The 369,484-nt window shown below is 64.9% G+C and carries 350 protein-coding genes, 4 tRNA genes, 1 other RNA gene and 3 pseudogenes (1 of these 358 only partly in view); 173 read left to right on the top strand and 185 right to left on the bottom strand.

The window, feature by feature from the left end:
* The 3 genes and pseudogenes from L0962_RS15395 to L0962_RS15385 all read left to right on the top strand — a co-directional run.
* Positions 1–245: hypothetical protein (locus tag L0962_RS15395; RefSeq protein WP_234087343.1), on the top strand; the 245-nt coding region annotated here is incomplete at its 5' end.
* A 182-nt stretch (positions 246–427) separates the two neighbouring features.
* Entirely contained in the window at positions 428–1,177 is a 750-nt protein-coding gene (locus tag L0962_RS15390) for an IS3 family transposase (protein ID WP_234087342.1), read from the top strand.
* Positions 1,077–2,167, top strand: a pseudogene (locus L0962_RS15385) (IS3 family transposase). Before L0962_RS15390 ends, L0962_RS15385 begins: the two are co-directional and overlap by 101 nt.
* A gap of 83 nt (positions 2,168–2,250) precedes the next feature.
* Here the strand turns inward: L0962_RS15385 and L0962_RS15380 are convergent.
* The 6 genes and pseudogenes from L0962_RS15380 to rplM form a co-directional block, all read right to left on the bottom strand.
* Positions 2,251–2,539: pseudogene (locus tag L0962_RS15380) on the bottom strand (transposase); the annotation flags it as partial.
* 73 nt (positions 2,540–2,612) lie between these two features.
* Entirely contained in the window at positions 2,613–2,960 is a 348-nt protein-coding gene (erpA, locus tag L0962_RS15375; protein ID WP_234087341.1) for an iron-sulfur cluster insertion protein ErpA, read from the bottom strand.
* A gap of 50 nt (positions 2,961–3,010) precedes the next feature.
* Complete coding sequence (locus L0962_RS15370; protein ID WP_234087340.1) at positions 3,011–3,403, bottom strand: polymer-forming cytoskeletal protein; 393 nt, start codon at positions 3,401–3,403, stop codon at positions 3,011–3,013.
* 16 nt (positions 3,404–3,419) lie between these two features.
* Positions 3,420–4,034, bottom strand: a complete 615-nt coding sequence (locus L0962_RS15365; RefSeq protein ID WP_234087339.1) for a hypothetical protein — start codon at positions 4,032–4,034, stop codon at positions 3,420–3,422.
* A gap of 454 nt (positions 4,035–4,488) precedes the next feature.
* Entirely contained in the window at positions 4,489–4,881 is a 393-nt protein-coding gene (gene rpsI / locus L0962_RS15360) for a 30S ribosomal protein S9 (RefSeq protein WP_234087338.1), read from the bottom strand.
* A 9-nt stretch (positions 4,882–4,890) separates the two neighbouring features.
* Positions 4,891–5,319 (bottom strand): 50S ribosomal protein L13, encoded by a 429-nt coding sequence (gene rplM / locus L0962_RS15355; protein WP_234087337.1) that lies wholly within the window; start codon positions 5,317–5,319, stop codon positions 4,891–4,893.
* A gap of 468 nt (positions 5,320–5,787) precedes the next feature.
* Between rplM and L0962_RS15350 the strand changes: the two genes are divergently transcribed.
* Complete coding sequence (locus L0962_RS15350; RefSeq protein ID WP_234087336.1) at positions 5,788–6,213, top strand: OsmC family protein; 426 nt, start codon at positions 5,788–5,790, stop codon at positions 6,211–6,213.
* A gap of 34 nt (positions 6,214–6,247) precedes the next feature.
* Here the strand turns inward: L0962_RS15350 and coq7 are convergent, their stop codons facing one another.
* The 3 genes from coq7 to L0962_RS15335 are packed head-to-tail and all read right to left on the bottom strand — an operon-like array spanning position 6,248 to position 7,942.
* Positions 6,248–6,871, bottom strand: coding sequence for a 2-polyprenyl-3-methyl-6-methoxy-1,4-benzoquinone monooxygenase (gene coq7, locus L0962_RS15345; RefSeq protein ID WP_234087335.1), 624 nt, complete (start codon positions 6,869–6,871; stop codon positions 6,248–6,250).
* Positions 6,872–6,873: 2 nt separating this feature from the next.
* A complete protein-coding gene (locus L0962_RS15340) occupies positions 6,874–7,398 on the bottom strand; it encodes a CNP1-like family protein (RefSeq protein WP_234087334.1) in 525 nt (174 codons plus the stop codon).
* A complete protein-coding gene (locus L0962_RS15335) occupies positions 7,391–7,942 on the bottom strand; it encodes an RNA pyrophosphohydrolase (protein ID WP_234087333.1) in 552 nt (183 codons plus the stop codon). The genes L0962_RS15340 and L0962_RS15335 overlap by 8 nt, the downstream gene beginning before the upstream one ends.
* Before the next feature lie 114 nt (positions 7,943–8,056).
* Between L0962_RS15335 and L0962_RS15330 the strand changes: the two genes are divergently transcribed.
* Positions 8,057–9,787, top strand: a complete 1,731-nt coding sequence (locus L0962_RS15330; RefSeq protein ID WP_234087332.1) for a proline--tRNA ligase — start codon at positions 8,057–8,059, stop codon at positions 9,785–9,787.
* On the top strand, positions 9,775–10,392 hold the full coding sequence (locus L0962_RS15325) for a lytic transglycosylase domain-containing protein (RefSeq protein WP_234087331.1): 618 nt from the start codon (positions 9,775–9,777) through the stop codon (positions 10,390–10,392). Before L0962_RS15330 ends, L0962_RS15325 begins: the two co-directional genes overlap by 13 nt.
* On the opposite strand, the gene ffh is transcribed toward L0962_RS15325, so the two are convergent.
* Entirely contained in the window at positions 10,393–11,763 is a 1,371-nt protein-coding gene (gene ffh / locus L0962_RS15320; protein WP_234087330.1) for a signal recognition particle protein, read from the bottom strand.
* A gap of 29 nt (positions 11,764–11,792) precedes the next feature.
* Here ffh and L0962_RS15315 point away from each other — a divergent pair, with 29 nt between their 5' ends.
* The 14 genes from L0962_RS15315 to slmA all read left to right on the top strand — a co-directional run bounded on the left by L0962_RS15315 (position 11,793) and on the right by slmA (position 24,164).
* Complete coding sequence (locus L0962_RS15315; RefSeq protein WP_234087329.1) at positions 11,793–12,632, top strand: inner membrane protein YpjD; 840 nt, start codon at positions 11,793–11,795, stop codon at positions 12,630–12,632.
* Positions 12,633–12,636: 4 nt separating this feature from the next.
* Positions 12,637–13,917 (top strand): CNNM domain-containing protein, encoded by a 1,281-nt coding sequence (locus L0962_RS15310; RefSeq protein ID WP_234087328.1) that lies wholly within the window; start codon positions 12,637–12,639, stop codon positions 13,915–13,917.
* A 77-nt stretch (positions 13,918–13,994) separates the two neighbouring features.
* On the top strand, positions 13,995–15,710 hold the full coding sequence (gene pilB / locus L0962_RS15305; protein ID WP_234087327.1) for a type IV-A pilus assembly ATPase PilB: 1,716 nt from the start codon (positions 13,995–13,997) through the stop codon (positions 15,708–15,710).
* Between the two features lie 21 nt (positions 15,711–15,731).
* Positions 15,732–16,964 (top strand): type II secretion system F family protein, encoded by a 1,233-nt coding sequence (locus L0962_RS15300; RefSeq protein WP_234087326.1) that lies wholly within the window; start codon positions 15,732–15,734, stop codon positions 16,962–16,964.
* Positions 16,961–17,815, top strand: a complete 855-nt coding sequence (locus L0962_RS15295) for an A24 family peptidase (protein ID WP_234087325.1) — start codon at positions 16,961–16,963, stop codon at positions 17,813–17,815. The genes L0962_RS15300 and L0962_RS15295 overlap by 4 nt, the downstream gene beginning before the upstream one ends.
* Positions 17,816–17,884: 69 nt before the next feature.
* A complete protein-coding gene (locus tag L0962_RS15290; protein WP_234087324.1) occupies positions 17,885–18,133 on the top strand; it encodes a zinc ribbon domain-containing protein in 249 nt (82 codons plus the stop codon).
* Positions 18,133–18,750 carry a DUF502 domain-containing protein gene (locus L0962_RS15285; RefSeq protein WP_234087358.1) on the top strand — a complete coding sequence of 206 codons (618 nt, stop codon included), beginning with the start codon at positions 18,133–18,135 and terminating at the stop codon, positions 18,748–18,750. Before L0962_RS15290 ends, L0962_RS15285 begins: the two co-directional genes overlap by 1 nt.
* Positions 18,751–18,773: 23 nt before the next feature.
* On the top strand, positions 18,774–20,573 hold the full coding sequence (aspS, locus tag L0962_RS15280) for an aspartate--tRNA ligase (protein WP_234087323.1): 1,800 nt from the start codon (positions 18,774–18,776) through the stop codon (positions 20,571–20,573).
* Positions 20,574–20,579: 6 nt separating this feature from the next.
* On the top strand, positions 20,580–20,936 hold the full coding sequence (locus L0962_RS15275; protein WP_234087322.1) for a ribonuclease domain-containing protein: 357 nt from the start codon (positions 20,580–20,582) through the stop codon (positions 20,934–20,936).
* Between the two features lie 4 nt (positions 20,937–20,940).
* Positions 20,941–21,339 carry a barstar family protein gene (locus L0962_RS15270; protein ID WP_234087321.1) on the top strand — a complete coding sequence of 133 codons (399 nt, stop codon included), beginning with the start codon at positions 20,941–20,943 and terminating at the stop codon, positions 21,337–21,339.
* On the top strand, positions 21,336–21,797 hold the full coding sequence (gene nudB / locus L0962_RS15265) for a dihydroneopterin triphosphate diphosphatase (RefSeq protein WP_234087320.1): 462 nt from the start codon (positions 21,336–21,338) through the stop codon (positions 21,795–21,797). The genes L0962_RS15270 and nudB overlap by 4 nt, the downstream gene beginning before the upstream one ends.
* A gap of 113 nt (positions 21,798–21,910) precedes the next feature.
* Positions 21,911–22,798 carry an acetylglutamate kinase gene (gene argB / locus L0962_RS15260; RefSeq protein ID WP_234087319.1) on the top strand — a complete coding sequence of 296 codons (888 nt, stop codon included), beginning with the start codon at positions 21,911–21,913 and terminating at the stop codon, positions 22,796–22,798.
* 108 nt (positions 22,799–22,906) lie between these two features.
* The gene (locus tag L0962_RS15255; protein ID WP_234087318.1) at positions 22,907–23,527 is read left to right on the top strand and encodes a pyrimidine 5'-nucleotidase; all 621 of its coding nucleotides are present in this window, start codon (positions 22,907–22,909) and stop codon (positions 23,525–23,527) included.
* A 34-nt stretch (positions 23,528–23,561) separates the two neighbouring features.
* Positions 23,562–24,164 (top strand): nucleoid occlusion factor SlmA, encoded by a 603-nt coding sequence (slmA, locus tag L0962_RS15250; RefSeq protein WP_234087317.1) that lies wholly within the window; start codon positions 23,562–23,564, stop codon positions 24,162–24,164.
* A 57-nt stretch (positions 24,165–24,221) separates the two neighbouring features.
* On the opposite strand, the gene hemB is transcribed toward slmA, so the two are convergent.
* Both hemB and yihA read right to left on the bottom strand, forming a co-directional pair.
* Entirely contained in the window at positions 24,222–25,220 is a 999-nt protein-coding gene (gene hemB, locus L0962_RS15245; protein WP_234087316.1) for a porphobilinogen synthase, read from the bottom strand.
* A 103-nt stretch (positions 25,221–25,323) separates the two neighbouring features.
* Positions 25,324–26,022, bottom strand: a complete 699-nt coding sequence (yihA, locus tag L0962_RS15240; RefSeq protein ID WP_234087315.1) for a ribosome biogenesis GTP-binding protein YihA/YsxC — start codon at positions 26,020–26,022, stop codon at positions 25,324–25,326.
* A 110-nt stretch (positions 26,023–26,132) separates the two neighbouring features.
* Between yihA and L0962_RS15235 the strand changes: the two genes are divergently transcribed.
* The 4 genes from L0962_RS15235 (at position 26,133) to L0962_RS15220 (ending at position 28,828) form a co-directional block, all read left to right on the top strand.
* Positions 26,133–26,768 (top strand): cytochrome c, encoded by a 636-nt coding sequence (locus tag L0962_RS15235; protein ID WP_234087314.1) that lies wholly within the window; start codon positions 26,133–26,135, stop codon positions 26,766–26,768.
* A 117-nt stretch (positions 26,769–26,885) separates the two neighbouring features.
* A complete protein-coding gene (locus L0962_RS15230) occupies positions 26,886–27,317 on the top strand; it encodes a CBS domain-containing protein (RefSeq protein ID WP_234087313.1) in 432 nt (143 codons plus the stop codon).
* A gap of 3 nt (positions 27,318–27,320) precedes the next feature.
* Positions 27,321–28,166: an HDOD domain-containing protein gene (locus tag L0962_RS15225; protein WP_234087312.1), complete on the top strand. Its 846-nt coding sequence runs from the start codon at positions 27,321–27,323 to the stop codon at positions 28,164–28,166.
* On the top strand, positions 28,163–28,828 hold the full coding sequence (locus L0962_RS15220) for a sulfite oxidase heme-binding subunit YedZ (protein ID WP_234087311.1): 666 nt from the start codon (positions 28,163–28,165) through the stop codon (positions 28,826–28,828). The genes L0962_RS15225 and L0962_RS15220 overlap by 4 nt, the downstream gene beginning before the upstream one ends.
* A 3-nt stretch (positions 28,829–28,831) precedes the next feature.
* On the opposite strand, the gene L0962_RS15215 is transcribed toward L0962_RS15220, so the two are convergent.
* Together L0962_RS15215 and bioB are read right to left on the bottom strand one after the other, a co-directional pair.
* Positions 28,832–29,719 carry a methyltransferase domain-containing protein gene (locus tag L0962_RS15215; protein WP_234087310.1) on the bottom strand — a complete coding sequence of 296 codons (888 nt, stop codon included), beginning with the start codon at positions 29,717–29,719 and terminating at the stop codon, positions 28,832–28,834.
* Entirely contained in the window at positions 29,716–30,696 is a 981-nt protein-coding gene (gene bioB, locus L0962_RS15210; RefSeq protein WP_234087309.1) for a biotin synthase BioB, read from the bottom strand. The genes L0962_RS15215 and bioB overlap by 4 nt, the downstream gene beginning before the upstream one ends.
* 73 nt (positions 30,697–30,769) lie before the next feature.
* Between bioB and L0962_RS15205 the strand changes: the two genes are divergently transcribed.
* On the top strand, positions 30,770–31,483 hold the full coding sequence (locus L0962_RS15205) for a ComF family protein (RefSeq protein WP_234087308.1): 714 nt from the start codon (positions 30,770–30,772) through the stop codon (positions 31,481–31,483).
* 27 nt (positions 31,484–31,510) lie between these two features.
* A complete protein-coding gene (locus L0962_RS15200; protein WP_234087307.1) occupies positions 31,511–31,981 on the top strand; it encodes a tRNA (cytidine(34)-2'-O)-methyltransferase in 471 nt (156 codons plus the stop codon).
* A gap of 8 nt (positions 31,982–31,989) precedes the next feature.
* Here L0962_RS15200 and L0962_RS15195 read toward each other — a convergent pair whose 3' ends face one another.
* From L0962_RS15195 to L0962_RS15170, 6 genes are read right to left on the bottom strand one after another with little or no spacing between them, the layout of a single operon-like run.
* Complete coding sequence (locus tag L0962_RS15195) at positions 31,990–32,979, bottom strand: NAD(P)H-dependent glycerol-3-phosphate dehydrogenase (protein ID WP_234087306.1); 990 nt, start codon at positions 32,977–32,979, stop codon at positions 31,990–31,992.
* Positions 32,976–33,410 carry an SH3 domain-containing protein gene (locus tag L0962_RS15190; RefSeq protein ID WP_234087305.1) on the bottom strand — a complete coding sequence of 145 codons (435 nt, stop codon included), beginning with the start codon at positions 33,408–33,410 and terminating at the stop codon, positions 32,976–32,978. The genes L0962_RS15195 and L0962_RS15190 overlap by 4 nt, the downstream gene beginning before the upstream one ends.
* A gap of 5 nt (positions 33,411–33,415) precedes the next feature.
* Entirely contained in the window at positions 33,416–33,874 is a 459-nt protein-coding gene (gene secB / locus L0962_RS15185; protein WP_234087304.1) for a protein-export chaperone SecB, read from the bottom strand.
* Positions 33,875–33,899: 25 nt separating this feature from the next.
* Positions 33,900–34,166 (bottom strand): glutaredoxin 3, encoded by a 267-nt coding sequence (grxC, locus tag L0962_RS15180; protein WP_234087303.1) that lies wholly within the window; start codon positions 34,164–34,166, stop codon positions 33,900–33,902.
* On the bottom strand, positions 34,163–34,579 hold the full coding sequence (locus L0962_RS15175) for a rhodanese-like domain-containing protein (protein ID WP_234087302.1): 417 nt from the start codon (positions 34,577–34,579) through the stop codon (positions 34,163–34,165). Before L0962_RS15175 ends, grxC begins: the two co-directional genes overlap by 4 nt.
* A 9-nt stretch (positions 34,580–34,588) precedes the next feature.
* Positions 34,589–34,906 (bottom strand): helix-turn-helix transcriptional regulator, encoded by a 318-nt coding sequence (locus tag L0962_RS15170; protein ID WP_234087301.1) that lies wholly within the window; start codon positions 34,904–34,906, stop codon positions 34,589–34,591.
* An 80-nt stretch (positions 34,907–34,986) separates the two neighbouring features.
* Between L0962_RS15170 and L0962_RS15165 the strand changes: the two genes are divergently transcribed.
* From L0962_RS15165 to L0962_RS15150, 4 genes are read left to right on the top strand one after another with little or no spacing between them, the layout of a single operon-like run.
* Positions 34,987–36,309, top strand: a complete 1,323-nt coding sequence (locus tag L0962_RS15165; RefSeq protein WP_234087300.1) for a murein hydrolase activator EnvC — start codon at positions 34,987–34,989, stop codon at positions 36,307–36,309.
* Complete coding sequence (locus tag L0962_RS15160) at positions 36,306–37,694, top strand: S41 family peptidase (protein ID WP_234087299.1); 1,389 nt, start codon at positions 36,306–36,308, stop codon at positions 37,692–37,694. Before L0962_RS15165 ends, L0962_RS15160 begins: the two co-directional genes overlap by 4 nt.
* Before the next feature lie 18 nt (positions 37,695–37,712).
* Positions 37,713–38,117: a hypothetical protein gene (locus tag L0962_RS15155; RefSeq protein WP_234087298.1), complete on the top strand. Its 405-nt coding sequence runs from the start codon at positions 37,713–37,715 to the stop codon at positions 38,115–38,117.
* Positions 38,114–38,959, top strand: coding sequence for a molybdopterin-synthase adenylyltransferase MoeB (locus L0962_RS15150; protein ID WP_234087357.1), 846 nt, complete (start codon positions 38,114–38,116; stop codon positions 38,957–38,959). Before L0962_RS15155 ends, L0962_RS15150 begins: the two co-directional genes overlap by 4 nt.
* On the opposite strand, the gene ribD is transcribed toward L0962_RS15150, so the two are convergent.
* The 4 genes from ribD to L0962_RS15130 all read right to left on the bottom strand — a co-directional run bounded on the left by ribD (position 38,856) and on the right by L0962_RS15130 (position 42,509).
* The gene (gene ribD / locus L0962_RS15145) at positions 38,856–39,953 is read right to left on the bottom strand and encodes a bifunctional diaminohydroxyphosphoribosylaminopyrimidine deaminase/5-amino-6-(5-phosphoribosylamino)uracil reductase RibD (protein WP_234087297.1); all 1,098 of its coding nucleotides are present in this window, start codon (positions 39,951–39,953) and stop codon (positions 38,856–38,858) included. The two genes, L0962_RS15150 and ribD, sit on opposite strands and share 104 nt — an antisense overlap.
* On the bottom strand, positions 39,950–40,414 hold the full coding sequence (nrdR, locus tag L0962_RS15140) for a transcriptional regulator NrdR (RefSeq protein WP_234087296.1): 465 nt from the start codon (positions 40,412–40,414) through the stop codon (positions 39,950–39,952). The genes ribD and nrdR overlap by 4 nt, the downstream gene beginning before the upstream one ends.
* Before the next feature lie 108 nt (positions 40,415–40,522).
* Positions 40,523–41,773 (bottom strand): serine hydroxymethyltransferase, encoded by a 1,251-nt coding sequence (glyA, locus tag L0962_RS15135; protein WP_234087295.1) that lies wholly within the window; start codon positions 41,771–41,773, stop codon positions 40,523–40,525.
* Positions 41,774–41,816: 43 nt separating this feature from the next.
* Positions 41,817–42,509 carry a histidine phosphatase family protein gene (locus L0962_RS15130; RefSeq protein WP_367398034.1) on the bottom strand — a complete coding sequence of 231 codons (693 nt, stop codon included), beginning with the start codon at positions 42,507–42,509 and terminating at the stop codon, positions 41,817–41,819.
* Between the two features lie 66 nt (positions 42,510–42,575).
* Between L0962_RS15130 and L0962_RS15125 the strand changes: the two genes are divergently transcribed.
* Positions 42,576–43,166 (top strand): TRAP transporter small permease subunit, encoded by a 591-nt coding sequence (locus tag L0962_RS15125; RefSeq protein ID WP_234087294.1) that lies wholly within the window; start codon positions 42,576–42,578, stop codon positions 43,164–43,166.
* Positions 43,166–44,629 (top strand): TRAP transporter large permease subunit, encoded by a 1,464-nt coding sequence (locus tag L0962_RS15120; RefSeq protein WP_234087293.1) that lies wholly within the window; start codon positions 43,166–43,168, stop codon positions 44,627–44,629. Before L0962_RS15125 ends, L0962_RS15120 begins: the two co-directional genes overlap by 1 nt.
* Positions 44,630–44,779: 150 nt before the next feature.
* Here the strand turns inward: L0962_RS15120 and L0962_RS15115 are convergent, their stop codons facing one another.
* Together L0962_RS15115 and pmbA are read right to left on the bottom strand one after the other, a co-directional pair.
* The gene (locus L0962_RS15115) at positions 44,780–45,925 is read right to left on the bottom strand and encodes a TRAP transporter substrate-binding protein (RefSeq protein ID WP_234087292.1); all 1,146 of its coding nucleotides are present in this window, start codon (positions 45,923–45,925) and stop codon (positions 44,780–44,782) included.
* Positions 45,926–46,039: 114 nt separating this feature from the next.
* Positions 46,040–47,386, bottom strand: a complete 1,347-nt coding sequence (gene pmbA / locus L0962_RS15110) for a metalloprotease PmbA (protein WP_234087291.1) — start codon at positions 47,384–47,386, stop codon at positions 46,040–46,042.
* 67 nt (positions 47,387–47,453) lie between these two features.
* Between pmbA and yjgA the strand changes: the two genes are divergently transcribed.
* Positions 47,454–48,002: a ribosome biogenesis factor YjgA gene (gene yjgA, locus L0962_RS15105; RefSeq protein ID WP_234087290.1), complete on the top strand. Its 549-nt coding sequence runs from the start codon at positions 47,454–47,456 to the stop codon at positions 48,000–48,002.
* Positions 47,992–48,585, top strand: coding sequence for a molybdopterin adenylyltransferase (gene mog / locus L0962_RS15100; RefSeq protein WP_234087289.1), 594 nt, complete (start codon positions 47,992–47,994; stop codon positions 48,583–48,585). The genes yjgA and mog overlap by 11 nt, the downstream gene beginning before the upstream one ends.
* Positions 48,586–48,594: 9 nt before the next feature.
* Here the strand turns inward: mog and L0962_RS15095 are convergent, their stop codons facing one another.
* On the bottom strand, positions 48,595–50,130 hold the full coding sequence (locus L0962_RS15095; RefSeq protein ID WP_234087288.1) for a hypothetical protein: 1,536 nt from the start codon (positions 50,128–50,130) through the stop codon (positions 48,595–48,597).
* A gap of 142 nt (positions 50,131–50,272) precedes the next feature.
* Here L0962_RS15095 and L0962_RS15090 point away from each other — a divergent pair, with 142 nt between their 5' ends.
* From L0962_RS15090 to L0962_RS15080, 3 genes are read left to right on the top strand one after another with little or no spacing between them, the layout of a single operon-like run.
* Positions 50,273–51,067: a thymidylate synthase gene (locus L0962_RS15090; RefSeq protein ID WP_234087287.1), complete on the top strand. Its 795-nt coding sequence runs from the start codon at positions 50,273–50,275 to the stop codon at positions 51,065–51,067.
* A gap of 6 nt (positions 51,068–51,073) precedes the next feature.
* On the top strand, positions 51,074–52,669 hold the full coding sequence (gene pgi, locus L0962_RS15085; RefSeq protein ID WP_234087286.1) for a glucose-6-phosphate isomerase: 1,596 nt from the start codon (positions 51,074–51,076) through the stop codon (positions 52,667–52,669).
* 2 nt (positions 52,670–52,671) lie between these two features.
* A complete protein-coding gene (locus L0962_RS15080; protein ID WP_234087285.1) occupies positions 52,672–53,148 on the top strand; it encodes a dihydrofolate reductase in 477 nt (158 codons plus the stop codon).
* Here the strand turns inward: L0962_RS15080 and L0962_RS15075 are convergent.
* From L0962_RS15075 to L0962_RS15045, 7 genes are all read right to left on the bottom strand, one after another.
* Complete coding sequence (locus L0962_RS15075) at positions 53,145–54,464, bottom strand: FecR domain-containing protein (protein WP_234087284.1); 1,320 nt, start codon at positions 54,462–54,464, stop codon at positions 53,145–53,147. The two genes, L0962_RS15080 and L0962_RS15075, sit on opposite strands and share 4 nt — an antisense overlap.
* Before the next feature lie 13 nt (positions 54,465–54,477).
* Complete coding sequence (locus L0962_RS15070; RefSeq protein WP_234087283.1) at positions 54,478–55,770, bottom strand: surface lipoprotein assembly modifier; 1,293 nt, start codon at positions 55,768–55,770, stop codon at positions 54,478–54,480.
* A gap of 74 nt (positions 55,771–55,844) precedes the next feature.
* Positions 55,845–56,558, bottom strand: a complete 714-nt coding sequence (locus L0962_RS15065) for a FecR domain-containing protein (protein ID WP_234087282.1) — start codon at positions 56,556–56,558, stop codon at positions 55,845–55,847.
* A gap of 3 nt (positions 56,559–56,561) precedes the next feature.
* Positions 56,562–58,793 carry an arginine/lysine/ornithine decarboxylase gene (locus L0962_RS15060; protein ID WP_234087281.1) on the bottom strand — a complete coding sequence of 744 codons (2,232 nt, stop codon included), beginning with the start codon at positions 58,791–58,793 and terminating at the stop codon, positions 56,562–56,564.
* 70 nt (positions 58,794–58,863) lie between these two features.
* On the bottom strand, positions 58,864–59,430 hold the full coding sequence (gene dcd / locus L0962_RS15055) for a dCTP deaminase (protein WP_234087280.1): 567 nt from the start codon (positions 59,428–59,430) through the stop codon (positions 58,864–58,866).
* 74 nt (positions 59,431–59,504) lie between these two features.
* Positions 59,505–60,596, bottom strand: coding sequence for an iron-sulfur cluster carrier protein ApbC (gene apbC, locus L0962_RS15050; RefSeq protein WP_234087279.1), 1,092 nt, complete (start codon positions 60,594–60,596; stop codon positions 59,505–59,507).
* A 71-nt stretch (positions 60,597–60,667) separates the two neighbouring features.
* Positions 60,668–61,354, bottom strand: coding sequence for a response regulator transcription factor (locus L0962_RS15045; RefSeq protein WP_234087278.1), 687 nt, complete (start codon positions 61,352–61,354; stop codon positions 60,668–60,670).
* A gap of 169 nt (positions 61,355–61,523) precedes the next feature.
* Here L0962_RS15045 and metG point away from each other — a divergent pair, with 169 nt between their 5' ends.
* On the top strand, positions 61,524–63,605 hold the full coding sequence (gene metG, locus L0962_RS15040) for a methionine--tRNA ligase (RefSeq protein ID WP_234087277.1): 2,082 nt from the start codon (positions 61,524–61,526) through the stop codon (positions 63,603–63,605).
* A gap of 398 nt (positions 63,606–64,003) precedes the next feature.
* Complete coding sequence (locus tag L0962_RS15035) at positions 64,004–64,324, top strand: hypothetical protein (protein ID WP_234087276.1); 321 nt, start codon at positions 64,004–64,006, stop codon at positions 64,322–64,324.
* Here the strand turns inward: L0962_RS15035 and L0962_RS15030 are convergent, their stop codons facing one another.
* The gene (locus L0962_RS15030; RefSeq protein WP_234087275.1) at positions 64,325–64,507 is read right to left on the bottom strand and encodes a CopG family transcriptional regulator; all 183 of its coding nucleotides are present in this window, start codon (positions 64,505–64,507) and stop codon (positions 64,325–64,327) included. It lies immediately after the preceding gene.
* A 122-nt stretch (positions 64,508–64,629) separates the two neighbouring features.
* Between L0962_RS15030 and L0962_RS15025 the strand changes: the two genes are divergently transcribed.
* Together L0962_RS15025 and L0962_RS15020 are read left to right on the top strand one after the other, a co-directional pair.
* On the top strand, positions 64,630–66,321 hold the full coding sequence (locus L0962_RS15025) for a SulP family inorganic anion transporter (protein WP_234087274.1): 1,692 nt from the start codon (positions 64,630–64,632) through the stop codon (positions 66,319–66,321).
* Positions 66,322–66,324: 3 nt separating this feature from the next.
* Positions 66,325–66,666, top strand: coding sequence for a zinc ribbon domain-containing protein YjdM (locus tag L0962_RS15020; protein WP_234087273.1), 342 nt, complete (start codon positions 66,325–66,327; stop codon positions 66,664–66,666).
* Here the strand turns inward: L0962_RS15020 and L0962_RS15015 are convergent, their stop codons facing one another.
* The 6 genes from L0962_RS15015 to L0962_RS14990 are packed head-to-tail and all read right to left on the bottom strand — an operon-like array spanning position 66,667 to position 75,740.
* Complete coding sequence (locus L0962_RS15015; RefSeq protein WP_234087272.1) at positions 66,667–66,876, bottom strand: hypothetical protein; 210 nt, start codon at positions 66,874–66,876, stop codon at positions 66,667–66,669.
* Positions 66,873–68,315: a NuoM family protein gene (locus tag L0962_RS15010; RefSeq protein ID WP_234087271.1), complete on the bottom strand. Its 1,443-nt coding sequence runs from the start codon at positions 68,313–68,315 to the stop codon at positions 66,873–66,875. The genes L0962_RS15015 and L0962_RS15010 overlap by 4 nt, the downstream gene beginning before the upstream one ends.
* Positions 68,312–69,811 (bottom strand): NuoM family protein, encoded by a 1,500-nt coding sequence (locus tag L0962_RS15005; RefSeq protein ID WP_234087270.1) that lies wholly within the window; start codon positions 69,809–69,811, stop codon positions 68,312–68,314. The genes L0962_RS15010 and L0962_RS15005 overlap by 4 nt, the downstream gene beginning before the upstream one ends.
* Positions 69,811–71,334, bottom strand: coding sequence for a proton-conducting transporter membrane subunit (locus L0962_RS15000; RefSeq protein WP_234087269.1), 1,524 nt, complete (start codon positions 71,332–71,334; stop codon positions 69,811–69,813). The genes L0962_RS15005 and L0962_RS15000 overlap by 1 nt, the downstream gene beginning before the upstream one ends.
* Positions 71,331–74,288, bottom strand: coding sequence for a DUF2309 domain-containing protein (locus L0962_RS14995; RefSeq protein WP_234087268.1), 2,958 nt, complete (start codon positions 74,286–74,288; stop codon positions 71,331–71,333). Before L0962_RS14995 ends, L0962_RS15000 begins: the two co-directional genes overlap by 4 nt.
* A gap of 3 nt (positions 74,289–74,291) precedes the next feature.
* Positions 74,292–75,740, bottom strand: a complete 1,449-nt coding sequence (locus L0962_RS14990) for a NuoM family protein (protein ID WP_234087267.1) — start codon at positions 75,738–75,740, stop codon at positions 74,292–74,294.
* A 158-nt stretch (positions 75,741–75,898) separates the two neighbouring features.
* On the opposite strand from L0962_RS14990, the gene L0962_RS14985 reads away from it, so the two are divergent.
* Entirely contained in the window at positions 75,899–76,483 is a 585-nt protein-coding gene (locus L0962_RS14985) for a response regulator (RefSeq protein ID WP_234087266.1), read from the top strand.
* A gap of 83 nt (positions 76,484–76,566) precedes the next feature.
* The gene (locus L0962_RS14980; protein ID WP_234087265.1) at positions 76,567–78,084 is read left to right on the top strand and encodes a methyl-accepting chemotaxis protein; all 1,518 of its coding nucleotides are present in this window, start codon (positions 76,567–76,569) and stop codon (positions 78,082–78,084) included.
* A 43-nt stretch (positions 78,085–78,127) separates the two neighbouring features.
* Here the strand turns inward: L0962_RS14980 and dnaE are convergent, their stop codons facing one another.
* Together dnaE and L0962_RS14970 are read right to left on the bottom strand one after the other, a co-directional pair.
* Positions 78,128–81,571: a DNA polymerase III subunit alpha gene (gene dnaE / locus L0962_RS14975; protein ID WP_234087264.1), complete on the bottom strand. Its 3,444-nt coding sequence runs from the start codon at positions 81,569–81,571 to the stop codon at positions 78,128–78,130.
* Positions 81,572–81,613: 42 nt separating this feature from the next.
* Positions 81,614–84,169, bottom strand: coding sequence for a bifunctional diguanylate cyclase/phosphodiesterase (locus L0962_RS14970; protein ID WP_234087263.1), 2,556 nt, complete (start codon positions 84,167–84,169; stop codon positions 81,614–81,616).
* A gap of 120 nt (positions 84,170–84,289) precedes the next feature.
* Between L0962_RS14970 and L0962_RS14965 the strand changes: the two genes are divergently transcribed.
* Positions 84,290–85,408, top strand: coding sequence for an exo-alpha-sialidase (locus L0962_RS14965; RefSeq protein ID WP_234087262.1), 1,119 nt, complete (start codon positions 84,290–84,292; stop codon positions 85,406–85,408).
* Positions 85,405–85,965 (top strand): hypothetical protein, encoded by a 561-nt coding sequence (locus L0962_RS14960; protein WP_234087261.1) that lies wholly within the window; start codon positions 85,405–85,407, stop codon positions 85,963–85,965. The genes L0962_RS14965 and L0962_RS14960 overlap by 4 nt, the downstream gene beginning before the upstream one ends.
* 21 nt (positions 85,966–85,986) lie before the next feature.
* On the opposite strand, the gene L0962_RS14955 is transcribed toward L0962_RS14960, so the two are convergent.
* Complete coding sequence (locus L0962_RS14955) at positions 85,987–86,541, bottom strand: flavodoxin family protein (RefSeq protein ID WP_234087260.1); 555 nt, start codon at positions 86,539–86,541, stop codon at positions 85,987–85,989.
* 140 nt (positions 86,542–86,681) lie between these two features.
* On the opposite strand from L0962_RS14955, the gene L0962_RS14950 reads away from it, so the two are divergent.
* The gene (locus tag L0962_RS14950) at positions 86,682–87,590 is read left to right on the top strand and encodes a LysR family transcriptional regulator (protein WP_234087259.1); all 909 of its coding nucleotides are present in this window, start codon (positions 86,682–86,684) and stop codon (positions 87,588–87,590) included.
* A 32-nt stretch (positions 87,591–87,622) separates the two neighbouring features.
* Here L0962_RS14950 and L0962_RS14945 read toward each other — a convergent pair whose 3' ends face one another.
* From L0962_RS14945 to L0962_RS14935, 3 genes are all read right to left on the bottom strand, one after another.
* Positions 87,623–88,258 carry a ParA family protein gene (locus tag L0962_RS14945; RefSeq protein WP_234087258.1) on the bottom strand — a complete coding sequence of 212 codons (636 nt, stop codon included), beginning with the start codon at positions 88,256–88,258 and terminating at the stop codon, positions 87,623–87,625.
* Complete coding sequence (locus L0962_RS14940; RefSeq protein ID WP_234087257.1) at positions 88,255–89,610, bottom strand: TAXI family TRAP transporter solute-binding subunit; 1,356 nt, start codon at positions 89,608–89,610, stop codon at positions 88,255–88,257. Before L0962_RS14940 ends, L0962_RS14945 begins: the two co-directional genes overlap by 4 nt.
* A 125-nt stretch (positions 89,611–89,735) precedes the next feature.
* Positions 89,736–91,895 (bottom strand): UvrD-helicase domain-containing protein, encoded by a 2,160-nt coding sequence (locus L0962_RS14935; RefSeq protein WP_234087256.1) that lies wholly within the window; start codon positions 91,893–91,895, stop codon positions 89,736–89,738.
* 242 nt (positions 91,896–92,137) lie between these two features.
* Between L0962_RS14935 and L0962_RS14930 the strand changes: the two genes are divergently transcribed.
* The 8 genes from L0962_RS14930 to L0962_RS14895 all read left to right on the top strand — a co-directional run bounded on the left by L0962_RS14930 (position 92,138) and on the right by L0962_RS14895 (position 103,155).
* Positions 92,138–92,488: a hypothetical protein gene (locus tag L0962_RS14930; protein WP_234087255.1), complete on the top strand. Its 351-nt coding sequence runs from the start codon at positions 92,138–92,140 to the stop codon at positions 92,486–92,488.
* A gap of 221 nt (positions 92,489–92,709) precedes the next feature.
* Positions 92,710–95,319 (top strand): leucine--tRNA ligase, encoded by a 2,610-nt coding sequence (gene leuS / locus L0962_RS14925; protein WP_234087254.1) that lies wholly within the window; start codon positions 92,710–92,712, stop codon positions 95,317–95,319.
* 10 nt (positions 95,320–95,329) lie between these two features.
* Positions 95,330–95,857, top strand: coding sequence for an LPS assembly lipoprotein LptE (gene lptE, locus L0962_RS14920; protein ID WP_234087253.1), 528 nt, complete (start codon positions 95,330–95,332; stop codon positions 95,855–95,857).
* Positions 95,857–96,888 carry a DNA polymerase III subunit delta gene (gene holA / locus L0962_RS14915; RefSeq protein ID WP_234087252.1) on the top strand — a complete coding sequence of 344 codons (1,032 nt, stop codon included), beginning with the start codon at positions 95,857–95,859 and terminating at the stop codon, positions 96,886–96,888. Before lptE ends, holA begins: the two co-directional genes overlap by 1 nt.
* A 36-nt stretch (positions 96,889–96,924) precedes the next feature.
* Positions 96,925–99,111: a TonB-dependent siderophore receptor gene (locus tag L0962_RS14910; RefSeq protein ID WP_234087251.1), complete on the top strand. Its 2,187-nt coding sequence runs from the start codon at positions 96,925–96,927 to the stop codon at positions 99,109–99,111.
* Positions 99,112–99,116: 5 nt separating this feature from the next.
* Entirely contained in the window at positions 99,117–99,650 is a 534-nt protein-coding gene (locus L0962_RS14905) for a YfiR family protein (protein WP_234087250.1), read from the top strand.
* Entirely contained in the window at positions 99,647–102,253 is a 2,607-nt protein-coding gene (locus tag L0962_RS14900; protein ID WP_234087249.1) for an ATP-binding protein, read from the top strand. Before L0962_RS14905 ends, L0962_RS14900 begins: the two co-directional genes overlap by 4 nt.
* On the top strand, positions 102,250–103,155 hold the full coding sequence (locus L0962_RS14895; RefSeq protein ID WP_234087248.1) for a diguanylate cyclase: 906 nt from the start codon (positions 102,250–102,252) through the stop codon (positions 103,153–103,155). Before L0962_RS14900 ends, L0962_RS14895 begins: the two co-directional genes overlap by 4 nt.
* A gap of 4 nt (positions 103,156–103,159) precedes the next feature.
* Here L0962_RS14895 and L0962_RS14890 read toward each other — a convergent pair whose 3' ends face one another.
* Complete coding sequence (locus L0962_RS14890; RefSeq protein WP_234087247.1) at positions 103,160–103,408, bottom strand: hypothetical protein; 249 nt, start codon at positions 103,406–103,408, stop codon at positions 103,160–103,162.
* A 113-nt stretch (positions 103,409–103,521) separates the two neighbouring features.
* Here L0962_RS14890 and L0962_RS14885 point away from each other — a divergent pair, with 113 nt between their 5' ends.
* The 3 genes from L0962_RS14885 (at position 103,522) to xerD (ending at position 106,235) form a co-directional block, all read left to right on the top strand.
* The gene (locus tag L0962_RS14885; protein ID WP_234087246.1) at positions 103,522–104,778 is read left to right on the top strand and encodes a glutamate-5-semialdehyde dehydrogenase; all 1,257 of its coding nucleotides are present in this window, start codon (positions 103,522–103,524) and stop codon (positions 104,776–104,778) included.
* 76 nt (positions 104,779–104,854) lie between these two features.
* Positions 104,855–105,343 (top strand): methylated-DNA--[protein]-cysteine S-methyltransferase, encoded by a 489-nt coding sequence (locus L0962_RS14880; protein ID WP_234087245.1) that lies wholly within the window; start codon positions 104,855–104,857, stop codon positions 105,341–105,343.
* Positions 105,324–106,235: a site-specific tyrosine recombinase XerD gene (gene xerD / locus L0962_RS14875; protein WP_234087244.1), complete on the top strand. Its 912-nt coding sequence runs from the start codon at positions 105,324–105,326 to the stop codon at positions 106,233–106,235. Before L0962_RS14880 ends, xerD begins: the two co-directional genes overlap by 20 nt.
* A 9-nt stretch (positions 106,236–106,244) precedes the next feature.
* Here xerD and L0962_RS14870 read toward each other — a convergent pair whose 3' ends face one another.
* The gene (locus tag L0962_RS14870; RefSeq protein ID WP_234087243.1) at positions 106,245–106,610 is read right to left on the bottom strand and encodes a FlxA-like family protein; all 366 of its coding nucleotides are present in this window, start codon (positions 106,608–106,610) and stop codon (positions 106,245–106,247) included.
* A 137-nt stretch (positions 106,611–106,747) separates the two neighbouring features.
* Between L0962_RS14870 and ybaK the strand changes: the two genes are divergently transcribed.
* Positions 106,748–107,239, top strand: coding sequence for a Cys-tRNA(Pro) deacylase (gene ybaK / locus L0962_RS14865; RefSeq protein WP_234087242.1), 492 nt, complete (start codon positions 106,748–106,750; stop codon positions 107,237–107,239).
* 89 nt (positions 107,240–107,328) lie between these two features.
* Positions 107,329–108,204: a ZIP family metal transporter gene (locus L0962_RS14860; protein ID WP_234087241.1), complete on the top strand. Its 876-nt coding sequence runs from the start codon at positions 107,329–107,331 to the stop codon at positions 108,202–108,204.
* A gap of 3 nt (positions 108,205–108,207) precedes the next feature.
* On the opposite strand, the gene L0962_RS14855 is transcribed toward L0962_RS14860, so the two are convergent.
* Positions 108,208–109,041: a hypothetical protein gene (locus tag L0962_RS14855; protein WP_234087240.1), complete on the bottom strand. Its 834-nt coding sequence runs from the start codon at positions 109,039–109,041 to the stop codon at positions 108,208–108,210.
* A 2-nt stretch (positions 109,042–109,043) separates the two neighbouring features.
* A complete protein-coding gene (locus L0962_RS14850) occupies positions 109,044–109,394 on the bottom strand; it encodes a dihydroneopterin aldolase (RefSeq protein WP_234087239.1) in 351 nt (116 codons plus the stop codon).
* 73 nt (positions 109,395–109,467) lie between these two features.
* On the opposite strand from L0962_RS14850, the gene plsY reads away from it, so the two are divergent.
* The 5 genes from plsY to L0962_RS14825 all read left to right on the top strand — a co-directional run bounded on the left by plsY (position 109,468) and on the right by L0962_RS14825 (position 112,139).
* Positions 109,468–110,064 (top strand): glycerol-3-phosphate 1-O-acyltransferase PlsY, encoded by a 597-nt coding sequence (gene plsY, locus L0962_RS14845; RefSeq protein WP_234087238.1) that lies wholly within the window; start codon positions 109,468–109,470, stop codon positions 110,062–110,064.
* Positions 110,065–110,340: 276 nt separating this feature from the next.
* Positions 110,341–110,841, top strand: coding sequence for a thiol peroxidase (gene tpx, locus L0962_RS14840; protein ID WP_234087237.1), 501 nt, complete (start codon positions 110,341–110,343; stop codon positions 110,839–110,841).
* Positions 110,842–110,855: 14 nt separating this feature from the next.
* The gene (locus L0962_RS14835; protein WP_234087236.1) at positions 110,856–111,155 is read left to right on the top strand and encodes an AraC family ligand binding domain-containing protein; all 300 of its coding nucleotides are present in this window, start codon (positions 110,856–110,858) and stop codon (positions 111,153–111,155) included.
* 11 nt (positions 111,156–111,166) lie between these two features.
* On the top strand, positions 111,167–111,310 hold the full coding sequence (locus tag L0962_RS14830) for a hypothetical protein (RefSeq protein WP_234087235.1): 144 nt from the start codon (positions 111,167–111,169) through the stop codon (positions 111,308–111,310).
* Between the two features lie 64 nt (positions 111,311–111,374).
* Positions 111,375–112,139, top strand: coding sequence for an MgtC/SapB family protein (locus L0962_RS14825; RefSeq protein ID WP_234087234.1), 765 nt, complete (start codon positions 111,375–111,377; stop codon positions 112,137–112,139).
* Between the two features lie 31 nt (positions 112,140–112,170).
* On the opposite strand, the gene tsaD is transcribed toward L0962_RS14825, so the two are convergent.
* Entirely contained in the window at positions 112,171–113,193 is a 1,023-nt protein-coding gene (tsaD, locus tag L0962_RS14820) for a tRNA (adenosine(37)-N6)-threonylcarbamoyltransferase complex transferase subunit TsaD (protein ID WP_234087233.1), read from the bottom strand.
* A gap of 135 nt (positions 113,194–113,328) precedes the next feature.
* Between tsaD and rpsU the strand changes: the two genes are divergently transcribed.
* The 5 genes from rpsU (at position 113,329) to L0962_RS14795 (ending at position 117,923) form a co-directional block, all read left to right on the top strand.
* Positions 113,329–113,541, top strand: coding sequence for a 30S ribosomal protein S21 (rpsU, locus tag L0962_RS14815; RefSeq protein ID WP_234087355.1), 213 nt, complete (start codon positions 113,329–113,331; stop codon positions 113,539–113,541).
* A gap of 84 nt (positions 113,542–113,625) precedes the next feature.
* Positions 113,626–114,072 carry a GatB/YqeY domain-containing protein gene (locus L0962_RS14810; RefSeq protein WP_234087232.1) on the top strand — a complete coding sequence of 149 codons (447 nt, stop codon included), beginning with the start codon at positions 113,626–113,628 and terminating at the stop codon, positions 114,070–114,072.
* 4 nt (positions 114,073–114,076) lie between these two features.
* A complete protein-coding gene (gene dnaG / locus L0962_RS14805; RefSeq protein WP_234087231.1) occupies positions 114,077–115,807 on the top strand; it encodes a DNA primase in 1,731 nt (576 codons plus the stop codon).
* Between the two features lie 41 nt (positions 115,808–115,848).
* Entirely contained in the window at positions 115,849–117,840 is a 1,992-nt protein-coding gene (rpoD, locus tag L0962_RS14800; RefSeq protein ID WP_234087354.1) for an RNA polymerase sigma factor RpoD, read from the top strand.
* 6 nt (positions 117,841–117,846) lie between these two features.
* Positions 117,847–117,923: transfer RNA gene (locus L0962_RS14795), tRNA-Ile, on the top strand.
* A 52-nt stretch (positions 117,924–117,975) separates the two neighbouring features.
* Here L0962_RS14795 and L0962_RS14790 read toward each other — a convergent pair.
* From L0962_RS14790 to L0962_RS14750, 9 genes are all read right to left on the bottom strand, one after another.
* Positions 117,976–118,965, bottom strand: coding sequence for a bile acid:sodium symporter family protein (locus tag L0962_RS14790; protein ID WP_234087230.1), 990 nt, complete (start codon positions 118,963–118,965; stop codon positions 117,976–117,978).
* 23 nt (positions 118,966–118,988) lie between these two features.
* The gene (locus tag L0962_RS14785) at positions 118,989–120,578 is read right to left on the bottom strand and encodes a gamma-glutamyltransferase family protein (RefSeq protein ID WP_234087229.1); all 1,590 of its coding nucleotides are present in this window, start codon (positions 120,576–120,578) and stop codon (positions 118,989–118,991) included.
* Between the two features lie 13 nt (positions 120,579–120,591).
* On the bottom strand, positions 120,592–121,296 hold the full coding sequence (locus tag L0962_RS14780) for a GntR family transcriptional regulator (protein ID WP_234087228.1): 705 nt from the start codon (positions 121,294–121,296) through the stop codon (positions 120,592–120,594).
* Positions 121,293–122,273 (bottom strand): ABC transporter ATP-binding protein, encoded by a 981-nt coding sequence (locus L0962_RS14775; RefSeq protein ID WP_234087227.1) that lies wholly within the window; start codon positions 122,271–122,273, stop codon positions 121,293–121,295. Before L0962_RS14775 ends, L0962_RS14780 begins: the two co-directional genes overlap by 4 nt.
* A complete protein-coding gene (locus L0962_RS14770) occupies positions 122,270–123,331 on the bottom strand; it encodes an ABC transporter ATP-binding protein (RefSeq protein WP_234087226.1) in 1,062 nt (353 codons plus the stop codon). The genes L0962_RS14775 and L0962_RS14770 overlap by 4 nt, the downstream gene beginning before the upstream one ends.
* On the bottom strand, positions 123,328–124,188 hold the full coding sequence (locus tag L0962_RS14765; RefSeq protein ID WP_255680851.1) for an ABC transporter permease: 861 nt from the start codon (positions 124,186–124,188) through the stop codon (positions 123,328–123,330). The genes L0962_RS14770 and L0962_RS14765 overlap by 4 nt, the downstream gene beginning before the upstream one ends.
* 47 nt (positions 124,189–124,235) lie before the next feature.
* Positions 124,236–125,189: an ABC transporter permease gene (locus tag L0962_RS14760; RefSeq protein WP_234087225.1), complete on the bottom strand. Its 954-nt coding sequence runs from the start codon at positions 125,187–125,189 to the stop codon at positions 124,236–124,238.
* 72 nt (positions 125,190–125,261) lie between these two features.
* On the bottom strand, positions 125,262–126,872 hold the full coding sequence (locus L0962_RS14755; protein ID WP_234087224.1) for an ABC transporter substrate-binding protein: 1,611 nt from the start codon (positions 126,870–126,872) through the stop codon (positions 125,262–125,264).
* Positions 126,873–127,324: 452 nt separating this feature from the next.
* A tRNA-Met gene (locus L0962_RS14750) sits at positions 127,325–127,401 on the bottom strand.
* 100 nt (positions 127,402–127,501) lie between these two features.
* On the opposite strand from L0962_RS14750, the gene miaB reads away from it, so the two are divergent.
* From miaB to lnt, 5 genes are read left to right on the top strand one after another with little or no spacing between them, the layout of a single operon-like run.
* Entirely contained in the window at positions 127,502–128,839 is a 1,338-nt protein-coding gene (gene miaB, locus L0962_RS14745) for a tRNA (N6-isopentenyl adenosine(37)-C2)-methylthiotransferase MiaB (RefSeq protein ID WP_234087223.1), read from the top strand.
* The gene (locus L0962_RS14740) at positions 128,829–129,812 is read left to right on the top strand and encodes a PhoH family protein (RefSeq protein ID WP_234087222.1); all 984 of its coding nucleotides are present in this window, start codon (positions 128,829–128,831) and stop codon (positions 129,810–129,812) included. Before miaB ends, L0962_RS14740 begins: the two co-directional genes overlap by 11 nt.
* The gene (ybeY, locus tag L0962_RS14735; RefSeq protein WP_234087221.1) at positions 129,787–130,242 is read left to right on the top strand and encodes an rRNA maturation RNase YbeY; all 456 of its coding nucleotides are present in this window, start codon (positions 129,787–129,789) and stop codon (positions 130,240–130,242) included. Before L0962_RS14740 ends, ybeY begins: the two co-directional genes overlap by 26 nt.
* A 5-nt stretch (positions 130,243–130,247) precedes the next feature.
* On the top strand, positions 130,248–131,096 hold the full coding sequence (locus tag L0962_RS14730) for an HlyC/CorC family transporter (RefSeq protein ID WP_234087220.1): 849 nt from the start codon (positions 130,248–130,250) through the stop codon (positions 131,094–131,096).
* A complete protein-coding gene (gene lnt, locus L0962_RS14725) occupies positions 131,083–132,543 on the top strand; it encodes an apolipoprotein N-acyltransferase (protein WP_234087219.1) in 1,461 nt (486 codons plus the stop codon). The genes L0962_RS14730 and lnt overlap by 14 nt, the downstream gene beginning before the upstream one ends.
* Before the next feature lie 4 nt (positions 132,544–132,547).
* Here the strand turns inward: lnt and L0962_RS14720 are convergent, their stop codons facing one another.
* The 3 genes from L0962_RS14720 to L0962_RS14710 all read right to left on the bottom strand — a co-directional run bounded on the left by L0962_RS14720 (position 132,548) and on the right by L0962_RS14710 (position 135,421).
* Positions 132,548–134,074 (bottom strand): YiiX/YebB-like N1pC/P60 family cysteine hydrolase, encoded by a 1,527-nt coding sequence (locus L0962_RS14720; protein ID WP_234087218.1) that lies wholly within the window; start codon positions 134,072–134,074, stop codon positions 132,548–132,550.
* 40 nt (positions 134,075–134,114) lie between these two features.
* Entirely contained in the window at positions 134,115–134,660 is a 546-nt protein-coding gene (msrA, locus tag L0962_RS14715) for a peptide-methionine (S)-S-oxide reductase MsrA (protein ID WP_234087217.1), read from the bottom strand.
* A gap of 65 nt (positions 134,661–134,725) precedes the next feature.
* Positions 134,726–135,421 carry a transglycosylase SLT domain-containing protein gene (locus L0962_RS14710; protein ID WP_234087216.1) on the bottom strand — a complete coding sequence of 232 codons (696 nt, stop codon included), beginning with the start codon at positions 135,419–135,421 and terminating at the stop codon, positions 134,726–134,728.
* 322 nt (positions 135,422–135,743) lie between these two features.
* On the opposite strand from L0962_RS14710, the gene glyQ reads away from it, so the two are divergent.
* The 8 genes from glyQ to L0962_RS14670 are packed head-to-tail and all read left to right on the top strand — an operon-like array spanning position 135,744 to position 145,091.
* A complete protein-coding gene (gene glyQ / locus L0962_RS14705; RefSeq protein WP_234087215.1) occupies positions 135,744–136,688 on the top strand; it encodes a glycine--tRNA ligase subunit alpha in 945 nt (314 codons plus the stop codon).
* A gap of 1 nt (position 136,689) precedes the next feature.
* Positions 136,690–138,798, top strand: coding sequence for a glycine--tRNA ligase subunit beta (gene glyS / locus L0962_RS14700; protein ID WP_234087214.1), 2,109 nt, complete (start codon positions 136,690–136,692; stop codon positions 138,796–138,798).
* Between the two features lie 19 nt (positions 138,799–138,817).
* Positions 138,818–139,366, top strand: coding sequence for a D-glycero-beta-D-manno-heptose 1,7-bisphosphate 7-phosphatase (gene gmhB, locus L0962_RS14695; RefSeq protein WP_234087213.1), 549 nt, complete (start codon positions 138,818–138,820; stop codon positions 139,364–139,366).
* Positions 139,363–140,112, top strand: a complete 750-nt coding sequence (locus tag L0962_RS14690) for a 1-acyl-sn-glycerol-3-phosphate acyltransferase (protein WP_234087212.1) — start codon at positions 139,363–139,365, stop codon at positions 140,110–140,112. Before gmhB ends, L0962_RS14690 begins: the two co-directional genes overlap by 4 nt.
* On the top strand, positions 140,093–140,809 hold the full coding sequence (locus tag L0962_RS14685) for a M48 family metallopeptidase (protein WP_234087211.1): 717 nt from the start codon (positions 140,093–140,095) through the stop codon (positions 140,807–140,809). Before L0962_RS14690 ends, L0962_RS14685 begins: the two co-directional genes overlap by 20 nt.
* A 12-nt stretch (positions 140,810–140,821) precedes the next feature.
* Positions 140,822–141,205, top strand: coding sequence for a lactoylglutathione lyase (gloA, locus tag L0962_RS14680; protein WP_234087210.1), 384 nt, complete (start codon positions 140,822–140,824; stop codon positions 141,203–141,205).
* 52 nt (positions 141,206–141,257) lie between these two features.
* The gene (locus L0962_RS14675; protein ID WP_234087209.1) at positions 141,258–142,052 is read left to right on the top strand and encodes an ABC transporter substrate-binding protein; all 795 of its coding nucleotides are present in this window, start codon (positions 141,258–141,260) and stop codon (positions 142,050–142,052) included.
* 3 nt (positions 142,053–142,055) lie between these two features.
* On the top strand, positions 142,056–145,091 hold the full coding sequence (locus L0962_RS14670; RefSeq protein WP_234087208.1) for an ATP-binding protein: 3,036 nt from the start codon (positions 142,056–142,058) through the stop codon (positions 145,089–145,091).
* On the opposite strand, the gene L0962_RS14665 is transcribed toward L0962_RS14670, so the two are convergent.
* From L0962_RS14665 to L0962_RS14650, 4 genes are read right to left on the bottom strand one after another with little or no spacing between them, the layout of a single operon-like run.
* Positions 145,081–146,217, bottom strand: coding sequence for a glycosyltransferase family 1 protein (locus L0962_RS14665; RefSeq protein WP_234087207.1), 1,137 nt, complete (start codon positions 146,215–146,217; stop codon positions 145,081–145,083). The two genes, L0962_RS14670 and L0962_RS14665, sit on opposite strands and share 11 nt — an antisense overlap.
* A complete protein-coding gene (locus tag L0962_RS14660) occupies positions 146,214–146,630 on the bottom strand; it encodes a diacylglycerol kinase (RefSeq protein WP_234087206.1) in 417 nt (138 codons plus the stop codon). The genes L0962_RS14665 and L0962_RS14660 overlap by 4 nt, the downstream gene beginning before the upstream one ends.
* Positions 146,631–146,648: 18 nt before the next feature.
* The gene (locus tag L0962_RS14655) at positions 146,649–147,830 is read right to left on the bottom strand and encodes a glycosyltransferase (protein WP_234087205.1); all 1,182 of its coding nucleotides are present in this window, start codon (positions 147,828–147,830) and stop codon (positions 146,649–146,651) included.
* Between the two features lies 1 nt (position 147,831).
* Positions 147,832–148,623, bottom strand: coding sequence for a UDP-2,3-diacylglucosamine diphosphatase (locus tag L0962_RS14650; protein ID WP_234087352.1), 792 nt, complete (start codon positions 148,621–148,623; stop codon positions 147,832–147,834).
* 139 nt (positions 148,624–148,762) lie between these two features.
* On the opposite strand from L0962_RS14650, the gene L0962_RS14645 reads away from it, so the two are divergent.
* Both L0962_RS14645 and purT read left to right on the top strand, forming a co-directional pair.
* On the top strand, positions 148,763–150,391 hold the full coding sequence (locus L0962_RS14645; RefSeq protein ID WP_234087204.1) for a methyl-accepting chemotaxis protein: 1,629 nt from the start codon (positions 148,763–148,765) through the stop codon (positions 150,389–150,391).
* A gap of 75 nt (positions 150,392–150,466) precedes the next feature.
* Complete coding sequence (purT, locus tag L0962_RS14640) at positions 150,467–151,669, top strand: formate-dependent phosphoribosylglycinamide formyltransferase (protein ID WP_234087203.1); 1,203 nt, start codon at positions 150,467–150,469, stop codon at positions 151,667–151,669.
* An 811-nt stretch (positions 151,670–152,480) separates the two neighbouring features.
* On the opposite strand, the gene phoR is transcribed toward purT, so the two are convergent.
* The 8 genes from phoR to L0962_RS14600 form a co-directional block, all read right to left on the bottom strand.
* A complete protein-coding gene (gene phoR, locus L0962_RS14635; protein WP_234087202.1) occupies positions 152,481–153,773 on the bottom strand; it encodes a phosphate regulon sensor histidine kinase PhoR in 1,293 nt (430 codons plus the stop codon).
* A gap of 5 nt (positions 153,774–153,778) precedes the next feature.
* The gene (phoB, locus tag L0962_RS14630) at positions 153,779–154,465 is read right to left on the bottom strand and encodes a phosphate regulon transcriptional regulator PhoB (protein ID WP_234087201.1); all 687 of its coding nucleotides are present in this window, start codon (positions 154,463–154,465) and stop codon (positions 153,779–153,781) included.
* A complete protein-coding gene (gene phoU / locus L0962_RS14625; protein WP_234087200.1) occupies positions 154,462–155,157 on the bottom strand; it encodes a phosphate signaling complex protein PhoU in 696 nt (231 codons plus the stop codon). The genes phoB and phoU overlap by 4 nt, the downstream gene beginning before the upstream one ends.
* Before the next feature lie 13 nt (positions 155,158–155,170).
* Complete coding sequence (gene pstB, locus L0962_RS14620) at positions 155,171–155,956, bottom strand: phosphate ABC transporter ATP-binding protein PstB (RefSeq protein WP_234087199.1); 786 nt, start codon at positions 155,954–155,956, stop codon at positions 155,171–155,173.
* Between the two features lie 30 nt (positions 155,957–155,986).
* A complete protein-coding gene (gene pstA, locus L0962_RS14615) occupies positions 155,987–156,829 on the bottom strand; it encodes a phosphate ABC transporter permease PstA (RefSeq protein ID WP_234087198.1) in 843 nt (280 codons plus the stop codon).
* A gap of 10 nt (positions 156,830–156,839) precedes the next feature.
* Positions 156,840–157,793, bottom strand: a complete 954-nt coding sequence (gene pstC / locus L0962_RS14610; protein ID WP_234087197.1) for a phosphate ABC transporter permease PstC — start codon at positions 157,791–157,793, stop codon at positions 156,840–156,842.
* 96 nt (positions 157,794–157,889) lie between these two features.
* Positions 157,890–158,924, bottom strand: a complete 1,035-nt coding sequence (gene pstS, locus L0962_RS14605) for a phosphate ABC transporter substrate-binding protein PstS (protein ID WP_234087196.1) — start codon at positions 158,922–158,924, stop codon at positions 157,890–157,892.
* Positions 158,925–159,080: 156 nt separating this feature from the next.
* Positions 159,081–159,602: a hypothetical protein gene (locus L0962_RS14600; RefSeq protein WP_234087195.1), complete on the bottom strand. Its 522-nt coding sequence runs from the start codon at positions 159,600–159,602 to the stop codon at positions 159,081–159,083.
* A 109-nt stretch (positions 159,603–159,711) separates the two neighbouring features.
* On the opposite strand from L0962_RS14600, the gene rpiA reads away from it, so the two are divergent.
* Entirely contained in the window at positions 159,712–160,380 is a 669-nt protein-coding gene (gene rpiA / locus L0962_RS14595) for a ribose-5-phosphate isomerase RpiA (protein WP_234087194.1), read from the top strand.
* A 158-nt stretch (positions 160,381–160,538) separates the two neighbouring features.
* On the opposite strand, the gene L0962_RS14590 is transcribed toward rpiA, so the two are convergent.
* The gene (locus tag L0962_RS14590) at positions 160,539–162,368 is read right to left on the bottom strand and encodes a GGDEF domain-containing protein (protein WP_234087193.1); all 1,830 of its coding nucleotides are present in this window, start codon (positions 162,366–162,368) and stop codon (positions 160,539–160,541) included.
* 143 nt (positions 162,369–162,511) lie between these two features.
* Here L0962_RS14590 and L0962_RS14585 point away from each other — a divergent pair, with 143 nt between their 5' ends.
* Entirely contained in the window at positions 162,512–162,676 is a 165-nt protein-coding gene (locus L0962_RS14585) for a hypothetical protein (protein WP_234087192.1), read from the top strand.
* A 53-nt stretch (positions 162,677–162,729) separates the two neighbouring features.
* Here the strand turns inward: L0962_RS14585 and L0962_RS14580 are convergent, their stop codons facing one another.
* Genes L0962_RS14580 through L0962_RS14565 form a run of 4 tightly spaced genes read right to left on the bottom strand, consistent with a single transcriptional unit; the run spans position 162,730 to position 166,589 of the window.
* A complete protein-coding gene (locus tag L0962_RS14580) occupies positions 162,730–163,002 on the bottom strand; it encodes an oxidative damage protection protein (RefSeq protein ID WP_234087191.1) in 273 nt (90 codons plus the stop codon).
* Between the two features lie 28 nt (positions 163,003–163,030).
* Positions 163,031–164,350, bottom strand: a complete 1,320-nt coding sequence (gene argA / locus L0962_RS14575) for an amino-acid N-acetyltransferase (protein ID WP_234087190.1) — start codon at positions 164,348–164,350, stop codon at positions 163,031–163,033.
* A 1-nt stretch (position 164,351) separates the two neighbouring features.
* The gene (gene pap / locus L0962_RS14570) at positions 164,352–165,848 is read right to left on the bottom strand and encodes a polyphosphate:AMP phosphotransferase (RefSeq protein WP_234087189.1); all 1,497 of its coding nucleotides are present in this window, start codon (positions 165,846–165,848) and stop codon (positions 164,352–164,354) included.
* Between the two features lie 3 nt (positions 165,849–165,851).
* A complete protein-coding gene (locus L0962_RS14565; RefSeq protein WP_234087188.1) occupies positions 165,852–166,589 on the bottom strand; it encodes a 16S rRNA (uracil(1498)-N(3))-methyltransferase in 738 nt (245 codons plus the stop codon).
* Positions 166,590–166,735: 146 nt separating this feature from the next.
* On the opposite strand from L0962_RS14565, the gene L0962_RS14560 reads away from it, so the two are divergent.
* Both L0962_RS14560 and L0962_RS14555 read left to right on the top strand, forming a co-directional pair.
* Complete coding sequence (locus tag L0962_RS14560; protein ID WP_234087187.1) at positions 166,736–169,189, top strand: EAL domain-containing protein; 2,454 nt, start codon at positions 166,736–166,738, stop codon at positions 169,187–169,189.
* A gap of 34 nt (positions 169,190–169,223) precedes the next feature.
* A complete protein-coding gene (locus tag L0962_RS14555) occupies positions 169,224–170,237 on the top strand; it encodes a class 1 fructose-bisphosphatase (RefSeq protein ID WP_234087186.1) in 1,014 nt (337 codons plus the stop codon).
* A gap of 69 nt (positions 170,238–170,306) precedes the next feature.
* Here L0962_RS14555 and L0962_RS14550 read toward each other — a convergent pair whose 3' ends face one another.
* Positions 170,307–171,002 carry a hypothetical protein gene (locus tag L0962_RS14550; RefSeq protein ID WP_234087185.1) on the bottom strand — a complete coding sequence of 232 codons (696 nt, stop codon included), beginning with the start codon at positions 171,000–171,002 and terminating at the stop codon, positions 170,307–170,309.
* A 217-nt stretch (positions 171,003–171,219) separates the two neighbouring features.
* Here L0962_RS14550 and tkt (L0962_RS14545) point away from each other — a divergent pair, with 217 nt between their 5' ends.
* The 3 genes from tkt (L0962_RS14545) to L0962_RS14535 all read left to right on the top strand — a co-directional run bounded on the left by tkt (L0962_RS14545) (position 171,220) and on the right by L0962_RS14535 (position 174,765).
* Positions 171,220–173,223, top strand: a complete 2,004-nt coding sequence (gene tkt, locus L0962_RS14545; protein WP_234087184.1) for a transketolase — start codon at positions 171,220–171,222, stop codon at positions 173,221–173,223.
* Positions 173,224–173,257: 34 nt separating this feature from the next.
* Entirely contained in the window at positions 173,258–174,286 is a 1,029-nt protein-coding gene (gene gap, locus L0962_RS14540) for a type I glyceraldehyde-3-phosphate dehydrogenase (RefSeq protein WP_234087183.1), read from the top strand.
* A gap of 62 nt (positions 174,287–174,348) precedes the next feature.
* The gene (locus tag L0962_RS14535) at positions 174,349–174,765 is read left to right on the top strand and encodes a hypothetical protein (RefSeq protein ID WP_234087182.1); all 417 of its coding nucleotides are present in this window, start codon (positions 174,349–174,351) and stop codon (positions 174,763–174,765) included.
* An 11-nt stretch (positions 174,766–174,776) separates the two neighbouring features.
* On the opposite strand, the gene L0962_RS14530 is transcribed toward L0962_RS14535, so the two are convergent.
* On the bottom strand, positions 174,777–175,256 hold the full coding sequence (locus tag L0962_RS14530) for a hypothetical protein (protein WP_234087181.1): 480 nt from the start codon (positions 175,254–175,256) through the stop codon (positions 174,777–174,779).
* 231 nt (positions 175,257–175,487) lie between these two features.
* On the opposite strand from L0962_RS14530, the gene L0962_RS14525 reads away from it, so the two are divergent.
* The 6 genes from L0962_RS14525 (at position 175,488) to L0962_RS14500 (ending at position 182,775) form a co-directional block, all read left to right on the top strand.
* The gene (locus tag L0962_RS14525) at positions 175,488–176,540 is read left to right on the top strand and encodes a glyceraldehyde 3-phosphate dehydrogenase NAD-binding domain-containing protein (RefSeq protein ID WP_234087180.1); all 1,053 of its coding nucleotides are present in this window, start codon (positions 175,488–175,490) and stop codon (positions 176,538–176,540) included.
* Between the two features lie 22 nt (positions 176,541–176,562).
* Positions 176,563–177,747 carry a phosphoglycerate kinase gene (locus L0962_RS14520; protein WP_234087179.1) on the top strand — a complete coding sequence of 395 codons (1,185 nt, stop codon included), beginning with the start codon at positions 176,563–176,565 and terminating at the stop codon, positions 177,745–177,747.
* 5 nt (positions 177,748–177,752) lie between these two features.
* Positions 177,753–178,871 (top strand): response regulator, encoded by a 1,119-nt coding sequence (locus L0962_RS14515; protein ID WP_234087178.1) that lies wholly within the window; start codon positions 177,753–177,755, stop codon positions 178,869–178,871.
* Positions 178,872–178,897: 26 nt separating this feature from the next.
* Positions 178,898–180,337, top strand: a complete 1,440-nt coding sequence (gene pyk, locus L0962_RS14510) for a pyruvate kinase (protein WP_234087177.1) — start codon at positions 178,898–178,900, stop codon at positions 180,335–180,337.
* Between the two features lie 47 nt (positions 180,338–180,384).
* Positions 180,385–181,449 carry a class II fructose-bisphosphate aldolase gene (fba, locus tag L0962_RS14505; RefSeq protein WP_234087176.1) on the top strand — a complete coding sequence of 355 codons (1,065 nt, stop codon included), beginning with the start codon at positions 180,385–180,387 and terminating at the stop codon, positions 181,447–181,449.
* Positions 181,450–181,557: 108 nt separating this feature from the next.
* Complete coding sequence (locus L0962_RS14500; protein WP_234087175.1) at positions 181,558–182,775, top strand: MFS transporter; 1,218 nt, start codon at positions 181,558–181,560, stop codon at positions 182,773–182,775.
* A 2-nt stretch (positions 182,776–182,777) separates the two neighbouring features.
* Here L0962_RS14500 and L0962_RS14495 read toward each other — a convergent pair whose 3' ends face one another.
* The 7 genes from L0962_RS14495 to L0962_RS14465 all read right to left on the bottom strand — a co-directional run bounded on the left by L0962_RS14495 (position 182,778) and on the right by L0962_RS14465 (position 190,389).
* A complete protein-coding gene (locus tag L0962_RS14495; RefSeq protein ID WP_234087174.1) occupies positions 182,778–183,440 on the bottom strand; it encodes a phosphoglycolate phosphatase in 663 nt (220 codons plus the stop codon).
* Positions 183,437–184,153: a ribulose-phosphate 3-epimerase gene (rpe, locus tag L0962_RS14490; RefSeq protein WP_234087173.1), complete on the bottom strand. Its 717-nt coding sequence runs from the start codon at positions 184,151–184,153 to the stop codon at positions 183,437–183,439. Before rpe (L0962_RS14490) ends, L0962_RS14495 begins: the two co-directional genes overlap by 4 nt.
* A gap of 91 nt (positions 184,154–184,244) precedes the next feature.
* The gene (gene fba, locus L0962_RS14485; protein ID WP_234087172.1) at positions 184,245–185,282 is read right to left on the bottom strand and encodes a class II fructose-bisphosphate aldolase; all 1,038 of its coding nucleotides are present in this window, start codon (positions 185,280–185,282) and stop codon (positions 184,245–184,247) included.
* A gap of 10 nt (positions 185,283–185,292) precedes the next feature.
* Positions 185,293–186,309: a type I glyceraldehyde-3-phosphate dehydrogenase gene (gap, locus tag L0962_RS14480; RefSeq protein WP_234087171.1), complete on the bottom strand. Its 1,017-nt coding sequence runs from the start codon at positions 186,307–186,309 to the stop codon at positions 185,293–185,295.
* Between the two features lie 48 nt (positions 186,310–186,357).
* Positions 186,358–188,394: a transketolase gene (gene tkt, locus L0962_RS14475; RefSeq protein ID WP_234087166.1), complete on the bottom strand. Its 2,037-nt coding sequence runs from the start codon at positions 188,392–188,394 to the stop codon at positions 186,358–186,360.
* Positions 188,395–188,421: 27 nt separating this feature from the next.
* Positions 188,422–189,294, bottom strand: a complete 873-nt coding sequence (locus L0962_RS14470; protein WP_234087164.1) for a phosphoribulokinase — start codon at positions 189,292–189,294, stop codon at positions 188,422–188,424.
* Between the two features lie 33 nt (positions 189,295–189,327).
* Complete coding sequence (locus L0962_RS14465) at positions 189,328–190,389, bottom strand: class 1 fructose-bisphosphatase (RefSeq protein ID WP_234087163.1); 1,062 nt, start codon at positions 190,387–190,389, stop codon at positions 189,328–189,330.
* 180 nt (positions 190,390–190,569) lie between these two features.
* On the opposite strand from L0962_RS14465, the gene L0962_RS14460 reads away from it, so the two are divergent.
* From L0962_RS14460 to L0962_RS14395, 14 genes are all read left to right on the top strand, one after another.
* Positions 190,570–191,298, top strand: coding sequence for an HAD family hydrolase (locus L0962_RS14460; RefSeq protein ID WP_234087162.1), 729 nt, complete (start codon positions 190,570–190,572; stop codon positions 191,296–191,298).
* A 184-nt stretch (positions 191,299–191,482) separates the two neighbouring features.
* Positions 191,483–192,523, top strand: coding sequence for a sensor domain-containing diguanylate cyclase (locus L0962_RS14455; RefSeq protein ID WP_234087351.1), 1,041 nt, complete (start codon positions 191,483–191,485; stop codon positions 192,521–192,523).
* A gap of 133 nt (positions 192,524–192,656) precedes the next feature.
* Positions 192,657–194,036: a ribulose-bisphosphate carboxylase gene (locus L0962_RS14450; RefSeq protein ID WP_234087160.1), complete on the top strand. Its 1,380-nt coding sequence runs from the start codon at positions 192,657–192,659 to the stop codon at positions 194,034–194,036.
* Between the two features lie 110 nt (positions 194,037–194,146).
* Entirely contained in the window at positions 194,147–195,106 is a 960-nt protein-coding gene (locus L0962_RS14445; RefSeq protein ID WP_234087159.1) for a LysR family transcriptional regulator, read from the top strand.
* Between the two features lie 21 nt (positions 195,107–195,127).
* Entirely contained in the window at positions 195,128–196,456 is a 1,329-nt protein-coding gene (locus L0962_RS14440) for a DUF3422 family protein (RefSeq protein ID WP_234087158.1), read from the top strand.
* Positions 196,457–196,491: 35 nt separating this feature from the next.
* The gene (locus L0962_RS14435) at positions 196,492–197,424 is read left to right on the top strand and encodes a phosphoribosylaminoimidazolesuccinocarboxamide synthase (RefSeq protein WP_234087157.1); all 933 of its coding nucleotides are present in this window, start codon (positions 196,492–196,494) and stop codon (positions 197,422–197,424) included.
* Positions 197,425–197,488: 64 nt separating this feature from the next.
* Positions 197,489–198,262 (top strand): DUF2189 domain-containing protein, encoded by a 774-nt coding sequence (locus tag L0962_RS14430; RefSeq protein WP_234087156.1) that lies wholly within the window; start codon positions 197,489–197,491, stop codon positions 198,260–198,262.
* Between the two features lie 58 nt (positions 198,263–198,320).
* Positions 198,321–200,393: a M3 family metallopeptidase gene (locus L0962_RS14425; protein WP_234087155.1), complete on the top strand. Its 2,073-nt coding sequence runs from the start codon at positions 198,321–198,323 to the stop codon at positions 200,391–200,393.
* A gap of 19 nt (positions 200,394–200,412) precedes the next feature.
* Positions 200,413–200,886, top strand: coding sequence for a glutaredoxin family protein (locus tag L0962_RS14420; RefSeq protein ID WP_234087152.1), 474 nt, complete (start codon positions 200,413–200,415; stop codon positions 200,884–200,886).
* Positions 200,883–201,647, top strand: a complete 765-nt coding sequence (gene xth, locus L0962_RS14415; RefSeq protein ID WP_234087151.1) for an exodeoxyribonuclease III — start codon at positions 200,883–200,885, stop codon at positions 201,645–201,647. The genes L0962_RS14420 and xth overlap by 4 nt, the downstream gene beginning before the upstream one ends.
* A 7-nt stretch (positions 201,648–201,654) precedes the next feature.
* Positions 201,655–202,320, top strand: coding sequence for a Crp/Fnr family transcriptional regulator (locus tag L0962_RS14410; RefSeq protein WP_234087150.1), 666 nt, complete (start codon positions 201,655–201,657; stop codon positions 202,318–202,320).
* Between the two features lie 73 nt (positions 202,321–202,393).
* On the top strand, positions 202,394–202,585 hold the full coding sequence (locus L0962_RS14405; RefSeq protein WP_234087149.1) for a DUF2892 domain-containing protein: 192 nt from the start codon (positions 202,394–202,396) through the stop codon (positions 202,583–202,585).
* A 218-nt stretch (positions 202,586–202,803) separates the two neighbouring features.
* A complete protein-coding gene (locus L0962_RS14400; protein WP_234087148.1) occupies positions 202,804–203,574 on the top strand; it encodes a DnaJ domain-containing protein in 771 nt (256 codons plus the stop codon).
* Positions 203,575–203,632: 58 nt separating this feature from the next.
* Complete coding sequence (locus L0962_RS14395; RefSeq protein WP_234087146.1) at positions 203,633–203,836, top strand: hypothetical protein; 204 nt, start codon at positions 203,633–203,635, stop codon at positions 203,834–203,836.
* Positions 203,837–203,855: 19 nt separating this feature from the next.
* Here L0962_RS14395 and rsmA read toward each other — a convergent pair whose 3' ends face one another.
* From rsmA to L0962_RS14375, 4 genes are read right to left on the bottom strand one after another with little or no spacing between them, the layout of a single operon-like run.
* The gene (gene rsmA / locus L0962_RS14390; RefSeq protein ID WP_234087145.1) at positions 203,856–204,626 is read right to left on the bottom strand and encodes a 16S rRNA (adenine(1518)-N(6)/adenine(1519)-N(6))-dimethyltransferase RsmA; all 771 of its coding nucleotides are present in this window, start codon (positions 204,624–204,626) and stop codon (positions 203,856–203,858) included.
* The gene (gene pdxA, locus L0962_RS14385; protein WP_234087144.1) at positions 204,623–205,615 is read right to left on the bottom strand and encodes a 4-hydroxythreonine-4-phosphate dehydrogenase PdxA; all 993 of its coding nucleotides are present in this window, start codon (positions 205,613–205,615) and stop codon (positions 204,623–204,625) included. The genes rsmA and pdxA overlap by 4 nt, the downstream gene beginning before the upstream one ends.
* Entirely contained in the window at positions 205,612–206,907 is a 1,296-nt protein-coding gene (locus tag L0962_RS14380) for a peptidylprolyl isomerase (protein WP_234087143.1), read from the bottom strand. Before L0962_RS14380 ends, pdxA begins: the two co-directional genes overlap by 4 nt.
* An 18-nt stretch (positions 206,908–206,925) precedes the next feature.
* Positions 206,926–209,433, bottom strand: a complete 2,508-nt coding sequence (locus L0962_RS14375) for an LPS-assembly protein LptD (protein WP_234087142.1) — start codon at positions 209,431–209,433, stop codon at positions 206,926–206,928.
* Positions 209,434–209,520: 87 nt separating this feature from the next.
* On the opposite strand from L0962_RS14375, the gene L0962_RS14370 reads away from it, so the two are divergent.
* The 4 genes from L0962_RS14370 to L0962_RS14355 are packed head-to-tail and all read left to right on the top strand — an operon-like array spanning position 209,521 to position 213,653.
* The gene (locus tag L0962_RS14370; protein WP_234087141.1) at positions 209,521–210,537 is read left to right on the top strand and encodes an aminoglycoside phosphotransferase family protein; all 1,017 of its coding nucleotides are present in this window, start codon (positions 209,521–209,523) and stop codon (positions 210,535–210,537) included.
* A complete protein-coding gene (gene murU, locus L0962_RS14365) occupies positions 210,537–211,220 on the top strand; it encodes an N-acetylmuramate alpha-1-phosphate uridylyltransferase MurU (protein WP_234087140.1) in 684 nt (227 codons plus the stop codon). The genes L0962_RS14370 and murU overlap by 1 nt, the downstream gene beginning before the upstream one ends.
* On the top strand, positions 211,217–212,515 hold the full coding sequence (locus L0962_RS14360; RefSeq protein WP_234087139.1) for an aminopeptidase P N-terminal domain-containing protein: 1,299 nt from the start codon (positions 211,217–211,219) through the stop codon (positions 212,513–212,515). The genes murU and L0962_RS14360 overlap by 4 nt, the downstream gene beginning before the upstream one ends.
* Positions 212,508–213,653, top strand: a complete 1,146-nt coding sequence (locus L0962_RS14355; RefSeq protein ID WP_234087138.1) for an FAD-dependent monooxygenase — start codon at positions 212,508–212,510, stop codon at positions 213,651–213,653. Before L0962_RS14360 ends, L0962_RS14355 begins: the two co-directional genes overlap by 8 nt.
* Positions 213,654–213,662: 9 nt before the next feature.
* Here the strand turns inward: L0962_RS14355 and mnhG are convergent, their stop codons facing one another.
* The 6 genes from mnhG to L0962_RS14325 are packed head-to-tail and all read right to left on the bottom strand — an operon-like array spanning position 213,663 to position 219,683.
* Positions 213,663–214,058 (bottom strand): monovalent cation/H(+) antiporter subunit G, encoded by a 396-nt coding sequence (gene mnhG, locus L0962_RS14350; protein ID WP_234087137.1) that lies wholly within the window; start codon positions 214,056–214,058, stop codon positions 213,663–213,665.
* Complete coding sequence (locus L0962_RS14345) at positions 214,055–214,345, bottom strand: K+/H+ antiporter subunit F (protein WP_234087136.1); 291 nt, start codon at positions 214,343–214,345, stop codon at positions 214,055–214,057. Before L0962_RS14345 ends, mnhG begins: the two co-directional genes overlap by 4 nt.
* A 4-nt stretch (positions 214,346–214,349) precedes the next feature.
* Positions 214,350–214,844, bottom strand: a complete 495-nt coding sequence (locus tag L0962_RS14340; protein WP_234087135.1) for a Na+/H+ antiporter subunit E — start codon at positions 214,842–214,844, stop codon at positions 214,350–214,352.
* Positions 214,841–216,448 carry a monovalent cation/H+ antiporter subunit D gene (locus L0962_RS14335; protein ID WP_234087134.1) on the bottom strand — a complete coding sequence of 536 codons (1,608 nt, stop codon included), beginning with the start codon at positions 216,446–216,448 and terminating at the stop codon, positions 214,841–214,843. Before L0962_RS14335 ends, L0962_RS14340 begins: the two co-directional genes overlap by 4 nt.
* Positions 216,445–216,789 (bottom strand): Na+/H+ antiporter subunit C, encoded by a 345-nt coding sequence (locus L0962_RS14330; protein WP_234087133.1) that lies wholly within the window; start codon positions 216,787–216,789, stop codon positions 216,445–216,447. Before L0962_RS14330 ends, L0962_RS14335 begins: the two co-directional genes overlap by 4 nt.
* Positions 216,789–219,683 (bottom strand): monovalent cation/H+ antiporter subunit A, encoded by a 2,895-nt coding sequence (locus tag L0962_RS14325; RefSeq protein ID WP_234087132.1) that lies wholly within the window; start codon positions 219,681–219,683, stop codon positions 216,789–216,791. The genes L0962_RS14330 and L0962_RS14325 overlap by 1 nt, the downstream gene beginning before the upstream one ends.
* A 286-nt stretch (positions 219,684–219,969) precedes the next feature.
* Between L0962_RS14325 and dusB the strand changes: the two genes are divergently transcribed.
* The 5 genes from dusB (at position 219,970) to hemF (ending at position 225,209) form a co-directional block, all read left to right on the top strand.
* Positions 219,970–220,998 (top strand): tRNA dihydrouridine synthase DusB, encoded by a 1,029-nt coding sequence (gene dusB / locus L0962_RS14320; RefSeq protein ID WP_234087131.1) that lies wholly within the window; start codon positions 219,970–219,972, stop codon positions 220,996–220,998.
* Positions 220,995–221,228 (top strand): Fis family transcriptional regulator, encoded by a 234-nt coding sequence (locus L0962_RS14315; protein ID WP_028994262.1) that lies wholly within the window; start codon positions 220,995–220,997, stop codon positions 221,226–221,228. The genes dusB and L0962_RS14315 overlap by 4 nt, the downstream gene beginning before the upstream one ends.
* 6 nt (positions 221,229–221,234) lie before the next feature.
* Positions 221,235–222,827, top strand: coding sequence for a bifunctional phosphoribosylaminoimidazolecarboxamide formyltransferase/IMP cyclohydrolase (gene purH / locus L0962_RS14310; protein WP_234087130.1), 1,593 nt, complete (start codon positions 221,235–221,237; stop codon positions 222,825–222,827).
* A gap of 129 nt (positions 222,828–222,956) precedes the next feature.
* Complete coding sequence (gene purD, locus L0962_RS14305; RefSeq protein ID WP_234087129.1) at positions 222,957–224,234, top strand: phosphoribosylamine--glycine ligase; 1,278 nt, start codon at positions 222,957–222,959, stop codon at positions 224,232–224,234.
* Positions 224,235–224,312: 78 nt separating this feature from the next.
* On the top strand, positions 224,313–225,209 hold the full coding sequence (hemF, locus tag L0962_RS14300; protein ID WP_234087128.1) for an oxygen-dependent coproporphyrinogen oxidase: 897 nt from the start codon (positions 224,313–224,315) through the stop codon (positions 225,207–225,209).
* 3 nt (positions 225,210–225,212) lie between these two features.
* Here hemF and L0962_RS14295 read toward each other — a convergent pair whose 3' ends face one another.
* From L0962_RS14295 to hemC, 5 genes are read right to left on the bottom strand one after another with little or no spacing between them, the layout of a single operon-like run.
* A complete protein-coding gene (locus tag L0962_RS14295) occupies positions 225,213–225,452 on the bottom strand; it encodes a hypothetical protein (RefSeq protein ID WP_234087127.1) in 240 nt (79 codons plus the stop codon).
* A gap of 26 nt (positions 225,453–225,478) precedes the next feature.
* Positions 225,479–226,666 (bottom strand): heme biosynthesis HemY N-terminal domain-containing protein, encoded by a 1,188-nt coding sequence (locus tag L0962_RS14290; RefSeq protein WP_234087126.1) that lies wholly within the window; start codon positions 226,664–226,666, stop codon positions 225,479–225,481.
* Complete coding sequence (locus L0962_RS14285; RefSeq protein WP_234087125.1) at positions 226,663–227,691, bottom strand: uroporphyrinogen-III C-methyltransferase; 1,029 nt, start codon at positions 227,689–227,691, stop codon at positions 226,663–226,665. Before L0962_RS14285 ends, L0962_RS14290 begins: the two co-directional genes overlap by 4 nt.
* Positions 227,688–228,443 carry a uroporphyrinogen-III synthase gene (locus L0962_RS14280; RefSeq protein ID WP_234087124.1) on the bottom strand — a complete coding sequence of 252 codons (756 nt, stop codon included), beginning with the start codon at positions 228,441–228,443 and terminating at the stop codon, positions 227,688–227,690. The genes L0962_RS14285 and L0962_RS14280 overlap by 4 nt, the downstream gene beginning before the upstream one ends.
* Positions 228,444–228,450: 7 nt before the next feature.
* On the bottom strand, positions 228,451–229,386 hold the full coding sequence (gene hemC, locus L0962_RS14275; RefSeq protein WP_234087123.1) for a hydroxymethylbilane synthase: 936 nt from the start codon (positions 229,384–229,386) through the stop codon (positions 228,451–228,453).
* On the opposite strand from hemC, the gene L0962_RS14270 reads away from it, so the two are divergent.
* Complete coding sequence (locus tag L0962_RS14270) at positions 229,385–229,864, top strand: thioredoxin family protein (RefSeq protein ID WP_234087122.1); 480 nt, start codon at positions 229,385–229,387, stop codon at positions 229,862–229,864. The genes hemC and L0962_RS14270 overlap by 2 nt on opposite strands.
* A 12-nt stretch (positions 229,865–229,876) precedes the next feature.
* Here L0962_RS14270 and L0962_RS14265 read toward each other — a convergent pair whose 3' ends face one another.
* From L0962_RS14265 to L0962_RS14245, 5 genes are all read right to left on the bottom strand, one after another.
* The gene (locus L0962_RS14265) at positions 229,877–231,466 is read right to left on the bottom strand and encodes an acyl CoA:acetate/3-ketoacid CoA transferase (protein ID WP_234087121.1); all 1,590 of its coding nucleotides are present in this window, start codon (positions 231,464–231,466) and stop codon (positions 229,877–229,879) included.
* Positions 231,467–231,491: 25 nt separating this feature from the next.
* Positions 231,492–232,889 (bottom strand): GntP family permease, encoded by a 1,398-nt coding sequence (locus L0962_RS14260; protein ID WP_234087120.1) that lies wholly within the window; start codon positions 232,887–232,889, stop codon positions 231,492–231,494.
* Between the two features lie 162 nt (positions 232,890–233,051).
* A complete protein-coding gene (locus L0962_RS14255; RefSeq protein WP_234087119.1) occupies positions 233,052–234,467 on the bottom strand; it encodes a sigma-54-dependent Fis family transcriptional regulator in 1,416 nt (471 codons plus the stop codon).
* Complete coding sequence (locus L0962_RS14250; protein WP_234087118.1) at positions 234,467–235,051, bottom strand: CBS domain-containing protein; 585 nt, start codon at positions 235,049–235,051, stop codon at positions 234,467–234,469. The genes L0962_RS14255 and L0962_RS14250 overlap by 1 nt, the downstream gene beginning before the upstream one ends.
* A 173-nt stretch (positions 235,052–235,224) precedes the next feature.
* On the bottom strand, positions 235,225–236,415 hold the full coding sequence (locus tag L0962_RS14245) for an MFS transporter (protein ID WP_234087117.1): 1,191 nt from the start codon (positions 236,413–236,415) through the stop codon (positions 235,225–235,227).
* Positions 236,416–236,670: 255 nt separating this feature from the next.
* Between L0962_RS14245 and aspA the strand changes: the two genes are divergently transcribed.
* The 8 genes from aspA (at position 236,671) to L0962_RS14205 (ending at position 247,555) form a co-directional block, all read left to right on the top strand.
* Positions 236,671–238,080 carry an aspartate ammonia-lyase gene (gene aspA / locus L0962_RS14240; RefSeq protein ID WP_234087116.1) on the top strand — a complete coding sequence of 470 codons (1,410 nt, stop codon included), beginning with the start codon at positions 236,671–236,673 and terminating at the stop codon, positions 238,078–238,080.
* Positions 238,081–238,108: 28 nt separating this feature from the next.
* Positions 238,109–239,413: a dicarboxylate/amino acid:cation symporter gene (locus tag L0962_RS14235; RefSeq protein WP_234087115.1), complete on the top strand. Its 1,305-nt coding sequence runs from the start codon at positions 238,109–238,111 to the stop codon at positions 239,411–239,413.
* 84 nt (positions 239,414–239,497) lie between these two features.
* On the top strand, positions 239,498–240,259 hold the full coding sequence (locus L0962_RS14230) for a sulfite exporter TauE/SafE family protein (RefSeq protein ID WP_234087114.1): 762 nt from the start codon (positions 239,498–239,500) through the stop codon (positions 240,257–240,259).
* A gap of 21 nt (positions 240,260–240,280) precedes the next feature.
* Entirely contained in the window at positions 240,281–242,149 is a 1,869-nt protein-coding gene (locus L0962_RS14225; protein ID WP_234087113.1) for an ATP-binding protein, read from the top strand.
* Complete coding sequence (locus L0962_RS14220; protein ID WP_234087112.1) at positions 242,142–243,476, top strand: sigma-54 dependent transcriptional regulator; 1,335 nt, start codon at positions 242,142–242,144, stop codon at positions 243,474–243,476. The genes L0962_RS14225 and L0962_RS14220 overlap by 8 nt, the downstream gene beginning before the upstream one ends.
* A 90-nt stretch (positions 243,477–243,566) precedes the next feature.
* Positions 243,567–244,226 (top strand): nuclear transport factor 2 family protein, encoded by a 660-nt coding sequence (locus L0962_RS14215; RefSeq protein WP_234087111.1) that lies wholly within the window; start codon positions 243,567–243,569, stop codon positions 244,224–244,226.
* Positions 244,227–244,355: 129 nt separating this feature from the next.
* Positions 244,356–247,181 (top strand): excinuclease ABC subunit UvrA, encoded by a 2,826-nt coding sequence (gene uvrA, locus L0962_RS14210; protein WP_234087110.1) that lies wholly within the window; start codon positions 244,356–244,358, stop codon positions 247,179–247,181.
* A 53-nt stretch (positions 247,182–247,234) separates the two neighbouring features.
* Entirely contained in the window at positions 247,235–247,555 is a 321-nt protein-coding gene (locus L0962_RS14205) for a diacylglycerol kinase (RefSeq protein ID WP_234087350.1), read from the top strand.
* On the opposite strand, the gene L0962_RS14200 is transcribed toward L0962_RS14205, so the two are convergent.
* The 6 genes from L0962_RS14200 to L0962_RS14175 form a co-directional block, all read right to left on the bottom strand.
* Positions 247,499–248,827, bottom strand: coding sequence for a diguanylate cyclase (locus L0962_RS14200; RefSeq protein WP_234087109.1), 1,329 nt, complete (start codon positions 248,825–248,827; stop codon positions 247,499–247,501). The genes L0962_RS14205 and L0962_RS14200 overlap by 57 nt on opposite strands.
* A 4-nt stretch (positions 248,828–248,831) precedes the next feature.
* Positions 248,832–249,602, bottom strand: coding sequence for an ABC transporter substrate-binding protein (locus tag L0962_RS14195; protein ID WP_234087108.1), 771 nt, complete (start codon positions 249,600–249,602; stop codon positions 248,832–248,834).
* A complete protein-coding gene (locus L0962_RS14190) occupies positions 249,602–250,339 on the bottom strand; it encodes an ABC transporter substrate-binding protein (RefSeq protein WP_234087107.1) in 738 nt (245 codons plus the stop codon). The genes L0962_RS14195 and L0962_RS14190 overlap by 1 nt, the downstream gene beginning before the upstream one ends.
* 60 nt (positions 250,340–250,399) lie before the next feature.
* Complete coding sequence (locus L0962_RS14185; protein WP_234087106.1) at positions 250,400–253,762, bottom strand: UvrD-helicase domain-containing protein; 3,363 nt, start codon at positions 253,760–253,762, stop codon at positions 250,400–250,402.
* The gene (locus L0962_RS14180) at positions 253,759–256,479 is read right to left on the bottom strand and encodes a PD-(D/E)XK nuclease family protein (RefSeq protein WP_234087105.1); all 2,721 of its coding nucleotides are present in this window, start codon (positions 256,477–256,479) and stop codon (positions 253,759–253,761) included. Before L0962_RS14180 ends, L0962_RS14185 begins: the two co-directional genes overlap by 4 nt.
* An 87-nt stretch (positions 256,480–256,566) precedes the next feature.
* The gene (locus tag L0962_RS14175) at positions 256,567–257,229 is read right to left on the bottom strand and encodes an OmpA family protein (RefSeq protein WP_234087349.1); all 663 of its coding nucleotides are present in this window, start codon (positions 257,227–257,229) and stop codon (positions 256,567–256,569) included.
* A 226-nt stretch (positions 257,230–257,455) separates the two neighbouring features.
* Between L0962_RS14175 and L0962_RS14170 the strand changes: the two genes are divergently transcribed.
* From L0962_RS14170 to L0962_RS14115, 12 genes are all read left to right on the top strand, one after another.
* Positions 257,456–259,456, top strand: coding sequence for a site-specific recombinase (locus L0962_RS14170; protein ID WP_234087104.1), 2,001 nt, complete (start codon positions 257,456–257,458; stop codon positions 259,454–259,456).
* A gap of 10 nt (positions 259,457–259,466) precedes the next feature.
* Entirely contained in the window at positions 259,467–261,143 is a 1,677-nt protein-coding gene (locus L0962_RS14165) for an autotransporter assembly complex family protein (protein ID WP_234087103.1), read from the top strand.
* A 1-nt stretch (position 261,144) separates the two neighbouring features.
* Positions 261,145–264,792, top strand: coding sequence for a translocation/assembly module TamB domain-containing protein (locus tag L0962_RS14160; protein ID WP_234087102.1), 3,648 nt, complete (start codon positions 261,145–261,147; stop codon positions 264,790–264,792).
* An 88-nt stretch (positions 264,793–264,880) separates the two neighbouring features.
* The gene (locus L0962_RS14155; RefSeq protein ID WP_234087101.1) at positions 264,881–266,905 is read left to right on the top strand and encodes a PAS domain-containing hybrid sensor histidine kinase/response regulator; all 2,025 of its coding nucleotides are present in this window, start codon (positions 264,881–264,883) and stop codon (positions 266,903–266,905) included.
* An 84-nt stretch (positions 266,906–266,989) separates the two neighbouring features.
* Positions 266,990–268,777, top strand: coding sequence for a glutamine--tRNA ligase/YqeY domain fusion protein (locus tag L0962_RS14150; RefSeq protein ID WP_234087100.1), 1,788 nt, complete (start codon positions 266,990–266,992; stop codon positions 268,775–268,777).
* A 1-nt stretch (position 268,778) separates the two neighbouring features.
* Complete coding sequence (locus L0962_RS14145; protein ID WP_234087099.1) at positions 268,779–268,976, top strand: hypothetical protein; 198 nt, start codon at positions 268,779–268,781, stop codon at positions 268,974–268,976.
* A complete protein-coding gene (locus tag L0962_RS14140; RefSeq protein ID WP_234087098.1) occupies positions 268,976–270,145 on the top strand; it encodes a class I SAM-dependent methyltransferase in 1,170 nt (389 codons plus the stop codon). Before L0962_RS14145 ends, L0962_RS14140 begins: the two co-directional genes overlap by 1 nt.
* Complete coding sequence (pyrF, locus tag L0962_RS14135) at positions 270,142–270,954, top strand: orotidine-5'-phosphate decarboxylase (protein WP_234087097.1); 813 nt, start codon at positions 270,142–270,144, stop codon at positions 270,952–270,954. The genes L0962_RS14140 and pyrF overlap by 4 nt, the downstream gene beginning before the upstream one ends.
* Before the next feature lie 11 nt (positions 270,955–270,965).
* On the top strand, positions 270,966–271,838 hold the full coding sequence (locus tag L0962_RS14130; RefSeq protein ID WP_234087096.1) for a neutral zinc metallopeptidase: 873 nt from the start codon (positions 270,966–270,968) through the stop codon (positions 271,836–271,838).
* Positions 271,839–271,842: 4 nt separating this feature from the next.
* On the top strand, positions 271,843–272,385 hold the full coding sequence (locus L0962_RS14125) for a protein disulfide oxidoreductase (RefSeq protein WP_234087095.1): 543 nt from the start codon (positions 271,843–271,845) through the stop codon (positions 272,383–272,385).
* The gene (locus L0962_RS14120) at positions 272,382–273,212 is read left to right on the top strand and encodes a peptidoglycan DD-metalloendopeptidase family protein (RefSeq protein WP_234087094.1); all 831 of its coding nucleotides are present in this window, start codon (positions 272,382–272,384) and stop codon (positions 273,210–273,212) included. Before L0962_RS14125 ends, L0962_RS14120 begins: the two co-directional genes overlap by 4 nt.
* Before the next feature lie 4 nt (positions 273,213–273,216).
* Complete coding sequence (locus L0962_RS14115; protein WP_234087093.1) at positions 273,217–273,519, top strand: hypothetical protein; 303 nt, start codon at positions 273,217–273,219, stop codon at positions 273,517–273,519.
* Between the two features lie 10 nt (positions 273,520–273,529).
* Here the strand turns inward: L0962_RS14115 and L0962_RS14110 are convergent, their stop codons facing one another.
* Positions 273,530–273,880: a RidA family protein gene (locus tag L0962_RS14110; RefSeq protein WP_234087092.1), complete on the bottom strand. Its 351-nt coding sequence runs from the start codon at positions 273,878–273,880 to the stop codon at positions 273,530–273,532.
* A 260-nt stretch (positions 273,881–274,140) separates the two neighbouring features.
* Entirely contained in the window at positions 274,141–275,946 is a 1,806-nt protein-coding gene (locus tag L0962_RS14105) for a diguanylate cyclase (protein WP_234087091.1), read from the bottom strand.
* Positions 275,947–276,092: 146 nt separating this feature from the next.
* Between L0962_RS14105 and L0962_RS14100 the strand changes: the two genes are divergently transcribed.
* The 6 genes from L0962_RS14100 (at position 276,093) to L0962_RS14075 (ending at position 281,489) form a co-directional block, all read left to right on the top strand.
* Positions 276,093–276,680 carry a hypothetical protein gene (locus tag L0962_RS14100; protein WP_234087090.1) on the top strand — a complete coding sequence of 196 codons (588 nt, stop codon included), beginning with the start codon at positions 276,093–276,095 and terminating at the stop codon, positions 276,678–276,680.
* A 91-nt stretch (positions 276,681–276,771) separates the two neighbouring features.
* Entirely contained in the window at positions 276,772–277,908 is a 1,137-nt protein-coding gene (locus tag L0962_RS14095; protein ID WP_234087089.1) for an efflux RND transporter periplasmic adaptor subunit, read from the top strand.
* Positions 277,909–278,598 carry an ABC transporter ATP-binding protein gene (locus L0962_RS14090; protein ID WP_234087088.1) on the top strand — a complete coding sequence of 230 codons (690 nt, stop codon included), beginning with the start codon at positions 277,909–277,911 and terminating at the stop codon, positions 278,596–278,598.
* Positions 278,585–279,793: an ABC transporter permease gene (locus L0962_RS14085; RefSeq protein ID WP_234087087.1), complete on the top strand. Its 1,209-nt coding sequence runs from the start codon at positions 278,585–278,587 to the stop codon at positions 279,791–279,793. The genes L0962_RS14090 and L0962_RS14085 overlap by 14 nt, the downstream gene beginning before the upstream one ends.
* A 1-nt stretch (position 279,794) precedes the next feature.
* Complete coding sequence (locus tag L0962_RS14080) at positions 279,795–280,994, top strand: ABC transporter permease (RefSeq protein ID WP_234087086.1); 1,200 nt, start codon at positions 279,795–279,797, stop codon at positions 280,992–280,994.
* 72 nt (positions 280,995–281,066) lie between these two features.
* Positions 281,067–281,489, top strand: coding sequence for a MaoC family dehydratase (locus tag L0962_RS14075; protein ID WP_234087085.1), 423 nt, complete (start codon positions 281,067–281,069; stop codon positions 281,487–281,489).
* Between the two features lie 94 nt (positions 281,490–281,583).
* Here L0962_RS14075 and L0962_RS14070 read toward each other — a convergent pair whose 3' ends face one another.
* The gene (locus tag L0962_RS14070) at positions 281,584–282,759 is read right to left on the bottom strand and encodes a pseudouridine synthase (RefSeq protein WP_234087084.1); all 1,176 of its coding nucleotides are present in this window, start codon (positions 282,757–282,759) and stop codon (positions 281,584–281,586) included.
* Entirely contained in the window at positions 282,756–283,100 is a 345-nt protein-coding gene (locus tag L0962_RS14065; RefSeq protein WP_234087083.1) for an FKBP-type peptidyl-prolyl cis-trans isomerase, read from the bottom strand. Before L0962_RS14065 ends, L0962_RS14070 begins: the two co-directional genes overlap by 4 nt.
* A gap of 127 nt (positions 283,101–283,227) precedes the next feature.
* Between L0962_RS14065 and rplU the strand changes: the two genes are divergently transcribed.
* From rplU to proB, 4 genes are all read left to right on the top strand, one after another.
* A complete protein-coding gene (gene rplU / locus L0962_RS14060) occupies positions 283,228–283,539 on the top strand; it encodes a 50S ribosomal protein L21 (protein WP_234087082.1) in 312 nt (103 codons plus the stop codon).
* Between the two features lie 21 nt (positions 283,540–283,560).
* Positions 283,561–283,824, top strand: a complete 264-nt coding sequence (rpmA, locus tag L0962_RS14055) for a 50S ribosomal protein L27 (protein ID WP_234087081.1) — start codon at positions 283,561–283,563, stop codon at positions 283,822–283,824.
* Between the two features lie 66 nt (positions 283,825–283,890).
* Positions 283,891–284,961 carry an Obg family GTPase CgtA gene (gene cgtA / locus L0962_RS14050; RefSeq protein WP_234087080.1) on the top strand — a complete coding sequence of 357 codons (1,071 nt, stop codon included), beginning with the start codon at positions 283,891–283,893 and terminating at the stop codon, positions 284,959–284,961.
* Positions 284,958–286,079, top strand: a complete 1,122-nt coding sequence (gene proB / locus L0962_RS14045) for a glutamate 5-kinase (RefSeq protein ID WP_234087079.1) — start codon at positions 284,958–284,960, stop codon at positions 286,077–286,079. The genes cgtA and proB overlap by 4 nt, the downstream gene beginning before the upstream one ends.
* 131 nt (positions 286,080–286,210) lie before the next feature.
* On the opposite strand, the gene L0962_RS14040 is transcribed toward proB, so the two are convergent.
* The 6 genes from L0962_RS14040 to rpe (L0962_RS14015) form a co-directional block, all read right to left on the bottom strand.
* Positions 286,211–287,338 carry a porin gene (locus tag L0962_RS14040; protein ID WP_234087078.1) on the bottom strand — a complete coding sequence of 376 codons (1,128 nt, stop codon included), beginning with the start codon at positions 287,336–287,338 and terminating at the stop codon, positions 286,211–286,213.
* Positions 287,339–287,514: 176 nt separating this feature from the next.
* Positions 287,515–288,303, bottom strand: a complete 789-nt coding sequence (gene trpC / locus L0962_RS14035) for an indole-3-glycerol phosphate synthase TrpC (RefSeq protein WP_234087077.1) — start codon at positions 288,301–288,303, stop codon at positions 287,515–287,517.
* Positions 288,303–289,328, bottom strand: a complete 1,026-nt coding sequence (gene trpD, locus L0962_RS14030) for an anthranilate phosphoribosyltransferase (protein WP_234087076.1) — start codon at positions 289,326–289,328, stop codon at positions 288,303–288,305. Before trpD ends, trpC begins: the two co-directional genes overlap by 1 nt.
* Positions 289,325–289,897 (bottom strand): aminodeoxychorismate/anthranilate synthase component II, encoded by a 573-nt coding sequence (locus tag L0962_RS14025; RefSeq protein WP_234087075.1) that lies wholly within the window; start codon positions 289,895–289,897, stop codon positions 289,325–289,327. Before L0962_RS14025 ends, trpD begins: the two co-directional genes overlap by 4 nt.
* A gap of 15 nt (positions 289,898–289,912) precedes the next feature.
* Positions 289,913–291,388 carry an anthranilate synthase component I gene (gene trpE / locus L0962_RS14020; RefSeq protein WP_234087074.1) on the bottom strand — a complete coding sequence of 492 codons (1,476 nt, stop codon included), beginning with the start codon at positions 291,386–291,388 and terminating at the stop codon, positions 289,913–289,915.
* A 218-nt stretch (positions 291,389–291,606) separates the two neighbouring features.
* Positions 291,607–292,308: a ribulose-phosphate 3-epimerase gene (gene rpe, locus L0962_RS14015; protein WP_234087073.1), complete on the bottom strand. Its 702-nt coding sequence runs from the start codon at positions 292,306–292,308 to the stop codon at positions 291,607–291,609.
* Between the two features lie 39 nt (positions 292,309–292,347).
* Here rpe (L0962_RS14015) and apaG point away from each other — a divergent pair, with 39 nt between their 5' ends.
* Positions 292,348–292,731, top strand: coding sequence for a Co2+/Mg2+ efflux protein ApaG (gene apaG, locus L0962_RS14010; protein WP_234087072.1), 384 nt, complete (start codon positions 292,348–292,350; stop codon positions 292,729–292,731).
* Entirely contained in the window at positions 292,731–293,324 is a 594-nt protein-coding gene (locus tag L0962_RS14005; protein ID WP_234087071.1) for a class I SAM-dependent methyltransferase, read from the top strand. Before apaG ends, L0962_RS14005 begins: the two co-directional genes overlap by 1 nt.
* Positions 293,325–293,336: 12 nt before the next feature.
* Here L0962_RS14005 and ydiK read toward each other — a convergent pair.
* The 4 genes and pseudogenes from ydiK to L0962_RS13985 form a co-directional block, all read right to left on the bottom strand.
* A pseudogene (gene ydiK / locus L0962_RS14000) lies at positions 293,337–294,383 on the bottom strand (AI-2E family transporter YdiK); the annotation flags it as partial.
* A 10-nt stretch (positions 294,384–294,393) separates the two neighbouring features.
* On the bottom strand, positions 294,394–295,632 hold the full coding sequence (gene argJ / locus L0962_RS13995) for a bifunctional glutamate N-acetyltransferase/amino-acid acetyltransferase ArgJ (RefSeq protein ID WP_234087070.1): 1,239 nt from the start codon (positions 295,630–295,632) through the stop codon (positions 294,394–294,396).
* Between the two features lie 51 nt (positions 295,633–295,683).
* Entirely contained in the window at positions 295,684–298,398 is a 2,715-nt protein-coding gene (gene secA, locus L0962_RS13990) for a preprotein translocase subunit SecA (protein ID WP_234087069.1), read from the bottom strand.
* A gap of 94 nt (positions 298,399–298,492) precedes the next feature.
* Complete coding sequence (locus L0962_RS13985; RefSeq protein WP_234087068.1) at positions 298,493–299,419, bottom strand: M23 family metallopeptidase; 927 nt, start codon at positions 299,417–299,419, stop codon at positions 298,493–298,495.
* Between the two features lie 15 nt (positions 299,420–299,434).
* On the opposite strand from L0962_RS13985, the gene L0962_RS13980 reads away from it, so the two are divergent.
* The gene (locus L0962_RS13980) at positions 299,435–299,869 is read left to right on the top strand and encodes a DciA family protein (protein ID WP_234087067.1); all 435 of its coding nucleotides are present in this window, start codon (positions 299,435–299,437) and stop codon (positions 299,867–299,869) included.
* Here the strand turns inward: L0962_RS13980 and L0962_RS13975 are convergent.
* From L0962_RS13975 to L0962_RS13875, 21 genes are all read right to left on the bottom strand, one after another.
* The gene (locus tag L0962_RS13975; protein WP_234087066.1) at positions 299,856–300,044 is read right to left on the bottom strand and encodes a hypothetical protein; all 189 of its coding nucleotides are present in this window, start codon (positions 300,042–300,044) and stop codon (positions 299,856–299,858) included. The genes L0962_RS13980 and L0962_RS13975 overlap by 14 nt on opposite strands.
* A gap of 7 nt (positions 300,045–300,051) precedes the next feature.
* Positions 300,052–300,966: a UDP-3-O-acyl-N-acetylglucosamine deacetylase gene (gene lpxC, locus L0962_RS13970; protein ID WP_234087065.1), complete on the bottom strand. Its 915-nt coding sequence runs from the start codon at positions 300,964–300,966 to the stop codon at positions 300,052–300,054.
* Between the two features lie 87 nt (positions 300,967–301,053).
* On the bottom strand, positions 301,054–302,235 hold the full coding sequence (gene ftsZ, locus L0962_RS13965) for a cell division protein FtsZ (protein ID WP_234087064.1): 1,182 nt from the start codon (positions 302,233–302,235) through the stop codon (positions 301,054–301,056).
* Positions 302,236–302,270: 35 nt separating this feature from the next.
* A complete protein-coding gene (gene ftsA / locus L0962_RS13960; protein WP_234087063.1) occupies positions 302,271–303,500 on the bottom strand; it encodes a cell division protein FtsA in 1,230 nt (409 codons plus the stop codon).
* 4 nt (positions 303,501–303,504) lie between these two features.
* Positions 303,505–304,245 (bottom strand): cell division protein FtsQ/DivIB, encoded by a 741-nt coding sequence (locus L0962_RS13955; protein ID WP_234087062.1) that lies wholly within the window; start codon positions 304,243–304,245, stop codon positions 303,505–303,507.
* An 8-nt stretch (positions 304,246–304,253) separates the two neighbouring features.
* Positions 304,254–305,159: a D-alanine--D-alanine ligase gene (locus L0962_RS13950; protein ID WP_234087061.1), complete on the bottom strand. Its 906-nt coding sequence runs from the start codon at positions 305,157–305,159 to the stop codon at positions 304,254–304,256.
* Positions 305,156–306,547, bottom strand: coding sequence for a UDP-N-acetylmuramate--L-alanine ligase (gene murC / locus L0962_RS13945; protein ID WP_234087060.1), 1,392 nt, complete (start codon positions 306,545–306,547; stop codon positions 305,156–305,158). Before murC ends, L0962_RS13950 begins: the two co-directional genes overlap by 4 nt.
* Positions 306,544–307,602: an undecaprenyldiphospho-muramoylpentapeptide beta-N-acetylglucosaminyltransferase gene (murG, locus tag L0962_RS13940; protein ID WP_234087059.1), complete on the bottom strand. Its 1,059-nt coding sequence runs from the start codon at positions 307,600–307,602 to the stop codon at positions 306,544–306,546. The genes murC and murG overlap by 4 nt, the downstream gene beginning before the upstream one ends.
* A gap of 178 nt (positions 307,603–307,780) precedes the next feature.
* Positions 307,781–308,944, bottom strand: coding sequence for a putative lipid II flippase FtsW (gene ftsW, locus L0962_RS13935; protein ID WP_234087058.1), 1,164 nt, complete (start codon positions 308,942–308,944; stop codon positions 307,781–307,783).
* Complete coding sequence (gene murD, locus L0962_RS13930; RefSeq protein ID WP_234087057.1) at positions 308,941–310,293, bottom strand: UDP-N-acetylmuramoyl-L-alanine--D-glutamate ligase; 1,353 nt, start codon at positions 310,291–310,293, stop codon at positions 308,941–308,943. Before murD ends, ftsW begins: the two co-directional genes overlap by 4 nt.
* Before the next feature lies 1 nt (position 310,294).
* On the bottom strand, positions 310,295–311,398 hold the full coding sequence (gene mraY, locus L0962_RS13925) for a phospho-N-acetylmuramoyl-pentapeptide-transferase (RefSeq protein ID WP_234087056.1): 1,104 nt from the start codon (positions 311,396–311,398) through the stop codon (positions 310,295–310,297).
* Positions 311,398–312,771: a UDP-N-acetylmuramoyl-tripeptide--D-alanyl-D-alanine ligase gene (murF, locus tag L0962_RS13920; RefSeq protein ID WP_234087055.1), complete on the bottom strand. Its 1,374-nt coding sequence runs from the start codon at positions 312,769–312,771 to the stop codon at positions 311,398–311,400. Before murF ends, mraY begins: the two co-directional genes overlap by 1 nt.
* Entirely contained in the window at positions 312,771–314,237 is a 1,467-nt protein-coding gene (locus tag L0962_RS13915; RefSeq protein ID WP_234087054.1) for a UDP-N-acetylmuramoyl-L-alanyl-D-glutamate--2,6-diaminopimelate ligase, read from the bottom strand. The genes murF and L0962_RS13915 overlap by 1 nt, the downstream gene beginning before the upstream one ends.
* Complete coding sequence (locus tag L0962_RS13910; RefSeq protein WP_234087053.1) at positions 314,234–315,985, bottom strand: penicillin-binding protein 2; 1,752 nt, start codon at positions 315,983–315,985, stop codon at positions 314,234–314,236. The genes L0962_RS13915 and L0962_RS13910 overlap by 4 nt, the downstream gene beginning before the upstream one ends.
* Complete coding sequence (gene ftsL / locus L0962_RS13905) at positions 315,985–316,248, bottom strand: cell division protein FtsL (RefSeq protein ID WP_234087052.1); 264 nt, start codon at positions 316,246–316,248, stop codon at positions 315,985–315,987. The genes L0962_RS13910 and ftsL overlap by 1 nt, the downstream gene beginning before the upstream one ends.
* Positions 316,248–317,174, bottom strand: coding sequence for a 16S rRNA (cytosine(1402)-N(4))-methyltransferase RsmH (gene rsmH, locus L0962_RS13900; protein WP_234087051.1), 927 nt, complete (start codon positions 317,172–317,174; stop codon positions 316,248–316,250). Before rsmH ends, ftsL begins: the two co-directional genes overlap by 1 nt.
* A complete protein-coding gene (mraZ, locus tag L0962_RS13895; protein WP_234087050.1) occupies positions 317,171–317,617 on the bottom strand; it encodes a division/cell wall cluster transcriptional repressor MraZ in 447 nt (148 codons plus the stop codon). Before mraZ ends, rsmH begins: the two co-directional genes overlap by 4 nt.
* 328 nt (positions 317,618–317,945) lie before the next feature.
* A complete protein-coding gene (locus tag L0962_RS13890; RefSeq protein WP_234087049.1) occupies positions 317,946–318,650 on the bottom strand; it encodes a DsbC family protein in 705 nt (234 codons plus the stop codon).
* A gap of 9 nt (positions 318,651–318,659) precedes the next feature.
* Positions 318,660–319,823, bottom strand: a complete 1,164-nt coding sequence (locus L0962_RS13885) for a UbiH/UbiF family hydroxylase (RefSeq protein ID WP_234087048.1) — start codon at positions 319,821–319,823, stop codon at positions 318,660–318,662.
* Between the two features lie 18 nt (positions 319,824–319,841).
* The gene (locus L0962_RS13880; RefSeq protein ID WP_234087047.1) at positions 319,842–320,189 is read right to left on the bottom strand and encodes a hypothetical protein; all 348 of its coding nucleotides are present in this window, start codon (positions 320,187–320,189) and stop codon (positions 319,842–319,844) included.
* Positions 320,190–320,246: 57 nt separating this feature from the next.
* A complete protein-coding gene (locus L0962_RS13875; protein WP_234087046.1) occupies positions 320,247–320,546 on the bottom strand; it encodes an HU family DNA-binding protein in 300 nt (99 codons plus the stop codon).
* 282 nt (positions 320,547–320,828) lie between these two features.
* Here L0962_RS13875 and ahpC point away from each other — a divergent pair, with 282 nt between their 5' ends.
* Positions 320,829–321,392 (top strand): alkyl hydroperoxide reductase subunit C, encoded by a 564-nt coding sequence (gene ahpC, locus L0962_RS13870; RefSeq protein ID WP_234087045.1) that lies wholly within the window; start codon positions 320,829–320,831, stop codon positions 321,390–321,392.
* A 105-nt stretch (positions 321,393–321,497) separates the two neighbouring features.
* Entirely contained in the window at positions 321,498–323,060 is a 1,563-nt protein-coding gene (gene ahpF, locus L0962_RS13865) for an alkyl hydroperoxide reductase subunit F (protein WP_234087044.1), read from the top strand.
* A gap of 79 nt (positions 323,061–323,139) precedes the next feature.
* On the opposite strand, the gene L0962_RS13860 is transcribed toward ahpF, so the two are convergent.
* Positions 323,140–324,261 carry a methyltransferase gene (locus L0962_RS13860; RefSeq protein ID WP_234087043.1) on the bottom strand — a complete coding sequence of 374 codons (1,122 nt, stop codon included), beginning with the start codon at positions 324,259–324,261 and terminating at the stop codon, positions 323,140–323,142.
* 63 nt (positions 324,262–324,324) lie between these two features.
* Positions 324,325–324,703, bottom strand: an RNA gene (rnpB, locus tag L0962_RS13855) — RNase P RNA component class A.
* 117 nt (positions 324,704–324,820) lie between these two features.
* Between rnpB and L0962_RS13850 the strand changes: the two genes are divergently transcribed.
* Complete coding sequence (locus L0962_RS13850) at positions 324,821–325,318, top strand: ankyrin repeat domain-containing protein (RefSeq protein ID WP_234087042.1); 498 nt, start codon at positions 324,821–324,823, stop codon at positions 325,316–325,318.
* 3 nt (positions 325,319–325,321) lie between these two features.
* Here the strand turns inward: L0962_RS13850 and L0962_RS13845 are convergent, their stop codons facing one another.
* Positions 325,322–325,783 carry an Lrp/AsnC family transcriptional regulator gene (locus tag L0962_RS13845; RefSeq protein ID WP_234087041.1) on the bottom strand — a complete coding sequence of 154 codons (462 nt, stop codon included), beginning with the start codon at positions 325,781–325,783 and terminating at the stop codon, positions 325,322–325,324.
* A 133-nt stretch (positions 325,784–325,916) separates the two neighbouring features.
* Here L0962_RS13845 and leuA point away from each other — a divergent pair, with 133 nt between their 5' ends.
* Positions 325,917–327,602 carry a 2-isopropylmalate synthase gene (gene leuA, locus L0962_RS13840; protein ID WP_234087040.1) on the top strand — a complete coding sequence of 562 codons (1,686 nt, stop codon included), beginning with the start codon at positions 325,917–325,919 and terminating at the stop codon, positions 327,600–327,602.
* Positions 327,603–327,608: 6 nt separating this feature from the next.
* Here the strand turns inward: leuA and L0962_RS13835 are convergent, their stop codons facing one another.
* On the bottom strand, positions 327,609–328,535 hold the full coding sequence (locus L0962_RS13835; protein WP_234087039.1) for a LysR family transcriptional regulator: 927 nt from the start codon (positions 328,533–328,535) through the stop codon (positions 327,609–327,611).
* Between the two features lie 108 nt (positions 328,536–328,643).
* On the opposite strand from L0962_RS13835, the gene L0962_RS13830 reads away from it, so the two are divergent.
* Positions 328,644–329,870, top strand: a complete 1,227-nt coding sequence (locus L0962_RS13830; RefSeq protein ID WP_234087038.1) for an MFS transporter — start codon at positions 328,644–328,646, stop codon at positions 329,868–329,870.
* On the opposite strand, the gene L0962_RS13825 is transcribed toward L0962_RS13830, so the two are convergent.
* The 4 genes from L0962_RS13825 to rsmI are packed head-to-tail and all read right to left on the bottom strand — an operon-like array spanning position 329,851 to position 332,988.
* Entirely contained in the window at positions 329,851–330,627 is a 777-nt protein-coding gene (locus tag L0962_RS13825) for a DUF3025 domain-containing protein (protein ID WP_234087037.1), read from the bottom strand. The genes L0962_RS13830 and L0962_RS13825 overlap by 20 nt on opposite strands.
* Positions 330,624–331,064 (bottom strand): hypothetical protein, encoded by a 441-nt coding sequence (locus L0962_RS13820; protein ID WP_234087036.1) that lies wholly within the window; start codon positions 331,062–331,064, stop codon positions 330,624–330,626. The genes L0962_RS13825 and L0962_RS13820 overlap by 4 nt, the downstream gene beginning before the upstream one ends.
* Positions 331,065–331,075: 11 nt before the next feature.
* Positions 331,076–332,110: a dihydroorotase gene (pyrC, locus tag L0962_RS13815; RefSeq protein ID WP_234087035.1), complete on the bottom strand. Its 1,035-nt coding sequence runs from the start codon at positions 332,108–332,110 to the stop codon at positions 331,076–331,078.
* Between the two features lie 44 nt (positions 332,111–332,154).
* Positions 332,155–332,988: a 16S rRNA (cytidine(1402)-2'-O)-methyltransferase gene (gene rsmI / locus L0962_RS13810; RefSeq protein ID WP_234087034.1), complete on the bottom strand. Its 834-nt coding sequence runs from the start codon at positions 332,986–332,988 to the stop codon at positions 332,155–332,157.
* A 51-nt stretch (positions 332,989–333,039) separates the two neighbouring features.
* Here rsmI and L0962_RS13805 point away from each other — a divergent pair, with 51 nt between their 5' ends.
* Genes L0962_RS13805 through L0962_RS13780 form a run of 6 tightly spaced genes read left to right on the top strand, consistent with a single transcriptional unit; the run spans position 333,040 to position 337,161 of the window.
* Positions 333,040–333,375, top strand: coding sequence for a YraN family protein (locus tag L0962_RS13805; RefSeq protein ID WP_234087033.1), 336 nt, complete (start codon positions 333,040–333,042; stop codon positions 333,373–333,375).
* Positions 333,353–333,730 carry an HIRAN domain-containing protein gene (locus tag L0962_RS13800; RefSeq protein ID WP_234087032.1) on the top strand — a complete coding sequence of 126 codons (378 nt, stop codon included), beginning with the start codon at positions 333,353–333,355 and terminating at the stop codon, positions 333,728–333,730. Before L0962_RS13805 ends, L0962_RS13800 begins: the two co-directional genes overlap by 23 nt.
* A 40-nt stretch (positions 333,731–333,770) precedes the next feature.
* On the top strand, positions 333,771–334,361 hold the full coding sequence (locus L0962_RS13795; RefSeq protein ID WP_234087031.1) for a phosphoheptose isomerase: 591 nt from the start codon (positions 333,771–333,773) through the stop codon (positions 334,359–334,361).
* Positions 334,361–335,026, top strand: a complete 666-nt coding sequence (locus tag L0962_RS13790; protein WP_234087030.1) for a BON domain-containing protein — start codon at positions 334,361–334,363, stop codon at positions 335,024–335,026. The genes L0962_RS13795 and L0962_RS13790 overlap by 1 nt, the downstream gene beginning before the upstream one ends.
* Before the next feature lie 31 nt (positions 335,027–335,057).
* Positions 335,058–335,441: a DUF6394 family protein gene (locus tag L0962_RS13785; protein WP_234087029.1), complete on the top strand. Its 384-nt coding sequence runs from the start codon at positions 335,058–335,060 to the stop codon at positions 335,439–335,441.
* Positions 335,442–335,454: 13 nt separating this feature from the next.
* Positions 335,455–337,161: a TrkA family potassium uptake protein gene (locus L0962_RS13780; protein ID WP_367398033.1), complete on the top strand. Its 1,707-nt coding sequence runs from the start codon at positions 335,455–335,457 to the stop codon at positions 337,159–337,161.
* Here the strand turns inward: L0962_RS13780 and L0962_RS13775 are convergent.
* The 9 genes from L0962_RS13775 to L0962_RS13735 are packed head-to-tail and all read right to left on the bottom strand — an operon-like array spanning position 337,158 to position 344,477.
* Positions 337,158–337,580 carry a nuclear transport factor 2 family protein gene (locus tag L0962_RS13775; RefSeq protein ID WP_234087028.1) on the bottom strand — a complete coding sequence of 141 codons (423 nt, stop codon included), beginning with the start codon at positions 337,578–337,580 and terminating at the stop codon, positions 337,158–337,160. The genes L0962_RS13780 and L0962_RS13775 overlap by 4 nt on opposite strands.
* A gap of 1 nt (position 337,581) precedes the next feature.
* A complete protein-coding gene (locus L0962_RS13770) occupies positions 337,582–338,343 on the bottom strand; it encodes an SDR family NAD(P)-dependent oxidoreductase (protein WP_234087027.1) in 762 nt (253 codons plus the stop codon).
* Between the two features lie 3 nt (positions 338,344–338,346).
* Positions 338,347–338,868 carry a DUF3833 domain-containing protein gene (locus L0962_RS13765; RefSeq protein WP_234087026.1) on the bottom strand — a complete coding sequence of 174 codons (522 nt, stop codon included), beginning with the start codon at positions 338,866–338,868 and terminating at the stop codon, positions 338,347–338,349.
* Positions 338,865–340,094: an MFS transporter gene (locus L0962_RS13760; protein ID WP_234087025.1), complete on the bottom strand. Its 1,230-nt coding sequence runs from the start codon at positions 340,092–340,094 to the stop codon at positions 338,865–338,867. Before L0962_RS13760 ends, L0962_RS13765 begins: the two co-directional genes overlap by 4 nt.
* A gap of 5 nt (positions 340,095–340,099) precedes the next feature.
* The gene (locus tag L0962_RS13755) at positions 340,100–340,639 is read right to left on the bottom strand and encodes a chalcone isomerase family protein (RefSeq protein ID WP_234087024.1); all 540 of its coding nucleotides are present in this window, start codon (positions 340,637–340,639) and stop codon (positions 340,100–340,102) included.
* Entirely contained in the window at positions 340,608–341,789 is a 1,182-nt protein-coding gene (locus L0962_RS13750) for a cyclopropane-fatty-acyl-phospholipid synthase family protein (RefSeq protein WP_234087023.1), read from the bottom strand. The genes L0962_RS13755 and L0962_RS13750 overlap by 32 nt, the downstream gene beginning before the upstream one ends.
* Positions 341,786–342,550, bottom strand: coding sequence for a DUF1365 domain-containing protein (locus L0962_RS13745; RefSeq protein ID WP_234087022.1), 765 nt, complete (start codon positions 342,548–342,550; stop codon positions 341,786–341,788). Before L0962_RS13745 ends, L0962_RS13750 begins: the two co-directional genes overlap by 4 nt.
* A 7-nt stretch (positions 342,551–342,557) precedes the next feature.
* Entirely contained in the window at positions 342,558–343,892 is a 1,335-nt protein-coding gene (locus tag L0962_RS13740; RefSeq protein WP_234087021.1) for an NAD(P)/FAD-dependent oxidoreductase, read from the bottom strand.
* Between the two features lie 18 nt (positions 343,893–343,910).
* A complete protein-coding gene (locus L0962_RS13735; protein WP_234087020.1) occupies positions 343,911–344,477 on the bottom strand; it encodes a glutathione peroxidase in 567 nt (188 codons plus the stop codon).
* Positions 344,478–344,576: 99 nt separating this feature from the next.
* Here L0962_RS13735 and L0962_RS13730 point away from each other — a divergent pair, with 99 nt between their 5' ends.
* The 3 genes from L0962_RS13730 (at position 344,577) to rfaE2 (ending at position 347,322) form a co-directional block, all read left to right on the top strand.
* Positions 344,577–345,494 (top strand): MerR family transcriptional regulator, encoded by a 918-nt coding sequence (locus L0962_RS13730; RefSeq protein ID WP_234087019.1) that lies wholly within the window; start codon positions 344,577–344,579, stop codon positions 345,492–345,494.
* 19 nt (positions 345,495–345,513) lie between these two features.
* Positions 345,514–346,743: an MFS transporter gene (locus L0962_RS13725; protein ID WP_234087018.1), complete on the top strand. Its 1,230-nt coding sequence runs from the start codon at positions 345,514–345,516 to the stop codon at positions 346,741–346,743.
* A 90-nt stretch (positions 346,744–346,833) separates the two neighbouring features.
* A complete protein-coding gene (rfaE2, locus tag L0962_RS13720; RefSeq protein WP_234087017.1) occupies positions 346,834–347,322 on the top strand; it encodes a D-glycero-beta-D-manno-heptose 1-phosphate adenylyltransferase in 489 nt (162 codons plus the stop codon).
* A 36-nt stretch (positions 347,323–347,358) separates the two neighbouring features.
* On the opposite strand, the gene L0962_RS13715 is transcribed toward rfaE2, so the two are convergent.
* The 7 genes from L0962_RS13715 to folD all read right to left on the bottom strand — a co-directional run bounded on the left by L0962_RS13715 (position 347,359) and on the right by folD (position 352,530).
* Positions 347,359–348,207: an HDOD domain-containing protein gene (locus L0962_RS13715; RefSeq protein WP_234087016.1), complete on the bottom strand. Its 849-nt coding sequence runs from the start codon at positions 348,205–348,207 to the stop codon at positions 347,359–347,361.
* A gap of 10 nt (positions 348,208–348,217) precedes the next feature.
* Positions 348,218–348,682: a single-stranded DNA-binding protein gene (gene ssb, locus L0962_RS13710; protein WP_234087015.1), complete on the bottom strand. Its 465-nt coding sequence runs from the start codon at positions 348,680–348,682 to the stop codon at positions 348,218–348,220.
* A 146-nt stretch (positions 348,683–348,828) separates the two neighbouring features.
* Positions 348,829–348,904, bottom strand: a tRNA-Ala gene (locus L0962_RS13705).
* Between the two features lie 70 nt (positions 348,905–348,974).
* On the bottom strand, positions 348,975–349,970 hold the full coding sequence (locus L0962_RS13700) for an L-threonylcarbamoyladenylate synthase (RefSeq protein WP_234087014.1): 996 nt from the start codon (positions 349,968–349,970) through the stop codon (positions 348,975–348,977).
* A complete protein-coding gene (locus L0962_RS13695; protein WP_255680842.1) occupies positions 349,970–351,139 on the bottom strand; it encodes a 5-(carboxyamino)imidazole ribonucleotide synthase in 1,170 nt (389 codons plus the stop codon). Before L0962_RS13695 ends, L0962_RS13700 begins: the two co-directional genes overlap by 1 nt.
* A gap of 36 nt (positions 351,140–351,175) precedes the next feature.
* Positions 351,176–351,673 (bottom strand): 5-(carboxyamino)imidazole ribonucleotide mutase, encoded by a 498-nt coding sequence (purE, locus tag L0962_RS13690; protein ID WP_234087013.1) that lies wholly within the window; start codon positions 351,671–351,673, stop codon positions 351,176–351,178.
* Positions 351,673–352,530, bottom strand: coding sequence for a bifunctional methylenetetrahydrofolate dehydrogenase/methenyltetrahydrofolate cyclohydrolase FolD (folD, locus tag L0962_RS13685; protein WP_234087012.1), 858 nt, complete (start codon positions 352,528–352,530; stop codon positions 351,673–351,675). Before folD ends, purE begins: the two co-directional genes overlap by 1 nt.
* A 267-nt stretch (positions 352,531–352,797) precedes the next feature.
* On the opposite strand from folD, the gene aceE reads away from it, so the two are divergent.
* The 4 genes from aceE (at position 352,798) to L0962_RS13665 (ending at position 359,547) form a co-directional block, all read left to right on the top strand.
* Entirely contained in the window at positions 352,798–355,473 is a 2,676-nt protein-coding gene (aceE, locus tag L0962_RS13680) for a pyruvate dehydrogenase (acetyl-transferring), homodimeric type (RefSeq protein ID WP_234087011.1), read from the top strand.
* A gap of 15 nt (positions 355,474–355,488) precedes the next feature.
* On the top strand, positions 355,489–357,120 hold the full coding sequence (aceF, locus tag L0962_RS13675; RefSeq protein WP_234087010.1) for a dihydrolipoyllysine-residue acetyltransferase: 1,632 nt from the start codon (positions 355,489–355,491) through the stop codon (positions 357,118–357,120).
* 12 nt (positions 357,121–357,132) lie between these two features.
* On the top strand, positions 357,133–358,917 hold the full coding sequence (lpdA, locus tag L0962_RS13670) for a dihydrolipoyl dehydrogenase (protein ID WP_234087009.1): 1,785 nt from the start codon (positions 357,133–357,135) through the stop codon (positions 358,915–358,917).
* Between the two features lie 138 nt (positions 358,918–359,055).
* Positions 359,056–359,547: a thioesterase family protein gene (locus L0962_RS13665; protein WP_234087008.1), complete on the top strand. Its 492-nt coding sequence runs from the start codon at positions 359,056–359,058 to the stop codon at positions 359,545–359,547.
* Between the two features lie 3 nt (positions 359,548–359,550).
* Here L0962_RS13665 and ppk2 read toward each other — a convergent pair whose 3' ends face one another.
* The 10 genes from ppk2 to L0962_RS13615 form a co-directional block, all read right to left on the bottom strand.
* Entirely contained in the window at positions 359,551–360,669 is a 1,119-nt protein-coding gene (ppk2, locus tag L0962_RS13660) for a polyphosphate kinase 2 (protein ID WP_234087007.1), read from the bottom strand.
* A 69-nt stretch (positions 360,670–360,738) separates the two neighbouring features.
* Complete coding sequence (locus L0962_RS13655; protein WP_234087006.1) at positions 360,739–361,194, bottom strand: histidine phosphatase family protein; 456 nt, start codon at positions 361,192–361,194, stop codon at positions 360,739–360,741.
* Between the two features lie 117 nt (positions 361,195–361,311).
* Positions 361,312–361,512 (bottom strand): hypothetical protein, encoded by a 201-nt coding sequence (locus L0962_RS13650; RefSeq protein ID WP_234087005.1) that lies wholly within the window; start codon positions 361,510–361,512, stop codon positions 361,312–361,314.
* A gap of 102 nt (positions 361,513–361,614) precedes the next feature.
* Positions 361,615–361,690, bottom strand: a tRNA-Phe gene (locus L0962_RS13645).
* Between the two features lie 73 nt (positions 361,691–361,763).
* The gene (locus tag L0962_RS13640) at positions 361,764–363,269 is read right to left on the bottom strand and encodes a sensor histidine kinase N-terminal domain-containing protein (protein ID WP_234087004.1); all 1,506 of its coding nucleotides are present in this window, start codon (positions 363,267–363,269) and stop codon (positions 361,764–361,766) included.
* On the bottom strand, positions 363,247–363,918 hold the full coding sequence (locus tag L0962_RS13635) for a response regulator transcription factor (RefSeq protein ID WP_234087003.1): 672 nt from the start codon (positions 363,916–363,918) through the stop codon (positions 363,247–363,249). Before L0962_RS13635 ends, L0962_RS13640 begins: the two co-directional genes overlap by 23 nt.
* A 252-nt stretch (positions 363,919–364,170) precedes the next feature.
* Positions 364,171–365,814 (bottom strand): cation/acetate symporter ActP, encoded by a 1,644-nt coding sequence (gene actP / locus L0962_RS13630; RefSeq protein WP_234087346.1) that lies wholly within the window; start codon positions 365,812–365,814, stop codon positions 364,171–364,173.
* Between the two features lie 38 nt (positions 365,815–365,852).
* Entirely contained in the window at positions 365,853–366,170 is a 318-nt protein-coding gene (locus tag L0962_RS13625) for a DUF485 domain-containing protein (RefSeq protein WP_234087002.1), read from the bottom strand.
* A gap of 128 nt (positions 366,171–366,298) precedes the next feature.
* Positions 366,299–367,948, bottom strand: coding sequence for a chaperonin GroEL (groL, locus tag L0962_RS13620; RefSeq protein ID WP_234087001.1), 1,650 nt, complete (start codon positions 367,946–367,948; stop codon positions 366,299–366,301).
* A gap of 48 nt (positions 367,949–367,996) precedes the next feature.
* Positions 367,997–368,287 carry a co-chaperone GroES gene (locus L0962_RS13615; protein ID WP_234087000.1) on the bottom strand — a complete coding sequence of 97 codons (291 nt, stop codon included), beginning with the start codon at positions 368,285–368,287 and terminating at the stop codon, positions 367,997–367,999.
* 394 nt (positions 368,288–368,681) lie between these two features.
* Between L0962_RS13615 and L0962_RS13610 the strand changes: the two genes are divergently transcribed.
* Positions 368,682–369,484 carry the beginning of a methyl-accepting chemotaxis protein gene (locus L0962_RS13610; RefSeq protein WP_234086999.1) on the top strand. It continues 1,282 nt past the right edge of the window, so the window shows 803 of its 2,085 coding nt (coding positions 1–803); the start codon lies at positions 368,682–368,684; its stop codon lies off the right edge, out of view.

The following is a 369,484-nucleotide window of genomic DNA, read 5'->3' as shown; positions in this document are numbered from 1 at the left end:
TATCGGTTGTCCTAACTTTTAAAGATCAATTCCACCGCGCCGTCGCTTTCACTCCGTCAGCAGCAGAGAAGCGAGATTATGAAACACAACCTCAACTTCGTCAAGCACCTCAGCAAAATTTCTTTCACCTCACCGCTTGCCTCGCTTCGCCGAAAACCCCGGCACCGCAAGGAAGGTGCGCATTCTACACACCCCAAAAAAACCGTCAACCCCATTCAGCAAATATTCCCGCGACTCAATTCTAGGGGGGGCTCGGCTGGAAATATAGCCAGAAGCCTACGCCCCCGTTTTCAGAGAGGTGACTCAGCGAATCCGGACGTGCGGTTAAGTGAAATCTCCGCCTCACTAGGCGATTGAAATCGCCTGCCAAGGAGCAGAAGCAATTGGAAAACCCCGCTGTAACCACGCTGCTGCCTTCAAGGCCAAGGTGGCAATTGCCGCCCTCAAGGGCGATGGAAGGCTGGCCGCGTTAGCGGAGACGTTTGATGTTCATCCGAATCAAATCACGCAGTGGAAGACGCAACTACTAGAGAACACTTCGGGTGTCTTCGCTACGGCAGCCGAGAAGCAGGCGGCGACGCCGGACCTGAAGGATTTGCATGCAAAGATCGGCCAGCGGGCATTGGAGATCGTTTTTTTTGGCCGGCGCGCTTGGTCGCGTCGGAAATGCGAGCGCAAAACGATGATCGATAAGACCCATGACCAGGCCGTCGTCAGGCAAGCCCAGTTGCAGGAACTTTCGCGCTCTTCTGTCTATTACCAAGCGCAGCCGACGTCGGAAAGCGATCTGAAATTGATGAGGCGGATTGATGAACTGCATCTGGAACACCCATTTGCCAGGGTGCGAATGTTGCGCGACATGCTCAAGCTCGAAGGTCACGAAATTGTTCACAAGCAGCTCAGCCCGCTCATGCGGAAACTCGACATCCAGGCCGTCCACCGCAAAGCCAACACCAATCAGCGCAACCAGGCGCACCGCATCTATTCCTATTTGCTGCGCAATCTCACCAGCAACCGTCCGAATCAGAATGCCTATATCGAATCATTCAATGGGCGTTTCGAGAAGGAGAATGGACTTGAAGAAGCGGTTTTCAGAAGAGCTGATCATCGGCTTTTTGCAGCGGGCGGAAGCCGGTGTGCCAATCAAGGAACGGTGTCGGCAGCACGGCTTTCGTGATGCATCGTTCTACAACTAGCGAGCGAAGTTTGGCGGCATCTCGGTACTGGATGCCAAGCGACTGAAGGAACTCGAAGCGGAGACCGCTAGGCTCAAACGGTTGCTGGCCGAATCGATCTTGGACGCTGAGGCGCTGAAAGCGGCTTTTGGCCGAAAACGCTGAGCCCCCAGCAAAAGCGTGAGGCCCCCATGGTGATGCGTGAATCGACAACGATTTCCGAGCGCCGCGCCTGCCTACTGGTGGGTTTGTCGCGCGCGGTCCTGAATTACGAATCGAAAGTACAGCCAGAAAATGAACAATTGCAGGCAATACTACTTGAACTGGCCGGCGAGCGCCGCCGGTTCGGCTATTGCCGTCTGCATGCATTGGTTCGCCGTGAGGGTGTCGTCCAAGCCAATCACAAGCGTATCTATCGTCTCTACAGTGATGCTGGGCTATCGGTTCGGCGGCGCAAGAAACAACATGGTCTCGCCATCGAGCGGCAGGTATTGGAATTGCCGTCCTCACCGAATCAGGTCTGGTCGATGGACTTTGTCAGTGACGCATTGGCCAATGGCCACCGGATCAAGGTGCTGACCATCGTCGATGACTTCAGCAAGGAGGCCATCGATCTCGCCGTTGATTTCGGAATATCGGGACATTACGTGACCTGAGTGCTCGATCAGGCAGCCCGCTTCAGGGGTTATCTCAAGGCGATCCGGACAGATCAGGGGCCAGAATTTACCGGCAAGGCATTGGACCAATGGGCCTACCAGCACGGCGTGCAACTCAAGCTGATCCAGGCGGGCAAACCGACGCAGAATGCCTTCATCGAGAGCTTCAACGGCCGGTTTCGGGCGCCTCTGGAATCTGTTAAGCAAGAGGAGATTTACCTGCACGGCTACAACTCCGTTTCCGAGGTCCGGCAGTCGCTGGCTCGCTATTTCGATTTCTGCAATCGCCGTCGCCCACACTCAGCGCTTGACGGGCAAACCCCGGATACGGCTTAGTTCAACCAGACGCTGCTCGCCGCAGCGGCTTAACCCGCAGAGAAATCACTTAGTTTCGTCTAACTGCGTGGCGCCACCTCTTAGCGCACCAGATCACAACATGACGGTGCGCTCACCACTTTTCGCAGGACTTCCTTGGCGATCTCATTCTCCAGCATCGTCTCGGCTAGCAGCTTTTCAAGCGCGTGTCTTCCGTTTCGAGCTCGTTGAACTGCTTGGCGTCAGACACACTCACTCCGCCAAACCTGCTGCGCCGGAGGTAGTAACTCGCTTTCGAGACCACGTGCTTTCGGCACAACTCGGCAACCAGCATCCTACCTCCGCTTCCTTCAGGAAACCAATGATATGTTCTTCGGTGAACCGCTTCTTCATGTCCAATCACCTTGTCGTGAATGATTGGACCCTAAAATCAGGCGCCACTCAATTCCGAGGGGGCGTCAGGGAATCAAGCGGAGAAAGAAGAACCACAGCCACAAGTAGAGGTTGCATTTGGATTGCGAATCACAAACTGAGACCCCTCCAAGCCTTCCGTATAATCAATTTCCGCCCCAGCCAAGTATTGATAGCTCATCGGATCAATCAACAAGGTCACACCGTTCTTTTCCATCATTGTATCGTCGTCAGCAACCTCTTCATCAAAAGTGAAGCCATATTGAAAACCTGAGCAACCACCACCAGTCACAAAGACCCGCAACTTCAACGCAGCATTTCCTTCCTCTTCAATCAACTCTCTAACCTTACTGGCTGCGCTATCAGTAAAAACCAATGGCATAACTTCAACTACCTCGCTCATAATAAACTCCGAAACTTTCAAATTTCAGTTAACAAAAATAGAACAGGGTTTTAGTCCCCGGAAGGCAAATTTGGTTCCTTGGCGGACTGATGGACCAACCGTCCTTCTATAACCGCCCCTTGATGAATCTCAATCGCCGCATAGGTCACGTCACCCAAGATACGGGACTTCGGTTGCATCTCCAGAGACTCAGCCACAAATACAGGCCCAACAATCACACCGTTCATAACGAGATGAGTTACCTCAACCCCCCCCTCTATCCTCGCCTGATCACTTATCACAAGCACGGCATCGGACCCCGGCACAGCCTCAACAGCCCCCTTAACTTCACCATCAATCCTCAACCCACCGGAAAACCGAACCTTACCCTCAATGCAGGTACCAGCACCTATCAGACTTTCTATTTTGGCTAACGACCTAGTTTCTTTTTTTTTCGCGAACATCAAGAATCCTAAAATATCAAATAAGTGTCTCACGCTTCAACAAGAGCTTCTCCCCAAGCCAAACTCTCAACTCAGCCGCCTGAAGCGGTTCCCCCTCAGGCACATCAACACTCTCCTCTATTCGCAAAACACGCCCTACCTTGATCAGTTCCGGCTGAACAGGATAGCGGCGCACCACCTCCCCATCTTTCGTTTTGAAGTAAACCTGATACTTGAATTGCTGCTCCCCCCCCATTTTCTGACTCGCCAGCAAAAAGCGAAAACGGGCTCTGCCAGCAGCCTCCGGCAGCAACCGAAAAACCTCTACTTTAATTAAAGTACCATCGAAGCCTGCTGATAACAATTTTTCATACGCCAGCAAATCTTCTTTCAGCAGCGAATTGTCCATCTCCAAACGAGCCATCCGGTCAACTAGCTGTCGCTGCGAGGCTCGCTCAAGACTTGCTTCATTTCGTTCGGTTCCCACAACCGAACGCAGAACCAGCAGTTCTTCACGCTGAGCCGCAAGACTTTCTCGTACCCCTTTCAACTCGGAGTCACCTCGCAAAATCACAGCCCCAGCCCAACCGGCCAAAAAGGACAACACGATCAACAACACCCAGCGATACCAAGAAACATGCTCACGTATCACCACCCTCGGAGCAGTCACCCCGAAGCGACGGCGAAACCTCTTGAACTTCAACGATAGCGCAGGAACTCGCACACAAAGTACTCACAAACACCTTTTCAGTTGAAGCATCATACCCTGAAGTAACGCATGACATGCCCCACCCTGCATTAGGTTAACCAGGATGACCAGAAAGCCGACAGCTAGGCATAGGGATTAACTGACCATACGTCGCCCCCTCCCAGCCCCCCCCAACTCCTTGATCCACCGCTCCTGCTTAAGCTGTACGACCCGTGGTTTAACTTAGGGCACTCATGCAACCATAGTGCACCATAATCTCTAACCTAACGACATTGCATGCACAGCCCAAAATCCTTGCCCCCTTTTTTGCTCAAATAGGTGGAAACTCGGTTTAGGATCCGTTTGATAAATAAAAAAAGCCGCCCAAAGGCGGCTTTTTTTGAAACAACAGAAAAAATCAACGCTTGGAGAACTGCTTACGGCGACGAGCTTTGTGGAAGCCAACTTTCTTACGCTCCACTTCGCGCGCATCACGGGTGACAAACCCAGCCTTGGAAAGCGCGGGCTTGAGCGCGGCATCAAACTCGATCAAGGCACGAGTAATGCCGTGGCGAACAGCGCCAGCCTGACCGGACTCGCCGCCGCCTGCAACATTTACCTTGATATCGAAACCAGCCAACTGCTCCACCAGCGCCAACGGCTGACGGACGATCATTCGACCAGTTTCGCGGGAAAAGAATTGGTCGACCGGCTTTCCGTTAACGACGATGGAACCGGAACCACGCTTCATGAAAACGCGAGCGACAGCACTTTTGCGACGCCCGGTACCGTAAAAATATGCTTCAGCCATGATTACCCCTTAAATTTCGAGCGCTTTCGGCTGCTGGGCAGAATGCGGATGCTGATCGCCAGCGTAGCACTTCAGCTTCTTCAGCATAGCGTAACCCAACGGCCCCTTGGGCAGCATGCCCTTAACCGCTTTCTCCAGAGCACGCCCCGGAAAACGCTGCTGAAGCTTTTTAAAATTTGTCTCGTAGATACCACCAGGATAGCCCGAATGACGGAAGTACTTCTTGTCTTCGGACTTGTTGCCGGTAACAACCAGCTTTTCAACATTCGTCACAACGATGAAGTCACCGGTATCAACGTGCGGAGTGTAGATAGCCTTGTGCTTGCCACGCAGGCGACGAGCAACTTCGGCAGCAAGGCGGCCGAGCACCTTGTCTGTGGCGTCTACCACAAACCACTCGCGCTTCACCTCATGTGGCTTGGCGGAAAACGTTTTCATGAATATGCCGTCCTGAAAAATAGGCCAGATTAAAGAAAGCCGCTGATTATATTTCCCCAACCAAAGCAAGTCAACTCACAAAGGAAAAACAGGGAAAAAAAACGCGGCTCGCTGAGCCGCGTTAAATCCACACCAAAGGAGGAGGGTGGAGGAGACAATCCTGAACTGATTCAAAACCGCATCAGTTCGTACGTCTTCATTATTCCCCAAACGACCACGAATTGCAAACAAATTTGTGCATCGCACAAATTTACAAACCATCTAGTCATAGATTTTTTATATTTACTTTAAGATACTGTTTTAAAAAGATTAGCTATTATATTTTTTTACAAATACACCAATGTAAAACAAAAACAAGGCAATTCGAATTGCATACAACTCACCCCGTTTCCGCAACGCAACACCACCCTGCAAGACGCATGACCAACAGCTCCGATAGAATTCACCGATTTGAGGAGAGGAAAATCGATGGAATGCACTGTCAGATGGAATGGTCAGGATGCCGGAATGTCATTTACCGCTGAGACGGGGAGTGGACATGCCGTCACGATGGATGGCGCACCTGAAGCAGGAGGACGCAACCTCGCACCGCGCCCGATGGAAATGCTGCTAGCCGGCACAGGCGGCTGCACCGCTTTCGACATTGTGCTCATACTGAAGAAAGGGCGCCATGCGGTCAGCGGTTGTGAGGTGAGCATCAAGGCAGATCGAGCCGAAAACGACCCCAAAGTCTTCACCAAGCTGCACTTCCATTACCGCGTGAAAGGGAAGCAACTAAAGCGCGAGATCGTCGAACGCGCCATCGCCCTTTCGAAGGACAAGTATTGCTCTGCCTCGATCATGATGGCCAAGACGGCAGCAATCACTCACGATTTCGAAATCATTGAGGAGTAGCCTCGTAGACGTTTGACCGCGAGGTGATATCTATCTAGATATGGTAAGAAAGCCCTGTCAAAAAACGGGCCGTCAATTTCATCGCCACACGCACCGGAGCCGGCAATTCCGCGGCTCCAAAATCCATCGCCATCTTGGCGTGCCCCGCTTCGTCATCCCGCATCTGTGCCACTATCGCTCGAGAACGCAAATCCGCCGACGGCAAGCTGTCCAAATGCCCATCCAGATGAGCCTCAACCTGACGCTCGGTCTCCGCCAGAAAGCCCAGGTTCCATTTATCTCCGAGGACTCCTGCCACCACACCGATCGTCAGTGATCCGACATACCAGAGCGGGTTAAGCAGACTGACACGCCCACCCAACGCCCCTAGCCTAGCCTCTGTCCAGGCCAGATGCTCAACCTCTTCATCAGCCGCAGACTTGAGCGCAAGCTTGACCTCCTCACGGCGGGACGTGAGGGCCTGCCCCTGATACAACGCCTGCGCACAAACCTCACCACTATGGTTCACCCGCATCAAGCCACACACATGCCGGCGCTCACTGTCGCCCAGCAGCACATCCGCGACATCAGCACCAGGAACCGGCCGTACCGATGAAGCAGGTGCTGCCAGTGTCCGCAAGGCCCGATCAAATCCAACAATAAGATCATCCAGATGCACGATCAGCGCATCCTGTTCAAAGGATGGACCCCTTGGATCAGCGCATTGCGCGCTTCCTCGGCATCAAGCACAAGCGTAGCCCCGGGGCAAAAATACTCGAGAAATAGCGCAGCGTGCTGACGACGTGGGGGCGTATCCACGATGCGTTCCCAGTCGACATTGCGCGAACTCACCCACCGACCATCACGTCGGCCCGTCGCATAAAGACGCTTTTCCTTGGTTTCGCATCGCATGCCTTCATAGGTGACATTGCGGGATCCGCCCGGCGTATCAACAACCAGCACATAGCGCACAACGCCATCCTTGCCGACGGAAATCGAAGCCAGGTCGACAGCGTACCTGTTATCAACGGCAGCGCTGACGAAGAACCCCTTCAGGTTCTTTTCCTCAGGCATGGGAGGAAAAACAACCTCTTCCTCCTGCCAGCCCCCCGGACGGTAATCTTCATCGTCTTCCGCGAACACATGCACGACACCGGCGTAGGCGAGCAAAGCAGCAACGATCAAACGACGGCCAAGATTAGTCACCACCACCTACCGCCTCCTTCGATTGTTCATCCACGACCGGTACGCCTCGTTTGCTCCGGGAACCCCGGCGATCCTGCTCAAGAAAGCGGACCAGTTCGTTCAGCGCCTGTTCGTAAACCCCACGCTTGAATTCGATCACGGAATCCAGCGGGACCCAGTAATCGTTCCAGCGCCAGGCGTCGAATTCCGGCTTGGCCGTCGCCCGCAGACTGACATCACTGTCACGGCCAACGAGTCGCAGCAAAAACCATATCTGCTTCTGCCCCTTGTAGGAACCACGCCATTCGCGTTTGATCCATTGATTCGGCACATCGTAACGCAACCAGCCCTTGGTCCGCCCCAGAATACGCACATGTTCGGGATGCAACCCGACTTCTTCATGCAGTTCACGGTACATGGCTTCTTCCGGCGTTTCGCCGCGCTTGATGCCACCCTGTGGAAACTGCCAGGAATGCTCCCGAATGCGCTTACCCCAGAAAACCTCGTTCTTGGCGTTACAAAGAATGATGCCGACGTTCGGGCGATAGCCTTCGCGGTCGAGCATAGAAATCCTGCAAAAAATTAATCGGTTGCCCCGATTCTTTCACAAACCCCGTCCGCGTGCAAAGCCGCTGCTCCGTGTAAAATCGGCTTTTTTCCACCGAATCAAGAGCATCCCATGCGCACTACGCAGTTCTTCTTCACTACACTCAAGGAAGCCCCGGCCGACGCCGAAGTGATCAGCCAGAAAATGATGCTGCGCGCCGGCTACATCAAGCGTGCCGCCGCCGGCATCTATACATGGATGCCGCTCGGCCTTCGTGTATTGAGGAAGGTCGAGAACATCGTGCGCGAGGAAATGAACGCCGCCAGCGCACTCGAGCTGCTGATGCCGGCCGTGCAGCCGTTCGAATTGTGGGAAGAATCCGGTCGCGGCCCGGCCTACGGCCCCGAACTGCTGCGCTTCAAGGACCGTCACCAGCGCGATTTCGTGATCGGCCCGACGCACGAGGAAGTCATCACCGACGTCGTCCGCCGCGACGTCAAGAGCTATCGCCAGCTGCCGATCCATCTCTACCAGATCCAGACCAAGTTCCGCGACGAGATCCGCCCGCGCTTTGGCGTCATGCGCGGTCGCGAGTTCCTGATGAAGGACGGCTATTCCTTCCACACCTCGTTTGACGACCTGGTGCGCGAATACGGCAACATGTACGCCACCTACGGTCGCATCTTCACCCGGCTCGGCCTGAAGTTCCGCGCCGTCGCGGCCGACACCGGCTCGATCGGCGGCGATGGCTCGCACGAATTCCACGTCCTGGCCGACTCCGGCGAGGACGACATCGCCTTCTGCCCGGATTCCGACTATGCCGCCAACGTCGAACTCGCCGAGGCGGTCGCCCCGGCGACGCCACGCGCCGCCGCCGCTCAGCCGATGGCCAAGGTGGCGACGCCGGGCAAGACGTCCTGCGCCGACGTTGCCGCCTTTCTCACGGTCGACCTGACGAAAATCGTCAAAACCATCGCCGTCGTGGCCGAACAGGAAGACGGCGGCAAGAAGTTCGCGCTGCTGCTGCTGCGCGCCGACCACGAACTGAACGAAATCAAGGCCGGCAAGATCGCCGCGCTCGGCGCCTTCCGCTTTGCCAGCGACAGCGAAGTTCAGGAATACCTCGGCTGCATCCCCGGTTTTATCGGTCCGGTGGCGGTCGACCGTGAGAAAGTGGCGATTTTCGCCGATCGCACGGTCGCCGCGATGAACGACTTCGTCTGCGGCGCCAACGAAGCCGGCTACCACCTGAGCGGCGTCAATTTCGGCCGCGACCTGCCGGAACCGGAAGTCTTCGACATCCGCAACGTCGTCGCCGGCGATCCGTCGCCGGACGGCAAGGGCCTGCTCGGCATCTGCCGCGGCATCGAGGTCGGCCACATCTTCCAGCTGCGCAGCAAGTATGCCAAGGCGCTGAACTGCACCTTCCTCGACGAGAACGGCAAGAGCCAGGTGATGGAGATGGGCTGCTACGGCATCGGCGTCTCGCGCATCGTCGGCGCCGCCATCGAGCAGGGCAACGACGACAAGGGCATCATCCTGCCGCCGGCGATCGCCCCGTTCGCGGTCTGCATCGTGCCCATGGGCTACCACAAGAGCGAAACGGTCAAGGCTGCCGCCGACCAGCTCTACGCCGACCTGAAGCAGCAGGGCATCGACGTCGTCCTGGATGACCGCAACGAACGCCCCGGCGTCATGTTCGCCGACATGGAACTGATCGGCATCCCGCACCGCGTGGTCATCGGCGAGCGCGGCCTGAAGGACGGCCAGTTCGAGTACAAGGGGCGGACCGACGCGGAAGCGACGATGGTCGCCCAGAGCGACATCGTCGGCCTGCTGCAAGGGAAGCTGTGCGCCGCCTGATCGGCATTTTCTGTCTTTTCTGCGCGTCGACCGCAGCACTGGCCGGCGCGCAGAAATACGAGCCGTTGTCGGCCAGTGTCCAGGCCGCCTTGAGCAAATCGGTTGCCGATGCCAGGCCGCAGGTTTCCTCGTTCAAATCGCCCCTGGAAGCCGCGGATTGGCTGGCGGCCATGTCCCAGCGCTTGGAAAAGCGCATTCCGGATCGCGATTACCGGATCGACCTGTTGCGCAGCATTCACTATGAGGCCACCCGCGCCGGGCTGGACCCGCAACTGGTACTCGGTCTGGTCCAGGTCGAATCGGGTTTCCGCAAATATGCCGTCTCGTCGGCCGGCGCCCGCGGCTACATGCAGGTGATGCCATTCTGGGTCAAACTGATCGGACGGACGGACGACTCGCTATTCGAAATGCGCACCAACCTGCGCTACGGCTGCACCATCCTGCGTCACTATTTGGATATCGAGAAAGGCGACCTGTTCCGTGCGCTCGGCCGTTACAACGGCAGCCTTGGCCGGCCGGAATACCCGAATCTGGTCCGCGGCGCCTGGCAGCGTCAGTGGTCCTACGAACCGACCTCGACGCTGGCCAGCCAGAATCCGCACTAATCAGCGGCCAAGCCCGCCGAAGCCGCCAGGCATCATGCCCTTCATGCCGCGCATCAGTTTGCCGATGCCGCCCTTGGAAAACTGTTTCATCATCTTTTGCGTCTGCTCGAACTGATTGAGCAGACGATTCACTTCCTGGACCTGGACCCCCGCCCCCATCGCGATGCGACGCTTGCGACTGGCCTTGATCAGCTCCGGCTTGGCTCGCTCGGCCGGCGTCATCGAATTGATGATGCCTTCGACCCGGCCGATCATCTTGTTTTCGGCGCCGGCGGGCAGTTGACCGGCGGCCTGGGCAAACTGCGCCGGCAGCTTGTCCATCAGCGAACTGAGGCCGCCCATCGCCCGCATCTGGCCGATCTGCGCCTTGAAATCATTGAGATCGAAGCCCTTGCCGGATTTCAGTTTCTTGGCAAACTCGATCGCCTTTTCTTCATCGATGCCTTTCTTGGCTTCCTCGATCAACGACAACACATCGCCCATGCCGAGGATGCGCGAGGCCATCCGCTCCGGATGGAAAGCCTCCAGCCCGGTCAGTTTTTCGCCGACACCGGCAAACTTGATCGGCTTGCCGGTGATGTGACGCACCGACAGCGCCGCACCGCCCCGCGCATCGCCGTCGAGCTTGGTCAGCACGACGCCGGTCAGCGGCAGGGTCTCATTGAATGCCTTGGCGGTATTGACGGCATCCTGACCCAACATTGCATCGACCACGAAAAGCGTCTCGATCGGCTTGATCGCCGCATGCAAGCGCTTGATTTCGGCCATCATCTCCTCGTCGACCGCAAGACGCCCAGCGGTATCAACCAGCAGCACATCGTGATAATGGCGCTTTGCCCAGTCGATCGCCGCCTCGGCGATGGCCTCGGGTTTTTCACCCACCGACGACGGGAAGAAATCGACACCGGCCTGGGCCGCCACCGATTTGAGCTGCTCGATGGCCGCCGGACGATAAACGTCGCAGGAGACGACCAGCACCTTCTTTTTCTGTTGCTCCCTGAGCAGCTTGGCCAGCTTGCCGACCGTGGTCGTTTTGCCCGCCCCCTGCAAGCCCGCCATCAACACGATCGCCGGCGGCTGGGTATTGAAATTGATGCCCTCGTGGGCCTCGCCCATGATTTTGGTCAGTTCGCCATGAACGACACCGATCAGCGCCTGCCCCGGATTGAGCGAGCCGATGACCTCCTGGCCCACCGCCTTTTCCTTGACCGCAGCAATGAAATCCTTGACCACCGGCAAGGCGACATCGGCCTCCAGCAAAGCCATGCGCACTTCGCGCAAGGCATCGGCGATATTCGATTCGGTCAGGCGGGCTTCGCCTTTCAGCGTCTTCATGACGCGGGCAAGGCGCGTCGTCAGGTTGTCGAGCATGTCAGATAGGCTTCTAGTAGAATTTCTGGATGGCCGACATTGTAATTCAGCTTCTGCCCCACATTCTCGCCGCCCAGCTCTACGCTGGGCTCGGCTTTCATTTCTGGAACACCCGCTGGCGCGAACACGAGCAACAGCGTGTCGCCCGGCCGATGGCTCGCTGGGAACGGACTGTCATCGGCATCGCGCTCGGCCTTCACGCCTGGGGCCTGCATGATGCCATCCTCACGGCGAGCGGCATGCGCTTTTCTTTCGGGCTCGCCCTGTCGCTGATGATGTGGCTGGCTGTCCTGATTTACTGGCTGGAAAGCTTCATGGCGCGTATGGAAGGCATGCAACCGATGGTTCTGCCGCTGGCGGCGATATCGAGCTTCCTGCCCGTCATTTTTCCGACCGATCACCTGGTCGCGCACGCCGACGCCACCGCCTTCCAGTTCCATTTCCTGGCCGCAATGCTGGCCTACAGCCTGCTGACCTTGTCGGCACTGCACGCCATTTTCATGGGTTTTACCGAAAACGCCCTGCATCGGCGAGCCATGCACCGCAGCCTGGCCAGCCTGCCGCCGCTGATGGCCATGGAATCGCTGCTGTTCAGGATGTTGACCGTCGGCTTCATCCTGCTCACCCTGGCTGTCGGCAGCGGGCTGCTGTTCTCGGAAATTCTGTTTGGCAAACCGCTGACGCTCGATCACAAGGTCGTTTTTGCCATTGCCTCTTGGCTCATATTCGCCACGCTGCTGATCGGCCGTCATGCCTGGGGATGGCGCGGCAAGAAGGCCCTGCGCTGGACACTGGCCGGCTTTGCGCTGCTGATCCTGGCCTATGTCGGCAGCCGCTTCGTGCTCGAAGTCCTGCTCGGCCGGGTCTGACGGCGTGGAAGAACTCCCCTTAGGCACCCTCTGGCTCGCGCTGGCTGTACTACTCGCGCTGTCCGGTTTTTTTTCAATGACCGAAACAGCGATGATGGCATCCAATCGCTACCGACTCCGGCACCTAGCCCAGAACGGTCATCGAGGCGCCCAGCTGGCAACCCGGCTGCTGGCACAAACAGACCGGATGCTCGGAGTCATTCTGCTTGGCAACAACCTGGTCAACGCTGCCGCCGCCACACTGGTCAGCGTCATCACGATGGAACTGTTCGGCGACGACCGTTGGGCCCTCGGCGCAGGCACATTGGTCGTCACTTTCGCAATTCTGGTTTTTTCCGAAATCACCCCAAAAATCGTCGGCGCAACCTATGCCGATCGCCTGGCCGTGCTCCTGGCCTACGTCCTGGCTCCGCTACTGCGCCTGCTGCAGCCCATCGTCTGGTTCATCAACCTGTTCGCCTCCGCCATCCTCAAAATGCTGGGACTGAGCAGCAGGCCAAATCAGGACGAAGCGCGGCTGACCAGCGAAGAGCTCCGCAGCCTGGTGCTGGAGTCCTCTCACATCATTCCGAAAAAACACCAGTTGATCCTCGACCGGCTCTTCGACCTCAACAACATCACGGTCGAAGACATCATGACGCCGCGTGGCAACATCGAAATCCTTGATATCGAACAGGATTGGAGCGCCGTGCTAGAGCAGCTCACGACCAGTCATCACAGTCGGCTGCCTGTCTGCCGCAGTTCACTCGATCAGTTGATCGGCATTTTGCCGGTTCGGCGCCTGTTGACCGTAAGCACGGCACCGGATTTCGATCAAGCGGCACTGCTTGATCAGGTCCATCCCCCTTATTACATTCCCGCCGGCACCGCTGCGTTCTCCCAACTGAGTTTTTTTCAGGAGAACAAACAGCGTATCGGCTTCGTGGTTGATGAATACGGGGACATCCTAGGATTACTGACGCTGGAAGACATCATCGAGGAATTCATCGGTGATTTCACCACTTCGTTGCCAGGACTGGACACAACGCTGTGTTGGCGAGAAGAGGGGTTTGCACTGGTCGAGGGGTCCCGCCCGCTGCGCGACATCAACCGGATGCTCGGCCTGGAATTCCCGCTTGACGGCCCCAAAACCCTGAACGGATTGATCCTCGAACACTTTCAGGACATCCCGGAAGCCGGGACCAGCATCAAACTCAACGGCATTCCGGTTGAAATCGTGCAAACACAGGATCGCAGCGTGATAACAGCCCGCATTCACTCCCCGCAAGGTCTTGAAGCAACATAACGCCATCAGCTTTACAAACCGGCTTGCACGTAGCATCATCGGGCGATCCTAACCGCATCTAATACCATCAGCATCCAATGGCCGCCACTCCGCCCAATTCCCCGCTCAGCGGACTCGTTCGCGCCCTTGTTCAGGCAGGACGACTGAAGGAAGCCGAAGCCGAGGAAATCAGCCAGCAGGCCCAGGCGGCCAAGCTCCCCTTCATCGAACAGATCATCAGCAGCCAACGCGCGACGGCACTCGAAATCGCCAAATTTGCTGCCGAAACCTTCGGCTACCCGCTGATGGATCTCGAAGCTTTCGATGAAGCAAACATTCCAGCCAGTGCTATCGACCGGAAGCTGATTGCAACGCACCGGGTCATTCCGTTGTACAAACGCGGCAACCGCTTGTCGATTGCCACATCGGACCCAACCAACCTGCGCGCGCTGGATGAAATCCGTTTTCAGACAGGATTGGCCGTCGACCCCATCGTCGTAGAGCACCCCAAGCTTGCTCCGCTGGTAACGAAGTATTCGGAATCCGCCTCCGAGTCGCTGAAGAACCTGGCTAGCGACGACGTCAACCTGGATTTTCTCGACGAGGAAGCAGCTACCGCTGCCGAAGACGCCAATGCGCAGGACATTGACGATGCTCCGGTCGTCAAATTCATCCAGAAGATCCTGCTCGACGCCATCAACGACGGCGCCTCCGACGTCCATTTCGAACCTTACGAAAAAAGCTATCGAATTCGTTTCCGTATTGATGGCATATTGCGTGAAGTTGCCTCACCACCGCTCGCCATCAAGGAAAAAATCGCTTCACGCATCAAGGTCATTTCCCGTCTGAACATTGCCGAAAAGCGGGTTCCGCAGGATGGGCGCATGAAACTGGTGCTATCCAAGACCCGGGCCATCGACTTCCGCGTCAGTACGCTACCGACACTGCAAGGAGAAAAGATTGTCCTGCGTATCCTGGATCCGGCATCGGCAACACTGGGCATTGAGGCCCTGGGTTACGAACCGGAACAAAAAGCAGCGCTGCTTGATGCGGTCAACCGTCCTTACGGCATGGTTTTGGTCACGGGTCCGACAGGGTCGGGGAAAACCGTTTCCCTTTACACCTGCCTGAACATCCTGAACAAGGATGGCGTCAACATCTCCACCGCCGAGGACCCGGCCGAAATCAATCTGGCCGGCATCAACCAGGTCAACGTTGATGATCGCGCCGGGCTGACCTTCCCGGTCGCCTTGAAAGCCTTTCTGCGCCAGGATCCGGACATCATCATGGTGGGTGAAATCCGCGATCTGGAAACCGCCGAAATTGCCATCAAAGCAGCGCAGACCGGCCACATGGTCCTATCGACGCTGCACACCAACGATGCCCCGCAGACACTGACCCGCCTGATGAATATGGGGGTTCCGACCTTCAACATCGCCTCAAGCATCCTGCTGATCACTGCGCAACGCCTGGCGCGCCGACTCTGCTCCTGCAAGCAGCCAATTACCGTCCCGGAACAGGCTCTGCTCGACGCCGGGTTCAAGCCCGAAGAACTTGACGGGTCATGGACCCTTTATGGCCCCAAAGGCTGCGAGCGCTGCAAGGGAAGCGGTTTCAAAGGACGGGTGGGTATTTACCAAGTCATGCCCGTTTCGGAAGCGATGCAGCGACTGATCATGAGCGGCGCCACCGCACTTGATCTGGCAGCCCAGGCCAAACAGGAAGGGGTCAAGGATCTACGGGAGTCCGGCTTGCTGAAAGTCAAGCAAGGCCTCACCTCACTGGATGAAGTACTGAGCACCACCAACGCTTAACCGCTCAAGGACAGGACTCAAATGGCAACGCCCACAAAGAAGAAACTACCTGGCGTCAAGGAAAGCACCTTCCAATGGGAAGGCAGAAACAAGGATGGGAAGACCGTCCGTGGCGAAATGAGAGCAGCCAGCGAATCGGTGGTACAGACGTCGCTGCGCAGACAAGGCATCTCAGATGCAAAGGTAAAAAAAATCCGGTTCAAGACCGGGCGCAAGATCACAGAGAAGGACATCACCCTGTTCACCCGCCAATTGGCGACGATGATGCGCTCCGGAGTCCCGCTACTTCAGGCTTTTGATATTGTCGGCAGAGGGCATGCCAATCCATCCGTTGGGAAACTGCTGCTCGACATCAAGGCAGACGTCGAAACAGGCAGTTCGCTATCGCAGGCATTCAAAAAATACCCACTGCACTTCGACGCCTTGTACTGCAATCTCGTCGGCGCCGGCGAACATGCGGGGATTCTTGAATCACTGCTGGATCGTCTGGCAACCTACAAGGAAAAGATTCTCGCGATCAAGAGCAAGATCAAGTCGGCCCTGTTCTATCCCGTCGCTGTACTGGTTGTTGCCTTTGTGATCACCGCGGTAATCATGATTTTCGTGATTCCGGCCTTCAAGGATGTATTCCAGAGTTTTGGTGCCGACCTTCCCGCACCAACCTTGATGGTCATCAGCATCTCGGATTTCTTTGTCGCTTACTGGTGGGCCATTTTCGGAGTGATCGGGGGGGGCATCTATGCCTTCCTCGAAAGCTGGAAGCGTTCGGAAAAAATACAATTCACGATGGATCGACTGCTGCTGCGGCTACCCATTTTCGGCGAGATCGTTCGAAAATCAGTGATCGCTCGCTGGACCAGGACACTCTCAACGATGTTCGCCGCAGGCGTCCCTCTGGTGGAATCGCTCGAATCGGTCGGCGGCGCATCGGGCAACTATGTTTACAAAATTGCCACGCGACAGATTCAAAGCGAGGTAGCCACCGGTACCAGTCTCACCGTTTCCATGCAGAACGCCAACGTCTTCCCTAACATGGTGACCCAGATGGTAGCCATTGGTGAAGAATCCGGAGCGCTGGATTCCATGCTTTCGAAGGTTGCCGATTTCTTCGAACAAGAAGTTGACGATGCTGTTGAAGCCATGTCCAGCCTGATGGAGCCGATGATCATGGTGGTTCTGGGAACGCTGATCGGCGGCATGGTCGTCGCCATGTACCTGCCGCTGTTCAAACTGGGTGCGGTGGTTGGGGGATGATGGTATTCGATTCCACTTCAGTCGCCATCCTCTGCGGACTACTCGGCATCTGTATTGGCAGCTTCCTCAACGTCGTCATTTTCCGTCTGCCGAAAATGATGGAGAACGAATGGCAAAGTCAGCTTTTGGAATTCAAGGGCGACACACCGTCACAACCCAACCCGCCCTACAACCTGGCGACCCCACGTTCGCGTTGCCCGAGTTGCTCCAGAACAATTGGCTGGCAGGACAACATTCCGCTAGTCAGTTACTTCCTGATCCTCAGAGGCAAATGCCGGCACTGCGGCACGAGAATTTCCCTCCGCTACCCGTTGATCGAAGCACTGACCGGCATTGCGACGGCCTTTACCGTCTGGCATTTCGGCCCGACGCAACAAGCAGTTGCTGCCGTTTTACTGCTCTGGGCTTTGTTGACCCTGACCTTCATCGATCTGGACACACAACTATTGCCGGACAGCATTACCTTGCCGCTCCTCTGGCTTGGTCTGCTATTCAATCTCGAAGCCAGTTTCACTGACCTGCACAGCGCTGTCATCGGTGCGATGGCCGGATACCTGGTTCTCTGGTCGGTGTTCTGGCTGTTCAAGCTTGCTACCGGAAAAGAAGGCATGGGCTATGGCGACTTCAAGCTCCTCGCAGCCCTCGGCGCCTGGCTGGGCTGGCAAATGCTGCCGGCGATTATCCTGCTGTCTTCGATGGTTGGCGCTGTCATCGGCATTCTTTTGATGATCTTTGCCCGGCACGGACGCAATGTTCCGATCCCTTTCGGACCTTATCTCGCGATCGCCGGGTTGATTGCCCTTTTCTGGGGAAGAACGCTGAACGAATCCTATCTTGGCCTGATCTATTGAAACCGGTGCAGGCACCCCGATATATGGGGCCTGTCTCTCGGTTATAATTCAGGGTTTTGGAGGATTCCCATGCCGATTTACGAATATCGCTGCGATTCCTGTGGCCACCAGAAGGAACACTTGCAGAAAATGAGCGATGCTCCGCTCAGCGTCTGTCCCGCCTGCGGCAAGGAAACGTACAACAAACTGCTTTCCGCTGCCGGGTTTCAATTGAAAGGCAGCGGCTGGTACGCCACCGACTTCAAGAGCGACAAACCGAAGGCCCCACCTCCCTGCCAGACTGGGGAAGGAAGTTGTTCGTCGTGCGTGGCCAACTGATCAAGCGTTACTTCATCACGGGACTGCTGATCTGGGTCCCGCTGGTCATCACTGCCTGGGTGCTTTCGGCCATCGTCGAAACACTGGATCAGTCGCTCCGGCTACTGCCTGAATCCGTTCATCCGAAAAACCTGATCGGCTTTTCCCTGCCTGGCGTCGGAGCTCTGTTGACCCTGGCAATGATTTTCCTGACGGGCCTGCTTGCCGCAAACTTCATCGGCCAGAAACTGGTCAGTTGGTGGGACATGCTGCTCAGCCGAATTCCTGTGGTCAACTCGGTTTACAAAAGCGTCAAGCAGGTCTCCGATACGCTTTTTTCGCCGAACGGCAACGCCTTTCGGAAAGCGCTACTGATTCAGTATCCGCGCCAGGGCGCGTGGACCATTGCTTTCCTCACAGGCAAACCAGGCGGGGAACTGCGTACTCACCTGTCAGGAGAGTTCGTCAGCGTTTACGTGCCGACCACGCCGAACCCGACCTCCGGCTTCTTCCTGATGCTACCGGCAACCGATGTCATCGAACTCGACATGACGGTCGAGGAAGCACTCAAGTACATCATTTCGATGGGGGTTGTAGCACCGCCGACAGCGCCCCGCATCGCTCCCCACAATCACTAATCAGCAACCCAACGGATTCATCCATGCGTACCCATTACTGCGGACAACTCAACGCCTCCCTCGACGGCCAGATCGTCACCCTGTGCGGCTGGGCCCACCGTCGTCGCGACCACGGCGGCGTCATCTTCATCGATCTGCGCGACCGCGACGGCCTGGCCCAGGTGGTCTGCGATCCGGATCGCGTCGATGCCTTCAAGATCGCCGAGTCGGTGCGCAGCGAGTTCTGCCTGAAGATCACCGGCAAGGTCCGTCCGCGTCCGGCCGGCACGACCAACGCCAACCTGGCCTCGGGCGAGATCGAAGTGCTCTGCCACGAGATCGAGGTGCTCAATCCCTCGGTCACCCCGCCCTTCCAGCTCGACGACGAGAACCTGTCGGAAAACGTCCGTCTGACGCACCGCGTCATCGACCTGCGCCGCCCGCAGATGCAGCAGAACCTGCTGCTGCGCTACAAGACGGCGCGCGCCTTCCGCCGCTTCCTCGACGACAACGGCTTCATCGACATCGAAACGCCGATGCTCACCAAGTCCACGCCGGAAGGCGCCCGCGACTACCTGGTGCCGTCGCGCGTGCATGACGGCCAGTTCTTCGCGCTGCCGCAGTCGCCGCAGCTGTTCAAGCAGTTGCTGATGGTGGCCGGCTACGATCGCTACTACCAGATTACCAAATGCTTCCGCGACGAAGACCTGCGCGCCGACCGCCAGCCGGAATTCACCCAGGTCGATATCGAGACCTCGTTCATGAGCGAGGCCGAAATCACCGCACTGATGGAAAAGCTGATCCGCACCGTGTTCAAGGAAGCCATCGACGTCGATCTGCCGGAATTCCCGCGCATGACCTACGCCGAAGCCATGCGCCGCTACGGCTCCGACAAGCCGGACCTGCGCGTCACGCTGGAACTGGTCGACGTCGCCGATGCCTTCAAGGACGTCGCCTTCAAGGTCTTTGCCAACGTCGCCAACAGCGAGGGCGGCCGCATCGCCGCGCTGCGCATTCCGGGCGGCGCCAGCCTGACCCGTGGCGAGATCGACGAATACACCAAGTTCGTCGGCATCTACGGCGCCAAGGGTCTGGCCTACATCAAGGTCAACGATGTCTCGCAGATCAACGAAACCGGCCTGCAGTCGCCGATCGTCAAGAACCTCTCCGAAGCCTCGCTGCGCACGGTCATCGAGCGCACCGGCGCCCAATCCGGCGACCTGATTTTCTTCGGCGCCGACAAGGCCAAGATCGTCAGCGACGCCATCGGCGCGCTGCGCATCAAGATCGGCCACGAGAAGGGCTACGTCACCGGCGCCAAGTGGGCCCCGCTGTGGGTCATCGACTTCCCGATGTTCGAGTACGACGACGAATCCAAGCGCTGGACGGCCTGCCACCACCCCTTCACCAGCCCGAAGGACGAGCACCTCGAGTTCCTGACGACCGATCCCGGCAAGTGCCTGGCCAAGGCCTACGACCTGGCGCTGAACGGCTGGGAACTGGGCGGCGGCTCGGTGCGTATCCACCGCGCCGACGTACAGGAGAAGGTTTTCGCCGCGCTCAACATCGGTCCGGAAGAACAGCAGGCCAAGTTCGGCTTCCTGCTCGACGCGCTGAAGTACGGCGCGCCGCCGCACGGCGGCCTGGCCTTCGGCCTCGACCGTATCGTCACGATGATGACCGGCGCCGAGTCGATCCGCGACGTGATCGCCTTCCCGAAGACGCAGCGCGCCCAGTGCCTGCTGACCGACGCACCCTCGGCGGTCGACGAGAAGCAACTGCGCGAACTGCACATCCGTCTGCGCCAGAAGGTGGAAACCCAGGTCGGAATCAGCCAGGCCTAAACCGCCATGCGCTTCTGGCTGCGCTTCCTGATCGCCCTGCTGCTGGCGATCGGAAGCGCTTTTGCATTCTGGAATGGCCCACGCGACGCGAACTGGGTCGAACTACGCGAACTTCCGGTCGAAGCCCGCGACACCCTGACAACGATCAAACGCGGCGGCCCCTTCCCGTATTCGCGGGACGGCATCGTCTTCAACAACTTCGAAAAACGGCTGCCGCAGCAGGCCCGTGGCTATTATCGGGAATACACCGTCCCGACGCCCGGTCGCCGCGACCGCGGCCCGCGCCGCATCGTCGCCGGGCAACCCGGCGAGTACTACTACACGGCGGACCACTACGAGACATTCCGACGAATCCGGGAATAAGCCAATGAACAACGACCCCATGCCCGCTTTTCCGGTTGGATTGCATCGCCTCGACGACGCACAGCCCGCCACGGCGACTTTTGCGGTCGACCTGTCAAATTGCCAAAAAATCCGCGACGCTTTGCAGGCCATCGGGAATGCACTCGATCTCCCCGATTACTATGCGCCCAATCTCGACGCACTGTACGACTGCCTGACCGATGCCGACTGGCAAAAGGACGCACCGAGTATCGTCCGTTGTTACGGCATGACGGCCCTGCAAGCGAGGGATCCTGTGCCCATCGCCGCCCTGCTCGAGACGCTGGAAGCCTCCTGCCAGGCGCGCGAAGAGGGCGGCACAGCTGCGCTGGCATTCATCCTCGACCTCAAAACAGCCGACCTCCCGGACTGGCCCCGGCCGTGAGCACCTGGAAACAACCCGTCTCGGTACTGGTCGTCATCCACACGGCAGCCCTTGACGTCCTGCTGCTCGAACGCGCCGCACATCCCGGCTTTTGGCAATCGGTCACCGGCAGCCGCGAAAGAAACGAAGATCCGGTTGAAACGGCCCGTCGGGAAGTTCTCGAAGAAACCGGCATTTCCACCGATACCGGCATCCTGAGCGACTGGCGAATCGCCAATACCTACGAGATCTTTGCCACCTGGCGACAACGTTATGCACCCGGCGTCACGCATAACACCGAGCACGTTTTCGGACTCTGCCTTCCCGCACGACCGCCCATCCTTCGTTCGCCGGAGGAACATCGCGATCACCGCTGGCTGCCGTGGCAGCAAGCCGCCGAATCCTGCTTCTCGTGGAGCAACCGGGATGCCATCCTGCTGCTGCCGGAATGGCAGAAGCGCGAATTGAAAGCCATGTGACGAGCGGTTCCAAGGCGGTTAGCGGGTTTCCAACAGGTCGGCGGGACCGGGTTGGAATCCCGTTCCAAGCGTTTTCTTTGTACAATCCGCGGCGATTCGCAACGGAGCCCGCCATGAGCATCGAAAACCTCGCCCCCGCCACCAAGGCCGCCGTTCTGGCCGAAGCCCTGCCCTACATCAAGCGTTTCCACGGCAAGACCATCGTCGTCAAGTACGGCGGCAACGCGATGACCGACGAGCACCTGAAAAGCTGCTTCGCCCGCGACGTCGTCCTGCTCGAACTGATCGGTTTCAACATCGTCGTCGTGCATGGCGGCGGCCCGCAGATCGAAAACCTGCTGACCCGCGTCGGCAAGAAGGGCGAGTTCATCCAGGGCATGCGCGTCACCGACGCCGAAACCATGGAAGTCGTCGAAATGGTGCTTGGCGGCCAGGTCAACAAGGACATCGTCAACCTGATCAACCAGCACGGTGGCAAGGCCGTCGGCCTGACCGGCAAGGACGGCAACTGCATCCGCGCCAAGAAGCTGATGCTGGAAGACAAGGACCATCCGGGCGACCTGATCGACGTCGGCCAGGTCGGCCAGATCACCAAGATCGACCCGTCGCTGATCGACCACCTCGACAAGGCCTCGTTCATCCCGGTGATTGCCCCGATCGGTGTCGGCGACGAAGGCGAGACCTACAACATCAACGCCGACGTCGTTGCCGGCAAGATCGCCGAAGTGCTCAAGGCCGAGAAGCTGGTGCTGCTGACCAACACCCCGGGCGTGCTCGACAAGGCCGGCAACCTGATCACCGGCATCACGCCAAAGGAGATCGACGAAATGGTCGCCGACGGCACGCTGTCCGGCGGCATGCTGCCGAAGATCGGCTCGGCGCTCGATGCCGCCCGCAACGGCGTCAAGGGCGTGCACATCATCGACGGTCGCGTCGAACACGCGCTGTTGCTCGAAATCCTGACCGACCACGGCGTCGGCACGATGATCAAGTCGCACTGACAAGACGCCCGCACAGCGGGCTTCTTGCGGCGGAGGCTAACCAGCCAAAGGCTGGTTAAGCGACGGTAAGGAGCGGCCATAGCCAACATCAATACCCAGCGCGTCTGGTTGTTCGATCTCGACAACACGCTGCACAACGCTTCCCCGCACATCTTCCCGCACATCAACCGGGCGATGCGCGAGTATATCGAGCGCCATCTCGGCCTCGACGAAAATACCGCCAACCGCCTGCGCCAGGATTACTGGCAGCGCTACGGCGCAACCCTGCTCGGGCTGATCCGCCACCACGCAATCGACCCGCGCCATTTCCTGCACGAAACCCACCAGTTTCCCGACCTCGCCCGCATGCTGGTGTTCGAGAAACCGCTGCTGCACACGCTCAAACGCCTGCCTGGGCGCAAGATCCTGTTCTCCAACGCGCCGCGCGCCTACGCCGAGGCAGTGCTCGAACTGACCGGCCTGGATCGCCACTTTGCCACGGTCTACACCGTGGAAAGCCTGAAATTCAGGCCCAAGCCGATGCCGCAGGGCTTCCGTGCGCTCCTGCGCGCCGAGCGCCTCGATCCGCGCCGCTGCATCATGGTCGAGGACAGCCTGGCCAACCTGATTACCGCCCGCAAGCTCGGCATGAAAACCGTGTGGGTGAGCGCTGGCTCTCGCCGATCGCCTTATGTTGACGTTCAGGTTTCGTCGGTAACGCAATTGCCGCAACGTTGCGGTCGACTATAATTCCGCCACAAAAATCATTCGAGGGACGACATCGATGGCGACCAAACCGGGCGAACGCCGCCTGCAGATCCTGCAAACCCTGGCTGAAATGCTGGAAACCCCGAAGGGGGAAAAGATCACCACCGCCGCCCTGGCCGGCAAGCTGACCTGTTCCGAAGCCGCGCTCTACCGCCACTTCGCCAGCAAGGCGCAAATGTTCGAGGGGCTGATCGAATTCATCGAGCAGAGCCTGTTCGGCGTCATCAACCAGATCACCGGCGAAGAGCAACGCGGTTTCCGTCAGATCGAACTGATCCTCGGCCTGCTGCTCAACTTCGCCCAGAAGAACCGCGGCATGACCCGGGTGCTGATCGGCGACGCCCTGGTCAATGAGAACGAACGCCTGCAGTTGCGCATCAACGCGCTGCTCGACAAGGTCGAGGCGGCGCTCAAGCAGGCCCTGCGCATCGCCGCGACGCAGGAGAGCTTCAAGGCCGACGCCGATTTCGGCGCACTGGCCAACCTGCTGCGCTGCTACGTCGTCGGCCGCTGGGAGCAATACGCACGCTCCGGCTTCAGCCGCGAACCGCTGGCGCAATGGCCGCAGCAATGGCCGATGCTCTACTTCGCCTGCCTCTCGCAGGCGGCCGCGAGTTGATGTGAAAATCGCTGGATTCCTGCGGTCGACCGCAAGAATCCAGCGAAATCGTTTCGTTCAAGCCTTCAGGTATTCGGCAACGTCGAGCGCAAAGTAGGTCAGGATTCCGTCGGCCCCGGCTCGTTTGAAGGCCAGCAGGCTTTCCAGCACCACCGCCTTCTCGTTCAGCCAGCCGTTCTGTGCGGCAGCCTTCAGCATCGCGTACTCGCCGCTGACCTGGTAGGCAAAAGTCGGCACACCGAACTCGTCCTTGACCCGACGCACAATGTCCAGATACGGCATGCCCGGCTTGACCATCACCATGTCGGCACCTTCCGCGATGTCCTGAGCAACTTCGCGCAGCGCCTCGTTGCTGTTCGCCGGGTCCATCTGGTAGGTGTATTTGTTGCCTTTGCCGAGGTTGCCGGCAGTGCCCAGGGCATCGCGGAACGGGCCGTAGAAGGCCGAGGCGTACTTGGCCGAATAGGCCATGATCCGCGCATTGACATAGCCGGCCGCCTCCAGCGCATCGCGGATCGCGCCGATTCGCCCATCCATCATGTCGGACGGTGAGACGATGTCGGCACCGGCCTCGACATGCGACACGGCCTGCCTGACCAGCGCTTCGGTGGTGATGTCGTTGAGCACATAGCCGTCGTCGTCGATGATGCCGTCCTGGCCATGCGTGGTGAATGGATCGAGCGCAACATCGGTCATCACCCCCAATTCGGGGAAACGCGCCTTCAGCGCACGGATCGCCCGCTGACTCAAACCGTCCGGGTTCCAGGCCTCGCACGCATCCAGGCTCTTGGCCGACGGATCGACGACGGGGAAGATGTCGAGCAGCGGAATGCCCAATTCCAGCATGCGCTCGCCGACGCGCAGCAACTCGTCGATCGACAGGCGCTCAACCCCCGGCATCGAGGGAATCGGCGCCCGCCCCGGCAATTCGTGGACAAAAACCGGGTAGATCAGGTCGTCGACCGTAAGCATCGACTCGCGCATCAGGCGTCGGGAAAAGTCGTCGCGTCGCATCCGGCGCAGGCGGGTGGCAGGGAAGGCACCGCGGTTGGTCATTGCTGAAAGCCTTTCGAACAAATCGAAAATTTTCCGCCGATCACGGAACTTTCACAAGTCGCCTCCATCCAATTCCACCAGATGGCACGCGCTGTCTCCCGCTTCACCTCCCTGAGCGGGTGCCTTGACGACGTTGAGGCATTTTGGCCCCCGGACCCCCCTTATCCGGGGGCCCTTTGTTTTCCAGCGCCGGTTTCTTTTCGAGCGGCAGATCCAACCAGCCGGCCAGCACCTTCTCCGCTTCCTCGAGCCCGCTTTTCTTCAGGCTGGAGAACAACTGGACGGAATAGGCGCCCTCCCCCCAATTCGCCAGCTCGATACGAACCGCCTTCAACACCTTGGTCTGCTCCTGACGCGACAGCTTGTCCGCCTTGCTGAGCAGGATGTGGATCGGTCGGCCGGTCGGCCGGAACCAGTCGATCAGGTTGCGATCGAGATCGGTGAACGGACGACGGCAATCCATGATCACAACCAGCCCGACCAGCGGCGAGCGCTGACTGAGATAGGGACCGATCAGCCCTTCCCATTGGGCGCGGATTTCCTCCGGCGCCTTGGCATAGCCATAACCCGGCAGATCGACCAGATACTTGTTTTCGGCAACCGTGAAATAGTTCAGGTGCTGCGTCCGACCGGGCGTCTTGCTGACGAAGGCCAGGCGCACGCGGCCTGCCAGGGTGTTGATCGCCGACGACTTGCCGGCATTGGAACGACCGGCGAAGGCCACTTCGCGGACGGCATCCTGCGGTAAATCTCGCAGATTGGCGACCGTTGTCAAAAAGGTCGCCTGTTGGAACAGAGGCATAAAAAACGCGGAAGACCCGCCTCGCAGAAGGGGAACTGATATAGAATAGCAGGTTTGTAACTTCCGTTCCGGCCAAAGCGCCCGTCAACGCGCACTAGGAGTTCGAAAAAATGATCCGTACCGCGGCAATGGCGATTCTGTTCGCTACCAGTTTCGTTACCCACGCTTCCGAAGAAGCCCCGGCCAAAGCCGATCCTGCCAAGGGCAAGCTTGTCGCCGAAACCATCTGTGTCGCCTGCCACGGCGCCGATGGCAACAGCATGGTCTCCGCCAATCCCAAACTGGCCGGCCAAGTTCAGCACTACATCTACAAGCAGCTGACCAACTTCAAGGCCAGCGAAGGCAAACCGGCCGCGCGTGACAACGCCATCATGGCCGGTATGGTCGCAGCCCTGTCCGACGAAGACATGAAGAACGTCGCCGCATGGTTTGCCAGCCAGAAACTGACCCCGGAATCGGCCAAGAACGAAAAGACCATCGAGCTCGGCAAGAAGCTGTGGCGCCAGGGCGATTTCCGCAAGGGCGTTCCGGCCTGCGCCGGTTGCCACGGCCCGACGGGCGCCGGTCTGCCGGCCCAGTATCCGCGGCTGTCCGGCCAGTTTGCCGAGTACACCGAAGCCCAGCTGAAAGCCTTCCGTGCCGGCGAACGCGCCAACGATCCCGAAGGCATGATGCGGACGATCGCAGGCAAGTTGTCAGACGCCGAAATCAAGGCGGTCTCCGATTACGCTGCCGGTCTGCGCTAAGCCGCTCCGCACCGGACGAAAAGGCAGCCAGCGGCTGCCTTTTTCTTTTGGCGACTTGTTAGGACATTGTCCCGGGGATAGACTCGGCACACCATAATGACAAGCTTGGAGACGACCATGAAGACACTCAAGCAACTGCTTGCCGAGAAACAGTATCCGCTGGCCGTCGTTGCGCCAGACGACACGGTCTTCCATGCACTGGACCTGATGGCCAGACATAATGTCGGAGCCCTGCTGGTCCTTGATGGCGAACGTCTGGTCGGCATTTTTTCCGAACGCGACTACGCACGCAAGGTCATCCTGCAGGGAAAATCTTCCAAGGAGACGCCGGTCCGCGCCATCATGAGCGACCGCGTCGCCTATGTTTCCCCCGACACGCCGCTTGAGCAATGCATGGCGCTGATGACCGAAAAACATTTCCGCCATCTGCCCGTTCTGGAAGACGACGGCAGCGTGGCCGGTATCGTTTCGATCGGTGACCTGGTCAAGGAAACCATCAGCGCCCAGCAATTCCTGATTGCTGAACTGGAGCGCTACATTTCCAGTTGATCCATGAATTCAGACAGCCAGTCCATCCATTTCCGCATTCTTGAAGATATCGCCCATGAACTTTCCGGCGACGTCAATTTCCCGACCTGCCTGGATGCTGCCCTGCTCGTCCGCAATACGCTGAAGGATCCGTTTGCCAACCTTGATCGCGTCGTCCAGGTGGTCGGCGTCGAACCGCTGATCTCCAGCAAATTATTGCGCCTGGCCAATTCGGTGAGTTACAACCCGGGCGGCAAGGCGATCACGGATTTGTCGGCGGCCATCGGGCGCATCGGTTTCGATGCCGTGCGCACGATTTCGCTGGCCGTGGCAATGGACCAGATGCTCAAGTCCCGGAACCTTGCCAGCTACGACGAACTGGCGCATCGCGCCTGGTCGCACTCGGTACAGGTCGCGGCAATTGCCCGCGTGCTGGCGCGGCGGCTTGGCCGGATCAACCCTGACGAAGCGATGCTCGCCGGCCTGGTGCACGATATCGGTATTTTTTACTTGCTCTACCGGGCCACCGAATATCCCGCTTACCGCGACAATCCACCGGCGATGCACGAACTGCTGGCCGGCTGGCACGAAGGTATCGGCGAAAGCTTGTTGCACGTTCTGGGTGTCCCGGAACGCATTACCGAAGCGGTACGCGATCACGACCATCTGCTCAACGTCGAAAACCCCTGCACGGTACGCGATGTGCTGTACTTTGCGAACCTGTTGGCCGGCAGCGATCAGGAATGGTTACCGATGGCCATTCCGCCCGATGAACAGGAAATGCGCGAAGCGGATCGTGCCCGTTACGTCGACCTGATCGCTGAGGCAGAAGACGACATCGCCGATCTGCGCAGCGCGCTCAGTCTATGAACCGCACGCCACAGACACCGCCGCTACGGCTCATCCAGACGAGTTACGTCCTGCTGGCGTTGCTCCCGCTCGCCTGGTTCATCCGGCTGACGGCGAACGACGCATTGGGAGAAGAACCGATCACCGCGGTACAGGCCTTCACGGGCAGCTGGACACTCAATTTCCTGATCCTGACCCTGAGCATCACCCCCTTGCGCAGTTGGACTCAGTGGCACTGGCTGACCCGGCTTCGCCGTATTTCCGGCCTGATCACCTTCTTCTATGGCAGCCTGCATGCGCTGGCCTATCTCTGGTTAGCGCAGGGGTTTGCGGTCGACGCCATGGCCCGGGATATTTCCCGGCATCCTTTCATCGCAGTCGGCATTGCCGCGTTCCTGCTACTGATTCCACTGGCCGCCACATCCAGCAAACGGGCGGTTCGTCGACTCGGTGGAAAACGCTGGCAGGAACTTCATCGCAGTATCTATCCGATCGCGATACTTGGCTGCGTGCACTACCTGTGGTCGAGCAAGCCGGATGAACTGCCCGGAGCGCTCGTCAGCGCACTGATTGTCGCCGGCCTGCTTGGCTGGCGCGCCCGCGAGCGCAAGCGTCGCGCAATCGCCGTGCCGGTCAACGAAAAACCAACGCCGCTACGTTTCTATAACAAGCGCCCCGACTGAAGCTCAACGCGGCTTGCGGTCGAAGCGGATGACGGCACGCCCATCGCCGATCGCCTTTGCTTCGGCTTTCCAGGCATGACCGTAGATGACTTCGAATGTCGCCGGCAGGCGGCCATCCTGCCGCATCGCTTCGTAAGCCCGACGCACCGCCGTCAGCCGACCGCTTCCGGTCAGTCCGTGGCGCCGCGCCTTCATCGCGCAGGTCGAGCCAGCGGCACGCAATTCGCCGAACAATTGATCCAGGCTGTCGTAAGTCAGCGTGACGACTTCCATGTCCATCACCGGGTCGGCATAACCGGCCTCGACCAGCATGTCGCCCAGATCGTGCATGTCGGTAAAACGCTGCGTATGCGCATAGCCATCCGCAAAAGCCGACCGCAATTCCTTGAGGGTATCCGGCCCCAACGTCGAAAACATCAACAGACCGCCGACTTCCAGCACACGATGAGCCTCGGCCAGCGCCGGCAGCGGATTGTCCAGCCAGTGCAGCAGCAGATTGGACCAGACCAGCGCGGCCGACCGCGAACGCAGGGGTAAAAGGGCGGCGTCCGCAGCCACGGGCAACAGTGCGGACTTTTCCAGCCCCAGCCAGCGCCGCCAGGCCGGACCGGCCGCGCGACCGGCGGCAAGCATCGCCGATGAGAGATCGATGCCGACGACATCCGCCCCGGGATAGCGCTTCAGCAGATGCTCGACACTGGCGCCGCGACTGCAACCGAGATCGACGATGCGCGGTGGCGAGATTCGGACGTAATCGAGCCGTTCCAGCATCCGCCGATCCACCTCGCGGGCAAAGAAATCGGCCTCCGGATACGTTTTTGCGACGCGATCGAAGCTCCGCACGACCGTGCTGCGGTCAACAAAGCCGGATAGCGGATTTTCGGCGCTCAAACCGCTTTCAGACCCAACCGGGCGAACAGCGCATCGTCACGCTCGGCCGCCGGATTGCCGGTGGTCAGCAATTCGTCGCCGTAGAACATCGAATTGGCCCCGGCCAGGAAACAGAGCGCCTGCATTTCATCGGACATTTCCTGACGTCCGGCCGACAGGCGGACCCAGGAAGACGGCATGGTGATGCGGGCGGCAGCGATCGTGCGGACGAACTCAAAGGGATCGAGACGCGGCTGATCGGCCAGCGGCGTACCGGGGATCGGCACCAGGTTGTTGATCGGCACCGATTCGGGCGGCGTCGGCAGATTGGCCAGCTGAACGATCAGCGCGGCGCGGTTCTTGCGCGATTCGCCCATGCCGATGATGCCGCCGGAACAAACGTTGATGCCGGCATCGCGCACCTGATCCAGCGTATCCAGCCGGTCGTCGTGGGTGTGCGTCTTGATCACCTGGCCGTAGAATTCCTTGTCGGTATCCAGATTGTGGTTGTAGTAATCAAGACCGGCTTCCTTCAGCTGTTCGGCCTGCCCTTCCTTCAGCATGCCCAGCGTGACGCAGGTCTGCATGCCCAGCGCCTTGACCTCGCGCACCATCGCCAGCACCTTATCGAGATCGTTGTCCTTGGGGCTGCGCCACGCGGCACCCATGCAGAAGCGCGAAGCGCCTTTTTCCCTGGCCACCTTGGCCGCCGCGACCACTTCATCCAGCGGCATCAGACGCTCGCGCTCGAGGTCGGTTTCGTAGCGTGCCGACTGCGAACAGTAGGAACAATCCTCGGAACAACCGCCGGTCTTGACGGAAAGCAGCGTCGAGCGTTGAATGGCATTGGCATCGAAATGCTCGCGATGAACCTGCTGTGCCCGGAAGATCAAATCCATCAAGGGCAAGTCATAAAGCGCCAGCACCTCGTTCAGGGTCCAGGAACGGACCGGGGCGACGGACAGGTCGGAAACAGCAGCGAGAGGACGAGCTTGCATCGAAAAACCTTGCGAAATAAAGGGTTATGGCAGACAACAGCGTAATTATGAATTATCGAAGGCCTGCGAGTCGATGTCAATTTTACCCCATCCCATCCTGAGCAGGCGTCGCTTCGCCCGGCTGAGCGGGCGCTATTTGCCGAACAGCTGCCTGTTATGCGGTGCCGACCATGAATTACTGATCTGTCAGGCCTGCTGCCATGACCTGCCGGCATTGCCGGAACAGCGCTGCCCGCAGTGCGCGCAACCGACCACCCACGGCGAGCGGTGCGGCACCTGCCTGCAGCGGCCGCCGCACTTCGCCAGTTGCCACGCGGCATTTCGTTACGATTTCCCGATCGATCGCCTGATTCAGGCCTTCAAATACGGGCAGCGACTGGCGCTCGCGCCCTGGTTCGCAACGCGTCTGGCGGAAATTGACGGACTGCCGACGGTCGACCGCATCCTGCCGATGCCGCTGCATCCGTCGCGCCTGCGCGAACGAGGCTTCAACCAGGCGGGGGAAATGGCGACACATCTGGGAAAACGCCTGCAATGCCCGGTCGACCTCAACAGTCTGCGTCGATGCCGGCCCACCGCCCATCAGGCAGATCTGCCGCTCAACGCCCGGGCAGCCAATGTCCGCGGCGCCTTCGCATGCGCGGCTAGCCTCGACGGCCTGCGCGTCCTGCTGGTCGACGACGTGCTGACCAGCGGCGCCACCGCCGACGAATGCGCCCGGGTATTGCGCCTGCACGGGGCCATCGAGGTACACATCGGCATCGTCGCCCGGGCCTTGAAAGGCTAGAATCCGCGCTTTTGCCGGAAATCCATCGTGTTCGCCGTCGTCCTGCACCAACCGGAAATTCCACCCAATACCGGAAACATCATCCGGATGTGCGCCAATACCGGTGCCGAACTGCATCTGGTCGAGCCCCTGGGGTTTTCGCTGGACGACCGGCATCTACGGCGCGCCGGCCTGGATTACCACGAATATGCGACACTGATTCGTCATGCCGACTGGTCGGCCTGCCGGGCCGCACTGGCCGGGCGACGAATGTTCGCGATGACGACCAAAGGCAGCGGCAATCTGTACGCCACGCCGCTGTTGCCCGGCGATGTCTTCGTCTTCGGTTGCGAAACGGCCGGCCTGCCCGACCCGCTGCTGCAGGAATTCCCGGCTGGACAACGTCTACGTCTGCCGATGCTGCCCGGCCAGCGCAGCCTGAACCTCTCCAACGCCGCCGCGGTAACGGTATTCGAAGCCTGGCGTCAGAACGGCTTCGGCGGTGCGCAGGCGATCTGAGCGCGCGCCTACTCCAGCTCTTCCCTGGGATCCCGGGCCATCAGGCGAGCCACCGCGTCGCGGGCGCTCAGGCCATCATCGAGCATTGCCGCCACCGCCTGACTGATCGGCATCTCGATCCCGAGACGCTCGGCCAGACGAACCGTTTCGCGGGCAGTAAATACCCCTTCGGCAACATGCCCGAGTTCGTCGAGAATCTGTGCCAGCGCCTTGTCCTGCGCCAGCCCCAGACCGACCCGCCGGTTCCGCGACAGATCGCCGGTACAGGTGAGGATCAGGTCGCCCATGCCGGCCAGGCCCATGAAGGTTTCGCGCTGCCCGCCAAGCGCCACGCCGAGGCGGGCGATCTCGGCCAGGCCGCGGGTGATCAACGCCGCCCGCGTATTCAGGCCAAGGCCCAGGCCGTCGCAGACGCCGGTTGCAATGGCCAGCACATTCTTGACCGCCCCGCCGACCTCGACGCCGACCAGATCGTCGTTGGCGTAGATGCGCAGATTACCGCCGTGCAGTTCGCGTGCCACGCGACGGGCAAAAGCCCCGTCGCTGGCGGCCAGACTGACGGCGGTCGGATGGCCGGCCGCCACCTCCTCGGCAAAGCTCGGGCCGGACAGCGCTCCGTAAATCTGCCCGGCGGGAACGATATCGGCCACCACCTGATGCGCCAGTTTGCCGCTACCGGCCTCGAATCCCTTGCAGACCCACAGGATCGGCGCCCGACAGCCGGCGGCGACAAGATTTTCGACGCTCGGTCGCAGACCGGCCATCGGCGTCGCCACGATCACCAGGTCGACATCGGTCAGCGCAGCGGCGAAAACGGTTTCAATCCGTACCGATTCGGGCAGACGATAGCCCGGAAAAAAGCGGCGGTTTTCGCGGGTTTCACGCAGGTCGACCGCAACATCCGCCTCGCGGGACCACAAGCTCACCGCATGGCGATCGGCAAAAGCGATGGACAGCGCCGTGCCCCAGGCACCGGCGCCCAACATGGCAATTCTCATAGACCCCAGACCTGATTGGCGCGAACGAACCCGCTACCGCCCTCGGGATGGCTGACCCGAACCCAGCCGGGCGCCGCCGGACCGGCATAATCGAGCACCACCCACTTCTCGACCTGCCGGCTGACCGGTGCGTTGTCGTTATCGGCCGCCCGCAGTTCGGCATGGGCGGCCGTGACGATCAGCGTACGGCGATCGACCAGCTGACTACTGGCAATCCAGGCCAGACTGCCTTCAGCGTCGCGGACCTTCAGCCAGCCTTCAAGTTTGACGACGACCTCGACCGGCGTGGCAGTCTTGATCAGATACAGCTTTCGAGCCTTGTCGGACGGTGCGTCATACAGGATGGCTGCCGGCACGCCGACCGACCGGTAGTCCGCCGCCAGCGACGGCAACGAAACGAGAAGGGCGAGAACGGCGAACAGGCAGCGCATGATGATTACTGCAGCGGCGTGTCAGGTGCGCCCTGCTGTTCCTGCAGGCGCTGCATGTACATGCCTTCGAAATTGACCGGCTGCAGGACGATCGGCTGGAAGCCGGCACGCACGACCGCGTCGGACACCGCTTCGCGGGCATAGGGGAAGAGCACGTTCGGGCAGGCGATCGCCATCAGCGGCTCCATCTGTTCCTGCGGCACGTTCTGTACGCGGAAGATGCCTGCCTGACCGACTTCGACCAGGAACACGGTCTTGTCGCCGATATTGGCCGTGACGGTCACGGTCAACACCACTTCATAGACATTTTCGCCGACGCCGCGGCCGGTGGTATTCAACTGGATGGAGACCTGCGGCGCTTCCTGTTCGAGAAAGATTTCCGGCGCATTCGGCACCTCGACGGAGAGGTCCTTGACGTAGAGTTTTTCGATGCCGAAAACCGGTTGTTGTTCGTTCTGTTCCATGGATCACTTTCTGAGAAAAAAAGGTTCAGGCCTCACCGGCCAGCAGGGGCAACAAACCGCCTGCCTTGTCGAGGGCGACCAGATCGTCGCAGCCGCCGACATGCGTGTCGCCGATGAAGATTTGCGGCACGGTACGCCGCTGTGTTTTCTGCATCATTTCATCGCGCCGGTCCGGATCGAGATCGACCCGGACTTCCTCGATCTGCGTGACGCCTCGCGCGGCCAGCAATTGCTTGGCGCGAGTGCAGTAAGGGCAAACTGCCGTCGTGTACATCAGCACCGGCCGGCTCATTTACGCCCCGCCTTCTTCAGCGGATACCCCGCAGCCACCCAGGCATCGACACCGCCGCTGAGATTGTTGAGATGGGCGAAGCCCTGCTTCTTGAGCTCCGCACATGCCTTGTTCGAACGCATGCCGGCGGCGCAACAGACGATCAACGGCTTTTCCCGGTACTTCTCGAGTTCGCCCAGGCGCTCGTCCAGCTTCGCCACCGGAATATTGAGCGCCTCCGGTATATGCCCGGCCGCAAACTCGGCCGGCTCGCGCACGTCGAGCACCGCCGCTTCTTCACGGTTGATCAGCAGCGTCGCCTCCCCTGGATTGACGGCCTTGCCGACCGGCCGGAACAGCAGCGGCCAGAGCAGCCCGAGTCCGCTGACGACAACGATGCCGATGAGCAGAATGTTTTGATTGATGAACTCCATCGGCATAACCTAAGCCTCACTCCCGCAAAAAACCTCGCGCATCATACCGACCAGTTGCAGCGTGCGCTGATCGCCAACCCGGTAAAACACCCGGTTGGCATCCTTACGCGTCACCAGGACGCCCTTTTCCCGAAGAATCGCCAGATGCTGGGAAATATTGCTCTGCGAGGTTCCGACAGCATCGACGATGTCCTGCACACAAGCCTCCTGATCGCCGAGCACGCAGAGTATCTTCAGGCGCAATGGATGCGCGATCGATTTGAGCGCGCGCGCGGCCGTTTCGATGTGCTCCTGTTTCTCGATCAGGTTGAAGGAAGCAACTTCCAAGATGAAACCCCGGTTTGATTGAACGGTTGATTATAGAATACGCGCTCGATTTCTCAGAACCCCGCCCGCCAAGCAGAACGATGTCCGCTCAAGGAACACGCAGCATACTGCGCCAGATCGCCCTCGCCGGGCTCGCGTTCCTGCTCTCCCAGCCGGTTGCCGCACAACGCAACGCATCCCCCGAGATTGCCGAAAAAAAGGCCGACCTGGGCGAGTTGCGCGGCCGGATCGACAACCTGCGCAAGGAACTGTCGACCAGCGAAGGTGACCGGGCCGACGCCGCCGACCGGCTGCGCGAATCGGAACGGCAGATTTCCCGCCTGCAACGCGAACTGCTCGAACTCTCGAATCAGCGCGGTCAACTGCAAAAACAACTGGAAAACCTGGAAAACCAGTCCAGGGAGCTCGGCGGCACACTTGGTCAGCAACAGCAACAGCTGGAACAACTGCTGCACCGCCAGTACCTGCGCGGCAAACCCGACGCCCTGCAGATGCTGCTCAACGGCGACGATCCGAACCAGACGGCGCGCGACCTGCATTACCTGTCGGCCATTGCCCACAGCCGCGCCGACCTGATGGCGGAAATCAGCAGCACCATCGCTCAGAAGAAACGCCTGGCGGCCGACGTCCGGGACCGCACCAGCGAACTGGCCGAGGTCGAGGCCGAACAGAAGAAACGCCAGGCCGAACTGGAAAAACAGCGCGCCGAACGCAAATCGCTCTACGCGCAGATTTCCAGCAAGGTACAGGCGCAGCGCAAGGAAATCGGCGCCCTGCAACGTGACGAAAAACGCCTGACGCAACTGATCGACCGGCTGTCGAAAATCCTCGCCCAGCAGGCCGCTGCGGCACGTGCAGCCGAAGCCGGCAAGCGCCGGCAAGCGGCGGAGCAGGCCAGACGCGCTCAGGAAACCGGCAAACCGGCCCCGGCCGCGCCCCCGGTGGCCAGCAGCAAGCCCACGCCCGGCGGACCGGAAAACACCTACGAGCCGATGCCCAACGACGGTCGTTTTGCCAAACAGAAGGGCAGCTTGCGCCTGCCTGTCCGCGGCACGGTAACCGGCCGCTTCGGCAAGCCGCGCGAAGGCGGCGGCACCTGGCGCGGGCTGTTCATCCGCAGCGAAAGCGGCGCGCCGGTCAAGGCGGTGGCCAACGGCCGGGTGGTTTTTGCCGAGTGGATGCGCGGTTTCGGCAACCTGCTGATCGTCGATCACGGCGACGCCTACCTGTCGATCTACGGCAACAACGACTCGCTGCTCAAGCAGGTCGGCCAGAGCGTCAGCGGCGGCGAAACAATCGCCACCACGGGCAATACCGGAGGCAATCCGGAATCCGGGCTATACTTTGAAATCCGCCATCAAGGCCAACCGATCGACCCCTTGTCCTGGGCCAGTTTGAAATGAGCAAAGCCAAATCCATCAGCCTGACCATCGGCGGTTTCGTCGCCGGTGCCCTGATCACCCTCAACTTGCCGGCCTTTGCCGAAAAGGATGTCAAACCCGGTCTGCCGATCGAGGACCTGCGCACCTTCGCCGAGGTCTACGGGGCGATCAAGCAGGGTTACGTCGAACCGGTCGAAGACAAGAAAATGATCGCCAATGCGATCTCCGGCATGCTGTCCAACCTGGACCCGCACTCCACCTACCTCGACGCCGACGCCTTCAAGGATCTGCAGGTCGGCACGCAAGGTGAATTCGGCGGCCTGGGCATCGAGGTCGGCATGGAAGACGGCCTGGTCAAGGTGGTCTCGCCGATAGAGGACACCCCCGCCTTCCGCGCCGGCGTCAAGGCCGGCGACCTGATCTTCAAGCTCGACGAAACACCGGTCAAGGGACTGACGCTGTCGGACGCCGTCAAGAAGATGCGCGGCAAACCGAAGACCCCGATCAAACTGACCATCCTCCGCAAGGGCGAAGTCAAGCCGCTGGAAATCACGCTGATCCGCGAAGTCATCAAGGTGCAAAGCGTCAAGTCCAAGCTGACCGAACCCGGCTACGGCTGGATCCGCATCACCCAGTTCCAGGAAAACACCATCGGCGATCTCGCCCGTCACCTTGGCAAACTGTACAAGGACGGCGACCTGAAGGGCCTCGTGCTCGACCTGCGCAATGACCCGGGCGGTCTGCTCAACGGCGCCATTGGCGTCTCGGCAGCCTTCCTGCCGCCGGACGTCAAGGTCGTGTCGACCGACGGCCGCACCGAGGATGCCAAGCAGGATTACCTGGCCCGCTCGCGCGATTACCTGCGCGGCAGCAAGGAAGATCCGCTGCGCACGCTGCCGGCCGCGGTCAAGAAAGTGCCGATCGTCGTGCTGGTCAATGGCGGTTCGGCTTCGGCCTCGGAAATCGTCGCCGGCGCGCTGCAGGACCATAAGCGTGCGGTGATCCTGGGCACGCAGACCTTCGGCAAGGGCTCGGTGCAATCGATCCTGCCGCTGCCCGGCAACACCGCAATCAAGCTGACCACAGCCCGCTACTACACGCCGGACGGCCGCTCGATCCAGGCCAAGGGCATCACGCCGGACATCGTCGTCGAGGAAGGCGGCAAGACCAGCAGCGCGATCCGCCTGCGCGAAGCCGACCTCGACCGCCATCTGGAAAACGACCGCGACAAGGAAGCCAACAAGCCCGACGCCGCCAAGTCGCAGAACAAGGCGCAAGGCAAGGCCAAGGACGAAGACGACGAAATGCCGCAGCGCCTGGAATACGCCAGTAGCGACGACCACCAGTTCCAGCAGGCCCTGAACCTTCTCAAGGGTTTGCAGATCATGCAGAATAAGACGAAGTAAAACCACGCGCTGGGAGGGATGATGGGCAACGCAGACCTCAGGAAGAACCGCGAGATCCTCTTCTCCAAATTCCCGCCCGGGCAGGTCCCGGAAGCGGCCGACGACCTGCGGCGCGTTGATGCGGTCGACGTCGATCCGCACAGCGAAAAGCGCACCGTCGGCGTCGCCTACGACCTGCAGCAACACACCCTGGCCGAGCTCGAAGACCATCTGGTCGACAAGGGCTATCACCTCGACAACACGCTGATGAGCAAACTCACCCGCGCGCTGATCCATTACGTCGAGGAAACCCAGTTGCACAATCTCGACGCCCCGGAAAAGCGTCTCAAGCGCTCGGCGCACGAAGCCTACGTGCAGGCCTGGGAACAGCGCCCGCACGGCGATCATGACGACACGCCGCCGGAATGGCGCGAGTACAAGTGACCGACGAGCAGCTTCTCCGCTACAGCCGCCACATCCTCCTTGACGCGCTGGGCATCGAAGGCCAGCAGAAGATACTCGACGCCCACGCGCTGGTCGTCGGCGCCGGCGGTCTCGGCTCGCCGGCGGCGCTCTATCTGGCCACAGCCGGCGTCGGCCGGCTGACGCTGGTCGATGACGACACGGTGGACCTGACCAACCTGCAGCGCCAGATCCTGCACACCGAAGCGCGCGTCGGCATGGCCAAGGCCGAATCCGGGCGCCAGGCGCTGGCCGCGATCAATCCTGCGGTCGACGTCGTTCCACTACAAAAAAGGCTGGCCGGCGACGAGCTCGATACGCTGGTCGCCAGCGCCGACGTGGTGCTCGACTGCACCGACAATTTCGCCACCCGCCATGCGATCAACCGCGCCTGCGTCCATCACCGCAAGCCGCTGGTTTCCGGCGCGGCGATCCGCTTCGACGGACAGATCAGCGTCTACGACCTGGCGCACGACGACGCCCCCTGCTATCACTGCCTGTTTCCGGAAGCCGAGGATGTCGAAGAAACCCGCTGCGCGGTGATGGGCGTTTTTGCCCCGCTGACCGGCATCGTCGGCAGCTCGCAGGCAGCCGAGGCTCTGAAGCTGCTGGCCGGCATCGGCGAATCGCTGTCCGGCCGCCTGTTGATGCTCGACGCGCTGAGCATGACCTGGCGCAACGTCCGCTTCCGGCGCGACCCGGCCTGTGCCGTGTGCGGCCCTAACTCGGCCGTGCGATCAGGCGAATATCTGCGCCGACCTGCCGCACATCCCGCAGACGCAGCGCCTGTTTGCCGGACAACTCGGACAGCGCCGGCAAATTGAACATCCCGGCGGCCTCATGGCCGATCAGGCACGGCGCCAGGTAGATCAGGAATTCGTCGACCAGGCCTTCGCGCAGCAACGAGCCGTTGAGTTTGAACCCGGCTTCGGCATGCACTTCATTGATGCCGCGTCGCGCCAGTTCGGTCAGCAAGTCCGGCAATTCAACCTTGCCTGCGGCATTCGGCAGAAAAACCACTTCGGCGCCGGTCGACCGCAGCACGGCGGCCTTTTTTGCCGTTGCTGCATCGTCGACCGCAGCCGCGATCAGCACGCTTCCGCCGCTCAGTATCCTGGCGGAAACCGGCGTCTCCAGACGGCTGTCGACGATCACCCGCAGCGGCTGACGCGAGGTTTCGACGTCACGCACGGTCAGGCGCGGATCGTCGTCGCGCACCGTACCGACCCCGGTCAGGATCGCACAGGCACGCGCCCGCCAGCGATGACCATCACGTCGGGCATCCGGACCGGTGATCCACTGGCTGAGGCCATTGTTCAACGCGGTCTTGCCATCCAGGCTGGCGGCGGTTTTCAGGCGCAGCCACGGTCGACCGCGGGTCATCCGCGACACGAAACCGATGTTCAGCTCGCGCGCCTCGCCTTCGAGCAGACCGTTCGCCGTATCGATACCGGCGGCGCGCAGCAGCGCCAGACCGCGTCCGGCCACCAGAGGATTGGGATCTTCCATCGCCGCGACGACGCGCGTCACGCCGGCGGCGATCAAGGCCTCGGCGCAGGGCGGCGTACGCCCGTGGTGGCTGCACGGCTCGAGCGTCACATAGGCGGTCGCGCCGCGCGCCCGGTCGCCGGCGGCACGCAAGGCGTGGACTTCGGCATGCGGCTCGCCGGCCTTTTCGTGCCAGCCCTCGCCAACGACCAGGCCGTCACGCACCAGCACGCAACCGACGCGCGGGTTCGGCGAGGTCGTCCACAACCCGCGCTCGGCCAGCTGCAGCGCGCGCGCCATCATGCCGTGGTCGACGGCGGAAAAACTCATTTTTTGCGGGAAGCCGGCGAGACTTCCTTGATCGCCCGGGAGAAGGCGTCGACGTCTTCGAAGTTCCGATAGACCGACGCGAAGCGGATGTAGGCCACCTTGTCCAGGCGCCGCAACTCGTGCATCACCAGTTCGCCGAGTTGCTGCGTGCCGATCTCGCGCTCGCCGGACGACAGCAGACGCTCCTCGATATCGGCGACGGCCGCATCGACCGATTCGATCGATACCGGCCGTTTGCGCAGCGCCAGTTCGAGGCTGGCGCGCAGCTTCTCGCGGCTGAACTCGGTGCGCAGACCGTTTTTCTTGACCACCTGCGGCAGCTGGATTTCGGCCCGCTCGTAGGTCGTGAATCGTTTGTCGCAAGCATTGCACTTGCGGCGACGACGGACGACATCACCTTCGTCATTCAACCGGGTATCGGCGACCGCCGTGTCTTCGGCACCGCAAAACGGACATTTCATGTCGATCTCCGCAGGGACATCGGCCACCGGGCCAGATGCAACAACGCCCCCGGCGCCCCCCGAACGGAGAAAGCCTGGGGGCGTGCCGGGAAACGGTTCGGCGACGCGTTATGCACCGTAGACCGGGAAGCGCTTGCACAGCGCCGAAACCTTCTCGCGCACCGTGGCGGCGACCGCCTCGTCGTTCGGCGCGTCGAGCACGTCGGCGATCAGGTGGGCGATCTGTTCGGCTTCGATCTCGGTGAAACCGCGCGTCGTCATCGCCGGCGAACCGATGCGGATGCCGGAAGTGACGAAGGGCTTCTGCGGATCGTTCGGGATGCCGTTCTTGTTGACCGTGATGTGCGCACGACCCAGCGCGGCTTCGGCTTCCTTGCCGGTCAGGTTCTTGGCCCGCAGGTCGACCAGGAAAACGTGGCTTTCGGTACGGCCGGAGACGATGCGCAGACCGCGCTCTTCGCCCAGCACCCTGGCCATCACGCGGGCGTTGTTCACCACTTGCTCCTGATAGCGCTTGAATTCCGGCGAGGCCGCTTCCTTGAAGGCAACGGCCTTGGCGGCGATGACGTGCTCCAGCGGACCGCCCTGCAGGCCCGGGAAGATGGCGGAATTGATCGCCTTCTCGTGCTCAGCCTTCATCAGGATGATGCCGCCGCGCGGACCGCGCAGCGTCTTGTGCGTGGTCGAGGTGACGACGTCGGCGTGCGGCACCGGGTTCGGATAGAAACCGGCGGCGATCAGGCCGGCGTAGTGCGCCATGTCAACCCAGAAAATGGCGCCGACTTCCTTGGCGATCTTGGCGAAACGCTCGAAGTCGATGCGCAGCGAATAGGCCGAGGCACCGGCGACGATGATCTTCGGCTTGTGCTCGCGGGCCAGCGCTTCCATCTTGTCGTAGTCGATGGCTTCGTTGGCGTCGAGGCCGTAGGCGACGACGTTGAACCACTTGCCGGACATGTTCAGCGGCATGCCGTGCGTCAGGTGGCCGCCTTCGGCCAGGCTCATGCCCATGATCGTGTCGCCCGGCTTGGCAAAGGCCATCAGCACGGCCTGGTTAGCCTGCGAGCCGGAGTTCGGCTGAACGTTGGCGGCATCGGCGCCGAACAGCGCCTTCAGGCGGTCGATGGCGATCTGTTCAACGACGTCGACGTGCTCGCAACCGCCGTAGTAACGCTTGCCGGGATAGCCTTCGGCATACTTGTTGGTCAACTGCGAGCCCTGGGCTTCCATGACTGCGTTGCTGACATAGTTTTCGGACGCGATCAGTTCGATGTGCTCTTCCTGGCGCAGATTCTCGGCCGTAACGGCCTGCCAGAGTTCGGGGTCAACCTTTGCCAGGGTGTCTTTCGCGGAAAACATGGGGGAATGCCTCAAGCCGTTGAAGAAAAGGGCGGAAATTCTATCACGAAGGCAGTTCGTCCAGCGCCCCGCCCGCCAGGTGTGCGGTTTCGCCCCAGCTTTCCAGGGTCCACTGCCCGTCGACCGCGGAAATCCAGTTCAGGCCGGCATTGGGAATCAGGAAATCGCGTGGCGTCTCGAGCGGGTTGCCGCGCACGAAACGATTGACGATATCGAGCACGCCGCCATGCACGACCACCGCCAGCGATTGCCCGCGATGCCGCTCGGCCAGCTCGCACAATTTGCCGGTGACGCGGGCGAACATTGTCTTCAGGCTCTCGCCGCCGGCGAAATCGTAATCGGCATTACGCCCCTCGAAGGCGGCATAGCCCTCCGGAAAACGCGCCTCGGCTTCAGCGTAGGTCAAGCCTTCGAACACGCCATAGCGGCGCTCGCGCAATTCCGGCGCCGCGCTCGGCTGGAGACCGGTCGCCCGACCGATCGCCAGCGCCGTCACCCAGGCCCGCTGCAGATCGCTGGCATAGAGTGCCGACAGCCCGGCGCCCCGCAGCCAGCGCCCGGCCGCTTCCGCCTGCCGGACACCGGTCGCATTGAGGGCGATGTCGGTCTGTCCCTGAATCCGGCGTTCGGCATTCCATTCCGTCTCGCCGTGACGCACCAGACAAATGCGCGTGATCGCGCCGTTAGTAGGGATTTCCACCATGTTCGACATCACTTCCCGTCGGTAAATTGCCAAGCACGTATTTTCCAACAATCCCGGCCACACCAGAAGCCGGGCGTCGCACCAACGAGGAGGACATCCATGACCCTTCTGCTTCAGCTCTCGCGGGCCATCGACTGGCTCAACGAGCGGATCGGCAAAGGGGCGTTCTGGCTGGTCCTGGTCATGACCCTGATCAGCGCCGGCAACGCCAGCTACCGCTTCGCCTTCGACAACAGCTCCAACGGCCTGCTGGAAATCCAGTGGTACCTGTTTTCGGCCATCTTCCTGCTCGCCGCCGCCTACACGCTGCAAAAGAACGAGCATGTGCGCATCGATGTGCTTTCCGGGCGGCTATCGCCCAAAGGACAGGCGGTCATCGACATCATCGGCACCCTGTTCTTCCTGCTGCCCATCGTCCTGGTGATCCTGTCACTGTCCATTCCACTGGTCGCCGAATCCTGGCGCATCAACGAATATTCCGCCAATGCCGGCGGCCTCATTCGCTGGCCGGTGAAGCTCCTGCTCCCCGTCGGCTTTTCACTGCTCGCGCTGCAGGGCGTCTCCGAGTTGATCAAGCGCATCGCCTTTCTTGCCGGCCGGATCGCCGACCCCAACAGCAAGGCTGAAACGCACTCGGCCGAGCAGGAACTCGCTGCTGAAATTGCTGCCATCGCCAAGGAGAAGCCGTAATGGAATGGGTCATTGCCAACATGGCGCCGCTGATGTTCGGTGCCATGGTTCTATTTCTGCTGTTCGGCTACCCGGTCGCGTTTGCCCTGGCCGCCAACGGCATCCTATTCGGCCTGATCGGCATCGAACTCGGGCTGCTGCAACCGGCCCTGTTTCAGGCCCTGCCAGAACGTGTCTTCGGCATCATGGCCAACGACACGCTGCTGGCCATCCCCTTCTTCACATTCATGGGCCTGATTCTTGAACGATCGGGCATGGCCGAGGATCTGCTCGACACGATCGGACAGCTGTTCGGCCCGATGCGCGGCGGCCTTGCACTGGCGGTAATTTTTGTCGGCGCCCTGCTGGCCGCGACAACCGGCGTGGTAGCGGCATCAGTGATCTCGATGGGGCTCATCTCGCTGCCCATCATGCTGCGTTACGGTTACGACAAACGGCTCGCCTGCGGTGTCATCGCAGCTTCGGGAACACTGGCCCAGATCATCCCGCCCTCACTGGTACTGATCATCATGGCCGATCAACTTGGCCGCTCCGTCGGTGACATGTACGAAGGGGCCATTGTCCCGGCACTGATCCTGACGGCCCTTTATGTCGGTTATGTCGTCCTGATCACCATTCTGAAACCAACAGCGGCCCCGGCCCTGCCACCGGAAGCCCGCTCGCTTCGCGGCCTCAAGCTTGCAACCCGTGTCGTCACCACGATGGTGCCGCCGCTGATGTTGATCTTTCTGGTTCTCGGCACGATTTTCCTCGGCATTGCAACGCCGACCGAAGGCGGTGCAATGGGGGCCGCCGGCGCGCTGATCATGGCTACCCTGCGGCGACGCCTGTCGCTCAAGCTGCTGCGCCAGGCGATGGAAACCACCGGCAAGCTGTCGGCCTTCGTGATGTTCATCCTGGTCGGTGCCACCGTCTTCGGCCTGGTCTTCCGCGCGGTCAACGGCGACCTGTGGGTCGAACACCTGCTGACCTCGCTGCCCGGTGGCGAAACGGGCTTCCTGATCGTGGTGAATATCATGGTCTTCCTGCTTGCCTTCTTCCTCGACTTCTTTGAGTTGTCGTTCATCATCGTGCCGCTGCTGGCGCCGGTCGCCGACAAGCTGGGCATCGACCTGATCTGGTTCGGCGTGCTGCTGGCGGTCAACATGCAGACCTCGTTCATGCATCCGCCCTTCGGCTTTGCGCTGTTCTACCTGCGCTCGGTCGCACCGCCGTCGATCAAGACGACAGACATCTACTGGGGCGCCATTCCCTTCGTCTGCATCCAGATCATCATGGTGGCACTGATCATCATCTTCCCGAACATGGTCAGCTACGGCGATCCGGCCCAGCGCGCCGCGCAGGAGAACATGGTGCACGACGGCAGCGACCTTGGTTCGCTGCTCAATCCCGGCGGCGGCAATGGAGCGGAAAAACCGGGCGACGGCGACGATCTGCTCAAACGCCTGCAGGGAAACCACTGAAACAGCCTGTCGACAAGGCCAACTTCCGGGCGGGTTGAAAAACCCGCCCTTTTTTTGCCGCTTCCTCGCGCCCCAAAACCCGATATCCGGACGTAAAAAAACCCGCGGCATTTTCCGCGGGTTTCGGGGGTTGACCGTAGCAGCAGCGGCTCAGGTCTGCGACTGCAGGAAGTTGTCCATCCGGCTTTCGGCGACGCTGAACCACGCATTCTCGGTACGGCGATATTTGTCGTAGGCGGTCAGGATCTTCTTGAACGCCGGGTTCTTCGCAGCTTCGTCCGCATAAAGCTGCTGGGTGGCCTTGTACGCCGCCGTCAGGATTTCGTCGGAGAACTTCTGCAGCTTGACGCCGTTCTGCAGCAGCTTGGACAGGGCGATCGGGTTCTGGTGATCGTACTTGGCCATCATCGTCACATTGGCCTCGTAGGCCGCCGCCTGGAAGGCTTCCTGGTATTCCTTGGGCAACTTGGCCCACTCGGCCTTGTTGACGAAGAAATTGATCACCGGACCCGGTTCCCACCAGCCCGGATAGTAGTAGTTCTTGGCAACCTTGTAGAAGCCGAGCTTTTCGTCATCGTACGGACCGACCCATTCGGCGGCATCGATAGTGCCTTTTTCCAACGCCGGGTAGATGTCGCCACCGGCGATCTGTTGCGGCACGACCCCCAGTTCGGAGAACACCGCGCCGCCCAGGCCGGCAATGCGCATCTTGATGCCGCTCAGGTCGGCGACCTTTTCCACGGTCTTGCGCCACCAGCCGCCCATCTGCACCCCGGTATTGCCGCCGGCGAAATGCTGCACGTTGTACCCGGCATAAAACTCGTCGAGCAGTTCCTGACCGCCGCCGTAGTAAATCCAGGCGTTCATCTGGCGGGCATTCATGCCGAACGGAATCGAGGTCCCGAAACCGAAGGTCTTGTCCTTGCCGACGTAGTAGTACGAACAGGTATGACACATTTCGACCGTTCCCTGCTGCACGGCATCCAGCGCCTGCAGGCCGGGGACGATCTCGCCGCCCGGGAAGACCCGGATGTCGAACTTGCCGCCGGTCATCGCGCGCAGGCGATTGGCCAGCACTTCAGCGCCGCCGTAAATGGTGTCGAGGCTCTTCGGGAAGCTGGACGTCAGACGCCACTTGACTTCGGGCAGGGCGCCATGGACCGCCGGAGCAGCAGGCGCTGCCGGACTGGAAGCCGGCGCGGCGGCCGGCGGGGTTTCACTTTTGCCGCAAGCGGCAAGCGTTGCGGCAGCGGCTGCACCGACCGTTGCCTTGGCAAGAAAATCACGACGTTGCATAAGGTCTCCTCCGTATGTTCAAAATCGTCAAGCCGGTTGGCTTGGCCCATTTTTCCGCAAAGCGGGAGATTTGGCGAGAGGAGGAAAACCCTAAGCGGACGACGTCGACCGCAATCAGCCCTCGCCGGCGATGGTCATGCGGTCGATCAGGACGGACCCGGTCTGCTTGCCGCCGCGGACGTGGACATCGTTACCCACCGCAAGGATGCCGGCAAACATGTCGCGCAGGTTGCCGGCGATCGTGATTTCCTCGACCGGATGAACGATCTCGCCGTCCTCGACCCAGAACCCCGCGGCGCCGCGCGAATAATCGCCGGTCACGTAGTTGATGCCATGGCCGAGCAGTTCGGTGAGCAGCAAGCCGCGGCCCATCCGTTTCAACAAGCCATCCCGGTCGAGTTCGCCCGGTTCGATGATCAGGTTGTGGCTGCCACCGGCATTGGCCGTCGTCTGCATGCCCAGCTTGCGTGCCGTGTAGGACGAGAGGAAATAGCGCTGCAGGACGCCGTCGACCACGACATCGCTGTCCTGCGTGGCCACGCCGTCGCTGTCGAAAGCGGCACTGGCCAGCCCGCCGCGCAGATGCGGCCGTTCGACGATGCGCACGAAACCGGGAAAGATGCGCTGCCCGAGACGGTCCTGCAGGAAGGACGATTTGCGGTACAAAGCCCCGCCGCTGGCGGCATGCACCAGGCTGCCGAGCAGGCCGGCAGCCAGCGGTGCCTCGAACAGCACCGGGAATTCGCCGGTCTTCAGCTTGCGACCGCCCAGCCTGGCCACTGCGCGCTCGGCGGCAATGCGCCCGACGCGCTCCGGCGCATCGAGCGCGGCGGCGTTGCGATGCGTCGTATACCAGTCGTCGCGCTGCATCGAGTCGCGCTCACCGGCGATGACCGAAGCCGACAGGTAATGCCGGGAGGTCGGATAACCGCCCATGAAACCGTGGCTGTTGGCCGACACGAAATGCGCCTGCTGGGTCGACACGGTGGCGCCTTCCGAATTATCGACCAGCGGGCTGGTGTCGAAAGCCGCCTGCTCGCAGCGCCGGGCCAGCGTAATCGCGTCATCCACGGTCAACGCCCACGGATGGTACAAATCCAGGTCAGGAACATCTTTCGCCATCAACGCGGCGTCGGCCAGGCCGGCGCAATCGTCTTCCGCCGTATAACGGGCGATGGCCAGCGCCGCGTCGACCGTCTCCCGCAAGGCCTGCGGCGAAAAATCCGAGGTACTGGCGTAGCCCTTGCGCTGACCGGCATAGACGGTGATGCCGATCCCCTTGTCGCGATTGAACTCGATCGTCTCGACTTCGTCGCAGCGCACCGTCACCGATTGACCGAAACCCTCCGAGACATCGACCTCGCAGGCACTCGCCCCTTTGGTCGCCGCATGTTTCAGGACATCCTCGGCCAGTTGTTGCAAGGTCGAAAAGGCGTAGGAAAAAGCGGCGGTATCGGACATGGACGAGAGGTCGGCAGGCAAAAGTCGTTATCATAGCAGCCCGCTTTTGCCGCACTCGTTCCCAGCCATGCAAGAAGACGATTACGTCGAAGACTCGACGCGCCCCTCGAAGACCAAGCAGAAGGAAGCCATGCACGCCTTGCGCGACCTCGGCGCCGAGCTGGTCGACCTGTCGCCCGGCCAGCTCAAGCGCATCGAGCTGCCGGAAAGCCTTTACGCCGCCGTGCGCGACTGCCAGAAGATCACCGCGCACGGCGCGCGGCGGCGGCAATTGCAGTACATCGGCAAACTGATGCGCGGCGTCGACGAGGAACCGATCCGTGCCGGTCTCGCCCTGGTCCGCGGCGAATCCGCCGCCGAAACGGCGCGCCTGCATCGCCTCGAGCGCTTGCGTCTCCGTTTTCTCGAAGATGAAAGCGTGCTGGCCGAAATCGCTACCCTGTGGCCGGCTGCCGACCTGCAGCAATTGCGCCAGTTGCGGCGCAACGCGCTGAAGGAACACGAGGCGGGCAAGCCCCCCAAGAACTTCCGCGCCATCTTCCAGACCCTGAAGGAACTCGACGGAATGCCGCAGACTGACGTCGAGCCGGCAACGGAGCACGGCGATGACGAATGACGCGACGCTGCGCGTCGGACTGGTCTCGATCAGCGACCGCGCCTCGACCGGCATCTACGAAGACAAGGGCATCCCGGCCCTGCAGGAATGGCTCGGCGCCGCCCTGTGCTCACCCTGGCAGGCAGTCACCCGGTTGATCGCCGACGACCGTGCCGGCATCGAAAATACGCTGGTCGAGCTGGTCGACCGCGAGCATTGTCACCTGGTGCTGACCACCGGCGGCACCGGCCCGGCGCTGCGCGACGTCACCCCGGAGGCAACGCTGGCCGTCGCCGACAAGGAAATGCCCGGTTTCGGCGAGGAAATGCGCCGGATCAGCCTGAACTTCGTGCCGACAGCGATCCTGTCACGCCAGGTGGCGGTCATTCGCAAGCAAGCGCTGATCGTCAACCTGCCCGGTCAGCCGAAATCGATCCGGGAAACACTGGAAGGCGTGCGCAATCCCGACGGCAGCGTCGCCCACGTCGGCATCTTCGCCGCCATCCCCTATTGCATCGACCTGATCGGCGGACCGTATGTGGAAACCGACACGGCGGTGATCAAGGCCTTCCGGCCCAAATCCGCGCAGCGCCCGGCCGGCTGACGCCTTGCGTCAGAGCGCCACGGAAATCCGGTAGCGCGCCAGATCGTAGTCCGCCGTATGCTCGAGCAAGGCCAGTGCTTCGAGTTGATGGCGGCAACCGTCGACCTGACAGTCGAAACGCTCGCGCAGATCAAAACTGCTGGCCGGCAAAACCACCCGGATTTCGCCGGGCGCATTCCCGTCGCGCAGCAGCAGGGCCGGCGTACCGGCCACCGCAGCGTAACTGGACGCCGCCTGCAAATGCAGTTCGACCGCCAGCACATCGCGCGCCAGAGTCTGAATCCCGACCCGGGCCTCGTTGTCGCTGTCTCGGTGATAGCGGCGAATGCAACCGAGCAGCCAGTTCTCGCCGCCATCCGGCTGCATCGCCAGCAAAGCGCCGACTTTCAGCCATTCGCCGGAAATTGACGACAACTGGGCACCAAAACCGCCGCGGCTGACGTTCTCGACGACCCAGCTCTCGATCTGCAAGCCGGCCGGTCGACCGCCGAATTCGCGCGAAAAGACGACAAAGGTATTGACCAGGCCGCTGAGCACCGACATCCGGTGCTTGACGCGATGCCGGTCATGCCGCCGTTGCGGCGGAACCGGCGCCAGATACGCGCACAGATGGCGCAGCACGGGCAGTAGCGTACGCACCGGGTACTGCGCGCCAAGGCCGATGTCGGCCGGAATATCGCCCCCTCGTTCCAGATTTTCCAGCACCGCCTGCATCGCCGCGTGCGCCGCTCCCGGCTTGAAGAAACGCTGGGTCGGTTGCGCGCCGTTCGGCATCTGCGCCATCCTCAGCGGTGGCTGAGCCAGCGTCAGATCCACCCAGTAAACGCTGTCATGGACGGCCTGACTGGAGAACGAGAACAGGCCGAGGTAATGGCCGATGATCCGTTCGGCGAGTTCGATTTCGAGCGGCAGCAGGCTGTCCAGCGAAGCGGCATGGAAGACGATGGCCTTGTGCAATTCCTGTGTCGGCGAACTGTTGCCCGCCAACGCACCAAGGCTGACCAGTCGCGATGCCTGCCCGGCCTGCTCGGCGACCAGCAGCGCGTTTCCCATGCGACGCCAGATGTCAGCGGGCGTCGGCCCGTAGTGGAACTGTTCCCACTTGACGACGCCGCGCAAGGCGCAGATGAGCCGGGTGCAGAGGCTGCCGAGCAGCCCTTTCAAGGCCTCGGGACGCTCTCCCGGAATCAGCAGCACACGCTCGTAAACCTGTGCCAGCAAGGTCCAGAAACCATAATTGATGGTCCACAGGCGTTTTTCCTCGCTGCGCGACAGGCGAATCGTGTGCAGGTATTCGCGGCTCAAGCGTTTCAGGTGAGGCCCGGCCGCGTCCTCCAGTCGGCAGGCCGCTTCATGAAGACGGTCGGCAGGGCAGTCCGGCAGCGCCAGCAGCGACTCCAGCCAGCCGGCGATCTCGTCGAGCGCCTTGAAGGCATTGTCGCGCGGCAGCTCGTCGATGACCTGCTGCAACTGCCGCGGCTGCAGCAGCGGATGCCCCTCCTTCTGCCCGAACAAATCACCCAGTCTGCCCACTCCGCCCAGCACGCCAGTTCCTTTCGATGATCGACCGTTGACCGGGGCTGCCCTGTTGCCCGACCGCATCCCGGCATTCTAATCATTCGCCATGACCGCGGGCAATTGCCTCATCCTATGTACAATACCGGCATTCCCTCAGTCACCGCCCGTCATGCAGCCATATCTCGATCTGATGCGCCATGTTCTCGAACATGGTCACGACAAATCCGACCGTACCGGGACCGGCACCCGCTCGGTTTTCGGCTGGCAAATGCGTTTCGACCTCGCCCGGGGATTTCCGGCGCTGACCACCAAGAAGCTGCACCTGAAGTCGATCATTCACGAACTGCTGTGGTTCCTGCAAGGCGACACCAACATCGCCTACCTGAAGGAAAACGGTGTCCGCATCTGGGATGAATGGGCCGACGAAAACGGCGACCTCGGCCCGGTATACGGCAAGCAGTGGCGCCGCTGGGAAACGCCCGACGGACGACTGATCGACCAGATCGCGCAACTGGTACACAACCTCAAGCACAATCCGGATTCGCGCCGGCACATCGTGTCGGCCTGGAACCCCGGCGACGTGGATAACATGGCGCTGCCGCCCTGCCACTGCCTGTTCCAGTTCTACGTCGCCGACGGCAAGCTTTCCTGCCAGCTGTACCAGCGCAGCGCCGACATCTTTCTCGGCGTGCCGTTCAACATCGCCAGCTACGCGCTGCTGACGATGATGCTGGCGCAGGTCTGCGGCTACCGACCGGGTGATTTCGTTCATAGCTTCGGCGACGCACATCTGTACGCCAACCATTTCGAGCAGGCACGCCTGCAGTTGTCGCGCGAGCCGAGGGCCTTGCCGACGATGTGGATCAATCCTGCGGTCGACGACATCTTTTCGTTCAAATTCGAGGACTTCCGGCTGGAAGGCTACGATCCGCACCCGCACATTCCGGCCCCGGTGGCCGTCTGAGACGACATGAGCGAGCGACTGACCTCCCAACCGCTCTGGCTGGCACTGACCGTTCAGGGCGCAGCCATCGCGACGTATCACCTCCGCGACCTGTTCGCCGCCGACCCGGATCGTTTCCGGCATTTTTCCTTGCGCCACGACCGGTTGCTGCTCGACTTTTCCAAGCAGCGGCTGAATGGCGAAACCCTGAACTTGCTGCGCAAGTTTGCCGAATCCCGCGACTGGCAAGGCTGGATCGAGCGCATGCGCCGTGGCGAAGCCATCAACCATACGGAAGGCCGGGCCGTCGAGCACACCCTGCTGCGCGCCGGCGACCGTGCGCCTGCCGACATCCGCGACGTCCTGGCCCGCATGGAGCGCTTCTGCGACGACATCCACAGCGGCCGCTGGCGGGGTCACGGCGGCGAACGGATCACCGACATCGTGAATATCGGCATCGGCGGTTCCGACCTCGGCCCGCGCATGGCGGTCCGGGCCCTGTCCGCCTTCCAACAGCCGGACCTGCGCGTCCACTTCGTCGCCAATCTGGATGGCGCAGACCTGGCCGGTACCCTGGCCGGACTGAACCCGCGCACGACGCTGTTCATCGTCGCCAGCAAGACCTTCACGACACAGGAGACGATGACCAACGCGCGCACGGCGCGCGACTGGCTGCTTACGGCCTTCGGCGACCCGGCTGCGATTGCTGCGCATTTCGCGGCCGCCTCGACCAATCTCGACGCCACCGCCGCGTTCGGCATCGCGCCGGCCAACGTCTTTCCTTTCCGCGATTCGATCGGCGGCCGCTTCTCGCTGTGGTCGGCGATCGGACTGCCGATCGCACTGGCCATCGGCTTCGGCAATTTCCGGCAGTTGCTGGCCGGTGCGCGCGACATGGACGAGCACTTCTTCACGGCCCCGGCCACCGACAACCTGCCGCTGACCCTGGCATTGCTGACCCTGTGGAACACCTGTTTCCTGGGCACCCGCAGCCACGGCATCTACCCCTACAGCCATTCGCTCGCCTTGCTGCCCGACCATCTGCAGCAACTGGAGATGGAAAGCAACGGCAAGCGGATCGACCGTGACGGCATGGCCGTCGGCCATGCGACCAACCCGGTCTTGTGGGGGGCTGCCGGCACCAACGGCCAACATTCCTTCTTTCAGCTGCTGCACCAGGGCAGCGAAGCCGTCGCCTGCGACTTCATCGCCCTGGCCCGTGCCGACTTCCCGCTTGCCGGCCACCACAACGGGCTCCTGGCCAACTGTCTGGCCCAATCGTCGGCACTGGCGTTCGGCCTTACCGCCGACGAAGTACGGGCAGCCGGCGTCACCGAGGCGCTGGTCCCGTACCGCAGCTTCCCGGGCAACCAGGCCTCGACCACACTACTGCTTCCGGAACTGACGCCATTCACGCTGGGCCAGCTGATTGCCCTCTACGAACACAAGGTGTTCAGCCTGGGCGTTTTGTGGCATCTCAACGCCTTCGATCAGTGGGGCGTCGAACTGGGCAAGCAGATGGCCAGTCGACTCGCCCCCGTATTACGGGGTGAAGCCGAGACGACGGGACTGGATGCCTCGACGCGCGGGCTGGTCGAGCATCTGCGCGCCAACGGAGCCTGAACATGCCGGAAATCATTCTGATCGCAGCCGTCGCCAGCAACGGCGTCATCGGCAAGGACAACCAGCTGCTGTGGAACATTCCCGAAGACATGGCGCACTTCAAGGCGCTGACTGCCGGTCACGCAGTGCTGATGGGGCGCAAGACCTGGGAATCCCTTCCCGAACGCTTCCGCCCGCTCCCCGGGCGGCGCAACATCGTGATCAGCCGGCAGCCGGACTACGTCGCGACCGGGGCTGAGCTCGCCGATTCGCTGGAAAATGCCCTGCGCCTGGCGTCGACCGCAGAAGTGCTGTTCGTCATCGGTGGCGCGGAGATTTACGCCCAGGCAATCGGGCTGGCGAACCGCCTGGAAATCACCGAAGTCGACCTGGCTCCGGACGGCGATGCCCGGTTCCCGGAGATCGACGCGACGACCTGGACCGTACAGATGGAACGGCCCGGCACCGGCTGTACCTTCAAGACCTATCGACGCCGCTAGCGCGACAACACCACCGCCCCGGAAACGAAACCGCCGCCGGCATAGGTGCTGTAGGTCGCGCCGGCGTGCGAGGCATTGACCCCGCTGAACTGCCCCGAGCCGGACGTACCGCTGTAGATGTAGCCGGGATCCCAGGTGAAGGTCGACGCGATCGGCACCGGCGTCGAACCGGTGGTGGCGGTAATGGTCATCGGCGATGCATTCATCGTGATGTCCAGCGACATCGAGACCTGCATCGTCGCAGCCCCGAAGACCGCCGTCAGACTGCCCGAGGACGGCCCCTGAAAGGTCGGCGTACCGGTGCAACCGGCACAGGTCGGGGTGGTCGCACCGACGATGTTCGAATAGGTCACGGTCGTTCCGCTCAGCGCCGTCAGACCTGCCGCAGGCGTCGGCTGGCCGACCACATAATGCAGATCGGTCAGGGTCGAACTCGCCTGATCCGTTGCCGAAGCCCAACGCCCCCACCCCATCACGCCGTCGCCTCCCGATTCGCCGGCGACCAGCGACTGGAAGAAATTGCTACCGCTGGCGACATGGGTCAATTGATTGCCGTCGGCCAGCGATGCCACGCCATCGACCATCGTCGACACCACCACCACGTTGCCATGTGCCCCCTGAAAGGCATAACCCGGCCCCGACTGTAAATTGCCCTGATTGACATTGACCGAACCATCGGGACGCCGCGACGCCATCGACGCGAACAGCGGCATCGCATCCGGCGGCGGCGGTGTGGGATCGAGGCGGGGCCGGAAAGCGACGCGCCGGGGCTCGCCGTCACGACCGCGCACCACCGCGGAGTCGCCGCTGGCCAGTGTCGAACAGCCGCTGCCGTTGCACACCTCGATCGCCCCCTCGCCGGTAGCCACGGCAATCGCGTCGCTATCGAGATACGCCAGCGTGTATTCGGTTCCGCGGATGCCGATGGTCGCCACCGAGGTGGTCATCCGGTAGCTCTCCCGCTGACTGCGACCGACGATGCCGGTCAAGGTCCGCAGACCGCCCCGGAGCAGGGTGAACAGTGCACGCTCCTGACCATCGGAAGCACCGGAAAAGCGGTAATCGTCGATGCGGAAATCGCTGTTCGGTTGCAGCGACACCACCGCACCGTCATCAAAGCGCAACTGGGCCCGGCCCTCGCTGCCGGTGCGCACCGTTTCACCCGGCACGACCGCGGTTCCCCGGCTGGCTGAACGTTCCTGCCCCCCCGACGCGACGATGGATACCGGGCCGGCGACGAAGTCGAGCCGTACCGAACCGGCGGCCAGCGCCGAGACGGAGAACAGACCGAGAAGAATCGAAAGCAACTGACGCATGACGGGACTCCGTTCAGAATTCGCGCCGGATCGCCAGGGAGACGATCGCGCGGTGATATTCATTCAAGGCCGTATTCGAACGGTTCGCCGTCAGGCTGATCTGCGGCGTCAATGTCCATTCCCTGGCAAATGCATAGGTCGTACCGGCGACCAGGCCGTACTGCTGGTCGGTTCGCGTGACCAGGAACGAGGGATCGGTTTCCAGGTGACGACGGTATTCGAACGAAGCGCCACCGAACAATGTCGTTTTCTCGCTGAGGTTCGCCTTGCCGCCCAGGCGAATGCCGAGGCCGTTGAAACCGAGGTAACGGGCAATATCGGCGTCAGCCCGCTCGCCAACGCCGTAAAGGCTGCCGAAAAGCACCGCCGCATTGCGCCACAGGTAAGCATAGGCGGCGCCAGCAACCCAGCGGTCGGCATCGCGGACCTTCTCACGCTCGTAGTTCAGCTTGCCGTACTGGACGAAGGTGCTGAACTGATTGCGTGCATCGATGTTGTACTGCCATTGCCCGGTCAACCCGCCGACGGAGCGATATTTCCGGTCGTCGACATTGACCCCGCCGTACTGGGCCATCAGCGTCGCCACATGTTGCCCGGAGGTGAACACGAGGCCGGCGTTGGCATCGTAGTTGGCGATATCGAACTGTTCCTTGTGCTGATTGACCCGCGTCGTCCCGTTGACGCCCGCAAGCAGGGCCAGATTTTCGCTCAGCGGCAGGCGCCCGCCCACGCCGCCGGCCAGGCTGCCAAACCCATCGCGGTTGGCCTTGCTGTCCGGGGAAAGTATTGCCGGCGTCGCACTGAGGCCGGGAATCACCACCGAATTCTTGTTCGGCCCGACATTGACGTTCGTGTCGTAACCGATCTGCGCTTCCAGGAAGCCATTGAGTGAAGGCTTGCTGCGGTCCTCGACCCGTCGCGCCGCAGCGATGTAACGGTCGAGCGTCAACGACACGTCGGCCGGCACCCCCTGCTTGCGCACGTTCTCGAATTCCTGGCGGGCCGTTTCGACCTCGCCGAGTGCCAGATAAGCCCGGCCGATTTCGGCGCGCGCCCGCAAATTACCCGGGTTGACCGCCAGCACCCGTTCCAGCGCGAAGACTGCCCGCGTATTCTGGCCGATCTCCAAAGCCGCCAGACCAAGCAGGAAGTCATAATTTTCATCGCCTGCCCGCTCGCTCTCCAGCGGCTCGAGCAGTTCGAACGCTGCCCGACCCTGGCCACCGGTCAACAGGCCATGCGCCCTGTCCGTCGTCGAATCTGCCTGCGCAACGCTGGAAACGCCCAGCAGCAAGCCCGCGCTCAACAAGCAATACGCCCTTTTCATCCCCGTCCTCACGAAAGCCCCCGAACCCGGTCAGGACTTTACACGATTTCACATCAGATTTTTCCGCCCCCTCTCGGGGAGGACGTCGGGCTTGTCGTCGTTGTCGGGGCCGATGGCGTTGCCGACGATGGCACGCCGGCCGAGCCGCCGATCGGCGCTTCGGGGATCACATCGCCGGCGCTGATCTCGCTCCGCATGGCGCCGGCGTCGCGCAACTCGGGCTTGGCGTTGGCCGCGCGAACCCAGACGGCGCGGCCAGCTTCGACATCGACACAACCCACCTGGCTACAGACCTCGACCACCCCGACGTAGGTCGTCACGGTCAGCCCCGAACCATCAAGCACTGCGCCATATTCGGTGCCGCGGATGCCGATCGTCGCGACCGTCGTTCCGACCTTGTACTGCGTACGGTCACGCTTGCCGAGCAGACCGGTCACCGTGCGCAGCGCGCCCTTGACCAGGGTCATCACCACCCCGTCGGCTTCGCCGCCATCGGGCCCCGAGAAACGGAAACGCTCGACCCGGAAACGCGTCGCCGGTTGCAGCGACATCGTTGCGCCATCGCGAAAACGCAACTGCACACGTCCGTCGCCGGTATCGATCGTCTCGCCGTCGCGCACCTCGTCGCCGCGTGCCAGCTTCCGGGTTTTCCCGTCGGCTGCGGTCAACGTCGGCTGACCAGTAAAAAACACCACATTGGCAGCCACCTCGGCCCAGGCATGGCCGCAACAGAGCAGCGCGAAGATCAGGCAGAGGAGGCGGCGCATGGCTTAGCCCTGGCGCACGCAGTCGACGTAGTACTCGCCGTCCTCGCGCTTGACCAGCCCGTGGATGTCGGTCTCGAAGCCGGGGAAGCGGGCGTTGAAGTCGCGCGCGAACTTAAGGTAGCGGACGATGGTGGCGTTGAAGCGCTCGCCCGGGATCAGCAGCGGAATGCCCGGCGGATAGGGGGTCAGCAGTACCGAGGTGATGCGCCCTTCGAGCTCGTCGAGGCGGACGCGCTCGATCTCGCGGTGCGCCATGCGCGCCCAGGCGTCGGCCGGACGCATCGCCGGCACCATGTCCGAGAGGTACATCTCGGTGGTCAGGCGGGCCACGTCGTTTTCCTTGTACACCGCGTGAATCTGCTTGCACAGGTCCTTCAGCCCCATGCGCTCGTAGCGCGGATTCTTCTGCACGAACTCGGGCAGCACCTTCCACAGTGGCTGGTTCTTGTCGTAATCGTCCTTGAACTGCTGCAGCGCGGTGACCAGCGTGTTCCAGCGGCCCTTGGTGATGCCGATGGTGAACATGATGAAGAAGCTGTAGAGGCCGCACTTCTCGACGATGACGCCGTGTTCGGCGAGGTACTTGGTGACGATCGCCGCCGGAATGCCGCGCTCGCCGAAGTCGCCATCGACGTCGAGGCCCGGGGTGATGATCGTCGCCTTGATCGGGTCGAGCATGTTGAAGCCTTCGGCGAGCTTGCCGAAGCCGTGCCAGCGGTGGCCGGGCTTGAGCATCCAGGCGTCGCGCTCTTCGATGCCTTCCTCGGACAGGTCGTCCGGGCCCCAGACCTTGAACCACCAGCCGGTGCCCCATTCCTCGTCGACCTTGCGCATGGCGCGGCGGAAGTCGAGCGCCTCGGCAATCGATTCCTCGACCAGCGCGGTGCCGCCGGGCGCTTCCATCATCGCCGCGGCGACGTCGCAGGAGGCGATGATCGAGTACTGCGGCGAGGTCGAGGTATGCATCAGGTAGGCCTCGTTGAAGGCATCGCGGTCGAGCTGGCGCTCCTGGCAATCCTGGACGAGGATCTGCGAGGCCTGCGAGAGACCGGCGAGCAGCTTGTGCGTGGACTGCGTGGCGAAGATCATCGATTCCTTGCAGCGCTGGCGATCGGCGCCGATGGCGTGGTAATCGCCGTAGAAATCGTGGAAGGCGGCGTGCGGCAGCCAGGCTTCGTCGAAGTGCAGGGTGTCGATGCGGCCGTCGAGCATTTCCTTGATGTCCTCGACGTTGTAGAGCACGCCGTCGTAGGTCGACTGGGTGATGGTGAGCACGCGCGGCTTCGCCGTCTTGTCCTCGATGAAGGGATTGGCGTCGATTTTCTTCTGGATGTTTTCCCAGGCGAACTCGCTCTTCGGGATCGGCCCGATGATGCCGAAGTTGTTGCGCGTCGGCATCAGGAACACCGGGATGGCGCCGGTCATGATGATCGAGTGCAGGATCGACTTGTGGCAGTTGCGGTCGACGACAACGATGTCGCCCGGCGCCACGGTCGAGTTCCAGACGATCTTGTTCGAGGTCGAAGTGCCGTTGGTGACGAAGTAGAGGTGGTCGCAGTTGAAGATACGCGCCGCGTTGCGCTCGGAAGCGGCCACCGGGCCGGTGTGGTCGAGCAGCTGGCCGAGCTCTTCCACGGCATTGCAGACGTCGGCACGCAGCATGTTCTCGCCGAAGAACTGGTGGAACATCTGGCCGACCGGCGACTTCAGGAAGGCGACGCCGCCCGAGTGGCCGGGGCAGTGCCAGGAATAGGAACCGTCGGCGGCGTAATGCGTCAGCGCGCGGAAGAAGGGCGGCGGCAGGCTGTCGAGATAGGCATGCGCCTCGCGCTTGATGTTGCGGGCGATGAACTCCGGCGTGTCCTCGTGCATGTGGATGAAACCGTGCAGCTCGCGCAGGATGTCGTTCGGGATGTGGCGGCTGGTGCGCGTCTCGCCGTGCAGGAAGATCGGGATTTCGGCGTTCTTGTGGCGGATTTCGCCGACGAAGGCGCGCAGTTCGGCGAGCGTCTCTTCCGGTTCGAGCGCCAGTTCCTCGTCGTCGATCGACAGAATGAAGGCCGATGCCCGGCTTTGCTGCTGGGCGAACGAGGTCAGGTCACCGTAGCTGGTGACGCCGAGCACTTCCAGCCCCTCGCTCTGCAAGGCGTCGGCCAGCGCCCGGATACCCAGCCCGGAGGCGTTTTCGGAACGGAAGTCTTCATCGATGATGATGACCGGGAAATGGAAGCGCATGGTGTATCCCCAAAAGCGGCGACCCGCCGCAGCGGGTCGAAGGATAAGTCGGTTTCGTTACCGGACGGCGTCAGATCTTGGGCAGGGTGACACCCACCTGGCCCTGATATTTGCCGCCGCGGTCGCGGTAGGAGGTCTCGCAGATTTCGTCGGACTCGAAGAACAGCACCTGGGCACAGCCCTCACCAGCGTAAATCTTGGCCGGCAGCGGCGTGGTGTTGGAAAACTCCAGCGTCACGTAGCCTTCCCATTCCGGTTCGAACGGGGTCACATTGACGATGATGCCGCAGCGCGCATAGGTCGATTTGCCGAGGCAGACGGTCAGCACCGAACGCGGAATGCGAAAATACTCGACGGTGCGCGCCAGGGCAAAGGAGTTGGGCGGAATGATGCAGTAGTCGCCCTCGATGTCGACGTAGTTCTTTTCATCGAACTGCTTCGGATCGACGACGGTCGAGTTGATATTGGTAAACACCTTGAATTCGCGCGCGCAGCGGATGTCGTAACCGTAGCTCGAGGTGCCGTAGGAAACGATCTTCTGGCCGTTTGCCTCGCGCACCAGGCCCGGCTCGAAGGGCTCGATCATGCCGTGCTCTTCCGCCATGCGGCGTATCCACTTGTCCGATTTGATGGCCATACGGGAATCCTGCGGTCAACCAAAAATAAAGGCGGGATTCTACCCGCCTTTGCCCAGCGTTTTGTCGACAAAAATCAGGTGTTCTGCACGACGATGTTGGGGAACTTCGAACTCATGTCCTTGGCCTTCTCGGCAATCCGCACGGCGACCCGGCGGGCGATGCCGCGATAGATTTCTGCAACCTTCGACTCAGGCGCCCCGACCACCGTCGGCTTGCCGCCGTCGGCCATCTGGCGGATGGACATTTCCAGCGGCAGACTGCCGAGGAATTCGGTGCCATAGTCCTTGCACATCTGCTCGCCGCCGCCTTCGCCGAAAATGTGTTCGGCATGGCCGCAATTCGAACAAACATGGATGCTCATGTTTTCGACGATGCCGATGATCGGGATATTGACCTTCTCGAACATCTTCAAGCCCTTGCGGGCATCGATCAGGGCGATGTCCTGCGGCGTCGTGACGATCACGGCACCGGTGACCGGCACCTTCTGGGCCAGCGACAACTGGATGTCGCCGGTGCCCGGCGGCATGTCGACGACCAGATAATCGAGATCCTGCCAGTTGGTCTGGTTGAGCATCTGGTCGAGCGCCTGGACAACCATCGGGCCACGCCAGACCATCGGCGTTTCGACGTCGACCATGAAACCGATCGAGATTGCCTGCACCCCGTAAGCCTCGAGCGGCTCCATCGTCTTGCCGTCCTTCGAATCCGGCTGCCGTCCGGCCAGGCCGAGCATCTGCGGCTGCGATGGCCCGTAGATGTCGGCATCCAGGATGCCGACCCGGGCGCCTTCCTGGGCCAGTGCCAGCGCCAGGTTGACCGCCGTCGTGCTCTTGCCGACGCCGCCCTTGCCGGAAGCCACGGCGATGATGTTCTTCACGCCGGGCAGCAGCTTGACGCCGAGTTGCACCGAATGGGCGACGATCCGGCTGTAAACATTGGCGGACACCTGGGCCACGCCCGGCACCGCAGCGACGGCCTCGGTCACCTGCCGGCGGATGATTTCAATCTGGCTGTTCGCCGGATAACCCAGCTCGATGTCGAAGGCGACATTGCCGCCGTCCAGCTTCAGGTTCTTCAGGGCCTTGCCGGCGACGAAATTCTTGCCCGTATTCGGGTCGACCGCATTCTCGAGGGCGGCCTTGACCTGCTGTTCCGTGACGCTCATATCTGCTCCGTTGGGTAACGGCCGGAATACCCGACCGAACTGCTGGAGTATAGCCGAATCGCCGACCCGCTTCAGCCCGCCTGCACGGTGTCGAGACGATAGCCCTGACCATAGACCGAGGTCAGCATCAAGCCGCTTTCGCCCGCCAGTCCCAGCTTCTTGCGCAGGCGGCTGGCGTGCGTGTCCACGGTCCGGGTATCGACGTCGGCTTCGCGCGCCCAGATGGAGCTCAGCAGTTCCTCGCGCGGCATCACCCGGCCGACGTTACGCAGGAAAACCACCGCCAGGTCGTATTCCCGCTGCGTCAGTTCGATCGGTGCGCCGGCCATCAGGATGCGCCGACCATCCAGATCGACATCGATGTTCCCGACGTGCAGTTCGCTGGGCACCCGCACCCGGCGACGCCGCAACAATGCGTCGACACGCGCCATGAATTCCATGTAGCGGACCGGTTTGGGCACGAAATCGTCCGCCCCCAGGCGCAGCATGTCCGCGGCGCACTCCTCGTCGGTCCGCGCGGTGCACACCATGACGGGAACCTCCCAGCCGAAACGTTCGCGCACCCGGGTGACCAGTACGTCGCCATCGATGTCGGGCAACATCCAGTCGACCAGGTAGAAATCGAAGCTGCGCGTCTCGATCGCCGCCAGGAAACTGGCGCCGTCGGCAAACACCTCGACCTGATGTCCTTCGCTCCTGAGCAGGGCTTTCAGCACTTCGGCCTGGCTGCGGCTGTCTTCGATGATGGCAAATTTCATGATCAATCCTCCACCCGGCATGATGCCCAGTGCACATGCCAGCGGCAATGCAAGTCGCCACATTCTTTCCAAGTTTTCACATTCGTTTACTTTCGATACCGGCGCAGCCGGGACGACACCCGTCCGCCCGCGGTAAAATGCGCGCTTTCCCAGCAACGAAGCATTCGCCATGTCGCGCAAGATCCTCGTCACCTCCGCCCTGCCTTACGCCAACGGCGCCATCCACCTCGGCCACCTCGTCGAATACATCCAGACCGACATCTGGGTGCGTTTCCAGAAGATGTCCGGCAACGAGTGCTGGTACGTCTGCGCCGACGACACGCACGGCACGCCGATCATGCTCCGCGCCGAAAAGGAAGGGATCACGCCGGAACAGCTGATCGCCCGCGTGCATGGCGAGCATTCGCGCGACTTCGCCGGCTTCCTGGTCGGCTTCGACAATTACTACAGCACGCACTCGCCGGAAACCCGCGAATGCGCCAACGACATCTACGGCAAGCTCAAGGCCGCCGGCCTGATCGAGGTACGCTCGATCGAGCAGTACTACGACCCGGTCAAGCACATGTTCCTGCCCGACCGCTTCATCAAGGGCGAGTGCCCGAAGTGCCACGCCAAGGACCAGTACGGCGACAACTGCGAGGTCTGCGGCGCCGCCTACGCGCCGACCGACCTGATCGAGCCGTTCTCGGCCGTCTCCGGCGCCAAGCCGGAACTGCGCCACTCCGACCACTACTTCTTCAAGCTCTCCGACCCGCGCTGCGAAGCCTTCCTGCGCGAATACACCAGCAGCGGCGTACTGCAGGCCGAAGCCGCCAACAAGATGCAGGAATGGCTGGGTGCCCCCGGCGACAACAGGCTGACCGACTGGGACATCTCGCGCGACGCGCCCTACTTCGGTTTCGAGATTCCCGACGCGCCGGGCAAGTACTTCTACGTCTGGCTCGACGCGCCGATTGGCTACATGGGGTCGTTCCGCAACCTGTGCGCGCAGAAGGGCCTCGATTTCGACGAGTTCTTCAACAAGGATTCGACGACCGAGCTGTACCACTTCATCGGCAAGGACATCCTCTACTTCCACGCGCTGTTCTGGCCGGCCGAGCTGCAGCATGCCGGCTTCCGCACGCCGACCAAGATCTTCGCGCACGGCTTTCTGACGGTCGACGGCGCAAAAATGTCGAAATCGCGCGGCACCTTCATCACCGCCGAGAGCTTCCTCAACAGCGGCATGAACCCGGAATGGCTGCGCTACTACTTCGCCGCCAAGCTGTCGAACACGATGGAAGACATCGACCTCAGCTTCGACGACTTCGTCGCTCGGGTGAATTCGGACCTGGTCGGCAAGTACGTCAACATCGCCAGCCGCGCCGCCGGTTTCATCGCCAAGCGCTTCAACGGGCAACTGGCGCCGGCCGACGACAGCCTGCCGGCGATCCGCGCCATTCGCGAGGCGGCGCCGCGCGTTGCCGAACTGTTCGAAGCCCGCGAATTCAGCAAGGCGATCCGCGAGATCATGGTCCTGACCGACGGCGCCAACCAGTACGTCGACAGCGTCAAGCCCTGGGAACTGGCCAAGCAGGAAGGCAAGGACAGCGAACTGCACGCCGCCTGCTCGAACGCGCTCAACCTGTTCCGCCTGCTCACCGTGCTGCTCAAGCCGGTGCTGCCGGCCACCGCCGCCAAGGTCGAGGCCTTCATGAACCTGGCGCCGCTGACCTGGGCCGACGCCGGCACGCTGCTCGCCGGCGGCCACGCGATCAACGCCTACAGCCACCTGATGACGCGCGTCGACGGCAAGCAGATCGAGGCGCTGATCGAAGCCAACAAGCAGTCGCTGGCCCCGGTTGCTGCGGTCGACGCCGGAAAAACAGCAAAAACCGCCAAGCCGGCCGAAGCCGCCCCGGCCAGCACCGACGGCCTGTGCACCATCGACGACTTCATGAAGGTCGACCTGCGCATCGCCAGGATCGTCAATGCCGAGCACGTCGAAGGCGCCGACAAGCTGGTCCGTCTGACGCTGGACATTGGCGAAGAAAAGACGCGCAATGTCTTCGCCGGCATCAAGTCGGCCTACGACCCGGCGCAGCTGATCGGCCGGCTGACCGTGATGGTCGCCAACCTGGCGCCACGCAAGATGAAGTTCGGCCTCTCCGAGGGCATGGTGCTGGCCGCCTCCGACCTCGACGGCAAGACCCCGGGCCTCTACCTGCTGTCGCCCGACAGCGGTGCGCAACCCGGCATGCGGGTCAAGTGATGGCGACATCGGCGAGGGCTTGAACATCAGCCCTTGCCGATATTGCAGCGCAACAAAATACGCGGCAAATCTCAGGTTTTACTTTAAGTTCGCCCCCCAATCGCCGCGCCGGCCGACGGGTTTTCAAACTATCCACAAAAACTGTGGATAAGTCTGTGAATGAATCATGGGACAATCCGCTAAGTGGCGGTCCGGCAAGGCTTTTCCCTACCCTGCCCAAATCTTGAGCCATGCCGCAAGCCATTGATTTTCAACGATATATCAAATCGCGCACAGGATATGTCAAATCCGGCAATCCAATTTTCAACAAACGGAAACGACGCGCCAATTCTGTGCATAACTTGGCTTGACACGGCATTTGTCAAGCCCTTTTCTCAAACAATTCTCCGGAGCGCCGCATGCTCAATTCGTCCTTCCGCCCGCCGCGCCCGCGCCTGACGCTGCGCATTGCCGCCTACGCGCTGGCCGATGTTTTCGGTCTGACCTGCGTGGCCCTGGGCGCCGGCTGGCTGGCCACCGGCAAGGCGCTTTTTGGCGGTTTTCCGACGTCGACCGCAGATGCCGTGGTCGCCCTGCTCGGCGGGGTGGTCGTCATGTTCTGGGCGATCACCCGCATTCTCCGGGAACTGAACAAACAGTCCCCGGAAATGCAGCAACGCTACGCCGAATGGATCGCGGCGCACCATCCGGAGCGCCGGCCGCCGGCCGCCGACGATTGATCAGCCGCCCGGCTTGAGCCACTCGGGCAGTTCCCGCCCGTCCGCGTTATCGATGATGTACTGACGGATCAATCGCCGGACGACCTGCGAGGGCGTCAGATCCTGGGCGGCGCAGATTTCCTCGAAAATCTGCTTCTTGCGCGGATCGATCAGCAGCGTCAGACGGGCGGTGCGGTTCTCCATGATTTGACCTGTTATCGGTTTTTACGGCCGCCATCTTAGCAGCCTGTGATTAACATGTGATTAACATTGACGACGCATCAGCGTCTCATATAATGCTTCGCTTGTCCCGACGAGCGTGCCTCATGAAAATCGCCTTCCGCCCCAAGCTGCTGGAATGCCTGTCGACCTACGACCGGAGGCTGTTCGCAGGCGATCTTGCTGCCGGCATCACGGTCGGCGTGCTCGCCCTGCCGCTGGCGATGGCTTTCGCCATCGCTTCGGGCGCCTCGCCGACGGCCGGCATCTGGACCGCCATCGTCGCCGGTTTCCTGATTTCACTGTTCGGCGGCTCCCGGGTGCAGATCGGCGGCCCGACCGGCGCCTTCATCCCCATCATCTACGGCATCGTCGCCGTCCACGGGTTCGCCAACCTGCTCGGCGCCACGATGCTCGCCGGCCTGCTGCTGCTGATCATGGGCATCAGCCGCATGGGACAGTTGATCCGCTTCATTCCGATCAGCGTGGTGATCGGCTTCACCAACGGCATCGCCGTGGTCATCTTCCTGGCCCAGATCAAGGATTTCTTCGGCCTGCAGATCGATCACTTGCCGGCAGAGTTCTTCGCCCGCATCAAGATACTCGCCGCCCATGCCGCCAAGGTCGACCTGCCGACCCTGGCACTTTCCGTCGCCTGCTTCGTTTTCCTGCTCTCCTACAACCGGCTGGCGCAGCACATTTCGCCGCTGCGCCGGGCCCCCGGCCCGCTGGTCGTGCTGGTCGCCGGCACCGTCGCCGCCTGGGCACTCGACCTGCCGGTCGAGACGATCGGCAGCCGGTTCAACGGCATCCCGCAGGAAGTGCCGGCCTTCGGCCTGCCCTCGTTGTCGATCCACGATTTCGGCAAGCTGATCTCGCCGGCGATCACCATCGCCCTGCTCGGCGCCATCGAGTCGCTGCTCTCGGCCCGCGTCGCCGACGGCCAGATCGACGACCGCCACGATCCCAACCAGGAACTGGTCGCCCAGGGGCTGGCCAATCTCGCGGCCCCGCTGTTCGGCGGCTTCGCGGCGACCGGCGCGATCGCCCGGACGACGACCAACGTGCGCACCGGCGGCCGCACGCCGATCGCCGGCATCATCCACGCCGGTGTGCTGCTCGCCATCGTGCTGATCGCCGCGCCGCTGGCCGCCTATGTGCCGCTGGCCACGCTGTCGGCGATCGTCATGGTGGTCGCCATCAATATGGGCGAATGGCACGAATTCAAGGAGTTGCGCCGCTACTCGTGGAACTACCGGGTGATCCTGGTCAGCGTCTTTCTGGTCACCGTGTTGTTCGACCTGACCATCGCCGTCGAATTGGGCATGGTACTGGCCAGCCTGTTCTTCATCTACCGGATGTCGGAGCTGACCCGCATCGAACGCCTGGCGCTCGACGAGGAAGCCGGCGAGCCGCGTTTCCTGTATCCGGACGGCACGATGCGGGTCGCCGCCTGGCAGTTGTTCGGTTCGCTGTTCTTCGGCGCAGTGAACAAGCTGGAGGAACTGCTCGATCCGCGCGCCGGCCATCCGGAAATCGTCATGCTCGACATGACCCGCCTGGTCCAGCTCGACACCACCGGCCTGGAAGGCCTGGAAAACCTGCTCGACAAGCTGCGCAAGCGCGGCTGCACACTAATCGTCTGCGGCCTGAACGCGCAACCGGCATCGCTGCTCGAACGCTCCGGCTTCACCGAACACCTCGGTCGGGACAATGTCTGCCCCGACCTTTCCCGCGCGCTGCAACGCGCCTATCTGCTGCTGCCCGATCTGATGGGCGGCGCCAACGACGAGATCTGAACCATGTCCGACCTGCCCGCCTGCCCGCAATGCCAGTCCGCCTTCACCTACCAGGACGGCGCGCTGCTGGTCTGTCCCGAATGCGCCCACGAATGGGACCCGGCCGCCGCCGCGCCGGAAGCCGAGGAACAGCGCGTCTGGCGCGACGCCAACGGCAACGAACTGCAGAACGGCGACAGCGTCACGGTGATCAAGGACCTCAAGATCAAGGGCTCGTCGTCGGTGGTCAAGGTCGGCACCAAGGTCAAGAACATCCGGCTGATCGACGGCGACCACGACATCGACTGCAAGATCGACGGCATCGGCGCCATGCAGCTGAAGTCGGAATTCGTCCGCAAGGCCTGATCAGCGGCGCTTGTCGCTGAAATACAGACAGATCTCGCCGGACGATTCGATCACGTCGCGCATCGGCTCGCGCCCGCTCTTGAAGCCGAGCTGGCGGCAACCGTAGGGAAAATTCGGATCGTGCGTCACATAATGATGGGCGCAGAACCGGCAACGCGGCCGTGCCGGGTCGTTGACCAGCGCCTCGATCGCCTTGCCGTCGCCGTTCATCGCCGCACCGCCGCTGCCCAGGCTTCGGCGGCCGGCCGCACGGCGTCGATCCACGGTGCCGGATACAGGCCGATGCCGACGATGATGGCGATCAGCACCAACAGCACGAGCCACTCAGCGCCGCGGATATCCGGCGACCGTGCCACGGTCGACCGCCGGATTCCGCCAAAAAACGCCTGCCGGTAACGCGCCAGAAAGGCGCTGGCCGCAATGGCCAGACCGAACAGGGCAGCCATGCCGGCCCCGGTGTAGCGTTCAAGTATCGACAGCACGAGCAGGAATTCGCCGGGAAAACTGCTGGTCCCCGGCATGCCGACCCCGGCCAGGCCGCAGATCAACACGCCGCCGGCCAGCAAGGGCATGCTGCGCGCGGCACCACCGAGTTCGTGGATGTCGGTCGATCCCGTTCGGCGACGCAGGCATTCGAGCAGCAGCAAGGCGCCGCCGGTCGCCGCCGAGAAACTCAACAGCAGCGACACCGCCCCCTGCACGCCCTGCGGGCTCAGGGTCGCCAGGCCGAGCACGGCCAGCCCGACATGACAGACGCTGGCATAGGCCAGCGCCACCCGCAGATTGCTGTGCGCCAGGATGCCGACGGCGCCGTACAGCAGGCTCACCGTGCCCAGCCCGGCCAGCAGCCAGTGCAGGTCGAGCGCGGCCTGCGGCGCCAGCGGCACGGCAAAGCGGATCAACGCATAGGCCCCGACCTTGAGCCCGAGAACCACCGCCAGCAAGCCGCCCGGCGCGGCCAGCGCCAGTTGCGGCAGCCAGGTATGCAGCGGCACCAGCGGCACCTTCAGGCCGAACGCGAGCAACATCAACGCAAAAGGCAGCCACTGCCCGCTCGTCGGCCGCAAGGTGGTCAACTGGGCGATGCCGTCGAAACCGCCCGCCATGCCGAGCAGCCCGATGGCCAGCAGCAACGGAACGCCGCCGCCCAGCATCAGCAGCACATAGCGCGCCGCCACCCGCGGCGCTTCCGGCGTTGCCCCCCAATGGGCGAGCAGGAAATACACCGGCAGCAGGCTCAACTCCCAGAACACAAAAAACAGCACCAGGTCGAGGGCGCAGAAGATGCCGAGCATCGTCGTCGCCAGCAGCAGCAGCCAGGCGTGATAGGCCCGTACCGCGTGCAGCGGGGCCGATACGGCAACGACGCCGATGAACAGCAGCACGCTGGCCGGCAAAAACAGCACCGACAGCCCGTCGACCGCCAGCAGCCACTGCACGCCCAGCCCGGGCAGCCAGGCCGCCCGGTCGACCCACTGGAAGCGCTCGCCGTCTGGCACGAAACCGATCAGCAGCCCGGTCGCCAGCAGCAAGGCCAGCGCCAGCACCGTCAGGCTGAACGGCTTCGCCCAACGTGCCGGCAGCAGCCAGAGCGCGGGGATGCCGAGCAAGGGCAGGAGCAGCAGGCAGGAAAGCCAGGGCAGGTTCATCGCGCGAACCTCGCCGCCGCCGCCTGACTCGCCGCTTCGGTCAGATGCAGCCAGGGCTCGGTGAAAAAGCCGATCGCCAGCAGCGCGGCCAGCGCCACCCCGCACACCGCGTACTCCATCGCCTGCGTGCGGTCGACGGCCTGTCCAAGGCCTTTTTCCTGGGCCAGGAAGGCTTTCTGGAACGCCCACAGCAGGAACCCGGCCGCCGCCACGTTCCCGAGCGCGGTGGCCACCGTGGACAAGGCGCCGAAGCGGTCGATCGCCGCCTCCAGCACCAGGTGTGCCGCATCGAAACCCGGGGTGCCGGGCATGCCGACGATGGCCAGACCGCACACCAGGAAAGCGACGGCGAGAAAAGGAATACGCTCGAACAGGCCGGACAGCTCGCCCAGCTCGGTCGTCCCGGTGCGCCGGAAGACGAAACCGACGATGAACCACATGCCGGTCACCGCCAGCCCGAAATTGGCGGCCAGCAGGACCGCCCCCTGAATCCCCGAGGCATGCAGGCTGAACAAGCCGATCACCAGCAGGCTGGTGTGGCTGACCACGGCAAAGGCCAGCAGGCGGCGCAAATTGGTCTGCAGGAAGGCCAGCGCCGCGGTGAAGAACACGCCGGCCATCGCAAAACCGACCACATAAGGCTGCCAAGCCAGCACCGCATCCGGCGTCAGCGGCAACACGAAACGCAGCATGCCGTAAATGCCGACCTTGACGCCGACCATCAGCGCCGGACCGACGGCAATCAAGCCATGCTGCGCCATGTTCGGCAACCAGCCGTGCAACGGAAAGAGCGGCGTACGTACCGCCAGCCCGTAGAACAGCAGATAGAAGGCCGCCGTCTGGAACTTGCCGTGCGGCAGGGCACCGGACAGCTCGAACAGATCGAAGCTCCAGCGTCCGCCGTGGGTTTCGGCATGTCCCCAGCCGAGCACGAAACAGCCGGCGACGAACAGCAGCCAGCCGAAGCCCTGATACTGGACGAAGCGCGCCAGCGCCTGCTGTTCGGCCCGCGACGAAGCCCAGCGGCGCAGCAGGTAGATCACCGCCCACAGTTCGAGCGCCGAGAAAAAAGCGAACCAGGCGATGTTGACCGTAACCAGCATGCCGACCAGGCCACCCTCGGCCAGCAGCAGCACGGCAAACAGGCGGCCCTGCGAGATCATGCCGCGGCTCATGCCGTACAGGGTCATCAGCAGCGTCAGCAAGGCCGCCAGCGCAAGAAAGACGATGGCGATGCCGTCGACCGCAACGTGATAGCCGACCGCGTCGATGCGCTCGGCCAGTTGCAGCGCCGGCGACAGCGGATCGATGCAGGCGGCCAGCCAGCCGACCAGCAGCAGTTCGCCGACGGCACACAGCTTGCCCAGCCAGACGGCGGTCGACCGCTCACCCAGCACAAAAACCGCCGCCGCCCCGAGCAGCGGCAACAACTGCAGCACGGCCAGCCACGGCAGGCTGGCCTGCGCCGTCCACAGGATTTCGCCGGCACTCGTCATCACAGGATCACCACGAAAGTCGCCATCACCGCCATCATCAGGTAACGCGGCTCCTCGAGCAGCGCTTCGAGCGTGCGCAGCCAGTGGCCGGCTTCGCGCAGCATGCGTTCGCCGCTGCCGCCGCGCCCGTGCAGCAGCAGGCGGTTCTCGATGCGCTGCAGGAAACCGGACAGGCGGGCCAGCAAACGTCCCGGCAAACCATCGGCGCGGACCAGCGGCCGCTGCTCGTCGACCGCCGCCCCGCGTCCGGGCTGGCCGATCGCCGGGTCGATGAAACCTGCCTCGAGCGCCCGCAGGTCGCCGGCGATCGCCCGCGTCGGCTGGCCGATCAGGATGTCGCCCAGCCGGTCCAGCCAGAAACGCTGCAGCGCCGCGGTGTACAGCCACTGCCGCGAGGCCAGCCAGGAGGGCGGCGGTGCCGGGCGGGCACGGGTCAGCGTCAGCCATGACGGCGCCAGCAGGAACTGCCAGGTCCGCCAGCCGGCATGCAGGCACAGATGCACCGTCGCCAGCGTCGTCCAGCCCAGGCCGATGGCGACGAACATCAGCGCCACCTGGAACAGCGTGGCGAAGATCAGCGACGACTTCACGTCGCTCTGCACCAGGCCGCACAACCACGCATAGCCGGCGGTCAACGCGCCGATCAGCACCAGGCCGGCGGCCACGTCCGGCAACTGACCGAGCAGGGGCTGCAGACGCAGCATCAGGTAGACGCCGGCGTGGATCAGCACGGCCCCGTAGAAAATCGCCGACGATGGCGTCGGGCCTTCCAGCGCCCGGCCGATCCACGGCGAGAACGGCAATTGCGCCGACTTGACCAGCCCGGCGACGACAAAACCGAGTAGCAGCACGCGCAGGTCAACCAACGGCAGATGGCTGGCAAACAGTTGCGGCCATTCGAAACTGCCGACCCACAGGGCACACAGGCCGAGCGAGAAAAGCAGCCCGGCATCGCCGGCCCGGTTGGCGATGAAGGCGAACAGCGCGTTGCCGCTGGCGGTCGGCCGCTGCCAGGCGTGGGCGATGAGCAGGAAGGAGGCGACGCCGCACAACTCCCAGCCGACGAAAACGATCAGCGCATTGCCGCCGAGCACGACCCACTGGATGCCGCCCAGGAACAGCGCGAGGACCAGGAAGAAGCGATGGAAACCCGGCTCGCGATGCAGATAGCTGGCGGAAAACCGGGCGACCAGCCAGCCGATCAGCGCAAAGGTCGTCGCCACCGGCAACGACAAGGCATCGAGCAGGAAGGAAAGCCGCCCCTGCCAGGCGTCGCTGCCGAACCAGTCCCAGACGGCCCGATGCCCCGGCCAACCATACCGGAGAACGGCGAGGTCGACGAGCAACAAGCCGAGCAAGGCTGCCAGCGCGGCGGCCGACACCAGGCGCGACGTCGCCGGCTCGGCGGCATCGCCATGCGTCCGCCCGAGCAGCATGCGCAGGCCGATCACCAACGCGGCCAGCAACGGCCAGAGCGGCACCAGCCAGATCCAGTCGACGGCGTGGCGCAGTACTTCATTCATCGCTCGCCTCCGAGCAGCAGTGCCGGCGCCAGCGCCCCACGCTCGCCGGCAAACCAGTCGGCCGAACGGGCGACGCGCGGCAAGGCCTGAGCGCCCAGCCAGGGCAGCCAGCCGCGCCGCGGGCAGTGACGGAAAATCTCGCCGCTCACCGGGTCGACCGCAGCCAGCTGAATCCAGGCGTTACCCACCAGTTCCTGCAACGCCGGCTGCCGGGCGACGATCGCCGAGAGTAGCGCCGGCGCCTGCTCGACGACGACCAGCAGCCGCATCGGTTCGTGGATTTCGACCATCTGCCACGGCAGACCGGTACGCAGGTCGGAATCGGCCCCGTCCATCACGCCGAACAGCCCGGTCAGGTTGTGCGTGACCTTGGAGCCGCAGCCGAAGCGTTCGTTATCCACCGTCGAAAAGTAGTATTCGAGCGCAATGCCGGCCCCGACCGGGCCGGCGGCCAGCAGGATGCTCTCGACGATGCGCCCGTCGTCGTCCGGCAGCGGATCGTAGGAAATCAGGAACACCCGGCGATCGAGGAACAGCCCGCGGCTCAGCGCCCGGCGCCCGATGAAGGCGGCGGCATTGGTCGCGTGACCCAGCTCGGGCCGGGCCTGTGCCGGATCGGCGGCACGCCCGGCAACATGGCGCCGGGCCTGCCACGGCCCCGGGCGGAGCGGTGCCGAGGCCAGCCGCCGGCAGCGTTCGACGGCGTGCGCCCGGCAGGCTTCGCCGAGTTGCCCGACCAGTTGATCCACCGCAGCCTGCCACGGCGCCGGCAAATCCGGCAGATCGTACCAGTCGACCGTATCGTCGCAGGTGTCGTGCCCGGCTGCGATGAAGCGCGTGCCGTCGGGAATCGCGATACCGCGCGCGCGCAGTCCGGCACGCACCGCCGGCCGATTGGCCAGCCAGGCGAAGACCCGCGCATTCGGCCCGCCGTGCCGGCCGGAACAGGCGCCGCACTCGTAGGCCGAGGCATGCGGGTTGTTGCGGCTGTGCGATCCGTGACCAAGCATCAGCACCAGCGGGGCGAAACCGTCGGTCAGGCCGATCGTGCGCAGGAAAGCTTCGACGCGGTCGACCTGCTCGATGTCGGAAAAACCGTGCTGGATGCCGTCGACCGCAGGCGCCGTCGCACAGACCTGCGGTTCGGCCGGCACCTCGCCTTCGTACAGCCGGCGCCAGCGGGCCGAGGCCCGGGCCAGCCAGGCGGGGGCCAGACTGCCGGCGGTCAGCGCGGCCAGCGCCGGCGCCCCGGCGAGCGCGGTCAGCAAGGGACCGGCCAGCGGCGCGTGGCGCGTCTGCTGGTACAGACGTTCGCGCCAGCGCAGACGGCGTTCGCGGCGCCCGGCATGCACCTGCCAGCGGGCGGCATCGCACGGCCGTTCGTCGATCTGGTGCTGCGGCGTGACCACGACCGGACACAAGGCCGTCGCCGTCGCATCGTCGATCCCGCGCCAGCGCATGGCGATACCGAAGAAGCCGGCAGCGCCGAAGGTCTCGACCGTCGGTGCGATTTCCTCAAGATGACGGCGCGTGCCCTCTTCCCGGTCGTCCATGCAGAACACCACCTGCGCCGACGGCGGCAAGCGCGTTGCCGGGCGTCCGGCGTGGCGCTTCAGGTTGCTCGCCAGCGCCGACAGGATCTGCTCGCGATAATGCGCTTCGTAGGCGAGCAACCAGATTTCACCGCGTCGGCCGGCATCGAGCGCGGCGGCGGTCTGCCGCAGTTCGCCGGCCAGCCGGACATCCGGCGACAGCGGCCGGCCCAGTTGCGCCAGCGTATCGAGCAGCCCTGCCAGGTACTGCGCATCGTGCTGCGCCTCGGCTGCCTGCAACGACGCCAGCACCTGCGGCGCCAGCGCATCCCAGCCGCTTGCTTCGCGACCGGCAGCAGCCGCACACAAACCGGCGACCGCGGCGCCCGTCGCCTCGTCGAGCCCGCCCACCGCCAGCGCGTGGCGGACCAGGAATTCGCCGGGACAGGCCCGGTAATAATCGAGGAACTCGGCAAAATCGAGCGGCGCGCCGGTCAGCCGCCGGGTCGCTTCGCGGCACAGTCCGTGTTCGAGGAAAGCCCGCACGGCCAGATAATCGACCAGCGCAACCGGCACATCGCCGCTCGCCGGATGCCGCTCGCGCCAGCGCATCATCCCCGCCCAACCGGGCAATTCGAGCGCCAGCGCGGTCAACCACGCCAGCCAGCGATTTTCGTCGGGCAGCAGCGCCCGCAAGGACTGCTCGAGGGCAAGTAGCGGATCGTCGGGCAGTTGCCGGATATCGGCATGGATGCCCGGCAGTTCGTCCAGCTCCCAGGCCAGATCGAGTCCGGCCGAGGCTTTCCAGGCTGCATAGAAGCCGCCCGCCCGCGCCGGATTGCGCCAGACGGCCAGCCCGAGATCGAGATGCGCCGCCAGATGTCGTTTGAGCGCCGTGTGCACGCCGGCGAGCACGTCTTCGCCGGACAGGTGCTGCAGCAGCCTGCGCCAGCTGGCGCAGTACCCCGGCGCCTCGCACAGGGCCTGCCAGCGCGCGTTCGCCTGCTGGCGCCAGTCGCCGGCTGCGGTCAACCGCGGCAGCGCGGCAAAATCCGGATCGCCGTACGCCGCCGGCGCCGACAGCAGGCTGGCCAGCCAGACTTCGCGCCGACGCAGGCCGTCCGCCCCGGCAATGTCCCCGTCGGGCGGCCCGGCCTCGGCCAGGGCCGCAAGCAGGTCGTCGCGCGAGATCCGTCCGGCCGCATGCGCAGCGCGGAAATTGGCCTCGTCCCAGTAGGTCCGCGCCCCGGTCGCCGCCTGCGCAGCCCGCAAGGCCTCGGCAAACGGCAAGTGCTGCAGGCCGTGCAAGGTATTGTGATGGACGAAATCGCGGATCGGGGCCTGCGCCGGCAACAGGTGCTCGAGATGGCTCAACCAGTCGGCCAGGCGCTGACGGAAATCCGGGGCCCGATCGACATGCATCGCTCAGCCCCCGAACAGCACGGCAAGGCGGGCGACGCTGCCGTCGACCAGATCGAGCAACGGTCGCGGCCACACACCGAGCGCAATACTGACCGCCAGCAGTAGCGCGGCACCCAGCAACTCGCTGCGCCGCATGTCGGGGCAACGCGGACCGTTGCTGCCCGCCGCAAACAGCACGCCGATGGTACGCAATCCGTAGGCCGCGCCGAGCAGCATCGCCAGCCCGAGCAGCAACACCCATCCTCCCCAGCGCGCCAGCGCGCCGAACAGCACATGCAGTTCGGCAATGAAGCCGGCACTCGCCGGCAGACCGATCGCCAGCAGCAGTGCCGCCGCGAAGCAACGGGCAAAACGGGGGGCGCCCTCCGCCAGGCCCGCATAATCGGCCAGATCGCGGCGATGCGTGCGCTGGTAAAGCAGGCCGACGATCATGAACAGCAATGCAGCGGCCAGGCCGTGTGCCACCATCTGGAACACCGCGCCATGCAAACCGGTCCGGTTGAGCGTCGCGATCCCGAGCAAGACGACGCCCATGTGCGAGATCGAGGAATAGGCGACCATCGCTTTCAGGTCCTGCTGACGCCAGGCCAGCACGGCCCCATAGACGAGGCTGACGAACGCCAGTGCGGCCAGCCAGTCCTGGGTAGCCAGGAAGGCGGCCGGCAAGGTTTCAGCGGCCCGCAGCAAACCGTAGGCTCCCATTTTCAGCAACACGCCGGAAAGCAGCAGCGACACCGGCCCGGGCGCCTCGACATGCGCCAGCGGCAGCCAGCCATGCAGCGGCACGACCGGCATCTTGACGGCGAAACCGATGAACAGCCCGCCGAAGATCAGCAGTTGCATGGCGGGCGCCAGGCGAGCGCCGCCGGCTGCCATGTCGGCCATCGCAAAGCTATGCCCGGGCGCCGCGTCATAAAGGAAGAGCAGCGCCACCAGCATGAACACCGATCCCCCCAGCGTATACAGGAAGAAATTCAGTGCCGCCCGCTGCCGGTCGTCGCCGCCCAAGCGGTCGATCAGGAAGAACAACGGGATCAGCGTCGCTTCCCAGAAAACGTAGAACAGCGACCAGTCGCGGGCGGTGAATACCCCGAACATCGCCGACTGCAACAGAAACAACAACGGATAGTAAAGTCGTGCGCCGCGCGCCAGCTCGCGCGACACCAGTACGGCCACCAGCGTCAGCAGTGCGGTCAACAGCACCATGGCCAGCGAAAGGCCGTCGACGGCCAGCGAGAAGTACGACCCCAGCCGGACGTTCCAGGCGCGGCTCCAGGCAAACTGGAAAGCCTCGCCGCCGGGATCGAAGCGAGCGAGCAGGAACAAGGACCAGGCCAGCGCCCCCAGCGCGCAGAGCATCGCCAGGCGCCAACGCAGCAGCGGATGCCGGCCGGGCACGAGCGCCACCGCGGCAGCGGCAGCCACCGGCATGAAAACCAGCACCTTCAGCATCCCCTCTTCCTCATCGACGTTTCACACCACGCCTTGTCAGGTATCCGGCGATTATGCCAGCCGCGCCGGCGGCCGGGAGAACGATGGATCAGGTTTTTCTTTGCACAAGGCCGCTTCTGAGTTTAGAATTTGCCAGTTTTGCAATTTCGACGATAGCGATGGCAGACAGCGAATTCCTCAGCACTCGACAGGCCGCCCAACGACTCGGCGTCTCTCTCGGCACGGTCCAGAACATGGTGGAGAACGGCGTCCTCGACGCCTGGAAGACGGCCGGCGGACACCGGCGCATTCCTGTCGCCTCGGTCGAAGCCTTGCTGGCCCGTCGCCGCAAGCAGATATCCAGCCCGAACGAAAGCGCCGGCCATCTCGACATCCTGGTGGCCGAAGACGACACCACGCTGCAAAAGCTTTACCGGATGACGATCGACGCCTGGCAACTGCCGATCCGACTGCGCATCGTCGGCGATGGCTTCGAAGGCTTGCTGCAAGTCGGCCAGCGGATGCCGGACATCCTGATCGCCGACCTGATGATGCCGGGCATGGACGGTTTCGAGATGATCCGCCGGCTGCGTGCCAATCCCGAGCTGGCGCAAATGGACATCATCGTGGTCAGCGCCATCGACGCGACCGAGATTCGCCAGCAAGGCATTCCGACCGATGTGACGGTGTTCGGCAAACCGATTCCGTTCCACGAACTGAAGGGTTTCATCCTCGGCAGACTCGCCTCCCGACAACGTCCCTGAACCCGCGCCAGCACGGTGACAAGGCCGTGCCGGCGACGTATGATGCGCCATCCCTCCGATCAAAAATATAACGGGAGACAAACATGGGATTGTTCGGAAACAACGCCGCATTGTCCAAACTGGACCGCGACGTCACGGCGATTGCCGAAGGCAGTGCCGACCTGACGCTAACGGTGGGCAGCCAGGGCAGCGACGCCTCGGGTCGCATCTCGGCCAACCTCAACCGCTTCTTCTCGCGCATCCGCAGCCTGATCACGCACGCCCGCAACAGCAGCGTCAGCATCGCCGCCGATGCCGCGCGGATGAACCACCTGGTGCAACTCACCGGCGATGCGGTGCGCCGCCAGGAAGCCCTGGCCGCCGACATCTTCGAATCGAGCAACCGGGTCAACCACGCAGTCAGCGAAGTGGCGATGAACTCCGACGCCATCCAGGCCTCGACGCAGAACAATCTCGACCTGGCCCAGCGTTCGCTGGCGCAGATGGAGACCGTGGCGACCACCATGCGGTCGACCAACGAACATATCGAACATTTCTCGTCCACCGTATCCGAACTGCATACCAGCTCGATGAAGATCAACGAGATCGTCTCGCTGATCAACGACATTTCCGATCAGACCAACCTGCTGGCGCTCAATGCGGCCATCGAAGCCGCCCGCGCCGGTGAAGCCGGCCGCGGCTTCGCGGTGGTTGCCGACGAAGTGCGCAAGCTGGCCGAAAAGGTGAAGACCGCCACCCAGGTGATCGGCCAGAACACCCAGTCGATGATCAACCTGGTTTCCGATACCTCGGCCAAGACGCAGACCATCGTCGGCGAGGTCACCCGGGCCAACGAATACGTTGAAACCTCGGCCGCCGATCTGACCACGATGGTCACCGATTTCCGCCGGACGACCGACCAGCTCGGCACGATCTCCAGCGCCATCTACAACCTGCGCGAAAGCAATCAGGCCATCCACCGCGAGGTCGAGGAAATTCGCAATCATTCGGTGGACATTTCCGGCCGCATGAAACAGTGCCAGGATTCGGCGAAGACCCTGCGCGAATCGACCGAAGACCTGCAATGCACACTCGCCGATTTCCGCACCGGCAACAGCATGTTCGACACGCTGCACGATCGCTGCGCACAGTTCCGCGACAACGTTGCCGACATCCTGACGCGGATCGCCGAGCGCGGCATCAACGTATTCGACCAGGCCTACAAGGACATTCCGGGCTCCAACCCGAAACGTTACACGACCGCCTACGACAGCCAGTGCGATGCCGAACTGACCGCTCTGTACGACCGCCTGCTAGGCGAAGTCCCGGGACTGGTCTATTCGCTGTCGGTGGATACCAACGGTTATGCACCAGCGCACAACGGCGTCTTCTCCAATCCGCCCAGCGGAGACCCGGCGGTCGACCTGACCAAGTGCCGGCACAAGCGGATCTTCAACGACCCGGTCGGCATCAAGCTGGCCAAGAACCAGAAGTCCTCGCTGTTCCAGACCTATGTCCGCGACACTGGGGAAATTCTCAACGACCTGTCGATGCCGATCATGGTCAACGGCCGCCACTGGGGCGCGGTGCGCATCGGCTTCAAGACCGAGCTGGTTGCCTGAGGATTAATTGTCCGCCGCCGGGCACGACGGCGGCGGACAACGTTCAATAGACGATCTCGACGTTGTCCGGCGCCAGCCAGCCGGCCAGTGCATCGATCAAAGCATCGTCCAGCCTGACCTTGAGGTTTTCACCGAGTTGCATCTCGCATTGCGCCTTGGCGTTGCGGTAGCGGATACGCACCGCAGCAGGCCCGGGGGAAAACGGCTGCAGCAAGGCCCGCAGGCGACTGGCGTCGGAACTGCCGTTCATCTTCAGCATCAGGTGTTTGGCAAAACGGGCCCGCGCCTCGCCCAGGGTCATCAAACGCTCGGCGGCAACACTGTTGCCGCCGGAAAAATCGTCGTAGCGGACCTTGCCTTCAACGACCAGAACCTCATCGGTGACGATCTTGCTGCGCTCGGCTTCGAACAGTTCGTTGAATACCGAGACTTCGACCATCGTCGTACCGTCGTCGAGCTGGACAAAGAGCATCTTGCCGCGCCGCGTCATCTGCGTCCGTACACCGACCACGATACCGGCCAGCAACTGGAATTCCTTGGCCGGCTCCAGCCGGTTCAGCGGTCGACGGACGAAACGCGACAATTCCCGCTTGCAGGTGTTGTACGGATGGCCGGAGAAGAAAAAGCCGAGCGCGCTCTTTTCTTCCATCAGGCGCGTCTTTTCGTCCCAGGGCCGAACGTTGATGTATTCCGGCGCATGCGCCTCGGCAACCTCGGCGATGTCGAACAGGCTGGTCTGCATCGCGTTGCGCTCGACCTGCTCGGCGTATTCCATGGCGATGCCGACCGAAGCGACGAGCTTGTGGCGATCGGCATCGATACTGTCGAAAGCGCCGGCCCGGATCAAAGCCTCGATGGTCCGGCGATTGACCTGGCGCTTGTCGCAACGCTGGCAGAAGTCGAACAGATCCTTGAACGGCCCACCCTCTTCGCGCGCCTTCAGGATTACGTTGACCGCCTGCTCGCCGGTGCCCTTCACCGCACCGAGACCGTAGCGGATGGTCTCGCGGTCGACCGGCTCGAAACGGTAATTCGAGGCATTGACGTCCGGCCCGAGCACCTTCACCTTGTTGGCGATGGTGTCCTCGTAGAAGATCTTCACCGTGTCGGTGTTGTCCATGTCGGACGACATGGTCGCCGCCATGAAGGCCGCGCAGTGGTAACGCTTGAGCCAGGCGGTGTGATAAGTGACGACGGCGTAGGCGGCGGTGTGCGACTTGTTGAAGCCGTATTCCGCGAACTTGGTCATCAGGTCGAACAACTGCTCGGCCAGCGCCGGATCGTAGCCCTTTTCCTTGGCACCGGCGGCGATGGTCTCGCGGTGCTTGGCCATTTCCTCGGGCTTCTTCTTGCCCATCGCCCGGCGCAGCATGTCGGCGCCACCGAGCGTGTAGCCGCCGATGATCTGCGAGATCTGCATGACCTGTTCCTGGTACACGATGACGCCGTAGGTCGGCGCCAGGCAGGCGGTCAGGTCGGGGTGGAAATAGTCGATGGCCTGCTGGCCCTTTTTCCGCAGGATGAAGTCGTCCACCATCCCGGAGCCGAGCGGGCCGGGGCGATAGAGCGCCAGCACGGCGATGATGTCTTCGAAACGGTCGGGGGCGAGCTTCTTCAGCAGCTTCTTCATGCCCTCGGATTCGACCTGGAAGATCGCCGTGGTGTTGGCGTCCTTGAGGATCTGGTAGGCCCCGGGGTCCTCGAAGCCGAGCGACATCAGGTCGAGCGTCTCGCCGGTCATGCGCGCGATGTACTTGAGCGCCAGTTCGATAATCGTCAGGTTGCGCAGGCCGAGGAAGTCGAACTTGACCAGACCGGCCTTCTCGACGTCGTCCTTGTCGAACTGCGACACCGGCGACGCGTCGGCGCCGGTCGCCTGGTAGATCGGGCAGAAGTCGGTGATCTTGCCCGGCGCGATGAGCACGCCGCCGGCGTGCATGCCGACGTTGCGGGTCAAGTCCTCTAGGCGGCCGGCCAGATCGAACAGCTCGCGGATGGTTTCACCGTCACCGTCGCCTTCCATCATCTCGCGCAGTTGCGGTTCCTGCTCGAGCGCCTCGGCCAGCGACACCGGCTTGTTCTGGACGATCGGGATCAGCTTCGAGATGCGGTCGCACATCGAGTAAGGCAGGCCGAACACCCGACCGACGTCGCGGATCACCGCCTTCGACGACATCGTACCGAAGGTGGCGATCTGACTGACTGCATCGGCGCCGTAGTGCTCGCGCACGTATTCGATGACGCGCCAGCGGTTGTCCTGGCAGAAATCGACGTCGAAGTCGGGCATGGACACCCGTTCCGGATTCAGGAAGCGCTCGAACAGCAGGGCGTAGGCCAGCGGATCAAGATCGGTGATGCGCAGCGAATAGGCGACCAGCGAACCGGCGCCCGAGCCCCGCCCGGGGCCGACCGGCACGCCGTTGTGCTTGGCCCAGTTGATGAAGTCGGCAACGATCAGGAAGTAGCCGGGGAAACCCATCTGGATGATGGTGTTGCACTCGAACTTCAGGCGCTCGTCGTACTCCGGGCGCCGCTGCGCCCTGACCTCGGGATCGGGATAGAGCTCGGCCAGCCGCTTTTCCAGTCCCTGTTCGGCTTCATGGACCAGGAATTCGTCGATGGTCATCCCGTCCGGGATCGGGAAATTGGGCAGGAAGTTCTTGCCCAGCGTCATCTCGATATTGCAGCGGCGGGCAATTTCCAGCGTGTTTTCGAGGGCCTCCGGCAGGTCGGCGAAGAGCTCGGTCATCTCTTCCTGCGACTTGAAATACTGCTCCTCGGTATAGATCTTCGGCCGCCGGTGGTCGCCGAGCACATAGCCTTCGGCGATGCAGACGCGCGCCTCGTGTGCCTGGAAATCGTCGCGCGCCATGAACTGGACGGGATGCGTGGCGACCAGCGGAATCCCGGTCTCACCAGCCAGATCGGCAGTCTGGTTGACCATCGCCTCCTGCTGCGGCTGACCGTAACGCTGAACTTCGAGATAGAAGGCGCCGGGAAAGATCGCCTCCCAGGCCCGGGCCCGCTCGCCGGCCAGTTCGAAGTTGCCGTTCAGCAAGGCCTCGCCGACGTCGCCGAGATGCGCGCCGGACAACGCGATCAGACCATCGCAACCGATTTCGCCCAACCATTCGCGACGCAGTTCGGCGCGCTCGCGCCGACCGTCGACCACATAGGCCCGGGTCAACAATTCGCAGAGTTGCCGGTAGCCCAGGCGGTTACGGACCAGCAACAACAAGCGGTACGGATCTTCCGGCGATTCCGGATTGGCCACCCAGACGTCGGCGCCGGCAATCGGCTTGACCCCTTTACCACGGGCACCGGTGTAGAACTTGACCAGCCCAAACAGGTTGCCCAGATCGGTCAGCGCCAGTGCCGGCATGCCATTGGCGGCAGCCTGCTTGACGGCATCGCCGATGCGGACGATGCCGTCGGTGACGGAGTATTCGGAGTGGAGGCGGAGGTGGACGAAACGCGGCGAACTCATGGCCGCGATTTTACCCCGTCAGGCAGGTCGACCGCGGGAGATTCACTCGGCCGGCTGCCAATCGACCGGCAACAGCTCCGGCGACGGACGACCGATGTAGAACCCCTGGGCCAGGTGCACTTCCATTTGCGCCAGCTCCTCGAGCACCTGATTCGATTCGACGTACTCGGCAACCACCGTGATTCCCATCTCGCGCGCCAGCGAACGGATGCTGGTGACGAAGGTCCGGTCCTTGTCGCTATGCAGCATGTTGGCGATGAAGTCGCCCTCGATCTTCAGGTAATCGATCGGGAAACGCCGCAGATAGTGGAAGGACGAGAAACCGGAACCGAAATCGTCGATCGCCAGCTTGAAACCATCGGCTTTCAGATCGTTCAGGAAACGCTCAAGCAGCGACAGGTTCTTCACCGTATCGCGTTCGGTGATCTCGAACACGATACGCGACGGATCGACACCGCTGGCCGCGATGATGCGCCGCAGGTCGCGGGCGAATTCGCTGAAGACCAAGGCCCTCGGCGACAGGTTCACGAACACTTCGCCGGTATGCCCCTGGGCTGTCAGCGAAGCCAGCGCCTGCTCCAGCACCAGCATGTCGAGCCGGTGGATGACGCCCATCTTCTCGGCAATCTCGACGAACTCGTCGGCGCGGATGATCTGGCCGTCCAACTGGATGCGCGACAGCACCTCGTAAGCCACGACACGCCGCGAAGCGACGTCCAGGATGGGCTGAAAGTACGGGACGATACGACGGTTGTCGATGGCCTCGAGGACCATCACGCTCTTCTGCGAGATATCGCGGAAAATCTCGACCACGTCTTCCTGCGATGGAACGGCGATCTGATCCTTGCCGGCGGCCTTGGCGCGATACATCATGTTGTCGGCGAACAGCAGCAGATCCTTGGCGTTTTCCGCGTGATCGGGATAGACCGCCAGACCGATCGAGGCGGTACCGCGCAGGCGGACGCCGTCGGGGGTCAGGACCTCCAGCGCATCGACGGCCTGGCGTACCCGGTTGGCCACCGCAACCGCCGCGTCGCTGCCGGCTTCGGGCAACACCGCGACGAATTCGTCGCCACCGTAACGGGCCAGGATGTCGCCGTCGCGCAAAGCACCCTGCACCTGCCGGGCAAAACGCTGCAAGTAGGTGTCGCCGACCGTATGCCCGTAGTTGTCGTTGATCAGCTTGAAGTTGTCGAGATCGATCAGCAACAGGCCGAAACTGTAACCGTGGCGCTGCGCCCGGCCGATTTCGTAGGACGACAGCTCCCAGAAGACGCGCTGGTTGAACAGGTCGGTCAGCGGATCGCGCGTCGCGTAGTACTCGAGATCGCGGGTGTACTTGTAGATCGCCTTGACCGAACCGACGACGTTGAGCAGCGTGGACAGCACGCTCTCGACCACCAGATAGCGCGTTTCGTCCTCGAGCACGCCGGCATGCACGCCGATACCGACGATACCGCCGATCTTCGGCTTGTCGACGAAGAAGGACTTGACGCGCACGGCCACCTCGTCGTCCGACAATTCGATCGGCCGCCCGGCCGGATTCGCAATGTGATGATGGATATTGCAGGCGCCGACTTCCGGCATGCTGCTCAGGCGGTTCAATTCCTGGCGGATGAAATGCTCCATCTTGACCCGCGTCGCCGCCGACACCGGGCCATGCCAGAACACTTCCAGGTCGAACAGTTCGTCGTCGATCTTGAAGATCGAGAACAAGGTATGCGCCGGCAGGATGGTATTGATATCCATCAGCAAGCGGCCGACGTATTCGCGCCAGTCACGAACCACGTCCGAGGTGATGACGAATTTCTCGAGCAGGCCGATCTCGAAGGTCAGGATTTCCTTGTCGACGACGATGCCGCGCAGCTTCTGCAGCAGATCGCGCAAGGCACGATCGATCGAACGCAGTTCGACGAACCCGAGATCGTGCTCGCGCAGGGACAGCGCCTTCAGATCGGAAACCGCATTGACCTGCTCGAAATCGCTCTGCAGCGCCTGCACGGCACGCTCGATACGCCGACCGACCCACCAGACGGCCGCCGCGGCCAGCAAACCCGCCAACGGCAACAGCAGTACAAAGGCGAACCACAGTTGGCGACGCGCATCGGCCAGCAGCCCCGCATAATCCTGACGGACCTCGACCGCCCCGAGGACGCTGCCGATGCCGGCATTGGTATGACAACCGAGGCAGCGGGCCTCGGCCACCAGCGGATAGATATGCCGCGCGTAGACATCGTTATCGCGGCGCAAGGGCTGACCGGTGGCGAAGACCTGGCGCAGCTCGTCGTCGAGCGGCGGCTGTTCGATTTCCTTGTACAGGTCGATCACGACCTGGCTGCGGTAGATCTGTACCTGCAGTCCATCCTGACCGGCCTCGGCGGTGCCGCGCAGAAAGGCATCGGCCTGCGATCGGCTCCAGCCCTGGCTCATCAACTGATACATCGCACCGAAGGTGATGCGGGTTGCCGCTTCGGAGGTCCGCGCGGCATTGGCACGAACGACGCCATCGAAAACACGTTCGAGCGACCAGTAGGCGCCAGTGAAGAATAGCGTGGCAACGACGGCCGAGGTGCCCAGGATGAAGGTTTTGATCCGCATTAATCGAGTCCTCTCTCTGGTGCGGAATTATCGCCGAAAGCGCAAAAACGGACTATCCATTTATCAAATCCAACAGAAATATCTGCGGCTCCGCCGAAAGCCTACGGTTAGAATTTCCGGATGTCGAAATTTGCCCTCGCGAACCTCGCCCCCGTTTCGTCCGGCTGGTCGCGTCATGCAGCCGGCCTGCTGTTCATCGCCGCCCTCGCCTGGACCGCTGCCGTCATTCCCCGCCCCTCCCCCGCACAATTACCGACCGAGGCCGCCCCCGGCGAGCAAGCATTGCGCCCTTTCATGGTCGCCACGCTGCTGCCGGCCGTCACCGAATCGGCCGACTCGCCCAGCCTGGCCGAACTCCCCGACGGACGTATCGCCGCCGTCTGGCTGGCCGGACCGGGCGACCCGTCGGCCGCCGCCCTCTGGTTTTCGCTGCGCGACGCCGCCGGCTGGCGCGAGCCGCGCCGGATCGTCGACGTGGCCAGCGCCGCCGGACGGCGCTTCGCGCATCTCGATGCGCTCGAACAGCCGCAGCTCGAAGCCGGCCGCGAGGCCTTGCACCTGTGGTTTGCCAGCCGCGGCTTCCCCGGCTGGACCAGCCCGCAACCGATGCACCTGATGTCGATCGACGAAGGCGAAAGCTGGGGCCGATTGCAGCGCATCGCCGCCGCACCGCTGGGCGGTGAGGCCCTGCAAGGCAGCCTGTCGCTCGACGACGGCGGGCGTTTTCTGCCACTGGCCCAGGCGCGCAGCGTCGAATGGGTACGTCTGGATGCGGCGCTGCGCGTTGTCGGCAAGCAGCGCCTGGCAACCGGAACGCGGCAGGGCGCCTTCGTCGCCCTGCCCGATGGCAGATTGCTCGGCATCTTGCGCCGGCCCGAGACCAACATCGTGGCGATTTCGGAAGACGGCGGCGGGCACTGGCAGGAAACCCCTGTCAGCGGGCTGGCCAATCCGCAAACGGCCTGCGCACTGCTCCGTCTCGAGGATGGCCGCCTGCTGCTGGCGGGCAACGGCGAACAAGGGACGGACAGTCTGCACCTGTGGCTGTCCGCCGACCAGGGCCGACACTGGCGACTGGCCCGGACGCTGGAAAACGCCGCCGACGGCGCCGCCAGTTTCAGCCACCCCAGCCTGCTGCAGGGGCAGGACGGACAACTACACCTGGCTTACGCCTGGCGCGGTCAACGCATCAAATATCTGAATTTCAGCCCGGCCTGGCTGGATGGAGGCGCAGCATGAATCCCCAGGCGGCTTACGGACTGCTTGCCCACGGCCTGATTTTCGGCGCCCTGCTCAGCCTGCTGCCGCTGGGTACGTTGCGACCGCGTGCCGGGCTGGCCGGCACCGCAATCGCGCTGCTCGCCGGTATCGCGCCGGCCATGCACGCCGCCTTCGGTCCGCCTTCCGTGACGCTGCTCTGCCTGGCGCTGCTGCGCCTGATTCCGCAACCGGTCAACCTGCTCGGACCGCGCCTGGCCCTGGGCCTGTGCGCGGCGGCAGCGCTGCTCTACCCGACCAGCGCCGGTTGGAGCGGCATCGACCTGCACGCCCTCGGCTATCAGCCCTGGGCCCTTGGCGCAGCGCTACTGCCGCTGGGCGCAGCCTTGTGGTTGCGCGGCCAGGTGTTCTGGCTGCTCATCCTGGCCGTCGACCTGGCGGCCTACGCCGCCGGTCTGTTCGACAACCTGTGGGATGCGCTGGTCGATCCGCTGCTGATTCTGGTCGCCGCGATCGTCGTCGCCCGCCACGCCGCGGGCCGACTGATCGGCCGCTGGCGTCAGCGCCGGGCCGCCTGATCCGGCGACCCTGCCGGCATTTCAGTTGAAACGCGCGGTCGTTGCCGCAATGCGCTCGCCAAAGCGGCGGGCCGTGTCGAGATCGCCGGACGGAATTTCATCGACGCCGGCATCGGCCGGCGTCTGTACCAGCAGGCCGACCGAACCGCCCAGGTTGTTGACGTCGGCCCGCGTCGCCGCCTTGGTGTTGGCCGGCAGCAAGCCGAGGCTGATCCACAGGCCGCCATGCTGCGATGCCAGGGTCTGCAGGTAGATCAGCGTGGCCCCCTTGTCGCCGTTGAAGCTGGCGCTGTTGGTGAAGCCGGCGAACAGCTTGTCCTGCCAGGCGCGGGTGAACCAGGCCTTGGACGAGGCATCGGCAAATTTCTTGAACTGCCAGGGCACGCCGCCCATGTAGGTCGGGGCGCCAAAGACGATGGTCTTGGCGGCATTCAGCACATCCCAGCCGGCGTCGCTGACATTGCCTTCGCCATCGACCGCCACCAGTTCGGCGCCGGCTGCGGCAGCCAGCGTCTCGGCAATGCGTTGGGTGTGGCCGTAGCCGGAAAAATAAACGACAGCGATCTGCTTGCTCATGGCAATTCCTTTCAGGGAAGACGACGACGGTAATAACAAAACTGATTGATGAATGAAACTGTTGATTTGGCGCCATGTTAGACCTAGAGTTCAAGCGCAAATAGCGAATATTTTTCGATATTCAATTCAATTTAATTCACATGAAGATCTCGCTCGAATTGCTGCAGGTGCTCGACGCCATCGACCGGCACGGCAGCTTCTCGGCCGCCGCCGCCGCGCTGCATCGGGTACCGTCGGCCCTGTCGCACGCCGTCGCCAAGCTGGAAAGCGATCTCGACGTCCGGCTGTTCGACCGCGCAGGACGCAAGGCGACGCTCAACGAGGCCGGACGCAGCCTGCTTGAGGACGGCCGCCACCTGCTGCGGGCCGCGCAGGAGATCGAACGCCGGGTCCGGCGCATCGCCACCGGCTGGGAAGCCGAACTGCGCATCGCGCTCGACGCGATGGTGCCGGCCGAACGCCTGCTGCCCTTGATCCACGACTTTTACGCCGCCGGGCACGGCACACAGATCCGCCTCGGTCACGAGGTGCTCGGCGGCACCTGGGACGCCCTGGCGGCCGACCGCGCCGACCTGGTGATCGGCGCCCCCGGCGACATGCCGGCCCGCAGCGGACTGGCCAGCCGCCAGCTCGGCGAGGCCAGGCTGCGGCTGGTGGTCGCCGCGCATCATCCGCTGGCCGGTTGGCGCGGGCCGGTTCCGGCCAGCGAACTGGCGCGCCATCGCGCCGTCGTGATTGCCGACACCTCGCAGGAACTGAGCGCCCGCTCGGCCGGACTGATCGGCGGCCAGGACATCCTGCGCGTTCCCGACATGCGGACCAAGGCCGCGGCGCAGATCGCTGGACTGGGCATCGGACACCTGCCGCGCTGGATCGTCGAACCGGAAATCGCCGCCGGACGACTGGTCGAACTGGAAGCCGCCGAACCCGGCCAGCAACTGTCCTTCCATATCGCCTGGCGCAGCCGCCAGGTTGGCCGGGCGCTGCAATGGTTCCTCGATGAACTGGACAAAAACGAGCGCCTGGCGGCGTTGACCGCAGGCTTCTGAAGCTTGCGGTCAACGCCGGAAAACCGGAAAAATCAGCCCGCCTTGCCGCCCTCGACCCAGTCGATGATCGCCTGCCACTGCGCCAGATCGCGCTCGGCGCGCGACGCCGGCAGATCGAACAGCGTCATCCCGGCGGCCGCCGTCTGGACGTATAACTGCGTGTCGCGCAGATAGGCCAGTACCGGCAGTTCGTAGCCGGCGAAGAAGCGCTCCAGCTCGCCTGCCGCGCGGGTCCGCGCATCGACCCGCATGCCGATCACCGCGACATCGGCCTTGCCCTTGCGCACGGCCTTTTCGTCGAGCAGTTCGGTCAGGAAATGGCGCGTCGCCCGCATGTCGAACAGCGACGGCTGGACCGGCACGATGACCCGTGCCGACAGCTTGAGCACCTTGTCGAGCAGCTTGCCGGACAGGCCGGCCGGCGTATCGAGGACGACATGCGAGGTGCGCTTGGGCGGCCGCGCGATGTGGTCCGGGCCGATTTCCCAGGTCTCGATGGTCGGCAGTTCAAACGGCCGGCTGGCCAGCCATTCGCGCGACGACTGCTGACGGTCGATGTCGCCGAGCATGACGTCGCAGCCGCGGCTGGCAAAGTAACCGGCAAGATTGGTGGCCAGCGTGCTCTTGCCCGAACCGCCCTTCGGATTGGCGACCAGGAAGCCCTTCATGATGCCGCCTCCGTCGCCGGCGGCGGCTCGGCGCCGAGCGCCGCCTCCTGCTTGAGCAGGATGCCGCGCACCAGATTGACGTGCTCGCGCAGCGTGTAGACCAGATCGGTGAAGCCGAGCGGCACGCGCAGCTGACTCGCCTCGTCATCCAGCGCATCGAGCCGGCTGCGGTATTCGCCGAGGCGGCGCTGATCGAAATGGTGTTTCAGATCGTCTTCGAGAAACTTCAACTCGCCGTAGCAGCGGAAAACCTTGGAGCGCACGCGCCAGTTATAGAGCGCCGGCGCGATGCGCATCAGCGGGATGAGCAAGGCGATGACCGGCACCAGCAGCACGATCATGCGGTCGACCAGCACGGCCAGCCAGAAAGGCAGATAGCGCTGCAGGAAGGGCGCGCCGGATTTGAAGAAGCGCTCGGCCTCCGGCGCCAGCGGCAGCATCGGATCGAGATAGGCCGGAAACTCGTTGGTCGTCTGGAAGAAGCCCGGTTTGCCATGCACTTCGCGCGCTGCCTGCAGCAGCAAGGCCTGCAGTGCCGGATGCAGGTCGTCGCGGACGATCAGGTTGGCGGTCGGCGCCAGCACGCGGATGTCTTCCGGCGGCACGTCGCGCACCAGGTCGGCGACGCCGCGCGGCAAGGTCAGCCGGGTCAGGAAAGGATAGCGCCGCTCGTAAGCCCAGGACTGCGTGAAGTTCATCAAACGCACGCCCGGCGAACGCAGCAGCACCTGGACCACCGGCGCACTTTCGGCGGCGATGATGAAAGCGGCATCGATGCGCCCCTGCTGCAGCTCCTCGGCGGCGTCGAGACCGGAGAAGGCAACCAGGTTATCGCCCATCGGCACCTCGTTGGCGGTCAGCAGCGTCTGCGCCAGCGCGCGGATACCCGAACCTTCCTGGCCGACGGCGATGCGCTTGCCCTGCAATTCGCTCAGCCGGGTCATTTCCGGACCGCGGTAGAACACCCAGACCGGTTCGTAGAACACCGAACCGAGCGACAGCAGGCCGGATTCGTCCTCGGCATCGGGGTCGTCGGCGGGTTGCAGCACGCCGCCCTGGACGAAGGCGATCTGGGCTTCGTCGTTCTTCAGGCGCTCGAGATTCTGCAACGAACCGGCCGAGGTCTGGATGTCGAGCGTGATGCCATCACGCGCCAGAATCGCCGCGTAACGCCTGGCGAACTGGTAGTAGGCGCCGCTCTCGCCGCCGGTGGTGATGCTCATGCGCTTGGGCGGCGCCGGCTCGACAAACTGGAAGGCAACCGCAAAACCGATACCGGCGATCAGGAAAATCCACCACGCGGTGGCGAACAAATCGCGCAGGGACAACAGCCCCGCCTTGATCTTGGCCATGTTGCTAACCCCCAGCCTATTCTTTTGGCAAGCAAAACCGGGAGGGTATCACCGAGCCGCGCCGGCAATCCACCGTGCACGGAAATTTGCCGATTCCTGCGGTCGACCGCAGGAATCGGCCAAAATCACAACGGCGTCAGCTTGGCATATTCCAGCGCCAGCCATTTCATGCCGTGGGCACCGCCGAAATTGACCTGCACCCGCGCATCGGCACCGCGCCCCTCGGTGGCGACGATGACGCCGGCGCCGAACTTGGCGTGCTCGACGCTCTGCCCGATGCGCAAACCGCCGGCTGCCGGTTCCGGCGCGTAGCCGCCGCCGGACGACGAACGCCCATAACCGCCCCAGGCCGGCTCGGCCTTCTTGTTCAACTTGAGCAGCAGGCCTTCCGGAATCTCGTCGAGGAAGGAGGATGGCGTGCAGTAGCGCGTCTGGCCGTGCAGCATGCGGCTTTGCGCGCAGGCCAGGTAGAGCCGGCGGCGGGCGCGGGTCACCGCGACGTACATCAGCCGGCGCTCTTCCTCCAGCCCGTCGCGCCCCTCGTTGACCGCATTCTCGTGCGGGAACAGCCCCTGCTCCAGGCCGGTGATGAAGACCACGTCGAACTCCAGGCCCTTGGCGGCGTGTACGGTCATCAGCTGGACCGCTTCCTGACCTTCGCCGGCCTGATGCTCGCCGGCTTCCAGCGAGGCATGCGTCAGGAAAGCGGTCAGCGCGTCCATCTCGCCGGCCTCGGCCATCACCACGCCGTCGGCGTCGACGAAGGTGGCGGCGGCGTTGATCAATTCATCGAGGTTTTCCAGCCGTTCCTGCCCTTCCTTCTCGGTCCGGTAATGCTGGGTCAGGCCGGATTTTTCGACGACGTGCTCGATGATCTCGGGCAGCGGCAGACCGGCGGTTTCCTGACGCAGCGTTTCGACCAGCCGGATGAAGGCGCCGACCGTCTGGCCGGCCTTGCCGGTCAGCGACGCGGCGGCGTTGTACAGGCTGGAATTGATCTGGTGAGCCGCCGCCTGCAGGTTTTCCAGCGAACGGGCGCCGATGCCGCGGGTCGGGAAGTTGACCACGCGCAGGAAGGCAGTGTCGTCGTCCGGATTGCCGATCAGCCGCAGGTAGGCCAGCGCATGCTTGATTTCCTGCCGCTCGAAGAAGCGCAGACCGCCATAGACCTTGTACGGCACGGCCTTGGTGAACAATTCGTGTTCGAGCACACGGGACTGCGCGTTGGATCGGTAGAGCAACGCGATCTGCGTCGGCGACACGCCATCGCGGATCAGTTCGCGCACCTCGTCGATCACGAAACGCGCCTCGTCGAGGTCGTTGTAGCCCTCGAAACAGCGGATCGGCTCGCCGTCGCCGGCGTCGGTCCACAGGTTCTTGCCCAGACGTTCGCGGTTGTGCTTGATGATCGCATTGGCGGCGGCCAGGATGTTGCCGTGTGAACGGTAGTTCTGCTCCAGCCGGATCACGTTGTCGCCGGCGTAGTCGCGCTCGAATTCGCGCATGTTGCCGACTTCCGCGCCGCGGAAGCGATAGATCGACTGGTCGTCGTCGCCGACCGCGAAAACCCTGGCGCCGCCGCCGGCCAGCAACTGCAGCCAGGCGTACTGCAAGCGGTTGGTATCCTGGAATTCGTCGACCAGGATGTGCCGGAAGCGCTGCTGGTAATGCGTGCGCAGCGGTTCGTTGCGCTGCAGCAATTCATGGCAGCGCAACAGCAGTTCGGCGAAATCGACGACGCCTTCGCGCTGGCACTGGATCTCGTACTCGGCGTAGAGCTCGACGCGCTTCTGCGTGTAGTGATCGTAGGCCTCGGCCTGCGCCGCGCGCACACCCTGTTCCTTGTGCGCATTGATGAAATGGCACAGCTCGCGCGGTGGGTATTTCTCGTCGTCGACGTTGAGATTCTTCAACAGCCGCTTGACCGCCGCCAGCTGGTCGCCCGAATCGAGGATCTGGAAAGTCTGCGGCAGGCCGGCCTCGCGGTAATGCGCGCGCAGCAGCCGGTTGCACAGGCCGTGGAAGGTGCCGATCCACATGCCGCGCACGTTGATCGGCACCAGCGCCGCCAGCCGCGCCGTCATCTCGCGCGCCGCCTTGTTGGTGAAGGTCACCGCCAGCACGCCGTGCGGCCCGACCTGGCCGGTGGAAATCAGCCAGGCGATGCGCGTGGTCAGCACGCGTGTCTTGCCACTGCCCGCCCCGGCCAGGATCAGGGCGTGCACGGGCGGCAGGCTGACGGCCTGCAACTGCGGCGGATTCAGATTGGCAAGAAGATCGGACATGGATTGAACCTGAGCTATTACTAAAGGCGTAGAATGGCACCCGAAACGGTTAACGGTAAAAAGGTCTGACCAATTTGTTGCATTTGTGCAACGCAGCAATTTGGGGCGCGCATTTTTTTACGTTTCAGGAAATAGCCGAAAGTATACTGGCGTTAATTTTTTTGCAGTGCACAAAACTTTTCACTGACAAGGCAGTCTCAGCAGTAAGTGGGCAGACCCCACGACATAAAAGGAGTAACAGCATGAACAGCATGAACGCCCCCAAGATCCTGCCGTGGATCGCCAAGCGGGCCGGCATCAGCGAAGAGCTCGCGCTCAAGCTGTGGCGTCGTGCCGCCGGCGAAGCCGAATTTCTGACCGGTCAGACCGAAGGTTCCGAATTCTGGGGCCTGGCCGTCGAGCGTTTCCTGGCCATCGTCGAGGACGAGGTCGGTTGCCAGCCCGGCGACAAGCTCAGCCCGGCACCGCAACTGACCTGGATGTGGCGTCACCAGACCCGGATGTCGCTGCTGTCGCTGATGGCCGCGCAAAACACCTACCGCTTCTGGCAGAACGCCTGGGAAAACCTCTACCCGGCAAAAAAAGCCGCCTGACCGGGCGACGCTGAGCCGGTCCGTGCCGGGCCGGTTCGGCGATACGACGCCGGACGCCCGGTCCCCGGCAACCGCCCGCTCGCACGGGCAAGCCTCTGCGCTTTTTCGGCCGTTGCTGCGGTCGACCGCGACAACGATCCAAAAACCCGCCAGAAAACCCGCGCCGTCGCCCGTCGGCGCAACCGCTATAATTCGCGGTTTGATCGTTTCAGCGACTCCCCATGCAGGAAAAATACACCCCGGCCGACCTCGAGCGCGCCGCCCAGCAACACTGGGATGAAACCGGTGCCGCCCGCGCCGTCGAAGACGCCAGCAAACCCAAGTACTACTGCCTGTCGATGTTCCCGTATCCGTCGGGCAAGCTGCACATGGGCCACGTGCGCAACTACACGATCGGCGACGTCCTCTCGCGCTTCCACAAGATGCAGGGTTACAACGTGCTCCAGCCGATGGGCTGGGACGCCTTCGGCATGCCGGCCGAGAACGCCGCGCTGGCCAACAACGTCGCCCCGGCCGGGTGGACCTACTCGAACATCGAGTACATGAAGACGCAGCTCAAGTCGCTCGGCTTCGCCATCGACTGGGAACGTGAGTTCGCCACCTGCACGCCCGAGTACTACCGCTGGGAGCAGTGGCTGTTCACCCGCCTCTATGAAAAGGGCCTGGTGTACAAGAAGCTCGGCACTGTGAACTGGGACCCGGTCGACCACACCGTGCTCGCCAACGAACAGGTCATCGACGGCCGCGGCTGGCGTTCCGGCGCGCTCATCGAGAAGCGCGAGATCCCCATGTACTACATGAAGATCACCGCCTACGCCGAGGAACTGCTCGCCGAACTCGACAACCTGCCGGGCTGGCCGGAACAGGTGCGCCTGATGCAGAAGAACTGGATCGGCAAGAGCACCGGCGTCCGCTTCGCCTTCCCGCTGGCTGACAACGCCGATGAAAAGCTGTGGGTGTTCACCACCCGCGCCGACACCATCATGGGCGTCACCTTTGTTGCCGTCGCCGCCGAGCACCCGCTGGCCACCCGCGCTGCCGCCAACAACCCGGAACTCGCAGCCTTCATCGAGGAATGCAAGAAGGGCGGCGTTGCCGAAGCCGACCTCGCGACGATGGAAAAGAAGGGGATGCCCACCGGCATCTACGTCAGCCATCCGCTGACCGGCGAGAAGGTCGAAGTCTGGGTCGGCAACTACGTGCTGATGAGCTACGGCGACGGCGCCGTGATGGCCGTGCCGGCGCACGACGAGCGCGATTTCGCCTTTGCGCTGAAGTACAAGTTGCCGATCAAGCAGGTCGTCGCAGTGGCTGGCGAAGCCTACGACAGCGCAGCCTGGGCCGAGTGGTATGGTGACAAGCAGCGCGGCGTCCTGGTCAACTCCGGCAAATACGACGGCCTCGGCTACGAAGCCGCCGTCGACGCCATCGCTACCGACCTCGCCGCCAAGGGCCTGGGCGAGAAGAAAACCCAGTTCCGCCTGCGCGACTGGGGCATCAGCCGTCAGCGCTACTGGGGCTGCCCGATCCCGATCATCCATTGCCCGACTTGCGGCGACGTGCCGGTCCCGGACGACCAATTGCCCGTCGTCCTGCCCGAGAACGTCGAGATCACCGGCGCCGGCTCGCCGCTGGCGAAGATGCCCGAGTTCTACCAGTGCAAGTGCCCGAAGTGCGGCGGCGACGCCAAGCGCGAAACCGACACCATGGACACCTTCTTCGAGTCGTCCTGGTACTTCCTGCGCTACGCCTGCCCGGACAACGCCACGGCCATGGTCGACGAGCGCGTCGCCTACTGGTGCAAGGGCGGCATCGACCAGTACATCGGCGGCATCGAGCACGCCATCCTGCATTTGCTGTATTCGCGCTTCTTCACCAAGCTGATGCGCGATGTCGGCCTGATCGGCGACCTCGGCGAGCCCTTCGCCAACCTGCTGACCCAGGGCATGGTCGTCGCCCCGACCTTCTACCGTGAAGGCGAGAATGGCAAGAAGCTGTGGCTCAACCCGGCCGAGGTCGATGTCGTCACCGACGAGCGCGGCCGCCCGACCGGCGCCACGCTCAAGGCCGACGGCCAGCCGGTGATCATCGGCGGCACCGAGAAGATGTCGAAGTCGAAGAACAACGGCGTCGATCCGCAGTCGCTAATCGAACAGTACGGCGCCGATACCGCGCGCCTGTTCATGATGTTCGCGGCGCCGCCCGACCAGTCGCTGGAATGGTCCGACGCCGGTGTCGAGGGCGCGTTCCGCTTCCTGCGCCGCGTCTGGAAGACGGTTTACGATCACGTTCAGGCCGGTACGGTCGACGCGAAAATCGACCAGAAATCCCTGTCGACCGCACAGGCCGACCTGCGCCGCAAGCTGCACCAGACGATGGGCAAGGTCGCCGACGACTACGGCCGGCGCAAGCAGTTCAACACCGCCATCGCCGCCGTCATGGAACTGCTCAATGCCTACGACAAGTGCGACCTTTCCGATGCGGCCGGCCGGGCGCTGGCTCAGGAAGTTCTGGAAAGCACCGTGCTGCTGCTCTTCCCGATCGTCCCGCACATCGGCCAGGCGCTCTACGGCGAGCTGAAGCCGGGTGCCGACGCCGGCCTGGCCGCCTTCCCCAAGGCCGATCCGGCCGCGCTGAAGCAGGACGAAATCGAACTGATGGTGCAGGTCAACGGCAAGCTGCGCGGTGCCATCCGCGTCGTCGCCGAAGCCGACAAGGCCAGCATCGAAGCGGCCGCGCTGGCCAATCCGGAAGCGCAGAAGTTCATGGAAGGCAAGCCGCCGAAGAAGGTCATCGTCGTCCCCGGCCGCCTGGTCAACATCGTCGCCTGAGGAAACTGCCATGCGCTTCCCGACCGCCACCCTCCTCGCCCTTGTGCTCGCCGTTGCCCTGGCCGGCTGCGGTTTCCATCTGCGGGGAGCGGGAAGCTCGGCAATTCCCTACAAGAGCCTGTACATCGCCCTGCCGGAAAGCGCCGAAGTCCGCATCTGGCTGGAGCGCTACGTGCGCGCGGTCGGCACGACGCAGATCAGCGACGACGCCAAGCATGCGGAGGCCACCTTCCAGCAGCTTTCCGATACGCGCGAAAAGAGCATTCTCAGCGTCAACGCCCAGGGCCGCGTGCGTGAGTACCGGCTGCAGATGAGCTACCGTTTCCGCCTGGTCAATGCCAAGGGCCAGGAACTGGTCGCACCGACGGAAGTGGTGCTGACCCGCGACATCAGCTACGACGACTCCAACGTGCTGGCCAAGGATCTGGAAGAAGGCCTGTTGTGGCGCGACATGAACAATGATCTGGTCAACCAGATCATGCGCCGGCTGTCGATCATCAAACCGAAGAACCCGGACATCGACGAAGAAGACGAGTGATGCTGCTCAAGGCCGAGCAACTCCAAGCCCACCTGGAACGGGAACTGCGCCCGCTCTACGTGCTCTACGGCGACGAACCGCTGCTGGTCCTCGAAGCCGCCGATGCCATCCGCGCCAAGGCCAGGCAGGCCGGCTACAGCGAGCGCGAAGTGCTGACCGTGCTGCCGCAATTCGACTGGGGCCAGCTGCTGGCCGCCGGCGGCAACCTGTCGCTGTTCGGCGACCGCAAGCTGATCGACCTGCGCATCCCGAACGGCAAACCCGGCAAGGAAGGCAGCGCGGCGCTGCAGCAGTGGTGCCAGAACCTGTCGCCGGACAACCTGCTGCTGATCACGCTGCCCGAACTCGACTGGCGCGAGGAAAAGGCCGCCTGGTTCACCGCGCTGGCCAACGCCGGCGTCGCGGTCAAGCTCAACGCCCCGCCGCTGGCCGAACTGCCCGGCTGGCTGGCCGGCCGCCTGCGCCGCCAGCAGCAGAGCGCCGATCTGGACAGCCTGAAGTTCATCGCCGAACGCGTCGAGGGCAACCTGCTCGCCGCGCACCAGGAAATCCAGAAGCTGGGTCTGCTGCACCCGCCGGGCCAACTGAACATGGCGCAGGTGCGGGAATCGGTGCTCAACGTCGCCCGCTACGACATCGACAGCCTGCGCGAAGCCCTGCTGGCCGGCGACATCGGACGCATCGCCCGGACGCTGGACGGCCTGATGCAGGAAGGCGAAGCACCGCCGCTGATCCTGTGGGCGCTGGGCGAGGAAATCCGTGCGCTGGCGACGATCCGCATCGGCCTGGACGGCGGCCGCCCGCTCGACGCCCTGCTCAAGGAAGCCAAGGTCTGGGGCCCGCGCCAGTTGCTGATCAAAAAGGCCGTGCAACGGCTGTCGACCGCAAGACTGGAGGCCGCCCTGCGCCATGCCGGAAAGATCGACCGCCTGATCAAGGGCATCGGCCACGGCAACGTCTGGGAAGAATGTCTGCGACTGATGCTCGATTTGTGCGCCGCGCCGTCGAAAAAGGCCGCCATTAGCGTGTAAGCTTCTCCCGACAAAAAAATCGGGAGGGGTCCCAACATGCGTCGCCGTTCGTTCTGCGCCCCGCTATTGCTGGCGGGCCTGTGCCTGCACGTCCAGGCCCGGGCCGACGAGGTCGTCACACTGCTGCCGCTGTCGCTCGACGAACTGATCGCCACGCCGGTGATCACCGCCTCGCGGCGTGCCGAGGGGCGCGATCAGACGCCGGCCCACATCATGGTCATCACCCGCCAGCAGATGCGCGACCGCCGCTACAAGAACCTGGCCGACCTGCTCGAGGATCTGCCCGGCGTCGACTTCCAGCGCGGCACCCGGTCGACGCAATACAACAATTTCGTTTTCCAGGGACATGTCGGCAACAACAAGCTGCTGATCCTGCTCGACGGCGTGCGCATCGATCATCCGGCCGGCGGCAAGATTCCGGTCGCCGAAAACTTCTCGCTGTACTTCGCCAAGCAGGTCGAGGTGCTCTACGGCCCGGCCGCTGCGTTGTACGGCGCCGACGCCTTCGCCGGCGTGATCAACATCATCACCGAACGCGCCGAGCAGAGCGGCGGCAAGGCGTCGGCCGGCATCGGCAGCTTCGGCTCGGTCGACGGCGATTTCCTGGTCGACGGCAAATTTGGCCCGGACATCACGTTGACCGTAGGTGCCCACTCGCAGCACAGCGACCGTGCCAAGCTCGACCAGTACTACCCGGAGGCCTTCCCGAAAGTCGATGCGCGCACGGTCGGCGGCACCGTCGTCGTACCGGCCGCCCAGCGCGAGGCTTACGTCGGTGAAATGCGCAGCGGCAGCCTGTACGGCCGACTCGACATCGGCGAGAAGCTGACCCTCGGTTTCTACCGCAACAACTTCCGCAGCCTGAGCAGCACCGGCGACCGGACCAGTGCGACGATCTATCGCGACGACGTCTTCTGGGACACCACCATCGACAACTGGTACGGCAAGTACCGCTTCCAGCTCGGCGACCGCCTGAGCGGCGAAACGATCATCGACCACTCGGTCTACGAAGTGTCGCCGGAATCGCGTTATCTCAACACCTTCACCGATTTCGCCGATCACGGCTACGACTATTCCTACGGTCGACGCAGCGGCATCGAGCAAAACTTCACCTGGCAGGCGAACGACGATCATTCCGTGCAGGCGGGCGTCGGCTATCGCGACTTCCACGCGATCGAAACCCCCGACCTGCCGCGCCCCTACGATACGTCGCTCGGCTCGGGCAACCAGGGGATGACCTATCCGAACACGGCCATCCCGTTGCAAATCTTCGATGTCCGCTACCACAGCTGGTCCGGCTACCTGCAATGGCAGGCGCGCTGGTCGCCCAACTGGTCGACGGTGGCCGGCCTGCGCCGCGACTGGTATTCGACCTACGGCGGCAGCACCAACCCGCGCGCCGGTGTCGTCTGGCAACCGAGTCACGGCAATGTGTTCAAGCTGCTTTACGGCGAAGCCTTCCGCGCGCCGTCGCCGGAAGAAAGCTACAGCGCCTTCGGCAGTTTCAACGGGGCCGGCAATCCGGTCGGCACCTTCCGCGCACCAAACCGGCTGCTGCAGCCGGAACGCTCGAAAACCTGGTCGCTGACCTGGGACTGGCGCCCGTCATCGAGCGTCAACCTGATCACCAATGCCTACCGGACGGAAGTCGATGGCGTCATCGTCACCCGGGCGGATGCCACCCCCGTCCAGTACATTCCCGGCGTCGTGCTCGGCGCCACCGAATCGAAGCAGAACGGCGGTCGCGACGAATACCATGGCATCGATCTCATCCCGCAATGGCAAATTCACCTCGGCGGGCCGTGGACCGCAGACCTCTGGGGCAGTTACAGCTATGTCAGCGGCCGCGTGCGGGAAACCGACAACGGACCGGAACTCAGGCAGATCAACATCGCCGCCCACAAGGTCAAGCTCGGCGTCACCTTCCGCTATCAGGACTGGCTGACCGTCACGCCGCGCTGGCAGTGGATCGGCGACACCAGCACCGGCGCCGTCAATCGCACGCAGAACGACCGGGTCAAGGAAACCGGCAGTTATGCCGTGACCAGCCTGCACATCGGCGTGCACAAGCTGGCGGCCGAGCACCTGTCCCTCTACCTGGACATCTACAACCTTTTCGACCGCCGCTACTACGCCGCTCACACCTCGTCGTCGAGCGCGGTCATGCAGGCCGTTCCGCAACAACCCCGTACCGTCATGGGCACGGTCGAACTGCGCTTCTGACATACGTGACGCCCCGCCCCGCTTTCACCTCGCACTTGCGCCGGCTACTGCTGGCCGGTTTCGGCTGCCTGTTCGCGACTTTTCCAGTGCTGGCGCAGGACGTGTCGGAATACGGCATGAAGGCGGTATTGTTCTATCGGCTGCCGCAATTCATCTACTGGCCGGGTGGCGCACCACAGCCGAATCCCACGGTACTGTGCGTCGCCGGCCGCAATCCTTTCGGCAACGCGCTCGGGCAGATCGAGCAGGGTCGAGGCCAGATCGAGGTACGCCTCGGGGTCAGCGAGATCACCGCCTGCCACCTGCTGTTCATCGCCGGCAGCGAAGCCGCCAACCTCGGCAGTTGGCTGGAACGCGCTCACGCCCGGCAGATCGTCACCGTCTCCGACCTGCCAGGCTTTGCCCGCAGTGGCGGCATGATCGAACTGCCGCTGGACGGCGAACGCATCAGCATCGTCGTCAACCGGCGTGTCGCCCGCCGGATCGGTTATGAATTCAGCGCCCAGTTGCTGCGCCTTGCCCGGGTGATCGAGCCATGAGCACGAGCAATTTCCTGGCCCCTCTGCTACCGCCGCCGACCATCCGCAACAAGCTGGTGGCGCTGTTCTTCCTGCTGCTGCTGGTGCTGATCGGCATGGTCTTCGCACTGGTCTATGCGCAACAGCGGGAACTGCTGCGCACCCAATGGACCGGATCGATGACCGCCCAGGCCCGACTGATCGCCCGCAACATCGAAGCGGCAATCGCCTTCGAGGACCGTCGTGAGGCCAGTCGGCTGCTCGAATCGCTGTCCGCCATCCCGGCCGTCGAGCTCTGCCGGGTGCTCGCCGCCGACGGCAAGACCCTGGCCGAATACCGGCGGCCCGGCGCATCGCCGGAAATCATTCCGGACGGCACCGACAGTCCCCGCTTCCTGCCCGGCCACCTGCTGGTCCGGGAGCCGATCCTGCTACCCATCCGCAACGAACCCAGCGGACACATCGAACTGCTCGCCTCGCTCGACGATTATTACGCGGCGATGCACCGCACACTGCTGGAAACCGCCCTGCTGCTGCTGCTCGGCCTGTCCTGCGCGCTGTTGCTGACGCGCTATGTGGTCGGCCGGCTGATCAAACCGCTGGAACAACTGGACGACCTGACCCGGCAGGTCTCGCAGAACCCGACGCTCGACGAGCGCATCGCCACACTGCGCCGCGATGAAATCGGCAGCCTGGGGCAAAGCTTCGACCGGATGCTCGATTCGCTGCAGCAACGCGACCAGGAACTGGCGCGCTACCGGGAATCGCTGGAAACCATGGTCGCCGAACGTACCGCCGCGCTGCAGAAGGCGATCGCCGAAGCCGAGCGGGCGAACCGCGCCAAGTCGGACTTCCTGGCCCGCATGAGCCATGAAATCCGTACGCCGATGAATGCCATTGTCGGGCTCAGCCATCTGCTGCTCGACTCGCCGCTGACCGCGCAACAGCGCGAGCATCTGGAACAGGTCGTGCTGTCTTCCGATGCGCTTCTGGGCATCATCAACGACATCCTCGACTATGCAAAGGTCGAAGCCGGCAGCCTGAATCTCGAACACCTTCCCTTCGACCTGTCCACCGTGTTTCGCTCGGTCAGCGGACTGTTCGCGATCAAGGCCAGGGAAAAGGGCATCACGCTCGATTTCACGATCGCCGGCGATGTGCCGCTGCAACTGCAGGGCGATGCGCTGCGCCTGAGCCAGATCCTGATCAACCTGGTCGGCAACGCACTCAAATTCACCGACCGCGGCGGCATCGGCGTCTCGGTCAAACGCCTGGGCGAAACGGAGCAACGCCGCATCTGCCTGGCGTTTGCCGTGACCGACAGCGGCATCGGCATTCCGGAAGAAAGCATCGCCCATCTGTTCGACCCCTTCGCCCAGGCCGACAGCAGCATCACCCGCCGTTTCGGCGGCACCGGCCTGGGGCTGGCCATCTGCCGGGAACTGGTCACGCTGATGGAGGGCCGGATCGAAGTCAGCAGCCAACCGGGAGAAGGCAGCACCTTCCGGTTCACCGCGTACTTCGATCGGCCGGCGGCCCAGGAGGCCAACAACCCGTTGCAGGTAGCGCGACAACCGTCGGTACGCCATCCCCGCTGGAACGGCGAAAAAGTGCTGCTGGTCGAGGACATTCCGGTCAACCGGACGATCGCCACGGCGCTGCTGCAGAAAGTCGGGTTGCGCGTCGATTGCGCAGCCAACGGTGAAGAGGCCCTGCAGCGGCTGGCGGCGGAAACCTACGCCTTGGTCCTGATGGACATCCAGATGCCGGTCATGGACGGCCTGACCGCAACCCGGCGCATCCGCGAGCAGCCGGCGCTGAGCCAGTTGCCGATCATCGCGATGACGGCGCATGCCACCCCGGAAGGGCACAGCCAGTCGCGGGCCGCCGGCATGAACGCACACATCAACAAACCGATCATGCCGGCGCTGCTGTACGAGGAAATCGCCCGCTGGCTGCCAGCCAGCGGCCAACTGCCGGAGACGGCGGAGCCCGGCGAGCCGACGCTGGACTGGCCGGCACTGTACGGCATCGACATCACCCGGGGACTGAGCCTGCATATGCAGCGTCCGGTGTTCTACCTGCGCTCGCTGTACGCCTTCCGGCGCGATTTCGCCGGCGTCGAACACGACATCCGTAGCGCGCTGGCCGGGGGACGACGCGGCGAGGCCAAGCGCCTGGCCCATTCCGGCAAATCGATCGCCGGCTCGCTGGGTGCCGAGGCGCTGGCGGAAGCCGCGCGCCGGCTGGAGCAGGCACTGGCCGACGAAGCGTTCCTGGGCGACCGGCTGGAGGGCCTGCTGCAGGCATTCGGCCACGAGCAACAGAAAGTCATCGAAGGACTGGCCGCACTCCCCGCCGTACCGGGAGAGGCACGCGATGCCTCACCGGCCGACATCGATTCGCTGTTCCGCCGGCTGAGCGCCAGCCTGGCCGGTGCCCGGGCGGAGGCGGGCGACGAATTCGCGGCGCTGCGCGATGCACTCGGCGTCAACCGGATCGGCGACGGGCACCAGGCCGAGGAACTCCGCCAGATCGGCGAACTGATCGATGACGTCGAGTACGAAACCGCCCGCGAACGTCTAGAGAGACTGCGCCAACACTTGAGCGAGGCCCGTCGATGAATGTCGAGCACACCGTTCTGGTCGTCGACGACGCCAAGCAGAACCGCGACCTGCTGACCGAACTGCTGCGTCACGAATACCGGGTGATCCTGGCCAAGAACGGAAGCCAGGCGCTGGAACGCGCCCAGGAACTGCAACCGGACCTGATCCTGCTCGACGTGATGATGCCGGACATGAGCGGTCTGCAGGTCATCCAGCAACTGAAGAACGACGACCGGACGCGGCACATCCCGGTCATTTTCATTTCCGCACTGGACTCGCCCGGCGACGAGGAGCGCGGCCTGGACCTTGGTGCGGTCGACTACATCCGCAAGCCGTTTCATCCGTCCATCGTGCGCAAGCGGGTACGCAACCACCTGCTTTCGGTCCACCACCGGCGGCTGCTCGAACAACTGGCGATGATCGACAGCCTGACCGAGATCGCCAATCGCCGGCGTTACGACGAATCGCTGGAAAACGAATGGCGCCGTTGCGCCCGGCTCGACCTGCCGATGTCGCTGGGCATCATCGACGTGGATCATTTCAAGGCCTACAACGACCATCTGGGCCATGCCGCCGGCGATCAGGCACTGCACCGGATCGCCCGGGCCCTGCAGGATTTCGTCCGGCGCCCCGGCGACCTGGTCGCCCGCTACGGCGGAGAAGAATTTGCCTTGCTGCTGCCGGGAACCGACGTGGCGGCGGCAGGCAGCATCGGCAACGACATCCAGGCATGCGTGGCGGCCCTGCAGCTTCCCCACCCGGCCTCGCCGATCAGCAATGTCGTGACGGTCAGCCTGGGCGGCATCACGACCATTCCGCGCGGCGGCCAGGTCGATCCGGCGTTTTTCGTCGCCGCCGACCAGGCACTCTATGCCGCCAAGGCGGCCGGCCGCAATCGCTGCGTCTGGCGCAGCGGCTGAGGACTCAAGTGTCGGCGGGCCCGGGCGCGGCGGCGGGCGGCGCATCCGGTTCCAGGTCTTCCCAGATGCAGGAGCACTCCTTGCGCACGTCGTGCAGGCCCGGCTTGCTGGCTTCCTGAACCAGGCATTCGCCCTGGCACTCCTCGGAAACCACCACCAGCTTCATGTCTTCGTCCACCTGGCGCTCGCCATCCCAGTAGCTGCACGTTGCGCAAACTTTGACCTCGGTCGGCAAAATCAGTTTATCGGCCATCTTTTTCTCAACGGAAAGCCCTGTTGTCGTTGCGGTTAAGAGTTTACCCGCTTCCGGAAGTTCCCGCTGCGTTTGCTGGCTATAATGGCTTTTTGCCGTTTCCCGCTCGTACCATGGATATCAAGCAATACATGCAGACCGTCGGCCGCCAGGCGCGTGCCGCTTCCCGCCGTCTGGCTTCGGCCACCACGGCAGAAAAGAACGCAGCCCTGCTGCAGCTGGCCGCCGCCATCCGCCGCGACAAGGCGGCGCTGCTGGCCGCCAACGCCGAAGATCTGACCGCCGCCCGCGCCAACGGCCTGGAGCCGGCGATGGTCGACCGCCTGACGCTGACCGACAAGGGCGTGGACAACATGGCCGAAGGCGTCGAACAGGTCGCCAAGCTGCCCGATCCGATCGGCGAGATCAGCGACGTCAAGTTCCGCCCCTCCGGCATCCAGGTCGGCAAGATGCGCGTACCGCTCGGCGTCATCGGCATCATCTACGAAGCCCGCCCGAACGTCACCGCCGACGCCGCGGCGCTGTGCCTGAAATCCGGCAACGCCGCGATCCTGCGCGGCGGTTCCGAGGCGATTCACTGCAACCGCGCCATCGCCCGGCTGATCCAGGAAGCGCTGCAGTACGCCGGCCTGCCGGCCGAAGCGGTGCAGGTCATCGACACCACCGACCGCGCCGCGGTCGGCGAGCTGATCACCCTGCGCGAATTCGTCGACGTCATCGTGCCGCGCGGCGGCAAGGGTCTGATCGCCCGGCTGCTGGCCGAAGCGCGCGTGCCGATGATCCAGCACCTGGACGGCAACTGCCACGTCTACATCGACGACGAAGCCGATCCGGCCAAGGCGCTGAAGATCGTCGAGAACGCCAAGACCCAGCGCTACGGCACCTGCAATACCGCCGAGTCGCTGCTCGTTGCGCGCAGCGTCGCCGCCGCGCAACTGCCGGCGATCGCCGCGATGCTGACCGGCAAGGGCGTCGAGATCCGCGGCTGCGACGAAACCCGCGCGCTGGTACCGAATGCCGTGCCGGCAACCGAGGAAGACTGGGCCACCGAATACCTGGCGCCGATCATTTCGGTCAAGGTGGTGGCCGGCATCGACGAGGCGATCGAGCACATCAACCGCTACTCGTCGAAGCACACCGAAGCCATCGTCACCGACCATCATCCGAAGGCCATGCGTTTCCTGCGCGAGGTCGATTCGGCGTCGGTCATGATCAATGCCTCGACGCGTTTTGCCGACGGTTTCGAATACGGTCTGGGCGCCGAGATCGGCATCTCCACCGACAAGATCCACGCGCGCGGCCCGGTCGGTCTGGAAGGGCTGACCAGCGAAAAGTGGATCGTGCTCGGCGACGGCCACGTCCGCAGTTGATCGGCGGCGGGCCGGCGATGGCCCGCCGGCTTTTTCCGCCCCGCTTGCGGTCGACCGCAGAATGCGAGGAAAAACCATGACCCCGCCGTCCGGCGCCTACGACGCCATCTTCGCCGCGCCGGCCTTCGCACTCAGCATCCGTTGCGACGACGACGAGATCGTCGCCATCGACTTCCTCAAAGCCTGCCCGCCGCAAGCGGCCAACACGCCGCTCGCCGCCGAGGCGCTACGCCAGCTGCAGGCCTATCTCGGCGATCCGTCCTTTGTCTTCAGCCTGCCGCTGAGGCCGGCCGGCACGGCCTTCCAGCGCCGCGTCTGGGCACGGATTGCCGCCATTCCCGGCGGCGCCACCGAAACCTACGGTCAACTGGCCAAAAGCCTGAAAAATGCACCGCGCGCCGTCGGCCAGGCTTGCGGCGCCAACCCCTACCCGGTCGTCGTCCCTTGTCATCGCGTCGTCGCCGCTGGCGGCCTTGGGGGGTTCGCCCGCCAACGCGAGGAAAACGGCGGTTTCCTGCTCGACATCAAACGCTGGTTGCTTGCCCATGAAGGCCACCGCACGTAGCGACGACCAGGGCGAAATCGACCGCTTCTGCGACGCCCTGTGGCTGGAAGACGGCCTGGCGCGGTCGACGCTGGACAGCTACCGTTCCGACCTTTCCCGCCTGGCCGACTGGCTGGCCGCCGGCGGCCACGAGGCGCTGCTCGATCTGCGCGAGACCACGCTGTCGGCCTTCGTGGCGCAACTGTCGCGCAGCACGCGAGCCAGTTCGCAGGCGCGCTACCTGTCGACGCTGCGCCGCTTCTTTCGCTGGCAGGTGGCACGCGGCCGCATCGTGGCCGACCCGACGCTGAAGCTGGCCAATCCCAGCCTGCCGTCGCGTCTGCCCAAGGTGATGTCGGAACAGCAGGTCGATGCGCTGCTCGCTGCCCCCGACCTGTCCACGCCGCTCGGCCTGCGCGATCGGGCGATGCTGGAAACCCTGTACGCCACCGGCCTGCGCGTCTCGGAACTGGTCAACCTCAAGCTGCACGAAGTCAGCCTGGTCGACGGCGTGCTGCGGGCCTTCGGCAAGGGCAGCAAGGAGCGACTGGTACCGCTCGGCGAACAGTCGATCGACGGGATCGCCACCTACTTGCGCGACGCCCGCGCGACCATTCTCGGCGCGCGGCAGAGCGAAGCGCTGTTCGTCACCGGGCGCGGCGGCGCGATGACCCGACACGCCTTCTGGCACCTGATCAAACGCTATGCGCAGGTGGCCGGCATCGATCCAGCCAAGCTGTCGCCGCACGTGCTGCGCCACGCCTTCGCGACGCACCTGCTGAACCACGGTGCCGACCTGCGCGTGGTGCAGTTGCTGCTCGGCCATGCCGACATCTCGACCACACAGATTTACACGCACGTCGCCCGCGAACGGCTGAAGACCCTGCATGCGGTCCACCATCCGCGCGGCTGAAAAACCGGCTCAGACGTAAACGTCGACCTCGGTGCCCAGCGTATCGCTGCCCGACGCACCGGCCGGCTCGGCATCCCCCGCCGCGCCCGCCGCCTGATCGGTTTGCTGCGACTTCTGCGCCTTCTCGGCTTCCTTCTGCTGTTCGGCCTGCAACTGCGCCAGCTGGGCCTGCAGCATCTTGAGCTGCTGCTGGATCAGCTTGGCCTGCTCGGTCGCGTCTTCCGAACTGCTTTCCTGCAACTTGAGCAACTGCTTCTGCAGGCTTTCGATCTGCTTCTGGATCGCCGCCATGCGGTTGGCCGTCGATGCAGCACTGCCCGACGACGCGCTGCTCGGAATGCTGACATGCGTACTCGTACCGACCGTATTCGACATGATTTTCTCCTGTTGAAATTAATGCGCTTGCCTGTCTTAACGACCGCCCCACGGAAAACTTGCCAGCACTTCGGGTAAAACGGCGTAAATCCGTGTCAAGGACGGCCGTTCCCGCTCTGCGCGCTAAAATGTCGGCCATGAGCAAGCACGAACACGCCCCGGAAACACCGGCCACCAAATTCCTCAAAGCGAACAAGGTCGCCTACAGCAACCATCTCTACGCCTACGAGGAACACGGCGGCACCCGCGTTTCGGCCCGCGAACTGGGCGTGGACGAGCACTGCGTGGTGAAGACGCTGATCTTCGAGGACGAACAGGCCAAACCGCTGATCGTGCTGATGCACGGCGACTGCAAGGTATCGACCAAGGAACTGGCGCGGCAAATCGGCTGCAAGCGGGTCGAACCGTGCAAACCGGAAGTCGCCAATCGCCACTCGGGCTTCCTGGTCGGCGGCACCAGCCCGTTCGGCACGAAAAAGGCCATGCCGGTCTATGTCGAGAAGAGCATCCTCGACCTGCCGCGGATCTACATCAACGGCGGCAAGCGCGGCTATCTGGTCGGCATCGACCCGCAGGAACTGCTGCGCACGCTGCGCGCCAGCCCGGTCGAAGCGGCATTGCGCGACTGATTTAACTTTTCAATCAGAGCAATTCAGGCAATCGATTGGCGCTATAGCGAAGGCGTCGCTACAGTTCTCCCAACATCAGGAGAACTGCCATGACCGACATCGTTGCCCGCCACTACGCCAGACCCGCCGCCCGCCGCCACTTGTGGATCGGCCTTGCCATGGCCGTCGTCGGCATTGCCTTCGGCATCGCGCAGGCGATCGCCTGGTTCGCCGCCCATCCGATGGCCGCCCGCGGCGTTCAGGCCAGCTTGCTGGCCGGCCTCGCCACCGGCCTCGGTGCCTTGCCGGTACTGTTCATGCGCCGCCCGTCGGAAAACCTCATGGCGCCGATGCTCGGCCTCGCCGGCGGCATGATGCTCGCCGCCAGCCTGTTCTCGCTGCTCGTCCCGGCTGTGCAGATCGTCGGCGCCAGCGCATCGCCGTGGTGGCTCGGCGTCGCCACCGCCGGCGCGCTGCTCGCCGGGGCCGCCGCGATGCAGCGCATGGACCAGCGCACGCCGCACGCCCACGTCGAAGGCATCGCCGAAAACGGTACGCAGCCGCACATCGCGCTGGTGGTCGCCGCCATCGCCCTGCACAACGTGCCGGAAGGCCTTGCCGTCGGCGTCTCGGCGGCCGCCGGCGTCGATCACGGGATGACGCTCGGCATCGCCATCCAGAACATTCCGGAAGGCTGGATCGTCGCCAGCGCGATGCTCGTGCTCGGCGCCTGCCCGTGGCGTGCCGCAGCGATGGCCCTCGGCACCGGCCTGGTCGAACCGGTCGGCGGGATGTTCGGCGTGATGGCGACGACAGTGGCCGACGGACTGTTGCCGCTCGCCCTTGCCGCGGCAGCCGGCGCCATGCTCTGGGTGGTCAGCCACGAGCTGATCCCCGCCTCGCACCGCCCCGGCCGCGAAAAAGCCGCCACCGCCGGGTTGACCGCAGGATTCGCGGCGATGACCGTCCTGGCCATCGCGATCTGAGGATCAGGGCCGGCAGGTTGCCGGCTTGCCGGTGCCGGTCAGGCACTCCGTCGATTCGGCCAGGTCGGCCGAATCGACGAAATGGAACGAGAGCGTCGGCGGATTCCAGCCCGCCGCCGGGCGCAGTACCTTGACCACCGAATCGTTCAACTGCAGTTCGACACGCCAGCGATCGGAAAAGCTCGTATCCCAGCGCGGCAAGACTTGCATCAGGTAATCGAGCTCATGCTGTTCATCGACGATGACGCCCATCGTTTCGAGCAGCGTCAGCTTGGGCCAGTGTTCGCCGCCCGGCCGGCCGTAGGTGACGACATCCATGAAGCGGGCGAAATCGCGATGGTAAGGCGCCGCCGGGTCGATGCTCTTGCCGTTCGAATAGATGCCGTCCATGAACAAGGTCATGCGCAGCTTGCGCGGCGGCTGGCGCGCCCAGCGCGCGATGATTTCGTTGAGCGCCACCGACAGGCACAGTTCGAGGTGCCCGCCGACGATGTAGAGATGCGGCGGCAGCGCGTCGAAACGGATTTCCCCGCCGGCCGAATAGATCCGGTAATCGGGCCGGCAGTCGCTGGCGAAATACTTGTCGGGCGCCGACTCGTCCTGCAGGTAGACGACGGGAATGTTGCGTTCGCGGGCGAAACGTACCGCTTCATCGACCCCGTACTTGCTGGCCAGCCGCGCGTCGTAGGTGGCGCTGGCGTGGACGACGATCAACGCGGCATCGCCGTCCAGCCGGACCCCGGCCGGCGGCGCGAAGGGCGCGTCATGGCAGGAGGCCGCTGCCGGTGCCGCCGTCAGCCAGCCGACCAGGGCAAGCGCAGGCAGCCAGCGGCGCATCGTCACACCGACCGTTCGATGACCACGCCGACGCGCTTGACGCCCGGCAGGATGCCAATCTTGGCGACCGACACGCGAACCCACTGGGCGGCGAAGTTTTCCAGCAGCCAGGTGGCGATATGCTCGGTCAGCTTTTCCAGCAGATTGAAATGGCTTTGCGCCAGATCGGCGCGCAGGCGCTCGACGACCACGGCGTAATCGACGGTATCGCGGATGTCGTCGCTGGCGCCGGCCGATGCGGTCGACACGCCGATCCGCAGCGAAATCTCGACCGTTTGCGGCATCGCCTTCTCGCGCGGGTAGATGCCGATCCACGTCTCGGCGCGCAGATCCTCGATGAAAATGATGTCCATGTGACGGTCGACCGCAAGGCGGGGTGTAAAATCCGCCGCGATTGTACCCCAGCGCTCAACGCCCATACCGTCCATGACCCCCTTGATTGCCGCCCTCGCCGCCTACCTGCTCGGTTCTGTCCCGTTCGCGATGATCTCGTCGAAACTCTTCGGCCTGGCCGATCCGCGCAGCTACGGCTCGGGCAACCCCGGCGCCACCAACGTGCTGCGCAGCGGCAACAAGAAGGCGGCGCTGCTGACGCTGGTCGGCGATGCCGCCAAGGGCTGGCTGGCCGTCTTTGTCGCCCGTCACCTCGAACTGGGCGACGGCACCGTGGCCCTGGTCGCGCTGGCCGTCTTCGTCGGCCACCTGTTCCCGGTCTTCCTGAAGTTCAAGGGCGGCAAGGGTGTCGCCACTGCCGCCGGCGTACTGCTCGCCCTCGACCCGCTGCTCGGCCTGGCGACGCTGGCCACCTGGCTGCTGGTCGCCTACGTGTCGCGCTATTCGTCGCTCGCCGCCATCCTCGCCGCCGCCGGCGCGCCGCTGTACGCGATGCTGATGCATGGCGGCAACGCCCAGACCTTCGTCGTGCTGCTGCTCGCCCTCGGCCTGATCGCCAAGCACTGGGGCAACATCCAGCGCCTGCTGGCCGGCCAGGAAAGCCGGATCGGCAGCAAGAAGAAGGGCTGACCACGGCCCGGCGATTGCCGGCCGCAATCGCCGCGATAACGACAATCGATTGGTGCCATCCGGCACGGTTTTCTAGACTTCAGGCATCGGGCATTCTCGCCCCCGCCTGGAGACTTCCATGATTGCCAGCCTCTTTCAGCAATATCAGGACAGCGCGGCCTGGACGCCCTGGATCGAACTGCTTGCCGGCCTGCCGGACAATTACTGAAACCGCCGCGCCGGAACCAATTCCGCCGGCCGGCGTCTGATTCATCCCATTCATCAGAAAAATCGACCATGAGCCAAACCGTCACCCTCGCCGGCAATCCGATCACCATCGCCGGCCGCTTCCCGAAAGTCGGCGATGTCGCGCCCGCCTTCACGCTGGTCGGTGCCGACCTCGCCGACGTGCCGTTGAGCCAGTTCCGCGGTCAACGCAAGATTCTGAACATTTTCCCGAGCATCGACACGCCGACCTGCGCCACCTCGGTTCGCCAGTTCAACGCCAAGGCCAATGCGCTGGCCAATACCGTCGTGCTGTGCATCTCGGCCGACCTGCCGTTTGCCCAGAAGCGCTTCTGCGGCGCCGAAGGCCTGGACAAGGTGCTCACGCTGTCGACGCTGCGCGGCCGCGATTTCCTCGAAACCTACGGCGTGGCGATCGCCAGCGGTCCGCTGGCCGGCCTGAGCGCCCGGGCCGTCGTCGTGCTCGATGGCGACGACAAGGTCCTGCATGCCGAACTGGTCCCGGAAATCAAGAACGAACCGGACTACGCGGCGGCACTTGCCGTTCTCTGAGATGAGCCGCTGCCGTGGACGTCGTCGCCAGCAACCTGCCCCGCGATGATTTCGCGCGCTTCGCCGCCGAGGCGGCGGAGCGCGGCTTCCCCGAAGCCCTGGTACGCACCTGGCCGGCCGATGCCGAAGTCGACGATCATCAACATCCGTTCGCGCTGCTCGCCGTCGTCGTCGCCGGCGAAATGTGGTTGATGACCGATGGCATCACCCGGCACCTGCGGCCGGGCGACCGCTTCGCGCTCGAGGCGGGACAACGGCATGCCGAATACTACGGCCCGGCCGGCGCGACCTACTGGGTCGCCAGGCGTCACTGAAAGCCACGGACATGGGCAGAAAAAAAGGCTGCTGCGGCGCCAGTCCGCGCTGCAAGAAATGCCCGAAACGCAAGGAGGCCGGAAAAAAGGGGCTGGCTGCGGTCGACCGCGACAATCGGGTGATTTTGCTCGCCAGGCCGGCCAGCGCGCGCTGAACGGCCGCTTGCGCCGCCGGCGCTTTTCCAGAACACTCGACGCTTTAGCCACGCAGGCGTCGCCATGACCCAGCTTTCCACCTCGGCCCTCGCCCATTATTGGTCCGCCCAGGAGATCGTCACCAACCTGATCGTCTTCATGAACCTGGTCGGCGCGCTGCTGCTCGGCTTCGTCGTCGGCTACGAGCGCTCCTACCACGGGCGCGCCGCCGGCATGCGCACCTACGGCCTGGTCTGCGTCGCCTCCTGCGCGGTGACGGTGATCTGCGGTTATCCCGAAGCCTGGTTCGGCGGCAGCGAATTGCTGCGGGCGGGCGGAACGCTGCCGGCGCCCGACCCGACCCGGGTCATCCAGGGCATCGTCACCGGCGTCGGCTTTCTCGGCGCCGGCGTGATCATGAAGGAAGGCCTGAACATCAGCGGCCTGACCACGGCCGCCTCGATCTGGGCCGCTTCGGTGATCGGCGTGCTGGTCGGCATCGGTTTCTACGGCGCGGCCATCCTGCTGACCGCACTGTCGGCCGCCTGCATGCTCTACGTCTCGAAACTCGAAGGTCGCCTGCCGTCGCGGCATGCCATCTTCGTCGACCTGCGTTTCCAGCCCGGCACCGAACCCGACGAAAGCGCCGTCCGGCAAGCCCTGCGCAACCTCGGCTACGAGGTCGCCAACGGCTCGTTCACGTTGAAAAGCGAGGGCGGCGCCCAGGAATGGAGTTTCGTCGCGGTGGCGCTGGGGCGCGATCTCGGTCGACCGCTCGCCGCCATGCCGGCGGGACTGCGCGCACTGCCCGGCCTGGAAGGTTTTAAACTCGCGCACGCACGCAACTGAGACCGGCAGGCAACGGCGCCGGCCGGCCGCTTCAGCGCATCAGTTCCGCCAGCGGCCAGCGCGGCTGCACCGCGAAACTGCCCGCCGGCTTTGCCTCGGCCCCGGCCTGCAGACGCAGGCAACCGGCCAGGGCGATCATTGCGCCGTTGTCGGTACAGAATTCGAGCTCCGGATAATGCACGCGGAAGCGCTTGCGTTTTGCCTCGTCGTCAAGCGTCGACCGCAACTGCCGGTTGGCGCCGACACCACCGGCGACGACCAGGCGTTGCAGGCCGGTCTGCTTCAGCGCCTTCAACGATTTCTTCACCAGCACCTCGACGATGGCTTCCTGGAAGGCACGCGCGACATCGGCACGGAAAGCTTCCGAAGCATCTTCGGCATTTTCACGGACCAGTGTCAGCACGGCCGTCTTGAGCCCGGAAAAGCTGAAGTTCAGATCGCCGGAATGCAGCATCGGACGCGGCAGCGCGTAACGCTCCGGCGTCCCGGTCTCGGCCAGTCTCGACAGCAAGGCACCGCCCGGATACGGCAGGCCAAGCAGTTTTGCGCTTTTGTCGAAGGCTTCGCCGGCCGCGTCGTCGAGCGTCTCGCCGAGCAGTTCGTAATCGCCGACGCCACTGACCCGCATCAGTTGCGTGTGGCCGCCGGACACCAGCAACGCGACGAACGGGAAGGTCGGCGGATCGGCCGACAGCAGCGGCGACAACAGATGTCCCTCGAGGTGGTGCACCGGCAGCGTCGGCTTGTCGAGCGCCAGTCCGAGCGCCTCGGCAAAGGCACAGCCGACGAGCAGCGCGCCGGACAGCCCGGGGCCGCGGGTATAGGCGATGGCATCAACGTCGGCCAGCGATTTTCCGGCGTTTTCCAGCGTCGACCGCAGCAGCGGCACGACACGCCGGATGTGGTCGCGCGATGCCAGTTCCGGCACCACGCCGCCGTATTCGGCGTGCATTGCGACCTGCGAATGCAGCGCGTGCGACAACAGCCCGGCGGCGCTGTCGTAAAGCGCCAGGCCGGTTTCGTCGCAGGAGGATTCGACACCGAGGACAAGCATGGGCGCGGATTCTAGCACTTGATCCGCCGGACGCTTCTGCCCTATACTGGCGAGCTTCCCGCTTTCAGCGGAAAAAATTGCGCGACCGACCGATTAACACCCCGGCCGGCGCCACATGGAAAGGAGGTGAAAATTATGCCGAGCATTCGCGTCAAGGAAAACGAGCCGTTCGAAGTTGCCATCCGCCGCTTCAAGCGCACCGTCGAAAAAACGGGTCTTCTGACCGAGCTGCGCGCCCGTGAGTTTTACGAAAAGCCCACGTCCGAACGCAAGCGCAAGGCTGCCGCTGCCGTCAAACGTCAGCACAAGCGCCTCCGTAGCCTGACCCTGCCGCCGAAGCTGTACTGATCCGGTACAGCCTCGCCGCACGAAAGAGCCGCCAGCCTTGAACAGCCGGCGGCTTTTTTCTTTGATTTCGCCCGAAGAGGAATCATGAGCCTGAAAGCACGCATCTCCGACGACATGAAAACGGCCATGAAGGCCAAGGAAACCGCCCGTCTCGGCGCCATCCGGCTGCTGCTCGCGGCAATCAAGCAGAAGGAAGTCGACGAACGCAGCGAGCTCGACGATGCCGCCATCTCCGCCGTGATCGAAAAACTGGTCAAGCAGCGCAAGGACAGCGTCACCCAGTACGAAGCCGCCGGCCGGCCGGAACTCGCCGCCGCCGAAAAATTCGAAATCGACGTACTGTCAGCCTATCTGCCGGAAAAGATGGGCAGCGACGAAATCGCCGCCGCCGTGGCCGCCGCGGTCGCCCAGACCGGCGCCGCCGGACCGGCCGACATGGGCAAGCTGATGGCCGTGCTCAAGCCGCAACTGGCCGGCAAGGCCGACATGGGCGAGGTTTCGAAACAGGTCAAGGCCGCGCTCAACGGCTGACCGAGTGATCCCAGAAAGCTTCATCCAGGATCTGCTCGCCCGGGTCGACATCGTCGACCTGGTGGACAGCTACGTGCCATTGAAGAAGGCGGGCGCCAACTACGCCGCCTGCTGCCCTTTCCACAACGAGAAGACGCCGTCGTTCACGGTCAGCCCGAGCAAGCAGTTCTACCACTGCTTCGGCTGCGGCGCACACGGCACGGCGATCGGCTTCGTCATGGAATATCAGGGCATCGGCTTCGTCGACGCGGTCAAGGAACTGGCCTCGCGGGTCGGCATGACGGTGCCCGAGAACGACAGCTTCTCGCCGCAGGAACATGGCCGGACGCGCAGCCTGATCGACGTCATGGCACGCGCTGCCGCCTACTACAAGGAACAGCTCAAGCGCTCGCCGAAAGCCGTCGAATATTGCAAGAAACGCGGGGTGACCGGAGAAATCGCCGCCCGTTACGGCATGGGCTACGCCCCCGACGGCTGGCAGAACCTGCAGGCGGTGTTCCCCGACTACAACGCCGAAACGCTGAAGGCCGCCGGCCTGGTCATCGAGAACGAAGCCGGCCACCGCTACGACCGCTTCCGCGACCGCCTGATGATCCCGATCGTCAATCCGAAAGGCGAGATCATCGCCTTCGGCGGCCGGGTGATCGATCAGGGCGAACCGAAATACCTGAATTCGCCGGAAACCCCGCTGTTCGAAAAGGGCCGCGAACTGTTCGGCCTGCCGCAGGCGCGCCAGGCGCTGCGCGAAACCGACACGGCGATCGTCACCGAAGGCTACATGGATGTCATCGCACTGGCCCAGCACGGCGTCGGCAATGCGGTGGCAACGCTCGGCACGGCAACGACACCGACCCACGTGCAGAAACTGCTACGCCAGGTCGACCGCATCGTCTTCTGTTTCGACGGCGACAACGCCGGCCGCAAGGCCGCCTGGCGGGCACTGGAAAATGCGCTGGAAGCACTGGCCGACAACAAGCGCATCGGTTTCGCCTTCCTGCCCGCCGAGCACGACCCGGACAGCTATGTCCGCGAATTCGGCAAGACCGGCTTCGAACGCCAGATCACCCAGGCCACGCCGCTGTCCGACTTCCTGCTGCGCGAACTCGGCAACCGCTGCGACCTGACCAGCGCCGAAGGCAAGGCGCAACTGATCTACGAAGCCAAGCCGCTGCTGCTCAAACTGCCGACACCGCTGCTCCGCCTGCAACTGGTCAAACGCCTGGCCGAAGCCAGCGGCTTTGCCCAGGCCGAAGTCGAGCGACTGTGCGAACTCAGGTCCTATGCCCCGGCCGCACCGCCAAAGGCCCGGCGCAGCGCACCGTCGCTGACCCGCAACCTGCTGCGCATCGTGCTGCACCGACCGGAGCTCGCCGCGCAACTGCCCGGCGAACTCCTGCCCGACACGCCGGAACGCGCGCCGCTGCTACGCATCCAGCAACTCGTCCAGGCCGATCCGGCAGCCGGTCGCTACGCCGTGCTGCGCGAACGACTGCGCGGCCAGCCGGAAGAAGCAGCAATCGAAGGCGCCGCCTCGGAACTTCTCGGCCTGCCGTTTGACGAAGACGAGGCGCTGGCGGAATTTCGCGGCAGCCTGGACAAGCTCGCCGCCGCCGGCCACAAACGCGAATTCGAAGCCCTGCAGGCAAAAGCTCAGCAGTTCGGCGTGGCCGGCCTGTCGGCGACGGAAAAGCAGACCTACATCCGGCTACTGTCCAGCCGGGGAAACCACAGCTAAGTTGTGGTATAATTTACAGTTTTCTCCAATCCCATCGGATCCTGTTCATGGCTAAGGCAAAAGATACCGCTAAGGAAACTCCCAAGGCTCGCGGCAGCAAGACCAAGGAGAAGGCCGCCGAAAAGGCCCTGCTCGAGGGCGCGATGTCGGAAACTCCCGAACCGCTCGACGCCGAAGCACGCAAGATGCGCCTGAAGGCGCTGATCAAGCTGGGCAAGGAGCGCGGCTACCTGACCTACGCCGAAATCAACGATCACCTGCCGGACGACGTGGTCGACGCCGAGTCGATCGAAGCGATCATCTCGACCTTCAGCGAAATGAGCATCCAGGTCTTCGACGAAGCCCCGGCGGCCGAAGACCTGCTGATGTCGGACACCGCCGCCGCTGCGACCGACGACGAGGAGGTCGAAGCCCAGGCCGAACAGGCGCTGTCCACCGTCGACTCCGAATTCGGCCGCACCACCGACCCGGTACGCATGTACATGCGCGAAATGGGTTCGGTCGAGCTGCTGACGCGCGAGGGTGAAATCGAGATCGCCAAGCGCATCGAAGAAGGCCTCAAGCACATGATCCAGGCCATCTCGGCCTGCCCGACGACGATCGCCGACATGCTCGAGATGGCCGCCAAGGTCGAAACCGACGAGATGCGCATCGACGAACTGATCGATGGCCTGATCGACCCGAATGCCGTCGTGGAAGAACCGGCCGCCGAACCGGCTGCCGCTGCCGACGACGACTCCGCCGACGATGACGGCGATGACGCCGACGATGACGGCGAAGGCGGCGGCGGCGCTGCAGCCGCGTCGCTGCTGCAACTGAAGACCGAAGGCCTGGAGCGCTTCAAGTCGATCCGCGCGATCTACGGCAAGATGCAGAAGGCGCTGGCCAGCAAGGGCTCGCAGGACAAGACCTACCTGAAACTGCAGAAGCAGATTTCCGACGAGCTGATGAACATCCGCTTCACCTCGCGCGCCATCGAGAAGCTGTGCGACAGCGTCCGCGAGATGGTCGAGCAGGTGCGCGGCTGCGAACGAAAAATCCAGAATCTGTGCGTCGACCGCGTCAAGATGCCGCGCCCGCATTTCATTCAGTCCTTCCCCGGCAACGAGATCAACCTCGACTGGGTGGACGCCGAAATCGCCGCCGCGCCGAAGACCTACGTTGCCATCCTGACCCGCAGCGCACCCGACATCCAGGAAGAACAGCGCAAGCTGCTCGCCCTGCAGGACCGCATCGGCATTCCGCTCAAGGAGCTGAAGGACATCAACAAGCAGATGTCCACCGGTGAAGCCAAGGCCCGCCGCGCCAAGCGCGAGATGACCGAAGCCAACCTGCGTCTGGTCATCTCGATCGCCAAGAAATACACCAACCGCGGCCTGCAGTTCCTCGACCTGATCCAGGAAGGCAACATCGGCCTGATGAAGGCGGTGGACAAGTTCGAATACCGTCGCGGCTACAAGTTCTCGACCTACGCCACCTGGTGGATCCGCCAGGCGATCACCCGTTCGATCGCCGACCAGGCCCGGACGATCCGGATTCCGGTGCACATGATCGAAACGATCAACAAGATGAACCGCATCTCCCGCCAGATCCTGCAGGAAACCGGTGCCGAGCCGGATCCGGCGACGCTGGCCAAGAAGATGGACATGCCCGAGGACAAGATCCGCAAGATCATGAAGATTTCCAAGGAGCCGATCTCCATGGAAACCCCGATCGGCGACGACGACGACTCGCATCTCGGCGATTTCATCGAGGATCAATCGACGCTGGCCCCGGCCGACGCGGCGATGTATTCCAGCCTGCGCGGCGTCACCAAGGACATCCTGGACAGCCTGACGACCCGGGAAGCCAAGGTCCTGCGCATGCGCTTCGGTATCGAGATGAACACCGACCACACGCTGGAAGAAGTCGGCAAGCAGTTCGACGTCACCCGCGAGCGCATCCGTCAGATCGAAGCCAAGGCGCTGCGCAAGCTGCGTCACCCGAGCCGCTCCGACAAGCTGCGCAGCTTCCTCGACCCGAACAGCAACTGATCTTCAGGGACTGTAGCTCAGTCGGTTAGAGCAGAGGACTCATAATCCTTTGGTCCAGGGTTCGAGCCCCTGCGGTCCCACCAAAAAACAAGGCCCGGGTTTTCCCGGGCCTTTTTGCTGGACGGCTCCCGCCGCTCAGGCTTTCCCCGCCGCCGGTTCGCCCTTCTTGCCGGCTGCCCAGTGCTGGGCCAGCACGCCGCCCACCGCCAGCTGCAGCGGGTGGTAGATCATGATCGGCAGCAGGATGATGCCGATCGCCGGGTTGGCACCGAAGATCAGGTGCGCCATCGGCACCCCCGAAGCCAGCGTCTTCTTGGTGCCGCAGAAGATCACCGCGATCGCATCGCTTTCCGGCATGGCAAACACCCGGGCCAGCCAGCGCGTGGTCAGCAGCACGATGGCGAACAGCAGCGCGCAGCCGACGATCGTTTCGACCAGCACCAGCGCGCTGTTGTGCGACCAGACGCCCTGCTTCACTGTATCGGCGAACGAGGTATAAACGAGCACCAGAATGGTCAGGCGGTCGACGATCTGGATGCGCGACTTGTGTCGCGCCGCCCAGGCGGCCAGCAAGGGCCGCGAGCACTGACCGAGTACCAGCGGCAGGACGACCCAGATCAACAGGTCGATGATCACCGGTACGACGTCGAAATTGCCGCCGGCCTGATTGAGGATCCAGGCCATCCACATCGGCGTCAGCAGCACGCCGATCAGGCTCGACAAGGTCGCATTGAATACCGCCACGGCGACATTGCCGCCGGCGGCAATGGTCAGCGCGACGGACGATGACACGGTCGACGGCAAGGCGCACAGATAAAAGAAACCGACCTGCAGATCGGGCGACAGCCAGTCGCCGGCCAGCTTCAGGCCGGCCATGCCGAGCAGCGGGAACAGCAGGAAGGTGCAGGCCTGGACCAGGATGTGCGCACGCCAGCGCAGTGCACCGTCCTTCAAGGCGGCCAGCGACAGCCCCAGGCCGTTCAAGTAGAAGACCAGCGCGACGCCGATCTTGTTGAGCAGCTCGGGATGCAGGAAGCCGCCTTCGGCACCGGGCGCCGGCCAGAGAAACGCCAGGGCAACGGCAATCAGCATGCCCTTCATGAACCAGTCGAATTTGAATTTCATGTTTCGTCGTACAAAGTGAGTTGTTACCAGGCCGCCACGCAGCCATCGCTGCGCGGGTCCTCGCCGCCTTCGATATGACCGTCCGGGTGCAGGACCAGCGCGCCGGCGTGTCCCATGCGCTCATCGAAATCGCCGGCAAGCTCGACAGGATGCCCCATTTCGCGCAAGCGTGCGAGGACTGCCTCCGGATAACGCGATTCGAGCTTCAGTGTCGTGCTTTGTTCCGCCCAGGTCCGGCCGAGCAGCCAGCGCGGCGCCGCCACCGCCGAACGGACGTCGTGGCCGCCCCAGACATAGCGCGAGAACACCGCCGCCTGCGTCTGCGGCTGACCTTCGCCGCCCATCGTGCCGTAGACCAGCAAGCGCCCGTCGTTCAGGCGTGCCATCGCCGGATTCAGCGTGTGGAACGGCTTGCGCCCCGGGCACAGGCTGCGCAGACGCCCGGGCTTCAGGTCGAAGGAACAGCCCCGGTTCTGCCACCAGATACCGCTCTGCGGCAGCACGACGCCGCTGCCGAATTCGAAGTAGATGCTCTGGATCATGCTCACTGCGCGCCCGGCCGCGTCGATCACGCCCAGCCAGGTGGTATCGCCGTCGGAAACCGGGGCCGGCCACGGGCTGGCGGCGTCGAGCGGCACTGCGGCGGCCAGTTGATCGATCAAATTGCCATCGAGCAGGTGGTCGACCGCAACAGACATCGCATCCGGGTCGGTCACGTGCCGGTCGCGCAGCACGAAAGCCTGCTTGGTCGCCTCGACCAGCGCATGGATGCCTTCGACGTTGTCCGGCGACCAGCCGGCCTGACGGATGCGGTCGTAGATCGCCAGGATCAGCAGCGAGGCGACGCCCTGGGTCGGCGGTGCCTGGTTGTAGACGGTGCCGACCGAAAGCTCGACCGACAGCGGATCCTTGAGCTGGGCAAGGTGCCCGGCCAGATCGTCGGCTAGCAGCGGGCTGCCGACGGCGGCCAGGTCGGCGGCGATCTGCACCGCCAGTTCGCCGCGATAGAAGTCGTCGCAACCGGCCCGGCCGATCTGCGCCAGCGTCTCGGCCAATTTCGGGAAACGGTGGCGTTGACCGTAGGACGGAACTTCGCCGGCCGTCAGGAAGGCTTCGGCGAAGCCGGGTTGCGCCTGCAGCTCGGCCAGCTTGGCGCGGGTGTTGTCCTGCTGGCTGTGGGTCACCGGAAAACCTTCGCGAGCGTAGTACACGGCGCTCTCGAGCAAACGCGACAAGGGCAAACGACCGCCCCACATCGCCTGACTGTAGGCCTGCGCCACGCCCCAGCCGGATACCGTGCCGGCCACCGTGTTGGCGGCCAGCGGGCCGCGCCAGGGAATGCTCGCCCGGTCGCCGTACAGGGCCGGTGTCACCTGGCGGCCGGCCGCGCCGCAGGCATCGATCGAGCGAATCGCCTCGCCCGGTGCGTGCAACAGCCAGAAACCGTCGCCACCGATGCCGGTCATGTGCGGATAGACGACGGCCAGCGTGGACGCGACGGCAATCGTCGCCTCGATGGCGTTGCCGCCTTCGCGCAGGATGTCGAGACCGGCCTGGGCGGCCAGCGAATGGGAAGCGACGACAGCGCCGCGGGAACCGAGGATCGGCTTCATGAACAGGTTTCCATCAAGAGGAGGAGGAATCGGCTGGGTTGGCCCAGGCGGGCGCCACGCGGGTCGTCGCGCTGCGTGCCGAGAGCAGGTGCGAGCGCATCTCGCGGTAAGTGGTGATGACGTCGTGAGCGAGGATCGCCTCGACGATCACCGAATGCTCCTCGAAGGATTCACCCATCCGTTCGAGGTTGCGGAACTGCGTGCGGCGGAAGCTGGAAACGCGGTCGCGCAGGCTGGTCGCCATGTCGATCAGCACGGGGTTGTAACAGCCGCGGATGATCACCGCATGCAGTTCCAGATTGGCAGCTTCGTAGCGATTGACGTCGGCGGCCTGCATGGCGGCGCGGCCCTCGGCGTGGTATTCGAGCATCCGCGCGCGATCGTCGGCGCTCATGCGCAGCGCGGCATGGCGGGCGCAGGCCGCTTCGAGCTCGCCGATGGCCTCGAACATGTGATTGAGCTGGTCGATGGTCAGCGCCGCCACCACCGAACCGCGATTGCGCCGCGTCTCGACCAGGCCCATGATCGCCAGTTGCTTGAGCGCCTCGCGGATCGGCGTGCGCGACACGTTGAAGCGCGTCGCCAGGCTGATCTCGTCGAGCCGGCTGCCCGGCGCCAGCTGACCGAGCACGATTTCGTCGGCAATGCGCCGGCAGACATCGTCGGCCAGGCCGCCACGGCCGCGCACCGCGGTTTCGTCGTCGCGGATTTCCATCATGCCGCCTCCGCCAAACCGCGTACCGGGTGCCAGCAGGCCAGTGCCTGTCCATCGGCAACGGCAAGCGGCGGCCGCTCGCGCCGGCACTGCTCGCTGACGTAGCTGCAGCGCGGGGCGAAACTGCAGCCGGGCGGCAACGCCGCCAGATCGGGCGGCGCGCCGGGCACCGCGCGCAGCGGCCGGCCACGATGTTCGGGACCGACGGTCGCCGCCAGCAAGCCCTCGGTGTAAGGATGGCAAGGCGTATGGACGATGCGGTCGACCGGCCTTTGCTCGACGATTCGCCCGGCGTACATCACCGCGATGCGATCGGCCACCTCGACGGCAGCGCCGATGTCATGCGTCACGAAGATCACCGACATGCCGGTTTCGCGCTGCAGTTCGCGCAGCAGCAGCAGGATCTGGATCTGCACCGTGGCGTCGAGGGCGGTCGTCGGTTCGTCGGCGAGCAGCAGCTTCGGCTTGCAGGCCAGCGCCAGCGCAATCATCGCCCGCTGGCGCATGCCGCCGGACAGTTCGTGCGGGTAGGCGTCGAAGCGCCGCCGGGCTTGCGGGATCTGTACCATTTCCAGCATCTGCAGCGCGCGGCTGGCCGCGCTGCGGGCATCGATCGCCTCGTGTGCGCGAATCGCCTCGGCGATCTGCCGGCCGATGGTGTAGACCGGGTCGAAAGCCAGCCCCGGCTCCTGGAAGACCATCGACACCGTGCCGCCGCGATACAGGTCGAGCGCACGGCCCTTGAGCGCCAGCACGTCCTGGCCGTCGACCAGGATTTGCCCCTGGATGCGCGTCGACCGCGCCGGATGCAGGCGCAGCAGCGTGCGCAGCGTAACGCTCTTGCCCGAGCCGGATTCGCCGAGCAGGCCAAGCACCTCGCCCTGGCCAAGCGCAAAGCTGACCTGGTTGAGCGCGCTGGCGATGCGGCTGCCGTGAAACTGGACCGACAGGTCGGTGACCGAAACCAGGGGCGTCGTCATGCGATGGACTCCTTCAGGGCTGCCGGATGACCGGAAGCGGGATCGTTGAGATGGCAGGCGGCAAAGTGCTCGGCATCGCCGCGGATGACGGCCAGCGCCGGCGTCTTGTCGGCGCAGACCGGCTGCGCGTGCGGACAGCGGTCGCGGAAGCGGCAACCGCTGGGCGGATTGATCGGGTTCGGCGGATCACCGGCCAGCGGCGAAGCTTCGGTACGCTGCGCCGGGTCCATCGACGGCACCGCCGACAACAGCGCCCGCGTGTAGGGATGCGCGGTGTGCCCGTAGATGCGCTCGACCGGGCCGGTCTCGATGACCTGGCCGAGGTACATCACCATCACGTAGTCGGACAGGTAATGGACGACGTGCAGGTCGTGCGAGATGAACAGGTAGGTCAGCCCGCGCTCGGCCTTCAGCTCCTGCAGCAGGTTGAGCACCTGCGCCTGGACCGATTTGTCGAGCGCGGCGACCGCCTCGTCGAGAATGACCAGTTGCGGGTCGTAGGCCAGCGCACGGGCGATGTTCACCCGCTGCCGCTGGCCGCCGGACAACTCGTGCGGATAGCGGTTGGCGAAGTTGGCCGCTTCCAGGCCGACGCGATCGAGCAAGCGGTGCGCCTGGCGCATCGCTTCGGCGGCCGGCGTGCCGTGCACGCGCGGCCCGTAGGCGACGGTTTCGGCGATGGTCAGACGCGGATTGAGCGAGGCGAAGGAATCCTGGAAGACCATCTGCAGCTTGCGCCGGAAGTCCTTCAGGCGCAGGCCGCGGAATTCCTCGACGCCTTCGCCGTCGAAGACCAGGCTGCCGGCATCGGCCGCCATCAAGCGGGCGACCAGCCGGGCAGTGGTCGATTTGCCGCAACCGGATTCGCCGACGATGCCCAGCGTTTTGCCCTTGGGAACCGAGAAATTGACGCCGTCGACCGCATGCACGAATTTGCGCGGGCCGCCGAAACCGCTGTCGCGGACCGGGAAATGCTTTTTCAGGTCGCGCACGACGAGCAGCGGCTGGGGCCGGCCGCCATGCTCGGCCGCCGGAGAGGAAGGAGAAGTGGTGTTCATCGACGGATGTCCATGGCCGAGCGCACGCTGTCCGCGAGCAGGTTGAAGGCAATCGAGGTGACGAAGATGAGCAGGCCGGGCAAGGCCGCCACCCACGGATTGGAATAGATGGCCGAGCGCAGCGTGTTGAGCATCAGGCCCCATTCCGGCTCCGGCGGCTTGACGCCGAGACCGAGGAAGGACAATCCGGAAGCCAGGATCATGCTGACGCTGAGCAGGCCGGTCGCATAGACGAAGACCGGACCGAGCACATTGCCCAGCACATGCACGCGGATGATCGAGAAAGCACTGGCGCCGCTCATCCGTGCCGCCTCGATGTAGTCGAGCTGGCGCACCTGGGTGGTCACGCTCTCGGCGACGCGGACGACCTGCGGCACGAAGACCAGGGTCAGCGCGATCAGGCTGTTGCTCATGCCCGGCCCGAGCGCGCCGGAAATCGCCACCGCCAGCAGCACCGACGGAAAGGCGTAGAACACGTCGAGCACACGCATGATGATCATGTTCAGCTTGCCGCCGACGTAGCCGGCGAACAGGCCGATGGCGGTGCCGATACCGAAGGCGGCGAGCACCGGCACGACGCCCATCAGCAGCGACAGCCGGCCGCCATACATCAGGCGGCTGAGCAGATCGCGACCGAGTTCGTCGGTGCCGAGCAGGAACCCAGCACTGCCGATCGGCAGCAGGCGCTTGATCATGCTCGCCTTGTAGGGATCGGCCGGCGCCAGCCAGGGCGCGAAAACGGCAGCGGCGACGATGATCAACAGTACGGACGCGGCGGCCAGCGCCATCGGGTCACGACGCAACTGGCGCCAGACGATAGCCCAGTAACTGCGGCTGGGCGCCGAAGCGGCGGGCATTGGTGCCGCCGGAGAGAGGGGAAGGGTTGCCGACATCAGTATTCCTTTCAGGCGCGGCCCATGCGCGGGTCGATCAGCGGCTGGAGGATGTCCACCAGCAGGTTGAGGGCAACGAAGAACATGCACAGCACCAGGATGGTTCCCTGCAGCAGCGGGATGTCGCGCTGGAAGATCGCGGTGTTGAGCAGGAAACCGGTCCCCGGCCAGGCAAACACGGTTTCGACCAGGATCGAGCCGCCCATCAGGTAGCCGATCTGCAGGCCGGCGACGGCCAGCACGGTCGGCGCGGTGTTCTTGGCGACGTGGCGGAACACGGCGATGCCGGACAGGCCGCGGGCACGCAGCGCGGTGACGAATTCCTGAGCCAGCATGTCGGCGACCAGCGCCCGCACGGTACGGGTGATGATGCCCATCGGAATCACCGACAGGGTCACCGCCGGCAGCACCAGGTAGCGGAAATGTTCGAGGTCCCACAGCCATTCCGACGACCCGCCGGGACCGGCGCCCATGGCCGGAAACCACGGCTGCCAGATGGAAAACAGGATGGTCAGCACAAGGCCCAGCCAGTAATGCGGAATGCTCACGCCGACCACCGACAGCGCCGTCGCCAGGCGATCGATCCAGGACCCGTGGCGATAACCGGCCAGCGCGCCGAGGATGCAGCCGGCGACGACACCGATCAAGGCAGCCACCCCGGCCAGCAGCAAGGTATTGCCGACGGCACTGAGCACTTCCGAGGTGACCTCGCGACCGGTGGCGATCGACAGGCCGAGATCGCCCTGCACGGCGCGCATCAGCCACAGCCCGTACTGCACCGGTACCGGCTGGTCGAGACCGTAGGCACTGCGCAGCGCGGTGATGACTTCCTCCGGCGCATCGGCCGGCGCGATCGCGTTGAGCGGATCGCCGGGCGCCAGATAGACGAGGATGAACGAGACGACCGTCACGCTGAGGGCGATCGGGATGGCGTAAAGCAGTCGTTTCAGGATGTAGGCGAACATGGAACGCTTTCTTCGAACCGCCGACCGGGCCGGCGGGGCCCGGGATGCGCGACGGCACCCCGGGCCGGTGGATCACATACGGATGGTGGTCAGGTCCTGGAACCAGTGCTGGGCCTGGACGAACTCCTTGACCTTGGGCGACAGCGCGTGCGGATTGACGTCATGCACGACCCACAGCATCTGCGCGTCGTCGACCATCGACTGATGGACGAAGGCAAGCAGGCCGTCCTGGGTCTTGGTGTCGAAGGTGGTCCGGATCTTCTCCAGCGCGGCATCGACCTTGGGATTGTTGTAACCGCCCCAGTTCACACCGTTCGGCGCCACATACTTGCTGTCGGTGAAGCGAGTGATGGCGTAGAACGGATCGGCAGTCACGTAGCCGAGGTTGATCGCGGTGATGCCCTTGCCGGCGTTGATGTCGGCCTTGGCGCCGCTGCGCCAGTGACGGTACAGGTTCTCCAGTTCGACGACTTCGAAGCTGACATCGATGCCGACCTCGGCCAGGCTCTGCTGGACGAATTCGTTCATCGGCAGCGACAGCATCTGGCCGGTACCGCCCTGGGCGATGATCACCTTGGCCTTGAGCGGCTTGGCCTGGCTGTAGCCGGCTTCAGCCATCAGCTTGCGGGCGGCGGCAACATCGTAGCCAAGCTTGAAGCTCGGCTTGCCGAACCACGGGCTGGTGACGTCGACCTGACCCTTGGCCGGCGTCGCCAGGCCACTCATCAACTGCACCACGGCATTGCGGTCGATCGCCAGGTTGGCAGCCTTGCGGACGCGGATGTCGGTCCACGGCGAGCCCGGATAGGTCGAGAAGTGATACGGCCAGACGTGCGGCGTGACGTTCTGCACCAGCTTGAAGCCGCCGGCCTTGAGCTGCGGCAGCACATCGGGCGGCGGCGTCTCGATGATATCCACCTGGCCGTTGAGCAGCGCATTGGCACGGGTCATCGCATCGGGAATCGGCAACAGCACGATGCGATCGGTCTTCGGCAGGCGGGTCTTGTCCCAGTAACCGGCGTTCTTCACCAGGTCGGCGCGTTCGCGCGGCACCAGCTTGTCGAGCTTGAACGGGCCGGTACCGGACGGCTGGCTGGCCACCTTGTTCCAGTCCTTGCCGAGCTTCTCCCACTGGCTCGGGCTGGACACCAGGAACCACGGCAACTGATAGGGGAACAGCGCGTCGACTTCCTTGGTCGTGATCTCGACCGAATAGTCGCCGAGCTTGCGGTACGAGGCGATGGACGGAATGCGCGGACGCACCTGGGCGCTCTGCTTGGCATCGAATTGCGGCGACTTGTCGGCCAGCACCTTGTCCAGGTTCCAGATCACCGCATCGGCGTTGAACTCGGAACCGTCATGGAACTTGACGCCCTTGCGCAGGTTGAACACCCACTTCTTCTGATCCTTGGCGTCGACCTTCCAGTCGGTGGCCAGGCCGGGCACCAGTTTGCCGGGTCGATTGCCGACATTGGCTTCCCAGGCGATCAGCGGGTCGTACAAGGTATGACCGGTGAACTGGTAGGCGCCGGCGCCACGGTCGGGCTGACCGGTGGTCAGCGGGATGTCAGCCATCGAGATGCCGTAGCGGGCAACGGTTTCTGCATGCAATCCTGCATGCAGGGAGAAAGCCAGCGGCAACGCCGCAAGCCACCGGGAAATCTTCAATTTACTGGGGTTCATCGATTGCTCCGAGGTTGGGAAACACGCTGAACATTGCATGCAACGTGCCAAACCCGGCCCAACGCCCCATGTATTTTCTAAGGCAATGAAAAGGAAAAAATAAACGCCGTTTTGTTTTTTGCCACCATCGGGCAGTCGACCGCGACGGTGCATGCAAGATGCACCCGGAGAGGGCATCCGGAGGTTTCGCTCACCATTCGGGTGCCGCAGCGAACACGCTGGCGGCAGCTTGTCGGGGGCGCCGGCGGCAGCCGGCCGGAATGGCCCGGCGAGCCTCGCAAGCCCCCGGCGCGGATGCTATAATCGCCCGAATTTTCAGGCCCTTAGCGGGCCCGACCGCAAACTGCCGGACAGGCAGGCGGACGACACTGGAACAGGAATGAACGAGTTTGCCGGACGAAGAAACGAAAAAGCCGCCACTTCTCTCGAAGCAGCGGCTTTTGCAGGAAAGCTGGTGGTGATGGGCAGAATCGAACTGCCGACCTATGGGTTATGAATCCATCGCTCTAACCGTCTGAGCTACATCACCACTTAAGGGCGCGGATTATAGAGGCTGCGTCGAAACCGCGTCAAGAAGCCGCCAGCAGAATTAAGGCATTTATCACCCCAACCGTTGCACGAAGTCGAACATGAGCAAAAAACTATTCATCCGTACCTTCGGGTGCCAGATGAACGAATACGATTCGGACAAGATGGCCGATGTGCTGAACGCCAGCGAAGGCATCGTCAAGACCGACAACCCGGAAGACGCCGACATCATCCTGTTCAATACCTGCTCGGTACGCGAGAAGGCACAGGAAAAGGTGTTCCATGACCTCGGCCGGATCAAGCACCTGAAACAGCTGAAACCCGACCTGGTGATCGGTGTCGGCGGCTGCGTCGCCAGCCAGGAAGGCGATGCCATCGTCGCCCGCGCGCCCTACGTCGATGTCGTGTTCGGACCGCAGACGCTGCACCGGCTACCGCAGCTGATTGCCGAGCGCAAGGAAAAGGGCAAGGCGGCGGTCGACGTCTCCTTCCCGGAAATCGAGAAGTTCGATTCGATGCCGCCGGCCGAGGTCAAGGGCGCCAGCGCCTTCGTCTCGATCATGGAAGGCTGCTCCAAGTTCTGTACCTTCTGCATCGTTCCCTACACCCGCGGCGGCGAAGTGTCGCGGCCGTTCACCGACATCCTGACCGAAGTCGCCGACCTCGCCGCGCACGGCGTCGGGGAAGTGACGCTGCTCGGCCAGAACGTCAATGCCTACCGCGGCGACATGGAAGGCACCGACGAGAAGGCCGACCTGGCGCTGCTCATCGAGTACATCGCCGAGGTGCCGGGGATCGAGCGCATTCGTTACACCACCTCGCACCCGCGCGAGATGTCGCAACGACTGATCGATATCTACCAGACGGTCCCGAAACTGGTCTCGCACCTGCACCTGCCGGTACAGGCCGGCTCCGACCGCGTGCTGGCGGCGATGAAGCGCGGCTACACGACGCTCGAGTACAAATCCATCGTGCGCAAGCTGCGTGCCGCCCGGCCGGACATTTCGCTATCCACCGACTTCATCGTCGGCTTCCCCGGCGAAACCGACGAGGACTTCGAGAAGACCATGAAACTGATCGACGACGTCGAATTCGACGCTTCGTTCTCGTTCATCTACAGCCCGCGCCCCGGCACCCCGGCGCTCGACCTGGCCGACGACACGCCGGCCGAGGTCAAATCGGCCCGGCTGTCGCGGCTGCAGAAGCGGATCGACGAACTGGCCCAGGGCGTCAGCCGGGCCATGGTCGGCAGCGTGCAGCGCGTGCTGGTCGAAGGCCTGTCGAAGAAGGACGCCAACGAAGTGGCCGGACGCACCGACAACAACCGTATCGTCAATTTCATCGGCAATCCGCGGTTGATCAACACCTTCGTCGACGTCCGCATCACCGAAGCGCTGCCGCACAGCCTGAAAGGCGAGATCGTCACCCGTGAAAGCTAAGCCCGCTCCCAAGCAGAAGCCGGTCGAATTCGCCCTCGTTCCGGTCGACAATGCCCTGCTCGCCAATTTGTGCGGGCCGCTCGATGAAAACATCCGGCAGATCGAAACCGGCTTCGACGTGACGATACGCCGGCGCAACGAACGCTTCTCGGTTTTTGGCGAAAAAGCCCAGTTGACCGCAGATGCGCTGCGCCACTTTTACGCGCTGTCGCGCCAGCCGCTGTCGGTCGACGAAATCCAGCTCGGCCTGATCGAATTCCTCAATGCGCCGGTGCGCCGCATTTCACGCAGCGCCGACAGCCCGACCGACGGCCCGCAACTGGTCACGCGCAAGACCGAACTGCACGGCCGCACGCCGCGCCAGGTCGAGTACCTCAAGCACGTCCAGGAACACGACATCACCTTCGGCATCGGCCCGGCCGGCACCGGCAAGACCTACCTCGCCGTCGCCTCGGCGGTCGACGCCTTCGAGCGCGACCTGGTCGAGCGCATCATCCTGACCCGGCCGGCGGTCGAAGCCGGCGAGCGCCTCGGTTTCCTGCCCGGCGACCTGACGCAGAAAATCGATCCCTACCTGCGCCCGCTCTACGACGCGCTGTACGACCTGATGGGCGCCGACCGCGTCGCCAAGCTCTACGAAAAGCGCGCCATCGAAATCGCGCCGCTGGCTTTCATGCGCGGCCGCACGCTGAACCACGCCTTCGTCATTCTCGACGAGGCGCAGAACACCACGCCCGAGCAGATGAAGATGTTCCTGACCCGCATCGGCATCGGCGCCAAGGCCGTGGTCACCGGCGACGTCACTCAGGTCGACCTGCCCAAGGGCCAGAAAAGCGGCCTCAAGGAAGCCATCGAGGTGCTGCGCGACGTGCGCGGCATCGCTTTCACCACCTTCAAGAAGGAAGATGTGGTGCGCCACCCGCTGGTCGCCCGCATCGTCGAAGCCTATGAATCCCGTCAACAAGCGTCTTAACCTGTCCGTGCAATATGCCTGTCATGACGAGGGCCTACCCTTGCGCGCGGATTTCGTGCGCTGGGCGCGCGCCGCACTGGCCGGCGGTGGCGATGTGACGATCCGCCTGGTCGGAGACGACGAAGGCCGCGAACTGAACCGCGATTACCGCGGCAAGGATTACGCGACCAACGTGCTGTCCTTTCCGTACGAGACGGAACCACGCGTCATGGGCGACCTCGTCGTCTGTCCCGCGGTCGTCGCCCGCGAGGCCGGCGAACAGGGCAAGACGGCCGAGGCGCACTACGCGCACCTGACGGTGCATGGTATGCTGCATTTGCAGGGCTGGGACCACGAAGACGACGCCGAGGCCCAGGCGATGGAAGACAAGGAAAGGGAAATTCTCGCCGCGCTTGGCTACCCCGACCCGTATGCGGGCGAGGCGAACTGAACATCATGGACGCAGACAGTAAACCGGGATTTTTCGAACGCCTCACCTCCTTCCTGCTCCGCGAACCCGAAGATCGCGAGCAGCTCCTGGCAGTCCTGCACAGCGCCTACGAGCGCAACCTGATGGATGCCGACGCCCTGACCATCATCGAAGGCGCGCTGGCCGCCTCCGAGACCCGCGTCACCGACGTGATGATTCCGCGGGCCCAGATGGACGTCATCGACGTCGACGACCCGATGGATGAAATCCTGCCGGTGGTCATCGAAGCCGCCCATTCGCGCTTTCCCGTCGTCGACGGCGACCGCGACAACGTCCTCGGCATCCTGCTGGCCAAGGACCTGCTGCGGCTGCATACCGAAGAAGCCTTCGACCTGCGCGACTGGCTGCGCCCCGCGGTCTTCATCCCCGAATCCAAGCGCCTGAACGTGCTGCTGCGCGAATTCCGGGTGTCGCGCAACCACATGGCCATCGTGGTCAACGAATACGGCGGTGTCGCCGGGCTGGTCACCATCGAGGACGTGCTCGAGCAGATCGTCGGCGACATCGAGGACGAATACGACTTCGACGAAGCGCACGACAACATCCGCCTCGACTCCGCCGGCCGCTACCGGGTCAAGGCGCGCACCGAGATCGAGGACTTCAACGCCGCTTTCTCGACCCACTTCTCCGACGAGGAATTCGACACCGTCGGCGGCCTGGTCCTGCGCCAGCTCGGCCGGGTGCCGAAGCGCAACGAGGTCATCGACATCGACGGCATGCGTTTCCAGGTGCTGCGCGCCGACAGTCGCCGGCTGTACACCCTGCTCGTCGATCCGCCCGCCCCCCGAGCCCGGTCCACCGATGCGGCTGCCTGACCGGCCGGCCTGGCGCCGGCTGATCGCGCTGACGGCCGGGGCCGCCAGCGTCTTCGCTTTCGCGCCCTTCGGCTTGTTCTGGCTGTTGCCGCTGGCCTGCCTGCTGCTGTTCCTGCTGGTCCAGCGTGCCGAAAGCCCGCGCGAGGCGGCGCTGGCCGGTCTGTTTTACGGCGGCGGCCTGTTTGGCGGCGGCGTGTCGTGGGTTTTCGTCAGCCTGTCGGTTTTCGGCGGCATGCCCTGGTGGCTGGCCGGCCCGGCCACCGTCGCCTACTGCCTGCTGCTGGCGCTGTTTCCCGCCGCGGCCGGCTGGCTGAGCAAACGTCTGGCCCCCGCCGGCGGCCGGCGCGGCATGCTTGCCTTTGCCGGCAGCATGGCTGCGGTCGACTGGCTGCGCAGCTGGATTTTCACCGGTTTCCCCTGGCTGGCACTGGGCTACAGCCAGTCGCCGCCCAGCCCGCTGGCCGGTTATGCGCCGCTGCTCGGCGTGTTCGGCATCAGCCTGCTGGTTGCCGGTCTTGGCGCCCTGCTGTCACGGCCGCGCAGCGGGATCATCGCCCTGGCCATCGTCGCAGCCGGTGGCTTCGGCCTGCGCCAGGTCGCCTGGACCGAAGCCGCCGGCGAACCGGTCAGCGTCGCGCTGATCCAGGGCAATGTCGCGCAGGACATCAAGTTCGACCCCGAGCATTTCATCGCCACCTTGCGTCTCTACCGCGACCTGATCGCCGCCCACCCGGCCCGCCTGACCTTGCTGCCGGAAACCGCACTGCCGGCCTTCATCGACCAGTTGCCGCCGGCTTACCTGGAAGAGCTGCGAGCCCTGGCGCAACGCCGGGACGGCGATCTGGTGATCGGCACACTGACCGGGCAATACGATGGCCAGTATTTCAACAGTGCCTACAGCCTCGGCCATTCGCCCAGCCAGATTTACAGCAAGCATCACCTGGTCCCGTTCGGCGAATTCATTCCGCCCGGTTTCGCCTGGTTCATGGCCCGCGCCAACATCCCGATGTCGTCGTTCACCCCGGGCCCGGCCGGCCAGGCGCCGCTGGCGGTCGGCGGACTGAATCTTGCGGTCGACATCTGCTACGAGGACGTTTTCGGCGCTGAGATCATTCGTCCGCTGCCGGCCGCCGGCGTCCTGGCCAACCTGTCGAATACCGCCTGGTTCGGCCGCTCGCTGGCCCAGCCGCAGCACCTGCAGATCGCCCAGTTGCGGGCGGCCGAAACCGGACGACCGATGCTCCGCGCCACCAACACCGGCATGACGGCGATCATCGACGCCGACGGCAGTCTGCGTCGCGTGCTGCCGCCTTTCGAAACGGCCGTCCTCGAGGATGAAGTGCGCGCCCACATCGGCAGCACGCCTTATGTCGCCCTGGGCGACTGGCCGGCCCTGGCCCTGATCGCGCTGACGCTGCTCGGCGCGCGCTGGCGCCGACCGCGCTGAGCCTTCAGCGCACGGCGCCCTCGCCGCGGGCGATCCGTATCACGTCGCGCCTGACCAGTTCGCTCATGCGTTGCCGCGGCGCATCGTCCACCATCCGCCCGTCGTGGTACAGCGCATTCACCGAGAACGGTCCGTCGCCGGTCGCCTCGACGGCAACGTTGTCCGGACTGATCGTCGCCCGGCCGAGATGGCGGGCGACCGGCCAGCGGATGTCGCCGTAGGCGTGATAGACCAGTTCGGAACAGACGATGCGGTCGGTGGTTTCGACATCGAAATTGAAATCGTAGGCTTTGCCGACCTGGCGCAGGGTCTGCAAGATGACCTCGGCACGCTGGGTGTCGGCCAGCGTCTCGTGGCGCAATACCGCCAGGTCGTCGACATTGAGGAAATGGTTCAGCGTATTCATCTTGACGCCGGCCCGCAGCGCCTCGACGACACCGCGCCCGTCGCGGATCTGCCGCTGGTACGGACGCACCACCGGATGCTCCCAGATTCCCAGGCGACGCAATTCCTCCACCTCGCCGACCCACACCGCAACATGCCCCCAATGACCGGGAATGAAGGCATCGGTCAGCCGGAACGGTGTTTTTTCGAGCAGGATGTCGCCGGCGCGCAGCTTGCCGCGCACGTCCTCGAACACCTCCAGCCGCCCGTAAAGCTTGCCGCGCCGCGTCTCGACCAGGCCGACCGCATTGCCGAACAGCAGACTGGACAGATTGACGCCTTCGTTCTTCAGCCGGTTCAGCGTATCCACCGACAAGGTGCTGAAAAAACCGAGCAGGTTGCCGACATAACCGACCGGCCGGAACTGCCGGACCATCTGCTGGGCCGGGCTCTGTTCGATCAGCGTCAGCAGGTAACGGGCGTCGTCGTTGCCGGCATCGCGCAACGGCGCGCCATTGCGCTCCAGCCAGCCGAGGCCGCGGCGCACCCGCGCCCGGTTGATCGCCGAATTGAAGGATATCGCGATGCGGTCGAGCTCGCCGGATGGCAACGCGAAACCGCTGTCCTTGCGATTCAGATGCTGGCGCAGCGCCGGATGCGCCCGGTACAGGCCGACCGCCGTCAGATAATTGTCGTAGAGCAGCAGTGCGGCCGACACCGACATCGCGATACCGCTGGCCTGCAAGCGCGCGATTTCGGGGTCGGCGGCGGGTTCGATACCGATCCAGCATTCGTGTTCGGCGGCAACGGCCAGCAGGGCCTGGCGCTGAGCCAGCAATTGCGCCGCGCCCTCGTTGAGCCGCCGCAGATCACCGCCGGACAGCAATTCCCCGGCCGCCTGGCGCTGCGTCAGCTGGTCGAGGAAATCGATGGCGCGGGCGCGCAGACTGAGGTTTTCTTCGACCAGACGCTGGTAGCGGACGATCTTTTCGTGCATCTGCGCCGGTTGACCGTAGGCCGGGCCGCTGTCGCCGCGACACAGGCCGGCCGCCAACTGCTCGCTGTCGGCACCGTCCCCGGCCCGCAGCGGCAGCGCAAGCACCAGCAGGCACAGCGCGCATGCCGCGCCGAATATTCTTTTATTCATGCTTCCTCCCGAAGAACGGGAGGATGTTACCGTCTCCAATTCAAACGGCAAGCCGGTCGGCGAACAGATGACGGATCTTCAGCGCCTTCGGCGCCACCACCGCCTGGCAGTAACCCTGCCAGGGATTGCGCCGGAAATAGCCATGGTGGTAGTCCTCGGCAACATGAAAGGTTGTCGCCGGCACCACCTCGGTGACGATGGGCGCTGACCACAACCCCTGTGCATCGAGTTCGCCGATCAGCGCCTGCGCCAGCTCGCGCTGCGTCTCGTCGTGGTGGAAGATGGCCGAACGATACTGCGTGCCGACGTCGTGTCCCTGACGGTTCGGGGTCGTTGGATCGTGAATCGCGAAGAATGCGGTCAACAAGGTCCGGAAGTCGATTTTCGCCGGATCGAAGGCGATCTGGACGACCTCGGCGTGGCCGGTCGCACCGCCGCAGACCTTTTCGTAGGTCGGCGCCGGATCAACGCCGCCCATGTAGCCCGGGCGCACGGAGACGACGCCGGCCAGTTGTTCGAACGCCGCCTCGGTACACCAGAAGCAGCCGCCGCCCAGGGTGGCAACGGCCGTCGTTTCTGCAGTCATCACATCAGCCCTCCGGTCCGCAACAGATGCCCGTACGACCGGCAGAACCCTGCCGGGTTCCCGGCTCAGGCCCGACGGGCCAGCGCCACGGCCTGCTCCAGGCGGGCCTTTTCGGCCAGCACCTTGGTCGAATAACGGCGATCGGGATCGTTCAGCGCGCCGCCGAACTGCTGCAGCCCGGTTTCCAGCCCGCCGAAACGGGCGATCGACTCCTTCAGGATGCGCGCACCGACCTGCACATTGGTCACCGGATCGATGAACGGCAGTTCGCCGGCATCCTCGGGCAGCTTGTCGGTGTGAAAACGCGGCATCACCTGCATCAGGCCCTGCGCGCCGAGCACGCTCTGCGAGAAGGGATTGAAGCCGGATTCGACGCCGATCACCGCGATGATCAGCAGCGGATCGAGACCAAGCTCGCGACCGCTCTGCTGGGCGGTCATGAAGATCGGCCGCAGCGCGTCCTGCGACACCTTGTAGCGCCGCGACACGTGGCCGAGCGCCCGGCGCAGCGTCGGGCTCAGCGCCTCGTCGGCATGCAGCGCGACATCCTGCAGCGCCGGATCGGTCGGGGCCGGCTCCTTGGCCTCGACGCCCGACGGGAACATGGCCTGCAGGCCACCCGGCAGACCCGAGTCGTGAAACACGCCGGCAACGCCGAGCACGAAAATCAGCCCGGCCAACATCAAACTCTTGCGGACGACAGCGAGTGCGGCCGCGACAACCCGCTGGAACGCGGGGGAAAGGAACTGCGAAGCGAACATGCGCCCTCCTTCACTGTTGCCACCGGGTGCCCAAGGACACATCCGGCGAACGGTTACGGGGGGTACGACATCGATTCATTCCTCCGCGGGAGGAAGCAAGGTTTTCGCCGGGCCAGCAGGCCTTCAGACACGAAAACACCGATGTTGCACCGCATCAAGTGGAGCGCATTCTATTGATTTATTTGAACAAGTCAAGAAGCCCCCGGCCACGGACGGAATCCTGGCGTTGTTTTGATGCAACAGACGGGCTGTCCGGTGCGCTGACCAAGGCCCGGCAAAAGCAAGTAAAATTCAGGGTTTTCCGTCTCCCCGATTGCGTCCGATGACGATCACCAGCAAGCCGACTTTTCAGGAAATCATCCTGCGCCTTCAACAGTACTGGAGCCAGCAAGGCTGCGCCCTGCTCCAGCCGTACGACATGGAAGTCGGCGCCGGCACCAGCCACACCGCCACCTTCCTGCGCGCCATCGGCCCGGAGCCGTGGAAAGCCGCCTACGTGCAACCGTCGCGCCGCCCCAAGGACGGCCGCTACGGCGAGAACCCCAACCGCATGCAGCACTACTACCAGTTCCAGGTGGTGCTCAAGCCGGCGCCGGACAACATCCTCGAGCTTTACCTCGGCTCGCTCGAAGCCCTCGGTTTCGACCTGAAGAAGAACGACGTGCGTTTCGTCGAGGACGACTGGGAAAACCCGACGCTGGGCGCCTGGGGCCTGGGTTGGGAAGTCTGGATGAACGGCATGGAAGTGACCCAGTTCACCTACTTCCAGCAGGTCGGCGGCATCGACTGCAAGCCGATCACCGGCGAAATCACCTACGGCATCGAGCGCCTGGCGATGTACCTGCAGGGCGTCGAGAACGTCTATGACCTGGTCTGGACCGACGGCCTGACCTACGGCGACGTCTATCACCAGAACGAAGTCGAGCAATCGACCTACAACTTCGAGCATTCGGACGTCGATTTCCTGTTCCACGCCTTCGGCGCGCACGAGAAGCAGGCGCAGCACCTGATGGGCGCGCAACTGGCGCTGCCGGCCTACGAACAGGTGCTCAAGGCCGCCCACACCTTCAACCTGCTCGACGCACGCGGCGCCATTTCGGTGACCGAGCGCGCCGCCTACATCGGCCGCATCCGCAACCTGGCGCGCGCCGTCGCGCAAGCCTACCTCGAATCGCGCGCCCGCCTCGGTTTCCCGATGGCCCCGCGCGACTGGGCCAGCGAAGTCCTCGCCAAGCTCGAAGAACAGAACGCCAAGAAAGCCGCCTGAGATGACCGCCAAGAACCTCCTCGTTGAACTCTTCGTCGAAGAACTGCCGCCGAAGGCGCTGAAGAAGCTCGGCGAAGCCTTTGCCGCCGCACTGGCGAATTCCCTGAAAAATGCCGGTCTGGCAGCGTCGACCGCAAAAGTCACTGCTTACGCCTCGCCGCGCCGTCTCGCTGCACACGTCACCGACGTGCTCGCCGTCGCCGCCGACAAGCCGGTGGTGCAGAAACTGATGCCGGTTGCCGTCGGCCTCGACGCCAACGGCCAGGCCACGCCGGCCCTGCTCAAGAAGCTGGCCGCGCTGGGCGCCGATGAATCCGCCGTGCCCAGCCTGCGCCGCGAAAACGACGGCAAGTCCGACATCCTGTTCTACGACAGCCTGGCCAAAGGCGCGTCGCTGGCCGAAGGCCTGCAAAAGGCTGTCGAAGCCGCGCTGGCCGCACTGCCCATCCCGAAGGTGATGACCTACCAGTTGGCCGACGGCTGGAGCAGCGTCAATTTCGTCCGCCCGGCGCATGCGCTGGTTGCCCTGCACGGCGCCGAGGTCGTGCCGGTTTCCGTGCTCGGCCTGCAATCGGGCAAGACCACCAAGGGCCACCGCTTCGAAGCCGCCATCGATCCGGTGGTCATCGCCGACGCCGACAGCTACGCCGAAACCTTGAAGCGCGACGGCGCCGTGATCGCCTCGTTCGCCGAGCGCCGCGCCGAGATCGTCCGCCAGCTTGCAGGGGCCGCCGCGCAGGCCGGCGGCAAGCCGATCGACGACGACGCCCTGCTCGACGAGGTGACCGCGCTGGTTGAACGGCCGAACGTGCTGGTCGGCCAGTTCGAGGAAGAATTCCTCGCCGTGCCGCAGGAATGCCTGATCCTGACGATGAAGGCCAACCAGAAGTACTTCCCGCTGCTCGACGCCGCCGGCAAGCTGACCAACAAGTTCCTCGTCGTCAGCAACATTTCGCCGGCCGACCCGAGCGCGGTGATCGGCGGCAACGAGCGCGTCGTCCGTCCGCGCCTGGCCGACGCCAAGTTCTTCTTCGACCAGGACCGCAAGAAGTCGCTGGAAAGCCGCGTCATCGGCCTGTCCAAGGTCGTGTACCACAACAAGCTGGGCACCCAGGGCGAGCGCGTCCAGCGCGTTGCCGCGATTGCCCGCGCCATCGCCGAAGCGCTTGGCGGCGGCGAACTGGTGCACCACGCCGAACAGGCGGCGGTGCTGGCCAAGGCCGACCTGCTCACCGACATGGTTGGCGAGTTTCCCGAACTGCAGGGCATCATGGGCCGCTACTACGCCCAGCACGACGGCCTCAACGGCGACGTCGCCGATGCCATCGAAGACCACTACAAGCCGCGCTTCGCCGGTGACAGCCTGCCGCGCGGCCGCGTCGGCACGGTCGTCGCACTGGCCGACAAGCTGGAAACCCTGGTCGGCATGTTCGGCATCGGCCAGATCCCGACCGGCGACAAGGACCCATTCGCGCTGCGCCGGCATGCGCTGGGCGTCATCCGCATGCTCGCCGAGAACGATCTGGCGCTGCCGCTCGATACGCTGCTGACCGCCGCCGCGGCGCCCTTTGCTGCGGTCGACGGCTTCCTGCCGGCAAAAACCGCGCTCGCCGATTTCATCTACGACCGCCTCGCCGGCAGCCTGCGCGAAGAAGGCTACAGCGCACAGGAAGTCGATGCTGTGGTGTCGCAGCGGCCGCAGCGTCTGGGCGACATCCCCAGGCGCCTGGCCGCCGTGCGCGCCTTCTCGGCGCTGCCGGAAGCCGCCGCGCTGGCTGCCGCCAACAAGCGCGTCGGCAATATCCTGAAAAAGGCCGAGGCTGCGGTCGACGCCAGAATCGACGCAAATCTGCTGAAGGAAGCTGCCGAGCAGGCGCTGGCTGCCGCGCTGGCCGAGGTGGCGCCGAAGGCCGACGCCGCTTTCGCCGCCGGCGACTACACCGCTTCGCTGAGCGCGCTGGCCGCGCTGCGCGCGCCGGTCGATGCCTTCTTCGACGGCGTCATGGTCAATGCCGACGACCCGGCGCTCAAGGCCAACCGCCTCGGCCTGCTGGCCACGCTGCACGCGGCGATGAACCGCGTCGCCGACCTCTCCCGTCTGTCCGCCTGATCCGAGAAAGGCCGCCCCCATGCCGAAACTGATCATTCTCGACCGCGACGGCGTGATCAACTTCGATTCCGCCCAGTACATCAAGAGTCCGGCCGAGTGGAAGCCGATCCCGGGCAGTCTGGAGGCGATCGCCCGGCTCAAGCACAACGGCTACCGCGTGGTCGTCGCGACCAACCAGTCCGGCGTCGGCCGCGGCCTGTTCGACATGGACACGCTGAACCAGATCCACGACAAGATGCACAAGGCAGTGCTCGGCGCCGGCGGGCGCATCGACGCGGTTTACTACTGTCCGCACGCGGCCGACAGCAAATGCGAGTGCCGCAAGCCGCTGCCCGGCCTGTTCAGGCGCATCGGCGAAACCCTAAATGTCGATCTGGTCGGCGTGCCGACCATCGGCGATTCGCTGCGCGACCTGCAGGCCGGCGCGGCGGTCGGTTGCCGGCCGCTGCTGGTGCTCACCGGCAAGGGTGAAAAGACCCAGGCCGACGGCGGCCTGCCGGAAGGCACGCAGATCTTCGCCAACCTGGCTGCCGCGGTCGACCACCTGCTGGCCGGAGAAAAGAAATGAACGCCGTCCGTTCCGCCCTGTTCATGCTTTACGCCATCTTCTGGTCGGTTCTCAGCGCGCCGCTGGTGGTGATGGCCGGCCCGCTGCTCCGCGGCATCTGGGCCTACCGCTTCGGCAAGCTGTGGCGGCTGGGCACGCAATTCGGCGTCGAGCACATCCTCGGCATCCGGCCGCGCGTGATCGGCCGGGAAAACATGCCGGACGAAGCCTGCGTGATCCTGTCGAAGCACCAGTCGGCCTGGGAAACGATGACGCTGCAGGACGTCGTGCCGAAAGGCCGTTACTGCGTGTTCGTACTCAAGCGCGAACTGCTCAAGGTGCCCTTCGTCGGCTGGGGGCTGGCGGCGATGAAGATGATCTCGATCGACCGCAGCGCCGGCAAGGATGCGCTCGACCAGGTGGTCAGCCAGGGCCGCGAGCGGCTGAAGCAGGGTTTCTACGTGATCGTCTTCCCGGAAGGCACGCGCGTCGCGCCCGGCCAGAAGAAACGCTACAAGTCGGGCGGCGCCTACCTGGCGACGCACGTCGGCTGCAAGGTCGTGCCGATCGCCCACGACGCCGGCGAACTGTGGCCGCGCCAGGCCTTCCTGAAGAAGCCGGGCACGGTGACGATCAGCATCGGCCCGGCCTTCGACGCCACCGGCCTCAGCGAAGGCGAAGTCAATGCCCGCGCCGAAGCCTGGATCGAAGCCGAAATGCGCCGAATCTCCCCGCATCGCTACCGGGATGCCGCCCAGGCAAACTGAAAGCGCCTGCCAGATCGTCCTCGGCACGCAGACGGTCGGCTACCTGCTGCGCCGCAGCGCGCGCCGGACGATCGGCCTGCGCATCGACCAGCGCGGCCTGTGCGTCGGCGCACCGGTGCGCGCCGCCCAGCGCGACATCGACGCCCTGCTGCACCGGCACGCCGACTGGATTCTCGACAAGCTGCGCGCCTGGCGCGAGCGTCCCGCCGCCAGCACGCCGGAGATCGCCGACGGCTCGACCATTTTCCTGCTTGGCGAGGCGTGGACCGCAAGACTCTCGCCGGGCGGCCGCAACACCTGGCGGGCCGAGGCCCGCACGCTGCATCTGGCGCCCGCCACCCCGGAACACACCCTGCCGCTGCTCAACCGCGCCCTGCGCGAACTGGCCCGCCGCGACCTCGCCGAACGCCTGCAGCGACACGCCGCACGCTTTGCCGTCGCCACCCCGCCGCTGCGCCTGTCGTCGGCACGCACCCGCTGGGGCAGCTGCAACGCCCGCGGCCACATCGCGCTGAACTGGAAACTGATCCTGCTGCCGCCGGCAGTCGTCGATTACGTGGTCTGCCACGAACTGGCCCACCTGAAGGAAATGAACCACAGCCCGCGTTTCTGGTCTGTGGTGGAAACGCTGTGTCCGGACTGGCGGACGCAACGCAACGAACTGCGCCGGCTCGGCCGGCAACTTCCCAACTTCTGAAAAGGAACTCCCATGCGCCTGCTCCATACCATGCTCCGCGTCGGCAATCTCGACCGCTCGCTGGCCTTCTACACCGAGGTGCTCGGCATGCGCCTGCTGCGCCGCCAGGATTACCCCGAAGGCCGCTTCACGCTGGCCTTCGTCGGCTATGCCGACGAGTCCGAACAGGCGGCGATCGAACTGACCCACAACTGGGATACCGCTGCCTACGAACTGGGCAACGGCTACGGCCACATCGCGCTTGCCGTGCCCGACGCAGCGGCGGCCTGCGCGGCGATCCGCCAGCGCGGCGGCAAGGTGGTGCGCGAGGCCGGCCCGATGAAGCACGGCACGACGATCATCGCCTTCGTCGAAGACCCGGACGGCTACAAGATCGAATTGATCCAGGGCAAATAAGCCGCGCCGACATTTGCTAGACTTCGGCATCCTTATCACCAAGGTCATAACGATGCCCAAGGCTTTCCGGCAACTGCTCGCCGGCCTGCTGTGTCTGGCCGCCACCGGGGCTTTTGCCCAGAACAGCACGGTCGACCGGATCGAAGCGGACAAAACCCTGCGCGTCTGCATCTGGCCCGATTACTACGGGATTTCGTACCGCGACCCGAAGACCCGCCAACTGTCCGGCATCGACATCGACATGGCGCGGGCGCTTGGGCGCGAGCTCGGCGCCACCGTCGAATTCGTCGACAGTTCCTTCGCCCGGCTGATCGACGACGTGACGCAGGCGCGTTGCGACATTGCCATGTTCGCCATCGGCATCACGCCGCTGCGTCAGGAAAAACTGCGCTTCACCCAACCGCATCTGGCCAGCGATGTCTATGCGATCACCAGCAAGAGCAACCGGCGCATCCGCAGCTGGGCGGACATCGACAAGCCGGGCAGCATCGTCGCCGTGGCCAAGGGTACGCTGCACGAGCCGCTGATGAAGGACAAGCTCCGGCTGGCGACGCTCAAGGTGCTGGACACGCCACACGCCCGCGAGCAGGAAGTCGAATCCGGCCGGGCCGACGTGTTCATGACCGACTTCCCATTCAGCCTGCGCATGTTGCGCACCACCGACTGGGCCCGGCTGGTCAAGCCGGACGGCCTCTACCACATCACCCCGTACGCCTGGGCCATGCGGCCGGGCGACGATCGCTGGCATGCCCGCGTCGAACGCTTCCTGGCCGAGGAAAAACGCAACGGGCAGCTGAAGGCTGCGGCCGAGCGCCACGGACTGTCGCCGATCGTTCTCCTCGACTGAACCATGGCTGCCGGCGCCTTCACCCGCCGTTACACCTGGCTGCTGATCGCGCTGCAGTGCCTGCTGGCGCTGACCGTGGTGATCGGTGCCGGCTCGCACCTCTATCGCCTGCGCGAGGAAACGCTGGCCCGCCACCTCGACGAGGCGCGCGCCCAGGCCCGCGTCTTCGAGGAACAGCTGACGCAGACGCTGAACCTCGTGCATCTGACCCTGCAGGGCATCCCCGAAACGCTGGAGGCGACCCCGCAACAGCACCGCCAGGCCGGCCAGCAACTGCAGGTGATGGTGCGCCGGCTGAGTTTCCTGCGCTCGCTGTCGATCGCCGATGAACAGGGCCGCATCGTCGCCAGTTCCAACCCGGATAACGTCGGCGCGACGCTGGATACGAGCGACTTCCGCCCGCTGCGCGAGCCCGGCAGCGAAGCCCCTTTCCTGCGCCTGGGCGCGCCCTGGATCGGCCGGGATTTTGCCGATGCCCAGCCGTCGACCGCAGAAACGCCGATTCCGGCCGAAGCCAGCGCCATCCTGCCGGTCAGCCGGGAAATCGTGCGCGATGGACGGCGGCTGCAACTGATCGCGGCGATCAACCCCGACTATTTCGTCAACCATTTTTCCCACCACGTCACCTCCGAACTGACCCGGGTCGAAGTCGTCGATTACCTGGGCGTCACCCTGCTCTCGTCGCGCGAGGACCTGCTGGCCGGCAGCCGGCACATGAGCGACGACGAACTGCGGCAGATGCAGGAGGAAGAAATCGGCAGCATCGCCGACGACGTCGAGGACGGACGACCGACCCTGACCGCCTTCCGCGCCTCGCGCAACTATCCCTGCTTCGTGCTGGTCCATGTCGACCGCGAACAGGCGCTGGCCCGCTGGTCGCAGGAAAGCCGACATCTGGCCAGCGTCACCGGCGTGACGCTGGTCGTCCTGATGGTCCTGAGCACCTTGCTGATCATCCGCGCCCGTCGCGGACTGGTCGCCGAGGAGCGGGTGTTGCACGAACGCCAGCTGACCGCCCGGGTATTCGAATACAGCACCAATGGCGTGCTGGTGACCGATGCCGATACCCGGATGCTTGCGGTCAACCCTTGCCTGGAGCGGGTTTCCGGCTACAGCGCCAGCGAACTGCTCGGCCGGACACCGGCGCTGTTCGCTTCCGGCAAGCACGACCCGGCCTTCTACCGCGCGATGTGGGAGACGCTGGCGCAACAGGACGTGTGGTCCGGTGAAATCGTCAACCGGCGCAAGGACGGACAACTGATCGATGAATGGCTGAGCATCTCGACCGTCCGCGACAGCAACGGCAAGGTCCTCAACTATGTCGGCGTGTTCGAGGACGTCACCGAGCAGCGCCTGCAGGCGATCCGTCTGCAGCGCCAGCTGGCCGCGCTGCGCGTGCTCAACGAAATCGCGATGATCAATGCCGATACCGCCGCCACGCTGCGCGACGCGCTGCGCCTGGCACTCGACCACCTGCATCTCGAATTCGGCATGATCAGCCGGGTCGACGGCCCCGCCCGGCATTACCGCATCGAAGCCCAGTTCGGGCACAGCATCCCGGACCCGGAAACCGCCCGGCCGCTGGACGGCACCTATTGCGCGGCCGTGATCGAGCGCAACTCGGCGCTCGCGGTCCACGATGCCGAACAGACGGAATTCTGCACCGCCGCCTGCTTCCGCGAACTCGGCATGGCCGCCTATCTGGGCGCGCCGATCCGCGTCAACGGCGAGTTGTTCGGCACCCTGAACTTCTCGTCGCGCAGCGCCCGCAACCATCCCTTCGATCCCTCCGACATCGAATTCCTGCGTCTGCTGGCGCGCTGGGCCGGCGCCTTCCTGGAGCGCACGCAAACGCTGCAGCAACTCGACGAAGCCCGGCTGGCGGCGGAAAGCGCCAACGTCGCCAAGAGCAGCTTCCTGGCCAACATGAGCCATGAAATCCGCACCCCGATGAACGGCGTGATCGGCATGACCGACCTGTTGCTCGACAGCCCGCTCGACGAGCAACAGCGCGAATTCGCCGAGACCATCCGGCACAGTGCCGACAGCCTGCTGGCGCTGATCAACGACATCCTCGACTTTTCCAAGGTCGAGGCCGGCAAGTTGCAGCTCGAGAACATTCCTTTCGCACCGGGCGAATTGCTGCACGAGATCGTCGTGCTGCTGTCGCCGCAGGCGCACGCCAAGTCGATCGCCCTGAGCGGCGAAGTATCCGGCAACCTGCCCGCCTTCCTGCACGGCGATCCGGTGCGTCTGCGGCAGATCCTGATCAATCTGGTCGGCAACGCCATCAAATTCACCGTCCGCGGCGGCGTCCACATCGATCTTGATGCCGAAGCCCAGCCCGGACGCCCCGGCCATGTACTGCTGCGCCTGAAGGTGCGCGACACCGGCATCGGCATGGACCGGCAAATCCTCAACGGACTGTTCTCGCCGTTCTATCAGGGCGATGCCTCGACCACCCGGCGCTTCGGCGGCACCGGCCTCGGCCTGTCGATCTGCAAACGGCTGAGCGAATTGATGGGCGGCCGCATCGAGGTCGACTCGACGCCGGACGTCGGCAGCAGCTTCCTGGTCGAACTGCCGTTCGCGGTGGCCGACGGGAACGCCGACCGCGATGCGGAAGCACGGCTGCCGCCCCCCGGATTGCGCGTCCTGCTGGTCGACGACAATCAGGTCAACCAGAAAGTGGCGGCAGCCCTGCTGAAGAAACTCGGCTGCCTGTACGGCATCGCCGGCAACGGGCGGGAAGCCCTCGAAATGCTGGCCGGCGGCGCCTACGACGTGGTGCTGATGGATTGCCAGATGCCGGTGGTCGACGGCTTCGAGGCCACCTGGCGCATCCGCCAGGGCGAGGCGGGAGACGCGGCGCGGCAGTTGCCGATCGTTGCCATGACCGCCAACGCCATGGAAGGCGACCGCGAACACTGTCTGGCCGCCGGCATGGACGACTACCTGGCCAAGCCGATCGGCCGCGACGCCCTGGCTGCCGCGCTGCTGCGCTGGGCCGGCAGACGGAGCGCGGGGATCACGGCCTGAGCGCCTCCTGCGCGACGGCAACGAAGCGCTCGACGACCCCGTCCCAGCCGCGCGGCAGCATCACCTGGCGGGCGGCTCCGGCCAGCGCCTGGCGGCGCAGCGGCAGCTCCAGCGCCCACAGCGCGCCGTCGACAAAGGCCTGCTCGTCGCCCGGCGCCACCACCACGCCATCCCGACGGTCGGCGATCAGTTCGGCGGCCGCAGCACTGCGGTAAGCAACGACCGGCAGGCCGCTGGCCATCGCCTCGGCAACCACGTTGCCGTAGGTTTCGGTCAGGCTGGGGAACAGGAAGAGATCGGCGCTGGCGTAATGTGCGGCCAGGTCTTCGCCGGTACGCATGCCGCAAAACCGGTGATCCGGGTGGTCGACCGCAAGACGCCGGGCCGACGGCCCATCGCCGACCCAGACCATGCGTGCAGCGGGATGCCAGACCTGGATCGCCGCGAAGCTGCGCTCGACCAGTGCCAGATTCTTCTCCGGCGCCAGCCGGCCGACGTACAGGCAGACCGGCCCTTCGCCGTCGACCGCCCAGGCCCGGCGCAAGGCATCGCTGCGTCGGGCCGGATCGAACAGCACGGTATCGACGCCGCGCCCGACCACCCGCACGCCGGGCACCCCCTCGCCGGCCAGATCGGCCGCCAGGGCCGCCGTCGGCACCATCGTCGCCCGCGTGCGCCGATGCAGCGTGCGCAGGTAGGCGGCGACCGCCGGCCGCATCCAGCCGATGCCGTAGTGCACGCTGTAACGGTCGAAATTGGTATGAAAACCGGAGGTCACCGGGATGCCGAGGCGGCGTGCGGTGGCCACCGCCGACCAGCCGAGCGGGCCTTCGGTGACCACGTGCACCAGGTCGGGGCGACGTTCGCGCCAGCGCTTCGCCAACTGGCGGCCGGCCGGCAGGCCGAAGCGCAAGCCCGGATAGCCCGGCAGCGGCACGCCGGGCAGCGCGACCTCGCAACCGCCCGGCAACGTGCCGCCGCGATCCTCGCCATGCTGCCGCGGCCGCAGCACATCGACTTCATGGCCGCATTCGCGCAGGCCGCCGACCAGGCGGCCGACGGTCATTGCCACGCCGTTCACTTCCGGCGGAAAGGTTTCGGTGACGAAGGCGATGTTCAGTTTCATCGATAGTGCTCCAGCAGGACGCCTCCCCAGACGACCACGACCAGCAGCAGCGAGACGAGCACCGCGGCGCTGCCGATGTCCTTGGCGCGCTTCGCCAGCCGGTGGTTTTCCAGACTGACGCGGTCGACCACCGCTTCGACGGCAGAATTGAGCAGTTCGACGATCAGCACCAGCAACACGCTGGCGATCAGCAGGCCGCTGGCCAGCCAGCCGACCGGCAGCCACAGGGCCAGCGGGATCAGCAGCGCGGCCAGCCAGACCTCCTGGCGAAAGGCATCCTCGCAGAGATAGGCGGCCTTCAGCCCATCCAGCGAGTAGTAGAAGGCATTCCAGACCCGGCGCAGGCCGGTCTTGCCCTTGAAAGGCGATTCCCGGGCCGGATCGAGGCCCAGTTCGTCGGGGACAGGCGGCATGTTCACTCCACAGCGGGTTCAGGTATCGGCGGCGAGTCGCTGGAAAGCACGCTCGCCAGCGCTCAGCAAATGCCGGTAGAGCCCGGCCAAACGGCCGGCCAGCGCGCTATCCGACCATTCGGCGGCATAGCGTGGCGCAGCTTCCTTCAGATGTCGCCAGGCAGCCGGGTTGCGCAGGTAGTGGCCGAGCACTTCGCCGAAGGCCTGCGGCTCGGGCGGCGGCGTGAAGCAGCCGCGTCCCGGGCCGAGGATGTCGACGGTGCCCATCTCGGCCAGCGCGACGACCGGCACGCCGGCCGCCATCGCTTCGAGCAGCACCAGTCCCTGCGTTTCGGTGCGCGACGCAAAGACGAAGACATCAGCCGCCGCGTAGCAGGACGGCAAGGCGCCGACCCGGTCGAGGTAACCGATGAAGCGCACCGAGCCGTCCAGCCCGAGGCGCGCCGCCTGCCGTTTCAGATCGTCGCTGGCCGGCCCTTCGCCGGCGATCACCAGCAGCATGTCCGGGCAAAAATCGAGCGCGTGCGGCAGCGCATCGAGCAGGAAGCCGATGTTCTTCTCGTGCGCGATGCGGCCGACGAACAGCGCCACCGGCCGGTCGCCCGGAATCCCGTGCCCGGCGCGGAAAGCCGCCCCGTCGCCGTTGGCGAAACGGTCGAGCGGAATGCCGGTAGGCAGCACGTTCATCGGCGTCGTCACCCCGTAGGCGGTCAGCCGTTCGCGCATCGCCGTCGATGGCACGACCAGCGCATCCAGCGCGTTGCACTGCCGACGCGACAGACGGCGGGCAAAGCCCTTGAGCCAGCCGGCCGGCAGGAACGGGGCGTAGTGCTCGATGTATTCCTCGAACAGCGTGTGATAGGTGGCGATCACCGGCAAGCCGCGGCGGCGGGCGATTTTCAGGCCGGCGTAGTGGGCGATGAAGGGCGTCTGGATGTGGATCAGGTCGCAATCGGCGGCGGCTTCGTCGACCGCGCGCAGCATGGCCGACCAGCCGACCAGCCGATCTTCCGGATCGCGCGGCACCGGCCGCCCGGGCACCCGGACGATGCCCGGCGCCTCGGGTTCGTCGGCATAGCGCGGCACCACCAGCCGTACCTCGACGCCGTGCGCGGCAAGCGTCTGGCGGAAAGTCTCGATCGAGGTCGACACGCCGTTGATGCGCGGGAAATAAACATCGGACACCATCAACACACGCATCTCAGACCTCCACGGCGGTGCTGGCCGCCGGCGCCGGCAGCGCCTGCCGCTGCGGGGCGGGGGCGCCCCAGGCGATCAGCTCGAGCCGGCCGTCGCCATGTTCGACGATGGCCGTGCAGGAATCGACCCAGTCGCCGCAATTGATGTAGGCCAGGCCGTCGATGTCGCGGATCGTCGCCCAGTGGATGTGGCCGCAGACCACGCCGTCGAGGCCGCGTTCGCGGGCATGGCGGACGGCTGATTCCTCGAAATCGAAAATGAAGTTGAGCGCCGTCTTGACCTTGCGCTTGGCGTAACCGGCCAGCGACCAGTAGCCGGGCCGGCCAAGCTTGCGCCGGACCCACGACAGCCACAGGTTGAGGCGGACCAGCAGGTTGTAGGCCTGGTCGCCGAGCACGGCGACCCAGCGGTGATGGCGCGTCACCTGGTCGAACTGGTCGCCGTGAATCAGCAACAGGCGACGCCCGTCGGCCGTTTCATGCACCACTTCGTCGGCCACTTCGATCTCGCCGAACACCGTGCCGCAGTAATCGCGCAGCGCTTCGTCGTGGTTGCCGGGAATCAGCACCACGCGTTCACCGTGGCGCGCCCGGCGCAGCAGTTTCTGCACCACCGTGTTCTGCGCCTGCGTCCAGCAGATGCTGCGGCTCATCGCCCAGAAATCGACGATGTCGCCGATCAGGAAAGTCTGCTCGGCCGGATGCTCGCGCAGGAAATCGAGGAGACGCTCCGCCTGGCACGCCCGCGTGCCTAGGTGGATGTCGGAGAGGAAGAGGCTTCTGACCTTGGGCATGGCCGCACGATAGAAGCTGCCCATGAAACTGCCGTGACGCTTTCGTGACGCGACGATGACAGGCCGCGGCCGACGCTGTCACCGGAATGCAACACCGGCCGCCTAGGCTTCCGGCTGTTCTCCACGGCTTCCCGGCACCATGAAAATCTCCCACCGTCTCGTCCTGCTGCTCGTCTTCACGCTGGGTGCCCTGCTCGCCCTGGGCGGCGTCGGACTCAACCAGTTCCAGCGCAACAACGCAATGATCCGGCAACTGACCGATGGCGCGATTCCCGGTTTCCTGAGTTCGATCGAACTGGCCGCCGGCCTGAAAGGCGTGCAGATCGCCGCCATTTCGCTGGCCCACGCAGCGGACCGGACGATCGCCGAACAGACCCGGCAGCAACTGGAACGCCAGAAGGAACAATTGCGCCAGTTGCTCGCCGAACAACGCGCGCTGGCCGACAGCGACGCCCAGCGCGGACTGCTCGACCAGGCCGAGGAAAGCCTGAAGAACTATTATGCGGCGGTCGACGACGTCGCCCGCTTCAGTCTCGCCGGCCAGAGCGTACTGGCCGAAGCAACGCTGTCCGGCAGCGCCGCCCCCTTCCTCGCCGAAATCGACGGCGTACTGGAAACGCTGCGGGTCGAAAAACGCCGGGTCAAGGACGAAAGCGTCGCCCGTCTCGACGGCAGCCTGCAGCGCACGCTGATCCAGCTCGGCGGCGCCTTCGCAGTGATCCTGAGTGGACTGTCGGCACTCGGCCTGGCGCTCTACCGACGGATCGCCCGACCGCTGGCCGACATGGAAAACACCATGCGAACCATCGCCGACACGCTGGATTTCACGCATCGCGTCCCGGTGGTCAACGACGACGAGATCGGCCGCTCGATCCAGGCCTTCAACCGGCTGCTAGACACGCTGCAGCAAAGCCTGGCGGAAATGGCCGGGGTCATCCACCAGAACGAGGTGGCGGCCGGCGAGATGCTGCAATCGGCCGTGGCCCTGGCCGGCATCGCCGAAAACGGCAACGGCTCGTCGCGCGAAATCCAGGTGGCGATCCAGGAAATCCAGGCGCAGATCGACCGCATCCACAGCGACACCGGCCGCGCCGGCCAGCTGACCGCCAGTTCGGGACAGCAGGCGGTGGATAACGGGGCGACCATCCGCCAGACCGTCAGTCACATCCACCGCCTGGCCGGCAACGTCGAAACCGCCGCCGAACGCGTGTTCGCGCTCGCCGCAGCCGGCCAGAACATTTCCGGTCTGGTCCGCGAGATTCGCGAGATCGCCGACCAGACCAACCTGCTGGCGCTCAACGCCGCCATCGAGGCGGCCCGCGCCGGCGATACCGGCCGCGGCTTCGCCGTCGTCGCCGATGAAGTGCGCAAGCTGGCCGAACGCGTCAGCGGCGCGACACGCTCGATCAGCGGCCAGGTCGAAGCAATCGCCAGCACCGCCGAACAATCGACCGCACTGATGCGCGAGGTGGTCGCGGACATCAAGCACAACATCGAACTGGCGAGTTCGGCCGGCAGCGCGATGGGCGACATCGAACACTCGGCCCGGGCGGTCATCGAAACCGTCGGCCAGATTGCCGAGCAGGTCGGCATCGGCCATGCGTCGAGCCGGCAGATCGTCCGCCAGGTCGATGCCATCGAGGCCCTGATGCGCGACGCCAACGCAACGGCCGGCCATACCCGCCGTTTCGCCGACGGCATCCGCCAGTTGTCGGACCACCTGAGCGGCATTGTGAACCGCTTTCGCATCGGCCCCATGCAGGCCTGACGCGGCCGGCTTGACCTGAGCGCGGTCCACGCCTAAATTCGGCCGATTTTCCCCGTCGACCGCAAAGGAACCCGCATGCCCATCGGCACCCCGCTCTCCCCCTCCGCCACCCGTGTCATGCTGCTCGGCGCCGGCGAACTGGGCAAGGAAGTCGTCATCGCGCTGCAGCGTCTCGGCGTCGAGGTGATCGCCGTCGACCGCTACGCCAACGCCCCCGGCCAGCAGGTTGCGCATCGCGCCCACGTCATCCCGATGACCGACGGCGCCGCGCTGCGCGCGCTGGTCGAAAAGGAGAAGCCGCAGCTGATCGTGCCGGAGATCGAAGCCATCGCCACCGACACGCTGGTCGAACTGGAAGCCGAAGGTCTGGCCGAAGTCATCCCGACCGCCCGCGCCGCGAAGCTGACGATGAACCGCGAAGGCATCCGCCGGCTGGCTGCCGAGGAACTCGGCCTGCCGACCTCGCCCTACCGCTTCGCCGACTCGCTGGCCGAGCTGCAGGCGGCGATCGACGGCGGCATCGGCTACCCGTGCATCGTCAAGCCGGTGATGTCCTCGTCCGGCAAGGGCCAGTCGCTGCTGCACGGCCCGGACGACGTGCAGAAAGCCTGGGACTACGCGGCGAGCGGCGGCCGGGTCAATCAGGGTCGCGTCATCGTCGAGGGCTTCGTCGATTTCGACTACGAAATCACCTTGCTGACCGTACGTGCGGTCGACGCGCAAAATGATGAGATTTCGACGTATTTCTGCGATCCGATCGGCCACCGCCAGGTGTCCGGCGACTACGTCGAATCCTGGCAACCGCAAGCGATGTCGCCGGCCGCGCTGGCCCGCGCCCGCGAAATCGCCGCAGCGGTCACCGGCAACCTCGGCGGTCGCGGCCTGTTCGGCGTCGAACTCTTCGTCAAGGGCGACATGGTGTGGTTCTCCGAAGTCAGCCCGCGGCCGCACGACACCGGCCTGGTCACGCTGTGCTCGCAGCGCTTCTCCGAATTCGAACTGCACGCCCGCGCCATCCTCGGCCTGCCGGTCGACACCGCCCTGCGCGAACCCGGCGCCTCGGCCGTCATCTACGGCGGCATGGATGAAAGCGGCATCGCCTTCGACGGCGTCGCCGACGCCCTGGCCGTGCCGCGCACCGACCTGCGGCTGTTCGGCAAACCGGAATCCTTCGTCAAACGGCGGATGGGCGTCGTCGTGGCAAACGGCGCCGACACCGACGAAGCCCGGCAGCGGGCGACGCTGGCGGCGGGGAAGGTGCGGCCGGTTCGCGGGTGAGGGTTGATCGCTGACGCGGGCGGACTGCGCTTTCAAGCGCTGTTCTCTGCCGTTGGCGGATGGGGGCCGGATTTTCTGAAAGGCTGGTTTCCGCCGTTGACCGGCGGGCGTACTTTTCTTGCTTCGCCAAGAAAAGTAGCCAAAAGAAGGCGACCCTGACTTTCGCGGTCGGCGTGCCGCCGACTGCCCTGCGCGACTCGAAGGACCGGGCGGCTGGCTAAACTCGGCCCTGCGGGCCTCAAACAACGCCAGCCGAAATCCCCCGGCCCTTCTGCGTTGCTCGGCGCGAAACACAGGGAACCGGGAAAACGTCGCAACGGAAAGCGTGGTGGAAAACATGGCTTTTGTGCGGTCGACCGCAGGATTCATCTTTTTTTGCGCTTCTTGTACGGTCGACCGGCTTTTTCACCTATTTCTTCCGTCGACCGCAGCACACCTCTGATGTTGGGCCCCTTGAGAGGCGCCGAGCAACGCAGGGCGGTCGGGGGAAGTCGGCTGGCGTTGTCTGAGCCGCGCAGCGGCGAGTTTAGCCAGCCGCCCGACCACCCGAGTAGCGCAGGGAACCGGGCAACGCCCGGCGCCGACCCAGGGTCGCCTTTTCTTTGGCTACTTTCTTTTGGCGAAGCAAAAGAAAGTACGCCCGCCGGTCAACGGCGGAAACCAGCCCCTCAGAAAACCCACCCCACGCGTCAGCCGCGGAACCCTGAGCGTCAGCAACACCCAAAGGTCACCGGCGAAAACCACCCAAAACCGTATCCCACCAAACACTTCTGACAAAGCCAATGCCCCCCCGAAACCAGAGCACCAGACATCAAACCACCGCCACCCGCTCCGGCGGGAAGCGCGCCGCAAACCGGCTGCCTTCACCCGGTTTGGAGGTGATCACCAGCCGTGCCTGGTGCCGGTTCAGCGAGTGCTTGACGATGGCCAGGCCAAGCCCGGTGCCGCCGGCGTCGCGCGAGCGGCCGCGGTCGACGCGGTAGAAGCGTTCGGTCAGCCGCGGGATGTGTTCCGGGGCGATGCCGATGCCGGTGTCGCGCACGGCGAATTCAGCGCCGCCGGGCAGGACACGCCATTCGAGGGTGACCTTGCCACCGTTCGGCGTGTAGCGCACGGCGTTCGCCACCAGATTGGCGAAGGCGCTGACCAGTTCCGGTTCGGCACCGTAGAGATCGCCCTGGCCTTCGATCTCGACGGCAATTTCGTGCCGGCCGGCGGACAGGGCTTCGGCGTCGCGCCGCAGCTTGTCGATCAACGAAGCCATGTCGACCACCGTGGATTCGGGCGGCGGCGCCGATTCGATCGACGACAGGGTCAGCAGGTCCTGGACGATGGCCTGCATGCGGTCCGACTGCTCGGCCATCATCTGCAGGTAACGCTGGCGTTCGTCGCGGTCGACGTCGATTTCCTGCAGGGTTTCGAGAAAGCCGGCGAGGACGGTGAGCGGCGTGCGCAGTTCGTGCGAGACGTTGGCGACGAAATCACGCCGCATGCGGTCGAGCCGGTCGGCCTGGGTGACGTCCTTGACCTGCATCAGCCGCCGGTTGCCGGCGTAGGGAACGACGTAGATCGACAGCACCCGCTCCTGGTTGCGCTCCGGGCGCAAGGTCAGCGGCGTGTTGAAATCCTCGTTGGCCAGGTAGGCCATGAATTCGGGCTGGCGTACCAGATTGACGATGGGCAGGCCTCGGTCGGTGACGACCTTGAGGCCGAGCTGGTCTTCCGCCGTGCGGTTGCAGAACAGGATCTGGTACTGCGTGTCGAGCAGCACGACGCCGTCGGTGAGTGCCTGGCCGGCGGCGATCAGCATGGCGATTTCGTGATCGCGGGCGGCAATCTGCGCGCGCAACTCCTTCTCGTGCCGGTACAGGCGGCGGAACACGCCATCCCAGGCGCCTTCGCCTTCCAGGCTGGGATCGGCGATCGGCGCCCGCGACCAGTGCTCCAGGCGCGACAGGTAGAGCAGGTGGAAAGCCAGCTGCAGGGCCAATCCGCCGCTGAACAGCAGCCAGCCGAACCCGGCTTCGGTGAAGTATCCGAGCGGCAGGGCAACGGCGGCCGTCAGCAGCGCCAGGAGCAGCGCCCTGATCGTCTGCGAATTCACCCGGTTCAGGCTCCCCGGAAGCGGTAGCCGGTACCGCGCACGGTTTCCACCCGCTCGTGGTGACCGGACGATTCAAGCGCGGCGCGCAGGCGGCGGATGTGGACGTCGACCGTCCGCTCTTCGATGAACACGTGATCTCCCCAGACTTCGTCGAGCAACTGGGCGCGAGTGTACACCCGTTCCGAATGGGTCATGAAGAAGAACAGCAGACGGAACTCGGTCGGCCCAAGATCGATCGGCTGGCCGGCGGCAAGCACCCGGTGAGTCGCCGGATTGAGCGCCAGGTCGCCGACTTCGACCGCCTCGCCGGCGAGGTGCGGCGCCCGGCGGCGCAGCACGGCTCGCACGCGGGCGACCAGTTCCTTCGGCGAGAAGGGCTTGGTGACGTAATCGTCGGCGCCGGCCTCCAGGCCCTGCACCTTGTCTTCTTCGTGCACGCGGGCGGTGAGCATGATGATCGGCAGTTCGCGCGTGCGCTCGTCGGCGCGCAACTTCTTGGCCAGCGCCACGCCGGACTGGCCGGGCAGCATCCAGTCGAGAATCACCAGATCCGGCAGCGCGGCGCGGATTGCCGAATCGGCCTCCTCCGCGCTGCTGGCGCGGACGGCGAGAAATCCGGCATGTTTGAGGTTGATGACGACCAGTTCCTGGATCGCCGGTTCGTCCTCAACCACCAGAATGGTCGGTGTCAATTGGCAGACTCCTTGCTCTTGGCGTGCCGGATGTCGCGGCCTTCGACGATGTAGACCACGTGCTCGGAAATGTTTTTGGCGTGGTCACCGATACGCTCGACGGCTCGGGCGATGGACATGATGTCGATGGCCGTCGTGATGGTCCGCGGGTCTTCCATCATGTGGGTGATCAATTGGCGGATCACCGCCTTGAACTCGACATCGACCTCGTCGTCGGCGCGGATAACGCTGGTGGCCAGCGGCGCGTCGAGGCGGGCGAAGGCGTCGAGTGCCTGGCGCACCATGTTCAGCGCCGCATCGGCGATGTGGCGGACGCCGACGCCGTACTGCACCGGCATGTGCCCGGCTTCGTAGATGCGGCGCACGCCCTTGGCGATCTTCTTGGCCTCGTCGCCGGCCCGTTCGAGGTCGGTGACGATCTTGCTGATGCCGAACACCAGGCGCAGATCGGAGGCGGCCGGCTGACGACGGGCAATGATGTGCGCGCAGTCGTCGTCGATCGCTTTTTCCAGTTCGTTGATCTTGCGATCGGTCTCGACGATGCTCTTGACGCTGGTCACCTCGCCGTTCGAATAGGCTTCGATGGCAGCCGACACCTGGGTCTCGACCAGGCCGCCCATCTGCAGCACATGCGTGCGCAGGCTGCTGAGGTCGTCGTCGAACTGGCTGGATACGTGGAGGGTCTCGTTCATTTTTTTGCTCCGATCAGCCCATGCGGCCGGTGATGTAGTCTTCGGTACGCTTGTCCTGCGGCTTGATGAAGATCTCGTCGGTCTTGCCGAACTCGACCAGCTCGCCGAGGTACATGTAGGCCGTGAAGTCCGACACGCGGGCAGCCTGCTGCATGTTGTGGGTAACGATGGCGATGGTGAACTCGCGCTTGAGTTCATGGATCAGTTCCTCGATGCGCATCGTCGAAATCGGGTCGAGCGCCGAGGTCGGTTCGTCGAGCAGCAGCACCTGCGGCTTGACGGCGACGCCGCGGGCAATGCACAGACGCTGCTGCTGGCCGCCGGACAGCCCGGTACCGGGCTTGTTCAGCTTGTCCTTGACCTCGTTCCACAAGGCCGCCTTGGTCAGCGCCCATTCGATGCGGTCGTCCATCTCGTTGCGCGACAGCCGCTCGTGCATGCGCACGCCGAAGGCGATGTTCTCGTAGATCGACATCGGGAACGGCGTCGGCTTCTGGAAGACCATGCCGACCTTGGCGCGCAATTCGATGGTATCGACGCCCTTTTCGAGGATGTTCTTGCCGCCGACGATCAGCTCGCCTTCGGCATGCTGGCCGGGATAAAGGTCGTACATCCGGTTGATCGTGCGCAGCAAGGTCGATTTGCCGCAACCCGACGGGCCGATGAAGGCGGTGACCTTGCCCTTGTAGACCTCGAGGTTGATGTTCTTCAGCGCGAGCGCCTTGCCGTAGTAAAAATTCAGGTTCCGGATACTGATCTCGGGAACCAGGTTCTGAAGTGCGGATTCAACAGGCATCATCGTGGATTCCGTGGTGGGTTTGTCTGGGTCTCAGTGCTGCGCCGACTGCTGGCGGAACACGACACGCGCAAGGATGTTGAGGAAGAGCACGCCCATCGTGATGATGAACACGCCGGCCCAGGCCAGTTGCTGCCAGTCGGTGAAGGGGCTCATCGCGAACTTGAAGATGGTCACCGGCAGGTTGGCCATCGGCTCGGACAAGTCGGCGCTCCAGAACTGGTTGGACAGGGCGGTGAACAGCAGCGGTGCCGTTTCACCGGAGATGCGGGCAAGCGCCAGCAGGATGCCGGTGATCACGCCGGTCTTCGCCGAGCGCAGGGTGACCAGCATGATCACCTTCCACTTCGGCGCGCCGAGCGCGAAGGCGGCTTCGCGCAGCGCATTCGGCACCAGCGCCAGCATGTCCTCGGTGGTCCGGACGACGACCGGGATGACCAGCAGGGCCAGGGCCAGCGCCCCGGACAGGCCGGAGAACTTGCCGACCTGAGCGACGTAGATCGCATAGACGAACAGGCCGATGACGATGGACGGTGCCGACAGCAGGATGTCGTTGACGAAGCGGGTCACGTTGCCCAGCCAGGTATTGCGGCCATATTCCGCGAGGTAGATACCGGCCAGGATGGCCACCGGCGTCGCCATCGCCATGGCCAGACCGACCATGATGAAGCTGCCGAAGATGGCGTTGCGCAGGCCGCCGGCATTGCCCGGCGCGGGCGTGTCCAGCGTCAGCAGGCTGAGCGACAGCGCGCCGATCCCCTGCTCGAAGACCATCCAGAGAATCCAGATCAGCCAGAACAGGCCGAAGGCCATGGCGCCCAGCGACAGCCCGAGGGCGATCACGTTGATGGTTTTGCGACGGTTTCTCAGATTCATCGTCGTTTCCTCAGTGGGCCGAGCCGCCCGACTGCTTTTCAAGCGAGCGGAGCAGCAGCTTGGAGAGCGACAGGACGATGAAGGTGATCACGAACAGGATCAGGCCCAGTTCGACCAGCGCCGCGGTGTACAGGCCGGGCGTCGCCTCGGCGAATTCGTTGGCCAGCGCCGAGGTGATGCTGTTGCCGGGCATGAACAGCGAGAAGCTGCCGATCAGGCTGGCGTTGCCGATCACGAAAGTGACCGCCATCGTTTCACCGAGCGCCCGGCCCAGGCCGAGCATGACGCCGCCGATCACGCCGACGCGGGTATAGGGCAGGACGACCTTGCTGACCACTTCCCAGGTCGTGCCGCCCAGGCCATAGCAGGACTCCTTGAGCATCGGCGGCACCAGTTCGAAAACGTCGCGCATCACCGAAGCAATGAAGGGAATGATCATGATCGCCAGGATGATGCCGGCGGCGAGAATGCCGATGCCGAGCGACGGGCCGGAAAACAGCGTGCCGATCAGCGGCAGCTTGCCGAGCGTCTTGGCGATGAAGGGTTGCACGTACTGGCCGAAAATCGGCGCAAAGACGAGTAGACCCCAGATCCCGTACACGATGCTGGGAATACCGGCCAGCAGTTCGATGGCGATGCCGAGCGGACGGCGCAGCCAGGCCGGCGCCATCTCGGTCAGGAACAGCGCGATGCCGAAACTGATCGGCAGGGCGATGAGGAGCGCGATGATCGAAGTGACGATGGTGCCGTAGATCGGAACCAGCGCACCGAAATCGTCGGCCGGCGGATTCCAGGCGGAGCTGGTCAGAAAGCTGAAGCCGAACTTCTGGATCGACGGCAGCGCGCTCCAGGTCAGCGACAGCACGATGCCGGCCAGCAAGGCCAGCGTGATGAACGCGACCGTGCGCGTCAGGTTGAAGAACAGAGCGTCGCCGAACTGTCCCTTGGCTTGCGATTGACTCATGACGGATTCCGTAAGCAGGTTCTTTCCATTATCGCGCAGTGCGCGAAATGACGCCCCCGACCCGCGGCCGGGGGCGCCTCGGATCATCCGCCCGCCTTACTTGACCGACTTGCCCGACGCATCCTTGATGTCTTTCCAGGATGCGGCGATCTGCTTGATCAGGCTGTCCGGCAACGGCACGTAGTCCAGATCGGCGGCCATCTTGCCGCCGTTCTTGTACGACCACTCGAAGAACTTCAGCACTTCGGCGGCCTGGGCCGGCTTGTCCTGAACCTTGTGCATCAGCACGAAGGTGGCACCGGAAATCGGCCAGGCAGCCTTGCCGGCCTGGTTGGTCAGGATTTCGCCGAACGAGGACTTGGACCAGTCGGCACCGGCAGCGGCGGCCTTGAAGGTTTCATCGTCCGGGCGGACGAATTCGCCGGCGGCATTCTTCAGCCAGGTCCAGGCCAGGTTATTCTGCTTGGCGTAGGCGTACTCGACGTAACCGATCGAGTTCGGGATGCGCTGCAGGAAGGCGGCAACGCCTTCGTTGCCCTTGCCGCCCATGCCGGTCGGCCACTGCACGGCGGTACCTTCGCCGATCTTGCTCTTCCACTCGTCGTTTGCCTTCGACAGGTAGTTGGTGAAGATGAAGGTGGTGCCCGAACCGTCGGCGCGACGAACGACGGCGATGTCGTCGCCCGGCAGCTTGACGTTCGGGTTCAGTTCGGCGATCGCCTTGTCGTTCCACTTGGTGATCTTGCCGAGATAGATGTCGGCCAGCACGGCGCCGGTCAGGCGCAGGTCGCCGGCCTTGACGCCGGTCACGTTGACCACCGGCACGACGCCGCCGATCACCGTCGGGAATTGAACCAGGCCATCCTTCTGCAGCACTTCCGCCTTCAGCGGCATGTCGGACGCGCCGAAATCGACGGTCTTGGCGTTGATCTGCTTGATGCCGCCGCCCGAACCGATCGACTGGTAGTTGAGCTTGTTGCCGGTGGCCTTCTGGTAAGCATCGGCCCACTTGGCGTAGATCGGCGCCGGGAAGGAGGCGCCGGCACCGGTGATGTCGGCGGCGTGAGCAACGCCGGCCAGGCCCAGCGAAATGGCCAGCATGGAGGTACGGAAGATACGGTTTTGCAGCATGTCTGATTCCTTCATTGGGTGAAATGGACAGCTGCAGTCTAGGCAGGCTTTGTTACAGCCGGATGACAAACGCCGTTCTGTCGCCAAAGCGTCACGGAACCGTCATCCGCCGGCGGCACCGACCGGGGGAGGGAAACCCCGGCCGGCCTTCGGGAATCAGGCTTTTTTCGACGGGCGGCCGGTCTTGATCCGTTCGACGCGCGCCATGACGGCCTGCAGTTCGGCATCGTTCAGCGCAGCCAGCACGGCAATGCCGCCACGCAGCAGTTCGCTCTTCTTGACCTCGCTGCCGAGCGCGGCCAGCCGCTTCTTCAGTTCGGCGATCCTGGCGTATTCGGTTTCCGGCATCGCGTAACTGTCGCGCACCAGTTTTGCCTTTTTCGTCTTCACCGTCTTTTCGGCCTTTTCCGGTTTGGCCGCTTTTGCCGGCTTGGTCGGCTTGTCGTACTGGATGGCCTCGGCCTTGACCAGCGCATCGGCCAGTTCCTTCTGATGCCGGGCCACCGTCCGGTCGACTGCCGACGGCTTGCGGACGCGGGCGGTGGCAGCCTTGGTGGCCGGGGTTGCCGCCACCGGCTCGGCCGGTTTCGGGGCAACTCTCGGCTTCAGCGGCGCTTTTGCCGTGGCAGCCGGTTTGGCGGCGGATTTGACGGCGGGTTTCGTCTTGCTCTCGGTCATCGATGCGCTCCCTGTTAAACGATATATCCAGTTTAGCGATTTGCCGGCGGCGCAAAGTTAAACTTTTTTGACAGGTACAATGCGCGCCAAACTTTCACGGAGCCTTTTCATGACTCAGGACGAACTCAAGCAGGCCGTTGCCCGGGCAGCGGCCGATTACGTGGCCGCCAACGTGCCGGCCGGCACCGTCATCGGTGTCGGCACCGGCTCGACCGCCAATTTCTTCATCGATGCGCTGGCGCCGCTGAAGGACCGCTTTCGCGGCGCCGTCGCCAGTTCGGAAGCAACCCGCAAGCGCCTGGCCGGACACGGCATTCCGGTTCTCGATCTCAATGATATCGAGGAAATTCCGGTCTACGTCGATGGCGCCGACGAGATCGATGCCGGCCTGAACATGATCAAGGGCGGCGGTGGCGCGCTGACACGCGAGAAGATCGTTGCCGCGGTGGCGACGACCTTCGTCTGCATCTGCGATGCGTCGAAGAAGGTCGAGGTGATGGGGCGTTTCCCGCTGCCGGTCGAAGTCATTCCGATGGCCCGCGCCCACGTCGCCCGGGAATTGGTCAAACTCGGCGGTCGACCGCAGGAACGCAGCGGTTTCGTCACCGACAACGGCAACCTCATTCTCGACGTTCACGACCTGAAGATCACCGATCCGAAAGGCCTGGAAGCACGCATCAACCAGATCGTCGGCGTCGTCACCAACGGCCTGTTCGCGGTGCGTCCGGCCGACCTGCTGCTGCTCGGGGCGGCCGACGGCGTGCAGACCATCCGCTGAGTTCATCGCGCTGTCACATGCCGACGTTAGGCTGATGCAGTCGTCGGCGGCGTCCGCATCAGGGATGGAGCGAGCGTGCCGGGACAACCGGATACGGTCTCTCTCCATCTTCTCCCGGCTACGGCCGGGATTTTTTTGCCCACGCCCCGTCGACCGCACTAATTGAGCGGCCGGAACACGCGCAACGCCGGCTCGCCGCTGCCGATCCGCCGACGTTCGACGAAAACGCTGCCGCCGGCAGTACCGCCCGGCTCGCGCGCACGCTTCTTCGCCTGCTTCTTGGCCACCGACGCCGCAGCCGCCACCTCGCGATGCGACTCGCACTGCCCCGGCTGCACGCGAACTGCACCGACCGACAAGGTCGGCAGACACTGGAAACCGTATTCGCCGCGCCGGTTCTCGGCCATGTAGCCGCCGACCCCGATTTCTTCCGGCCCGACCAGGCTTTCCATTCGCCGGGCGAATTCGGCCAGCAGTTGCCAGCAGCGCATTTCCCAGTCGGCGCTCTGGAAAACCACGAAGAAATCGTCGCCGCCGATGTGTCCGACGAAATCCTGCCGCCGGTCGACCGCCTCGCAGATCAATTGACCGAGCATCTGGATCACGTCGTCGCCGCGCCGGTAGCCGAAGGTGTCGTTGAACGGTTTGAAACTGTCGATATCGATGTAGGCCGCGACGAAATCGACGTTGCCGGCCAGCATGCGGTCGATGTGCTCGTTGAGCGGCACATTGCCCGGCAACTGGGTCAGCGGATTGGCATAGCGAGCGGCGCTGATCTGCATTTCGGTGATCCGCGCCATCAGGTCGTGGCTGCTGCCGACGCCCTGATAGCGGCCATCGGCAGTGACGATGAAACCATCGTACAGATAGTGCTTGGGGGCCAGCGCCAGCATCATCGCCAGTTCCTGCAGGGTGGCGTGCTGATCGACGACCAGCGGCGCCTGCTCCATGAACATCGCGCAGCCCTTGCGACCGTAGAGCTCCTTGCGGAACGGCCGGGCAAAGCGGTCGATCAGGCTGTGTCGGTTGATCAGGCCGATCGGCTGATGGCCGTTGACCACCGGCAGCACGTCGAGCTCGGGATCGGCCTCGAAGCGCGTCATCGCGATCTCGTTGGTGGCATCGTGGGGAATCGGCTCGATCGGCCGACACAGTGTCCGGGCCGTCGGCAGTTTGCCGGACGCGCTGATGCCCGGCGACAGCGACAACCGGCGCTGGTCAAGCGCCGACAGCACGGGCGTCGGCAATTGACGGACCGGATCGACCTGCGGCCGGGCGATGAAATATCCCTGCCCGCAGGCGATGCCCATATCGCGCAGGCAACCGAAATCCTCGATGCGCTCGATTCCCTCGGCCACCAGCGAAGCATTGCAGATTTCGGCCAGGTCCTGCATGGCACGGACGAAGTGGTACTTGATGCGGTCGTCGGCAATGCCATGAACGAAATGCTTGTCGATCTTGACGAACTCCGGGCGCAGTTCCGACCACATGCGCAGGTTGGCGAAACCTTCGCCGAGATCGTCGATGGCAATCTGGAAACCGCGCCCCCGGTAATGGGTCAATGCCTCGTGGATCCCCGGCAGGTCGGTGATCCGCTGGTTTTCGGTCAACTCGATGACGATGCGATTGGCCGGGATGCCGAGCTCGCCCAGCAGCTGCTGGGTCTGGCCGTTCATCAAGCGGGTATCGAGCAGACAGGTCGGCGTGACGTTCAGGAACAAACGCCCGCTCAACCGCATGGCGGCAAAGGCGCGCAAACTCGCCGTCCGGCAGGCGTGCTCGAAGGCCAGTTCGATACCGGCCCGGCGGGCCGCGGCGAACAGCGCATCGGGGCAATGCAGGGCGCTGTCCCGCGGGCCGCGGATCAAGGCTTCGTAACCCAGAATCGCCCGCGCCCGGAGGTCAACGATAGGCTGAAAAACCGGCGTCAGCAGCGTGCGCGCCACGACCTCGTGAATGTCCGCCACTTCCCCTGCGAGCTGATTCATGACGTTTGCAGTTTCATCGAAAAGAGACGGTGCAGTTTAGAAACGCCCCGTTGCATTTACATGACACACCAACTTCCGTCATCGAACTGCAATCTCGCCTGTCGATAGTGACGGCATCGTCGCCCTCAACGAACGGACATTCCATGCATCGCCCTGACGACATCGCCGGTTTTCCCGACCTGTTCGCCGACCTGGAGGATTTTCTCGACGCCCAGTGGCACGGGCTGAAACGAAACTGCCTGCGCGCGGCCATCTGCCTGCTGCCGGCCGTCGTGGGGCTGGCGCTTCTTCGCCATCTGGCGGGCTGAAAAACAAAGACCCCGCCGCAGCGGGGTCCGGTGAAAACGGCCGACGCCGGGGCTCAGGCCTTGGGCGCGACGTAACCCTGAATCTGATCGGCGCCTTCGCCGAAGAAATGCTTTTCGACCTGTTCGGACAGATACTTGCGATGCCGCGCATCGACCAGGTTGAGCCGGTTTTCGTTGATGATCATGGTCTGCAGCTTGATCCATTGCTGCCAGGCTTCCTTCGACACGCTCTCGAAAATGCGCTTGCCGAGCTCGCCCGGGTAGGGCGGCATGTCCAGACCTTCGGCCTCGCAGCCGAGCTTGATGCAGTTGACCATTCTTGCCATGGTGTTCTCCTTGGGTTTGATGCGCGAATTATAAGGTCTTGAACAGGACCTTCGAACGCCGCTGGTAGTTGTACATTTCCTTTTTTCCCGCCGGCAGGTCGTCGACCGTACCCAGCCGGAAACCGCGCTCGACGAACCAGTGTTCGGTCCGCGTGGTGAGCACGAACAGCCGCTTGATGCCGGCCTTGCGGGCGCGCTGCTCGATGCGTTTCATCAGCTGTTCGCCGTACCCCCATTCGCGATGGTCCGGATTGACCGCCAGGCAGGCCAGCTCGGCTTCATCCCCGGCATGCGGGTAGAGGGCCGCGCAGCCGACGATGATGCCGTCGTGGAGCATGATCGAGAAACGGTCGAGCTCGCGTTCGAGCAGTTCGCGCGGCCGATGCACCAGGATGCCTTCCTGTTCCATCGGCTCGATCAGCGCAATCAGCGCAGCGATGTCGTCGGGCTTGGCCTCCCGGATATTCTCCAGCGATTCGCGGGTAACCACCGTGCCAACCCCGTCATGGGTAAACAGTTCGCGCAGCAGGGCCCCATCCTGCGCATAGCCGATCAGGTGCACCCGGCCGACCGCCGAGCGGCTGGCGCGAACGGCACAGGGCAGATAGCGGACGATGTCCGAGCTCAGCCAGTCGGCATCGCGCAGCAGTTGCGACGCTTCATCGGCGGTCATTGCATCGAGCAATTCGCCCGACTGGTCGCTGACCCCGGGACTGTCGGTCAGGTACACCAGCTTGTCGGCACGCAAGCCGACGGCAACCGCCTCGGCCACCTCTTCCATCTGCAGGTTGAAGATTTCGCCGGTCGGCGACGGCCCTTCGCAGTTGAGCAACACGATATTGCCCAAGCCGAGCTGGGCATTGATTCCCTCGGCGTCGACCTTGCGCACCTTGCCGGCATAGACCATGTCGATGCCGTCGAGCACGCCGATCGGCTGGCCGGTGATGAAATTGCCGCCGATCACCCGAATCCGGCTGTTGGCCATCGGCGTGTTCGGCAAGCCTTGCGACAACAGGGCCTCGATTTCCAGATAAACGCTGCCGACGGCATCGAGCACGCAATCGAGCGTTGCCGCGTCGGTCACCCGATAACCGCGGTGATACTTCGACTCGATATTCTTCTCGCGCAGCTCTTCCTCGATCTGCGGCCGCGCGCCGTGCACCAGCACCAGCCGAATGCCCAGACTGGCCAGCAGATTGACGTCGTAGGCCAGCGTCTTGATGAATTCGCTGGCAATCGCCTTGCCGCCAAAGGCAATGACGAAGGTCTTGCCGCGGAAGGCGTTGATGTAGGGCGTAACCGCCCGGAACCAGGAAACGAAGTGATCGTCGTAGGGCGTGTCGCTCATCTCAGTGTTTTTTCCCTTCGCCCTTGAGGGCGGCTTCCAGACGCTCGCAGACGGTCTTCAATACCTTCACGCGGGCAAAGTTCTTGTCGTTGGCCTCGACCAGGGTCCATGGCGCCTGACCGGTCGACGTCCGGTCCACCATATCGCAGACGGCCACCGCGTAATCGTCCCATTTGTCGCGATTGCGCCAGTCCTCGTCGGTGATCTTGAAACGCTTGAACTCGGTGTCTTGGCGCTCCTTGAAGCGACGCAGCTGTTCGTCGGCCGAAATCTGCAGCCAGAACTTGATCACGATCGCCCCAGCATCGGTCAACTGGTGCTCGAAGTCGTTGATCTCGGCGTAGGCACGCAGCCAGTCGGCCTCGGAACAGAAACCCTCGACCCGCTCGACAAGCACCCGCCCGTACCACGAGCGGTCGAAGAGGGTCGCCCGGCCGCGCCGCGGCACATGCCGCCAGAAACGCCAGAGGTAGGGCTGGACACGCTCTTCCTCGGTTGGCGCGGCAATCGGCACGATCTGGTACTGACGCGCGTCCATCGCCGCCGCCAGCCGGCGGATGCTGCCGCCCTTGCCGGCCGCATCCGAGCCTTCGAAGACGAGCACCAGCGAACGTTTGCCGACGAAACGCGGATCGCGCACCAGTTCGCTGAGTCGCCCCTGGTATCGGGCCAGTTCGCTTTCGTAATCCTTCTTGTCCAGCTTGCGATTCAAATCGAGCTCGGAAAGCACGCTCTTCTCGTCGATCGGGTGCACGATCGGCGGCGCCACGGGCACCGGCAATAGCGGCTGTGCCAGACGTCGTTTCATCGCGTCGAGCACGATCCGGCCTACCGTCAGCGAACGGTAGGCGTCGTCGGTTCCCTCGACGATGATCCACGGCGCCTTCGCCGTATTCGTAACGCGCAGCACATGGCCGGCCACTTCCTGCAGCTTGTCGTAGGTCTTCAGCCGCTCGTAGCTTTCCTTGGTCACCCGCCAGGCGGTTTTCGGATCCTTTTTGAGCGCCTCCAGACGCTTTTCCTGGCCGCCCTTCGAGAGATGGAACCAGAATTTGAGGACCAGGGCACCTTCGTTGACTAGCATCGCCTCGAAACGATTGATGTCGTCGAGTCGCTCGTCGAGTTCCGAACGGCGCATGTTGCCAGCGATACGATCGGCGATCGGCTGCGAATACCAGGAACCGGCAAAAACGCCGACCTTGCCCTTGGCCGGCAGGGCCCGCCAGAAACGCCACATCACCGGCCGCGCAGCCTCTTCGTCGCTGGGCGACGCGAAGGCCAGCGTCGAGATGTGCCGGGGATCCATCCACGAATAGAGCAGGTTGATGGTTTCTCCCTTGCCGCTGCCGTCGACCCCGGAAATCAGGATGACGACCGGAAATTCCTTTTTCTGCAGGACGTCGTACTGGACGTCGAGCAAGGCGGCACGCAGTTTCGGCACCTCGCGTTTGAAGGTGTCCTTGTCGATCCGGTGCCCCAGTTCCGCTGATTCAAACATCGCCTATCCCCCCCTGAAATCTCCCCACAGGACCTGCAGCGCGGCGAGCGCGGCGAGTCCGGCCGTTTCCGTACGCAAGACCCGCGGCCCCAGGCGGACCGCGCGAAACCCGGCTTGCCGGGCAGCGATCATCTCTTGCGGATCGAGCCCCCCTTCGGCACCGATCAGCAGTTGCACCCGGCTCGCCGGCGCCAGATCGGCCAACGTTTCCTCGGCTTCCGGCGCCAGCATCAGTCGCAGGCAGCCATCGGCCGGCCTGGCCAACCACTGGTCGAGTCGTTCGAGTGGCGCCACCAGCGGCACCTGATTCCGGCCGCACTGCTCACAAGCCGATGCAGCAACCCCTTGCCAGTGTGCGACACGCTTGCCGGCACGCTCGCCGGCAAGCTTGAGTACGCTGCGCCGACTCTCGACCGGCACGATGTCGCGCACGCCAAGCTCGACGGCCTTCTGGATCGTGAAATCCATCTTGTCGCCGGCCTGCAAGGCCTGAACCAGCGTCACCGCCAGCGGCGATTCCCGCTCGACATCACGCCAGTCGGCCAGCTCGGCAAACACCCGCTCCTTCTCGATGCGTTCGATATGTGCCAGATACTCACCGCCGCGACCGTCGAACAGGATCATTGCCGCCCCCGGCGGCAGACGCAGCACACGGACGGCATGCCTGGCCACCGGCTCCGGCAGCTCGACGTGAGCCCCGGGGGACAAGGCTTCCCTGCAGTAGAAACGAGACAGATTCATCGGTGCTATTATGCGGCGAAACGCTGGCGCGGAGGAGCTTTGCATGGACATTCCAGTTCGGCTTGCAAGCCGGTCCGGGCCTGGTCCGGCCGCCCCCCGTGCCATACAGCACCCATGAACGTTCCCCTGCGCTTCATTCAACACCGATGCCGGATACCAAGCTCGCGCTGGTCTACCTGAAAGCCGTCCTGGCCTGCCTGCCCCAGGGTATCTGCGTATTCGACGAAAACCTCCGTCTGCGGGTCTGGAACCCGGGCTTCCCCGAAGCCCTGGACCTGCCTGTCGATACTGTCCGCGAAGACGAGCACTTCTCAGTGCTGATGAGCATTCCGGCCGGCCGCGGGGCCTTCGGCCCGGGCGATCCGGAAAGCCACGTCGAACGTCTGGCCGGCCTTGCCGCAAGCTTCCAGCCGCACGCTTATGAATTGCAGGGCATGGCCGGACGCACCTATCTGGTTCATGGCGAAGCGCTGATCATCGACGAGCAGGTCACCGGTCTCATCGTCACCTATACCGAAATCACCGAACAGAAGCAGGCCGAGGCCAAACTGCGCGAGCAACACGACCTGCTGCACACCGTCGTCGAAAGCATGCCGAGCGCCATCACGCTGTTCGACGCGGATCTCCGGCTGCTGCTACACAACAGCGCCTTCCAGCACCTGATGGAGATGCCGCCGAGCTTGCTCAGGGAAGGCGAAGTCGACCTGGAAACCCTGCACCTTTTCAACGCCGAACGCGGTGAATACGGCCCGGGCGACAGCGCGGCGATTGTCGGCGCCCTGATGTCGCGCGCACGCCATCCGGCAGCCCGCCGCTACGAACGCACACGCCCGAACGGCAGGACGATCGACGTGCGCGACGTGCCGCTGGCCGACGGCGGCGTCATCAGCATCTACACCGACATTTCGGAAAGACGGGCGAGCGCCGAACGCGAGCAACTGGCGCACATCGTGTTCACCCATACGCCCTCCGGCGTGATCCTGACCGACGCCGAACAGCGCATCCTGTCGATCAACCCGGCCGCCATCCGGATGACCGGCTACGAGCCGCACGAATTGCTCGGCCTCACGGTCTTCTCGCTGCTCCAGACCGACACGCCGCCCGACAATCGTCCTCAGGATTCGCTGGCGCTGCGCGGGGCCTGGAGCGGAGAAACCCAGCTCGACCGCAAGAACGGCGAGCATTTTCCGGCCAGCATCAACGTCAACCGCGTGGACGACCCGCATAGCGGCCTGCCCAGCCATTACGTCTGGATTCTCGCCGACATCACCGAGCTCAAGGAAGCCGAGGCGCGGATGCGCCACATCGCCCAGCACGATCCGCTGACCGGCCTGCCCAACCGCCTGGCCCTGCTGATGCGTCTCGCCCAGTTGCTGCCGGAAGCCCGGCGCCATGGCTGGCGGCTGGCGATGATGTTCATCGACCTCGACCGCTTCAAGATCATCAACGACACCCTGGGCCACCAGATCGGCGATGAATTGCTGCGCGAGGTCGCTCGCCGTCTATCCAGCGTGGTGCGGGAAACCGACTTCGTCGCCCGCCTGGGCGGCGACGAATTCGTCGTCATCCTGCCGGCGATCGCCAGCCCGACCGACGCAGCGCTGGTCGCGGCCAAGATCATCAACGCTCTGGCCTCGTCGATCGAGGCCGACGACCACGAACTGCACACCAGTCCGTCGATCGGCATCAGCCTGTTCCCGGACGACGGCCCGGACGGCGACACCATCCTGAAGAACGCCGATACGGCGATGTACCACGCAAAGGCGGCCGGCCGTAACAACTACCAGTTTTTCGCCGCCGACATGAACAAGGCGGCGACGCTGCGCCTGGACATCGAACGGAAGCTGCGCCAGGCCCTGGCGCGCCAGGAACTCAGCTTGTGCTACCAGCCACAGTTCGATGCCCACCGGAACCGGCCGACCGGCGTCGAAGCGCTGATCCGCTGGCGCCACCCGGTCGATGGCCTAATACCGCCGGATCAGTTCATTCCGGTGGCCGAAGAAACGGGAATGATCGTCGAGATCGGCGAATGGGTCATGCTCAATGCCTGCCGGGAAATGAAACGCTGGATCGACGACGGTCTCGCCCCGCTGCGCATTGCCGTCAACGTCTCCGCCCGCCAGCTCAGGCGTCGCGATTTCTGCGAAGCGGTGGCCGGCGTGCTGGCCGACTCCGGCCTGGCACCGGAACTGCTCGAACTGGAAATCACCGAAAGTTCGATCATGGAGAACCCCCAGGAAGCGATCAAGATTCTGGAAAGCCTGGGGCGGATGGGCGTCTCGCTGGCGATCGACGATTTCGGCACCGGTTACTCGTCGCTCGCCTACCTGAAGCTGTTCCCGATCGATCATCTGAAGATCGACCGCTCCTTCGTGCGCGACATCGAGCACGACCTCAACGACCGGGCGATCGCCTTCGGCACGATTGCGCTGGCGCATTCGCTCGGCCTCAACGTGATCGCCGAAGGCGTCGAGAGCGACGACCAGCTCGAACTGCTGCGCAGCAACGGCTGCGACGAAGTCCAGGGCTATCTGTTCAGCAAACCGCTCGACAGCGCTGCCGCGTTCGCCTTCCTGCACGCCCGCTCCCGGGCAGAGTAAAATTGTCGTTTTGTCATTGTCGACCGGAGAACCCATGGCACAGCGCACGCTGGCTCGCTATCTGACCGAAGAGCACCGCAACAAGGGCCGCATTCCGGCCAATCTCAAATTCCTGATCGAAGTCGTTTCGCGTGCCTGCCACGCCATCTCGATCGCCATCGGCAAGGGCGGCCTCGGTGGCGTACTCGGTGAAGCCGGCAGCGACAACGTGCAGGGTGAAGCACAGAAAAAGCTGGACGTGCTCTCCAACGAAATCCTGCTGGAAGCCAACGAATGGGGGGGGCATCTGGCAGCGATGGCCTCCGAGGAAATGGATTTGCCGCACCTGGTGCCGAACCGTTTCCCGAAAGGCGAATACCTGCTGACCTTCGATCCGCTCGACGGCTCCTCCAACATCGACGTCAACGTCTCGATCGGCACCATCTTCTCGGTGCTCAAGTGTCCGGACGGCGCCGACCTGAGCACGCCGGAAGCCGCCCAGGCCGCCTTCCTGCAGCCGGGCACGGCCCAGGTTGCCGCCGGCTACGCGGTATACGGCCCGACCACGCTGCTGGTGCTGACCGTCGGCGACGGCGTCGCCGTTTTCACGCTGGACCGCGAGCAGGGGCAATTCGTGTTGACCCAGGAACAGGTCCGCATTCCGGAAGACACCAAGGAATTCGCCATCAACATGTCGAATCGCCGCTTCTGGGAAGCGCCGGTCCAGCGCTATGTCGACGAAATGACCGCCGGCACGACCGGGCCGCTGAGCAAGGACTACAACATGCGCTGGGTGGCCTCGATGGTCGCCGACGTGCATCGCATCATGACCCGCGGCGGCATCTTCATGTATCCGATGGACGAGAAAGTGCGGAGCAAGGGCGGCAAACTGCGCCTGATGTACGAGGCCAACCCGATGGCCTTTCTGGTCGAACAGGCCGGCGGTGCCGCCACCACCGGCCGCCAGCGCATCATGGAACTGACCCCGCAGGATCTGCATCAACGTGTACCGGTGATTCTCGGCTCACGCAACGAAGTCGCACGGGTCACCGGCTACCACGCCGACTGACGACGGACCGGAAAAAACACCAAGGGGGCTGCAAAGCCCCCTTTTTTTACGTCGGTCGATTAACGCACCTCAGCGGTAACCGCCTTCATTGGCATTGTGGATGACCCAGGTCAGGTAATAACCGGTACCGAATCCGGCCTGGTTCGAGAAGATCAGACGCCCCTGACCTTTATAGACCATTTCCCAGCGCGACTTGTCGCTACCGAAATAAAACGGGATGAAGGCCTTGCCCGTGATGTAGGCGCCCTGATCGGTCGGTGCGCCGATCTGGTCCATGACCTGCTGCTGCGACATGCCGATCTTCAGGCGGGTGAATTTGCTGCTGGCGGCCGGCACACCGGTGATTTCGCCTTCCCAGCCATTAAGCCCCTTGACCATGGTGCCTTGCCCCGCCTCAACCTTCGTCGAATCGGTCACCGGCTTGTTTCGGGAGAGGTTATAGCTTCCCTGGGCAGCCGGGGCGGCCGACGTCGCCGCAGCCGGCGCCGCCTTGGCTGCCGGCACGCAATCCTCGGCCGGCGCAACGGCGGCCTTCGCCGTCTTGCTTGTCGTCTTGGCGGACTTCTTGGTGCTCTTGGCGGGCTTCGCCGCTTCCTTGCACACCGGCTTTTCCGGCGCCGTCGCCGGCGCCTTGGCCTCGGCAACCGGCGCACTCTCGGCTGCCGGCGCATCGCCTTCCTTCGGCTGATTCGACGAACAGCCGGCGAACAGCGAAGCCGCCAGCAGCATCAGGAACAACGGGGTCGGACGGGACAGAAGTTTCATGGATCAAGACCTTTCGCAAAAACGGGAAACCGGCCGCAGCGCCATTTCCCGGAAAACCTGTAATCCCGGATCATAACGCGCCGCCCCGCCCCGCTTCAAACAAGGGATTCAGCGCCGACCGCCCGGCACCCGGCGGGCTTGCACCGGCCCCCAGCCTATCCAAAACAACGGTTTTGGCCGATAATTTCGGTTTTTTCGCAGGCTGGATTTTCGAAAAATGAGCGTCAGCACCCCCACCAAGTTCAATCCCCTGACCGGCGCCATCCGTGCCCTGGCCATGGATGCCGTCCAGCAAGCGAATTCCGGTCACCCGGGCGCCCCGATGGGCATGGCGGAAATCGCCGAGGTGCTGTGGCGCCGCCACCTGCGTCATAACCCGACCAATCCGAACTGGGCGGACCGCGACCGCTTCGTGCTGTCGAACGGTCACGGTTCGATGCTGATCTACGCGTTGCTGCACCTGACCGGCTACGACGTCTCGATCGACGACCTGAAGAATTTCCGCCAGCTCCACGCCAAGACGCCGGGCCACCCGGAATACGGCTATACGCCGGGCGTCGAGACAACCACCGGGCCGCTCGGCCAGGGCATCACCAACGCCGTCGGCTTCGCGCTGGCCGAAAAGGTGCTGGCCGCCGAGTTCAACCGCCCCGGCCACGACATCGTCAATCACCACACCTATACCTTCCTCGGCGACGGCTGCCTGATGGAAGGCGTCTCGCACGAGGCCTGCTCGCTGGCCGGCACGCTCGGCCTGGGCAAGCTGATCGCTTTCTGGGACGACAACGGCATCTCGATCGACGGCCACGTCGAAGGCTGGTTCACCGAAGACATCCCGAAACGTTTCGAGGCCTACGGCTGGCATGTCGTGCCGAAGGTCGACGGCCACGATCCCGAAGCCATCGAACGCGCACTGCTGGCTGCCAAGGCGGTGACCGACAAGCCCAGTCTGATCTGCTGCAAGACGGTCATCGGCGCCGGCTCGCCGAACAAGCAAGGCAGCCACGACTGTCACGGTGCACCGCTGGGCAAGGATGAAATTGCCGCTGCCCGCGCCTACATCGGCTGGAATTTCCCGCCCTTCGAAATCCCGGGTGACGTCTATGCCGCCTGGAACGGCAAGGTACGCGGCGCAGCTTTCGAGGAAAACTGGGAACGGCGTTTCGCCGGCTACAAGACGGAGTTCCCGGCATTGGCTGCCGAATTCGAGCGTCGCGTGCTGAATCGTGAACTGCCCGCCGACTGGGAAGCGACCAAGGCCGCCTACCTGCAGGCCTGCCGCGACAAGGCCGAGAACATCGCCACCCGCAAGGCTTCGCAGAACGCCATCGCCGCGCTGGTCCCGGCGGTGCCGGAAATCTTCGGCGGCTCGGCCGACCTGGCCGGCTCCAACCTGACCTTCGTCAAGGGCAGCAAGGGTGTCACCCGCACCGAAGGCGGCAACTACTGCTACTACGGCGTGCGCGAATTCGGCATGACCGCGGTCGCCAACGGTATCGCGCTGCACGGCGGCCTGATTCCCTACACCGCGACCTTCCTCGTCTTCTCCGACTACGCCCGCAACGCGATCCGCATGGCGGCGCTGATGAAGCAGCGCCAGATCATGGTCTACACGCACGATTCCATCGGTCTCGGCGAGGACGGCCCGACGCACCAGCCGGTCGAGCACATCCCGTCGATGCGCATCATCCCGAACCTCGACGTCTGGCGTCCGGCCGATGCGACGGAAACGGCAATTGCCTGGATTTCTGCGGTCGACCGCAAGGATGGCCCAAGTTTGCTGGCACTGTCACGGCAAAACCTGCCAACCGTGACGCAGCAGGTCGCCGACGCCGACATCGCCAAGGGCGGCTATGTGCTGGCCGAAAACGCCGAAGCGCAGATCACGCTGATCGCCACCGGCTCCGAAGTCAAGCTGGCGCTCGACGCCCAGGCCGCGCTGGCCGGCGAAGGCATCGCCGCCCGCGTCGTGTCGATGCCCTGTACCAACGTCTTCGACCGCCAGAGCGCCGACTACAAGGCCAGCGTACTGGGCGCCTGCAAGAAGCGCATTGCCATCGAGGCGGCCCATCCGGATTTCTGGCGCAAGTACGTCGGCCTGCACGGCGCGGTGATCGGTATCGACCGCTTCGGCGAGTCCGCACCGGCCGGCCAGTTGTTCGAGATGTTCGGCTTCACCGTCGGCAACGTCGTCGCCACGGCGAAAGCGCTGTTGTCCTGATCCCAGATTCAAAACGCAGAGAGGAAAATCATCCATGGCTATCAAGGTTGCAATCAACGGTTTCGGTCGTATCGGTCGCTGCACGCTGCGCGCGATCTACGAGCAGGGCTTGCAGAACGAATTCGAAGTCGTCGCGATCAACGCTTCCGGCGACCTGGCGACCAACGCCCACCTGCTGAAGTACGACACCACGCATGGCCGCTTCGGCACCAGCGTCGAAACCGAAGGTGAAAACTGCATCGTCATCGACGGCAAGAAGATCGCCTTCTACTCGACCAAGGATCCGAAGGGCGTCAACTGGGCCGACCACGGCGTCGACGTGCTGCTCGAATGCACCGGCGCCTACACCACCAAGGCCAAGGCCCAGGCGCTGCTGGAGCAGGGTGCCAAGCGCGTGCTGATCTCCGCGCCGGGCGGCGACGACGTCGATACGACCATCGTCATGGGCGTCAACGAAGGCGCGCTGAACGCCGGCATGACCGTCGTCTCCAACGCCTCCTGCACGACCAACTGCCTGGCCCCGGTGGCCAAGGTGCTGGCCGAGAGCGTCGGTATCAAGCAGGCGCTGATGACCACGGTGCACGCCTACACCAACGACCAGGTCACCGTGGACGTGCGCCACAAGGACCTGCGCCGCGCCCGCGCCGCCGCCGCCAACATCATCCCGACCAAGACCGGCGCCGCCAAGGCCGTCGGCCTAGTGCTGCCGCAACTGGCCGGCAAGTTCGACGGCTTCTCGCTGCGCGTGCCGACCATCAACGTCTCGCTGGTCGACCTGACCTTCACCGCCGAGCGCGCCACGACCAAGGAAGAGATCAACGAACTGATGACCAAGGCGGCCAATGGCCCGCTGAAGGGCATCATGGCCGTCAACAACGACCCGCTGGTTTCCTCCGACTTCAACCACACGACCGTTTCCTCGACCTTCGACGCGACGCAGACGCGCGTCATCAAGGGCGCCGACGGTTCCGTGCTGGTCAAGGTGCTGGCCTGGTACGACAACGAGTGGGGCTACTCCTGCCGCATGCTCGACGCGGCCCGCGCCTGGATGGCCGTCAAGTAAGACGCAGCAAGGACAAGGGGCCGCAAGGCCCCTTTTTTTCACCCATCGACGGAGAATCGACCATGCGACTGTCAGCCATCCCCCTGAGCCTTGCCGTCCTCGTCCTGCCCTTCACCGCCGTAGCGGAAGAAGCGGCCAAGAACGCCGCCCCCGCCGAGGAACCGGTCATCGTCGGCAATCCGCCGGCCGATCATCCCTTCGGCAAACTGAAGATCGGCATGACCGCCAAGGAGGCGCTCGCCATCGTCGGCCAGCAGCCGACCAGCCAGAACGGCTGGTGTACCGGCAAGCACCGCATTCCCTTCTATTCCGGCGCCGATCGCGGCCGCATCGTGATGCTGTTCAAGGGTATGGGCCAGCTCGACTTCAACGCCGGCATTTCCATGGGCATGTTCGGCCGCTGCAGCAGCGACGAGCCGCTCGACCTGATCTACATCGAATACAAACCGGACTCGACCGGCGAACTCGACAAGGGCTGAACACCCTCGACTCAAAGCAGGCCGATACTGGCCGCCGCATCGCCGACCGCGGCAGCGGCCGTGCGGCCGGTCGCACCGTCCAGCGGCCGGCTGGCATCGGCCGCCTGCTCGCTCTGCGGGCCGTCTTCCTTGTGCCCCAGCAGGTATTCGCGCATTTCCTTGGCAATTGCCGCCTCGGCCGCCTGACGCTCGTCCGGCGTCATCGCTGCCAGCTTTTCTTCGGTCAACCCGAGTTTTTTCATGATTTTCTCGCGCAACAGGACCATCGGCCCCTTGTCGAGATACTCCTGCAGGGATTTCAGCAAGGTTTCCCGGGCACTCGGCTTTTCTGTGGCCGAGGTCTGCTGCGACGAATCGCTTTCGGCGGCCGGGGCAGAGGCCTGGCTTTGGCCAAGCGCCTGCCGGAAAGCGGCGGAGAAATCGCCGCCCGAAGCTTTTGCCACGTTCTTCGAGCGGTTGGCCAATCCGGTGTAATCGGTATCGATCAGCATTGTTCGCGTCCTCAAATGATCCATACCCACGACAGCAAAATACATACCTTCCCCCTGGAAGCCTTAAAACCAAGGCTCTCCCCGTTTTTTCCCCGGCAACACCGGCCGACCGGCAATTTCTGCCGCAGAAATAATCGCCGCCATGCCACAAGACCCCTCGGCTTTCCGGTGACAAAGTCTTAAAATCGCAAAATATTTTTGTCCTGATTCTTTTCTCCCGATTCGGCCGACGTGCCCCTTCCCCGCCCCCCCCTCCGTCTTGCGATCAACGGCTACGGCCGGATCGGACGTTGCGTCCTGCGGGCCCTGCACACCTCGCCCCTGGCGGAACGCCTGCACGTCGTGGCGATCAACGAGCCGGCCGACCTGGCCAGCATGGCCTACCTGACCGAATTCGATTCCACCCACGGCCGCTTTCCCGGCCGGGTCGACGCCGGCGCGGATGGCTTGCGCATCGACGGGCGGGAGATTCGCGTCACCCATGCCGACACCCCGCAAGCCGTCGACTGGGCCGACCTGGACATCGACCTGCTCGTTGAATGTTCCGGGGTCTACGGTCAACGCCCCGCACTGCAGGATTTTCTCGACAGCGGCTGCCCGCGCCTGCTGCTCTCCCATCCGGGAGCCTCGGCCGACGATGTCGACGCCACGATCATCACCGGCATCAACGAGGACAGGCTGACCGGCGAGGAGCGACTGGTCTCCGCCGGCTCCTGCACGACCAACGCCATCGTCCCGGTGCTCGATCTCCTCGATGCGGCGTTCGGCATCGACCAGGTCTTGCTGACCACACTGCACTCGGTGATGAACGACCAGCCGCTGATCGACGCCTATCACCACACCGACCTGCGCCGCACACGCTCGGCGATGCAGTCGATCATCCCGGTGTCGACCGGCCTGGCACGCGGCGTCGAGCGGCTGCTGCCACGGCTCGCCGGACGGGTTTCCGCCAAGGCGATCCGCGTCCCGACGCTCAACGTCTCGGCCATCGACCTGACGATTTCCACCCGCCAGCCGGTCGACCGCAATGCCATCAACGCCCTGCTGCGCGACGCCAGCCAGCACCGGCTGGCCCATCTGCTGGCCTATTCCGAAGCGCCGCACGCCTCGATCGATTTCAATCACGACCCCCATTCGGCCATCGTCGATGGCAGCCAGACGCGGACCGGCGGCAGCCACCTGGCCAACCTGTTCGTCTGGTTCGACAACGAATGGGGCTTCGCCAACCGCATGCTCGAAGTGGCAGACCACTGGTCGCGCCGCTGGACCGATTACCACCTATAAAACCACTCTGGAGAAGACTCTCATGAACGTGATCAAACTCACCGACCTCGACGTTTCCGGCAAGCGCGTATTCATCCGCGCCGACCTCAACGTGCCACAGGACGAGGCCGGCAACATCACCGAAGACACGCGCATCCGCGCCTCGCTGCCGTCGATCCGCTACTGCCTGGAAAAAGGCGCGGCAGTGATGGTCACCTCGCACCTCGGCCGGCCGACCGAAGGCGAACTGAACCCGGAAGACAGCCTGATGCCGGTCGCCGTGCGTCTCGGCCAGCTGCTGCACCTGCCGGTGCGCCTGATCGCCGACTGGGTCGACGGCGGCTTCGAGGTCAAGCCGGGCGAAGTCGTGCTGCTCGAGAACTGCCGCGTCAACAAGGGCGAAAAGAAGAACAACGAAGAGCTGGCACAGAAGATGGCCAGGCTCTGCGACATCTACGTCAATGACGCTTTCGGCACGGCCCACCGGGCCGAAGCGACGACGCACGGCATCGCCAGATTCGCCCCGGTCGCCTGCGCCGGCGTGCTGATGGGCGCCGAGATCGACGCGCTGTCCAAGGCGCTGCACGAGCCGAAGCGCCCGCTGGTCGCCATCGTCGGCGGTTCCAAGGTGTCGTCCAAGCTGACCATCCTCAAGTCGCTGGCCGACAAGGTCGACCAGCTGATCGTCGGCGGCGGCATCGCCAACACCTTCCTGCTCGCCTCCGGCAAGCGGATCGGCGAATCGCTGGCCGAGCCGGAACTGGTCAAGGAAGCCCAGGCGATCATGGACATGATGAAGGCGCGCGGCGCCGACGTGCCGCTGCCGACCGACGTCGTCGTCGCCGACGAAGTCTCGGCCCTGGCCCGCGCCAACAAGATTTCCGTCGACGATGTGACGGCGCACGACCGCATCCTCGACGTCGGCCCGAAGAGCGCCGTCAAGCTGGCCGAGATCATCGCCCACGCTGGCACCGTCGTCTGGAACGGCCCGGTCGGCGTCTTCGAACTGCCGCAGTTCGCCGGCGGCACCAAGATGATGGCGTCCGCCATCGCCCACTCGGAGGCTTTCTCGATCGCCGGCGGCGGCGACACGCTGGCCGCCATCGCCAAGTTCCACATCGCCGACGACGTCGGCTACATCTCGACTGGCGGCGGCGCCTTCCTGGAGTTCCTCGAAGGCAAGAAGCTGCCGGCGATCGCCGTGCTGGAAGAACGCGCCGCCGGCTGAGCGAGATGCAGGGCAAGCGACGCATCCTCGTCGCCGACCCGTCCAAGGTCGTCAGGTCGACGCTCGCCAAGCACCTCAAGGACGATTTCGACGTCCGCGAGGAGCATGACGGCGAGTCGGCCTGGCAGACCCTGGTGCTCGATGCTTCCATCGTCGCCGTGATCAGCGGCCCCCATTTGCCGCGCGCCGACGGCTTCGAACTGCTCGAACGACTGCGCGGCAACCGGCTCCACCGGCTGTCCGACATGCCTTTCCTGCTGCTCGTCTCGCCGGACGAACCGGCGGACCGACGCAGCCGCGCCAAGCAACTCGGCGTCAGCGACTTCCTGATCCGCGGCATGAACGGTGGAGAAATCCGCCAGCGCCTGATCCGGTTGATCGACTGGGAAATCGCCAGCGACTGCGGCCTGCGCCAGATCGGCGGCAGTCACCACGACGATGCCCCTTTTCCGGAGGTCGCAAGCTTCCTCCTGGCCGCCGAAAAACTGGCCGCAGACTGCGTCGACCGCAGCCAGGGACTGACGCTGATCTGCTTCGGCCTGGAAAGCGAAACCTTGTTGCGCCAGCGCTTCGGCGAACCGGCGATCCGCGGCATCGGCGAACGGATCGCCCGCGTGATCCGTAGCAAGACCGGGCGCCGCGACCTGATGGGCCACCACACCGGCTCGACCCACGTCATCGCCTCGCCCGGCACCAGTCCGGCGACCTGCCTGGCTTTTGCCCAGCGCGTCTGCCGCGGGCTCAGCGAAAGCACCGCCAGCATCCTCGGCCAGCCGATGCAGATCGCCGTCAGTGCCGGCCTGGCCAACAGCGAACAGGAAGGCACCCTGTCGGTGCCGGCGCTGCTGGCCACCGCCAGCCGGCGCCTGGAAGCCGCACGTACGATGCGCGGCGCCAGCACGGTGGCCGAAGACGGCAGCGACGCCCCGGCCGGCGAGGATTATTTTTCGGCCCTGCAGGAAATCATGCGCCAGAACAGCATCACCGCCCATCTCGGGCTGACCGGCCTGCACCTGATGCCGCTGATGCGACTGCTCGAACGGGAATTCCATTTCGGCCTGCCGCTGCGCGACATGGAACAGCATTTCCGGCAACGCGCCCGCAACGAATCCGATACAGACTGACAACAACCCATTTTCAGGAGACAGACATGACCCGCCACACCAAGATCGTCGCCACGCTCGGCCCCGCCTCGTCCAGCCCGGAAGTGCTGGAGCGCATGGTGCAGGCCGGCGTCGACGTCGTCCGCATGAACTTCTCGCACGGCACCGCGGCCGACCACAAGGCGCGCGCCGAGGGCATCCGCGCCGCGGCAGCCAAGTTCGGCCGGACCATCGGCATCCTGGGCGACCTGCAGGGACCGAAAATCCGCGTCGGCAAGTTCGAAAACAACCGCATCACGCTGATCGCCGACGAACACTTCATTCTCGATGCCGCCTGCAAGCTGGGCACCCAGGAACGCGTCGGCCTCGATTACAAGGACCTGCCCAAGGACGTTCGCCCCGGCGATATCCTGCTGCTCGACGACGGCCGCCTGAAACTTGCGGTCGACGCCGTGCGCGGCACGGAAATCCATACCCGCGTGCTGGTCGGCGGCGAGCTGTCCAACAACAAGGGCATCAACCGCCAGGGCGGCGGCCTGACCGCGCCGGCGCTGACCGCCAAGGACATGGACGACATCAAGACTGCCGCCGAGATCGGCGTCGATTTCGTCGCCGTCTCCTTCCCGAAGAGCGCCGCCGACATGTACATGGCCCGCCAGCTGCTGCGCGCCGCCGGCAGCGATGCGGTGCTGATCGCCAAGGTCGAGCGGGTCGAGGCGGTGGACAACCTGATCGAGATCCTCGACGCCTCCGACGGCGTCATGGTCGCCCGCGGCGACCTGGCAGTCGAGGTCGGCGATGCCGCCGTGCCGGCGCTGCAGAAGAAGATGATCCGCCTGGCCCGCGACCGCAACAAGCTGACCATCACCGCCACGCAGATGATGGAATCGATGATCAACTCGCCGGTGCCGACCCGCGCCGAGGTCTCCGACGTGGCCAACGCGGTGCTCGACGGCACCGACGCGGTGATGCTGTCGGCGGAAACGGCGAGCGGCAAGTACCCGGTCGAGGTCGTCGAATCGATGGCGCGCATCTGCGTCGAAGCCGAGCGCTCGGCCGAAGTGACGCTCGACCGCGAATTCCTCGACCGTGTGTTCACCCGCATCGACCAGTCGATCGCCATGGCCGCGATCTGGACGGCGCATCACCTGAAGGTCAAGGCGATCGCCGCGCTGACCCAGTCCGGCTCGACGGCGCTGTGGATGAGCCGGCTGAACTGCGGCGTGCCGATCTATGCACTGACGCCGGATGCGCCGTCGCTGTCGCGCATGGCGCTGTTCCGCGAAGTCCGTCCGCTGCTGATGGCCCAGCAGCACGTCGACCGCGACCAGTTGCTGGCCGAAGCCGAATCGCTGCTGATCGACAAGGGCGTCGTCGAGCCCGGCGACCTGATCGTACTGACCATCGGCGAACCGATCGGCAGCAGCGGCGGCACCAACACGTTGAAGATCGTCCGCGTTGGCGAACACCAGCCCACCCGATCGTAATAAAATAGCGGACTCAACCCGATAGACACCACGTACCAGGAGTTTCCATGCCGCTCGTATCCATGCGCCAACTGCTCGACCACGCCGCCGAGCACGACTATGGCCTGCCCGCCTTCAACGTCAACAACATGGAACAGGTCTGGGCCATCATGGAAGCGGCCAGCCAGATCGATTCGCCGGTGATCATGCAGGCCTCGGCCGGCGCCCGCAAGTATGCCGGCGAGCCCTTCCTGCGCCACCAGATCCTGGCCGCCCTCGAAGCCTACCCGCACATCCCCATCGTCATGCACCAGGACCACGGCCAGAGCCCGGCGGTGTGCATGGCCGCGATCAAGTCCGGCTTCTCGTCGGTGATGATGGACGGCTCGCTGGAAGCCGACGGCAAGAGCGTCGCCAGCTACGAATACAACGTCGAGGTCACCCGCAAGGTGACCGAACTGGCGCACAGCATCGGCGTTTCCGTCGAAGGCGAACTCGGCGTGCTCGGCTCGCTCGAAACCATGAAGGGCGACAAGGAAGACGGTCACGGCGCCGATGGCGTGATGACCCGCGAACAACTGCTGACCGACGTCGAGCAGGCCGCCGACTTCGTCAAGCAGACCAACTGCGACGCACTGGCCATCGCCATCGGCACCAGCCACGGCGCCTACAAGTTCACCAAGAAGCCGACCGGCGACATCCTCGCCATCGACCGCATCGCCGAAATCCACGCCCGCATCCCGAACACCCACCTGGTGATGCACGGCTCGTCGTCGGTGCCGCAGGAACTGCTCGAGGAAATCCGCCAGTTCGGCGGCGACATGAAGGAAACCTACGGCGTGCCGGTCGAGGAAATCGTCAAGGGCATCAAGCACGGCGTGCGCAAGGTCAACATCGACACCGACATCCGCCTGGCGATGACCGGCGCGGTGCGGCGCTACTTCGTCGAGAACCCGTCCAAGTTCGACCCGCGCGACTTCCTCAAGCCGGCCCGCGAAGCCGCCAAGAAGATCTGCCTGGCCCGCTTCGAAGCCTTCGGCTGCGCCGGCCAGGCGAGCAAGATCAAGCCGTTGTCGCTGGACCGGATGGCCGAGCGTTACGCCAAGGGCGAACTGAACCAGATCGTCCGCTGAGCGGGATCGCACTGCGTTCCGGAAAAGCCGCCACGGGCGGCTTTTCTTTTGCCCGAACGAAATCCGTCGCCGACGCTCCAAGCACCACCTCATGCCCACCGCCAGCCGATGAACGCTCCCTCCCTCGCCGAACTCTTCCGCCTGCGCAGCTTCGTTGCCTTCTTCTCGGCGCGACTAGCGGCGATGCTGGCCAACCAGATGCTGATGGTCGCCGTCGCCTGGCAGATGTACGACCTCACCGGCAGCGCCTGGGATCTCGGCCTGGTCGGCCTGTTCCAGTTCGTGCCGGCCTTGGTGCTGACCTTGCCGGCCGGCCACGCCGCCGACCATTTCAATCGCGGCCGCATCTTCGCCGGCTGCATGCTCAGCCAGGCGCTGGTCGGTTTCGTGCTGCTGCTGGCCATCGCCGGCGGCCACGAAACGCGTGGGCTGATCCTCGGGTTGTCCATCGTGCTCGGCGTCGCCCGCGCCTTCCAGATGCCGGCGCAGCAAGCGCTGATCCCGCTGCTCGTGCCGCCGGCCCTGCTCGGCCGGGCGATCACGCTGGCCAGCAGCGGCATGCAGGCGGCGATCATCGCCGGGCCGGCGGTCGGCGGCGCACTCTACGTGCTCGGCGCCAGCGCCGTCTATTCGGTGTCCACCGTCCTGCTGCTCGGGGCGGCCGGCCTGATGTTGTCGGTCCGTTACGAACAGGCGCCAGCGCCGGCCAATACCGGCTGGCAGGACATCCTGGCCGGCGCCCGCTTCGTCTGGCGCAACAAGGTGCTGCTCGGCGCCACCAGCCTCGATCTGTTCGCCGTGCTGCTCGGCGGCGCCACTGCGCTGCTGCCGATCTTCGCCCGCGACATCCTGCACGCCGGTCCGCAGGAGCTCGGCCTGCTGCGCGCGGCTCCGGCGGTCGGCGCCTTCGCGATGTCGATCGCGCTGCTGCGCTGGCCGCTGCATCGGCATACCGGCCCGCTGATGCTCGCCTCGGTGGCGATATTCGGGCTGGCCACCGTGATCTTCGGCCTGTCGACGCACGTCGGCCTGTCGCTGTTCGCGCTGGCGATCACCGGTGCGGTCGACAACGTCAGCGTGGTGATTCGCCAGACCATCGTGCAGACCGATACGCCAGACGAAATCCGCGGCCGGGTGTCGGCGATCAATTCGATCTTCATCGGCGCCTCGAACCAGCTCGGCGAATTCGAATCGGGCGCCACTGCCGCGCTGTTCGGGCCGGTCGGCTCGGTCGTGCTCGGCGGGATCGGTACGGTCGCCGTCGCGCTGCTGTGGTTCCGACTGTTCCCGACGCTGGCCCGACGCGACCGGCTGATCGGCGGCTGAGCTCAGGCGTCGCCGGCCAGGCGCAGCGCAACCAGCAGATCGGCAACCAGCGCGTCGCAATCCGCCGCATTCACCGGTTCGCCCTCGTTGTAGCCGTAGGGCACGCAGTACACCGCGCAGCCGGCGTTGCGCGCCGTCTCGATGTCGTGCCGCGAATCGCCGATGTGCAGGTTGCTGGCGACATCCGCCCCCAGCTCGGCGCAGGCATGCAGCAGCGGCGCCGGATGCGGCTTGCGCTGCGCCGTCGTGTCGCCGGAAACGATGGACTGGAAATAATGGGCGATGCCGACCCGTTCAAGCAGCGGACCGGTAAAGGCAGCCGGCTTGTTGGTCACCACCGCCAGCGGCAGACCGGTCGCCGCCCAGGCCGCCAACCCTTCGCGGACACCGGGGAAAAACTGCGCTTTCAGCCCGTTGACCGCAGCATAGTGACGGCGGAAGACGGCAATCGCCGCATCGAGTTGCGCGGCATCCGGCGGCGTCTCGCGGGTCAGGCAGCGCTCGACCAGCACCGCCATGCCGCGCCCGACGAAGCGGCGGATCTCATCCTCGCTGCGCGGCGCCAGGCCGAGTTCGAGCAGCGTCAGCCGGCAGGCCTCGGCCAGGTCGCAGACCGTGTCGAGCAGCGTGCCGTCGAGATCGAAGGTGACGGAGCGGAATTTCATGCGTTCTCCTCAAGCGCCGAGCGCAGGGCCCGGATGATCGTGTCGTAGCGGTGCGGGTCATCGTCGCGGCCAGCGCCGAAAACGGCCGAACCGGCGACGAAGGCATCGACGCCGGCGCGGGCGATTTCGCCGATGTTGGCCGGGTTGACCCCACCATCGATCTCGAGCCGGATGCGCCGCCCGCTGTCCCGCGCATAGGCGTCGATTTTCGCACGAGCCGCCCGCGCCTTGGCGAGCGTCGCCGGAATGAATTTCTGGCCGCCGAATCCCGGGTTAACGCTCATCAGCAGCACCACGTCGAGCTTGTCCATCACGTGGTCCAGCCAGGCTAGCGGCGTTGCCGGATTGAACACCAGGCCGGCCCGGCAGCCGCCGTCGCGGATCAGCGCCAGGCTGCGGTCGACATGCGCCGACGCCTCCGGGTGAAAGGTGATGATGTCGGCGCCGGCCTTGATGAAATCGGGGATCAGGCGGTCGACCGGACTAACCATCAGATGCACGTCGATCGGTGCCGCGGTATACGGCCGGATCGCCGCGCAGACCTGCGGGCCGATGGTCAGGTTGGGCACGTAATGGTTGTCCATCACGTCGAAGTGGATCCAGTCGGCACCGGCGGCGGCGACGTTGGCGACTTCCTCGCCGAGACGGGCGAAGTCGGCCGACAGGATGCTCGGGGCGATGACGAAAGCGGGGTCGGAAGCGAAATCGGACATGGCAGTCTCCTGGGCAAAAAAAGGCCCCGCGAACGGGGCCAAAGACGACACAAGGGTCGCGCAGAGTTGCTCGAAGCAGAATCGGGTGGGGTCAACGGTAGGTGGCGGCCATTTTCTCCAGCGCCAAGGGCTTGATCCGGCTGGCCCGCCCGGCCGAACCGAAGGCTTCGAAACGCGCCCGGCAAAGGTCGCGGGCGGCGGCCACGGCGGCTTTCAGGAAGGCGCGCGGATCGAATTCCTCCGGTTTCTCGGCCATCGCCTTGCGCATCGCGCCGGTCATCGCCAGGCGGATGTCGGTGTCGATGTTCACCTTGCGCACGCCGTGCTTGATGCCTTCGACGATCTCCTCGACCGGCACACCGTAGGTTTCCTTGATCGTGCCGCCGTAATGGCGGATGGTCGCCAGCCATTCCTGCGGCACGCTGGAGGAACCATGCATGACCAGATGAGTGTGCGGAATCTTCGCGTGGATCGCCTTGATGCGGTCGATGGCAAGGATTTCACCGGTCGGCGGGCGGGTGAACTTGTAGGCGCCGTGGCTGGTGCCGATGGCGATGGCCAGCGCATCGACGCCGGTCCTGGCGACGAAGTCGGCGGCTTCGTCGGGGTCGGTCAGCAGTTGCGCGTGGTCGAGCTTGCCGACGGCACCGACGCCGTCCTCCTCGCCGGCCTCGCCGGTTTCCAGCGAACCGAGGCAGCCGAGTTCGCCTTCGACCGAGACGCCGATCGCGTGCGCCATCTCGACCACCCTGGCGGTCGTCGCGACGTTGTAGGCGTAGCTGGTCGGCGTCTTGCCGTCGGTGCCCAGCGAACCGTCCATCATCACGCTGGAGAAGCCGCTGCGCATCGATTGCTGACAGACCGCCGGCGAGGTGCCGTGGTCCTGGTGCAGGCAGACGGGAATGTCCGGGTACTGCTCGATGGCGGCTTCGACGAGTTTGCGCAGGAAAGGCTCGCCGGCGTACTTGCGGGCGCCGGCCGAGGCCTGCAGGATGACCGGGCTGTCGCAGGCCTCGGCGGCCTGCATGATCGCCTGGATCTGCTCGAGATTATTGACGTTGAAGGCGGGTAGACCGTAAGCGTGCTCGGCGGCGTCGTCGAGCAGCTGGCGCAGGGAAATCAGGGCCATCGTCGTCTCCTCAGTGCAGCGCCGGCTGGCTGATGTGGCGGGCCAGGCGCAGCAGGTTGCAGGTGTAGCCGTACTCGTTGTCGTACCAGGCGACGACCTTGACGAAACTCGAGTCCAGCGCGATGCCGGCGCCGGCATCGAACACCGAGGGCTGCGGGCAGCCGCGGAAATCGGTCGAGACCACCGCTGCGTCGGTATAGGCGAGCACGCCCTTGAGCGCACCGCCGGCGGCCTCGCGCATCGCCGCGCAGATCTCCGCGTAGCTCGCCTCGCGGCTCAGTTCGACGGTCAGGTCGACCACCGAGACGTCGGAAGTCGGCACGCGGAAAGCCATGCCGGTCAGCCGGCCGTTCAGCGCCGGGATCACCTTGCCGACCGCCTTGGCCGCGCCGGTCGCGGACGGGATGATGTTTTCCAGGATGCCGCGGCCGCCGCGCCAGTCCTTGCCGGACGGACCATCGACGGTCTTCTGCGTGGCCGTGGCGGCGTGCACCGTGCTCATCAGGCCGCGGCGGATGCCGAAACGGTCGTTGAGCACCTTGGCCACCGGCGCCAGGCCGTTGGTCGTGCACGAGGCCGCCGAGACGATCGGCTGGCCGGCGTAGTCGGCGTGATTGACGCCATAGACGAACATCGGCGTGTCGTCCCTGGCCGGCGCCGACTGCACCACCTGGCGGGCGCCGGCCTCCAGATGGGCGCGGCAGCTTTCCTCGGTCAGGAAGAAGCCGGTCGCCTCGATCACCAGGTCGACGCCGACGCCGCCCCAGTCCAGCGCCGCCGGATCGCGTTCGGCGCTGAGCCGGATGCGGCGGCCATCGACCACCAGCGTGTCGCGGTCGACGCTGACTGCGCCGGCAAAACGGCCGTGCACCGAATCGTGCGTCAACAGATAGGCGAGGTAGTCGGGCTCGAGCAGGTCGTTGATCGCGACCACTTCGAGATCGGCGAATTCCGCCTCGGCGGCGATGGCGCGCAAGGCCATTCGCCCGATACGGCCGAAGCCGTTGATTGCCACCCGGATGGGCATGGTTGTCTCCTGTTTTTGTGAAATCTTGCGGTCGACCGCGGCAACGGCTCAAAAATCGCCGTCGCTGTCGCTGTTGCGCACGACGGTGTCGATCACCGCCCGTACCAGATGTTCGGCATCCAGCCCGAAGCGGGCATACAAGGCGGCAGCCGGCGCCGATTCGCCGAAACGGCCGATGCCCAGCACGTCGCCGTCGAGACCGACGTACTTGCGCCACGGATCGGGGTGCGCCGCCTCGATGGCGACGCGTGGCAGGCCGGTCGGCAGCACCGCCTTGCGCCACGCCGCCGGCTGCCGGTCGAAGCGCTCGGCGCAGGGCATCGAGACCACGCGCACGGCGACGCCCTGTTCGGCCAACTGGCGCTGTGCGGCCAGCGCGATGCCGATTTCCGAACCGGTGGACAGAATCGCCGCCTGCGCCGGGCCATCGGCCTCGCGCAGCACGTAGCCGCCGCGCGCGATGTCCTCGGCGCGGCCCGGCCGGTCGCCGCATTGGTCGAGGTTCTGGCGCGACAGGAAGAGGGCGCTCGGGCCGTCGCGGCGCGCCAGCGCCTCGGCCCAGGCGACCGCCGTTTCCAGCTCGTCGCAGGGCCGCCAGACGTCGAGGCCGGGAATCAGCCGCAGACTGCCGACGTGCTCGACCGGCTGGTGCGTCGGGCCGTCCTCGCCGAGGCCGATCGAGTCGTGCGTCAGCACATGGACGACGCGCTGCTGCATCAGCGCGCTCATGCGGATCGCGTTGCGGGCGTAGTCGGAGAACACCGCGAAGGTGCCACCGTAGGGAATCAGCCCGCCGTGCAGCGCGACGCCGTTCATGATCGCCGTCATGCCGAACTCGCGGACGCCGTAGGAAAGGTAGTTCGGCACGCTGTCGACCGCAGCCGCGTGCCAGGCCCGGCTGCCCTTGCCGGCGGTCAGGTTGGAGCCGGTCAGGTCGGCCGAGCCGCCGAGCAGTTCGGGGATGCGGTCGACCAGGAAATCGAGGCAATTCTGCGACGACTTGCGGCTGGCGATGCCGCCCGTCTTCGCCGCTGCGGTCGACAGCAGTTCGCCACGGATTTCCGGCCAGCTTTCAGGCAAGCCGCCGGCCTGGGTACGCTCGAATTCGGCAGCGAGCTCCGGGTATTGCCGGCAATAGGCGGCGAAGCTTTCGCGCCAGGTGCTTTCGGCCTGGCTGCCCGCGGCGCGGGCGTCCCACGCGGCGCGCAGGGCCTCCGGCACGACGAAGGGCGGATGCGGCCAGTTCAGCGCGGCGCGCATCGCGGCAATCTCGGTGGCGCCGAGCGGTGCGCCATGCACGTCGTGCGTGCCGGCCTTGCTCGGCGCGCCGTGGCCGATCTGCGTGCGGCAGACGATCAGCACCGGCTTGCCGTGCACCGACTTCGCCTCGGCAATCGCTGCCGCCAGCGCCGTCGCATCGTGTCCGTCGACCGGGCCGACGACGTGCCAGCCGTAGGCGCGGAAGCGGCCCGGCGTGTCGTCGCGGAACCAGCCGTCGACGTGACCGTCGATCGAAATCCCGTTGTCGTCGTAGAAGGCAACCAGCTTGTCCAGGCCCCAGACGCCGGCCAGCGAGCAGGCCTCGTGGCTGATCCCTTCCATCAGGCAACCGTCGCCGAGGAAGACCCAGCTGCGGTGATCGACGATGTTGTGGCCCGGCCGGTTGTAGCGCTGCGCCAGCAGCTTCTCGGCGAGTGCCATGCCGACCGCGTTGGCCAGGCCCTGGCCGAGCGGCCCGGTGGTCGTCTCGACGCCCGGCGTGTGGCCGACTTCCGGATGCCCGGCGGTCTTGCTGCCGAGCTGGCGGAAACGCTTCAATTCATCGAGCGGCAGGTCGTAGCCGGTCAGATGCAGCAGCGCGTAGATCAGCATCGAGCCGTGGCCGTTCGACAGCACGAAGCGGTCGCGGTCGGGCCACTGCGGGTTGGCCGGGTTGTGTTTCAGGTGGTCGCGCCACAGCACTTCGGCGATGTCGGCCATGCCCAGCGGCGCGCCGGGATGGCCGGATTTCGCCTGTTCGACGGCGTCGACCGCAAGAAAGCGCAGGGCGTTGGCCAGGTCGCGGCGCAGCGTGTTCGTCGTCATGTCTCTCTCCATGGCAGTCTCCCCGGGTCAGGCGCGGCGCTTGAGGTCCATCAGGCGCAGGACCATCGGCGTGAAGATCATCTGCATCGCCAGGCCCATCTTGCCGCCGGGGACGACCAGCGTGTTCGGACGGGTGAGCATGCTGCCGTGCAGGATGTTGAGCAGGTACTGGAAGTCGATGCCCTTCGGGTTGGCGAAGCGGATCACCACCATGCTCTCGTCGGCACTCGGGATGTCGCGGGCGATGAAGGGATTGGAGGTATCGACGATGGGCACCCGCTGGAAATTGACATGGGTACGGCTGAACTGCGGGCAGAGGTGGCTGACGTAGTCGGGCATGCGGCGCAGGATGGTGTCGGTCACCGCCTCCTGCGAGTAGCCGCGCAGCTTCTGGTCGCGGTGCAGTTTCTGGATCCACTCGAGGTTGATGATCGGCACGACGCCGACGCAGAGGTCGACCTGCGCGGCGATGTCGATGCCGTCGCCGGCCCAGGCGCCGTGCAGGCCTTCGTAGAACATCAGGTCGGTGTCGCCGCTAATCTCCTGCCACGGCGTGAAGGTCCCCGGCTCCTGGCCCCAGGGTTCGGCTTCACCGGCATCGTGCAGGTACTTGCGCACCCTGCCGCTGCCGGCGCGGCCGTAATCGACGAAGAGCTGTTCGAGTTCGGCGAGCAGGTTGGCGTCCGGTCCGAAATGGCTGAAGTTGAGATTGCCGGCGGCTTCCTGCGCTTTCATCTCGGCGCGCATGGCGAGCCGGTCGTAGCGGTGGAAGGAATCGCCCTCGACGATCTGGGCGTTGAGCTTTTCGCGCCGGAAGATGTGCTGGAAACTCTGCATCACCGTGCTGGTGCCGGCGCCGGACGAGCCGGTGATGGCGATGATCGGATGCTTGACGGACATGGCGGGACTCCCCGGAAGATGGAATGCGGCGGCTCAGTCGCGGAACAGCGAGCGTTCGGCGAACAGCGGCGAGACGAAGGGACGGTCGGCCCCGGTGTCGTATTCGTGGTGGTAACGTTCGAGCCGCTCGACCTCCTCACGCGAACCGAGGATCACCGGCACGCGCTGGTGCAGCGCTTCCGGCGCCACTTCGAGGATGCGCCCGCGCCCGGTACTTGCCGCCCCGCCGGCCTGCTCGATCAGCATCGCCATCGGGTTGGCCTCGTACAGCAGGCGCAGGCGTCCGGGCTTGGCCGGGTCCTTGTGGTCCTTCGGATACATGAAGATACCGCCGCGCATCAGGATGCGATGCACTTCGGCGACCATCGAGGCAATCCAGCGCATGTTGAAATCGGCTCCGCGGATACCGCTGCGGCCGGCCTTGCATTCGGCCACGTAGCGCTGCACCGGCGGCTCCCAGAAACGCTCGTTGGAGGTATTGATGGCGAACTCGCGCGTCTCGACCGGCACCCGGATGTCGGGATGGGTCAGGATGAAGTTGCCGCTCTCGCGGTCGAGCGTGAAACCGTGCGTGCCGCTGCCGACAGTCAGTACCAACATCGTCGCCGGGCCGTAGATGGCGTAGCCGGCGGCAACCTGCTCAAGGCCCGGACGGAGGAAATCGGCTTTTTGCGCCTCGCCTGCGGTCGACCGCGCCAGGATGGAAAAAATGCTGCCGACCGACACATTGACGTCGCTGTTCGACGATCCATCCAGCGGATCGAAGACCAGCAGATAACGACCGCGCGGATAATCGTCGGGAATCCGATACGGCGCCTCCAGTTCCTCGGAGGCCATGCCGGCCAGCTGGCCGCCCCACTCGCAATGGCGCAGGATGGCCTCGTTGGCCAGCACGTCGATCTTCTTCTGCGCCTCGCCCTGCACGTTGGTCGCCGCCGCGTAACCGGAAAACCCGGACAGCGCGCCCTTGCCGACCAACGCCGAAATACTCTTGACCGCCGCCGCAACGTCGATCAACAGCGCCCCCAGTTCGCTGTGCTGACCGCGGGTCTGCTCGATGACGAACTTCGACAGCGTGGTACGTCCGAATAGCATGATCTTGTCTCCAGTCATTGTTGTGTTATCGACGGTCGAGTCACGATAAGCGACAGTTGAATTAAGTGACAGTCAGGATTTTTTAAGCAGGCATTAAGTCATCGCTGATTAAAAAGGCCTGACCGCAGGCGTCAGAAAAGCTGACTGGCCGTCCCCGCGCCGGCGCCGTATCGTCGCGCCATGACAACCTGCCAAGCCCTGATCTTCGACGTCGACGGCACGCTCGCCGAAACCGAGCGCGACGGCCACCGCGTCGCCTTCAACGCCGCCTTCCGCGACTGCGGTCTAAGCTGGCACTGGGATGAACAGCGCTACGGCGAACTGCTCGCCGTCACCGGCGGCAAGGAACGCATCCGCCACTACGCCGCGCACGATGCCCCGGCCATCGCCGAGCGCCCCGACTTCGACGCGCTGGTCGGCCAACTGCACAAGATCAAGACCGCGCACTACCTGCGCCTGGTCGACCGCGGCCAACTGCCGCTGCGCCCCGGCGTCGCCCGCCTGATCAATGAAGCCCGACAAGCCGGCCTCCGCCTGGCCATCGCCACGACGACCACGCCCGAAAACGTCGACGCCCTGCTCCGCGCCAACCTCGGCCCCGACGCCCCCGACTGGTTCGACGTGATCGGCGCCGGCGACATCGTCCCGGCCAAGAAGCCGGCCCCGGACATCTACCAGTGGGTCCTCAACCGCCTCGCGCTGCCGGCCTCCGCCTGCCTGGCCATCGAAGATTCGGAAATGGGTCTGAAATCGGCGTTGACCGCAGGACTGCGCTGCGTGGTCACGATCAGCGAATACACCCGCGGCCAGGATTTTCGGGGAGCGGAAAGGGTGCTGGAGGGGTTGGTGGGGTGTTCGTTGGGGGAGGTGGTTTTGCACTCAAGCGGGGGAGGCGGTGAACAGCCCTGAGGCCATTACCCGGATTCGCCGCCCTTGACCGAAAGTCGCTGCCGCCCCTTCCTTGCGGTACGATGCGCCAACACAAAGACTAACCCCGTGCGCCGGTTTCCCGGTGCTTTTTCGGCATCTGCCGGTTTGCTGAGACACCGAGGCGACCGGGATCGGGGTTCGGAACCAAGGAGGCCGGTTGGTGATGCTGGACGGGATGCTGGTGCTCGGGGGCGGCGGGCTGCTGCTTGCGGTTCTGCTGTTTCTGCTCGGGAAGCTGCTGCGGATGCACCGCGAACTGGCGGCGCTGCGGGCCAGCGAGGCCTTGTTCCGGCGGCTGACCGAGGATGTTTCCGACGTGATCTGGCGCGCCGACCGGAACCTGTTCATCACCTACATCAACCCGACCGACGAGAAACTGCGCGGTTTCAGGGCGGACGAGGTGATCGGCCACCATGTTTTCGAGATGTTCACCGACGAGGGCATCGCGACGGTGAACGATCTGATCAAGCAGCGCCAGGACAGGGAGGCTGACGGCACGATCACCGGCGCGGTCACTTTCGAGGTCCAGCATCGCTGCAAGGACGGCCGGCTGCTGTGGGGCGAGGTGCTGTCGAAGCCGGAGCGCGACGCGCATGGGCGGATTGTCGGCTACCACGGGATCAGCCGCGAAACGACCGAACGCAAGCAACTGCAGGACCAGATCCAACAGCTGGCCTTCTACGATCCGCTGACCGGTCTGCCCAATCGCCGCCTGCTCGAGGATCGCCTCGGGCAGAGCCTGGCGTCGAGCCGGCGTTCGGGGATTTTCGGCGCACTGCTCTTTCTCGACCTGGACAATTTCAAGCCGCTCAACGATCTGCATGGCCACGAAGCGGGCGATCTGCTGTTGATCGAAGCGGCCCGGCGGCTCAAGGCCGGGGTGCGGGAAACGGATACGGTCGCCCGCTTCGGCGGCGACGAGTTTGTCGTGATCATCCGCGAGCTGGACCGCGATCCTGCCGTGTCACGCGAGCAGGTGGCGACGATTGCCGAGAAGATCCGCGGCCGGTTGGCCGAGCCTTACCGCTTGAGTGTCGAGCACGGCGGCCTGGCCGGGCAGGAAATTGAACATCGCTGCTCGGCGAGCATCGGCATCCGCGTCTTCATCGGCAACGGCATCGAACCCGACGAGATTCTGAAACAGGCCGATCTGGCGATGTATCGGGCCAAGGATGCCGGACGCAACACGGTCTGCTTTTATTGATCGACGGGCGCGGTCGGAACAGTAAGAAATTACTGAACAATTCCATAAAAATACGTGACTGTTATTTATCTTTTGTCCTTCCTAAGATGGTCTCCATTCCAGCCACCCGGCGAACACACCAAGGAGACAAAAGATGGATCAATCGAAGCGCTATGCCGACCTGAGCCTCAAGGAAGCCGAGCTGATCGCCGGCGGCCGGCACATCCTCTGCGCCTACCGGATGAAGCCCAAGGCCGGCCACGGCTACCTCGAAGCGGCCGCTCACTTCGCCGCCGAGTCTTCCACCGGCACCAACGTCGAGGTCAGCACCACCGACGACTTCACGCGCGGCGTCGATGCGCTGGTCTATTACATCGACGCGGCGAACGAGGACATGCGCATCGCCTATCCGCTCGATCTGTTCGACCGCAACCTGATCGACGGCCGGATGATGCTGGTCTCCTTCCTGACGCTGACGATCGGCAACAACCAGGGCATGGGCGACATCGAGTACGCCAAGATGGTCGATTTTTACGTGCCGCGTCGCGCCATCGAGTTGTTCGACGGCCCCAGCCGCGGCATCGCCGACCTCTGGCGCACGCTCGGCCGGCCGGTCGTCGATGGCGGCTACATCAGCGGCACGATCATCAAGCCCAAGCTCGGCCTGCGGCCCGAGCCCTTCGCCCGCGCCGCCTACGAGTTCTGGCTGGGCGGCGATTTCATCAAGAACGACGAACCGCAGGGCAACCAGACCTTCGCGCCAATGAAGCAGACCATCCCGCTCGTCTACGACGCGATGAAGCGGGCCATGGACGAGACCGGCGAGGCCAAGCTGTTCTCCGCCAACATCACCGCTGACGACCATTACGAAATGATCGCGCGTGGTGAGTACATCCTCGAGACCTTCGGGCCGGACGCCGACAAGGTGGCCTTCCTGGTTGACGGCTACGTCGGCGGGCCGGGCATGATCACCACGGCACGCCGGCATTTCGCCAACCAGTTCCTGCACTACCACCGCGCCGGCCACGGCGCCGTCACCAGCCCGCAGAGCAAGCGTGGCTACACCGCCTACGTGCTGGCCAAGATGAGCCGCCTGCAGGGCGCCTCCGGCATCCACGTCGGCACCATGGGCTACGGCAAGATGGAGGGCGAGAAGGACGACCGCGCCTGCGCCTACATCATCGAGCGCGATAGTTATCAGGGGCCGGTCTACGACCAGGACTGGTACGGCATGAAGCCGACCGTGCCGATCATCTCCGGCGGCATGAACGCGCTGCGCCTGCCCGGATTCTTCGACAACCTCGGCCACGGCAACGTCATCAACACCGCCGGCGGCGGTTCCTACGGCCACATCGACAGCCCGGCCGCTGGCGCCCGTTCGCTGCGTCAGGCCTACGAATGCTGGAAGGCCGGCGCCGATCCGGTCGACTGGGCGCGCGATCATCATGAATTCGCCCGCGCCTTCGAGTCCTTCCCGCAGGACGCCGATCAGCTGTATCCGGGTTGGCGGCACAAGTTGCGACCGGCGGCCTGAGCCCTGCGGTCAACCCCGCCACGGCGGGGTTTTTGTCGTTTGACCCCGGCCGGCGCAGGCTCTAAAGTTAAGCGATCGCTTCAACCGAAACCGCAACCAATCAGGCTATCATGAACTTCGTCCGCAACCTGACGCTGCGCCAGCTCCAGATTTTCGTCGTCGCCGCCCGCCACCTGAGCTATGCGCGCGCTGCCGAAGAACTGCACCTGACGCCGCCGGCCGTATCGATGCAGCTGAAACAGCTGGAGGACAACGTCGGCCTGCCGCTGTTCGAACGCATGGGCCGCGGTGTCGCGTTGACCGGCGCCGGCGAACTGCTGGTCCATCACGCGCTGCGCATCCTCGGCGAGATCAAGGACGCCGAAGCCAACCTGCAGTCGCTGGCCGGCGCCGAAAGCGGCCAGATTTCGGTCGGTCTGGTCAGTACCGCCAAGTACTTCATGCCGCGGCTACTCGCCAAATTCGCCCAGGCCCACCCGGGCATCGACGTCCAGTTCACCGTCGGCAACCGCGCCGCGCTGCTGCAGAAGCTGCAGGACAACGCCATCGACCTGGCGGTGATGGGCCGCATCCCGGTCGAAATCGATGCACACGGCGAACCGATGGCGCCGCATCCCTACGTGCTGGTCGCACCGGCCGATCATCCGCTGCGCGATGCCCGCCGCTTCGAACTGCACGAGCTGCGCCACGAAACGCTGCTGCTGCGCGAGGAAGGTTCCGGTTCGCGCCGCGTCGCCGAGGAAATGTTCAAGAATCACCTGTTCACCCCGGCCCGGACGATCAGCATGGGCAGCAACGAGACGATCAAGCAGGCGGTGATGGCCGGCATGGGGGTCGCGCTGCTGTCGCTGCATACCCTGCCGCTGGAATTGAAGACCCGCGAAGTGGCGATCCTCGACGTCGTCGGCACGCCGATCGAACGCACCTGGTACGTCGTGCACATGAACACCAAGCGGCTGCTGCCGGCCGGCGGCGAGTTCCGCGGCTTCCTGCTCGATGCCGCCGCTCCGGCGCTGGAAGCCGAATTCGACAACTACCTGCCCGGCAAAGCCCCTGGCCGAGCGGGGTGATACAATCTGCTGCACTGCAACATGAGCCCCTCCGACATGCATCCGCGCTTCCTTCTCGCCAATCTCGAAGAGCACCCGCTGCGCCAGCGCCTGAATAACGAATTCCACGCCCGGCCGCCGGTTCCGCTGCTCGGCGCCTGGCTGATCTCGCACCTGGTCTTCAAGCACAGCGCGACCACCGCCGAAGCGGAGCGCGAAAACCTGACCAAGCTTTGCCAGGGCCATGTCTGCAACGCCATCGACAGCACCGACGCGCACGTGATGATCGACGCCGGTGCTTTCCGCATGCGCTGGGAGCTGCATACCGAATTTTCCAGCTACACCTTCTTCCGCCCCCTCGATACCGGCGAACAGCTCAACCCGGAAGCCACCGCCTTCGATGCGGTGCATCCGGAATGGCTGTCCGGCATCCCCGGCAAACTGATGGTGGCGACCCACGTCGAGCTGCGGTCCACCGATGAAATCAGCCCGGATTCGGTGCTCGCCAGCCTGACGCCGAACGGCCGGACGATGGTCGCCGCCCGCGTCGCCGAAGAGGCCGCCTGGATCTTCAGCGACTTCAAGATCGACAACGGCTTCTCGCGCTTTCTGATCCTCAACGAACGGATGACCCAGCGCCAGACCGGCCGCACCGTGCAGCGCCTGGTCGAGATCGAGACCTACCGCCTGATGGCGCTGCTCGGCCTGCCGGTCGCCAAGGAAGTCGGCAAGTGGCTGTACGCCGGCGAAAAGCAGCTGGCCGAGATGATGGACCGGATCACCCAGGCCAGGACCGCCGAAGACGAGCGCGCCGTGCTGTCATCGCTGTCGGCACTGGCCGCCGAAGTTGAAAACTCGGTGGCCCGCACGACCTTCCGCTTCGGCGCCTCGCGCGCCTATCACAGCCTGGTCATGCAACGCATCGAGGAGTTGCGCGAAACCCGCATCTCCGGCCTGCCGACCTTCGAGGAGTTCATGCTGCGCCGCCTGCTGCCGGCGATGAATACCTGCACGACGATCGCCCGCCGCCAGGAGGAACTCTCCGCCCGTGTCGCACGCAACAGCCAGTTGCTGCGCACCCGCGTGGACATCGAACTGGAACGCCAGAACCAGGAACTGCTGACCCAGATGAACAAGCGCGCCAAGCTGCAACTGCATCTGCAGGAAGCGGTCGAGGGCCTGTCGGTGGTCGTGCTGACCTATTACGGCTCGCAGCTCGTGCAATACATCGCCAAAGGCACCAAGGAACTGCACCACCTGAACACCGACGCGATCACGGCGATCTCGATCCCAGTGATCGCCGGCCTGGTCGCCTGGGGCACGCGCCGGATGCGGCGCAAGCTCGCCGCCGAAGAAGCCAGTCAGCACTGATTTATAATTCGCCTTTTGCCTTCGGGACGACCATCGTGACCGCACCGCTTTTCGCTTCCTCCATCACCAGCCTGCCGCTCCTGTCCAAGGGCAAGGTCCGCGACATCTACGCGGTGAACGCCGACCAGTTGCTGATCGTCACCACCGACCGCCTGTCGGCCTTCGACGTCATCCTGCCGGACCCGATCCCGCGCAAGGGCGAAGTGCTGCAAGCGGTCGCCAACTTCTGGTTCGACAAACTGGGCCACATCGTGCCGAACCAGTTGACCGGCGTCGATCCGGAATCGGTCGTCAGCGAAAGCGAACGCGCACAGGTGCGCGGCCGTGCCGTCGTCGTCAAGCGCCTGAAGCCGCTGCCCATCGAAGCCGTCGTGCGCGGCTACGTGATCGGCTCCGGCTGGAAGGACTACCAGGCGACCGGCGCGATCTGCGGCATCGCCCTGCCGGCCGGCCTCAAGCTGGCGCAGAAGCTGCCGGAACCGATCTTCACGCCGGCCACCAAGGCGGAAGTCGGCGACCACGACGAGAACGTCTCGTTCGAACAGGCCGCCGCCAACTGCGACGCAACGCTGAACGACGCACTCAAGGGCACCGGCAAGACCGGCGCGCAACTCTGTGCCGAAGCCCGCGACGCCGCCATCCGGCTGTACAAGGAAGCCTCCGACTTCGCGGCGACGCGCGGCATCATCATCGCCGACACCAAGTTCGAATTCGGCATCGACGCGGCCGGCACGCTGCACCTGATCGACGAGGCACTGACCCCGGATTCCTCGCGTTTCTGGCCGGCCGACCAGTACGCCGAAGGCTGCAACCCGCCGTCCTACGACAAGCAGTACGTGCGCGACTATCTGGAAACCCTGGACTGGAACAAGAAGGCGCCCGGACCGAAATTGCCGCCCGAAGTCGTCGACCGCACCAGCGCCAAGTACGTCGAAGCCTACGAAAAGCTGACCGGCAACACGCTGTAAAAGCTTCGGGAACCCGGCAGACACCTGCCGGGTCGAACGGCAGTATCCCCAGAAGGAGACTGCCATGCGTTTTTCTTCCGATGCCCGCGACCGGGGATTCGATCTCCCCGGCATTCGCGCCCTTCCGCCGACCCGCCCCTTTGCCTGGCTGCGCGCCGGCTGGCAGGACCTGCGCTATAACCCGCTGCCGTCGCTGGCCTACGGCCTGCTCTTCGCGCTCGGCGGCGACCTGATCCTGCTGGCGGCGCTCGACCACCCCCATCTGCTGACGGTCGCCGTCACCGGCTTCTTCCTGCTTGCCCCGCTGCTCGCCGCCGGCCTTTACGAACTGAGCCGCGCCCATGCCGAAGGCCGCCGTCCGCTGTTCATCGATTCGCTGCGCATCTTCCGTCGGCATGGCGAATCGCTGGCCCTGTTCGGTCTGCTGCTGGGGCTGGCGGCGCTGATCTGGGAGCGCTTCTCGGCGATCGCCTTCGCGTTGCTGACCGGCGGTGGCGCGATCGACGGCAGCGTCCTGCTCACCGACATCGTGCTGCATGGCGAACACGGCTTGTTCGTCGCCACCTGGTTCGCCCTCGGCGGCCTGCTCGCGGCTTTCGTCTTCTGCCTGTCGGTGGTTTCGGTGCCGATGCTGCTCGACCGCGACTGCGACATCGCCACAGCCATGCTGACCAGCCTGCGCGCCACGCTGGCCAATCCGCTGCCGCTGCTGCTGTGGGCGAGCCTGATCGTGACGCTGACCCTGGCCGGGTTCGCCACCCTGCTGTTCGGACTGGTGCTCATTCTGCCGATCCTTGGCCATGCTTCGTGGCATGCGTATCGCGAACTAGTAGAATGATCGCTTCCGACCCTGCATGACGGGCGGCATCGACCGCCCTTTTTATTGCCTCGACATCATGACGACCGCCACCAACCCCCTGCTCGACTTCACCGACCTGCCCCGCTTCGACCTGATCCAGCCGGAACACGTCAAGCCGGCGATCACGCAACTGCTGGCCGACGGCCGCGCGCTGGTCGAACGCCTGACCGATGACGCGACGCCAGCCACCTGGGCCGACTTCGCCGGCGCCCTGAGCGACGGCCTGGAAGGCTTCGGCCGGGCCTGGGGCATCGTCGGCCACCTGCATTCGGTCAACGACGTGCCGGCCTGGCGCGAGGCTTACAACGAGATGCTGCCGGAGGTTTCGCGCTTCTACACCGAGCTCGGCCAGAACCTGAAGCTGTTCGACAAGTACCGGGCGCTGAAGAAAAGTGCCGAATATTCGACGTTGACCGCAGAACAGCGGCGCATCGTCGACAACGAGGTGCGCGATTTCCGCCTCGGCGGCGCCGAACTGCCGGAAGACCAGAAGCCGCGCTTCCAGGCGATCATGGAAGAACTGTCGCAGATCGCCGCCAAGTTCTCGGAAAACCTGCTCGACGCAACCAACGCCTTCGCCGAGATCGTCACCGACGAAAGCCTGCTCGCCGGCCTGCCCGACTACGCGAAGGACGCCGCCCGCGAAGCTGCCGAGAAGGCCGGTGTCGACGGCTGGAAATTCACGCTGCACGCGCCCTCTTACGGTCCACTGATGCAATACGCCGAAAACCGCGAGCTGCGCCAGCGCCTGTACCGCGCCTACGCGACGCGCGCCGCCGAGATCGACAATGGCTACTCGAAGCCGGAATGGGACAACGGCCCGCTGATCAAGCGCCTGCTCGAACTCAAGGCAGAAGATGCGCAGATGCTCGGCTTCAACAACTTCGCCGAGGTCTCGCTGTACACCAAGATGGCCGACACGCCGGCGCAGGTGCTCGACTTCCTGCGCGACATGGCGAAGAAGGCCAAGCCCTTTGCCGAGAAGGACATCGCCGAACTCAAGGCCTTCGCCCGCGACGAGTTGGGCCTGACCGACTTCCAGCCCTGGGACGCCGCCTACGCCTCCGAGAAGCTGATGCAGGCGCGCTACGCCTTCTCCGAGCAGGAAGTGAAGCAGTACTTCACCGAGCCGAAGGTGATCGCCGGCCTGTTCCAGGTCATCGAGAGCCTGTTCACCGTCAAGGTCAAGGAAGACAAGGCGCCGGTGTGGCACGAGGACGTCCGCTTCTACCGCATCGAAACGCCGGCCGGCGAGCTGGTCGGCCAGTTCTACATGGACCTCTACGCCCGCGAGACCAAGCGCGGCGGCGCCTGGATGGACGAGGCGCGCTCGCGCAAGCGTACCGCCAGCGGCATCCAGAAGCCGATCGCCTACCTCAACTGCAACTTCGCCCGCCCGGTCGGCGGCAAACCGGCGACCTTCACCCACGATGAAGTCATCACCCTGTTCCACGAAACCGGCCACGGCCTGCATCACCTGCTGGCGCGCGGCGAGGAACTGGGTGTTTCCGGCATCCACGGCGTCGAGTGGGACGCGGTCGAACTGCCCAGCCAGTTCATGGAAAACTACTGCTGGGAATGGGACGTGCTGCAGGGCATGACCGCGCATGTGGACAGCGGCGCACCGCTGCCGCGCGCGCTCTACGACAAGATGCTCGCCGCCAAGAACTTCCAGAGCGGCATGATGACCGTGCGCCAGCTCGAATTCTCGATCTTCGACATGCGCCTGCACTACGAGCTTACTGACAAAAGCAGCGCCCCCCAGGGCGAGAAGACCGTGATGGACGTACTCGCCGAAGTGCGCGACGAGGTCGCCGTACTGATCCCGCCCGCATGGCACCGCTTCCCGAACAGCTTCTCGCACATCTTCGGCGGCGGCTACGCGGCCGGCTACTACAGCTACAAGTGGGCAGAAGTGCTGTCGGCCGACTGCTACGCGGCCTTCGAGGAAGCCGGCGATCCGTTCGACCCGGTGGTCGGCAAGCGTTTCCTCGAAGAAATCCTGTCGCGCGGCGGCGAGCGGCCGGCGCTGGAGAACTTCACCGCCTTCCGCGGCCGCGCCCCGAGCCCGGACGCGCTGCTGCGCCACAGCGGCATGATCGCCGCCTGACCCCTGCCGGAGAATGCGCATGCGCCGACTGTTGATCGCCTGCCTCGCCCTGAGTTGCGCAGCCGCCCAGGCCCAGGTTTACCGCTGGACCGATGCCAGCGGCCGTACCGTCGTTTCGGACACGCCACCGCCCGGCAAGGCACGCAACGTCGAACGAAACACCGCCACCCCGCTCCCGGACGACGGCCTGCCCTATGCCGTGAAGCGGGCCGCAGAAGCCTTTCCGGTCGTGCTGTATACGGCGCCGAACTGCGTCACCGAATGCCAGCAGGCGCGCGAACTGCTGAATGGCCGCGGCGTTCCCTTCACCGAACGAAAACTGGAAAAGCCCGAGGAAATCGCCGAGTTGAAGCAGTTGGTCGGCGAACCCTACGTGCCGTCACTGAAAGTCGGCAACCAGAGCCAGCGCGGCTACGATGCCAATGCCTGGCACAAACTGCTCGACCTCGCCGCCTACCCGAAAACCGCCGCCAAACGGAGCACCTCCCCGTGAAGATCGCCAGCTGGAACGTCAATTCCCTGAAGGTCCGCCTGCCGCACCTGCTCGACTGGCTGGCCGAAGCCGTGCCGGATGTCGTCTGCCTGCAGGAACTCAAGCTCGAGGACGTCAATTTCCCGCGCGCCGAGATCGAAGCCGCCGGCTACCACGTCGCCTTCTCGGGCCAGAAGACCTACAACGGCGTCGCGCTGCTGGCGAAAAGCCCGATCCACGATGTGCTCTACGGCAACCCGCTGTTTCCAGACGAACAGAAGCGCTTGATCAGCGGCACCGTCGACGGCGTGCGCGTGGTCGGCGCCTACATGCCGAACGGCCAGGCCGTCGGCAGCGACAAATACGACTACAAGCTGCGCTGGTTCGACGCGCTGGCCGAATGGCTGAACGGCGAACTGGCAAAGCATCCGCAACTCGCGCTGTGCGGCGATTACAACATTGCGCCGGACGACCGCGACGTCCACGACCCGGACCGCTGGGCCGGCGAAATCCTGTGCTCGGAAGCCGAGCGCAGCGCCTTCCAGCGCCTGCTCGGCCTCGGCCTGGAAGACAGCTTCCGGCTCTTCGAGCAACCCGAGAAAACCTTCTCGTGGTGGGATTACCGGATGCTCGGCTTCCAGAAGAACCTCGGTCTGCGCATCGACCACATCCTGCTGTCGCGTCCGCTCGCCGAAAAATGCACCGCCGCCGGCGTCGACCGCGCACCGCGCAAGCGCGAGCGGCCGTCCGACCACGCGCCGGTGTGGGCCACGCTGGGTTGATTTTTCGATGAATGCTGCGGTCGACCGCACCCGTATCCTGAATCTCTACCCGGCGCTGCACGGCCTGCCGACGGCCCGACTCGATCGTCTGCTGGCAGGCCAGGCGCTGCACCTGCCGGCCGGTACGCAGGTCTTTGCCGAACATCAGCCCTGCCAGGGTTTTCCGCTCCTGCTCGACGGCAGCATCAAGGTCGTCAAACAGGCCGCCAGCGGCCGCGAGCTGGTGCTCTACCGGGTCGTGCCGGGCGGCTCGTGCATCATTTCGTCGTCCTGCCTGCTCGGCCACAGCGACTACAACGCGCGCGGCATCGCCGAAACGCCGCTGACGCTGCTCGCCCTGCCGGTCGGCGAATTCTCCCGCCTGCTGGTCGAACATCCGCCATTCCGCGATTTCGTCTTCCACCTGTTCGCCGAACGCATCGGCGAACTGATGCAACTGGTCGAGGAAGTCGCCTTCGCTCGTCTCGACCAGCGGCTGGCCAAGCTGATCCTCGGCCGGCAGAGCGACACGCTGAACGTCACTCACCAGCAACTGGCCGATGAACTGGGCAGCGTACGCGAGATCGTCAGCCGGCTGCTCAAGGGCTTCGCCGCGCAGGGCCTGGTTTCCCTCGGCCGCGAGCAGTTGACCGTGACCGACCGCAGCGGCCTGCAGAAACTGGCCCTTGTGTGACCCAGGTTACATACCGCCATCACCGCCGGCGCGTACATTGGCACCGTCAACAAACCCTTGATGGAGAACCGCTATGAAACCGAACGTTGGTGGCATCGACAAAATCCTGCGCATCGTCGCCGGCATCGCCCTGATCGCCTGGGCACTCACCGGTGGCCCGGTCTGGGCATGGATCGGCGTCGTCCCCCTGGCCACCGGCCTGATGGGCTGGTGCCCGCTCTATCCGCTGCTCGGCATGAATACCTGCCCGCTGAAGAAGGACTGAGACGGCGCAAGGCTTTCCGGGCTTTTTCGCAGAAGGCGGCAGGGGTAACCCGAGCCGCCTTTTTGTTTTCTGCGGAAACGCCCGCAGCCAGAAGCTTTCGCACCTGCACTGCAGGCAAGCATCTGGCGGAGGGGGATGGCATAATTGCCGCAAAGATGACCGGCTGACCTGATTCGGCCTTCATCAAAAGACAAAACTCCCGTTCATCCGTCACGATCATGAAATCCACTTTTTATGACCTGCTTCAGGTCTCAAGCAAAGCCAGCGATGAAGTCATCTCGGCCGCCTACGAAAAGCTCTCGGAAAAGCTCAAGGCCCAGATGCAGACAGGTGACCAGGATGCACGGAATCAATTGATCTTCGTCGAAGAAGCCTACGCCACCCTGTCGATCGCCGACCGTCGCCGGAGGTACGATGCGACGCTCAACGCCCCCAGCGATAAGCGGGCCACGCCGCAAAGTGATTGGCACTCCGAGGCTTTTGCACCGACCGAACCTTCGCTTGCCAAGCGGATGCTGCTCGGTGGTTCGCTTTGCCTGCTGGCGTTCGGCGCTTATAAATTCCTCGGCCAGAACGACCACAAAGCCATACAGGAAAAGCAGATCAGCATTCAGGAACGGCGCGACAACAGCGCCATTCAAACTGACACTTACCGCGCAGAGAACGAACGGATGCAGATTCAGGGCAGCATCAACAATCAGGAAAAGTTGATTGATCGTTCTTACGAGATCGCCCAGCGAGAAGCAGAACAGCGCCAGCGGGAATTGGAGTATCGGGCGAACGCCCAGGCACAAATGCTGGAAATGCAACGCGAGCGCCACGAAGCACGGGTACAGGCAGAGAAATGGCAACAGGCCCAGATCGAGAAGGAGACCAAGATGCGTGAGGAAAAAATGGCTGCCGACGAACCGAAACGCCAGCTCTGCCGGATGTACGCGCTCAACGGAAAAACCGCGGATTACAATGCCAACCGGTGCTATCGCTACTGACACTCGGATGGCCTCCCGTAACCTGAGCGGATTCACTCATCCCGCGGGGAAACCCCTCATGCGCACGATTTTCGTCATTTCCGTCGTCGCCCTGCTGTCGCAAAGCGGCGTCAGTCTCGCCGGCCCAGCCGCCTGGTACCGCTGGCAGAATGCCAACGACCCGCTGATCCTCTGCTCGCAAACGCCGCCCGGCGATGGCTGGGTGATGGTTCAGGGGCCGTTCCGGGACAGCGCCTGCCGCAAACCCGGACAACCGGACTGAAGGAAGTATCTACCCAGTTTCAGCGGGTGAGATAGTTGGCGATACGCACGTAATCCTCGACCGGCAGGTCTTCGGGGCGCAGCGTCGGGGCGATCGACAAGGCCGCGAAGCCTGCTTCGTCGAGCACGCCTTTCAGCGTGTTGCGCAGCATTTTCCGGCGTTGCGCGAACGCGGCCTGGACGACTTTCTCGAGCATCGCCGGCGATCTTGCGGTCAACGCTTCAAGTGGCTTGGGAATCAGCCGGACCACGGCCGAGTCGACCTTGGGCGGCGGATCGAAGCTTTCCGGCGGCACGTCGATCAACCACTCCAGCCAGAAACTGTACTGCAGCATCACCGACAGCCGGCCGTAATCGGCGTTGCCGGGCTCGGCAACCATGCGCTCGACGACTTCCTTCTGCAGCATGAAATGCATGTCGCGCACTTGTTGACCGTAGCAGGCCAGGTGAAAGAGCAGCGGCGTCGAAATGTTGTACGGCAGATTGCCGACCAGCCGCAGATCGCTGCCGATGCTGGCGAAGTCGAAGGCCAGCGCATCGCCTTCGTGGATGCTCAGGCGCTCGGGCGCGTGCTGTTTTTTCAGGCGGGCGATCAGGTCGCGGTCGATCTCGACGACGTGCAGCCGGTCGACACGCTCCAGCAACGGAATGGTGATAGCGCCAAGGCCGGGGCCGATTTCGACGACGGTATCGTTCCGTTTGGGATCGATTGCCGAGACGATGGCACCGATGATGCCCCGGTCGATCAGGAAGTTCTGGCCGAATCTCTTGCGGGCGACATGTCCCTTCATGATTTTTTCCTTGCTGCCATGCGTGCGGCTTCGCCGACCGCTGCGAACAGGCTGCCGGCATCGGCCTTGCCGGTACCGGCCAGTTCGAGCGCCGTGCCGTGGTCCACCGAGGTACGGATGATGGGCAGACCAAGCGTGACGTTGATGCCACGGCCGAAGGTTGCATACTTGAGGGCAGTCAGCCCCTGGTCGTGGAACATCGCCAGCACGGCGTCGCCGCCGGCCAGCACGGGTGGCGTGAACATCGTGTCGGCCGGGTACGGGCCGGACAGCCGCAAGCCGTCGGCACGCAGCCGTTCCAGCGCCGGCGCGATGACCTCGATCTCCTCGCGCCCGAGATAGCCGCCTTCCCCCGCGTGCGGATTGAGCCCGGCGACCAGGATATGCGGCTCGGCGACGCCGTACTTGCCGCGCAGATCGGCGTCGAGAATGCGCAGCGTATGTTCGAGCAGATCCGCCGTCAGGGCGTCGGGCACCTCGCGCAGCGGCAGGTGCGTGGTCGCCAGTGCGACGCGCAGCGGACCGTGCGGCGTATCGCCGGCAAGCATCATGACCACCAGCGGCGTCGCGGTCTTTTCGGCGAGGTATTCGGTGTGGCCGGTGAACGGCACGCCACCGGCGTTGATCACGCCCTTGTGTACCGGCGCCGTCGCCATTGCCGCGAATTCGCCGGACTGACAACCGACTAGCGCGCGGTCGAGCAGTTCGAGCACGTAGGCCGCATTGGCCGGATCGAGGCGACCGGCGTCGGCCGCCGCGCGCAGCGGAACGTGGATGACTTCCAGAGTATTGCGGTCGACCGGCGTTTCCGGCGAAAAATCACGGATTTCGACGTCGACCGCAAGCGCCGTCGCCCGGGCTTGCAGCAGTTGGCGGTCGGCGAGCACAACCGGGCGCCCGGCGCCGGACCACCCCGCCAGACGCAGACACAGTTCGGGACCGATGCCGGCCGGTTCGCCGCTGGTGACGGCGATCACCGGTTCGCTCATTGCTGCTCCAGGCGATTCTCGACGTAGGTACGGTCACGCAACTGGCGCAGCCAGTCCTGATACGCCTCGTCGAGCTTGCGCTCACGGATCGCCTGACGGGCAACCGTGCGCTGGCGCTCCGCCGAAACGTCCTTTTCGCGGCGCTCGATGACCTGAATCAGGTGCATGCCGAACGGCGACTGCACGACCTCGCTCAGTTCGCCCGGCTTCAGGGCATTCATCGCCCGCTCGAATTCCGGCACCGTATCGCCGGGATTCAGCCAGCCGAGATCGCCGCCCTTGGCCGCCGAACCGTCCTGCGAATACAACCGGGCCTGTTCGGCGAAATCCTGGCCGTTGACGATGCGCTCGCGAACGATGTCCAGCTTGTGCTTCGCCTCGCTTTCCGAGGTCACTTCATTGACCCGGATCAGGATATGCCGCGCATGCGTCTGCTGGATCGACACCGGCCCGTTGCCCCCTCGCTTGCCGAGCAGCTTGACGATGTGGAAACCGGCCGACGAACGCAACAGGTCGCTGACCTGACCCTCACCGAGACGCCCGGCGATTTCTGCATAGAGTTGCGGCAGGCGGCTCAACGGACGCCAGCCGAGATTGCCGCCCTGCAGGGCGTCCGGCGCATCGGAATAGGCCGCGGTCAATTCGGCGAAGTTGTCGCCGCCCCGGGCCTTGGCCAGCGCCTGTTCGCCGCGCAGGCGAAGTTTCTGCAACTGTTCCGGCGAAGCCGACTCCGGCGCCCGCAACAGGATGTGGGCGAGCTGGTATTCCTCGTTGCCGCCGCTGGCGGTCTGATTGGCGAGATAGTTGTCGATCTCGCCCTCGGAAACCACCAGCTTGCTTTCGACCTCGCGCTCACGCAGACGGGCCATCGTCATTTCGCCGCGGATTTCCTCGCGGAACTGGGCATAGGAAACACCGTCCTTTTCCAGTGCGCTGCGAAACTGTGCCGGGCTCAGGTTGTTGCCGGCGGCGATGCGGCCGAGCGCCTGTTCCAGTTGGGCATCGTCGATACGCAGGCCGCTTTCCTTGGCATACGAGAACTGCGCGCGTTCCATGATCATCCGCTCAAGCATCTGGCGCTCCAGCACATCCTGCGGCGGCAGGGGCGTTCCCTGCTTCTCGAGTTGGCGCAGCACCCCGGCCAGCCGGGACTTGAGTTCGTTATGGGTGATCACGCCATCGCCGACGACGGCGACGATGAAGTCGGCATCCTGCGTTTCGGCCAGCACGGTTTTCGTCGGCAGGGCGAACAGCGACAGGAGAAGGCAAAGGGCAGTCAGGAATCTGGTCATGTGATGAAAATGAGGCTGTCAGTTATCCGGCAATTCGTTGATTTTGCCGTAGCCGGGCACGCTACGCCGCAGCAGTTTGAGCGGATTGGAGCCGATACTGGCGAAATCCTGCAATTCGAGCTGCAGGTAGATGGAATCGTTGGGGGTGCCGGAAACTGCGTTCAGGCGCTGGCCGACCACACGGATCGCCCAGCAGCCGGCGTTGTACTCCAGGCCGCCGATCGCTTCCAGCAGTTGATGGTCGCGCATCGAGTAATTGTAACGGCCAACTGCGTACCAGCGGGAGGACAGCGGCCACTGGCCGGCAACATCGACCTGATCGACGGTCGCCAGATCGGTCAGTGGATCGCGCGTGTAACGGTAACTGGCTGCCAGCACCTTGCCGTAATCGGGCTGGAAACGGACGCCGGCGGAGAAGCGCTCGTTCTGGCTGTCCTTGTAGTTGTACTCCCAGGTCATCTCGGCGTAGGTCTTCGGGGCCAGCAGGCCGCTGACCGAGGCGATGAGGTTGGAGAAGTTTTCCTCCCGCGTCGTCTCATTCGGCAGGCTGACGCGCTGACGGTCGAAGTAATAACGCTGCCCGAGCATCGCCCGGAAACGCTCGGCCCCCGTCTCGCTGTCGAGGATACGCGTGGTCAGCGCCGCCGTCAGCTGATTGGCATCATTGATCCGGTCATAACCGCTGTAGCGGTTTTCGGAGAAAATCTGGGCGAAATTGAAATCGCTCAGGCCGGTATCGAATACCGGAATGTTGCTCTGGTCGCGATAAGGGATGCGAACGTAGTAGAGACGAGGCTCCAGGGTCTGGATGTAACCGGCCCCCAGGAAACTGTCTTCACGCTCAAAAACCACCGACGAATCCAGCGTGAAGATCGGCAGGGTCCGCGAAATATTCTCGGATTGCCCGCCGTTGGCCAGCGCGCGATCGATCGCATAGCTGGTCATGTGCAGCCCGATCTTCGGCGTCAGCTGAAAGGCCGGATGCACGATGGGCAAGGACAGTTGCGGATAGAGCACCATCCGCTGACCGACGTCCTTGATCGACGACTCCTCGTGCGTGAAGCGGGAATACTGGCCGATCAGGCTGAAGTCGGTACCCAGGACGTTGGCCTTGTAGCCGAGCACATTGATGCGCGGCTCCAGGAAATAGGGCCGCGCAATCGGAAAATCCGGATTCGGTTGCAGGGTCTGATAGCGCAACACCTGCAACGAAGTCTGCAGCCACGATGCCGGCGCATAGGCGAGCGTCACCCGTCTGGGCAACTGGGTCTGCGAGGTCTGCAACAGGCGCGACGACATGTCTTCCCAGTACCAGTCGTCCGACACGCCATTCCAGTCGAAGCTGCCGGAAAAGCCGTTGCCGAAATTGACGTTGTTCTTCAAGCCGTAGGCGTAACGACGCTCACCGAACAGGGTATCGTGCGGCATGTACTCGACCCGCCATTCGGCAGTCTGGTACTCGTCCAGATAACGCGCCTCGACCCCCAGCTGGGCACCGCGCCGACTCATGTAGCGCGGATAGAAGGTAGCGTCGTAGTTGGGAGCGACATTCCAGTAAAAAGGCAGCGAAAAGTCGAGGCCGGTCTTCGTCGAATGCTTCAGCGTTGGCGACAACAGGCCCGACCGACGGTCGTCGCTGAGCGGGAACCAGGCGCCTGGAGTGTAGAAAATCGGCGCCCCCTTGAACCACAGCGAGGCATTCGTTGCCGTCCCTTCGTTGGCATCCTGATCGAGGTGCATGCGTTCGGCGCGCAAATACCAGTCGGCCTCGTCGGGCTTGCAGGTCGAATAGGTGGCACGACTCAGCGAAATCCGGTTTTCGCCTTCGAAATCGATACGCTCGGCCTCACCACTGCCAAAAGTCCGCCGGCGCGGCGGCATCGCCGTCGGCAAACCATAGATGTCCGGCACGTTGAGCATCATCGGCGCGCCGCTGTTGGCGCCGTTGACGCTGGCTACCGACACCACCGTCTGCCCCTTGTCGTACAGACGGCTACGCACCTCGCGCTCGAACGAATAATGTGCCTGATCGGCAAAACCGATCTGCTCGGCCATCCGCATCTTCATCCGGACCGCATCGATCTCGCTGCCATCCTGCACCAGCCGCACATTGCCGTCGGCCTCGACCTCATCGTCGATCGGCCGGTAGCGGACGCGATCGGCGTAGAGCAGTTGTCCGGAGCGACGCAATTCGACATTGCCCTCGGCCAGCGTCGACTCGTCGGTCTGCCCTTCCATCTGATCGGCGATCAGGAACAGCGGATAGTCGTCATCCGGTTTCGGTGGCAGCGGCGTCCCCGGGAGCTTCTCGCTGGCTGCCAGCTTGCGTGCCGCCCGCATCCGGGAAAGCACATCGAAGCGCCGGTCGACACGCAACGGCGAAGCTTCGATGACCGCCACCATCATCGGCGGGCGGACTGCCGCATCAGCCGGCGCTTGCGCTTCGACAGACGCCCGCGCTGCCGGCACCCCGGCAAAGAGGCAGCAGATCAGCGTGGCGATCGGGCGTCGGGAGAATCCTGTCATGCGGCGAAGCGAAGCGGGCCAGCGCCGGAACGGCAGGCACCCGGGTGTTAGAATCGCGCCATTCTACAACGAACCGTCCACCACCCGATGTCGCGCGATCAACTTGTTAACGACTGGGTCGCCCAGCGCTTTCCCGAACAATCCGTCTCCCTCGCCCCGGCCTCCGCCGACGCCAGCTTCCGCCGCTACTTCCGCCTGACCTGGCCGGACGGCAGCACGCGCATCCTGATGGACGCGCCGCCGGACAAGGAAGACTGCAAACCCTTCATCCACGTCGCCGGTCTGCTCGCCAAGGCCAAGCTGGCTGCGCCACGCATCCTCGACCAGGACCTCGATAACGGCTTCCTCGTCCTCACCGACCTCGGCCGCATCGGCTATCTCGATGCACTCAACGCCGATCTGTCGCTGGCCGACACGCTGATGCGTCCGGTGCTCGACACGCTCGTGCAGTGGCAGTTGTCGTCCACCGCCGCGACGCTGCCGCCCTACGACGGCACCCTGCTGCGCCGCGAGCTCGACCTCTTCCCGGAATGGTACGTCGGCCGCCACCTCGGCATCGAACTCGCCGACGAAGACAAGGTGATGCTCGACCGGACCTTCAAGTTCCTCATCAACTCGGCGCTCGGCCAGCCCAAGGTGTTCGTGCACCGCGACTTCATGCCGCGCAACCTGATGGTCGTCGAGAGCGAGGAAACGCTGACGCCGGGCATCATCGACTTCCAGGACGCGGTCTACGGCCCGATCACCTACGACGTCGTCTCGCTCTTCCGCGACGCCTTCATTTCCTGGGAAGAAGAGCAGGAAATCGACTGGGTTGTCCGTTACTGGGAAAAGGCCCGCGCCGCCGGCCTGCCGGTGCGCGAGGACTTCGGCGCCTTCTGGCGCGAATACGAGCTGATGGGCCTGCAACGCCACCTCAAGGTGCTCGGCATCTTCTGCCGCCTGAAGTACCGCGACGGCAAGGAAAAATACAGCGAAGACCTGCCGCGCTTCATCAACTACGCGCGCAAGACCGCCAGCCGCTACCTGCAGCTGAAGCCGCTGCAGAACCTGTTCGACCGCCTCGAAGGCAACACCGAGCTGATCGGCTACCGCTACAAGTAATGAAAGCCTTCATCCTTGCCGCCGGCCGCGGCGAACGCATGCGGCCGCTCACCGACCACACGCCGAAGCCGCTGCTGGTCGCTGGCGGCAAGCCGCTGATCGTCTGGCACCTGGAAAAGCTGGCGGCGGCCGGCTTCCGCGAGGTGCTCATCAACCACGCCCACCTCGGCGCGCAGATCGAGCAGGCACTCGGCGATGGTTCGCAGTGGGGACTCCGCATCGCCTACTCGCCGGAACCGCCGGGCGCGCTGGAAACCGCCGGCGGCATCGCCCAGGCCTTGCCGCTGCTCGGCGACCAGCCCTTCCTGGTGGTCAATGGCGACATCTGGTGCGACATAAATTTTGAGCATTTTTTGCCGTCGACCGCAGGATTTTCGTCCGGCCCGGCGCATCTGCTGATGGTCGCCAACCCAGCCCATCACCGCGGCGGCGACTTCAGCCTGGACGGCGACAAGGTGGTTTTTGCCCAGGGTGAGCAAACACTCACCTACGCCGGCATCGGCGTATTTTCGCCCAGTTTTTTCAAGGACGTGCCGGTCGGCCAGCCGCTCAAGCTGCGCCCCCTGCTCGACGCCGCCATCGCTGCCGGCACGCTGCGCGGGGAACGCTACGCCGGCCGCTGGGTCGACGTAGGAACGCCGGAACGTCTGGCCGAACTGGATGCCGAATTGAGGAACGCATGAGCCACGCCCACTTTCTCGCCCGCCGCAAGCGCCTGCTGCAAACCATCGGTGACGGCGTCGCCATCATCCCGACGGCGCCGGAAGTCGTACGCAATCGCGACGCGCACTATCCCTACCGTTTCGACAGCTACTTCTGGTACCTCACCGGATTTCCGGAGCCGGAAGCGGTGCTGGTGCTGGTCGGCGGCAAGAAGCCGAAGTCCATCCTGTTCTGCCGCGAGAAGCATGAAGAGCGGGAAATCTGGGACGGCTACCGCTACGGCCCGAAGGCGGCAAAGACGGCTTTCGGCTTCGACGCCGCCTACCCGATTGAGCAACTGGAGAAAAAACTGCCCGAATTGCTCGTCGACCGCAGCACTTTGTGGCACGCCCTCGGCCACGACGCCGAGTGGGATGCGCGCATCGCCAAGGCGCTGAACGCCGTGCGCGCCCAGAGCCGGGCCGGCAAACGGGCGCCGCGCGCCATCCATGAGCTGCGCGCCGAACTCGATGCCATGCGCCTGATCAAGGACGACGCCGAAGCCGCCATCCAGCAACGCGCCGCCGACATCGCCAGCGCCGGCCACGCCCGCGCCATGCGCGCCTGCCGCCCCGGCATGGCCGAGTACGAGCTGGAAGCCGAGCTGTCCTACGAATTCCGCAAGCGCGGCGCCGACGGCCACGCCTACACGCCCATCGTCGCCGGCGGGGCGAATGCCTGCGTGCTGCACTATGTCGAGAACGACAAGCTGTTGAACGACCACACGCTGGTACTGATCGACGCCGGCTGCGAGGTCGCCGGCTACGCCGCCGACATCACCCGTACCTTCCCGGTCAATGGCCGCTTCAGCGCGGCGCAGAAGGACGTCTACGAAATCGTGCTAGCAGCACAGAACGCCGCCTTCGCCGCCACCGCCCCCGGCCGCCACTTCATGGAGGCGCACGACGCCGCCGTGCGCGTGCTGACAGAGGGCCTGGTCGACCTCAAGCTGCTCAGCGGCGACCTCGACAACCTGATCGAGAAGGGCGATTTCCGCCGCTTTTACATGCACCGCACCGGTCACTGGCTCGGCCTCGATGTGCACGACGCCGGCGAATACAAGGATGGCGAGCAATGGACGGTGTTGCAGCCGGGCATGACCGTCACCGTCGAACCCGGCCTCTACATCCGCCCGGCCGCCGACGTACCGGCCGCGCTGGCCGGCATCGGCATCCGCATCGAGGACGACGTGCGCGTCACTGCCGAGGGTTGCGATGTCTATACGACAGCACCGAAGACGGTGGCCGAGATCGAGGAAGTGATGCGCCATGACTGAGCCCGTCGAAACCGTCGACATCCTGATCATCGGCGCCGGCCCGGTCGGCATGACGCTGCATCTGGCGCTCGCCGCCGGCGGTCAGAAATCGCGGCTCATCGACCGTCGACCGCAGCAAGCGCTGCAGGCCGACCCGCGCGCGCTGGCCCTGTCGCACGGCGCGCGCGAATTGCTCGAACAGATCGCCAGCTGGCCGACGCGGGCGGCGACACCGATCGAAACCATCCATGTATCGCAAAAAGACGGCTTCGGTCGCACGCTGATCGACCGGGCCGACTACCTACTGCCGGCGCTCGGCTATGTCGTCCGCTACCGCGACCTCGCCGCCGCCCTGGCCGCCAACCTCGCCGCCGACAGCCTGCTGGCCGATGCGGAAATCATCGACATCCATACGGACGACGACGGCGCCACCGTTGCGCTGCGCCAGGCCGACGGCACGATGCGCCGCTTCCGCTGCCGCCTGCTGGTCCATGCCGAGGGGACGGCCTACGACGATCCGGCGGTTTCCGTCGCCGACTACGCCCAGCACGCGGTGATCTGCGAAGTGACGCCGACGCCGAAGCACGGCAACCGCGCCTGGGAGCGCTTTACGCCGGACGGTCCGCTGGCGCTGCTGCCGCTCGGCGAGCAGTTCTCCATCGTGTTCACCCTGCCGCCGGCGCGGGCCGACGCGGTGATGGCCATGGACGACAGCCGCTTCCTGGCGGCACTGCAGGCCCAGTTCGGCGAGCGCCTGCGCTTCGCCGCTGCCGGCCCGCGCAGCCGCTTCCCGCTGGCGCTGCGCCTGCGCGACACACTGGTCAAGGGACGCGAAGTCTGGATCGGCAACACCGCGCAAACGCTGCACCCGGTATCCGGCCAGGGCTTCAACCTCGGCCTGCGCGACGCCTGGGAACTGGCGGAATTCCTGTGTCGGGATGGCGTCGACCGCAGCGATCTTGCCGCCTACGCCGCCGGTCGTCAGTTGGATCGTCGCGGCAGCGCCTGGTTTACCGACAAGGTGGTGCGTCTGTTCTCCAATGACAGCCCGCCGCTGCGGCTGGCCCGCGGGCTCGGCCTGCTCGGCCTCGACCTCTGCCCGCCGGCCCGTCATTTCGTCGCCCGACGGATGATCTGGGGCGCCCGCGCCTGGCCGTAAAGCGCTGGCTCAGGGGGCGCGCTTGTCGGCCGGCCGCGCCGACAGCGGATAGATTTCGCCGGTTTCCGGCGCCTCCCCCGGCAGCCGGCGCTTGCGCTGATCGCGATAGACAGCGGCACGCATCAGCAGCATCGACACCATCGGCGCAGTCAGCAACACGAACAGCGTGATCAGCAGTTCATGGATCACCGGGCGCGACTGCAGCGCCGAGAAATACAGCATCGAAGCAATCAGGATGCAGCCGGTGCCCAGGGTGATGGTGATCGCCGGACCATGAATGCGCTGGTAGAAACTGGGCAAACGCAGCAGGCCGAGACAACCGGTCAGCGCAACGATGCCGCCGAGTACCAGCAACAACGAAACCGGCAAGCCGACCCACCACGGCAACAGCTCCGGGGCGCTCATTCGATGACCTCGCCGCGCATCAGGAACTTGGCCAGGGCCACCGTGGATACGAAGCCGAGCAGGGCAATCAGCAACGCCGCCTCGAAATAGACCAGGCTGCCGTGGCGCATGCCGAGCAGCAGGATCAACAGCATCGCGCACATCCACAGCGTATCGAGTGCCAGCACGCGGTCTTGCGCCGACGGTCCGCGCAACAGGCGGAGCGTGCAGAAAACGAGGGCCAGACCGACGCAGCCCAGCGCGAAGTTGAGTGCCAGCGGCAACAGGAATGCCGACAGTTCGTTCATCGACTCATCCTCCGAAAATCTCGATCAGCGGCTGTTCGTACTGCCGCTTGACGGTATCCACCCACCATTGCGCATCGTGCAGGTCGAAGACATGCAGCGCCAATTCATTGCTCTCGGGCAGGATTTCGACCCAGACCGTCCCCGGCGTCAGGTTGATGATCGCCGCCAGCATGGCCAGGCCGTGCGGACTCTTCATGTCGAGCGGGATGCGGACGAACTGCGAATTCAGGCCTTCGGAACGGGCGAACAGGATGATGCGCGTGACGTTGAAACAGGAGCGCAGCACTTCGACGCTGGCCTGGCTGAGCAGCCGGAGCAGGGCCAGCGGCCGCCGGATGCGGGCGTAGCCGTGCGGTTGCAGCGGCCGCGACAACAGCGGCGCAACGACGGCAAGCAAGGCACCGAGCAGCAGTTGCGCCGGCTCCACGCTCTGGTTGAGCAACAGCCAGGTCAGCAGCAGGACCAGGGAGAGCAGCGGCGACGGCAGCAGGCGTTTCATCGCACGCTCCCCGGCGCCGGGACCGCCGTCTCGCCAAGCACCCGTTCGACATAGCGCGTCGGCTGGGCCAGCATGTCGGCCGTCCGTTGCAGGTAATCGAGCAGCGGCGCAGCCAGTATCGTCATGGCGATGCACAGGCCGAGCAGCAGACTGATCGGCGCCGCCTCCGACAACTGCAGACTGGGCGGTTGTACCGCGCCGGCAGCCCAGAAGGTACGAACACCGAAACGCATCAGCGAAATGATCGCCGCCAGGCCGGCGCACAGGATCAGCGCGATCAGCGTCCACGCCGTCCAGGGCACCGGCCCATCGACGGCCAGCAGGACATGGAACAGGCTGAACTTGGCGACGAAGCCGGACAACGGCGGCATGCCGGTGATGACCAGCGCACTGGCGGCGAAAGCCAGGCCGAGGAAGGCCATCGCCGCCGGGATGCCGACACCGACCGGCTCGTCGGGCTTTTCCTCGATGGCAAAGGCTTCCATTGTCAGCGCCAGCAGCGCGGCGCCCGGCGTGCGGATTCTTTCGGTCAACCCGACCAGCAGCAGAAAAGCCGCCATTGCCAGCGTCGCCCCCAGCAGGTAGTACAGACCGACGCCGAGCAGCGCCGGACCGCCGTAACCGACGATGGCAAGCAGCGTTCCCGACGAGATGATGGCACCGTAACCGGCGACCCGCCCCGCTTCCTCGCTGGCCAGAATGCCGAGGCTGCCGAAGACGATGGTCGCGATGCCGCCCCAGTACAAGGCCTCCAGCCCGAAACCGGCAGCCGGCCCGGCACTGAAAGCCAGCGGCCAGACGCGGACGATGGCATAAACGCCGACCTTGGTCATCAGCACCAGCATCGCGGCGACCGGCGGCGACGCGGCGGCATAGGTCGTCGGCAACCAGAAACCGAGCGGCCACATCGCCCCCTTGGTCAGGAAAGCCAGCGCCAGGATCACCGTGCCGACCTGCAGCAGGGCGAGATCGTCGGCCGCCAGCGCGGCGACCCGCGGCCCGAGATCGGCCATGTTCAGCGTGCCGGTCGTCGCATAGATCAGCGCCAGCCCGATCAGGAACAGCAGCGAGGCGACCAGGTTGATCGCGATGTACTGCATGCCAGCGCGGATGCGCGTCGTGTTGTAGCCGTGCAGCACCAAGCCGTAGGAAGCGGCAAGCATAACCTCGAAGAAGACGAAGAGATTGAACAGGTCATTGGTCAGGAAGGCGCCGTTGATGCCCATCAGCAAGAACAGGAACAAGGAGTGGAAGTGCACGCCGATACGGCTCCAGCCACGGTACGAGAAGACCAGCACGGCAAGCGACAGCAGCGCGGTGAGCAGCAGCAGCAGCGCACTCAGGCGGTCGACCAGCAGCGCGATACCGAACGGCGCCTGCCAGTTGGCGGCCAGGTACACACCGAGGCCATCCGGCCAATGGCCGCCGTCGGCAAAACGGAACAGGGTCACCGCGCAGGCCAGCAAAATCAGGTTGCAGACCAGGTTGACCGCAAACTTCAGCCCGTGCCGCGCCTCGTTGACCGGAATCAGCGCGGCGCCGGCCAGCAGCGGCAGCAGGATGGGCAGCAGGATCAGGTGCTGGGTCCAGGGCAGACCGTTCATTCGTCAGCCTCCTCGCCATCGACGTGGTCGGTGCCGGTCAGGCCGCGCGCGCCGATCATGATCACCAGATAAAGCGCGGTCGTGGCAAAACCGATGACGATGGCCGTCAGCACCAGCGCCTGCGACACCGGATCGGCGTAGTCGCCGGGCTGCGGCGTGCCGGCCTGCAGCGTCAGCGGCGCCTTGTCCACCCACAGGCGGCCGACCATGAAAATGAACAGGTTCACTGCATAGGACATCAACATCAGCCCGACGATCACCTGAAAGGTCCGCGGACGCAGGATCAGCCAGATGCCCGAGCCGAACAGCACACCCATCGAGATGGCGATGACCGCTTCCATCAGGCGCCTCCTGCTTCAACAGTTTCCGGGCGACCGTCCGGCAGCCGATGGCCGCGCGTCGACTGGTGGGCCAGCGCGGTCAGGATCAGCATCGTGCAGCCGACCACGGTGGTGAACACGCCGGTATCGAACACGAAGGCACTCGGTACGTGAATCTCGCCGAGCACCGGCAGATGCAGATGGGCGGTATGGCTGGTCAGGAACGGATAGCCGAAGAACCAGGCGCCAAGGCCGGTCAGTCCGGCCAGCGTCAGCCCGTAGCCGAGCCAGCGGTGCGGCCGCAAGGTCAGCCGGGCTTCGACCCACGAGGTTCCGGCCAGCATGTACTGGACGATGATGGCCACCGAGAAAATCAGCCCGGCAACGAAACCGCCGCCCGGCAGATTGTGGCCGCGCATGAAGAAATAGGCGGCGATGACGCCCATGAAGGGCAACAGCAGGCGCATGAAGATGCCGGCGACCATCAGATAACCGATGTTGGCCTGGGCGGCCGGCGACTGGCGCGTCGCCGCGTCGAGCGGATTGTTGCGCTGGGCCGGGATGGCCACGCTTTCCGGGGCCGGACGGAAACGCCGCAGCAAGGCGTAGACCGTCAGTGCGACGACCGTCAGCACGGTGATTTCGCCCATCGTGTCGAAACCGCGGAAATCGACCAGCAGGACGTTGACCACATTGCTGCCGCCGCCCTCGCTCAACGCCTTGTCGAGGAAGAAGCCGGAAATCCCCTCCGGCAGCGGGCGAACCAGCACCGCATAGGCCAGCAAGGCCATGCCCAGCCCGCCGCCGACGGCAATCAGCATGTCGCGACTGCGCCGCAGCCAGACATGCCAGGGCGTCTTCAGTGCGAGCTCCTTCGGCGTCAGACGGGCCGGCAGCCAGCGCAGCCCGAGCAGGATCAGGATCGTCGTCACCGTTTCGACCATCAGTTGGGTCAGCGCGAGATCGGGGGCCGACAGCCACAGGAAGGTCACCGCGGTGATCACGCCGGTGCCACCGGCCAGGGCCAGGGCCGCCAGACGGTGATATTTGGCCTGCCAGGCGGCGGCTAGCGCGCAGACGCAACCGACGATCCACAGGACGACGAAATACGGGTCGATCGCGGTCGGCCAGGCGACCTCCCAGGGCGGCAGGCCACCCACCAGCAGCGCCGGCAGCACCAGCATCGCGAGCATCATGATCATGAATTGCGGCTGCAGGCGCTGGGTACCGAGATGGCGCACCAGAAAGGCCGCCGCCCGGGTCAGCCCCAGCATGGTATTTTCGTAAGCCTGCGCACCGCTCAGGCGGTGGATCAGCGGGGCCCGGTCGCGTTGCTGCAGGTTGAAGCGCTGGTTCAACAACTGGAACAGCCAGGCGCCGATGACCAGTGCCAGCACGCTCATCAGCAGCGGCAGGTTGAACCCGTGCCAGACCGCCAGATGGTACTCCGGCACATCGCCGCCGAGGATCGCGACCACCCCGAAATGCAGCAGTGGCTCGATGCTGATGCCGGGCAGCACACCGACCACCAGGCAGGCCAGCACCAGCAACTCGACCGGCAAGCGCATCCAGCTCGGCGGCTCGTGCGGCTCCTTGGGCAAGGGCTGCTCGGGGCGGCCGAAGAACACCGCGATGAAACGCAGCGAATAAACCACCCCGAAAACACCGACGGCCAGCGCGGCATAGGACATCCACCAGTTGCTGTCGCCACCGACCAGCAAGCTCTCGGCAAAGAACATCTCCTTGGACAGGAAACCGTTGAGCAAGGGGACGCCGGCCATCGCTCCGCTGGCCACGATGGCCAGGATCGCCGTGCGCGGCATCTGTCGGTACAGCCCGCGCAGCAGGCGCATGTCGCGCGTCCCGGTCTCATGGTCGATGATGCCGACGGCCATGAACAGCGAGGCCTTGAAGGTCGCATGATTGATCGTGTGGAAGATGGCGGCGACCAGCGACAGCGGCGTCCCGATACCGAGCAACGTGGTGATCAGGCCGAGGTGACTGATCGTCGAATAAGCCAGCAAGCCCTTCAGGTCGCGCTGGAAAATCGCCGCGAAGGCGCCGAGCAGCAGCGTGCAGGTGCCCGCACCGGCAATGATCCAGGTCCATTCGTCGGTACCCGAAAGCACCGGCCACAGCCGCATCAGCAGGAAAACACCGGCCTTGACCATGGTCGCCGAGTGCAGGTACGACGACACCGGGGTCGGCGCCGCCATCGCGTGCGGCAACCAGAAATGGAAGGGGAACTGGGCGCTCTTGGTCAGCGCACCGAGGGCGATCAGGATCAGCGCCGGCAGGTAGAGGTCGCTGGCCAGTATCGTCTCGCGGGCCGCCAGCACGACATCCAGATCGTAACTACCGACGATGCGGCCGAGGATCAGCACGCCGGCCAGCAGGCACAGGCCGCCGCTGGCGGTTACCGTGAACGCCATGCGCGCGCCGCGCCGCGCATCCGCGCGGTGATGCCAATAGCCGATCAACAGGAAGGAAGTGACGCTGGTCAGCTCCCAGAAAACCACCAACTGGATCAGGTTGCCGGACAGCACGACGCCCAGCATGGCCCCCATGAAGGCCAGCAGGAAGGAAAAGAAACGCGGCACCGGATCTTCCGGCGACATGTAATAGCGGGCATAGAGCACGACCAGCATGCCGATGCCGAGCACCAGCGCCGAGAAGATCCAGGCCAGGCCGTCGAGCCGCAACACGAATTCGAGACCGAGCGCCGGCACCCAGGAAATCCGCTCGTGAATCACCTGATCCGTACCGTGACTGAAGAACAGCCACGACACCAGCAGCAGGCCGAACAGGGCCACGCCGCCGGCCAGCCAGGCCTCGCGATTGCGGGCATTGGCCGGCATGCAGGCGGCGATCAGGCTGCCGGCAAATGGTGCAATGATCAGGGCGCTGAGCGTCATGGTCTCCACGAGGTCGGGGGCTGGAAATAGCCCGAGAACGAGGCACGGCGGCAGTTTCGGGGTCGTTCCGAGAATACCACGGCGACCGCTGCCGATTGAAACCGAATGTGACAACAGGAAGCAATTTCGCCGATCTACGGCGATTTTCCTGGGATTTCCCCGGTCGACCGCAAGCCGGCGCGAGCGGCACAGCAAGTCTTGCAAAAGCCGTGATCTGACTATTTTTTAAGCGCCGCTTCGGGTAGAATTCGCCCCTTCCCCTTGCTTCGCCCAGCGCCCGTTCTCCATGGAATTTGCCGGTTTCTCCTTGCGCAACAACCTCTTCGTCGCACCGATGGCCGGGGTCACCGATCGCCCCTTCCGCCAGTTGTGCAAGAAGCTCGGCGCCGGGCTGGCCGTCTCCGAGATGGTCACCTCGAACTCGCTGCTCTACGGCAGCGCCAAGACGCTGCGCCGCGCCAACCACACCGGCGAAGTCGAACCGATCTCGGTCCAGATCGCCGGCGCCGACCCGCAGATGATGGCCGACGCGGCCCGTCACAACGTCGACAACGGCGCCCAGATCATCGACATCAACATGGGCTGCCCGGCCAAGAAGGTCTGCAACGTGATGGCCGGTTCGGCGCTGATGCAGGACGAAGCCCTGGTCGGCCGCATTCTCGACGCCGTCGTCGGTGCCGTGCCCGATACGCCGGTGACGCTGAAGTTCCGCACCGGCTGGAACCTAGCCAACCGCAACGCGCCGACCATCGCCCGCATCGCCGAGAGCGCCGGCGTGCGCGCCGTCGCCATCCACGGCCGGACCCGCTGCCAGCAGTACACCGGCGAGGCCGAGTACGACACCATCGCCATGGTCAAGACGCTGATCCGCATCCCGGTGATCGCCAACGGCGACATCACGACGCCGGAAAAAGCCAGGCACGTGCTCGACGTCACCGGTGCCGACGGCATCATGATCGGCCGCGCCGCCCAGGGCCGGCCGTGGCTGTTCCGCGAGATCGAACACTATTTGAAGACCGGCGAAAAAATGGCGCCGGCCCCGGTCGGCGAGATTCACGCGATCCTGCTCGCGCATCTCGAGGACCTCTACGATTTCTACGGCCTGGACACGGGGGTCAAGGTCGCAAGAAAGCACATCTCCTGGTACACCAAGGGCCTGGTCGGCTCGGCGGCGTTCCGCAAGATGATGAACACGCTGCCGACCGTCGAGGCGCAGCGGGATGCCGTTGACCAGTTCTTCCAGCAGTACGCGGCAGAACACGATCATCTGCAATACGAAGAAAACAACAACCGAGAGGAGGCGTTGGCAGCATGAGCCAACATGACTTGGGGCGGTGCGTGATCAACGCACTGGAGCAGTACTTCCGGGACCTCGACGGCGAAAAGCCGGCGGCGATCTACGACATGGTCCTGAAGAGCGTCGAAAAGCCGATGCTGGAACTGGTGCTGGCCAAGGCCGGCACCAACCAGACGCTGGCCGCGGAGATGCTCGGCATCAACCGCAACACGCTGCGCAAGAAACTCACCGAACATCAACTTCTGTAAATCGCCATGACCATCAAGCAAGCCCTGATTTCCGTCTCCGACAAGACGGGTGTACTCGAATTCGCCCAAGGCCTGGCCGCCCAGGGCGTCAAGCTGCTGTCCACCGGCGGCACCGCGAAAATGCTCCGTGACGCCGGGTTGACCGTGACCGAGATCGGCGACTACACCGGCTTCCCGGAAATGCTCGACGGCCGCGTCAAGACCCTGCACCCGAAGGTGCATGGCGGCATCCTCGCCCGTCGCGACCTGCCGGAGCACCTGGCGACCATCGAGGAACACGACATCCCGACCATCGACCTGGTCTGCGTGAACCTCTACCCCTTCGCCGCGACCATCGCCAAGGCTGGCGTGACGCTGGCCGACGCCATCGAGAACATCGACATCGGCGGCCCGGCGATGGTCCGCTCGTCGGCCAAGAACTACGCCGGCGTCGCCATCGTCACCGATCCGGCCGACTACCAGCCGCTGCTCGACGAAATGCAGGCCAACGCCGGCGCCCTGCAACTGGGCACCCGCTTCAACCTGGCCAAGAAGGCCTTCACCCACACCGCCCGCTACGACAGCATGATCGCCAACTGGCTGACCGGCCTCGACGATGGCGCAGAAGCCCAGCCGGAAGCCACCGCACCGGTGCCCTCGGTGTTCCCGGCCAAGCTGCAACTGGCCTTCGATCGCAGCGAAATCCTGCGCTACGGCGAGAACGCGCACCAGCAGGCCGCCTTCTACCGCGACACCGTCGCGCTGCCGGGCAGCATCGCCAATTACACCCAGCTGCAGGGCAAGGAACTGTCCTACAACAACATCGCCGACTCCGATGCCGCCTGGGAATGCGTCAAGGTCTTCGACGCCCCGGCCTGCGTCATCATCAAGCACGCCAACCCCTGCGGCGTGGCCATCGACGGCACGCTGCTCGGCGCCTACGAAAAGGCCTTCAAGACCGATTCGACCTCGGCCTTCGGCGGCATCATCGCCTTCAACGGCGAAGTCGGCCTCGATGTGGTCGAAGCCATGAATGCGCGCAAGCACTTCGTCGAAGTGCTGATCGCCCCGTCCTTCACCGCCGAAGCCAAGGCCGCGCTGGCTGGCAAGACCAACCTGCGCGTGCTGGTCGTGCCGCTCGGCCGCGATCTCAACAAGCTCGAACTGAAGCGCGTCGGCGGCGGCCTGCTGGTCCAGACGGCCGACGATTTCACGGCGCAGGCCAGTGGCCTCAAGGTCGTCACCAAGGTGCAGCCGACCGCCCAGCAGATCGAAGACCTGCTCTTCGCCGAGCGCGTTGCCAAGTTCGTCAAGTCCAACGCCATCGTCTTCTGCGGCGGCGGCATGACCCTGGGCGTCGGCGCCGGCCAGATGAGCCGCGTCGATTCGACCAAGATCGCCTGCATCAAGGCGCAGAACGCCGGCCTCGAACTCAAGGGTTCGGTGGTCGCCTCCGACGCCTTTTTCCCGTTCCGCGACGGCCTCGACGTGCTGGCCGAAGCCGGCGCCTGCGCCGTCATCCAGCCGGGCGGTTCGATGCGCGACGAGGAAGTCATCGCCGCCGCCGACGAGCACGGCATCGCGATGGTGTTCACCGGCGCCCGCCACTTCCGCCACTGATTTCGTGCCCGGCTGCGCCGTGACTTTGTCGACTTCGCCTCGCCGTGCAACAGCACTGTCTTCGGCTCGTCTTCGCGTCACGGCTTTGCCGCCCCCGAAATTGCCTCGGTTATAACAAGGAAAACCCCCATGAAACTCCTCGTCATCGGTTCCGGCGGTCGCGAACACGCCATGGCCTGGCGCCTGGCCAAGACGCCGGGCCTGCAGAAGGTTTACGTCGCGCCGGGCAACGCCGGCACGGCGCGCGAGCACGAGCTGGAAAACCTGAACATCACCGACCCGCAGGCGCTCGCCGACTTTGCCGAAGAAAACAAGATTCACCTGACGCTGGTCGGCCCTGAAGCGCCGCTGGCGGCGGGCGTCGTCGACATCTTCCGCGCCCGTGGCCTGAAGATCTTCGGCCCGACCAAGGCGGCGGCGCAACTTGAATCCTCGAAGGATTTCGCCAAGCGCTTCATGGCTCGCCACAATATCCCGACCGCGGAATTCGAGACTTTTTCCGAGTCGACCGCAGCCCACGCCTACATCGACCGCAAGGGTGCACCCATCGTCATCAAGGCTGACGGCCTGGCTGCCGGCAAAGGCGTCGTCGTCGCCATGAGCCTAGAAGAGGCGCACGCCGCGATCGACGACATGCTCTCCGGCAACAAGCTCGGCGACGCCGGCGCCCGCGTCGTCATCGAGGATTTCCTCGACGGCGAGGAAGCCAGCTTCATCGTCATGGTCGACGGCAAGAACGTCCTGCCGCTGGCCTCCAGCCAGGATCACAAGCGCATCTTCGACGGCGACCAGGGCCCGAACACCGGCGGCATGGGCGCCTATTCGCCGGCCCCGTGCGTGACGCCGGAAGTGCACGCCAGAGCGATGCGCGAGATCATCCTGCCGACGGTGCGCGGCATGCTGGCCGACGGCATCCCGTTCACCGGCTTCCTCTACGCCGGCCTGATGATCGGCAAGGACGGCTCGCTGAAGACCCTGGAGTTCAACTGCCGCATGGGCGATCCGGAAACCCAGCCGATCCTGATGCGCATGAAGTCGGACTTCGTCGATCTGCTCGAACACGGCATTGCCGGCACGCTCGACCAGGTTGAGGCCGAATGGGACCGCCGCGTCGCCCTGGGCGTCGTGCTGGCAGCCGCCAACTATCCCGATACGCCGCAAAAGGGCGACGCCATCCACGGCCTGCCCGCCGGCAACAGCTTCGGCGAAAGCGGCCACGTCTTCCATGCCGGCACGGCGGACAAGGACGGCCAGGTGATGACCAATGGCGGTCGTGTGCTGTGTGTCACGGCGCTCGGCGAGAACGTCAAGCTGGCCCAGAAGGCGGCCTACGAGGCGGCCGCCCAGATCGGCTGGGACGGCATGCAGTACCGCAAGGACATCGGCTACCGGGCAATCGGCCGCTAAACCGGCAACTTCGACCCCGGCACAACGGGCGGCTCATTCCAGCCAATGAGCCGCCCGTTTTCACACCACGGAGACAAAATGGACACCACCCGCCTCAAGGATTTCTTCACCGGCCTGCAGGCCGGTATCGTCGGCGAACTCGAAACCTTCGACGGCCAACCCTTCCGCACCGATTCGTGGACGCGGCCGGAAGGCGGCGGCGGAATTTCGCGGCTGATCGAGGAAGGCGACTTCTTCGAGCGTGGCGGCGTCAATTTCTCGCACGTCACCGGCCAGTCGCTGCCGGCCTCAGCCACCGCCGTGCGCCCGCAACTGGCCGGCCGCGCCTGGGAGGCGATGGGGGTGTCGCTGGTGCTGCACCCGCGCAATCCGTACTGCCCGACGGCCCACATGAACGTGCGCTGCTTCGTCGCCACGAAAGAAGGCGAACCGGATGTCTGGTGGTTCGGCGGCGGCATGGACATGACGCCCTATTACGGTCAACGCGACGATGTCGCGCATTTTCACCGGACCTGCCGCGACGCCCTTGCCCCCTTCGGCGACGACGTTTACCCGAAGTACAAGCAATGGTGCGACGAGTACTTCTTCCTCAAGCACCGCAACGAGCCGCGCGGCGTCGGCGGCGTCTTTTTCGACGACCTCAACGAAGGCGGCTTCGAACGCTGCTTCAGCCTGACCCAGGCCGTCGGCAAGGCGTTCACGGCGGCCTACCTGCCGGTACTGGCGCAGCGCCGCGACACGCCCTACGGCGAGCGCGAACGCGACTTCCAGGCCTACCGTCGCGGGCGTTACGTCGAGTTCAACCTGGTCTGGGACCGTGGCACGCTGTTCGGCCTGCAGTCGGGCGGCCGCACCGAATCGATCCTGATGTCGCTGCCGCCCATCGTCAAATGGCGCTACGACTGGCAACCGGAAACCGGCACCCCCGAGGCCGAACTCTACGAGGTCTTCCTGCAGCCGCAGGATTGGGCGTAAGCCTTACTTCAGCTTGCCCTTGACGACCCGGACGCGCACCGGGTCCTTGATCTCGAGCTTGCCGCCGCTGCCCTGCAGATTGCCGCAGGCGCAGGCGGCCTTGATGTGCGGCACCGAATTGACGATCACCGTACAGTCCAGGCATTCGTAGTAGATGTCGCCGCCCGTCGGCAGTGCGGCGGGATCGGGCGCAGGCTCGACGGGATAGAAGTTGTAGATCTTGCGCATGTCGATGTTCAGCATTCTTTCCCTCGTCCCTGCGTCGCTTGCTATCGGTCGCCGGCGGGCCCGACGCTGGCCCGGTAGTGGCGGTTGGCTTCGTCCGGCCGCTCGAGCTGGTCGAACAACCTGGCCAGTTCCAGATGCGCCGCCTGGGTCGGATCGACCGACAACGACGCCTCCAGGTAACTCTGCGCCTTGCCCCACAGCCGCTGGCGCAAACACATGCGTCCCAGCGCCAGCAACAGGCCGCCATCCTGCGGACGGGCCAGCAACCAGCCCTCGGCGCGGGCGATGCGCGACATCGGATCGGCACCGGCCAGCTGGCCGTACAGGCCGACCAGCGCATCGCGGGTATCCTCCGATACCTCGCGTTCAAGCGCCGATTCGATCAGCTTCTGCGCTTCCAGTTCGGCCCCCTGTTCGGTCAGGGCGCCGGCCGCGGCAAGGAAGATGCGCTCACCGCGCTCATCGGCCGGCAAGGCCCGCAGATAATCGATCAGCGCCCGCTCGTCGTCACGGCGCATGGCGATATTGGCCAGATGCGCCTTGGTCCGGATTTCGCGCACGGCTTCCGGCGGCAGCGCATCGCGTTTGGCCAGCTGGCGCACCAGCTTGAGGATACCGTTCGAATCGCCGATACCCTGGCGCGCCCGCAGCTCCAGCCGCAAGGCGGCAATATGGCGCCCCTGCTTGCCTTGCAGGCGTCCGAGCGCGACCAGCGCATCGTCGAAACGCCGCGCCTCGACCATCATTTCGGCTTCCAGCATCAGCGCCGCCGCTTCATTGCGCGAATCGGCCGCCTTGGCCCGCGCCAGCCACACTTCCTGGCGCTCGGGTTCGCCCAGACGCTGGGCGGCACGCGCCGCGATCAGCGCCGACAACTCCGGGGCGATGCCCGCTTCCCAGGCACCACTGGCCCGCTTCAGGGCTTGTCCGAAACGCCCCTCGAACAGCTGGCGGACGGCATCCTGGAAAATCTGGCCGGATTTTTCACGCAGACGGCGGGCACGATAGGCCTGCACGCGCGCCGGCAGGCCAAGCGTGACGAGCACCGCGCGCAGGAGCACATAGAACGCGATGAAAGCCAGGAACAAGGCGAGCAGCAACAGGTTGAGGGAAACTTCAAGCCGCCAGGGCGGCACGACGAACAGCACGTAGCCGTCGTTCATCTGGGCGCCGAGCGCAACCGCGACGGCCAGGCCGAACAGCGCGAGAATCCAGAACAGTCCTTTCACCGCTTTTCCTTGCGCTGACGCAGCGAGGCGAGCACCTGCCGGGTTTCTTTCAAATCCGGCACGTCGACCGCAATATCGGTGGCCAGCAATTCGCGCAAGGCGTCCCTGGCCGTCGCCACCCGCTTGTCGGTCAGCGTGAAATGCCGTTCCAGCCAGCCCTGTGCGACCTTCAGTTCGTTACGGAAGGTCGCCTGATCGCGGGCGAACAGGGCCAGGCGGGCATTCAGCAGACGCAGCTTCAGGTTGTCGCGCAGGAAGAATTCCTGGCCCGGCGCCAGCAACGGGGCCTCGGCGCTGTCGAAACGCTGGATGCGCACCAGATCGCGCACTTGCCGCCAGATGTCGTGCAATGCCTGTTGCCAGGCCGGTCGCGGCGCATCGTCGGCGGCCTCGGCCAAGCCGCCGGCGACCGGCCGCTGCAGCGAGGCGAGCGGCCACTCGTCGATACCGGAAACGACCTGCTCCAGACGCAGGCTGATACCGGCCGTGTCGACCAGCGGCACCCGCGTCAGACTGTCGATGTCATGGGCCAGCGCCTTGCGCAGCGGCAGCAGTTCGGCCCGTTCGATCCGCGCCAGCTGGGTGTCCGCGCTGCGCAGCGCCAGCAGCGCCACCGGCACGTTGCCGCTGAGCTGCAGCTGCTGTACCGCCAATGCGATCGCCTGCTCGACTTCGAGCATGGCGATGTCCTCGCGGCTGCGGTTCATTTCCTGGAACAGCGTACGCAGGGAATCACCCTGCCCTTCGAAATCTTCCAGCCGGGCTTCGAGCGCGCCCTGCCTGGCTTGCAGCGCATCGATCTGCTCGCGCAGCGATTTCTGTACGCCCACGGCCTCCTGGGCCTGGGCCGTCTGGCGCTGACCGTCGGTCTGCAACGCCTCGAAGCGGCGATCGGTGTCGTACCACTGCCAGGCGCCGAGGACGAGCGCCAGCACAGCGACCACGGGCCACGGCGACAGCGCGCGGCGGGTGGCCGGTAGCGATTCGGTTTCGGGAGGAGTGGGGGGCGGCGTATCGGTTGTCATGCGGACCAATTATAAGCAAGTAATCCATCGATCAGGCCCTGATCGGCGGGCGGCGTCAGGATCACCCGCGTCAGGCCGAGCGCCTGCGCCAGTTCGGCAATCCGCGCATGCGGCACGAACAGCGGAATGTCGCGCACGCGCGCAATGCCGAGACCGGCCACCAGGTGGCGCAAGGCTTCGCTGCTCGACAGCGTGATTCCATCAAGACGCGCCGCATCGGCCAGCACCGTGAAATCGCCGGGCGCCGAACGCCGGTAACAGGGAATCGCATCGACCACCGCGCCGCGTGCGCGCAGCGTCTCGGCCAGCAGTTCGCGTCCGCCATCGCCGCGGAAGAGCGCGACGCGACGTCCGGCGACCTGGGTCGGCGCCAGCCCGGGCAGATCGAGCAGGGCTTCGGAATCGAAACGTTCGCTGGGCGCCAGGCAATCGCCGACGCCATGGGCGGCCAGCGCCTTCACCGTCCCGGGGCCGACAGCCAGGGCCTGCAGCCCGCCGGGCCACGGACCGTGCCGCAAAATGGCCGGCAGCGCGTGGTCGACCGCATTCGGACTGACAAAAGCGGCGAAGTCATAATCGGCCAGCCGGGCAACGGCGGCGGCCAGCGGTGCCGGATCGTCGGCCGGCGCGATGTCGAGCAGCGGAAAGCAAAACGCCTCGCCGCCCGCCGCGGCGATCGCCGCCGCCAGCGGTCCGGCTTGCGCCTGCGGCCGGGTGACCGCAATGACCTTTCCGGCAAGCCGGCCGGTCATCGACGTTTCAGCGGCAGCCGGCCAGCCTGGCGAGGATGGCCTCCGCCCCCTGCGCCCGCAGCTGTTCGGCCAGTTGCAGACCGAGTGCCTCGTCATCGACCGGATTGCCGCGGACTTCACCGGCAACCATGTCCTTGCCATCGACCGATGCGACGAAACCGCGCAGCCAGAGCTGGCCGTTGTCGATGATCGCGTAGCCGCCCAGCGGCACCTGGCAGGAACCGCCGAGGGCCCGCGACAGGGCACGTTCGGCCTTGACGCAATGCGCCGTCCCGGGATCGTTGAGCGGGGCGACAACCGCCGCCATCGCCGCGTCGCCATCGACCAGTTCGATGCCGAGCGCGCCCTGGCCGGGCGCCGGCAGCGACTGTTCTGCGGTCAACACCGCTTTGATGCGATTTTCCAGACCGAGCCGGATCAGGCCGGCGGCGGCCAGGATGATCGCGTCGTACTCGCCGGCATCGAGCTTCTTCAGCCGGGTGTCGAGGTTGCCGCGCAGGCTCTTGATCGTCAGTTGCGGATACCTGGCGCGCAGGATCGCCTCGCGACGCAGGCTCGAGGTGCCGACGACGGCGCCGGCCGGCAGTTCGTCGAGACCGGCGTAGGTGTTCGAGACGAAGGCGTCGCGCGGGTTTTCGCGCGCCGAGATGGCTGCCAGCACGAAGCCCTCGGGCATCACCATCGGCACGTCCTTCATCGAATGCACCGCCAGGTGGGCGCGGCCCTCCTGCATCGCGACCTCGAGTTCCTTGATGAACAGGCCCTTGCCGCCGATCTCGGCGAGCGGACGGTCGAGAATCTGATCGCCCTTGGTGGTCATGCCGAGAATGACAACTTCCGAGCCGGGATTTAAACTCGATAAGCGATCTCTAACGTGCACCGCCTGCCACATGGCCAGGCGGGATTCGCGGGAGGCAATGACGATTTTCGAAGGAGCGGACATGAGGCGGTTTCTGGCAGTGCTGTGCGGGGTTGCGATTCTAGCATGCGCCCCCGCGACAACCCTGGCCGCGCCGCCGCTGGCCGAGGCGGCCGACCTGCGTGCCGAGGCGGCCCGGGCGGCGCGCGCCGGCGGGCCGCTGATCGTGATCTACAGCCGCGCCGACTGCAAGTATTGCCAGACGGTCAAGCGCGACTACCTGCAACCGCTGGCTGCCGACCCGCAACGCGGCAAACGCGTCGTCGTCCGCGAAATCCGCCAGGATGCGGCGCTGCCGCTGCGCGATTTCGCCGGGCGGCCGACCGATCACGCCAGCTTCACCGGCGCACGCGGCATCCGGCTGGTACCGGTGGTCGCCTTCTACGGACCGGACGGGCGGGAACTGGCCGAGCCACTCGTCGGCGCCGGCCTGCCGGACTTCTACCAGAGCTATCTCGACGACGCCATCGCCGACGCCTCGCGCCGGCTCGCCCGGCCCTAAAGCGCCAGGATTTCAGCCGAGCCCGGCACCCAGCCCCATCGGCGCATCGGCGAAGATGCGCGCATCCATCAGCCGCGGCGTGGTCGGCATCAGCGGCGCGAAGTCCATGCGCGCGAGGATGTCCCGCTGCAGGTCCACGCCGGGCGCGATCTCGGTCAGCGCCAGCCCGTCGGCGGTCAGCTCGAAGACGCAACGTTCGGTGATGTAGAGCACCGGCGTGCCGCGCTTGACCGCCTGCGGTCCGGAGAAGGTGCGGTGCTCGACCTGGTCGACGAACTTGACCGCCGAGCCGTCCTGCAAAATCTTCAGTTTTCCGCCGTCGACCGTGACATTCAGGCTGCCGGCGGTGAAGGTGCCGACGAAGACGACCTTGCGCGCCGATTGCGAGATGTTGATGAAACCGCCGGCGCCGGCCAGCCGCGGACCGAACTTGGAGACGTTGAGGTTGCCCTCGCGGTCGGCCTGGGCCAGCCCGAGGAAGGCGATGTCGAGGCCGCCGCCGTCGTAGAAGTCGAACTGGCTGGGCTGGTCGATGATCGCCTGGGTGTTGGTGGCGGCGCCGAAGTTGAGGCCGCCGGCCGGCACGCCGCCGATGACGCCGGGTTCGGCGGTGAGCGTCAGCCGATCGATGATGCCCTCCTCCGCGGCCACATCGGCCACCCCTTCCGGCATGCCGATGCCCAGATTGACCACCGCCCCGGAGGTCAGCTCCATCGCCGCCCGTCGGGCGATGATCTTGCGCTCGCTCATCGGCATCGGCTTGAGGGCCGACATCGGCACGCGGATTTCGCCGGAAAAGGCCGGGCTGTACTGCTCGGCGAAGGTCTGCGCGTGGTACTCGGGCTTCTCGGCGACCACCACGCAATCGACCAGGATGCCGGGAATCTTGACCTGCCGCGGGTTGAGCGTGCCGCGTTCGGCGATGCGCTCGACCTGGACGATGACGATGCCGCCGGAGTTCCTGGCCGCCATCGCGATCGCCTGCGCTTCCAGGGTCAGCGCTTCCTTTTCCATGGTCACGTTGCCGTCGGGATCGGCCGTCGTCCCGCGGATGATGCCGACGTGAATCGGAAACGCCTTGTAGAACAGATACTCCTCGCCGTCGATTTCCATCAACCGGACCAGGTCGACCGTGGTTTTTTCGTTCAGCTTGCCGCCGCCGAAGCGTGGATCGACAAAGGTGCCCAGGCCGATGCGCGAGATCGTGCCCGGCTTGCCGGCAGCGATGTCGCGGAACAGGTGAGCGATCACCCCCTGCGGCAGATTCCAGGCCTCGATCCGGTTATTCACCGCCAGCGCCTGCAGGCGCGGCACCAGCCCCCAGTGACCGCCGATCACGCGGTCAACCAGGCCGTCATGGCCAAAATGGTTGAGCCCGCGCTCCTTGCCGTCGCCCTGGCCGGCGGCGTAAACCAGCGTCAGGTTACGCCCGCCTTGCTGCCCGCCGGATTCGACGAACAGCGCTTCGAGCGCGACGGCGATGTTCTCGGGAAAGCCGATGCCGACGAAACCGCCGGTGGCGACGGTATTCCCCGGCGCGATGCGGGCAACCGCTTCGCGGGCGCTGACCACCTTGCCGGCCGCCGCTGTATTCGCGTTCATGAAAGTCTCCTCGTTAGGATCGCGCTCAGACGATGCCGGTCGCGTAGTAGGTGCCGATCACCACGAACACCGCCAGCGTCTTGATGCAGGTGATCGCGAAGATGTCCTTATACGACTGCCGGTGGGTCAGCCCGGTCACCGCCAGCAGCGTGATCACGGCGCCGTTGTGGGGCAGCGTGTCCATGCCGCCGGAGGCCATCGAGGCGACGCGGTGCAGCACTTCGAGGGGGATGCCGGCAGCCTGCGCGTTGGCGATGAAGGTATCGGCCATCGCCGCCAGCGCGATGCCCATGCCGCCGGACGCCGAACCGGTGATACCGGCGAGCGCGGTGACGGTGATCGCCTCGTTGACCAGCGGATTGGGGATCGCCGAGAGTGCGTTGGCGACGACCAGGAAGCCCGGCAGGGCGGCGATGACGGCGCCGAAGCCATACTCGGAGGCGGTGTTCATGGTCGCCAGCAGGGCGCCGCCGACGGCATTCTTGCTGCCCTCGGCGAACTTGGCGACGACGGTGCGCCAGGCGAAGACGAAGACCGTCGCGATACCGATCAGCAGCGCCCCCTCGACCGCCCAGATGGCGGCGACGGCCTTGGTCTGCTGCACGACCGGCGCGGCGTTGCCGATCACCGCCGGGACGAAGGACACCTTGTCACCGTAGAAGGCCGGGATCATCACCGTGAACACCTTGTTCATGACGCCGACCATGACCAGCGGCAGGATGGCGATCAGCGGATGGGCCAGCTTCTCGTTGGCGAACGGCTCCGGTTCGTTGCTGTGGCCTTCGCCGTAGCCTTCGCCGGCGGCGGCGGCACGGCGGCGGCACCATTCGAGGTAGGAGAGGCCGCAGACCAGGATGAACAGGCCGCCGATGATGCCGAGCCAGGGCGCGGCGTAGATGTCGGTCTTGAAGAAGGTGGTCGGGATGATGTTCTGGATCTGCGGCGTGCCCGGCAGCGAATCCATGGTGAAGGTGAACGCGCCGAGGGCGATGGTGCCCGGGATCAGCCGCTTGGGAATGCCGCCCTGGCGGAACATCTCGGCGGCGAACGGATAGACCGCGAAGACCACGACGAACAGCGACACACCGCCGTAGGTGAGCAAGCCGCAGACGACGACGATCGCCAGCATCGCCCGCTCGCGGCCGATCAGCTTGATCACCGCGGCGACGATGGACTTGGAGAAACCGGACATCTCGATGACCTTGCCGAAGATGGCGCCGAGCAGGAAGACCGGGAAGAAGTTTTTGACGAAGCCGACCATCTTGTCCATGAACAAGCCGGTGAACATCGGCGCGACCAGGGCCGGGTCGATCAGCAGCACGGCGCCGAGCGCCGCAATCGGTGCAAACAGGATGACGCTGTAGCCGCGATAGGCCACGAACATCAGGAAAGCCAGCGACGCCAGCACGATCAGAAAATCCACGGTTGTCTCCTCTTCTGGTTGATGCGGATCGTCAAGCGTTCGCACAGCCCGTGCCAGAACAACAAACCCTTGATTTCAATCGATTGCGCGCCAATCAGCGCTCGCCGAACCAAGAAAAACTGTCAGGCTGTCCTGACAGGGTGTCTTCCGGGGAAGACAGCTTCAGTCGGCGAGGATTTCGATGCCGAGGCCGGCAATCTTCTCGTACAACGCGGCCCGCGAAATACCGAGCCGGCGGGCGGCCTCCGCCTTGTTACCGCGACTGTCGCGCAAGGCACGCTGGATCGCCTCGCGCTCGGCCCGGGCCACCGCCTCGGCGATGCCCAGGGGGGCACTGTCGGCAGCTTCGGCCAGGCAGGCGGAAACCTGCATCACCGCGTTCAGGTCGTCGGCTTCCAGCGTTTCGCTGTCGGACATCAGCAATGCCCGTTCGAGGACGTTCTTCAATTCGCGCACGTTGCCCGGCCAATCGTGACGACACAGGCGGTTGACCGCAGAAGTGCTGATCCCGCGCGGCGGCATGCCGCGGTGCCGGCAGATTTCGTCGACCAGATAGTCGGCCAGCAAGGCCAGATCCTCCAGCCGCTCGCGCAAGGGCGGTGTGCGCAGCGTGATCACGTTCAGCCGGTAGTAGAGATCGGCACGGAAGTGGCCCTCGGCGACCATCCGCTCGAGATCGCGACTGGTTGCGGCAACCACGCGCACATCGACGGTTGCCAGACGATTCGAGCCCACCGGCTCGAACTCGCCTTCCTGCAGCGTCCGCAGCAGCTTGGCCTGGAGCGCCGGCGACATGTCGCCGATCTCGTCGAGGAACAGCGTGCCGCCGTCGGCCAGCTTGAACTTGCCGTCGCGCCCGCCGCGCTCGGCACCGGTATAGGCGCCCGGGGCGACGCCGAAGAATTCGGCTTCGAGCAGGGTTTCCGGCACCGCGGCGATGTTGACCGCAACAAAGGGCGACTCGCTGCGCGCGCCGGCGGCGTGGATCGCCTGTGCCAGCAACTCCTTGCCGGTACCGGTCTCGCCGAGGATCAACACCGGCGCGGTCGTCCGCGCGGCACGCCGGGCCGCCTGCTTGAGGGCGCTGCTGAGCGCACCGGCACCGACGAAGTCGGCAAAGGTGTATTTGGCCCGCCGCGCTTCCGCCAGCTTCCGCCGGACTTCAGCCAGATCGGACCGCAGACGCTGGTAGCGGTCGATCAACGGCGCCAGCCGGCGCGGATCGTCGTAAAGCATGAAACCGACGGCGCCGACCACCTCGCCGGCCTCGTCGCGCAACGGCAGGCGGGTCACGACAAAGGCCTGCTCGCCGTATTCCATGATATCCAGCAACATCGGCTGGCCGCTCTGCACGACCTGGCGCATCAGGCTGTTCGGAATGATCTTCTCGATCGGCTGGCCGACCACGCAGGACGGCACCTCGATGCCCAGGCGCACCGGATAGCTGTCGTTCATCCAGACGATGCAGCCGGCCTTGTCGACGATCACCGCACCTTCGCAACAGGCCGAGAAATGCGCGAGCAGCGTCTCCGACGCCAGTTGCCGGAGGTCTTCGGGCAAGGCCGTACCGCGCGCCATCAGCTGACCAGCGCCGCCTCGATTTCGGCAAAGGTGCGCGGCAGATCGAAACCGAGCACCGGCACGCCGAGCAAACGGCCGATGTGGGTGGCCGAGAACAGGCCGCGCACACGCGGCAGACCGCTGGCCGGATCGTTGTCTTCAACCAGGATATGCTGGCGGCCGAGCGTCTTCAGGGCTTCGAGAATGTCGGCCACGCGGGCGTTGAGCACTTCATTCAGGTACAGCGTGTCGAGACTGCCGATCGGCGTCATCAGGTCGGCCACCGCGAGTTCGCCGCGCTTGCCGCCCCGCCCCTGGACAATCTGCATCGGCTTCTCGCCGAGAATGTCGCGGGCTGTGATCAGGCCGAGTACGGCCTCTTCCTTGTCCACCACCATCAGCAAGCGGACGCCGCGCGAGATCATGCGGGCGTTGGCTTCGTCGACCGTCGCCGTGGACACGATACTGACCGCCTCGATGCGGGAAAAATCGGTCATCGCCTCGATGGCCGGCGAGTCGGCGCCCACCATCTGGAAACCGGACGCACACAGCGTGGCGTTCGGGGAAAGCTTGTGCGCACGCACACGAACCTGCAGGGTCATGATGTCTACCTCCATTATTGTTTTGCGGCATCGACGCCGCTTGTGATTGCACGAGCCCGGCACAGCGCAGCCCGTGCGACACAGTATTCGGCGATTCGCCACGACTTGCAAGAGGCCCGGCGCTAGGGGAAATCCCTAGATGCCGGCAGACCGCTGCTAACGGCAGAGGGAATTCAGGTGGCGGTCCGGCGCGCCGGGAAACGCATGCCGGCGGCGACCGCCAGCCAGAGCAGCGCCAGACCGGTACAGGCGACGAACACGGCATCGTCGCCCAGATGCTGCGCGATGAAACCGCCCATCGCACCGCCGACGAACAAGCCGACTGCCTGGGTGGTGTTGTACACACCAAGCGCCGCGCCTTTGGCGGCCGGCGGCGCGGTCCGCGACACCAGCGACGGCAGCGTGGCCTCCAGGACGTTGAAGGCGACGAAGAAAAGCAGCAGCCAGAAACCCAGCGCCCACAGTCCGCCGCCGAACAGATAGAGGCCGAACTGGACGCAGGCGATCAGCACGATGGCGCTGCGGAAGACGAACGCCATCCGGTCCTTTTTCTCGGCGGCGATGATCGCCGGCACCATCACGGCGAAAGAGGCCAGCACCGCGGGCAGATAGACTTTCCAGTGCTCGGTGGCGGCCAGACCGCCGCGTTCGATCAGTGCATGCGGCAGGACCACGAACATGGCCATCTGGATCATGTGCAGCGTCCCGATGCCGAGATTGAGACGCAGCAGATCGACATTGCCCAGCACCTCGCGCAGCGGCAGGCGGACATGGCCGGCCGGCTTCGGCGGCGACGGCACCCGGGTCAGCAGCAACAGGATCGCACCGAGCGCCAGCCCGCCGGTCATACCGAACAGGCCGCCCATGCCGACCCAGCCGTAAAGCAACGGCGCACCGACCAGCGACAGCGCGAAAACCAGGCCGATCGACGAACCGATCATCGCCATCACCTTGGTCCGATGTTCTTCGCGTGTCAGGTCGGCGGCCAGCGCCGTGACCGCCGCCGAAATGGCACCGGTTCCCTGCAGCACGCGTCCGACGATCATCCAGTGCATGTCCGGCGCCCAGGCCGCGACGAAACTGCCCAGCGCGAACAGCAGCAACCCGAAGACGATGACCGGCTTGCGTCCGAAACGGTCGGAGGCAATGCCGAACGGAATCTGCAGCACGGCCTGGGTCAGACCGTAAGCGCCCAGCGCCACCCCGATCAACGTCCGGTCGTCGCCGCCGGGCAGGGTTTTCGCGTACACCGCGAACACCGGCAGGATCAGGAAAAGGCCGAGCATGCGCAAGGCGAAGATGGAAGCCAGCGAGACGCCGACACGGCGTTCCTGCGGGCTCATCGGGTCGGTTGGGGCAGACATTCTCTGTATTTTTTGTGCGACGCAACGAAGCGGGCAGTTTATCAGATCGCCCGCCGCCGCACGCCCGGGCAGCGCCGTTCGGAAATCCGAACGACCGTATCCGGATTTTTCCGGTTTTCCGTCCGTCGACCGCAAGAATCAAAAAAACATCCGTTAAAAATCATACACCTGAAATCAAGCCGCCCCTGGCATGCCGCATGCAATCTTCCGGACGTACAGCCCCGTCATCGGCTGACGACAACAACAGGAGACAACATGACCCGCATCGAACACGATCTGCTCGGCGAACGCGACGTTCCGGCCAGCGCCTACTACGGCATCCACACCCTGCGCGCCCGGGAAAACTTCGCCATCAGCGGCCAGCCGATTGCCAGCTACCCCGACCTGATCCGCGCCCTGGCCCAGATCAAGGCCGCCGCCGCGCGCGCCAATCAACAGCTCGGCCTGCTCGACGAGGCACGCTGCGAAGCCATCCTCGCCGCCTGCCGGGAAATTGCCGACGGCCAATGGCACGAGCACTTCATCGTCGACGTCATCCAGGGCGGCGCCGGCACCTCGACCAACATGAACGCCAACGAGGTGATCGCCAACCGCGCACTGGAAATCCTCGGCCATGCCCGCGGCGATTACCGCCACCTGCACCCCAACGAGCACGTCAACATGAGTCAGTCGACCAACGACGTCTACCCCACCGCGCTCAAGCTCGCCACCCACGTCGGCATCTTCCGGCTGCTCGATGCCCTGGCTTACCTGCGCGCCGCCTTCGCCCGCAAGGCCGGCGAATTCGCCGACGTGCTCAAGATGGGCCGGACCCAGCTGCAGGACGCAGTACCGATGACCCTCGGCCAGGAATTCTCGACTTACGCGGTCATGCTCGGCGAAGACGAAGCCCGTTTGCAGGAGGCCGCCGCACTGATCCGCGAAATCAACCTCGGCGCCACGGCCATCGGCACCGGCATCAACGCCCATCCCGACTACGCCCGGCTGGTCTGCCGGGAACTCGCCGCGATCAGCGGCATCCCGGTGCTGACCGCCCCCAATCTGGTCGAGGCGACGCAGGATTGCGGCAGCTTCGTGCAACTTTCCGGGGTGCTCAAGCGGATCGCCGTCAAGCTGTCGAAGACCTGCAACGACCTGCGTTTGCTGTCGTCCGGACCGCGCGCCGGCTTCGGCGAGATCAACCTGCCGCCGCGCCAGGCCGGCTCGTCGATCATGCCGGGCAAGGTCAATCCGGTGATTCCGGAAGTGGTCAACCAGGTGGCCTTCGAAGTCATCGGCAACGACCAGACCGTCACCTTCGCTGCGGAAGCCGGGCAACTACAGCTCAACGCCTTCGAACCGATCATCGCGCACAGCCTGTTCAAGAGCGTGCGCCACCTGGAAAACGCCTGCCGGGCACTGGCCGACCTCTGCGTCGACGGGATTACCGCCAACCGCGAGCTGCTGCGCCGCAGTGTCGAGAACTCGATCGGCATCGTCACCGCGCTCAATCCCTACATCGGTTATGCCCACGCCACCGAAGTCGCCGCCGAAGCCCATCTGAGCGGCCGCGGCGTCGCCGAAATCGTTCTCGAACGCGGCCTGATGGATGCCGGACAACTGGCCGAGGTCCTGCGGCCGGAAATCCTGACCCGCCCGCAAGCGTTGCCTGCCCATGCCGCCTGATGCCCCTTTACCGCCCGGAGCCCCGACCATGAAAATGAACCGCCTGACCACCCTGATCGGCATCGCCATGCTGCTTGGCATCGCCGTCGGTTACGCCTGCCACAACTTTGCCGCCTCGCCCGCGCAGGCCAAGGAAATTGCCGGCTACTTCGGCATTCTGACCGACATCTTCCTGCGCCTGATCAAGATGATCATCGCCCCCCTGGTCTTCGCCACGCTGGTCGCCGGCCTGGCCGGCATGGGCGACGGCCGCACCGTCGGCCGCATCGGCGGCCGGGCGCTCGGCTGGTTCGTCGGCGCCTCGTTCTGTTCGCTGTTGCTCGGCCTGGTTTTCGCCAACCTGCTGCAACCCGGCGCCGGCCTCGCAGTCCCGCTGCCGGAAACCAGCAGCGCGCTGAACCTGAAGACCAGCGCACTGAACCTCAAGGATTTCATCACCCACGTCTTCCCGAAGAACATCTTCGAGGCGATGGCTGCCAACGAAATCCTGCAGATCCTCGTCTTTGCGGTGTTTTTCGGCCTGGCGCTCGGCCACCTGCATAACCAGACGGCGCGCAGCCTGGTCGGCACGATGGAGGAAATCGTGCACGTCATGCTGAAAGTCACCGACTACGTGATGCGTTTCGCCCCGGTCGGCGTGTTCGGCGCCGTTGCCGGCATCATCACCACCGAAGGCCTGGGCATGCTGCTGGTCTTCGGCAAGCTGCTGATCAGTTTCTACGTGGCGCTGCTCGCCCTATGGATGGTGCTGATCGGCGCCGGCTACCTGGTGCTCGGCAAGGCAGTCTTCCAGTTGCTCACACTGATCCGCAGCCCGATGCTGGTCGGTTTCTCGACGGCCAGCAGCGAATCGGTCTATCCCAAGCTGATGGAACAACTCGACAAGTTCGGCATCAAGCGCCGCGTCACCAGCTTCGTGCTGCCGCTCGGCTATTCGTTCAACCTCGACGGTTCAATGATCTACACCACCTTCGCCGCGCTGTTCGTCGCCCAGGCCTACGGCATCGAACTCAGCCTCGGCACGCAGCTGACCATGCTGCTGGTGCTGATGGTCTCGAGCAAGGGCATCGCCGGCGTGCCGCGTGCCTCGCTGGTCGTCGTTGCCGCCGTGCTGCCCATGTTCAACTTGCCGGAAGCCGGCCTGTTGCTGGTACTCGGCATCGACCACTTCCTCGACATGGGACGCACGGTGACCAACGTGCTGGGCAATGCCATCGCCACCGCCGTGGTGGCCAAGTGGGAAGGGGCCATCGAACCGGTCCCCGCCGAGCTGGCCGAGGCCGACGAAGCCTTGCCGGTCGCCGACGACGCAAGCGGCGTGGCAACCGCCTGAAGCACTTTCCCGTCGGCACCGCGCCGGCAAACCACCATCAGCCCCCGGCGACTGACGCCGGGGGCGTCTCATTTTCATCGCACCATGATCATCGACTGGTACATCCTCGCTCCCGCGGCCTTCTTCGCCGGGGTTGTCGACGCCGTGGTCGGCGGCGGCGGCCTGATCCAGATTCCGGTGCTGCTCTCGGCCTTCCCGCAAACCGCGATCGCCACGCTGTTCGGCACCAACAAGGTGTCCAGCATCGCCGGCACCTCCGCCGCAATGTGGCGTTATGCGCGCAGCGTGAGCATTCCCTGGGGACTGGTCCTGCCGGCCACCGCTGCCGCGCTGTTCGGCGCCTGGGCCGGCGCCGCGCTGGTCGCCTGGATTCCGCGCAGCGCCATGCAGCCGCTGGTCGTCGTGATGATGATCGTGGTCGCGGTCTACACCTTCCGGCGCAAGGATATGGGGCAGCAGGAGACACATGCGCCGCGCCCCGGAGACGCCTGGCGCGGGGCCCTGTTCGGTCTGCTCATCGGTCTCTACGACGGTTTTTTCGGACCGGGTACCGGCAGCTTCCTGATTTTCGGTTTCGTCCGCCTGTTCGGCATGGATTTCGTACGGGCCTCGGCCAGCGCCAAGGTGATCAACGTCGCCACCAACATTTCGGCGATCGGCTTCTTCGCCAGCCACGGGCCGATCCTGTGGACGGTCGGCCTGATCATGGCCGCCTGCAACCTGGCTGGCGCCCAGCTCGGCACCCATCTTGCGCTGAAACACGGGGCCGCCTTCGTGCGCAAGGCCTTTCTGCTGGTCGTCGCGCTGCTCATCGTCAAGCAGCTCGTCGACCTGCTGCTAAGATAGGCCACCCACCGAGAGTCGCCGATGCCCAGCCGTCCCCTGCGTCAACTGTCCCTCTTCCTGCTGCTCGTCGGCCTGGCCACCGCCAGTACCGTCGGCACTTTCCGCCTTACGCAGCAACTGGGCATCGCCGACCTGCAGGCCACCGGCGTACACCGGCTGGAACTGTATTCCGCCAGTCTTGAACGGGAGATCGGCAAGTACGCCTTCCTCCCCGGCACGCTGGGTCTCGAGCCCGATGTCGTGGCCCTGCTTCGCCAGCCGAACGACGCGCGCCGGGCGCGCTCGGTCAGCAGCTATCTCGAACAACTCAACGAGCGGGCAGGCACTCTGTCGATCTACCTCATCGACGCCAACGGCCGGGTACGGGCGGCCAGCAACTGGCAACGCGGCGGCAGCTTCATCGACGAGGATCTTTCGTTTCGCCCCTATTTCCGCGATGCGATGGACAACGGCAACGGCCGCTTCTTCGGCATCGGCACGACACGCGGCGAGCCCGGCTACTATCTTTCGTCGCGTCTGGCCGATGCCGACGGCACGCTCGGCGTCGCAGTCACCAAGGTCAGCCTGGAGCAACTGGAAAAATCCTGGACCACGGTCGAGGCGCCGGCCATCGTCAGCGATGAAAACGGCGTCGTCATCCTCGGCTCGGCCGCCGACTGGAAATTCACCACGCTGCGCCCCCTCGACGAGGCGACCCGCAGCGCCTTCGACCAGACCCTGCAATACAACCGGCGTGCGCTGAAACCGCTCGGTCTGCGCGAAATCCGCGAACTGGAGCATGGCACCCGGCTGGTCAGCATCAGCGGCGACAGCCAGGAAATGATTTCGGTGTATCCGGTGACTGGACGCTTCCTGGCGCAATCGCGTCAACTGCCGGGCACGCAGTGGACCCTGACCGTCTTTTCGCACCTCGAACAAGTCGACAAGATCGCCCAGAGCCGCGCCGCGCTGGCCTGCATCGCCACCGTGCTGATCTTCATGATCGGCGTCATGCTCGACGAGCGCCGCCGCCACCTGCGCGACCGGCTGGCCGCCCAGCGCGCGCTGCAGCGGGCGCACGACGAACTCGAACGCAAGGTCGAGGAGCGCACCACCGATCTCTCCGCCAGCAACCAGGCGCTGCAGGAAGAAATCGCCGAGCGCATCCGCGCCGAGCGCACGCTGCGCGCCGCTCAGGACGAACTGGTGCAGGCCGGCAAACTGGCGGTCATCGGGCAACTGTCGGCCGGCGTCGCCCACGAACTCAACCAGCCGCTGGCCGCGCTGCGCACGCTGTCCGGCAACAGCGTTCGCTTCCTCGAACGCGGCGACCTGACGACCACCCGCACCAATCTCGAACGCATCGCGCAGTTGGCCGACAAGATGGGCGACATCACCGGTCAGCTGCGCAATTTCGCCCGCAAGTCGAGCGGCCAGTTGCAAGCGGTGCCGCTGTGCAAGGCCATCGACAACGCGCTGGCCCTGCTCGAACCGCGCCTGCGCGGTGCCGGCGTCGAACTGCGGCGCCACTGCCCGTTGCCGGAACCGCTGGCGCTGTGCGATGCCAACCGGCTGGAGCAGGTCCTGGTCAATCTGCTCGGCAATGCGCTCGATGCCCTCGCCGGCCACCCGGCGCCGTGCATCGAACTGACTTGCAGCAGCCATGCCGGCCAGGCCATCCTGAGTGTGCGCGACAACGGCCCGGGGCTGGCTGAAACGGCCCGCCAGCACCTGTTCGAACCCTTCTTCACCACCAAGGGGGCCGGCGAAGGCCTCGGCCTTGGTTTGGCCATTTCGGCCGGTATCGTCCGCGACTTCGGCGGCACCCTGAGCGGCGACAATCCGCCCGACGGCGGTGCCCGTTTTACCCTGGAAATCCCCCTCGCCGTGGAGAAGCCCACTCATGGATGACGCGCTCAAGGTCCTCATCGTCGAGGACGATCCCGATGTCGCGCTGGGCTGCGAGCAAGCCCTGCAGCTCGAAGGCATTGCCACCGAACGCGCCGCCAGCGCCGAGCAGGCACGCCGCCGCCTGGGGTACGACTACCCCGGCATCATCGTCAGCGACATCCGGCTGCCGGGCATCGACGGCATGCAGCTCCTGCGCGAAACGCTGGCGGCCGATCCCGAACTGCCGGTGATCCTGATCACCGGCCACGGCGATATCTCGATGGCCGTCCAGGCGATGAAGGACGGCGCCCACGATTTCCTGCAAAAACCTTTCCCCCCGGAGCAACTGGTCGAGGTCGCCCGGCGGGCGCTCGACAAGCGACGGCTGGTCCTCGAAGTGCGCAGCCTGCGTCGCCAGCTGGCCCAGCGCGACGCGCTGGAAGCCCGGCTGATCGGCCGCGCCCCCGGCATGCAGAAACTGCGCGAGCGACTCGGCAGCCTGGCCGACAGCGCCGCCGACGTGCTGATCCTGGGCGAAACCGGCACCGGCAAGGAACTCATCGCCCGCTGCCTGCACGACCTCAGCCCGCGCCGGCATGGCAACTTCGTCGCGATCAACTGCGGCGGTCTGCCGGAAACCCTGTTCGACAGCGAAATCTTCGGCCACGAAGCCGGCGCCTACACCGGCGCCGGCAAGCGACGCATCGGCAAGATCGAACACGCCAGCGGCGGCACGCTGTTCCTCGACGAAATCGAGAGCATGCCGCTGCCGATGCAGATCAAACTGCTGCGCGTGCTGCAGGAACGCACCCTGGAACGCCTCGGCTCCAACACCAGCATCCCGATCGACTGCCGGGTCATCGCCGCAACCAAGGCCGACCTGCTGGAACTTGCCGGTCGCGGCGGCTTTCGCGCCGATCTCTATTACCGGCTCAGCGTGGCGACGCTGAACCTGCCTCCCTTGCGCGAACGACGCGAAGACATCCCGCTGCTCTTCGAGCACTTTCTGCTGCAGGCCGCCGCCCGCCACCAGCGCCCGCAGCCCGCCGATAATCCGGGCCGCATCCGCCAGTTGGTCGCCTACGACTGGCCGGGCAACGTCCGTGAGTTGCGCAACGTCGCCGACCGCTGCGTGCTCGGTATCGAAAGCGGCTCACCGCCGTTCGCCAGCGAGACGCCGGACGGTCCGCGTCCGCTGGCCGAAACCGTCGATGCCTTCGAGCGTGCCCTGATCGCCGACGCCCTGCGTCGCCATGGCAGCCTCGCCCGCACCGCCGAAGCCCTGTCGATCGCCAAGACGACCTTGCACGACAAGATCCGGAAGCATGGACTGACGGAGCCGGGCTGAACGCTTTTTCGTCCGAACCTGCGGTCGACCGCAGCATCGGGCAATTTCGGTATAGTTGCGGCTGTCATTGCCACCCCTCCGGAATTGCCCATGTCGACGCCTGCCAGAACGCTGATCGCCTGCCTGATGCTTCCGTTGATCGCCGCAACCGGCGGCTGCGCACTACCGAAAGCCTTCGACGGCTCGGAAACCGCCAACGACACGCGGGCGCTGACCCCGCCGCCGCCGGAAATGGTCGGCGGCCCCGACGACACACCGATCGCACCGCGTCCCCGCCCGCGTACCGCACCGCCGCCCCCGCCACTGCCACGCATCGAACTGGCCGACGCGGCCAGCGCCCCCGTTAGCGCCGCACAACCAGCCGCCGACACCCCGGCAACGGCGATTGCCGAACCGATGGCCGACGCCCGCGCCGACGTCCGCCGCTTTCTGGAAAGCTGGCGCAAGGCCTGGGCCGGCCGCGATGCCGAAGCCTACCTGGCGCACTACGCGCCGGAATTCAAGGGCGGCAACGACAGCCCGGAAAGCTGGCGTGCCGGCCGCAAACGCGTCCTGGGCAGCGGCGGCGCCCTCGAAATCCGCCTGGGCACGCCGGACATCCGCTTCGACGGCGCAGACCGCGCCGACGTGGTCTGCGAACAGTACTACCGCTCGGAAAAACTCGCCGACGTGGGCACCAAGCGGCTCAGCCTGGTCCGCCGCGACGGCCGCTGGCTGATTGCCGGGGAACGGTTCACCGCGTTGAAGTAAAACGCGGCCGGAGAAATCGGGGCAAGCAGCGCCCCGATAAATGCTGTTTTTTTATCCAGCAATCCGCTGCACAAGCGCCCGCCTTTTGCGTATAGTTCCCACCTCCCCAACCCACGCAGAAAAACAGCGATGGAAACCCTGCGCATCCGCGGCGCCCGCACCCACAATCTCAAGAACATCAACCTCGACCTGCCGCGCGACCAGTTGATCGTGATCACCGGCCTGTCCGGTTCCGGCAAGTCCTCGCTGGCCTTCGACACGCTCTACGCCGAGGGCCAGCGGCGCTACGTCGAGTCGCTGTCGGCCTACGCCCGGCAGTTCCTGCAATTGATGGAAAAGCCCGACGTCGACCTGATCGAAGGCCTGAGCCCGGCGATTTCCATCGAGCAGAAGGCGACCAGCCACAACCCGCGCTCGACGGTCGGCACGGTCACCGAAATCCACGATTACCTGCGCCTGCTCTACGCGCGCGCCGGCACGCCCTACTGCCCCGACCACGATCAGCCGCTGGAAGCGCAGACCGTGTCGCAGATGGTCGATCACGTGCTGGCGCTGCCGGCCGAGACCAAGCTGATGATCCTGGCGCCGGTGGTCGCCAACCGCAAGGGCGAGCAACTCGATCTGTTCGCCGAACTGCGCGCTCAGGGCTTTGCCCGCGTCCGCGTCGACGGCACCGTGTACGAAATCGACGCTGTACCCAAGCTGGCCAAGTCGCAGAAGCACAACGTCGATGTCGTCGTCGACCGCCTGAAAGTGCGCGACGACATGCGCCAGCGCCTCGCCGAATCCTTCGAAACGGCACTGCGCCACGCCGAAGGCCGGGCCATCGCGCTGGAGATGGATTCCGGCCAGGAGCACATGTTCTCGGCCAAGTTCGCCTGCCCGGTCTGCTCCTACGCGCTGCAGGAACTCGAACCGCGCCTGTTCTCGTTCAACAACCCGATGGGCGCCTGCCCGAAGTGCGACGGCCTCGGCGTCATCCAGTTCTTCGACCCCAAGCGCGTGGTCACGGCGCCGCACCTGTCGCTGGCCGCCGGCGCCATCCGCGGCTGGGACAAGAAGAACCAGTTCTACTTCCAGATCATCGAATCGCTGGCCGAGCACTACGATTTCACGGTCGACACGCCCTGGCAGGAACTGCCGGAGAACGTCCGCCAACTGGTGCTTTACGGTTCCGGCAAGGAAGCCATCAACTTCCGCTACGCCAACGAGAAGGGCACGCGCTTCGACCGCAGCCACAGCTTCGAAGGCATCATCCCCAAACTCGAACGGCGTTACCGGGCGAGCGATTCCAACGCCGTGCGCGAGGAACTGTCGAAGTACATCAGCAACTCGACCTGCCCGACCTGCAACGGCACTCGCCTGCGCGTCGAGGCCCGCCACGTGCGCGTCGGCGACAAGACGCTGCACGAGATCAGCCGCCTGCCGCTGGGCGAGGCGCGCAACTATTTCAACTGCCTGCAACTGCCCGGCCATAAAGCGCAGATCGCCGACAAGATCCTCAAGGAAATCACCGCCCGGCTGACTTTCCTGATCGACGTCGGCCTCGACTACCTGTGCCTCGAACGCTCGGCCGAAACGCTGTCCGGCGGCGAGGCGCAGCGCATCCGCCTGGCTTCGCAGATCGGCTCCGGCCTGACCGGCGTCATGTACGTGCTCGACGAACCGTCGATCGGCCTGCACCAGCGCGACAACGACCGCCTGCTGCAGACGCTGCGCAACCTGCGCGACATGGGCAACACCGTGCTCGTCGTCGAACATGACGAGGACGCCATCCGCACCGCCGACTACGTCATCGACATCGGCCCCGGCGCCGGCGTTCATGGCGGCTCGGTGGTCGCCGAAGGCACGCCGGCCCAGGTCGCCGCCAACCCGGCCTCGCTGACCGGCGCCTACCTGTCGGGCACGCGCGAAATTTCGGTGCCGAAACAACGTCGACCGCAACATCCGGACAAACAACTGACAGTCGTCGGCGCCTACGGCCACAACCTGCGCGACGTCACGCTGGAGATTCCCGGCGGGCTGTTCACCTGCGTCACCGGCGTTTCCGGCTCGGGCAAGTCGACACTGATCAACGACACGCTCTACGCCGCGGCCGCCAAGCACCTCTACGGCTCCACCGCCGAACCCGCGCCGCACAAGGAAATCCTCGGTCTCGACCTGTTCGACAAGGTGATCAACGTCGACCAGTCGCCGATCGGCCGCACGCCGCGCTCCAACCCGGCGACCTACACCGGCCTGCTGACGCCGATCCGCGAACTGTTCTCGCAGGTGCCGGAATCGCGCGCCCGCGGCTACGGCCCCGGCCGCTTCAGCTTCAACGTCAAGGGCGGCCGCTGCGAAGCCTGCCAGGGCGACGGCATGATCAAGGTCGAGATGCACTTCCTGCCCGACATCTATGTCCCCTGCGACGTCTGCCACGGCAAGCGCTACAACCGCGAGACGCTGGAAATCCAGTACAAGGGCAAGAACATCCACGACATCCTCGGCATGACCGTCGAGCAGGCGCGCGAATTCTTCGACCCGGTGCCAGTCGTTGCGCGCAAGCTGCAGACGCTGGTCGATGTCGGCCTCTCCTACATCACCCTCGGCCAGGCGGCGACCACGCTGTCCGGCGGCGAGGCGCAGCGGGTGAAACTGGCGCTCGAACTCTCGAAGCGCGACACCGGGCGGACGCTGTACATCCTCGACGAACCGACCACCGGCCTGCACTTCGCCGACATCGAATTGCTGTTGAAAGTGCTGCACCGCCTGGCCGACCACGGCAACACCATCGTCGTCATCGAGCACAACCTCGACGTGATCAAGACCGCCGACTGGATCGTCGACCTCGGCCCCGAAGGCGGCGGCGGCGGCGGCCGCATCCTGGTCGCCGGCACGCCGGAACAGGTGGCGAAATGCAAGGCCAGCCATACCGGCCGCTTCCTCAAACCGCTGCTGGACAAGAAAAAGTGAGCGATTACAAGGAATTCAAGGGCAAGCAGGGACTGGTCCGGCTGATCAACGCGATGGGCTATTCGCGCGACGGACTGCGTTCGGCGTGGAAAAACGAGGCGGCCTTCCGCGAGGAGGCGATGCTCGCCGCCATCGCCCTTCCGCTGGCCCTTTTTTTGGGAAAAACCGGGGTTGACCGCGCCCTGCTGGTCGGCAGCGTACTGCTGGTGCTGATCGTCGAAATCCTCAACTCGGCCGTCGAGGCGGTCGTCGACAAGGCCTCGCCGGAAAAGCACGAGCTGGCCAAACGAGCCAAGGACATGGGCAGCGCAGCGGTACTACTCAGCCTGATCAATGTCCTGGCGATCTGGCTCTGCGTGCTCTGGCCGACCTGACGGCCGCGCGTCGGCCCGCACGACGCGATTGCGCCCCTGGCGCTTGGCGGTATAGAGCGCCGCGTCGGCCAGCTTGAGCGCGCTTTCGATACTGCCCTGCCCGGCATCGGCCAGACCGATGCTGACCGTGACCCGTACCACGCGCTCGTCCGGCAGGCGGATGTCGTAATCGGCGCAACGGCTGCGCAGTCGCTCGGCCAGCACCTCGGCCTCGGCCACCGTGCTTTCGGGGAACAGGAAGACGAATTCCTCGCCGCCGTAGCGGCAGATCAGGTCGGTCTGCCGCAGGCTTTCCTGAACCAGCACGGCAAAGGCCCGCAGCACCGCGTCGCCGGCGGCATGCCCGTAGGTATCGTTGAGGCGCTTGAAGTAATCGAGATCGGCCATGCCGACGGCGATCGGCCGCAAGTAGCGCTGCGCGCGCTGCAACTCGTGTTCGGCCTGCAGCAGGAAACAGCGACGGTTGGTCAGGCCGGTCAGGCCGTCGAGATTGGCCAGGTTTTCCAGTGCCTGGCGGGCCGCCTCGTTATGGCGCAAGGCATCGTGCAGTTCGCCGATCGCCCGTTCGACCGAAACGATCTCGGCCATCTGCCGGTCGTGGAATTCCGGCCGGGGACAATCGACATGCAGGCGCGACAGCACCCGGTCGATGCGCTGCAAGGGCCGGATCAGGTGGCGGTGCAGCAGCCACAGGAAAACGCCGAGGAAAATGCCGACCAGCAGCATCGCGCCGAACAGCTTGACGCGGGCCATCTCCATCGCCTGCAGCACATCCTTCAGGTCGCCGCCGGCCTGATTGACGCCCTGGATGTAAACGTCGTCGACCAGCACGCCGAGCCGTGCCGCCAGGCGCTGCCATTCCGGATAGCTCTCCATCAGCTTTGCATCGTCACTGCCGGCGTCGCGAACCGCATCGGACAGGAAACGTTCGACGCGGCGCGCCAGTTCTCGCGCCTCGGGATGATCGAGGATGCTCGGATGGCTGGCCACCAGGGTGACGACGAACAAGGCTTGCTGACGGGCCTGTGGCGTGGCGACGGCATAGACCCGTTCGCCCTCCTGGCGCAACTGTTCCAGATTGCGCGACAGCCGCTGATGCCGGACGATTTCCGGCATCGTCTGGTCCTGCAGCCGCATCGCCGTCTCGACCACGCGCTGCTGGTCGTGCGCCAGCCACAGCACGACGCTGCCGAAAGTCAGGGCAAAGGCCAGCGCCAGGACGACGAAGGCCCAGCCGGCCCGAAGTTTTCCGTCACGCGTCCAGTCCGGCATGGCGCTAGTCCAGGCTGAAATTGAAATGTCGCCGCACGATGCGGTGCAGCGTACCGTCCGCCCGCATCTCGACGAGCGCCTTGTCGACCGTCTTCCGCAAGCTTTCGTTGCCCTTGGGCAAGCCGACATGAACGCCGCCGCCCAGCCCGCGATCGGCGGCCGGCGGCCCGACGAAGGCAAACTCGCCGGTGGCCTCGCCAGCCAGCAGCGCATAGGCACTGAGCACCGGCACCAGCGCCACATCGGCCTGGCCGCGCCGCAGCATGCCGATGATGTCGCCCATGCTACCGGCCGGCACGACGACCAGATCGCGGCTTGCCGCGACGGACTGCCAGTAGGCGTGCTGCTGGGTTCCCGGCACCGCCGTCACGCGCAGGCGCTGCAGGCTGTCGAGCGTCGCGTCGCTCAGCCGGCGCTGGACATCGGCCCGGGCGATCAGGCGCGACGACGAGTGCCAGAGCGGCACGCTGAAGGCGATGCGCTTTTCGCGCTCGCCGGTCCGCAGGAAATTGCCAAAACCCATGGCATAGCGGCCTTCGGCCAGGCCTTCGAGAATTTCCCCGAACGGCAGGTTGACCGTGACACAGTGCACGCGTGCCCGTCGGCAGATTTCCCGCGCCACGTCTTCGTTGAAGGCGGTCAAACCGCCGGGCTGACTGGCGCCGCGATCCATCATGCCCAGCGCGACATGCCAGTCGCCGGCCAGCACCAGCGCGGACGGCAGCGCCAGCGCCAGGCACAGCAGACAACGGCGAAGCGCGACGGAAACGGTCATCAATACACCCGGAAGGGAATGAATTTGGAATTGATCCGGTCGTAGGCACCGCTGCGCTTGATCCGCTCGAGCGCCGCATCGACCTCCTGCTTCAGCGATGCCCTGGCCGGCGCGATGCCGAAACAGGCCTCGCCGGCCAGCCGGGCCGGGTCGATCACCCGGTGCTGCAGGCCGGCGTCGCGAAAGGCCGCCCGCTGCATCAGCCCGAGCGCAGTGGCCATCGGGATCAGCGCGGCATCGGCGTCGCCATTGAGCAACGGCCCATCGAGTTCGCCATTGCTGTTCACCGCAACGATCTGCCAGCCCTGCTCCTGGGCATAACGTTCCTGCGCCGAGCCGCGCACCACCGCGACTTTCTGCCCGGCGGCCTCGGCCGACTGGCCGGCCCGGCCGAACCAGAGCGAAACCGAGCGGAAGAAGGGCTTGCTGAGCACCAGCCGGTGCCGCCGTTCCGGCGTGTCGAGCAGCGCCATGCCGGCCAGGTCGTAACGCCCGTCGATCAGTCCGTTCTGGGCCTGATCGAGCGAAGACACTTCGAAACGGCAATCGCGCTTCAGTTCGGCGCACAACAGGTGCAGCAGTTCAACGGTGAAGCCGGTGAGTTGTCCCTTGTCGTCGCGGAAGGACATTGACGGCGAATTGTCGAGTACGGCGACGCGCAATGCCTGTTCCGCCCCGACCGGCCGGAACAGGCCGAGGCACAGGCAACACAGGACGAAGGCGCGGCGGATGGACATCGGACGGATGACTCGCGAAGACGCCGCCAGTATATGCCGCTGGCGCCCGAAGGAAGCGCCTCAAAGCGCCGGATCGAAGCAATGCAGGCGATCCTGCAGCGTAAAGTAGACAGCGGTCTTCGACGGCAGCGGATCGCCGGCGAACAGCGCGGCGTAACGCGCCAGTTGCGGCCGGAAGGCCTCGGCCCGTGCAGCCAGTTCGTCGTCCGCCGCACGCACCGTCTTGTAGTCGACGATCCAGCGCACGCCGTCGACGACGAAAACGCGGTCGATCACATGGTTGACCGCAAGATCGCCGTCGCGACTGGTCCACGCCTGCTCCGCATCGTGCGCTTCGTGGGCGGCCAGCAGCCAGCGACCGGTCGGGGAATTCAGCGTGCGTTCGAGCGCGGCCACCGCCTCGCCGGCACCGGCGGCCGCGGCGTCCTCGTCATGGCCGCGCTGGTGCAGCCAGCGTTGCCAATGGGCCTGCAGGGCGCCGATGCGGCTCGCCGGCCAGTCTTCCAGTCCCTGGCGGGCGATCAGTTCGAGGCAGCGATGGACCAGCGTGCCGACCGAGGCTTCGAGCGAAACCGCAGCGTCCGCCTCGTCGAGCGCCTGTACCGCGTTGGCGATGCCGCATTCGTCGGGCGGCTCGCGCAGCGCCGCCGGCACGGCCGCCTGGCGCCGACGCCACAAGGGCGCATCGAAGGCGGCCGGGTCGATCGGCAGCGCCGGCGACGGGCTGCGGTCGACCGTCGCAGCAGCCGAAAAATCGCCGGCCACGCTCGGCCACAACAGCTTCAGGAAACTGCCGGCGCGCGGTGCGGCAACGCCGTCCTCGCGCTTTTCCGACGGCGCCGCCGCGCCAATCAGGTGCAGCCGGCGGATCGCCCGGGTCGCCGCGACGTAGAGCAGGCGCTCGGTCTCGTGCGCGGCGCGCGCCGCTTCCAGGCGGCGCAGGTAGTCATAGGCCGTCGCTCCGTCGGCGGCTTCGCCGCGGGCTCGCAGCGGGGCGACCAGCAGGCGTTCCTCGCCGTCGTCGCCGAGCACTTCGTCCCACAGCAGCAGGGCGCTGTCGTTGTTGCCGGTATCGCGGTGCAGGCCGGGCACGATGACGGTTTCGAATTCCAGGCCCTTGGCTTTGTGGATGGTCATCATCTGCACCGCGTCGCCGAGCGGATCGGGCGGGGCAAACAGTTCGCCGGCTTCGGCAGCCAGCGTATCGGCAGTCAGCCGGCGGGCTGCGGTCAACCGGTCGATCAGCGCAAAAAAGGCGTCGACGTCGGCCATTTCGCTGACGTCGACCAGGCAGTGCGGACCACCGAGCATCAGCCAGACGCCTTCCAGCCAGCGCCGCGGCGGCTGCCGGTCGCGCTCGGCGAAGGCCAGCGCGAATACGGCGCGCAGATGCCGCAGGCGCTGCCGGCCGTCGTCGGTCAGCGCGGCCAGGCGCGCTTCGTCGTGCATCAGCTGCCAGACCGTGCGCCGGCGGTCGCTGCCGGCCAGCGCATGCAGATCGGCCAGCGTCAGCCCGCACCACGGCGCGCGCAGCACGGCCAGCCAATGCACGCGGTCGGCGCGATGAACCAGCGCGCGATACAGCGCGAGCAGATCCTGCACATGCTGGCGCTCGGCCAGGCCTTCGATGTCCACTGCCTGGAAGCGCAGTGCCGGCGCCTGTCGGCGCAAGGCGGCGACGAGCGCGTCGAGGTGGCGACGAGCACGGACCAGGACGGCGATCCGGCCGGCCGGATCGGTCCGCCGCGCCTCCTGGATCAGGGCCAGCGCACAGGCCGCTTCGGCCTCGGCTGGATCGCCGTCGACGACCAGCGGATGCACGAGGACGGCGCTGTCGGCGTGGGCCGGCCGGGTGGCGATCGATTCGGCGTAGCGCACGGCGCCGGCCGCCGGATCGTCGGCTGCCGGGAAAACCGTCGGAAAAACGGCGTTGACCCAGTCGACGACGGCCGGGTGCGAGCGGTTGTTGCGGTACAGCCGCAGATGTTCGAGCGCCAGGTCGCCGATGCCGCGCTCGCGCACCTTCAGGAACAAGCCGACGTCGGCCTTGCGGAAGCGGTAGATCGACTGCATCGGATCGCCGACCACGAACAGCGTCCGGCCGTCGCCCGGCATCCAGCCGCGCATCAGGCGTTCGAGCAGGTCGACCTGGGTCGGGCTGGTGTCCTGGAATTCGTCGACCAGCAGGTGACGGATGCGGTAATCGAGCGCCTGCGCCAGGTCGGTCGGCGCATCGTCGTCGCCCAGCGCCAGCCCGGCCCGCGCCGCGATCTCGATGAAATCGACCTCGCCGCTTTCCTGGAAGACCAGCCACAACTGGCCGGCCGCCAGCCGCAGCAGACGGGCGAAATCCTCGACCGTCGCCCATTCGGCATCGGCCAGCCGCGGCGCCGGCAGATCGAGCAGCGCGCCCAGCGCCGCGGCCAGCCCGGGCACCTCGGCCAGTTCGCCGAGCAGCGCCAGCATGGCCTGTTTCTGGTCGGCAAATTCCTTGCCGGCGGGAAACCCGACATTCTTGGTCAGCGCCTTGCGGAAATTGCCGTCGCCGGTCAGCAACAGCCCGGCCAGCGCTCGCCAGCCCGGCAGGTCGTCGGCACGGGCGACGAAGGCTGCGGTCCACTCGCCCAGCGCATCGAAAACCCCGGGCGCATTGGCGGCGGCAAAGCGGGCCAGCGGCATCAGCCGTGCCTGCGTGCCAACGCCCAGCCGGTCGACGACGGTGCGCAGGTCGCGCTCGACCAGCGCGTTGAAACCGGCATCGACCTCGGCGCGCAGACTGCCGCCGTCGAGCCGTGCCGCCTGCGCCAGCCACTGGTCGCGGCGGCCGAGCATGGCCACCAGCAAACGCGTCAGCCGGCCGGCATCGTTGTCCATGAAGGCCAGCGCACGGGCGACGACATCGGCGTCGGGCGTGTCGCCCTCGACCATCTCGAGCGTCCGCCGGGCGGCGTTGGCGTAGTGGCTGTCGGCATCGTCGGCCACCCCGGGCTGGGCGCCGAAGCGCGACAGGAAGGGCATCTGCCGAGCCAGGCCGGCACACAGCGCGTCGAGCGTGGTCACCCGCAGCCGGCCGGGATGCTGGCGCAGGCCCCAGCCGAGTTCGGCGTCGCGCGCCAGCACCGCCGTCGCCCAGTCGCGGGTCAGTGCCTTGTGCGGCGCCAGGTCGGCCGGCGCCGGCTGCGCGGCGGCGTCGAGCGCTCCGAGGATGCGGTCGCGCATCTCGGTCGCCGCCTTGTTGGTGAAGGTCAGCGCCAGCACTTCCTCGGGGTGATCGACGGTGGCCAGCAAGCGCAGCACGCGCTGGGTCAGCAGTTCGGTCTTGCCGGCCCCGGCCGGCGCTTCGACGATGAAGGAGGCGAGATCGAGCGCCCGCGCCCGGGCGGTTTTGTCGTCATCCAGCCGGTCGACCGCAGGACGCATCATGCTTGCCCTCCCGCCGCCCGTTGCGCGGCCGCCAGCAAACGCTGCCGCTCGCTCAGGCGCAGCAAGGGCAGGACTTCGCAATAACGCAGGTCGCCGGGATCGGCGAAACGTACGCCGGCGACGCCCCGCCGCACCTCGTCGGCAACGTTGTGCAGCGCCTGCCGCCAGTGCGTGACAACGCTGTTCCAGTCGGGAAATGCCTCGACCGGAAAGACTTTCTGTTTGGCGTCGCCCAGCCCGGCGACGCCGGGCAGCAGATCGCCGTCGGCGGCAACGCCGGTGAATGCCGGTTTGTCCATCAACACCTTGGCGAAGGCGACACCGACCACCGCCGCGTCCCCGTCGGCGCCGAGCAGGGCGGCATAGATCGGCAACTGCGGTTCGGTCAGCCGGGCCTGCGCCCAGTTCTTCGTATCGATCGCCGCCCCGGTCTTGTAATCGAGGATCAGCCGGCGACCGTCGGCCAGCCGGTCGATGCGGTCGACCACCATATTGACGCGGATTCCCTCGATGTCGACGCTCGCCTGTTCCTCGCAGGCCTGCACCGTAAACGGCTGCGGCCGGGCCGCCTCGACGGCCAGCCAGCGCAACAGCAGGCGCTGCAGGCGAGCGGCTTCGAGCGTGCGAAAACGCGCCGGCAGATTGGTCCGCTGCGCCGCTTCGAAGGCGGCCAGCGCGGCGGCGATGGCGCGGTCGACGGTGGCCGTCAGCGAAATTTCATCGAGTGCAGCCAGCCCGTCGGCGCCGCCGACTTCGCGCCAGAAAGCCTCCAGCGCACCATGCACCAGCGTGCCGCGGGCCGCCGGGTCGAGGCCTTCGACCGGCGTTTCCATCGCCTCGGCGCCGAGGCGGAACTGGTAGAAGGCCCAGGCCGGACAGATCGCCTGCGCCCGCAGCAGCCAGCTGCCGCCACGCACCGTTTCGCCCGGGTTATCGCCCAACGTCACCGGCGGTGCCTGCGCATCGTCGAGGGCGACGCAATCGGGCGCACCGGCCAGCCGGTCGGCCAGCGTTTCGACCGCCGGATCGCAGGCGACCGCAGCCGGCAGCCCAAGCAGCAAGGGGCTGGGCCGCAGCAGCCGGTTGCCGTCGGCGCGGGCATAGGAAAAGTGCACTTCCGGCGCGGCGCGCGACAGTCGTGCCTGCACGCGCCGCACAAAATCCAGCTCGACCTCGGCGCTGGCATGCGCCGATCCCGCCGCACGCTGGGCATCGACCGGCAGCAGCGGATTCGGGCGCGGCGGCGGCGGCCAGCGGTCGTCGTTCATGCCCATCACCCACAGGCCGTCAAACGCCAGGCCGGCGCTTTCGAGCACGCCGAGCACCTGGATATGCGGCCGGCCGCGGGTTTCCGGCTGGAACACGCGGCGCCGGCACAGCTCGCGCAGCCGGGCCAGCGCCGCCGCCGCGCCGAGCCGGCCGAGCAAGGGATCGAAACGGCCGAAACCGGCGAGCAGTTCGAGGAAAGCCTGGTGGGCCTGGTATTCGTGGCTGGACAGGGCCCGCTCGCCGGGCCAGCCGAAGGCGGCCAGCGCCCGCCGGAAGGTGCGCGCCCAGCCGCCGGGCAATTGACTGCGCGGCGCCTCGGCCAGGACCGCCAGACCGTCGGCCAGGGCGGCCAGGGTGTGCCGACAGGCGAGGTCTTCGCCGGCCAGTCGCTCGGCATGTCGCGGCACGGCCAGCGGCGCGACGAACCACGGCAGATCGCGGCGGATCGCCGCATCGAGCCGGGCCCGGCCATCCGCCTCGGCACCGCTCCCCGCCCAGAATCCCGCCAGCAGCAAGGCCGACAGCCGCGGCTGTTCGATCCGCTGATGGCCGCCACCGAGCGCCAGCAGGTCGAGCCCGAGGGCAACCAGCGGTTGCTCGGCCAGCGGGCGGCCGAGCGAGATGTTGAAATCGCGCAGGCTGCCGGCGCCGTCCGGACGGATCGCCGCCGGGTGCAGCGCATCGTCGAGCAAGGCCGCCAGCCGATCACGCACGCCGGCCAGATCGGGCGCGACGATGGCCAGCCGGACCGCCGGATCGACCGCCCGGCGGCGCAGCACCCAGTCGACCGCGGCGCGACATTCGGCCGCCGCATCCGGGCAGGCGAAAACCTGCCCGTCGCTGCGGTCGACCGCAGAAAAGACCGAATATTCGACGCGGCAACCGCGCCCGGCCAGCGCCTCGGCCAGTCGCCGCTCGGCCGGCGTCGGCCGGTCGAAGCCGGCGAACACGACGACCGCGGGCAGGGCGAACGCCCCGGCCGCAATCGCGTCGACCAGTTGCGCCTGCACCCCGGCCGTATCGAGCCAGCCGCCTTTCGCGCAACGCCGCTCGAACTCGGCTTGCCAGCCGGCGAAGCGCCGGGCCTCGTCGCTCGCCAGACTGCCGCGGGCAACCGCCGACAGCCCCCAGGCCCGGCACAAACCATGCGCTTCCATCGCCGAGGCGGCCAGTCCCGGCAAATCGAACAGTGCGGCACCGTCGACCGCAGCAGCCGCCAGATCGTCGGCAATCACCTGCTCCCAGAGCAGGCGCTCGGCATCGGCATCGAGCGCCTGCGGCAGGATCGGCCGGCCGACCACCAGCGCCTCATCGGCCAGCGCCGCCAGCCATTGGCCGACGCTCAGCGCCTGCCGCGTGCGCGCGACGGCGACGCCGTCCGGCAACTCGCCGCGCAGCGTCTGCGCCAACCGGCTGGTCGCGCACAGGGTGAGGGTTGAATCGGCCATGGAATCGAACTGAACCTGACGTGGAAAACGCGCCGCACAAAAACAAAAGCCCTGCCGGAGCAGGGCTTTTCACGGCATCGGCGTAGCTTACTTGGTGCCGATGACTTCGATGTCGACGCGACGATCCGGTTGCAGGCAGTCGATCAGGGCCTTGGTCTTGGCATTGCCCTTGCACTTGTCGCCGGTCACCGGCTGGGTCTTGCCCTTGCCTTCGGTGTAGACGCGGTTGGCTTCGATGCCCTTGGCGACCAGGTATTCCTTGACCGCGGCGGCGCGCTTCTCGGACAGCTTCTGGTTGTAGGCGGCACCGCCGATGCGGTCGGTGTGGCCGACGGCCAGGATCACTTCCAGCTTGATGGCGTTGGCCTTGGAGACCAGCTCGTCGAGCTTGGCCTTGCCTTCCGGACGCAGCACGGCCTTGTTGAAGTCGAACAGGGCATCGGCGGCGACGGTGATCTTCTCACCGGTCGGCTTCGGACCGGCGACGGCCGGCGCGTTCGGCGCGGCGGCGACTTGCTTGGCTTCGCAGGCTTCCTTCGGCAGCAGGTCCTTGTCGCACTCGCAACCGGCCTTGTCGGCGGCGGCAGCGGCCGGGGTCCAGTAGCCATCGCGCCAGCACAGGCCAAAGCCCGACTTGGCGACGACATCGCGCTGGTCGATCACATAAACGCGTTCCTGAGCGACGGCGGAGAAGCCGACGCCGGCGAGCAGCGCAACAGCCAGAGTTTGCTTGAAGAGCTTCTTCATGATGGAAATCCTTTTCAATGTCCGGGAGGTTGTAGTTATCGGAACGCCATTCTATTACGAATCGGCAACGCTCGACACGATCGCTCAAGGGAACTTGCGGCGTCCTGCGCTACCATACGTCATCCATCACTGACGGTCGCCGGACGACCACCGCCCGATGTCAAGGACCCACGCCCTACGCCGCCTATGGAACCGACTCTTCCGCCGCCCGACGGTGGACGAGGCCGCCGTGCATGCCGCACTCGAGGCTTTCCGCCGCCCCGAGGCCGACACGCTGGAGCTGCTCGGCCGCCTGATGGGCACGCTGCGCCCGGCACATCGTACCGACGACCAGACCAACACCCGCTACCTGGCCATGCTCGAACGCCTGGAGCGCGACGGCGAACTGAGTGCGGCCTTCCGCCACCACGTCGTGCAGTTCATCAGCAGCCGCCGGCTGATCACCTTCTTCACCGACAGCGGCATCCTGCCCGGCACCGGCTTCTTCTCGGAATGGTGGCGCATCCTCGGCAGCCGGATCCTGCCGGAAGTGCCGGACGAACGCCGGCTCAAGGACTGCCTGCAGATCGTCTTCGACCGGCGCGAGGACTGGCGCTGGCTGGAAGCCATTCCGCCCGAACTGTCGAAGCGCTTCTGGTCGCTGCTGGCGCCACCGGAAGATTTCCGCGAGCTCGACCGGCGCGGCGTGCAGGAACAGATGCTCGACGCCGTGCTGCTGCTGTCGCACCGGGTCAGCGGCCTCGGCGTCGACGGCGAATTGCTGCGCGCCTCGCCGAACCTCGACGACGACCTGCCTCGTTTCATCGCCCTGTCGGCCGAAGCCCTGGATTTCGTCGCCAGCTTCCGCCGCTGCCTGGACGACAATCAGGCCTGCGCCGACGACGGCAGCCAGTTGCTGGTCATCGTCGACCAATGCCAGGACACGCTGCTGCGCATTCGCAAACGGGCGATGACGGTCGGCACCAGCCTGCATCTGTCCTACCTGCTGCGACGCAGCGAACAGAGCCTGCAGCGGCTGGCCAAGCTGGTGCACATCCTGACCGCCGGCCTGCGCCAGATCACCCACGAGGAAGCAATCGACGGCTGGGCGGAGTTCGCCCGCACCGCCTTTCTCGCCGAAAACCGCCGGCACAGCCTGCGCCATTACCTGGCCCAGCTGTCCGACGTGCTGGCCGTGCGGGTCACCGAAAATGCGGCCCGTTCCGGCGAACACTACATCTGCGAAACGCGCGACGACTATCGCGGCATGTGGCGCTCGGCCGCCGGCGCCGGCGTGCTGATCGGCGTCATGGCACTGCTCAAGATCAAGGTCGCCGCACTGCATGCGCCGCTGTTCGTCGAAGCCTTCCTGTTCAGCATGATCTACGGCCTGGGCTTCGTGATCATCTTCCTGCTCGGCTTCACGGTCGCCACCAAGCAGCCGGCGATGACCGCGCAGACGCTGGCCGGCCTGCTCGGCGACCTCAAGCCGAACCGCAACGCCGATCTCGAGCGCATCGCCGACGTTGCCGCCGCGGTCAGCCGCAGCCAGCTGGCCGCCATCGGCGGCAACGTGCTGGTCGCCCTGCCGGTCGCCCTGCTGATCAGCCTGGCCTACGCCTGGAGCACCGGCAGCACCATCGTCGACGCCGGCAAGGCCGCCCACCTGATGGGTGATCTCGACGTCCTCTCATGGGCCGTGCCGCATGCGGCGATCGCCGGCTTCTACCTGTTCCTGTCCGGCCTGATCAGCGGCTACTTCGACAACCAGGCGGCCTACTCGGCGATCGGTCCGCGCATCGGCCGGCTGCGCTGGCTGCAGCGCCTGGCCGGCGGTGCCAGGGCGGTCCGCATCGGCCGCTACATCGAGAATCACCTCGGCGGCATCATGGGAAATTTCCTGTTCGGCTGCATGCTGGGTTCGACCGGCATGATCGGCATGCTGCTCGGCCTGCCGCTGGACATCCGCCACATCGCCTTCTCGTCGGCCAACCTCGGTTACGCCCTCGGCGGGGCCAGTTTCTCGATGGCCTGGCAGGCCTTCCTGCTCGGCGTGCTCGGCGTTGCCGCGATCGGCCTGACCAATCTGGCGGTCAGTTTCGCCCTGGCCTTGCGCACCGCGCTCGGCGCGCGGCGCATCGAATTCGCGCACTGGGGCAAGCTGCTGCGCGCCATCGGCCGCCGCTTGCGCGAACAGCCGCGCAGCTTCGTGATGCCGCCGTCACGCACCAGGATCGCCAACGAGGCCTGACGGAGCCCACTTGCGTCAACGGCTGCTTTTCCTGCTGATCTGTGCCGCGCTGCCGCTGTCGGCCGGCGCGCTGGAGCTCGATGCGCCGGCCGACATCGAGCGCCTGCTCGAGCCGCATCTGCCGGACGAGGACGGCACGCCGCGCCGTCTGCAAGGGCTGATCGACGACATCCTGGCCACCGAAGGCTATTTTTCGCCGAACTACAACTTTTCCGGCGGCGACGAGGCGCCACTGCGCCTGAAACTCGATCCCGGCCCGCGCACGCACATCGCCAGCGTCGATCTTGCGGTCGACGGCCCGGTCGACGAAAAAACCCGCCAGGCATTGCTCGACGGCTGGCTGCTGCCGGTCGGCAAACCCTTCCGCCAGGAAGACTGGAACGATGCCAAACAGCAGATCCTGGCCGACCTGCTGGCCGTCGAACACCCCGACGCGCGCCTGGCCGACAGCCAGGCGGAAATCGATGTCGACACGCGGCGGGCCGCGCTGCGCGCCCACTACGATGCCGGGGCGCGCTACCGTTTCGGCGAATTGCGCGTCACCGGACTGCAGCGCTACCCGGCCTCGCTGGTCGAACGTTACAACCGCAGCGCCCGGGCCGGCGAGGCCTATCGCGTCGACCGGCTGAACGAGCTGCAGACCGCCCTGCAGGCGTCGCCCTATTTTTCGTCGGTACGCGCCAGCCTCGACCGCACGGCGCCGGAAACGCTGCCCGACGGCAGCGTCAGCGCGCCGGTCCTGGTCGACGTCAGCGAACGGCCGGCCCACCGTGTCGGTTTCGGGGTCGGCGCCAGCTCGAACACCGGGGCACGCGTCGAAGCCAGCTACCACACGCCCGACCTGTTCAACCAGGCCTGGGCGCTCGACAGCGGCCTGCGCCTGGAGCAGAAGAAAAACACGCTGTACGGCGACGTCTTCCTGCCGCCCGACGACAAGAACCGCCGGCACAGCGTCGGCGGCATGGTCGAAACCACCGACATCCAGGGGCTGCGCACCGAGCGCTACGCGGTCGGCGCGCAAAGCGTGCAGATGCGCGGCAGCATCGAACAGCGCCTGTCGCTGAACTGGCAGACGGAAACGCGCCACCCGGACGGCGCCGCACCGGTGCTCAGCCGTGCGCTGGTGCCCAACGTGATGTGGATCTGGCGCAAGGTAGACAACCCGCTCGATCCGCGGCGCGGCCTGGTCGCCCAGTTCCAGGTCGGCGGCGGCGCCAAGGCGGCGCTGTCCGACCAGAATTTCGTCCGCGTGCACAGCCGCAGCCAGGTCTGGCTGCCGCTCGGCGCGCGCGACACCCTGAGCCTGCGGGCCGAAGCCGGCTACACGGTGGCCGATTCGCGCCAGCACATTCCGCAGGACTACCTGTTCCGTGCCGGCGGCACCGGCAGCGTGCGCGGTTACGCCTACCAGAGCCTGGGGGTCAAGGAAGGCGACGCCACCGTCGGCGGCCGCTACCTGGCCACGCTGTCCGCCGAGGCCACGCACTGGCTGAGCCAGGACTGGGGCGTCGCCGCCTTCGTCGATGCCGGCGATGCCGTCGATTCGTTGCAGGATGTCCGGCTGGCCGTCGGCTACGGCCTGGGCGCCCGCTGGAAGAGCCCGGCCGGTCCGCTCGGCGTCGATCTCGCGTATGGCGAGCGCGACCGCCAGGTGCAACTGCATTTCTCGCTGGCCATCCCGTTCTGACATGCGTCGTACCTTCACCGTCTTCCTGCTGATTCTCGCTTTAACCGTCGCGCTGCTCGGCTGGCTGGCCGGCACTACCGGCGGCCTGCGCGCCCTGCTCGGCCTGGCCGGCACGCTGAGCGGCGAACGCCTGAGCGCCACCGTCGGCGACGGCTCGCTGCTCGGCCCGCTGCACCTGACACGCCTGGACTGGCGGGACGACACGCTGAACGTCGGCGTCGACGAACTTGCGGTCGACTGGTCACCGAGCGAGCTTTTTGCCGGCAATTTGCGCGTCGACCGCATCAGCGCCGGACGGCTGGCCATCCGCAGCACGCCGAGCGACGAACCGGCGGTGCTGCCGACCGACCTGCGCCTGCCGTTGCGCGTCGCGCTGGCCGAACTGACGATCGGCGAACTGCAGATCGACGCCTTGCCGGCGGTGCACGACATCGCGCTGGCGCTGCACAGCGACGGCCGGCAGCACCGGATCGACGGACTGCGCCTGACGAGCGAGCGGATCGCCCTGAATGGCCGGCTGGCGCTCGACGGCGCGGCGCCCTTCGGGCTCGACGGCCACGTCGAACTGAGCGGCCGACTCGCCGACCAACCCTTGTCGCTGGCCGGCGAACTGAGCGGCGAACTGGCTGCGGTCGACCTCGTCGCGCAGGCAAAAACCGGCCTCGACGGCCACCTCACCGCCCGCCTGACACCGTTTGCCGCCACCCCGTTCGCCCACGCCGAGATCGACCTGCGCGGCGTCGCCCCGGCCCGCTGGCTGGCCGATGCGCCGGTCGCCGAGCTGAGTCTGAACGCCCGCCTGCAACCGGCCGGACAGGGCATCGCCGGCGACTTCCGGCTGGAAAATCGCCGGGCCGGGCCGGTCGACCGCGAGCGCCTGCCGCTCGAGATGCTGAGCGGCGAGATCGACTGGCAAGCCGACGGCGCCCGCATCGACCGGCTGCAGGCCCGTCTGCCCGGCGGCGGCACACTGACCGGCAACGCCCGCTGGCAGGAGCAAACGCTGAACATGACGCTACGCGCCGAGCGCGTCGATGCCGCCCGGCTGGTCGCGGCGCTCGTGCCGAGCCGGCTGAGCGGGGCGCTCGAACTGCGCGCCGGTGCGCAAGGCCAGTCGGTGCGGGCCGAGCTGAGCGATCCGCGCCTGCGCCTGGCGCTCGACGCCGAACGCTCGGCCGACGGTCGTATCGCCGCCCGGCGCATCGAATTGCAGGCCGGCGACGCCCGTCTGCAGGCCAGCGGCGAACTGGCCGCGGATGCCGGACAAGCCTTCCGGCTGAACGGCGAACTCGCTCGTTTCGATCCGTCGCGCTTTGCCAAGGTCCCGGCCGCGCTGATCAACGCCCGCTTCTCGGCCGCCGGCCGGCTGGCGCCGAAACCGACCATCGACGCCGAATTCGTCCTGCGCGACAGCCAGCTGGCCGGCCAGGCATTGCGCGGCCAGGGCAAGGCTTCGATCGCCTGGCCGGCGATTCCGGCCTTCGAGCTGGCGCTCGACGCCGGCGCCAACCAATTGCGCGGCCAGGGCAACTGGGGCGGCAAGGACGGCCGCCTGAGCCTGCGCATCGATGCCCCGCAACTCGCGCCCTACGGCCTGGAAGGCGGGCTGAGCGGGCAACTGCAACTGGTCGGCACGAGCCAGGCCGCAAGCCTCGACCTGGAACTGCACGCCGACCATCTCGGCCAACCGGGCGCCTGGCGGATCGAAGGGCTGGCGGCAAAAGCCGTCGCCGGTCTGAGCCCCGACGCACCGCTGCGCATCAATCTCGCGCTGAACCGGCTGGCCGCCGCCGACGACTGGCTGGCGCGCAGCATCACGCTCAAGGGCGAAGGCACGACCGCCGCCCACCGGCTGCAGCTCGACGGCCAACTGCCCGGCCCGCAACGCCTGCAACTGGCCGCCCGCGGCGGTCTGCGCGATGCCGGCTGGCGGGGCAGCCTCGAAACGCTGAACCTGCTCGGCGACGACCGCGAAACCGCCACCCGCAACCTGCGCCTGAGCGCCCCCGCGGCACTGACGCTGAATGCCAGCGGCGGCAGCCTGGAAGCCCGCCTGCGCGGCGATCCGCTGGACTGGCAGGCCGACCTGAAAGCCAGCGCCGAGGCGACGCAGCTGAACGTCGAGGTACACGCGCAGGGCTCGCGCATCGGCCGCGTCGACGCGCAACTGCGCGCACCGCTGTCGGCGCCGTGGCAACTGGCCGGCGACGCCCCCTGGCAAGGCGGACTGCGGGCCGACATCCCCGATCTAGGCTGGCTCGGCGAACTGATCGGCGAAGGCTGGCGCAGCGAAGGCCAACTGCGGGCCGACCTGACGCTGGCCGGCACCCCGGCCCGGCCCGCCCTGAACGGTCCCATCCAGGGCGAACGACTGGCCCTGCGCCTGGCGGAACAAGGCATGCAACTGGTCGACGGCAAGCTGGCCGCACGTTTCGCCACCGATCGGCTGTACGTCGACACCCTGCGTTTCAGCAGCCTGCTGAGCAAGCCGCCGCGCGCACTGCGCAACGCCCTCGGCGAGCAGGCCGCCGCTTTCGACAAGCCAGGCAGCGTCGAGATTTCCGGCGAAATTGCCGTTGCTACCCCGGTCGACCGCAAGAATGGCGGCGAACGCGCCGCGCTCGACGTCCGCCTCGACCGTTTCGGCCCGTGGCAGCTGCCCGAACAATGGCTCGCCGTCTCCGGCAAGGGGCGCGTCGACTGGCAGGACGGCGGGCTCGGCGTGCGCGGCCAGTTCATGGCCGATGCCGGCTACTGGCAACTGGCGCCGGGCGGAGCGCCGCGCCTGTCGGAGGACGTGACGATCAAGCGGCCCGGCCGGACGGCGCCGCCGACCCCGCGCACCCGACTCGAACTGGACGTCGAAACCGACCTCGGGCGACGCTTCCTGTTTTCCGGCGCCGGGCTGAGCAGCCGCCTGACCGGCAAGGTCCGCCTGACCGCCAGCGGCTACGACCTGCCCAAGGCGAGCGGCACGATCCAGGTACGCGACGGCCGCTTCGACGCCTACGGCCAGAAACTGGAAATCGAACGCGGCATCCTCAGCTTCGACGGTCTGCTCGACGATCCTCGGCTGGACGTGCTGGCGGTGCGCAAGGGATTGTCCGTCGAACCCGGCGTCCGGGTTTCCGGGACGGCCAGGCGCCCGGTCGTCCGGCTGGTCTCCGACCCCGAACTGCCGGATGCCGAAAAGATCGCCTGGCTGGTACTCGGTCACGGCTCCGAAAACATGAGCGCCGGCGATGCCGGCGTGCTGCTGTCGGCGGCCGGCGGCCTGCTCGGCAACGATTCCGGCGGCGTCGTGCAGCAGATCCGCGACACCTTCGGCTTCGACGAACTGGGCGTCCGCCAGGGCTCGCTGAACGGCAGCAGCCGCACACCGACCAGCCGCATCGCCGGCGGCGGCAGTACGGTCAACTCGGCCAGCGACCAGATTTTCACGGTCGGCAAACGCCTGTCGTCGAACACCACGCTCTCCTACGAACAGGTGCTGGGCCGCGCCGAGGGCGTCGTCAAGCTGAGCGTCGCGCTGACCCGGCAGTTGTCGGTGGTCGGCCGCGCCGGCAGCGACAACGCGCTCGACCTGCTGTACACCATCACCCTCGGTCAGCCGGAACGGCGCAAACGGAATCCGCCAGGCAATCGCTGAGCGGCCAGACGCCACCGCCCGTCACCCGGGGGCATATGCCGCTGGAAAAGCTGCGATAATCCGCCGACTTGGACAAGGCGTCACAACGATGGACGACTGCAACGCGCCTCCGGGCGACGATGGACTGGCCGACGAGAACCTCCAGCTACGGACGATTCTGGACCGGCTCGAAACCCATATCTTCACGAAGGACCAGGCCGGTCGCTACACCTACGCCAACGACCTGGTCTGCCGCCTGTTCGGCCAGCCGCTGGAAAACATCCTCGGCCGTACCGATGCCGATTTCTTCGACCTCGACAAATCGCGCGACCTGATCGAACTTGACCGCCGGGTCATGACCAGCGGCCTGGCGACCAGCGGCGAAGAGGAAAACGTCGTCGCCGACAGCGGCGAAACCCGCCATTACTGGGTCGTCAAGCAACCCATCTTCGATCACGACGGCCGGGTCGTCGGACTGTCCGGCATCTCCACCGACATCACCGAACGCAAGCGGACCGAGCAGCAGGTCATCGACAGCGAGCGACGTCTGCAGGAACTGCTGTCGGTGATCCGCGAAGGCATGTGGCACTGGCACGTGCCGAGCGGCCAGGTGCTGCACAACCGCTACTGGTACCAATTGCTCGGCGCTGTCGACGGCGGCATCCCGGACACCATCGACGCCTTCTCGCAGCACATCCACCCGGACGACCGTCCCGCCGTCTTCCAGCGGATCGACGATCTGATGCAGGGGCGGACCGCCGACTACTACTCCGAACACCGGCTGATCTGCGACGATGGCCGGCACATCTGGGTCCAGGATCGCGGCAACATCGTCGAACGCGACGCAGCCGGCAAGCCGCTGCGGGTCATCGGCAGCTTCACCGACATCACCGAACGCAAGCGGGCCGAAGCCGAAGTGGAACAATACCGGCTGCATCTCGAAGAACTGGTTGCCGAGCGGACCGTCGAACTGCTCTCGGCCAAAGCCGCCGCGGAAGCCGCCAGCGTTGCCAAGACGGCCTTCCTGGCCAACATGAGCCACGAGATCCGCACGCCGCTGAATGCCATCACCGGCATGGCCCACCTGATCCGTCGCGGCGGGCTCAGCGGCCGCCAGGCGGAACAGCTCGACAAGCTCGAATCCGCCGGCCACCACCTGCTCGACATCATCAACGCCATCCTCGACCTGTCGAAGATCGAAGCCGGCAAGTTCGAGCTGGCCCGCCAGGACATCTCGATCGATGCCCTGGCCGCCAATGTCTCGTCGATGCTGCACAGCCGCCTGCAGGCCAAGGGCCTGCACCTGGACATCGCCATCGAGCCGCGCGGCATGCATGTCGTCGGCGATCCGACCCGCCTGCAGCAGGCCTTGCTCAACTACGCGACGAACGCCGTCAAATTCACCGAACGCGGCAGCATCCGCCTGCACATCCGGCAGCTTGCCGACGACGGGAAAACCCGCCTGTTGCGTTTCGAGGTCAGCGACACCGGCATCGGCATCGATGCGGCAATCCTGCCCCGCCTGTTCTCGGCCTTCGAGCAGGCCGACAATTCGACGACGCGCCGTTACGGCGGCACCGGGCTCGGGCTGGCGATCACCCGCAAGCTGGTCGAACTGATGGACGGCGAAGTCGGCGCGGAAAGCACGCCCGGCGTCGGCAGCACCTTCTGGTTTACCGCCCGGCTCGACCGGCCGCTGAGCGACGCCCATCCGCCCGGCCAGCGCGCCGCAAACGACGCCGAAGCGCAACTGCTGGCCCACCATCGCGGCCGGCGCGTGCTGGTCGTCGAGGACGAACCGATCAACGGCGAAATCACCTGCAGCCTGCTCGAGGATGTCGGCCTGCAACCGGACATCGCCGGCGACGGCCTGCAGGCCATTGCCTGCCTCGAACACCAGGCCTACGACCTTGTCCTGATGGACATGCAGATGCCGCACATGGACGGTCTGGAAGCCACCCGGCACATCCGGTTGCGCCCCGACTGCGCGACCCTGCCGATTCTGGCGATGACCGCCAACGCCTTTGCCGAAGACCGGCAGCGCTGCCTGGAAGCCGGCATGAACGACTTCATCGCCAAGCCGGTCCGACCGGAAGTCCTCTACGAAACCCTGAATCGCTGGCTACCGGGCTGAACGGACAAGCCCTCCGGAACCCCCGCCGCGGCCTCGCCGGCTGGTAGAATCGCGCTTTTCGACGTTCCCGAAACCCCGTTCGCCATGTCCAACGAGCACGCCCCCGCCGCCAACTTCATCAAGAACATCGTCGAGGCCGATCTGGCCGCCGGCAAACACGCCCAGCGTCGCTGGGCCGGCGCCCCGGGCACCGCTGCCGACCACGCCGCGGCGCCGCTTGACCCGGCGAAGATTCGCACCCGTTTCCCGCCCGAGCCGAACGGCTACCTGCACTTCGGCCACGCCAAATCGATCCTGCTCAACTTCGGTCTGGCCGAGGAATTCGCTGGCCGCTGCCACATGCGCTTCGACGACACCAATCCCGAAAAGGAAGAGCAGGAGTACGTCGATTCCATCCTCGATGCCGTCAAATGGCTGGGCTGCTCGTGGGACAAGGACGGCGAAAGCAATCTCTACTACGCATCGAACTATTTCGACTGGATGGTCCAGTTCGCCGAGTACCTGATCTCGGCCGGCCACGCCTACGTCGACAGCCAGTCGGCCGAGGAAATGCGCGCCAACCGCGGCACGCTCACCCAGCCGGGCAAGGATTCGCCGTTCCGCAACCGCTCGGTCGCCGAGAACATGGACCTGTTCAAGCGCATGCAGGCCGGCGAATTCGCCGACGGCACGCACATCCTGCGGGCCAGGATCGACATGGCTTCGCGCAACATCAACCTGCGCGACCCGGCGATTTACCGGATCCGCCACGCCACGCACCACAATACCGGCGACAAGTGGTGCGTCTATCCGATGTACACCTTCGCGCACCCGATCGAGGACGCCCTGGAGTGCATCACGCATTCGTTGTGCACGCTCGAATTCGAGGACCAGCGCCCGTTCTACGACTGGCTGCTCGAGCGCCTCGCCGAAGGCGGCCTGCTGCAGCGCCCGCTGCCGCAACAGATCGAATTCTCGCGCCTCAACCTGACCTACGTCGTCCTCTCCAAGCGCAAGCTGATCCAGCTGGTCGAGGAAAAACACGTCGGCGGCTGGGACGATCCGCGCATGCCGACCCTGGTCGGCGCCCGCCGGCGCGGCTACTCGCCCGAGGGCTTCAAGCTGTTCGCCGAGCGCATCGGCATCTCCAAGTCCGATTCGCTGATCGACTATGTCGTCTTCGAGGATGCCCAGCGCGAGGTCATGAACGAAGCCGACCAACGCCGCGTTGCCGTGCTCGATCCGCTCAAGCTGATCATCGACAACTACCCCGAAGGCCAGTTCGAGGACTGCCACGCGCCCAACCATCCACTCAAGCCGGAGCTCGGCCAGCGCATCATGCCCTTCGGTCGCGAACTGTGGATCGAGGGCGAGGACTTCCAGGAAGTCCCGGAAAAGGGTTTCCGCCGACTCTTCCCGGGCAACAAGGCGCGCCTCAAGTACGGTTACATCGTCGAATGCACGGGCTGCGACAAGGACGAGAACGGCAAGGTCGTTGCCGTCCACTGCACCTACCTGCCCGATACCAAGTCCGGCACGCCGGGCGCCGACAGCGTCAAGGTCAAGGGCAACCTGCACTGGGTTTCGGTTGCCCACGCCTGCGCCGCCGAAATCCGCCTGTACGACCGCCTGTTTGCCGTGGCCGCCCCGGGCGGCCGGCGCGAGGGCGATGCGCCGGAACTCGAACGCGACTTCCTCGACGATCTCAACCCGAACTCCGTCCGCGTCATCGCCGCCCAGCTCGAACCCTCGCTGAAAGACGTCCCGCCCGAACAGCGCTTCCAGTTCGAACGGCACGGTTATTTCGTCGCCGACCGCGTGGACTCGCGCCCGGGCGCGCCGGTTTTCAACCGTGCCGTGACGCTCAAGGATTCGTGGGGCAAGGGTAGCTGAGATGGCCGACAGCTGGGGTTGTCCGCACGAGGTCGCTGACCGCTGCACGAAGATCAACGATCTGCCGTGCAACCCCGGCATGAAGGGCTGCGAACTGGCCGGCCGCTACCGCTTCGCCGACGCGAGCAAGAACGAGCGCTACTGGGAAAAGAAGGCGCGCGAGCAGGCCGCCGCCCAACGGACGACCGGCAGCGACTGATGCCGCTCGACGTCGAACGCCTCGGCCAGGTCTTCACCCCGCCCAGCGTGGTCGAGTTCATGCTCGGCCTGTGCCGCAATCGTGGCCGCGTGCTCGAGCCGTCGGCCGGCGACGGCGCCTTCTACAACGCCCTGCGCCAGCAAGGCCGCGAGCTCACCGGGGTCGAAATCGACCGCCGCGTCGCGCCGGCCGGCGCCCGCGTCATGGATTTCTTTGCCCTGCCCGAGAGCGAGCGCTTCGCCACCATCGTCGGCAACCCGCCCTACGTGCGCTACCAGGATATTGCGGTCAACACCCGGAAACGGCTGAAATCGCCACTTTTCGACAAGCGCAGCAACCTCTTCCTGTTCTTCATCGAGAAGTGCATCCGCCACCTCGAACCGGGCGGCGAACTGGTCTTCATCGTGCCGCGCGAGTTCATCAAGCTGACCTCGGCCCGGAAACTCAACGCCTGGCTGTTCACCCAGGGCAGCATCACGCATTTCTTCGAGACCGGCGACGTCCGCGTCTTCGCCGGGGCGACACCGAACTGCTGCATCTTCCGCTTCGAGAAGGGCCGTTTCGAACGGCGCATGGACGACGGCCGGACCTTCACCGAAGTTGACGGTCAACTGATGTTTCTGCGCGAAAACCACAGCGTGCGCCTGGCCGACCTGTTCGAGGTGCGCGTCGGCGGCGTTTCCGGCGCCGACCCGGTATTCCGCCACCCCGAGGGCAACCTCGATTTCGTCTGCTCGAAGACCGCCGACACCGGCGAGACGCGGCGCATGATCTACGGCATTGAGCACCCGGCGCTGCTGCCGCACAAGCAACGCCTGCTCGCCCGCCGCGTGCGCAAGTTCGACGAGGACAACTGGTGGCACTGGGGCCGCCATTTCCCGGTCAACGACGACCCGCGCATCTACGTCAACGGCCGCACGCGCAAGCCCGAACCCTTTTTCCTGCACGACTGCCCCAACTTCGACGGCGCCATCCTGGCGCTGTTTCCGAAGAACCGCCGGATGCGCCGGCGCGACCTGATCGAGTGCACGATGATGCTCAACCACGAAGTCGACTGGCAGCAACTCGGCTTCGTCTGCGACGGCCGCTTCCTGTTCACCCAGCGCAGCCTGCAGACCTGCCTGCTGCCCGACAAGTTTTCCCGCTATCTGCCGAAGGACGAAACATGACCTTTACCGACCAACTCGCCGCCGCCTGGCAGGACAACGACTCGCTGCTCTGCGTCGGCCTCGATCCGGACCCGGCGAAATTCCCGGCGCACCTCAAGGGTCGCGATGACGCGATCTTCGAATTCTGCGCGGCCATCGTCGACGCCACCGCCGACCTCGTCTGTTCGTTCAAGCCGCAGATCGCCTACTTCGCCGCCCGCCGTGCCGAAGACCAGCTGGAAGCGCTGATCGCCCACATCCACGAAAAGCACCCGGGCATCCCGGTGATTCTCGACGCCAAGCGCGGTGACATCGGCTCGACCGCCGAGCAGTACGCCGTCGAGGCCTTCGAGCGCTTCCGCGCCGATGCGGTCACGGTCAACCCCTACATGGGCCGCGATTCGGTCGAGCCCTACCTGGCCTTTCCCGACAAGGGCGTGATCCTGCTCTGCCGGACCTCGAATCCGGGCGGTTCGGACCTGCAGTTCCTCGAAGCGAATGGTGAAAAAGTGTACGAACACGTCGCCCGCCTGGCCGCCGAAAAGTGGAACACGAGCGGCCAGATCGGGCTCGTCGTCGGCGCCACCTTCCCGGCCGAAATCGCCCGCGTGCGCGCCATCACCGGCGACATGCCACTGCTCGTGCCGGGCATCGGCGCCCAGGGCGGCGACGTCGAAGCCACGGTCAACGCGGGCAAAACGGCAAAAACCACCGGCTTGATGATCAATTCCTCGCGTGCCATCCTCTACGCCGGCCACGGCGAGGACTTTGCCGACGCCGCGCGCCGTGCCGCCGAACGGACACGCGCCGAAATCAACCTGTACCGCTGAGGAACCGCATCATGCGCATGGACGACTACCGGGAAAGCGACAACGTCGAGGACCGCCGCGGCAGCGGCGGTGGCGGCGGCCTGCGTCTGGGCGGCGGCCGGCTGAGCCTGGGCACCATCGCCATCGCCCTGGTCGCCAGCTATTTTCTCGGCATCAACCCGTTGACCGTGCTCAGCATGCTGTCCGGCGGCGGCATGCCGGCCGTCGAGCAGCAGGCACCGGCCAAGGCACCGCCGGCCAACGACGAGACCGCGATGTTCGTCTCCAAAGTGCTGGCCTCGACCGAAGACACCTGGAACCAGGCATTCCGCGAGATGGGCAAGCAGTACCGCGAACCCAAGCTGGTGCTGTTCTCCGGCGTCACGCCGACCGCCTGCGGCACCGGCCAGTCGGCGATGGGGCCGTTCTACTGCCCGGGCGACCAGAAGGTGTACATCGACCTGAGCTTCTTCCGTGAATTGAAAGACCGTTTCAAGGCGCCCGGCGAATTCGCCCAGGCCTACGTCGTCGCGCACGAAGTCGGCCACCACGTGCAGAACCTGCTCGGCATTTCCGAACAGGTGCAACGCGCCCGTCAGCGCGCCGGCGAAGCCGAAGGCAACGCGCTGTCGGTCCGCCTCGAACTGCAGGCCGACTGCCTGGCCGGCGTCTGGGGCAAGCGTACCGACAGCATGGCCAAGGTGCTCGACCCAGGCGACCTGGAGGCCGCACTGACCGCCGCCACGGCGATCGGCGACGACCGCCTGCAGCAGGAAGCGCAAGGCCGCATCGTCCCGGAAAGCTTCACCCACGGCAGCTCGGCACAGCGCGTGCGCTGGTTCCGGCGCGGCTTCGACAGCGGTGATTTCAACCAGTGCAATACCTTCAAGGCAGCACAACTGTAAGCCGGTGAGCGAACCTGCGGTCGACACCCCGGTGACGAAGAAAACGCCGCGCTGGCGGCGTTGGCTCGTCGAAATCCTGATCTTCGCCGGCCTGTTCCTGGCCTTTCAGGCCTGGCAACTGCGCGATGCCACGCGCGGCCCGGCGCCGACCTTCGTCGCCGATTACGTCGACGGCACACCGTTCGACTTCGCCGCCTGGCGCGCCGAACATCCCGGGCGGGCCGTCCTGCTCTATTTCTGGGCCGACTGGTGCCCGATCTGCAAGACCACCGCCGGCAGCGTCGGCAACGTCGCCGGCGACTGGCCGGTGACCGGCATCGCCACGCAAAGCGGCGACGCCGCCGCGGTCGCCGCCTTCATGACCGAAAAGGGCTATCGCTGGCCCAACCTCGCCGACCCCGACGGTCGCCTGATGCAACGCTACGGCTTGCCTGGCACGCCGGCTTTCGTCATCGTCGCGCCGAACGGGACGATCCGTTTCGTGGCGGTCGGCTACACCAGCGAGATTGGCCTGCGCCTGCGACTGTGGTGGACGGAACGCACATGAAACAAACGATGTTTGCCCGGCGATGCGCCGGCCTGATTTTTTGCTGCTGGCTCACGTCGACCGCAGCCCTGGCACTGCCAACCCACTCGGCGGTGCCCGGCGGCGTCGCCGTGGTCGATCTCGGCCCGGCCTCGGCGCCACGACCGCAGGCCTTCTGGGACGACCGACCGCTGGCGGTGATCGGCGACAAGGGCCGCTGGTTCGCGCTGCTCGGCATCCCGCTCGACGCCCTGCCGGTGCCGTTGCAAATCCGTATTGAAACGGCGTCGACCGCCACTACGGTCGACGTGCCGATCGGCACCAAAACCTATCCGGAACAGCGGCTGACGATCAAGGAAACGCGCAAGGTCGAGCCATCGCCCGAGGATCTGGCGCGGATCGAACGCGAGCAGACGCATACAGCCGCCATCAAGCGCCGTTTTTCGAGCCCGGTGCCGGACACCGCCTTCGCCCGCCCGGCCGACGGTCGGCTGTCGTCGCGCTTCGGCCTGCGCCGCATCTTCAACGGCCTGCCGCGCAACCCGCACGGCGGTCTCGATTTCGCCGCCCCGAGCGGTGCCCCGGTACGCGCGCCGGCGGCCGGTACGGTGGTCGACACCGGCGACTACTTTTTCAACGGCAACACCGTCTTCATCGACCACGGCCAGGGCCTGATCAGCGCCTACATGCACCTGTCGCGCATCGACGTGAAGCGCGGCCAGCACATCGAGCGCGGCACCCCGCTCGGCGCGGTCGGCGCCACCGGCCGGGCAACCGGCCCGCACCTGCACTGGACAGTGATCCTCAACGACACGCCGGTCGATCCGCTGCTCTTCCTGGCGCGCTGAGCCCATGCCGGTGATCCACCTGCATCGCGCCGCCCCGGCCAAACCGGCGGCGGGCGAAGCCTGCAACGGCTGCGGCGTGTGCTGCGCCCTCGAAACTTGTCCGCTCGCCCGGCTGCGCTTCCTGCGCCGCCGCGGCCCGTGCCCGGCCTTGCGCTGGCAGACCGACGAAGGCCGTTACCGTTGCGACCTGCTGGCCGATCCCGGACGCTGGCTGCCGCTGCCGGCCGCCCTCGGTCGCCGCCTGGTCGGTCGCTGGATCGCCGCCGGCAGCGGTTGCGATTGCGATTTCGAACCCGACGCCGGCTAGCTTGCGTCGCTCAGTGCGTGGCTGCGGTCAACGCGATCTCGACCCGATATTCCGGCCGGGCCAGCCTGGCCTGCACGCAAGCCCGGGCCGGCGCGCAGCCTTCCGGCAACCAGGCGTCCCAGACCGCGTTCATCGCGTCGTAATCGGCCATGTCCGACAGATAGAGCGTTGCCATCAGTATCCGGGAGCGGTCGCTCCCCGCCTGCGCCAGCAAGCGCTCGACACTGGCCAGCAGGTTGCCGGTCTGGGCGGCAGCATCGCCATCGAGATTGGCCGGCACCTCGACCAGATAAACGGTGTCGCGATGAACGACGCTATCGGAAAAACGGCGCGTGGTGCCGTGGCGCTGGATGTCTGACATGACAACTCCTCAACAGGGATTCCGGAAACGAGAAGCCCATGCCGGATCAGGGCATGGGCTTCGTTTGCAGCTATCCCGGCACACCCGGCCGGGAGATTCGGCGTTACGCCGTTACGGAGTACGACTCGACAATGTCAAAACCAGCTTCCTTCGACAACGGCCATAGATTCTCCTGCAACGCAGCATGACTGCCACTGCATGCCGGACCCGCTGCTTGTCCGACACGGTTCCAGCTTAGCACGCAACGGAGAAAAAACCAGTCATACGCTTGTCCGCTTGTCGACATACATCGCGTGATCGGCCACCGACAGCAATTGCGACGCACGACTGCCATCGGCCGGAAAGACCGCCAGACCGATGCTGCCACCGATCGTCACCGTCACGCCGTCGGCCAGGCCGACCGGCACGCCCAGCACGCGCCGCAATTTCTCGACCAGAACCTGATACTGCTCGCGCTCGCAACCGCCCTCCAGCAACACCACGAACTCGTCGCCGCCCAGCCGCGCAACGGTATCGCTGGCCCGCACCTGGCCTTCCAGCCGGCGTGCCAGTTCGACCAGCAACTGGTCGCCAACCTGGTGGCCATAGGTGTCGTTGACCGCCTTGAAGCCATCGAGGTCGATCACCACCACGGCAAACCTGCCGTTGTTGCGCTGCGCCCGGCGGATTGCCTGATCGATGCGGTCGAACAACAGCACGCGGTTGGCCAGCCCGGTCAAACCGTCATGATGCGCCAGTTCGATCAGACGCGCCTCGCTCGCCTGCAGCTGGCGATTGGCCTCGGCCAGTTCGTGCGTACGGGCAGCAACCCGGCTTTCCAGCAGGCGCTCGGATTCTTCCAGCCAATGGACGCGCGCCCGCTCGCTGTCCAGCGCACGCGCCGTCGCCGTAGCCTTTTCCTTGAGCAGCAGCGAGATACGTTCGGCCAGCGCAAACGACAGCAACAGCATTTCCAGCGCCGAACCGAACTGGATGCCGTTGGCGGTGACGAAATTGGTCGGCAGCACCGCCATGTTGCGCAAGCCCATCAGCGCTACGCCGATCAGCAGCACCAGCCAGGCGATCAGGAAAAAGCGCGCCGCCGGATTGCCCTGGCGCAGGCTGGAAATGCCGCAGAACACCGCGAGCACCGCAAAGGCGAAGCCGATGCCCGAGGTCGCCAGCGCCGCCCACTGATACGGCAGCACCAGCGGGGCCAGCGCAACCAGCGCGAAAGCCGCCGAACTCAGGCTCAGCCAGCGATCGAGACGCGGATGGCGGCTCGCCGTGGCGAGGAAGAGCCGGGTGAACCAGGCGCCGAAAAGGCCGGTAGCGGCAAAGCCCGAACTCAGGGAAATCGATTGCCAGGCCGACCAGTCCGGCCAGACGAACTGGTAGCCGAAACCGCTGAGCGCCAGTTGCCCGACGGCCATCGCCGCGACGAAAGCGACATAGGCCAGATAGACCGGTTCGCGCAGCCGCGCCCAGATCAGCAGGTTGTACAGACCAAGACCGATCAGCATGCCGTAGTAAAGGGCATGCGCCGCATAGGAAGTCTGATCGGCAAGATGAAAAGCCTCGGGGGACCAGAGCCGCAGCGGCGCGGTCAGGGTGCCCTCGGAGGCGATGCGCAGGTATAGCGTCGTCGTCTCGCCGGCCGCCAGTTGCAGCGGAAAGACGAAGTGGCGATGAATCAGCGGCCGCGCCGCGAACGGCAGGCGGTCGCCGGTTTCGACGTGCACACGGCCGGCCGGGCCGAGTCGGTACAGATCGACCTGATCGAGCGTCGGGAATGCCACCTCGAGCAAGCGCTCGACCGGCAGGGTCGAGGGCGCCTGCAGCGTCACGCGCAGCCACCAGGCCGAATTGCTGTAGCCGAAATTCGGAGCCCCACTGCCGGCATAGGCCCGGAACCGGTCGGTCGCCATCACGTCGTCCAGGGAGGCGCTGCCGCTACGGTCTTCATAGACCTCGACCGCCTGCGACAAATCGACCAGCGCAGCCGTCGCGGTCAGATCAAGCGTCCCGGCAAGACTCCGCAGCGACAACAGCGACAGGAACAACGCAAACAGCAGGGCGCGCGACAAAAAGGCTTTCGGGAAAGGCACGACGGACCGACAACGGAGATAGGCAGCCGGCAGTTTACACATCCGCCGGCCGCTTTTCAGCAAGCTTTGTTTGGTCGAAACGTCGCGATCGGCGAAAATACCCCGACTTCACTCCCGCCGGCCCCATGGACAACCTGATCAAGGACACCGCAACGCTGGAGCTTTTCTGCTGGCTCGACCCTGGGGCCGAGCTGCCGGGCTGGGACATCCTGCGCGGCAGCCCCTTCGGCGCCACGCTGTCGGCCCCCGAAGGCGGCGCACCGGCGGCCGGCGACCAGCTGCTGCACGTGCAGAACTACTTTGCGGAATATCACCTGGAGTATTTCCGCCAGCGCCGCTACAACCATTTCCCGAGCCGTCTGCATGCGCTGCTGCAATTCGCCACGCGCACCGACGCCATGACCTACCGCTTCAAGCATCCCCAGCGCGTGTTCGGCAAGAACCTCTCCTGCTCGCGGACCAAGGGCGCCTACCTGTGCTCCTTCCACGATGCCAGCTGGCTCGATTACCTGCGCCTGCCGCACAGCCTGTCGCTCGCCGCGCTCGACGAAGTCGCCGAGCACTACTGGTCCGGGCGAACGGTCGAGGAAATCGGCCTGACCTTCATGAACGAACCCTGGCGCGAACCGCCGGTGATCGAGGCGCTCTATCAGGGCGCGCTGGAGCCGGTCTGGGGCCACGAGCAATCGGGCTGGTTGCCCGGCTTCCGCTGATCCTCGCCGGCCGGCCGCGGATGCCGGCATCCTTGATCTTGTCACGGGTTCACGGGACCATCGACGCCTGCTCATATTCCCACCCATCGCCATGCGTCGCCTCATCATCGCCGTTGCCGTCATCGCCATCGCCGGCCTCGCCCTTTTTGCCTTGTCGCGACCCAAGCCGATCGCCGTCGTCGTCCATGAGGTCGGCAGCGGCAAGGTCGAGGCAACACTGGCCAATACCCGCGCCGGCACCGTCGAAGCCTGCCAGCGCACCAAGTTGTCGACAATCGTCGGCGGGCGCATCGAATACCTCGGCGTCAAGGAAGGCGACCGGGTCAAGAAAGGCCAGTTGCTGCTCAAGCTGTGGAACGACGATCAACAGGCGCAGGCCAATCTGGCACAAACCCAGATCGCCCTGTCGGCGCGGCGCAGCGATGAAGCCTGCATTGCTGCGGTCAACGCCGAGAACGAAGCAAAAAGGCAGGCCGATCTGCGCGCCCGCGGCTTTGTTTCGCCCAGCAAGGAAGAAGCGGCCCGCACCGAAGCGGCGGTTCGTCGCGCGGCCTGCAACACCAGCCGGGCCGATGTCGCCCAGGCCGAAGCCAAGCTGAAAGCGACCCGCGTCGAACAGGGCCGCGTCGCACTCTACGCGCCGTTCGACGGCACGGTGGCAAAGATCGTCGGCGAACTGGGCGAGTATTCGACGCCGTCGCCGCCGGGTGTGCCGACGCCGCCGGCGATCGATCTGATCGACGATTCCTGCCTCTACGTCAAGGCGCCGATGGACGAGGTCGACGCGCCGAAGATCGCCGCCGGCCAGCCGGTGCGCATCACCCTCGACGCGTTGCCCGGCCAGTCGCTGCCCGGCAAGGTGCGGCGCGTCGCGCCCTACGTCTCGGCCGTGGAAAAACAGGCCCGCACTGTCGACATCGAGGTCGATTTCGAAAAACCGGAACAGGCCGGCAAGCTGCTGGTCGGCTACAGCGCCGACGTCGAGATCGTGCTGGCCGGCCGCGACAAGGTGCTGCGCATCCCGACCGCCGCGCTGCAGGAAGGCAGCAAGGTGCTGGTGCTGCAGGACGGCAAGCTGGCCTCGCGCACGGTCAAAACCGGCCTGTCGAACTGGGAGTACGCGGAGGTTCTGGAAGGCCTGCAGGCCGGCGAGAAGATCGTCACTTCGCTCGAACGGGCCGGCGTCAAGGAAGGCGCGCCGGCGGTCGCCGACAACGCGGCGAAGTAGATGGCGCTGATCGAACTGTCCGGCATCGAGCGCCGTTTCCAGCTCGGCGATACCACGGTCAACGCGCTGGCCGGCGTCAATCTGCGCATCGACAGCGGCGAGTACGTGGCGGTGATGGGACCGTCCGGCTCCGGCAAATCGACGCTGCTCAACCTGCTCGGCCTGCTCGACCGCCCCGACGCCGGCAGCTACCGGCTGGAAAACCGCGATGTGACGACGTTGACCGCAGACGAGCAGGCCAGGGTACGCAGCACCCGTATCGGCTTCGTCTTCCAGAGCTTTCATCTGGTACCGCGGCTGACCGCCGCCGAAAACATCGCGCTGCCGATGACGCTGGCCGGCATCGCCCCGGCCGAACGGGAACGTCGCGTCGCGCTCGCCTTGCAGAGCTTCGGTCTGGAACACCGCGCCGACCACAAGCCGGACCAGTTGTCGGGCGGTCAGCGCCAGCGCGTCGCCATTGCCCGGGCGACGATCATGCAGCCACCGCTGATCCTCGCCGACGAGCCGACCGGCAACCTCGACCGCCATACCGGCGAAGAAGTGGTCAATCTGCTCGAAGCGCTCAACGCCCAGGGCGTGACGCTGGTCGTCGTCACCCACGATCCGGGCATGGGCGAACGCGCCCGACGCCGGCTGGTGATGGAGGACGGCCGCTTGAAATTCGACAGCGCCAATGCGGCCGGCTGACATCCTCCGTTTTGCCCGCGACGCGGCCACCGGCTATCCGCTGCGCACGACGCTGTCGGTGCTGGCCATGGCCATCGGCGTCGCCGCCGTCGTGCTGCTCACCGCACTCGGCGACGGGGCGCGGCGCTACGTCGTCGGTCAGTTCTCGTCGCTCGGCACCAACCTGGTCATCGTCCTGCCCGGCCGCACCGGCACCGGCGGCTTCAACCCGGCCACCGCGATCACCAGCACGCCGCGCGACCTGACCATCGCCGACGCCCAGGCCCTGCTGCGCGCGCCGGCCGTGCGCCGGGTCGGCCCGCTCGCCGTCGGCACCTCGGAAATCAGCGCCGGCGGGCGCCTGCGCGAAGTCATGGTGGCCGGTGCCAACCGCGATTTCTTCGCCATCCGCAATTTCGAACTGGCGCAGGGCGAGGCGCTGCCCGACGACGACTGGCAGCGCGCCGCGCCGGTGGCGGTGATCGGCGCCAAGGTGCAGGAGGAATTGTTCGGCCGCGAGCCGGCGCTCGGCCGCCTGGTCCGCGTCGGCGACCGGCGGCTGCGGGTGATCGGCGTGCTGCGGCCGACCGGCCAGGGCCTCGGCATGAATACCGACGAACTGGTCGTCGTGCCAGTCGCGCTGGCACAGGCGATGTTCAACGCCAACACGCTGTTCCGCATCCTGGTCGAGGCACGCAGCCGCGAGGCGATTCCCGCCGCCAGCACGCAGGTTCTGGAACTGCTCAAGCAACGCCACCGCGGCGAGGAAGACGTCACGGTGATCACCCAGGACGCCGTGCTCGCCACCTTCGACAAGCTGCTCGGCGCGCTGACCCTGGCGGTGGCCGGCATCGCCGCGATCAGCCTGGCGGTGGCCGGCATCTTGGTGATGAACGTGATGCTCGTCGCCGTCACCCAGCGCACCGGCGAGATCGGCCTATTGAAGGCGCTCGGCGCACCGGCGCGCACCATCCGGCTGGCTTTCCTGGCCGAGGCGGCGATGCTGTCGGCAAGCGGCGCGCTGGTCGGCTACCTGCTCGGCGAAGCCGGCGCCTTCCTGCTGCGCCGGCTGTTTCCCGTCTTCCCGGCTTACCCGCCGGACTGGGCGGTGATCGCCGGCCTCGTCACCGCGTTGTCCACCGGTCTGCTCTTCGGTTTCCTGCCGGCCCGCCGCGCCGCCCGGCTCGACCCGGTGCAGGCGCTGATGAAGCACTGACATGCGCCTGCCCGACGCCATTTCGCTCGCCACCCGCGCGGTCACCGCGCAACGCCTGCGCAGCTTCCTGACGCTGCTCGGCATCGCCGTCGGCATCGCCTCGGTGATCCTGCTCACCTCGATCGGCGAAGGCATCCACCGCTATGTGCTCGGCGAATTCAGCCAGTTCGGCACCAATGTGATCACCGTGACGCCGGGCAAGACGAAGACCGGCGGCAGCGCTTCCGGGCTGCCGTCGAGCGCCCGCCCGCTGTCGCTGGACGATGCCCGGGCGCTCGCCCGGCTGCCGCAGATCGTCGCCGTCACGCCCAACGTGCGCGGCAACGCCGAGGTCGAAGGCAACGGACGTACCCGGCGGACGCTGATTTACGGCGTCAATGCCGATTCGCGCATCGTCTTCCGGTCGACCGTGCGCAGCGGGCAATTCCTGCCCGACGAAGATCCGGCCAGCGCGCGTGCCTTCGTCGTCCTCGGCAGCAAGCTGAAGGACGAACTGTTCGGTGCCGACAACCCGCTCGGCCAGCGCCTGCGCATCGGCGGCCTGCATTTCCGGGTGGTCGGCGTGATGGCGCCGAAGGGGCAATTCCTCGGCATCGATCTCGACGACACCGCCTTCATTCCCGCCGGCCGCGCCCAGGAACTGTTCAACCGCGAAGGCTGCGACGAGATCAACCTGGCCGCCATCGACGGCGTGCCGTCGGCAACGCTGGCCGAGCGCATCCGCCGCCTGCTGATCGAGCGCCACGGCCACGAGGATTTCACCATCGTCAGCCAGGAAGAAATGCTGAAGACGCTGTCCGGCATCCTCAACGTGCTGACGCTGGCCGTCGGTGCGCTGGGCGGCATCTCGCTGCTGGTCGGCGGCGTCGGCATCGTCACCATCATGACCATCGCGGTCAGCGAGCGGACGTCGGAAATCGGCCTGCTGGTCGCGCTCGGCGCATCGCGGCGCAGCATCCTCGGGCTGTTCCTCGGCGAGGCGGTGGCCCTGTCGGCGCTCGGCGGGCTGCTCGGACTGGCGCTCGGCATCGGGCTGGCGCAACTGATCCATCTGGCGCTGCCGGCACTGCCGGTCCATACGCCGCTCAGTTTCGTCCTGCTCGCCGAATCCTTGGCGGTCGCCATCGGTCTGCTGGCCGGCGTCCTGCCGGCGCGCAATGCCGCTCGCCTCGATCCGGTGGTGGCATTGCGTACCGAGTAACGTGCCTGCCACATCCATACGCTAACGTATGCTAGAGTCACTTTTTCGTTCAACGCAACCGGAGCTTTCCGCATGGCCTACTACATCGATCAACTGGAACCCGGCATGTCCGCCAGCACCTCGAAGACCGTCACCGAAACCGACATCGTGCTGTTCGCCGGCATTTCGACCGACGTGAACCCGGCTCACCTCGACGAGGAATACTGCAAGGGCACGATGTTCGGTACGCGTATCGCGCACGGCATGCTGTCCGCCGGCTTCATCTCGGCGACGCTGGCCAACAAGCTGCCCGGGCCCGGCACCATCTACCTGTCGCAGACGCTGAAGTTCAAGGCCCCGGTCAAGCCGGGCGACACCGTCACCGCCACCGTCACCGTGCGCGAAGTCAATGCCGCCAAGAACCGGGTCATTCTCGACACCGTGTGCACGGTCGCCGGCAAGACCGTGATCGAAGGCGAATGCCTGATGATGCCGCCGGTCCGCCCGGCCGCCTGAGCCGCCGCTCGATCCAAAAAAAACGCCGGCCGGGTTGCCCCGCCGGCGTTTTTTCATTGTATTGCGGTCGACCGCGACAATCGGTCAAAAACGCTCAGAACGCCTCGTCGGCGCGCAGGAAACGCCATTGCCCCATCGGCAGGTCGCCGAGGCGGATGCGGCCGATGCGCACACGCTTGAGGCCGGTCACCTTGAGGCCGACCAGCTCGCACATGCGGCGGATCTGGCGCTTCTTGCCTTCCTTCAGGATGAAGTGCAGCTGGTCCTCGTTCAACTGCTTGACCCAGGCCGGCTTCAGCGCCTTGCCGTCGAGTTCCAGGCCGTGACGCAGTAGTTCGAGGCCGCCCTTGATCATCTGTCCGGAAACGCGCACCAGGTATTCCTTTTCGGTGTCGCTGTCCTCGCCGATCAGGCGCTTGGCCACCCGGCCGTCGCTGGTCAGCACCAGCAGGCCGGTCGAATCGACGTCGAGCCGGCCGGCCGGCGCCAGGCCGCGCAGCATCCACGGCTTGAATTCGGGATCGCCCGGCTGGGGCAACTGCGCCTCCGCGGTGATCAAGGTCACCGCCGGCGTGCAACCCGGCTCCGGCTGGCCGGAAACATAACCGACCGGCTTGTGCAGCAGGATGGTCACCGCCTTGGCCTGATCCTTCTTCGCCTCGGTCGAGATTTCGATCTGCGCCGCCGGATCGATGCGCGAACCGAGTTCGCTGATCTGGACGCCGTCGACGAAGACCCAGCCGCGCTCGATCCACAGATCGGCTTCGCGCCGCGAACAAAGGCCGCGCTCGGACATCACCTTGGACAGGCGAACCCCCGACGGCTCGCTGCCTGCGGCAACGCTTGCCGCGGGGACCGCCGGACGCATCGCGGCTGGCCTGGCGGCCGGCGCTTTCGCCGATCTTGCGGTCGACGACGGTTTTTCCGGTTTTTTGACGTTGACCGCAGCACGCTCGAACGGCTTGCGCACCAGCGCGCCACCGCGCAGCGGACGCTTTTTCGGCTTGCCTTCGACGCCGGCTGGCGGCTTGCGCACCCCCAGCGTTCCGCTCGGCTTGGGCGCGGCTTCCGGCGCTTCGGCGGCGACCGGCGGAAGATCCGCTAACGGCGCCGGAGCGACGGCGTCCGGCGCTGCCGGCCTGTCCTGGCGATTGCCGGCACGGGCCGGCGCTGCGCTTTTTTCCTTTTTCGGCCGGTCGACCGCAGCTTCCTGCCCGGCCGGCTTGCGCCAGCGGGCCCAGGGATCGTCCGGTTGCTGCGGATCGCTCATTGCAGGTCGAGCAATTCCACGTCGAAAACCAGCGTCGCATTCGGCGGGATGACACCGCCGGCGCCGCGCGCACCGTAGCCGAGATGCGCCGGAATGGTCAGCTTGCGCGTGCCGCCGATCTTCATGCCCTGCACGCCTTCGTCCCAGCCCTTGATGACGTGACCGCGGCCCAGCGGAAACTGGAAGGGATCATTGCGGTCCTTGCTCGAATCGAATTTGCTGCCGTCGGTCAGCCAGCCGGTGTAATGCACGGTGACGAACTGGCCGGCCTGTGCCTCGGCACCGCTGCCCTCGACGGTGTCTTCGTAAACCAGCCCGGACGCGGTCTTGATCTCAGCCATGACTTTCTCCTTCTTGAAAGCGCCGCAGTCTACCACGGAACCGACACAAGGCTTTGACTTGCCGGGATTTTTCCGTATAATGCGCGGTTCTTCGTAGTACCCTTTGTTTGTTTTTCGGAGTCCAACCATGTATGCGGTCGTAAAAACCGGTGGCAAGCAGTATCGCGTGTCCGCTGGCCAAAAACTTAAAGTAGAACAGATACCGGCAGACGTTGGCGCAGAAGTTACCCTTGACCAGATCCTGATGGTAGGCGAAGGCGAGTCGGTAAAGATCGGCGCCCCCTTCCTCGCTGGCGCCACCGTCAAGTGCACCGTGGTTTCCCACGGCCGCCACGACAAGGTCAAGATCTTCAAGATGCGCCGTCGCAAGCACTACCAGAAGCGTCAGGGCCATCGTCAGAACTACACCGAACTGCGCATCGACACGATCGCTGCCTGAGTTCAGAGAAGGAGCTAACAAATGGCACACAAAAAGGCAGGCGGCAGTTCCCGTAACGGTCGCGACTCACAGGCCAAGCGTCTTGGCGTCAAGCGCTACGGCGGTCAATTCGTTCTCGCCGGCAACATCATCGTTCGCCAGCGCGGCACCGAATTCCATGCCGGCGAAAACGTCGGTATCGGCAAGGACCACACCCTGTTCGCATTGAAGGACGGCGTCGTCCAGTTCGCCGTCAAGGGCGAAAAGAAGCGCCGTACCGTCACCATCGTTCCGGCCGCCGAATAATTCGGCCCGGCGGAATCGCAAAGCCCTATCCGCCGGATAGGGCTTTTTAGTTTTCAGAGGCGGAAAATGAAATTCATCGACGAAGCCAAAATCTACGTCAAGGCTGGCGACGGCGGCAACGGCATCGCCACCTTCCGCCGCGAGAAGTACATCCCGATGGGCGGCCCGAACGGCGGCGACGGCGGTCGCGGCGGCAGCATCTACGTGATTGCCGACCAGAACATCAATACCCTGGTCGACTACCGCTACACGCGGAAATTTCTCGGCCAGCGCGGCGAGAACGGCGGCAGCGCCGACTGTTACGGCAAGGGCGGCGACGACATCGTGCTGCGCATGCCGGTCGGCACGGTGATCACCAACCTGCTCACCGGCGAAGTGATCGCCGACCTCGCCCATCATGACGACAAGGTGCTTATCGCGCGTGGCGGCAAGGGCGGTCTCGGCAACACGCACTTCAAGTCATCGACCAATCGCGCCCCGCGCCAATGCACCAAGGGCGATCCCGGCGAGGAATTTGAACTCGCCCTGGAACTGCGCGTACTGGCCGACGTCGGCCTGCTCGGCCTGCCCAATGCCGGCAAGAGCACGCTGATCCGCGCCATTTCGGCAGCCCGCCCGAAAGTCGCCGACTACCCGTTCACGACGCTGCATCCCAACCTCGGCGTGGTTCGCGTCGATACCGAGAAAAGCTTCGTCGTCGCCGACGTTCCGGGCCTGATCGAAGGTGCCGCCGACGGCGCCGGCCTCGGCATCCGCTTCCTGAAGCACCTGCAGCGCACCCGTCTGCTGCTGCATCTCGTCGACCTGGCGCCGCTCGACCCGGGCGCCGATCCGGTGCGCGATGCCAAGGCCATCGTCGGCGAACTCGCCAAACACGACCCGGAACTCGCCGCCAAGCCACGCTGGCTGGTGCTGAACAAGCTCGACCTGATTCCCGAGGAAGAGCGCGAGAAGGCGATCAAGGATTTCCTCAAGGCCTACAAGAAGGCCACCAAGTACGACGGACCGGTTTTCCCGATCACCGCCATCAGTGGCGACGGCACTCGCCCGCTGATCTTTGCCATCCAGGAGGCGCTGGAACAGATGGCACCACCGGAGATTGTCGAAGACGACGACCTGCCCGCAGAAGAAGCATGAGCCAGACACGTCTCGCCACCGCCCACCGCCTGGTCGTCAAGGTCGGCTCGGCACTGGTCACCAACAGCGGCAACGGCCTCGATCTGCCAGCCATCGACAGCTGGGCACGACAGATCGCCGAACTGCGCCGGCAGGGACGGGAGGTCATCCTCGTCTCCTCGGGCGCCGTCGCCTGCGGCGTTCAGCGGCTGGGCTGGGGACGCCGGCCGAAGACCGTACATGAAAAGCAAGCCGCCGCAGCCGTCGGCCAGGCCGGACTGATCCAGGTCTACGAGGCCGCCTTCGGCAAGCACGGCCTGCACACCGCGCAGATCCTGCTGACCCACGATGATCTGGCCGACCGGAAACGCTACCTGAATGCCCGCGCTACACTGAGCACCCTGCTCGAACTCGGCGTCGTTCCGATCATCAACGAGAACGACACCGTGATCACCGATGAAATCAAGTTCGGCGACAACGACACCCTGGGTGCACTGGTAGCCAACCTGATCGAAGCCGAAGCGCTGATCATCCTCACCGACCAGCCCGGCCTGTTCACGGCCGATCCGCGCAAGAATCCGGATGCCACGCTGATCCGCGAAGCCGCCGCCGGCACCCCGGAACTCGAAGAGATGGCTGGCGGCGCCGGCTCGCTGGTCGGCACCGGCGGCATGATCACCAAGGTCATCGCCGCCAAACGCGCCGCTCGCAGCGGCGCCCACACCGTCATTGCCAGCGGCCACGAACAGGACCCGATCCTGCGCCTGGCCGCCGGCGAAGCGCTCGGCACCCTGCTGGTTTCCCAAACCCCGCCGCTGGCGGCACGCAAGCAATGGCTGGCCGACCATCTGCAACTGGCCGGCAAGGTCCATCTCGACGCTGGCGCGGTCGACGCACTGAACAAGGGAAAAAGCCTGCTGCCGATCGGTGTGGCGACGGTTGACGGCGATTTCGAACGCGGTGCGGCCATTGCCTGCATCGCCCCTGACGGCACGGAGGTCGCCCGCGGCCTGAGCAACTACAGCAGCAGCGACGCCCGACGAATCGCCCGCAAGGCAACTGCCGACCTGGAAGGCATTCTGGGATACATCGAAGAACCGGAACTGATCCACCGCGACAATCTGATTCTCAGCCGCTGAATCTCTCCGGCCAGCAAAAAGCCCGGCATCGCCAAGCGATCCGGGCTTTTTTCTTGTCGCAGGCTTGCCGACAAAACAAAACGGCTGCCCGGAGGCAGCCGTTTCGGTACTTCTAGACCGGAATGACCGGATTAGAAGGAGTGACGCAGACCAGCGGCGACGACTTGCGACGAAGCACCAGCAACCGTCAGGTTGGGGGTGCCACCGTTGAAGCCAGCAGCACGGTTAGCACCATTTTCGTTTTCAACGAAGGTGTAGCCAGCGTAAGCGGTCGTGCGCTTGGACAGCGAGTAGGTGTAAGCCAGGGTGTAGGCAGCGGTGTTGTCTGCAGCCGTCGTGGCCTTGACTTGGTTGCCGGCGTACTGGGCGATGAAGGTGTGCTTGCCAACCGGAACGGCAACAGCAGCTTGCCAGGACTGGTTCAGCTTGTCAGCCGGATCGTTGACACCGGAGGTGACTTCAAGACCTTGCCAGGAACCGAAGACCTTGGCAACGCCGAAGTCGTAGGAAGCACGAATGCCGTATTCGGCAGCATCAACAAAGCTGGTGTTGGCGCCGAAAACCGGGAGAGTGCCCAGGGCGGTAACATCGATGTGCGAACCGTTGTACTTGGAGTACACGACGCCGGCGTCCAGGCCGCCGTTCTTGTAGCTGGCGGACAGCAGGGTGGCGTAGGCGTCCGGATTGCCTTGACCCGGGGCACCGGCGGCTTCCGTCACACGAGCGTGGTTGATCGCGAAGGTCACGCCGCCGAAGGACGGCGAGATGTAGGCGATGGCGTTGTTGGCACGGCCCAGGCCGCCACAATTGAGGGTCACGTTGACGCTAACCTTGTCCATGGCGTTCAGCGCGGAACCAGGCAGCGGGCCAGCGGCGCAGGAGAAGTCGTAGCCGGTGGTCTGCAGACGACCGATGACGGCGGTACCGAAACCACCCGTCAGGCCGACGAATTGCTGACGGGCATTGTCCAGAGCACCAGCGGTATCCATGGTCACGCTGTATTCCAGGGTGAACAGAGCCTTCAGGCCGTTACCCAGGTCTTCAACGCCCTTGAAACCCAGACGGGAACCGGACAGACCATTGGAGATGACGTTGAACTGGCTGTCACGGCCACCGTTGCCGTTATTGTTGGCGTTGCCGCCGTCGAAGCTGTAGGCGACGCCAGCGTCAACGATACCGTAGATGGTGACGTTGGTTTGGGCGAAAGCAGCGCTGGAAGCCAGGCCGGCGATGGCCAGAGCGATCAGTTTCTTTTGCATCAGAGAATCTCCTTAGTGGTTAGTTTTTAGTCACCCCTCGGTGAAGCGACTAAGCTTTACCTCTCGGATCGAGAAGTTGAAGGGCATTCTGGCAGAGGGGAATTCCCGCAGGCAACGACGGCGTGGCCTGACCACCTGCTTTTCTGGGCGCCTGTTGCGTCAATGCAACAAAGCACTCAGACAAACAGCCGGGACAGTTCCTCGCCAGGCTCGGCGGCACGCATGAAGGCCTCGCCAACCAGGAAGGCATGCACGGCGTTCTGACGCATCAGCGCCACATCGGCCGGGGCCAGGATGCCGCTTTCGGTCACCACGATGCGTTCGCCGGAAATCCTGGGCAACAGGGCCAGCGTGGTGGCGAGGGTGACATCGAAGGTTCGCAGGTTGCGGTTGTTGATGCCGAGCAAGGAGGTCTTCAATTGCAGTGCCGTCTCGAGCTCGTCCGCATCATGCACCTCGACCAGCACGGCCATGCCCAGCGCCTGCGCCTGCGCCTCCAGCGCCTGCATGTCGGCCAGCGACAGACAGGCGGCAATGAGCAGGATGCAGTCGGCGCCCATCGCCCGGGCTTCCACCACCTGATAGGGATCGACGATGAAATCCTTGCGCAGCACCGGCAAGCTGCAGGCCGCCCTTGCCGCCTGCAGGTATTCGGGGGCTCCCTGGAAATACTGGCGGTCGGTCAGCACCGACAGGCAGGCGGCGCCGTGGGCGGCATAGCTGCGGGCAATGTCGGCCGGGCGAAAATCCGGACGGATTACCCCTTTCGACGGGCTGGCTTTCTTGATTTCGGCGATCACGGCCGGTCGACCGCAGGCAATCCTGTCGCGGATGGCGCCGACGAAATCGCGCGGCAACGACTGTGCTGCCGCTTCGGCCTCGACCTCGGCCAGGGATTTCGCCGCACGGGCGGCAGCAATTTCCTCGCGCTTGGTAGCAACGATCTTGTTCAGGATGTCGGCCATTATTTCGCCAGCTCCCGGGTTTGCCGGACAAACGCTTCCAGCTTGGTGCGGGCAGCGCCCGAGGCGATCGCCTCGCGGGCCCTGGCGATCCCGTCGCCGATGCTGTCGGCAACGTTGGCCACATACAGCGACGCGCCGGCATTCAGGCAGACGATGTCATGCGCCGCGCCCGGCTGGTTATCGAGCACGGCCAGCAGCACTGACTTCGATTCGTCGGCGCTGCCGACGCGCAGATGACGCAGCGACATCATCGACAGACCGAAATCTTCCGGATGCACTTCGTATTCGCGGACTTCGCCGTCCTTCAGTTCGCCGACCAGCGTCGCCGCGCCGAGCGAGATTTCGTCGAGGTTGTCCTTGCCGTGCACGACCAGCACGCGCTCGGCACCGAGGCGCTGCATCACGCGCACCTGGATGCCGACCAGATCGGGATGGAAGACGCCCATCAAGGTGTTCGGCGCACCGGCCGGGTTGGTCAGCGGACCCAGAATGTTGAAAATGGTGCGCACGCCCATCTCGCGGCGTACCGGTGCAACATGCTTCATCGCACTGTGATGGTTCGGCGCGAACATGAAGCCGATGCCGCAGGCCTCGATACAGGCAGCGACCTGTTCCGGCGACAGCATGATGTTGGCCCCCAGCGCCTCCAGGACGTCGGCCGCGCCGGAACTGGACGACACGCTGCGACCGCCGTGCTTGGCGATCCTGGCACCGGCCGCGGCGGCCACGAACATCGACGCCGTGGAAATGTTGAAGGTATGCGCCGAATCGCCGCCAGTCCCGACGATATCGACGAAATGCCGGTCGTACGGCACCTTGACCGGCGTCGCCAGCTCGCGCATGACGCTGGCGGCGGCGGCGATCTCGCCGATGGTTTCCTTCTTGACGCGCAGGCCGGTGACGATGGCCGCGATCATCGTCGGCGAGACTTCGCCGCTCATGATCTGGCGCATCAGCGAAACCATTTCGTCGTGGAAGATCTCGCGATGCTCGATGACGCGCTGCAGGGCGGCTTGCGGGGTCATTTGCGGTGTTCCTCGAGGAAGTTGTTGAGCAGATCGTGGCCGCGCTCGGTCAGGATCGATTCGGGATGAAACTGGACGCCTTCGACGGCCAGCGTCTTGTGGCGCACGCCCATGATCTCGCCGTCCTCGGTCCACGCGGTGACCTCCAGACAATCCGGGCAGCTCGTACGTTCGATGGCCAGCGAGTGATAGCGCGTGCAGGTCAGCGGATTGGGCAGGCCGCGGAAAACGCCCTGATCCTTGTGGTGGACCGGAGAAACCTTGCCATGCATCAGTTGCTGCGCATGCACGATACGCCCGCCAAAGGCTTCGCCGATGGCCTGATGCCCCAGGCAGACGCCGAGCAGCGGAATCCGGCCGGCAAAGGTCTTGATCGCCGCCAGCGAAACGCCGGCTTGCGCCGGTGCGCAGGGGCCGGGCGAAATCACCAGATAGTCCGGTTTTTGCCGTTCGATCTCGTCGACCGTGATCTCGTCGTTGCGGAAGACGCGGACATCCTGGCCGAGTTCCCCGAAGTACTGCACAAGGTTGTAGGTGAAGCTGTCGTAGTTATCGATCATCAAAAGCATGGTCGTCTCCCGGATTCAGTCGAAACGCGTATCGAGGCCCTGTTCGGCCAGTTCGGCGGCGCGCAGCACGGCACGCGCCTTGTTCCGGGTTTCTTCCCATTCCGATTGCGGATCGGAGTCGGCAACGATGCCGGCGCCCGCCTGCACGTACAACTGGCCGTCCTTGACGACGGCGGTGCGGATGGCGATCGCCAGATCCATGTCGCCGTTGAAGCCGAGATAGCCGACAGAACCGGCGTAGACACCGCGCTTGACCGGCTCCAGTTCGTCGATGATTTCCATCGCCCGCACCTTCGGCGCGCCGGAGACGGTGCCGGCAGGAAATGTCGCGCGCAGCACGTCGACCGCATCAAGGCCTTCCTGCAGCCGGCCTTCGACGTTGGAGACAATGTGCATCACGTGCGAGTAGCGCTCGATGATCATCCGTTCGGTCAGCTTGACGCTGCCCACCCGGGCGACACGCCCGCAATCGTTGCGGCCGAGATCGAGCAGTTGCGTGTGTTCGGCCAGTTCCTTCTGGTCGGACAGCAGGTCGGCCGCCAGCGCGGCATCTTCTTCCGGCGTCGCGCCGCGCTTGCGGGTACCGGCAATCGGCCGCACCGTGACGCGATCCGCTTCGAGGCGAACCAGGATTTCCGGCGAAGCACCGACTACCTGATAGTCCTCGAAATCGAAATAGAACATGTAGGGCGAGGGATTCAGGCTGCGCAGCGTGCGGTAGAGCGCCATCGGGCTGGCCGCAAAGGGCTTGCTCATGCGCTGCGACAGCACCACCTGCATGATGTCGCCCTCGGTGATGTAGTCCTTGGCCTTGCGGACCGCCGCCTTGAACGCTTCCTCGCCGAAATTGGAAACGGCCGGTTGCGACACGACCGGCGTCTCCGACGGGATGACCACCGGCTGGCGCAACTTGCCGAGCAAGTCCTTGAGACGCGCCCGGGCCTTCTGATAGGCACCGGGAAAGCCCGGTTCGGCATAGACGATCAACGTCAATTTGCCGGACAGATTGTCGACGACGGCAATTTCCTCGGACAGCAGCAACTGGATGTCCGGCGCGCCAATCGGATCGTCGGCCGGCGGATTTTTCAGGCGCGATTCGACGTAACGCACCGTGTCGTAGCCGAAACAACCGACCAGCCCGCCGAGAAAACGCGGCAGGCCGTCGCTGTGCGGCGCCTTGAAGCGTTTGGCGTAGGCGTCGATGAAGGCCAGCGGATCGCTTTCTTCGCTGCGTTCGGCGATACGGTTGCCGGTCAGCACCAGCACCTGCCGACCCTGCACGACGAGGCGTGTCGAAGCGGCCAGTCCGATGATCGAGTAGCGGCCGAAACGTTCACCGCCCTGCACCGATTCAAGCAGGTAGGAATACGGCTGGTTGGCCAGTTTCAGGTAGATCGACAGCGGCGTGTCGAGATCGGCGAAGGTCTCGAGCGAGACGGGGATGCGGTTGTAGCCCTGGGCGGCAAGCGCGTTGAATTCGGATTCGGTCATGGAAGCCTCGAAATGACAGGATTTGGACAAACTGGAGGCGCCCCGCAGGGCGCAAGACGGGCAGGAGGTTACGGACGCCAGAGGCGCCAGCCGAGCCACAGATTCCAGTTGCGCAATACCGTCATTTGTTCAGGAGGTCTTGAGAGGGATGAACGCCCGGGAGGACGGTCTGCCGGCATGTTAGCCCAAGCCCGGAGCGACTGTCCACCTGCGGTACGTCAGACTTTTGCCAGCTCGCTGCGCAGGCTGGCGATGATCGAATCGTAGCGATGCGGATCGCCATCCTTGCCGGCACCATAGACCGCCGAACCAGCAACGAAGGTGTCGACGCCGGCAGCGGCGATTTCGGCGATGTTGGCCGGGTTGACCCCACCATCGATCTCCAGGCGGATACGTCGGCCGCTGCGCTGGGCATAGTCGTCCAGCCTGGCCCGTGCCTGACGCGCCTTGGCCAGCGTCGCCGGGATGAACTTCTGGCCGCCGAATCCGGGGTTGACGCTCATCAGCAGCACGACGTCGATCTTGTCGAGCACGTAATCGAGGTGGTGCAACGGGGTCGCCGGGTTGAACACCAGGCCAGCCTGGCAACCGCCATCACGGATCAGCGACAGGCTGCGGTCGATGTGTTCGGAGGCTTCCGGGTGAAAGGTGATGATATTGGCGCCGGCCTTGATGAAATCGGGGATGATGCGGTCGACCGGCTTGACCATCAGGTGGACGTCGATCGGCGCCGTCGTACACGGGCGGATCGCTTCGCAGACCAGTGGGCCGATGGTCAGATTGGGAACATAATGGTTGTCCATCACGTCGAAGTGAATCCAGTCGGCGCCCGCTGCAATGACGTTGGCCACTTCCTCGCCAAGCTTGGCGAAATTGGCGGACAGAATGCTCGGCGCGATGACGAAATCCCTGCTGGACATGATGTTTCCCTAACAAAAAAGCGAAAAGCCGATTATCCCATGACCGACCCCGACAAGTACCGTATCGAAATCATCCCGGTTCCCCGTTTCATCCCCGAGCAATCCGATCCCGACAACGACCGCTACGTGTTCGCCTACACGATCACCATCCGCAACCGCGGCAGCGTTGCCGCGCAACTGGTGTCGCGGCACTGGATCATCACCGACGGCAAGCATCGGGTGCAGGAAGTCCGCGGCCTCGGCGTGGTCGGCCAGCAACCGCTGCTGCGCCCCGGCGAAAGCTATGAGTACACCAGCGGCTCGGCGCTCGACACGCCGGTCGGCACGATGAAGGGCAGCTATCAGATGGTGGCCGAGGACGGCACGCATTTCGATGCCGAAATTCCGGAATTCGTGCTCGCCATCCCGCGCGTCCTGCACTGATGAGCCTGCGCCGCAGCTACACGCTGCTCGCGCCGGTCTACGATCTTGCGGTCGACCGGGCAACGCGGCAAATCCGGCGCAACAGTCTCGCGCAACTCCCCCGCCAGGCGGGACGCATCCTGCTCGCCGGCATCGGCACCGGACTGGACTTGCCGCACCTGCCACAGCGCCATCGCTACGTCGGCCTGGACCTGACCGGCGCAATGCTGCGCCGGGCCTTGCCGCGCACCCGCAACCTGGATTTCCAGGCCGTGCAGGGCGATGTGCACCGACTGCCCTTCGCCGACGCCAGCTTCGACGGCGTCGTCGCCCACCTGATCCTGGCTGTCGTACCGCAGCCGGCGCGCTGCCTGGCCGAGATCGGCCGCGTGCTGAAACCCGGCGGCGAAGCGCTGATCCTCGACAAGTTCCTGCAGCGCGGCCAGGCCGCACTGTTGCGCCGCCTGCTCAATCCGCTAGCGCGGCGTATCGCCACCCGGCTCGATGTGGTTTTCGAGGACCTGCTCGACGAGGTTACCGGACTGGAGCGCGTCGACGACCGCCCCGCCCTCGCCGGCGGCTGGTTCCGCCAGATCCGCTTGCGCCGTTACTGAATCGGCATCGCCCAGCGCATCGGCCACCCAGGCCTGCAGCAGCGTCCAGGTCACGGCCAGCACCACCGGGCCGACGAAGATGCCGATCAGGCCGAAACCGAGCATGCCGCCGATCACGCCGGCAAAGATCAGCAACAAGGGAAGATCGGCGCCGCGGCGAATCAGTATCGGCCGCAGGAAGTTGTCCAGCCCGGCGACCAGCAGGCTCCATACGCCGAGAAAAACCGCCCAGCCGGTGTCGCCCGACCAGAGCAGCCAGCCGGCGGCCGGCAGCAGGACCGGCAGAGGACCGACCTGGGCGATGCACAGCATCAACAACACGGCGGACAGCAGGCCGGCCAGCGGAATGCCGGCAACCGCCAGCCCCAGGCCGCCGAGCAAGGTCTGCACCAGCGCGGTGACACCGACGCCGAGCGCCACACCGCGAATCGCCTGACCGGCCAGGATCACCACATTCTCGCCGCGCCCGCCGGCCAGCCGGCGGCCGAAACGGCGCACCTGGCGCGCCGCGTCCTCGCCACCGGCATACATGATCGCCGCAAGGGTGACGACGAGCAGGCACTGCACCAGCATGCCACCGATACCGCCAACCTGAGCGAGCACCCACTTTCCGGTATCAGCGGCATAAGGCGTCAGTTTCGCGACGATACCGGCCGGTCCACCAGCAGCCAGTTGCGACCACAGACCGGACAGGCTGTCACCGACCAGCGGCAATGCCGCCACCCAGGCCGGTGGCGTCGGCAGGGCGCCATGCGCAAGCTGATCGGCGGTTGCGGTCAACAGGTCGGCATGATCGGAAATGGTATCGACGGCCAGCCACAGCGGCAGCACCATCAGGCACAGCATGCCGAGGGCCAGCAACGCGATGGCCGGCACGCGACGGCCGCCGAAACGTTTTTCCAGTGCGAGCAACAGCGGCCAGGTGGCGACGACGATCATCGCCGCCCAGACGCCGGCCGCCAGGAAGGGACGCAATACCCAAAGCGACAGCCCGGCCAGGCCGAGCACAACGACGATGGCCAGGGTGTTGCGGGTCAGGTCGCGGTGGATATCGCGCATGCCACGAAGCTCAGGAACGATAATCGGCGTTGATCTTGACGTAGTCGTACGAGAAATCGCAGGTGTAAACACTGGCAGCCGCATCACCGCGCCCGAGGTCGACCCGCACGCCGATCTCCGCCTGGGCCATTACCCGGGCGCCGTCTTCCTCGCGATAAGCGGCGGCCCGACCACCCCGCTCGGCGACCAGCACCTGGTCGTCGCCGCTGGACAGCCAGACGCGCACGCCGTCGACGTCGAGGTCGGCGATGCCGGCATAGCCGATGGCCGCCAGGATGCGACCAAGATTGGGATCGGAGGCGAAGAAGGCGGTCTTGACCAGCGGCGAATGGCCGATCGCGTAACCGACCTTGCGGCACTCCTCCCGATCGCGACCGCCCTGGACATCGATGCTGATGAACTTGGTCGCACCTTCGCCGTCGCGCACGATGGCCTGCGCCAGCTCGACCGAGACGCCGATGATTGCCGCCTTGACCTCGGCCCAGCCGGCGTCGCCAGCATCGGAGAAACTCGCGCCGGAGGCGCCGGAGGCGATCATCACGAAGGAATCGTTGGTCGACGTGTCGCCATCGACGGTAATGCAGTTGAACGACGCGTCGGCAGCTTCCCGGACCAGTTCGTCGAGCAACGGCTGGGCAATGCCGGCGTCGGTGGCGACGAAGCCGAGCATGGTCGCCATGTTCGGCTTGATCATGCCGGCGCCCTTGGAAATACCGGAAATCGTGATTTTTTTGCCGTCGACCGCAAGCGTGCGCGAAGCCGCCTTGGCCACGGTGTCGGTGGTCATGATCGCGTGCGCCGCGGCATGCCAGTTGTTCTCGCCGAGATTGGCCTGCGCCGCCGGCAAGCCGGCCTTGATGCGGTCAACCGGCAGCGGCTCGAGAATCACGCCGGTCGAGAACGGCAGCACCTGATCGGCGCCGATGCCGAGCAACGCGGCCACCGCATCGCAGGTCTCCTGGGCGGCCAGACGTCCGGGCTCACCGGTGCCGGCGTTGGCGATGCCGGTATTGATGACCAGCGCGCGAATGCCCTTGCCGGCGGCCAGATGCTGGCGGCACAACTGGACCGGCGCGGCGCAGAAGCGGTTCTGCGTGAATACGCCGGCCACCGTGCTGCCGGCGTCGAGCGCCAGCAGGGTCAGATCGCGCCGGTTTTTCTTGCGGATTTCCGCTTCGGCAACGCCGAGACGGACACCGGCAACCGGCAGCAATTGATCGGGAGAAGGCGTGGCGTAGTTGACGGGCATGTCGGGGGCTCCAATAGCATCAAGGCACCGCCGGGGTGCCTTGTTCGGGGATCAGGAAAGCTTGCCGTGGCAGTGCTTGTATTTCTTGCCGCTGCCGCAGGGACAGGGATCGTTGCGACCGACTTTCGGCCCGTTCTGGACCGGTTGCTGGGTCGCATCGCCGTCGTCCGGCTCGTCGCCCAGCGCTTCGTCGTAATCGGCGTGCTGGTATTTGACGTTCTGCATGTCGGCATGCGGCGCAGTTTCCTCGACATCTTCCGGCGAACGGATCTGCACGGTGAAGACGACGCGCGTGACTTCCTTGCGCACCAGATTGAGCAGGTTTTCGAACAGTTCGAAAGCTTCGCGCTTGTATTCCTGCTTGGGGTTCTTCTGCGCGTAACCGCGCAGATGAATGCCCTGGCGCAGGTGGTCGAGCGCCGCCAGGTGCTCGCGCCAGTGGCTGTCGAGGCTCTGCAGCATGACGTTGCGCTCGAACTGCCGGAAGGTGACCTCGCCGACCAGTTCGACCTTGGCCAAGTAGGCAGCGTCGGCCTGGGCCAGGATGCGAGCCAGGATATCCTCGTCCGACAGGGTCGGTTCATCCTTGAACCATTGTGCGACCGGCGCGTCGATCAGCAACTCGGCGGCCAGTTCGCGCTGCAGGCCTTCCATGTCCCACTGCTCGTCGACAGACTCTTCGGGCACGTGCTGACGGAAGATCTCGGCGATCACGCTTTGCCGCATTGCAGCGATGGTCTCGGCAATGTCCTCGCTTTCCAGCAGTTCGTTGCGCTGCTGATAGATGACCTTGCGCTGATCGTTGGCGACGTCGTCGTATTCGAGCAGTTGCTTGCGGATGTCGAAGTTGCGGGCTTCGACCTTGCGCTGCGCCGATTCCAGCGAACGGGTGACGAGCGGATGCTCGATGGCCTCGCCTTCCGGCATCTTCAGCTTGTCCATGATGGTCCGCAACCGCTCACCGGCAAAAATGCGCAGCAACGGGTCGTCCAGGCACAGGTAGAAACGCGACGAACCGGCATCGCCCTGACGGCCGGCACGACCGCGCAACTGGTTGTCGATGCGGCGCGATTCGTGGCGTTCGGAGCCGATGATGTGCAGACCGCCGGCGGCGAGCACCGCCTCGTGCACCGTCTGCCATTCGGCCTTCATCTCGGCCAGCCTGGCCTCGCGCGCCTCCGGGCTGAGCGATTCGTCGGTACGGACGGCATCGAGCAGCTTTTCGACGTTGCCGCCGAGCACGATATCGGTACCCCGACCGGCCATGTTGGTGGCGATGGTGATCATCCCCGGTCGACCGGCCTGAGCGACGATTTCCGCTTCCCGGGCGTGCTGCTTGGCATTGAGCACCTGGTGCGACAACTTCGCCTGGTCGAGCAGATGCGACAGCAACTCCGAACTTTCGATCGAAGTCGTGCCGACCAGCACCGGTTGGCCGCGCTCGTGGCAGGCCCGGATGTCGGCAATGATCGCCGCGTTCTTCTCGTCGGCAGTTTTGTAGACCAGATCGTTCATGTCCTTGCGCGACATCGGACGGTTGGTCGGGATGACGACGGTTTCCAGGCCGTAGATCTGCTGGAATTCGTAGGCTTCGGTGTCGGCCGTGCCGGTCATGCCGGCCAGCTTGCCGTACATGCGGAAATAATTCTGGAAGGTGATCGAGGCCAGCGTCTGGTTCTCGGCCTGAATGGCCACGCCTTCCTTGGCCTCGACAGCCTGGTGCAGTCCGTCCGACCAGCGGCGGCCGGTCATCAGGCGGCCGGTGAACTCGTCGACGATGACCACTTCGCCATTCTGCACGACATAGTGCTGGTCCTTGTGGAACAAGGTCAGCGCACGCAGGGCGGCATTCAGGTGGTGCATCAGCAGGATGTTGGCCGCATCGTACAGGCTGCTGCCTTCGGCCAGCAGACCCGCCGCCGCAAGCAACTGTTCGGCATGCTCATAGCCGGCCTCCGACAGATGCACCTGATGGGCCTTTTCGTCGACCCAGTAATCGCCCGCGCCGTTTTCTTCCTGGGCACGGCTCAACTGCGGCACGACCGCTTTCATCCGCTGATAAAGATCGGTATGGTCGTCGGCCTGGCCGGAAATGATCAGCGGCGTCCGGGCTTCGTCGATCAGGATCGAATCGACTTCGTCGACGATGGCATAGTTCAGGCTGCGCTGGACGCGCTGCTGCGCGGCATAGACCATATTGTCGCGCAGATAGTCGAAACCGAATTCGTTGTTGGTGCCGTAGGTGATGTCTGCGGCGTAAGCAGCCTGTTTGGCCTCGTGATCCATCTGCGACAGGTTGATGCCGACGGTCAACCCGAGGAAACGGTGCAATCTGCCCATCCACTCGGCATCGCGACTGGCCAGGTAATCGTTCACGGTGATCACGTGCACGCCCTTGCCGGAAATCGCATTGAGGTAGGACGGTAGCGTTGCCACCAGCGTCTTGCCTTCGCCGGTACGCATTTCGGCGATTTTGCCGTAGTGCAGCACCATGCCGCCGATCATCTGCACGTCGAAGTGACGCATGCCGAGAACGCGCTTGCTGGCTTCGCGAACCACCGCAAAGGCTTCGGGCAACAGGTCGTCCAGCGATTCGCCGGCCGCGTGGCGCTGCCGGAACTCCGGCGTCTTGGCCTGCAACTGTTCGTCGCTCAGCGCCGAAATCTGCGGCTCCAGCGCATTGATGCGCTTGACGGTCTGGGAATACTGCTTGATCAGCCGGTCGTTACGGCTGCCGAAAACTTTTTTGAGTAGGCCGGAAATCATCGCGATGTGAATGAGCTGCGCAGGCAATGCAAAAGGAAAGGGATTCTAGCATGCGCCGACGCCCCCACCCGGCAGCCCGAAACAAACTGGGCAATCAGCGGCGCTGCAAGCTTGCGAACTCTTCGCTGCGCTTGAGGAAAGCCGCCGGGTTCTGCGGAACACCCAGCATCCGCACTTCGAAATGGAGATGCGGGCCGGTCGACCGCCCGGTCGTCCCGACACTGCCCAGCCGCTCGCCCCGCCGGATCAACTGCCCCACCTTGACACTGTATTCGGTCAGGTGGGCATAACGCGACATCAGGCCTTCACCATGATCGACATCGACGACATTGCCGAACTCCGGATGAAATGTCGCTTCAAGCACGACACCATCGGCCGCCGCATAGACCGGTGTGCCGCTGGGCGCGGAAAAATCGAGGCCGTCGTGGCGCGACTTGACGCCGGAAAACGGATCGCTGCGAAAACCGAAGCCGGAGCCGATCAAGGCTTCCTTGACCGGCAGGGTCGTCGGCATCAGGCGATCCTGTACGCGCTTCTCGAGAATCTTGAATTCAAGCAAGGCCAGTTCGTCGGCCCGCCGGTCGACATCGCCGGACAGACGCTCGATTTCCTGATACAACTCGCTTGCCGACATGGATACCGGCAGGAAAGGGCCGCCCCGCCCGGGCTCGACAGCCGGCACAGACCGCTCCTTGTCCCGCTTGACCCCGGCCACGTCCGACAGATGCGCGCTTTGCGTATCCAGCTGGATCACGCGTCCCTGCAGCTCCCCCAACCGGGTGGCCATCATCTGCAGGTTGTTGGTGATGAAATCGCGCGTCTCGCGGGTCTGGCGCTGCTGAATGGCCAGCAGGGCATCCTCGACAACCGGCAAACGCCAGTACAGGGAAAGCCAGGAGAAGAGCAGTGCCGTCACCAGGACGGCCGACAGAAACAAGGCTGCCACAGCCAGCAGGTGCCGGGGCATAATGGTGATCGTGCGTGCCGCCTTCAGGTGGCGCGAAACAAGAATGATCTGCACAGAACCTCCCACTCCATGTATCGAGCCCCCGAGCACTATCTGAATACCGACGCCAATACTGGCCGGCTGATGGCGCACGCCCGACTTCTGACCAAGCTCTCCGGTCGTTTCCACGAAATCGCCCCAGGTGGGTTGCGCGAAGCTGCACATGTCGCCAACTACCGGGCCGGAACGCTGATCATCCACGCCGAGAACGGCGCGGTTGCCGCAAAGCTCAGACAGCTCAGCCGGAGACTTTGTGACAGATTATCGTTTGAAGGCTGCGAGTGTAACGAGATCGAAGTAAAAGTTCAACCGAAACAATTACCTTTCCGATCAATGACTTCGACACTCAAGCCCTTGTCCGGGAAAACCGCCGGAATTTTGCGGTCGACCGTGGAAGCGCTGCCAAAAGGCCCGTTGCGCCACGCGCTCGACACCTTGTTGCAGCGTTCCGCTAGATCGGAATGATCGCCAGGCGCTCGATGAACATCAGCGCAAAAATACCCAAGGCAAATAGTAGACCGTAACGAAACAGCCGGCCGGCGACGCGCAGATAATCGCGACGCCCGGTAAAAGCGTAGACGATCAGACAGACGCCGATGGCCACGACCAGCAGGACGGCCAGCAGTCGCAACAGCCACATGGGGGAGTCAGGCGGCCTGGGCCAGCCAGCGGGTCACGCCCTGCGGCGCCGTATCCGGCGCCTCGAAACTGACCAGCTCCCAGGCCTCCTTGCGTTCGAGCAGGGTCCTGGCCAGCTGGTTGTTCAGCGCATGCCCGCCCTTGTGCGACGCGTAAGCCGCCAGCAAGGGATGGCCGAGCAGATAGAGGTCGCCGACGGCATCGAGGATCTTGTGCTTGACGAACTCGTCGCCGTAGCGAAGGCCATCCTGATTCAGCACACGGAACTCGTCGAGCACGATGGCGTTCTCGAGACCGCCGCCGAGCGCCAGCCCGTTCTCGCGCAGGTACTCGACTTCCTGCATGAAACCGAAGGTACGCGCCCGCGATACTTCGCGGACGTAGGACTGTTCGGCAAAATCGATTTCCGCCTGCTGGGCGGACTTGTCGATGGCCGGATGGTTGAAAACGATGGAAAAGGCCAGTTTGTAACCTTCGTACGGCGTAAAACGGGCCCATTTGTCACCGTCACGCACCTCGATCGGCTGCGTGACGCGAATGAATTTCTTGGCGGCGTTCTGTTCTTCGATGCCTGCCGACTGGATCAGGAACACGAAGGGCGATGCGGACCCGTCGAGGATGGGCACCTCGGGCGCATCGAGATCGATCCAGGCATTGTCGATCCCCAGGCCGCACAGCGCGGACATCAGGTGTTCGATGGTGCCGACCTTGACCCCGTCCTTTTCGAGACAGGAACACATGCGCGTATCGCCGATCAGGAAGGCCTGGGCCGGAATATCCACCGGTTCGGGCAGATCGACGCGACGGAAGACGATGCCGGTATCCGGCGCGGCGGGCCGCAGGGTCATGTTGACCTTGACGCCACCGTGCAGTCCGACGCCCGAGGCGCGGATGACAGTCTTCAGCGTACGTTGCTTGAGCATGGGCTAAGTCATTGATCGATTGGGGAAGGTTGCGCATTGTAGCACAATGCGCAACCGCCCTTTTTCAGAGAAAGCGCTTGTTACGACTTAATCCGCCTGCTTGCGCAGGAAAGCCGGGATGTCGTAACGATCGACTCCGCTGTTGGCCAGCGCCTCGACGGTGACGTTGCGCTTGCGCACCACGGCCGGTACATCGGCGATCTGGTTGTAGTCGATGGCCGGACCACTGTTGAAGGCGACGGCATCATGCGTGCCGGTGGCCACCGCTTCGACGATCGGGGTGTTGATCACTTCGAAGGTCTGACGTCTGGCAGCTGCCTGGCCGAGGCCGGTGGCGACGACGGTGACGCGCAGCCCATCGCCCATCAATTCGTCGTAGACCGCACCGAAGATGATGTGGGCGTCTTCGGCGGCAAATGCCTTGACGGTGTTCATCACCTCGTTGACTTCCTTCATCTTCAGGTTGCCCTTGGCGGCGGTGATGTTGACCAGCACGCCGCGCGCGCCGGACAGATTGACGCCTTCCAGCAGCGGCGAAGCAACGGCCTGCTCGGCGGCGATGCGCGCACGGTCAACGCCGCTGGCGGCGGCAGAACCCATCATGGCGCGGCCCATCTCGCCCATCACCGTGCGCACGTCTTCGAAGTCGACGTTGACCAGGCCCGGGTAGGTAATGATTTCGGCGATGCCGCCGACCGCGTTCTTGAGCACGTCGTCGGCCGCCTTGAAGCAATCGTCGACATCGGCGTCGTCGCCCATGACTTCCATCAGCTTGTCATTGAGGATGACGATCAGCGAATCGACATGCTTGGAAAATTCGGCGATGCCGGCTTCCGCCGACTTCATCCGCTTGCCGCCTTCGAAGCTGAACGGCTTGGTCACCACGCCAACGGTCAGGATACCCATTTCACGGGCGATCTCGGCGACCACCGGTGCCGCGCCGGTGCCCGTGCCGCCGCCCATGCCGGCGGTGATGAAGGCCATGTGGGCGCCTTCCAGCGTCGCGCGGATTTCTTCGCGATGGGCATCGGCCGCCATCTTGCCGGCTTCCGGCTTGGCACCGGCACCGAGACCGGTCTTGCCGAGCGACAGCTTGGTCGATGCCGCATTGCGCGACAGCGCCTGCGCATCGGTATTGGCGGCGATGAATTCGACGCCATTCACGCCTTCGCGAATCATGTGCTCGATGGCATTGCCACCGGCACCACCCACGCCGAACACCTTGATGATGGTGCCGACATCCTCGTCCTTCTCGATGATCTCAAACATGACTACCTCCTCTGAAAAAACCGTTCAAAAACAAATCAGAAATTCTTGGAAAACCATTGCTTCATGCTGGAGAAGACATCCTTGATGCCTTGCTTCTCCTGAATCTTCTGGCCGCGCTTGCGCTGTGCCTGGGCTTCCAGCAACAACCCGAAGGCCGTCGAGAAGCGCGGGTTCTGCACGACATCCGACAGGCTGCCGCCGTATTTCGGATTGCCCAGACGAACCGGCATGTGAAAGATTTCCTCGCCGAGCTCGACCATGCCCGGCATCACGCTGGCTCCGCCGGTCAACACGATGCCGGAGGACAAAACCTCCTCGAAGCCGGCGCGACGCAGTTCGTTCTGGATCAGTTCGTAGAGCTCCTCGACGCGCGGCTGAATCACGTCGGCCAGCGCCCGACGGCTCAATTTTCGGCTCGGCCGGTCGTCGACCCCGGCAACGTCGAGGTTTTCCGAAATGTCGGCGAGTTGCGCCAGCGCGCAGCCGTATTTGCACTTGATGTCTTCGGCTTCGCGGGTCGGCGTGCGCAGCGCCATCGCGATGTCGTTGGTGATCTGGTCGCCGGCAATCGGAATCACCGAGGTGTGGCGGATCGCGCCCTGCGTCCACACGGCGATGTCGGTGGTGCCGCCGCCGATGTCGATCAGGCAGACGCCGAGATCCTTCTCGTCTTCCGAGAGCACGGCGTAGCTGGAGGCCAGCGGCTGCAGCACCAGGTCGTTCACTTCCAGGCCGCAGCGGCGCACGCACTTGACGATGTTCTGGGCGGCCGAGACGGCGCCGGTGACGATGTGCGTCTTCACCTCGAGACGCATGCCGCTCATGCCGATCGGCTCGCGGATGCCGTCCTGGCCGTCGATGACGAATTCCTGCGTCAGGATGTGCAGGATTTCCTGGTCAGCCGGGATGGGCATCGCCCGCGCCGTCTCGATCACCCGCTCGACGTCGGCCTGGGTGACTTCCTTGTCCTTGATCGCGACCATGCCGTTTGAATTGAAGCTCTTGATATGACTGCCGGCGATCCCCGTGTAGACGTTGCCCACCTTGCAGTCGGCCATCAGCTCGACTTCCTGGATGACGCGGCTGATCGTGTGCACCGTTTCCTCGATGTTGACCACCACGCCCTTCTTCAGCCCGCGCGAATCCTGGGAGCCCATGCCGATCACGCTGAGCCGCCCTTCCTGGTCAAGGTCGGCGACCAGCGCGACGATCTTCGACGTCCCGATATCCAGACCGACAATCAGATCCTTGTTGTCCCTGCTCATAGCCTTACTTTCCCTTCCCCTCGCCCACGACCTTCATCGCGAAACCGTTCGGATATCTCAAATCGACCACTGCCGGTCGAACCGGCAAATTTCCCACCGTCTGCGGATAGACCTCGATAAATCGGGACAGCCGCGCGTCGACCGCAGACCTGGCGTTCTCCCGGCCGATCTCGATGCGCATGCCGTTCTCCAGGCGCAACTGCCAGGCCAGACGCGGCGACAGCACCAATTCGACCGGCCGCTGGCTGACTCGCGCGAACAGGGACGAAAACTGCGCAAAGCGCTCCATCACTTCGCGCGACGTGCCGGCCGGACCGTCGAGCAACGGCAGGCGCGCCATCTCGGCATCCGGCATCAGTGCAGCGAACACCTCGCCATGGCTGTTGACCAGTTCTGCCCGTCCCTCGCCCCAGCGCGCCTGCGGCCGATGCTCCTCGACGGCGATTTCCAGCGTCGCCGGCCAGACCCGGCGTACCTGCACCTTGCGCACCCAGGGCAGTTGCTCGAGCGCCACACGTACCGCTTCCAGATCCAGACTGAAGAAATTCCCGCGCAAGGCCGATGGCAGCACCTGCTCGATCTCGCCGCGCCGGGTATGCGCCAGCGGCTCGACGAACTGCACCTGCCTGACCGGCAACGACGGCACCCGAACCAGCCAGACAGCACCCGCCGCCAGCAGGGCGGCCGATGCCACCAGCACCAGCAGGTCGGCGATCGCGGTCAGCAGTTGCGGTTTGTGCCACATTCATCGTCTCAGTCGTTCGTCGCCAGTTCGAGGACGCGTCGCACCAGCGACGGGTAATCCATGCCGGCCACTCGCGCGCCCATCGGCACCAGCGAGTGATCGGTCATGCCCGGCGCGGTATTCACCTCGAGGAAGTAGTGATTGCCGTCGGCATCCATCAGGAAGTCGACGCGCCCCCAGCCGCGCCCACCGAGGACGCGAAACGCCTCCAGCGCCTGCTTGCGGATCGCCAGTTCGCGACTTTCCGGCAGCCCGCAGGGACACAGGTAACGGGTATCGTCGCGGTTGTACTTGGCCTCGTAGTCGTACCATTCGGTCGCCGGCTCGATCTTGATGATCGGCAGGACTTCGTCACCGACGATACCCACCGTGTATTCGCCGCCGAGCACGCCCTGTTCGGCGATCACCAGCGGATCATGGCGGGCTGCTTCAAGATAGGCGGCCTTCAGTTCACCGGGCTGCTTGACCTTGGTCACACCGATCGACGAGCCCTCGCGCGCCGGTTTGACGAACAGCGGCAGACCCAGACGGGCCTCGATCGCGCTGAAATCGCTGTCGGCCTCAAGCACGGCGTAATCGGGAATCGGCAGGCCCGCCGCCTGCCACATCAGCTTGGTGCGAAACTTGTCCATGGCCAGTGCCGAGGCCAGCACGCCGGAGCCGGTATAGGGAATGTGCATGACCTCGAGCGCCCCCTGGATCGTGCCGTCCTCGCCATGACGCCCGTGCAGCGCGATGAACGCCCGGTCATAGCCCTTCAGCGCGTCAAGCGGCTGATCGGCCGGGTCGAAGGGATGAGCATCCACACCCTGGCCCAGCAGGGCGGCCAGCACCCGCCCGCCGCTGTTCAGGGAAACCTCGCGTTCGGCAGAAGTTCCGCCGAACAACACTGCGACCTTGCCGAACCCGCTCATTTGCCTTCCACCAGCTTGCCGGGCACCGCACCGATCGAACCGGCGCCCATGGTCAGAACCACGTCGCCATCGCGGGCGACCTCCAGAATCGTTTGCGGCATCGCCGCGACATCCTCGACGAACACCGGCTCGACCTTGCCGGCCACGCGCAACGCGCGTGCCAGCGAACGGCCGTCGGCGGCGACGATCGGCGCTTCGCCGGCGGCGTAGATTTCTGCCAGGCAAAGTGCGTCGACCGTGGACAGCACCTTGACGAAGTCCTCGAAGCAGTCACGCGTCCGCGTGTAACGGTGCGGCTGGAAGGCCAGCAGCAGCCGGCGTCCGGGAAAGGCACCGCGCGCCGCGGCCAGTGTCGCCGCCATTTCGACCGGGTGATGACCGTAGTCGTCAACCAGCGTGAAACTGCCGCCAGCCGGTAGCGCAACTTCGCCGTAGCGCTGGAAGCGACGACCGACGCCCTTGAACTCGGCAAGCGCCTTGATGATGGCTGCATCGGCAACCTGCACCTCGGTCGCCACGGCAATCGCCGCCAGCGCGTTGAGCACGTTATGCAGGCCCGGCGTGTTCAGCACGATGGGCAGGCGCGAGGTGCTGCCGTTGACCCGGACACAGTCGAAACGCATCTGACCGGCATCGGCGACGATGTTCTCGGCGTAAAAATTGCAATCCGGGGTCAGGCCGTAAGTGATGATCTGCTTGTTGACCCGCGGCATGATCGCCCGCACGTTCGGATCCTCGTTACACAGCACGGCAACGCCGTAAAACGGCAAGCGATTGAGGAAATCGACAAAGGCGCCCTTGAGCCGCTCGAAATCGTGGCCGTAGGTTTCCATGTGGTCGGCATCGATGTTGGTGACCACCGAGATGACCGGCGACAGGAACAGGAAGGAGGCGTCCGATTCGTCGGCTTCGGCGACGATGAACTCGCCGCTGCCCAGCCGGGCATTGGCACCGGCGGCGTTGAGCCGGCCGCCGATGACGAAGGTCGGGTCGATGCCGCCTTCGGCCAGTATGCTGGTGATCAGGCTGGTGGTGGTGGTCTTGCCATGGGTGCCGGCGATGGCGATGCCGCGGCGCAGGCGCATCAACTCGGCGAGCATCTGCGCACGCGGCACGACCGGAATTTTTCGCTCGCGGGCAGCGACGACTTCCGGATTGTCTTCTTTGACGGCCGTCGACACGACCACGGCATCGGCGGAGGCGATGTTGGCCGCGGCGTGGCCGATGGTCACGCGCACGCCCTCGCCTTCGAGGCGGCGGGTGGTCGCGCTGGCCGCCAGATCGGAACCGCTGATCGAATAATCGAGGTGAGCCAGCACTTCGGCAATACCGCTCATGCCGGAACCGCCGACCCCGACGAAATGGATATGTTTGACCTTGTGTTTCATTTGGCAATTTCCGCGCAGAGATCGGCCACTGCGGCCGTCGCATCCGGCTTGGCCAGACTGCGGGCCTTTTCGGCCATTTCCAGCAGTTGACCGCGGGTATAGTTGCGGATCAGCGCAATGCTGTCCGCCGTCAGTTCGGTTTGCGGCAACAGGAAGGCGCCACCGACACTGACCAGGAACCTGGCATTGGCGGACTGATGATCGTCCACCGCATGCGGGTAAGGCACCAGGATGCTGGCCACGCCCGCCGCCGCCAGTTCGGCGATGGTCAGCGCGCCGGCCCGGCAGATCACCAGGTCGGCCCATTCGTAGGCACCGGCCATGTCCTCGATGAACGGCACGCAATGCGCCTGGACGCCGACCGCAGCGTAGGCCGCCTGCAGCGCCTCGATATGCTTTTCACCGGCCTGATGCACGATCTGCGGCAAGACGTCGGCCGGCAGGCGCGACATGCCTTGCGGCACCGTTTCGTTGAGCGCCTGGGCCCCGAGGCTGCCGCCGATCACCAGTACCCGCAATGCGTCGTTCCGGTCAGCCATGCGTTCGGCCGGCGGCTGGATCGCGGCAATTTCCGGACGCACCGGATTGCCCAGCCATGCGCCTTTGGCGAATACATTGGGGAACCCCGTGACGATCCGGTCGGCCACTCCGGCCAGCACCTTGTTGGCCAGCCCGGCCACGGAATTCTGTTCGTGCAGTACCAGGGGAACGCCGGTCAGCGCCGCCATCATGCCGCCCGGAAAGGTGATATACCCCCCCATGCCCAGCACGACGTTTGGCCGAACCTGACGGATCGCCTGCCAACCCTGCCAGAAACCGCGCAACAAATTGACCGGCAACAGCAGCTTGCGCAACAAGCCCTTGCCGCGCAAGGCCGAGAATTTGACCCAGACCATCTCGAAGCCATGCTGCGGCACCAGGCGCGCTTCCATCCCTTCCGGATTGCCGAGCCAGACGACGCGCCAGCCGGCATCGCGCATCCGGTGCGCGACGGCGAGCGCCGGGAAAATGTGGCCGCCGGTACCGCCGGCCATGATCATGATGGTTTTGCTCATAACTTGCCTCCGCGCAGGAGGCGCCGGTTTTGTCTACGGCCGCGCTGCGCGCTTAACACCGGCTGCGCCGGGTTAGCCTTCGACGAAATCGCCAAGCACGGATTTTGGCTACGGCCGGGCTCCGCCCTTAACGTGCTACGCACGTTAGCCTTCGCCGAAACAGGCAACGCGAACGTGGTCATAGTTTTCCACCTCTCATGAGTTGCCTGTTTTCCCAGTCCACCCGCAGCAGAATGGCCAGCGCCACGCAGTTGGCGAGGATGCCCGAGCCGCCGAAGCTCATCAGCGGCAAGGTCAGTCCCTTGGTCGGCAGCAGGCCGACGTTGACGCCCATGTTGATGAAGGACTGCACGCCCAGCCAGATGCCGATACCCATCGCCACCAGCGCCGGGTAGAGGCGGTCGAGCTGGACGCTCTGGCGGCCGATGGCGAAGGCGCGCTGGACGAGTAACGCAAACAGCAGGATCACGGTCAACACGCCGACGAAGCCCAATTCCTCGGCGATCACGGCGAGCAGGAAATCGGTGTGCGCTTCCGGCAGGTAGAACAGCTTCTCGACGCTGGCGCCGAGGCCGACACCGAACAGTTCGCCGCGCCCGAAGGCGATCAGCGAGTGCGACAGCTGATAGCCGCGACCAAAGGCGTCGGCCCACGGATCCATGAAACCGAAGATGCGGTCGCGCCGGTACGGCGAGACGATGATCATGATCGCGAAGGCGATCAGCAGGCCGACGATCAGCAGCGCGAACATCCGCGCCTTGAGGCCACCGAGGAAGAGGATGCCCATGGCGATCGAGATGATCACGACGAAGGCGCCGAAGTCCGGCTCCTTGAGCAGCAGGATGCCGACCAGCGCCATTGCGCCGAACATCGGCAGGAAAGCCTGCTTGAGGTCGTGCATCACGTTGATCTTGCGCACCGTGTAGTCGGCCGCGTAGAGCACGGCGAACAATTTCATCAGCTCGGATGGCTGCAGGTTGGCAAAGCCCAGCGGCAGCCAGCGGCGGGCCCCGTTCACGTCGCGCCCGAGGCCCGGGATCAACACGACGGCCAGCAGCACGACACCGATCATGAACAGATACGGGGCGTATTTCTGCCACAGCTTGAGCGGCATCTGGAAGGCGACGGCGGCGGCAACCAGGCCGATGCACAGGAAAACGCCGTGACGGATCAGGTAGTAGGCCGGCTGGTAGTTGGTGAACCGGCCGCCTTCGGCAATCGCGATCGACGCCGAGTAGACCATCACCATGCCGCCGAGCAGCAGGATCAGGGCCGACCAGAGCAGTGCGTAGTCGATTTCGGAGGTCTGCCGGCGCGGCAGATCGAGGCTGGACAGCATCATGGCGCCAGTCCTTTCACCGCGTCGACGAAAGCCTGGGCCCGATGCGCGTAATTGCGATACATGTCGAGCGATGCGCAGGCCGGCGACAGCAGCACGCAATCGCCCTTTTTCGCCTTGCCGGCCAGCCAGCGGACAGCCGCCGCCATGTCGGCGAAGCGCTCGCTATCGACACCGCAGCCGGCAATCGCCGCGGCGATGGCATCGGCGTCACGGCCGATCAGCGCCACCGCCCGACCGTGTTTCTTCAAAGCCGGTTTCAGCGGCGAGAAATCCTGGCCCTTGCCGTCACCGCCGAGCACGATGGCGATCTTGCGCCCCATGCCTTCGATGGCGGCCAGCGTGGCGCCGACATTGGTGCCCTTGGAATCGTCGACGTAGGTCACGCCACCGATCTCGGCCACGGTTTCGACCCGGTGCGGCAGGCCGGCGAAGGACTGCAGGGCGCCAAGCACACGTTCCGGCGCGACGCCGACGGCTTCGCACAAGGCCAGTGCGGCCATCGCGTTGGCGGCGTTGTGCAGGCCGGACAATTTCAGCGTATCGACCGCCAGCAGCGGGGTCTTGCCGCGCACGATGGTTTTTCCGTCAAAACCGTAGTCGACCGCACGCGGCGCCGGGTTGAGGCCGAAGGTGACGATCTTGCGGCCACACAGGCCGTTGCTCATCGACCAGTCGTCGTCGCGGTTGAGGATCATCGCGCCCTTGCCCTGGAAGACGCGCGACTTGGCGGCGGCATAGTTGGCCAGGCTGCCGTCGTAACGATCCAGATGATCCTCGGAGACATTGAGTACAGTGGCCGCCGCCGCATTCAGGCGGTGCGTCGTTTCCAGCTGGAAACTCGACAGTTCGAGCACCCAGACCGTGGGCAGCGTCCCGCCATCCTGCGCGTCCATCAGCGCATCGAGGGCCGACGGCGAAATGTTGCCGCAGGCAATCGCCGGCACGCCGGCGCCGTTCAGCAGATGAGCGGTCAACGCCGTGGTCGTCGTCTTGCCGTTGCTGCCGGTAATGGCGACGATGCGCGACGCCGGCACCTGCTCGCGCACGCCGGCGGCAAACAGCTCGATTTCGGAGATCAGCGGCAGGTCGACCGCAGCAATCGCCGGCGTCGCCTTCGGCACGCCCGGCGACAGCGCGATGAGCTCGATACCGGCAAACGTCGCCGACGAGAACTCGCCGGTCAGCAGCTCGGCAGCCGGCGCGACGGCACGCAAGGCCTCGACGTTCGGTGGCGTCTCGCGCGAATCGGCAACGCGCACGACGGCCTGCTGGCGATGCAGCCACTTGGCCATCGCCAGCCCGGACTCACCGAGTCCGATCACCAGAACGCGTCTGCCCTTGAGATCCATGTCAGCGCAGTTTCAAAGAGGACAAACCGATCAGCACCAACATGATGGTGATGATCCAGAAACGGACGACGACCTGCGTTTCCTTCCAGCCGGTCTGCTCGAAATGGTGGTGCAGCGGCGCCATGCGCAGGATGCGCCGACCCTCGCCGTATTTCTTCTTGGTGTATTTGAACCACGACACCTGCAGCATCACCGACAGGGTCTCGACGACGAACACGCCGCCCATCACCAGCAGCACGATTTCCTGGCGGACGATCACGGCGACCGTGCCGAGCGCGGCACCGAGCGCCAGCGCGCCGACGTCGCCCATGAAGACTTCGGCCGGGTAGGCGTTGAACCACAGGAAGCCGAGCCCGGCGCCGGCAATCGCCCCGAGCAGGATGCACAACTCGCCGGCCCCCGGCACATAGGGAATCAGCAGGTACTTGGCATACACCGCGTTGCCGGTGACGTAGGCAAAGATGGCGAAGGCCGAGGCGATCATCACCGTCGGCATGATCGCCAGGCCGTCGAGGCCGTCGGTCAGGTTCACCGCGTTGCTGGTGCCGACGATGACGAAATAGGTCAGCACGATGAAACCGATGATGCCCAGCGGATAGGCGACGCTCTTGAAGAAGGGCACGATCAGCTCGGTTTGTGCGGTCGACGTCGCCGAGAAGGCCAAAAACAGTGCGGCGCCGGCGCCGAGCACCGACTGCCAGAAGAATTTCCAGCGGCTGGCCAGCCCGTTCGGATCGCGATAGACGACCTTCTTCCAGTCGTCGTACCAGCCGATGATGCCGAAGCCGAGCGTGACGACGAGCACGGTCCACACGTATTTGTTGGACAAATCGCCCCACAGCAGCGTCGTGATGCCGATCGCGATCAGGATCAGCACGCCGCCCATGGTCGGCGTGCCCGATTTGACCAGGTGCGTCTGCGGCCCGTCGGTACGCACCGCCTGGCCGATCTTCTTGGCCGCCAGCCAGCGGATCACGCGCGGGCCGGCGGCGAAGGAAATGAGCAGCGCGGTCATCGCCGCCAGCACGGTGCGCAGCGTGATGTAGTTGAAGACATTGAAGAAACGCACATCCTGTGCGAGCCATTGCGCCAGTTCGAGCAGCATCAGTGCTTGCCTCCGTCGACGAGCGCATCCGCCACCAGGGCGTCGGCCACTCTTTCCATTTTCATGAAGCGCGAACCTTTCACCAGCACGGTGGTTTCCGCACCAAGTTCCTTGTCGACCGCAGCAATCAGCGCCTCGACGCCGGTGAAATGCAGGGCACCCTCACCGAAATTGCGTACCGCCGCCTTCACCGATTCGCCGAGCGCGAACAGGCGGTCAACGCCCTGACTCTTGGCGTAACCGCCGATCTCGTCGTGATATTGGCCGCTGGCTTCGCCGATCTCGCCCATGTCGCCGAGAACCAGCAGTTTGCGGCCGATGGTCGAGGCGAGCACGTCGATGCCGGCGCGCACCGAATCCGGATTGGCGTTGTAGGTATCGTCCAGAATTTCGGCGCCGCGTTTGCCCGGCCGGCGCTGCAGGCGCCCCTTGACGCCGGCGAAAGCACTCAGGCCATCGGCCACGGCTGCCAGCGGAATGCCGGCAGCCAGGCAGGCGCTGGCCGCCGCCAGGGCGTTGCGCGCATTGTGGCGGCCGGGAATCTGCAAGGCGATTTCGCAATCGCCCTCTGCCGCCGCGATGGCGAGCCTGATCTCCAGGCCGTGCTGATGGACGAGACCGCGCACATCGGCCGGCTGATCGATGCCGAAGCTGCGGACCGGCCGTTCGCCGACCAGTGCGCGCCAGAATCCGGCGTAGGCGTCATCGGCATTGATCACCGCCACGCCGTCGGCCGACAGGCCGTGGTAGATCGCGCCCTTTTCCCGCGCCACTTCGTCAAGATCGCCCATGCCTTCGAGGTGGGCGCGCTGCGCGTTGGTGACCAGCGCCACGGTCGGCGCACCGATGCGCGTCAGGTAGTCGATCTCGCCGGGATGGTTCATGCCCATCTCGATCACCGCCGCGCGGTGCGTTTCATCCAGTCCGAGCAGGGTCAGCGGCAGGCCGATGTCGTTGTTCAGGTTGCCGCGCGTCGCCAGCACCGCATCGCCGTAGGCAGCCTTGAGCACGGCAGCGATCATTTCCTTGGTGGTGGTCTTGCCGTTCGAACCGGTCACCGCGATGACCGGCAACGCAAACCGGGCGCGCCAGGCGGCGGCCAGCCGACCGAGCGCCAGTCGCGTGTCGTCCACGACGATGGCCGGCACGCCGGCCGGCAGGCGGCTTTCGTCGCTGACCAGCAAGGCTGCCGCGCCGCCGGCCACGGCCTGATCGAGGAAGGCGTGGGCATCGAAACGTTCGCCGTGCAGTGCGATGAACAAGCCGCCAGCAACGATCGCCCGCGTATCGGTAGACAGCCCGTCTATCGGGCAGTCCGCGCCGATCAGGCGGCCGCCGACAGCGGCATTGATCCAGTTCAGGGATTCACGCATCAGGCAGCCTCCGCATGGCGGGCAAGCAGGGCGGCACTCGCCTGTTCGAGGTCGGAAAACGGATGACGCACACCGCCAATCTCCTGATAGGGTTCATGCCCCTTGCCGGCCAGCAACAGGACATCGGCCGCGTCCGCCCTGGCAAGCAGCTGGCGGATCGCCGCCGCACGGTCGATTTCGACCTCGGCGCCGGCGGCACCGGCCAGAATGTCGTCGATGATCGCCTGCGGCAATTCGCTGCGCGGGTTATCGCTGGTCACCAGCACCCGGTCGGCCAGGCGCACCGCCACTTCGCCCATCTGCGGCCGTTTGCCCTTGTCGCGATCGCCACCGCAACCGAACAGCACCTGCAACCGGCCACCGCGCACCTCGGCCACCGGGCGCAGGGCCTGCAAGGCGTTTTCCAGCGCATCCGGCGTGTGCGCGTAATCGATCATGACCAGCGGCTCGCCGACACCGCCCAGGCGCTCCATGCGCCCCGGCGGCGGCGTCAATTCCGACAGCCGGCGAGCGATTTCGCTCGGCATCAGGCCGATGTCGTGCAGCACGGCCGCCGTCGCCAGCAGGTTGGAAACGTTGTAGCGGCCGACCAGCATGGTATCGACCCAGGCACGCCCGTTCGGCAGCACCAGTTCGAAACGCTGGCCGAAAGGCGTGCTCTCGAGTTTTTCGGCGCGCACCAGCGCGGGGAAATCGCGGCGTGCCTCGCCGATTGCGTAGCCCAGCACTCGCAAGGCCTCGGTTTCGCGCAGCAGGTGCACGCCGAATGGATCGTCGAGATTGATCACCGCCGTGCGCAGGCGCGGCCAGTGGAACAGTTTTTCCTTGGCCGCCGCGTAAGCTTCCATCGAACCGTGATAATCGAGATGATCGCGGGTGAAATTGGTGAATACGGCGACGTCGACCCTGACACCGTTCATGCGCCCTTCCTCGATGCCGATCGAAGACGCTTCGAGGGCGCAAGCGGCAGCCTCCGCGGCGCGGAATTCGGCCAGATAGCGCATCAGCACGGTGGCTTCCGGCGTCGTGAAGCCGGTTTCCTTCAACCGGCCGGGAAAGCCGGCACCCAGCGTACCGATCGCCGCACAAGGCTTGGGATATGCCTGGGCGATGCACTGACTGACCGTGGTCTTGCCGTTGGTGCCGGTAATCGCAATCAGCGACAGCCCTTCGCTCGGATGACCATAAACCACGTTGGCCAACGGACCGGCCAGCGCGCGCAGATCGGGGGCCGCCAACTGGGCCACGGTCCACGCCGGATTCCAGGCAAAATCGCCGCCCGGTTGCCAGATGACCGCCATCGCCCCCCGCGCCAGCGCATCGGCGATATATTGGCGCCCATCCGCCAGATCGCCCGGGTAGGCCAGGAACAGATCGCCCGGCCTGACCTGACGGCTATCGTCGGCGACGCCGGCGAGTTCGATGCCGAGGGCCGAGAAATGATCGAGGATTTCGCGCGGGCTCACAGCCTGCCCTCCTGTTCCGGCAGCGCCGCCACGTGCATCGGCAAGGCATCCGGCGGGACGCCCAGCGTTCTCAGCGCACCGGCCATGACCTGCGAAAACACCGGCCCGGCGATGTCGCCGCCGTAGTAACGCCCGGCCCCCGGCTCGTCGATCATCACCGCGACCACCAGACGCGGATCGGACATCGGCGCGACGCCGACGAAGGAAGCGACGTACTTGTTGGCGTAGGTACCGCCCTCCAGCTTGTGCGCTGTACCGGTCTTGCCGCCGATGCGATAGCCGGGCACGGCGGCTTTCGGTGCAGTGCCGCCGGCCTGCACGACCAGTTCCAGCATCGAGCGCATCTCCCGCGCGGTCTGCGGCGAATAGACCTGCGTGCCATGCGCCACCGGCTGATCGGCGCGCAGCAACGACACCGGAATCACGTCGCCGCCGCGGGCCAGCGCGGTATAGGCCCGGGCCAGCTGAATCAGGCTCACCGAAATGCCGTGACCGTAGGACATCGTGGCCTGTTCGATCGGCTTCCAGCTCTTCCACGGCCGCAGACGACCGCCGACCTCGCCGGGGAAGCCCAGTTGCGGCGACCGGCCAAAGCCCAGCGCGTCGAACATTTCCCACATTTCGCGCGGCGGCAGCATCAAGGCGATCTTGGTCGTGCCGACGTTCGAGGATTTCTGAATGACTTGAGCCACGGTCAACGCACCGTGCGGGTGAGAATCGTTGATCGTCGCCTTGCCGATCGTGATGCGTCCGGGCGCGCAGTCGATCACCGAGTCGTAGCGAACCTTGCCGCGCTCCAGACCCAGCGCGACCGTAAACGGCTTGAGCGTCGACCCCGGCTCGAAGGTGTCGGTGACGGCCCGATTGCGCAACTGCTCGCCGGACAGCTTGTCACGGTTGTTCGGGTTGTAGGTCGGCCAGTTGGCCAGCGCCAGAATTTCACCAGTGCGCGTATCGACGACGATCGCGCCGCCGGCCTTGGCCTTGTTTTCGATCACCGCGTTCTTCAGGTTGCTGTAGGCCAGATACTGGATCTTGGAGTCGATGGCCAGCACGATATCCCGCCCATCCTGCGGCGGCCGCGTCGCACCGACATCCTCGACGATGTTGCCGCGACGATCGCGAATCACCGTGCGGGCACCGGGGCGCCCCAGCAGTTCGCGTTGGAAGGCCAGTTCGACACCCTCCAGCCCCTTGTCATCCACACCGGTAAAGCCGACCAGATGGGCCGTCATGTCGCCGGCCGGATAGTAGCGGCGGTACTCCTTTTCCTGATGCACGCCCGGCAATTTCAGGCCGGCAATACGATCAGCCACTTGCGGCGGCACCTGGCGCTTGATGAACACGAAGCTTTTTTCGGAGGCCAGACGGCCATCCAGCTCGCGCGGCTTCAGGTCGACCATGTCGGCCAGCTGGCGCTTCTGCTCGACGTTCATCGTCCGCGCGTCGGCGGGGATCGCCCAGATCGACTTCATCGGCGTCGACACCGCCAGCATTTCGCCGTTGCGGTCGGTCACCTTGCCGCGCGAGGCCGAAATCTCGATGTCGCGCAAATAACGGGAATCGCCTTTTTCCTGCAGGAAATCATTGTTGATCACCTGCAGATAGAAAGCCCGCGACAAGAGCAGCAGGAAGGCCCCCATCAACAACAGCCCGACCATGCGCGAACGCCAGCCTTGCAGCGCCAACTGCAGGACCGGGCTTTCGGTATAGCGGTGTCCGCGCTGCGGACGGCGGCGGACGACCATCAGCGGCCTCCCGCCTCGGCCAGCCGGGCCGCCGCCGGCAAGGCCATGCGCAGGCGCTCACGGGCAATCTTCTCGATGCGCGGATGCGTCGCCCAGGTCGACATTTCGATCTGCAACTGGCCGTATTCGACATCCAGCTGGCGCACCCGCTCCTGCTCGCTTTCAAGCGCCTGGAACAGCTTGCGTGCGCGATGCTGCGCGGTCACCGTACCCAGTGCACACATCACCACGATCAGCAGGAGGACGAGATTGAGGCGGAACATCACAACTTCTCCGCAACACGCATCACGGCACTGCGCGCCCGCGGGTTGGCAGCCACCTCTGCCGCCGACGGGCGCAGCGCCTTGCCGACCAGCCTCAATTGCGGCCTGGGCAATTGATCGGCACGCAGCGGCAGGCCTTTCGGCATGACATCTGCGGTCGACCGGGTGCGCATGAAGTTTTTGACGATGCGGTCTTCCAGCGAGTGGAAGGAAATCACCACCAGCCGTCCGCCCGGTGCCAGCAGCTCGACGGCTTGCGGCAGGGCTACCTCCAGCTGGCGGAGCTCTTGATTGATATGAATCCGTAGAGCTTGAAAGCTGCGCGTCGCCGGGTCCTGCCCTGGCTCACGGGTGCGCACGGCCTCGCGTACGAGGGCCGCGAACTGAGCTGTTGTGACAATTGGTTGTTCGCCCCGAGCAGCCACAACCTTCTTTGCAATCTGGAAAGCAAACCGTTCTTCGCCATAATTTCTGATGACCTCCGTAATTTCCCTCAATTCGGCCCGCGCCAGCCACTCGGCCGCCGTCTCGCCCTGCGTCGTATCCATCCGCATGTCGAGCGGCGCGTCATAGCGAAAGCTGAAACCGCGCTCCCCGTCGTCGATCTGCGGCGACGACACCCCGATGTCGAACAACACCCCATCCACCTGCGCCACACCACCTTCATCCGCCGCCACGGCCAACTCGCCAAACGCGCGATGAACCAGACGAAAGCGCGGATCGTTGATTGCCGCCCCCGCCAAAATCGCCTGCGGATCGCGGTCGACTGCCAGCAAACGGCCTTTTTCGCCGAGCCGCGACAGGATGCAGCGGCTGTGCCCGCCACGCCCGAATGTCGCGTCGACGTAAACACCGTCATGCTTGATTGCCAGGGATTCCACCGCTTCTTCCAGCAGCACCGTGACGTGGGCGCCGCCAGTGGTCACAGGACAAGGTCCCCGAGACCGGCCGGCAGATCGCCCACCAGGGCTTCCGCCGCAAGGTCGTTCTGCTGCTGCCAGCCCGCCTCGCTCCAGATTTCGAAATGGGAGCCCATGCCGACCATATAAACGGTCTTTTCAAACTGGGCGTAGGTACGCAACTCCGGGGCAATCAGCAGACGACCGGCAGAATCCGGCGCCTCGGTGCGGGCGTTACCGACCATCACACGCTTGATTGCCGCGGCCCGCGGATCGAGGCTGGACGCCTTCAGAATCTGGTCGCGGATCGGCTGCCAGGCCGGCGCCGGGTAAAGCAGCAGGCAGCGATGCGGGTGCGCGGTCAGAACCAGGGAGCCTTCGCCGGCCACGAGCAGGGCGTCACGATGCCTTGCCGGAATGGCAAGCCGCCCTTTCGCATCCAGACTGAGTGCCGCAGCCCCCTCGAACATCCCCGTTTACCCACTTTTCTACACGTTTTCCCACTTTAGTGCATGCCCAGCATGCCGTCAATAGAAAAATGCGGGATTTTTTCTTACGCAACAATGACTTAGAAGGCTTTTCGCAGAATTTTTTTTGAAATTTTTCCCTTAATAATCAATAAGTGAAAAACGCAACTTAAAGTAAAACATCAGGAGTGGCATCAAAACGATGCATACACCCGCATGGCATTCGCACGCGTGGGAAAAAGTGGAAAACCGCAACAAAAAAACCCGGCATCCCTGCCCAAGGGAATGCCGGGTCACGCCGCAGACGCCGAAGCGCCGTTGCGAAGCGGATTTACTTCTGCTGCGCGAGCTTCTGCTCGATCGTGGCGATCGGCACCGCGCCGGGAACACGCTCACCATCAGCGAAGATCAGTGTCGGCGTACCGGTGATATTGAGCTTGCGGCCGAATTCCTGGTTGCGGGTGACCGCCTTGGTGTCGCAATTGTCCCGACCGCCCGGTTGCTTGCCATCGACCATCCAGTCGTTCCAGGCCTTGACGCGATCGGCCGAACACCAGATCTGACGGGATTTCTTCAAGGAATCCTCGGACAGGATCGGGTACAGGAAAGTGTAGATCGTCACGTTGTCGAGACGCTGCAGATCCTTGGCCAGGCGCTTGCAATAGCCGCAATTGGGATCCTCGAAGGTGGCCAGCACGCGCTTGCCATCGCCGCGGACGACCTTGATCGCCTGATCGAGCGGCAGATCGCTGAAATTGATCGCCGTCAGCTTGCGCATGCGCGCATCGGTGATGTTGCGATTGGCCTTGAGGTCATAAAGCTGCCCAGCCACGATCATCGTTGTCATCTTTTCATCGACATAGACGATCTGTCCGTCGACATAGACTTCGTACAGCCCCAGATAGCCGGCCTTGGTCACGCTCTCCACACGAGCGCCGAGCTTGGCCTGCATCGCTTTCTGGATTTCCGCCTCGTTGGCGAACACCGGCAGGGCAACGAGGCCACACAGCAGGCCGATCAGGAATCTGGATTTCATGAACTTCTCCTAAATTGCCCCGAGGGCATAACGGATCAATGCGTTTTTCACCACCGGCAGGCGATCGGTCAGCCCGAGGCCGAAATTGCGCAAGGTCGGCAACCCCGGCAGACGGGCGGCAAAGGTTCGACGCAGCAGGTCGGTGGTCGTCTGCATCAGACGAATTTCCTCACGGCGTGCGCGCTGGTAGCCCTCGAGAAAGCGCAGGCGACCGATATCTTCCCACGGCTTTGCCGCCATCAGCCGTCGGGCCAGTTCGGCAGCGTCCTGAAAACCAAGGTTGATCCCATGCCCCGACAGCGGATGGATGCCGTGTCCGGCGTCGCCGACCAAGGCCAGTCGAGGCGCAACCATCTGCGGCACGCGCATCAAGCGCAATGGAAAAGCCGCTGGCGAGGTCAATAATTCGAGTTCGCCCAGCGCATGCCCCCCAGCCGCCTCGACACGCCGGCACAAGGCCTCGGGCGACAGTCCGCAAAGTTCGTCAGCAAGCGCATCGGGCGCCGACCAGACAATCGAAATCGCCTGCCCCGGCAACGGCAGATAAGCCAGCACGCCATCGTCGCGGAACCACTGCCAGGCAACGCCGTTATGCGGCCTGGCGCAGGCGAAATTGGCAACCACCCCCTGCTCGCCGTAATGGCGATTCAGCGCAGTCAACCCGGCCGCTTCCCGGACCCAGGAATCGCGACCGTCGGCGCCGACCAGCAGGGCCGCCGACAACACGCAATCTTCGCCCAGATCGAGCACCGCGACCTCATCCCGAAAGTCCAGTGCCACCGGTTTCCGGGGCACGAACATGTCGAGGTTACCCTGACGTTTCAGACCTTCCCACAGCTCGCAAGCCATCAGCGAAGATTCGAGGATGCAACCCAACTCCGGCACGCCGGCGCCGTAAGCCGAGAAATCCAGCTTGCCACCGGCATCGCCGAAAACCCGCATGGCACGGATCGGCGCGATGCGACTGGCGTCCAGATGCTTCCAGACGCCGATTGACTCGAGAAAGGCGCGATTCGCCGGACTGAGCGCATAAATGCGCGCATCCCAGCCTTCGGGACGGCGCGGCGGCGACGATTCGACCAGCGCGATGCGCAAACGGCTGTCGCGCAACGCAACGGCCAATGCCGCACCGGCCAGCCCGCCGCCGACGATGATCAGATCGTAATGCTGCATCAAAGCGCGGGCCGTCGATCAGCCCTGGGTACCGCCCGGATTGGGTTTGCCGTTCTGCGGCCTGGGACGACGGTTGTTCTTGGTCCGGGGACGATGCTTCTTCTGCTGCGCACCGAGACCGGGCTTGCCCTGCCCCTGGCCCTGACGCGGCATGCCGCCACCGGCCGGTTCGTTGCCGGTCAGACGATTGCCCGGTGCCAGCTGGATTTCCAGCTCGATGATTTCATCCCACTGCTCATCGCTGCGATCGCGTTCCGGGATGGACAGCAGATCGCGCAGGCGGCGACGGATATCGACGGCAGGCGCGGCTGCTTCGGCAGTCGGCACCTCTTCTTCGGTCTGGATTTCTGTATTGGGAGTGTTCATTGCAAAGTAAAAAGCGGAGCCCGCCAGGAGCGGACCCCGCATTGGGTGAAACCTGGATTACTTCTTCTTGGCAGCGCTTTTCTTGGCGGCGACCGCAGCCTTGAAAGCCGTACCGGCGGTGAATTTCGGCACGGTCGTCGCCGGAATCTTCAGCGTGGCACCGGTCTTCGGATTCTTGCCGGTGCGCGCAGCGCGCTTGGCGGACTTGAAAGTGCCGAAACCAACGAGGGTCACCGATTCGCCCTTGGCGACGGTCTTGACCACAGCGCCGATGATGGCCGACAGAGCCTTGTCTGCGGCAGCCTTGGTGATACCAGCTTCTTGTGCAGCAACTTCGACCAGCTCGGATTTATTCATCTAAGTGCCTCCTGTTACCTTGATTGAGTTAAGAAAACTGGCCGTTGGAACGGCAGCGAGGTAAAAGTAGCACACCTTTTTCGATAAGTGTTGCCCGGCAACGGCCTTATAGCGCGGTTTCACGTGTTTTTTTGTAATCAGGCATCGCCGCCGGAAAGCCAGCGTCATTGGCAAAAATAGCGCTCGGCTATGTACCATATAGAAGCAATCAATTGGATCAATGACCGACCCGATCCTAAGATTCGTCCTGTCGTATTTCTCAACCCGTTCCAGGAGATATCAATGTCCCTCATCAACACCCCGGTCCAGCCGTTCAAGGTCAACGCCTTCCACAATGGCAAGTTCATCGAAGTCACCGAAGCCGACCTGAAGGGCAAGTGGTCCGTCCTGATTTTCATGCCGGCCGCGTTCACCTTCAATTGCCCGACCGAAATCGAAGACGCCGCCGAGAACTACGCCGAATTCCAAAAGGCTGGCACCGAAGTGTACATCGTCACCACCGACACCCACTTCTCGCACAAGGTCTGGCACGAAACCTCGCCGGCCGTCGGCAAGGCCAAGTTCCCGCTGATCGGCGATCCGACGCACCAGCTGACCAACGCCTTCGGCGTGCATATCCCGGAAGAAGGCCTGGCCCTGCGCGGCACCTTCGTGATCAATCCGGACGGCATCATCAAGACCGTGGAAATCCATTCCAACGAAATCGCCCGTGACGTTTCCGAAACGCTGCGCAAGCTGAAGGCCGCCCAATACACCGCCGCCCACCCGAACGAAGTGTGCCCGGCCAAGTGGAAGGAAGGCGCCAAGACCCTGGCACCGTCGCTGGACCTGGTCGGCAAGATCTAAGACTGGGCAAAAAATCCCGCCGCCTCGCCGCGGCGGGGATTTCAGCGCAATGCTGCGGTCGACCGCAGCATTCCAGTGAAATCCAGAACAAACAGGGAGAACAACATGCTCGACGACGCCATCAAGGGTCAGTTGAAGGCCTACCTCGAACGTCTGCAACGCCCGATCGAACTGGTGGCAGCGCTGGGCGACGATGCCGGGTCGCAGGAAATGCGGGCGCTGCTCGACGATATCGTCGCTTGCTCGGCCAAGGTCAGCCTGCGCGAGGAAGCCGACGCCCGGGTGCCGTCCTTCGGCATCGCGGTGCCGGGCGAAGCCGCCCGCATCCGCTTCGCCGGCCTGCCGATGGGTCACGAATTCACTTCGCTGGTACTCGCCCTGCTGCAGACCGGCGGCCATCCGCCCAAGGTCGATGCGGCGGTGATCGAGCAGATCAAGGGCCTGCCGGGCCCGCTCAAATTCGAGACCTTCATCTCGCTGTCCTGCCACAACTGCCCGGACGTCGTGCAGGCGCTGAACCTGATCGCCGTGCTCAACCCGAACGTGACCAGCACGATGATCGACGGCGCGCTGTTCCAGGCCGAAGTCGAGCAGCGCCAGATCATGGCCGTGCCGACGGTCTACCTGAACGATGCCGAGTTCGACCAGGGCCGGATGACGATCGAGGAAATCCTCGCCAAGGTCGATACCGGCGCCGCGGCGCGGGCGGCCGAGCAAATCGCCGGCAAGGAGGCGTTCGACGTGCTGGTCGTCGGCGGCGGGCCGGCCGGCGCGGCGGCGGCCGTCTATGCCGCGCGCAAGGGCATCCGCACCGGTGTCGTCGCCGAGCGTTTCGGCGGCCAGGTGATGGACACGCTGGGCATCGAGAACTTCATCTCGGTCAAGGAAACCGAAGGGCCGAAGCTGGCGATGGCGCTGGAAGAACACGTCAAGGCCTACGACGTCGACATCATGAACCTGCAGCGCGCGGCGAAGCTGGTGCCGGCGGCCGAGCCGGGCGGGCTGATCGAGGTGCAGCTGGACAGCGGCGCATCGCTCAAGTCGAAGTCGGTGATCGTCGCTACCGGCGCCCGCTGGCGCGAGATGGGCGTGCCGGGCGAGAAGGAATACAAGGCCAAGGGCGTCTGTTTCTGCCCGCACTGCGACGGCCCGCTGTTCAAGGGCAAGCGGGTGGCGGTGATCGGCGGCGGCAACTCCGGCGTCGAAGCGGCGATCGACCTGGCCGGCATCGTCGCCCACGTGACGCTGCTCGAATTCGGCGACACGCTGCGCGCCGACGCGGTGCTGCAGAAGAAGCTGACCAGCCTGCCGAACGTGACGGTGATCAAGTCGGCGCAGACCACCGAAGTGACCGGCGACGGCCAGAAGGTGAACGGCCTGACCTACACCGACCGGACCAGCGGCGAGAGCCGGCACGTCGAGCTCGAAGGCATCTTCGTGCAGATCGGCCTGCTGCCGGCGACCGACTGGCTCAAGGGCACGGTAGCCCTGAGCCGCTTCGGCGAAATCGAGATCGACGCCAGGGGCCAGACCAATGTGCCCGGCGTGTTCGCCGCCGGCGACTGCACGACGGTGCCGTACAAGCAGATCATCATCGCCATGGGCGCCGGCGCCACCGCCTCGCTCAGCGCTTTCGATCATCTGATCCGGACGTCCGCACCGGCCTGATCCCGGTTTTTTGCCAAATCCTACGGTCGACCGCAAGGTCGGCCGTTTTTCTTTGGGTCGTCCCGAAAAGTTCGCCGGATCAGGCCGCCGCCAGCCGCCACAGCGAGGTGATCTCGGCGGCCCGCGCCGCATGCAGCGGATCGTTGCGGTCGTTCGCCTTGCCGTGCACCGGCCGGGTGTCGAGCCGACCGACGACGCGCAGGCCGGCGGCGGCAATCCATTGCGCCAGTTCGTCGCGCGAACGCAGACCGAGATGCTCGGCCAGATCGGAGAGGATCAGCCAGCCCTCGCCGCCCGGCGCCAGGTGGGTCGTCAGACCGTCTAGGAAGCCGCGCAGCATGCGCGAATCGGGGTCGTACACCGCATACTCGACCGGCGAAGTCGGCTGCCCCGGCAACCAGGGCGGATTGCAGACGACCAGCGGCGCCCGGCCCGCCGGAAACAGATCGGCTTCAACAATCTGCACTTGCGCGGTCAACCCGAGTTTTTCGATGTTTTCGGTGGCGCAGGCCAGCGCCCGCGGCGCCATGTCGGTGGCGACGACATTCAGGCCGCGGCGGGCGAGCACGGCCGCGAGCACGCCGGAGCCCGTGCCGATGTCGAAAGCCTGATCGCAGCCCGGCGGCAACGGCGCCCGGGCAACCAGATCGACGTATTCACCGCGGACCGGCGAGAAAACGCCGTAATGGGGATGGATGCTGCCGCCGACGGCGGGAACCGGGACCCCTTTCTTGCGCCATTCGTGGGCACTGATCACCGCCAGCAGTTCGCGCAGCGCGACGACGCTGTTGCTGCCGTCCGGCTTGCCCCAGGCTTCGCGGCAGGCCTGACGCACGTCCTGAGCGCGACGCAACGGCAGCTTGTAGTCGGGACCGACCGGCACCAGCAGGCGGGCCAGCAACGCCGCACGGCGCCCCTGCGTCACGCGGTGCGCAGCAAAGGCGTTGCCCGCAGTCGTCGCCGGCGCATCGCGGAAATGGCGTTCGGCACGCTGCGTCAGCGTCTGCAGCAGGCGCCGCACGTTCGGCCAGTCGCCGCGCCAGAGCAGGTACTCGCCGGCAAGCAGACGCGACCAGAGCGTATCGGCGGAAATCGCCTCGTCGACGACGTCGACCGCAGCCGGCGCCGGCAGACCGGCTTCGGATCGCCAGCGCGCCTGACGGCGACGGCCCTGTTCCGACCATTCGAGCAGCGATGCCATGAACGCCCCGTGACGATGAAAATTAGGCCAGACCTGCGGTCGACCGCAGGCCACAACGAATTCATGGAAAGCCGGCCGATAAGCCGGGTTCTGTTCCCCTCTCGCGAGGTTCGGCAATCATTCCTCTAGGCCTGCCGTCACCGACAGGCTCAAGCAACCTACCCGGAAGCAGCGCGGGCCACGCCTGATGCTTCCCTATTTGGTCTTGCTCCGGATGGGGTTTAGCGTGCCGTCGAACGTTACCGCCGACGCGGTGGGCTCTTACCCCACCGTTTCACCCTTACCGACCGGGTTGCCCCGATTGGCGGTCTACTCTCTGTTCCACTTTCCGTTGCCTTCGTCTTGCGACTTATAGCACCCAGCCGTTAGCTGGCATCCTGCCCAATGGAGCCCGGACTTTCCTCCCGATACTTGCGTATCCAGCGATTGCCTGGCCGACTTTCCGGGGCGGATTATAAACCCCGCCCGACCTTCGCGCTTGCCACGGGGGCTCACCATGCGAACGGAATTACGCTAGAATCCGCCATCCCGTTTTTCGCCATCGCGACCTTCTTCCATCATGCCCAGCGCACTCCGTCTTGCCATCGAACAAGGGGATCTCATTGCCGTCCAGGCCGCCCTGGCTGCCGGCGCCGACGTCGAGGAGGCCGACATCCACGGCATTCCCGGCCTGCCGCTGCGGCTGGCCAGCTTCCGCGGCCACGCCGACATCGTCCGCGAACTGCTGCGCTACGGCGCCGACCTGCACGCAGCCAATGCCGACGGCCCGGACGCCCCGCTGCGCATGGCGGTTCGCGGCAAGCACCAGGCGGTCGTTGAACTGCTGCTCGGCACCGGCGCCGACATTCCCGCCGACCTGCACCTGCCGCAGTTCCACACGCACGAGCGCCGTCTGCGCGGCGAACGGCGCGGCGCCGACAACGGGCCCCCGCACGGTCTGCGCGAACGCCGGCAGGACGGCCAGCGGCGCAGCACCTCGGTACAGGAAGTCAGACTGTCGTCGCAACAATGGGAACATCTGTTCTCCCGTCCCGGACTGGCCGGCAGCGGCGCTTGAGCTTCACACCGGCAGGCTGCTGCGGTCGACCACCTTGCGCAGCACAAAACTGGTGTGCACACCGGTCACGCCGGGGATGCGCGTGATCTTGTTGAGCAGCAGATCCTGGTAGGCATCCATGTCGCGGACGACGACCTTCAACTGGTAATCCGATTGCTGGCCGGTGATCAGCAGGCATTCGAGCACCTCGGGAATGTCGGAAATCGCCTGCTCCAGATTGGCGAAACGCTCCGGCGTGTGCTGATCCATCGAAATGCCGATCAGCGCCATCAGGCTCAGACCGAGCTTCTTCGCATCGAGATGCGCCCGGTAACCGGCGATCAGCCCGGCATCCTCCAGCGCCCGCACGCGCCGCAGACAGGGCGAAGGCGACAGGCCGATACGGTCGGCAAGATCCTGGTTGCTGACGCGCCCATCCGACTGCAGGATGGCGAGAATTTCCCGGTCATAGCGATCGATTTCCAAAATATTTCTCCAATGCAAACAATTGAGAAATATTCTGCCAAACTCAACCGGATTTCAAGCAAACAACGCAAGCACCTGCCGGGCGATACGGCCTAATATTTCGCCATCGCAAAACGTTTTCCGGAGTGCCGCCATGCCGCAACAGATCGCCCGCAAATACACCGCCTTCCCGCCTGTCGGGCTCACCGACCGCCAATGGCCGAACCGCGTCATCACCCAGGCGCCGATCTGGATGAGCACCGACTTGCGCGACGGCAACCAGGCCTTGTTCGAGCCGATGAACGCCGACAAGAAGATGCAGATGTTCCAGACGCTCTGCCAGATCGGCTTCAAGCAGATCGAGGTCGCCTTCCCGTCGGCCTCGGAAACCGAATTCGGTTTCGTCCGCCGCTTGATCGAGGAAAAGCACATTCCCGACGATGTCACCATCGAAGTGTTGACCCAGGCGCGCGAGCACCTCATCCGCCGCACCTTCGAATCGCTCAAGGGCGCCAGACAGGCCATCGTCCATGTCTACAACGCGACCTGCCCGAGCTTCCGCGACTTCGTCTTCGGCATGAGCAAGGCCGAAGTGGTGAAGATGGCGGTCGACGCCGTCACCTTGATCAAAACGCTCGCCGCCGAGATGCCGGAAACGAAGATCACGCTCGAATACAGCCCGGAGTTGTTCACCGCCACCGAACTCGATTTCGCCAAGGAAGTCTGCGACGCCGTCACCGCCGCCTGGGGCGCGACGCCGGACAACAAGGTCATCCTCAACTTGCCGACCACGGTCGAGATCGCCACGCCGAACATCTACGCCGACCAGATCGAGTGGATGCACCGCCACCTCGCGCGCCGCGACAGCGTGATCATCAGCCTCCACCCGCACAACGACCGCGGCACCGCCGTCGCCGCCGCCGAACTCGCCTTGATGGCCGGCGCCGAGCGCGTCGAGGGCTGCCTCTTCGGCAACGGCGAACGCACCGGCAACGTCGACCTTGTCACCCTCGCCCTCAACATGCACACCCAGGGCGTCGATCCGCAGCTCGACTTCTCGGACATCAACGCCGTCGCCCGCACCTACGAACACTGTACCCAGCTCCCGATCCATCCGCGCCACCCGTACGTCGGGGATCTCGTTTTCACGGCCTTCTCCGGCTCCCACCAGGACGCCATCAAGAAGGGGTTTGCCGCTCAAAAGGCGGATGAGCCGTGGGCAGTGCCCTATCTCCCGGTCGACCCGGCCGACGTCGGCCGTTCCTACGACTCGGTGATCCGCGTCAACAGCCAGTCGGGCAAGGGCGGCATCGCCTATTTGATGGAGACCGAATACGGCGTGGTCATGCCGCGCCGTCTCCAGGTCGAATTCTCCGGCGTCGTCCAGCGCCACACCGATGCCCACGGCGGCGAACTCGGCGCGACCGACATCTGGGAACTCTTTTCCGGGGAATTCCTCACCTCGACCGCCGGCCTCCGCTATCGCGAACATCATCTCTTCGAGCACGGTGACGCCCAGGGCATCCGTCTCGCCGTGGAGATCGACGGCGTGCCGCACGTCCTCTCCGGCGAAGGCAACGGGCCGATCAATGCCGCCGTGCATGCCTTGCAGGGTGCCGGCTTCGCCTTCCAGGTCCGCAGCTACGAGGAACGCTCGATGGTCCCGATGGGCGACGATGGCAACGCCCGCGCCGTCGCTTTCATCGAAATGAACGCCGGCAACGGCGGCGAACGCTACGGCGTCGGCATCGATGCCAACATCGTCAGTGCTTCGCTCAAGGCCTTGATCAGCGGCGTCAACCGCCTGGGTGCCGCCGCCCGGCTCGACCGCGCGGCCTGACCGGCATCAGCCCGCTGCCACCCGCTCCCAGGGCGGTAACGGGCTGAACAGCCGTTCCAGCTCGGCAATGAAGGCGCCGACCTTGGGTACTCGCGCCCGACTCGGCGTGTAGCAGGCATACAGATAACGACCGAGGCCAGTAAGCGGCTCATAGGCATCGAGCAGGCTGCGCAACCTGCCGTCAGCCAGCATCCCGGCCACCAGATAGGTCGGCAGCACGGCCATGCCCTGGCCGGCCAGTACCGCGTCGAGCACGCATTCGACATGGTTGAAGCGGAAGGGGCAACTGACCGGCACGGTGATTTCCTCGCCGCTGCGATCGACGAACTGCCAGAGGCCAGCCCGGTCCGGGCCGGGGACGTCCATGCAGCGATGCGCCATCAGGTCCTGCGGCGTTTTCGGCTCGCCGTGCTGCGCCAGGTAAGCCGGCGTTGCGCAGACCACCCGCCGCAACTGCACCAGCTTGCGCGCCACCGCATCCTGCGGCGGCTGCCGGGTCAGGCGCAGCGCCAGGTCGATGTCGTCGGCCGCCAGATCGACCAGTTGATCGGTCAACACCAGTTCGCAGCGCAATTCGGGGTAGGCCTCGACAATGCGCGGCAGCAAGGGCGCAATGAAGATCCGGCCGAAGGTGATCGAGGCGCTGACGCGCAGCACGCCGCTCGGCATCTCGCCGGTGTTGCGCATCGCCACCGTCGTTTCGTCGACGGCAGCCAGCGCCCGCCGGGCGTGTTGCAGGAAAATCTCGCCGGACGGCGTCAGGCGCTGGCGGCGCGTCGATCGCTCGAACAGCCGGACGCCGAAGGCCTTTTCCAGTTCACCGATCTGCTTGCTGATCTGCGCCCGACTGCAGTCCAGCCGACGCGCCGCGGCGGCCATGCTGCCGCTTTCCGCCACCTTAATGAAACTGTCCCAGCTTGCCAGCCACGTCATCGTCAATGATCCGTTGACACTGAAGCGCCGATTATCGGCTATTTGCCAATAATCGACGCATTTATAGTGTGCACCGCAGCAACGACCAACCTTCAACGAGAAACCACCATGTTCCGCAGTCTCAATCGCCCCGGCGTCCTCGGCGTCACGCTCGCCGCCGCCGGCATCCTGCTGGTCACGATGGGCGCCCGCCAGTCGCTCGGCCTGTTCATCGCACCGATCGGCCAGGACACCGGCCTGAGCATCGCGACGATCAGCTTTGCGCTGGCCATCGGCCAGTTCACCTGGGGAGCGATCCAGCCGGTGGCCGGCGCCTTTGCCGACCGTTACGGACCGCGTGCCGTGCTGCGCTGGGGCATCGTGCTGCTCGCCCTGGGCAGTGCGGCGACGCCCTTCGTCAGTTCCGGCTTCGGGCTGATCGTCACGCTTGGCCTGATGTCGGCGATCGGCGCCGGCGCCGGCAGTTTCTCGGTGCTGATCGGCGCCGCCGCGCAGCGCCTGCCGCTCGAAGCACGCGGCGCGGCTTCCGGCGTGATCAACGCCGGCGGTTCCTTCGGCCAGTTCGTCTTCGCCCCGATCCTGCAGAAGCTGATTCAGGGGGTCGGCTGGATGGGTGCTCTGTGGGCGATGGCGCTGGCGACGCTGGCCGCGCTGCCGCTGATCGGCCGGCTGACGAGTGCGGTCGACACCCCGGAAAAGGCAAAAACCGCCAGCCGCGATGCCGACGACCGGGGACTCTGGCCGGCGGTACGCACGGCGATGGGCGATCGCAGTTATCTACTGCTGCACGCCGGCTTCTTCACCTGCGGTTTCCACATTGCCTTCCTGGTCACCCACCTGCCGGGCGAAGTGAACCTGTGCGGTCTGCCGCCGTCGGTCGCCAGCTGGTCGCTGGCGATCATCGGCCTGGCCAACATTTTCGGCAGCCTTTATGCCGGCGCCTGCGTGAACCGTTACCGCAGCAAGTACGTGCTGGCCGCCATGTATGCCTCGCGCGCCGTGCTGATCGCGCTCTATCTGGCCGCACCGCGCACCGAACTGACCTACTACCTGTTCGCCGCCGGCCTCGGCTTCACCTGGCTGGCGACCGTCCCGCCGACCGCCGCCATCGTCGGCAAGCTGTTCGGCATCCGCTATCTGGCGACACTGTTCGGGTTGACGCTGCTGTCGCATCAGATCGGCGGTTTCCTCGGCGCCTGGCTGGGCGGACTGAGCATCGTCCGTTTCGGCGATTTTTCGTGGATGTGGTACGCCGACATGGCGCTCGCCGTTGCGGCCGCGCTGGTCAACCTGCCGATCCGCGAAGCGCCGGTCGTCAGGCCGGCGACGGCCTGAGACGGCCGGGCCGGAACTGCCAGACATCGTCGTAGTAGGCCGGGTCCTCGCTGTCCGGCACGACGCCGGGAATGCCGAGCAACGGTACCGGCTGCAGGTCGCGCGGGGCCGGCGTGGACGCGGCGAAAAATCCCGCCAGACGACGGTCGACCGCAGCATTGAGTGCATCGCGCTCGAGCGCCAGCGTTGCCGCATCGATCTCGAGCAGTACGCCTTTGGCGGTCAGGCCGCGGAAGGGCGCGAGCAGCGATTCGTAGGTGGCATGGCCGAAGACGACGAAACGCATGGCGGCGCGTACCGCCGCCCGGCGTTCGACGAACAGCTCGCGCCAGGCAAAATGGCGCAACAGATCGAGCAGTTCGGGAGACGACGAGAGCACGGCGATGCCGCACTCGTCGAAATGCGTCAGCCCGTCGCGCCTCGCCCCGCGGCGGGCGCCGGCCGGCTGCATCGCCGCCACGTGCGCCGCGGTGATCGCCTGCTTGGTGGCGGGGAAAGCCAGCCAGACCAGCGCGTTGAAATAGTCGTGCCAATGGCCGGGACGGGTTTCGACTTCACCCTGCTGCCAGACCCGGCATTCGTAGCTCAGGCCGTCGGCCTGCGGCGGCACGAAACGCAAAGGGCGACCGTCGCCGACCGTCCGCGGATGGCTGTCGCACAGATTCAGCAGGCCGGCCGCCGCCGGTGCATCGGGCAGGCGATCCAGCCAGCCGCGCAGCGGATCGAACAGCGGATTGGCGAAACGCTCGCCGCTCACTCGGCCTCGCCGGCCGCTTCCTGAGTGTCTTCCTTGACGAACAGCAGCTGGCCGCCCTTGACGCGGAAGGTGCCGCGCAACTGGCCGAGGCCGTCTTCCGGCTCGCTGTCCAGCCGCGCCCAGGCCACGCAGGTCTGGGTTTCGGTGGCGTACATGCGCTTGCCGACCTTGATGATGAAAGCGCCGGACGGCACCTGATAAATCTCGACACGCGTGTTCTCGGTGCCGTAGCCCAGACTGTGTCGGCGCATGCAGGCCGGCATGCGCGAGACGACCAGCGACAGTTCGACCTTCTTGTCCCAGAAATAGGGCTGTTCGCGGATCAGCGACAGCACGTGTTCGCGCGTGCCGTCGATTTCGTAGGTCGCGCCGTCGTTGACGCAGGCGCTCAGCAGGGGAAGGGCCAACAGGGCAAGGCAGGCGGCACGCCAACGCATGGCGGAACTCCTCAGCGCATTTTCCAGGAAAGCGACTCGCCCGCACGCAGCGGCACGATGTCGTCGGTCGAGAGATAAGGATAGCTCGCCGGCACCGTCCATGTCTCCCTGAGCAGCGTGATTTTGTCGGCATTGCGCGGTAGACCGTACCAGTCCGGACCGTGGAAGCTGGCAAAACCCTCCAGCTTGTCGAGCGCCCCCGCCTGCTCGAAGGCTTCGGCATACAGCTCGATTGCCGCATAGGCCGTGTAGCAGCCGGCACAACCGCAGGCGGCTTCCTTGGCGCCCCTGGCGTGCGGTGCCGAATCGGTGCCGAGGAAGAATTTCGGGTTGCCGGAAATCGCCGCCGCGACCAGCGCCTCGCGGTGCGTCTCGCGCTTCAGGACCGGCAGGCAGTACCAGTGCGGGCGCACGCCGCCCTGGAAAATGGCGTTGCGGTTGTAGAGCAGGTGGTGGGCGGTGATCGTCGCCGCGACGTTGGCGGCGGACGACGCCACGAACTCGGCGGCGTCCTGGGTGGTGATGTGCTCCATCACCACCTTCAGCTTCGGGAAGCGCTGCGTCAGCGGCAGCAGCACGGTATCGATGAAGACTTTTTCACGATCGAACAGGTCGACCGCAGGATCGGTGACTTCGCCGTGCACCAGCAGTGGCAGGCCGACGCGTTCCATTTCGGCGAGCGTCGCATCGGCCTTGCGGATGTCGGTCAGGCCGGCATCGGAATTGGTCGTCGCGCCGGCCGGGTAGAGTTTGACCGCCTTGACGAAGCCGGACGCCGCGGCCCGAGTGATCTCGGCCGGCTGCATGTTGTCGGTCAGGTAGAGCGTCATCAGCGGCTCGAAAGCCATGCCGGCCGGCAGCGCGGCCAGGATGCGGTCGCGGTAGGCGGCGGCCAGCTCGACCGTCGTCACCGGCGGCTTGAGGTTGGGCATGACGATGGCCCGGCCGAACTGGCGGGCGGTATGCGGCAGCACGGCGGCCAGAGCTTCGCCGTCGCGCAGGTGAAGGTGCCAGTCGTCGGGGCGAGTGAGGGTCAGTTCTTGCATGGCGTTTCTCGGAAGATTTTCACGGATTTTATCAGCCGCCGGCCTCAGTCCCGTTCGGCTTTCAGCGCCAGCGCCCGGTCGTACAGCGCGTTCTTCGCCGCACCGGTAATCGCCGCCGCCAGCTTCGCCGCCTGCTTGACCGGCAGGCCGTCGGCCAGCAGCAGCTTGAGGACGCGTTCGCCCTCGCCGTCGTCGGCGGTTTCCGGCGCGCCGGAAACGATCAGCACGAACTCGCCGCGCTGGCGGTTGGCGTCGGCCTTGAACCAGTCGACGGCTGCGGTCAACGGCAACGAATCGATGTTTTCGAACAGCTTGGTCAACTCGCGGGCGACGACCAGCGTGCGGTCACCGAGTACCTCGGCGAGGTCGCCGACGCTGTCGAGCACGCGGTGCGGCGCTTCGTAGAAAACCAGCGCCGCGCGCTGGTCGCGCAAGCCTTCGAGCGCCTGCCGGCGCTGCCCGGCCTTGGCCGGCAGGAAGCCGTAAAAGAGGAAATGCTCGTCGGTCAGACCGGCCGCCGACAGCGCCGTCGTCGCCGCACAGGCGCCGGGCAGCGGCACGACCTTGCAACCGGCGGCACGGACGGCGGCGACGATGCGCGCGCCGGGATCGGAAATGCCCGGCGTACCGGCATCGGAGATCAACGCGACGGCCTCGCCGGCGCGCAGCTTGTCGACGATGCGGGCGGCGGCCTCGTGCTCGTTGTGCTGGTGGGCGGGCAAGGTCCGGCCCACGGCGCCGAGCTGTTTGAGCAGCGGCGCGCTGTGGCGAGTGTCCTCGGCGGCCACCCACGGTACCGCACGCAGCACGGCCTCGGCGCGCCGGGTCAGGTCGGCGAGATTTCCCAGCGGGGTCGGCACCACGTACAATGCCGCCATCAATTCATTTGTCATTTTTCGGCAATGCAGGCAAAAACCAACGATACCACCGTGGCCCTTGGCCGCGAAGCCGAAACCCGGGCGTTGCGGCATCTGGAAAATTGCGGTCTACGGCTGGTCGACCGCAATTTCCGCGTACGCGGCGGCGAGATCGACCTGATCATGCGCGACGGCCGGACGCTGGTCTTCGTCGAAGTCCGCTCGCGCCGGCGGCAGGATTTCGGCGGCGCCGCCGCCAGCATCACCGCGACCAAGCGCCGGCGCATCGTGCTGGCCGCCCGCCATTACCTGGCCTGGCGTGGCGACCAGGCCTGCCGCTTCGATTGCGTGCTGATCGACGGCGAGCACCTGGACTGGCTGCGCGATGCGTTTTCCAGCGATCGCTAGCCTGCTGGCCGCGCTGACCTGCTGGCCGCCGGCGCTGTCGGCACAGGGCGGCTGGCTGCTGATCCAGCGCTCGCCGCTGGCCGGCAGCCAGTACTACGCGCTGGGCGAACACTGGGCGCAATTGCGCGTCGGCGATCGCCTGACGCTGACCCGCGAGCCGGACAACCGGCACGACCCGCTGGCCGTGCGCGTCAGCTGGCAGGGGCATCCGCTCGGTTACCTGCCGCGCGCCGAAAATGCCGCGGTCGCCCGGGCACTCGACCGCGGCCTGCGGCTGGTCGGCCGCATCGCCCGCCTGACGCCGCATCCCGACCCCTGGCAGCGGGTCGTCGTCGAGGTCCATGCCGGGCTGTGATGTAGAATTGCCGGATAAACGACTGAACAGAGAGAGCTTCATGGATTTGATCGCCCGCGTTGCCAAGCATTTCGAAGACAGCGCCCAGACCAAGCTGGCAGCCATCGACGCGCTGGCTGCCCCGATCGCCGCTGCGGTCGAGACAATGACGCAAAGCCTGCTCAACGGCGGCAAGATCCTCGCCTGCGGCAACGGCGGCTCGGCCGGCGACGCGCAGCACTTCGCCGCCGAACTGGTCGGCCGTTTCGAGCGCGAGCGCCAGGAACTGGCGGCCATCGCACTGACCGTCGACAGTTCGATCCTGACCGCCGTCGGCAACGACTACGGTTTCGCCCACGTTTTCTCCAAGCAGGTGCGGGCGCTCGGCCATCCGGGCGATGTGCTGCTGGCGATCTCGACGTCCGGCAACTCCGGCAACGTCATCGAAGCGATCAAGGCCGCCCACGAGCACGACATGCAGATCATCGCGCTGACCGGCAGGGGCGGTGGCCAGATCGGCGAACTTTTGCGCGACGCCGACATCCATCTCTGTGTTCCCGCCGACCGCACGGCACGCATCCAGGAAACCCACCTGCTGATCGTGCATTGCCTGTGCGACGGTATCGATGCACTGCTACTCGGAGCCGACTGATGAACAAATTCCGCCTGACCCTTGCCATTCTCGCCCTGGGCACCGCCCTGCCCGCACTGCAGGGCTGCGTGCCCGCCGTCATCGCCACCGGTGCCGCGGTCGGTGTGCTGAGCGCCCACGATCGCCGGACGACCGGCACCCAGACCGACGACGAAACCACCGAATGGAAGGTCGGCGCGCGCATTCCCGAGCAGTACAAGAAGCCGTCGCACGTCAACGTCACTGCCTACAACCGCCGCGTGCTGCTGACCGGCGAAGTGCCGAACGAGGAAGCCAAGGCGGCGATCGCGGCCGAAGCCGGACGCATCGAAGGTGTGCGCGAAGTGATCAACGAACTCGGCATCGGCCCGGCAACGCCGCTGACCTCGCGCAGCAACGACTCCTTCATCGATTCCAAGGTCAAGGCGCGGCTGGTCGACTCGAAGCAGATTTCGGCCAATCACATCAAGGTCGTCACCGAACGCGGCATCACGCACCTGATGGGCATCGTCAGCGACCGCGAGGCCAAGGTGGCGATTGCCGTCGCCCGCACCACGGCCGGCGTGCTGAAGGTGGTCAACGTCATGGAAGTCCTGTCCGACGACGAAATCCGCCGTCTCGACGAACAGGCGCTGGGTTCGCGCCAGGCGGCGCCGGCGCCGGTCGTGCCGGTCGAAAAACGCTGATTTCCGCGGTCGACCGCGGCAGGGAGCAAAAATGAACCTGGAAAAAGTCGTTTTCGGTTTCTTCATCGTCCTTGCCGCCACGCTGAACTTCGGCTTTTTCGTCGGCGATATCGACCGCCCCGAACTGCACCACGTCTACGAACTGGCCGCGGCGCTGGTGGTCAGCCTGATCGCCACCGCCCTCAAGTTCGGCGATCGCACGCAGATCGGCGCCATCCATCTGGCGACCAGCCTGGTGGCCGACCTGCAACTGGTGGCGGCGGCGGTGATCTGGGCCATCGCCGTCCATGTCACCGGCGAGGGCATGACGGCGTCGGTCACCTCGAGCGTCGTCTCGCTGTCCGGCGGCGCGCTGTTCGCCAACATCGTGTCGGTCGTCCTGCTCATCGTCGAAACCGTGATGCTGCGCCGCTGACGCGGAGCCGGCGGTGAACAACTCCACCTTCTTCCTGGTCCTGCGGCGCATGCGCGCGCCGATCATCGCGCTGATCGTCATCTACGCGATCTCGGTCTGCGGCCTGACGCTGGTTCCCGGCGTCGACGCCACCGGCCGCCCGGCACCGCCGCTGTCTTTCTTCCACGCCTTCTATTTCATCAGCTACACGGCAACGACGATCGGTTTCGGCGAGATGCCGAATGCCTTCTCGGATGCCCAGCGGCTGTGGGTCATCGTCTGCATCTATCTGTCGGTGATCGGCTGGTCCTATTCCGTGATCACGCTGATCGCGCTACTCCAGGACAAGGGCTTCCAGAAGACGCTGACCGCCAACCGCTTCATGCGCCGCGTCCGCCGCCTGCGCGAACCCTTCTACATCGTCTGTGGCTGTGGCGAGACGGGCAGCCTGATCTGCCGCAACTTCGACCGTCTCGGCCAGGCCTTCGTGGTCCTCGAAAAGGATGAGATCCGTGTCGAGGAACTCGATCTGCTCGACTTCAAGACCGACACGCCGGCGCTGGCCGCCGACGCCAGCCTGCCCGACAACCTGCTGCTGGCCGGGCTGCGGCACCCGCGCTGCCGCGGCGTGCTGGCGGTGACCAACGACGAACAGGCCAATCTCGGCATCGCCATCGCCGTCCGCCTGCTGACCCCGAAGCTGCCGGTCATCGCCCGTGCCCGCTCGCCTTCCGTCACTGCCAATCTGGCCTCGTTCGGCACCGATCACATCATCAGTCCCTACGAACGCTTCGCCGATCATCTGGCGCTGGCGATCATGGCGCCGGAACGCTTCCGGTTGATCGAACTGCTCACCAGCCTGCCCGAATCGCCAATTCCGCAAGTTCATCGGCCGCCGGGCGGCCACTGGATCCTGTGCGGCTATGGCCGCTTCGGCCGGGCGGTCGGCGAACGACTGGCCGAAACCGGCATCACGCTGACCATCATCGATCCGGCCGGCGATCCGCAAGCCGGCCACATCGCCGGCAACGGCACCGAGGCCGACACCCTGCGCGCCGCCGGCATCGCCACGGCCAGCGGCATCATCGCCGGCAGCGACAACGACGTGAACAACCTGTCGATCGCCGTCACCGCCAGCGAACTCAAGCCAGCACTGTTCGTCGTCGTGCGCCAGAACCACGCCGCCAACGCACCGCTGTTCCAGGCCTACGGCGCCGATTTCGCCATGGTGCCGAGTCACATCGTTGCCCACGAAAGCATCGCCATCCTGACCACCCCGCTGCTCGCCCGTTTTCTCGGCGAAATCCGCCGCGCCGACGAAAGCTGGTGCCACGCGCTGGTCGACCGGCTGCACGCCTTGTGCGACGGACTGACGCCCACCGTCTGGGGCATCTGCCTGAACGCCTCGGAAGCGCCGGCGGCCCGCCAGGCGCTGATGCACGGGCGCGGCATCGCATTGCGCGACGCCTTGCGCGATCCGAGCGATCGCGAACGCATGCTGCCGGCAATACCGCTGCTGATCGACCGCAACGACCGGCTGACGCTGCTGCCGGACGACGATTTCGATCTGGCGGCCGGCGACCGCATCCTGTTTGCCAGTTCGCTGTTCACCCTGAACCACATCAAGCTCACGCTGCAGAACGCCAACGCCCTCGATTACGCCATCGACGGCCACGCCGACGAATCCGGTGGCTGGCTGTGGCGCAAGCTGCGCCCCGCTAACGTCCCCGCCCGGCGCTAGGCGGCCAGCAAGCGGCGCAGGCCGCGCCACAGGCCGCCGAGCAAGGGCAGCTTCATGTACAGCTCCTCGCCGGTATCCCAGTAGTCGCGGTGATAGCAGACCCGCCCGTCGGGCGCGAAGCGCAGGTGCGAGACGCCGCGCAGCAGTTGCGTGCCGCCACCGCCCAGACGTGCGCTGCGGAAACAGAATTCCCAGATCAGCACGGCGCCGCCGGCATCGACGATGCGTTCGCCGACCACGAAACGCGGCATCTCCACTTGCGTGAACATGTGCGTGAAGATGCGCTGGATGGCTTCAACGCCGCGCACCTCGTTGAACGGATCCTTGAACCAGGCATCGTCGGCATAGAACTCGGCAAAACGCGCCACCCGTTCCGGCGTCAGGCTTTCGTAGAAATCGATCAGTTCGTCGAGGGTCATGTCAAGCTCCGGTCAACTTGCGCAGCAGGGGAAAATACCAGCGATAGGGCAGCAGGCGCAGGCACTTCAGCACCCGGGTGAAGCGCTTCGGGTAATGAATCTCGAAATTGCCCGTCGCCAGCCCGTCGACCGTGGCAATGGCCGCCTGTTCCGGGGTCAGCAGCGCCGGCATGCGGAAATCGTTGCCGGCCGTCAGCGGCGTCGCGACGAAACCGGGATTGATCGCCCAGCAGCCGATCCCGCGTGGCGCCAGATCGAGGTGCAGGCATTCGGCAAAATGGATCAGCGCTGCCTTCCCCGGCCCGTAAGCCAGCGCCTTCGGCAGGCCGCGATAACCGGCGACGCTGGCGACGAAGGCGATGCCGCCGCCGGGACGGAGCGCGGGCAGGACGACGTCCGCGGTTTTTACCGCGCCGACGAAGTTGACCGCAAACAGCCGCTCGGCACTCGCCAGGTCGAAATTATCGACGGTCATCGGCCGGTAATCGCCGGCCAAATAGCACACCAGGTCGACACCGCCCCAGCGCGCCTCGATTGCCGCCAGCGCAGCGGCCAGCGCCTGCCGCTCGGCGACATCGCACGGCAGCAGCAGCGCGTCGGCCAGCCCCAGCGCCTGCAAGGCCTCGGTACGCCGCGCGCTCAAGGCCAGCCGGGCGCCGCGGGCGGCCAGTTCGCGGGCCAGCGCGGCACCGATGCCGCTCGACGCGCCGATCAGCCAGACCCGGCGTCCCGACCAGTCGCGGATTTCTGGATTGGCCGGCATGGCTCAGGGCCTGACGAAGCTGAGCGTCACTTCGCCAAGCCGGAAGCCCCACTTCGACATCGCCGACCGGTTCAGCATCACGCGCTCGTCGATCAGGTACATCCAGTCGTCGAAATCGACGTGGTAGGTCTTGCCGTCCACCGGCAGCGCCAGCACATAACGCCAGCGCAGCGCGTTGCCGGCCAGCTCGCCGACCGCCTCGCCGACGACATCATCGGCCGTGCCGCGATAGCTGCCGTCGGGCTGGCGGACCAGCGTCCACACCCGGCGCGAGGTCGTGCCGTCGGCCCAGGTAAAGTTCTCGTCGAGCACGCCGCGACCATCCTGCCAGCGGGCATCGATCACCACGTGGAAACGTTTCTGTACCCGGCCGTCGCGGCCCTGGAACATGCCCCAGCCATCGATCCGGCCATTGAAGTAGTGTTCCAGCCGCAACGGCGGCCCTTCGTCGCGGTATTGCGCGACATCGACGCCGGCACAGCCCCCCAGGCCCAGACACAGGGCCGCCGCAGTCAACAGTTTCATGATCCGACCTCCAGGGAATGCCGCCAGCGCCAGAGCAGCGCGGCGGCGAGCGATTTGCCGGCAAGCGGCAACAGGACGTAGGCACCGACCAGTGCCCCGAGTCCGCCGCCCTGCCCCGGCACATAACCGAAGGCGGCGATCAGCGGCAGCGCGAGGCCGGCGGCCAGTGCCAGATTGCATTTGGCGATCAGGTTCCAGATGCCGAAGCAGGCACCCGGCTGGCCGAGACGTTCGCCGAAGTCGGCCGCGATGGCTGCCGGCAGCGCCAGATCGGCACCGAGCGCCAGGCCGGAAAGCAGGCAGACCAGCGCAAATAGCAGCACATCGCCGGCCCCGAGCAGGCCGGCTCCGGCAAACGCCACCATCGCCAGCAGCATGGCAGCCAGCCAGGCCCGCGGCCGGCCAAGGCGGCCGGCCAGCCAGACCCAGCCAGGCAAGGAGGCGGCCCCGGCGACGAAATACAAGGCCAGTAGCAGACCGGAAAAGCGCTCGGCCTGCAGCACGTCGCCGACGAAAAACAGGAACAGCGTCGCCGGTAGCGCCGAAGCGATGCCGTTGCAGATGAAGACGAGCAGCAAATGCCGCATCGACGGATCGGCCAATACCCGGCTCAGGGCGGGACGCCAGGCCGGTGGCGGCGTCGGCGGGGCGCCTTCGTGACGGATGGTCAAGAGCGCCGTGCCGGCGGCAAGGACGACGAGCAGCGGCAACAGCCAGCCCAGGGCGACCAGCCCTTCGCTCGCTTGCCCGGCCAGCCAGCCGGGCAACGCGGCGGCCAGCACGATGCCGGCCAGGCCGAAACCTTCGCGGGCTGCGGTCAACCGCGTCCGCTGCGCAGAATCCGTCGCGATCGCCGCCCCCCAGGATTGATAGGCGACGGTCGCCGCAGAAAAACCGAGGTAGGTCGGCAGCAGGCACAGGAACAGCCAGACGGCAGCCCACGCCGGCGGCGGATGCCACAAGGCCACGAAGCCGACCGAGAACGGCAGCAGCGACCAGGCCAGCAGGCGACGCCTGGGCAGACGATCGGCCAGCCAGCCCAGCCAGGGATCGATACCGGCATCGAGCAGCCGGCTGACCAGCAGCAGCATGCCCAGCCAGGCCAGATCGAGCCCGTGGCCGCGTGCATAGAAATCGGGCAGATGCACGTAGACCGGCAGGGCGCCGAAGGCCAGCGGCAGGCCCGGCAGACCGTAGGCGAGCAGTGTCGTGCGTTGCATTGCCATGGCGCTCAGCCGCGCCCGCGGGTCAGCAGCGCCGCGCGCAGTTCCGGCGCACTGGTCCGGGCATCCAGCCAGATCGCGAAGAATGCCCGGGCGAACGCCGGATCGCGCACTTCGCCGAGCAGCCGGCCGCCCTGCAGAAAGCGGGCGCCCTCCGGCAGCCACAGGCCGACCAGGTGATCGCCATCGACCACGTCCGGAAACAGGCTGGCCATCCGTTTTCCCCAGCCGGCAAGGCGGGGTTCGTCGTCGACGAAGCGTCGCATCTCGCGCACGCTGGCCTCGGCAATCGCTGCACCGGCAATGCTGCGCCGATAGTCGAGCCGCAAGGCCAGCGGCGGCACGGCCGGATCGTCGCCGGCCCACAGCGTGGCCCGGTAAACGAGAAAGCCGAAGCGCCGGTAATCGCCGCTACCCCAACGCTGCAGCCCGGCCAACGGCGCCTCGTTCGCCAGGGCCCGGCCGGACAGGCAGGCCAGGGCGCCCAGTCCGAGCAACAGGCGCCGCCGGCCGCGGTCAGCGATGGACGAGTTCGAACTGCACGACATCGATGTCGCCGGTCAGGAAACCGGCCTCGCAGTAGCACAAGTAGAGCCGCCACAGCCGGCGGAAAGTGTCGTCGAAACCCAGTTCGGCGATACGCGGCCAGGCCTGCTCGAAAGCCACCCGCCAATGCGCCAGCGTACGCGCGTAGTCGGCACCGAAGGCAAACTCGTCGCTGACCTTCAGCCCCTGTCTGGCCGCCTGCTCGCGGAACGCCCGCGGCGACGGCAGCATGCCGCCGGGAAAGACGTACTGCTGGATGAAATCTGTGCCCCGGCGGTAGGCCGGGAACAGTTCGTCGCGAATCACGATGCTCTGGATCACCGCCTTGCCCTGCGGTGCCAGGCAACGTGCCACCGTCGAGAAATACGTGGGCCACCAGCGTTCGCCCACCGCTTCGAACATCTCGATCGACACCAGATGATCGAATTGCCCGTCCAGGTCGCGATAATCCTGCAGGCGCAAATCGGCCCCGGGCACCCGGGCCTGTGCCCAGGCCAATTGGGCCGGCGACAGCGTTACGCCGGTGAGTTGCAGACCGGCCGCCGTCGCCCGTTCGGCAAAACCGCCCCAGCCGCAGCCTATTTCCAGCACGCGCTGACCGGGGGCGGCCTGCAGCCGAGACAGGATACGGTCGTACTTGGCCTGCTGGGCGCTCGCCAGACTGTCGTCCGGATGCGCGAAGCAGGCCGCCGAATAGCTCATCGTCGAATCCAGCCAGTGCCGGTAGAAATCGTTGCCCAGATCGTAGTGGGCCATGATGTTGCGCCGGCTGCCGGCGCGGCTGTTGCGATTGAACCAGTGGCGCAGGCGAGCGGCCAGCAGGCCCGGCCAGGCGCCGTAGATGGCGCGACGCAGATGCTGGCGGTTGCGCGACAGCAGCACCAGCAGCGCCGTCGGATCACAAGCATCCCACTGGCCGTCCATGTACGCCTCGGCCAGACCGATGTCGCCACGCGCCAGCACCCGCCCGAACATGGCTTCGTCGTGCACCTGCAGGGTAATGCCCGCGTCGCCCTCGCCAAACAGCGCCGACGAGCCGTCCGGCAGACGGATTTCCAGACGCCCGCCACGCAGTCCGTCAAGCAGGGCGAACACCTGGCGCGTTGTCCGGGCCTGCGGCAGGTTGCCGCGCATCGTCAGGGATTCGTTCATTTGTTCGTTTCCTGTAGGGAGGTTGCCGGCAGGCGGGCGCCGAAGAAGGGAACGCCCTTGCACCACAGACGCAGGGCCTGCCAGTGAATGCGCGCCATCACCCCGAGCGTCAGCCAGGGCATGCGCAGGAAGGCGAGCAACAGGGCACTGGCGGTCCACTGCCTCGGCTTGCCGGAAATCGAGGTGAGCAGCACTTCTCCCTCGGCATCGTCGTAATCGATCCGGGCCAGCTGGACGCTGCGCTGACGCTGGAAACGGAAGCGGTAGCCGCCGTCGACCGTACAGAAGGGAGAGACATGGAAAGCCTTGTCGGCGCGTAGTTCGACGCCTTCCGGCAGCGGCCGCCCGCAATCGTGCAACAGGTAGCTGTGATGACCGCCGAAGGTGTTGTTGACCTCGGCCAGGATGGCGATCAGTGCGCCGTCCCGGGCATGGCAGAACCAGAAGCTGACCGGATTGAAGACATAACCGAGCACCCGCGGGAAGGTCTGCAGCACGATCTCCCCGTCGGCCGGCAAGCCCTGCTCGCGCAATATCAGCTCGATCCACGGCAACAACGGCGAGCCGTCGCGCGGCCCGTGGTCGGCGCTGTGGAAACTGAGCAGATTGCTGCGGTCGACCGAGAAAATCCCGCAATTTGCCTGCGCCAGACGGCGCAACGGCAACTGGACGTAAAACACCGGATAGACGAAGGCATTGACCGCCGGCCGCAGCCGGCGGTGCATCACATGGCCGAGGAACAGACGTGGCGGCGGGTGCATCGTCGTCTCAGGCAAAGCGATATGCCGGCGCCGCGGCAGCCTGCCAGGGCGCGGCCACACCGAGCGCGTTGGCAACGCGCAGCGCCGACATCAGGCCATCTTCATGAAAGCCGTAGCGCCCCCAGGCACCGGCAAGCCAGATGCCGCCCTGCCCCTGAACACGCTCCAGCGCCGCCTGGGCGGCGATCGCGCCGGCGTCGAACACCGGATGGGCATAATCGAATTCGGCGATCACCTTGGCCGGGTCCGGTTCGCGGGCCGGATTCAGGGTCACCACCACCGGCGTCGAGAACGGCAGTGGCTGCAGCTTGTTGATCAGATAGGAAACGCCGACCGGCCGGTCATGTTCGTCGCCGGCACCGGCAAAGTAATTCCAGGCCGACCACAGATGACGACGGCGCGGCAGCAGGGCAGCGTCGGTATGCAACAGGGCACGATTGGACTGGTAGCGCACCGCCGTCAGCACGGCCCGTTGCGCCGGATCGGCGGTCTCGCCGAGGATGGCCAGCGCCTGATCGCTGTGACAGGCGCAGACAACCTGATCGTAACGCTCGACGCCGCCGTCGAAATGCAGGCTCAGACCCTGCGCATCGCGGCTTACCGCGCGGACCGGACAGCCCAAGCGGATGTCGTCGAGCTGGCCGGCGAGGCGCCGCACGTACTCGCGACCGCCGCCTTTGACCGTGCGCCAGGTCGGCCGGTCGAAAACCTGCAACAGGCCGTGGTTGTTGCAGAAGCGGATGAAGGTGGCGAGCGGCATGTCGCGCATCTGGCCGGTCGGACAGGACCAGATGGCGGCCGCCATCGGCAGCAGGTACCAGTCGGCGAATTCGGCCGAGTAGCCTTGCTCGGCCAGATACTGGCCGACGCTGCGCCGGTCGTCCGGGTGCTCGGCCAGCCAGGCCGTGCTCTCGCGATTGAAACGCAGCAGGTCGGACAACATGCGCCAGAACCCCGGACGCAGCAGGTTGGCCGGCTGACCGAACACAGTGGCCAGCGACGACCCGGCCCATTCCAGCGCCGGCCGCTCCAGGCTCACCGAAAAACTCATCTCGGTCGCCACCGATTCGACCCCGAGCAGGGCAAACAACGCGATCAGGTTGGGATAGGTGCGATCGTTGAAGACCAGGAAGCCGGTGTCGACCGGATGACTTTTTCCCTCCAGCTCGACGTCGACCGTATTGGTGTGCCCGCCGAGATAATCGGCGGCTTCGAACAGCGTCACCTCGTGCTCGCGCGACAACAGCCAGGCGGTGGCCAGACCGGAGATGCCGGCGCCGATCACTGCGATGCGCTGGCGCCCCTGCGGATGATCGGCCGGAAATCTGAGCGGTGCATTCATGGCGGGTCTCCGAAAGCCTCAGCGGGCCAGGAATTCGTCGATCTTGCGCAACAGATCGCCGTCGTCCGGCTTGGTCAGGCTGGTATAGGCGACAACCTCGCGGCCATCGCGACTGATCAGGTATTTGTGGAAATTCCACTTCGGCGTGCTGCCGGTGATGCGCACCAGTTCCTGATAGAAGGGGTTCGCCTGGCGCCCGCGCACCGTCGTCTTGGCAGCCATCGGAAACTCGACCCCGTAGGTGAGCCGGCAGAAATCGGCGATTTCCTTGTCGCTGCCCGGCTCTTGCGAGCCGAAGTCGTTGGACGGAAAGCCGATCACCACCAAGCCCTTGTCCTTGAGCTGGGCATGCAGTTTTTCCAGACCGTCGTACTGCGAGGTGAAACCGCAATAACTGGCCGTATTCACCACCAGCAGGACCTTGCCGGCGAACTGGCAAAGCGGCATCGGCTTGCCGTCCTGCAAGCGCTTGAACTCATGACGCAACAGCGGCGGACATTCATCCGCCAGCACGCCGGCAGGCGCAACGCCAAGGCCGAACAAACCGAACAAGCCCAACAGCCGCCAAACACTGAAAATTGACATGATCACCTCGTTTGTCCTGGACAAATCAATACTCTGTTCGTAAGATAGAGATCGAATTAAGGTTTGTCAACGCAAAACAAAGGTTTTGTCCAGGACAATATGAACAACTCAAGCTTCAGCATCGCGATGGTCGAGCGCGACACGGGCCTGTCGAAAGATGTGCTGCGAGTCTGGGAAAGGCGCTATGGCTTCCCCTGCCCGCTGCGCGACGCGCACGGCGAGCGTCAGTACCCGGCCGACCAGGTCGAGCGGCTGCGCACCATCAAACGCCTGATGGATCAAGGACATCGTCCGGGCAAGCTGCTCGTCGCCAGCCCCGACGAACTGGCCGCGCTGACACCGAAACGCTCGCCGAAGCGCACCCAGTCGATCAAAGCCGCCGTCGACGAGACGATCGAGGCCTTGATCGAGCCGATCCGCCAGCACGACGCCGGCGCCTACCTGCAACAAATGCAGCAACGCCTGGCCCGGCAGGGCCTGCAGGCGTTTGTCCAGGACACCGTGGCGCCGCTGACCTGGCGCATCGGCCTGGCCTGGGAAGAAGGGCGCATCGAGGTGTTCGAGGAACACCTGTACACCGAGCTGACCAAACGTCTGCTGCGTCAGGCCATCGCAGGATTGCCGCCGGGCGGTGGAACGCCACGGGTGATCCTGACCAGCGTTTCCGAAGAAGCGCATGTGCTCGGCCTGCTGATGGTCGAGACGCTGCTCGCCCTGGAAGGCGCCGAGTGCATTCCGCTCGGCACCCAGATGCCGCTGCTCGAGATCGCCCGTGCCGCCGATGCGCACGCCGCCGACATCGTCGCCCTGTCGTTCTCGGTGGCCTTTCCGGCACGCCGCATTCCCGGGCTGCTCGAGCAACTGCGCCGCCTGCTGCCCGACAGGGTGGCCCTGTGGGCCGGCGGCAGCGGGGTCCGGAAATTGTCGTCGACACCGGGCATCGAGATCATCCACGATCTGCCGCAGACCCTGGCGGCGCTGGCCGATTTCCGCGGAGGCAGGCACAATCGGGGCTGACCCTGCAGCCCTTTGAGCCATGACCGCGATATTTCCCCTGATCGCCCTGCTGCTCGGCGTCGCCCTGCTGCTGCTCGGCAGCGGCCTGCTCGGCACCCTGCTCGCCGTGCGGGGCGGCATCGAAGGCTTCGGCAGCCAGACGCTGGGCGCGATCGGCGCCATGTACTTTGTCGGCTTCCTGGCCGGTACCTACCTCGGGCCGATGATGATCCGGCGCGTCGGCCATGTCCGCGCCTTCGCCTTCTTCACCGCCGCCATCGCCTGCGCCGCGCTCGGCCACGAACTGCTGACCAATCCATGGGCCTGGGCCGTGCTGCGCCTGATCACCGGCATGGGGATGGTCGGCCTGTACACCACCATCGAAAGCTGGCTGAACAGCCACGCGGCACCGGACCAGCGCAGCCGGATCTTCGCCACTTACATGGCGGTCAACCTCGGGGCGTTGGCGGTTTCCCAGCAATTGTTGCACTGGGCCGATCCGGCCGGTCACATCCTGTTCTCGATTGCCGCGCTGTCGATTTGCGCAGCCGTGATGCCGGTGGCCGCCACCCGACTGGCCCAACCGGTAGTGGACACGGTTCACGGCATCGGTCTGCGCACACTGTTCGGCCGTGCGCCGGTCGCCTGTACCGCAGGTCTGCTCAGCGGACTGGCGCAAGGTGCCTTCTGGAGCCTGGGCGCGGTATGGGCCAGCAGCAGCGGGCTGGCACCGGGCGACGTGGCCTGGGTGATGACCACGGCGATTGTCGGCGGTGCCGTCTGCCAGTGGCCGATCGGCCGCCTGACCGACCATATCGACCGCGGTTACGTGATCAGCGTCGTCGCCATCACGGCAGCCCTGCTCGCCGCCACCTTGCTCTGGTCGGAAAGCCAGCGCCTCGGCGTCATGCTGGTGGCGGTGTTTGCCTACGGCGGCATCGCCTTCGCGCTCTATCCGCTGGCGGTGGCCCGGCTGATGGACCGCCTGGAAAAACCGGAAATCATTGCCGGCAGCGGCTCGCTGCTCCTGCTGCACGGCATTGGCGCCAGTGTCGGCCCGCTGCTCGCCGGTCTGCTGATGCAGCGTTTCGGCCCGGCCGCGCTGCCGGCCTGGTTCTGCACCGTACAGACGCTGCTGGCCGTCAGCACCTGGTGGCTGGCCCGCCGCACGCCGGCCGACGTCGGCCACCAGACGCCGATGAAACCGATGGTCCGCACCTCGCCAAGCGCGCTGGAAATGCTCGACGAAAGCGCGCCGACCCCACGCTGAACCAGCGCCCGCCGCAACCGGCTGTGTGCCGGAGCCGGCAGGAAGGCCGGGTTACAATGAAGGTCTATCCGAAAACCTTTCCGCCCACTCATGTCCTATCTTCCGCCCGACTTCGAACGCAAAATCTGCCCGCCCGGGACGTTGACCGCAAGAGCCGCCGAACTGGCACGGCCGCTGGTCTTCACCAATGGCTGCTTCGACATCCTGCACCGTGGCCACGTCACTTATCTGGCGCAGGCAGCGGCACTCGGTACCAGCATGGTGGTGGCACTCAACAGCGATGCGTCGGTCAAGCGGCTGGGCAAGGGAGACGACCGGCCGGTCAATGCGCTGGCCGACCGCCTGGCGGTAATGGCCTCGCTGGCCTGCGTCTCGCTGGTCACCTGGTTCGACGAAGACACCCCGCTGCAGCGAATCCTGGAGTGCCGGCCGGACATCCTGGTCAAGGGCGGCGACTGGCCGGTCGACCGGATCGTCGGCGCCAGCGAAGTCCGGGACTGGGGCGGCACGGTGCATTCGATTCCGTTCATCCACCAGACGTCGACCACCGCGTTGCTGGAAAAAATTCGCCGGCTCTAGGCCGGCGACATCGACAGACAAAGGGAGCGGGCGGTTTCAGCCGCCCAACGCCGCCTTCAGCGACTGCACTTCCTCTTCCGACTCGGCCACGATTTCGGCCAGCGTCTCGGCATCGAAGATGCGATCAAGCACCGAGGTATCGACCTCGCCATCGTACTGGGCGTCGCGCCAGCCGGCAGTCCGGTTGGCGATCTTGTTGGCCACGTAGAGGACATCCGACAAGGTCTTGATTTCCTTGACCTCGCGATCCGTCTCATGCTCCTGCACGGCGACCAGCACCGACTCCGGCGAACCGAGCGCCGACAGCAACGCATGGCCGATGTTGTCGTGCCAGCCGACCAGCAACGCATGCAGTTCGACCTTGTCGGCAACCAGTTCCGGGAAATTGGCCGCGCGCGACATCAGGTAGAAGACGCCCAGGTCATGCACCAGCCCGGTAAACATTGCCTCGTCGCCGTTGATCCTGGCCAGCTTCCGCGCGAGCACGCGGGACAAGGCGGCAACGTGCGCCGTATGCTCCCACAGCCGTTTGGAAATGCCTTCGAACGGCTGCATCTGCTTGGACTTCAGCAACTGCTCCATGGCCACGGCGAAGGACACGGTACGCACCGCCTCCATGCCGACCCGGACAATCGCATTCTTGACATCGGCGATCTCGCGCCCCGACGGATTGAGCGCCACCGAATTGGCCATACGGATGATCTTGGCGCTCATCAGCGGTTCGGCGCCGACCAGCTTGGCCAGTTGATCGACATTGAGGTTCGGGTCCTTGAGGGCCGTACGCACCTGGAAAGTGATGTCCAGGAAAGTCGGGAAGGTAATCTCCTCACCCGACAAATCCTTGGCGATATCCTCGAGTATCCTGAAGGTCACGGCGTTGGACATGGCGAGCCTCTCAGAACGGGATGTCGTCGCCCAGATCGTCGAACGCCGGCTTCGGCCGGTTCTTCGGCGGTGCCGGCGCGTAATCCGTCGGCTCGTCGTAGCCGCCGCCACCGCCCTGACCGGCCGGCGCGCCCATTCCCTGACGACCGCCCAGCATCTGCATTTCGGTCGCCTCGATCTCGGTCGTGTAACGGTCCTGACCGTCCTTGTCCTGCCACTTGCGGGTCTTGATGCGACCTTCGATGTAGACCGAGGAACCTTTCTTCAGGTACTGGCCGGCGATCTCGGCCAGGCGACGATAGAAGACCACCCGGTGCCACTCGGTGATCTCGCGCTTGTCGCCGCTGTTCTTGTCCTTCCAGCTCTCGGTGGTGGCCAGCCGCACATTGCAGACCGCATCACCGCTGGCGGTGTAGCGGGTTTCCGGATCGGCACCCAGATTGCCGACGAGAATCACCTTGTTGACCGAAGCCATCGTCACTTGTCTCCTAAAGCCCGGCCGGACAGGCCGTCAATCGTTCACGAATCCTGCAAGGATATTGGATATTCGCTGCCGGGGAAATGCCGGCACTGCCGAAAACGAAAAAAGCCCTGAATCGTTCAAGGCTTTTTTCAAAAATCTGGTGGACCGAATGAGGATCGAACTCACGACCTCCGCATTGCGAACGCGGCGCTCTCCCAGCTGAGCTATCGGCCCGTAAGGCGCGCATTATAGCCCAGCGCTAGCCGGATTTTGCAAGTTTCCCGCGGTCGACCGCAGCTGCCGATCAATTTTGCCCGGCACCCGCCGCAGCGCGGCGCAGGCGGTCGGCGACGGCAGCCCATTCCGGGCCATCCGGCAGCGCCTCGACGACGATCAGGTCGACGCCGGCGTGGTCCATCTCGCGCAGCGCCGCGTAGAGTTCGTGCGCGTAGCCGACCGGCTCGGCCGGCAGCAGGCGCCAGGCGTGCGGCATGCCGGCCTGCGGCGGCTGGTTCGGACTGATCACGCCGCAAGTGCCGCCGCGATGTCGCTGGGCATTGAGGAAATCGAGCAGGCGCTCGCCGCTGACCAGCCGCAGCGGCGTCGTCGGCGCGTAATGCGCTTCCAGCGAGCCGGAAACGCGCGGCGCCCCCTGGCTGGTCTCGATGGCCGGCCGGCGGCCGAGCACCGCTTCCAGATGCAGCGGCGAGATGTGGCCGGGGCGCAGCACGGTCGGCTCGCCGCGCGAGCAGTCGATGATCGTCGATTCGATGCCGACGGCGCAGGAACCGCCGTCGAGGATCAGCGGCACGCGCTCGCCCAGTTCCTCCGCGACGTGCGCGGCCGAGGTCGGGCTGATGCGGCCGAAGCGGTTGGCCGAGGGCGCGGCGATGCCGGCGCGCTCACCCTTGGCGGCGGCGAAGCGGCGCAGCAGTTCGAGCGCCACCGGATGCCCCGGCACGCGCAGGCCGACGGTGTCCTGGCCGCCGGTGACGGCGTCGGGCACCCAGGCCTGCTTCTTCAGGATCAGCGTCAGCGGGCCGGGCCAGAAGGTTTCCATCAATTCCCAGGCGACGTCCGGCACCTGCTCGGCCCATTGTCCGACGGCGTCGTGGCCGGCCAGATGGACGATCAGCGGATGGTCGGCCGGGCGGCCTTTGGCGGCAAAAATCTTCGCCACGGCGGCCGGGTTGGCGGCGTCCGCGCCCAGACCGTAGACCGTCTCGGTCGGGATGGCGACCAGCTCACCGGCGAGCAGCAGCTCGACGGCGCGGGCGTAGTCGGCGTCCGACGGGTTCATCAGTCCTCGATGCCGATGGCGGCGCGGGCGGCCAGCGCGGCCTGCTGCACGGCTTCGGCGTGGTCGCCGATCACCGTGAAGTGGCCCATCTTGCGGCCCGGCCGGGCGTGGTGCTTGCCGTAGAGGTGCAGCTTCAGGTTCGGGATGGCGTGCAGCACCGACCAGTCCGGTTCGCGGTAGACGTCACCGTCGTACCAGAGGTCGCCGAGCAGATTGACCATCACCGACGCCGAATGCGCACGCGGCTCGCCCAGCGGCAGGCCGCACAACGCGCGTACCTGCTGTTCGAACTGGTCGGTAACACAGGCATCGATGGTGTAGTGACCGCTGTTGTGCGGGCGCGGCGCCATTTCGTTGACCAGCAGTTGGCCGCGGCTGACGAAGAATTCGACGCCCATGGTGCCGATGTAGCCAAGCTTCTCGGCGATGCGCGCGGCGATGTCCTCGGCGTCGCTCTTCATGCAGCCGGAAGTGCGAGCCGGCACGATGGAGACATCGAGGATGCCGCGCGTGTGCTGGTTTTCGCCGGTCGGGAAGCAGGCGACCTTGCCGTTTTCGTCGCGCGCCAGCACGACGGAGACTTCGTAGTCGAGCGGCAGACGCTGCTCCAGCACGCATTGCTCGCCCTTGAACTGGCCGAAGGCGAGCAGCGCTTCTTCAATATTGTTGACCGTCGCCTGGCCCTTGCCGTCGTAGCCGAAGCGGGCGACCTTGAGGATGGCTGGGAAGAGGCTGGCCGGCGCGGTTTTCAGGTCATTTTCGCAGTTGACCGTGAGGAACGGGCCGTGCGGGAAACCGTGGTCGCGCAGGAAGGACTTTTCGCTGACGCGGTGCTGGCAGATTGCCACGGCGCCGGCATGCGGGCGCACCGGCACGAACTTGGCGAGGTAGTCGAGCGTCGCCGCCGGCACGTTCTCGAATTCGGTGGTGATCGCGGCACAACCGGCAGCGAATTCGTCGAGCGCGGCGTAGTCGTCGTAGGCGACGCAGAAGTGGCGCTCGGCGATCTGGGCGGCGGGAGAATTCTTGTCCGGGTCAAGGACCCAGACCTGGTAGCCCAGTTCGTGGGCGGCGGCAACGAAGAAGCGGCCGAGCTGGCCACCGCCAAGCATGCCCAGCGTGGCGGGCGGAAGTATCGTCGTCGTGCTCAAGGCAGAAACCTCAGACAAGTTTTTGGCCGAAATCCGGAGTCGACCGCAGGATTTTCAGACAGCCGGCAACTGCATGGCCAGCACCTTTTCGGTCTGGGCCTTGCGGAAAGCCTGCAGCTTCTCGTTCAGCGCCGCATCGCCGTTGGCCAGCATGGCCACCGCGAACAGCGCGGCATTGGCGGCACCGGCTTCGCCGATGGCGAAGGTAGCGACCGGAATGCCCTTGGGCATCTGCACGATGGAATGCAGCGAATCGACACCGGACAGCGCCTTCGACTGCACCGGCACGCCGAGCACCGGCACCGTCGTCTTGGCGGCGAGCATGCCCGGCAGGTGGGCGGCGCCGCCTGCCCCGGCGATGATCGCCTGCAGGCCGCGCGGACCGGCGGTCTCGGCGTATTCGAAGAGCAGGTCAGGCGTGCGGTGGGCGGAGACGACACGGGCTTCGAAGGCGACGCCGAAATCCTTGAGGATCACAGCGGCGGCCTGCATGGTCGGCCAGTCGGAGTCGGAGCCCATGACGATGCCGACGGAAATCTTCTTTTCGGACATTAGCGAATCCCCGCTTTGCGTTCGGCGGCCTCGATGGTGTTGGCCAGCAGCATGGTGATGGTCATCGGCCCGACGCCGCCCGGCACCGGCGTGATCTGGCCGGCGACTTCGAGGCAGTCGGCGTAATCGACGTCGCCGCACAGCTTGCCGTCCGGCAGGCGGTTGATGCCCACGTCGATGACCACGGCGCCCGGCTTGATCATGTCGCCCTTGACGAACTTCGGCTTGCCGACGGCGGCAACGACGATGTCGGCGCGCTGGGTGTGGAACTTCAGGTCGCGCGTCTTCGAGTGGCAGACGGTGACGGTGGCGCCGGCGTTGATCAGCAGCATGGCCATCGGCTTGCCGACGATGTTGGAGCGGCCGATGACGACGGCTTCCTGGCCGGCGAGATCGACGCTGCCCTTCTCGAACATCTTCATGACGCCGTAGGGCGTGCAGGGGATGAAACGCGGCGCGCCCTGCGACAACGCACCGACGTTCTCGGCGTGAAAGCCGTCGACGTCCTTCTCGGCGGAGATGGCTTCGAGCACCTTCTCCTCGTCGAAGTGCTTGGGCAGCGGCAGTTGCACGAGGATGCCGTGGATGGCCGGATCGGCGTTCAGTTCGGCGATCTTGTCGAGGACGACCTGCTGGGCCACGTCCTTCTCATAAACGATCTTCTCGGAATGCATGCCGATGGCCAAGCAGCCATTGACCTTGTTCTTCACGTAGACCTGGGAGGCCGGGTCTTCGCCGACCAGGATGACCACCAGGCCCGGCTTGTGGCCCTTGGCCGTCAGCGTTTCCACGCGCGCCTTGAAGCTTTGGCGCAGCTCTTCGGCCAGCGCCTTCCCGTCAATGATTTGTGCCGTCATCGTCGCATCCATCAAAAGAAAACGGGAAAGGCGGCAACCTTTCCCTTTGAATTTGATGAATTTTAACAGAATCGCCACCGCCGTCCTCTGCCAGTGCGAACGATACGACATTTACCCGGCCCATCGTTGCACAATGCGGATTTTGTTTTTACAATGCGGAAAGAGGTCTAGGTGTAAACACGGGTCGCGAACCGGCCCGGCTAGCGCTAAAGTGGTGTTACCTACCCGGTGGCACAGAACGAAAACTTCAAAGAAGGAGACTCAAACATGGCCGACCAGCCGAATGCCCTGCCTGCCGATACCGACCCGCAGGAAACAAAGGAGTGGATCGACGCCCTCGAAGGCGTCATCAGCAACGAAGGCGCCGACCGCGCCCATTACCTGATCGAGAAACTGATCGGCCAGGCTCGCGAGGACGGCATCGACATCCCGTACTCGGCCAACACCGAATACATCAACACCATCCCCGCCGATCAGCAGCCCAAGTACCCGGGCAATCCGGACCTGGAAATCAAGATCCATTCCTACATCCGCTGGAACGCCATGGCCATGGTCGTGCGCGCCAACAAGGACACCAACGTCGGCGGCCACATCGCCTCCTTCGCTTCGGCCGCCGCGCTCTACGACGTCGGCTTCTCGCATTTCTGGAAGAGCCTCGACCACGACACCGGCGGCGACCTGATCTTCTTCCAGGGCCACTCGGTCCCCGGCGTCTATTCGCGCGCCTTCATGCTCGGTCGCCTGAGCGAGGAACAGATGGACAACTTCCGTCAGGAAACCGACGGCAAGGGCATCTCCTCCTACCCGCACCCGTGGCTGATGCCGGACTTCTGGCAGTTCCCGACGGTGTCGATGGGCCTCGGCCCGATCCAGGCCATCTACCAGGCCCGCTTCATGAAGTACCTCGCCTCGCGCGGCCTGATCGACGCCGCCAAGGCCGAACAGCGCAAGGTGTGGGCCTTTTTGGGGGATGGCGAGACCGACGAGGTCGAATCGCTCGGCGCCATCGGCATGGCCGGCCGTGAAAAGCTGGACAACCTGATCTTCGTCATCAACTGCAACCTGCAGCGCCTCGACGGCCCGGTGCGCGGCAACGGCAAGATCATCCAGGAACTGGAAGGCGAGTTCCGCGGTGCCGGCTGGAACGTCATCAAGCTGATCTGGGGCACCCATTGGGATGCCCTGTTCAACCGCGACAAGAAGGGCATCCTGAAGAAGCGGATGATGGAGCTGTGCGACGGCGAGTACCAGACCTTCAAGGCCAAGAACGGCGCCTACGTGCGCGAGCATTTCTTCAATACGCCGGAACTCAAGGAACTGGTCGCCGACTGGACCGACGACGACGTCTGGAACCTGAACCGCGGCGGCCACGACCTCTTCAAGATCTTCGCCGCCTACAACGCCGCCGTCACCCACAAGGGCGCGCCGACGCTGATCCTGGCCAAGACCATCAAGGGCTTCGGCATGGGCCAGGCCGGTGAGGCGATGAACATTTCCCACCAGCAGAAGAAGATGGACAAGGAGCAGATCGGCCGCTTCCGTGACCGCTTCGCCCTGCCAGTGCCGGACGACAAGCTCGAGGAACTGCCCTACCTGAAGTTTGCCGAGGACTCCCCCGAATACCAGTACATGCGCGACCGCCGCATGGCACTCGGCGGCTTCCTGCCGTCGCGCCGGCGCAAGGCCGAGCCGCTGGCGATTCCGGCGCTCGACAAGTTCGAGGCGCTGCTCAAGGCCTCCGGCGAAGGCCGCGAACTGTCCACGACCATGGCCATTGTGCGCATCATGAACATGCTGCTCAAGGACAAGCAGGTCGGCCGCAACGTCGTGCCCATCGTGCCGGACGAGTCCCGCACCTTCGGCATGGAAGGCATGTTCCGCGCCGTCGGCATCTGGAACCAGCAGGGCCAGAACTACGTGCCGGAAGACCATGACCAGCTGATGTTCTACAAGGAGTCGAAGGACGGCCAGGTGCTGCAGGAAGGCATCAACGAGGCCGGTGCGATGAGCGACTGGATCGCCGCCGCCACGTCCTACTCGGTGCATGGCGTGCAGACCATCCCGTTCTACATCTGCTACTCGATGTTCGGCCTGCAACGCGTCATGGACCTCGTCTGGGCAGCCGGCGACCAGCGCGCCCGCGGTTTCCTGGTCGGCGGCACCGCCGGCCGCACGACGCTGAACGGCGAAGGCCTGCAGCACGAGGACGGCCACAGCCACATCCTGGCCAACCTGATCCCGAACTGCCTGTCGTACGACCCGACCTTCCAGTACGAAGTCGCCGTGATCGTGCAGGACGGCCTGCGCCGGATGAACGCCGAGCAGGAAGACGTCTTCTACTACATCACGGTGATGAACGAGAACTACGAGCACCCGGAAATGCCGGCGGGTGCCGAGGCCGACATCATCAAGGGGATGTATGCCTTCAAGAAGGGCGGCGCCGGCGACCTGCGCGTGCAGTTGCTCGGCTCGGGCACCATCTTCCGCGAAGTCATCGCCGCCGCCGAGTTGCTCAGGAATGACTGGGGTGTCGAGGCCGACATCTGGGGCTGCCCGAGCTTCAACGAACTGGCCCGCGATGGTCAGGACGCCAGCCGCTGGAACCTGCTCCACCCGCTGGAAGCGCCGAAGCTGTCGCACGTCGAGCAGAAGCTCGCCGGCACGAGCGGCCCGGTGGTCGCCGCGACCGACTACGTCAAGCTGTTCGCCGAGCAGATCCGTCCCTTCGTCAAGAGCACCTACGTGACGCTGGGCACCGACGGTTTCGGCCGCTCCGACACCCGCGAGAAGCTGCGCCACCACTTCGAGGTCGACCGTCACTGGGTGACGCTGGCGGCGCTGAAGGCGCTGGCCGACGAAGGCAAGATCGGCCGCGAGAAGGTCGCTGCCGCGCTGGTCAAGTACAACCTGGATCCGGCCAAGCCGAATCCGCTGTCGGTTTAAGGGAAGGAGACCACCATGAGCCAACTCATCGAAGTCAAAGTCCCCGATATCGGCGATTTCTCCGAAGTGCCGGTGATCGACCTGTTCGTCAAGGTCGGCGACAGCATCAAGGTCGACGACGCCATCGCCACGCTGGAATCCGACAAGGCCACCATGGACGTGCCGAGCACCGCTGCCGGCGTCGTCAAGGAAGTGCTGGTGCAGGTCGGCTCCAAGGTCGGCGAAGGTTCGCTGCTGATCAAGGTCGAAGCCGGTGAAGCCGCTGCGGCGGCGCCTGCTCCTGCAGCCGCTGCACCCGCCCCCGCTGCCGCCCCGGCCGCTGCGCCGGCAGCCGGCGGTGCGCTGGTCGAGGTCAAGGTGCCGGACATCGGCGACTTTTCCGAAGTCCCGGTCATCGACCTGTTCGTCAAGGTCGGCGACACGATCAAGGTCGACGACGCCATCGCCACGCTGGAATCCGACAAGGCCACCATGGACGTGCCGAGCACCGTCTCCGGCATCGTCAAGGAAGTGCTGGTGCAGGTCGGCTCCAAGGTCGGCGAAGGTTCGCTGCTGATCAAGGTCGAAAGCGGCGCCGCCGCCCCAGCCGCTGCCGCCCCGGCGCCGGCTCCAACGGTCAACACGGAAAACAGCCAAAAAACGGCGTCGACCGTGCAAACCGCCCCGGCTGCCGCCCCGGCCTCGCTGCCGGCCGCCCAGCCGCAGACGCTGGGTCTCGGCGCCAAGGTGCATGCCTCGCCGTCGGTCCGCGCCTATGCCCGCGAACTGGGCGTCGATCTGTCCAAGGTCGCCGCCACCGGTCCGAAGGGCCGCATCGTCAAGGAAGACCTGACCAAGTACGTCAAGGGCGTGCTGAGCGGCGCCATCTCCGGCCCGGTCGCTGCCGGCGGCGGCATCAGCGGCGGCGGCACGCTCGACCTGCTGCCCTGGCCGAAGGTCGATTTCAGCAAGTTCGGCGAAATCGAGGTCAAGCCGCTGTCGCGTATCAAGAAGATTTCCGGCCAGAACCTGTCGCGCAACTGGGTGATGATCCCGGCCGTGACTTACCACGAGGACGCCGACATCACCGACCTGGAAGCTTTCCGCGTGCAGTTGAACAAGGAAAACGAAAAGGGTGGCGGCGCCAAGCTGACCATGCTGGCTTTCCTGGTCAAGGCTTGCGTCAAGGCCCTGCAGAAGTTCCCCGAGTTCAACGCCTCGCTGGATGGCGACAATCTGGTGCTGAAGAAGTACTTCAACATCGGCTTCGCCGCCGACACGCCGAACGGCCTGGTCGTGCCGGTAATCAAGAACGCCGACCAGAAGTCGGTCTTCGAGATCGCCCAGGAATCCGGCGACCTCGCCAAGCAGGCGCGCGACGGCAAGCTCAAGCCAGCCGACATGAGCGGCGCCTGCTTCACCATCTCGTCGCTCGGCGGCATCGGCGGCACCTACTTCGCCCCGATCGTCAATGCGCCGGAAGTGGCCATCCTCGGCGTCAACAAGTCGGCGATGAAGCCGGTCTGGGACGGCAAGCAGTTCGTGCCGCGCCTGACCCTGCCGTTGTCGCTGACCGCCGACCACCGCGTCATCGACGGCGCGCTGGCGACCCGCTTCAACGTCTATGTCGCGCAGCTGCTGGCCGACTTCCGTCGCGTCGCGCTGTAAGGGGGAATGACCATGAGCAATCTGGTTGAAGTGAAAGTCCCGGACATCGGCGATTTCGACAGCGTGCCGGTCATCGACCTGTTCGTGAAGGTCGGCGACAGCATCAAGGTCGACGACGCCATCTGCACGCTGGAATCCGACAAGGCGACGATGGATGTGCCGTCGCCGGTCGCCGGTACGGTCAAGGAAGTGCTGGTGCAGCTCGGCGCCAAGGTCAGCGAAGGGGTTCTGCTGATCAAGGTCGAGGCGGGCGCATCGGCCGCTTCGACGGTCAACGCCGAAAATGGGCAAAAAACCGCGTCGACCGTGCAAGCCGCTCCGGCGGCGCCGGCACCGGCCGCCGCCAGCCATGCCGGCGGCGCCGACGTCGAATACGACATGCTGGTGCTGGGCGGCGGTCCGGGCGGCTATTCCGCCGCCTTCCGCGCCGCCGATCTGGGCCTCAAGACGGTCATCGTCGAGCGTTACGCAACGCTCGGCGGCGTCTGTCTGAACGTCGGCTGCATCCCGTCCAAGGCGCTGCTGCACGTCGCCGCGATCATCGAGGAAGCACAACACGCCAATGACCTCGGCGTCAGCTTCGCCGCCCCGACGGTGGACGTGGACAAACTGCGCGCCCACAAGGAAAAGGTCGTCGGCAAGCTGACCGGCGGTCTGGCCGGCATGGCCAAGGGCCGCAAGGTCGACGTCGTGCGCGGCTTCGGCACCTTCCTCGATCCGAACCACCTGGAAGTCGAAGTCACCGACGGCGCCGGCCAGGACAAGACGGGCGCCAAGAAGGTCGTCAAGTTCAAGCAGTGCATCATCGCCGCCGGCTCGGCGGCCGTGCACCTGCCCTTCATCCCCAAGGACCCGCGCATCGTCGATTCGACCGGCGCGCTGGAACTGCGCTTCGTTCCCGAGAAGATGCTGGTCATCGGCGGCGGCATCATCGGCCTGGAAATGGCCACGGTGTACTCGACGCTGGGCGCCAAGGTCGACGTCGTCGAAATGGCCGACGGCCTGATGCAGGGCCCCGACCGCGACGCCGTCAAGGTCTGGGAAAAGCAGAACGCCAGCCGCTTCGACAAAATCATGCTGAAGACCAAGACCGTGGCGGTCGACGCCAAGGACGACGGCTTGTATGTGAAATTCGAGGGTGAAGGCGCCCCGACCGAAGCGGTCAAGTACGACATGATCCTGCAAGCCGCCGGCCGCGCGCCGAACGGCAAGAAGATCGGCGCCGACAAGGCCGGCGTCATCGTCGACGAACGCGGTTTCATCCCGGTCGACGCGCAGATGCGCACCAACGTGCCGCACATCTTCGCCATCGGCGATCTGGTCGGCCAGCCGATGCTGGCGCACAAGGCGGTGCACGAGGCGCACGTCGCGGCGGAAGTCGCGGCCGGCCACAAGGCTGCCTTCGACGTGCAGGTCATCCCGGGCGTCGCCTACACGCATCCGGAAGTGGCCTGGGTCGGCTACACCGAGGACCAGGCGAAGAAGGAAGGCCGCAAGGTCGAGACCGCCAAGTTCCCGTGGGCGGCTTCCGGTCGCGCCATCGCCAACGGCGCCGACTACGGCTTCACCAAGCTGATCTTCGATGCCGAGACGCACCGCGTCATCGGCGGCGCCATCGTCGGCCCCTCGGCCGGCGACATGATCGGCGAGGTCTGCCTGGCGATCGAAATGGGCTGCGACGCCGTCGATATCGGCAAGACCATCCACCCCCATCCCACCCTGGGCGAATCGGTCGGCATGGCCGCCGAAATCGCCCACGGCTCCTGCACGGACGTTCCGCCGCCGCGCCGGAAGTAAAGGCCTCTGCGTTACGCTAAGTTCTTTAGCGTTCGGTTTGGGCGACGGCTAACCCCGTCGCCCTTTTTTTATCCTGCTTACGGTCGACCGCAGGAGAACGCTAAAATCGGCGCATCCTCTGCCTTCCCAGTCCCAGCCATGCACAACCAAGCACCGCAAGCGCGCCGCAGCGCCGACGAACAGGAACGTCTGGAAGCGATGTTGCGCGACATGTTCGAACACCGGATCAGCTTCAGCGAACTGCTCGGCTTCCGGATGAGCTCATTGGCACCGGACAAGGTTCAACTGACTTTCGAGATGCGGCCGGAACTGGTCGGCCATTATTTGTACGGCCGTCTGCACGGCGGCGTCATCGCCACGGCGCTGGACACCGTGGCCGGGCTGGCGGCGATCGTTGCCATCGCCGAAAAGTACGCGCACGAATCCGCCGAACAGGTTGCCCACCGCTTCGGCCGCATCGGCACCATCGACTTGCGCACCGATTTCCTGCACCAGGGCATCGGCAAGACATTCACCGCCACCGGCCGGGTCACCCGGCTTGGCGGCCGCATCGCGTCGATTCAGATGTCGCTGGAAAACGAAGGCGGGCTGCTGATCGCCACCGGCAGCGCCGCCTACGTCGTCAGCTGAGGGTCAAAGCAGCGGCACGCCCTGGTGTTCGCCGCGCTCGTAGACCACGTTGGCGCGACCGACGATCAGCGGATCGAGATTGCCGATCCGCGTCGTGTCCTTGTTGGCATACGGCAGCTTGTGCAGCACGTAGCGCATCGCATTGAGGCGCGCGCGCTTCTTGCAATTGGACTTGATCACCGTCCACGGCGCATCCGCGGTATCGGTATGGAAGAACATCGCTTCCTTGGCCTTGGTGTAATCGTCCCATTTGTCGAGCGAGGCCATGTCGATCGGCGACAGCTTCCACTGCTTCAGCGGGTGCACCTTGCGCTCGCGGAAACGGCGACGCTGTTCTTCCTGGCTGACCGAGAACCAGAACTTGATCAGATGCGTCCCGGTACGCGCCAGCATGCGCTCGAACTCCGGCGCCTGGCGGACGAATTCGGCGTATTGCTGATCCGAACAGAAGCCCATCACCCGTTCGACACCGGCGCGGTTGTACCAGGAACGGTCGAACAGCACGATCTCGCCATTGGTCGGCAGATGCTGCACATAGCGCTGGAAGTACCACTGGCCCATTTCGGTCGGCGTCGGTTTCTCCAGCGCGACGACGCGGGCGCCCCGTGGATTCAGGTGTTCCATGAAGCGCTTGATCGTGCCGCCCTTGCCCGCCGCGTCGCGGCCTTCGAACAGGATCACCACTTTCTGGCCGGTTTCCTTGACCCAGGCCTGCAGCTTGAGCAGTTCGACCTGTAGCCGGTACTTCTGCCGCTCGTAGTTGCGGCGCTGCATCAGGTTCTTGTACGGATAACCGCCTTCGCGCCAGTCGCTGGCCAGTTCCTCATCCGGGTTGGCCTGCAGCGAATCGACGGTCAGTCGCTGCTGACTGAGCAATCCCTTGAGCAGGGCCAACCCTTCTTCCGGCTGCGAATTGGCCAGGATATCGCGCATCGCGGCCAGTTTCTTGGCCTGCGCCGCGTCGACCGCGTTATGCACGGTAAAGCCTTCAATGCCTTCGGCCGACGGGTTCGGCGGCACGTCGCCCTGGCTCACCTGGCGGGTACGCGGACGGCGAACCGCTGCCGGCTTGTTGCCTGCGGTCGACGTCGTTGCCGCTTGTTTTTTTGTCGTACTGACCATCTTGCCCCCTGTGCGTATGCCAAAAGGCTCATTTCACGCCTCTGCGCGCGACTTGTCCAGAGGCGGGGCTCAGTCGATCAATTCCACCGGAATCATGGCCCGCAGCACAGTCTGCGTTTCACCGCGACGCAAACGGTTGGACAGCCACCACAGCGCCCCTTTCTTGATGCTCCAGTCGGCTTCCTGGCCGGCCAGCAGCAGCGAGGCCAGGCGCCCCAGCGCCGGCTGATGACCGACGACCAGCACCGATCCCGGCGCATCCGGCCAACCGATGGCGGCGATCAGTTCCGACACGCAGGCATCGGGCCCCAGTTTTCGGTGGGTCTCGAAGGGCAGCTTGAGCGCTTCCACCGTCTGCTGGGTACGCACAGCCGGACTGACCAGAATGCGCAAATCCTTCGGTTGATGGGCGTGTATCCACGCCGCCATCGTTTTCGCCTGCTTCTCGCCGCGCGAGGTCAGGCGCCGTTTCAGATCATCTTCGCCATCCTCGGCTTCGGCGTGGCGCCACAGCAGCAAATCCATGGTTGTCTCCGCAAAGGCCGCCATCATGCGCAAGCGATGTTACCGGAACATGTCAGCCGGCATGCACCGCATTCGTGCTGCGATATGACATCGATGCCTCGAAACGAAGCGGCGACTTCAGCCACGGACTGTCGCATTCGCCACACCGCCGGCCAGGCAGGCATAGCGGGATGGAAGATCGCCGGGCAAACGCCAGCCGAGCAGCAGTTCTTCGGCATCGTAGACCGAGGCACCGGTCGACAGCACATGCTCCGCAAGCGTGGCGAAGGCCGCCAGGCGCATCCAGAACAGGCTTTCCTCATTCAGCGGGACTGACATGAGCTTCTCCCAGGAACAGACACCCGCCATTCCTAGCAAGATGCATCCCAGGCCGCCTGAAAAGACAAACGGCAACCCGAAGGTTGCCGTCTGAACGAAACTTGGTGGCCTGGGGCGGAATCGAACCACCGACACGCGGATTTTCAATCCGCTGCTCTACCAACTGAGCTACCAGGCCAAGAGAGGCCGCATTATAGCGACCCGCCACGCGCTGCGCAACAGGATTTCACGTTTTCCGGCAGTCGACCGCATCAGGGGCCGATCGGCGGCGACTGGCGGTACAGCTCCGAAAAATCGTCGGGCGGCGGTGGCGGCGGCAAGGGCGGATACCAGGCGGCGAAAGCGACGCGCGCCACCGCCCCCTTGCCGCGCGGATTCGGCCGAAGGCTGGCGGTGGTGCCGTGCTGGCTGGCAATCTCCTGCACGATGGCCAAACCGAGCCCGCTCCCCTCCGTCGTCGCGTCATCCACCCGGTAGAAACGCTCGAACACCAGTTCGGCCTGATCCTCGCTGATACCGATTCCGTCGTCCTCGACCTCGAGCAGGATGGTCGGTGCGATATGCAGGATGCGGCAGGTGACGTGTCCGCCATTGGGCGTATAACGGATGGCGTTGTCGATCAGGTTCTTGACCAGTTCGCGCAGCAGCAGCGGGTTGCCGCTGATGATTGCCTTGTCCTCGGCCTCGAAGCCGAGATCGATTTCCCTGGCCAGCGCCAGCATCACCCAGTCCTCGACAATCTCGCGAACCACCGGCACCAGGTCGAAAGGTTCGTGCTGCAGCTGGCCGCTCTCGCTGCCTTCGGTGCGGGCCAGCGTCAGCAACTGGTTGATGAGCCGGCCGGCACGATCGACCCCGGTGGCGATCTGCTGCAAGGCATGCCGCAGCGCAGCCGGATCGGTTTCGCGCATGGCGAACTGGGCCTGCGTCTTCAGCCCGGTCAGCGGGGTACGCATCTGGTGTGCGGCGTCGGCGACGAAACGCTGCTGGGCTTCGACGTTGCGCTTCATCCGTTCGAGCATGGCGTTGAAAGCGTCGACCAGCGGATCGAGCTCTTCCGGAACCCGTCGGGTGGCGATCGGCGAAAGATCGGCCGGATGGCGCGTCTCGATCGTGTTGCGCAGACGGGTGAGCGGCCGCAGACCGCGCGACAACCCGAACCAGACCAGCATGACGGCCAGCGGAATGATGATGAACTGCGGCAGGATCACGCTGGCAACGATCTTGTTGGCCAGCTGGGTGCGCTTTTCGGTGGTTTCGGCCACTTCGACCAGCACCCAGTCCTGCTGGGCCATGCCCGGTTCGGCCAGCCAGGAATAGGCGACGCGGATATCCTGGCCGTTATATTCGATATCGCGGAAATAGGTTTCGCCGGGAACCAGATCGCCATCCGGATGCGCCTCCGGCTCCGGCAGATCCTTGTCGCCGACCAGCAGGCGGCCATCGCGATCGAGCACGTGAAAATACACGCTGTCCATTTCGTCGGCCCGCAGGATGGCCCGCGTCGACTCGTGCAGGGAAACGACCGGCTTGCCGTCGACCAGACTGACCTGACGGCTGATGGCCATTACCCGTTCGCGCAGCGCCTGGTCGTAGGGAAACTTGGCGACGTTGTTGGCGAAATAATGGGTGAAGGCGATCGACAACGGCCAGACGAACAGCAGCGGCGCCAGCATCCAGTCGAGGATCTCGCCGAACAGCGAGCGCTCGCTTTCGCTTTGCGCGCCGGTTTGATTAGTTCCCTTGCGGTCGCTCAAGGCAGTATCCCAGGCCGCGGACCGTGGCGATCCGGACGCCGCCGGGTTCAAGCTTCTTGCGCAGGCGATGCACGTAAACCTCGATCGCGTTGTGACTGACCTCCTCGCCCCAGCCGCACAGATGATCGACCAGCTGGTCCTTGCTGACCAGACGGCCCATGCGGTTGAGCAGAACTTCGAGCAGACCGATCTCGCGCGCCGAAAGATCAAGCGCCTGACCATCGATCTGGGCGATCCGCCCGACCTGGTCGTAACTCAGCGCACCGCACAGGATCACCGGTGCCGTCCCGGCCGAACGCCGGGTCAGCGCCCGCACGCGGGCTTCCAGTTCGGCCAGTTCGAAGGGCTTGACCATGTAGTCGTCGGCCCCCAGATCGAGCCCCTTGACCCGGTCCCCGGTGCCGTCGAGCGCGGTCAGGATCAGGACCGGCAACTGGGAATTCCGGGCACGCAGGCGCTTGAGCACTTCCAGCCCGGGCACCTTGGGCAGTCCGAGGTCGAGAATCAGCAGGTCGTAACCGACGGCGGCCAATGCGGCTTCCGCTTCCAGTCCATTCGGCGCCCAGTCCACCGCGTAACCCGCCTGGCGCAGCGAACGGGTCAGACCATCGGCAATGATGGTGTCGTCTTCAGCAATCAGAATACGCATTCTCGGAATTTCCCACCGGCATCATTTTAGTAAGCGCTGTGTAAGGCTGCGGCCTTAATCTGTCCGGGCTGTTCTCCTTTTATGGTCTTGGAGTTTGCGGTCACCCGCAACTCAGGGGGTTGACCCGATCCTGCACTGGGCAGCCCCCTACCGTTTTTTTCGCTCCCCAGTTTAACAAAGAAACCCGCCGGCCGATGTCGCCCGGATTTCCTGCTTCGCTTGCGGTCGACCGCAGCACGACGGGAAAAACGCTCAGCGCGAGCTGCGGTAGGACAAGCCCACACCGGTCTCCGAACGAATGAACTGCGCCGCATAACCAGCACGATCCTCGGCGGCCCGCGGCGAGCGATCAAAGCGCGAGAACAGCCAGATACACAGGAAGGCCAGCGGCATCGTCAGCAAGGCCGGCGAAATCAGCGGAAACGGGGCCGATCCCACGGGCATCCGCAGCACGCCTTCCCAGACCGGCGGGGACAACAGGCTGAGCGCGGTCGACGACAACAACCCGGCAAATCCGCCCAGCGTTGCCCCACGCGTCGTGCAGCCCTGCCACAGCATCGCCATGACGAGCACCGGAAAGTTGGCCGAACAGGCGATCGAGAAGGCGAGCATGACCAGCACCGCCACGTTCATCCGCTCGCACAGGATACCGAGAGCGACACCGACGACACCGAGGGCAAAGGAAGTCAGCTTGGCGACGCGCAACTCGCGGCCGGACGAACTCTCGCCGGCACACCAGACGCTGGCGTACAGATCGCGGGCAACCGCCGACGCACCGGACAAAGCCAGACCGGCAACGACCGCCAGAATGGTGGCAAACGCAACGGCGGCGAAGAATCCGAGAAAGACGTCGCCGCCCAGCACCGAGGCAAGATGGACCGCCGCCATGTTTTCACCGCCGACCAGGCCACGCGCCGGCAGCCCGCCGACGAAATGCCTGGCCGGATTGCCGTAGAGCAAGGCGATGGCACCGAAACCGACGATGAAGGTGAGGGCGTAGAAGTAGCCGATCCAGCCGGTCGCCCAGGCCACCGAACGGCGTGCCTCCTGGGCGCAGGTCACCGTGAAGAAGCGCATCAGTACATGTGGCAGGCCGGCCGTACCGAACATCAGGGCAACGCCGACCGACAGCGCCGACCAGGGATCGCGGATCAGGCCGCCCGGCCCCATGATCGCATCGTGCGCCGGATGTGCCGCCACCGCATGGGCAAACAGCGCATCAAGGTCAAAGCCGACATGCAGCATCACGCCCAAGGCCATCACGGAGGTGCCGACCAGCAGCAGCACGGCCTTGGTGATCTGCACCCAGGTGGTCGAGGTCATCCCGCCCACCAGCACGTAGGCCAGCATGGCGATGCCGACCAGGATCACCGCATAAGCGTACTCGAGCCCGAGCAACAACTTGATCAGTTGCCCGGCGCCGACCATCTGGGCGACCAGATAGAAGACGATGACGATCAGCGACCCGCTGGCCGCGAAGACGCGGACCGGCCGCTGGGCAAAACGGTAGGCCGCCACGTCGGCAAAGGTGAACTTGCCGAGATTGCGCAGACGTTCGGCCAGCAGGAAAGTGATCACCGGCCAGCCGGCCAGCCAGCCCACCGAGAAGATCAGCCCGTCGAAACCGCTGGCGAAAACCAGGCCGGAGATGCCGAGCAGCGAGGCCGCCGACATGTAGTCGCCGGCAATCGCCAGGCCATTCTGAAACCCGGTCACGCCCCCCGCCCCGGCGTAGTAATCCATCGACAGTCGCGCCCGGCTGGCGGCCAGCCGCGACACCCAGAGCGTGATGCCGATGCACAGCACGAAAGTCACGACCACCGTCCAGTTGGTCTGCTGACGGACGAAATGACCGATCCCCCGCTCGCCGGCCCAGGCCGCTGCAGACCCCAGCACCAGCAGACACGCCAGGCCGGCACGCCCCCCGCGCGCCGTCACCGGCAGGCCTCCTTGCGGACTTCCGCCGCTTCCCGATCGAAATCCCGGTTGGCACGCCGCACATAAAAAGCGGTCAAGACGACGTTGACCGCAATGATCCCCAGACCGAGCGGCATGCCCAGCGTCATGGTCATCCCCGGCCCGAGCCGGCGAGCCAGCCAGTCCGGCGCGAAGGCAACCGCCAGGATGTAGGCAAAGTACAGGACCAGGACGAGCAACGTCAGTCCCAGCGCATGCCGATTGCGCCGGGCGACCAGCGCCTGGAAGCGCGGATTGTCGTGGATCTGCTGGTACGGGGCAGACGGTCTGGACATCGTCCGGGATCATCCCGAGAAAAAGGGGCGCCAAGGATACCGCATGCGGTCGACGACGCAAACGGCGGAAAAAGGCAAAAAAAAGCCCCGCACGAGGCGGGGCTTGGCGAAGTGCGGAAAGCGCAGGCTTACATGCCCATGCCCATGCCGCCCATACCACCCATGCCGCCCATGTCGGGCATGCCACCGGCCGGCTTGTCTTCGGCCAGTTCGGCCACCATGCACTCGGTGGTCAGCATCAGGCCGGCCACGGAAGCGGCGTTCTGCAGCGCGGTACGGGTAACCTTGGTCGGATCCAGCACGCCCATTTCGACCATGTCGCCGTATTCGCCGGAAGCAGCGTTGTAACCGTAGTTACCCTTGCCGCGAACGACCTTGTCGACGACCACGGACGGTTCGTCGCCGGCGTTCGAAACGATTTCGCGCAGCGGGGCTTCGATGGCCTTCAGGATCAGCTTCACGCCGGCGTCCTGGTCGTGGTTGTCGCCCTTGATCTTGGCGATGTTGGCACGGGCACGCAGCAGCGCAACGCCGCCGCCCGGGACGATGCCTTCTTCAACGGCGGCACGGGTCGCGTGCAGCGCGTCTTCGACGCGGGCCTTCTTTTCCTTCATTTCGACTTCGGTGGCGGCACCGACCTTGATCACGGCAACGCCGCCGGCCAGCTTGGCGACACGTTCCTGCAGCTTTTCGCGGTCGTAGTCGGAGGTGGCTTCCTCGATCTGCACGCGGATCTGCTTGACGCGAGCCTGGATCGAGGCTTCGTCGCCGGCGCCGTCGATGATCGTGGTGTTTTCCTTGGCGATCTCGATGCGCTTGGCCTGGCCCAGATCCTTCAGGTCAGCCTTTTCCAGCGACAGGCCGGTTTCTTCCGAAATCACGGTGCCGCCGGTCAGGATGGCGATGTCTTCCAGCATGGCCTTGCGGCGGTCGCCGAAGCCCGGGGCCTTGACGGCGACGGTCTTCAGGATGCCGCGGATGTTGTTGACGACCAGGGTGGCCAGCGCTTCGCCATCGACGTCTTCGGCGATGATCAGCAGCGGGCGCGAGGCCTTGGCGACTTGTTCCAGCACCGGCAGCAGGTCGCGGATGTTGGAGATCTTCTTGTCGAACAGCAGGACGAACGGGTTGTCCAGCAGGGCAACCTGCTTTTCCGGGTTGTTGATGAAGTACGGCGACAGGTAGCCGCGGTCGAACTGCATGCCTTCGACGACGTCGAGTTCGTTGGCCAGGGACTTGCCGTCTTCAACGGTGATGACGCCTTCCTTGCCGACCTTTTCCATGGCCTCGGCAATGATGTCGCCGATCGAGGAATCGGAGTTGGCGGAGATCGAACCGACCTGGGCGATTTCCTTGGTCGTCGTACAGGGCTTGGAGATGGCCTTCAGCTCTTCGATGGTGGCGGCGACAGCCTTGTCGATGCCGCGCTTCAGGTCCATCGGGTTCATGCCGGCGGCGACGTACTTCATGCCTTCGCGGACGATCGCCTGGGCCAGCACGGTGGCGGTGGTGGTACCGTCACCGGCGATGTCGGAGGTCTTGGAAGCAACTTCCTTGACCATCTGGGCGCCCATGTTGGCGAACTTGTCCTTCAGTTCGATTTCCTTGGCGACGGAAACGCCGTCCTTGGTCACCGTCGGGCCGCCGAACGAACGCTCGAGCACGACGTTGCGGCCCTTCGGGCCCAGGGTCACCTTGACCGCGTCGGCCAGGATGTTGATGCCTTCGACCATGCGGGCGCGGGCGGAATCACCGAATTTGACTTCTTTGGCTGCCATGTGAATAGCTCCTGAAAATTGTTCTGTAGAGAAGGTCGACCGCAGAAATTACTTCTGCAGGACACCCATGATGTCTTCTTCACGCATGACCAGGACTTCCTGGCCATCGACCTTGACGGCCTGGCCGGCGTACTTGCCGAACAGCACGCGGTCGCCGACCTTGACGTCGGGAACGAGATACTTGCCGGCGTCGTCGCGCTTGCCCGGACCGACGGCCAGCACTTCACCCTGATCCGGCTTCTCGCCGGCGGAATCGGGGATGACGATGCCGGAAGCGGTAGTACGCTCGGCTTCGACGCGCTTGACGATCACACGGTCGTGCAAAGGACGGATATTCATGGATATGACTCCCATTGAAGTGGTAACGAACGGATTTGAAATAGGCCGGCGATCAAGTGCGCCGGGCCCGGCGCGCCTGCTCTCTGTTAGCACTCGCATCCGGTGAGTGCTAATAATAGGTTCGCCCCCGGCGGATTTCAAGGGCCGCCACGACAAATTTCTTTGTTCCGGACACCGCCCGGCGCGCGGGCGCATTCCTTGCTGACCGCTCGATCGCGAAGCAAACCCTGTCGGCAAACCGACAAACGCTGTGGAAAACCCTTATTACTTAAGTGATAGCCATTTCCAAACAGCCTGTTTAGAATGGCCTCACGGTGCCGTTGGTTATTGGCCGTGACAACAACTCCCCCCACCCGGCAAGTCTCGTCAGCCACACCCAAAAAGTAGCCAGAACATGAAAAACAATCAGCCCGTCACCCAACGAGAAGTCCAGTTCCCCCCCAACACCTACCTGGTCTCGCGTACCGACCTGAAGGGCATCATCACCTACGCCAACGATGCCTTCGTCGAGATCAGCGGTTTTTCCCGCGAGGAACTGCTTGGCAAGAACCACAATCTCGTCCGCCACCCGGACATGCCCGAGGCAGCGTTCGGCGATCTGTGGAAAACGGTGAAATCCGGGTTGCCGTGGCGCGGGCTGGTCAAGAATCGCTGCAAGAACGGCGATTTCTACTGGGTTGAGGCCTTTGTCGTGCCGCTCAAGAAGGACGGCCGGATCACTGGCTACATGTCGGTACGCACACCGGCGCCGGCCGACAAGCGCAGCGCTGCGGAAGCGGCCTACAAGGCTGCCGGACAGAAGGGCAGCCTGCCGACCACCGGGCGCCGCATGCTGGGGCTGCGCGCCCGGCTTTGGGGGGCGATCGGCGTCATGGTCGCGCTGATGCTGGCGATCAGCGCCATCGGCCTGGGCGGACTGAAGAGCAGCAACGAACAATTGCGTGCGGTTTATCTCAACGACCTGCAACCGTCGAACGACATCAACCGGATGATGTTCCTGCTCTCCGACAATCGTTCGCAGATCATGCTCGGCTTGCAGCACGACCCCGGCAGTCCGCTGTCGAAGATGCACGACCATCCGCTGGGCATGCATATCGAGAAGACCCTGAGCAACCGCGAGGAAATCAACGCCTTGCTCGACAAGCTCAAGGGCATCACGCTGAGCGAACACCAGAAGGCACTGCTCGACAAGTTCGG

The sequence above is a fragment of the Azonexus sp. R2A61 genome, from assembly GCF_021401135.1.
Classification (GTDB): domain Bacteria; phylum Pseudomonadota; class Gammaproteobacteria; order Burkholderiales; family Rhodocyclaceae; genus Azonexus.
This window is presented reverse-complemented; position numbering and strand designations above follow the sequence as displayed.

Coding starts and splice junctions, on each gene's coding strand:
- tkt (WP_234087184.1), top strand. CDS start 171,220: ATGAGCGTCAGCACCCCCACCAAGTTCAATCCCCTGACCGGCGCCATC.
- L0962_RS14440 (WP_234087158.1), top strand. CDS start 195,128: ATGAGCCCCTCCGACATGCATCCGCGCTTCCTTCTCGCCAATCTCGAA.
- L0962_RS14895 (WP_234087248.1), top strand. CDS start 102,250: ATGAATGTCGAGCACACCGTTCTGGTCGTCGACGACGCCAAGCAGAAC.
- tkt (WP_234087166.1), bottom strand. CDS start 188,394: ATGACGACGAACACGCTGCGCCGCGACCTGGCCAACGCCCTGCGCTTT.
- L0962_RS13820 (WP_234087036.1), bottom strand. CDS start 331,064: ATGCGTTGGCGTGCCGCCTGCCTTGCCCTGTTGGCCCTTCCCCTGCTG.
- L0962_RS13795 (WP_234087031.1), top strand. CDS start 333,771: ATGGATTTGATCGCCCGCGTTGCCAAGCATTTCGAAGACAGCGCCCAG.
- hemB (WP_234087316.1), bottom strand. CDS start 25,220: ATGACCAACCGCGGTGCCTTCCCTGCCACCCGCCTGCGCCGGATGCGA.
- aceF (WP_234087010.1), top strand. CDS start 355,489: ATGAGCCAACTCATCGAAGTCAAAGTCCCCGATATCGGCGATTTCTCC.
- L0962_RS13890 (WP_234087049.1), bottom strand. CDS start 318,650: ATGAAATCCAGATTCCTGATCGGCCTGCTGTGTGGCCTCGTTGCCCTG.
- L0962_RS15065 (WP_234087282.1), bottom strand. CDS start 56,558: ATGCGCCGCCTCCTCTGCCTGATCTTCGCGCTGCTCTGTTGCGGCCAT.
- L0962_RS14225 (WP_234087113.1), top strand. CDS start 240,281: ATGCCCAGCCGTCCCCTGCGTCAACTGTCCCTCTTCCTGCTGCTCGTC.
- L0962_RS13980 (WP_234087067.1), top strand. CDS start 299,435: ATGTATCGAGCCCCCGAGCACTATCTGAATACCGACGCCAATACTGGC.
- L0962_RS13790 (WP_234087030.1), top strand. CDS start 334,361: ATGAACAAATTCCGCCTGACCCTTGCCATTCTCGCCCTGGGCACCGCC.
- nrdR (WP_234087296.1), bottom strand. CDS start 40,414: ATGAAATGTCCGTTTTGCGGTGCCGAAGACACGGCGGTCGCCGATACC.
- ssb (WP_234087015.1), bottom strand. CDS start 348,682: ATGGCTTCGGTCAACAAGGTGATTCTCGTCGGCAATCTGGGTGCCGAT.
- L0962_RS14665 (WP_234087207.1), bottom strand. CDS start 146,217: ATGAAACTGAACATCGCCTTCGTCACCGAAACCTTTCCGCCGGAAGTG.
- L0962_RS14780 (WP_234087228.1), bottom strand. CDS start 121,296: ATGATGGAAATCCGCGACGACGAAACCGCGGTGCGCGGCCGTGGCGGC.
- L0962_RS13785 (WP_234087029.1), top strand. CDS start 335,058: ATGAACCTGGAAAAAGTCGTTTTCGGTTTCTTCATCGTCCTTGCCGCC.
- L0962_RS14790 (WP_234087230.1), bottom strand. CDS start 118,965: ATGAAATTCAAATTCGACTGGTTCATGAAGGGCATGCTGATTGCCGTT.
- L0962_RS14235 (WP_234087115.1), top strand. CDS start 238,109: ATGAAAATGAACCGCCTGACCACCCTGATCGGCATCGCCATGCTGCTT.
- murD (WP_234087057.1), bottom strand. CDS start 310,293: ATGGATCTCAAGGGCAGACGCGTTCTGGTGATCGGACTCGGTGAGTCC.
- L0962_RS13955 (WP_234087062.1), bottom strand. CDS start 304,245: ATGTGGCACAAACCGCAACTGCTGACCGCGATCGCCGACCTGCTGGTG.
- L0962_RS14220 (WP_234087112.1), top strand. CDS start 242,142: ATGGATGACGCGCTCAAGGTCCTCATCGTCGAGGACGATCCCGATGTC.
- L0962_RS14720 (WP_234087218.1), bottom strand. CDS start 134,074: ATGAATAAAAGAATATTCGGCGCGGCATGCGCGCTGTGCCTGCTGGTG.
- L0962_RS14590 (WP_234087193.1), bottom strand. CDS start 162,368: ATGAATCAGCTCGCAGGGGAAGTGGCGGACATTCACGAGGTCGTGGCG.
- L0962_RS14830 (WP_234087235.1), top strand. CDS start 111,167: ATGGGCAGAAAAAAAGGCTGCTGCGGCGCCAGTCCGCGCTGCAAGAAA.
- L0962_RS13765 (WP_234087026.1), bottom strand. CDS start 338,868: ATGAAACTGTTGACTGCGGCGGCCCTGTGTCTGGGCCTGGGGGGCTGT.
- rpmA (WP_234087081.1), top strand. CDS start 283,561: ATGGCACACAAAAAGGCAGGCGGCAGTTCCCGTAACGGTCGCGACTCA.
- ybeY (WP_234087221.1), top strand. CDS start 129,787: ATGAATCCCGTCAACAAGCGTCTTAACCTGTCCGTGCAATATGCCTGT.
- L0962_RS14110 (WP_234087092.1), bottom strand. CDS start 273,880: ATGTCAGACATCCAGCGCCACGGCACCACGCGCCGTTTTTCCGATAGC.
- L0962_RS14075 (WP_234087085.1), top strand. CDS start 281,067: ATGGCCTACTACATCGATCAACTGGAACCCGGCATGTCCGCCAGCACC.
- L0962_RS15335 (WP_234087333.1), bottom strand. CDS start 7,942: ATGCTCGACCGCGAAGGCTATCGCCCGAACGTCGGCATCATTCTTTGT.
- L0962_RS14425 (WP_234087155.1), top strand. CDS start 198,321: ATGACGACCGCCACCAACCCCCTGCTCGACTTCACCGACCTGCCCCGC.
- L0962_RS14770 (WP_234087226.1), bottom strand. CDS start 123,331: ATGAACACCACTTCTCCTTCCTCTCCGGCGGCCGAGCATGGCGGCCGG.
- L0962_RS14250 (WP_234087118.1), bottom strand. CDS start 235,051: ATGACCCTGCAGGTTCGTGTGCGTGCGCACAAGCTTTCCCCGAACGCC.
- L0962_RS15080 (WP_234087285.1), top strand. CDS start 52,672: ATGCCGGAAATCATTCTGATCGCAGCCGTCGCCAGCAACGGCGTCATC.
- L0962_RS14565 (WP_234087188.1), bottom strand. CDS start 166,589: ATGAATCTGTCTCGTTTCTACTGCAGGGAAGCCTTGTCCCCCGGGGCT.
- L0962_RS14965 (WP_234087262.1), top strand. CDS start 84,290: ATGTCGAAATTTGCCCTCGCGAACCTCGCCCCCGTTTCGTCCGGCTGG.
- L0962_RS14375 (WP_234087142.1), bottom strand. CDS start 209,433: ATGACAGGATTCTCCCGACGCCCGATCGCCACGCTGATCTGCTGCCTC.
- holA (WP_234087252.1), top strand. CDS start 95,857: ATGCTGCTCAAGGCCGAGCAACTCCAAGCCCACCTGGAACGGGAACTG.
- L0962_RS14990 (WP_234087267.1), bottom strand. CDS start 75,740: ATGCTGAAGGTGCTGGTTTTCATGCCGGTGGCTGCCGCTGCCGCGGTG.
- folD (WP_234087012.1), bottom strand. CDS start 352,530: ATGACGGCACAAATCATTGACGGGAAGGCGCTGGCCGAAGAGCTGCGC.
- lpdA (WP_234087009.1), top strand. CDS start 357,133: ATGAGCAATCTGGTTGAAGTGAAAGTCCCGGACATCGGCGATTTCGAC.
- gloA (WP_234087210.1), top strand. CDS start 140,822: ATGCGCCTGCTCCATACCATGCTCCGCGTCGGCAATCTCGACCGCTCG.
- L0962_RS14085 (WP_234087087.1), top strand. CDS start 278,585: ATGCGGCCGGCTGACATCCTCCGTTTTGCCCGCGACGCGGCCACCGGC.
- mog (WP_234087289.1), top strand. CDS start 47,992: ATGACGAATGACGCGACGCTGCGCGTCGGACTGGTCTCGATCAGCGAC.
- L0962_RS15165 (WP_234087300.1), top strand. CDS start 34,987: ATGTCCGCTCAAGGAACACGCAGCATACTGCGCCAGATCGCCCTCGCC.
- fba (WP_234087176.1), top strand. CDS start 180,385: ATGCCGCTCGTATCCATGCGCCAACTGCTCGACCACGCCGCCGAGCAC.
- L0962_RS15005 (WP_234087270.1), bottom strand. CDS start 69,811: ATGACGAGTGCCGGCGAAATCCTGTGGACGGCGCAGGCCAGCCTGCCG.
- slmA (WP_234087317.1), top strand. CDS start 23,562: ATGGCGACCAAACCGGGCGAACGCCGCCTGCAGATCCTGCAAACCCTG.
- proB (WP_234087079.1), top strand. CDS start 284,958: ATGAGCCAGACACGTCTCGCCACCGCCCACCGCCTGGTCGTCAAGGTC.
- L0962_RS14150 (WP_234087100.1), top strand. CDS start 266,990: ATGTCCAACGAGCACGCCCCCGCCGCCAACTTCATCAAGAACATCGTC.
- L0962_RS15120 (WP_234087293.1), top strand. CDS start 43,166: ATGGAATGGGTCATTGCCAACATGGCGCCGCTGATGTTCGGTGCCATG.
- L0962_RS15155 (WP_234087298.1), top strand. CDS start 37,713: ATGATGGGCAACGCAGACCTCAGGAAGAACCGCGAGATCCTCTTCTCC.
- L0962_RS14810 (WP_234087232.1), top strand. CDS start 113,626: ATGAGCCTGAAAGCACGCATCTCCGACGACATGAAAACGGCCATGAAG.
- ftsZ (WP_234087064.1), bottom strand. CDS start 302,235: ATGTTTGAGATCATCGAGAAGGACGAGGATGTCGGCACCATCATCAAG.
- ftsL (WP_234087052.1), bottom strand. CDS start 316,248: ATGTTCCGCCTCAATCTCGTCCTCCTGCTGATCGTGGTGATGTGTGCA.
- dusB (WP_234087131.1), top strand. CDS start 219,970: ATGGAATTTGCCGGTTTCTCCTTGCGCAACAACCTCTTCGTCGCACCG.
- lnt (WP_234087219.1), top strand. CDS start 131,083: ATGCGGCTGCCTGACCGGCCGGCCTGGCGCCGGCTGATCGCGCTGACG.
- L0962_RS14655 (WP_234087205.1), bottom strand. CDS start 147,830: ATGCGTGTGTTGATGGTGTCCGATGTTTATTTCCCGCGCATCAACGGC.
- leuA (WP_234087040.1), top strand. CDS start 325,917: ATGCCGCAACAGATCGCCCGCAAATACACCGCCTTCCCGCCTGTCGGG.
- L0962_RS15195 (WP_234087306.1), bottom strand. CDS start 32,979: ATGAGAATTGCCATGTTGGGCGCCGGTGCCTGGGGCACGGCGCTGTCC.
- L0962_RS14645 (WP_234087204.1), top strand. CDS start 148,763: ATGAAAATCTCCCACCGTCTCGTCCTGCTGCTCGTCTTCACGCTGGGT.
- L0962_RS15315 (WP_234087329.1), top strand. CDS start 11,793: ATGGCCGACATTGTAATTCAGCTTCTGCCCCACATTCTCGCCGCCCAG.
- L0962_RS15350 (WP_234087336.1), top strand. CDS start 5,788: ATGGAATGCACTGTCAGATGGAATGGTCAGGATGCCGGAATGTCATTT.
- L0962_RS14355 (WP_234087138.1), top strand. CDS start 212,508: ATGACTGAGCCCGTCGAAACCGTCGACATCCTGATCATCGGCGCCGGC.
- aspS (WP_234087323.1), top strand. CDS start 18,774: ATGCGTACCCATTACTGCGGACAACTCAACGCCTCCCTCGACGGCCAG.
- L0962_RS13950 (WP_234087061.1), bottom strand. CDS start 305,159: ATGAGCGGGTTCGGCAAGGTCGCAGTGTTGTTCGGCGGAACTTCTGCC.
- L0962_RS13730 (WP_234087019.1), top strand. CDS start 344,577: ATGAACAACTCAAGCTTCAGCATCGCGATGGTCGAGCGCGACACGGGC.
- L0962_RS14870 (WP_234087243.1), bottom strand. CDS start 106,610: ATGTCGAATACGGTCGGTACGAGTACGCATGTCAGCATTCCGAGCAGC.
- L0962_RS14130 (WP_234087096.1), top strand. CDS start 270,966: ATGCGCATGGACGACTACCGGGAAAGCGACAACGTCGAGGACCGCCGC.
- miaB (WP_234087223.1), top strand. CDS start 127,502: ATGAGCAAAAAACTATTCATCCGTACCTTCGGGTGCCAGATGAACGAA.
- L0962_RS14585 (WP_234087192.1), top strand. CDS start 162,512: ATGCATCGCCCTGACGACATCGCCGGTTTTCCCGACCTGTTCGCCGAC.
- L0962_RS13650 (WP_234087005.1), bottom strand. CDS start 361,512: ATGTCAGTCCCGCTGAATGAGGAAAGCCTGTTCTGGATGCGCCTGGCG.
- L0962_RS14985 (WP_234087266.1), top strand. CDS start 75,899: ATGGCAGACAGCGAATTCCTCAGCACTCGACAGGCCGCCCAACGACTC.
- L0962_RS14095 (WP_234087089.1), top strand. CDS start 276,772: ATGCGTCGCCTCATCATCGCCGTTGCCGTCATCGCCATCGCCGGCCTC.
- lptE (WP_234087253.1), top strand. CDS start 95,330: ATGCGCTTCCCGACCGCCACCCTCCTCGCCCTTGTGCTCGCCGTTGCC.
- rfaE2 (WP_234087017.1), top strand. CDS start 346,834: ATGTCCTATCTTCCGCCCGACTTCGAACGCAAAATCTGCCCGCCCGGG.
- L0962_RS14380 (WP_234087143.1), bottom strand. CDS start 206,907: ATGACCAGATTCCTGACTGCCCTTTGCCTTCTCCTGTCGCTGTTCGCC.
- L0962_RS14280 (WP_234087124.1), bottom strand. CDS start 228,443: ATGACCGGCCGGCTTGCCGGAAAGGTCATTGCGGTCACCCGGCCGCAG.
- L0962_RS14160 (WP_234087102.1), top strand. CDS start 261,145: ATGCGTCGTACCTTCACCGTCTTCCTGCTGATTCTCGCTTTAACCGTC.
- L0962_RS14090 (WP_234087088.1), top strand. CDS start 277,909: ATGGCGCTGATCGAACTGTCCGGCATCGAGCGCCGTTTCCAGCTCGGC.
- mraY (WP_234087056.1), bottom strand. CDS start 311,398: ATGCTGCTCGAACTGGCGCAATGGCTCGCACAGGATGTGCGTTTCTTC.
- L0962_RS14115 (WP_234087093.1), top strand. CDS start 273,217: ATGCCGGTGATCCACCTGCATCGCGCCGCCCCGGCCAAACCGGCGGCG.
- L0962_RS14420 (WP_234087152.1), top strand. CDS start 200,413: ATGCGCCGACTGTTGATCGCCTGCCTCGCCCTGAGTTGCGCAGCCGCC.
- L0962_RS13725 (WP_234087018.1), top strand. CDS start 345,514: ATGACCGCGATATTTCCCCTGATCGCCCTGCTGCTCGGCGTCGCCCTG.
- ppk2 (WP_234087007.1), bottom strand. CDS start 360,669: ATGGTCAGTACGACAAAAAAACAAGCGGCAACGACGTCGACCGCAGGC.
- L0962_RS14335 (WP_234087134.1), bottom strand. CDS start 216,448: ATGAACGGTCTGCCCTGGACCCAGCACCTGATCCTGCTGCCCATCCTG.
- glyA (WP_234087295.1), bottom strand. CDS start 41,773: ATGTTTTCCGCGAAAGACACCCTGGCAAAGGTTGACCCCGAACTCTGG.
- L0962_RS13700 (WP_234087014.1), bottom strand. CDS start 349,970: ATGAACCCGTCGGACGCCGACTACGCCCGCGCCGTCGAGCTGCTGCTC.
- mnhG (WP_234087137.1), bottom strand. CDS start 214,058: ATGAGCGCCCCGGAGCTGTTGCCGTGGTGGGTCGGCTTGCCGGTTTCG.
- L0962_RS14245 (WP_234087117.1), bottom strand. CDS start 236,415: ATGTCTGCCCCAACCGACCCGATGAGCCCGCAGGAACGCCGTGTCGGC.
- purH (WP_234087130.1), top strand. CDS start 221,235: ATGACCATCAAGCAAGCCCTGATTTCCGTCTCCGACAAGACGGGTGTA.
- erpA (WP_234087341.1), bottom strand. CDS start 2,960: ATGAGCGAGGTAGTTGAAGTTATGCCATTGGTTTTTACTGATAGCGCA.
- apaG (WP_234087072.1), top strand. CDS start 292,348: ATGACCGACCCCGACAAGTACCGTATCGAAATCATCCCGGTTCCCCGT.
- ftsW (WP_234087058.1), bottom strand. CDS start 308,944: ATGATGCTGTCCAGCCTCGATCTGCCGCGCCGGCAGACCTCCGAAATC.
- L0962_RS14730 (WP_234087220.1), top strand. CDS start 130,248: ATGGACGCAGACAGTAAACCGGGATTTTTCGAACGCCTCACCTCCTTC.
- gap (WP_234087171.1), bottom strand. CDS start 186,309: ATGCCCATCCGGGTGGCAATCAACGGCTTCGGCCGTATCGGGCGAATG.
- gap (WP_234087183.1), top strand. CDS start 173,258: ATGGCTATCAAGGTTGCAATCAACGGTTTCGGTCGTATCGGTCGCTGC.
- L0962_RS13655 (WP_234087006.1), bottom strand. CDS start 361,194: ATGGATTTGCTGCTGTGGCGCCACGCCGAAGCCGAGGATGGCGAAGAT.
- pap (WP_234087189.1), bottom strand. CDS start 165,848: ATGTTTGAATCAGCGGAACTGGGGCACCGGATCGACAAGGACACCTTC.
- L0962_RS13735 (WP_234087020.1), bottom strand. CDS start 344,477: ATGTCAATTTTCAGTGTTTGGCGGCTGTTGGGCTTGTTCGGTTTGTTC.
- hemF (WP_234087128.1), top strand. CDS start 224,313: ATGGACACCACCCGCCTCAAGGATTTCTTCACCGGCCTGCAGGCCGGT.
- tsaD (WP_234087233.1), bottom strand. CDS start 113,193: ATGCTTGTCCTCGGTGTCGAATCCTCCTGCGACGAAACCGGCCTGGCG.
- L0962_RS14200 (WP_234087109.1), bottom strand. CDS start 248,827: ATGCCGGACTGGACGCGTGACGGAAAACTTCGGGCCGGCTGGGCCTTC.
- L0962_RS14180 (WP_234087105.1), bottom strand. CDS start 256,479: ATGGCCGATTCAACCCTCACCCTGTGCGCGACCAGCCGGTTGGCGCAG.
- murF (WP_234087055.1), bottom strand. CDS start 312,771: ATGCGTGAATCCCTGAACTGGATCAATGCCGCTGTCGGCGGCCGCCTG.
- L0962_RS14330 (WP_234087133.1), bottom strand. CDS start 216,789: ATGGAAGCGGTCATCGCCATCTCGATGGGTGTGCTGTTCGGCTCGGGC.
- L0962_RS14070 (WP_234087084.1), bottom strand. CDS start 282,759: ATGAGCGATCCGCAGCAACCGGACGATCCCTGGGCCCGCTGGCGCAAG.
- yjgA (WP_234087290.1), top strand. CDS start 47,454: ATGCAAGAAGACGATTACGTCGAAGACTCGACGCGCCCCTCGAAGACC.
- ahpC (WP_234087045.1), top strand. CDS start 320,829: ATGTCCCTCATCAACACCCCGGTCCAGCCGTTCAAGGTCAACGCCTTC.
- L0962_RS15025 (WP_234087274.1), top strand. CDS start 64,630: ATGAAAATCGCCTTCCGCCCCAAGCTGCTGGAATGCCTGTCGACCTAC.
- L0962_RS15115 (WP_234087292.1), bottom strand. CDS start 45,925: ATGCAACGTCGTGATTTTCTTGCCAAGGCAACGGTCGGTGCAGCCGCT.
- ybaK (WP_234087242.1), top strand. CDS start 106,748: ATGAGCAAGCACGAACACGCCCCGGAAACACCGGCCACCAAATTCCTC.
- murU (WP_234087140.1), top strand. CDS start 210,537: ATGAAAGCCTTCATCCTTGCCGCCGGCCGCGGCGAACGCATGCGGCCG.
- L0962_RS13770 (WP_234087027.1), bottom strand. CDS start 338,343: ATGCCGGCCAATCCAGAAATCCGCGACTGGTCGGGACGCCGGGTCTGG.
- L0962_RS14855 (WP_234087240.1), bottom strand. CDS start 109,041: ATGCGCCGCTGGCTGCCTGCGCTTGCCCTGGTCGGCTGGCTGACGGCG.
- rplU (WP_234087082.1), top strand. CDS start 283,228: ATGTATGCGGTCGTAAAAACCGGTGGCAAGCAGTATCGCGTGTCCGCT.
- L0962_RS14190 (WP_234087107.1), bottom strand. CDS start 250,339: ATGTCCATCCGCCGCGCCTTCGTCCTGTGTTGCCTGTGCCTCGGCCTG.
- L0962_RS14155 (WP_234087101.1), top strand. CDS start 264,881: ATGGACGACTGCAACGCGCCTCCGGGCGACGATGGACTGGCCGACGAG.
- trpD (WP_234087076.1), bottom strand. CDS start 289,328: ATGACCCCGCAAGCCGCCCTGCAGCGCGTCATCGAGCATCGCGAGATC.
- murC (WP_234087060.1), bottom strand. CDS start 306,547: ATGAAACACAAGGTCAAACATATCCATTTCGTCGGGGTCGGCGGTTCC.
- lpxC (WP_234087065.1), bottom strand. CDS start 300,966: ATGCTCAAGCAACGTACGCTGAAGACTGTCATCCGCGCCTCGGGCGTC.
- L0962_RS15295 (WP_234087325.1), top strand. CDS start 16,961: ATGATGGTATTCGATTCCACTTCAGTCGCCATCCTCTGCGGACTACTC.
- L0962_RS15045 (WP_234087278.1), bottom strand. CDS start 61,354: ATGAAATTTGCCATCATCGAAGACAGCCGCAGCCAGGCCGAAGTGCTG.
- L0962_RS14100 (WP_234087090.1), top strand. CDS start 276,093: ATGGACAACCTGATCAAGGACACCGCAACGCTGGAGCTTTTCTGCTGG.
- L0962_RS14785 (WP_234087229.1), bottom strand. CDS start 120,578: ATGAAGCCGATCCTCGGTTCCCGCGGCGCTGTCGTCGCTTCCCATTCG.
- L0962_RS15190 (WP_234087305.1), bottom strand. CDS start 33,410: ATGCGCTGCCTGTTCGCCGTTCTCGCCCTTCTCGTTTCGTTGCCGTCG.
- L0962_RS15090 (WP_234087287.1), top strand. CDS start 50,273: ATGCAGCCATATCTCGATCTGATGCGCCATGTTCTCGAACATGGTCAC.
- L0962_RS14515 (WP_234087178.1), top strand. CDS start 177,753: ATGCAGGGCAAGCGACGCATCCTCGTCGCCGACCCGTCCAAGGTCGTC.
- L0962_RS14265 (WP_234087121.1), bottom strand. CDS start 231,466: ATGAACGCGAATACAGCGGCGGCCGGCAAGGTGGTCAGCGCCCGCGAA.
- rpe (WP_234087173.1), bottom strand. CDS start 184,153: ATGTCCGATTTCGCTTCCGACCCCGCTTTCGTCATCGCCCCGAGCATC.
- L0962_RS14465 (WP_234087163.1), bottom strand. CDS start 190,389: ATGCTATTCGGACGTACCACGCTGTCGAAGTTCGTCATCGAGCAGACC.
- tpx (WP_234087237.1), top strand. CDS start 110,341: ATGAGCCAAACCGTCACCCTCGCCGGCAATCCGATCACCATCGCCGGC.
- dcd (WP_234087280.1), bottom strand. CDS start 59,430: ATGGCCATCAAATCGGACAAGTGGATACGCCGCATGGCGGAAGAGCAC.
- L0962_RS14600 (WP_234087195.1), bottom strand. CDS start 159,602: ATGACCGAGAGCAAGACGAAACCCGCCGTCAAATCCGCCGCCAAACCG.
- L0962_RS14940 (WP_234087257.1), bottom strand. CDS start 89,610: ATGGCCAAGATCAAGGCGGGGCTGTTGTCCCTGCGCGATTTGTTCGCC.
- L0962_RS15060 (WP_234087281.1), bottom strand. CDS start 58,793: ATGCGCTTCCATTTCCCGGTCATCATCATCGATGAAGACTTCCGTTCC.
- L0962_RS13665 (WP_234087008.1), top strand. CDS start 359,056: ATGCACAACCAAGCACCGCAAGCGCGCCGCAGCGCCGACGAACAGGAA.
- L0962_RS14495 (WP_234087174.1), bottom strand. CDS start 183,440: ATGAAATTCCGCTCCGTCACCTTCGATCTCGACGGCACGCTGCTCGAC.
- plsY (WP_234087238.1), top strand. CDS start 109,468: ATGACCCCCTTGATTGCCGCCCTCGCCGCCTACCTGCTCGGTTCTGTC.
- L0962_RS14460 (WP_234087162.1), top strand. CDS start 190,570: ATGACAACCTGCCAAGCCCTGATCTTCGACGTCGACGGCACGCTCGCC.
- L0962_RS14825 (WP_234087234.1), top strand. CDS start 111,375: ATGACCCAGCTTTCCACCTCGGCCCTCGCCCATTATTGGTCCGCCCAG.
- L0962_RS14850 (WP_234087239.1), bottom strand. CDS start 109,394: ATGGACATCATTTTCATCGAGGATCTGCGCGCCGAGACGTGGATCGGC.
- L0962_RS14980 (WP_234087265.1), top strand. CDS start 76,567: ATGGGATTGTTCGGAAACAACGCCGCATTGTCCAAACTGGACCGCGAC.
- rsmA (WP_234087145.1), bottom strand. CDS start 204,626: ATGAAGGGACATGTCGCCCGCAAGAGATTCGGCCAGAACTTCCTGATC.
- rpe (WP_234087073.1), bottom strand. CDS start 292,308: ATGTCCAGCAGGGATTTCGTCATCGCGCCGAGCATTCTGTCCGCCAAT.
- L0962_RS14760 (WP_234087225.1), bottom strand. CDS start 125,189: ATGTTCGCCTACATCCTGAAACGACTGCTTTACGCCATCCCGATCGCC.
- L0962_RS14065 (WP_234087083.1), bottom strand. CDS start 283,100: ATGGCTGAGATCAAGACCGCGTCCGGGCTGGTTTACGAAGACACCGTC.
- L0962_RS14945 (WP_234087258.1), bottom strand. CDS start 88,258: ATGAAGGGCTTCCTGGTCGCCAATCCGAAGGGCGGTTCGGGCAAGAGC.
- leuS (WP_234087254.1), top strand. CDS start 92,710: ATGCAGGAAAAATACACCCCGGCCGACCTCGAGCGCGCCGCCCAGCAA.
- L0962_RS14910 (WP_234087251.1), top strand. CDS start 96,925: ATGCGTCGCCGTTCGTTCTGCGCCCCGCTATTGCTGGCGGGCCTGTGC.
- metG (WP_234087277.1), top strand. CDS start 61,524: ATGTCGCGCAAGATCCTCGTCACCTCCGCCCTGCCTTACGCCAACGGC.
- L0962_RS14405 (WP_234087149.1), top strand. CDS start 202,394: ATGAAACCGAACGTTGGTGGCATCGACAAAATCCTGCGCATCGTCGCC.
- argJ (WP_234087070.1), bottom strand. CDS start 295,632: ATGCCCGTCAACTACGCCACGCCTTCTCCCGATCAATTGCTGCCGGTT.
- ahpF (WP_234087044.1), top strand. CDS start 321,498: ATGCTCGACGACGCCATCAAGGGTCAGTTGAAGGCCTACCTCGAACGT.
- L0962_RS14755 (WP_234087224.1), bottom strand. CDS start 126,872: ATGAACCCCAGTAAATTGAAGATTTCCCGGTGGCTTGCGGCGTTGCCG.
- uvrA (WP_234087110.1), top strand. CDS start 244,356: ATGGAAACCCTGCGCATCCGCGGCGCCCGCACCCACAATCTCAAGAAC.
- cgtA (WP_234087080.1), top strand. CDS start 283,891: ATGAAATTCATCGACGAAGCCAAAATCTACGTCAAGGCTGGCGACGGC.
- rpsU (WP_234087355.1), top strand. CDS start 113,329: ATGCCGAGCATTCGCGTCAAGGAAAACGAGCCGTTCGAAGTTGCCATC.
- L0962_RS13760 (WP_234087025.1), bottom strand. CDS start 340,094: ATGGCAATGCAACGCACGACACTGCTCGCCTACGGTCTGCCGGGCCTG.
- L0962_RS14295 (WP_234087127.1), bottom strand. CDS start 225,452: ATGCTGAACATCGACATGCGCAAGATCTACAACTTCTATCCCGTCGAG.
- fba (WP_234087172.1), bottom strand. CDS start 185,282: ATGGCCCTGATTTCCCTGCGCCAGCTGCTCGACGACGCCGCCGAGCAC.
- purT (WP_234087203.1), top strand. CDS start 150,467: ATGCCCATCGGCACCCCGCTCTCCCCCTCCGCCACCCGTGTCATGCTG.
- L0962_RS14660 (WP_234087206.1), bottom strand. CDS start 146,630: ATGCCGCCTGTCCCCGACGAACTGGGCCTCGATCCGGCCCGGGAATCG.
- L0962_RS14950 (WP_234087259.1), top strand. CDS start 86,682: ATGAAGATCTCGCTCGAATTGCTGCAGGTGCTCGACGCCATCGACCGG.
- L0962_RS13860 (WP_234087043.1), bottom strand. CDS start 324,261: ATGGCATCGCTGCTCGAATGGTCGGAACAGGGCCGTCGCCGTCAGGCG.
- L0962_RS14040 (WP_234087078.1), bottom strand. CDS start 287,338: ATGCAAAAGAAACTGATCGCTCTGGCCATCGCCGGCCTGGCTTCCAGC.
- L0962_RS14230 (WP_234087114.1), top strand. CDS start 239,498: ATGATCATCGACTGGTACATCCTCGCTCCCGCGGCCTTCTTCGCCGGG.
- L0962_RS14340 (WP_234087135.1), bottom strand. CDS start 214,844: ATGAAACGCCTGCTGCCGTCGCCGCTGCTCTCCCTGGTCCTGCTGCTG.
- L0962_RS14860 (WP_234087241.1), top strand. CDS start 107,329: ATGACCGACATCGTTGCCCGCCACTACGCCAGACCCGCCGCCCGCCGC.
- L0962_RS14185 (WP_234087106.1), bottom strand. CDS start 253,762: ATGATGCGTCCTGCGGTCGACCGGCTGGATGACGACAAAACCGCCCGG.
- L0962_RS14955 (WP_234087260.1), bottom strand. CDS start 86,541: ATGAGCAAGCAGATCGCTGTCGTTTATTTTTCCGGCTACGGCCACACC.
- L0962_RS14690 (WP_234087212.1), top strand. CDS start 139,363: ATGAACGCCGTCCGTTCCGCCCTGTTCATGCTTTACGCCATCTTCTGG.
- pmbA (WP_234087291.1), bottom strand. CDS start 47,386: ATGTCCGATACCGCCGCTTTTTCCTACGCCTTTTCGACCTTGCAACAA.
- L0962_RS14685 (WP_234087211.1), top strand. CDS start 140,093: ATGCCGCCCAGGCAAACTGAAAGCGCCTGCCAGATCGTCCTCGGCACG.
- trpC (WP_234087077.1), bottom strand. CDS start 288,303: ATGGCCGACATCCTGAACAAGATCGTTGCTACCAAGCGCGAGGAAATT.
- rplM (WP_234087337.1), bottom strand. CDS start 5,319: ATGAAAACGTTTTCCGCCAAGCCACATGAGGTGAAGCGCGAGTGGTTT.
- pstB (WP_234087199.1), bottom strand. CDS start 155,956: ATGATGCCTGTTGAATCCGCACTTCAGAACCTGGTTCCCGAGATCAGT.
- L0962_RS14900 (WP_234087249.1), top strand. CDS start 99,647: ATGAGCACGAGCAATTTCCTGGCCCCTCTGCTACCGCCGCCGACCATC.
- xerD (WP_234087244.1), top strand. CDS start 105,324: ATGAAGGCCACCGCACGTAGCGACGACCAGGGCGAAATCGACCGCTTC.
- argA (WP_234087190.1), bottom strand. CDS start 164,350: ATGAGCGACACGCCCTACGACGATCACTTCGTTTCCTGGTTCCGGGCG.
- L0962_RS14995 (WP_234087268.1), bottom strand. CDS start 74,288: ATGCATGTCGATCGGGCCCCGGATTTCCGTCAGCGCCTGGCCGACTGG.
- L0962_RS15010 (WP_234087271.1), bottom strand. CDS start 68,315: ATGAACCTGCCCTGGCTTTCCTGCCTGCTGCTCCTGCCCTTGCTCGGC.
- L0962_RS15000 (WP_234087269.1), bottom strand. CDS start 71,334: ATGAATGAAGTACTGCGCCACGCCGTCGACTGGATCTGGCTGGTGCCG.
- bioB (WP_234087309.1), bottom strand. CDS start 30,696: ATGCAAGCTCGTCCTCTCGCTGCTGTTTCCGACCTGTCCGTCGCCCCG.
- L0962_RS13625 (WP_234087002.1), bottom strand. CDS start 366,170: ATGTCCAGACCGTCTGCCCCGTACCAGCAGATCCACGACAATCCGCGC.
- ribD (WP_234087297.1), bottom strand. CDS start 39,953: ATGAGTTTTTCCGCCGTCGACCACGGCATGATGGCGCGCGCGCTGCAG.
- L0962_RS14765 (WP_255680851.1), bottom strand. CDS start 124,188: ATGCCCGCCGCTTCGGCGCCCAGCCGCAGTTACTGGGCTATCGTCTGG.
- L0962_RS13835 (WP_234087039.1), bottom strand. CDS start 328,535: ATGACGTGGCTGGCAAGCTGGGACAGTTTCATTAAGGTGGCGGAAAGC.
- argB (WP_234087319.1), top strand. CDS start 21,911: ATGAGCATCGAAAACCTCGCCCCCGCCACCAAGGCCGCCGTTCTGGCC.
- L0962_RS13755 (WP_234087024.1), bottom strand. CDS start 340,639: ATGTCGTGCAGTTCGAACTCGTCCATCGCTGACCGCGGCCGGCGGCGC.
- L0962_RS13775 (WP_234087028.1), bottom strand. CDS start 337,580: ATGACCCTCGACGAACTGATCGATTTCTACGAAAGCCTGACGCCGGAA.
- pstA (WP_234087198.1), bottom strand. CDS start 156,829: ATGAATCTGAGAAACCGTCGCAAAACCATCAACGTGATCGCCCTCGGG.
- L0962_RS14885 (WP_234087246.1), top strand. CDS start 103,522: ATGGATATCAAGCAATACATGCAGACCGTCGGCCGCCAGGCGCGTGCC.
- L0962_RS13615 (WP_234087000.1), bottom strand. CDS start 368,287: ATGAATATCCGTCCTTTGCACGACCGTGTGATCGTCAAGCGCGTCGAA.
- purE (WP_234087013.1), bottom strand. CDS start 351,673: ATGTCCGAAAAGAAGATTTCCGTCGGCATCGTCATGGGCTCCGACTCC.
- L0962_RS14675 (WP_234087209.1), top strand. CDS start 141,258: ATGCCCAAGGCTTTCCGGCAACTGCTCGCCGGCCTGCTGTGTCTGGCC.
- L0962_RS14650 (WP_234087352.1), bottom strand. CDS start 148,623: ATGCCCAAGGTCAGAAGCCTCTTCCTCTCCGACATCCACCTAGGCACG.
- L0962_RS14025 (WP_234087075.1), bottom strand. CDS start 289,897: ATGCTTTTGATGATCGATAACTACGACAGCTTCACCTACAACCTTGTG.
- L0962_RS13975 (WP_234087066.1), bottom strand. CDS start 300,044: ATGTGGCTGTTGCGACTGCTGGCCGTCCTGCTGGTCGTGGCCATCGGC.
- L0962_RS14205 (WP_234087350.1), top strand. CDS start 247,235: ATGGGCTATTCGCGCGACGGACTGCGTTCGGCGTGGAAAAACGAGGCG.
- L0962_RS13745 (WP_234087022.1), bottom strand. CDS start 342,550: ATGCACCCGCCGCCACGTCTGTTCCTCGGCCATGTGATGCACCGCCGG.
- mraZ (WP_234087050.1), bottom strand. CDS start 317,617: ATGTTCGAGGGGGCTGCGGCACTCAGTCTGGATGCGAAAGGGCGGCTT.
- rsmI (WP_234087034.1), bottom strand. CDS start 332,988: ATGGCGGCATTGTACGTGGTGCCGACCCCGCTGGGAAATCTCGCCGAC.
- aceE (WP_234087011.1), top strand. CDS start 352,798: ATGGCCGACCAGCCGAATGCCCTGCCTGCCGATACCGACCCGCAGGAA.
- L0962_RS15075 (WP_234087284.1), bottom strand. CDS start 54,464: ATGCGTCAGTTGCTTTCGATTCTTCTCGGTCTGTTCTCCGTCTCGGCG.
- L0962_RS15290 (WP_234087324.1), top strand. CDS start 17,885: ATGCCGATTTACGAATATCGCTGCGATTCCTGTGGCCACCAGAAGGAA.
- L0962_RS14400 (WP_234087148.1), top strand. CDS start 202,804: ATGAAATCCACTTTTTATGACCTGCTTCAGGTCTCAAGCAAAGCCAGC.
- L0962_RS15275 (WP_234087322.1), top strand. CDS start 20,580: ATGCGCTTCTGGCTGCGCTTCCTGATCGCCCTGCTGCTGGCGATCGGA.
- yihA (WP_234087315.1), bottom strand. CDS start 26,022: ATGCCTCTGTTCCAACAGGCGACCTTTTTGACAACGGTCGCCAATCTG.
- L0962_RS13635 (WP_234087003.1), bottom strand. CDS start 363,918: ATGCGTATTCTGATTGCTGAAGACGACACCATCATTGCCGATGGTCTG.
- rpiA (WP_234087194.1), top strand. CDS start 159,712: ATGACTCAGGACGAACTCAAGCAGGCCGTTGCCCGGGCAGCGGCCGAT.
- L0962_RS14140 (WP_234087098.1), top strand. CDS start 268,976: ATGCCGCTCGACGTCGAACGCCTCGGCCAGGTCTTCACCCCGCCCAGC.
- msrA (WP_234087217.1), bottom strand. CDS start 134,660: ATGACTGCAGAAACGACGGCCGTTGCCACCCTGGGCGGCGGCTGCTTC.
- L0962_RS15125 (WP_234087294.1), top strand. CDS start 42,576: ATGACCCTTCTGCTTCAGCTCTCGCGGGCCATCGACTGGCTCAACGAG.
- L0962_RS14395 (WP_234087146.1), top strand. CDS start 203,633: ATGCGCACGATTTTCGTCATTTCCGTCGTCGCCCTGCTGTCGCAAAGC.
- L0962_RS14535 (WP_234087182.1), top strand. CDS start 174,349: ATGCGACTGTCAGCCATCCCCCTGAGCCTTGCCGTCCTCGTCCTGCCC.
- pilB (WP_234087327.1), top strand. CDS start 13,995: ATGGCCGCCACTCCGCCCAATTCCCCGCTCAGCGGACTCGTTCGCGCC.
- L0962_RS14255 (WP_234087119.1), bottom strand. CDS start 234,467: ATGGCGCGCGGTACGGCCTTGCCCGAAGACCTCCGGCAACTGGCGTCG.
- L0962_RS15035 (WP_234087276.1), top strand. CDS start 64,004: ATGCTCAATTCGTCCTTCCGCCCGCCGCGCCCGCGCCTGACGCTGCGC.
- L0962_RS13830 (WP_234087038.1), top strand. CDS start 328,644: ATGTTCCGCAGTCTCAATCGCCCCGGCGTCCTCGGCGTCACGCTCGCC.
- L0962_RS14470 (WP_234087164.1), bottom strand. CDS start 189,294: ATGTCCGTCAAGCATCCGATCATCGCCATCACCGGCTCGTCCGGCGCC.
- L0962_RS13850 (WP_234087042.1), top strand. CDS start 324,821: ATGCCCAGCGCACTCCGTCTTGCCATCGAACAAGGGGATCTCATTGCC.
- L0962_RS15370 (WP_234087340.1), bottom strand. CDS start 3,403: ATGTTCGCGAAAAAAAAAGAAACTAGGTCGTTAGCCAAAATAGAAAGT.
- aspA (WP_234087116.1), top strand. CDS start 236,671: ATGACCCGCATCGAACACGATCTGCTCGGCGAACGCGACGTTCCGGCC.
- L0962_RS14555 (WP_234087186.1), top strand. CDS start 169,224: ATGGCACAGCGCACGCTGGCTCGCTATCTGACCGAAGAGCACCGCAAC.
- L0962_RS13715 (WP_234087016.1), bottom strand. CDS start 348,207: ATGTCCAACGCCGTGACCTTCAGGATACTCGAGGATATCGCCAAGGAT.
- pdxA (WP_234087144.1), bottom strand. CDS start 205,615: ATGAGCGAACCGGTGATCGCCGTCACCAGCGGCGAACCGGCCGGCATC.
- L0962_RS14530 (WP_234087181.1), bottom strand. CDS start 175,256: ATGCTGATCGATACCGATTACACCGGATTGGCCAACCGCTCGAAGAAC.
- L0962_RS14500 (WP_234087175.1), top strand. CDS start 181,558: ATGAACGCTCCCTCCCTCGCCGAACTCTTCCGCCTGCGCAGCTTCGTT.
- L0962_RS15330 (WP_234087332.1), top strand. CDS start 8,057: ATGCGCACTACGCAGTTCTTCTTCACTACACTCAAGGAAGCCCCGGCC.
- ftsA (WP_234087063.1), bottom strand. CDS start 303,500: ATGAGCAGGGACAACAAGGATCTGATTGTCGGTCTGGATATCGGGACG.
- L0962_RS15160 (WP_234087299.1), top strand. CDS start 36,306: ATGAGCAAAGCCAAATCCATCAGCCTGACCATCGGCGGTTTCGTCGCC.
- L0962_RS15220 (WP_234087311.1), top strand. CDS start 28,163: ATGAACCGCACGCCACAGACACCGCCGCTACGGCTCATCCAGACGAGT.
- L0962_RS15015 (WP_234087272.1), bottom strand. CDS start 66,876: ATGAACGGCGACGGCAAGGCGATCGAGGCGCTGGTCAACGACCCGGCA.
- apbC (WP_234087279.1), bottom strand. CDS start 60,596: ATGAGCGTCACGGAACAGCAGGTCAAGGCCGCCCTCGAGAATGCGGTC.
- phoU (WP_234087200.1), bottom strand. CDS start 155,157: ATGAACGAGACCCTCCACGTATCCAGCCAGTTCGACGACGACCTCAGC.
- dnaE (WP_234087264.1), bottom strand. CDS start 81,571: ATGAGTTCGCCGCGTTTCGTCCACCTCCGCCTCCACTCCGAATACTCC.
- gmhB (WP_234087213.1), top strand. CDS start 138,818: ATGCCGAAACTGATCATTCTCGACCGCGACGGCGTGATCAACTTCGAT.
- L0962_RS14445 (WP_234087159.1), top strand. CDS start 194,147: ATGAACTTCGTCCGCAACCTGACGCTGCGCCAGCTCCAGATTTTCGTC.
- L0962_RS14455 (WP_234087351.1), top strand. CDS start 191,483: ATGCTGGACGGGATGCTGGTGCTCGGGGGCGGCGGGCTGCTGCTTGCG.
- L0962_RS13880 (WP_234087047.1), bottom strand. CDS start 320,189: ATGAACACTCCCAATACAGAAATCCAGACCGAAGAAGAGGTGCCGACT.
- groL (WP_234087001.1), bottom strand. CDS start 367,948: ATGGCAGCCAAAGAAGTCAAATTCGGTGATTCCGCCCGCGCCCGCATG.
- pstS (WP_234087196.1), bottom strand. CDS start 158,924: ATGCTGCAAAACCGTATCTTCCGTACCTCCATGCTGGCCATTTCGCTG.
- rpsI (WP_234087338.1), bottom strand. CDS start 4,881: ATGGCTGAAGCATATTTTTACGGTACCGGGCGTCGCAAAAGTGCTGTC.
- L0962_RS14370 (WP_234087141.1), top strand. CDS start 209,521: ATGTCGCGCGATCAACTTGTTAACGACTGGGTCGCCCAGCGCTTTCCC.
- pgi (WP_234087286.1), top strand. CDS start 51,074: ATGAGCGAGCGACTGACCTCCCAACCGCTCTGGCTGGCACTGACCGTT.
- L0962_RS14670 (WP_234087208.1), top strand. CDS start 142,056: ATGGCTGCCGGCGCCTTCACCCGCCGTTACACCTGGCTGCTGATCGCG.
- L0962_RS14195 (WP_234087108.1), bottom strand. CDS start 249,602: ATGACCGTTTCCGTCGCGCTTCGCCGTTGTCTGCTGTGCCTGGCGCTG.
- L0962_RS14145 (WP_234087099.1), top strand. CDS start 268,779: ATGGCCGACAGCTGGGGTTGTCCGCACGAGGTCGCTGACCGCTGCACG.
- L0962_RS14580 (WP_234087191.1), bottom strand. CDS start 163,002: ATGGCAAGAATGGTCAACTGCATCAAGCTCGGCTGCGAGGCCGAAGGT.
- L0962_RS15300 (WP_234087326.1), top strand. CDS start 15,732: ATGGCAACGCCCACAAAGAAGAAACTACCTGGCGTCAAGGAAAGCACC.
- L0962_RS14880 (WP_234087245.1), top strand. CDS start 104,855: ATGACCCCGCCGTCCGGCGCCTACGACGCCATCTTCGCCGCGCCGGCC.
- L0962_RS14120 (WP_234087094.1), top strand. CDS start 272,382: ATGAAACAAACGATGTTTGCCCGGCGATGCGCCGGCCTGATTTTTTGC.
- L0962_RS14550 (WP_234087185.1), bottom strand. CDS start 171,002: ATGAAACTTCTGTCCCGTCCGACCCCGTTGTTCCTGATGCTGCTGGCG.
- L0962_RS14315 (WP_028994262.1), top strand. CDS start 220,995: ATGAGCCAACATGACTTGGGGCGGTGCGTGATCAACGCACTGGAGCAG.
- L0962_RS14890 (WP_234087247.1), bottom strand. CDS start 103,408: ATGGCCGATAAACTGATTTTGCCGACCGAGGTCAAAGTTTGCGCAACG.
- L0962_RS15235 (WP_234087314.1), top strand. CDS start 26,133: ATGATCCGTACCGCGGCAATGGCGATTCTGTTCGCTACCAGTTTCGTT.
- L0962_RS14930 (WP_234087255.1), top strand. CDS start 92,138: ATGAACAGCATGAACGCCCCCAAGATCCTGCCGTGGATCGCCAAGCGG.
- pyrF (WP_234087097.1), top strand. CDS start 270,142: ATGACCTTTACCGACCAACTCGCCGCCGCCTGGCAGGACAACGACTCG.
- murG (WP_234087059.1), bottom strand. CDS start 307,602: ATGAGCAAAACCATCATGATCATGGCCGGCGGTACCGGCGGCCACATT.
- hemC (WP_234087123.1), bottom strand. CDS start 229,386: ATGTCCGCTCCTTCGAAAATCGTCATTGCCTCCCGCGAATCCCGCCTG.
- L0962_RS13800 (WP_234087032.1), top strand. CDS start 333,353: ATGCGTTTTCCAGCGATCGCTAGCCTGCTGGCCGCGCTGACCTGCTGG.
- L0962_RS15205 (WP_234087308.1), top strand. CDS start 30,770: ATGTCAATTTTACCCCATCCCATCCTGAGCAGGCGTCGCTTCGCCCGG.
- L0962_RS14270 (WP_234087122.1), top strand. CDS start 229,385: ATGAGGCGGTTTCTGGCAGTGCTGTGCGGGGTTGCGATTCTAGCATGC.
- L0962_RS14775 (WP_234087227.1), bottom strand. CDS start 122,273: ATGACGACGCCCCTGGTTTCGGTCACCGACCTGTCGGTCCAGTTTCAC.
- L0962_RS14080 (WP_234087086.1), top strand. CDS start 279,795: ATGCGCCTGCCCGACGCCATTTCGCTCGCCACCCGCGCGGTCACCGCG.
- L0962_RS13885 (WP_234087048.1), bottom strand. CDS start 319,823: ATGCAGCATTACGATCTGATCATCGTCGGCGGCGGGCTGGCCGGTGCG.
- L0962_RS15225 (WP_234087312.1), top strand. CDS start 27,321: ATGAATTCAGACAGCCAGTCCATCCATTTCCGCATTCTTGAAGATATC.
- L0962_RS13750 (WP_234087023.1), bottom strand. CDS start 341,789: ATGAACGAATCCCTGACGATGCGCGGCAACCTGCCGCAGGCCCGGACA.
- glyQ (WP_234087215.1), top strand. CDS start 135,744: ATGACGATCACCAGCAAGCCGACTTTTCAGGAAATCATCCTGCGCCTT.
- L0962_RS15270 (WP_234087321.1), top strand. CDS start 20,941: ATGAACAACGACCCCATGCCCGCTTTTCCGGTTGGATTGCATCGCCTC.
- pyk (WP_234087177.1), top strand. CDS start 178,898: ATGACCCGCCACACCAAGATCGTCGCCACGCTCGGCCCCGCCTCGTCC.
- L0962_RS14710 (WP_234087216.1), bottom strand. CDS start 135,421: ATGTTCGCTTCGCAGTTCCTTTCCCCCGCGTTCCAGCGGGTTGTCGCG.
- L0962_RS14430 (WP_234087156.1), top strand. CDS start 197,489: ATGCGTTTTTCTTCCGATGCCCGCGACCGGGGATTCGATCTCCCCGGC.
- pyrC (WP_234087035.1), bottom strand. CDS start 332,110: ATGCAAGAACTGACCCTCACTCGCCCCGACGACTGGCACCTTCACCTG.
- L0962_RS14325 (WP_234087132.1), bottom strand. CDS start 219,683: ATGACGCTCAGCGCCCTGATCATTGCACCATTTGCCGGCAGCCTGATC.
- trpE (WP_234087074.1), bottom strand. CDS start 291,388: ATGACCGAATCCGAATTCAACGCGCTTGCCGCCCAGGGCTACAACCGC.
- L0962_RS14560 (WP_234087187.1), top strand. CDS start 166,736: ATGCCGGATACCAAGCTCGCGCTGGTCTACCTGAAAGCCGTCCTGGCC.
- L0962_RS14345 (WP_234087136.1), bottom strand. CDS start 214,345: ATGAACGAACTGTCGGCATTCCTGTTGCCGCTGGCACTCAACTTCGCG.
- grxC (WP_234087303.1), bottom strand. CDS start 34,166: ATGAGCCGGCCGGTGCTGATGTACACGACGGCAGTTTGCCCTTACTGC.
- ffh (WP_234087330.1), bottom strand. CDS start 11,763: ATGCTCGACAACCTGACGACGCGCCTTGCCCGCGTCATGAAGACGCTG.
- L0962_RS14410 (WP_234087150.1), top strand. CDS start 201,655: ATGAATGCTGCGGTCGACCGCACCCGTATCCTGAATCTCTACCCGGCG.
- L0962_RS15175 (WP_234087302.1), bottom strand. CDS start 34,579: ATGGAGTTCATCAATCAAAACATTCTGCTCATCGGCATCGTTGTCGTC.
- L0962_RS14285 (WP_234087125.1), bottom strand. CDS start 227,691: ATGACAACCGATACGCCGCCCCCCACTCCTCCCGAAACCGAATCGCTA.
- L0962_RS14005 (WP_234087071.1), top strand. CDS start 292,731: ATGAGCCTGCGCCGCAGCTACACGCTGCTCGCGCCGGTCTACGATCTT.
- L0962_RS14960 (WP_234087261.1), top strand. CDS start 85,405: ATGAATCCCCAGGCGGCTTACGGACTGCTTGCCCACGGCCTGATTTTC.
- L0962_RS14450 (WP_234087160.1), top strand. CDS start 192,657: ATGGATCAATCGAAGCGCTATGCCGACCTGAGCCTCAAGGAAGCCGAG.
- L0962_RS14360 (WP_234087139.1), top strand. CDS start 211,217: ATGAGCCACGCCCACTTTCTCGCCCGCCGCAAGCGCCTGCTGCAAACC.
- L0962_RS14215 (WP_234087111.1), top strand. CDS start 243,567: ATGTCGACGCCTGCCAGAACGCTGATCGCCTGCCTGATGCTTCCGTTG.
- purD (WP_234087129.1), top strand. CDS start 222,957: ATGAAACTCCTCGTCATCGGTTCCGGCGGTCGCGAACACGCCATGGCC.
- L0962_RS14520 (WP_234087179.1), top strand. CDS start 176,563: ATGAACGTGATCAAACTCACCGACCTCGACGTTTCCGGCAAGCGCGTA.
- L0962_RS13875 (WP_234087046.1), bottom strand. CDS start 320,546: ATGAATAAATCCGAGCTGGTCGAAGTTGCTGCACAAGAAGCTGGTATC.
- L0962_RS15020 (WP_234087273.1), top strand. CDS start 66,325: ATGTCCGACCTGCCCGCCTGCCCGCAATGCCAGTCCGCCTTCACCTAC.
- L0962_RS15030 (WP_234087275.1), bottom strand. CDS start 64,507: ATGGAGAACCGCACCGCCCGTCTGACGCTGCTGATCGATCCGCGCAAG.
- pstC (WP_234087197.1), bottom strand. CDS start 157,793: ATGAGTCAATCGCAAGCCAAGGGACAGTTCGGCGACGCTCTGTTCTTC.
- L0962_RS15230 (WP_234087313.1), top strand. CDS start 26,886: ATGAAGACACTCAAGCAACTGCTTGCCGAGAAACAGTATCCGCTGGCC.
- glyS (WP_234087214.1), top strand. CDS start 136,690: ATGACCGCCAAGAACCTCCTCGTTGAACTCTTCGTCGAAGAACTGCCG.
- L0962_RS14935 (WP_234087256.1), bottom strand. CDS start 91,895: ATGTCCGATCTTCTTGCCAATCTGAATCCGCCGCAGTTGCAGGCCGTC.
- L0962_RS13740 (WP_234087021.1), bottom strand. CDS start 343,892: ATGAATGCACCGCTCAGATTTCCGGCCGATCATCCGCAGGGGCGCCAG.
- secB (WP_234087304.1), bottom strand. CDS start 33,874: ATGGAACAGAACGAACAACAACCGGTTTTCGGCATCGAAAAACTCTAC.
- L0962_RS14970 (WP_234087263.1), bottom strand. CDS start 84,169: ATGCGGATCAAAACCTTCATCCTGGGCACCTCGGCCGTCGTTGCCACG.
- secA (WP_234087069.1), bottom strand. CDS start 298,398: ATGATTTCCGGCCTACTCAAAAAAGTTTTCGGCAGCCGTAACGACCGG.
- L0962_RS13910 (WP_234087053.1), bottom strand. CDS start 315,985: ATGGTCGTCCGCCGCCGTCCGCAGCGCGGACACCGCTATACCGAAAGC.